The organism is Alishewanella longhuensis, assembly GCF_014653435.1.
GTDB classification, from domain to species: domain Bacteria; phylum Pseudomonadota; class Gammaproteobacteria; order Enterobacterales; family Alteromonadaceae; genus Alishewanella; species Alishewanella longhuensis.
In genome coordinates, this window is record NZ_BNAO01000001.1 from 57672 (window position 1) to 405902 (window position 348231).

General features: G+C 47.3%; 284 protein-coding genes and 1 tRNA gene (1 of these 285 cut by a window edge). 165 read left to right on the plus strand and 120 right to left on the minus strand.

The window, feature by feature from the left end; all coding sequences use genetic code 11:
• The 8 genes from IE163_RS00285 to IE163_RS00315 all read left to right on the plus strand — a co-directional run.
• Positions 1 to 1931, plus strand: partial view of an alpha/beta hydrolase family protein gene (locus tag IE163_RS00285; protein WP_189429128.1) — the 3' portion only. Its footprint begins 13 nt before the window's first position; only the last 1931 of its 1944 coding nucleotides appear in the window; its start codon lies beyond the left edge, outside the window; it ends in the stop codon at positions 1929 to 1931.
• 382 nt (positions 1932 to 2313) lie between these two features.
• Complete coding sequence (locus IE163_RS00290; RefSeq protein WP_189429129.1) at positions 2314 to 2565, plus strand: hypothetical protein; 252 nt, start codon at positions 2314 to 2316, stop codon at positions 2563 to 2565.
• Positions 2566 to 2578: 13 nt separating this feature from the next.
• Positions 2579 to 3502 (plus strand): TraB/GumN family protein, encoded by a 924-nt coding sequence (locus IE163_RS00295; protein ID WP_189429130.1) that lies wholly within the window; start codon positions 2579 to 2581, stop codon positions 3500 to 3502.
• Between the two features lie 124 nt (positions 3503 to 3626).
• The gene (locus tag IE163_RS00300; RefSeq protein ID WP_189429131.1) at positions 3627 to 6506 is read left to right on the plus strand and encodes an insulinase family protein; all 2880 of its coding nucleotides are present in this window, start codon (positions 3627 to 3629) and stop codon (positions 6504 to 6506) included.
• A 225-nt stretch (positions 6507 to 6731) separates the two neighbouring features.
• Positions 6732 to 7517, plus strand: coding sequence for a CPBP family intramembrane glutamic endopeptidase (locus IE163_RS00305; RefSeq protein WP_189429132.1), 786 nt, complete (start codon positions 6732 to 6734; stop codon positions 7515 to 7517).
• Between the two features lie 15 nt (positions 7518 to 7532).
• Positions 7533 to 7664 (plus strand): hypothetical protein, encoded by a 132-nt coding sequence (locus IE163_RS17915; protein WP_268248604.1) that lies wholly within the window; start codon positions 7533 to 7535, stop codon positions 7662 to 7664.
• Positions 7655 to 9019 (plus strand): bifunctional UDP-N-acetylglucosamine diphosphorylase/glucosamine-1-phosphate N-acetyltransferase GlmU, encoded by a 1365-nt coding sequence (gene glmU, locus IE163_RS00310; protein WP_189429133.1) that lies wholly within the window; start codon positions 7655 to 7657, stop codon positions 9017 to 9019. The genes IE163_RS17915 and glmU overlap by 10 nt, the downstream gene beginning before the upstream one ends.
• Before the next feature lie 105 nt (positions 9020 to 9124).
• Positions 9125 to 9610 carry a DUF8453 domain-containing protein gene (locus IE163_RS00315; RefSeq protein ID WP_189429134.1) on the plus strand — a complete coding sequence of 162 codons (486 nt, stop codon included), beginning with the start codon at positions 9125 to 9127 and terminating at the stop codon, positions 9608 to 9610.
• Between the two features lie 54 nt (positions 9611 to 9664).
• Here IE163_RS00315 and IE163_RS00320 read toward each other — a convergent pair whose 3' ends face one another.
• The 11 genes from IE163_RS00320 to IE163_RS00370 form a co-directional block, all read right to left on the minus strand.
• Positions 9665 to 9907 (minus strand): DUF1289 domain-containing protein, encoded by a 243-nt coding sequence (locus IE163_RS00320; protein WP_189429135.1) that lies wholly within the window; start codon positions 9905 to 9907, stop codon positions 9665 to 9667.
• Between the two features lie 119 nt (positions 9908 to 10026).
• Positions 10027 to 11163: a dicarboxylate/amino acid:cation symporter gene (locus IE163_RS00325; protein ID WP_189429136.1), complete on the minus strand. Its 1137-nt coding sequence runs from the start codon at positions 11161 to 11163 to the stop codon at positions 10027 to 10029.
• 193 nt (positions 11164 to 11356) lie between these two features.
• Entirely contained in the window at positions 11357 to 11986 is a 630-nt protein-coding gene (locus IE163_RS00330) for a hypothetical protein (RefSeq protein ID WP_189429137.1), read from the minus strand.
• The gene (locus tag IE163_RS00335; RefSeq protein WP_189429138.1) at positions 11976 to 12215 is read right to left on the minus strand and encodes a helix-turn-helix domain-containing protein; all 240 of its coding nucleotides are present in this window, start codon (positions 12213 to 12215) and stop codon (positions 11976 to 11978) included. Before IE163_RS00335 ends, IE163_RS00330 begins: the two co-directional genes overlap by 11 nt.
• A 29-nt stretch (positions 12216 to 12244) precedes the next feature.
• Entirely contained in the window at positions 12245 to 12718 is a 474-nt protein-coding gene (locus IE163_RS00340) for a hypothetical protein (protein WP_189429139.1), read from the minus strand.
• 15 nt (positions 12719 to 12733) lie between these two features.
• On the minus strand, positions 12734 to 12934 hold the full coding sequence (locus tag IE163_RS00345) for a hypothetical protein (RefSeq protein ID WP_189429140.1): 201 nt from the start codon (positions 12932 to 12934) through the stop codon (positions 12734 to 12736).
• A 201-nt stretch (positions 12935 to 13135) separates the two neighbouring features.
• Complete coding sequence (locus IE163_RS00350) at positions 13136 to 13585, minus strand: hypothetical protein (protein ID WP_189429141.1); 450 nt, start codon at positions 13583 to 13585, stop codon at positions 13136 to 13138.
• Positions 13572 to 13961, minus strand: a complete 390-nt coding sequence (locus tag IE163_RS00355; protein ID WP_189429142.1) for a GntR family transcriptional regulator — start codon at positions 13959 to 13961, stop codon at positions 13572 to 13574. The genes IE163_RS00350 and IE163_RS00355 overlap by 14 nt, the downstream gene beginning before the upstream one ends.
• Positions 13954 to 15234: a hypothetical protein gene (locus tag IE163_RS00360; RefSeq protein WP_189429143.1), complete on the minus strand. Its 1281-nt coding sequence runs from the start codon at positions 15232 to 15234 to the stop codon at positions 13954 to 13956. The genes IE163_RS00355 and IE163_RS00360 overlap by 8 nt, the downstream gene beginning before the upstream one ends.
• A 2-nt stretch (positions 15235 to 15236) precedes the next feature.
• Positions 15237 to 16448 carry a hypothetical protein gene (locus IE163_RS00365; protein WP_189429144.1) on the minus strand — a complete coding sequence of 404 codons (1212 nt, stop codon included), beginning with the start codon at positions 16446 to 16448 and terminating at the stop codon, positions 15237 to 15239.
• Positions 16449 to 16495: 47 nt separating this feature from the next.
• A complete protein-coding gene (locus IE163_RS00370) occupies positions 16496 to 17383 on the minus strand; it encodes an ABC transporter ATP-binding protein (RefSeq protein ID WP_229833376.1) in 888 nt (295 codons plus the stop codon).
• A 255-nt stretch (positions 17384 to 17638) separates the two neighbouring features.
• Here IE163_RS00370 and IE163_RS00375 point away from each other — a divergent pair, with 255 nt between their 5' ends.
• The 5 genes from IE163_RS00375 (at position 17639) to glmS (ending at position 28491) form a co-directional block, all read left to right on the plus strand.
• Positions 17639 to 18205: a YceB family lipoprotein gene (locus tag IE163_RS00375; RefSeq protein ID WP_189429145.1), complete on the plus strand. Its 567-nt coding sequence runs from the start codon at positions 17639 to 17641 to the stop codon at positions 18203 to 18205.
• Between the two features lie 191 nt (positions 18206 to 18396).
• Entirely contained in the window at positions 18397 to 21750 is a 3354-nt protein-coding gene (locus IE163_RS00380) for a sensor histidine kinase (RefSeq protein WP_189429146.1), read from the plus strand.
• Between the two features lie 235 nt (positions 21751 to 21985).
• A complete protein-coding gene (locus tag IE163_RS00385; protein ID WP_189429147.1) occupies positions 21986 to 25789 on the plus strand; it encodes a two-component regulator propeller domain-containing protein in 3804 nt (1267 codons plus the stop codon).
• 50 nt (positions 25790 to 25839) lie between these two features.
• Positions 25840 to 26607, plus strand: coding sequence for a DeoR/GlpR family DNA-binding transcription regulator (locus IE163_RS00390; protein WP_189429148.1), 768 nt, complete (start codon positions 25840 to 25842; stop codon positions 26605 to 26607).
• 54 nt (positions 26608 to 26661) lie between these two features.
• Positions 26662 to 28491, plus strand: coding sequence for a glutamine--fructose-6-phosphate transaminase (isomerizing) (glmS, locus tag IE163_RS00395; RefSeq protein ID WP_189429149.1), 1830 nt, complete (start codon positions 26662 to 26664; stop codon positions 28489 to 28491).
• A gap of 95 nt (positions 28492 to 28586) precedes the next feature.
• Here glmS and IE163_RS00400 read toward each other — a convergent pair whose 3' ends face one another.
• Positions 28587 to 29090 (minus strand): MarR family winged helix-turn-helix transcriptional regulator, encoded by a 504-nt coding sequence (locus IE163_RS00400; protein WP_189429150.1) that lies wholly within the window; start codon positions 29088 to 29090, stop codon positions 28587 to 28589.
• Positions 29091 to 29202: 112 nt separating this feature from the next.
• On the opposite strand from IE163_RS00400, the gene IE163_RS00405 reads away from it, so the two are divergent.
• Entirely contained in the window at positions 29203 to 30516 is a 1314-nt protein-coding gene (locus IE163_RS00405) for a cyanate transporter (RefSeq protein WP_189429151.1), read from the plus strand.
• Here IE163_RS00405 and IE163_RS00410 read toward each other — a convergent pair.
• The 3 genes from IE163_RS00410 to IE163_RS00420 all read right to left on the minus strand — a co-directional run bounded on the left by IE163_RS00410 (position 30513) and on the right by IE163_RS00420 (position 35422).
• Entirely contained in the window at positions 30513 to 31487 is a 975-nt protein-coding gene (locus IE163_RS00410) for a sensor domain-containing diguanylate cyclase (RefSeq protein WP_189429152.1), read from the minus strand. The genes IE163_RS00405 and IE163_RS00410 overlap by 4 nt on opposite strands.
• A gap of 291 nt (positions 31488 to 31778) precedes the next feature.
• Positions 31779 to 32153 carry a DP-EP family protein gene (locus IE163_RS00415; RefSeq protein ID WP_189429153.1) on the minus strand — a complete coding sequence of 125 codons (375 nt, stop codon included), beginning with the start codon at positions 32151 to 32153 and terminating at the stop codon, positions 31779 to 31781.
• A gap of 23 nt (positions 32154 to 32176) precedes the next feature.
• Positions 32177 to 35422, minus strand: coding sequence for an nSTAND1 domain-containing NTPase (locus IE163_RS00420; RefSeq protein ID WP_189429154.1), 3246 nt, complete (start codon positions 35420 to 35422; stop codon positions 32177 to 32179).
• Positions 35423 to 35654: 232 nt separating this feature from the next.
• Between IE163_RS00420 and IE163_RS00425 the strand changes: the two genes are divergently transcribed.
• The 5 genes from IE163_RS00425 to IE163_RS17950 all read left to right on the plus strand — a co-directional run bounded on the left by IE163_RS00425 (position 35655) and on the right by IE163_RS17950 (position 43787).
• On the plus strand, positions 35655 to 36398 hold the full coding sequence (locus IE163_RS00425; protein ID WP_229833377.1) for a substrate-binding periplasmic protein: 744 nt from the start codon (positions 35655 to 35657) through the stop codon (positions 36396 to 36398).
• 200 nt (positions 36399 to 36598) lie between these two features.
• A complete protein-coding gene (locus tag IE163_RS00430) occupies positions 36599 to 39241 on the plus strand; it encodes a glycoside hydrolase family 16 protein (protein WP_189429155.1) in 2643 nt (880 codons plus the stop codon).
• Between the two features lie 26 nt (positions 39242 to 39267).
• Positions 39268 to 42219 carry a TonB-dependent receptor gene (locus tag IE163_RS00435; protein ID WP_189429156.1) on the plus strand — a complete coding sequence of 984 codons (2952 nt, stop codon included), beginning with the start codon at positions 39268 to 39270 and terminating at the stop codon, positions 42217 to 42219.
• Positions 42220 to 42470: 251 nt separating this feature from the next.
• Positions 42471 to 43175, plus strand: a complete 705-nt coding sequence (locus IE163_RS00440; RefSeq protein WP_189429157.1) for a hypothetical protein — start codon at positions 42471 to 42473, stop codon at positions 43173 to 43175.
• Between the two features lie 186 nt (positions 43176 to 43361).
• Complete coding sequence (locus IE163_RS17950) at positions 43362 to 43787, plus strand: GFA family protein (protein ID WP_189429158.1); 426 nt, start codon at positions 43362 to 43364, stop codon at positions 43785 to 43787.
• 346 nt (positions 43788 to 44133) lie between these two features.
• On the opposite strand, the gene IE163_RS00450 is transcribed toward IE163_RS17950, so the two are convergent.
• The 7 genes from IE163_RS00450 to IE163_RS00480 all read right to left on the minus strand — a co-directional run bounded on the left by IE163_RS00450 (position 44134) and on the right by IE163_RS00480 (position 53967).
• Positions 44134 to 45804 (minus strand): serine hydrolase domain-containing protein, encoded by a 1671-nt coding sequence (locus tag IE163_RS00450; RefSeq protein WP_189429159.1) that lies wholly within the window; start codon positions 45802 to 45804, stop codon positions 44134 to 44136.
• A gap of 84 nt (positions 45805 to 45888) precedes the next feature.
• On the minus strand, positions 45889 to 47802 hold the full coding sequence (locus IE163_RS00455; RefSeq protein ID WP_189429160.1) for a methyl-accepting chemotaxis protein: 1914 nt from the start codon (positions 47800 to 47802) through the stop codon (positions 45889 to 45891).
• 69 nt (positions 47803 to 47871) lie between these two features.
• Positions 47872 to 50928 carry an efflux RND transporter permease subunit gene (locus IE163_RS00460; RefSeq protein ID WP_189429161.1) on the minus strand — a complete coding sequence of 1019 codons (3057 nt, stop codon included), beginning with the start codon at positions 50926 to 50928 and terminating at the stop codon, positions 47872 to 47874.
• Positions 50925 to 51998, minus strand: a complete 1074-nt coding sequence (locus tag IE163_RS00465) for an efflux RND transporter periplasmic adaptor subunit (protein WP_189429162.1) — start codon at positions 51996 to 51998, stop codon at positions 50925 to 50927. The genes IE163_RS00460 and IE163_RS00465 overlap by 4 nt, the downstream gene beginning before the upstream one ends.
• A 173-nt stretch (positions 51999 to 52171) precedes the next feature.
• On the minus strand, positions 52172 to 52921 hold the full coding sequence (locus IE163_RS00470; RefSeq protein ID WP_189429163.1) for a MipA/OmpV family protein: 750 nt from the start codon (positions 52919 to 52921) through the stop codon (positions 52172 to 52174).
• Between the two features lie 144 nt (positions 52922 to 53065).
• Positions 53066 to 53524: a hypothetical protein gene (locus IE163_RS00475; RefSeq protein ID WP_189429164.1), complete on the minus strand. Its 459-nt coding sequence runs from the start codon at positions 53522 to 53524 to the stop codon at positions 53066 to 53068.
• Complete coding sequence (locus IE163_RS00480) at positions 53521 to 53967, minus strand: GNAT family N-acetyltransferase (protein ID WP_189429165.1); 447 nt, start codon at positions 53965 to 53967, stop codon at positions 53521 to 53523. Before IE163_RS00480 ends, IE163_RS00475 begins: the two co-directional genes overlap by 4 nt.
• A gap of 504 nt (positions 53968 to 54471) precedes the next feature.
• Between IE163_RS00480 and IE163_RS00485 the strand changes: the two genes are divergently transcribed.
• Both IE163_RS00485 and IE163_RS00490 read left to right on the plus strand, forming a co-directional pair.
• On the plus strand, positions 54472 to 56103 hold the full coding sequence (locus IE163_RS00485; protein ID WP_189429166.1) for a serine hydrolase domain-containing protein: 1632 nt from the start codon (positions 54472 to 54474) through the stop codon (positions 56101 to 56103).
• 70 nt (positions 56104 to 56173) lie between these two features.
• Positions 56174 to 57610: a winged helix-turn-helix domain-containing protein gene (locus IE163_RS00490; protein ID WP_189429167.1), complete on the plus strand. Its 1437-nt coding sequence runs from the start codon at positions 56174 to 56176 to the stop codon at positions 57608 to 57610.
• Here IE163_RS00490 and IE163_RS00495 read toward each other — a convergent pair.
• The 4 genes from IE163_RS00495 to IE163_RS00510 form a co-directional block, all read right to left on the minus strand.
• On the minus strand, positions 57588 to 57764 hold the full coding sequence (locus IE163_RS00495; RefSeq protein WP_189429168.1) for a hypothetical protein: 177 nt from the start codon (positions 57762 to 57764) through the stop codon (positions 57588 to 57590). The genes IE163_RS00490 and IE163_RS00495 overlap by 23 nt on opposite strands.
• A gap of 19 nt (positions 57765 to 57783) precedes the next feature.
• Complete coding sequence (locus IE163_RS00500) at positions 57784 to 59142, minus strand: outer membrane protein assembly factor BamB family protein (protein ID WP_189429169.1); 1359 nt, start codon at positions 59140 to 59142, stop codon at positions 57784 to 57786.
• A 13-nt stretch (positions 59143 to 59155) separates the two neighbouring features.
• On the minus strand, positions 59156 to 59890 hold the full coding sequence (locus IE163_RS00505; RefSeq protein ID WP_189429170.1) for a LytTR family transcriptional regulator DNA-binding domain-containing protein: 735 nt from the start codon (positions 59888 to 59890) through the stop codon (positions 59156 to 59158).
• A gap of 346 nt (positions 59891 to 60236) precedes the next feature.
• Complete coding sequence (locus tag IE163_RS00510; RefSeq protein ID WP_189429171.1) at positions 60237 to 63062, minus strand: TonB-dependent receptor plug domain-containing protein; 2826 nt, start codon at positions 63060 to 63062, stop codon at positions 60237 to 60239.
• A 422-nt stretch (positions 63063 to 63484) separates the two neighbouring features.
• Here IE163_RS00510 and IE163_RS00515 point away from each other — a divergent pair, with 422 nt between their 5' ends.
• Positions 63485 to 64915, plus strand: coding sequence for a winged helix-turn-helix domain-containing protein (locus tag IE163_RS00515; RefSeq protein WP_189429172.1), 1431 nt, complete (start codon positions 63485 to 63487; stop codon positions 64913 to 64915).
• 163 nt (positions 64916 to 65078) lie between these two features.
• On the opposite strand, the gene IE163_RS00520 is transcribed toward IE163_RS00515, so the two are convergent.
• Positions 65079 to 66074: an alpha/beta hydrolase family protein gene (locus IE163_RS00520; protein ID WP_189429173.1), complete on the minus strand. Its 996-nt coding sequence runs from the start codon at positions 66072 to 66074 to the stop codon at positions 65079 to 65081.
• Between the two features lie 713 nt (positions 66075 to 66787).
• Between IE163_RS00520 and IE163_RS00525 the strand changes: the two genes are divergently transcribed.
• Complete coding sequence (locus IE163_RS00525) at positions 66788 to 67813, plus strand: serine hydrolase domain-containing protein (RefSeq protein WP_189429174.1); 1026 nt, start codon at positions 66788 to 66790, stop codon at positions 67811 to 67813.
• Positions 67806 to 69038, plus strand: a complete 1233-nt coding sequence (locus IE163_RS00530; RefSeq protein ID WP_189429175.1) for an amidohydrolase family protein — start codon at positions 67806 to 67808, stop codon at positions 69036 to 69038. The genes IE163_RS00525 and IE163_RS00530 overlap by 8 nt, the downstream gene beginning before the upstream one ends.
• Positions 69039 to 69195: 157 nt before the next feature.
• Here the strand turns inward: IE163_RS00530 and IE163_RS00535 are convergent, their stop codons facing one another.
• Both IE163_RS00535 and IE163_RS00540 read right to left on the minus strand, forming a co-directional pair.
• Positions 69196 to 71709: a glycoside hydrolase family 3 protein gene (locus tag IE163_RS00535; RefSeq protein ID WP_189429176.1), complete on the minus strand. Its 2514-nt coding sequence runs from the start codon at positions 71707 to 71709 to the stop codon at positions 69196 to 69198.
• A gap of 4 nt (positions 71710 to 71713) precedes the next feature.
• On the minus strand, positions 71714 to 72985 hold the full coding sequence (locus IE163_RS00540; protein WP_189429177.1) for a sugar MFS transporter: 1272 nt from the start codon (positions 72983 to 72985) through the stop codon (positions 71714 to 71716).
• Between the two features lie 148 nt (positions 72986 to 73133).
• Here IE163_RS00540 and IE163_RS00545 point away from each other — a divergent pair, with 148 nt between their 5' ends.
• From IE163_RS00545 to IE163_RS00555, 3 genes are read left to right on the plus strand one after another with little or no spacing between them, the layout of a single operon-like run.
• Positions 73134 to 74474: a GH1 family beta-glucosidase gene (locus IE163_RS00545; RefSeq protein ID WP_189429178.1), complete on the plus strand. Its 1341-nt coding sequence runs from the start codon at positions 73134 to 73136 to the stop codon at positions 74472 to 74474.
• Between the two features lie 28 nt (positions 74475 to 74502).
• Positions 74503 to 75840 (plus strand): glycoside-pentoside-hexuronide (GPH):cation symporter, encoded by a 1338-nt coding sequence (locus IE163_RS00550; protein WP_189429179.1) that lies wholly within the window; start codon positions 74503 to 74505, stop codon positions 75838 to 75840.
• Positions 75841 to 75873: 33 nt separating this feature from the next.
• On the plus strand, positions 75874 to 76878 hold the full coding sequence (locus IE163_RS00555) for a LacI family DNA-binding transcriptional regulator (protein ID WP_189429180.1): 1005 nt from the start codon (positions 75874 to 75876) through the stop codon (positions 76876 to 76878).
• A 3-nt stretch (positions 76879 to 76881) separates the two neighbouring features.
• Here the strand turns inward: IE163_RS00555 and IE163_RS00560 are convergent, their stop codons facing one another.
• Positions 76882 to 78900, minus strand: coding sequence for a winged helix-turn-helix domain-containing protein (locus tag IE163_RS00560; protein WP_189429181.1), 2019 nt, complete (start codon positions 78898 to 78900; stop codon positions 76882 to 76884).
• 127 nt (positions 78901 to 79027) lie between these two features.
• Here IE163_RS00560 and IE163_RS00565 point away from each other — a divergent pair, with 127 nt between their 5' ends.
• Complete coding sequence (locus tag IE163_RS00565; RefSeq protein ID WP_189429182.1) at positions 79028 to 80860, plus strand: alpha/beta hydrolase; 1833 nt, start codon at positions 79028 to 79030, stop codon at positions 80858 to 80860.
• Between the two features lie 49 nt (positions 80861 to 80909).
• Here IE163_RS00565 and IE163_RS00570 read toward each other — a convergent pair whose 3' ends face one another.
• Positions 80910 to 82013 carry an NADH:flavin oxidoreductase/NADH oxidase gene (locus tag IE163_RS00570; protein WP_189429183.1) on the minus strand — a complete coding sequence of 368 codons (1104 nt, stop codon included), beginning with the start codon at positions 82011 to 82013 and terminating at the stop codon, positions 80910 to 80912.
• A gap of 124 nt (positions 82014 to 82137) precedes the next feature.
• Here IE163_RS00570 and IE163_RS00575 point away from each other — a divergent pair, with 124 nt between their 5' ends.
• Positions 82138 to 83031, plus strand: coding sequence for a LysR family transcriptional regulator (locus IE163_RS00575; RefSeq protein WP_189429184.1), 894 nt, complete (start codon positions 82138 to 82140; stop codon positions 83029 to 83031).
• Here the strand turns inward: IE163_RS00575 and hxpB are convergent.
• On the minus strand, positions 83000 to 83647 hold the full coding sequence (hxpB, locus tag IE163_RS00580) for a hexitol phosphatase HxpB (RefSeq protein ID WP_189429185.1): 648 nt from the start codon (positions 83645 to 83647) through the stop codon (positions 83000 to 83002). The genes IE163_RS00575 and hxpB overlap by 32 nt on opposite strands.
• Before the next feature lie 148 nt (positions 83648 to 83795).
• Between hxpB and IE163_RS00585 the strand changes: the two genes are divergently transcribed.
• The gene (locus IE163_RS00585; protein WP_189429186.1) at positions 83796 to 84116 is read left to right on the plus strand and encodes a DUF2845 domain-containing protein; all 321 of its coding nucleotides are present in this window, start codon (positions 83796 to 83798) and stop codon (positions 84114 to 84116) included.
• Here the strand turns inward: IE163_RS00585 and IE163_RS00590 are convergent.
• On the minus strand, positions 84113 to 84709 hold the full coding sequence (locus IE163_RS00590; protein ID WP_189429187.1) for a response regulator transcription factor: 597 nt from the start codon (positions 84707 to 84709) through the stop codon (positions 84113 to 84115). The two genes, IE163_RS00585 and IE163_RS00590, sit on opposite strands and share 4 nt — an antisense overlap.
• Positions 84706 to 85782 carry a sensor histidine kinase gene (locus IE163_RS00595; protein WP_189429188.1) on the minus strand — a complete coding sequence of 359 codons (1077 nt, stop codon included), beginning with the start codon at positions 85780 to 85782 and terminating at the stop codon, positions 84706 to 84708. The genes IE163_RS00590 and IE163_RS00595 overlap by 4 nt, the downstream gene beginning before the upstream one ends.
• A gap of 280 nt (positions 85783 to 86062) precedes the next feature.
• On the opposite strand from IE163_RS00595, the gene IE163_RS00600 reads away from it, so the two are divergent.
• From IE163_RS00600 to IE163_RS00610, 3 genes are read left to right on the plus strand one after another with little or no spacing between them, the layout of a single operon-like run.
• Positions 86063 to 87007 carry an alpha/beta fold hydrolase gene (locus IE163_RS00600; RefSeq protein WP_189429189.1) on the plus strand — a complete coding sequence of 315 codons (945 nt, stop codon included), beginning with the start codon at positions 86063 to 86065 and terminating at the stop codon, positions 87005 to 87007.
• Between the two features lie 2 nt (positions 87008 to 87009).
• Positions 87010 to 87927 (plus strand): ABC transporter ATP-binding protein, encoded by a 918-nt coding sequence (locus IE163_RS00605; RefSeq protein WP_229833379.1) that lies wholly within the window; start codon positions 87010 to 87012, stop codon positions 87925 to 87927.
• Positions 87924 to 88667, plus strand: a complete 744-nt coding sequence (locus IE163_RS00610) for an ABC transporter permease (protein ID WP_189429190.1) — start codon at positions 87924 to 87926, stop codon at positions 88665 to 88667. The genes IE163_RS00605 and IE163_RS00610 overlap by 4 nt, the downstream gene beginning before the upstream one ends.
• 328 nt (positions 88668 to 88995) lie before the next feature.
• On the opposite strand, the gene IE163_RS00615 is transcribed toward IE163_RS00610, so the two are convergent.
• The 3 genes from IE163_RS00615 to IE163_RS00625 form a co-directional block, all read right to left on the minus strand.
• Positions 88996 to 89559 (minus strand): LemA family protein, encoded by a 564-nt coding sequence (locus IE163_RS00615; protein ID WP_189429191.1) that lies wholly within the window; start codon positions 89557 to 89559, stop codon positions 88996 to 88998.
• Between the two features lie 48 nt (positions 89560 to 89607).
• The gene (locus tag IE163_RS00620) at positions 89608 to 90621 is read right to left on the minus strand and encodes a DUF3137 domain-containing protein (protein WP_189429192.1); all 1014 of its coding nucleotides are present in this window, start codon (positions 90619 to 90621) and stop codon (positions 89608 to 89610) included.
• A 76-nt stretch (positions 90622 to 90697) separates the two neighbouring features.
• Entirely contained in the window at positions 90698 to 91360 is a 663-nt protein-coding gene (locus IE163_RS00625) for an SDR family oxidoreductase (RefSeq protein ID WP_189429193.1), read from the minus strand.
• A 147-nt stretch (positions 91361 to 91507) separates the two neighbouring features.
• Between IE163_RS00625 and IE163_RS00630 the strand changes: the two genes are divergently transcribed.
• The 3 genes from IE163_RS00630 to IE163_RS00640 all read left to right on the plus strand — a co-directional run bounded on the left by IE163_RS00630 (position 91508) and on the right by IE163_RS00640 (position 95082).
• A complete protein-coding gene (locus IE163_RS00630; RefSeq protein ID WP_189429194.1) occupies positions 91508 to 93070 on the plus strand; it encodes an FGGY-family carbohydrate kinase in 1563 nt (520 codons plus the stop codon).
• Positions 93071 to 93166: 96 nt separating this feature from the next.
• Positions 93167 to 94621, plus strand: coding sequence for a DNA-3-methyladenine glycosylase 2 family protein (locus IE163_RS00635; RefSeq protein WP_189429195.1), 1455 nt, complete (start codon positions 93167 to 93169; stop codon positions 94619 to 94621).
• Positions 94621 to 95082 (plus strand): methylated-DNA--[protein]-cysteine S-methyltransferase, encoded by a 462-nt coding sequence (locus IE163_RS00640; protein WP_189429196.1) that lies wholly within the window; start codon positions 94621 to 94623, stop codon positions 95080 to 95082. Before IE163_RS00635 ends, IE163_RS00640 begins: the two co-directional genes overlap by 1 nt.
• A gap of 103 nt (positions 95083 to 95185) precedes the next feature.
• Here the strand turns inward: IE163_RS00640 and IE163_RS00645 are convergent, their stop codons facing one another.
• The 4 genes from IE163_RS00645 to IE163_RS00660 form a co-directional block, all read right to left on the minus strand.
• Positions 95186 to 96478, minus strand: coding sequence for an SO_0444 family Cu/Zn efflux transporter (locus tag IE163_RS00645; RefSeq protein WP_189429197.1), 1293 nt, complete (start codon positions 96476 to 96478; stop codon positions 95186 to 95188).
• Positions 96472 to 96921: a Zn(2+)-responsive transcriptional regulator gene (gene zntR / locus IE163_RS00650; RefSeq protein WP_189429198.1), complete on the minus strand. Its 450-nt coding sequence runs from the start codon at positions 96919 to 96921 to the stop codon at positions 96472 to 96474. Before zntR ends, IE163_RS00645 begins: the two co-directional genes overlap by 7 nt.
• Positions 96922 to 97070: 149 nt before the next feature.
• Positions 97071 to 97244 carry a DUF3012 domain-containing protein gene (locus IE163_RS00655; RefSeq protein ID WP_189429199.1) on the minus strand — a complete coding sequence of 58 codons (174 nt, stop codon included), beginning with the start codon at positions 97242 to 97244 and terminating at the stop codon, positions 97071 to 97073.
• Positions 97245 to 97337: 93 nt separating this feature from the next.
• On the minus strand, positions 97338 to 98231 hold the full coding sequence (locus tag IE163_RS00660) for a LytR/AlgR family response regulator transcription factor (RefSeq protein WP_229833380.1): 894 nt from the start codon (positions 98229 to 98231) through the stop codon (positions 97338 to 97340).
• 132 nt (positions 98232 to 98363) lie between these two features.
• Here IE163_RS00660 and IE163_RS00665 point away from each other — a divergent pair, with 132 nt between their 5' ends.
• The 4 genes from IE163_RS00665 (at position 98364) to IE163_RS00680 (ending at position 102842) form a co-directional block, all read left to right on the plus strand.
• Positions 98364 to 99605 (plus strand): acyltransferase family protein, encoded by a 1242-nt coding sequence (locus IE163_RS00665; RefSeq protein WP_189429200.1) that lies wholly within the window; start codon positions 98364 to 98366, stop codon positions 99603 to 99605.
• Positions 99606 to 99734: 129 nt separating this feature from the next.
• Positions 99735 to 100727 (plus strand): sensor histidine kinase, encoded by a 993-nt coding sequence (locus tag IE163_RS00670; protein WP_189429201.1) that lies wholly within the window; start codon positions 99735 to 99737, stop codon positions 100725 to 100727.
• Positions 100724 to 101413, plus strand: a complete 690-nt coding sequence (locus IE163_RS00675; RefSeq protein ID WP_229833381.1) for a LytR/AlgR family response regulator transcription factor — start codon at positions 100724 to 100726, stop codon at positions 101411 to 101413. The genes IE163_RS00670 and IE163_RS00675 overlap by 4 nt, the downstream gene beginning before the upstream one ends.
• Positions 101414 to 101480: 67 nt before the next feature.
• Positions 101481 to 102842, plus strand: coding sequence for an amidohydrolase family protein (locus IE163_RS00680; protein WP_189429203.1), 1362 nt, complete (start codon positions 101481 to 101483; stop codon positions 102840 to 102842).
• Between the two features lie 14 nt (positions 102843 to 102856).
• Here the strand turns inward: IE163_RS00680 and msrA are convergent, their stop codons facing one another.
• Together msrA and pdxR are read right to left on the minus strand one after the other, a co-directional pair.
• Complete coding sequence (gene msrA, locus IE163_RS00685; RefSeq protein ID WP_308430892.1) at positions 102857 to 104038, minus strand: peptide-methionine (S)-S-oxide reductase MsrA; 1182 nt, start codon at positions 104036 to 104038, stop codon at positions 102857 to 102859.
• A 183-nt stretch (positions 104039 to 104221) separates the two neighbouring features.
• A complete protein-coding gene (gene pdxR, locus IE163_RS00690; protein ID WP_229833382.1) occupies positions 104222 to 105679 on the minus strand; it encodes a MocR-like pyridoxine biosynthesis transcription factor PdxR in 1458 nt (485 codons plus the stop codon).
• A gap of 103 nt (positions 105680 to 105782) precedes the next feature.
• Here pdxR and IE163_RS00695 point away from each other — a divergent pair, with 103 nt between their 5' ends.
• The 6 genes from IE163_RS00695 (at position 105783) to IE163_RS00720 (ending at position 111059) form a co-directional block, all read left to right on the plus strand.
• Positions 105783 to 106184: a GNAT family N-acetyltransferase gene (locus IE163_RS00695; RefSeq protein WP_189429205.1), complete on the plus strand. Its 402-nt coding sequence runs from the start codon at positions 105783 to 105785 to the stop codon at positions 106182 to 106184.
• A complete protein-coding gene (locus tag IE163_RS00700) occupies positions 106185 to 106826 on the plus strand; it encodes an FMN-binding negative transcriptional regulator (protein ID WP_189429206.1) in 642 nt (213 codons plus the stop codon).
• Between the two features lie 115 nt (positions 106827 to 106941).
• Complete coding sequence (locus tag IE163_RS00705; RefSeq protein ID WP_189429207.1) at positions 106942 to 108249, plus strand: short-chain fatty acid transporter; 1308 nt, start codon at positions 106942 to 106944, stop codon at positions 108247 to 108249.
• A 172-nt stretch (positions 108250 to 108421) separates the two neighbouring features.
• Entirely contained in the window at positions 108422 to 109165 is a 744-nt protein-coding gene (locus tag IE163_RS00710; RefSeq protein WP_189429208.1) for a hypothetical protein, read from the plus strand.
• Positions 109166 to 109225: 60 nt separating this feature from the next.
• Complete coding sequence (locus IE163_RS00715) at positions 109226 to 110296, plus strand: sensor histidine kinase (RefSeq protein ID WP_189429209.1); 1071 nt, start codon at positions 109226 to 109228, stop codon at positions 110294 to 110296.
• Positions 110289 to 111059 (plus strand): LytR/AlgR family response regulator transcription factor, encoded by a 771-nt coding sequence (locus tag IE163_RS00720; protein WP_189429210.1) that lies wholly within the window; start codon positions 110289 to 110291, stop codon positions 111057 to 111059. The genes IE163_RS00715 and IE163_RS00720 overlap by 8 nt, the downstream gene beginning before the upstream one ends.
• A gap of 1 nt (position 111060) precedes the next feature.
• On the opposite strand, the gene IE163_RS00725 is transcribed toward IE163_RS00720, so the two are convergent.
• From IE163_RS00725 to IE163_RS00735, 3 genes are all read right to left on the minus strand, one after another.
• Positions 111061 to 112200 (minus strand): DUF6136 family protein, encoded by a 1140-nt coding sequence (locus IE163_RS00725; RefSeq protein WP_189429211.1) that lies wholly within the window; start codon positions 112198 to 112200, stop codon positions 111061 to 111063.
• Positions 112157 to 112738, minus strand: coding sequence for an ABC transporter ATP-binding protein (locus tag IE163_RS00730; RefSeq protein ID WP_189429212.1), 582 nt, complete (start codon positions 112736 to 112738; stop codon positions 112157 to 112159). Before IE163_RS00730 ends, IE163_RS00725 begins: the two co-directional genes overlap by 44 nt.
• A gap of 96 nt (positions 112739 to 112834) precedes the next feature.
• Positions 112835 to 113632 carry a peptidylprolyl isomerase gene (locus tag IE163_RS00735; protein ID WP_189429213.1) on the minus strand — a complete coding sequence of 266 codons (798 nt, stop codon included), beginning with the start codon at positions 113630 to 113632 and terminating at the stop codon, positions 112835 to 112837.
• 325 nt (positions 113633 to 113957) lie between these two features.
• Between IE163_RS00735 and IE163_RS00740 the strand changes: the two genes are divergently transcribed.
• On the plus strand, positions 113958 to 114794 hold the full coding sequence (locus IE163_RS00740) for a kinase (protein ID WP_229833383.1): 837 nt from the start codon (positions 113958 to 113960) through the stop codon (positions 114792 to 114794).
• Between the two features lie 8 nt (positions 114795 to 114802).
• Here IE163_RS00740 and IE163_RS00745 read toward each other — a convergent pair whose 3' ends face one another.
• Positions 114803 to 115210, minus strand: coding sequence for a hypothetical protein (locus IE163_RS00745; protein ID WP_189429214.1), 408 nt, complete (start codon positions 115208 to 115210; stop codon positions 114803 to 114805).
• A gap of 73 nt (positions 115211 to 115283) precedes the next feature.
• On the opposite strand from IE163_RS00745, the gene lepB reads away from it, so the two are divergent.
• The 3 genes from lepB to IE163_RS00760 all read left to right on the plus strand — a co-directional run bounded on the left by lepB (position 115284) and on the right by IE163_RS00760 (position 118373).
• Complete coding sequence (lepB, locus tag IE163_RS00750; RefSeq protein ID WP_189429215.1) at positions 115284 to 116003, plus strand: signal peptidase I; 720 nt, start codon at positions 115284 to 115286, stop codon at positions 116001 to 116003.
• A 275-nt stretch (positions 116004 to 116278) separates the two neighbouring features.
• Entirely contained in the window at positions 116279 to 117382 is a 1104-nt protein-coding gene (locus IE163_RS00755; RefSeq protein ID WP_189429216.1) for an SLC13 family permease, read from the plus strand.
• A 169-nt stretch (positions 117383 to 117551) separates the two neighbouring features.
• The gene (locus IE163_RS00760; protein WP_189429217.1) at positions 117552 to 118373 is read left to right on the plus strand and encodes a putative porin; all 822 of its coding nucleotides are present in this window, start codon (positions 117552 to 117554) and stop codon (positions 118371 to 118373) included.
• A gap of 162 nt (positions 118374 to 118535) precedes the next feature.
• Here the strand turns inward: IE163_RS00760 and IE163_RS00765 are convergent, their stop codons facing one another.
• Positions 118536 to 119129 (minus strand): hypothetical protein, encoded by a 594-nt coding sequence (locus tag IE163_RS00765; protein ID WP_189429218.1) that lies wholly within the window; start codon positions 119127 to 119129, stop codon positions 118536 to 118538.
• Positions 119119 to 119643: an RNA polymerase sigma factor gene (locus tag IE163_RS00770; protein ID WP_189429219.1), complete on the minus strand. Its 525-nt coding sequence runs from the start codon at positions 119641 to 119643 to the stop codon at positions 119119 to 119121. The genes IE163_RS00765 and IE163_RS00770 overlap by 11 nt, the downstream gene beginning before the upstream one ends.
• A gap of 246 nt (positions 119644 to 119889) precedes the next feature.
• Here IE163_RS00770 and IE163_RS00775 point away from each other — a divergent pair, with 246 nt between their 5' ends.
• From IE163_RS00775 to IE163_RS00785, 3 genes are all read left to right on the plus strand, one after another.
• Positions 119890 to 120168 carry a superinfection immunity protein gene (locus IE163_RS00775; protein WP_189429220.1) on the plus strand — a complete coding sequence of 93 codons (279 nt, stop codon included), beginning with the start codon at positions 119890 to 119892 and terminating at the stop codon, positions 120166 to 120168.
• 163 nt (positions 120169 to 120331) lie between these two features.
• The gene (locus IE163_RS00780) at positions 120332 to 120571 is read left to right on the plus strand and encodes a type II toxin-antitoxin system ParD family antitoxin (RefSeq protein ID WP_189429221.1); all 240 of its coding nucleotides are present in this window, start codon (positions 120332 to 120334) and stop codon (positions 120569 to 120571) included.
• A gap of 1 nt (position 120572) precedes the next feature.
• Positions 120573 to 120878 (plus strand): type II toxin-antitoxin system RelE/ParE family toxin, encoded by a 306-nt coding sequence (locus IE163_RS00785; protein ID WP_189429222.1) that lies wholly within the window; start codon positions 120573 to 120575, stop codon positions 120876 to 120878.
• Here the strand turns inward: IE163_RS00785 and IE163_RS00790 are convergent.
• From IE163_RS00790 to IE163_RS00805, 4 genes are read right to left on the minus strand one after another with little or no spacing between them, the layout of a single operon-like run.
• Positions 120868 to 121965, minus strand: coding sequence for an MBL fold metallo-hydrolase (locus tag IE163_RS00790; RefSeq protein ID WP_189429223.1), 1098 nt, complete (start codon positions 121963 to 121965; stop codon positions 120868 to 120870). The genes IE163_RS00785 and IE163_RS00790 overlap by 11 nt on opposite strands.
• Positions 121966 to 121998: 33 nt before the next feature.
• Positions 121999 to 124419, minus strand: coding sequence for an ABC transporter permease (locus IE163_RS00795; protein ID WP_189429224.1), 2421 nt, complete (start codon positions 124417 to 124419; stop codon positions 121999 to 122001).
• The gene (locus tag IE163_RS00800; protein ID WP_189429225.1) at positions 124412 to 125113 is read right to left on the minus strand and encodes an ABC transporter ATP-binding protein; all 702 of its coding nucleotides are present in this window, start codon (positions 125111 to 125113) and stop codon (positions 124412 to 124414) included. The genes IE163_RS00795 and IE163_RS00800 overlap by 8 nt, the downstream gene beginning before the upstream one ends.
• 10 nt (positions 125114 to 125123) lie before the next feature.
• On the minus strand, positions 125124 to 126371 hold the full coding sequence (locus tag IE163_RS00805) for an efflux RND transporter periplasmic adaptor subunit (RefSeq protein WP_189429226.1): 1248 nt from the start codon (positions 126369 to 126371) through the stop codon (positions 125124 to 125126).
• 300 nt (positions 126372 to 126671) lie between these two features.
• Here IE163_RS00805 and IE163_RS00810 point away from each other — a divergent pair, with 300 nt between their 5' ends.
• The 5 genes from IE163_RS00810 to IE163_RS00830 all read left to right on the plus strand — a co-directional run bounded on the left by IE163_RS00810 (position 126672) and on the right by IE163_RS00830 (position 132338).
• Positions 126672 to 128033, plus strand: coding sequence for a sigma-54-dependent transcriptional regulator (locus tag IE163_RS00810; protein WP_189429227.1), 1362 nt, complete (start codon positions 126672 to 126674; stop codon positions 128031 to 128033).
• Positions 128030 to 129337, plus strand: coding sequence for a sensor histidine kinase (locus IE163_RS00815; protein ID WP_189429228.1), 1308 nt, complete (start codon positions 128030 to 128032; stop codon positions 129335 to 129337). The genes IE163_RS00810 and IE163_RS00815 overlap by 4 nt, the downstream gene beginning before the upstream one ends.
• Before the next feature lie 68 nt (positions 129338 to 129405).
• Positions 129406 to 130296, plus strand: a complete 891-nt coding sequence (locus IE163_RS00820; protein WP_189429229.1) for a transporter substrate-binding domain-containing protein — start codon at positions 129406 to 129408, stop codon at positions 130294 to 130296.
• A gap of 56 nt (positions 130297 to 130352) precedes the next feature.
• Positions 130353 to 131411, plus strand: a complete 1059-nt coding sequence (locus tag IE163_RS00825; protein WP_189429230.1) for a glycerol-3-phosphate dehydrogenase/oxidase — start codon at positions 130353 to 130355, stop codon at positions 131409 to 131411.
• A 42-nt stretch (positions 131412 to 131453) separates the two neighbouring features.
• A complete protein-coding gene (locus IE163_RS00830) occupies positions 131454 to 132338 on the plus strand; it encodes a hypothetical protein (protein ID WP_189429231.1) in 885 nt (294 codons plus the stop codon).
• 31 nt (positions 132339 to 132369) lie between these two features.
• Here the strand turns inward: IE163_RS00830 and IE163_RS00835 are convergent, their stop codons facing one another.
• Positions 132370 to 133824 carry a coiled-coil domain-containing protein gene (locus IE163_RS00835; protein WP_189429232.1) on the minus strand — a complete coding sequence of 485 codons (1455 nt, stop codon included), beginning with the start codon at positions 133822 to 133824 and terminating at the stop codon, positions 132370 to 132372.
• Between the two features lie 343 nt (positions 133825 to 134167).
• Here IE163_RS00835 and IE163_RS00840 point away from each other — a divergent pair, with 343 nt between their 5' ends.
• The 3 genes from IE163_RS00840 (at position 134168) to IE163_RS00850 (ending at position 137334) form a co-directional block, all read left to right on the plus strand.
• Positions 134168 to 136168 carry a DNA topoisomerase III gene (locus IE163_RS00840; RefSeq protein ID WP_189429233.1) on the plus strand — a complete coding sequence of 667 codons (2001 nt, stop codon included), beginning with the start codon at positions 134168 to 134170 and terminating at the stop codon, positions 136166 to 136168.
• Positions 136169 to 136346: 178 nt separating this feature from the next.
• The gene (locus IE163_RS00845) at positions 136347 to 137045 is read left to right on the plus strand and encodes a nucleotide-binding protein (RefSeq protein WP_189429234.1); all 699 of its coding nucleotides are present in this window, start codon (positions 136347 to 136349) and stop codon (positions 137043 to 137045) included.
• Positions 137002 to 137334, plus strand: a complete 333-nt coding sequence (locus IE163_RS00850) for a replication protein RepA (RefSeq protein WP_229833384.1) — start codon at positions 137002 to 137004, stop codon at positions 137332 to 137334. The genes IE163_RS00845 and IE163_RS00850 overlap by 44 nt, the downstream gene beginning before the upstream one ends.
• Before the next feature lie 4 nt (positions 137335 to 137338).
• On the opposite strand, the gene IE163_RS00855 is transcribed toward IE163_RS00850, so the two are convergent.
• The gene (locus tag IE163_RS00855) at positions 137339 to 137761 is read right to left on the minus strand and encodes a DUF3010 family protein (RefSeq protein WP_189429236.1); all 423 of its coding nucleotides are present in this window, start codon (positions 137759 to 137761) and stop codon (positions 137339 to 137341) included.
• A 15-nt stretch (positions 137762 to 137776) separates the two neighbouring features.
• On the minus strand, positions 137777 to 138139 hold the full coding sequence (locus tag IE163_RS00860) for a hypothetical protein (protein WP_189429237.1): 363 nt from the start codon (positions 138137 to 138139) through the stop codon (positions 137777 to 137779).
• A 176-nt stretch (positions 138140 to 138315) separates the two neighbouring features.
• Here IE163_RS00860 and ccoG point away from each other — a divergent pair, with 176 nt between their 5' ends.
• The 3 genes from ccoG (at position 138316) to IE163_RS00875 (ending at position 141489) form a co-directional block, all read left to right on the plus strand.
• Entirely contained in the window at positions 138316 to 139743 is a 1428-nt protein-coding gene (gene ccoG / locus IE163_RS00865; RefSeq protein ID WP_189429238.1) for a cytochrome c oxidase accessory protein CcoG, read from the plus strand.
• Positions 139730 to 140743 (plus strand): serine/threonine protein kinase, encoded by a 1014-nt coding sequence (locus tag IE163_RS00870; protein WP_189429239.1) that lies wholly within the window; start codon positions 139730 to 139732, stop codon positions 140741 to 140743. Before ccoG ends, IE163_RS00870 begins: the two co-directional genes overlap by 14 nt.
• Before the next feature lie 110 nt (positions 140744 to 140853).
• Positions 140854 to 141489, plus strand: a complete 636-nt coding sequence (locus tag IE163_RS00875) for a thiol:disulfide interchange protein DsbA/DsbL (RefSeq protein WP_189429240.1) — start codon at positions 140854 to 140856, stop codon at positions 141487 to 141489.
• 143 nt (positions 141490 to 141632) lie between these two features.
• Here IE163_RS00875 and IE163_RS00880 read toward each other — a convergent pair whose 3' ends face one another.
• Positions 141633 to 142022: a DUF4920 domain-containing protein gene (locus IE163_RS00880; RefSeq protein ID WP_189429241.1), complete on the minus strand. Its 390-nt coding sequence runs from the start codon at positions 142020 to 142022 to the stop codon at positions 141633 to 141635.
• 115 nt (positions 142023 to 142137) lie between these two features.
• Positions 142138 to 144180 carry a S9 family peptidase gene (locus IE163_RS00885; RefSeq protein WP_189429242.1) on the minus strand — a complete coding sequence of 681 codons (2043 nt, stop codon included), beginning with the start codon at positions 144178 to 144180 and terminating at the stop codon, positions 142138 to 142140.
• A gap of 341 nt (positions 144181 to 144521) precedes the next feature.
• Between IE163_RS00885 and IE163_RS00890 the strand changes: the two genes are divergently transcribed.
• Both IE163_RS00890 and IE163_RS00895 read left to right on the plus strand, forming a co-directional pair.
• Positions 144522 to 145136 carry a YitT family protein gene (locus IE163_RS00890; RefSeq protein WP_189429243.1) on the plus strand — a complete coding sequence of 205 codons (615 nt, stop codon included), beginning with the start codon at positions 144522 to 144524 and terminating at the stop codon, positions 145134 to 145136.
• 39 nt (positions 145137 to 145175) lie between these two features.
• Positions 145176 to 145694 (plus strand): DUF6942 family protein, encoded by a 519-nt coding sequence (locus IE163_RS00895; RefSeq protein WP_189429244.1) that lies wholly within the window; start codon positions 145176 to 145178, stop codon positions 145692 to 145694.
• Here the strand turns inward: IE163_RS00895 and IE163_RS00900 are convergent.
• On the minus strand, positions 145678 to 146136 hold the full coding sequence (locus tag IE163_RS00900) for a hypothetical protein (protein ID WP_189429245.1): 459 nt from the start codon (positions 146134 to 146136) through the stop codon (positions 145678 to 145680). The two genes, IE163_RS00895 and IE163_RS00900, sit on opposite strands and share 17 nt — an antisense overlap.
• Positions 146137 to 146266: 130 nt before the next feature.
• Here IE163_RS00900 and IE163_RS00905 point away from each other — a divergent pair, with 130 nt between their 5' ends.
• The 3 genes from IE163_RS00905 to IE163_RS00915 all read left to right on the plus strand — a co-directional run bounded on the left by IE163_RS00905 (position 146267) and on the right by IE163_RS00915 (position 148769).
• Complete coding sequence (locus IE163_RS00905) at positions 146267 to 146707, plus strand: hypothetical protein (RefSeq protein ID WP_189429246.1); 441 nt, start codon at positions 146267 to 146269, stop codon at positions 146705 to 146707.
• Positions 146708 to 146866: 159 nt separating this feature from the next.
• Positions 146867 to 147094 (plus strand): hypothetical protein, encoded by a 228-nt coding sequence (locus IE163_RS00910; protein WP_189429247.1) that lies wholly within the window; start codon positions 146867 to 146869, stop codon positions 147092 to 147094.
• Positions 147095 to 147200: 106 nt separating this feature from the next.
• Entirely contained in the window at positions 147201 to 148769 is a 1569-nt protein-coding gene (locus tag IE163_RS00915; RefSeq protein WP_189429248.1) for a DNA cytosine methyltransferase, read from the plus strand.
• On the opposite strand, the gene IE163_RS00920 is transcribed toward IE163_RS00915, so the two are convergent.
• The 4 genes from IE163_RS00920 to IE163_RS00935 are packed head-to-tail and all read right to left on the minus strand — an operon-like array spanning position 148766 to position 156017.
• On the minus strand, positions 148766 to 150832 hold the full coding sequence (locus tag IE163_RS00920; RefSeq protein ID WP_189429249.1) for an AIPR family protein: 2067 nt from the start codon (positions 150830 to 150832) through the stop codon (positions 148766 to 148768). The genes IE163_RS00915 and IE163_RS00920 overlap by 4 nt on opposite strands.
• The gene (locus IE163_RS00925; protein WP_189429250.1) at positions 150825 to 151790 is read right to left on the minus strand and encodes a PD-(D/E)XK motif protein; all 966 of its coding nucleotides are present in this window, start codon (positions 151788 to 151790) and stop codon (positions 150825 to 150827) included. The genes IE163_RS00920 and IE163_RS00925 overlap by 8 nt, the downstream gene beginning before the upstream one ends.
• Positions 151777 to 154518: a Z1 domain-containing protein gene (locus tag IE163_RS00930; protein ID WP_189429251.1), complete on the minus strand. Its 2742-nt coding sequence runs from the start codon at positions 154516 to 154518 to the stop codon at positions 151777 to 151779. The genes IE163_RS00925 and IE163_RS00930 overlap by 14 nt, the downstream gene beginning before the upstream one ends.
• Complete coding sequence (locus tag IE163_RS00935; RefSeq protein ID WP_189429252.1) at positions 154515 to 156017, minus strand: ATP-binding protein; 1503 nt, start codon at positions 156015 to 156017, stop codon at positions 154515 to 154517. The genes IE163_RS00930 and IE163_RS00935 overlap by 4 nt, the downstream gene beginning before the upstream one ends.
• Before the next feature lie 287 nt (positions 156018 to 156304).
• Here IE163_RS00935 and IE163_RS00940 point away from each other — a divergent pair, with 287 nt between their 5' ends.
• Positions 156305 to 156637, plus strand: coding sequence for a very short patch repair endonuclease (locus IE163_RS00940; RefSeq protein WP_229833385.1), 333 nt, complete (start codon positions 156305 to 156307; stop codon positions 156635 to 156637).
• A gap of 185 nt (positions 156638 to 156822) precedes the next feature.
• Positions 156823 to 157287, plus strand: a complete 465-nt coding sequence (locus IE163_RS00945; protein WP_189429253.1) for a methyltransferase family protein — start codon at positions 156823 to 156825, stop codon at positions 157285 to 157287.
• On the opposite strand, the gene IE163_RS00950 is transcribed toward IE163_RS00945, so the two are convergent.
• The 3 genes from IE163_RS00950 to uvrA all read right to left on the minus strand — a co-directional run bounded on the left by IE163_RS00950 (position 157270) and on the right by uvrA (position 160773).
• On the minus strand, positions 157270 to 157560 hold the full coding sequence (locus tag IE163_RS00950; RefSeq protein WP_189429254.1) for a helix-turn-helix domain-containing protein: 291 nt from the start codon (positions 157558 to 157560) through the stop codon (positions 157270 to 157272). The genes IE163_RS00945 and IE163_RS00950 overlap by 18 nt on opposite strands.
• A complete protein-coding gene (locus IE163_RS00955; RefSeq protein WP_189429255.1) occupies positions 157557 to 157880 on the minus strand; it encodes a type II toxin-antitoxin system RelE/ParE family toxin in 324 nt (107 codons plus the stop codon). Before IE163_RS00955 ends, IE163_RS00950 begins: the two co-directional genes overlap by 4 nt.
• A 70-nt stretch (positions 157881 to 157950) precedes the next feature.
• A complete protein-coding gene (gene uvrA, locus IE163_RS00960) occupies positions 157951 to 160773 on the minus strand; it encodes an excinuclease ABC subunit UvrA (protein ID WP_189429256.1) in 2823 nt (940 codons plus the stop codon).
• A 306-nt stretch (positions 160774 to 161079) separates the two neighbouring features.
• On the opposite strand from uvrA, the gene IE163_RS00965 reads away from it, so the two are divergent.
• From IE163_RS00965 to IE163_RS00990, 6 genes are all read left to right on the plus strand, one after another.
• Positions 161080 to 162444 (plus strand): MFS transporter, encoded by a 1365-nt coding sequence (locus IE163_RS00965; RefSeq protein ID WP_189429257.1) that lies wholly within the window; start codon positions 161080 to 161082, stop codon positions 162442 to 162444.
• Positions 162445 to 162467: 23 nt separating this feature from the next.
• A complete protein-coding gene (gene ssb / locus IE163_RS00970) occupies positions 162468 to 163067 on the plus strand; it encodes a single-stranded DNA-binding protein (RefSeq protein WP_189429258.1) in 600 nt (199 codons plus the stop codon).
• 224 nt (positions 163068 to 163291) lie between these two features.
• On the plus strand, positions 163292 to 164278 hold the full coding sequence (locus tag IE163_RS00975; RefSeq protein ID WP_189429259.1) for an LLM class flavin-dependent oxidoreductase: 987 nt from the start codon (positions 163292 to 163294) through the stop codon (positions 164276 to 164278).
• 110 nt (positions 164279 to 164388) lie between these two features.
• On the plus strand, positions 164389 to 165039 hold the full coding sequence (locus IE163_RS00980) for a TetR/AcrR family transcriptional regulator (RefSeq protein WP_189429260.1): 651 nt from the start codon (positions 164389 to 164391) through the stop codon (positions 165037 to 165039).
• A 161-nt stretch (positions 165040 to 165200) separates the two neighbouring features.
• Positions 165201 to 166043 (plus strand): alpha/beta fold hydrolase, encoded by an 843-nt coding sequence (locus IE163_RS00985; protein WP_189429261.1) that lies wholly within the window; start codon positions 165201 to 165203, stop codon positions 166041 to 166043.
• On the plus strand, positions 166036 to 168291 hold the full coding sequence (locus tag IE163_RS00990; RefSeq protein ID WP_189429262.1) for a TonB-dependent receptor: 2256 nt from the start codon (positions 166036 to 166038) through the stop codon (positions 168289 to 168291). The genes IE163_RS00985 and IE163_RS00990 overlap by 8 nt, the downstream gene beginning before the upstream one ends.
• Positions 168292 to 168397: 106 nt before the next feature.
• On the opposite strand, the gene IE163_RS00995 is transcribed toward IE163_RS00990, so the two are convergent.
• Positions 168398 to 169033 (minus strand): NAD(P)H-dependent oxidoreductase, encoded by a 636-nt coding sequence (locus IE163_RS00995; protein ID WP_189429263.1) that lies wholly within the window; start codon positions 169031 to 169033, stop codon positions 168398 to 168400.
• 329 nt (positions 169034 to 169362) lie between these two features.
• On the opposite strand from IE163_RS00995, the gene IE163_RS01000 reads away from it, so the two are divergent.
• From IE163_RS01000 to IE163_RS01010, 3 genes are read left to right on the plus strand one after another with little or no spacing between them, the layout of a single operon-like run.
• Positions 169363 to 170514 (plus strand): efflux RND transporter periplasmic adaptor subunit, encoded by a 1152-nt coding sequence (locus tag IE163_RS01000; protein WP_189429264.1) that lies wholly within the window; start codon positions 169363 to 169365, stop codon positions 170512 to 170514.
• A gap of 10 nt (positions 170515 to 170524) precedes the next feature.
• The gene (locus IE163_RS01005) at positions 170525 to 173599 is read left to right on the plus strand and encodes a multidrug efflux RND transporter permease subunit (RefSeq protein ID WP_189429265.1); all 3075 of its coding nucleotides are present in this window, start codon (positions 170525 to 170527) and stop codon (positions 173597 to 173599) included.
• Positions 173596 to 176667 (plus strand): efflux RND transporter permease subunit, encoded by a 3072-nt coding sequence (locus IE163_RS01010; protein ID WP_189429266.1) that lies wholly within the window; start codon positions 173596 to 173598, stop codon positions 176665 to 176667. The genes IE163_RS01005 and IE163_RS01010 overlap by 4 nt, the downstream gene beginning before the upstream one ends.
• Before the next feature lie 45 nt (positions 176668 to 176712).
• Here IE163_RS01010 and IE163_RS01015 read toward each other — a convergent pair whose 3' ends face one another.
• The gene (locus IE163_RS01015) at positions 176713 to 178044 is read right to left on the minus strand and encodes a sigma-54 interaction domain-containing protein (RefSeq protein WP_189429267.1); all 1332 of its coding nucleotides are present in this window, start codon (positions 178042 to 178044) and stop codon (positions 176713 to 176715) included.
• Positions 178045 to 178284: 240 nt separating this feature from the next.
• On the opposite strand from IE163_RS01015, the gene IE163_RS01020 reads away from it, so the two are divergent.
• Positions 178285 to 178827: a BON domain-containing protein gene (locus IE163_RS01020; protein ID WP_189429268.1), complete on the plus strand. Its 543-nt coding sequence runs from the start codon at positions 178285 to 178287 to the stop codon at positions 178825 to 178827.
• 51 nt (positions 178828 to 178878) lie between these two features.
• Here IE163_RS01020 and IE163_RS01025 read toward each other — a convergent pair whose 3' ends face one another.
• The 5 genes from IE163_RS01025 to IE163_RS01045 all read right to left on the minus strand — a co-directional run bounded on the left by IE163_RS01025 (position 178879) and on the right by IE163_RS01045 (position 187825).
• Complete coding sequence (locus IE163_RS01025) at positions 178879 to 182553, minus strand: AAA family ATPase (RefSeq protein WP_189429269.1); 3675 nt, start codon at positions 182551 to 182553, stop codon at positions 178879 to 178881.
• Positions 182550 to 183782, minus strand: coding sequence for an exonuclease subunit SbcD (sbcD, locus tag IE163_RS01030; RefSeq protein ID WP_189429270.1), 1233 nt, complete (start codon positions 183780 to 183782; stop codon positions 182550 to 182552). The genes IE163_RS01025 and sbcD overlap by 4 nt, the downstream gene beginning before the upstream one ends.
• Positions 183783 to 183804: 22 nt before the next feature.
• Positions 183805 to 186123 carry a putative bifunctional diguanylate cyclase/phosphodiesterase gene (locus IE163_RS01035; protein ID WP_189429271.1) on the minus strand — a complete coding sequence of 773 codons (2319 nt, stop codon included), beginning with the start codon at positions 186121 to 186123 and terminating at the stop codon, positions 183805 to 183807.
• Between the two features lie 137 nt (positions 186124 to 186260).
• Positions 186261 to 186998 carry a DUF481 domain-containing protein gene (locus tag IE163_RS01040; protein WP_189429272.1) on the minus strand — a complete coding sequence of 246 codons (738 nt, stop codon included), beginning with the start codon at positions 186996 to 186998 and terminating at the stop codon, positions 186261 to 186263.
• A 2-nt stretch (positions 186999 to 187000) separates the two neighbouring features.
• Complete coding sequence (locus IE163_RS01045; protein WP_189429273.1) at positions 187001 to 187825, minus strand: mechanosensitive ion channel domain-containing protein; 825 nt, start codon at positions 187823 to 187825, stop codon at positions 187001 to 187003.
• A gap of 206 nt (positions 187826 to 188031) precedes the next feature.
• Between IE163_RS01045 and IE163_RS01050 the strand changes: the two genes are divergently transcribed.
• The 3 genes from IE163_RS01050 (at position 188032) to IE163_RS01060 (ending at position 190236) form a co-directional block, all read left to right on the plus strand.
• Positions 188032 to 188107 (plus strand) — tRNA-His (locus tag IE163_RS01050).
• Positions 188108 to 188260: 153 nt separating this feature from the next.
• On the plus strand, positions 188261 to 188860 hold the full coding sequence (locus IE163_RS01055; RefSeq protein ID WP_229833386.1) for a DUF1285 domain-containing protein: 600 nt from the start codon (positions 188261 to 188263) through the stop codon (positions 188858 to 188860).
• 89 nt (positions 188861 to 188949) lie between these two features.
• Positions 188950 to 190236, plus strand: a complete 1287-nt coding sequence (locus tag IE163_RS01060; RefSeq protein ID WP_189429274.1) for a metal-dependent hydrolase family protein — start codon at positions 188950 to 188952, stop codon at positions 190234 to 190236.
• Between the two features lie 28 nt (positions 190237 to 190264).
• Here IE163_RS01060 and IE163_RS01065 read toward each other — a convergent pair whose 3' ends face one another.
• The 4 genes from IE163_RS01065 to IE163_RS01080 all read right to left on the minus strand — a co-directional run bounded on the left by IE163_RS01065 (position 190265) and on the right by IE163_RS01080 (position 193202).
• Positions 190265 to 190741, minus strand: coding sequence for a DUF2489 domain-containing protein (locus IE163_RS01065; RefSeq protein ID WP_229833387.1), 477 nt, complete (start codon positions 190739 to 190741; stop codon positions 190265 to 190267).
• A 2-nt stretch (positions 190742 to 190743) separates the two neighbouring features.
• Positions 190744 to 191331, minus strand: coding sequence for a Der GTPase-activating protein YihI (yihI, locus tag IE163_RS01070; protein ID WP_189429275.1), 588 nt, complete (start codon positions 191329 to 191331; stop codon positions 190744 to 190746).
• A gap of 35 nt (positions 191332 to 191366) precedes the next feature.
• A complete protein-coding gene (locus IE163_RS01075) occupies positions 191367 to 192014 on the minus strand; it encodes a class I SAM-dependent methyltransferase (protein ID WP_189429276.1) in 648 nt (215 codons plus the stop codon).
• Between the two features lie 561 nt (positions 192015 to 192575).
• Positions 192576 to 193202, minus strand: a complete 627-nt coding sequence (locus IE163_RS01080) for a c-type cytochrome (RefSeq protein WP_189429277.1) — start codon at positions 193200 to 193202, stop codon at positions 192576 to 192578.
• A gap of 192 nt (positions 193203 to 193394) precedes the next feature.
• Here IE163_RS01080 and yihA point away from each other — a divergent pair, with 192 nt between their 5' ends.
• A complete protein-coding gene (gene yihA / locus IE163_RS01085) occupies positions 193395 to 194009 on the plus strand; it encodes a ribosome biogenesis GTP-binding protein YihA/YsxC (protein ID WP_189429278.1) in 615 nt (204 codons plus the stop codon).
• Between the two features lie 480 nt (positions 194010 to 194489).
• On the opposite strand, the gene polA is transcribed toward yihA, so the two are convergent.
• Positions 194490 to 197273, minus strand: a complete 2784-nt coding sequence (gene polA, locus IE163_RS01090) for a DNA polymerase I (RefSeq protein WP_189429279.1) — start codon at positions 197271 to 197273, stop codon at positions 194490 to 194492.
• Positions 197274 to 197839: 566 nt separating this feature from the next.
• Here polA and IE163_RS01095 point away from each other — a divergent pair.
• Both IE163_RS01095 and IE163_RS01100 read left to right on the plus strand, forming a co-directional pair.
• Entirely contained in the window at positions 197840 to 198235 is a 396-nt protein-coding gene (locus tag IE163_RS01095; RefSeq protein WP_189429280.1) for a c-type cytochrome, read from the plus strand.
• 191 nt (positions 198236 to 198426) lie between these two features.
• Positions 198427 to 200289: a diguanylate cyclase domain-containing protein gene (locus IE163_RS01100; RefSeq protein ID WP_189429281.1), complete on the plus strand. Its 1863-nt coding sequence runs from the start codon at positions 198427 to 198429 to the stop codon at positions 200287 to 200289.
• Between the two features lie 16 nt (positions 200290 to 200305).
• Here IE163_RS01100 and rep read toward each other — a convergent pair whose 3' ends face one another.
• Positions 200306 to 202321, minus strand: a complete 2016-nt coding sequence (rep, locus tag IE163_RS01105) for a DNA helicase Rep (protein ID WP_189429282.1) — start codon at positions 202319 to 202321, stop codon at positions 200306 to 200308.
• Between the two features lie 172 nt (positions 202322 to 202493).
• On the opposite strand from rep, the gene ubiK reads away from it, so the two are divergent.
• Complete coding sequence (gene ubiK / locus IE163_RS01110) at positions 202494 to 202799, plus strand: ubiquinone biosynthesis accessory factor UbiK (protein ID WP_189429283.1); 306 nt, start codon at positions 202494 to 202496, stop codon at positions 202797 to 202799.
• A gap of 96 nt (positions 202800 to 202895) precedes the next feature.
• Here ubiK and IE163_RS01115 read toward each other — a convergent pair whose 3' ends face one another.
• The 5 genes from IE163_RS01115 to IE163_RS01135 all read right to left on the minus strand — a co-directional run bounded on the left by IE163_RS01115 (position 202896) and on the right by IE163_RS01135 (position 206808).
• On the minus strand, positions 202896 to 203831 hold the full coding sequence (locus tag IE163_RS01115) for an SPFH domain-containing protein (RefSeq protein WP_189429284.1): 936 nt from the start codon (positions 203829 to 203831) through the stop codon (positions 202896 to 202898).
• Between the two features lie 21 nt (positions 203832 to 203852).
• Positions 203853 to 204302 (minus strand): NfeD family protein, encoded by a 450-nt coding sequence (locus IE163_RS01120; RefSeq protein WP_189429285.1) that lies wholly within the window; start codon positions 204300 to 204302, stop codon positions 203853 to 203855.
• A 95-nt stretch (positions 204303 to 204397) separates the two neighbouring features.
• On the minus strand, positions 204398 to 205456 hold the full coding sequence (locus tag IE163_RS01125; RefSeq protein ID WP_189429286.1) for a M20/M25/M40 family metallo-hydrolase: 1059 nt from the start codon (positions 205454 to 205456) through the stop codon (positions 204398 to 204400).
• Between the two features lie 59 nt (positions 205457 to 205515).
• Entirely contained in the window at positions 205516 to 205863 is a 348-nt protein-coding gene (locus IE163_RS01130) for a RidA family protein (protein ID WP_189429287.1), read from the minus strand.
• Positions 205864 to 206025: 162 nt separating this feature from the next.
• Positions 206026 to 206808, minus strand: coding sequence for a DUF2884 family protein (locus IE163_RS01135; RefSeq protein ID WP_189429288.1), 783 nt, complete (start codon positions 206806 to 206808; stop codon positions 206026 to 206028).
• Between the two features lie 361 nt (positions 206809 to 207169).
• Here IE163_RS01135 and IE163_RS01140 point away from each other — a divergent pair, with 361 nt between their 5' ends.
• The 13 genes from IE163_RS01140 (at position 207170) to IE163_RS01200 (ending at position 221657) form a co-directional block, all read left to right on the plus strand.
• Entirely contained in the window at positions 207170 to 208984 is a 1815-nt protein-coding gene (locus IE163_RS01140; RefSeq protein ID WP_189429289.1) for an assimilatory sulfite reductase (NADPH) flavoprotein subunit, read from the plus strand.
• Complete coding sequence (cysI, locus tag IE163_RS01145; RefSeq protein ID WP_189429290.1) at positions 208984 to 210702, plus strand: assimilatory sulfite reductase (NADPH) hemoprotein subunit; 1719 nt, start codon at positions 208984 to 208986, stop codon at positions 210700 to 210702. Before IE163_RS01140 ends, cysI begins: the two co-directional genes overlap by 1 nt.
• 18 nt (positions 210703 to 210720) lie before the next feature.
• Complete coding sequence (locus IE163_RS01150; protein ID WP_189429291.1) at positions 210721 to 211470, plus strand: phosphoadenylyl-sulfate reductase; 750 nt, start codon at positions 210721 to 210723, stop codon at positions 211468 to 211470.
• Between the two features lie 111 nt (positions 211471 to 211581).
• The gene (locus tag IE163_RS01155) at positions 211582 to 212316 is read left to right on the plus strand and encodes a substrate-binding periplasmic protein (RefSeq protein ID WP_229833388.1); all 735 of its coding nucleotides are present in this window, start codon (positions 211582 to 211584) and stop codon (positions 212314 to 212316) included.
• Between the two features lie 261 nt (positions 212317 to 212577).
• Positions 212578 to 213144, plus strand: coding sequence for an alkyl hydroperoxide reductase subunit C (gene ahpC / locus IE163_RS01160; protein WP_189429292.1), 567 nt, complete (start codon positions 212578 to 212580; stop codon positions 213142 to 213144).
• Positions 213145 to 213323: 179 nt separating this feature from the next.
• A complete protein-coding gene (ahpF, locus tag IE163_RS01165) occupies positions 213324 to 214868 on the plus strand; it encodes an alkyl hydroperoxide reductase subunit F (RefSeq protein ID WP_189429293.1) in 1545 nt (514 codons plus the stop codon).
• A 206-nt stretch (positions 214869 to 215074) separates the two neighbouring features.
• Positions 215075 to 216496: a siroheme synthase CysG gene (cysG, locus tag IE163_RS01170; protein WP_189429294.1), complete on the plus strand. Its 1422-nt coding sequence runs from the start codon at positions 215075 to 215077 to the stop codon at positions 216494 to 216496.
• Positions 216497 to 216567: 71 nt separating this feature from the next.
• Positions 216568 to 217179 carry an adenylyl-sulfate kinase gene (cysC, locus tag IE163_RS01175; protein ID WP_189429295.1) on the plus strand — a complete coding sequence of 204 codons (612 nt, stop codon included), beginning with the start codon at positions 216568 to 216570 and terminating at the stop codon, positions 217177 to 217179.
• 60 nt (positions 217180 to 217239) lie between these two features.
• Positions 217240 to 218001 (plus strand): 3'(2'),5'-bisphosphate nucleotidase CysQ, encoded by a 762-nt coding sequence (gene cysQ / locus IE163_RS01180; protein ID WP_189429296.1) that lies wholly within the window; start codon positions 217240 to 217242, stop codon positions 217999 to 218001.
• Positions 218002 to 218098: 97 nt separating this feature from the next.
• Positions 218099 to 218794: a 16S rRNA pseudouridine(516) synthase RsuA gene (gene rsuA, locus IE163_RS01185; protein ID WP_189429297.1), complete on the plus strand. Its 696-nt coding sequence runs from the start codon at positions 218099 to 218101 to the stop codon at positions 218792 to 218794.
• Between the two features lie 119 nt (positions 218795 to 218913).
• Complete coding sequence (locus tag IE163_RS01190) at positions 218914 to 219393, plus strand: DUF3015 family protein (RefSeq protein WP_189429298.1); 480 nt, start codon at positions 218914 to 218916, stop codon at positions 219391 to 219393.
• 68 nt (positions 219394 to 219461) lie between these two features.
• Entirely contained in the window at positions 219462 to 221309 is a 1848-nt protein-coding gene (locus tag IE163_RS01195) for an Lnb N-terminal periplasmic domain-containing protein (protein WP_189429299.1), read from the plus strand.
• Positions 221310 to 221417: 108 nt separating this feature from the next.
• Positions 221418 to 221657, plus strand: a complete 240-nt coding sequence (locus IE163_RS01200; protein ID WP_189429300.1) for a GlsB/YeaQ/YmgE family stress response membrane protein — start codon at positions 221418 to 221420, stop codon at positions 221655 to 221657.
• Here IE163_RS01200 and IE163_RS01205 read toward each other — a convergent pair.
• Positions 221654 to 221896, minus strand: a complete 243-nt coding sequence (locus IE163_RS01205; protein WP_189430443.1) for a DUF1289 domain-containing protein — start codon at positions 221894 to 221896, stop codon at positions 221654 to 221656. The genes IE163_RS01200 and IE163_RS01205 overlap by 4 nt on opposite strands.
• Positions 221897 to 222340: 444 nt before the next feature.
• On the opposite strand from IE163_RS01205, the gene ilvG reads away from it, so the two are divergent.
• The 6 genes from ilvG (at position 222341) to IE163_RS01235 (ending at position 229610) form a co-directional block, all read left to right on the plus strand.
• The gene (gene ilvG, locus IE163_RS01210) at positions 222341 to 223987 is read left to right on the plus strand and encodes an acetolactate synthase 2 catalytic subunit (protein WP_189429301.1); all 1647 of its coding nucleotides are present in this window, start codon (positions 222341 to 222343) and stop codon (positions 223985 to 223987) included.
• Positions 223987 to 224241, plus strand: coding sequence for an acetolactate synthase 2 small subunit (gene ilvM, locus IE163_RS01215; protein WP_189429302.1), 255 nt, complete (start codon positions 223987 to 223989; stop codon positions 224239 to 224241). The genes ilvG and ilvM overlap by 1 nt, the downstream gene beginning before the upstream one ends.
• A 35-nt stretch (positions 224242 to 224276) precedes the next feature.
• Positions 224277 to 226127 carry a dihydroxy-acid dehydratase gene (ilvD, locus tag IE163_RS01220; protein WP_189429303.1) on the plus strand — a complete coding sequence of 617 codons (1851 nt, stop codon included), beginning with the start codon at positions 224277 to 224279 and terminating at the stop codon, positions 226125 to 226127.
• Between the two features lie 183 nt (positions 226128 to 226310).
• Complete coding sequence (gene ilvA / locus IE163_RS01225) at positions 226311 to 227879, plus strand: threonine ammonia-lyase, biosynthetic (protein WP_189429304.1); 1569 nt, start codon at positions 226311 to 226313, stop codon at positions 227877 to 227879.
• A gap of 143 nt (positions 227880 to 228022) precedes the next feature.
• Positions 228023 to 228217, plus strand: a complete 195-nt coding sequence (locus IE163_RS01230) for a ribosome alternative rescue factor ArfA (protein WP_189429305.1) — start codon at positions 228023 to 228025, stop codon at positions 228215 to 228217.
• Positions 228218 to 228293: 76 nt separating this feature from the next.
• Entirely contained in the window at positions 228294 to 229610 is a 1317-nt protein-coding gene (locus IE163_RS01235) for an energy transducer TonB (protein ID WP_189429306.1), read from the plus strand.
• Positions 229611 to 229687: 77 nt separating this feature from the next.
• Here the strand turns inward: IE163_RS01235 and IE163_RS01240 are convergent, their stop codons facing one another.
• Entirely contained in the window at positions 229688 to 230461 is a 774-nt protein-coding gene (locus IE163_RS01240; protein ID WP_189429307.1) for a substrate-binding periplasmic protein, read from the minus strand.
• 122 nt (positions 230462 to 230583) lie between these two features.
• Here IE163_RS01240 and yjjX point away from each other — a divergent pair, with 122 nt between their 5' ends.
• A complete protein-coding gene (gene yjjX, locus IE163_RS01245) occupies positions 230584 to 231099 on the plus strand; it encodes an inosine/xanthosine triphosphatase (protein WP_189429308.1) in 516 nt (171 codons plus the stop codon).
• Positions 231100 to 231163: 64 nt separating this feature from the next.
• On the opposite strand, the gene IE163_RS01250 is transcribed toward yjjX, so the two are convergent.
• Entirely contained in the window at positions 231164 to 231580 is a 417-nt protein-coding gene (locus IE163_RS01250) for an organic hydroperoxide resistance protein (protein ID WP_189429309.1), read from the minus strand.
• A 160-nt stretch (positions 231581 to 231740) separates the two neighbouring features.
• Between IE163_RS01250 and IE163_RS01255 the strand changes: the two genes are divergently transcribed.
• On the plus strand, positions 231741 to 232187 hold the full coding sequence (locus tag IE163_RS01255) for a MarR family winged helix-turn-helix transcriptional regulator (RefSeq protein ID WP_189429310.1): 447 nt from the start codon (positions 231741 to 231743) through the stop codon (positions 232185 to 232187).
• A gap of 6 nt (positions 232188 to 232193) precedes the next feature.
• On the opposite strand, the gene acuI is transcribed toward IE163_RS01255, so the two are convergent.
• Positions 232194 to 233177, minus strand: a complete 984-nt coding sequence (gene acuI, locus IE163_RS01260) for an acrylyl-CoA reductase (NADPH) (RefSeq protein WP_189429311.1) — start codon at positions 233175 to 233177, stop codon at positions 232194 to 232196.
• 172 nt (positions 233178 to 233349) lie between these two features.
• Between acuI and IE163_RS01265 the strand changes: the two genes are divergently transcribed.
• Complete coding sequence (locus IE163_RS01265) at positions 233350 to 236187, plus strand: M16 family metallopeptidase (protein ID WP_189429312.1); 2838 nt, start codon at positions 233350 to 233352, stop codon at positions 236185 to 236187.
• A 67-nt stretch (positions 236188 to 236254) separates the two neighbouring features.
• On the opposite strand, the gene IE163_RS01270 is transcribed toward IE163_RS01265, so the two are convergent.
• Positions 236255 to 236500, minus strand: a complete 246-nt coding sequence (locus tag IE163_RS01270) for a GNAT family N-acetyltransferase (protein ID WP_189429313.1) — start codon at positions 236498 to 236500, stop codon at positions 236255 to 236257.
• Complete coding sequence (locus IE163_RS01275; protein WP_189429314.1) at positions 236497 to 236766, minus strand: hypothetical protein; 270 nt, start codon at positions 236764 to 236766, stop codon at positions 236497 to 236499. The genes IE163_RS01270 and IE163_RS01275 overlap by 4 nt, the downstream gene beginning before the upstream one ends.
• Before the next feature lie 116 nt (positions 236767 to 236882).
• Here IE163_RS01275 and IE163_RS01280 point away from each other — a divergent pair, with 116 nt between their 5' ends.
• Together IE163_RS01280 and IE163_RS01285 are read left to right on the plus strand one after the other, a co-directional pair.
• The gene (locus IE163_RS01280) at positions 236883 to 238130 is read left to right on the plus strand and encodes an NRAMP family divalent metal transporter (RefSeq protein ID WP_189429315.1); all 1248 of its coding nucleotides are present in this window, start codon (positions 236883 to 236885) and stop codon (positions 238128 to 238130) included.
• Positions 238131 to 238152: 22 nt separating this feature from the next.
• Positions 238153 to 239400 (plus strand): cation:proton antiporter, encoded by a 1248-nt coding sequence (locus IE163_RS01285; protein WP_189429316.1) that lies wholly within the window; start codon positions 238153 to 238155, stop codon positions 239398 to 239400.
• 21 nt (positions 239401 to 239421) lie between these two features.
• Here IE163_RS01285 and ilvN read toward each other — a convergent pair whose 3' ends face one another.
• Together ilvN and IE163_RS01295 are read right to left on the minus strand one after the other, a co-directional pair.
• Entirely contained in the window at positions 239422 to 239913 is a 492-nt protein-coding gene (gene ilvN, locus IE163_RS01290) for an acetolactate synthase small subunit (RefSeq protein WP_189429320.1), read from the minus strand.
• 2 nt (positions 239914 to 239915) lie between these two features.
• Positions 239916 to 241658 (minus strand): acetolactate synthase 3 large subunit, encoded by a 1743-nt coding sequence (locus tag IE163_RS01295; protein WP_189429322.1) that lies wholly within the window; start codon positions 241656 to 241658, stop codon positions 239916 to 239918.
• Positions 241659 to 241979: 321 nt separating this feature from the next.
• Here IE163_RS01295 and IE163_RS01300 point away from each other — a divergent pair, with 321 nt between their 5' ends.
• The 4 genes from IE163_RS01300 (at position 241980) to IE163_RS01315 (ending at position 248261) form a co-directional block, all read left to right on the plus strand.
• Complete coding sequence (locus IE163_RS01300; RefSeq protein WP_189429324.1) at positions 241980 to 242825, plus strand: tetratricopeptide repeat protein; 846 nt, start codon at positions 241980 to 241982, stop codon at positions 242823 to 242825.
• Between the two features lie 10 nt (positions 242826 to 242835).
• Positions 242836 to 244077, plus strand: coding sequence for a methyltransferase (locus IE163_RS01305; RefSeq protein ID WP_189429326.1), 1242 nt, complete (start codon positions 242836 to 242838; stop codon positions 244075 to 244077).
• Between the two features lie 70 nt (positions 244078 to 244147).
• Entirely contained in the window at positions 244148 to 245902 is a 1755-nt protein-coding gene (locus IE163_RS01310; protein WP_189429329.1) for a putative bifunctional diguanylate cyclase/phosphodiesterase, read from the plus strand.
• A gap of 10 nt (positions 245903 to 245912) precedes the next feature.
• A complete protein-coding gene (locus tag IE163_RS01315) occupies positions 245913 to 248261 on the plus strand; it encodes an ATP-binding protein (protein WP_189429331.1) in 2349 nt (782 codons plus the stop codon).
• Here IE163_RS01315 and yihG (IE163_RS01320) read toward each other — a convergent pair.
• From yihG (IE163_RS01320) to speA, 3 genes are all read right to left on the minus strand, one after another.
• On the minus strand, positions 248258 to 249190 hold the full coding sequence (gene yihG, locus IE163_RS01320) for a 1-acylglycerol-3-phosphate O-acyltransferase, YihG family (RefSeq protein ID WP_189429333.1): 933 nt from the start codon (positions 249188 to 249190) through the stop codon (positions 248258 to 248260). The two genes, IE163_RS01315 and yihG (IE163_RS01320), sit on opposite strands and share 4 nt — an antisense overlap.
• A gap of 14 nt (positions 249191 to 249204) precedes the next feature.
• Complete coding sequence (gene yihG / locus IE163_RS01325) at positions 249205 to 250098, minus strand: 1-acylglycerol-3-phosphate O-acyltransferase, YihG family (RefSeq protein WP_189429335.1); 894 nt, start codon at positions 250096 to 250098, stop codon at positions 249205 to 249207.
• A 90-nt stretch (positions 250099 to 250188) separates the two neighbouring features.
• A complete protein-coding gene (speA, locus tag IE163_RS01330) occupies positions 250189 to 252075 on the minus strand; it encodes a biosynthetic arginine decarboxylase (protein WP_189429336.1) in 1887 nt (628 codons plus the stop codon).
• 133 nt (positions 252076 to 252208) lie between these two features.
• Here speA and speE point away from each other — a divergent pair, with 133 nt between their 5' ends.
• On the plus strand, positions 252209 to 253075 hold the full coding sequence (gene speE, locus IE163_RS01335; protein ID WP_189429338.1) for a polyamine aminopropyltransferase: 867 nt from the start codon (positions 252209 to 252211) through the stop codon (positions 253073 to 253075).
• A gap of 55 nt (positions 253076 to 253130) precedes the next feature.
• On the opposite strand, the gene IE163_RS01340 is transcribed toward speE, so the two are convergent.
• Positions 253131 to 253769: a YiaD family glycine zipper/OmpA-like lipoprotein gene (locus tag IE163_RS01340; RefSeq protein WP_189429340.1), complete on the minus strand. Its 639-nt coding sequence runs from the start codon at positions 253767 to 253769 to the stop codon at positions 253131 to 253133.
• Between the two features lie 241 nt (positions 253770 to 254010).
• Between IE163_RS01340 and proB the strand changes: the two genes are divergently transcribed.
• Complete coding sequence (gene proB / locus IE163_RS01345; RefSeq protein ID WP_189429341.1) at positions 254011 to 255120, plus strand: glutamate 5-kinase; 1110 nt, start codon at positions 254011 to 254013, stop codon at positions 255118 to 255120.
• A 7-nt stretch (positions 255121 to 255127) separates the two neighbouring features.
• On the opposite strand, the gene argA is transcribed toward proB, so the two are convergent.
• From argA to IE163_RS01365, 4 genes are all read right to left on the minus strand, one after another.
• Entirely contained in the window at positions 255128 to 256447 is a 1320-nt protein-coding gene (gene argA / locus IE163_RS01350) for an amino-acid N-acetyltransferase (RefSeq protein WP_189429343.1), read from the minus strand.
• A gap of 256 nt (positions 256448 to 256703) precedes the next feature.
• Positions 256704 to 257855, minus strand: coding sequence for a glutathionylspermidine synthase family protein (locus tag IE163_RS01355; protein WP_189429345.1), 1152 nt, complete (start codon positions 257853 to 257855; stop codon positions 256704 to 256706).
• A 3-nt stretch (positions 257856 to 257858) separates the two neighbouring features.
• Complete coding sequence (locus IE163_RS01360) at positions 257859 to 258494, minus strand: DUF1190 domain-containing protein (protein ID WP_189429347.1); 636 nt, start codon at positions 258492 to 258494, stop codon at positions 257859 to 257861.
• Between the two features lie 10 nt (positions 258495 to 258504).
• Positions 258505 to 258918: a DUF350 domain-containing protein gene (locus tag IE163_RS01365; RefSeq protein ID WP_189429349.1), complete on the minus strand. Its 414-nt coding sequence runs from the start codon at positions 258916 to 258918 to the stop codon at positions 258505 to 258507.
• 204 nt (positions 258919 to 259122) lie between these two features.
• Here IE163_RS01365 and IE163_RS01370 point away from each other — a divergent pair, with 204 nt between their 5' ends.
• Positions 259123 to 261183 carry a M13 family metallopeptidase gene (locus tag IE163_RS01370; protein ID WP_189429351.1) on the plus strand — a complete coding sequence of 687 codons (2061 nt, stop codon included), beginning with the start codon at positions 259123 to 259125 and terminating at the stop codon, positions 261181 to 261183.
• Between the two features lie 240 nt (positions 261184 to 261423).
• Positions 261424 to 263850: an alpha/beta hydrolase family protein gene (locus tag IE163_RS01375; protein ID WP_189429353.1), complete on the plus strand. Its 2427-nt coding sequence runs from the start codon at positions 261424 to 261426 to the stop codon at positions 263848 to 263850.
• 79 nt (positions 263851 to 263929) lie between these two features.
• On the opposite strand, the gene malQ is transcribed toward IE163_RS01375, so the two are convergent.
• Complete coding sequence (gene malQ, locus IE163_RS01380; protein WP_189429356.1) at positions 263930 to 266071, minus strand: 4-alpha-glucanotransferase; 2142 nt, start codon at positions 266069 to 266071, stop codon at positions 263930 to 263932.
• 391 nt (positions 266072 to 266462) lie between these two features.
• Here malQ and IE163_RS01385 point away from each other — a divergent pair, with 391 nt between their 5' ends.
• Both IE163_RS01385 and IE163_RS01390 read left to right on the plus strand, forming a co-directional pair.
• Positions 266463 to 269297 carry a TonB-dependent receptor gene (locus IE163_RS01385; protein WP_189429358.1) on the plus strand — a complete coding sequence of 945 codons (2835 nt, stop codon included), beginning with the start codon at positions 266463 to 266465 and terminating at the stop codon, positions 269295 to 269297.
• A 91-nt stretch (positions 269298 to 269388) separates the two neighbouring features.
• Entirely contained in the window at positions 269389 to 270873 is a 1485-nt protein-coding gene (locus IE163_RS01390) for a tryptophan halogenase family protein (protein WP_189429360.1), read from the plus strand.
• Positions 270874 to 270933: 60 nt separating this feature from the next.
• Here IE163_RS01390 and IE163_RS01395 read toward each other — a convergent pair whose 3' ends face one another.
• Positions 270934 to 272355 (minus strand): hypothetical protein, encoded by a 1422-nt coding sequence (locus IE163_RS01395; protein WP_189429362.1) that lies wholly within the window; start codon positions 272353 to 272355, stop codon positions 270934 to 270936.
• Between the two features lie 268 nt (positions 272356 to 272623).
• On the opposite strand from IE163_RS01395, the gene IE163_RS01400 reads away from it, so the two are divergent.
• Together IE163_RS01400 and IE163_RS01405 are read left to right on the plus strand one after the other, a co-directional pair.
• Positions 272624 to 275467 carry a TonB-dependent receptor gene (locus IE163_RS01400; RefSeq protein WP_189429364.1) on the plus strand — a complete coding sequence of 948 codons (2844 nt, stop codon included), beginning with the start codon at positions 272624 to 272626 and terminating at the stop codon, positions 275465 to 275467.
• Between the two features lie 82 nt (positions 275468 to 275549).
• Positions 275550 to 279536, plus strand: a complete 3987-nt coding sequence (locus IE163_RS01405; RefSeq protein ID WP_189429366.1) for an alpha-1,6-glucosidase domain-containing protein — start codon at positions 275550 to 275552, stop codon at positions 279534 to 279536.
• Between the two features lie 199 nt (positions 279537 to 279735).
• Here IE163_RS01405 and IE163_RS01410 read toward each other — a convergent pair whose 3' ends face one another.
• Positions 279736 to 281433 (minus strand): SGNH/GDSL hydrolase family protein, encoded by a 1698-nt coding sequence (locus tag IE163_RS01410; protein WP_189429368.1) that lies wholly within the window; start codon positions 281431 to 281433, stop codon positions 279736 to 279738.
• A gap of 42 nt (positions 281434 to 281475) precedes the next feature.
• On the minus strand, positions 281476 to 283269 hold the full coding sequence (locus tag IE163_RS01415; RefSeq protein WP_229833389.1) for a tetratricopeptide repeat protein: 1794 nt from the start codon (positions 283267 to 283269) through the stop codon (positions 281476 to 281478).
• A gap of 142 nt (positions 283270 to 283411) precedes the next feature.
• On the opposite strand from IE163_RS01415, the gene IE163_RS01420 reads away from it, so the two are divergent.
• The 9 genes from IE163_RS01420 to IE163_RS01460 all read left to right on the plus strand — a co-directional run bounded on the left by IE163_RS01420 (position 283412) and on the right by IE163_RS01460 (position 289260).
• Complete coding sequence (locus IE163_RS01420) at positions 283412 to 285250, plus strand: carbamoyltransferase family protein (RefSeq protein ID WP_189429372.1); 1839 nt, start codon at positions 283412 to 283414, stop codon at positions 285248 to 285250.
• Between the two features lie 33 nt (positions 285251 to 285283).
• Positions 285284 to 285685, plus strand: a complete 402-nt coding sequence (locus tag IE163_RS01425; protein ID WP_229833390.1) for an SxtJ family membrane protein — start codon at positions 285284 to 285286, stop codon at positions 285683 to 285685.
• Positions 285685 to 285837 carry a DUF5989 family protein gene (locus IE163_RS01430; RefSeq protein WP_189429376.1) on the plus strand — a complete coding sequence of 51 codons (153 nt, stop codon included), beginning with the start codon at positions 285685 to 285687 and terminating at the stop codon, positions 285835 to 285837. Before IE163_RS01425 ends, IE163_RS01430 begins: the two co-directional genes overlap by 1 nt.
• 210 nt (positions 285838 to 286047) lie before the next feature.
• Entirely contained in the window at positions 286048 to 286362 is a 315-nt protein-coding gene (locus IE163_RS01435) for a CsbD family protein (protein ID WP_229833391.1), read from the plus strand.
• A 71-nt stretch (positions 286363 to 286433) separates the two neighbouring features.
• Positions 286434 to 287252, plus strand: a complete 819-nt coding sequence (locus tag IE163_RS01440) for a BON domain-containing protein (protein ID WP_189429377.1) — start codon at positions 286434 to 286436, stop codon at positions 287250 to 287252.
• Positions 287253 to 287359: 107 nt separating this feature from the next.
• Positions 287360 to 288073, plus strand: coding sequence for a GGDEF domain-containing protein (locus IE163_RS01445; protein WP_189429379.1), 714 nt, complete (start codon positions 287360 to 287362; stop codon positions 288071 to 288073).
• A gap of 106 nt (positions 288074 to 288179) precedes the next feature.
• Positions 288180 to 288533, plus strand: a complete 354-nt coding sequence (locus tag IE163_RS17695; RefSeq protein ID WP_229833392.1) for a hypothetical protein — start codon at positions 288180 to 288182, stop codon at positions 288531 to 288533.
• Positions 288530 to 288943, plus strand: coding sequence for a hypothetical protein (locus IE163_RS01455; RefSeq protein WP_189429381.1), 414 nt, complete (start codon positions 288530 to 288532; stop codon positions 288941 to 288943). The genes IE163_RS17695 and IE163_RS01455 overlap by 4 nt, the downstream gene beginning before the upstream one ends.
• Positions 288940 to 289260 carry a hypothetical protein gene (locus IE163_RS01460; protein WP_189429382.1) on the plus strand — a complete coding sequence of 107 codons (321 nt, stop codon included), beginning with the start codon at positions 288940 to 288942 and terminating at the stop codon, positions 289258 to 289260. Before IE163_RS01455 ends, IE163_RS01460 begins: the two co-directional genes overlap by 4 nt.
• On the opposite strand, the gene IE163_RS01465 is transcribed toward IE163_RS01460, so the two are convergent.
• The 5 genes from IE163_RS01465 to IE163_RS01485 all read right to left on the minus strand — a co-directional run bounded on the left by IE163_RS01465 (position 289219) and on the right by IE163_RS01485 (position 300697).
• Entirely contained in the window at positions 289219 to 289968 is a 750-nt protein-coding gene (locus IE163_RS01465) for a Crp/Fnr family transcriptional regulator (protein ID WP_189429384.1), read from the minus strand. The two genes, IE163_RS01460 and IE163_RS01465, sit on opposite strands and share 42 nt — an antisense overlap.
• 211 nt (positions 289969 to 290179) lie before the next feature.
• On the minus strand, positions 290180 to 298885 hold the full coding sequence (locus tag IE163_RS01470; RefSeq protein ID WP_229833393.1) for a glycoside hydrolase family 94 protein: 8706 nt from the start codon (positions 298883 to 298885) through the stop codon (positions 290180 to 290182).
• 149 nt (positions 298886 to 299034) lie between these two features.
• Entirely contained in the window at positions 299035 to 299844 is an 810-nt protein-coding gene (locus IE163_RS01475) for a Crp/Fnr family transcriptional regulator (protein ID WP_189429386.1), read from the minus strand.
• Positions 299845 to 299951: 107 nt separating this feature from the next.
• Positions 299952 to 300263, minus strand: coding sequence for a BON domain-containing protein (locus IE163_RS01480; protein WP_189429389.1), 312 nt, complete (start codon positions 300261 to 300263; stop codon positions 299952 to 299954).
• Positions 300264 to 300334: 71 nt separating this feature from the next.
• Complete coding sequence (locus tag IE163_RS01485) at positions 300335 to 300697, minus strand: BON domain-containing protein (RefSeq protein WP_189429391.1); 363 nt, start codon at positions 300695 to 300697, stop codon at positions 300335 to 300337.
• Positions 300698 to 300914: 217 nt separating this feature from the next.
• Between IE163_RS01485 and IE163_RS01490 the strand changes: the two genes are divergently transcribed.
• From IE163_RS01490 to IE163_RS01515, 6 genes are all read left to right on the plus strand, one after another.
• Complete coding sequence (locus IE163_RS01490; protein WP_189429393.1) at positions 300915 to 301325, plus strand: PRC-barrel domain-containing protein; 411 nt, start codon at positions 300915 to 300917, stop codon at positions 301323 to 301325.
• Positions 301326 to 301437: 112 nt separating this feature from the next.
• Complete coding sequence (locus IE163_RS01495) at positions 301438 to 301872, plus strand: DUF4398 domain-containing protein (RefSeq protein WP_189429395.1); 435 nt, start codon at positions 301438 to 301440, stop codon at positions 301870 to 301872.
• Positions 301869 to 302747 carry an OmpA family protein gene (locus tag IE163_RS01500; RefSeq protein ID WP_189429397.1) on the plus strand — a complete coding sequence of 293 codons (879 nt, stop codon included), beginning with the start codon at positions 301869 to 301871 and terminating at the stop codon, positions 302745 to 302747. The genes IE163_RS01495 and IE163_RS01500 overlap by 4 nt, the downstream gene beginning before the upstream one ends.
• A 102-nt stretch (positions 302748 to 302849) precedes the next feature.
• Complete coding sequence (locus IE163_RS01505) at positions 302850 to 302996, plus strand: lmo0937 family membrane protein (protein WP_189429400.1); 147 nt, start codon at positions 302850 to 302852, stop codon at positions 302994 to 302996.
• Positions 302997 to 303191: 195 nt separating this feature from the next.
• Positions 303192 to 304436, plus strand: coding sequence for a DEAD/DEAH box helicase (locus tag IE163_RS01510; protein ID WP_189429402.1), 1245 nt, complete (start codon positions 303192 to 303194; stop codon positions 304434 to 304436).
• A 94-nt stretch (positions 304437 to 304530) separates the two neighbouring features.
• Positions 304531 to 305739, plus strand: coding sequence for an EAL and HDOD domain-containing protein (locus IE163_RS01515; protein ID WP_189429404.1), 1209 nt, complete (start codon positions 304531 to 304533; stop codon positions 305737 to 305739).
• On the opposite strand, the gene IE163_RS01520 is transcribed toward IE163_RS01515, so the two are convergent.
• On the minus strand, positions 305736 to 307364 hold the full coding sequence (locus IE163_RS01520; protein WP_189429405.1) for a methyl-accepting chemotaxis protein: 1629 nt from the start codon (positions 307362 to 307364) through the stop codon (positions 305736 to 305738). The genes IE163_RS01515 and IE163_RS01520 overlap by 4 nt on opposite strands.
• 393 nt (positions 307365 to 307757) lie before the next feature.
• Here IE163_RS01520 and IE163_RS01525 point away from each other — a divergent pair, with 393 nt between their 5' ends.
• The 11 genes from IE163_RS01525 (at position 307758) to IE163_RS01575 (ending at position 320674) form a co-directional block, all read left to right on the plus strand.
• A complete protein-coding gene (locus IE163_RS01525) occupies positions 307758 to 309674 on the plus strand; it encodes an alpha-amylase family protein (RefSeq protein WP_189429407.1) in 1917 nt (638 codons plus the stop codon).
• 9 nt (positions 309675 to 309683) lie between these two features.
• Positions 309684 to 312143, plus strand: coding sequence for a glycoside hydrolase family 31 protein (locus tag IE163_RS01530; protein WP_189429409.1), 2460 nt, complete (start codon positions 309684 to 309686; stop codon positions 312141 to 312143).
• 83 nt (positions 312144 to 312226) lie between these two features.
• Entirely contained in the window at positions 312227 to 313204 is a 978-nt protein-coding gene (locus IE163_RS01535) for an alpha/beta hydrolase (RefSeq protein ID WP_189429411.1), read from the plus strand.
• Positions 313205 to 313209: 5 nt separating this feature from the next.
• A complete protein-coding gene (locus tag IE163_RS01540; RefSeq protein WP_189429413.1) occupies positions 313210 to 315081 on the plus strand; it encodes a glycoside hydrolase family 13 protein in 1872 nt (623 codons plus the stop codon).
• A 534-nt stretch (positions 315082 to 315615) separates the two neighbouring features.
• Entirely contained in the window at positions 315616 to 316245 is a 630-nt protein-coding gene (locus IE163_RS01545) for a hypothetical protein (RefSeq protein ID WP_189429414.1), read from the plus strand.
• Between the two features lie 103 nt (positions 316246 to 316348).
• A complete protein-coding gene (locus IE163_RS01550) occupies positions 316349 to 316870 on the plus strand; it encodes a hypothetical protein (RefSeq protein ID WP_189429416.1) in 522 nt (173 codons plus the stop codon).
• Positions 316871 to 316981: 111 nt separating this feature from the next.
• Positions 316982 to 318127, plus strand: coding sequence for a serine hydrolase domain-containing protein (locus tag IE163_RS01555; protein ID WP_189429418.1), 1146 nt, complete (start codon positions 316982 to 316984; stop codon positions 318125 to 318127).
• Between the two features lie 434 nt (positions 318128 to 318561).
• Positions 318562 to 318930: a hypothetical protein gene (locus tag IE163_RS01560; RefSeq protein WP_189429420.1), complete on the plus strand. Its 369-nt coding sequence runs from the start codon at positions 318562 to 318564 to the stop codon at positions 318928 to 318930.
• A gap of 269 nt (positions 318931 to 319199) precedes the next feature.
• Complete coding sequence (locus IE163_RS01565; protein ID WP_189429421.1) at positions 319200 to 320006, plus strand: alpha/beta fold hydrolase; 807 nt, start codon at positions 319200 to 319202, stop codon at positions 320004 to 320006.
• Between the two features lie 68 nt (positions 320007 to 320074).
• The gene (locus IE163_RS01570) at positions 320075 to 320434 is read left to right on the plus strand and encodes a hypothetical protein (protein WP_189429423.1); all 360 of its coding nucleotides are present in this window, start codon (positions 320075 to 320077) and stop codon (positions 320432 to 320434) included.
• A gap of 96 nt (positions 320435 to 320530) precedes the next feature.
• Entirely contained in the window at positions 320531 to 320674 is a 144-nt protein-coding gene (locus tag IE163_RS01575) for a hypothetical protein (RefSeq protein ID WP_189429425.1), read from the plus strand.
• Between the two features lie 104 nt (positions 320675 to 320778).
• Here the strand turns inward: IE163_RS01575 and IE163_RS01580 are convergent, their stop codons facing one another.
• Positions 320779 to 321579, minus strand: a complete 801-nt coding sequence (locus tag IE163_RS01580) for a sulfite exporter TauE/SafE family protein (RefSeq protein WP_189429427.1) — start codon at positions 321577 to 321579, stop codon at positions 320779 to 320781.
• A 264-nt stretch (positions 321580 to 321843) separates the two neighbouring features.
• On the opposite strand from IE163_RS01580, the gene IE163_RS01585 reads away from it, so the two are divergent.
• The gene (locus tag IE163_RS01585) at positions 321844 to 322884 is read left to right on the plus strand and encodes a linear amide C-N hydrolase (RefSeq protein WP_189429429.1); all 1041 of its coding nucleotides are present in this window, start codon (positions 321844 to 321846) and stop codon (positions 322882 to 322884) included.
• 1 nt (position 322885) lies between these two features.
• Here the strand turns inward: IE163_RS01585 and IE163_RS01590 are convergent, their stop codons facing one another.
• Positions 322886 to 323884: a TDT family transporter gene (locus IE163_RS01590; RefSeq protein WP_189429431.1), complete on the minus strand. Its 999-nt coding sequence runs from the start codon at positions 323882 to 323884 to the stop codon at positions 322886 to 322888.
• Between the two features lie 96 nt (positions 323885 to 323980).
• Between IE163_RS01590 and IE163_RS01595 the strand changes: the two genes are divergently transcribed.
• From IE163_RS01595 to dauA, 4 genes are all read left to right on the plus strand, one after another.
• Entirely contained in the window at positions 323981 to 324844 is an 864-nt protein-coding gene (locus IE163_RS01595) for a LysR family transcriptional regulator (RefSeq protein ID WP_189429433.1), read from the plus strand.
• 351 nt (positions 324845 to 325195) lie between these two features.
• A complete protein-coding gene (locus IE163_RS01600; RefSeq protein WP_189429435.1) occupies positions 325196 to 326692 on the plus strand; it encodes an MFS transporter in 1497 nt (498 codons plus the stop codon).
• 2 nt (positions 326693 to 326694) lie between these two features.
• Complete coding sequence (locus IE163_RS01605; RefSeq protein ID WP_189429437.1) at positions 326695 to 328413, plus strand: alpha-amylase family glycosyl hydrolase; 1719 nt, start codon at positions 326695 to 326697, stop codon at positions 328411 to 328413.
• Positions 328414 to 328667: 254 nt separating this feature from the next.
• Positions 328668 to 330434, plus strand: a complete 1767-nt coding sequence (dauA, locus tag IE163_RS01610) for a C4-dicarboxylic acid transporter DauA (protein WP_189429446.1) — start codon at positions 328668 to 328670, stop codon at positions 330432 to 330434.
• On the opposite strand, the gene IE163_RS01615 is transcribed toward dauA, so the two are convergent.
• Together IE163_RS01615 and IE163_RS01620 are read right to left on the minus strand one after the other, a co-directional pair.
• Positions 330392 to 331438 (minus strand): LacI family DNA-binding transcriptional regulator, encoded by a 1047-nt coding sequence (locus IE163_RS01615; protein WP_189429448.1) that lies wholly within the window; start codon positions 331436 to 331438, stop codon positions 330392 to 330394. The genes dauA and IE163_RS01615 overlap by 43 nt on opposite strands.
• 82 nt (positions 331439 to 331520) lie before the next feature.
• Positions 331521 to 332201, minus strand: a complete 681-nt coding sequence (locus tag IE163_RS01620) for a DUF3334 family protein (protein ID WP_189429449.1) — start codon at positions 332199 to 332201, stop codon at positions 331521 to 331523.
• A 170-nt stretch (positions 332202 to 332371) separates the two neighbouring features.
• On the opposite strand from IE163_RS01620, the gene IE163_RS01625 reads away from it, so the two are divergent.
• Positions 332372 to 333556 carry a multidrug effflux MFS transporter gene (locus IE163_RS01625; RefSeq protein WP_189429451.1) on the plus strand — a complete coding sequence of 395 codons (1185 nt, stop codon included), beginning with the start codon at positions 332372 to 332374 and terminating at the stop codon, positions 333554 to 333556.
• On the opposite strand, the gene IE163_RS01630 is transcribed toward IE163_RS01625, so the two are convergent.
• A complete protein-coding gene (locus IE163_RS01630) occupies positions 333553 to 333705 on the minus strand; it encodes a hypothetical protein (RefSeq protein ID WP_189429453.1) in 153 nt (50 codons plus the stop codon). The two genes, IE163_RS01625 and IE163_RS01630, sit on opposite strands and share 4 nt — an antisense overlap.
• A gap of 209 nt (positions 333706 to 333914) precedes the next feature.
• On the opposite strand from IE163_RS01630, the gene pyrC reads away from it, so the two are divergent.
• On the plus strand, positions 333915 to 334946 hold the full coding sequence (gene pyrC, locus IE163_RS01635; RefSeq protein ID WP_189429455.1) for a dihydroorotase: 1032 nt from the start codon (positions 333915 to 333917) through the stop codon (positions 334944 to 334946).
• Between the two features lie 127 nt (positions 334947 to 335073).
• Here the strand turns inward: pyrC and IE163_RS01640 are convergent, their stop codons facing one another.
• Entirely contained in the window at positions 335074 to 336576 is a 1503-nt protein-coding gene (locus IE163_RS01640) for a YifB family Mg chelatase-like AAA ATPase (protein ID WP_189429457.1), read from the minus strand.
• A 230-nt stretch (positions 336577 to 336806) separates the two neighbouring features.
• On the opposite strand from IE163_RS01640, the gene IE163_RS01645 reads away from it, so the two are divergent.
• The gene (locus tag IE163_RS01645) at positions 336807 to 340025 is read left to right on the plus strand and encodes a DEAD/DEAH box helicase (RefSeq protein ID WP_189429459.1); all 3219 of its coding nucleotides are present in this window, start codon (positions 336807 to 336809) and stop codon (positions 340023 to 340025) included.
• A 9-nt stretch (positions 340026 to 340034) separates the two neighbouring features.
• On the opposite strand, the gene IE163_RS01650 is transcribed toward IE163_RS01645, so the two are convergent.
• Positions 340035 to 340412 carry a c-type cytochrome gene (locus IE163_RS01650; protein ID WP_189429461.1) on the minus strand — a complete coding sequence of 126 codons (378 nt, stop codon included), beginning with the start codon at positions 340410 to 340412 and terminating at the stop codon, positions 340035 to 340037.
• A gap of 165 nt (positions 340413 to 340577) precedes the next feature.
• Here IE163_RS01650 and IE163_RS01655 point away from each other — a divergent pair, with 165 nt between their 5' ends.
• A complete protein-coding gene (locus tag IE163_RS01655; protein ID WP_189429463.1) occupies positions 340578 to 341621 on the plus strand; it encodes a hypothetical protein in 1044 nt (347 codons plus the stop codon).
• Positions 341622 to 341640: 19 nt separating this feature from the next.
• On the opposite strand, the gene IE163_RS01660 is transcribed toward IE163_RS01655, so the two are convergent.
• Together IE163_RS01660 and IE163_RS01665 are read right to left on the minus strand one after the other, a co-directional pair.
• A complete protein-coding gene (locus IE163_RS01660; RefSeq protein WP_189429465.1) occupies positions 341641 to 342264 on the minus strand; it encodes a DUF2799 domain-containing protein in 624 nt (207 codons plus the stop codon).
• Between the two features lie 34 nt (positions 342265 to 342298).
• Positions 342299 to 343714: a sensor domain-containing diguanylate cyclase gene (locus IE163_RS01665; protein WP_268248608.1), complete on the minus strand. Its 1416-nt coding sequence runs from the start codon at positions 343712 to 343714 to the stop codon at positions 342299 to 342301.
• A gap of 169 nt (positions 343715 to 343883) precedes the next feature.
• Between IE163_RS01665 and IE163_RS01670 the strand changes: the two genes are divergently transcribed.
• From IE163_RS01670 to IE163_RS01695, 6 genes are all read left to right on the plus strand, one after another.
• Positions 343884 to 344441 (plus strand): histidine phosphatase family protein, encoded by a 558-nt coding sequence (locus IE163_RS01670; protein WP_189429470.1) that lies wholly within the window; start codon positions 343884 to 343886, stop codon positions 344439 to 344441.
• Between the two features lie 84 nt (positions 344442 to 344525).
• Positions 344526 to 345146 carry a hypothetical protein gene (locus IE163_RS01675; RefSeq protein ID WP_189429472.1) on the plus strand — a complete coding sequence of 207 codons (621 nt, stop codon included), beginning with the start codon at positions 344526 to 344528 and terminating at the stop codon, positions 345144 to 345146.
• Positions 345147 to 345156: 10 nt separating this feature from the next.
• A complete protein-coding gene (locus IE163_RS01680; RefSeq protein WP_189429475.1) occupies positions 345157 to 345549 on the plus strand; it encodes an MAPEG family protein in 393 nt (130 codons plus the stop codon).
• A 46-nt stretch (positions 345550 to 345595) separates the two neighbouring features.
• Positions 345596 to 346396 carry a GNAT family N-acetyltransferase gene (locus IE163_RS17930; RefSeq protein WP_189429477.1) on the plus strand — a complete coding sequence of 267 codons (801 nt, stop codon included), beginning with the start codon at positions 345596 to 345598 and terminating at the stop codon, positions 346394 to 346396.
• Positions 346397 to 346420: 24 nt separating this feature from the next.
• The gene (locus IE163_RS01690; RefSeq protein ID WP_189429479.1) at positions 346421 to 347239 is read left to right on the plus strand and encodes a substrate-binding periplasmic protein; all 819 of its coding nucleotides are present in this window, start codon (positions 346421 to 346423) and stop codon (positions 347237 to 347239) included.
• A gap of 216 nt (positions 347240 to 347455) precedes the next feature.
• The gene (locus IE163_RS01695; RefSeq protein ID WP_189429481.1) at positions 347456 to 347782 is read left to right on the plus strand and encodes a YceK/YidQ family lipoprotein; all 327 of its coding nucleotides are present in this window, start codon (positions 347456 to 347458) and stop codon (positions 347780 to 347782) included.
• A gap of 89 nt (positions 347783 to 347871) precedes the next feature.
• Here the strand turns inward: IE163_RS01695 and IE163_RS17710 are convergent.
• Positions 347872 to 348231: LytR/AlgR family response regulator transcription factor (locus IE163_RS17710; RefSeq protein WP_229833394.1), on the minus strand; the 360-nt coding region annotated here is incomplete at its 5' end.

Sequence of the window (348231 nt, forward strand, 5' to 3'; positions counted from 1 at the left end):
TTTGCATCCTATTGCTGTTATGCCAATTTAGCGTAACGGCCCAAAGTCTTACCTTGGAAGACTATGCGCGGCAACCACAGTTTCTAGAGATAAAAATTTCACCTACTGGTAAGTATTTAGCTGCCACCACCCGTGGCGAAGAAGGCAATATCTATTTACAGGTTATCGATATTAAAACTAACCAGATAATCAGTGTGCGTCATTTTACCGGGCGTGATTCTATCGGCACTATTAACTGGGCCAATGCAGAGCGCTTGCTGATTACTTTGGTTAGAGATATCGGTGCTTTAGAAAGCCCGGTGCCTACCGGAGAAATTTTTGCCGTTAATGCTGATGGCACTAATGCTCGCATGCTCACTGGTTATCGGTCTGACACCGAAAAAGATGCGGCGACAGTTATTAACTACTTACCAGAAGACGATAAGTTTGTCCTGATTGTTACTGCCACGCCAAACCGCTTAGGGTCTTTTAGCTTAATTAAGCGCCTTAATATCGATAATGGCCGCACCCGGCAAATTGCCCGGGCACCTATGCGTTCGTCAGGTATGATTACAGATAACAATGGCGTGGCGCGTATCGCGGTGGGTGAAGACCAAAATAACGATAATGAAATGGTGCTAATGTACCGTAAAGACGAGCGTAGTGACTGGCAAACTTTGCGTCGCTATGGTCAACGCGACGGTAACTTCCAACCCTTGGCTTTTATGCCGGATAATCTGCGTATTTTAGGTTTGAGTGATACCCAAACTAATACTAAAGCCATCAGTATTTTTAATCCTGAAACCGGTAAAGAAGAGATAATAGCCCATCATCCAAAGGTAGATGTGGATCCTATCGTCAGTTTTAGAAATGGTTTGGTGAGTGAAATTATTGGTGCCGCCTTTGAATATGATATTTATGATGAGGTTTTCTTCGCTGATATTGAAGATAAAGAGTTTAGTAGTCATCTACAAGGGCTAAGATCTGCTTTTCCAGAGCGGCGGTTAACGATTTCATCAGGCACCCGCGACAACAGTTTAGCCATACTATCTGTTCGTTCCGCGAACCACCCTGTAGAGTTCTATATATACGATCTTAAAAATAGAAAATTGAATTACTTGCTTAATTCAACACCTTGGTTAAAAGCAGAACAGTTAGCGCAAACTCAGTCAGTGTTTTATAAGAGCCGCGACGGCTTAGAGATACACGGTATTCTTACGTTACCTAAAGATAAAGAAGCTAAAAATCTACCGTTAATTATGTTACCTCACGGTGGACCTCATGGTGTGCGTGATAATTTGGTGATGGATCGTGATGCTAAAGTGTTGGCACAGCATGGCTATGCCGTTTTACAACCTAACTTCCGCGGTTCTGGCGGTTTTGGTCGTGAATTTCTGCAACTGGGCTACCAAAATTGGGGTACCACCATGATTGATGATATGACTGACGGCGTAATGCATTTGGTTAATCAGGGGATTGTCGATAAAAATAGGGTATGTGCTTATGGCGCTTCCTATGGTGGTTACGCGGCCTTAATGAGTGCAGTACGTGAGCCAGATCTTTATAAGTGTACTGTAGGCTTTGTTGGTGTTTTTGATTTAAACTTACTTTATACCGATGGCGATATTCCACAGCGTAAGGCTGGTATTAATTATTTAGAAATGGCTGTTGGCCGTGATAAAGAACGGCTTGATGCGCAATCACCGATTAAGCATTTAGATAAGCTTAAAGCACCGGTCTTTATTATTCACGGTAAGGAAGATCAGCGGGTACCTATTATCCATGCTGATCGCTTAAGAGCCGAACTGGAAAAACGTAATCACCCCTTCGAGTGGATGGTTAAAGAAAAAGAAGGGCATGGTTTTTATAAGCCAGAAAATAACGTGGAACGCTGGCAAAAAATGTTGGCCTTCTTTGACAAGTATATTGGCGAGAGCCGCGTAGCAAACTAGCGTTATTTTAATTAGACAGGGGCTGTTACAGCCCCTTTTTATTACTTCCAAAAAGGGGCCGCTTTACAACAGGCGTGCCCTTGTACTAATGCAGAGTGGTTTAGCATCGAGTTAATTTTAAACTACCGTTCATTTTCCTCTGTTCGCCATCCTCATTTTTCACGCTGTTGCTTTTTCGACGAAATAAACATTAAAACTCCCTTTCTGTGACGCCACTTAAATTTAATAAAAACAAAATTAATCAAATATTTAGCTGGTTATAACTAAGTTATAACCAAGGTTTTCGCTTTATCACGCCAAAGTCACTGCTGCGTTATCGAATAACCCTGCCTGCTACCTTACGCTTAGCCTCGTTAACTCAATACGCCACAGGAGGCAACAAATGAAAGCTACAACGTTAATGTTAGCACTGGTCTTTATTGCACAAAGTAGTGTTGTTGCAGCACAGCAATCTACGGAGACTTTGATAGAACATCAGGTACCACCGGCGAAAGCTTATACAGAGACACTATTTGCTGACTTTGAATCAGATTTTCAAAATCAGCTAATGAAATATAGCCAACAGCTGCAGCTTGATATTGAAGGTCAGGTGAAGCAAAGCATCACCAATCTTGATCTTTCCATACTTAATTAGCAGGGAGATCATAATGAAATTACGTGCGCTATTACGCTTCTCAGTGAGAGCATCTTTACTGGCACTAAATCTGATGTCGGTATCGGCCTTGGCAGAAAGTGCGGTATGGAAAGTGAGTAAAGGTGAAGATTATCTTTATCTTGGCGGAACAGCGCATTTATTACCAGAGTCTGCCTTTCCGCTACCGGTAGAATTTGAGTTTGCTTACCAGCAAACCGATATGCTGGTTTTGGAAACCACCATTCCAGATCCGGCAGACAAGCAGTTTCAGCAGACAATGTTAATGGCATTTCGCTATCAGGATGATACGTCGCTTGAACAGCTATTATCTGCGGAAGTTTACCAGTTGTTACGTCAGTATTTTGCGGGTTTTGGCATACCGATAGAACAACTAAACGCATTTCGCCCTGGCTTTATTACGATTCAACTAACCGTACTGGCAGCCATGCAAGCCAATATGGCTGGCATGGGCGTGGACCATTATTTTGCCGCTAAAGCCGCCGACGATGGTAAAGAAACTGCTTATCTGGAGGAGTTAGTCTTTCAACTGCAGCTGCTTGCCAGCTTAGGGGAAGGCTACGAAGACGATTTTATCCGCACTCAGCTTGACCAAATCACCCAATTTGAGCAGCTATTTAAAGCAACGCTTATCGCTTGGCGTAGCGGTGATTTAGCAAAGCTGGATGAATTGATTATTAAACCCACTCAAGCACTTTACCCGCAAGTTTATCAAGCAATGTTTGTTCAACGTCATCAAAACTGGTTGCCGAAAATTGAACAGCTATTTGGTAACTCACAGCGTGAATTCGTGCTGGTAAGTGTTGGCCATCTTGCTGGGGATGACAGTTTATTAGCCTTACTCGCTAAGGCTGGCTACCACATCGAGCAAATTAACCTGAGCGAGGGTGAGAGCAATGTTAAATCGCATAGCCACTAAAGAAACCTTATGTACCTTAGGTTGGAGCACCTTTTGGTTTGGTGGTTGGCTGACATTGCATTGGTACACCATTAGTAAATTTACGTTTTAAAAAACCACATTAATAATACTTAGGGGAACAGATATGAAAAAGAATACATTTTTAGTAAAAACATTAAGCTTAGCGATGTTAGCGGCCTTTGGTTCAACGACAATGTTAGTGGGTTGTAGTAGCAATGATGGGTCCATTACAGCCAATAAAACACAACAACAGCCGGGGCAGAGCATACAAGTTAGTCCAAATGATGCCCGGCAATACCAAAGCATAACCTTGCCAAATCAGTTACAAGTGGTTTTAGTATCTGATCACACTGCAGAAAAATCATCAGCAGCATTAAGTGTAGATGTGGGTTGGTTAAATGATCCGGCATCACAGCAAGGTTTGGCGCACTTTTTGGAGCATATGCTGTTTATGGGGACAGCGCGTTATCCTGATCCTGATGGCTACGGCAACTTTATGCGCCAGCACGGGGGCACTACTAATGCTTTTACCAACCAGCTAACCAACTATATGTTTGAAATTAATCATAGCCATTACGAGGAAGCTTTAGATCGTTTTGCCGACTTTTTTAAAGCACCACTCTTACTGCCAGATTATGTTGATAAAGAACGGCATGCGGTTCATTCAGAATGGTCAATGTTACAAAATCAGGATGGCTGGGCGCAGCGTGCACTATCTGCTCAGCTGCTTGACGCGCATCCGGCTAACCAATTTTGGGTTGGTAATTTAGACAGCTTAAGCGATAAAGAGGGTAGCAAACTGCATGACGAGTTAGTGGCGTTTTATCAACGCTACTACTCGGCTAATCGGATGAAACTGGTATTAATTAGTTCAGATCCGTTACCACAAATGCAGCTATTGGCGCAGCGTTTTTTTGCTGATATCGAAAACAAGCAACTGGAAACACCGAGGCCGACAGCACAGCTTGACTTTGCAAACCGCACACCACAACGAGTGCATTATGTTCCTAACAGTGAGATGCAACTGCTAACGTTAGAGTTTACCGTTGATAATAATATTAACGATTTTGCCAGTAAACCGAATGAGTTTTTAGCGCATTTACTCAGTTCAGAGATGCCCGGTACCCCAGCTCAGCAATTAAAAGCCATGGGGTTACTCGATGTGTTGGCGGTAGATTATGATCCGAAATGGTATGGTAATTACGGTCAGTTGCAAATAATAGCAGTATTAACCGAGGCGGGCATGCAGCAGCGTGAGGCCATTACCGCTATCTTAATGCAGTATTTGGCGCTGATCCGTGAGCAAGGTGTTAGTGAGAAATACTATCAGGAAATTCGCACGTCACTACAGAACCAATTTAATTTCTTAGAAAAAACCGATGGCTTTAACTATGCAGCTCAGCTCAGTGCCGCAATGCAGTATTATCCGGTGCAGTCGGTAGTCAGCGCGCCCTTCCAATATGATCAGTTTGATGCGTCAGCCATTAACGCCTTGCTTGGCCAACTGGTACCAGCGCGCTTAACTGTTTGGCATATCAGCCAGCGTGAGCCAGCAACCGAGAGTTTGCAGTATTTTACTGGCAAATACTCGGTAACCGAGATTAATCAGCAAGAACTTAGTGCCTGGCAACAACCGTTAATTCCACTGGCCTTGCCGGCGCTTAACCGTTTTCAGCCAGAGAGCTTTGCTATAAAACATAGTGCTTTCACCCAGCCAACACAAATCATCAAGCAGGATGCAGTTGAAGCCTGGTTAATGGGCAGCAGCCATTTTGCTGATCAGCCGCGTGGTCAGCTGTTCATGCAGTGGCATCAACCTACGGCTAAGCAAACGGCAAAAGAAGCAGTGATGCACGGTTTATGGCAAATGGCCTTTTTATTAAACCATCAAGCTTTATGGCAAGAGGCCAGCGCTGCTGGTATGCAAATTCAGCCAGAGGCCGATGAATATGATTTGGTAGTAAAGTTAACAGGTTTTACCGATAAACAACCTACTTTAGTCAGTCAGATTGCCGAGATTATCGCTACGCCACTGACCGCGCAGCAATTTAGTCAAAATATGGATTTGCTGCAACGCAGTTTACGTTCTGTTGAGCAACAAATGCAGTTTCAACAGGCGGGTGAGTTGTTAAAAGCCGCGCTATTTTCAGGTCGTTTTGAATTGGCTGAAGTGCTTGCCGCTGCACAGCAGGTAACATTGGAAGAGCTAAACAGCTACATTCAACAAACCTTAGCAAAAAGCCAATTACGCCTGCTGGCGCAAGGTAACTATAACGAAGCAGATGTAACGGTTATCGCCAAAGCCTTGGCAGGTACAGCCGGTGCTAATAGAGACTATCAGCTTTTTAAAACCTGGCAGCCTCAGCCCGGGCAGCGCCTATCAGTAATGCGCAATAACCCGCAAACAGATAGCACTGTGTTTCGGTTACAAGTGCTACCTAAGGGTGACTATGCCGGCAAAGCGGCGGCTAAAGTATTGTCTGGCCACTTACATCAGGCGTTTTTTAACCAGCTACGTACTGAAGAGCAGTTGGGTTATGTGGTTCAAGCTATGGATATGCCGCTTAATGAGCATGCAGGTTTTATGCTGGTGATTCAAAGTCCGGCGCTTTCTGCACAACAATTGCAATTACGGGTAGACAGTTTCTTACAACAATATGCTACGCAATTGGCTGCACTAAACGAAGAGGGGTTTGCCCAGTTAAAGCAAGCGCAATTATTGGAGCTACAACGTGTACCGACAAATTTAGAAGAAGAATTTCAAGCAACCAGTAATGATTGGCTGCGTAATCGCCTGAGCTTTAACAATAAGCAGCAGTTGATTGCAGCAGTGCAAGCCCTGACTCTCGCTGACATGCAGCAGTTTTATCAGCAAACTGCGCTCTCTGCGCAAGCGGCAACCTTACAAATTACCTTACAAGGTCAAGGCAAAGGGCAAGATTTTAAACCGCTGCCCGGCTTTACCCCTGTTGCCGATTTGTCGCTGTTAAACCCAGATCATTAATAAGTGTTTTTGGTTACCCTAAGTTTAATTAATTTTAAGCCTAGGGTAGCCACCCAGTGTTAGCAGTATCTAGTCGTTACACTAGGTTAAACCATAACGACATTTACATTTATTCAATTGTTAAATTGTTTGCGAAAAAGATCTTGTGAGGTTAATATTTTTAACTTTAATCAAAGGTCAATGCGGTGTTTAACAGACAACAATAGTTAACTAAGGAAGGCTTTTATGAGTACAGAAATTTTAAATTCAAGCGATGCTGCTGTAGCAACAGCACAAGTCGAACCAAGTCATACTAAAACCAGCTTTGGTCGTTCTTTGGCGTGGTTGTTGGCAATAGCCGTCACCTACTTCTGCGCTGCCTTTTTATATGCAATAGCGGCAGGCATTTACTATGGTGTAACTCAGCCAGAGTTAATGCAAGCTGATGGTGCCGATTTTATTACGGCACATATTATGAGCCCCAATGGTTTAACGGGTTCTTATATTGTTATTTTTATTACTGTTATGCTGGTTTTATACAAAGCTGCCAGCTTTCCACAACAAACCTGGTTTAAAACTCTGGCTATGCATAAGGTGGCATTTCGCCGTTATTTACCCTGGTTAGGTTTATTCGCTATCTACTATGCTTTGGCCAGTTTAGTTAGCTATATCGCAGAAATCGATGGCGGCGACTTTGTCGCTTCTATTCAGAATACGCAACATCTTGGCTTGTTTTTTATCATGGTATTCTTAGCCCCTATAGTGGAAGAATTGGTATTTAGAGGGTACTTTTTCCAAGCTTGGCGTAACAGTTGGTTAGGGCTATGGGGCACCACCATTGTGACTTCAGTATTGTTCACTCTGGTACATATGGGGCAATATCCAATGCTGGTATTAGGCATGCTATTTTGCTTTAGTGTACTGTTAGGTTTGGCTCGGGAAAAAACCGGCTCGGTGTATGTGCCCATGGCGATGCATGCGGTGAATAACTTTGTTGCGTGTGTGTTGATTGTATTTTTGGGCATTAGCTAAAGGTTTGTATCGCTCTTGTATAGCACTAAAGCCGCCGGTATCACCGGCGGCTTTAGTTTATGGCAGCAAGGCCTGACCTTTTATCTGCAACAAAATCAGGTAGAATGTTGGTATTACCAAGTAACGGATAAACCACAATGGCATTAAATGTAGTGATTTTAGCTGCCGGTAAAGGCACGCGGATGAAATCGGATTTACCCAAGGTGCTGCATAAGGTAGCAGAGCGACCGATGGTGCAACATGTAGTTGATACTGCCCGCGCGCTTGGCGCCGACAAGCCTCAACTTGTCTATGGCTATGGCGCAGAAGCGTTAAAAACCGCCATGGGTGAGCAGCCACTGCATTGGGTATTGCAGGCTGAGCAGCTTGGTACCGGCCACGCGGTGGCGCAGGCTATTCCGAACATTGCTGATGATGATACCGTATTAGTGTTATATGGCGATGTGCCGTTAACCCGCCTTGAAACCTTACAGCAATTACTAGCCGCCAAACCAATCAATGGTTTGGCGATTTTAACGGTAAATCTCTCCAATCCTACGGGGTATGGCCGTATTGTGCGCGAAAACGGCAAGGTCGTGGGTATTGTCGAGCAAAAAGATGCCACGCCAGAACAGCTGAAAATTCAGGAAGTAAACAGTGGCATTATGGCGCTGCCGGGGAAACAGCTGAAAAGCTGGCTAGGTCGTTTATCGAATAGTAATGCCCAGGGCGAATACTATTTAACGGATGTGATTGCCATGGCGCATAGCGAAGGTGTTGACATTGCCACAGCTCAGCCGCAAAACCCAATGGAAGTAGAAGGCGCCAATAATCGCGTACAACTGGCCGCCTTAGAGCGCGCTTATCAGCAGCGTAAAGCCGAAGAATTAATGCTGGCTGGCGCTAACCTGCGCGATCCGGCGCGGATTGATGTGCGCGGTGTGGTCGAGGTTGGCAATGACGTGATGATCGATATCAACGTTATTTTTGAAGGCAAGGTGGTGTTGGGTAAAGGTGTAACTGTTGGTGCCAACTGCATCTTAAAAGATTGTGCTATCGGCGATAACACCGAAATTAAACCTAATTCGATGATTGAAAAATCGGTGGTTGGCGCAAACTGTTCAGTGGGCCCTTATGCCCGCCTGCGGCCAGATAGCGTGATGCTGGACGACAGCCACGTCGGCAACTTTGTTGAGATGAAAAAAACCACGCTCGGTAAAGGCTCCAAAGCCAACCATTTAACTTATCTGGGCGATGCGGTGATTGGCGATAAAGTGAATGTCGGTGCCGGTACCATTACCTGCAACTACGATGGCGTCAATAAATTTGTTACCACCATTAAAGATGGTGCCTTTATTGGCTCCAATAGTGCCCTGGTGGCGCCGGTAACGGTTGGCGTTAATGCCACAGTCGGTGCCGGGTCAGTACTTACCCGCGATGCCGCCGATGGTGAGCTGGTGGTTGCCCGTGCTAAACAGCGGCATATCGCAGACTGGCAAAGGCCGGTAAAAATTAAAAAATAAGTGTTGTTATTAACCCCACCAAGTCGTGGGGTTAATTTTATGTTGATTTTGGGGCTCTGGATAACGCAAGATACTTATTACTCATCATCAGCAAGATAGATTTAAATGAAGAAACCAATTAACTGGGAAAAATACACCGCGCTAAGTTCGATGCTGGTGGCGGTATTAGCATTGGCCATTTCTATCTGGCAAAGTTATAGCATACAGCAGCACAATAAACTGTCGCTGCGGCCTTATCTGGAAATGGAATTCAACTTTAATGAAGATGGAAGTTGGGAGCTCTTTATTCATAACCAGGGACTTGGACCCGCTCAGGTTACTGATGTGCAATACAAAGTAGATGGAACGGTACATCCCAATCGGGATGAATTTCTAAAAGCGTTGGGTGAACAACCAGAGTGTTTTGTTAGAGGTAATATTGGCCGCTTTTATAAAGTGTCGGATCAGCAGATCGTTTTTCGTACCTTAAATAAAACCTGCAGCAAAACTGAGGCTGAGCTGATGGCAATGCTGAGCCGGATGCAAATCGTCCTCGATTATGAATCCTTGTACGGCGAGACTTATCAACTGGTTATTGGGAAAGCAGAGTAGTAAAGCATCACTAAAGCTTTTACTTCGGCAGTAACTATTCGCGCACGTTAATGTTTACTGGCGCCGCGCTTGTTTTGCTGCCTGCCACTCTGCCTGAGTGATAGGACTAGTGGGGACAGTGGAGATATCTTGCTGTTCGTAGGTCGTTTTGCGCAACGCTACCTGCTGCATAATAGCGGTCAGCTCGGCTTCTGAGCGCCGGTTCCAGTCAACAATTTCGTTGATATGCCGATAGCAGCCCACACAGACTTTGTGCTCGTCTAGTTTACAGCAGGCGACACAGGGGGATTCAATCATGGTTATTACTAGTCCTAACGATGATAGCTGTTGTCTGCCAAAAGCCATCGGCGATAGGCCGCCCAACAACTGAGCGGCCTTGCCCGATTAACGCTTATCAACTTTAACTCTTATCAACTTTAACTCTTGTCAACTAATACGGCGATAGCGCCATCACCAGTAACGTTACAGGCGGTTCCAAAGCTATCTTGTGCCATATAGAGCGCAATCATCAGCGCGATAGCGCCTTCGCCAAAGCCTAGCATAGTGCCCAGTAAGCCAACGGCTGACATTACCGCGCCACCCGGTACGCCCGGTGCGGCTAACATCACTACGCCTAGCGTTAAAATAAAAGGCAACATGGTAAAGAGTGACGGTATATCCAGATTATTTTTCATCATCATCACGGCTACAGCGCAGCTAACGATCGTAATAGTAGAGCCTGCTAAGTGAGTCGTCGCGCAAAGTGGCACGGTAAAGTTAGCCACGTCTTCTTTAACGCCATTATTTTTGGTCGCTTGCAGCGATACCGGAATTGTAGCGGCACTCGACATGGTACCTAAGGCAGTAAAATAGGCCGGGAGCATATTTTTAATCAGGCCAAGAGGCGATTTACCGGCTTTAAAACCGGCGATAACAAAGAGGGCGATAATCCACAGCCAATGTAGCAGCAGCGCCATAACCAGTACGATACCGAAGGTTTGTAAGGTAACAAAAACACTGCCTGCCGCCGCCATCTGCGCGAAAACACCGGCAATATACAGCGGTAAAAATGGGATAATGATCTTGGTGAGTAGCAATTGAATAATATCGCGCCCTTGATCAGATAATTGTTTAAGGGAGCTGGCGCCTGTGCTGGCAATACCTAAGCCAAAAATAAAAGCCAGGGCTAAGGCCGTCATCACATTAAATACCGGCGGAATATTCATCTCGATATAAGGCGTTAAATTAACGCCCTGGGTGCTGGCTAAATCGGCTGCAGCTGGCGCCAGCATAGGGATCACGGCGGCGGCAATTAAAAAAGCAAAGGTACCGGCAGCAATAGTAGAAAGATATGCAATACCCAAAGTACGGCCCAGCAGCTTACCGGAATTACGCGGTAAGGCGGCGATACCGCTGGTGATAAAAAACAGAATGAGTAGCGGAATGGTAAAAAACAGCAGCTGACCAAATAGGGCTTTAAAGGTGATCAGTATTTGTGTAAGCCAATGCGGTGCATAGAGCCCCAGCATCATACCCAGCAAAATACCGGCAATTAACTTTAGAATTAATAACATAGCATCTTCTCATTATTATCAATACCCTGCCGCATTGTGAACATACTGGCCGGGGTATCAAGCTCAGCACCAGCGTGAGAGGCGGTGCATATTAGGTATAAACCGCCGGCAGCATACCATAAGTTGTTAGGGTTGGCCTGTGCTTGCTGGTCTTGCCTGTTGGATTACCCCCTTTACGCTTAAGCTACTTAGGCTAGCTATTTAGTAATAAGCGGGCTGCCGTGCTGGTTAAAATACTTGCACTATAACCAATAACACCGCCAAAACTGGCGCCATAGATTAAGCCTTTAGCAAAACCAACCTTTAAAATACCTTTGGTAAAGTCAGGCTGTTTGACTTGTTTTGGGCTGACAGGTTTAAGCATAAAGGCTAAACAGAGTAAGCTTAAGAGCAGCATGGCGATGCCCGTTAGCAGCATACTATTAAAAAGCGATGTCAGCATCAGGAGCAAGACAGACAGCGGTAACAACAGCAGCAGACGTTTAGGTAACATTAACTCTGCCAGCCAGGTTGCGTTTTCCGGCTCTTCTAATATTTTACTACTGGGTTGGCTATATAGCGTCACGTTATGGCTGGCTAACACTTTACCGCCACGTAAAAAGCTTACCTCAAGGGTGCTATCCAGCGTCAGAGTAAGTTGGATCCGGATGTGCTGCTGCTCGTCCAGCTGCAATAAATACGCGCTTTTCGTTGACGTCCAATTTAAACGATTATATTTTTGCTCACCATTGACCAGAATAATCTCCCGGCCGGTTAAACTGTTGTAGTTAACGGTAACGTCATATTGTGCGATTTGTTCGGTAATACTGTGGTTAAAGTTCATCTGCTAGCTCCTGCTCAGCATCATCAGTAAAGTGGTAAGCTAAAATGTCACCAGGTTGACAATTAAGTACCCGGCAAATGGCATTTAGGGTGCTAAAACGAATCGCTTTCGCCCGGCCACTGCGTAATACGCTCAAGTTTTGTGGCGTAATGCCAATTTGCTCTGCTAACTCATTCGACTTCATTTTGCGCATGGCCAGCATTACATCTAAATTAATGGTTATTGCCATCGCAGGCTCCCGGTATGCACTGGTCAAGGTTAGATAGTAAGATTTTGCTCATCTTCTAGTTGCGCACTTAGCTTTAATAAACCCGTGATAAAAGGCAGCAATAATCCCAAACCGAGTAACGGCAGATTTAAATAGGCCAGTAAATTAAGCAGATGCACTTTTTCTCCCCAATACAGTAGCAAACTACAGAGTAACGCCGCCGGAAATACCGCTGCAGCTAAACAAACAGCTGCTAACTGCTGCCAATTTTTACGTGTATCGGGCTGAAATAGCTTGCCTGCTGCGGCTTGCTGCAATAAAGACTGAACACGTAAACCGATTAGCCAGGCGGTAAATAACTGGCTAAACCAAAGCGCCCGTTGCTGTGCTTTTACTAGGTTCTCTGGCGGAATGATCAGATCTGGCACTATGGCGAACAGATGCACAGCGGAAAACAGCGCCAGGGCCCATAGCAGGAAACGGCTGCGATGGTATAAATGGTTGGCGTAATGTTGTAATAACATAAAAATTCCTTTTCGTTATTGGTGTCGTAGTGCTGTCTGTTTAAACCCGGTTTCCAGCAAGCGGCAACCATATAAAAAACAGCAGGTGGCAATAATAAGTAGGCCATTAAAGCGCCAGCCCTGAGCGATACCCATGCCAAGCTCATAGCCCAGCATTAGGCTGGCAAAGCAAAAAAAGAGCACGGCAGAGATGATGTGGTTTTTTACTAAGTGCATATTTTTCTCCGGCGCCGATAAGTGGCAGAAGTATTTATAGCCAAGAAAAAGATGATTATCAATTATTTTTTATCGAAAAACAGTAACTAATTATTGCTAAATGTTTCTTTTTAAAAAAGGAACAAACAGTTTGCTGCTGACAAACGGCTTGTGGTGTTTAGACTGGGTTGTTTAACGGTAGGACGTTAACAGAAAGCAGGGTTAACGAATAATCTCGGCTTGCGGCAAATGCTGCTGCACCCAGGCTTTGACTGTCGGTAATTGTGACGCTGGGAAACGCATGGCGGCGGCACGATAAACATTAAAGGGAAAGTCGATAAAGGCATTTTCATTATCAAGCTGATCCAGTGCAACGCTTTTAATGTCCGCAACTTTAAATTGGCGTTGTTTCACATGAAGCCAATCTTGCTCAATTTTTAACTCTGCCATGACATCGGGAACGAACTCTTGCTCAAACTGTTTTTGTGGAAACACACCCAGATATAAGGCTTGTAGAGCCGCATTGAGGGCAAGCAGCCCTAGAAAAATATCCGGCTGTATAAAGTAATAAATGGCGATAACCAAGAGCAATAAAGCGAGCACAATACGCCAGGGCTGTGCTTTTGCTGCAGCATAAACTTTTTTGTACCACACAAGGTTATGATTCGTCATCCAAGGCTTGCTCTAGGTGCTTTGTTAACGCCAATAATACGGTTTGCTTTGGTAATTGCAACTGTTTTGCTGCAAGTGTTAACTGTGTAAGGTGCGGTAATAGTTGCGCCAGTCTGGCTGCTTCGCTATGGGCGGGTAAGCTTTGCGCAGCTATCGTCATAGGTTTACCGCGCTGGCGCGCTAAAATACCCTCAGTTTCCAATAAACTGTAGGCTTTAGAGATGGTCATCGGGTTTACCGCATATTGCGCGGCCAGTTCGCGCACCGAGGGGAGCTCGTCACCGGCTTTTAGTTGTCCGCCCGCTACCATCCGCTTGATTTGTTCGGTAAGTTGCCGATAGATCGGATCGCCACTATTGGGGTTAATGCTAAACATGCTGCCGCCCTAAAAAGGTTGCGGCTTTGGTGTAGTCTCGTTTTTGCCAAAGTCGCAAGGCAAAGTAGCGTAGAAATAAAGTCGAAAGCATTGCACTACTTATCGCATAAAGCTGCGTTGTTGTCTTGGCTAAGAGCAGTATGTCCGGGCCAAGGTTAATAAAACTAATTACTATGCTAATAATCGCAATAGTGCTTTTGGGGAAGCAAAGCACTAAGTAAGTTAATAAGAGCAACAGGCTACACAGCATTAACGCACTTAACAGGTAAACCGGGTTTTCTGGTCGCCAGCAATAGAGCAGTACCAGCAAGGGCAAGCTTAACAGTATTAACTGCGTTAAAAATTGCCGCTCTAAAAAGCTAAATAAAGCGTTACGGCCTTGCGGCAGAAACAGCCAGGCACTTTTTACCCGGCCTAGAGCGCTTTCCAAAATATACAACCAATAGAAAAAAGGTATGGCAAATAACGAGTTGTCTAAAAGCTTCCAACCCAGCTCAGGAAACCAGTGCCATTCGGAGTTAAACCAGAAATAAGTCAGCGTTTGCGCTACTGGCACCAAAGTACAGATCCCGCAATACAGCAGTAAACGCGCCAGCGGTTTGGCATTATATTGAAATAGGTAACTGGCAGCTAAAGAAGGTTGATATTTCGGCTTACTGCGCCAGGACAAGTTAAATTGCTGGGCGGGTAGGCGCGATGACTTTTGGCGCTGACTGACACTAGTGCTGAGGCTTAGCGCAGCAAAAATGGCCGCAACGATTAAACCGGCAATAGCAAACTCCGAAAGCCTTGGGGTGGCCAGAAATTGCTGTGCTTTTTCCATCCAGAATGGGCTTAAAATAAGCAGCCATACCAAGATAAATTGCAGCGTTTTATTAATGGTAGATGCTTGGCGTAACCAGATAGCGTGCAAAATAAGGTGTACGCCAAGCCCAGCAAAAAACGCCATGCTATAAGCTAGGCTAAAGTAATGTGCTATACCCGGTAATGTCAGGATGCTAATGCTTAACACCAGTAAGTGCGGCAGTAACTTAAGCTCATTTTTACTACAAAAATACTGACCATAGCTACTGGTGAGGAACCGGCTGATCACCGGTAATAATCCGAGATAGTAGTAGGTGAGTAAGATAAAGTTAGCTATGCCAAAACTGGCAGGACTGGCTAGCCCCAGTAACCAAAAGAAGGCGATAAACACCCACCAAAGAAAGCTCATCTCTAGCAAGGTAAGTAATCTATATAGCTGCTTTAACAGTAATTTAGTTGTAGTAAACATGATCATAACCCGGTATTAAGCTGCGCTGCTTTTAGTAGCTTTAATTTCGCCCAATCTTGCCGCTGGCAAAGACCTTTTAGCTGGCGGCGCAACGATAAGGCGGTGCTGGCTAGAAAAGCGGCAGCCAGGATCAAATAACCAGGTTGTTGCCAGCATAAGGTGAGTAGCGCAACAGCGAGCAAAGTTAAGCTTGCCATAGCAGTACCTGACCAAAACATACTGACATTTATTAAACGCCAGCCCAGATATAGACTAAACAACATTAACGCAGGCCAAAATAGCACGAGTGCCACGGCAGTTTTGGCTGGCAGTAGGCCGTAGATTAGCGGGGCAATAACAATAGCGGCAGTCATGAGTTCTTTCAGCGCCAATTGCTCTAACATTGTAAAGAGTTGCTGACGGGTTACGGCGAGTTGCAACCAGGCTCTGCGCACCCGACGCAAGACATTCGTTAGTTGGCTGGTGAGTAAAAAGCCTGGGAAGATAATAAACATCGCCCGCAAAAAGGTTTCTTCTGGCATGCCTGAGAAACCCAAAAACAGCGAACCTAACAACATAAACGCCGGTAGATACCAACAATAAGCCAGGTTGCGTAAAAACCGGGCTTGCCAGCTATCACCTTGTCCAAGCAATAAGGTGCCCGCTAACGTTGCTGGTTTGCGGGTAAATTGTAGTAGCCAGCTGGTGAAAGAGTTACAGGTTTTTGGGCGCGCGGGTAATTTGGTGTTCGCGGTTTTTAGCCAATGTAGATTAAACCAGCTTAATAAGGCGACATTAACAACGGTTAGCAGCGTAAAAAGCGCTAAGTCAGGCTGTGCGGGTAAAGATAGTGGAGATTGCATCAGCAAGATAAACACGGCGCAGCTAATAATTAACGGTTTTAAACTACCTAACACCAAGCACGGCAGCACCAAGGTAGCAAATGCCAGGATGCTAAGGTGCAAACCAAGCCAAAAGGGCTGTGAGGCAAGATACATAATACTGCCACCAAGCATACCCACCAGTAGCGTTACCAGTAATAATAAGATGCGCGCATGTGGTTTAAAATAAGGCAGTAGCAACCAGCTTTGTTTATGGCGCAATTGCATAAACTGTAAGGGTATACAAAACACCAGTAATGATAAGCAACTTAAAGGTAACAGCACAAGTTTTGGTTCTGCGCTTAATAAACTCAGTAAGCAGGCGCCGACAAGTAAGAGCCAGAGTATTTTCATTGGTATGCTGGGCCACAATAGCCTGCCCGCCAGGCTTAGCATGGCGTTCATGCATGTAACTCTAGGAAAATATCTTCCAGATTAAGTTGCTCTACCCGGATCTGCGCTTGCAGCTGTTCCTCCAGGGTGGGTAATAAAGCTGTTTGCCAATGGCTTACCGTGACCATAGCCGTTTTACCGTGGCGAACTTCGCGCACAGTATTGGCGATCTGCAGTTGCTCCGGCAAGGCACCCGTTGCAGTGATATGTAAGCGCACCACACTTTCTTTTAGCGTATCTAATTCACCTTGCCAGCATAGTCTGTGATCTTTTAGTACCCACACTTTATTAGCGACCCGTTCCATATCGGTAACAATGTGTGAAGAGAAAATAATCGCTGTTTGCTGATCAACGGCAATATTGATTAACTCGGCTAAAAACTGGCGGCGTGCTATCGGATCTAAACTGGCTACTGGCTCATCTAACACCAGTAATTGCGGTTTATGACACAGCGCTAAAATAATGGAAAGTTTTTGTCTTTGCCCTAAAGAAAGCTTACTAATGCGGGTGATTAGCGGGATCTCCCAGCTATGGCATAGCCGGTCGCAGAGTGCTTGATCCCAGTTTGGTTGAAAACGGGCAAACATGGCAAGGTGCTCATGTGGGTTAATTTGTTCAAGTAATTCATCTTGCTGCGGTACAAAGCCAATGCGTTGCTTTTCTTTCGCATCAATGTCGTGATGCAGGGTGCCGAATAACCGTACCTCACCCTCGTCAGGTAAGGCAAACCCCAAAATCGTTTCTAATAAAGTGGTTTTGCCAGCGCCATTTTTACCAAGCAAAGCAATAACATCGCCTTGTTGCACACTAGCAGTAATATTGTCCAAAATGGTGTGTTGGCCATAACACCGGGTTAACTGCGATATTTGTACTATGCTAGGCAAATTGTTGGGCATATCCCTATCTCCAAAAATAACTGTATTAATACACTAATACAGTATTGAGTGCTGTGCAAGCATGCTGTGTAAAAAACACATTAATTATCATCACCACAGCCTAATCAAAGTTTCAGTATTTCATGCAATACTAAGATACTTTAGCGGTTAACCTAGGTTATTCAGCTTATACTAAGCTTAAGTTGCTATGTTACCGCGTGAAAAACTGCCGCAACGGTAGGCAAAAGTACCGAAATAACTTACAGGATAAAAATTATGCGAATAGCGGTGGGTGTCATCTTTATGATATTGCTAAGCAGTTGTAGCCAAATAGGTCAGATGTCGATGTATTCCGTGTCTGAAGGGCAATTGGAACAAATGATTAGTAAGCAGGTGCCTAAGCTGACGCAGCAGGCCAATGTTGCCGGTATCCCATTAAAAATGGCGGTAGATACCATGGCGGTGCAAATTGGCCCAGATAACAGTGATGTAGTTCGTATCAATACGGCGGCCAGCGCTACGCTAAGCTTATTTGGCTTAACTTATCCGGCGAGCTTACAGCTGCAGGTTGAAGGTGCTCCCTATTACGATGCCGAGCAAAAAGCGGTATTTGTCCGTTCAGTAAAGTTACTAAATTCGTCTATTGAAGCCTCTGGCTATCGCGGTAACCTGACTCCTGTTACTAATGAGCTGTTGCAGTTAGTTAACCAGTTTTTGGCCACAAATCCGGTATATCGGTTAGACACCACTGATCCTACCGTTAAATTACTCACGGCTATGCCAGTAAATATGGCGGTGCAGCAAGGTAGAATTGTGTTTTCGCCAGCAGCGAAGTCGCGTTAAACCGATTTGTATCCTGGTAGAGATAATACTTTTGGGCAGGTTATGTTTTGGTCAGCCCAGAAGGTATCGGTAAAAATTGCTGTTGATATCTGGTTTGAATGGGGCTGATATAATCTTGTTTTATTTAAACTTGCGCATTAAGCAACTTGGCATAATACTTTTGTAATATTAAGTAACTGAAGAAGTAAGACGTGCCGTATTTTTTTCTGGTTTTGTTATGGTGCCTGCTGTGCTTCGTGTCGCCCCTACAGGCATCGTCTGACCAGCCTGATTTATTGCCATACGCCAAACCTGTATATAGCCGTTTTATTACCCTCAGTGCACCTGACAGAACCTTACCTGTGCCAACTGTCATGGCACAAGACCAACAGGGCTTTCTTTGGCTCGGTACCCAACATGGGTTATTTCGCCATGACGGTACTGAAATTCTGGAGTTTAAAGCTGATCCCAGCATACCAGGGAATTTGTCAGCCAGTTGGGTTTCGGCGTTAGCGGTAGATCCGGCCGGCTGGTTATGGGTTGGCACTCGCTATGGTGGTTTAAACCGCTTTGATCCGGCAACTGAGCGGTTTGTTCGCTATGATCTTCCTGCCTCTTCCGGTTTGCAATCGGCTGAAATTGCTTCACTAAAATTCGATGCTAACGGTATTTTATGGGTAGCCACTTACGGTGCAGGCTTGTTTCGACTGATCAACGATGTATTGGTAGCAGAGTCATTACCCGATAATTTAGGCAAAACCGCAGTTAATTTTATCAACGAGCTGTATTTTGATGGACAAGGTGGAAGTTGGCTAGCGCTTGGGGATGCGCCAATCCGTACTATGGGTCAACAAGCGGGGGGCGTGCTGTATCGCGCAGCTCCTTATCGTGACTGGCAATTATTACCTTTTGTCACTAAAGATGGTGATGCGGTATCTGTGACTCGGATTCGCAAGACCGCCGCCGGCAAAATACTCGCGACCACTTACGGTCACGGACTTTTTGTCTTTGACGACAGTAAGCAGCATTTTATTGCCGCACTGCAACCTAAGGCTTTAACCAAGGCGCTACTGACAGACATCTGGCTGGACACTGATCAAAACCTCTGGCTGAGTAGTTACAACACTGATTTTAGTGGTGGGCTTTGGTATCACGGAGCTAACGGTGAGTGGCGCCACTATCCTTTTGCCAGTGAATTTACCGAAGGTTTAGCCAGAGCCGATTTAATGGGGCTTTTTGCCGACCATCAAGGTATTTTATGGACTATTAGTCAGGCGGGCGTTAGAGGGTTAAGCCGTTTTGCTAAAGCGATAAAAACAGTACCTCCAGGCTTATCGAAAGCAGGCCTGTTACCGGCACCTAATGTATTAGGTATTGATGCGATATCTCATAGCGAGGTATGGCTAGCTAACCGCGAAGCTGGGGTTGTACTGTTTAATCCACAGGATTCAACGGTACGTCACTGGCCTTTTCCTGCCACACTACCGCAGCTTAAATCGGCACAGGCCATTAAACAAGATGCACAGCAACAACTCTGGGTGGGTACTAACGAAGGGTTATATTTGTTAGATAGTGCAGAAGATCGCTGGCAATTATTCCCACTGTCGCTGCAAGTTGAGCCCTTTATAAATGGAATCTATTTAGATCGTCAGCAAAACTTGTGGATAGGTACCCGTGGTCAGGGGTTGTTTCAAGTTAATGCTGCAAGAAGTCGAGTCATTCATTATCACGATACAAAAAATGACGCTCCGTATCTGCGTTTTGGTGATGTGAATAATATTTTTGAAGATCAGCACGGGGCTATTTGGATAGGCTCAACCGATCAAGGCGTTGCGCGATTTGATCCGCAGACAAAACAGTTTAATTATTGGTTACAACATGCCGGTAGTGAACATGGCTTGCAAATGAATGGTATTCAGTTAATTACAGAAGATGCTAGCAAACAGCTGTGGTTAAGAGCCGGTAATGTTAATCATCGGGTAGTATTCGATGGTAAATTACCCGAAGCAACTAGGGTATTTCAGCCGTACTTGCAACTTAAAGAGGCAGACGAGTTTTTACAACAGGCAGAAGTGTTCAGGCTACTCTACCGCTTGCATTGGCTGCCAGAACAAAATACTTATTTAGAATTAAACGAAGCTCATGGGATGCAAAGTGTTACCTGGATTGGCGCTTGGGATGTGCACAACAAGGTGATTTATCGGGGCGGTGCCAAAGGTTTTGATTATTTTGATATCTCTGAGCTACCACGTAAAGTGGCGCTTAATCCGGTGCAACTTACCAGTTTTTCGCTCTTTAACCAGCCTGTTCGTCCCGGTAGCGCTGAATTACCCCAAGCGCTGGCTTATAAAGCAAAGCTTCAACTCAGTTACCATCAGGATATGTTTAGTTTAAGGTTTGCATCACCGGATTTTAAGCAATCTCAGCTCATTCAATATCGTTATCGTTTAAATGGTTTTGATCGCGACTGGATCCAAAGTACCGCTAAAAGTCCGGTTGCTACTTATACCCGCTTGCCTCCTGCAACTTATTTATTTGAAGTGTCAGCAAGTTTACCCGGTGGAGAATGGTTACCCAGCACGAGTCTGGTAATAGAGGTACTGCCGCCCTGGTGGCTAACCTGGTGGTTTAGATTAACCATGCTAGTCAGTATTATTTTGTTGCTTACATTGATAGTCCGTTGGAAGTTGCAGCAGGAGTATCAGGTTCGTCATAGATTGGAGCAATTAGTTGCGCAACGAACCAATGAGTTGGCAGAACAAAATCAGGCGTTGGAGCTCTCGTACCGACAACTTCAACAAACGCAGCAGCAACTAATAACCCAGGAAAAAATGGCTTCTCTTGGTGGGCTGGTGGCGGGCGTTGCACATGAAATTAATACGCCGTTGGGGATTTGTGTTACGGCCAGTAGTCATCTGCAAGCTGAACAACAAAAAGTGGCGGAAGCCTTTAGTAACCGCACTTTACAACAGCGACAATTTGAACGCTTTTTGCAGCATTTAACGGATGGGTTAAAAATTCTGCAGGTTAATACCTTAAGGGCTGCAGAACTGGTAAATAGCTTTAAGCAGGTATCGGTAGATCAGAGTCGCGACACTTATCGAGAGTTTAATCTGGCTAATTATCTTAATGACGTTATTTTATCTTTAAGTGCCCGGCTCAAAAAACAAAACTGCCAGCTACAACTGGAATGCCCTGGTGAGCTTACCATGTTTTCTGATCCTGGCGCCTTGGCACAAATTATTACTAACCTGGTGATAAACGCTTTACTGCATGGCTTAGAACATCATAGTGCACCTGTGATCCGCTTGGTGGTGACGGAAGAACCCGAGCTGGTACAAATCCTCTTTGTTGATAATGGTATTGGCATGCCAGAAGAAAATTTACGCCAGTTGTTTGATCCCTTTTTTACAACTAAACGCAATCAAGGCGGTAGTGGCTTGGGAGCGCATATTGTCTTTAACTTAGTTACTGTGCGACTACAGGGTGATATTAAAGTGAGCAGCGAACCAGGACAGGGTTTACAGTATCTAATGCGCTTACCGCGTTTCTTGAAAAAAGCATAGAAAAAATCGGGGAGCCGAAGCTCCCCGTCAATGCAGGACAAATTTCACAACGACCAGAAAATCCATTTCTGAGCCTAGGCCCATCTACAATCCCTCGACAGCAGCCACTATACACGGCTTTTTTGCTAATGCAAATGATTATCGTTAATATTTTTGCGTGATGTGATAATACCAACCAAGTTGCGATATTAAAGAAAAATGCAATACTTAAAAAAATAGCTCAGGGCTCTTTTATATGCAGCTGCGGTTACTATTCAAGTTGTTTACCGTTATTTTGCTCAGCTGCAGTTACTGGCTGTGGTCTGTTGCTAGCGCAAGCGAAGTGCAGCAGCGTTTTGGGCGCATGTTGCATCTGGCAGATGTCTTTTCATTGTCGCAACATACTACTACTGCAGTTCAGGACCAAGACGGTTTTTATTGGTTGGGTACTCAGCATGGATTGTACCGCTTCGACGGCGCAGAGTTAAAAAACTTCCGTGCTGTGCCTGAGCAATCTGATAGCCTCTCAGCCGATTGGATTACTGCCCTACTAGTAGATCAACAGGGTTATGTTTGGATAGGCACTCGTTATGCCGGGCTAAATCGGTTTAACCCTAATACCGAACGTTTTGAGCGGATCAGAGCCGCCGGCACGTTAGACGCCAGCAGGCTAAATATTGCTAAAATTTATCAGGATGCAACAGGTGTTATTTGGGTCTCGGCCTATGGTGAAGGCTTATTACGTTGGTCGGAAGAGCTACAGCAGTTGGCCGCTTTTCCGCTACCTGCAACTATTAACGACATTGATACAACCTACATAACCGACATACTGCTTAAAGATGAGCAAATACTCTGGTTAACTGTGGGTGATGGCCCTCTTCGCAGTAAAGGCCAAGCGGTAGGTGGCTTAATAAGGTGGCAGATCAGTGAGCAAAAGGGGCAGGGTTGGCATCAAGGTAATAGCAATTTTGCAGTGAATTCAGTGACTACACTGTTACAGGTAGATCATGACATCTTACTCGGCACCTTTAATAAAGGGATTTGGGTATTTAAAGCCAATGCCACAGAGCCCATCAGCTATGAGCAACCCGCTGCCCTAGCTAAAGCGCATATTACGGCTATGTTGCAGGATAAGGCTGGTGAGCTCTGGGTAAGCACTTCTGGTGAAGGCTTGTGGCACCAAACTTCGGCTGTTTGGCAGGTTTTTCTCGCTCACCCTGAGGTGCCTTTTAGTTTACGCACTAATTCACTTCATCATATCTATTTGGATCATCAAAATACTTTGTGGTTAGTCACGCCATCGGGTTTTTCAATTTTTGGTGAGTTAGCCAGAGAGGTCTATAGCCTGCCAGCTGGCTCAAGCGCACCATTGCTACCCAGTGCTAATGTTTTAGGGATCTCGGTGCTGGCTAAAGACGCAGTTTGGTTAGCAAATCGTGAGGCAGGTGTGGTGCTCTATAATCAATTAACCGGCCAGATGCGTCGTTTCCCGCTACCAGAGTCACCAGAGGGGCCTACCTTAGCCCGAGCTATTTATGCCGAGCCAACGGTGGTATGGGTTGGTACTGATCGTGGTTTATATTTATTAGATCCGATTTCCGGCGAGTGGCAGCTCAATACAATACTCCCCGAACAGGTCCGAAAAACCAGTGTTGGTGTTATTTTAGCCGACAAATATAACCGGCTATGGTTAGGTACCCGTGGCTCGGGTTTATTAATGCTGGATAGTCAGCGTCAGCTACGACAACATTTTGCCCCCTATACCAACATCGTACTGCCTTTTAGTAGTGTTTCAGCTTTGTTGTTTGATTCTGATGATAATCTCTGGGTCGGCTCTCCCGACAGCGGCTTGTGGCGTTACCATGAGCAGAGCGCGGAAACAGCCTACTGGCTACAAAGTGCCAACAGTAAGCACGGTTTATTATTTAATGGCATTCAGATGTTGTACGAAGAAAACTCAGATATTTGGGTCCGGGCCGGTAACGTTAATCATAGGTGGTTAAAAATACGGGAGACCGCTGCGCCGGAGTTCGTGGTGTATCAACCCTTGCAAGGTGACGACAAACTTGCTGCGGCAACCTGGTTCAGATTGCTGTACCGGCAGCTTTGGCTAACTGATTTACAGACCATGATTGAGCTGGGGGTAACGCAAGGTATGCAAGAGACCACCTGGATAGGTGCCTGGGCAGCTTACGATGGTTGGTTGTACCGTGGTGGTAGCCAGGGCCTGGATATTTTCAGACCTGACGAGTTACCCGATACCTTAGCTGCTCCCAAAGTAAAGTTAACGTCTTTTGCGTTATTTAATCAGCAAGTCGCTGCGGGTAGTTCCATATTGCCACATGCATTAAACCGTCTGTCACAGCTAACACTACAGTATGCCGAGGACGTATTTAGTTTACGCTTTGCTGCGCCAGATTTACTGCTTAGCTCACAATTGGAGTATCGTTATCGTTTACAAGGCTTTGATCGAGATTGGTTATTGGTCACTAATCAAGAGCGCCTGGCGACCTACACCCGTATTCCACCAGGTGACTATGTGTTTGAAGTTTCAGTGCGCGTTCGCCAAGGAGAGTGGCAACCGCCATCAGTGCTGAGTATTAAAATTTTACCGCCATGGTGGATGACTTGGTGGTTTAGGACATTAATTGTGGTGGCGTTACTTTTAGCTATTTGGGGCTGGCTGCATTTAAAAACCCGTGCTGAGCGACAGATGCGCCTGCAGCTACAGCAACAAGTTGCTGAACGTACTCAGGAGTTAAAAGAAAATCATGATGCACTAGAGGCGTCTAATAAAGACTTAATGTTGTTACAACAGATTGGCCGGGAAATTACCGGTTCACTGGACTTAGGGCAGGTACTTTCTCGTTGTCATCAAATGTTAAGTGAAATCATTGATGTACACGTTATGGTTATCGGTTTATATCGGCCTCTAACGAACGAGATTGAGTTTGTATTCTGGCTTGAAGATCAGCAAGCGGAGTCGAGTTTTACGATAGCGGCCAATGATGGCAAAGCGCCTGCTTCACTTTGTTTTATGCGAGGCGAAGAAATAATAGTAAATCAGTATGCCGAATTTGCCAGGTATTTCACCGCGCTGCCACAGCCCTTGTGTGGTAAGCCAGTCGAGTCCGTGGTGTATATTCCTTTAATGCTTAATCAGCAAGTGGTGGGTGTTTTCTCAGTACAAAGCCCTAAAACGTATGCTTACAGCACATCCCAACTTAACTTACTACGTACTTTATCCAGCTCTATCGCCATAGCGGTAGTCAATGCTGATACTTTCACCCGTTTGCAACAAACCCAACAGCAATTGGTGACGCAGGAAAAAATGGCCTCGCTAGGTGGCTTGGTGGCCGGGGTGGCACATGAAATTAATACCCCGCTTGGTATCTGTGTTACCGCCACCAGTTTCTTAAAAGCAGAGTTTGCCCAAGTAAAGCGCGCTTTTGATGAAAAAACACTGCAACAGTCTCAATTTAGTAAATTCTTACTGCAATTAGCGGATGCCTTAAAGATATTGGAAGTAAATACCGAGCGTGCAGCGACCTTAGTACAAAGCTTTAAAAAAGTGTCGGTAGACCAATCAGCTAACGAAGCCCGGGAAATCGAGTTAGCCGGTTATCTGAAAGATGTGTTGTTATCATTAAAGCCGCAGCTTAAAACCATTAATTGCCAATTCCAGTTAACTTGCCCGGAGGACATATATTGGTTTACCGATGCCGGTGCTGTGGCACAGATAGTGACCAATTTAGTGATGAACAGCGTTAAGCATGCTTTTAGCGAGCAGCCAGAGCCATTGATTAGCTTGCATATTAGCCAGCAAGGGCGCCAGCTGCAGTTTGACTATTATGATAATGGCTGTGGTATGCCGGCAGAGACTCTGGGCATGCTATTTGAGCCTTTTTATACCACCAAAAGATCGGCCGGTGGCACAGGCCTAGGCGCGCATATCGTGTTTAATCTCATTACAGCGCGTTTGAAAGGACAAATTACTGTGCGTAGCGAACCAAACGAAGGGTTATATTATCGGATTACTTTACCGTTAGATGCTTGCTAAAAACTTTCTTTTCGCTAGAATATCTTTCAAATCGAAACTTTTGGTGAAAGATGAATAAACGTAATACCCAGCAACGTCGCCATCTTATTGTGGCGCAGCTGCAACAACAGGGTGAAGTCACGGTAGAGCAGCTGGCCGCGCAGTTTCAAACATCTGAAGTGACCATTCGCAAAGATCTTACCGTATTAGAAACTGCCGGCTTATTGCTGCGCCGCTATGGTGGCGCTGTGCCGGTGCCGCAGGATTTTGTTTCAGACAGCAGTTTAGAGAAGGTTTCAGAACGAAAGTTAGCTATTGCTAAGGCTGCCGCCGGCCTGATCAAAGATCATTATCGCATTATTATTGATAGCGGCCGCACCACCGCCGCCTTATTGCCAGAGCTGGCGCAAAAGCGCGGCTTAGTGGTAATGACCAATTCGCTAGCGATAGCCAATGCGCTACGTGAGCTAGAGAACGAACCGACCTTATTGATGACCGGTGGTACCTGGGATCCGCAATCCGAAGCGTTTCAGGGGCAATTAGCCGAGCAAATGTTGCGTAATTACGATTTTGATCAGCTGTTTATTGGGGCTGATGGTATCGATTTAAGCCGTGGTACCACCACCTACAATGAGTTGTATAGCCTAAGCCGGGTGATGGCGGAAGTGGCGCGCGAAGTTATCGTAATGCTGGAATCGGACAAGCTTGGGCGCAAAATTCATAATTTAGAGCTGCCCTGGTCGATGGTAAAAGTATTAGTTACCGACACTGGGCTGGCAGAAGACGCAGCCAAACAAATTGAGCAGCAAGGCGTCACGGTGATCCGGGTTCAGGCCTGATTAACCTGCTTTCTGTATGTTAAATAAACTATTTTAGGTAATTGGAGTAACACTATGTGTGGCATTGTTGGTGCAGTAGCACAGCGGGACGTGGTAGATATTTTAGTAGAAGGTTTACGCCGTTTAGAATACCGTGGCTATGACTCGGCCGGTGTTGCGGTCGTCAATAGTAGCGGCAACTTACAACGGCTGCGCCGCTTAGGCAAAGTAAAAGAGCTGGCCGATGCGGTAGCGGCTCAGCCGGTGCCTGGCGGTACCGGTATTGCCCATACCCGTTGGGCTACGCATGGTGAACCGAGCGAGCGCAATGCCCACCCCCATGTTTCTGGCAAAATTACCGTAGTACATAACGGCATTATTGAAAACCACGGCCCTTTGCGTGACGCCTTAAAAGCCAAAGGCTATGTGTTTAACTCTGATACGGACACCGAAGTTATTGCCCACCTGGTAGAGGAAGAGCTAAAAACCGCAGGTTCCTTGTTGGCGGCAGTGCAAAAAGCCGTTAAACAATTTAGCGGTGCTTATGGCACTGTACTGATGGATAAAACCGATCCTTCGCATTTAGTGGTCGCCCGCTCTGGCAGCCCGCTGGTGATCGGTTTTGGTATTGGCGAAAACTTTATTGCCTCGGATCAACTGGCCTTATTACCAGTAACCCGCCGCTTTATGTTTTTAGAAGAAGGCGATGTGGCTGAAATTACCCGCCACAGTGTAACGGTATATGATAAAAATGGTCAGCAAGTTGAGCGCGCTATTACTGAGTCTAACGCCAGTTATGATGCCGGTGACAAAGGCCAGTACCGGCACTTTATGCTAAAAGAAATTTATGAGCAGCCCTCGGCTATTAACAATACGCTGGAAGGCCGCCTAAGTAGCGACAGCGTGTTGGATGAAACTTTCGGTAATGGTGCCGCTGAGCTGTTTCAAAAAGTAAAGCATGTGCAAATTGTGGCCTGCGGTACCTCGTATCATTCCGGCATGGTGGCGCGTTACTGGTTAGAATCCTTAGGCGGCATTTCCTGTAATGTCGAAATTGCCTCAGAATTCCGTTATCGCAAATCCTTTGTACAGCCAAACAGCTTACTGGTCAGTATTTCGCAATCCGGCGAAACGGCCGATACCTTAGCCGCACTGCGGATGGCCAAAGAAGCCGGTTATATTGGCAGCCTAACCATTTGTAACGTCGCTGGTTCGTCTTTAGTACGCGAATCCGATCTGGCCTTTATGACTCGTGCTGGCGCGGAAATTGGTGTTGCCTCTACCAAAGCCTTTACTACCCAGTTAGTGGGTTTAGCGATGCTGACGCTGGCTATTGGTAAATACAATGGCTTAACCGCGGCACAGCAACAAGACATGGTGACGGCGCTGAAATCTTTACCCGCTAAGCTGGAAGAAACTTTAAAGCTGGCCAGCAGCATTGAAACCCTGGCCGAAGAGTTTGCCGATAAGCATCACTCGCTGTTTTTAGGCCGTGGCGATCAGTATCCTATCGCGATGGAAGGGGCATTAAAGCTAAAAGAAATCTCTTATATCCACGCCGAAGCCTACGCTGCAGGTGAGTTAAAACACGGCCCGCTGGCGCTGATTGACGCCGATATGCCGATTATTGTGGTAGCACCCAATAACGAGCTATTAGAAAAACTACAATCTAACGTGGAAGAAGTACGCGCCCGCGGCGGTATTTTATATGTGTTCGCCGATATCGACGCCCACTTTAAGTCCGACGCTACCCAGCGCGTAGTGAACGTACCGCACGTGCACCCGCTCATAGCGCCGATTATCTATACCATCCCACTGCAGCTGCTTAGCTATTATGTGGCGATAATTAAAGGGACTGATGTGGATCAGCCGCGGAATTTGGCGAAGAGTGTCACGGTGGAATAAGGCTATGGGATGAAAGCGTTATTCCGATGCTAACATCTACTTTGGCAAACTAAAGCCGGCAGCAGCCGGCTTTAGTTTTGTTAATGACTAATTATTTAAGCGTCTGCAGTCGCTTTATTAAACCCTGCCAACCACACCTTTAATAGAGCACTTAGCTGCTGCTGTTGCTCCATCGTTAAATTGCCCATTAGCCGTTGCTGCAGGGCGATATGCTCGGGCAGTACTTGCTCAATCAGTGCTTTGCCTTGCTCGGTTAGGCTAACATGCACTACGCGTCTGTCTTCTGTGCAGTGACGGCGCTGTATTAGCTCTCGTTGTTCTAGCTTATCTAGCCGAGTACTCATGGCGCCAGAACTCAGTAACATACTTTGATAGAGCTGCGATGGAGATAATGAATAAGGCTCGCCGGCGCGTCTAAGCGTGGCTAATACATCAAACTCTCCCTGTTTTAAACCATGCTGCTCGTAGCAGTGCAAAAAGGCTAATTCCAGCGTTTTATTGAGGCGAGCAAAGCGGCCGAGTAACTGCATGGCTAACAGTTCATCGGTAATACCCTGGCGTTGCCACTGGGCGGTAATATGGTCTAAATCGTCATTCATGGCAGTTTGTGGGCTTGGTTTAGATAATCGCTTTACAGCTTAACCAAGAATAGGCAGAATATAAATATCTTTATGTAAAGATACTTTTTAAGAAGATTCTTTAAGGGTTTTTATGTCTATCTCCTCTTCCAGCGCCAACAGTGCAGCGACCACGGCCACCGTTGCAAATGGTGAACTGGCTAATTCGGCTACCGCAACTGTCCAGCCTATTGGTAAGCTGGCCAGTGCCAGTGCCAGCGCTTTAAGCGCAGCACAATGGTTATGTTTACTGGCAATAGTGCTGGTGGCGTTAAATCTGCGGCCTGCTTTGGCGGCAATAGGTCCTTTGTTGCAGGCGATTCAGGGCGATATCAGCTTAAGTTTTAGTGCGGCTTCCTTGTTAACTACCTTACCCGTGTTGGCCATGGGCTTATTTAGCTTTGTCGGCTTTCGTTTAGCTACGCCACTGGGGTTAGAACGCACTGTAGCGGCTGCTTTAGTGGTGCTGGCAATGGCCACGGCACTGCGTTTTTGGGCACCTAATGCCGGTTTATTAATAAGCACTGCTTTGTTAGCCGGTATGGCGATTGCCATGATCCAAACCCTATTACCCGCCATTATTAAAGCGCGTTTTGCCGAGAAAACGCCGCTAATTATGGGTTTTTATGTTACGGCCATTATGTCGGGTGCGGCTATTGCAGCTATTAGCACACCACTGCTGGCCAGCAGCTTAAGCTGGCGAATGAGTTTAGGTAGCTGGGTGTTATTGGCACTGTTCGCGCTGCTTATTTGGTGCTGGCAATTAAAAGCGCCTAAAGCCGCCAGTCAGGCTATAGCGCCAGCACCGGCGTTTTCGTTTTGGCGTAATAAACGTAGCTGGCAATTGGCAGTATTTTTTGCGCTGGGCACCAGCTGTTATGTCTCGGTGCTGGCTTGGCTGGCGCCTTATGCCATAGAGCAAGGCTTAACTGCTAAACAAGCCGGCTTATTGCTAGGGTTTTTAACCAGCTGCGAAGTGGTAGCGGGCTTATTCTTCCCGTGGTTAGCTATGCGTAGTCGCGATAAGCGCCAAGTTATTGCCATCCTTTGCGTGCTGCAATTATTGGGGTTTAGCGGTTTAGCATTATTGCCTGATACGGCGTTGTTGCTGTGGGTTGCCATGATTGGTTTAGGGATTGGTGGCATCTTTCCATTGGCCATTATTATTACCATGGATCATCTGGATAATCCGGTACAGGCTGGGCGCTTAACAGCCTTTGTGCAAGGTGTTGGTTATATTATGGCGGCCTTTACCCCGTGGATCGCTGGCGGGCTGCGCGACAGCTTACAGAGCTTTACCCTGGCCTGGTTGCTGTTGGCCGCCAGCAGTGTGCTGGCGCTTTACTTAGGCACAAAATTTAGTGTTGCCAGTTACCGGCAGCACTTTGCGGTCACGTCGCCAGCTTAACAGCTGGTGTTAATGCAATCGCGGCCGTCCGCTTTGGCGCGGTATAAGGCGGTGTCGGCAGCACAAAGTAACGCCATGCTGGTACGGAACTGGCCATTAATTTCAGTGGCTATGCCCTGGCTTACGGTAATGCCAACAGAGGCCGGTAAGCCCGCGTCGGTAAACTGCAATTGCCGTACGGCCTGTTGCACTTCTCTGGCCACGGCTAAGGCTTTAATTTCATTATAGTGCGGTAGAATTAGTGCAAACTCTTCGCCGCCATAGCGGGCAGCCAGCTGAGCATCTAAGGGCATCGCTTGCAATATGGCCCGGGCCACTTTACGCAGGCAGGCATCGCCCTGAATATGGCCGTAACTGTCGTTAAATTGTTTAAAAAAGTCGATATCAATAATGATCACGCTTAGCGGCCTTTTTGCTGCGGTGCACTGTAGCCAGTTTTGTAGCAGTTGTTCATCAAAGCTGCGACGATTCGCCAGGCCGGTTAAGGCGTCTGTTGCCGCCTGGCGCTTTAGCTGTTCAAACTCGGCTTTTTGCCGGGTCAGATCGCGTAAAATAAGTATCAGCCGGGCTTCTGGCTCCGGTAAAAAAGATACCGATAACTCAATATCTTTTAGCTCACCATTGGCACAATGCAGCACCATTTCTGTTGGCCCTGCTTGCAGCGACAGCACTTGTTTCGCGACAATTTTTACCAGCCCTTGATATTGCTTTAGGCAGCGCTCGTGTAAAAAAGCTGGCCAACGTTCACCGATTAATGGTCGATCGATACTGTTTAGTAATAGGGCGGCTTTGGCATTGGCGCACTCAATTACCCCGTCGGTGTTGACTATCAACACCGCCTCAGCCAGATATTGGATAAAGCGACTGATATTGAAGTCTGCCGTATGGTCCTCACTACCGGCGGCTAACCCATTATGATCGTCATTCAGCGCTTCGGGTTGTAAGGTGCTTTTAAAAGGGGCTGCGCTCATCTTGTTGCTCCAGGCTAGTGAGTTTTGTTATGACTCACTATAGAGCGTTAGTTGTGCTAGAACCTTTCGGTAACCTTACTTTTTAAGCTTATGATTTTATTTAATAATATTTTTATTTTTCAAGCAGGGTAAGGAAGTATGTAGCGCAAATTAGGCACTGGCTGTTGCATAGGCTTGAAGTATGGTTGTTAGTTTTGCTGCTTACGACTTAAAAAGTTGTGGTGATAGCATTAATATGAAAAGCCCCGATTGGGGCTTGGTAAAGGGTTGAGGTTGGCTTTATTAAGCCTATTAATCCGGCTCATTTCTAACTTGTGGATCTGGACTCAACAAGAATAATGAGTTTGTTGTATTTGATAACACAAACTGAAACTTTGTCTCGCCCGCCGTTTGGTCAGTATCTAGTAGCTGGAGATATTGACCATCACTGCTAACGGTAACGGCATCAACTACACCATCAAATGGCGTGCTAAAACCGGCACCGATAAATTTTAAACCTTTGCCAGTATTATCTATAAGTCTGTATGTAATGGTACTCGCTTGGGTAACAGTAATATCACCGCTGGGTAAAGGATCACCACTAATGCTTTGGTAACTAAAAGTGGGTTCTCCTTGAACCAAAGTAACAATGACATTGATCATGAGTGAGGCATTCGAGTTAGGCATAGTATCTCCCTTAGAGGTTTTAATTAAAAATTGAAATTGGTTATGCCATTTTGTTGCAACAAGGTCGTCAGTGTTGGATGTTCATTAAGTTCATTCAAACAGTCTAACGCTTTTGTATAGCTAATTAGATGGCGCGGTTCTTTATTGTTTTTGATACCGTCAATGAGCCTATCTTTGATGCTCTTGCAGATCGTTATTGCTTGCTCATGCTCGTCTAACATAGATAGTGCTTTAGCTTTAAGTAATTGGCTTTCGACTAATGCAACATAATATGATTGATTTTGAGGGGATTTCTCATTAAGCCCAGTATAACCAGAAACAGCCAGGTCTATATAGTTCTGGCTAAGTGTCCACTGCTTAACTTGTTGTAATTTCATCCCACCAGTAAGCCATAACTTAGCAAAAAGCTCCTGGCGTTGTGAGTCAGACAACACAAATTGCGTTGAAGTTAAACTATCCTTAATTTGCTCTATATGCTGTTGTATGGCGTTAAAATCGTTGCTGACTAAAAATGCTAAGGCGTTAATATCCAGATGAAGTTTCCTTCTCTGCCAGCGACTATTTTCAGGATCTTGTTCAATTGCCTTTGCTAATGCTTTGTATCCTTCCAAATAAAATGTATGTGCATTTTCAACATTTCCTTGATAACTAAGAAAATCGGCAAGAATTTGATAACTACTGGATAGCACATCTAATAAATAGGGTTCTTTCACTTCAGCAAGTACGAGATCATGTTGTAACGCTTTATGGATTGAGATTGCTGAGAGCAGATTTCCCTCAGAAAGTGTTGCGCTGGCCAGCCAGGAGCGAGTATCGGCAATATCGGTCAGTAGTTGGTTGTTATCTGGTTGTTTTGCCTGCGCCAATAATTTCAGTTTTAGCGATTCTTCAAAGTTTTCCCTTGCTACAGCAAACTGCTGCTGTTTCATCGCCAACGAGCCCAAAGAATTTGTGGCGTAGGATAGCTCCATAATGGCATCGAGATTATCCGGGGCTAGCTCATACATTTGTTCACTATAATGGTAGTAACGTTCAAACTCGGGTTGGGTACCCTGCCAGTTGCTGGCGCCGTATTGTATTTGCCCGAGCCAAAAGGCATTGGCGCCAAGGGTTTTTAATAGCTCCAGATTCGTCGGTTGCAGTTCTAATACGGCTTCTAACTGGCTGCGGCCGGCGTTTAGGGCGGCGCTGGCTTCGTCTATTTTGCCGCGTGAATAGGCTACCTCGCCCATGGCGGTGAGGGTTTGGCCGTGTTGTAGCATGGCTTCGGTGCTTTGTAAGGTGCTGCTATTGTTAAAGTCGGTAAAGTATTCCAGGGCTTTATTGCTAATACCATCCAGTAAATCCATACGGCCGATACTGCGTAGCTTGTCGGCAAATTCGCCGACCATAAACCCCAGCAGGTTTTCGGCGGCCAGGCGTTTTTGCTGCGCTTGTTGTTCGGCATTATAACTTTTAATGCTCATGGTCAGCGCCATCACCGTTAATAAGCACAGGGTGGCGATAGTGCCATGACGCAACCAGCGTTTCTGCCTGGCTTTGTTGGTTGAAGCGTCAATAAAGGCCAGCTCGGCGGCATCTAGCTGAAATAAGGGGTTATGCTTAAGTTGTAAAGCCTCTTGTAGTGGTTTGCCGGGTGCCAGTAAATAGGCGCTGTTTTGCTGTTCGGCCTGCCAGCGTTGTTGTAAATGCAGCAGGCGGCTTTTAATGCTTAGGCTATCGTGGTGTTCGCTAATCCAGGCAGTGGCGCGCGGCCAGCGCCGCAGCAGGGCTTCGTGCGCCACGCTAAAGCAGGGGTCGCCTTGTTGTAAGTGCGACACAAATAAGCGCTGTTCTACCAGGGTTTGCACCAAAGCGCGCTCGGCATCGGTATTTAGCTGGCTAAAGCGGGCGCTGCGGCTGGTAATACTTTGCTCATCTTCACGCAATGTCACCAACAATGAGAGCACCGCAGGTAAGCTGGCTTGCTCGGTTGTGGTTAAGGTCCTGATCGCTTGTTCCGCATTTTTACCAATAGCCCCTTCGATACCGCCGAGCTTTTTATAGACTGCGACCAACAGCTTATTGTCGCTGCTGCGTTGCAAATACAGCTGCTGCAAGGTGTACTGCAGCATGGGTAAGGCATCGGGGTTACTGGCCGCTTCGCTGCACAGTGTTTCATCTAAAGGTACGGCGGTGTCGGGATCGATATCAAAGCTCAGCCCGGCAGTCAGTGCCGGCAAGCGGATCATTTGCAGTAAGTCGGTGCGGTTGGGGGCGGCTAAGTCAAAATGGGCGCCCTTGGCTTTGCCCGCCATTAAGGTCGGGTAATTGACTAATAAAGGATAAAACTCATTACGGCAGGCGCTGAGCACCAAGACGGCATGGCTGCAGGCTAATTGCTCTAATAGGGCAACAAATTGGCTGCGCTCTTCTTCGTTAAACAGCGGTGAAGATAGCAATACTTCTAGCCTGTCGACAAAGAGCGCGAAGCATTTTAGGTTCTGCCGGCCGTTACTTAACGCCGCACTCAGCTTGGCAATAATGCTTTGCGGGGCACTGATCAGCTCTGCGGCCAGTTGCTCAGCACTATAGCCGGTGAGTACTGGCTCATCCTGTAGTTCCCAGTCTAACAAGGCACTGGCTAAATTAAGCAGCAGTTGCTGCGGGGCGACGTCGGCTAAATCCAAACTGGTATAGCTGAGTACCTCAATACCGTGATAACCGCCGTTTTGCATTAAATTTGGCAAAATACCGGCATTAACCAGCGACGATTTACCACTGCCACTGGGGCCTAGTAATAAGCAAAAAGCCCGGCCATATTTTACCTGTTGCGCAACACGTTCCAGTAAGGTGGAAATTTGGGTACCACGGCCAAAAAACACACTGGCATAGCGCTCGTCATAGGCTTGCAAGCCTGGAAAGGGTGAGCCGTGCTGCCAGCTTTGCTCGCTTAAACTTTGCTCCTGGCCCAGCGGATAACGCACCTCAGCAATGGCGCGGTAGCCGCTTTTACGTATCGTTTCGATATAGCGGGGATCGGTAGCGCTGTCGCCCAGGGCTTTACGTAGCTGCGCCAGCGTTTTATGTAGCGGATTATCGCCGGTTTCGGTATTGGGCCAGCAATGGTTAACAATCGCATCGGTACTCACTACTTCGTTGGCATGCTGGCAAAGCAATAGCAATACTGCCATGGCTTTGGGTTCGATTTGCTGTACCTGTTTACCTTGCCTTAAGGTATTGGCGGCAGAGTCAACCTGCCACTCGCCAAAGAAGAAAATGTTACTCATAGTTAATTTTGGGTTAGTATCGGCTAATTAAGGAACAACATAGCATGGGTTAGCTAATTAGTTTAGTGCCGCATGTAAGATGTGTGGTGCGGGTTTTGTCATTAGTGCGCCAGAGCTATTGCCGCCGGCCTAACACAGGAGTGCGAAGAGATAACTTTCTGTACGGAGGTTTATCAACTACACTCGCTTGTATCGATTTTCTAAACTACTGAGTGTTCTAGCAGGAGGCGACTTGATACGGCAGTTATTTTCAGGCGGGGTAATGATGCTGGCGTTGCTCGCCGATGCCGCTTGGGCAGAGGTTAAGCCTGTGTTACGGATGGCGATGCCCGAATACCCACCTTACACCTATGTGCAGGATGGGCAGTATCAAGGTGAGGGCTATGATGCCTTTGTGTTTATTATGCGGCATTTGCAGCGGGAGTTTGAAATTCTGCTGGTCCCCAACTATGGTCGTGCGGTTACCGATTTACAAAACAATCTGATTGATGGCCTCTTTCTCGCCTCGGAAAATGCCGAGCGTAATAGCATGGCGGTATTCTCCGATCCTGTTAGTGTTACCCGCTGGACCTGGGTTTGGTTAACTGACAATACTCAACTGCGACCTGACAGCCCCAGATTTCATGATGATGCCGTGGTATCTGCGCAGCTAAACAGTAATATTTATCTTTGGTTACGGCAGCAAGGCTATCAGGTCGCAGGTGGCCCTAATAATATTCGCGATCTGTTTCGCTTACTTAACGCGCGCCGGGTAGATGCCATTATGTTGCCAGAACAAACCGCGCTAACCGTTATAAGCGATAATAACTACGCCAGAGCCAATTATCAGTTTAAGGTAGAGCGGGAGTTGCCCTTTGCTATATACATTAGTAAGTCTTTTTTAGCGTTAGAACCCAACTTTATGGCGGCTCTAAACCAAGCTATAGCGCACTATCACCAGTCTGAGGCGGTTATGCTGAAAGACGACCAGCAATGATAAGTAATTATTGCTACTGCATAATTTAGAGATGTAATCGGATAGCAACACTTGTAGCGTATAAATTTTCGCCTTTTTGGGTTTGCTACATTGACGGCAAACTTTTATTGTTCTACCTTATGTAAGCGCTTACATTTTGTTGGGCGGTGAGCATTTTCGCCATCGCAGGCGTGACAAGGCATTAAACAGGAACTCAGGGTATGACTAATATAACGATAAAAGCGAAACCCCTGGCCGCGCTATTAGTGGCGGTAGGGCTCAGCGGCTGTGGTGGCGACGTAAACACCAACTCAGATTTTACGTCGGTAAATCCAAGCCAGCCAGTTAGTGACTGGAAGCTGGTATGGAGCGATGACTTCACCGGTACCAGCATTGACCGGCGCAAGTGGACCTTTGAAATTGATTGTCGTGGCGGCGGTAACCAAGAAAAGCAATGTTACACCGATAGCCCAGAGAATGCGTTTGTCTCAGACGGTACCCTGAAAATTGTTGCTAAGCCGGCACCAGAAGGTTCGCCCTTGCCGTATACGTCTGCGCGCCTCAATACTAAGTATCAGGGTGACTGGAAATATGGCCGGATAGAAGTTCGGGCTAAAGCCCCATCTGGTCAGGGTTCTTGGCCGGCTATTTGGATGATGCCAACAGACGAAGTGTACGGCGGCTGGCCAAAGTCTGGCGAAATCGATATTTTTGAAGCCGTTAACCTGAAAACGGTTGATGCAGAGGGCAACGTAGAAGCCAAAGTATACGGTACTTTGCACTATGGTCGTGAGTGGCCAAATAACTCAAACAGCGGTAAAGCTTACACACTACCAAACGGTGCTAACCCCGCTGATAGCTTTAATACCTACGCCATTGAATGGCAAGAAGGTGAGATCCGTTGGTATGTAAACGACTACCTCTATCAAACTCAACAAGCCTCCCGAGTGCGTACCAACAGCCGGGGTGAGTTAATTGGCTTAAGTCATCGTGGATGGTTTGCCGAGTACTTTAACCAGGTTACCGGAAAATTAGAAACCCAGTGGAACGCCGCTCCGTTTGATCAGCGGTTTTATTTAATTCTGAACCTGGCGGTTGGCGGCAACTGGCCAGAAAATGTTAATAATCTGGGTATTGATGCAGAAGCCTTTGCCAATGGCCAAACCTTTGAAGTGGATTGGGTGCGGGTGTATGAATGCCAGGCTAACCCTATTAATGGTAAAGGCTGTGAAACTATTCGCGCAGGTTATCTAGACAGTGAAACCCTGGTGACCGGTCAGGCACCAATTCCTTCGCCGCCATCTACTGGTGTGCCACAAAATCTGACGATTTTTGATGGTACCCCTAATCCAAATTGGGCTGCGTGGGATTGCTGCGGTGGTTCTACTCCAAGCTTAGTGCAAGATGAAACGCGCGGTCAGGTTTATGAATTTGTAGTAGGGCCACAACCAACGGTAAATGGTTTTATTACCCGCTCAGCGTTCATTACCGATCCTGCAGGTACACCCTCGCCTTTTGATGCTTCGCCACTTATTGAGCGTGGTAGTTTAAGTTTTGATATGCAAGTGGTTTCACCGCCAAGCAACCCGGCTTCGACCTGGTTGGTTAAGGTAGAAAGCAACGAAAACACCACCTTTGTCGAGCTGCCTATCACAGCTAGCAGTGAAGGTGTAGCGCCGGTTACCGGACAATGGCAAAGCTATACTTTCCCGCTGAGTATGCTGGATGCCGCAGGTTTAGACTTATCCGCCATTGATGTAGTGATGATTTTCCCTGCTTGGGATACCGGTAATGGCGCGGTATATCGGGTGACCAATATGAAAATTGCCCAGCCAGCGCAGTTCCCCGAGCTGGTGATGTTTAACAATGGCGCTAATCCGGATTGGCCGATGTGGGATTGTTGTGGTGGCAGTACGCCATTAGAAGTGCTGGACGAAGAGTTAAACACTTTAACGGCCGAGTTTAGTGTCGGCGCAGCACCAACAGTGTTAGGTTTCTTCAATCGCGCACCCTTAGGTGGCGGTAATGCCTTTGATGCCTCTGCGTTGCTGGCAGATGGTGTTGTGCAGTTTGCGGTGAAAGTAGTTGATGCCCCGGCCAACCCTAACTCTACCTGGATGTTTAAAATTGAAGCTGCGGGTGGCGATTCAGCGGTAGAGCTGCCACTAAGTGTCGGTAATGCGGGTCAGGCACCGGTAACCGGCCAATGGACTACTTACACCTTTAGTTTGCAATCGTTATTTGATGCTGGCTTAGATATCAGCGCTATTGATGTGTTAATGGTGTTTCCGGCTTGGGATACCGGCGCAGGTGCGGTGTTCCGTATGCACGATGTACGTATCTTTAATCCTAATGCCAATAATGATCAGCTGACCATTTTCCGCGATGCGGTAAATGCCGATTGGACCTTATGGGACTGCTGTGCTGGCTCGGTACCTAAAGTGGTTGATGCTGAAGCGCCTTATGGCAAGGTAGCCCAGTTTGAAATTTTAGGCTGGCCAGAGACGGTGTTAGGGTTTTTAGCAAAAGAAGATATGGCGTTTGATGCTACTGCGTTATTGGCCAATGGTAGCGTAAGTTTTGACATGCGTGTGGTATCACCGCCAGCTAATACGGCGAGCAGTTGGTTCTTTAAAATTGAATCCAGTGGTGCTGCTACTGCAGTAGAACTGCCACTTGCTGCAGGTAATAACGGTCAGGCACCGGTTACCGGCGAATGGCAACGCTATCGTTTTTCGCTGCAAAGCCTGTTTGATGCAGGTCTGGATATTAGTGATATCAATGTGCTGATGGTGTTCCCTGCATGGGGCACGGGCCTTGGCGCAGTTTATCAAATTGATAACGTTGAAATTTCTAATAATTAATGCAGGGCGACAAGAGTAGGATAATTATGAAAACAACAACATTTACAAAAAGCCGGGTCGCCACAGCAGTATCTGTCGTGCTGAGCGCCGGTATGATGCTGCCATTGCAAGCTCAAGAAACTGCAACGCCTGAGGCTGAACCTAAAGTTGAAATCATTGAAGTTCGCGGTATTCGCGGTAGTTTAGCGCGCTCAATGGATGTTAAGCGTGAGTCGTCAGGGGTGGTCGATGCCATTTCTTCTGAGGAAATGGGTAAGTTCCCGGATACCAACTTAGCCGAATCATTACAACGCATTACGGGTGTATCGGTAAGTCGGGTCAATGGTGAGGGTAGCCAAATTACCGTGCGTGGCTTTGGCCCTGAGTTTAACCTGATTACCTTAAACGGCCGGCAAATGCCAGGTACAGGCTATACCCGTTCATTTAATTTGGAAAACTTGTCTTCTGAAGGTGTTAGCGCCTTAGAATTATATAAAACCGCGCGGGCTGAAAACCCCAGCGGTGGTTTAGGTGCGACAGTTAATATTGTCACTTCCAAACCGTTATCGAGCCCCGGGCAAAAATTTGCGCTAATGGGTAAAGGCGTACACGATAGCTCCAATGAGAAGGGAAAAGACGTTACGCCCGAGCTTGCTGCACTCTACAGCAATACCTTTGCCGATGATCGTTTCGGTGTGGCTCTCTCGTTTTCGCAAGCGCGGCGTGATTTCCAAATTCAGAATGCCAATATACAAGGCTGGCAAGCCAATGTGCCGCTGCCAAGCAATCCCACTCATGTTATTGATCGACGTCCGGTGGGCGCCGATGGTTTGCCTACCGGTAACTATTTTTTTCCGAAAGATATGAACTATGGCATTACTGATTTTCAACGGGAAAGAACCACCGGTCAGCTAACATTACAATATGCGGCAACCGATGATATCACTTTCACCCTGGACTATACCGGCAGTCGAGCCCTTGTGGGCAGCCAAGGCATTGGCTGGGGGATTTGGAACAACTTTGGCGATAATATCAATGCCTACGAGTTGGACGAGCGCGGTACGGCCTTGTTCGCTGATATTAGTGGTGATGATGGCTCTTTTAGTGCCAGCAAAGGCACAACCGAGGTTAAAGCAGCTTCTATCGGTTTTAATATGGCATGGCAGCTTACCGACAATTGGCAAGTGAGCTTCGACGCTCATGATTCAAATAACAAAGCGGATAATGGTGCGGATAAAGGCAGCGGCAATTCGGGACAAATTATTTTAGGTTCTGATCAGCTTATTACTAAGTTTTATGATTATCGTACTGGTGAGATCCCACAGGCCTATATTTTATGGCGAAACGGTACCAATGAACTGCGACCAAGCGAGATTGACTCTAACTTTAGCCAGTTTTTCCATTCGCCAGGCGAGTCAGAAGTGCAGCAGTTCAAGCTAGACAGTACCTGGCATAACTCGGTGTTTAATATCCCTCTGGTGTCTATTAAAGGGGGCGTGGCGCGCACTGAGCAAACGATGAGTGGCACCAATGCCTGGAGTGGTTTGCGCGGTGGCCCGGGCTTCAACCCAAGCTTTACCTTTATTTTCCCGGATAGCATGTTTACCCGCAGAGATACCGGTAATTTCCTTGATCAATTCGCAGGCGGCGGTAATGGTTTAGTTTCGAATTATTACTACACCTACAGTTATGACGAAGCCGTAGCAAGGCAAACAGCTTACCTAACCGAAACCTTGATGGGGCCCAATGCTTATTTGCCTGATCCTTACAATGTTTATGGTACTGTGGGACAAAGCTCGGTGCAGGAAGTGACAAACAGTCTCTACCTGCAATCAGCCTGGGAATTTGATGTTGCTAACTTCCCCGTGCAGTTAAATGTTGGGGCGCGGTATGAAAAAACCGATGTGACCAGTTCAGTACGACAAGATGTTGAAAAGCAAGTGAACTGGGTCAGTCCGTCTGAGTGGATTATGAAGTATGAGAGTGGCGATATTAATTTCCTAACCTTAACCGGCTCGCATAATGTCTTGTTGCCCATGATGGATTTACGGGTAGATTTGACCGACGACTTGGTAAGCCGTTTTTCTGTTGGTAAAAGTATTACTCGTGCACCTTTAGGTGCTCTGGGTGGTGGCCGCAGCTTAAGTGGCAGTCCTAAACCAGGCGCGCGCAGTGGTGGTCAGGGTAATACCAATTTACAACCTTACGAATCGACTAACCTTGATTTAAGCTTGGAATATTACTATGCCCCAGGTAGTTATGCAGCTATCGGTTACTATCGTAAGAGTGTGAAAAACTTCATTGGTAATAGCATCACAGATATCACTATTGAGGGTTTGCACGACATCCAAAATGGCCCTCGTTACCAACAAGCGGTAGCAGACATAGTGGCGCGTGGGGAACAGCCAACGGATACGGCGATTTATAATCAGATGTTGGCTAATGGCCATGGCGATGCTAATGGTGAAATAGCCCCGAGTAGTGCTGATCCCTTGATTTTGTGGAGTATCAGCCAACCACAAAATAGCCCTGACACCAAAACGGTAGACGGTATTGAAGCGGCATGGCAGCACATGCTGGGTGAGACCGGTTTCGGTTTTGGTATCAACGGCACTATCGTTAGCGGTGATGTTAAGTTTGATGTTGAAAGCCTCACGCAACAGACGCCGTTAGTGGGATTAAGTAACTCAGCTAACTTGCAGTTGTTCTATGAAGATTATGGCTGGTCGATCAAACTGACTTATGCTTGGCGTGATAGTTATCTGATTGGCGTTGGCCAGGGTCAGGGCTCATCAGATGCGCCACCGCAATTTGCTAAAGCTTATGCGCAGTGGGATTTAAGCGTTAATTACGACGTAACACCAAACTTTACCGTGTTCTTTGAAGGGATCAACCTGACCAACGAAACCGAGCAAGGTTATGGCCGTTACGAAGAGCAATTCTTATTTGCCCGCCAGTATGGCCCGCGTTATATCTTAGGCGCGCGCTACCGCTTCTAATCAGCGATCTACCTACCTGTTGATTAATGCCCGCTTAGCGGGCATTTTTTTAAGAATATGACATAAATCATCCATCCTGCTTTTACCTCTCCCTATTTCATTTGAGCAAATCTTTTTTGGCAAATACTATTTTTTATCACTAATTTAATTGCTTCTATGTCAAAAGAGTAGATTAGCATTCTGAGAGGAAGTATTTTCATAAAATAATTGGTTTTAACTAAGATGTTTACTTATTGCTGAGCAATAAAATAATGAATGGTCTAGAAATCATAAGATCATTTGACAATTTTGCCGCAAGCAAGGTGTGTATGGCGCTTTATAGGTATTGTTTGATAGGTTTCTCATCGAAGAATAAAATCTTTTTAAATGGTTTTTTTTCAGATTTTTACGGTGAAATATTTTCTGGTGAACCTCTCTTAGATGGTGAGCTTGCATTATTTTCTCCAGACTTAATCCTATGCGACTTAGATGGTTTTAACTACAAGGACTTTATTGATTTAAGCACGCTGAAATTTTTTAGTGAGATAATATTTTTTTCAGAAAACAGCAGGTACGCACTCCCTGCATATCACTTGGATGCTTTAGATTTTATAGGTAAACCTATATCAATAAATAGATTGAATATTTCGCTTTCTAAAGCAAGGAGGCGTTTAATTTTTAAAGCTGGATTGGTTAGTGAGGGTCGGTCGGCAGCTTATATAAAGTATGTTTTTGTCTGCGTCAATGGAGTACTAAAAGTGGTCAGTATTAAAGATGTGGTCTCTATATTAGAGGTGGCCGGATCAAGATACTTTAAAATAAAAGGCTATGAGAGTTTGTTTTTAAATAAATCTTGCCTTGGGTTCTCTGAGAAAATATTAGATCCTGTCATTTTTTATAAAAGAAGCGACGGTGTTTTTTGTAGAAGAAGTACGGATGCATTTATAAATGAAGATGAACCTCATCGTTTTTTATAAGGTGTTAGATTCCTAAAGATAAAAACTGATTTTTCCTGGCTGTTGATAATTTTTATTGGTCCCTGGACACGAAGTGAATCTTATCACTTGCGTCCAATTGCTGCCGCTGCAGCTCGCCCGAAGAGTTCTTCGGGCTTTTTTTATTGAGATCGCTTGTTAGAGCTATTATGAAAATAAGGAGTTACCATGAAATGTCAGTGTTTGTGCGGCAGCATTTCTTTTGAATTAATTGGTTTATTAGGGGATATTTATAAATGCCATTGCTCGTTATGTAGAATGAACACTGGATCATCAAACTCCGCAGCATTGGTCGTCGAGGGAAATCAGATTCACTGGTTAACAGGTATGGAGTTAGTCAACTCCTTTCAGCTTCCGACAGGTTATACAACTTGTTTTTGTAAAAACTGTGGTAGCCCAGTACCAAATGAAATCAGAAGTACCGGTCTGTACTGGATTCCTGCCGGCCTGCTTTCGACATGTACTGAGAGTAAATTAAAATTACACCTATACTGTAATTCGAAACCTGACTGGGACTTGACAAGTATAGATACGACTTATTTAGATGAGGGTGTCGAGAGTATCTTTGCTTTGAAGGGATTGATAAAAGCTTAAAGGTTCAATAAGAAACAATTGGAACAGAATATTATTTCCACTTAATTATATTTTACTAAATTCCGGAAAGCAGCAATATCAAGGATATAACTAAGATAAGCTTGGTTAATTTCAAGTGAATCAATATTGGAGAATACACTGGTGAGCTATATTCATAATGCGAAACCAGGGTGCTATAGTTGTCGCGTTAATCGTATTTAGGAATTTGAAGATTAATAATCTCAGCGGTATTTCAGGGTAGATATTTCGAGACTTTAAGAATTTTAACTATCAAGGTATCCGTAATTAGGAAGAGACAGAAGTTTGAACCTAACAAACTTTTGCCTCTATTTGCCCCCTTACTATATTACTGTCTTGTTAATACAAAGCGTCCGGCACCTTGTTGCAAAATAACTTGCTGCGCTTGTCCTTCTGCTGGAAAGAAATCCAGACTGGCATCAACTACTGTAAGATAAAGACTCCGCGGGCTGGCAGCCTTTAACTCTAACGCAGGTTGGCCTGTTACCTGTACCAATAATCCGTCTCCCTGGCTGTTTTGAAAGATTCTTAGCTGTAATTGTTCAGAAGCATAGTTACCTACCAACGCTAGTTGTTGTGGTTCATTTAAACTAACTTCAGGCTTTACGGTCAGGTCACTGGTGCGCAGCCAGTGCTCTGCGTCACCATCGCCGTCATAAAAAAGATCCAAACCGGTGGCAATGCCAGCGGCATCGCGCTTGATAACAATACGACTTACACTGTCTTTAAAGCCGAAACTGTTATTACCCTGAGGAATTACTGGGAATGGCTGGCCGCCCGCACGTGTAGAGAACAGTTGGCCATTGCGAACTTCCAACTTACGACTTTCTGTGCCTTTGCGATAGATACCGGAGACACTTTGCAGCTGCTCCGGTGTCAGAGTCACTGTTGGATATTCTGGATAAGGCTTACCAGCTGTAAAGGCGCCTATTTTGCGGCTCAAATAATGAAGATCCGGGCCTGGACCATCGCTGTTTCTTAGCATCACGATGCTAATCTCTGAATCTGGTAAATATACCAACAGAGATGCAAAGCCATGAATACCTCCGCCATGCTGCAACTCCGGCATACCTCGTAATGTACCGCGAACTATACCAAAGCCATAATTGCCTTGGTTATTGGCGGCGGCTCCTGAGGGCGTAATCATTTGCTGGTACGTCGCCTCTTTGAGCAGTTTATTACCATGTAATAGTCTATTCCAATGCCACAAGGCGAGTGTATCAGCAACCAGTGCTCCGGCGGCGTGTGGTTGAGTCATGCTGAGTTGTGCTGCAAGCTTAATTGGCTGGCCAGGGCTTAAACTGTAACCAGAGACCATGCCCGCTAACAATAGGCGTTCGGCAGGGTAGAGCATATTATTGAGCTGATTGGGTTTTAGTAATGCATCCGCGATATATTGGTGCCAACTTTTTCCACTTATGGCTTCAATGACTGCACCAACTAAAACATACCCAGAGTTATTGTAGCGAAACTCAGTACCTGGTAAAAAATCGACCGGTAAATTTTTAAACACAGCGATTAGTTCATCAGTAGTTAATTCGCGGCGTATGTCATTATGCATATAACCGGGAATGCTGGTGTAACTCTTTATACCTGATGTATGGTTCAGTAAATGTTGCAGAGTAATGGCATCACCGTTAGGGTAATCTGGCAGGTATTTAGAAAGCGGGTCTTGCAGATTGGCTTTCCCTTCATCGACTAAATGCAACAAGGCTACAGCAGCCACTTGTTTAGTGACCGAGCCAATACGAAATTTGTGCTCTGGCTGTAATAGAACACCAAGCTCAATGTTGGCCAGACCAAAGGCATTATTAAAAAGCAGTTCATCTCCCCGGGCTACTAATACAGCTAGCCCAGGACCAGACTGATCGGATACATGTTGCCGTAATAATTGTTCAGTAAACGCACTTACATTTTCTGCATCAGGTAATGGCGAGGCCGCGAAAGCGGTATGGCTAGCCCAGCAAAATGCTGCAGCAATCAAAAAACGGTTTAACATAAAGGCTCCTACGTTTTATAAAAAATTGAATCTTACTTTCGGTTTTAATGTTTGAAGAAATCGTTACTTCTGCTACTGGATAATTTAAACCTTGAAGTACATTACTTGTTCTGCAAGCGCCTTACCCTGGTTTTGAACAATAGCGGTAGACTGAAGAACACGTTCACTGTATGAATAAGACTCTTCGCTTCGGGTTTTAATTGATATCACCAGGTCGTTTAAATGCTCAGCTACACCAGATTGCTCTTCAACGGACGTTGCAATTTGAATATTTCGCTCTGAAATCTCTTTAATTTGCTTAACGATAGTATGGATTTCTTCTCCAACTTTTTTAGCCAAAAGGGATGCACTTTTAGTAAGGTTAGCGCCTTCGTGCGCGCTGCTTTCCGCTGCTTTAGTGACGACGGAAAACTTTTCAACCATATCTTGTATACTATTCGCGGATTTTCTCGCTTTCTCAGCGAGAGTTCTCACTTCGTCAGCGACAACGCTAAAACCTCGTCCATGCTCACCAGCTCTTGCGGCTTCGATAGCCGCATTCAAAGCCAGTAAATTTATTTGGTCTGAAATTGCGCGGATGATATCGGCGATACCGGCAATTTCGCTGGAGCTTTGCGTAAGAGACTGCATAGTAGTGACCAGTTGCTGCAAATTGTCTTCTGCCTGACTAATAGTTCTTATACTGGCGTTAACAGTTTGAATGCCATCCATGGCTGCTTTTGAAGTTGTATCCGTGAATCCGGAAGTATCATGAGCATTGTGAGATACTTCAGTAATTGCCACTGTCATTTCAGTAATTGCGGTAGCGACAGAGTCGATCTCGCGCTGTTGTTGATTTAATTGTGTACTAAGATCCTTGACTTGGGACTCAGCAACTTCGCCCTGTTTTATTAGGGTTTGTGATGATGCAGAAATATTTTGAATAATAGTTCTAAGTGCTTTAATAAAATTATTAAAGTTATTTGACAGTAAACTTATCTCTCCTTTGCCGGTTACTAATATTTCATGTCTAAGATCACCTTTCCCATCAGCCATGTCATCAGAGATTTTTACCAGGTGTCTAATTGGATTGATAATTATTCTGAATAAATACACTGCCAAGGCAATACTGATAACTGATAAGAATAACGAAGATAGCGACATCATTATGTTGGCCCGCTTTGAATTTTCTAAGCTTAAAGCGGTGGAGTGTTCTAGTTTGCTTTCAAGGTCGCGTGAAATTTCGTCAAGCAGTTGCATTACAGCATCTTTCTGTCTCGACAGCTCGGTTAGGTTATTAAGCATGCTATTTGCGATTTCGACGAGTTGTTTGTTAACTGCAACTGCTCTTCTTGGACTTTCAGCTAAGGGAGTCTCAGCAAGCAGAACAGCTGCTTTTTCTGCATTGGCGATAGTGTCGTCTAATAGTGAAAACAGTTCTTTTGCGAGCGAGCTATCCAGATAAAAGCGGTATAGCAACATATTAATCTTGTGCATAACATCAGTATTGATATTGGCGGATAGAATACTGACCACTTCCAGTTCTGATGCACTATAGCCCTCTGCAAGATTTCCCGTCATGGTTGAAATATAACTATTCGACTCATAAATACTGGTTAAAATAAGTTTTTCTGCATTAGCCAATAAATTTAGCCGTTCCAGCTCCGCCTTAAGGATCTTGTCCAGATTCGTACTCAGCGATATTATTCTTCCTTCAAAGTCGCTACCTACTAGATGAGGTAGCCCTGCCCAGTTTGTACGAAGCCTATTTAAAGCGTTTTGCGCAGTAGCTACAGTGTTATTATCATGTATTGGTTGAATGGTTTTTGACTTTGCAAAAGACAACTCCTTATTGAATTCAGAAACATTTTTTATAGTGACATCAAGGGCTAATGCATGATTGTAAGATTTTCTACCCATTATTGTTACAGCGGATACTGTAATGACAGTTATTACAATTAATAGCTTCAATGCATTTTCGATAGTTTTTTTTCTAAAGCTGTTGTCTTGGTTATTCATTTTCTACCTATTCCAAATTCAATACATAAACCTAAATAAAATTGCTATAAACAGTAATTTAATATCCGGCTATTTATTTCGGAGCTTGTCACCAAGTACCAGTAATGATGGTGTTAGAAAAAGTGTGAGCAGTGTCGCGAAGCTTAAGCCGCCAGCAATAGCACTTGAGAGCTGAGTCCACCACATCGTAGAAGGTGCGCCAAATCCGAGGCTAGGCTCAATTAAGTTAACGTTGACGGCCAAAACCATAGGGATTAACCCAAGAATGGTGGTCGCCGAAGTAAGTAGTACTGGACGTAGGCGAAGGGTACCCGTTTCAAGCGCAGCAAGTTGGTAATCGAGGCCCTGCCTGCGGAAATGGTTGTAAGTATCAATCAGGACAATATTATTATTGACGACGATACCGGCTAAACCAATGATCCCCATACCAACCATAACCAGACCAAAGGGTTGGGCGGTAATTAACAAGCCTAATAAAACTCCGGCGGTGGAGAGGGCAACAGCTGACAAGATGAGTAGCGATTGATACCAGCTGTTAAACTGTACTAACAAGATCATCAGCATTAAGAAAATGGCACATAAAAAGGCAACACCCAGGAAATGCATGGTTTCTTGTTGATCCGCGTCTTCGCCGGCGGTTCTGATTGAAATACCCTCGGGTAAATCCATCGCTGAAATTTTCAGAGCGTCTAACCTTTCAGTAACCTGATAGCCGGGGGCCAAACCGCTTTTAACCGTTACGGTGCGACTGCCATTAATGCGACGGACAATGCTGGTTTTTTCTGCGGGCAATACAGTAACAAAGTTAATGATGGGTATTTGGCCGTAACTTGTCGCGACAGTTAAACGGTCCAACTGACTTAGCGTACGTGAGATATAAGGCAGGCGTATCCGAATATCGACTTCGTCGCGCGCATACTCAGGCCTGAATTTGGCTAATAGCAAGCCGTTACTGAGCAGTTGGACGGTATTTCCTATACTGATAAGATCAGCGTCATATCTTGCTGCTTCGGCACGATTGACTTCGATGCGCCATTCAATACCGGGTAAACTGCGGTCATCTTCAATATCAACAAAGCCGCCAAGCTGTTGCATAAGAGCCACAATCTGGCTGATAGTGTCATCGAGGTGTTTTGGATCAGAAGCACTTATCTGTAACTCGATTGGTTTATCGCTCCCGGGGCCTTCTTGCTGTTCGCGGAACGTTAGCACCAACCCTGAGAGGTCTTGGGTTCGCTCCCGCATTTCCTGCAGGATAACGGCTGCCGGGCGGCGTTGATGCCAGTCAATAAATTGAAATTGTAGGATGCCAACTACGTCAGGAGTGAGTTCACCGGGTGCGGCGGCAAAGCTTCGGGCATACATGGCCTTTACCTCCGTCATGCCCAGTAATCTCTTCTCTACTTCTTTTAAAAACGCGTCCTTTTCATGAATTGAATAGTCGCCGCGGGTACGAACCCATACTTGTGCTGATTCCGGCTCAACCGACGGAAAGAATTCAATGCCATGATTAAACTTTGCGTAAGCAAAAAAGATGAAGGCGACACCAGTTAGGGTGCTGCCCAGAGTTAGCAGCGGATGCCTTAATAGTTTTGCCAGCAAAGTACGGTAAATATTGGTTAATACATTCGCTTTTGGCTCTGGCGTAATTGTTACGCTCTTGCGTGCAGTTGCAGAGCCCATAGCCGGCAGAAAAATCAACGCCATTAGCAATGAAGCTAATAAACAAATGATGACTGTAGCAGGGAGATACTTCATAAACTGACCGACTACGCCAGGCCAGAATAAGAGCGGTAGAAATACGGATAGGGTGGTGCAAGTCGAGGTAATGACTGGCCAGGCCATACGATCTGCAGCACTTAGCCAAGCCGATGTTGGGGACTGACCTTCCGCTATATAGCGATCTGCAAGCTCAGTAACAACAATGGCACCATCAACCAGCATTCCTGCAACTAAAATCAGCGAAAACAGGACGATAATATTCATGGTGAAACCAAGCAGCCAAATCATCAAGATGCCAAGCAGGAATGCGCCCGGGATAGTAATACCAACCAGAACGGCTGAGCGCATACCCATGGTTGCGATAATCAGAATCAGTACCAGAGCAACCGCTGTTAACACATTATTGAGCAAGTCTGAAAGCATATTCTCAACTTCTCTGGACTGATCCATGATGTAGTTGATCTCTAAGCCAGCAGGGAGCTCAGAACGTACAGTTTCTAGTAACAATTTGGTTTGTTCTATGGTGGAGATGACATTCGCTCCGGAGCGTTTCTTTACCTCCAGCACCACAGCAGGCTGACCATTTATTCGCGCGAAACTTTGCGGATCTTTAAACCCCGGATTGATTGTCGCGATATCAGCGAAGGTAACTACCTTACCCGCATGAGTTTTAACAGGTATTGCCAGAACATCATTCAGACTTTCGATAACACCCGGAATCTTAAGAGCCATGCGGCCAGCGCCGGTATCCATGCTACCGGCAGCAATCAAATGATTATTTTTTGAAACCAGATTTGCCAGCTGCAGGTAATTTAAGTCGTAACTTTGCAAAACAAGCGGATCAATAATGATTTCGAGCACATCTTCCCGATCACCGCCAATGTCTACCTCAAGCACTTCAGGCAGCCCCTCAATTTTCTGCTTTAAACTTCGTGCTGTGGAAACTAGCGTTTCTTCGGACAATGGACCCGAGAGGCCTATCGTCAAGACTGGGAACAACCCGACGTTCACTTCGTTGACGGTCGGTTCATCCGCATCTCTTGGCAGCTTTGCCCGTGCAGCATCTACCTTAACCCTTACATTTGCTAAAGCTTTGTCGGCTTCAAAACCGGCATCGAATTCCAACATAACTGAAGCGTGACCTTCACTTGCGACTGAGGTCATTTTTTTAACACCCTCAAGTGATTTGAGCTCATGTTCCATCGGGCGTAGCAAGAGACGTTCACTATCTTCAGGGCTGATCCCGTCCAGCGACAGCGCCACATAAATGATAGGAATAGCAATATCCGGGTTGGCCTCTTTCGGGATCGCTAAGTAGGCATTGATCCCAGCCAAAAATAAGATAAAGAGTAACGCCAATGTCGCGCGACTGCGCGCTATCGCGAAGCTAATTAACGCTTTCATTCTGCACCCTCGCGAGTCACAGTTACAAACTGATCTGGGTTTACAAAGCCTGCCCCTAAGGTGATAAGCTCGACTTGTCTGGGTAGGCCTGTAACCCAGGCGACATTATCGTTGGTGTCTGCAATTGCGACTGGGTAGAAAGTGACCAGGTTTTCCCGGACGGCATAAACGCCCAGCTTGCCTCGCTTATCCAGTTTCAACAGTGCTGGTGAAATGGCATGCGCAGGGATTGATTCCAGATGCACCTGTAAGCTAGCACTGGCACCTGAAAGGGGTAAAAAATTCGGGTTTTGTACCTCTGCCTCGATGAGATAACTTCTGGTTGCACTGTCAGCCGTTGGGCTGATAAAGCTCAGAATACCTGTAAGTACACTACCATCGAGTAGTGTTATTGTGACTTGCTGGCCTAACCTAAGCTGCCCAACCTGCTGTTGAGGAACCTGAGCCTGAGCCCTGAGTTTATCAATAGCAACCAACTGAAACAGGCGGGTACCTTTTTGGACTAATTCACCGGGTTCGACAAATCGTCTTGCCAGGATGCCATTAAAAGGTGCTTTAGGTAGGCTATGGTCTATTGAAAGCTGCGCTTCAATAAAGATATTTTCTGCCAGTTTAAGCTCATTACGAACACGGGATAATTCGGTATCTGAAATCAGCTGGCGTTGTTTAAGAGTCTGAGCGCCGGCTAGTTCACTACGTCGTAGCTCGAGCAATGCAGTTGCCTGCGCCAGTCTGGCACTTCTGCCTTCATCACTAAGCTGTAACAGGCTCTCGTCAGCGTTAACCTGATCCCCCTCGGTTTTAAAGAGATTGGTAACTATGCCGGTTTCCAGAGCTTTAATTTCTAAATCATGCCATGGGATTAATTGACCCTGGAGTGTTAACTGAGTCCGGTAATCCTGAGCTTCAGATAAACGGGTTTGAACACGAGATAAGCTAATAGGCTCCGCGACCCCGGCAGGGGGAGAATCCGAAGCGCTGCTATAGCGCTCGGCATAAACCAACCTTGCGGCTAATATTAAAACTACAATGCTCGCAGCGAGCCATTTTTTGTATATCGTTATCTTCATGTGCAATGGTTCTTTAAGTGGCACCGGATAAAGGCGGCAATGGTTTAATAAAGGTTTCTTCTAAAAATCACGCTATAGCCAAGCAGGGCAGGGCGATATCAGATAACGAGCTAAAATGAAGCCGCCACCTATTAGTGCGGCGACTGAGGACCAGAGAATCACGGCAAGCTCCATCAGAAGGTATAGGACCAACCGACTAAGCCGGTGTACATAGTGTTCTTATTCAACACAGGACTGTCATAAGCACCGATAAATCGGCCGAAACTTGTGTTAAAGAAGATTTTGTTATTCGGTGACAGCTGCTTAATTACTGTTAAGCCTGACTGGACGCGAAACTTAGCGGACGATTGAAACTCTGTTAATCCTGAGCGCTCGGACTCAGCTGAGCTCACGCCGTAGTAGTAATTACTGATTTTGCTATCCCAATAATGTAAGCCGATCTCAGGTATCACTATGATTCCTGCTGTATGGAAAGGCCGGCCTACAGTGGCGGAAGAAGCGATGCCGTTATGTTTGCCTGTAATATCCCGCAATAAATTTGCTTTTAAGAAGTAAGCGTTAAGTTGATATTTGAGTTCTGCTCCAGCCAAGGCAGTAAATTGTCTTTTATCCAATTTTGAAATCGCTAGGTCCCGCGATTTATTTGGATCTAAGTAGCTAGCTGCTGGCGCCAGCTTGAATGAGAAATTTAAGTTATCACGCTGATATAACTGATAACTTATATCAAGACCATTTAAACTAAAGCGTTCGCCCCGATATGAGATCCAAGGCAGCATCAGGTTTTCTGAAGCAATACCTTTGTATGGCGAGCCATAATTTACTGCAGCGACGCCCAGCTCAAATTCAGCAGCCTGGGCAGTTGGCAGGCTGGCGAACAGGCCTAATTGGATTGCCAGAAGGGTGATGACACCAATTTGTTTCATTACTATATACCTCATCATTAATCATTGAATGCCTTACAACGGTTGTATTGCTACAGCCGGTAAGGCGTCGAGATGATAAGATTAAGGTAGTTGGTTTATCTCATTAATTGTTGTAAAAAATAATTAAGCAATTGATTCGTATAATTATTCTAAATCTTCCATTTCTGGTTCATCCGAGCCTCGTAGCGCATTCTTTTTTAATATCCGGGCTTTTGCTTTCTCAAGAAGTTCTAGTCGCTTTTTGTCCGCCTCGGTAAGTTCAGGCTTGCTGGTGAGTTCGAGAATTTGCTGCTCTATTTTATTCAACGCATCCTGGTCAATTGCAAGCCTTTGCTTGAAACTGCCCTCCAGTAATTTAAGCAATAAATCGGGATCGTGTTGCACGGTGAGTTCTTCTGGTGTATTTTCCATCGTGACAGCTACTGTTGTCTGATTAAGTAACCCCGCATTTTGTAACTTTTCTTCATTGATCCGAGCCATCTCTGCTCTTACGAGCTCCAGAAAGTGGGGTTGGTCCTTTGCAATAGCTGCAAACGGGGCGAAATCGAACAATTGTATTGACAGCGTCTCGCCTGATTGGGTAGTGAAAGTATAGAGGTTCATGCTTTATCTGCCTGTAATTGGGGATATATCATGGTTAGCTGCCATTCGTCAGTTGCCGAATCCAGCCCTTTGTTAACGATTGAAAAACCCTGTTTTTGGTAGAAAGCTTTAGCCTGATGATTCTGTAAAAATACATTTAGCCGTAGTTGGGTTCTCAGTGTTTTAACATGGTTTAAAAGTTGTTTGCCTATGCCTTTACCCTGCTGCTCTGGTGCGATGAAGAGCGCAGCAATGGTATCGTCCATTAAAGATACAAAGCCTGCGATGCCTTGAGCACTCTGATATAGATAATTTTCAGCTGCAGGCAGATACAGTTCTTTCATTAGTTTTTGATTAGCCAGCCAGTATGTTGCCGGTATGAAATAATGCGATTTCAAGGATGCTTGCAACCAGATCCTGCTCAGAAGATCGTATTCTGTAGATTGCGCGAGTCTTATTGCCATTGCATATCCTGTGAGCTTGGGTGATGTAATTCTTCACTGAGCAAAATCTAGCGCTCACGTGGGCGGTACTTTGCATTTAATTTAAAAGCCTCTAACTTAAGAGGAGCGTTGCCAGTTATACCTGTTCCCCAAAGTTGCCGCCTTTCTCCTTCTTTATAGAGCGCAGGAAGACTCGTTTTATTAGTCGCATGAATTCACTCCTATAGTTCGAGGAAATGTTCTCTCTACTTCATCTACCAATAGTAATTAGTTGCCTGTAGATCGTGAGGTTAAGAATTATAAATTTTTCAATTTTAATGTGGCTTAACTTGCCTGCTTTCTGCTTTTCATCACACTGCGCTGTGATATGAGCATAAGTTTCGCCTATACAGCCATTTATTGGTCAATTTTGCGAAACCTGGCTGGTTTGAGTTGTAATGATTAGCTTATGCACTTGTTATTATTGAGTATTTTTATTGGCAGGGGATTTGCTTTCTCAACATACTGCCTAAGCTAGGAGGAATTATGAAATCAAAGTTACATTTAATACTATTACTTGTGGGTTCGGCGATGGCTGGGTCTGCAATGGCAACAGAAAGTTACGACGCGATTTTCACTGCGCACTTCGCAAAGGACGAGCCAGGTGCAAACGTCCTGGTTATGAAGAATAACGAAGTGATTTATCAGCAAGCATTCGGGAAAGCAGACTTAGGTCTCGATGTTGATATGGGTAATAATATGTTGTTCCCAATCGGCTCTATCAGTAAACAATTTACCGCAGTAGCAATCTTAAAGTTGGTTGAACAAGAGAAAATAAACCTAGATAACGCAGTCTCTCACTATTTGCCAGACTTTCCAGATCTTAGTCATACCATTACCATCCGGCATTTACTCACTCATACATCTGGCTTGGAAAACTATATCGCCCGTCAGGAGTGGCGTCAGCATTGGCGAAACGATTTTTCGCTAAAAGATATGCGACAGCACTATGTTCACTACCCATTAAAGTTTGCGCCAGGACAACAGTTTGATTACAGCAATTCTGGCTATTTGCTGCTGGCGGAAATCATAGAAGCGGTATCAGGAATGAGCTACGCCGACTTTGTGGGTAAATATCTGTTTGAACCAGCCAGCATGCCAAATAGTGTTCAATTGGATAACTTTACTGTCTATAAGAATATGCCCAGAGGATACATTCCTCATGGTACAGGTAACCGATTGGCAGACTTTGTCAGTATGACACACATGGTTGGTCCTGGGTCATTAGCTAGCACTGTTCAAGATTTGTCGAATTGGAATAAAGCCTTATTTAATGGTGCGATTATCAATGAATCATTATTACGAGAAGCGCTGAGTAGTTACCAATTAAATAATAACGAACTTAGTGATTATGGTTTTGGTTGGGAACTGAAATCTATCAGGGGCAAAAGTTCTTATGAACACGGCGGCTATATGTATGGCTATTTTAGTGCAATGCTGACGGTGCCTGATGAAAACATCTTAGTTGTCATTTTGACCAACAGCCGAAAGCTTGATCCCAGGGAGTTGGCAGTAAAAGCAGCTGCCACAGCAATGAAGTTGCCTTTTCCTAAGGCAGATTATATCGAAACTTCCACTGATATCGCTGAACAATGGGTTGGCGTTTATCGCGATGAAAATAACATCGAACGTACCATAGGTTTGTTGGATAACTCCCTCTATATCCGGCGCGGTAATGGACAGCGGTGGCCCCTAAAACTGAGTAGAGCTGGATACCTGCATTATGAACAAGGTTTAAGTTATCTCGCTTTATCTGACGATGGTAAGACGCTTGAGTTGCATCAGAGAGAAGGCGTTTCATCTCGTTCGGTTAAGTTAAGCTCAGACGTTAAACCTATTGTAACTCAGAAGCTTAACCAAGAGCATCTTAGTTTGATAGCTGGTACATATCAGCTAGCAGAGAGCTTTAATCTTACTGTCTTTGCAGAGGATGGTCGGATTTTTATACAGGGAACCGGGCAGAATGCGGGGGAGGTGCTAGCCTATTCACCACTACACTTGTTCGCTCCGCATGATAACGCTGAATTTGTCTTTGCGAAAGATGAGCATGGCGGCGTCAGTCACCTTAAGCTGATTCAAGGGGGGCAGGAATATCTCGCTCCAAAAATAAATCTTTAAACTCAGAAGCCTGGCCTTGATAAGTAAAGGTCAGGTAACGGTAGCTCATGCCCTTTCTAAGGATTAAGAAGTGTTTGGTTCAAATAAGTTTGTAATAAATGACAAATGGTACTTTGATGCAGAGCAGCGGACGCTCAGTTGTGGCGCTAAGTTTGTAACATTGGAAAAGCAGCACGCCATACTGTTAGTTTATCTGGTAAAGCATCATCATCAGGTGTTAAGTAAAGAGAACTTACTTGAAGACAACTGGCAAGGTCGAGTAGTAAGTGAGGAGAATCTTACTGTCGCCATAAGTAGATTACGTAAAGTTTTCGACGATAACCCGCGCTGTCCGGAATATATAAAAACTATACCCACCGTGGGTTATCAATTTGTGGCCACTGTCGCTTCATCTATTACAGAGGAGTCGGCTCTAAAGCGTAACAAGGGCAGTTACTACAAAAGACACTATTTTGCGGTAATATTATTAGTGGCAATGACCGTAGCACCGAAAATACATAGTTATATCTCACATACCGCATTTTCAAGCATTGCATCTGAATCGATAACGCAAACTTATGACGCACTTGTTGCGCAGTCACGTGCTGTGGCTCCTGAAGATACCGAACAGCTGATAAGAAAATGGCAAAGCTACGTAGGACAGTTTCCTGAGCATGCTGAGGCGCACTTACAACTGGCAAAGCTGGAAATAAGCGCTTTGAGTTGGATGGAGGCAACCGATACTATCCGCCTTTCTGAAGTAACCAGCTTGCTACATAAGGCAATTGCGTTTGATACAGAACAGGCGGAGGCTTGGTCTTGGTTGGCCAGATTATATTTCTGGCACAAGTCCGATTACGCTGTTGCTGAAGCTTATTTTCGGGAGGCACTTAAATGGCAACCGACAGCAGAAACCTTTTATGCTTACGCTGAAATGTTGTTGGCTCAAGGTCGATTCAACGAGGCTAATCAATGTATTGAAAGCGCCAGGCAATCCAAACCGCATCACTACACTTTTCCCAGATTAGCTTGGGCTTATCAGCTTAGTGGCAGAACCGAGGACGCTTGGAGAGAGCTACAACGAATTCGTGCTACCGGTATCCTGGATCGAATCTGGCATATTTCGGCGCTGAGAATCAGCGATGCTATGGGGTTGCCAGACGAGAGTTATCGCTCGATGCAGTGGTTGTTGCAGCAGACTGAACAAGGTAAAGCTCTGCTCGTCAGTACCGACAGTATTTACCAGACACAAGGTTTGCCGGCAGTTTATCAATTTTTATTATCGCAGCGATTTGAACCTGATATCGGTCATTACGTTCCCCCGTTGTCTTGGGCACGTTACGCTATTCTGGCCGGTGATGACTCTCTGGCATTAGTTTACTTTAAGCAAGCAATGGAACAAAGGCAGGCTCCATTGCTTTGGGCTGCGGTTGATCCTGTTTATCAACCAATAAGTGAAAGCCCCGAATTTGGGGCTTGGCTCAGGACTATAAAGCTAGCCGCTTTCAAGCACGCTCAAATAAAATAGTGTAGGCATATACACCGCTATGCCAAAAGCTGCTATGCGGCAATAGTTGATAAACCCGCCAGCCATTAGCTTGCTCCTTACTGAGCAACATCTCTAGTGCCTGATGATCCACCTGGAAATAACGTGTTTTATTAAAGTAAACGATTTTTTGCATAAGACCCTCTCGCATTATATTACTTAACTGCGTAGACCATCAGCTCGCCGTCGGTTGTGACAAGAATCAGCTTATCCTGATACCAAAGCGGTGAGCTAAGAAAGCCCCCGCTATGCAGAATCCGCTGCATACTACTATATAAGTTGTTGTACCAGCCTGAGGTTGCCATCCCTTTGTAATCAAAGCGTCCTGTACTTTTGGCGATGGCACCGAATCTGTTTTCTTCTGCGCCACGGCTGCGAATTTTCGTTAAGATCTGGCCATCCTTTTTATTGATAACGTAAAAGTTTCCCGCCATATTGCCTACCATCACAGCATTATCTGAGTGGAGGGGGGAACTGTAGGTCCAGACTTTGGTATCAATCCGCCATTTTTCCTCACCAGTTTGTTTATTTAAAGCGATAAATTGTCCTGTATCGGAAGTACCGAAATAAATTTGATGCTCATCGACGAGAGGAGTAGGAACAACCCACGAACGCTTGACATCATAGCGCCAGTTTAGCGTGCCGTTTTCCAATTGAATCGAATATAAATACCCATCGCGTGAACCCAAAAATACGGTGTTGCCATCTACTACTGGCGAGGATTGAATACCCAACCAAGTGCTAAACTCTTGTTCAGTCTCCGTTTGATAACGCCATTTTTCCTTACCGGAGTCTGCCTCCAAAGCATAAAGCGCACCGTCCCAGCTGCCTATTAGCAAGATATTGTCTGTCAACGCTGGTGATGAGTGGACTACACCACCTGTTTTAAACGACCATTTTAGTTTGCCATTGGATGTGGCTAGAGCGTAAACGCGATTATCACTACTGCCGAAGAAAACAGTATCGTTGGCAACCAATGGTGAAGACAACCAGAAATCCCAGGGGTCTGTTACGGGTTGGTCAGTTTGCGTAACGCCATACAGTCTCGGTGCTGCGAACCGCTGCTCACCGCCTGTTTTAAATGACCAATTTACTGTGCCATGCGCAATATCAAGTGCGTACAGATGCCCATCCATACTCAAGACAAACAGTTGTCCGTCTGCTATCGCCGGTGTAGAACTCAAAGCCTCTTGGGCTACGAAAATCCATTTTATTGCCATGGTTTCCAGCTCAATGGCGTATAAATTGCCATTTTCAGCGGCAATAAAAGCTATTCCATCATTTACAATAGGAGAGCTGGCTACCGTAGTTGGTAGTTTTAAGGATGCAGCATAGGTTAATTGCTCTACCGTAACAGGAAGCGCAGTGGGATTGTTGAATGTATTACTTCGAAAACGCAGGCTGTCATTAGCTATTGTTTGCATGCTGCAAAATGAGATTGCAATAACAAAAGTGCATAACCAATTAAGGGTTATAAAGCGGCGCAATGCTGCCTTAAAAAAATTCATTTTCATGTCCTCACTTTGTTCAACTTGCTTGTTCAAAAAAATCAAAGAGTGTATGTCGATAACGGCGAGACATAATCAGCTTTGTTCCGCAGCGAAGAAGCACTTCGGCATCCCCTTGGTATCCAGGCCTTAGTTCGACAATATCATCTTTACGTACTATCGATGTCCGGTGAATCCTAGCGAAGATGGTTGGGTCCAATTTCTCCATAACGGCCGACAAGGTATTTCGTTGCAGATACACTTTGTTTTGTGGGTACACATGAATTTCAACGTAGTTACCAGCGCTGCTTATGCGGCAAATATCGTCAATGTTAATAATTTTCAAGCGACCTGGCTCTCTGATCGTGAGCCGGGTTGGATAATCAGAGCTTTCAGGGCGTTGATTGTATTGCTGGTTAACTTGAAAGGCGGTGAGCTTAGTGAGCATCAATGATAACCGCTTTAGCGTAATGGGTTTGATAATTAAATCCAAAGCCCCCAGCTTGAGAGCAGTGATACCATGACGTAATCGAGAAGAGAACAATACCAAGCCCGGCAAAGCTGCCGTGGCTACGACAGTTTCAACTTCTCTGATACTTAGGTTGTCCATATCACAGAATAACAGCACAGGTTGTTGAAATTCTGGATAGCTGATGATGTCAGTCATTTTGCATACTGATGCACAATGCTTGTAATTATTAATTGTTGTCAGAAAGCTATGTAATGTGCTTGCAGTTTCAGTGTCAAATCCGATTAAGAAGTAAGACGGCTTCATAAAGGTTCCTCTGATAGTCGCTGTGTGAGGCAAGTGTGTTATGGGGGATATTAAAAATCCTGAAGATGGGATTAATTTTGCTTCTTAATAAAAATTAGTCTTAGGTTAGATACATGTGTTTAAGGAGCAATGTTCTGTGAGCACTTATATCCCTTGGGTTTAGTGCTGGTGCTGAGCGATTTCATTAAGCGGATAAGGGATTTTAAGTTCGTACTAATCTTAGTTTGCTTATCGTTTACTTAGTAAAACTTTAAGCTCTAATGTCTCGGGTTTGATTTTGTTAGCAAATTTAAAAAGTTAACTATGCCACCAGAAATGACAGCATAGTTAACTAACATGTCATTAATTAGAAATCGTAACTGATACCCACTGTTAAACGTTGACCAATCATGTCATACGCGCCACCTTGGTTATACATAAAGGGGCGACGCGGCGGTGTTTTATCAAACATATTGAGCAGTCCCAAGCGTAACTCCAATGCATCGCTGTATCGGTAACGCGATGTTAGATCAAAGGTTGTGTATGAGGGAACATCATTGAAATTGTTCTGATTCGGAGTCCATCTATTACTTAACACCGAAGCAGAACGATGGTTTACCGTTAATGCCGCACTTAGATTGCCGAAACTGTAATCCGTGATGAATCGATGTTTCCAACGAGGTCTTAGTTGCTCGCCTGTATTATCTACTTCATCCTCTGCAAAACCAGTAGCATTAAACTTACGTGTTTGCAGATAAGTTGAAATCATTCTAAAACCAAAAGCGCCAATATCTGTATCAAAACGGTAGTTCAACTCTGTATCAACACCCGCTGTTTTGCTAAGTGCTGAATTTATTGGTTTTTCGAAATAATTAATGATATCAAAAGTCTCTGGATCTCGTTCAATAAGAGGGCAAAACGGATTATCGAGGCTGGAAGACTGGTAACAATAGTTGACGACATCAGGGCCTTGGAAGCGGTTAATGACGTCAGACATATCAAAAGCCCAGTAATCCATAGTTAAACTCAAGCCTTTTACTGTGCTTGGAGTAAATACAAAGCCAACGGTAATATCTTTTGCTACTTCATTGCTTAACTCAGTATTGCCGATAATAAAACCTGGCCTTGTTGAGCTAAACCAATCGGCTGTAGGCTCAAAGTCTTCGGGGATTCCCTGTGCTGCACAGTTATTAAGGATATTCTGCCGGTAGGTTTCATTTAAACCTGCGCGACTGCTTACCGCACATGGATCAACTAGCCGCCGGAATGTTTGTCCTGGTGGGTTAAACAGCTCCCCAATATTCGGGGCTCTAACAGATTTAGATTTATTCAAACGCACTCTCAGGTCATCATAAACCTCCCAGTTAAGACCAAGTTTCCAAGCTGTATCACTTCCGGTAACAGAGTAGTCCATATAGCGACCAGCGACTTCCAGAGTAACATTTTTGGCCAACACTATATCTGAGATCAGTGGGACTGAAAATTCAGCAGATAATTCGCTGACGTCAAACTTTCCATACAGCGGATCCGACTTATTATTAAATAATTGACCTGAACGCATCGCAGGATCTGGCAGGGTGCTTGCAATTTCCTTACGGTATTCTGCGCTTAGTGCCGATGATAGCCATCCTGCAGGTAACTCCAGAATATCGCCGCTGACACTTATACCAGCAACATGTTGTTGGATTGAGGAGCGTCTGATAGCATCAGTAGAAACCCAATCATATGCTCTTTGGTCGTAAAGCTCCCGGCCAAAGACATTTAATGGTACGCAACCATTAGCTCTGGCTGTAGCATCGCGACAAACGATTTCGCCATCGGAATTTTTTATTGCGTCAACCGCCTGGTAGAAACGTTGCTCAAACATTTCTCCTTTCCAAATCGAATCAGCTTGTACATGTCCGCTTGTAATATAGGTTTGATAGTTCCAATTCTCTGAGATTTCACCTTCTAAACCAAGAGCAAACCTGGCAAGAGTGCGTTCCTGAAAATATTGCCTATTGCCAAAATCGTTTGCTAGATAACCGACACTTACGCTGGCATCTTCGTTTGCGTTTCTTACCAGTTCAGCAGCTTCAGGCGATAAAAAAGCATTATCAGCTTTTAACGAAAAGCCAAGGAAGGCCGGCGAGCTTTCTCCATATGCTTTAGTTCTGGAATAGTTTACTTCCATAGTTAACTGGTGGGCATTGCTAAGCTCGTAATTCATATTGCTAACAAAATTAATACGATCTAACGGAGTTCGCATAAATGAGACTTCAGCAAAGTTATATCCCTCGCCACCCAAATAATCTTTGTGACCGCTTGGTAGCGTAGGTAGCTCTTCTCCCAGAATTTGTTCTCTTACTTTTCCTGAAGCATCAAACGTATATCGTTTACCATTTGAAACGAAAGAGCCAGTATTTGTGAACCCTGGGCGAACTTGGCGGCCCAGCCCCCAAAATATCTGAGCCGGCTCACCGATAATATTACTTGTATTGCGAACAACGATAGGTGCGTCACGCAGAAAGTCTCGGTCCATAAAGCTAATTTGTTTTTGCCGGGCGAAGCTCAGATTACTAATAAAGCTTGCTTTACCTGCTGACGAACCAAAAGTAAATGAAGCATATTCCTCTTCACCGCCTTTTTGGGAAGGTCTGCTGGTTGAAAGATCGACCGTAACACCATCATAGGATTTTTTTGTAATGATATTTACCACACCAGCAACTGCATCTGAACCATAAACTGCCGAAGCTCCGCCAGTGGTAATTTCAACCCGTTCAATAATCGCAGTGGGTATATTGTTTAGGTCAACTGCTGATGAGCCTGGTGCGCCAGCAACAAACCGTCGGCCATTGACGAGTACTAAAGTCCTACTTTCTCCCAAACCTCGTAAATCTGTAGTATTTAAACCACTGGCAAAAATAAAATTGTTACTTGTTTCTGGCGATAAACCCACTAAGGTAGAAGGCATTTTGTGTAGGAGATCTGCAACGTTCACGACGCCAGCTTCTACTAAACTATCACCAGTAATTACTGTAACAGGTGAAGGGGACAGTTCGCCTATCCTTTTTATACGGGAGCCTGTAACTTCAATTCTTTCAACATTTCGAGCTTCCGTTGACTCGTTTGCAATAGCGGAAGTGCCAATTACTGTTAGAGGTAATGCGTATAGTATTGAACGAAGATTGGTAGTAACTTTGTTAACCTTCATTTTCTCTCCTTGGATTGATATGTTTGTTATTTTTTGAAGAGCTAATCTCTCCAAATCGAGCATATTTCATACTCGCGCTTGCCTTCCATTGATTTGACGCCAATGCAATTAAAGTGATGATATTCGGCAGGGGCTTTAACTGGGCTGCTGGCTGTGGTGACAGTTAGTCATTTTATTGAAATTAATAAAGGGTGTTTCTATCGTTTTTAAAAACGTAATTATTAGGTAGCTACTTTTATTTGAGTGTAATAAAAATAGAGACTAAAGCCTGTAAATGAGGTTTGAACGGGATGGTTTTGATTGCGAAGTTGGGTGCTTGGTCGAAAAAGCCGCTAAACTAATTATAATGAATAGTGTATAAAGCAGCGGTTCCTAAAAATTGATCACGATGCTTAAGATAACGAAAGCTAGGTATAGTTTTGATGAGTTCTGAAGAAAAATACAGCGATTTAATAAGTTTTATCATTAATGACAGTTGGCATTTTGATCCAAAGCGTAACTTACTAAAGCACAATAGTGACGAACGTTCTTATGAGCTTGAGCATCAACTGGTTGTACTATTAGTTTACTTTATAACTAACCAGCAACAAATTCTTTCTAAAGAGCAGTTATTAAAAGATAATTGGCCAGGAAAGGTTGTTAATGACGAGAATCTTACCGTAGCTGTAAGTAAGTTACGTAAACATTTCTCTGACAACTCTAAACAACCCGAGGTGATCAAAACAATACCTGGCAAGGGTTATCAGTTTGTTGCAAGCGTAGCGCAGGCGCCCTTAGAGAAAGTTTTGAGAGCTGACAAGTTTAATCTTTTGCTCCCCATTTTTTCGACCTGTATTGTCGTTTTCATTGCAGCTTGGTTTATCCTCAACTTTGGCCACTACAACCAAGCTTCTCAAGCGCTCCCTATTGAGCAAAGCGCAAATGTTTCAGAACTTGAGCAGTTGATTGCCAATTCAGAGAACGCGGACATAGACGATTTAGCAGTTCTTATTCAAGCTTGGCATAGTGAACTGCAACGTAATCCTGAGCAGACTCTTGCCTATTGGTATTTGGCTAAGTTAAAAATTGAGCTTTTGGGACCTTGGATTGGAGAGCGCATCAAGCATTTTGATGAGCTAAGTGCATTACTAAAAAAAACGCTTGAGTACGATAAAACAAATGCTGACGCTTGGTATTGGCTCGGCAACTTATATTTTTGGCATAAATTGGATTTCTCTACCGCAGAGTCGCACCTGCTAAAGGCTATTAGCCTGAAAGAAGATCCGCGCTATATTATTCAGTATAGTGAATTGTTGGTAGCACAAGGTAAGTTTGACCAGGTTTTTGAGCTAGCCGCTCAGGTCAGGTTAAAGATGCCTAACCTATTTGCGTTTCCGGGTTTGGCATGGGTATATCAATTAAGCGGCAAGCCAGAAAGGGGGTGGTTAGAGCTGCAACGTATTAAACAGACTGAAATTGACTCATACCCATGGCATTGTTCTGCTGTAAGGATTAGTCAACAGCTTGGTTATGATGAGGAGGGATTCAAGTCATTATTATGGTTGCTGGAGAATACGGACAAAGGAATGCCACATGTTATTACAGTAAGAGAGATCTTTAATTCCTCTGGATTGAAAGCTGTATACCAATACTTGCTGGATGTTAAGTTTGATGGTGATATTGGACATTATTTACCACCCTTGTCTTGGGCAAGATACGCGCTTGTTGCTGAAGATCCAACTGCAGAACATTATTTTGAGCAGGCAGTCAAACAGAGGCAGCTGCCTCTGTTATGGGCGGGTTATGACCAAATTTATACCTCGATACATAATAGTAAGCCTTTTGAAAGCTGGATAAAAATGCTTAATGATTAGAGATGTTTTTAAATTAAACAATAACGTTTGTTTCACTTCCTCTTTTGTCGGACCGTTGAAGGTAACTTGCCTGCCAATTCCGATTCCTGAGTTTTGGTCCTTAAAAGATATCGCATTTAGCTTTAGATCTGCAGGTATTCTTATAAGTTTATCTACCTTAATGCTAGTGTTTTAAGTTAATGCTGGCTTGTACATTGAGCCACTCACTTATTTTTTGTCTTGTTGATTCAGAGAATGCGAGTTCACTCCACTTCCCCTGGAAACACTTTGGAGCAATTTTAAAGGAGTGCTCCTCCCCCGCTCCAATAAAGTATTCGAAATTCTGCGGTAAATTCCCTGAGAAAATACGGTCCAGGGCTTCAAGGCTTAAACGTACACTGACTAAAGGGTCATTTTCCCCAAACAACATAAGCAGAGGTTTGTTAATGCTTTTTAGATAAGACTCTGGATCGAAATCCTTTATTAAATTAAGTTGTCGCAGGTTGCCTTTCCAGCCAACTAATGAAATAAAAAACAGATCTCTTTGCACTTTTCGGCTGGCTTTTTTGAAGGCGGCTATCTCGTCTAAACCATCTTCACAGGCGATTTTGCTGGCTGCATCATTTATCATCTGTTTTCTGACACTAAAAGTTGGGCCTGCCATACTTATTCCACCAGCAAAAATCTCGGGATACTCTGCCAAAGCAATTTGTACAATCCAGCCGCCTTGACTGTGGCCAACGATAAATATTCTTTCGGGGTCAACAAAGTCGTAATCACGAATATGCAGGGCAACGTTGCGCGCGTCCAATGCACGTTGTTCAAAGGTGGTTGTGTACCAAACGCCCTCTGAGGCGCCAAGGCCTCTTTTGTCAAAATAAGCAATGGCAAATCCTTGTTCCAACAACTGATTATCGAAAAAAAATTCAGTTGTACGTTTGTAATTGGCCATAGTTGAACCTACACCTGAACCCACCACAAACACTATTATTGGTTGAGGTTTAGTTATATGTCGATTTCGTAAAATATATCCATCTAACGCAAGGCCGTCGCTTTGTGCTTTAAAGTTTTGTTGCACAATGTCGAGTGGGTAACTGTTAGCTTTAGCCATGGTTGATGCCAATATAAGCAGCATGATAAAAACAATCAGTATCAAAATAAGCAAGAGTTTCTTTAACATCGTCGTTCTCCTGATTTACTTGGTAATATAAAATCTAATTCGAGGTAACACTTGTGATTTTGAGGATGTCTCACTGCCTGAGTTGATCACAAGTTAAATCTGCATTTTATGGAATTTAATAAAAATTAACCTCTCATCAAATCACCTTTAATTAACGCGTCATAATTCTCAATTTTGATAGATAGTTATATAATTTAATGTGTTAGGTGTTTTTTAAGGCATGAAATACAGCGTGGGATCTTTGGAGTGATCTGAAAAATCACAAAGTTTAATGAGCTGGCCTTGATTCACCTGCTGACTAACGCTAACCATGAATTTCGCTAATTGAAATGAATTAAATTACGCAAGAGCGTGGCAGCTAATGTACGTCAGATATCTGTCGTATCGACAAAAACGGCAAATTGATCCCGAGATTGGTCAGTTCTTCGTTGGTGATTAGTCGTCTTACTCCTATTGAAAAAGCTAGTCAGCTATTTCAAAACATCCGATTTAAACGAGATACACTTTCGGCTGCCAGATGATTTCCTCTTTATAAACATACCACCTGTTCACTAAGGTCTTGTTAGTTATATCGTTTTTAAAATCGCCTGACCAATACTCCAAGGCAAATTGATTTTGCCCGTAATTAAAATTAATAAATTTTAATTACGGGTTACGGGCGCGAAAGTACTAGGATAACAATTACGACTAATTAAGTATGACGGAAGATTTCTATGAATTTAAAGACATTAATAGTATTTGGCTTAATTTTGATGAATTTTCATTCGGCCACTCTCCTAGCTTCGCAAGGTGAAGTGACAAACTTGTTGCAGAAAATTGAAGTTAAAGCCATAGAGCAGAAGTCTGATAGGGTATTCGTTGTTCGTGATGGTAAGCCATTACTATCATACAAGTTATCGGAAGTAGAGCAGCCAATAGAGCTCATGTCAGCTTATAAATCAATTGTTGCATTGGCGATAGGTAGGTTATTAATTAACGAGCAGCTATCTTCATTAGATATACCGGTGCATCATTTTTATCCAGAGTGGAGGCAAGGTCGCAAAGCCGAAATTACGGTTAGGCATTTGCTTAACCACACATCTGGCCTGCAGAATGTAAATAATGCTGGTGAAGAAATTTATCCTAGTCCGGACGTCATTCAACTAGCACTCGCCGCTGAGTTATCTGACGAGCCAGGTGCTGCTGCCAGATATAATAATAAGGCTGTAAATTTGCTTGCTGGCGTAATTATGAGAGCATCTGGTATGCGGATGGACAAGTTTTTAGTACAAGAGTTGTTTACCCCTTTAGAGATTACCGAGTATAAATTTTACTATGATGCCGCCGGTAATCCACATGCAATGGCTGGATTAGAGCTCAAAGCGTCTGATGTGGTGAAGCTCGGCCAATTGGTAGCTGATTTTGGACTGTGGCAAGGAGAGCCGTTGGTAACCCAAGCTTACGTTGAGGAAATGCTAGGTCAGAGCCAGCCATTAAGAGAGAACTTAGGGTTGCTATGGTGGCGCCAATCGTTCTTTGCTCCAAATGGTCAAACATATTGGTTGTATTATGCTCAAGGGTATCTTGGCCAATACATCATGGTGGTTCCTGAGCTGAAACTGATTGGTGTTCGTCAGCTAAGACGTCCAGAACATTACAATTTTTCAGAAGTTGAATTCAAAGAGTTTAAGCCTTTAATGATAGAACTTGCTCAAGTAATACTTGCATCGCAATCAATCAAGGAAGTTGTACATGATTAAAATGCTTCTCTCTACTTTGCTTGTGATCATGTTTTTTTCGAGTGATAAAGTTAATGCCGCTACTGCTTTTATTAATGGTCACTGGTACCAAGATTCCCATTTTGTTAAGCAAACAATGTATGTTGAGAATAGTGTCTTTGTTAAGCATCCGAGCGCAAGTATCAGCAAAGTAGTAGATTTACGTGGAGGCTTTGTAGTACCGCCGCTGGCGGAGGCACATAATCATAACCTACAGAATCCCTGGTTGGCGGAGCGCTTTAGTAACCAGTATATTCAATCTGGGATCTTCTACGGCTTGATGATGTGCGGAAATAAAGATGCCACTGAGGCTAGTCGGAATATTCTGGCATCTACAAACCTTAAGGTAGCTTTTGCTAGTGCATGTATCTCAAGTTCTGATGGCCATCCGTTACGCATGGCATTGACGGTAGAGGAGGGGCAGCCTGTGCCGTTACCGATTGAAATATATGATAAATCTTACATTGTGATCGATGATATTGATGATATTTTACTAAAATGGCCTTTGATTGAGGCGTCTCGCCCTGATATCGTGAAGCTGATGTTAGTTAATAGCGAAGATGAAAGTCGTCGGGGAAATAAAAGATTTTTTGGGATTAACGGGCTAAAACCTGAAGTCATATCGCCACTTACCGCATTTTTACATGAAAATGGGCTACGAGTCGCCGCCCATGTCGATTCAGCTGCTGATTTTGCACTTGCAGTAAAAGCAGGAGTGGATATTATTGCGCATTTACCAGGTTATAACTGGCCAGAGTCATACAGAGCCGACACTTATTTGCTAGATAAAGAAGTGATTGCGTTAGCTGGTCAATCTGGCACTAAAGTAATTGCAACGGCTGGGGTAACGGCGTTATTCAACCACACTCCGGAAAGAAAAGAAGAGATCATTTCTATCCAGAAATCCAATCTTCAGCGTCTTAAAGCTGCGGGAGTGCCAATTCTAGTAGGCTCTGATAGATTTGATAGTGATGTTCGTTCCGAGCTGTACTATCTTGAGAGTTTGGGCGTCTTTTCCAGAGAAGAACTATTACACATGGCCGTTACGGCTACAGTTCAGGCTATATGGCCTGACGAAAAGCTTGGTAAACTTATTGAGGGATATCAAGCAGATTTTCTGGTTTTGGCAGTAAATCCCTTGCTTGGATTGAATGCATTTGAACAAATTCAACTAAAAGTAGCTAAGGGCGAGCTACTTGAGAACTGATAGCGTCATTTTACTTTTGAGCATTTTAATCTGTATGACTATGATTCCTCTAAGGGCTCTAATATTTCAGAGTAAGAGTAAATCGTTATAGCGCTGAAGTTAAGCATTTGTTTTGGAAAGGAATAAGGCGCTGTTAGGCGCCTTATTCCTAAGCTGCTTACTGGCAAGCCAGCGCGGTTGCAGTGCTAGTCGCCAGCAGGCGGGCATCAGCCAGGCTCAGGTTAAGTGCGCCCTCGCTTTGAATAGTAAAGACGTTTAATACCTGCGTTAGGTTAAGGCCTTGCTCTTGCAGGCAGCTTAAGCTGATCTGCAGCGTTTGCCACTCGCCTTCCGGCATGGCTGCCAGTGCAGCAGCAATATTCTGGCTGGCCTGACACTCAGCACCGCAGTTCATCCCTAACAGCACACTATCGGGTACCGGGCCATTACGCATTAACTTCACCGCGAGTTGGCTTTCAGCGCCGACAAAGGTGCGTAAATCTCTGGGGAAGGTGCTGCTAAAGCTAAAGCCCGCATTGGCCGTACCACTGAATTCAAAACGACGGGCATCTTCCTGCACCTGATTATCAAAGGTACGGCTACGGATAGCGCCAAACTCCTGCACGCTGCTGGTTACTGCGATACGCTCGTTGTCGCTTAACAATTGTAATTGCCAGGGCGAGCGCGGTGCGCGTTCAAAAATCACTTGCTCAGCGCTGCCTGCGGCATCGCCACTGTCTTCCGATAAAGTACCCGGTAGTTGGTCTGCTTCGCCGTAGCGCAAGCCAAAGCCATAGGGCAATAACGGTTGATAATTGGCATCACCCATATTCACAGTTGCTTGCTGCGGTGTGGCTGGCCAGGAGAAAGACAGTTTACCGGTAAAGTCGTGTTGAATGGCACCTGTACTGTCGCGCAGAATGACATCGGCGACGCCTTCGCCTTCGCTACCCGGTAGCCATACTGCAACGAAGGCATCCGAGGCATTTAGCTCGGGGTTAACCCACATCGGCCGGCCGCTAATAAATAGCGACACTACTGGGATCCCCTGGGCTTTTAGCTGTTGCAGCAAGGCCAGATCGGCTTTATTACCGCGCTGGAATTCCAGATTATCCAAGTCGCCATTACCTTCGGCGTAAGGTTCTTCACCGAAAACGACAATGGCCACATCGGGTTTTTCGTTAAAGCTGCCATCGTTTGATAGCTCTACGCTACCGCCTGCGGCTCGTACCTGGCGGGCAATACCGCCATAAATGGAGGTGCCGCCAGGGAAGTCGGCATTGGTATTGCCCGTACCCTGCCAACTAATAGTCCAGCCACCGGCTTGTTGACCAATATTATCGGCACCTGGCCCGGTTACCAAAATACGCTGCTGCGGATTTAGTGGCAGTAATTGCTGATTATTTTTTAGCAGCACCAGCGATTGGCGCACGGCATCACGCGCTACGGCCCGGTGTTCAGCTGCACCAATCAGCTCGGTTCTGCCCGCTAAGGGCCGCTTTGCCGGGCTGGGTTTTTCAAACAGGCCTGCGCGTTTTTTCACCCGCAAAATACGGCGTACTGCATCGTTAATGCGCTCTTCCGGGATGGCGCCCTGTTTTACTTGTTCAATCAGGTTGTAATACAGCGGTTTCCAGGCGGCGGTGGGCACCATATACACATCTAAGCCGGCATTGGCGGCCTGGACGCAATTATCGTTGGTACAGCCGGGAATTTGCCCGTGGCCATTCCAATCGCCCACTACAAAGCCATCAAAGCCCATGCGATCTTTCAGTACATCGGTTAACAGATAACGATCGCCATGAATTTTACTGCCATTCCAGCTGTTAAAAGAAGCCATTACCGTCTGGGCGCCGGCTTGCAAGCCACCGACGTAACCCTGGGCATGAATTTCAAATAACTCAGCTTCACTGACTTCGGTATTGCCCTGGTCAACACCACCGGTAGTACCGCCATCGCCAACAAAGTGTTTTACTGTGCTGATAACCCGACGCTCACTTAAAAAATCTTGATCTGCCGCGCCTTGTAAGCCACGAACTATGGCCGCCGCGTAGTCGTGCACAATTTGTGGGTTCTCTGAGTAACTCTCGTAGGTGCGGCCCCAGCGATCATCACGCACTACGGCAACGGTGGGCGCAAAGACCCAGTCAATACCGGTTGCCATTACTTCGCGCGCAGTGGCTTCAGCAATTTGTTCAATTAATGCCGGGTTATTCGCTGCCCCTAAACCGATATTGTGTGGGAAAATGGTCGCGCCAATTACATTATTATGACCATGTACCGCATCGGTACCCCACATAGTAGGAATAGCAATACCATCTAAGCTGGCATCCATCGACGCCTGATACATGGCTTCGGCTAAGGCTATCCAATCGGCGGGGGTGGCGTACTTGTTATCATTCGGAAAGGCACCGCCACCATTTAAGTAAGAGCCAAAACCATATTTGCGCATATCCTCTACCGTGATATCGCGGATTTCCGGTTGGATCATCTGGGCAATTTTTTGCTCCAGCGTCATTTTGGCTAATAGCTCGGAAATGGCTTGCTCCATCGCCGGCTCTTGCTTAACCGGCAGTTGCAATACCGGCCACACAGAAGCTTGGCTTACTGGCTCCGGCGCCTTACCGCAGCTACCTAGCGTAAAAGTGCTTGCTGAAATAATCATGGCCATAACGGTTTTCTTTAATCTCATCCGCTTATTCCTTTGAAGTAATAGTTGCTTGCGGGATGCAGCCTTTTAAACCATAAAAGGCAATATACAAATAACAGACTAATGGCAGGATAAATGCCAGCTGCACACCAATTTGATCGGCCAGCATGCCTTGCAGTAATGGCAGAATAGCGCCCCCCACAATGGCCAGACATAAAATGCCAGAGCCCTGGCTGGTGTATTGCTTCAGGCCAGCAATGGCTAAACTAAAAATAGTAGGGAACATAATAGAGTTACATAAACCGACCAGCAATAAAGACCACATAGCCAGCTTGCCAGAAGACAGAATAGTCAGCGCCAGCAGCAATACCGCCATCAAGGCATTAAAGGCTAATACTTTGCCTGGGTTCAGCTTCTGCATTACCGCAGCGCCAATAAAGCGGCCCACCATGGCGCCACCAAAATACCAGGAAATATAATGCGAAGCGGCGGCGGCTGTCATTCCACCAATTTCCGGCATCGACAGATAAATAGCTAAAAAGCTACCAATACCAACTTCGGCACCCACATAAACAAAAATACCTAAAGCGCCCAATACCAAATGCCGTTGTTTCCAGGCTTCACCGCCTATCGGCAGCGCCTCTGAGGCATCTTTTTTACCCATGGCCGGTAATTTTAACCAGGCAAAGATAATGGCCAGTACGATTAAACTGGCTGCCAGAATTAAATAGGGAATTTGCACTGTGGACTCGGTAATTTCACCCGCCACCGGTTGTGGCGCATTCATGCCGCCAAAAATTAGCCAGGCACCAAAAAACGGCGCTACGGTAGTGCCTAAAGAGTTAAAGGCCTGAGTCATGGTCAAGCGGCTAGAAGCCGTTTCCGGCTTGCCCATCACGCTCACGTAGGGGTTAGCCGCGACCTGTAAAATGGTAATGCCAGACGCTAAGACAAAGAGTGCGAATAAAAACATCCCATACACATGCATAGCGGCAGCTGGCACGAAGAGTAAACAGCCGGCACCGGCAATCAGCAGGCCGGTGACAATGCCCGATTTATAGCCAATACGGCTAACCAGCATGCCTGCCGGTACCGACACCACAAAGTAGGCGCTGAAAAAGCAAAATTGGATCAGCATGGCTTGGGTATAGTTTAAATCGAACAGTAGTTTTAGGTAGGGGATCAAAATGTCATTAAGGCAGGTAATAAAGCCCCACATAAAAAATAGTGAGGTGAGCGCGGTGAGCGCAAAGCGATAATTATTTGGTCCGCCTGGTTGTTCGCCAGCCACCGGCGAGGTAATAGGTATTGATGCCATCTCGGTTCCCCTGTCATTTCTGTTTTAATTGACGTTCGTGCAAGCCGCGTCTAGTATTAATGTAAGCGCTTTCATTTATAGCATACTGACAGCTGATCGCAATATTTTTCAGCATCTGGGCACAAGAACAAGGCAAAAGAACATTGATATGAAACCAATCTTATTACCGACAGACTCTGCGCTACTGCAGCAAAGCTTTACTTTTGGTGTTGCCACCGCGGCTTTTCAAATTGAAGGTGCGGCAGCAGAACGTGAACCCTGCATTTGGGATACCTTTTGTGCCGAACCTGGCCGGATAAAAGATGGCTCTAATGGACTGGTAGCCTGTGATCACTTTAACCGCTGGCGCGAAGATATTGCATTGATTGCCAGTTTAGGGGTAGATGCCTATCGTTTTTCCATTGCCTGGGGGCGGGTCATTCGAGCTGATGGCTCGGTAAACGAACAAGGTTTAGCATTTTATATTGGCTTACTAGACGAATTACGCGCGCGTAATATCAAAGCTTATGTCACCCTCTATCACTGGGATTTGCCACAGTATTTGCAAGATAAAGGTGGTTGGCTAAACCGTGATACGGCCTATCGTTTTGCCGACTATGCTGAGGTAGTTAGTAAGGCTTTTGGTGATCGGGTGTATTCCTATGCCACTTTAAACGAGCCTTTTTGCAGCGCCTATCTTGGTTATGAGGCGGGTATTCATGCACCTGGCGAGCAAAACCGTCAGGCCGGCCGGCAGGCGGCGCATCACTTATTACTGGCGCATGGCTTAGCCATGCCGGTATTACGCCGTAATTGCCCTACGGCACTCACCGGTATTGTTTTAAACTTTAGTCCTTGCTTTGCCGCGAGTGACAGCGAGGCGGATCGCAGGGCAGCGAAATTAGCCGATCAGTATCATAATCACTGGTACTTACAGCCGTTACTTGAAGGCTGCTACCCCGATTTAAGTGGGCAGTTAGCGACTACTGATTTACCGCGCACTGAGGCCGGCGATTTAGCCATTATTGCCCAGCCGCTGGACTTTTTAGGGGTAAATTATTATACCCGTACCGTATTCACTGCCCGCGAAGATGGTTGGTTTTCTGATGTTAAACCCAGCATCACGCCCCTAACCGATATGGGCTGGGAGATTTACCCACAAGGCTTAACAGAGATGTTAGTGCAGTTGCTGCAGCGTTATGCTTTACCTCCCATCTATATTACCGAAAATGGCGCTGCTATGGTGGATACTCTACAGCAGGGTAAAGTGGCAGACGCTGATCGTTTGGCTTATTACCAACAGCATTTATTGGCTACGGATGCTGCCATTCGCGCTGGGGTGGATGTGCGCGGTTACTTTGCCTGGAGTTTGTTAGATAACTTTGAATGGGCCGAAGGCTATGCGAAACGTTTTGGCATAGTGTATGTTGATTACCAAAGTCAGCAACGCACCATTAAAGCCAGTGGTTTAGCTTTGCAAGCGTTGTGGCGTAACCGCTTTAAAAAATAATAAAGATACCGCAACAGGGTAAGCAATAATGCTGACAAAAAAAGAGAAAGTGGCCTACGGCCTTGGGGATACCGCCAGTAACATCATCTTTCAAACGGTGATGTTATTTCTAACGTTTTTTTATACCGATATCTTTGGTATTTCGCCAGCTGTAGTAGGCACGCTGTTTTTGGTGGTGCGTATTGTGGATGCGATTACCGATCCGCTAATGGGCGCCCTGGCCGATAAAACCCAAAGCCGCTTTGGCCAATATCGGCCCTATTTACTGTATCTGGCGCTGCCATTTGGCTTAATAAGTGTCTTGGCCTTTACCACACCCGATTTAACCCCAACCGGTAAAGTCTGGTATGCCTTTACTACCTATACCTTACTGATGCTGGCTTATACCGCTATTAATATCCCGTATTCTGCGTTGGGCGGGGCCTTAACGGCCGATCCTAACGAGCGGGTGTCGGTGCAATCTTATCGTTTTGTATTTGGTATGCTGGGCGGCTTATTAGTGACTGCCTGCACCTTGCCTTTGGTGGCGTGGTTTGGGCAAGGCGATCAGGCGAAAGGTTACCAGTTGACCATTGCCGCGATGAGTTTGTTGGGTGTGGTGCTATTTGTCCTGTGCTTTTTAGGCACCCGTGAGCGGGTAGCCTGCCCCCCGAACCAAACATTAACGCTCAAAAGTGGCTTACAAACCCTATGGCAAAACAACGCCTGGCGGGTGCTAAGCTTAGCGGCTTTGCTGCTGCTAATTGGCATGGTGCTGCGCAATACCCTGGCCATCTACTACGTAAAGTACTACCTGCAACAGGATGATTTTGTTACCACCTTTATGACCATTGGTATGATCGGCAATATTTTAGGCTGCGCCAGTGCACAGTTTGTTGCCGCCCGCGTCGACAAGTTAAAAGCCTATATCGCTTTACAGCTCATTGCTGCAGTCATATGCGCGGCGGGCTTTTTGGTACAACCCGATCAACTTTGGCTGGCAACCGCTATGCATTTTGCCTGGTGTTTCTTTTTACAAATGGCCACACCCATATTATGGGCGAAGATGGCAGATGTGGTCGATTACGGCCAGTGGCAAAGTGGCATGAGAGTGACCGGTTTGGTGTATTCTTCGGTGGTCTTTTTTATTAAGCTTGGTTTAGCGCTGGGCGGTGCCTTTGCTGGCTGGTTATTGGCTTATTATCAGTACCAACCCAATATGGTACAAACGATAGAAACCCAACAAGGTATTTTATTGTGCTTTACCTTGCTACCCGCTTTGGCGTCGGTATTGGTGGCGATGGTGATGGCGCGTTATCCACTAACGCAGGGCAAGGTGCAACAAATTGCTAATGAATTGGCAGAGCGTCAGGCAAAACCAGTATAATGCAGTGTGATTTAACAAGGATCTAAAACACAGATGGCGACTATTTATGAGGTATCGGAATTGGCTGGTGTATCGCTGGCAACGGTATCCAGAGTGATCAATAACAATACGCCGGTACGCGAATCCACCCGCAAAAAGGTGTTGGCGGCCATGGAGCAACTAGGCTACCGGCCGAATAGTATTGCCCAATCGTTAGCTTCAAATCGCTCAAATAGTATTGGTATTTTGGTGTCTGAGCTGCATGGTCCTTTTTACGGTGAAATGCTTACCGGTATCGAAGCGGAGTTTCGGGCAGCGGGCAAGCATGTGATTATCACGGCAGGTCACAGTGACCTGGCAACCGAGCAAGAAGGTATCGAATTTTTAAAAAGCCGTAATTGTGATGCGCTGATTTTGCACGTAGAGGCGGTGTCTGATCAGTATTTAATTGAACTTGCTGCGGCAGAAACGCCTTTTGTGTTATTAAACCGGCATATACCGGCGATTGCCGAGCGTTGTATTAGTTTAAATAATGAGCTTGGCGGCTATCTTGCGACGCAGCATTTATTGCAGCAAGGGCATCGGCAAATTGCTTATATTGCCGGTCCTATGTGGAAAACCGATGCTAAGGCACGTTATCAGGGGCACCAGCGCGCACTGGCTGAATATCAGCTGCAAGCTAATCCTAAGTTATTTTTTGAAGGTGACTTTCGGGAAACTGGCGGCAGTGACGGACTAAGCGCCTTGCTTGCGACCAAACTACCCTTTACTGCTGTTGTTTGTGCCAACGATGAAATGGCCTCTGGTGCGCTAACTGCAGCCCGCGAGCAGGGCTTGGCTGTGCCAGATCATTTCTCGGTAGTGGGTTTTGATAATGTTAATTTTGCTTATTACACCTATCCTAAGCTTTCTACCATCGATTACCCGATCAGTGCTATGGGCAAAATGGCCGCGCGCTGGGTGCTACGCGAGGTGTACCAATGCAACAATATCAAGGTGCAGCAATTGTTTGAGCCGCATTTAATTGTGCGCGATTCGGTTGTCGCCAGTAACCTTTAGAGCTTACTCATCGCTTAGCTGCAGCAGCAGGATATTACCCTGTGTTTCGTTGCGGCGAACAAAGTAAATGCCGTGGGCGCTAACACTAAAATGATGCACAAAGTCACGGCTAATCGGCAGCAGCAGTTCGGCGGGCTCCTTGGTTAGCGGATAGCGCCAAATACCCGACTGCGGTTGAAAATAATAAATAGCCTCATTAACCAGCTGCCAATTTAACCAATTGATGATGTCGAAATCGGCGAGCAACAATTGCTCTTGGCCTGATGTCAGGTCTTTTTGCCATAAGCCAGCTTGATGGTAGCGGCTGTAATACAATTGATTGTTGTGCACTATGCCACTGTATCCACCGTTGCTTGTCAGTTGCTCTAAAGCCGTACTAACAAGATCATAGCGCCATAATTGCCAATCGCCGCTACGATCGCTGCTAAAGATCAGGCTATTGCTATGTAAATTCACCACATTGGCTTTGGCGGAACTTGGCAGTATTTGCTGTAAGTTAGCATCGGGTAGCGTGACCTGATACACAGCGCCGTCCTGGCTAAAAACCAGACTTTGCTGATCACTGTCCAGACTTAAGCGGGTAAAGGTGCTGCTTACCGGGAGCTCAGTGAGCATCTTTGGCTGGCTAATAGGTTGTTGTTGCCAAATTTGATAGTGGCCAGAACGGTTACTCAGAAAGAACAGCTGCTGCTCATCTAAACTCACCCGAGGCATTGAATTGATGCCTTGCCCGCGCACCACTGGCTCTGTGATACCACTGGTATTGTCGTAGCGCCAGATCGTGGTATTTAGCTGTTGTTCGGCGATAAATAAATGCTGGTCCCGCACAGCGAATGAATTAATGCTGTGTGTGGCTTGATACAACGGCTGTAAGGTTGCACTGGGCAGATGGTATTGATACAACATCTTGTCACTGCTAAGCAACAGCAGATCGTCCCTTACCCAAAGCATATGACTGACGTTAAAGGGCAGTTGTTGTGTGATGGTAGCCTGCCAATGCGGCCCTTGTAAAAGACTGAGTTCGGTATGATGCTGATTGATATAGCGCAGTTGTGCTACACGGGGTGACGTATCTGCTAGCAGGCTAAACGGTGCAGCCGCCAATAATAGCTCACCAGGCAGATTATCGGTCGCAGGCGCGGTAAGCTGTTGTTGCTGCCCGGTAGCAATGCTATAGCGGTATAAGGCATAAGGCTGGGTTTTGTCGCGGCGTTGCCGGTAGTAAAAGCCACTATTATCTGCCAGCCAGCTTGCTTGAAAGGCACTATCTGCCGGGCAAGCAAATAACGCCTGCTGCTGGTTAGTCCTCAGGTTTAGGTGTTGAATCTGGCAGCTGTTTTCTTTATAGACTGCGAACACAACCTGAGAGCCATCGTGGCTGAGTTGTCCACCTCTGTGTTGCTGAGGTTCCTGTGTTAAAGGGGTTGGTTGGCCGTCCGCTAATAGCCAGAGCTGACTAAAATTATTAGTATCCAGATGATGAAACAACAAAGCCTCTGCGCTGTTACTGATCCCAAACTCGGCCCCGGCTAAATGCGTAATCGCCGCTGGCGCTGAGTGAATCTTTAGCCAGTTTGGGCTGGCGCGAGTCGCATGCCAGCCCAGTAGAACGGCTACCATAAGTAATCCGGCTAAGATAGGTAAGGTGTAGCTGCGACTGCGGGCGCTGTTGCGGCCGGTGTCTGGGAGTGCGCTCAGGACACAAACCTTAGCGGCTAAACGGTAGCCAACTTTCGGTAGGGTTTCTATATAATGTTCTGTGGTATCCAGGCTGGCAAAGCCTTTACGGAGTAACGAGATCACCCGGTTAATGGCGCCTTCGCCAACGACCCGACCTTGCCATACTTCAGCAATAAGTTGTTCGCGGCTTACCTGCTGCTGTTCGCTTGTGAGTAACAGCTGCAATAAGGCAAAGAGTTTGGGTTCCAGATAAAAGCGTTGCTCACCACAGCGCAACTCTCTGCGGCTGCAGTCAAAAATCACTGCCCCTATACGCCAATATTTTACCTCGGTATTGCTCATTAACACGGGTCCCTGTGCGCTTTACGCTGATCGTAAGCTTTTCATCATATAAAAATCAGCTTAGCTGCTGTTGTCTGTTCAGGCCGCTACCTATGCTGGTAACCGACTTAATGAAGTGGAGGTTACTATGCAATATTTTTATCGGTTGTGCATCTGGTTTACATGCCTGCCGTTAGTATTCATCTTAAGCAACTGTGGTAGCAGCAGTGACAATAATTATCAGGAGCACCACGATAATCCAAGGGGTGAGGTGCCGGTTGGTACTCAGGTAAAACTGGGAACGCGCAGCTATTTACTGGCATTACCGAAAGATTTTCAAAGCGAACGAACCTACAAATTATTATTGGTGTTTCATGGCTCAGGCGGCGACAGCGCAGGCATGCAGCAGTTAGCGGCTTTTGAAACACTGTCGAGCGACTATATTGTGGCCTATCCGCAATCTGAGCAGGTGGAATGGAATGAAGGATGTGATTGTAATATCGCCCATCGACTTGGCGCCGATGATTTAGGTTTTGTCGACCAGGTTATTGCCGATATTGCCCTTCGCTATAGGTTAATGCCGGGGGAAGTTTATGCGGCTGGGTTTTCGCAGGGGGCGCTGTTTAGCCAAAATTTAGCCTGTAATCGCAGCGAGGTTTTTAAAGCGGTGGCAGTGGTGGCGGCACCGATGTCGGTTCAGCTGGCAGCCAGTTGTAAGCCCACTCAACCCGTTTCTATTATGATGGCGATGGGCAAGCAGGATAATGTTTTACCCTATAACGGCTATGATCATGCTAATTTTGGTTTAATTTCCGCAGAAGCTGCCATCGCTTTATTTGCTCGTTTAAATAAAAGTCCGGCCTTACCCATTCGTAAAACCCTGGCAGAAGGTCAGGTAGAGCTGACCGCTTATAGTAACGGTGCACAAAAAGCCGAGCTTTATGCAATTACTCAGGGTGGACACTTTTGGAGCTTTAAGGCCTTTGATAGCTCAAAAGAGATCCTGAGTTTTTTTGCTGGTTTAACTGAGCCTACCTTACCGGTTGGCTCGGCCAGAGTGAGGGTGGAGCAGCAGGCATTTCACGTGCGCTCTATGGGGCAACAACATAATGGCCCTGCTATCATCTTAATGGCTGGACCCAACACTAACTATCATAGTGACAGTGCCTGGTTTGCCTTATTGCAGCCGTTGCTAGCGAAACACCATCGCGTGCATGTGATTGACAGGTTAAGCAATGGCTGGAGTGACAGCATCGAAACGCCTTCTTACCGGCGCTTTGCCCATGATCTGGCCGCTGTGTTGCAGCAGTTGCAGGAGCAGCAAGTGATACTGGTAGCATTTTCCAGTGCCAGCATCAGCGCCCGATTATTTTATGAAGACTATGCCAACGCCTTTGATATTAAGGCGATGCTCTGGATCGATCCCGACATTCCGCTGCCACATTCGCTAAGCTTGTATAAAGGGTATCCGGCAGATTGGTATCAGGCCAATTTGCCGGCCTTATTACCGCATTTAGCCAATGGCGGCTGGACTGAGCGGACCTTAGCCAAGCTGCAGCTGGAGCGGGAGCAGGTGCAGCAATTAGTGCCGGCACAGTATCAGTCGCTGATGGATTGGTCCTATTTTGATCTTGCTAGTCAGCAACGTTTACTTACGGGACACCAGCAAGGGCGGGCCAGAGAAATTGCCAGTTATGCGGCCGATTTAGACGCCTATGCCCAGTTAGCGTGGCTAACAGCAATTCCGGTATCGGTAATTGATACCGATTTTGAAAAAGCCGATATTGCTGCAGATCCAGAAAACGCTGAAAGCCTGTTGTTATGGCTGCAAGAAGGTAGCGAATGGAGTCGGTTGCAGGCTGAATTGTCGCATGGCCAGTATATAGCACTACAGGATGCCGACCATTTGTTGATGTTCCAGCAGCCAGAACAAATAAAACGGGCACTCGATACCCTATTGCAGCAGTTGCAACTGCCCTAAATTGGCTTAGTGGTTGGCTGCTGCGCCGGGCAGCAGCCAAGGCTTAAGGTTAACTGGCGTTCGGTTTGTAACGTGCTAACCAATGTGCATAAGGTGCCGGTAGTACCCAGGCTGCTTCAGGTTTTTGCAGCTGCTGCGCTGCCTGATAACTCCAATGCGGGTTAGCTAAATGCGCCCGGCCTATCATCACTAAATCCATCTGACCGCTGGCCACCGCATTTTCGGCCAGTTGCGGAGTATCTATGCCCCAGGAGGAGGCGACCGGTAACTCGGCTTGCTGTTTTATTTGCTGGGCGATTGGGCCTAAAAATGCAGGGCCCCAGGGAATAGTGGTTTCGGCGATAGTAAAGCCGACGCTAACATTTAGCATATCCAGCCCCAACGCTTTCATTTGCCGTGTTAGCTCAATCGACTCTTGCAGCGTTTGCTCGTCGTTGCCGTCAAATTCAATCACACCAAAACGTGCCGTTAACGGCAGATGTTCTGGCCATACTGCACGTACTGCAGCAAGTGTTTCTAAGATAAAGCGGCTACGACCTGCAAGGTCACCGCCGTATTCGTCCGTACGTTGGTTACTATGTTTGGAGAAGAAGCTTTGCGCCAAGTAGCCATGGGCAAAGTGTAATTCTAACCATTCAAAGCCAGCGGCCAGAGCCCGTTTTGCTGCGGCGACATAAGCGGCTTGCACGCGCTTGATATCGGCAATGGTCATGGCCTCTGGCACTTTGGGTAAATGATGGCCAAAGGCAATTGCCGAAGGCGCGATGGTTTGCCAGCCACGGCTATCGTCAGCGGCAATATGATCATCGCCTTCCCAGGGTTTATTGGCACTGGCCTTACGGCCAGCATGGGCGAGCTGAATGCCCGGTACACTGCCCGCGTCTTTAATGGCTTTGGCAATGGCTGCCATGCCGGCTTGCTGCTCGTCTTGCCATAGACCGGTACAGCCCGGGGTAATGCGTCCTTCCGCGGCAACGCCGGTAGCTTCAACAATGACTAAACCAGCACCGCCACGCGCTAATGCGGTGTAGTGCGCTAAATGCCAGTCGGTAGTAAAGCCATCAACGGCGCTGTACTGGCACATGGGAGGAATGGCAATGCGGTTACGCAGAGTCACGCTTTTTAAATTAAAGGGGCTAAATAAGGCGCTCATAGTATTTCCTGTTAGAACAGCGGCGGGCATTGTCAGCCCAGAGATATAAATAGTGCGGCAATTCTAGAGCAGGCCAAGTATAATAAGAATACATATAAACTTATGTGATCTATAAATTATCATTATGATTAATTTAAATTGGCTGCAAAGCTTACAAGCCATTGCACACACCGGCAGCTTTACCCGGGCGGCAGCGCAATTAGGATTAACGCAAGCTGCGGTAAGTCAGCATATCCGACAGTTAGAAGATAACTATGGCGGCGTGGTACTACGCACGGCGCGGCCACTTACCCTAACACCAACTGGCCAACTATTATTGCGCTACGCCGATGAAATTACCGCCGCGAATGAATGCTTGCAGCAGCGCCTGCAAGCTAATGACAGCTTAAAGGGCGATGTCGGTTTAGTGACGCCAGGTAGCAGTGGTTTGTTGTTATACGCGCATTTACTGGCGCTGCAAGTACGCCAACCTGGACTTATTATCCGCCATCGCTTTGCGCCAGGGGCCGAAGTGCAGCAAGCGGTACTGGATAATAGCTACCACTTGGGGCTGTTAACCTTTAAACCAGACGATCCGCGATTACATGCAGAAGAAATTGCCGAAGAGCCTCTAGAGTTGGTTTACCCGGCTGGCAGCCGTATTTCCAGCTGGCAAGACTTACAACAACTTGGGTTTATCAACCATCCCGACGGTAAAGCCATGGCAACCCGGCTGTTAAGCCGGCATTTTCCGGGTAACCCGGGGGTGGCAACCTTACCCTGCAAAGGCTATAGCAATCAGGTGAGTTTGCTATTGCAGCCGGTGGCACTTGGTCTGGGCTTTACCGTGGTGCCACGCTATGCGCGGCAGGCTTTTGCTGCGCAGCAGCAAATTGCTGTATTGCAATGTGGCCAGCCGGTAATAGATAAATTATGGGCAATTTATCGCGCTGAATGGCCACTAAACGCGCGTTGTCGTTTGGTACTAGAGCAAATCCGTGCAACCCTTAACCAAGCCGCTGCCAGTCAAACTCGCTAAAACAGCGAATTTTATAATCGGCAATGGCAAACTTGCTATGCTGCCATTCATGCTCTGCCGGTATCGCGACCACCGTCATACCGGCGGCTTTGGCGGCAGTAACGCCAGCAAAGGAATCTTCAAATACCAGGCAATGCTCAGGTTTCACGCCCAGTTTGCTGGCTGCCAGCAGATAGATTTCGGGATCTGGTTTACCTTTACTCACCAATTCTATGTGGCATCGTGACTGAAAATAATCCGTAATATTTAGCCGTGCTAAGGTCGTCTCCAGCAAGACTTTAGGGGAGTTAGTCGCTACAGCAATCTTTAATTGCTGCTTGGCGATACTCTCCAACAAAGCCAATAAACCGATTTTCGGCTCGCCATGGGCAGCGACGCCACTGGCTACAAAATCGATAATGGCGTGATGCACTTGCTCGGTGCTGGGGCCTGGCCAGGGTTGATGCTGATACCAGTGGGCAATCACTGCTGCAGTGGTTAAGCCGGTGCTTTGTAGCAACGGCGGTTTGTTAAAGTCGATGCCCAGACCGCCGAGGATATGTTGCTCGGCTTGATGCCATAGGGGTTCCGAGTCAATTAAAACGCCATCCATATCAAAAATAACCGCTTGAAACACCGTTACACTCCTAAAAATTAACATTGTTGCAGCAAAAGGAACTAAAGCAGGCTAAGCTAGGTCTATCACCCAAGGCGCTAAAGCTTGTAGCCTGACCTTACTTGGGTATAGGCACCATATAGGAAAATTGTGAAAAGGAGAATTGCATATGCGGTTAAAGCACTGGGTTTTTATGTTGGGGCTCGGCTTCAGCCTGCCCGCTATGGCAGAGTGTAGTTTTAGATTAGCCGATGGTAAATTACTGCGCTGCGGGATGGCGGGTATCGAGGTGTTAGACCGCCTTGGCCAACCCTTGTTAAAAGAGCAGTTAACGCTGGGCGTGAGTACCAACAGTGTGGAGCGCGGCCAAAGTGTTGAAGTGTGGTCTTACAAAACGAAAGCGGATATGGGCGGCGATTTTTTGCTGAGCATTGAATTTACCGATGGTAAAGTCAGCAATATTAGCCGCAAGCAGCAAGACCGGCTTTAAAGCCAACCTTTTTGTTTCGCAATGCGTGCCGCATCAATACGGTTAGCGGCATTTAGCTTGCTAATGGCTTCCGATAAATAGTTACGAGCCGTCCCCTCTGCAATATAGAGGGCGCTGGCTATCTCGCCGGTGCTTTTGCCCTCTGCTGCCAAACGTAAAGCCTGCCGCTCTTTTTCGGTTAACGGATCTTGCTGGCCCAATGAGTTTAATAACAGTTCACTGTCGACCACTTTTTTTCCGGCCATTACCTGCTGCATCGCCTGCACCAGCTGCGCTACCGGTGCATCTTTTAATAAAAAACCGCCAACACCGGCGTCCATTGCCCGTTTTACATAGCCAGCGCGGCCAAAGGTGGTTATTACCACCACCTTAGTGGGCAGTTTCTGTTGCTGTACATATTGCACCAGTTCAATACCGCTGGCGCCGGGCATTTCAATATCGGTTAGCAGTAAATCAAAGCTGTGCTGTTTTAACTGCTGTAAGGCCACTGTGCCATCGGCCGCTTCTGTTACCTTTATATCCGCCTCTAAACGCAGCAGTGCGGCCAGCGCGGTGCGCACCATGGCCTGATCTTCGGCCAGTAAAATATTCATAACGGCTCCGTTAGCGGTAAAGCAATTGTGGCGGTAAAGCCTTGGTCTTGTTGAACGGTTAAATGTGCACCAATGGCCGAGAGCCGCTCGCGCAGGCCTGTCAAACCATTGCCTTCCTTAAATTCTGTTGCCTTGCCGTTGTCGGTTAATTCCAGTTGCACGAGCTGGTCGCTGCTCATAAAACGCAACTGACAGCTATCGCCCTGGCTATGGCGCATAATATTGGTTACCAGCTCGGTCAAGGCTAAAATTAATGTGGTTTCACGGCGGCTATCCAGTTGTGGGATCTCACCGCTAAGCTCTACCTGAAAACCGGCATCGCGTAAGCGCGACAGTAATTTAGCCACTTCTGCGATTAAGCCCTGATGTTTAAACCCCGAGACGCTCTGTCGCACCTGACTTAAGGCATTGCGGGCAATGGTACTGAGTTCCGTCAGTTGCTGCTGTGCTGCCGCTGTTTGCTGGCGTGCCAGCAGTTTTTCTGCTAAATCAGCCTTTAAGATGATGCTCGATAAGGTATGGCCTAAAATATCATGCAAATCACGGCCTATGCGTTCGCGTTCTACCATGGCTGCTAATTGCTTAATTTCATCGGCACTTTGTCGCTGGCTTAAGCGTTTCAGCATGGTTTGCTGTTCAACCCAACCTAAAAAACTGACGCCGAGCACAATCGGAATACCAATATGTAGGAAATGTGGCCAGTGAATCGTCAGGACAGCGTTCAGGGCAACTAAGAGTGTGACTAAGCCAAGCACCTTCGGCAGGTAGCGTTTTAAGGGATTGGCATAACCGATAAAAAAACCGGCGTAAGAAAACATGGCAATAGAACCGGGATTAATCGGCGTGATCAGGCTGGCTATCGTAATAATACCAAGGATGGGCTTAGACATTTGCTGGCGGCTGCAGCTATAGGCCCAGAAATAGCAGTAAAGAAAGCCAATAAGTGCCAGCGCCATTAACAGATATTGCCACCAGATAAACTTAACCGTAAACAGCGGGATAACATAGAACACCAGGTTAAACAAATACACCCAACTGAGTTTCTTTTGCAACTGATCATCTTGTTGTGTCATATGCGTGTTCCCACCTTTATTACTCATTCCTGCGGTTTAGCTCAAAAGCTTAACCCAAAGACGGATGTCATTTTCTGCAGGTTAAGCCGCAAAACTCAAGGGCGCAGTGTAGCCATTTTTCGGTTGAAAGCGAAAGTGACAAAGGTCATCTTTTCTGGTGGCGATTGTCACCGCATTTTGCTGACAAGCGTTACCTGTGCTCTTGCCGTTCCTCTCCTAAACTGGTCGTCATCAGCTTGTAATGACAAGTCTAAATTAAACAACCTCACTGGAGCATCTTATGAACATGTCTAAAATCTTAAAACACCGCAAAACCTCCACGAAAATGACCGCCTGTGCCTTATTACTGCAACTGGGTTTGAGCAGCGCGACCTTAAGTTTCCCAACTTTTGCGGTTGCCGTAGCTAGCGAACAGCAACAACACGCCTGCGCCTGTTTTGAGGTTACTGTAGTAGGCCAAGGCCCAGCAGTAATACTGATCCCTGGCTTAGCGTCTTCAGCAGATGTCTGGCAAAGTACAGTAGATGCGCTAAAAGACAACTACCAGCTGCATATCTTCACGCTAGCGGGTTTTGCTGGTGTACAACCCCTTTCTGCTGAAAAATGGGGCCGGAGCTATTTACTTACTCAGCAGCAGGCGATTTTAGATTACATCCTGCGCCAACAATTAACTAAACCGATAGTGGTAGGCCATTCTTTAGGTGGTTATCTGGCTTTAGCCTTAGCGGCAAGTGCACCAGAACAAATTGGCGGCGCCATTAATGTCGACGGCTTACCGGCCCTGGGTGTGCTGTTTGCAGAAAATGCTGCCCGTAACACCGGAACACAACAAGCGGCGCCCGCTAGTTTTGACCCGATGCTGATGGCCAAAGGCATGGCAAACAATGAAAGCTGGCATCAGCGTATTGTCAACGACATGTTCCGCTCCGATGGTATGACCTCTGGCCGTGTCATGGGCGAATTGATGCAAGCTGACTTAAGACCACAATTGGCGAATCTTCGCGTGCCGGTACTGACGCTGGGCGCCTTGCAACATGGCGCACCATACAGCACGCAGGCTGAAGTGCAGGCCAATTATGAAAAGCAATTAGCCAATGCACCGGCACAGTTCCATAGCTTTGCCTTCACCGCTGATTCTAAACACTTTATTATGGCGGATGCCCCTGAGTGGCTGAACCAACAGATCAGTCAGTTCCTACACACTAACTTTGTTCGTGGGGAGTAATAATGATGTTCGCACTTGCAGTTAACGGTTTATATAAAGCCTATGCAGCGAACGCGGTGCTGGCTGGCGTGGATCTCACGCTGGCAGCCGGTGAGGTACTCTGTGTGCTAGGCCCCAATGGCGCCGGTAAAACCACCTTAATCTCTGCTCTGTTAGGTTTGGTCAACGCAGATAGCGGAGAGATTTGGTTTTTTGGCGAACAGCAACAAGGCGCCACGCGTAGCCTGGCTTTACGCTTGCAGCTGGGGGTGATGATGCAAATCGGTAGCTTAAGTGCCAACCTGAGTGTGTATGAACAGTGCGATCTGTTTAGTAGCTATTATGCACAAGGTTATAGCGCGGCCGAATTGGTGCAACTGGCGGGGCTAGCAGAGCATGCGAAACAACGCTTTGGTCGCTTATCAGGCGGGGAGAAACAGCGTTTATTATTTGCTTTAGCCTTAGCAGGCAAACCGCGCTTAATCTTTTTGGATGAGCCGACCTTAGGTATGGATGTGGAGGCACGTCAGGCACTATGGCAGCAGGTTAAACAGCTTAGGCAGCAAGGCGTCGCTGTGGTATTAACCACTCACTATTTGGAAGAAGCCGAGCAATTAGCCGATCGCATTGCGGTGTTGCATCAGGGGCGAATTGTGGCCAAGGGTAGCCCAGACGAGTTAAAAGCTTTAATGCAGTACAAAGTGGTGCGCTGTCGCAGCTGCTTAACGGATGCCGAGCTGACGGCTTTGCCAGCTGTATTGCACCTTAGCCGTGAGCAACAACTGATCACCTTGCAAACCCGCCATGCTGAGCAAACAGTGCGCGCTTTATTGCATGCAGATCAGCAGGCTACCGATTTAGAAGTACGGCCCGTTGCCTTAGAGCAAGCCTTTTTACACCTTACCCAAAACCCTAATACGCAACAGGAGCAAGCCGCATGAATACCGCTGTTATTTATCGAAAAGAAGCTTGGTACGATCTGCTGAGTATCTTGCGCACACCTGGTTTTGTCATTCCCTCGTTGGCCTTTCCCGTGGTGTTTTATGTATTTTTCGGTGTGATGTTTAACAGCGGTGGTGCCAGCGCCTATATGTTGGTGACCTATGGCTGCTTTGGCATTATGGGTCCGGCAATGTTTAATTTCGCCATGAATATTGCCAGTGACCGCGCTCACGGCTGGCTAACCTTAAAGCGCCTGTCGCCAATGCCGGTCCTGGCCTATTTATTGGCAAAATTTACGACAGCCTTGGTATTTTCGCTGGTGATTGTTGCGCTGCTGTTTACCATTGCCGCGGTGTTTGCCGAGGTGCGGTTAGATCTTTGGCAATGGGTACTACTGGCTGTGGTGTTACTACTGGGTACCTTACCCTTTGCGCTCGTTGGTCTGATCTTGGGCTTAACACTCAGTGATAAAGCGGCACCTGCGGTGGTGAATCTGGTGTATTTGCCGATGGCGCTGTTATCCGGCTTATGGTTGCCCATCCATATGCTGCCTTCGCTGCTGCAGCAAGCCAGCTGGATTTGGCCCAGTTATCATTTGTCGCAAGTAGGATTAAAAGTGATCGGCATGGATCAGGGGCATGCGCTCTCGATTCATCTGTTACTGCTTACCCTCAGTAGCATACTGCTGGCGATGGTCGCAGTTTGGTCATTTAAACGCCTGACTGGAGAAAATGCGTAATTCTCATTATATACAGGCATCTAAAGTAATCAGGTGTCTCAGTGAGTGATGCTGAAAAACAAAACTAATAAAACCAGAACAGTCATCCAGGGTAAAGGTGACAACCACCAGCTTAAACCCTGGATACTGGCTTTTCGGGCGTTTTGCCGTAAACGTACCTTTGTCGGAAAAAAATGCCTGATTTGTGGGCCTGGCAGCAGATAAACTGCGATGCCCAGAAGCATCAGATACCAGCCAAACCTTGCAAAGTCAGCTGAAAGAGCCACAATTAAGCCGCCAATAGCAGAGAGTATCAGCCCCGTGATGATTTCTCTTTTAGTGGGTAACATCATCTTAATTTATACTCAAACCCTGCTTCGGCTTCACTATCGTGAAACGGCGTTACCCGTGTTTTCTTGTTAAGTAAGCTGTTCACCAATGAGTTCGGGAACACTTCGATACCATTGTTAAAGTCTTCGACATTTTGGTTAAAAATGCGGATGGCGGCGCCGATATTTTCTTGCTGCTCGGCAATTTCCCGCATTAGGTTATTAAAAATTTCAGAGGCTTTTAACTCTGGGTAGGCTTCTACGGCAATCGTGAGGCCTTGCATCAGTTTTTGGGTGCTACCCTCTACTTGTTGTAAGGCAGCGGTGTCGATTGTGCCGGGTTGTAAGCGGGCTAAACCCGAGCGCAGTTCGGCTATACTGCTTTGTAAGCCCATTTCATGCTGTTTAAATTGCTCGGTAACCTGCTCCAGATGCGGGATCATCTTATTTTTTTGCCGCTCTTGGGTAATCACGTTGGCCCAGCCGCGCTCTACTGCGTTCATGCGGGTAATAATGCCGTTATAAATCATTACCACCACAACCAGTATTAAGGCGGCTAACCCTAATAAAATACCTAATTCCATCTGTTACTCCTTGTTTTTGTAAGCGTTGCTATCTGAGTTGTTATCTTGCTAAAAATTGCTATCCGAATGCCGTAGCAATTGATGCACGGTATTGAGCAGCTGCTGTAATTTCGGTAATGCTGTGGGTTGCTCAATACTTTGCCGGAAAAGCGCCAGTTGATCCAGCCCATAAGCCGGCTGGCTATCCAACACGTTTTTGTCAGCAAAGCTGATACAAAGCTCGCCCTGCTCACTAAACGCCAGATTAAGCTGCTTTAAGGCAGCAGCTTGCTCTTCCAGCGCAATGATAATGGCTGGCTTTAAAAAGCGGGCGGCTTGCATGGTGTCGGCTGCGCGCACCTGAAAAAGTTTATTAAAGCGGCCCGAATCACTGCTATAACGTTCGCCCTTAATGCCCTCGGCGGCAAAGGCAGTAATAAACAGGTTGCGGCAATAAGCAAAGGGTAGAATTAAACCATAGCGATCGAAATGATCGTACACCACCCGGGTAGTCACTTGCCCTTTGCTATTGGTCGAGACTTCGGTGCGCCGGTTTACATAATGAAAATGCCAATAATGATACGCAAAGCTATGCTCGGAGCCGGTAAATTGGCCCTGAATAAGCTGTTTAAACTCACGTTTATAGTTACCCCGTTTAAACTCGGCAAATTGCTGTAGCCAGTGAGCGGTTGGCGGCCAATCGGCTTTTTTTAATAAGGTTAACTGATTATCCAGTAAGGCATTTTGCCAATAAAGTTGCTTGGTAAACTTGTTAAGTTGATGAATGTGATGCAAGGCAATAAGCAGCGGGATTAGGCTAATCAATGCCATTGCCGCTGCGATATAATACAGCAGAGTGTCTGCATGCAGCTGATAGGTTAAAACGGCTACCAGTATGCTTAGCAGCAAGCCAGCACTGCACAGGTACCAGCGCTGTTTATAGTGGTAACGAATAGGCTGTGGCAAGAGTGCCAGCTTATCTAATAGCCGCAGCAGCTCAGCTTTATTGCCGATCTGAGGCAGCTGCTGGTTAAATTGCGCTATCGCCTCGGCTAAGGCGCTGTTGGGGTTTTTTGTGGCCATAAGCGTCCTTGTTTACCCAAAGACATTACCTTAACAGCTTGTTTTAATTCAGCAACCTTTTTTGATCATGCCCTGCTTACCAAGGCAATTCGCTGCCATTGCTATGATAAAACTTACCGCTGCGGCTGGCGTCTAGCTCACTAATACGCTGGATAATCCGGCTGGCGGCTTCATCTGGGCTAATATCACCAGCAAAACCGACCATCTGCGTTTGCACAAAACCTGGGTGGTAAATGCCCACATGGATATTCCGCGGTGCTACATCGCGGGCCAATGATACGCTACCGGCATTAAGTGCTGCTTTAGCCATCCGGTAACCATAGTAGGCGCCCGACCCGTTATCGCTGATTGAACCCATACGGCTGGTAATCATGGCTATTTTCGCGCCCTCTTTTAACGCGGGTAACAGTGCCTGACTTAGGGCGAGCGGTGCTAGCGCATCGACCTGAAACTGCAGCTGAATACGGGCAAGATCAAAATCAGCCAGTGTTTCATTGCTAAAAATACCGGCATTGTTAATAAGTACATCAATGCTCTTTGCCGAGAAGGTGCTGGCAAGCTGCTGAATTTGCGCAAGATCGCTCAGCTCAACACCGCTATGCACTGTGGCATCAGTTTGCGCTAGCTCGGCAGAAGTATTGCGGCACAACACCGTGACCTGATTGCCCATAGCTAATTGCTGCTGCACCAGTGCCAAGCCAATGCCTTTGTTGCCGCCGGTAATTACAATATGCTGCATGCTATAGCTCCAAAACGTATTTAAAAAGGTAGGATTAATGGATATCCGGCTGCCCTGATAGAAATTCAAGGGCAAGCGGTGAATTTGACGCTGCTGCAGTGCTTAGTTACAGTGCTATGACAAAGCGGCAGAATAATAACAATCACTATGCAAACCGCAAAACCTAGCTATGTATTAAGTATCGATTTTGGCACCCAAAGTGTGCGCGCTATTATTTTTGATGGTAGCGGTACCCTTATAGCCAAAGGCCAGCAGCGGCTGCCTGCCTATCACTCGGCAGAGCCAGGTTATGCCGAATTGCCCGCAGAGGTATACTGGCAAGCCCTGATGCAAGCTTGTACCAGCTTATGGCAACAAAGCCCTATTGCCGCAGACGCGATCAGCGCGGTGACGCTCACTACCCAGCGCGGCACCGTTTTTTGCTTGGATAAGCACAAAAAACCACTCAGGCCAGCTATTATCTGGCTGGATCAGCGTGAAGCTACAGTGCTGCCGGGTTTAGGCCGCTGGCGCCACCTATTTAGGGTAGTGGGTGTTACCGCTATTGTTGAACGCTTTCAGCGCCGCGCCCCATCAAATTGGTTGGCAGAATATGAACCGCAGCGGTGGCGGGATACTGCACATTATATGTTGCTCTCTGGCTATCTGACCTTACAACTGACCGGTGAGCTGGTAGATTGCAGCGCTGCGCAGGTGGGGTATTTGCCTTTTGATTTTCAACAGCAGCGATGGGCGAGCAAGGTAAGCTGGAAATGGCGGGCGTTATCGCTCACACCCACACAGCTTTTACCCTTAAAACCACCCGGGGCTGAGCTTGGCAAAATCACGGCACAGGCTGCGTTAGCACTGGGGTTACCAGCGGGGCTACCACTTATTGCTGCGGGTTCAGATAAGGCCTGTGAGGTGCTGGGCTCTGGCGGGTTAACGCCGCAAACCGGCTGTATGAGCTATGGTACAACCGCCACCATTAGTACCGCTAACCGGCGTTATATCGAGCCAAGCCCTTGGCTGCCAGCTTACCCCGCGGCGCAGCCCGGTTTTTATAATACGGAAGTGATGATTTATCGCGGTTTTTGGTTGGTAAGCTGGTTTAAAGAGCAGTTTGGTTTGCAGGAGCAGCAAGAAGCTGCTTTGCTGGGTATTGCCCCAGAGCAATTGTTTGATGAACTGTTAAAAGCGGTGCCGCCTGGCAGTATGGGATTAATGCTACAACCCTATTGGTCACCCGGTATTCGAGAACCTGGGCCCGAAGCTAAGGGCGCCATGATTGGCTTTGGTGATGTGCACCAGCGCGCTCATGTCTACCGGGCGTTAATTGAGGGCTTGGCTTATGCCCTGCAAGAAGGGCGGCAGCGGTTAGAGCGGCGCAATGGAATAAAAATGCAGCGCCTACGGGTATCGGGTGGCGGTGCCCAAAGCGCGCAGATTCTGCAGCTTACCGCTAATGTGTTTAATCTGCCGGTCGAGCGGCCACATACCAGCGAAACCTCTGCCCTAGGCGCGGCAATTAGTGCCATGGTGGGTTTAGGGCGTTTTGCCAACTATGCCGAGGCGTTGGCCGCCATGAGTCATCCCGGCGAACGTTTTCTGCCAGAGCCTGCTGTTGCTGCTCAGTATCAGCGTTTATATCGCGAGGTATACTTAAAGATGTACCGGCAGTTAAAGCCGCTGTACCAAAAAATTCGGGAGATCACCGGTTATCCGCGTTAATCGGCAAACGCATCAGCGGGGCATTGAGTGCCGAAAACTGCCAGACAAGGCGGCCATTCTGGTTATACTTGGCAGGAAAACCAACAGGAGTGCCGCATGCCCTGCCAGCCGTTAACAGCAGAAATAACGCCAGACATTTATCAACGCGCACGCTTAAGTCGCGATGCACGCTTTGATGGTCGTTTTTTTGTGGCAGTTACCAGCACCGGCATTTTTTGTCGTAATATTTGCCCGGCACCTGCCCCGAAAGAGCAAAATGTGCAGTATTACCCTTCAGCCGTCAGTGCGCTGGCCGCAGGTTTTCGCCCTTGCTTACGCTGCCGACCAGATAGCGCGCCGGGTTCCCCCGCCTGGCGAGGCACTGATGCGACGGTAAAACGTGCGTTAAGCTTGATCGAGCAGGGGGCGTTACAGCAAGCTGGCTTGCCGCAATTAGCTGCGCGGTTGGGGGTGTCCGAGCGCTACTTACGCCAGTTATTTAGCGCAGAACTAGGCATAGCGCCAAAACGCTATGCGCTATTACAACAACTATTGCTGGCGAAACAATTATTACAAAGCAGCGCCTTGCCCATTAGCAGTGTGGCGCTGGCTAGCGGTTTTCAAAGCATTCGCAGCTTTAATGCGCAGTGTAAAACGGTGTTAAAGCTCACTCCCGGCGAGATCCGTAAGCGACAACAGGCACCGTCATCTGCCATTGAGCTGTACCTTTGCTACCGGCCACCTTATGCCTGGCAGCCACTGCGGGATTTTTTACGGCAACGGCAAATACCTGAATTAGAATGGAGTGGTGAGGATTACTATGGTCGCACCTTTCGTTATCAGCAGGCGGTAGGCACCTTTACGTTGTACCATCAGCCGCAGCAGTATCGTTTTCGGCTCGAACTGCAACTTGATAAGCTCGCTATGCTACAGCCGGTATTACAAAATATTCGCCGTATTTTCGACTTGGATGTGGATATCACTCAGGTTGAGCAAGATTTAGCGCCGCAGCTTGCGCAACTAAGCAGTACGGTGACCGGGCTGCGCTTACCCGGGCTCTGGGATCCGTTTGAAGCGGGTGTCAGGGCTATTCTTGGGCAGCAGGTTACGGTTAGAGCCGCACATCAGCTAGTGCAGCAACTGGTGCAGCAATTAGGCGATCAGGTTGCCGGACAGCGCTTGTTTCCTACACCGCAGGCTATTGCCGACAGTGAGCTGACGTTTTTAAAGATGCCGCAGGCACGGCGCGATACCTTGCGCGGTTTTAGCCGGCATATGCAGCATAGTAAGGCGTTGGAGGATATTAGCGCCTGGCAAGCCTTAAAAGGCATAGGTCCCTGGACCTGTCAGTACGCCCGTATGCGCGGCCTGAGTGATCCTGATATTTGGCTGGCGGGTGATGCCGGCGTGAAAAATGCGTTAAAGCACGGGGCTATCAGTTTTAGCGCAGAGGCTGGCCGACCGTGGCGCAGCTATTTAACTTTGCAGCTGTGGCAGTTATTGGCCGCTACGGCTAAGCCAACGGCGCCGCAGACAAGCGCTGCTCAAAGCAATTTACTGGAGAATCACTGATGCTTTATTACGATTACCTGGCCAGTCCACTGGGATTAGTTGAAGTGACCGCCTCTGAGCAGGGGGTGGTCGCTGTCACTTTTTGCGATATGCCGCGCCAGCCAGTGCAGCCACAGCGACTTGTACAGGAAGCAAAACGACAACTTATCGCTTATTTTGCGCAAGAGCTTAGCGAATTCGACTTACCACTGGCCGCTACGGGTACGGTATTTCAGCAGCAGGTTTGGCAGGCATTAACCACAGTCCCTTATGGTCAAACTGCCAGTTATGGGGATATTGCTAAAGCCATTAATAACCCTAAGGGTGTTCGGGCGGTAGGGCTGGCCAATGGCAAAAATCCGATTGCGATTATTGTGCCGTGCCATCGAATTATTGGGGCGAATGGTACCCTAACCGGTTATGCGGGGGGGCTGGATAAAAAAGCCTGGTTGCTGGCGCATGAAGGGGCTGCGTTTCGTTAGTAATGGTGTAGTGCTTTAACCTCACTCGCGTTGTGATACGCGAATGAGGTTATAGTGTATTTTTTGCGGTTAAAGCGTTCTGCTACTGCATCCTTTTTACAGTTTACGCTGCCTTAGCCATCAGCCATTTTTGCGTTAGTTGCTTAGCCACAATTCGTACAATCAGCGCTACCAATAACAAGGCTGCGGCCAATTCCAGCCAGCCCGGTAATACCGAGTGCTGATGTTGCATGGCGCCTTGTACTGAGATATCAAAGTAGTTCAGCGCCACATCTAACAGCCAGCCAAAAAACACCGACATCACGATAACGCCAAATAAATACGCCCCCAGCGCGCGTTTGCCCAGTTCTTTATAGACCACGCTAATGGTGGCAATATTGGTGGCAGGGCCAGCTTGCATAAACACCAGCGCCGCGCCCGGCGATATCCCCATCAGCATTAGCGCTGCTGCTATCGGGGTTGATGCGGTAGCACAGACATACATGGGCACTGAAATTAACACCATTAACAGCATCATCCATATACTGCTGCCGTATTGCGCTAAGGCATCCATTGGCACCAGCGTTTGTACTAAGGCCGCAAAAAATAAGCCGATTAACAACCACAGATAAAAATCGCTTAATAGCTTGCCCGTACTGTATGCCAGCCCGGCTTTGGCTTGCTGTAAAAAGCTGGGTTTGGTATTGGCAGCGGCTGCGGAGGTCTTGCTAGGGCAGCAGCTGGTTTTAGCGGCTGAAACTTCAACTTCAGCTTGCGCTTTACTCGGGCAGCAAGAGGCAGCTGCAGGCTCAGCTGGTGCTGTTATAGCCGTTTTACTTGGGCAGCAGCTGGTTTTAGTGGTTGTAACGTCGACCTCAGCTTGCGTTTTACTCGGGCAGCAAGATGCTGCTACAGGCTCTGCTGGTGCCGTGATGCTAGTTTTGCTGGGGCAGCAGTTTTTGGCTGCGCCAGTTTCTGCGCTGTTCTGGCTGGTTTCGTTTGTTTTGGCCATAGTATTGTCTGTGCGGCCAACTAATAAGCCAGAGACAATAGCACTGCTAATGGCGGCAAGAGGGCGCACTATCGCCATTACCGGCCCCAGCAATACATAAGATACCGAGATGGAATCAACACCGGTTTCTGGCGTGGCGCTTAAAAACGCCACGGTAGCCCCTTTGCTGGCACCACCACGATGCAGTTGCATCGCTGCCGGAATCACGCCACAACTACACAAGGGTAAAGGGGCACCAAACAAAGCACCTTTAATCACGGGTTTCACCCCATCGCCGCCTAGTTGTTTTTGCAGCCAGTCCATCGGGATCCAGGTTTTCATAATGGCCGCGACCAAAAGCCCCACCAATAACCAGGGCGCGGATAGCACAAAGAGTTGCCAGAAATTCTCAATAAAACTTAGCATTTTGCGCACTCCTGTTTCGGAATATGTTGCTCTGCAAGCACAGGTTGTCCTTGCTCTAAGGCGGTAAGAATAGAGCACTCAGTAGCGCTAACACTGCCACCACAGCAAGCCTGATCCAGTTGCGCCAATGCTTGATAAAAGCGTTGTAGCTCACTGATTTGTTCAGCTATTTCAGTCATCTTGTGCTGCACCTTGTCTTTGACATCGCTGCATTGCCACTGGCTTTTATTATCTTCAATCTGTAGCAGCTCGCGAATTTGCTGCAGACTAAAGCCGACACTTTTTGCCCGTAGAATAAAGCTAAGACGCTGGTTATCTGCATGGCTATATAAGCGATAACCGCCTTCCGATCGAGCACTGGGTGTTAATAACTGCTGCTTTTCATAAAAGCGGATGGTATCTACGCTGACCCCGTGCTGTTTTACTAAGTCGCCAATTTTCATCAGAAAACTCCTCTATTGCCCTTAGTATAAACCCTTGAGCTAACTCCAGAGTCAAGCAGCAAAGGCATTTTTAGGCAATCAAACAGAGATAAATAAAAAAGCGGCGCTATTGGCCGCTATCAGAGCAGGACTTAGAGGTGTTGCAAGGGTTAATCGTTAGTTTTAAACACGCAGTGTTTGGCGTAGTCTTTTACCTCATTGGCGGTCCAGTCACCTTTGGGTTTGGCGTCCATCGCTTTGCACCATTTCTCAGAGCCGACTTCCGGAGCGCAACCGGTCATTAGTGCTAAGGAGATTATTGCTAAAACAGCTACTTTTTTCATAGTATTTCCTTGTTGTATTAGGGCGTGTTGTCGTTTGCTGATTATCTTTGCCGCTGGGTGGCTTGCATTCAGCAAGCGTCGCCACCCCCGGGATTACCCGATTTGCCATTGCCGTTTAAAGTCCTCTTTATAACGGCGTGATAAGCTTATTTTCGCAGCGGATTGCAAATGCACTTCACCATCACCACTGCTTTGATATTGTACACTGACCACTTTATTCACATTAACCGCCAGGCTGCGGTGGATGCGGCAAAACCCTATTGGTGCCAGTTGCAGTATAGTCGCACTCAGTGTGGCGCGCAGTGGATAAATACGGCCCTGACTATGTAAATTCACATAGTTGCCATTGGCTTCTAACCACTCTATATCTGTTGTGGCCAGCAAGAACTCTTTATCCAGTTTTTTCACCAGGTAATAATTTGGAGCTGGTTGCCGATCCTCTGTTAGGCTAGCCGGGATAGTGTTTTCAGCCTGATCGAGAGTATGGGCTTCACCGGTTAACCGGGAATGAATAAATCGCGCGATATAAAAACAACAGAGAAAAAACACATAGGCCCAGGCATCTTTGCGATATTCGTAAAGAAAGTCTGCGGTAAGTGGCTCAAAGCCATAGTGGCCACCTAGCAAGTGATAAATGGGTTGGCGTAATACAATCATCGTAATGATATGCAGTAAGGCATACATCAGGGACGCCGCCAAATGGCAAAGCAGTTGCCGGCCAAATTGCGCTAACCGTAGCGGATAGCGGGTAAACCACCAAAACAGTAGTGGGCACCATAATAGGGTGCTCAGCGCGCTGCTGTATTCCCATAAAAACGGCTCCCATAGGGCGGTACCCGTTACGGCCGCGCGTTGTAAATCGGTCCAGGCTGAACTGGCGTTTACCGTTGCGTTAATCAATAAAAATAGCGATAAGACTACATAGGCACAGGCAACAGGGTGTTGCCGTAACTTTGCCTCTAGTGTCACTTTGACGTTTTTCGTCACTGTTGTCCCACCTGTTATCCCTTATTTCCACCGTTTAGCTATCGCCAAATATCGCTATGGTAATGCGCTATGCATACTGATATCTAAACAACAGCAAGACTGACAATGACTTAAATTATAACAGGATGCAAGATGACTGACGCAGGGCAACTAGCAAGGCGCTATGAATTAGATTGGTTAAGAGTATTGGCGTTTGCGCTATTGATTTTTTACCACACGGGCATGTTGTATGTGGAGCGCTGGGGATTTCATTATAAAAGTCAGTATCTCAGCAGTACTTTGGAATATCTGATGTTAGCCTCCTCCCCCTGGCGGATGCTATTAATTTGGCTTATCTCGGGTTATGCCTTTGGTTCGGTATTGCGGCGGCTAAACCACTGGCGGCAATACAGTAAACTGGCGTTAACGCGTACCGTGGTGTTGCTATTGCCGTTAATGGTGGGTCTATGGCTTATTGTGCCGCCGCAATTATATGCGGAGATGGTACAAAAAGACGGCTTAACTCTAAGCTATTGGCAGTTCTATCAGGCGTTTTTTGATCTGTCTCATCCCCTTTTTAATGATTATCGGCGTGGCGTCTGGCCGCATGTTGATGTAAATCATCTTTGGTATTTACGCTCGCTGTGGAAGTTTACCTTAGTCTTGCTGCTATTGGCCCCGTTGCTCTATTGGTCACCAGTACAGCAACGCCTTAGCCGTTTTTTTGCTTTGCCGCTGTGCTGGCAGTTGCTAGGCTGCTGCCTGTTTTTATTTATAAGCCGTTATTGGCTGGAAGGCGATGCCAGGCGTGATGTGCAAGGCTTTGGCTACTTTTTGTTGGGCGCCTTGCTGGTGGGGCAACCGCCCTTTTGGCAAAAGTTAGCCGAGGCGCGATCCTGGCTTGGTTGGGGGTGTTTCGGCAATTATCTGCTGCTGTGCGGTTTATATTATTTTTATACCCAACCGGCGCTGCTGCCCTCAGCGCTGCAACCCCTGCTGCAAATCTGCTTACTGGGCAGTTTTGTACTGCAAGCTGCGCTTATGGTGTGGTGGTTACTGGCGTTGGCCGAGCGCTATCTTAACAAGCCGCATCGTTATCTCAACGTTGCCAATAGGACGGTATTTCCTATTTATTTGGTGCATCAAAGTGCCATCATTATCGCGGCACTGTACTTAACGCCCTTTCAGCTGGGTGGTGCACTGGAGGCGGCATTAGTGTTGCTTTTCACGCTTGTCGCCTCAGTAGTGTTTGTCGGGGTGTTTTGGTATCTGCCTTGGTGCGCTGCTTTAGTGGGCTTAAAAACCACTCATGTTTTTAGCCAATGGCAGCAGCGTTTAGGGTATGCGCTGGGGCTTATTATTGTGACGCCTTTAGCGCTCACCTTGCTGTTATAGCGCAGCTAATGTCATTCAAGGTTAGGTTTTGGCTATTGACCCACTAAGTTTGGTTATTCAGCCAACCCATGATTGTAACTTTATAATGGCTGCGCTAGCGTAGCGACAACAGCACTAAAAAAAGTTTTTATGACATTTAATCGTAAAGAAAAGCTCGTTATCTCTTTGTTGCTCGGATTTTTGTATCTTATTCCGGCAAGTTTGGAGTGGCTGCAGCACGCCGATGGCCACTTGCCAATCATCGTAGTAAGTCTACCTATTTGGCTGGTATTTTTTTACATCGGGCCATTCTGGCTGTTCTACCTGTTGCAAAAAACGACCTTTGTCAGTGGTCTTAATGTTTTTATGCAAGGGGCCATTTATGTGATCATTATGTTCGCGGGGGCATACCTGGTAGGGGCGTTGCATGTGTTGGCTTTTCCACATTATCGATTTTCCGCGGCAGAGCAGTTGGCATCTGCAATATTGTGGGGGGTATTTATATTTTCTATGGCGCAAATGTATCTCTTATATTTACGTCTGGTGTTGGAGCAAAAGCTTCGAAAAGAAACTCAATGGCTGAACCTGACCAACAGGTTGAATCCTCACTTTCTGTTTAACTCTCTCAATACCATATCGGCATTAATTTATACCTCGCCACAAAAAGCGGATGAAGTATTGCACAAGCTGGCTGATATTTTGCGTTATTCGGTTGAGCAACAAAACCAATGGGTGGCGCTTGAAGACGAACTAACGATTTGTCGTACCTATTTAAGTATTGAACAGGCGCGCTTTACCGATAGCTTAATTATCAATTGGCAAATGGATAAAGCGTTAAATCCTGCTTTGTATAAAGTGCCTCCAATGTTATTACAGCCCCTGATTGAAAATGTCGTAAAGCATGTAAAAACCCGACCGATCGTGCTTGATATTACAATAGGCCTGAACGACCACTATCTGATTTTCTTGATACAGGACGACGGTAAAGGCTTTGCTGAGTCAGTGTTAAGCGAAAAAAAGCAGAACGGCCATGGGCTGGATATCGTTAAAAAACGTGTCGCTCTGGTCGGTGGTACCTTAGCACTTTATAACCAGGGAGGAGCAGTTTGCAAAATCAGCCTACCGATACACCACTGCGGGTGATCATTGTTGAAGACGAAGCGCCGGCAAGATTAAAGCTAAAAATGCAGTTACAGCAGCTTGCGGATATTTTGTTAATTGCCGAATGCGCCGATCCCGTTAAAGCGATTGAGACTATCAATGCACAGCAGCCAGATCTCGTTTTTTTGGATATTGAACTTGGGGAGTTATCTGGCTTTGATGTGCTTGAAGCGATCACGCCGCCTTGCCATATAATTTTTACCACCGCTTATAGCCACCATGCGGTGAAAGCGTTTGAAAAAAAAGCGCTTGATTATCTGTTAAAGCCATTTGACCTGAACCGTTTGCGCCAAGCCTTGTCACGTTTGGTGATACCTCATATCCCAAGTACAGCGCAGAGTGATACACAGCTGATCGCAAAAGTGGGAGACAAGATGCATATCTTACAAACATCAGATATTCATTTTGTGAGTTCAGTACAGGGTATCTCTGTGGCGCAGTGTCTTAAAAGAGATTATCACTTAGACACAAGCCTGGAGTCTCTGGCTCAGCAACTGCCGTTATCTTTCCTGCGAGTCCACCGTAACTGCATTGTCAATACCAGGCTTATCAGTCAAATAGAGAAGTGGCACAACGGGACTTTTTTACTTCGCTTCGAGAATATAGGCGGCACTGTCACAACAAGCCGACGTGGCGCTTTGGCAATAAAAAAGCACTTTAAGATCTAAACCTTCAATAAATTTTTACACCATTAGCTTGGTGCGAGTTTGTACACCCCAAAAAAAGGAAATTTGTATGAAAACACTGTTGATATACCTTATTTTACTGCTGAGTTTTCCGAGTAGTGCAAGCAGCTTCGTATTAAATAACGTGTTGTTGCCAGATTTTGAGACGCGCCAGTTAACCCCCGTTAATGTCGAGATAGCTAATGGCAAGATTAAGCAAATTGTTGATGTGCATATAAACCTACATCATCTGGATACCCGTGACGGGCAAGGTAAAGTGATGATGCCCGCACTGCTTGATATGCACTCACACAGCATGGGAAATAGCTCGTTAGATAGAAGCGATTATCAATATATAGGCATTCGCGGTACCGCGAATGCCATGCTTTATGCCGGGGTGCATGGTTGGCTCGATCTTTATAGTAAGGAAAAAGCTATCTTGAGGTATCGGGAAAGGCAATTTCCTTTGCAGCGAGATGAAGCCTTTGTTTTCGCTGCTGGACCTTGTTTTACTGCACCTAAAGGGCATTGTGATACAGGTGATACCCGCCTAATAAGCTCTCCAGAACAAGCAATTAATGAACTTAGAGACTTGAGCAAAGCAAAACCCAATGTGGTTAAGATTGTCTTTGATACCCCAAGCAAAAGACCAACAGTCGATAAACCGACTTTAAAAGCCTTTTTAAGTGAAGCTAAACGATTGAATATCAAATCGGTAGTGCATGTCGGTTCTTGGGAGGACGTTAGAGTGGCAACGGAGTTTGGCGCCAATGCTGTCACGCATCTTCCGTGGCAAAAGATGCCAGATGATCTGCCACTATTAATGAAACAGCAGGGTACCGCGTTTATTCCTACCGTAGCTATCATCGCTGAGCTGTTGTTTTTACATAACCCAAGCCCAGAGGAGTTATCAGCATCTGTGCTATCTATTCCAATGACCGGTGCTTTAGTTAAGGAAAAACTATTAAAAGATTATCCGGTAATGGAACGTCATAAAAATCATTATGATTGGCTCGCTAAGTTAAAAGCAGAAAATGCGTTTTCCGAAATGGAAAATGCACTGCTTAAATTAGATCAAGCTGGTGTCGATATACTGGTCGGTTCTGATGCGGCTAACTTTGCTATGTTTCAAGGTGTCGGCTTTCACAGAGAAATGTTCTTTTTACAAAAAATGGGAATGTCGCCCTGGGATATTGTTGCTGGTGCAACCCATAAGGCTTATCAGTTTCTTGACTTAGATTGGGGGCTGGCCGTAGGCGCGCCAGCGCATTTTACTCTGCAGAATAAAACGATTTTTGACGATTTAAGCCAATCCACACAAGTTTCAGACATTTATCTTTATGGCAGAAAAGTGCATCGAGAGCCTTTATTGCGTTATGCCAAACCTGGTTTTTTTCAATACACAAAATTATTTCTTGGATTTGAAAAGTAAAGAGAACATCTTACCTAGCGCGCTACAAACTCTAATACCGTGGCGTTAATACAGTAACGGGTGCTGCCATTAGGGCCATCGTTAAAGACGTGGCCTAAATGGATGCCAGATACTGCAGCCAGCACCTCGGTGCGCACCATACCGTGGCTATAATCGGGTTTGGTGGTCACTGCGCCTGCCACGGGCTTGCTAAAAGAAAGCCAACCGGTACCCGAGTTAAAACGATCGTGGGTATCAAAGAGTGGCGCACCGCTTAGCGCATCGATAAAGACGCCATCGGGGGTATTTTTAAACTGCTCATACTGCTGACAAAATGGCCGGTCGGTGCCGCTTTGAAACGCCACTTTAAAAGCTTCGCTTTGTTCACCCAGGCTAAAATGTCCCAGTACCTTATAAAAGTCAGCAGGTGCCATATAGCCTTGCACTCCTAGTACTTCTTTACCGTTTTCTAAAAAAAGCAGGGTTGGGGTAGCCCAGGTGGGGGAGCTAATTTGCAGGCCTGATAACTCATTAGCCCGGCGTAAATGCAGGGGAGTTTTCCCCTGATAGTTTTTTACCACATCGGTTTTAAATTTCTCGCAATAAGGGCAATCCGGTGCATCCAACATCACAATATGCTTACCTTGTAGTAAGCCGCTATTGTCGACACTCGCCATTTGCGCAGGCTCACCGGAAAAACGCACACCGGTAGCATGATCGGGGCAATAACCATTGGGGTTTTTCGCCAGATAATCCTGATGAAACGCCTCTGCCGGATAAAACTGCGTTAAAGGCTGGATTTGCGTTTGAATTTGCCCAAAACCCGCTGCTGTTAGTAAGGGTTGATAACGTGCAGTTACCGCTTTGGCAGCCGAGGCCTGGGCGTCACTATTGAATAGAATAATTGAGCGATACTGGGTACCAATATCATTGCCCTGGCGGTTTTGCTGGGTCGGATCATGCATTTCATAGAAATGCTGTAGCAGCGTTTCCAGGCTAACCCGCGCTGGCTCATAGCTAATCTGCACCACTTCGGCATGATTTTTCGGGTTAAACTTATTACGTGGATGAGTAATATCCCGATAGCGCGGCTTAACACCTTCCCCACCCGCATAGCCAGATACCACATCGGTGACGCCTTCGATAGCTTCAAAGCGCTTCTCCACACCCCAGAAGCAGCCAGCGCCTAGGACTACAGTGTCTAATTGCACTGACATTTTGTCAGCTGCTGCGAGGCTGCTGTAACTAAAGAAAAACAATATCAAACAAAATAGCCGTGACCAGTACATTGAATATGCCTCTTTATTGCTGCGAAGGCGCAATTATGCCTTAGGGCTAATTACGGTTTCGACATCTAGCCGGACCACAAAGTATTGCGTAGCGGTTTGTGAAAACTCCCGCTAGTTAAGTTTAGCCAGTAATAACTTTATTAGAGTGATTAGCTTTAATAAACAGGCATCATCTGCGTCAGCAATGCCAATAACCAAGCCGCGCTCAGGTTCATTTAAAAAGCAGTAGCGGCTGTAGGGCTGTACTTTAAAATTCTGCTGTTGTAGGCGGTTAGCCAGTGCTAAATCATCCTCTAGCTCAGGCAGTAATACCGTTAAATGCAGCCCGGCCTGCGTGGCCAAAATGCGGCAACAGGGTAAGTGTTGCTGTAGCAGCGTTACCGCCAAGTTTTTCTGTTGCTGATAATGCTGGCGCATTTTGCGTAAATGCCGGGCAAAGTGCCCTTCGTGGATAAAATCGGCCAGCGTTGCCTGCATTAGCAAGGGCACATCACCATGCAGTGCTTGTTGCAGGGCGGCTGCGCTGGCAATGAGTTGCGGCTCGGCTACCAGATAGCCCAGCCGCAGTGCAGGAAACAAGGTTTTGCTAAAAGAGCCAACAAAGATAACACCCTTACCTTCGGCCAGGCCTTGCAAACTGGCTACGGGCTGATGCAGATATTGAAACTCGCTGTCGTAATCATCTTCTACTAACCAGCAGCGCTGTTGTTGCGCCCACTGTAGCAGTGCTAACCGCTGGTTAAGCGGCATAATGCCGCCGCAGGGATACTGGTGCGACGGTGTCACAAATAGCGCCTGACAATCTGGAGTGCCGGGTAAAGCACTAATATCCACACCCTGTGCCCCGGCCGCTGGTAGATAGTTGATCTGTAAGCCCGCCAGTTGCAAGGCTTGTTGTAGTCTGGGATAACCGGGCGATTCCATCAGCACCTGCTGCTGGGGTTGTGCCACCAGCCTGGCGGCGATATACAGCGCTTGCTGCGCCCCTGCAGTAATTAAAATATGCTGTTCGCTACAGTGCAATTGCCGATACTGTCGTAAGTATTGCACCAGCGTCTGGCGCAATGGCAGGTAACCCAGCGCATCGGCCATGCCGTGCAACACCGGGCGTCCGCTATGCTGTTGCAGCAGTTGTTGCCAAGTCCGCCAGGGGAAAAGGCGACTGTCGGTTGTGCCGGGTTGCAAGGCACCTTGCGCCTTACCCTGTTTATTGCGCAGACCATAACTGTTAAAGGGCAAGGAGGGTTGTGGCTGCGCTACTGTGGCGGCTGCGGTAAAAAAGTGCTCTGGCAGCTTAGCCACAATTTGATAACCGCGACCCTGCTGTGCCTCGATATAGCCCTCAGCGCACAGTTGCTGCAAGCCCTGTTGTACGGTACTACGGCTAATGTGCAGATCCTGTGCCAGTTGCCGCTCCGAGGGTAAAAGCGCACCACGCGGCCAGCTACCGGCCAACACCAGTTGCCGAATACCCTGGTACAGTTGCCGGTGCAATTCCCCTTCTCCGCTTAGGCTTAGCGCCGATGTGCTAAGCCGCAGCAGAGTGTTTGACTGTGATGTTAGCAACAACTGGTCTGCTCCTTATTTGCAAACTGGTTATTTTAAGCAAACCAGTTTAGCGCTGTAATGAGCGTTATGGCAAACCGGGTTGGTGTGCCTTCAGGAGTTACTTATGCTTATTGAATATCAGCAAGAATCCACTTTAGCGTTGCCGGAGGCGCTAACCTTATATCGGGCGTCCGGGATAAGTCGGCCGACTACCGACGAGCCACGCATGGCGGCGATGCTACAACAGGCTAACCTACTGGTTACCGCCAGAGCCAATGGGCAGCTAATCGGGCTGGCACGCTGCCTGACCGATTATAGCTGGGTGACCTATATCGCAGACTTGCTGGTGGATCAACGCGTGCAGCAGCAAGGAATTGGCCGCCAGTTGCTGGCCGAGGTTCGGCGACTGGTTGGCCCGCAGTCTCAGTATTATTTGCACAGTGCGCCAACGGCAATGGATTATTATCCGAAGGTTGGTTTTACCCTATGCCAGAATGCCTTTGTAATAGCACGGGAGAGTTGGTAAATGTTGTATTGCCCGCCAAATCTGGCCTTTAAAGATACTGCTGCCATGCTGGATTTTATTGAGCAAGAACCCTTTGGCTGTTTGGTGTCGTACCCGTTTTTTTGCTCCTACCTGCCGTGGCAGCTAAAGCGGCAGGAAGGCGAAAAAGGCGTATTGTATGGGCATTTAGCTCGGCAAAATCCGCAATTGCGGCAGCTAGCTGAGCAAGCCGCAGCACAAGCGACAGCCCAGCAAGTATTGATTACCTTTACCGGGCCACATGCGTATATTTCTCCGCGCTATTATGCCGCTGCCAAAGCGGTACCTACCTGGAATTATGCCGTGGTGCAGGTCATCGGGCAGGTACAGCTGCTTGATGCCGCCGACACACTATGGGCAGTACAAGAGCAATTGTTGCAGTACGAAACCTCTGCGGCGTTACGAGCCGAAAAAATGCCCGCCGCCTATTTACAGCAACTGGCAGCCAGTATTGTTGGGGTAAAAGTAACAATCAGCGAGCTGGCCGGTAAAGTAAAGCTGGGGCAACAGCGTAGCCAGGCCGACCAGCAAGGGGTATTTGCGGCGTTATCGCAAAGTGAGCGCTATAGCGAAAGGGCTTTGGCACAGTGGATGGCGCAACAGGTAATAGGGACTGGGTGGTAATGGCGCTGCACCAAAGTCGCATTGCAGCGTGGCTATCTTTCTCCTATTTTTAGGCAATAAATAAAAGTATGCTTAATGTCATGCTATTAGTCAGCAATAAGATCAAGAGTTTATTATGCTAAATACTGCTGCAAAGCCTTTTGTAAAATTGGTAGAGCGTTACCTGCCCGATCCCTATATCTTTGTGCTGCTGTTAACACTGGTGGTGTTTGCTGCCGCGATATTATTTGAGCAGCAAACGCCCTTGGCAGTTATTACTCAGTGGGGCGACGGCTTTTGGGGCTTACTCAGCTTTTCGATGCAAATGCTACTGGTGTTAGTGGCCGGCTATATGTTGGCCAGTACGCCGCTGGTTAAAGGGTTACTGGATCGCTTAGCGAGATTAGCAAAAACGGCAGGTCAGGCCATTGTGTTGGTCACCGTGGTGTCGTTACTGGCCAGTTGGCTTAACTGGGGCTTTGGTTTAGTGGTTGGTGCCTTGTTTGCTAAAGCATTGGCGCGGCAAATTAAAGTCGATTATCGCTTATTAGTAGCTAGTGCGTATTCAGGGTTTATTGTCTGGCATGGTGGCTTAGCCGGTTCAGTACCCCTCACTATCGCTACGCCGGGACATTTTTCGGAAAATTTAATTGGCGTTATCCCTAGCAGTAATACCATTTTCGCGGGGTTTAATCTTTTTCTGCTAGGGGTGTTGTTTGTTGTGGTACCGCTGGTTAACCGTTTGATGCTGCCAAAAGCGGCGGACAGTGTTTATGTGGATCCGGCTAAATTACAAGACGAGCCACCGCCAGTAAGCAGCAGTGAGCGCCCCGCAGATAAACTTGAAAATAGTATGGTGTTAGCATTGCTGGTTGGCTTTGCCGGTATCGCTTATCTGGTGCAATACTTTTTAAAAGGTGGCAGCCTTAATCTGAACATCGTTAATTATTTATTTATCTTTTTAGCCATAGTGCTACATGGCACACCACGCCGACTACTGCATAGTTTACAGCAGGCTATTCAGGGGGGCGCCGGTATTGTTATTCAGTTTCCATTTTATGCCGGCATTATGGCCGTGATGATTCAATCGGGTTTAGCGCAAAGTATGTCTGAGTGGTTTGTCAGTTTTGCCAGCGCGCAAAGTTTGCCATTTTGGAGCTTTATTAGTGCCGGTATTGTGAATATTTTTGTGCCGTCGGGTGGTGGGCAGTGGGCGGTGCAAGCACCGGTTATGTTACCTGCGGCGTTAGAGTTAGGTGCCGATGTAAGCCGGGTAGCCATGGCGGTGGCGTGGGGCGATGCCTGGACCAATATGATTCAACCCTTTTGGGCGCTGCCGGTGTTGGCGATAGCGGGCTTAAAAGCCAAAGACATTATGGGGTTTTGCTTAATGCAGTTACTGATCAGCGGGGTGATCATCAGCGTGGTGTTAACGTACTTTTAGGTGAGTATCTGCCATTGTAAAAAAACTTTGCTGAGTTTGCTGTAAAGTTCAAATTCTTCCGAGATTTTCCGTAGTTTGGCAGCGGGGTTCCTTAGCTTATCAAAACAGCTTTGAGTATGCTGCGCCGCTCGCTAATACTGATTGTGACTTCAACAATTAGCGAGCAAATTTTATGAAAATTGAAAAAGAAATCAAACTATTACGCGGTGCTGTTATTGCAAGCTTAGCCTTATCAGCAGTGATCCTGACTACCGGTATGAAGGCCAACAATGATGCCCGTTTTGAAACCCTTTCGGTTGAGCGTATTAATATTATTGAAGCCGACGGCACGGTAAAAATGTTGCTTACCAATACAGCACGTTTTCCTACCACCGAAGAAGTAAACGGCAAAGTACTAAATGAAGATCGGAAAAAGCGCGCTGGCATGTTGTTCTTTAACGAAGAAGGTATTGAAGCGGGCGGCTTTATTTACGATGGTAGTAAAAACGCGCGTGGCCATAGTGCCGGCATGTCGTTAACTTTCGATAAATATGATGGCGATCAGGTGATGCAGCTGCTTACCGTTGATGAGAAGCGCGGTGATAAAAGGGTTATTCGTTCTGGTTTAGCCTTTAATGATCGCCCGGAATTTGAAACTCAGGATAAAACCCGCGAAATTATGCGTGAATTGGCACAAATTGCTGATAGAGCCGAGCGTCATAAAAAAATTGCCGAGTATGAACAGCAGGGTCTAATTGGCGGCGCACCACGTATTTTGCTGGGTAAAACTGCTGAACAGAATAATGGCTTGTTTCTGTTTGCCAAAGATGGCTCACCGCGGGCGATGTTTTATGTAGACGAGCACGACGAAGTGCAGTTACAGTTTATGAATAGCAAAGGTGAAGTCACCCATACTTGGTCTGGTGCCACAAAGTAGGATGTGACGCAACTTCAAGGCGCCAACTGGCGCCTTTCTTCTTAGGAATATACCAACATTATGCTGCAACGCTTGCTCGCCTACTTACAGGTCGACCGGACCTTTATATTGCTGGTGTTTTTATTTAGCTATTTCTTAGTGATCAGCAACAGAGTGAAAGCCGGGATGCTGTCTTGGTATACCTTTACCCCGGAAGGACCGTTAATGCAGTTTTTGGCGGCGTTGCTAATTTTTTGCGTGCTACGCTTTTGGTTAAACCGCCATAAAGCGGCACAGCAGCAGCCGCTATCTTTAGCGGATTATGCCCGTATTTTACTGCTAGCCTTGCTTTGTTATTTGTTATTTAACAATGGCATCGGTTTTTTAATTGCCGCGCTCTTTGGCAATATCAGCAAGAACTTTAACAGCGCTATCCTGCTGCAAGCGAATTTAGGCTATATGGTTGATTTAGCGCTTTATGCCGGCATGTATCTAGCGTATATCCACAGTAAACAGGCCGCGGCATACCGGCAGCAGTTGGCTGACTATAATGCCGAATTAGCTGAGTTAAAAATTCAACAATTAAAAGCGCAGCTTAACCCGCATTTTGTATTTAACTCATTGAATACCTTGGATGAGCTGATTAGTGTTGCTCCAGCACGTGCTAGCGACTACTTAAACGACTTTGCCGATCTATATCGTTTATCGCTACACAATAGTCAGCAACAAGTGGTGTCGTTAGCGCAGGAGTTAGCCTTTGCCCGTCATTACTTTAGCTTAATGCAGCAGCGGTTAGGTGAGCATTATCAGTTACAAATCGCCGTGGATACGTCTGAGGCGGCGGCATTGTTACTGCCGCCTTTCACCCTGCAACTGTTATTGGAAAATGCGTTATTACATAATCAGGCAACAGCAATAGCGCCCTTAGTTATAACGATTACGCAGCAACAAGCCAAATTAGTGGTAACCAATCCGTACCAGGCAAAACACTCTGCGGCTAAGGGGAATGGCATAGGGTTAGCAAACCTGGCAAAACAGTTTTTGTTTTTAACCGGTCACAATATTGAGGTTAAGCAAAGCGCCGCGCAATTTAGCGTCAGCTTGCCGCTGATCCCCAAGACTGTTGAGGATACAAGGAAGCAGCATGTTTAAGGTCATTATTATTGAGGATGAGCCGCTGGCGCGCAGTAAGTTAAAGCGCTTATTAATGGACTTATCAGATGAAATCAACATAACGGCAGAATTGAGCAGTGTTGCTGAAGTCAGCGCCTGGTTGGCGCAACCGAATGAGGTTGATCTGATTTTCTCGGATATTGAGTTAAGCGATGGCAATGTGTTTCAAAGCTACCAACAGCAACCGCCACCTTGCCCGGTGATTTTTATTACCGCCTATGACGATTTTATGCTGAAAGCCTTTGATAACTTTGGTATTGGCTATTTATTAAAACCTTATAGCAGCGACAAGCTGCAGCAAGCCTGGCATAAGTTTCGTCAGCTGAGTCGCCAGCCTGATACCGAGCCTTTGTTAGTTAACCAGTTACAACAATTATTGCAAACCTTGCCTGCGCCAAAAACCAGCTATACCAGCCGCCTGGCTATTCGCCAGCAACAGCAGATCTACTTTTTACAGGTAGCGGATATTGTTTATATTCAAGCCGATGGTAGCTTAATTATGGCGTTTGATGAACAGGGAAAAAGGCATTATTTGCCTTATAACAGCTTACAGGCAGTGGAGGCCGTGCTGGATCCAGAGCGATTCTTTCGGATTAATCGCAGTGAAATGGTACAAAGCCAACATATTGTGCGTTTAGAGCGTTATTGCAAAAATACGCTCACGCTGTATTTAGCCAATAATGTGCAGCTAAAAACCAGCCAAAGCCGCACCGGCGACTTTAATCGCTGGTTAGGCATTTAATTTAGAGAAAGTGCTGCAGCAGCCAGCTTAGGCAAGCCAGGATAACGCTAAAGATAAACCAAAGCGGCACCAGTTGTGTTGGATGTTTTTTGGCAATAAATAAGCTTGGCAGAAACAGCATGCCAGCTAGCATTAATAGCCCTATTGTGGCCTTTAAATAGAGTAACAGGCCAAAGGAAATAACGGCCAAGCCCATTGGGGCCAGATATTGCCAATATTGGTGATGTTTGGCAAATTGCTGAAAGAATAGCAGGTAATGTTGGTAAAGCCGGTTATTGTTTAATTGCATACTACAGCTAATCAGCATCAATACTGCAGCGCAAATAGTGTGTACTGGCACGGCCAGATCCGGACGCTGCCCAAGCGTAATTTGCCCTAATAGGGTAACAAGCCCAAGCAGCAGAATACGACTAAGCCACTGCGCGGGTAGCTGCATAATAAGGGTAAGCCACAACGTCAGGCTATTGCGAACACCCAGGCCTTTGGGTTTTCTGGCTGCGGGCACTAGCGGCATAACGAACATCGCCAAACTGAGTAACGCCAAGCCATACCAGGCAGAAGGACTGTAAAACACCACCGGTAAGGCCAATAGTAAAGCCAGCACACTGCGTTGGGGGCGATATAAAACCAGCACGGCACTTGTTAGCTGCAAGCCTAGAAAGGCTAGCTGCGGTAGTACGCTTTGCCACTGGCTAAAATTGGCATTCGCTACAATCAGCATGTGTAACCAAAATATCGGCAAACAACAGCTAAGTAGTAACAGCTCGGCTAACTTATGGCTGACGGCGGAATAGGGTAAAGATTGCCAAAATAAACCATAGCGCGGTTGTAAAATGGCGGTTTGGCAAAGCCAAACCAGCAAGCTTTGCATGGCTAACAAACACCAACAGACCAGCAGCCATTGCGTAACACTGAGTTTGGGATTGTACAGCTGGCCAATCAACAGCAAAATCATAAACACTAGCCCTAACGTCGCAGGGCCCAGTAGCACTACCAGCCAAAGTAATAATTGTTGTACTTGTTGCAGCAGTGCTTGCAGTTGCTGTTTCAGGCAGTTTAGCCTTAACCTAAAGTAAGGGTAAAATAAGGATGCTTGCTTACACATGTTGTAACGAGGTAAGCGTAAATTGTTGCTTGGCAAAACGCTCTGGCTCGTTGGTTGCCACTACTATATGGCCAGCATACTGGCTAATTAACGCAAATAACGCCGTGCAGGCGGCCGTATCTAACGCAATATTCGGCTCGTCCAACAGCAGTAAATCGGGTTGGCGCATAAAGGCTAAGATAAGTTGCAGCTTTTTATGATTGCCGGTAGACAGACTAGCAACCGTCTTGCCAAGTTGTGGCGCAAAGGCAAAACGCTCAATCAGGGCGGCTGGTGTGGCAGTGCACCACATCTTTTGCTGCAAATTAATTAAGTCAGTGGCAGTTAAAAACTCAGGAAAGATAATGCTATCAGAAGCTAGCGCAATCTGCTGGCGCGGCAAGCTTAGCGGTGCGCCTTGCCAACTAATTTGCCCTTGATAAGGAATTAACCCGGCAACAGCAGCCAATAAGCTGGATTTACCGCTACCATTGGCACCAATAATACAGTTACGTGTGCCGGTTAAGCTAAGCGAATAGTTTTGAAAAACGCTAATCTGGCCACGTTGTAAGCAGAGCTGTTGCAGTGTCAGCATAGGAGATGTTGGTATGAGACTTTAGCGGATTTAACAGGTTAAACCCGCTAAAGAGGTTAGGGCCAAGGTGCTTTCTATCAAGCGCCGTACGTTAGCTTAAAACGCTGCCTTTGCCCACTTTCTGCGTAATAGCGCTAAGGGTAACAGCAGTAACACTAACCAATTTACCGAACCAGAGCTGGAGCCTGAATCGGAGCCTTCACCTGGTGCTGGTGGTGTGGTATTGGCAATAGGCGATAAGCCTGCTGCTGTATCAGGGCGGGCGTCAACCACAGTGACACTTTCAACCATAACAAAGTTGTCATCAGTAACCACTTTACCAACGTTGGCATCGGCCGTGGTGTAATTACGTAACGGGATACTGGTGGCTGCACCACCCATATTAAAGCGTTTTAGTTTGGCTATCTCGTCCAGAATTTCTAAACCCTGCGCTGATACCTGGCCAAATACGGTAAAGCCGCCATTTTGTGCATCCAGGCCTGTGGCGCCGGTATGGTTATCTTTTATGTTAAAAAACCATTGATTAGTAGCGCTGTCAGGTAAGCCGCCGATTTTTGCCATCGCAATAGTGCCTCGGCGATTTGACCACTTAGGCTCGTTTTTAACTGCAGGTAGTGCTGCTATTGCTTTCAGTGGTAGCTGGCCGGTATAGCTAAAGCCGCCGCCTTGAATGACAAAGTCCGGTTCCAGTCGATGAATAACACTATTGTGATAGCTTTCCGCCTCAACATATTTTAAAAAGTTGGCTACCGTTTCAGGCGTGGTTTCATCAAATAGATTGACTTCAAAGGTGCCCAGCGAGGTTTTAAACTCAACGATAGTGGCTTGCACAGAAAGTGATAAGGTAGCGCCCATCATAGCCAGCGCGCATAACAACGATTTTTTTGTTTTCATTCCAGGTTCCATCTTACATCTAATCCGCTTAGGGTAAGCGACGACAAATAACGCCTCTACCATACTTGTTTCCCCACAATATTGCCAATGAAAAGCGCTGTAGCTGCACTATTGTGGGATTTCTACAGCTTAAGTCTGTAGGGCGCGCCTTACCAAAATTGATAAGATTACCCAGTTTGGGCTTAGTTCAAATAGCAGCTTAGAAAATGTAACCTGATACGCTGTGCTTGCGAAACCTTTCAATCAAATATGGCAACGTTCGCTTAATAGTGTGAGAATTCTGGCGTTGCATAAGCATATTTCCAACATTTACCTGGAGCTTATTATGGTACTTAGCCCACAAACCACGCAGGATTTGCAGCGCCTGAACTTGTGCGCAAGCAATATGGAGGCTTATCAGCAGCTTTTGCTTAGGTTAAGTGCCGATATCTCGCAACTACCGCTACCGGCCATTATTGGCATTAGTGGTGCTCAGGGCACGGGTAAAAGTACCCTTGCTCAACTGTTAGTCACTGAGCTAACCAGTCGGGGGCTCTGCTGTGCTGCGGTATCGTTGGATGATTATTACTTAGCTGCAGCTGAGCGGCAGCAGCTTGCTGCCAAGATACATCCGTTGTTTTCGCAGCGCGGTGTGCCCGGCACCCATGATATCCAACGCGCTATTGCCGATGCCCAGCAGGTATTAGCTGGGCTGGCTGTTGCTTTGCCGGTATTTGATAAAGCCCTGGATGATCGTCTTGCCGATCAGCCCAAACAACGATTACAGCTGCTTATTGTAGAGGGCTGGTGTTTAGGCTTAAGTGCGCAAAGCGAAGCGGAACTGATCTCGCCTGTAAATAGCTTAGAGGCAGAAGAGGATGCCGCAGGGCTCTGGCGGCATTATGTTAATCAGCAATTAGCTGGCGGTTATCAGCAGTATTTTGCCTTTCTAAGCCCTCTTATTTGGCTAAAAGCGCCCAGTTGGGACAGTATTTGCCAGTGGCGCGCCAGGCAGGAACAGCAGTTATGGCAGCAGCGCGGCCAAGGTATGAGTAGAACGCAGTTGGCGCGTTTTATGTTGCCCTTTCAACGTTTAACCGCGGCGAGCTGGCAACAGTTACCGGAGCGTGCGAGCTATACTATTGCGCTTAATGACCAGCAGAAGCCACTGTTAGTCGATTAAGCGGCGTGTTAGTTACCGCCTAACAATTGCAAAATAGGTTGCTGTTGCTGCCCAAAATAAATTTGCAGCGAACGTTGCTCGCGGCCACTCAGGCGTAGTTCAAACGCTTGTGGCAGTATACGGCTGCAATCTCCCAGTATTGCTACGATATGCTCCTGATTAAAAATCCGCTGGCCATTAGCGCCATTACGTATGGTGATCAGTGCTACCCGATCACCATTATTCGCTGCCATTAGCGCATAATTTTCCAAAATCAAATCACCACGTTTCGGGGTGATATGTTTATCCTGTTCACAATTAAGATCTACGCCTTTAAAAGGCGTGGGCGTGAAATGCAATACGCTATCCACATCTGTCATTGCGAATACGGGTAAAGAGGCAAGGGTAAGCAGGGCACAGCATAGTAATTTAGTCATATTTGCGCTTGTTATGGTTGTTACAATTCGCTTACATTACCGTCTTGTAGCGAATTTGCCAAGGGATTGTTAGATGCGGTTATTGGGTTTTGTTTTACTGGGGTATGCCTGTTACTTTTTGGCGCTGATCGTGTTTGATCTTGTGGCAGCGCCACGGGCTTTTATAATTTGGTTATGGATAGGGCTTGGGTTAATCCCTGTTACGGTGATTATCAGCTTTATTAAGCACAATCTGCGGCAAGCAATAGGCTATTTGCTCTTAGGCCCACTTTTATTGTTTATCTTTGTACGCATTATGCCTGGTTATGAATTCTCAGGCTCTGAGGGCGCTTCCAATTTCCCAACCATCCAGCCAGGAGACTTGGTTGTGGCTAGGGTTGCTAAAAATGCGCTAACAAGAGGTGAGATGGTTAGTTTTGATACTTGGCAGCCTACTGCCTATGATTTTATACGTAAGCGTGTGCATGGCATACCCGGCGATAGTATTTTAGTCTGTGACGGCGTAACCTACGTTAATAACTATCATTTTTCACTAGAAAACAATTGGCAGCCCGTTGCGTTTGATCCTGCTAAACGATGCAACAGCCAGCGCAGCCGTTATTTACTGGGTGAAAATGAGTTCTTTGTGTTAGGCGATAATCAGCGTAATAGCTGGGACTCCAGAAACTTCGGCCCTATCCTGCGACAGCAAATAAGGCATACCGCACTATATACTATTCATGAGGATAGTCATGCATGGGGTTCACCTAATGTAACATTTTTAACGCGTAGTTTTGTTATGCCAGAGCATTAAACGAGTGAGCGTCGATATTGTAAAAGCAGTAGAAAATTTTCTTTTTTAATAAGCAATCTAGGTTTTTATGAGCAGCATCCGTTAAATTACCAGCCCGGTCTTTCACTATGAATTTAAGCACTAAACAAACAGACTCGGCCCCTTCTATTGAGTTTATGCTTGATGTCATTTTAGCAACTCTTTTAAGTGCAACAACGGTAAACAACTGATCTTGTATTGTCGTGTGCCATTCGCGCTAGAATAGCCGCTAATTGCTATTTACTTGCCTAGTTAACATGTTGCAGCTACGCCGGGTATTATCCCGCCTTTCCGAAGATTATTTACTACTAGCGTTATTGTTACTGCTGCCGCTTTTATTATGGTTTAGCCCTACAACACCAGCTAGCCTGCTAGCGCTGGTTGATTGGCAGACTGTGTGCGCGCTGGCTGGGTTAATGTTACTGAGCCGGGCGCTGGAAGATAGTGGCTATTTAGCCCGTTTTGCTGCCTGGTTGCTGGCGCGTTGTCATGCTGAGCGCGATCTGGCAGCACTGTTATTGCTGTTTGCAGCCTTATTGGCCGCTATTGTTACTAATGATGTCGCCTTATTTAGCTTAATCCCTATTACGCTGAGTATTGGCCGCCTTACCGGGGTAGCCGTCGGGCGTTTAATTATCTTTCTGGCGCTGGCGGTTAATGCCGGCTCGGCGCTTACGCCCATTGGCAACCCGCAAAATCTGCTGCTATGGCAAGCTTCTGGCTATAGTTTTTGGCAATTTACCCTAATGATGGCGCCACTGGCGTTAAGCTTATTACTACTTATCTTGCTGCTAAGTTATTGGGCCTTCGCAAAGACGAAACTAACTTTGGCGGTGCCACACCAAAACAGTGCCGACAGCCGGCAATTATTTGGCTGGTCTTTAGCTGGCTATCCGTTGTTTATTCTGGCCATGGAGTACCAATTAGCACCTTATGCGGCAGCGGTAGTGCTAGCAGCGTATTTAGTCTTCAAGCGCAGCGTGGTTAGCGGTATCGATTGGCTCTTGCTACTGGTCTTTAGCCTAATGTTTATCGATCTCGGTTTATTGGCACAGTTGCCACTAATGCAGCAGTTTGCGATAACCCTTATTGAACTGCCAGCAGGCAGTTACACCGGCGCAGCGCTTTTATCACAGCTTATTTCTAATGTGCCGGCTGCTATATTTCTACAGCACTTTACCGATGATTGGCGCGCCTTAAGTTGGGGCGTCAGTGTCGGCGGTTTTGGCCTGGCTATAGGTTCTCTAGCCAACCTGATCGCATTACGGCTTAGCAAACAACCCGGTTTATGGCGAGAATTTCATTATTGGTCGCTGCCGGTTTTTGTTGTTAGTTTTGGCGCTGGGTTGTTAATTTTGTGAATTTTTGTTGAACTTGTGTGGTTGCTAAGGTCAAATAGCCCGGCTGGTCGTATGTCAGTTTTATTACTTTAGTGCTGCGGCTGCCCCCCGCTAACAACCGCGTGCGCAGGTGTTTAACTGCAAACATCATGCTACAGGTAGATATTGCTATTTTTAATAAGGATTTTAAATGAAACTCACCCTAGCTATAGGTTCACTATTAGCCTTGAGTACCAGCACTCTGGCAGCAGAGACCTTTTCTTCTGAGCTATCGTTTAGCCGCTTTGATTCAAAGACAAGAATTATTTACGATGGCTTCAGCAATTCCAGTTTTTCCAGTAATAATCTGGGATACCGTTTATATTTAACCGAGAGTAATGCCGGCGCGCAGCTGCCCTATGCCGCCAGCAAACAGTTTGGTCGCCGTAGCTCGGTGGCAATGAACTATATGCGTTCTGAATCTAAAGTTTCGCTTGGGAATATAAACGAATCTATAGATTTCAATGCTTGGCAACTCGGTGGTATTTATCAAGCTACGGAACATGATTGGTATTTCTCGCTAGATTACTTAAATTTAAATGCCTTCCCTAGCCACAAAATCAAAAGCAGCCTGGGCTACTATTTTCAACCTAACTGGTTGGTAAAATTGGATGTTCAACAAGAAAAAGCAGGTCATTTAGGTAATTATTGGCACTATGGCATTAGCACTGAGAAAATCTGGGCTTTTGAGTCGGGGAGTTTTTTAAGTTTAAGTGCGGCTTATCTTAATCATGAAAAGATTCGCGGTGATGGTTTTGCTTTAGCCTTAGATTATTATTTTAATAAGGCATTTTCGGTCGGTGCTTTTATCAGTGACGATATCCCGGAAAATTACATAATTTATACCAATCGCGCTGGTTTGCGTAGCAGTTGGTTTGTTACCCCACAATTAAAACTGCACGCCAGTATAGGTTTAGAAGACGTCTCTGATTCTGAGTATGCCTGGGATTTTGGCATTAGCTGGCGCTTTTAAGCGACATCTATACCAAGGTATGGGTTTGCTTTCATCGTCTAACCCGAGCGTGTTGTTAGCTCTAAGGTTAAGCAAGTTACTTTAGGCCAGTGTTGCCTTGTTGATCGCTGCCGGTATTCGCCGGCAGCTTAAAACTGCGATAGTTACTGCTTTATTATTGAGTTATTCGTTCTGCCGAAAGTCAGCGACGAGTTTGCTAAGATGCTGCAGCTCTGTGGTTTTTTGCTGTACTTTACGTTGTAACCAGTAAATACCCAGCACCGAGAGTGGTGATATCACTAAAGCATAAATCAGCAGTAAGTTTGTCGCTATGCTACCTGCTTGCCACCAATTACCCAGCCAGAGTAAGGCGCTAAATAAGATCAGTGCAGCAAAAGAAAACTGATTATACCGATAGTATTTTAAACTGAGCTTACAACTGCGCAGACGAAATTGTAGTAAGCCATTGCTGCTCCAGTTGTCATAAGCAACTATTGGCTTATGCACTTGCCAGCTAACATAGAGGGTGCTTATCGCCCCTATAAGCAAAAAGCTCGCGGTAAGGTAACGCAGCCAACCTTGCATATCCTGCAGAAATAGATAAGCCGCTATAATCATTACCAAAGCGCCTAGCAATTCGCCATACATAATAAAGCGTTGCTGCTGTTGTCGCTGGCTAGCCCGGGTTAAATCCTCAGCGCTTGGAACCTGTTCGTTCGGTGTAGTTTGTTGTTGCCAGCTTTTGGTTAGCGCAGCAAAATCAAAGTTATCTGCCATGTTGCATTAACTCCATTAGTTCTGTTTTGGCGCGGTTTAAGCGCACCCGTACCGCCCCCTGACTGATTTGCAGAATCTCTGCGATCTCCGGGGCAGCTAAATCCTCCATCGCCAGCAAAATGACCTGACGATTGGCTGGTGATAAGCACCGCACTGCCTGCATTAATTGCTGGCTTTGTTGCTGTTCGCCCACCTCAGCTGAAGGACAATCTTGAACGAATTGCCGCTCACTTTCTTCATCCAGAACTTGCCACTGCTGGCGCTTGGCGCGGGCAATATGATCTACCGTGACGTTATGCACAATACGAAATAAATAGGCCCTTGGCATTTCTGCTGCCTGAATACGGGCAGCCGATTGATGCAACGCTAAAAAAATATCCTGTTTTAAATCCTGGCGCGCCGTCGGATCAGCTTCCGAGGCCAACAAGGTGCGGCTAATGGCCCCTTGATTTTGCTGCCAGAGCTGCAGTAAAAACTGCTCTGGTGTGTTAGCACTGTGTTTGAAAAATGGCAAAAAATCCTCGCTATGTTCTCTATTATTTTTTTATAGCGCACAAAGCTATCCCTGTGTTCTTCCGTTAAGTCTGCCGCATTAGCCAAAGTGTTACACAAAAAAATTAAAAAATAATCTGTAACAGTTTACAAAGTCGTCACGACTTCTCTTACAAACACGGTAATTAGGTGAGCACTTTGCTCTGGATTATACCGGTTGGATTTCGATAGATTTTTTTACTCACTACTAATGTACGAGGAGCAACATATGGAAACGTTACAACAGTATCTGGCGACATTTAGCAACGCCTGGCAAGAAGCAGATTGGGTTTTTCTGGTGCTATTTGGCTTGTTTTTCCTAGCAGTATGGTTTTTACCCAGCCTGCTGGCGCTGCTGTTTAACCGTCGCCACCTTGGAAAAATTGCCTTGTTAAATGTACCGGCTGGCTTTTCGGTGATTGCCTGGGGCGCGTTAATTGTTTGGGCGGTAACAGGAAAATTAGGCGACAAGCTCGCAGCAAAAGCCCGTTTAAAGCCGGTTGCCTGAAGTCGATTATCTAAGATTGATTGCGCCTGCCAGCTGGCCTGTTGTGGGCGCAATCCTTTAATTAACTTATCATAACGCAGTAATCAGTTTGATTTTGATTTCTTGGCAAAGTTTGCCATACTCTATTATGCTAGAAAGCATCTATAGTCGCAGGGGTAGATAAATGGCAACGATGAATGTGTCTTTACCTGACAACATGAAGCAATGGGTTGAATTGCAGGCAAAGGATGGTCGTTATAGTAACGCCAGTGATTATGTTAGAGATTTAATTCGGCGCGATCAGGAACAAGCGGCCAAAATTGCTCAGTTACAGCAGCGGGTTAGCGAAGGGCTTGCCAGCGGTACTGGAGAGCGGACTATGGCGCAGCTAGCCGCAGAAGCTATGGCCCGAATGGGCGCTTAATATGGCCTATCAGCTAAGTAAGCTGGCTGAAGAGGATATTATTAATATCTTTATCAGTGGTGCAACACAGTTTGGTGAGCAGCAAGCCAGGCGGTATCACAAACAATTAGCAGCAACATTTGATTTCTTAGCCTCGAATCCGTTGGCGGCACCCATTAGAACGGAAATTAGCCCGCCGGTACATCTACACCCGGTGGGCTCACATCTTATTATTTATCAAGTAACAGCAGATAACGGTATTTATATCATCCGGGTGCGGCACCGTCTTGAAGATTGGACGCTCGCACCCGATACCGTCATAGCTTAACGCTATCCCCTTCATTTAAAATCAGCAGCGGTACCTGACTATTTAGCTGTTGCTGCATATGTAGCATACGTAGCAAAGGTGAGTGTGAGCTAAGATCGCCCATCTGCCAACTGGCATTGCCATAACCCCAGGGGATCATCACTTTACAGCCGAGTTCATCGGCTGCAACCAGGGCATCTTCCGGCGTGGTATGGACATAGCGGTACCAGTTTTGTTCTTCGTCACTATGGTAGGAGGCGATAGGAATTAAACAGATATCAATATCACCATAACGTTGCTGAATATCGCTAAAGTGCTCGGAATAGCCGGTATCACCGGCAAAAAGCAGCGTTTTGCCATTATGTTCCAGCAGCCAGCCGCCCCACAGTGCGCGGTTATCGTCATTAAAGAGTTTGCGGCTATTAAAATGATGTGCCGGTACCAGGTGCACATTTAGCTCGCCTTGCTGGCTTTGGCTATACCAGGCTTGTTCAATAATGTTATAGCCCCCCTTGGGCATATAATTGGCCATCCCCAACGGCAGATAATAGGTTGGTGTAGTACCTATCTGACGGATACTAGCATGGCTAAAATGATCATAATGCAGGTGTGAATACAGCACCGCATCGGTTGCCGCTAATTGTTCAGGGGTAAGGCTTGGGGTGTAAGGTCGTTTAATAATGCCGACCAGATGCTGTGCCCAGTTTATTGGCCAGTCAAACTGGCCGAATACCGGATCAAATAGCAGTTGCTGGCCGTCAGGTGTATGCACCAAAAAGCTGGCATGTCCTAGCCATTGCAAGCTAAAGCCGGTATTGAGGGCTGGCGCTTGTTTTGGGCCGGCGTACTGGCAATCTTGCCCGGGCGTTTTACACACCACGGCCGGATGCGCCGGATAACAATCGCTTTCGCAGGTTGCCGGATATTGCCGTGTACCTAATGGCAAACGATAAGTATTGCGGTACATGCCCTGGTGCTTACCCTCTGCCACTTGCTCTATAACGGCATCGGCCGTGATGTGCTGAGATACCTGATTGGGCGAACTACAGGCATTTAGCAGCAGGACGCTGCTAAGCAGCAATCCTGATGAGAGGAGTGTCAATTTCATTAATCGTCCTTTATTGATCATTATTTTTTCCAGTTATTGCTGTCTTAATACCATAGCGGGTTTACGCCCTGCAACCTGCCAGGCCAATAAGGCTACAGTACACCAACAGATGGCAAAGGTGACAGCTGCGGCCAGCAGGTACCAGAGCGGGCTTTGGTTGATGCGGGCGCTAAATGCCGCCAGCCAGCTATCCAGCGCCCAAAAGGTAGCCGGTATCGCCAGCACGGCACTGATGGCCATTAGCCTGATATATTCGCTGGCCAGTAGGTTCACCAGATTAAAACGGCCCGCACCTAATATTTTACGCATCGCCACTTCGCGTGAGCGTTGCTCAGCGCTAAAGGCGGCCAGGCCAAATAAACCGATACAGGTGAGGGCGATAGCCAGAGCGGCAAAGATAGCGATAACCTTGCTCTGACGCCGCTGGTTTTGGTACATCGCGGTGTAATCGTCATCTAACCAGCTGATGTCCAGATCCTGGCGCTGTAAGCGTTCGCTGAGTAATTGCTGTACTTTTTCCCGGGTCGCCGCGGCCAGCGCCGGCGTCAAATTTAGAATGATGTTGCCATAGTTCATGGCTGAACGGCCACAGATAAACATCAGCGGTTCTTGTTGCTTTAGCGCCGAACCAATTTGCACATCGGCCACGACACCCACCACAGTTAACTGCAATGGATTTGGACCGGGCATCAACCATTGCTGGCCAACCGCATCCTGAACACTGGCATAGCCGGTGCGTTTCGCCAGTGATTCGGTAATAATTACGGCAGCACTTAACTGTTCGGCATCATGTTGATACTTATCACTTTGATATTGCTCACTAAAATCCCGGCCTGCCAGCAAGGTTAAACCCGCTGCCTGCACGATATCAAAGCCTGCGCCAATTTCTGAGACCATCGACAGCTCGGTCTGACCTGGCACCTGCAATTGACCGGCTTGCGAGATGGTATTGGTAAACTGCATATCCATTTTTGACACCGCTTCGACACCGGGCAGTTGTTGCAAGCTTTGCAATAGACTCTGGTTTTCTGCCCAAAATAGCTGTTCATTGGCAATGCCGTTTACCATTAACCTGGCCTGTCTATCGTACCCTGTAGGTTGATTTTGTAATAAATGCAGTTGTTGCTGTAACACCACAGTGCCCACTAACAAACCTATGGTAATGGCGCCCTGTAACACTAATAAGCCTTTGCGCAGCCAAATGGCGGTATTGCCGCGCTGAAAGTCACCACTTAATACTTTTTTGGCATCAAAAGCCGAAATAAAGACGGCCGGATACACGCCAGCCAGCAGGCCGACACTGAGGGTAGAGCCGAGTAAAATCCAACCAAAACTGCCCAGATATTCAAGTTGCAAAGGCCGGTTAACCAATAAATTAAACTGTGGCAATACCAGTTCGACTAATACGGCGGCCAATAAACCAGCACAACTGGCAATTAGTACTGACTCCAGCATAAACTGCACAAACAGCTGGCTTCGGCTGGCGCCCAATGCCTTACGCACGCCCACCTCTTTGGCGCGCATAGCGGCGCGGGCGGTGCTCATATTGATAAAGTTGATGGCGGCAATCAGCAGTAGCAAAGCGGCCAGCAATAAACAGATATTGACCGTACCGGCAGAGCCATTAACTTTAACTTCATAGGCCAGATTAGAGCGAAGATGAATATCGGTGAGCGCGCGTAATTGCAGCTCAGAAATTTTCTGATCGCCATAGGCTTGTTCATTTAACTGGCGGGTAAGCTGTTGTAATAATTCCTGTTGATTGAGATCGGCAGGCAACGCAACGTAACTATAAACATTATTCATCGCCAAACCGCTGTTGGCGACTTCATCGCTGATCCGGCGTAGCGAACCTGCCTGAAAATGGCTTTGCTCAGGTAAACGATAGATGGCACTTACCGTATAACGCTGCTCCGCCAATTGTATTTGCTGCCCTACAGCAGTGCTATTACCAAATAAACGTAATGCTTCGCGCTCAGATAGCGCGATCTGATTGGGTTGCGTTAAGGCTGTCGCTAAATCGCCTTGCAGTACGTCGATATGGAAAAAATCTGTGATATTTGCCTCTACCGACTGTGGCCACTCTAAGGTTAATTGTTGGCTGGAACCGGCCAGGCGCAGCGCCGGTGCGCCGGTGTTGATGCGGGTTACCTGAATACGGTCATCATAGTTTTGCAGTAGATCTTTCATCGCTGGGCTGGACACGGGAAAGCGCTGATTCATTGGAATAAAAAATTGCTCCAGCCGGTAGGTAGTGGCGGCATTAGGGTGCATTTTATCGAAGCCGCGTTCGTAGCTAACATACAGCAGAATCAGTAATGCTGATGCCAGACCAACAGTTAAACCCAGCAAGTTTAGCGCTAAATGGGTTTTATGCCTAAGCACAGCCCGCACGCCGGTGGTGAGGTAGTTACCTAACATGGTCAATGAGCTAAGTGTCGATGAATTATGCATATTTCACCTCCAGCTTGCTGGCCATAGCACGCTCGGTAATAATCTGGCCATCCAGCATCCGCACGATACGGCTGGCGTAGCGGGCTTCGTGCTCTGAGTGGGTAACCATGACTACCGTAGTGCCATCCTGATTCAGCTGGCGCAGCATCTGCATCACTTCTTCGCTGTTTTTTGAATCCAGGTTACCGGTGGGTTCATCGGCTAAGATCAGTGCCGGGTTGATTACCAGGGCACGGGCTACGGCCACCCGTTGTTGCTGGCCGCCAGATAATTGCAGCGGTAAGTGATCGGCGCGGTGATCAATTTGCATCCGTTTTAAAATGGCTTCTACCCGCTGTTTACGCTCAGCTGTTGGTACGCCCTGATATTGCAGCGGTAGCTCAACATTTTGAAATACAGATAATTCATCAATCAGGTTAAAGCTTTGAAATACAAAGCCCAGTTTAGTTTTACGCAGTTGTGCCAGCTGTTTTTCACTGTACTTTGCAATGTCAGTACCCTCAAATAAATAGGCGCCGGAGCTGGGACTATCCAACATCCCCAGAATACTCAGCAAGGTCGATTTACCGCAGCCTGACGGGCCCATAATGGCAACAAAATCACCTTTAGCAAGCTGTAAATCAATCTGGTTAAGTGCAGTCGTTTCTAACTCGGCAGTGCGGAATACCCGGTTTAATTGCTGGAGCTGAATCATAAAATTATCCTTATTGTTGTAGTTGAATAGTATCGGCTTGTGCAAAATCGCGATAGCCTGAAATGATCACGGTGTCACCGGCGTTCAGGCCGCTGACAATTTCAATTTGGTTGGCGCTTTGCCGGCCAAGGGTAACGGCTTGTTTGCGGGCAACGGCGGTGTGGCTGTCTAACACATAAACATATTGGCCGGCGCTATCGGCCAAGTAGGCACCACGGGGTAGCACCAGCGCAGGGTTTTGGGTGGCTTCGAACAACAGCGTTAAGTTAACTGACTGACCGCGTTTGACGCTGGTGTTTGTTGGTAGGGTAAATTCCAACTGAAACTGGTTATTAACCACCCGGCTGTCAATGCGGCTTACGTTCAGTACAACGTTTTGCTGATTAAGTTGGGCGTTGGCTTGCATACCCCGGTTGACGCGGCTTAAATAAAACTCATCAACATTAGCCACCAGCTTATAGGCATCGGGGATATCAATTTGCCCCAGCCGGCTACCCGGCGCGCGTGATTCGCCGGTTTCCACGTTAAATTCGCTTAAATAGCCGCTGACCGGCGCCCGTACTAGTAGGTTTTGCACGTTCTGCCGGGCAAATTCCAGGTTTTTGCTGAGCATCGCCACACTTTCTGATAATTGTTGTAACTGCAGTTGCCGGATGCTCTCTTCCTGTGCTTGCCGCTCTTTGGTCAGTGCCAGCCGTTGCTGTTGATAGTCCAGCTCCTGTTGCAAGTTAAGCAATTGCTCCTGTGCCAGCACGCCACTTTTTACCAGCGGTGCGCTTTGTGCCAGATTGCGGCTTAAAGTCGTAATACGAAATTCAATATCCAGCACATCGCGTTGCAAATTTAGGCGATTGGTTTCAATGGTCATTTGCGTATTACGCAAAAAATTCATTTGCTCGGTAACTTGCGCTTCGCGGCTAATTAAATCTAATTGCAGATTGGTGTTAGTCAGTTGCACCAGCGGCTGACCTTGCTCAACAAAGCTGCCTTGTTCCACTAAACGCTGTTCAACCCGGCCACCTTCGATCACATCTAAAAACACGGTTTGCTGCGGCAGTACATTGCCCCGCAGCGCAATGCTTTCTTGCATCGGTTGTTGCATAACCACGGCAGTGGAAACAGAGCTAACCGGCAACAACACACTTACGCTGGCACTGGCTTGCCAGCGACTGGCTAGTAGTGCCAGCAGGCACAGGCTGACACCTGCAGCAATAGCGAACTTTAGCTTGGGGACTTTCTTTGTAATGCGCTTATCCATAATAGCTCCGGAATTTTTTTCTTGCCGATGCTTATTTATAAACAAGTGGCATGCCAAGAATTAATTTGATTTAATTCAGTTGCTTATTTTATTTTTGTTAGAGGAGGTGTTCGCTGGTGATACAGTTGACTGTTCATTTTCGGACACCTAATACGTTTCTGGCTAAGCCAAGGCAGGGCATCCCATTACAAAGACAGACCTGGGCTTTAATAGCCTGATGTAGTTGCTAAGAGTTCTCTGCTTGCGTCATTTCGCCGTTTTGGTTAGGGTAGAGCTACTTTTATTTAACATACTGTTTTTATGAAATATCCGGCGACTGTCCTGATCCTGGACGATAATTTAGACCTGCTTACTGCTGCCCGGCTGTGTTTAAAGCCGCACTTTCAACAGGTATTGCTGCTGAGTGAACCGGCCGAGCTATTAACGGCGCTGACACAGCAGCGGGTAGATATTTTATTGCTGGATATGAATTTTCAGCGTGACGCCAGTAGTGGTGAAGAAGGGATTTTTTATTTAAAGCAGGCACTCAATACGCAGCCGGATTTAAAAGTGGTGATGATGACGGCCTACGCCGAGTTGCCGCTGGCGGTGCGGGCGATGCAATTGGGTGCCAGTGATTTCATTGCCAAACCCTGGCAAAACGAACAGCTGCTGCGCACCTTGCAGCAGCAATTGGTAACGAAAGCCGCTAGCCATGTGCCAGTGACAGCAGCGGTAGACAGCTTACCGATGCTTGGTGAAAGCCCTGCTATGCAGCAGGTGCAGCATCTTATTAGCAAAGCGGCGGCTACCGAGGCCAATATTTTATTAAGTGGTGAAAGTGGTACCGGTAAAGCCTTAGCTGCCCAGGCGATTCATGCGGCTTCGGCGCGCAGTTTGGGCCCGCTCATTACCGTAGATATGGGGGCAATACATAGCAGTTTGTTTGAGAGCGAATTGTTTGGCCATAAAAAAGGCGCTTTTACCGATGCCAAAAGTGATTATAGCGGCCGCTTAATGCAAGCCAGTGGCGGCACCCTGTTTTTAGATGAGTTAGGTAATCTGCCGCTGGCGCAGCAAGCTAAGCTGCTCACTGCATTGCAAAATCGTACCGTGGTGGCGGTGGGTAGCAGTCAACCACAACCCTTTGATGCCCGCTTGATCTGTGCTACTAACGATAATTTAGCGCAAAAGGTACAAAGCGGTGAGTTCCGTCAGGATCTGTTGTACCGCATTAATACTATTGAAATTACCTTACCGCCATTGCGGCAACGCCGTGAAGACATTTCGCTATTGCTGAATTGGTATCTGCAGCATTACTGCGAAAAATATCAGCAAACTGGCCTGCGTATTACACCTGGTGATCTTAAGCTGCTTTGTCAGTACGATTGGCCAGGTAATGTGCGGCAGCTGGCGCATGCGGTAGAGCGGGCCGTGGTTTTGGCAGAGGGAGGGATAGCAGATTTTAGTCAGCTCTTTACTGTAGCGGCGAGTAACAGCAGTGGCCTTGCCTACGAGACAGCGGGTAGTGCGACAGAGCAGGATTTTACTCTGGATTACGTCGAACAAAAAACCATAGCCCAGGCGCTGCAGTATTATCAGGGTAATATCAGTCAGGCTGCCAAAGCTCTGGGATTAACCCGGGCCGCTTTATATCGCCGTATGGAGAAATACCAGCTATGAGCCGTTGGCCATTATGGGCGGCAATTGCGCTGTTAAGCGGCTGCAGTGTGTTGTTGGGCGCCTCGGATTGGCAGGTGTTTACCCTCACAAAATGCCTGTTACTGCTACTGGTGTTGGCAGCGGCAGTGGTGATCAATAAGCAGTTAAAGCTGCAGCAACGCCAAACTGCCTTGGTATTAAAAGCCCTGGCCAATCAGGATGTCAGTTTTCGCTTGTGGCAGCAGCCAGAGTTACAGGTCCTGTTAACGCAAGTACAGCAGCAACTTAGTCAAAGCCGTCAGGACGCTGCTGCAAAAGCGGACTACTTGGCAGCCTTGCTGCTACAACTGGACATAGCGGTATTAGAGTTTGATCAGGACAATAGACTATTACAAGCAAACCCGGCGGCAGAGCGTTTACTTGGCAATGCCGTGCTGTTGCAATTAAAGCAGGGCGTTAGCGCGCAAGATGCCGCGCCTTTGTCCTTGCTGTGGCAGAAATTACAGCATCCGCTGCCAGTGCAACAGGGGGAATTGCCATGGCAACAGCAAGGTATGCAAGATCGCCTGGCTTTTAGCCTGGTACAAAGCTATATTCTGGGTAAGCCACGTAAGTTGCTGACATTACAAAGTATTCGGCAGCAATTGTTGCAACAGGAAGTGCAGGCTTATCAGCAATTAACCCGAGTGCTGACCCATGAAATTGCCAATTCACTGACCCCTATGGTGTCGTTAGCCCAAAGCAGTAAGGCCTTATTACCCGAACCAGACACCTTGATGACCGCAGACACCTACGATGATCTGCTGCTTGCAACAGATACTATTGCGCAGCGCGGGGTGCATTTAAGCCAATTTATTGCCGCGTTTAAGCAGCTTAGTACCCCGGTGAGCACACAACTACAGCCGCTTGATATCAGCGAGTTACTGACCCGGGTATGCCAGCTTTTAAAGCCGCAACTTGCCACGATCCAGGTGCACCTAGTACTACCGCAGTCTGTTCCCAGGCTGTGGCTTGATCCGGCGTTAACCGAACAAGTGCTGATTAATGTATTAAAAAACGCCGTGGAGGCACTGGTAGCCACACCAGCGGCGAGCATTACGCTGCAGTTGTACAAGCAACAAGGTTGGCTGCTGGATATTTGTGACAATGGTCCGGGCGTTGCGCAAACAGCCATTGATAAATTGTTTATTCCCTTTTACAGCACTAAAGCACAGGGATCCGGCATTGGTTTAAGCTTAGCTCGCATGTTAATGCAGGCGCAGGGTGGTGAGTTAGAGTATGTGCAGCAACCCATTGGTGCCTGCTTTCGGCTTATGTTAAGTTAGTTCTCGATTGAGAATATGTGAATTTGGATGCAACCTGGCCTGAACCCCATCACGCAGCAGGGGATGTTATGCGAACTTTGAAGAGCGCCATCATTATTGTCTGTTGCTATCTTTGGCCATGGCATCAACTTTATGCTGCCACAGAGGTGATTGCGGCAGACTATTTGGAAACCTCGCCGCATCGTGAATTAATTGAGTTAGCGCTTAACCTGACCGCAGCCGAATATGGCCCAGTTGTGCTTACTTTTAGCGGAGTCATGGTACAAGGGCGCGCTGAACAAGAACTGAAAGAAGGTAAACGTCTGCACCTAGCGGTATTTGCTCCCTCACCAGAGCGCGAGCGAGATTTGTTGCCGGTCTATTTTCCACTCAGCCAAGGCTTACTAGGCTACCGGGTCTGTATTATTGCCTATGGGCAGCAAAGTAGGTTCGATCTGATCAACTCTTTGCAAGGTTGGCGAAACGCCGATTTAAGTATCGGGCAAGCGACACATTGGCCAGATGTCACGATTTTGCGCCATAACAATATTACCGTGGTGACCAATCCTATCTATACATTGTTATTTGAAATGGTGCGTCAACAACGTTTTGATTGCTTTGCCCGCAGCCTGGATGAATTAAATCGGGATTTACAAAGCGCCCATGCCACAGACTTGGTGGCTGAGCAACAATTACTACTGCACTATCCCCAGCTATCAATGATTTTCGTATCACGTAGCTTTCCACAGCTCGCGGAGCGTTTAGATAAAGGGTTAGCTCTGGCTTGGCAACGCGGTTTGGTACAACAGCATTTTCAGCGGCACTATGGCGATTTTATCGAAAAAACGCGCTGTCAGCAGCGACGAATTATTAAATTGGAGAACCCTTCGTTAAGCGAACAAAGCCGACAGGCTTTGCAAAAATACGCTTTGCCACCCGAGCAACTTTTGGCAAAACCTACACAAGCTTGCCCAAGCTAAGTATAGTTAAAAGTGGCTGATACTTAAATTAACCTTATAAGCGTAACGGAGCCAGCATGAAAATAGCGGTAGTTGGTGGTGGCATTAATGGCTTAAGTAGTGCCTGGCAGCTCGCGCTCGCAGGGCATCAGGTTACGCTATTTGAACGCGATAAATTGATGCAGGCCACCAGTGCCGCTTCATCCAAGCTGTTGCATGGCGGCTTACGCTATCTGGAACAGGGCGAATTTCGCTTAGTGCGCGAGGCCTTGCAAGAGCGGCGATGGTGGCTAAAAAAAGCGCCGCAGCTAACCCGCCGTTTGCCCATTTTGTATCCTATTTACCGCCATTCAAGGCGTTCGCGCTGGCAGTTAAAAATTGGCCTGTGGCTATACGATGCCTTTGCCGGTAAAAAGGGTATTGGCCGCCACCGTTGGCTGAATGTAGCACAAACTTTGCGCTGTTCTGCCGCGTTAAAATCAGAGCAATTGCTGGGAGCCTATTTATTCTTCGATGGCCAAATGGATGATCAGAAATTGGGTTTATGGATGGCCGGGCAATGTGAAAAAGCCGGTGTTACCCTTTGTGAAGATAGTCCGGTGCTGCAAGTGAAAACCGATGGCAGTCTATTATTAGCGCAAGGCTGGCAGCGGTTTGATCGTATTATCAACGTGGCTGGCCCCTGGAGCGCCGCTTTATTGCAGCAATCGGCCCTACCTGCTACGCCGCTGGATTTGGTTAGAGGCAGTCATTTATTATTACCGCACATTAGTCGTTATGGTCATATGCTGGAAGTGCCTGCTGAGTCGCGTATCGTGTTTGTGTTGCCCTACCAGGGGAATACTTTGCTGGGAACCACTGAGGTGCGGCAGCAATTGAATGAGCCTATTGTATGCTCCGCTGCGGAAAGAGATTACTTGCTGGCAGTATATAATCGGTATTTTCAGCCAGCTTGTTCAGCGCAACAGGTGCTGGGCGAATTCGCTGGCGTTCGGCCGCTATTAAGTGGCAGCGACGCGGCGTATAAAGCTAGTCGGGAGTATCAATTTGCTCATCAGGGTAACATTATTACCGTATCAGGGGGCAAATGGACTACAGCGCGCGCTTTAGCTAAGCAGTTAGTAAAACAGCTATAATTAGTGATAAGGCTGGAGCCGCCTGCTATAAAAAGGTACAAGATGTTGCGAATTTTTGGTTGCTTTATATTGCTTTGCGGGTTTAATAGTTTTGCCGCTGTGCAGCAAATTAAAACAATTTATGAGCTACAAAACAGCCCACACCGTGAACTGGTAGAATATGCCCTGCAGGTAACAGCACAAGATTTTGGCGCGGCTACCCTGGTTTTTGTTGAGGCAACAACGCAAGGACGGGTAGAACAATTACTAAGAGCCGGGGAGCTACTGGATCTCGCTGTTTTTGCGCCAAATCTACAGCGGGAAAAAACGCTGTTGCCCGTTTACTTTCCTCTTAGTCGTGGTTTACTCGGCTTTCGTGTTTGTTTAATCAACCAAGGCCAGCAACAGAAATTCGACAAAATTCATAGCGTAGATGATTGGATTAAAGCCGAAATTCTAATAGGCCAAGGAGCAAATTGGCCAGATGTAGAGGTGCTTCGGGCAAATAACCTGCAGGTTACTACCAATCCGCTACCTGCTTTGCTATTTGAGATGCTGCGGCAACAGCGGTTTGATTGCTATGCACGGGGTATTAATGAAATCAATTATGAATTAGCGCTGCCAGAGAGCGCAGGTTTGCAACTTGAATCAAAATTACTATTATTCTATCCGCAGCCCGCTATGTTGTTTGTTGCCCCTAATCAGCCTGAGTTGGCAAGACGTTTGCTATTAGGTTTGGAACACGCCTGGCACAGTGGTTTTATGGCGCAGCATTTTGCTACACATTATGGGTCTTTAATTAAGCAAGTGCAGTGTGAACAGCGCCGGTTATTGATTCTAAAAAACCCAGCCTTAACTCCAGAGACCGAGCAGGCTATGCGTATATACGCGCTTACGCCGCTGCAAATACAACAGAAGCCTCTGACAGGTTGCGTGCCAGAGGCTTAGCCTAGTAGAGCTATTGCGCTTAATCTTTGCTTCATTGAATTTGACGAAGTTTCTGTTCAAGTTGCTCGATACGCTCTTGTGCCTGTTCACGGTATCGGGTTAAGCGTTCGATAGTGGCAGCAGAATTACTTTTAACAAAATTCACCTGCTCTTCCAGCTGTAGCTTTTGTTTAGCCCATTGATAGCGTTCAACTTGTACTTTCTGCACTATTTCTTGCTGTTGTGTTATTTCTTCCCGCAACAGCTTAATGGTTTCACGTTGCTCGGCCTGATGATTAGCAGTAAGGGCACTTTGGTGTTTAAGTAGAGCGATATTAGTTCTTAGCTGTTCTATGTTGTCTGAATGTTCATGAGCCGGTTGCTCTAACAATGCTTTGAATTGCCGTAATTCTTGTTCTAACAAGGCCGTTTGGGCCGCTTGCTCAGTCATTTTAGCGATAGCTTCGTCCCGTTCTGCTTTCACTGCTGCCAGTTCTAATGTCTCGGTATCGGCACTGTCCGTTACACTTTGTTGCTGCAGTTGCGCAAGTTGCTGTTGTGCTTGGGCAAGTTGTGCTGTTTGTAAGGCATTACTGCTTGCTTGCGTTGATAAATCGGCCTGCAGCTGCTCGTTTTCCCGTTGTAATTGTTTGAGCTGTTGTTGCAGCGCTTGCTCTGCTGAGCCCGTTGACACAGATAAGCGTTGCTGCAACTGTTGTTGCAGAGCATCACGCTCTGTCGTCAGTTCAGCGCATTGCTCAGCGTAGGTTGCTAATTGCTGGTGGATTTGTTTGTTGGATTCAAAATACTGGCGCTGCTGATCGGTTGCGCGTTTACGGAGTTGCTCAAACTCTTCTGACAGTTGTTTTAATTGTTGCTGCCCGGCTAAATGTTGCTGCTCTATGGCGGCATAGTGTTCTTGTTGCTTGGTAAGCTCAGCCGCTTGTAACTGCAATGCTTGCTCACTGGCCTGCTCTGCGGCTTGAGCTGCGGTGAGTGCCTGTTGTGCTTGCTGTAAGGACAGCTGTTGGGTCTTTAGCTGTTGCTGCAGTTGCTGTAATTCTTGCTGCAACTGATTGCGCTCGTTAGTTAGCTCTGCAAAATGCTCTGCTTGTTGCGCTAATTGTTGCTGCTGTGCCACCAGGTTATGCTCAAGCTCGCTTTTACGTTGCTCTACTTGCCGTAAGCTTTGTTGCACATGCTGTAACTGCTCTACCGCCTTTACTTCAGCATGAATCGCTTCAGACAGCTGCTTATTAAGTTGTTCTGTTTGTTGTTGTGTTTGTTTTAGCGCTTCTTGCTTAAAGGCGGCAATAAACTCATCACTGAAACCAGTCAGGTTGTCTTGCTGTCGCGGCTGTACCTGTTCGTTGCGCCATTTTTTGTAATGCGACACAACGCTGGTTTGAGCGTCTGATACTTTAGATAGCAAATAATCCAGAGAAACGGCTTTGCCTGAGCTCTCTAAATCATCACAGATCCTTTTCACATCAGTATATTGCGACATTTTGTTTGATCCTGTTAATAATAATGAAAACCAGCCTGGTACCAAATATCCGGGATCCAAAGCTTAGGGAATACCAGAGATATCAGCAATTAGTGAGCGCTTAAAAAATACACAGTAGGTGTCTGGGAAAAGTAGAAATTTTTAACATTATGAAATTAATGACTAAATTCTATTTAGAATGAAAATTATTGTTGAAGTTTTAAGTGCTAAATATACAGGTCCTAACCATTAGGTATTAGTAATAGCTAAGTTAGTAAATCGGTGTCCTCGAAACGCTTTGCTTTTATCGCCTTGGCAGGTTAAATTAACTGAGGATTTGTACAGTGTTATCGGGTTTGTATCCATGATGTTATATATCGCAGAAAAACCTAGCTTAGGGCGCGCTATTGCTGCCGTGATGCCTAAACCACAACACAAAGAGCAAGGTTGTATCCGGTTGGCGAACGGCGATGTAGTGAGTTGGTGCATTGGCCACTTATTGGAGCAAGCAGAGCCAGAAGACTATGATCCGCAATTTAAAAAGTGGCAGGCAGCTCATCTGCCGATAGTGCCGGAGCAGTGGCAGTTAAAAGCGCGTAAGGGCTGCACAACCCAACTAAAACTATTAAAACAACTTATTAAGCAAGCTGACCAATTGGTGCACGCTGGCGATCCTGATCGCGAAGGGCAATTGTTGGTAGACGAAGTGTTGGCATGGGCTGGCGCCAGTCACGCTAAAATAGCCGCCACACAGCGACTACTGATTAACGACTTAAACCCCGCCGCGGTGAGTCGGGCGTTAGCGCAAATGAAACCGAATAATGACTTTAAACCGTTGTCGGTATCCGCCCTGGCACGCAGCCGGGCGGATTGGCTTTACGGGCTAAATCTGACCAGGGCTTATACCTTACAAGGGCAAAAAGGGGGTTATAAAGGCGTATTATCGGTGGGGCGGGTACAAACCCCCGTATTGGGGCTAGTGGTGCGCCGCGATAACGACATTGCCGACTTTGTTAGTAAATCTTTCTATCAAGTTTTGGCACATTTGCAAACTGAAACAGGTGAGCCCTTTACCGCTTTGTGGCAGCCCAGTATAGCCTGTGAACCTTATCAGGATGAAGATGGTAGGGTATTGGTACGCGAACTAGCTGCAATGGTACAGCGCAAAATCACTAACCAACCTGCCCAGGTCGAGGCGGTAGAGCGGAAACAAAAAAAGCAGGCGCCACCATTGCCCTATAACTTATCAACGTTGCAAATTGACGCAGCGCGCCGTTTTGGTTTAAGTGCCCAGCAGGTACTAGATTGTTGCCAGCAATTATATGAACAACATCAATTAATTACTTACCCACGTTCTGATAACCGTTATTTACCAGTAGCACATTTCGCTGATGCCACTAAAGTTAGCCAGGCGATAGCGGTAAATCAACCCGAGTTACAAGGTGCGGTGCAAGCTGCTGATCTTAACCGTCGCTCCAAGGCTTGGGATGACAGCAAAGTAGAGGCCCACCACGCTATTATTCCTACCGTAAAACAGGTAGCACTGAGTCGACTGACGGCGACTGAACAAAAAATCTATCAGCTGATTGCCACTCAATACTTGGCACAATTTTATGCTGATGCTATTACTGACGAAGTGCGTGCCACTATCATGATTGCCAAAGGGGTATTTAAAGCGCTGGCCAACACCGAACGCGTTGCGGGTTGGAGGGTGTTGTTTCGTAAAGAAGAGGTGAGTAACAGCAAGGGAGCGAAAGTAACAGACGACAATACGGATGTCGCCGTGCAAACATCGTTACCGGCTTTAATCGTTGGGCAGACGCTGCGCTCCTTGCAAGGCGAATTATTAGAAAAACAAACCCAGCCACCTAAACACTTCACCGATGCTACCTTACTTGCTGCAATGACGGGTATAGCGCGCTATGTGACTGATCCGGCTATACGCAAGGTGCTAAAAGAAACTGATGGCTTAGGCACTGAGGCTACCCGGGCAGGTATTATAGAGTTATTGTTTAAGCGTGGTTACATACAGCGACAAGGTAAGCAGATTTTAGCAACATTAACAGGTAAAGCGCTGATTGCCGCTTTACCTGAAAGCGCCGCCTTACCCGACATGACGGCACAGTGGGAAGCCGCACTCACCGCGATTAGCCAGCGTCAGCAGAGCTACCAGCAATTTATGGCACCGCTATTGGAAAGCTTGCAACAAATGATAGTGCAAGCAGGGCAATCTGTGCCTGAGGGGTTGCCACAAGGCCAAACATTAAGCGCAGGGCGAGCAAAACGTCGAATAACCCGAAAGGGCTATAGAAAAAACACTTCTCCCTATGAAAAGCGAGATAGAGTGAGGCTTGCGGCAAAATAAGCTTAGCCGTATTTCCGGATATTCTGATTTAACCTATGCTTATCTAAGGTGGGTGCTAAGGGCCGTAGTTATCTTCTTGCTGTTCTGCCCTAGAGATATTGCAAACATCGCCTACACTTAACAGGTGTAACGTCAGATCAGACAGCTGATGCTGAGATCCAACATAGAGGGTGCACAAATGATTTTGTTAGTTGGTGGTGAAAAAGGCGGCAGCGGCAAAAGTTGTCTAGCACAAAATATTGCGGTTTATTTTTCTAGAGATAAAAATGCCAATGTAATGTTGGTAGACTGTGATCCGCAGCGCACCACATCTGACTGGGTGCAAGAGCGCCATATGAATCCTAATCTGCCTTGGCTTAACTGCGTGCAAATGTACGGTAAAATCCGCTACGAGTTAAAAAGCCTGGAAATGCATTATGATATTGTAGTGGTTGACTGTGGTGGGCAGGACAGCGTAGCGTTACGTTCAGCGATGGTTGTCGCCAGTCACGTGTTATTTCCATTAAGGCCCAAAAGACGCGATTTAAAAACACTAGAACATTTGGAAGATTTAGTCAGTGCCTGTAATGTAGTAAATCCTGAGATGATTGTCGGGTGCGTACTAACACAATGCCCGTCTTTACCTAATCAGGCAAATCGTATTTTAGATGCGAAAGAAGTGTGTAAAAGTTTTAATCTGCGGGTTTTGGAAAATATTACGTACAGCCGCAATATTTACGATGATAGCGAAGAAAAAGGTTTATCGGTGATGGATGTCGATAATGATGGTAAAGCATCGTCTGAAATTCGGGCTATTATTGAAGAGTTGTTGTCGATGAAGGCGATACAAGAAGATGGCGCTAAGCGACCTGAAGAAAAAGTCTTTGCCGTCAAATAAACCCAGCTTTAATGCTGAAGAGTTTATTGATGATGCAAACAATTATGCCCTGGGGCTGCCGCAAATTGTCAGTTTGCGGCCGCTGCTCGCGTCGGAAGATGATGCTGCCAAGTTACCGATGCGGCACGCCACCTTTACCTTGAGCGAAGAAGCTATTTTGGCATTAACTGAGCTCAGCGCCCTAACGGGAGAGCCTAAGTCAAAGTTAATTCGCAAACTTATTTTGCGTGCAACCCAAGCGGTGCAAATTGATTTGGCTCAGGTTGCGCCTAAGAAGCCAAGCCGTTAACAAATTAGCGGGTTAAAAACGCATAAGCGGTTATATAAGCTGTTTCCTGAAAGGCTTTTAAGCCAGTAGCTTTAAAATCCACCGGTAACGGGTGGCGTTTTATTTGTTCTTTTTGCGCTGTACCCGACATAATAGTGGTTGGGCAAGTATCAATAAGTTGCAGTGCCGCTTCAATCTTAAAGCCTACCGCACCACCAGCAAACTTACCTTTTTGTGGCCGCTCTTTAATGATCAAATGTTCAATCTTATAGTCTTCAATCAGCTTTTTCATCGCAAATTGGAATTTGCGGACGCTTTCTGCATCGTAATCTTGTGTTAATGCTAACCGGTTTAGTCGGCAATCGGGCAGGGCGAATAAACCTTGGTCTTTGCTCATTAAACACAAAATTGCTTCACTGCCTTTAATTTCGATACCGCAAACGCGCATAAATTAAGTTTCCTGTTAGTTGCCCATTAAGCGGGAATAGTATTCTTCAACAATAGCGCAGCTTTTATGCAAAGGCTCACCAAACAATACTGGGTTAAAATCTTTATCAATACAGTAACGTTGCCGAAATTGCACAATGCTTGCCTTATCAGCCGACGCTTTGGATAGTAATTCTTGCTGGCCTTGCCCTAATGTTTTCCCCAGTTCTGAGAATTTGCGCTGAATAGTGCTAAGGGCCTGACTGTCACTTTGCCAACTGTCAGGTACCATCTCGAGTACATGCTCATATAGCGTGTCCCGATATGGCTTGATAGGTTCTTTGCCGGAGAAGGTAATAACGAGTAGTACCACAAAGGTAAACCAAAAAAATTTTTTCATTTACTTCGCTTGTCGCTCATAGCAGAGGTCATTATGGCTATTCTAGCGGAATTCAGAGTTTTCCGCATCCTTTGAATATTAGGGTTATTTTATATCAAATAATTTTGGTCCAAGACTGGTATACTATAACTCTCTCCACATCCAAGCCGGCAAAAAGTTTTCTTTGAGGAATTATCGTGGATAAGCAAAAAATTGATGTAAAAAATATCCCGGTAGAGGTTCAAGTTCATCGCCCTGATGGCAGCACTACCGCCAAATATGCTTCCCGTGACCGTATCTATGTTCGTGCTGTGAAAGGCCTGCACCAGAGCTTACGCCGCAATATGGGCTTTGTTTTTATGGCGCTGTTTTTTGTGCTGCCCTGGATCCAATACAACGGCCATCAGGCTATTTTGTTAGACATTTTCGAGCAAAAATTTAATATTTTTGGGCTCACTCTATGGCCGCAAGATTTTACCCTGCTGGCCTGGATCTTTATGATTGCTGCCTATGCACTCTTTTTTGTCACCACCTTTTATGGCCGGGTCTGGTGCGGTTATTTATGTCCGCAGTCAGTATGGACCTTTATCTTTATGTGGTTTGAAGAGAAAATTCAAGGCACCCGGAACCAGCGTATGAAGCTGGATCAGGAACCAATGAGTGTTAAGAAATTCTGGAAAAAGGCGCTAACACATTTTTGTTGGCTGGCCTTTGCGTTATTTACGTCGCTAATTTTTGTTGGTTACTTCACGCCAATAGCGCCGCTGTTTATGGATTTCTTTACACTGCAAGCCGGTTTTTGGGCGGTGTTGTCGGTGCTGTTTTTTACCGTCTGTACTTATGGTAATGCTGGTTGGATGCGCGAAATTATGTGCACCCACATTTGCCCTTACGCGCGTTTCCAGTCAGCGATGTTTGATAAAGACACCTATACCGTTACCTATGACGAAAAGCGCGGCGAGAACCGTGGCCCGCGTAGCAAAAAGGATGTGCAGTACAAAGAGAAGGGACTAGGTGATTGTATCGACTGTAACCTTTGCGTGCATGTTTGCCCTACCGGTATTGATATCCGCAATGGCTTACAATACGAATGCATTAACTGTGGCGCCTGTATTGATGCCTGTGACGACACCATGGAAAAAATGGGCTATCCGAAAGGCCTGATTAGCTATACCACCGAGCATACGTTGCAAGGCCGGCCTGCCAAAGTGTTTCGCCCGAAACTGGTTGGTTACTTTTTAGTGTTGGTGATTGTCTGTGTGGCTTTTGTGGTTAACTTGTCTATCCGTAAACCGCTGGAGTTGGATATTATCCGCGATCGTGGTGCTCTGTACCGGGAAACACCAGAGGGCTTAATTGAAAACACCTACACACTCAGTATTATTAATAAATCGCAGCAAGAAAAAACCTTTGCTTTGGCGGTAACTGGCGTAGATAACATTAACTGGATTGGCCCTGAACAGGTAACGCTGGCAGGAGGCGAAAGCCGTAATGTGGTGATTAGCTTGTCGTTAGATCCATACTATGCGAGTAAACCGGTACTGGATCTTACCTTTAGTATTAGCGATACTGCGGCACCGGAAATAAGTGTTTCGCAAGGGAATAAATTCTTTGCTGGCCGTTGATAGTACGCAGCGTTTTGATTTCTCAACGCTGCAGCCCGATCTTATTCTTGATGCCTTGCATCATTATGGCCTGGACGTGAGTTCAGGTTTGTTGCCACTTAATAGCTACGAGAATCGGGTCTACCAGTTTAGTGCTTATCGGGATGGTGCCAGTCTGCCACAAAAACTGGTGGTAAAGTTTTATCGGCCTGAGCGCTGGACGGCAGCACAAATTAATGAAGAACATCAATTTGCCTTTGAATTGGTCGAGGCCGAGATCCCGGTCGTTGCCCCTTTGTTGTTTGCCGGTAGTAGCTTGCTCGAATATCAGGGCTTTTTGTTTACGGTTTTTCCTAGCCGTGGTGGCCGTACCCTGGAAATTGATAATGATGATCAATTAGCCTTACTCGGTCGCTTTTTAGGGCGGATGCACCTGGTAGGGCAAAAGAAGCCCTTTGTGGAGCGCCCTGAGTTTAGTATTCACAGCCATCTGCAGCAAAGCCAACAGGTGTTGGCAACCCTTGATTTGATCCCACAGTATTTACGACCGGCCTTTGACTCGGCTTTACAACAAGTCATAGCTGAAGCCAGTCGCCAATATAAGCCCTCTCGTCTAATCCGGCTACACGGTGATTGCCATGCTGGTAATCTGTTTTATACCGGTGAAAGCCCGTTCTTTGTAGATTTAGACGATTGCCGCAACGGCCCGGCCATGCAGGATATCTGGATGATGCTTTCGGGCGATCGCCAGCAGCAGCGGCTGACCTTAGAGCTGATGCTTGAAGAGTATGAACAGTATTGCAGCTTTGATTTAGCGGAATTAAAACTGATCGAGCCACTACGTGCTATGCGTATGGTGCACTACATGGCGTGGTTGGCTCGCCGTTGGCAAGATCAGGCGTTTGTAATGAACTTTCCATGGTTTGCAACAGACAAATACTGGGAACAACAGTGCCTGGCGTTAAAAGAGCAGTTGGCGTTTTTACAACAGCCTGCGCTAAGTTTAGTGCCAGACTACTGACACTTTGCTAAGCTAATTTACCTAAGGCAGCACATTGCTGTGCTGCTCAAACGAACAATGCGTTAAGTACCAATTTTAAACGCGCTATTTTGTGGAATTGAGGATAATAAATGAACAAATGGTTAGTGGCTGCGCTTGCCGCCGTGATGTTGCCACTGTCAGCAATGGCAAATAATTTTCAGCAGGGTAAACACTATGAAGTGATTGCCAGCCAAAAGTCTGCCAGCCCGGAAGTGAAAAAATATTTTTCTTTCTACTGCGGAGGCTGTTATGCCTTCGAACCGTTGGCGCAAAGCCTAGCGCGTAGCTTACCAGAGGGTACTGAGTTTAAGCCGGTGCATGTCGATTTTATTCGCGCTGCCGCCCCTGAGATTCAAAATGCCCTGGCGCGGGCCTATATATCTGCCAAAAATCTAGGTAAAGGTGATGAGATGGCCAACGCCATCTTTAATCAGATCCACCGCAATCGCGTTCCCTTTAGATCAGAAGCCGATGTGCGTAGTTTAGCACTGATCAACGATATCGAGGCTGAGGCTTTTGATCGTGCGATGCGCAGCTTTGCGGTGCGTGGTGCGGTAGGGCAAATGGCCAAAGAGCAAGAAGAGCTGAGCAACAGCCGGGTATTAACTGGCGTACCTATGCTGGTGGTTAACGGTAAATATAAAATTTTGAACGATGGTTTAAACCCACGTAATATGCAAAAAGAGCTGCAGGAACTGGTAGAGTTTTTATTGGCTAAAGACTAAGCAAGTTACGGCGCTAATAAGCGCCGTAACCAACAAACCAAGTAACTAATAAACCAAGTAAATGATAAGCTAAGAAAACCCTGGGCAATATTACCCGGGGTTTTTTATGGTTACCGCTTTAATCCGTGCGATGCTAACTGGACTTATTCGGCAATTTCTACTGCGGTAGGTACTAACTGATAAGCATCAGCATTGCCTTCACCTTGCGACCATACTTTTACCACACCTGTCGCATAAGCCGTTTTGCCCTTAGCGCTTAATGGAAACAGCATATCGCCATCACGTACCTTGATCCGAAAGCGTGGTTCATCTTCGGCAGTCGCCAGTGTCATCCAACAATTTTGCTTGCTGCAGACGCCAGTCACTTCACCCACAACGGTTACTGTCTGTTCCAGGTAATCTGCCGGTTTAGTCAGTATTTGAGCAACGGCGGTAACTTGCTGTTTGTTTACCGTATCGCCAAAGGTGATATTGGCGGCAAGTAATGGGGAGCATACTAAAAGTGCTGCGCTAAGTAGTAACGGCTTCAACATATGAGTTCCTAAGATAAGTATAACTGACGATCGATTTTTAACCGGCAGTGGCCGAAAAGCAATAAAAAACGCAGCCAAATGCTGCGTTTTTCAAAACTGTAGTTAACGCTTAAGTTTAACGTGCGCCCGGCTCAGCAAAGCGGATCATCCAGTCTTTTACTTGGTTATACCAATAAATAGAATTATTCGGTTTTAAGATCCAGTGGTTTTCATCCGGGAAGTAAATCATCCGCGATTCTACACCACGGCTTTGCAGGGTGCGGAATAGCTCAAAACCCTGACCTACCGGCACGCGATAGTCTAGCTGACCATGGATCACCAGCGTTGGCGTATTAAAGTTACCAGCAAAATAATGTGGCGAAATGCTTTTATAAATTTCTGGGTTATCCCAGTAATTACCAAAGCGGGTTGAGTGCACGGCAAAGTCAGCTGACATCTGTGAATACATATTGTATACCGCAGCATGGATCAGCAGCGCTTTAAACGGATGCTCAGTGCCTAATAAAATAGAAGTTAAATAACCACCGTAACTGGCACCACCGGCAACCATACGATCACTATCAATCCACGGCTGGTTCTGGAACCAGGCGGTCGCTGCTTGTATATCGGCCAGAGGCTTAGTGCGCCAGTCTGGATTAATGGCATCGGCAAAGTCCTGCCCAAAGCCACTAGAGCCATGGAAGTTTGGCCAAGCCGTCACATAACCCCAAGAAGCAAAGGTTTGCGCATTCCAACGATAGCTAAAGCTGTCGCCAATGGCATTGTGCGGGCCACCATGAATTAACAGGAATAATGGGTATTTTTTGCTCTTATCAAAGCCCGCTGGGTAATGCACCCACATTTGAATATCGTTACCGTCGGCGCCTTTATAAGTTACCGATTCATAAGTACCCAGCTCAGTTTGCGCTAGTAGCTCATCGTTAAAGCTATCTAAACGGCTGGTTTTACCGTTACGGGTATCAACAGCAACTAAGCGGGCTGGGTATAAAAAGCTTTCATTGGTGGTGACCAGCGTATTATTACCGGCTAAAGCAGGGCTACCAAAGCTGGTATCTTTGGTAATAGCACGGTGCTTACCATTGCGGGCCTCGATATGATACAAACGGCTGGTGGCAGCGTCATCTACGCTGGCATAAAAACCGCGGCTGTCTGCACTCCAGATAAAGTTATTAACCGAGCGATCCCAGTTAGTGGTGAGCTCGCGGGTCGTTTTGGCCGCTAAGTCATATACCATTAAACGGGCGGTATCAGCATAGAAGCCGTGGATACGCTGCCGGCTAAACGCTAGGCTTTTGCCATCCGGGCTAAAGGTTGGGTTGCTATCCGGTGCCTGGTTATCCGGGGTGATATTGTCGGCTTTATCGCTACCAATGGCCGCTAAGAAAATATCGATTTTCGGATCAACGGTATTGCTTGAGCCATTGGCATTAAAGGCGATATAGCGCTCTTGCGGATGAATATCGTAGCTGCCGGCGCTCTGGCTTGAGCGCGGTAATTCTAAACCCAGTGGTTGGGTAACAGGCTGAACTTCGCCCCCTTTCGCCGCAATACGAAACACATGTGCTTGGCGGTTTTCGTCAATCCAGTGGTCAAAATGTGAATAGGGTAAGGCATTCCACTGCCAGGCCGACATTTTTTTATCTTTATTGGCTTTTAGCTGAGTCGCCATTTCTTCCCAGGTTTTACCAGGCCAAACGCGGCTGATAAAGTACAGGTGCTCGCCTACCCATTTAATGCCATATACGCCGGTCGGCACTTCGGTTAAGCGCTGTGCTTCGCCCGGGGTGGTTAATGGCAGCAGATAAATCTGGCCTGCATCGTCTTTATGGCGCTGGCTAATAAAGGCCAGGGTTTTGCCATCGGGCGAAAAGGTGGCTTCGCTGGCACGCATACCATCGGCCGTTAACGGGCGCTGTTGTTTGCCATCGGCACTAAATAACCATAAGCGGGTATGGCCTTGATCGGCTTTTACATCAAAACGGGTAACAGGGGCAACAATAAATTTGCCATCTGCGGAGGCAGTAGGCGAGCCAATGCGCTCGAGTTGCCACATGCGCTCAATACTTAAACTTTTATCTTCTGTGTTTGTTGCTGCGTAAGTTGCAAATGCCATCACAGGCAGCAAAACAAACAACAGCAATAGCTGTAGTTTTCTCATTATACGACTCCGGGTTGTCAGGGTTTTTCTTAGATTTCTGCCCAGATGTTAGCATAATCAGCAAGGATCTCTTTGGATTTTGCCGCAGCAGTTTGCACATTAGTCGGAAATGCGGCCAATGATGCAATGTCGCTGCCAGCTTGGCAGGCGTTAGCCGATTATCTGTTACAACAAAGCGAATAACCGCGCGAACACGCAGCCGGTTTTTGCTAATCGGCTGCGCTAAGTCAAAGGAATGCGGCTTTAGCTGGCAGTAATTCTGTCGTGGTTTGTTATAATAGGCAGCCTCAGTGTGCCGCTTTGGCATAGCTTGTCATTATTAAAACCCAAGAGTTATCATCATGCAAAACGCCGCTGCAGTCGAGGCTATGCCGCATAGCTGGCTGGAAGATATGTTAGCTATTCTCATCAGTACCCTGATGATTTCCTTTGCTGTTATCCTGATCCGGCAAGCCGGTGCCTTGACCGGTGGTACCGTAGGCTTAGCTTTTCTCATCCACTACCTTAGTGGTTGGTCTTTCGGCGTACTCTTTTTCCTGATTAACCTGCCATTCTATTATTTGGCTATCCGCCGTATGGGCTGGCGTTTTACCCTGAAAACCTTTACTGCCATTAGTTTGGTCTCAGTATTTTCTGATATGCATCAGCAATTTATTCATTTTGAACAACTAAACCCGGTGTATGCCACCTTATTTGGTAGTTTATTGATTGGCTTAGGTCTAATCGTGCTGTTCCGGCATAGAGGCAGTTTGGGTGGGGTAAATATTCTGGCGCTTTATCTGCAGGAGCGTTACGGCATTCGCGCGGGTAAACTGCAAATGGCAGTAGACTTAAGCATCGTGATTGCCTCGTTATTTGTGGTTAGTTGGTCAATACTGCTCGCTTCAATTGGCGGTGCCATAGTGCTTAATTTGATTATTGCTATGAATTTCCGGCCAGGGCGCTATATTGCTTAAGCAAAATGTCGGGCAAGATGGGTATTGAGAGAGAGAATAATGAGGATAGCAGCAGGCTTTGGTGACGAACATGCACAGATCAGGGTATATGTTGCCAAACGCCCGCCGATGCAGGAATACGCCTATTTACCTGCAATGCAGCCACTGCTACAGGGTGAAATAGCGCTGATTAATCAGGCCTGTGGCAACGGTTGGCGTAAGCTGTTTAATGTCTACGCCAAACTGCTGTTTGCTTTACCTGCCAGTTTTGGCTTCTTGCAACAAGCCAGCAGTTGGCAGGTATATCGCGACAGTTTTTTACTGCAAGCCAGCAGCAACACCGCTTTGCTCTTTAGCCCGCCACCGCTCAATTCCACCAGCAACACCATACATATTATTGCGGGCCGCACCTACGCCAAAGCCTTATTAGAACAAGGTTTGCCGCTACAGCTTAACTGGTTAAATGCCGAATTTGCTATTGATAACCACAACCGTGTGTTGGTGTGCCCTTACTTTGATTATCGGCAGCTTAACAATGAGAAAATTGGCTATCTAGTAAAGCTTATTGCGCAGTTGTAGATCTCGCGTCGGATACTTCAGCCGCGACTGCCTCAGCCCATGCCGCTTTTATTTTATGCAGTTGTACCAGCACCACCACGGTAATCATCAACCCTAGGCCAAAATATCCTGTAATTACAAGGTTATAAAGGTGCTCCGCCCCAGCAAGATAGCTTAGTATTAAACAGCCATATAATCCCCAATTCCTTCCTTGCAACAGGCCATAAAAGCTTACGATAAAAGGTACAAAAAACAGGCTCATGATTAGAAAGTATGTTGGCGTTCGCTTTACATTGATAGTGATAAAGTCGGGTAGGGTACTGGCAAACCAATAGCTGCTGACAACAAGGTAACTCAGACTATAAAATATTAAAGCAAGTGAACAAAAAAACTTAAACCAGCCAGGGATCAATTGACGTTTTCTTGCAAATAACAAGGCGGAGCTAGTGCTTGAAGTCTGCATATGACATCCTTGTTTATAAATTGTAAAAAGTATAGTAGGTGAATGTCGAGATGTAAATAAATACCTGGCTGTAATAAAACTGGCTTTTATCTTAATTAAGCTTTGTGCAAAGAGTGAGAGGATAGGTTGTATGAATTTAGCAGCACAGTTACAGCAGCTTTCAACCTTATTGAAACACTACCCGTTTGGCATTGGCGGTAGTTGCTTACTCTGGCATTTGGGTTTAGAAGCTAATCCCGGTGATATTGATCTTGTGTGCCTTGAAGAAGACTTTGCTGCCATTGCTAACTTGCTGGCCAAAACCTATCAGACAGAGCCGGCACCCTTAAACCCCAACTTTGTCACCCGACAATTCGCCTGTTTTAGCCAACCAGGAGCGCTGAATATTGACCTGATGGCTGGCATTGCCGTATTGCAGCAAGGCAAACGAGTTGAATGGACTTTTCATCCAGAGCGCTGCTACTGGCAAAACAATATTTGCTTTATGCCCGCCAGCGACTGGCTAGAACTGTACGCCCTGTTTAACCGCCCAAAGCGGGTGGAGACATTAAGGCGGTATTTGGCGGGGTAGTTTTCCGTTCCGTACACCGCTATTGAAAATGCCTTAATCAAACTGCATCTTACTGGTTGGTTTTATCTGTAAGTTTTCCCTCGATGTGACTTATCGTCCGTGGCCTTAGCCTGTTTGTTGTTAAATAATCAAGCTACCGAAATAACCGGGAGAAATGTCATGCATAAGTTTGTTGAGAATGAGAAAATCCACCTGCCTTATGAAGAAGAGGTAAACGGCTACACCATTTTTATTGACGTTAATCCTGACCATTGGCGTGGCGGTTTTGTCTGGTCGGTATGTATAGATGGTGCTGAGTTGGATTCAGGGCTGGCATTCGATGTGACTGATGCAATTGGCAGCGCGAATAATGCTATTGATGCGTTAGTGAGCTTTTTACGAAGTTGACGATGTCAGCGTAGAGCTTAAGGGGAATTTTAAAGCTGTTAACTCGTTGGCTATCCGAATATAATCTTGCACTTAGTTGTATGTCTGATGTTATTTTTTGAGGCTTATGAAACGGAATTCAATTCCTGTTGTTGATCTATTCGCCGGTCCGGGGGGGTTAGGCGAGGGTTTCTCTGCGTTTAATGACGGCAAGTCGTTTCATATTGTCGTATCCGCTGAAAAAGATCCTATTGCTCATAAAACCTTAAGACTTCGGGCGTTTTATCGTTTATTGCGGTCGGAACGACCTGAGCTGCTTTCAGACTATTACTCCTACTGCCACGGCGAAACAACCGAGCCTTACAGCGAAGCTTCCGAAGATTTATGGAAAAGAGCTGGCCAAGAAGCATTGTGCATTGAACTCGGCACTGAAGAAGGTAATGCCGAGTTAGACAAAGCTATAACATCTGCGCTTTGCAGCACACCTAATATTCCTTGGGTATTAATCGGTGGCCCGCCATGCCAGGCTTATTCACTGGTTGGCAGAGCACGCAATAAGGGTAAAGCAGACTATAAAGCTGAGGGTGACAACAGGCATTTCTTATACAAAGAGTACCTGCGTATCATTCAAAGATACCGGCCAGCGTTGTTTGTAATGGAAAATGTTAAAGGGCTATTGTCTGCCAAAGTGAATGATAGCCTTATTTTTCACGAAATTTTACGCGACCTCGCCTGTCCGGAGCGGGCGATTGAAGGCGTTTGTAATGGCGTGCGGTATAAAATCTTTTCTATGGTGTCAGACCAATCTTTCTCAGCTGAGGATGACCCGGCCAAATTGGACGCCAACTCTTTTATCATTAAAGCGGAAGATTATGGTATTCCGCAGGCTCGTCATCGTGTGATTCTGGTAGGGGTAAGGGAAGATATGGTATCAGGCCCCATACCTAATCTTGAAAAGCAGGAGGAAGTGAGTGTTGAAGATGCGATTGATGAGCTACCAAAGCTTCGCAGCCGTTTAAGCAAACAGCCTGATTCTCCCGAGTTATGGGCAGACAATTTAGGTATATTGTTAGATGAACTGGCCGACAGTGCTGTTGACTACTCCATGCAAGATATTGCAACTGGTTTAAAGCAGGCAGCAGGAAGCTTAAAAAAGCATTTTGATCACGGTGCAAATGTTTACCCCAAAAAATATGATGCTGAGACAGGTTCTGAGCAATTAGATGCTTGGTTGATGGATAAGAATCTTTCCGTCTGGTTAAACCATGAAAGTCGCTCACATCGCATCGACGATTTAGGCCGTTATGCTTATGCCGCTGTATTTGCCGAACAGCACAATAAATCACCAAAAGGACATGCTGAGTTTTTGTTACCCGGCTTAGCACCAGCGCATAAAAACTGGGAAAGCGGTAAGTTTTCAGACCGCTTCCGGGTGCAAACCCGAAACGGCCCTTCAAGTACCATCACCAGCCATATATCAAAAGACGGCCATTACTTTATTCATTACGATCCGGCGCAATGTCGCAGCTTGACTGTACGTGAAGCTGCGCGCCTACAAACCTTCCCGGATAATTACTTTTTCCAGGGGCCCAGGACTGAACAGTTTCATCAGGTTGGTAATGCTGTGCCGCCATTACTTGCAAATCAAATTGCCGCTATTGTATTGGATTACATTAACGGCGAGGGCGCAGGTTAAATTCCAAAACCCGTTTCTTTTAACTTATTCAAAGTTGTCAGAGCTATGGCACATTGTTTGTCAGTCGGTATCTTTCTGGGTATTGCAGTGCAGGTCTCAAGTATACCTCGTTCTTTTGGGCTAAGAAGATCTTTACTGATTCCCCATGCCAAAGCGGAGCGCCATAGTTCTGAGCCCAATTTAAAAACTTCTATCTCTGCGTTTACGCTCTGGTCAAGTTCCGCTGAACGTTTAGCATCTTTTACTCTACTTATGGCCATTTCTTTAGAAATACTAATTTTGTCTGGTTTCGCCATGTAATCTGCAGTTTTCTCTGCGACCCATTTCCAACATATTTCTTTTTTCGCCCACTCACTGGCGTTCTGGATACCCTTGGGTGGTGATGTGATAACTTCCTGCGCAATTTCCCCCGCTTCCAGTAAAGCGAGATTTAATTGGACAGGCAGCGTCTGATTTTTCCAAATCAAGTCAAAATCAATAACTTTATTAAGACGGTTAAGATCATAAACGACTTTAGCTAGGCCAAATGTAACAATATTCGCCCGGTAACCACCTTGATACCAGTCAGCATTTGACACAAGCTTCTCCATAGCGCGGAATAAAATAATCCTTGCTATAAGTCTTTTAAACCACAGTTCATCAAAAGAGTCGCCGTTACTTCCCCATGTCTTGCCTATATTCTTTGCAAACTCAGTGAAGTTTTTCTGTGCGCCCAAACTCACAATATGTGGCAAGCAACTAAAGGTATTTTCAATTTTTGCCAGATCAGTTTTGGTGAAAAACTGATTTTTTGGAAACTCAGCGTCAAATTTTTTGCGTTCAGCAATAGTTCTTCTGGCACGTTCGTCAGCATATTGTCCTCTTGCCCGCTCATAAAACCACTTAGTCTCGCGGTATCCTAATTCGCCTGCTGGCGCCAATAATTTACGCGATAGTTCTTCCACTTTTACGTGGAAAGGGTGGTTAGAGAAGAAATCAGCTGCGTTAACTTTATTTTGGCTGTTGGCGTATTCAGAAATTCTTGGAACTACTTGCTCAGTGAGCAAGTTTGGCACTATGGTTAGTTTCATTTGTACATGCACGTTTTTTAGTTGCTGTTCAAACAGCTTTCTTGCCGCATGTAAAGATGCTGTGGTTTGGCCTCCATTTACAATCTGAAGGTTGGTGGCGTTTGAAAGTACAAAGCCTTGTTCAGTTTTTTCCAGTTCAATACTATCCGCTGTCGCACTTAAGCCATTGTTATAGGCAAAGAACATATGGGGCTCGTCTCTGATAGTATCTCTGATGCCTTTGTTTACCTTACCGCGCGCCTGCAGAAAGCTTCTGACATTTGCTTCAAGTAGTCTTGGCCCCCATTTTTCATAAATGTTTGCCAGCTGCCAGCCAGGTATAACGGCCAGATAACTCTCAAAGGTATCACCGCCAGTCGAGGCTCTAAGAACCGGTACGCTGCCGCCAAAATCGTCGGCGAAGTTTATTACCAGGTCTGCTCTTGCCTGTCCTTGTTCAACAAACTGCTTGAGTCGCTTAAGATCCCAAACGCTCAGGCTAATTGGTTTATCATCCAGTGGCGCCAGCGGTTCGGCATCAGAGTGAGCATTGAAACTTGCATTAGTGGCAACGATAAATTTAATTTTTTCAATATTTTGCCATCTAACACTGATCAATTGAGCCAGACTGAATCCGTTACTGCTCTCCTCCAGAGAATTTCTGAAGTTTGCATCTAAACTGGCTTCCAGGAAGCGATATAACCTTTTCTGAAAGCTCTCTACATCAGCTTTATTTATCGCTCTGACTTCACTAGTAATGGCAAAATCGCAAAGAATCAAAGTGAGTATGTTGGCGTTTTCTACCGGGTCACCTCCATACCCATCAACTTTCAGGCTGTACCTACCAAATGAACCCTCATAATAGGCTCTGTTAGCCTCATCTATCTCACCGGTCTCGGTAAGTAAGTCATTTACTTTCTCAAAAAAAGCTTCTGCGGTGATCAACCCCTGAACGTCTGCATCACCCTGGATATCCGCAATCAGCTCCCGGTGAAATTCTATCAATTCACTCATTAGCATCACTCTCAAGAATCAGGCTTGTAGGATCCTGGTCTGTTATAAAGTCACCGCAGGCATCCAGTGCTATTGAGTACCTCACCATTTCTACGCCCAGCAACAGAGGGGGCATAATACGTGGGAAACCGTCCTTTACTTCATAGGTTTCATCTGCAAATAAATGCCAGCGGCGCTCTTCGTAATCATTTGCGGGGTCATAGCCGGTCGAATAAAGCAAATCTTCCCACTTATCAAAAGCATTCGTTGAGTTTTGAAACAACTTGGCAGTCAATACTACGTGGTCATGCAAAGTCAGCCCATCAGGGCTGACAGCTGATGCCACGTTTTGCACATTAAGAAAAAGGCGACAATCTTTGATATCTGCTAACTGTTCTGCCGATGAAATAGAGACATAGGGCTTGGCAGCGGCTCTTTTAGTTTTAACTTCGATGCAGGTATTTATGAACTCGAAATCCCGAGTTGCTCCGCCAGGTCCTGTCCATCCTTCAATGGCCATATCGGGACCAAGCTTTTCAACTAATTTACGTAAGTACGCAAGCTCACCAACGAGGCCTCGCTGTTCTTCAAGGGTTAAGCCGTTCGGTTTACCGCCTCGAAGCAAGTGATGCCATCGATATGTTCTTTGTATTGTTCGTGACAACGCTTCATTGATATTGTCCGCTGACTCGCCTGCATCTACCACATCGCGGCAAAGTGTTTCGAATACATCAATTTGACTCTGATCTTTAAGGGTAAGAACAAAAGCATAGCCTGAACTGACGCTTCTGAAATTTGCAGTTAAGTTTTTAAGTTTGGGCAAGCGAGGTAAAGGATCGGGTTTCTCCAATAAACGAAGCATTAAGCCGGGCACACCGGTTTCTGGTCTTACCCAGAAAAAATCAAATTTACCGTCGGCTTTTACCCTTAATGCCTCATCCTCACTTAGCTTATTCCAAGGACTCTCAGATATGATCATCAGCTAATAAATCCTCGTCTTCTTGATACTCTCCAAACATCTCTTGATACCGTATCGTATTAACTAAATATTCAACTTTATCAGATGGTTTATTTGATACAGGTAAGCTCATACCCCAAGCCACCACTGGTGACGATGGAATCCGTTCAGCCTTTGGATCACTTTCTTGACCTTTAGGTGGGGTTGCTTGAACATAATAAATAATTAGAAGTGGGCGGTCTCTAACCTTTCGATATATACCATCGGGGTAGTTTAATTTTTCAGTTGGGGTTTTCTGGTTGTTTCTGCGGTACTCTTCTTCCGCCTTTTCGGCCTTTATTGGATCGACACCAGCTTTCTCAACTCCTCGGCTGGCAACTCGCATTTTTTTGCCACTGAAGGACATGAAGTTATGCTTCAAGTCATCTAGGCACACATAACGTTGAATGGGTATTATCTCAACTCCAAGAGAATCGTCAAAAGTCCCTTTGTTCAAGCTTACGATTAGGACATCCCATTTAGAAACCTCATCATCTTTTCTTGGACGTAGGTAGGCTCTTACCGGTTCGGTTTTTGTTAGGATGCTTTGTTCGGCGTTGTCCCAACCCGATAAAAAATAATCAACAACATCAAAGTCAATCCCAACAAATAGTTGGCCCCATTTACAAGATTCTTTATGGAATTCGCCGTCAAAGCATTTTGCTATTAGCTCTCTAGCTAAACGTATATTATTTTCAATACTTTTCGGAGCAATTGATACTTTTGAAGTCTCAATAAATTCGTTTGATAGGCCTACAGAAGAAATTATTTTTCTTCCTGAGCCCATTTTGTTTCTTGCCGTAACCAATAAGGAAGCAGGGTGACTCCTCACGGCTAGACCAAATTGTTCTGGAGTAGCTTTTGCCTTTTCCATATCTTTGAGTTCATCATGTAACTCATTTGTAGCATTAGCTATAAAGCTGTACCAGCCAATTGCTTCGTCAGGCATCCATATACGACAGAGATCTTCATACCCTGTACGATAGCCAAACCAACGTCCCATCTGCATCAACGTGTCGTACATCATAGTGTTACGTAAAAACCACGTTATTGTGAGACCTTCCAGTGTTAAGCCGCGTGATAGAGCATATCCCCCAACTGCGATATATGACTTCCCTTTTGAACCGCTTTTCTCTTTTGGGTATTCTAGGAATCCGGAGTCTTTGTTAACCACAACAACAGAAGTTGCAGCTATAGCATCATGTAACTGTGCTTGGATTTTTGACCAATCAGCAAAATTATCTGCAAATTCCTCTTCCCATACTTGCTTTAAAGAGAATATTTCTGGGTCGCTTAGAGCCGCCTCACCTAACGATGCATTTAGCCTTACAGAGTTCTTAATTGTCTCAACGACATCATGGACTCTGTTTCTTATCTGTTTCTGTATAGGGTTTCTCCAACTTGCGTTTATTAACATTGAGCAGTGTTTGTGCTCCTCTCCCCTTAGATTACGAATAGTTCTTGCAAGCAAAAAAGATCGCACTGCTTTTATAAGTGAATTAGGTACATCATTTAAAATAAAATCCTGTTTGTGGTTTATCGGGAGAATGTCTTCGTTGTCTTGTATGGTTCGAAGCCATTGCGGCTCGTCGTCATCAGGAAGACCATCAATAAACACTTTAGTAGCCCCAAAGTAGTTATCTGGTGCATCTAAGCCAATAATAAAATCTGCAGGAAATAAATCCTCACCATGCATATCATCGTCTTGGTCAGGATCTATAAAGATATTTGCGAAAGGTGTTGCAGTGTATGCGACATAACAGCTTCGATGAAAAAGCTTAAGAAGGTCACGGATTTGACCGTTTATTGTCGTTATGAGCTTCTTTCCATATTTAGTATTAATACTTGCGTTATCAGCTTCATCGTCAATCAACAGCATAGGCTGTTCTATCATTTGCTGGTCACCAGAAGCACTATTGTCTTTTAACCAATCAAGCAAGTTCTGCAGGGTACGATGATTCTTTTTGATCACTAAAACAACTGGTTCGACATAATCACCAATTTGACTGCGGTCACTATCAGCTCTGCTTTTATTAAAGTCATGTATTCTTGTAGTTAGCGTTACTGGCCTCCTTTCTGCACCAAAATTGCCTGCTCCAATAACATACTTTCTGCCACCAACCACACGCCCCCACTCTTTACCTGAGTCGAACCCAATAAAACCTTCATCTATTCTTTCCTGAGTCTGATTTCTAAGGTTTGTATGGATACCAGCAATAATAATGATTAAGCGATAACCAGCATCTGCTGCTTTACAAATCAATCCTGTGTAATTCGCTGTTTTTCCGCTCTGAACATGCCCAACAACCATGCCACGACGATCCCATTGTTTTTCTAGGTAAGGATTTCCCAATCGGCTTAGAATAGTGTCTGTGACTTTGTCAGTGGTTCGAATTACGTCCTTAGGTAAGCCATTTTGAAGTAGCAGTTTTTCATATCTTGACCAGTAATATGGCGTTATCGAAGCTTTCGCATCATCCAACCACGGCTCGAACCCCTCTCCATCGACAACCGCTCCCAGCCCTGCCTTGATGCCCTGCTTAAACTCTATCTCCTTTGCTAGCTTTTCTAGCTCTTCGTCATTCAATCCTGGCGGAAAAACAGTCGCTACACTTTTAATAAACTCACGTAGCTCAGATTCGGATTTTCTAGGTTGGCTGAATAGCCCCATTTCCACCATATCTTTAACAGTATCAAAAATCGAATTCATGATTTCTTCCCTAAAAACTCTAAAAGTAATTCATTCGCTGATTCCCAGCGGTCACGAAGATACGGGTTAGCTTGCATGACGTTTTTAATGACGTCAGTGCTAACACCATTTTTTAATAAGGTTTCTGCAAGTGAATACACAAGATCCCGTAAATCTTCTATTTCCGCCTCAGCTGATACTACAGCTTCCGGGTTGCCTACTAATTCGGCATGAAGTGTATCGATAGGTAAGCCTGAACCTACCAGACGCAGACAGCGATAAAAGCCATCTTTAAGATCTTCGGGCAATTGATTGGCATAAGAGCTAAATACCGGGTGGTCGAGATTGGGCTTAAAGCTTATTTGACCGTTGGCGATTACGCGATTCCATAGGGGGTGCAAATCCTCATCAACTAACTTTTTACCTCTGGCACTGTAGGTTCTTTTTGATGTGCCAACAAAACGCTCAATAATCCGCTTTAATCGCTCGCGTACTTGAGGCGGTAACTGAGCGGAGGCTTTTTTAACATCAATCTTCCACTCTGAATCCATAGTGTTGGGGATGTCGATTGCGATTCTGCAGAGCTTAGTAAGTTCTGTTTGTTTTGTAAGGCCAAGCCAACCACCGGCAATGATAAGTCTGTCCTCACGATAGATATAGAGCCCCTGTGACTTAACATGGCCCTCGGGCCCAGCTAATGCATCCCAGTAATCAGAATCCATTTTTCTATGATGTGGTAATGTATGGCAGCGAATTCTGACATACCCTTTACTAAGTGGGATTACCTCTTCAGGATCTTTTTGTGTTGCCGGGTGGTCACTACAAAGTGGATCAAGTGGTTTAAGTTTTCGATTATTAAGGTATAAAGACAACCGTGGTTTAGTGCCTTCCAGAAAACGATGAAAAACCTGGCATAAATGCCTTTCTGATTTAACAAGCTCGGCGTTTGCATGTTCAATAGATTTACCCTGAGGCAGACTTGTCTCACCAAGAAGTCTGTCTAGCTTTTCCCAAATAACAGCAGTCCCATTTGAAGTTAATAGTTGGTAATGAGTCAGTTTCTCTGGATTGTCTATGATGGTTAGTGTCCAGTCGTTTCTAAATGCAACGTGATCAAGATCCCACCTGGCACAGGTATCTTTACCATCTTTGCGGCTAATTACTGTAAGTTGTCTGCACTGTGAGAAACTGGCGCTTTTCATACCGAGACCAAAGCGGCCAAGATCTTTTCGTAACCTTGCGTGCGTAGGGTTTTTAGCTCCAAGCTTCATGGCCTCCACAAGCTCGGCTTCGGCCATACCACTGCCATTGTCAACTATCGCGATATAAGGTGAATCTGAGGAAGTGATTGCCGTAATTCTTATCTCTGATGCGCCCGCCGTAATTGAGTTATCTACTATATCAGCTAATGCGGTTTCAAGGCTGTAACCAAAATCTCTGTGCCCCTCAATAAGTGAGGATGCATAGGGTGCAGCCTGAATTTCTCTTACTTGGTATTCTGAATCAGTCACTAATTCCATTTATAACTCCGAAAGACCGTCCCAACTTCCATTTAATCGAGAGATTTATCCTAGTTAAGCTTGTCTTAAGTACTAAGCTCTATAACCTAACACCGAATTTAGAAACAATCTAGTTTCTTGTATGTTGAGGGAAAATGGCTGAATTCAATCAGGATTAACATGACAGATATCCACACGAGGGCCGTAAGAAGTTAAAACATGTCTTCAATCAAAGGACGTAGTACCATGCCTGAACTGCTGGTATGCAGAACACTGCACACAAAGCTGGCTTTCGATAACGACTGCATGTGGCTGCGTTACCCGGTAAGCCAGATCTGGTATTTCCGCGCCATAAAGCCGTGATCTTTGTGCAAGGCTGTTTCTGGCATCAGCACCAGTGCACCATGCTTCACTGGCCGAAAACCCGAGTGGAGTGGTGGCGGCAGAAAATCAGTGCCAACCGTGCGCGCGACGAAGTAGTGCAGGACAAGTTACTTGAGCTGGGCTGGCGGGTGTTGCTAATTTGGGAGTGCGCGTTAAAAGGGAAAAATAAGCGGCCACCGGATCAATTAGTATCTAATATTTCAGACTGGCTGCATGCAGGTAATAGTTTCGCAGAATTGCCAGCAGTAGTGGTTTAACATTTTCGTTTGCATATCTGAATCTTGTGCGCAGAAAAATGCAATTTTCCACACTTTTCTGCGCCTAAAAGTGCGATAGAGCGAATAATCACAGCCGAGATGCAGAGATTAGTTACAGAAGTTGGCATGCTTAGAGTATAAGATTGCTCTTATGATGCCTTGGCAAGTAGAGCAGGAACTCTCTGATGCAAGCTTTAGAACTTAAACTCCCACCGCTGCTTTTAATGTTGTTATTTGCACTGGCGATGTGGTTATTGGCGCCACTTACCGCGCCACTCTCTGCGCAACTAGCGCTATATACCACAGTGCTGGCGCTCTGTTTGACAATTACCGGTATTGCTGTGGCACTGGCGGGGGTATTGGCCTTTAGCCGAGCTAATACCACTGTCGATCCGCGGTTGCCACAACAAAGTGCCAGTTTGGTTATCGTTGGTATTTACCGTTACAGCCGCAACCCGATGTACTTGGGGTTTTTCCTAATACTTACGGGCTATGCCTGTTACTTACAGAGTTTGCTGGCGTTGGCGTTATTGCCATTATTCGTGTTGTATATAACTCGATTTCAGATTAAACCTGAGGAACACCATTTGCTGCAGAAGTTTGGTTATAGTGTATCTGGCGAAGCAACCAGCTTAACGTCTATGGTCTGATAACTTATTTGGTTTCAGTGTTAACTCAAAACCACAGGCTTGTGCATATTTGGTCAGGGTGCTCCAACTGGGATTGGCATTACCTCTTTCTAAACGGCTGATATTGCTCTTTTGGGTGTGCATGATCTCAGCAAGTTGAGCTTGCGTAAGCCCTGCATCAGTTCGCATGGTAATGAGCTGATCAATAAGTTTGAATTCGCCTTCTAATTGCTCATACTCTGTTTTTACTTCCGGATTGGATAAGGCTCGCTGTTTTAACTGCTCTAAACTCATACCTGTTGCACCTCTTTTTGTCTCTGCCGAGCCAGTGCTAAATCGGCCGTTGGCGTCTTCTGTGACTTTTTAACAAAGGCATGTAAAACGTAAATATGTTTGCCTTGTAAATAGCAAAATAGTCCTCGCCCGATCCCTTCTTGTGCTTTTGCCCTAATTTCAAATAAACCACCTCCCATCGCTTCGGTGTGAGGTGTTCCAAGGTTTGCTCCATGTTTTTCCATAAGCTCCAGTAATTTGAGCATTCTGGCTTGGATCTTCGGCGGCATTGCTAGAATTTGCTCATCTACTCCATGATAAAAATCAATTTTCCAGTTCATTATTACTCGCTTGTTATCTTATATGATAACTGTCGGGGCGTGCTTTGTCTAATTTGTAGACAAAATAAAACTATCCCAACATCGGCTTTAAATACTTACCGGTATACGACTTCTCACAAGCGGCTACCTGCTCGGGAGTACCGGCGACTAAGATTTCCCCGCCGCCGCTGCCGCCTTCTGGGCCTAAATCGATCACCCAATCTGCGGTTTTTACGACATCGAGGTTATGCTCAATCACCACTATGGTGTTGCCGTGATCGCGCAGCCGGTGCAGTACATTGAGCAGTTGCTGGATATCGTAAAAGTGCAGGCCGGTGGTCGGTTCGTCCAGAATGTAAAGGGTTTTGCCGGTATCACGTTTACTGAGTTCGCGCGCCAGTTTTACCCGTTGTGCTTCACCGCCAGAAAGCGTGGTGGCTGATTGCCCCAGCTTAATGTAGCTAAGGCCCACATCCATTAAGGTTTGTACTTTGCGTTTAATCGCAGGGATGGCTTCAAAGAATGTCAGCGCATCTTCTACTGTCATATCCAGTACTTCGTGGATATTTTTGCCTTTGTATTTAATTTCCAGTGTTTCGCGGTTGTAGCGTTTGCCTTTACAGACATCGCAGGGCACGTAAACGTCGGGTAAAAAGTGCATTTCGACTTTTAACACGCCATCGCCCTGACAGGCTTCGCAGCGGCCGCCTTTCACGTTAAAACTAAAGCGGCCCACCTGATAACCGCGCGAACGCGCTTCTTGAGTACCAGCAAACATTTCCCGTACCGCGGTAAAAATGCCGGTATAGGTGGCAGCGTTAGAGCGTGGCGTACGGCCAATCGGGCTTTGGTCGATATCGATGACTTTATCGAAGTGCTCCAGCCCTTTAATGGCCTTATGCGGTGCCGGATCGCTGCCTTCGCCTTTATTCAGAACTCTGTGCGCAACACGAAATAGCGTATCGTTGATCAGGGTCGATTTACCCGAACCGGAGACGCCGGTAATACAGGTCATCACACCAAAGGGGATGGCCATATCGACATTTTTCAGGTTATTACCGGTGGCGCCTAATACTTCTAGCCATTTATCGGTAAGCGGGGTGCGCGTTGCTGGCACGGCAATTTTGCGGGTGCCGGCCATATATTGGCCAGTTAGCGATTCGGGTTCTGCCATAATTTGCTTTAAGCTGCCCTGCGCGACAATATGGCCGCCATGCACGCCTGCACCGGGGCCAATATCAATAATATGGTCGGCCATGCGCACGGCGTCTTCATCATGTTCTACTACGATCACCGTATTACCCAGATCGCGTAGATGGGTAAGAGTACCCAGTAAGCGATCATTATCACGCTGGTGCAGACCAATAGAGGGTTCGTCCAACACATACATTACGCCCACTAAGCCAGCACCAATTTGGCTAGCCAGCCGGATGCGCTGCGCTTCGCCGCCAGAGAGGGTTTCAGCACTGCGTGACAAGTTAAGATAATTCAGGCCAACATTAACCAAAAACTGCAGCCTATCCTGAATTTCTTTTAGCACTTTCTCAGCAATTTTGGCGCGCTGGCCGGTCAGTTGCAGCTGTTGGAAAAAGGCTAAGCAATCACCAATGGCTAACTCGACCACTTGCGGCAAGTTGGTTTTACCAATAAACACATGTCGCGCTTCGGTGCGCAGGCGGGTGCCATGACAACTTGGGCAGGGTTGGCTGGCCAGATATTTACTGAGCTCTTCCCGCACCGAGTTTGACTCGGTTTCGCGGTAGCGCCGCTCCATATTGGGTAAGATACCCTCAAACGGATGGCTGCGCTGCACGATATCGCCGCGATCATTGAGGTATTTAAAATCAATCACCTTAGTGCCGCTGCCATATAAGATGGCATCCTGATGTTTTTTGGTCAGGCTATTAAAGGGTACATCCAGTTGAAAGCCATAGTGCTCAGAGAGGGCTTTGAGCATTTGAAAATAATAGAAATTGCGTTTGTCCCAGCCGCGAATAGCACCACCGGCCAGGCTAAGTTCATCGCTGACAATCACTTTTTTTGGATCGAAAAACTGCTTAACGCCTAAGCCATCGCAACTGGGGCAAGCTCCGGCCGGGTTATTAAAGGAAAATAGCCGGGGTTCCAGTTCGGTCATCGAATAGCCGCACGTCGGGCAGGCATAGTTGGCTGAAAATACCAACTCTTCCGCATTCGGTTCGTCCATTAGCGCCACGCGAGCCACACCACCGGAGAGCTGCAGCGCGGTTTCAAAGGACTCGGCTAAACGCAGCTTGATATCATCCCGTACCTTAATGCGGTCTACCACCACTTCAATGGTATGTTTTTTCTGTAAATCGAGCTTTGGTGGGTCAGATAAATCCCAAATCTCGCCGTCGATACGGGCCCGCACATAGCCCTGTGCTGCCAAACCTTCCAGCGTTTTAATATGCTCGCCTTTACGCTCTTGCACTACCGGCGCTAACACCATCAGTTTGGTGCCTTCTGGGAAGGCCGTGGCTTTATCCACCATTTCACTAATGGTTTGTGCCGCTAGCGGTAAATCGTGCTCTGGACAACGTGGCTCGCCCACCCGCGCAAATAACAGCCGCAGATAATCGTAAATTTCGGTAATGGTGCCCACAGTAGAGCGCGGGTTATGCGAGGTAGATTTTTGTTCAATGGAGATAGCAGGCGATAAGCCTTCAATATGATCGACATCGGGTTTTTCCATCAAACTTAAAAACTGCCTGGCATAGGCCGACAGCGATTCAACATAGCGGCGCTGGCCTTCTGCATACAAGGTATCAAAAGCCAGCGATGATTTGCCTGAGCCAGATAAGCCGGTGATCACAATCAGTTTATCGCGTGGTATTTGCAGCGAAATGTTTTTTAAGTTGTGGGTGCGGGCACCCCGAATATCAATTTTGTCCATTACGGCTTCCGGTAGCTAAAGGCTGACGCTGTGCTGTACAAATATACACTATGTATGGGTGCGATTGCCATACTGAATCTTATGGCATTTGCCTGGCCTCACTGGTGTGCTCTATTTGATATACCCAAGCAACTGCAAGAGGCGGATTTCAGTTAGTGATAAGCGCTGCGGCTATTTGTAATGCCAGCATTACGTAACAGAAACCACTTTGGTCTGGCCGCGCGGTAAATACTTAGGTCTGCCGTTTGCTGTGGATTTTATGCTAAACTGCCGCCCTTGTTAAACAGACTCCTTGCTCATACCGGAATGCATCAACTAAATTCTCTGGAAAAGCGCGCTGCAATTGCCCTGGCGTTGGTATTTTCTACCCGTATGCTCGGGCTTTTTATGCTATTGCCGGTATTTGCGCTTTATGGCGAGCAGCTTGTCGGCTTTTCGCCACTGTGGATTGGCCTGGCGATAGGTGCCTATGGTTTAACTCAGGCGATATTACAAATTCCGTTTGGTTGGCTGTCGGACAAAATTGGCCGGCATAAAGTGATGTTGCTGGGGTTATCGCTATTTGTACTGGGCTCGGTGGTCGCTGCCTTGGCAGAAAGCGTGTATATGGTTACGCTGGGCCGGGTACTGCAAGGCGCCGGTGCTATTGCCGGTGCGGTGCTGGCGTTAGCGGCAGACTTAACCCGCGAAGAGCAGCGGCCAAAAGTCATGGCCATTATTGGTGCCAGCATCGGTTTATCTTTTGCTGTGGCGATGGTGGCAGGGCCCTTACTGGCGCGCTGGGCTGGGCTCAGTGGCGTATTTTGGTTTACTGCAGTGCTGGCCGTTTGCGCGATGTTGATAGTAGCGTTTTTAGTGCCAAAAAGTGTTAGCAAAGCACCGATGGCCGAAACGCTGGCCTTGCCGCAAAGTTTGGCGGCGATGTTAAAGCATGGTCAGCTGTTGCGCTTAGATGCAGGCGTGTTGATCCTGCATTTAATGCTTACCGCCATGTTTGTTGCCTTACCTGCGTTACTCAATCAGCAACACTTGGCAGCCGAGCGGCACTGGCAAGTGTATTTACCGGTATTGCTGGGCTCTTTTTTGTTTATGGTGCCGATGATGATTATTGCTATGCGTCGTCAGCAAGAAAAACGCTATTTTTTAATTAATGTTCTATTATTGGTTATAGCAATGTTAATTTGCTGGCAGGCAACAACACTGTGGGGCCTGGTACTGGCGCTGTTGGTGTTTTTTATCGGCTTTAATTTTTTAGAAGCCAGTTTGCCAGCCATGGTATCGCGGGTGGCTCCAGCCGGGCAACGTGGTAGTGCTATGGGCATTTATTCCAGTAGCCAATTTTTTGGGGCCTTTTTAGGTGGCCTACTAGGCGGCGCAGTGGCACAGCAGTTTGGTTTTGTCGCCATATTTGCGGTGTTGGCCGGAATTGGTTTAGTATGGTTGGCAATTGCCAGCACCATGCAAGTACCCAGTCGCGCACAGCGCTTGTCGTTGCCGGTTGCGGTGACAACAGAACAGCAAGCGGCAGCACTTGCCGCAAAACTGGCGGCGTTAGCCGGGGTACAAGAAGTAACGATACTGCTGGCCGATCAGCGTTGCTATTTAAAGGTTAGCGCGCAGCAGTTTGAATTAGCGCAGGCTCAGTCTTTGGTTGCCGTCGGCAACCAGTAACATTTTTTGTAGGAGATATACGCATGGCGCGTGGAATTAATAAAGTCATCTTAATTGGTAATCTGGGTGCCGATCCAGAAGTGCGTTATATGCCGCAGGGCGGCGCTGTGGCCAATATGACCATTGCCACCTCAGAAAGCTGGACCGATAAGGCCACTAACGAGCGCAAAGAACAAACCGAATGGCACCGTGTGGTTATTTATCAACGCTTGGCCGAAATCGCCGGCGAGTACTTACGCAAAGGCTCAAAGGTCTACATTGAAGGTAAATTAAAAACCCGCAAGTGGACCGACAAAGACGGCGTAGAGCGCTACACCACTGAAATTGTGGCCAACGAGCTGCAAATGTTAGATGGTCGTGGCGAAGGCCAGCAAGGCGGCGTGGGTGGCGGTATGGGCGGTGGTCAGCAAGGTGGTTATCAGCCGCGCGCACCACAGCAAAATGCCCCACAGCAAGCCGCACCAGCCTATCAACAGGCACCGCAGCAAAACTACCAGCAACCGCAGCAAGGTGGTTATCAGAAGCCTGCTCAGCCACAAGGTAACTATCAGCAACCGGCGCAGCCACAACAGCGCGCACCGATGGAACCGCCAATCGACTTTGATGACGATATTCCGTTTTAAAAGTGCGTTTTATCAAGCAACGATTTTTGCAAAAAAGCCTCTGAATACAGAGGCTTTTTTACACCAAGTCTCGTAACCTAAAGTCCTTCAATAAAGTAGGGCCCAGTAAAAAACAGCGTAAATTACCTCCAGTTCTTGAAACCGCAGCGGTTGATCCCCATTACCCTTCTAGTTTTATACCATTTGGTATGTAATTGGTGTTTTTATAACATAGCGGAGCCCTGATGATTCCTTTATCCATTTTAGATTTAGCCCCTGTTGCAGCAGGCAGTACCGTAGCTGATAGTTTTGCTGCGAGCAAAGCGTTGGCACAACATGCCGAGTCGCTGGGTTATCACCGCTATTGGCTGGCCGAACACCACAATATGCCAGGCATTGCCAGCGCGGCCACCTCATTATTAATCAGCCATTTAGCAGCGGCAACTTCGCATATTCGGTTAGGTGCCGGGGGCATTATGCTGCCCAATCATTCGCCGTTGGTTATCGCAGAACAATTTGGCACGCTGGCAACCTTGTATCCCAACCGTATCGACTTAGGCTTAGGCCGGGCACCGGGTAGTGATCAGGCCACAGCACGGGCGTTGCGCCGACATAAAGTAGAAACCGAAGCGCAGTTCCCGGCCGATATCGCCGAGTTGCAGCAGTACTTTGCCGCCGCCAGACCGAATCAGCTGGTGCAGGCCGTGCCGGGGCAAGGGCTGCATGTGCCGTTATGGATCTTAGGCTCGAGTTTATATGGTGCGCAACTAGCCGCGCAGCTGGGGCTGCCCTATGCCTTTGCCTCGCACTTTGCACCGGGCATGCTGACACAGGCCGCTGAGCTGTACCGGCGCGAATTTAAACCCTCGGCGCAGCTGGATAAACCCTACCTGATGCTGGCGCTAAATGTGTTTGCCGCAGAGACAACCACGGAAGCCAAACGGCTGTTTAGCTCACTGCAACAGCAGTTTGTTAATTTAACGCGGGGTACACCCGGCTTACTGCCTGCGCCGGTGGATAGCATGGACGGGATCTGGCAATCGCATGAAAAAGCCTATGTGCAAACTGCACTTGCCTGCTCTGTGGTAGGCGATGCTGCAGAGGTGCAGCAAGGTATTAAAGACTTTATTGCCAAACATAACCCGGACGAGCTAATGCTCACCAGCATGATGCATGATCCGCAAGCACGGCAAAACAGTTACCAGATAGCTGCAGAGCTTATCGGCAGCTAGCCCTAAAGGGAAAGCGAGACTACAAGATCAATGCTTGGTTTTAGTGGTAGCTCGTGGTTAAATGGAAGCATGATTCCGTTTAAAACATGGCACCGAACCGGGCACCTGTAATGATACCTGCAACCCTTCTAAGCTTTACCCAACTCACTACCTTGCCGGAGCCGACACAGCGCCGCAGCCAGCAAGCGTTACAGCGCTTATTAGATGCCGGGGAACAATTGCTGGCCAGCAATGCCTTTGAAGAAGCCAGCGTGATGCAAATTGCCGAATTAGCGTCGTCGTCTGTGGGTACCTTTTATCGGGTACTGGGCGATAAAGACACCTTATCGTTATTGCTGTTACAACGCTTTTTTCAAAGTACGGTTGGCCTGGTGGAGCAACTGACCGAGCCGGAGCAGTGGGCTGCTAAGCCGCTGGCTGATTTTGTGCAAAGCCTTACGGTTAAGTTGGTTGAGGTATACCAGGGGCGACGGGGTGTCTTAAGGGCGCTGATCTTACGAGCCTCGCGTGATGCAGTTTTTCGTGACAAGGTGCATCAGCTGAACGAGTATATCGCGGTACGCATTGTTGCGGTGTTTCAACATCATCAACGCGAAGTGCATCATCCTCAGCCTCGTAAAGCGATGCAAGCCGCCGTGCATATTGTGCTGGGTGCGCTGAATCAACATACCATTACCGGTAATCTGGGCCACCTTAGCAGCAACGAAGTGGCAGAAGAGCTAAGCCGCATTTTACTCGCCTATCTTGATATTCATGATTAACAGTACAGTTTTTTCCGCCAGTTACTTATCTCTGTTTTAGCTGTCTTTTTATTGTCGCCGCCTTAACGCCGTATATTTTTTACACAAAAAGCTTGAAATCGGAATCATTGTTCCATATGCTAAATCGGAATAGATATACCGATTCCGAAAGGTGAGCCTGTATGCCGCTATTTCAATATCAAAACCGCTGTTTGCATTATCTGCAGCAAGGAGAGGGCGAAGCTGTGTTGTTGTTACATGGCCTGGGCTCTTGTGCTGAACACTGGTGGTTACAAATGCAGGCGCTAAGTGCAGATTATCAGGTGATTGCCGCCGATTTTCGCGGGCATGGTCAAAGTAGCCCGAGCGCCCAACCCTTTACCATGCAACAACTGGCGGCCGATATGCTGGCGTTGTTAACGCATTTAGAGATTAAGCGTTGTCAGGTTGTCGGCTTTTCACTCGGCGGGATGGTGGCCTTCGAACTGGCGTTGCTAGCGCCGCAGTGTGTGCAAAGTTTAGTGATTATTAATTCCGGTCCGTACTTGGCAATCCAGGGCTGGCGCCTGAAATTACAACTTGGCTTTCGACTAGCGGTGATTCGCTTGTTAGGTATGCGTAAGCTAGGGCAGATTATTGGTGCCAAGTTGTTTCCTGATGAAGAGCAAAAACCATTGCTTGAGTTATTTGCGCAACAGATGGCCAGCATGGATCAGGCTAGCTACCGTCACACCCTAAATGCCATTGCCCACTTTTCGGTGCAGTCGCAATTATCTCACTTACAATTACCGGTTCTGGTGATTGCCGCCGATCAGGATTATAGCCCGGTGGCCACTAAAGCTGCTTATGTCAGCCTTTTGCCTGATGCTGCATTAATTGTTATTCCGAACTCTCGCCATGCAACACCATTAGACCAGCCTGAAGCGTTGAATCAACAACTGCTAACGTTTCTGGCAAAAGTGGTTAAACCCGGCTTGAGTGTCACCGACAACACGCAAGTCTCCGGGGGAGATCAACATGTCTAAAACATTATCATTCACAGCATTAAGCCTAGGCGCGGCGGCATTTTACGGCTCGGCCCTAGCGCAGCAAACAGAGCCGGTAGCAGAGGCTGAACCGGAAATAGAAGTTATTATAGTAACGGCCCGCAAAAGGGCTGAAACACTACAAGATATTCCGCTGGCAGTTACGGCGCTAGATCAAGCGGCGATAGCGCGCAATGCGATTAGCACCCTGGCCGACATTCAGGCGCAAACGCCGTCATTAACGATCTATGCTGCGCGGGGCACCAGCTCGACCGCAACCGCCTATATTCGCGGTGTGGGTCAGTCCGATCCGCTATGGGGCGTAGAGCCGGGAGTAGGCATTTATCTGAACGATGTTTATCTGGCGCGGCCGCAAGCGGCGCTACTGGATATGTTGGATGTCGATCGGATAGAAGTTTTACGTGGTCCCCAGGGCACCTTATATGGTCGTAACACTGTGGGTGGCGCCATCAAATATATTAGCCGCCGGCCAACTAATGAACTTAGCGTACGGGCTGATATTGCTACCGGTAATTATCAGCAGCGTAACGGACGGCTGGCGATATCGGGCCCTTTACTGGAACATACCTTATTAGGCAGCCTGGCACTGGGCAGCTTTACGCGTGATGGCTTTGGCCGCAATCTGCAAAGCGGGGCCGATGTGAGTAATAAAGACTTAGTTACCGGCCGGGCCAGTTTGTTATGGCTGGTGAATGACAGTCTGGATATTGAGCTGGCAGCGGACCAAACCCGCGATAACTCTGATGTGCGGGGCGCGCAGCGGATGCTCGTTAATCAATTTGAGCCTTACTTTACGGGTCAGCCAGCCTTACCTGTTAGTGCGCATCGGTACGATACTGACAACGGCTACCAATTACCCGGGCAAACCGACAGCAGAGGGGCCTCTGTTACCCTGACGTGGGATGGGGGTGCCAATTGGCAGTTTAAAGCGATCAGTGCCTGGCGCGACGGAGATACGAGAGGCAGTATCGATTTTGATATGGGCCCCTATGCCATTGCTGATGTTGATGCCGATTACTTTGATAAGCAACTGAGCCAGGAGCTGCAGTTAAACTATCATAGTGATGTTTGGCAGGCGGTATTTGGTGTTTATCTACTGGATAGCGAAGCCGGTGGTACAGTGCGTAATCGCTTTGGCTTGCCGCTAGCCGCGCTAGGTCTTGCTCCTCCTCAACTGATCCCTGGGCCTATCTTCCGCCAGTTTGGTGTGAGTGCTGGCCAGGTTGATACCCAGGCGCTGGCTATGTATGCCGACGCCAGCTGGCAGTTAGCGGATGCCTGGCGCTTAAGTGCTGGTTTGCGTGCCAGCCGCGAGAAGAAAACCGCCGATGTGCTCAATCAGGGATATACCGATGACAGTTTTAGCCAACCGAGTGGTGTCGTCAGTTCAGATTTTCGTAATAGCAAGTCGTGGACGGACTTGTCACCGCGATTGTCGCTGGATTACAAAGCCAGTGATGATCTGCTGCTTTATGGCTCGGTATCCCGTGGTTTTAAAAGTGGTGGTTTTAATGTCAGAGCCAACACAGTGCAGGTACCGCGTTCGGCAGAGGCTTATGATCCGGAAACCGTAGTTACCTATGAGTTGGGGGCTAAACCCAGCTTTGGCAATAGGTTGCAACTGAGTATGGCATTATTTTACAGCCAATATCGGGATATTCAGCTGAGTATTTTTACCGGTATCGATACCGATGGTGATGGTATTAATGATGCATTTTTTGGTGATTTTACCAATGCAGGTAAAGGCCGTATTCAGGGCGCAGAGCTTGAGTTTAGCTGGGCTGCCACTAAGGCGCTGCGCTTTTCCGGCAATGCGGCCTACTTAGATGCCAGCTATCAACAGTACCTGTCAGGTGGGGTTAATTTGGCTGCGGAACGCGACTTTACCGATACCCCTAAACTGGCCGCCAGTTTAAACGCCTGGTATCTTTGGCCGCTAGCCGCCGGTGAACTAACGGCCAATTTTGGCTTTAGCTGGCGTGATAAGGTGCAGCCGGTAACGAACCAGAGTGATTTACTACAGCAGGGCGCTTTTGGGATATGGCAGGCTAGCCTGATGTTTGCCCCGGCAGATAGCCGCTGGCGTATTGCGCTGGAAGGCAAAAACCTGGCCGACAAGCATTATCGCACTACCGGGTATGATTTGCGTGATAGTGGTTTTCCTATTGTTTCGGCTTATTATGGTGATCCGCGTTTGCTGACATTCCGGCTTAGTTATGGCTTCTAGTGCCTCAGCGTGTATGGCGATGGAAGCTTTTGGCTAGAACTTGTCATTTAGTATTGTTTGTGGCTAAAACGGCAGCGGTGTAAAGGAGTACACCGCTGCCGTGATATTAGCGCTGCAGCACAAAATCTTCTTTAGCCCGACGCACCTTTTTCAGGTTAACCAGCCAGTCGCCATCTGTTTGCCGGTAGCCTAACGGCAGCAATAGCACCGATTTTAACCCCAGCTCTGCTAAGTTAAGAATCTTATCCACATGCTCTGGTTCAAAGCCTTCCATCGGGGTGGTATCGACCTGCTGTTCGGCAGCGGCAATCAGTGCCGAACCTAAACCAATATAAGCTTGACGGGCCGCATGCTCAAAATTCTGTTCGGCTGGGCGCTGCGGGTAATAGGCCAGCAACTTTTGCCGATAGGCTTCCCAACCTTCGTTTTTAAAGCCGCGTTGCTCGTTGACTAAATCGAACATCATATTGATACGCTCGGTGGTGTAATTATCCCAGGCGGCAAACACCAATAGGTGCGAGCAGTCGGTTACCTGTGACTGATTCCAGGCCACTTCGCGGATCTGTTGTTTAATGGCCGGATCAGTAATAACCAATACCTGATAAGGCTGTAGGCCGCTCGAGCTGGCGCTTAGGCGGATCGCTTCTAAAATAATCTCCAGCTTGTCGGCCGGAACCGTGGCATCGCTTTGCATTTTTTTGGTGGCATAGCGCCAGTTTAGTAGTTCCAGTGTGTTTGACATCTTTTGCTCCTGAGTATGGCAAGTGTTACCACAGTTGGTACGACCAGTCTTACTTTCAAGGGGGTATACAAACTAATCGGCAATAGTGCCTGGATAGAGTGTTGGCATAACAATCAATGCAGCAGTGTTTCGGCGCGACTTGCCGCTGTAATACCGCGCTTTATCGAAAGCCTTGCCATCTTTACCAAATCTTGACGTAACGAGCATTGAGGGATCGCCAACTGCGCTTTATAGTTGGCGCCCATTACGCATTCTTCATTTAGCATAACCAGTTAACATGACTGACTCAGCCATGTTAAGACAGCATCAGGGCAAAAGGATAAAATAAGATGGCATGGCAGAAAAAGGCAGTATTAGCGGCAATGACAGTAGCGGTAGTGGCAGCCGTCGCTTATGGCTTTTGGCCAAAACCCACCCCACCCGCGGCCGCACAGCGGCAAATGAGCCCTTGGGCCATGCCGGTGCCGGTGAGAGTGATTACCGCTGCGCCAAGCGACTTACGGGTACAAGTAAAAGCGATCGGTACTGTGACGCCGCTTAACACTGTTGTCGTACAAAGCCGAGTCTCAGGCCCGTTGCAGAAACTGCATTTTAATGAGGGCGATAAGGTTGAGCAGGGGCAATTATTAGCGGAAATTGATACTGCGGATTATCAAGTGCAGCTGGCACAGGCCCAAGGGCAGTTAGAGCAAAATCTGGCGCAGTTAAAAAATGCCGAAGCCGATCTGGCGCTGTACAGCCGCTTACGTGAACAAAGCTCTATTTCTGCGCAGCAATACAACAATCAAGTGGCCTTAGTGGCCCAACTAAAAGGTAGCTTAAAGAGTAATCAAGCGCAGCTAGATGCTGCCAAATTACAACTTTCCTATACCAACATTCATGCGCCAATCAGTGGTCGCTTAGGTTTACGTCGAGTCGATGCAGGTAACCTTATCCAAGCAAATAATAGTACGGGGTTAGTTACTATCACCCAAAGCTCGCCGATCACGGTGGTATTTGCCATTCCAGAAAGCCAGTTACAGCAGGTGAGAACCGCCTTTCGCTCAGGCGAATCACTGACCGTGGAAGCCTGGGATCGGGCCGAGCGTGAATTACTGAGTGTCGGTGCTTTAACCACGCTGGATAACCAAATTGATGCGGCTACCGGCACCTTACGCTTAAAAGCCGAATTTACCAATGAGCAAGAAGAGCTGTTTCCAAACCAGTTTGTGAATGTGCGGCTTAACGTCGCGGTAAAACAAGGTGCGGTAACGATTCCGCAGGATGCGGTGCAATATGGCTCGGCCGGGACCTATGTGTACGTGATTGAAAATAACAAAGCGCAAATCCGTCAAGTGCAGCTAGGTGCGGTAGATAATGGTTTAGTGGCAATATTAAGCGGGCTGGAAGCCGGTACCCAAGTGGCACTCGAGGGCTTAGATCGCTTAAGACCGGGTCGTGCGGTAGAAGTGATTGCTGACGAGCCGGCAGCGGTTAACTAAGGAGCGGGTAATGAATATCTCCCAACCCTTTATTTTAAGGCCGGTTGCGACCTCGTTATTAATGCTGGCGCTATTGATTGCCGGTATTTTAAGTTGGCGGCAATTACCTGTGGCCGCCTTGCCACAAGTCGATTACCCAATAATTCAGGTGTTTAGTTTTAATCCCGGTGCCAGCCCCGATATTATGGCGCGCACGGTTACTGCCCCGCTGGAGCGACGCCTCGGGCAGATCCCGGGGCTGAAGCAAATGACCTCCAATAGCTCGGCCGGTGCCTCAGTCATTACCTTGCAGTTTGCTTTAGTAGTCGATATGGGCGTGGCGGAACAAGAAGTGCAAGCGGCCATTAATACGGCGTCCTCATTGCTGCCCTCTGATATGCCGACACCGCCTATTTACCGTAAGGTGAATCCGGCCGATGCGCCTATCCTGACGTTAGCCATTAGCTCGGACACGCTGCGCTTACCGCAAGTGTATGATTTAGTTGATACTCGGATGGCGCAAAAACTGGCTCAGTTGCCTGGGGTAGGGATGGTCAGTTTAGCCGGTGGTCAACGCCCGGCGATTCGGGTAAAAGCTAATCCCGGCGCTTTGGCTAATATGAATCTCAGTTTAGAAAATTTGCGTAGTGCCATTGCCGCGGCCAATACCAATCAGCCCAAAGGCAGTTTCGATGGGCCTTTTCGCTCCACAATGTTGGATGCGAATGATCAAATTCGCGATATCGCAGAATATCAGGATTTAATTATCGCGTGGCGTGATAACGCTCCGGTCAGGCTGCGTGATGTCGCACAGGTAGAGCAGGGAGCCGAAGATCGCTTTTTAGCTGCTTGGGCCAATCAGCAACCTGCGGTGTTACTGAATATTCAACGTCAACCGGGGGCCAATGTGATTGAAGTGGCCGATCGGGTACGTGAGCTGTTACCACAATTAACGGCCACCATGCCGGCTGCGGTGGATGTCGTGATCTTAACCGATCGTACCCACAGCATTCGCGCCTCGGTACGTGACGTGCAAAAAGAGCTGGTTTTTGCGATCTGTTTGGTGATTTTAGTCACCTTTGCCTTTTTAAAAACTATCCCTGCGACCATTATTCCTAGCCTAGCGGTGCCCTTATCCATAGTGGCAACCTTTGCCGTGATGCTCTGGCTCGACTTTTCGGTCAATAACTTAACGCTGATGGCGCTGACCATTGCGACCGGCTTTGTGGTCGACGATGCCATCGTTATGTTAGAGAACATTGCGCGGCACCGCGAGCAAGGGGCTTCACCGATGGAGGCGGCCTTAAAAGGGGCCAAAGAAATTGGTTTTACGCTGATTTCACTCACGGTATCCCTGATTGCGGTATTAATTCCGTTGTTGTTTATGGCCGATGTGGTCGGTCGCTTATTCTATGAATTTGCGGTCACGCTGGCGGTGGCGATTTCGATTTCGCTGGTGGTATCCCTAACTTTAACGCCGATGATGTGCGCGCGCATGCTTACGGCGATGCCCGCCCATGATAAGCCGGATGATGTTATTACGCGGGTGATTAAGCGCTATGGCTTGATGTTGCAATGGGTATTGCGTCATCAACGCTTGGCCATGGCGACCATGGTCGGCACGATCGCTTTAACGGCTGGGCTCTATCTGGCGGTACCAAAAGGCTTTTTCCCCATCCAAGATAGTGGCGTGATCCAAGTGATCACCGAAGCGCCGCAGGATATTTCTTTCCAAGCTATGGCGGAGCGGCAACAACAATTAGCGGCGCAGCTATTAGCGCATCCCGAAGTGGTTAGCTTATCGTCCTTTATTGGCGTTGATGGTAGCAATAGCAGTATTAATAGCGGCCGTATTCTGATTAACCTAAAGCCGCATAATGCGCGCAGCCAAACGGCCGTCGAGATTATTCGTGAATTAGAGCAGCAGGTTGCCACTGTGCCCGGCATCAAAGGCTGGTTTCAACCGGTGCAAGAGCTGAGTATTGAAGATCGGGTCAGTCGCACCCAGTACCAGTTTACCTTAAGCACGCCGGATTACGAGGTGCTGGGGCAATGGTTGCCGGAGTTAATGGCGGCTTTAGCCGAGCAGCCGGCGTTATCGGAAGTGGCGCATGATCTGCAGGAGCAAGGTTTACAAGCCTATATCGATATTGATCGTAATGCGGCAGCGCGTTTGGGGCTGAGTGTGGCGCAGATTAGCTCGGTGTTGCAAAGTGCTTATAGTCAGCGGCAAATTTCGACCTTATTTACCCAATCGAATCAGTATCGGGTGGTGCTAGAGGTCGATCCGGAACAAGTGCAGGGTGTTGCGGCACTGGATAAACTGTATTTGACCAGCAGTAGTGGGGCAACGGTGCCTTTATCGGCCGTGGCCACGGTCAGTCAGCGGCCAACGCGGTTACTGATTAATCAGCAAGGGCAATTTCCGGCCGTGACGCTGTCGTTCAACTTGGCGGCAGGCTATTCGCTGGGCGAAGCGGTGGCGGCCATTGAGCAGGTGCAGCAACAATTACAACTACCACCAGAAGTCGAGTTAACCTTTCAAGGTGCAGCCGAAGCCTTCCGCGCCTCGTTAAGTAATACCTTATGGCTGATTTTTGCTGCTATTTTAACCATGTATATTGTGCTGGGCATTTTATATGAGAGCTTAATTCACCCGCTAACCATTCTTTCTACCTTACCTTCGGCTACTGTGGGCGCCTTGCTGGCCTTATTGCTCACCCAGCAACCGCTGGATTTGATCGCAGTTATTGGCATTGTATTGTTGATTGGTCTGGTGAAGAAAAACGGCATTATGATGGTCGACTTTGCGCTGGATGCGCAGCGCAATCAAGGCATGACACCGGCTGATGCTATCTATCAGGCCGCCTTAATGCGTTTTCGCCCAATACTAATGACCACCCTTGCCGCCTTATTTGGCGCGATACCGTTAATGCTATCGACCGGCTCGGGAGCGGAGCTGCGGCAGCCGTTGGGTTTAGTAATGGTAGGCGGTTTACTGGTTAGTCAGGTGCTAACCCTGTTTACCACTCCGGTGGTGTACTTATGGTTTGATAAATTAGTGAAAAAGCGCCCGCCATTAGCGGTCGAGGCGGCGTCAGTATGAACCTGGCTCAACCTTTTATTCAGCGGCCGGTAGCCAGTGGCCTGATTGCCACCGCCATTTTATTGCTGGGGTTATTAAGCTGGCGCTTATTGCCGGTATCGCCCTTACCGGCCATTGATTTCCCGATGATCGTGGTCAGTGCCAGCTTGCCGGGGGCAAGCCCAGAGAGTATGGCCGCTACTGTTGCGACACCGCTGGAGCGGGCCTTGGGCAGTATTTCTGGGATCCGCCGCATTAGCTCGTCCAGCAGTCAGGGCTCGACGCAAGTACGCTTAGAGTTTGAATTGGATCGTAATGTCGATGCGGCTGCGCGCGAAGTGCAGGCGGCCATCAATGCCGCCCGTGGCCAATTGCCCTCTGGCATGCCGGGCAACCCGGTCTATCGTAAGTTTAATCCATCGCAAGCGCCTATTATGGCCTTGGCGCTTAGTTCTGAGCATTTGGCCGGCAGCGTGTTGTACGACAATGCCTCCACCGTGTTGGCGCAAAAATTGGCACAAATTACTGGGGTGGGCGAAGTCGAGGTGACTGGCTCGTCATTACCGGCAGTACGCATTCAATTGAATCCTGGCATGCTGGCCAATTACGGTGTGGCGCTAGATGAAGTTCGCATGGCTATCAGCACCATTAATGCCTCAGTGCCATTAGGTGTGTTAGAAAGCGATACGCATCGCTGGCAAATTGCCACCAGCGAAACCTTGCGTCGCGCGGCCGATTATCAAGATTTAATCATCAAATATAGCAATGGCGCGCCTATTCGTTTAGCGGATGTGGCCTTGGTCACCGATTCCACAGAAAACCGTTACAGTTCAGGTTTTCATAACGATAAAGATGCGGTGATCCTAATGATTAGCCGCCGTACTGGCGCCAATATTGTGGCGACCATTGATGCGATTTATGCGCAATTACCCTTGTTACAAGCCTTAACCCCCGCCGGTGCGGATTTAGCCGTGGTGATGGACCGTAGCCCGGTGATTCGGGCGACCTTAACAGAGGCTCAGCTTAGTTTAGCCTTGGCGGTGGTGCTGGTGGTGTTAGTGGTGTGGGCCTTTTTAGGTAATTTTCGTAGCGCACTTATTCCCAGCGTCACCATACCGGTCTCCTTAATTGGTGCCTTTAGTGTGATGTATCTACTGGGCTTTTCGCTCAATAATTTATCGGTAATGGCTTTAATTGTTGCAGCAGGCTTGGTGGTCGATGATGCGATAGTGGTGGTGGAAAATATTCGGCGACATTTAGAGCGTGGCTTAACACCGCTGCAGGCGGCACGGCAAGGTGTGGCCGAGGTCGGTTTTACGCTGGTGGCGATGAACTTAGCACTCATTATGATTTTCTTGTCCATCTTGTTTATGGGCGGCTTAGTTGAGCGGTTGTTCCGTGAGTTTTCTATTACGCTGGTGGCGGCGATGGTGATTTCGTTACTGATTTCACTGACCTTAACCCCCAGTATGTCGGCATTAATGCTGCGTAAACCGTCGGCGCAAAGTGGCGAGCACGGCTTCTTTTGGCAACTGCAGCAGGGCTATCGGCGCAGTATTGATGTCTCGCTGCGGCATTATCGTTGGTTACTGGTGTTAATGGTGTTGCTGTTTGCTGCCAGTACCTGGTTGTACAGTAAGGTACCTTCGGGCCTGCTACCCGAGCAAGATACCGGCCAATTAAACGGTTTTGTGCGCGGTGATGATGGCGCCTCTTATCAAATGATGGTGCCAAAGATTGAGGCATTTAGGCAATATGTGCTGCAAGATCCGGCTGTCGCCGATCTCACGGGCTCTGCCGGTGGTAACACTGGTGTCAGTAATTCCTGGATGCGGGTGCGCCTAAAGCCTTTGGCGGAGCGGCAGGTGTCGGCGCGGGCAGTGGTCGATCGGTTACGGGCGAATGCACCTAGGGTGCCGGGTGGCATTTTGTTTATGAATGTTGATCAGGATATTCGCTTATCCTCGCCTTTTGGTCGTAGCGATTATGAAGTGCAGTTGTTATCTGATGATCTCGGTTTACTGCGTCGCTGGGGCAAAGTCGTGGGCGAAAAGTTGCAGGATTTACCCGAGTTGGTGGATGTGGACACACCAGGGGGCGAAGATGCGCAGCAAATTGTGCTGACCATTGATCGGGAGGCGGCGCAGCGACTGGGTGTGGATATGCGTACTGTGGCCAGTATGCTGAATAATTCGTTCTCGCAGCGCCAGGTGGCAACCTTGTACGATCAGCAAAACCAGTACCGGATTGTGATGGAGTTGCTGCCGGGGTATACCGCACAGCCCGAGGTTTTGCAGCAACTGCAAATTATTACTGCGGATGGCCGGCAGGTACCGCTAGCGACCATTGCCAGCTACCAATATGGTTTAGTGAATGATCGGGTGCGACATGAAGGTCAATTTGCGGCGGTGAATATTGGTTATGGCTTAGCGCCAGATATTAGCATGGAGCAGGCTTCTGCAGCCATTGATCGAGCCTTGGCCGACATTATGCTGCCCAGCGCTATTGTCGCGATCAGTGGTGAGAACCAGCGTAATGCCATGTTTGCCACCAGCGATCAAACCTGGCTGATTATTGCGGTCATCGTCGCGGTGTATTTGCTGCTAGGGGTGCTGTACGAGAGTTTACTGCAACCCATAACCATCTTATCGACTTTACCTTGTGCCAGCGTCGGCGCCTTGCTGGCGTTATATTTAACCAAGACCGATTTTAACTTGATCGCCTTGCTGGGGCTGTTTTTATTAATTGGTATCGTGATGAAAAATGCCATTTTGCTGGTGGATTTTGCCTTAGCAGCAGAGCGGCAGCAGGGTTTATCCGCTAAAGAAGCGGTGGCGTTGGCCGCGCAACAACGGTTAAGACCGATTCTTATGACCAATTTTGCCGCGCTGCTGGGGGCGTTACCCCTGCTGTTAGGGGTAGGCGAAGGCTCAGAGCTGCGGCAGCCACTCGGTATTACGATTGTTGGCGGCTTATTGGTCAGTCAATTATTAACCCTGTACACCACGCCAGCAGTGTACTTACTCATCAGTAAAATACGGCTACGCAGCCGTGCGAAGAATCAGGTTAAAACACCGGTAGCCCGGTAAGAGGGCTACTGCCGCCAGCCGTATCTTGACGTTACTTGGCATAGACTACTGTTGATATTGCAGCAGCTTGTTGTAGAGCGTTTTGACACTGATGCCAAGCTGTGACGCGGCAGCGGTTTTATTCCCTTGCACCTGGTTGAGTGTGTGAGTGATAGCCGCCTGCTCTAATTCGGCTAAGGTAATACCGGTCGGTAGTTGTAAGCCGGTGTTCGCTGTTATGTCGGTTTGCGGGCGAAGTTGGAGATAATCGGTACTGATTTCCCGATCGGCCAAGATCCAGGCGCGCTCGACCTGATTTTTAAGTTCGCGGACATTGCCAGGCCAGCTGTAGCCAGTGATCGAGGTTAGCGCGTCCTCTGAAAATACCTTTTGCTGACCGGTGGCGGCATTGCAGTTTTGCAGAAAATGCTGGGCCAGGCCGCTAATATCTTCCGCTCGCTCACGTAGCGGAGGCAACTGCACCGGAAACTGCGCCAGTCTAAAATAAAGATCTTCCCGCAACAGCCCCTCGGCAATGGCTTGCTGTGGTTCTCGGTTAGTGGCGGCAATAATGCGGACGTTGGTATGCATCAGCTGATCACTGCCTACTGGCCGGTATTCGGCAGACTCCAGTACCCGCAGTAATTTCACCTGCTGCTCTAGCGGCATTTCGGTTACTTCATCCAGAAACAAGGTGCCGCCTTCGGCTTGTGCAAACACCCCCTGATGATCGCGTAAAGCACCGGTAAAAGCCCCTTTAGCATGCCCAAAAAGTTCACTGTCGGTTAGTTCCGGGCTTAATGCCCCGCAGTTCAACGCAATAAAGGGCTGTGCTGAGCGTGGGCTGGCTAAATGCAGCGTATTGGCCACCAGTTCTTTGCCTGAACCACTTTCGCCCACAATAAGCACACTACTGTCGGTAAGTGCCACCCGTCGTAAGGTGCGATAGAGTTCGCGCATTACAGTCGAAGAACCACGCAACAGTCCAAATTGGTCCAAGGTACTTAAAGGTGCTGTACAAAGGGGGGCGGGTATATGGAGCTGTTGGTAGCTGTCGGCCAATATTGTTGTGATGGCCTCGGCTGCGATAGGCCAACATAAATGGTAGCAGGCATATTGCTGCAACAACTGTTCTAATAAAGGATCAGTATGGCCGTTACTGATAAAAATCACATCGGTTTGACTCAGCAGGTTTTGCTGCACCATAAATTGGTACTCTTGCTGCGATAGCGTGCTGGTTTGTACCAGAGCCAGTGGGCAGTTTGCCTGTTGCAATTGTTCTGGCCAGTTTTCTTGCTCATGGCTTCTTACCAGCGTAAAACGCCTGGTTTCAGTGGCGTTTAGCAGCCTGGTTTCTAATTCAAAATCCTGTAGATGTAAAAATAACCGGGGTTGCATGCTTTCATCCTAACAGCCATTGCCTTGGTAAAACTTTAGGCATAGCTTGCTGAATTGCCGGTTAACCGGGGTAAATTTGCCAGAAAAGTCGGTAATTTTTACCGGTAAACCAGGCAAAAAGGAAAAGAGAGCAAATTAACACTGACTTAATATTATTTATTAGTTGTTATTTTTCAATGTTTTAAGTTTTGGCATCAAATTGGCATTAGGTACTGCGTCTCACAAAAAAGGAGTGACAACATGAAACGTACCACTTTAGCTATGCTGATAACCTTAGCCTTTACTACCACTGCAGTTGCAGCGAATGATTGGAAAGACAGCGCGAAAGATGCGTGGATTGATGGTAAGGCGGAAACGACCTTATTGCTGAATGGCAACCTGAATTCGTTTAAAATTAATACCGATGTTAAAGAGGGTGTAGTGCTGCTCACCGGCAAAGTGGACAGCGAAGTCGACAAAGCTCTGGCGGGCGAGTTGATTGAAGGCCTAGACGGTGTGGTAAGGGTAGATAATAAACTTACCGTAGTTGAATCTGCCGCCATGAAACATCAGGAGCAAGGCAGTGCGCTCACAGACGCCAAGATTGCCACGGTAGTGAAAACCCGATTACTGATGGAGTCTGAAGTTAGCGGTACCTCAATTAAGGTTGATGCCGACAACGGGGTGGTGACCTTAGAAGGTGACGTAGATACCCGTGCAGAAAGAGATTTGGCCATCGCTATCGCCAGAAATACCACTGATGTAAGCCGGGTTATTGATAAGTTGTCAGTGGTACCTAACTAAGCCTTTACCTGACTTATCTCCGTTATACAAAAATACCCGGCGCTAGCCGGGTTATTCCGCAACACGATAGCGGCTATCCAACTGACTCACGCCTAAACCACTTTTTTTCATTACCCGCAATTGCGTTGGAATGCGCTCTTTCATGGCTTCAATATGACTAATCACGCCAATCATTTTGCCCGAGGCATTCAGGTTATCCAGGGCATCCAGGGCAATATCCAGCGTTTCTGCGTCCAGGGTACCAAAGCCTTCATCTAAGAAAAGCGAGTCAATACTGGTTTTATGGCTGACGAGATCTGAGAGGGCTAAGGCCAGCGCCAGGCTGACTAAAAAGCTCTCGCCGCCAGACAAGGTTTTGGTATCGCGTTCGGTATCGCCTTGCCAGGTATCCAACACGCTCAGCGCCAGGCCTTCTGCATCTTTGCGTTTTAATAAGTAGCGGCCATGTAAGCGCTCTAACTGTTTATTGGCCAGATAAACCAGATTATCCAGCGTTAACCCCTGCGCAAAGCGGCGGAATTTATCGCCACTGGCTGAGCCTATCAGTGCATGTAAATAGCTTAGATCATCATAGTGTTGCTGTTGCACACGGATGTGTTGTAGTAATGCTTGCTGACGCGTGGTTTCGTGTTGTTGCTGCTGCAATTGCTGGCTAATCTGCCCCAGCCTGCTGTGTAGCTGTGCCTGTTCGGTTTGGATAGTGGCAAGTTTAGCCGTAACCTGTTCGGCACTGATAAACTGCCACTCTGCCGCCTCAGGTAATCCCAGCAGTGCCGCGAGTTGTTGCTCGGCCTGTTGCAGCAAAGAGCGGCTGTGTTGGATCTGTTGCTCTAATTGCTGCTTTAGGGCATTTAAACGGCTGCGTTCTGCTTCCGGTAAAAGGGCGGCGTTAAACTCCAGCTCATCTTGAAAAGGACTCGCTGCTAATTGTTGCTGCCAATCTTGCTGCAATGCCGCGGTGTTTTCGGTCAAGCTTTGCGCTTGTTGTTGCAAGGTGGTGATAATGGCCGACAGTTCACTTGCTGTTTGCAGCAACTGCTGGTGCTGTTGCTGCTGTGTTGCAACGACCTGCTCTGCCTGGTTAAGTGCAGCCTGAGCTTGTTGTCGCACCTCAGCTACCTGACGTGCCCCAAACAACTGCAAGCGTTGCTGTTGCAGCTCAGTAAGCTGAGTGCTTTGCTTAGCCAAGTGCTGTTGCTGCTGTGTCAGCTGTTCGGCTAACTTTAGCGCCTGCTGGTTAAGGCCCTTTAGTTCGGTATCTTTGGCAATATGCTGTTGCTGTAAATATTGCCGCTGCTGTTGATGTTGTTGATACTGGTTAACATCCTGCTGTTTTTGCTGTAACCAAACTGCCAGGTCGGTACTGGGTGCGGCATAGCCTTGTTGTTGGATCTCTGCTAATAACGCCTGTTGCTGCTGCTGGCAGTGTTGCTGTAATTGCTCGAGCTGTGCCTTGCGTTCTGCCTGCTGTTGCTCGTTACTTTGCAATTGTTGTTGTAAGAGCGTAAGTTCACTGTGTTGCTTATCCAGGGCACGCTCGGCGGTGATCCGCTCTTGTTCTGCCTGCTGGGCGGCCTTCTCGGCCTGACGTAGGGCTTTTAATTGTAACGCCAGGGTATCGGCTTGCTGTTGCATTTGTCCATGCAGCGCGGTCAGTGCCTGCACATCATCAAGCAGCGCTGTGCTATTAAGCTGCGGTATAAGTTGCTGCCATTGCGCGCTTGCCGCTGTTTGCTGCTGGGCCAGGCTGCTTAAACGCTCAGTACTTTCGGCCACTTGCTTAGTACAGCTATCTAGCGCTTCCCGACACTGCTGCCCTTGCTCACTGGTCTGCTCCAATAACGCGCTGGCGGCTTGCTTGCGGCTTAGCGTTTCCGGAATATCGAGTGCGGCACCCGCCAATATTGGATGTTCGGTAGCACCGCAGAGCGGGCAGGCGGTGTCTGGCTGTAATTGCTGGCGAAAATGTGCTAACTGCTCTTCCTGACTGAGTAGCTGGTTTAAGTCTTTGAGTTGCTGCTGGGCACTTTTATATTGTTCGGCCAGGGCCGTGCGCTGCTGGCTTAGTTGTTGTTGGCTGGCGTGCAACTGCTGTACTGTATTTTGCAGTCGCTGTTGTTCTTGTTGCCGTTGCTGGTAGTGTTCTTGCAGCGCCTGGGCCTGATGAAACAACGGCCAGCGCTGGTTCAGGGTTGCAAGCTGTTGTTCCAGTGTTTGCTCGTCTGCCTGGGCTAATAATTGCTGCCATTGCTGCTGCATGTTACTGCTGTTTTGCTGTAACTGTTGTACTTGCCGCTGCTGGTGTTCCACTTGTGCGACTTGCTGCTGGTATTGCGCACTTTGCGCTGTGCTGTGTTGCTGCAGGCTGGTCAGTTCGCTGTTTATTGTGCGGATATTTTGCTGATCTTTACTCAGCTGAGTGAGTTGCTGCGCCCAGCCGGTTAGCAGTGCGGCGGCGTTGGCATCGGCTTGATGCTGGTCCAGATAAGCTTGTTCGCTGGCCAGCTGTTGTTGTAAATCCTGCAGTTCGCCACTGAGTTGTTGCTGGTATTCTGCCTGTTGTGTGGTCTGTTGTTGCAGTTGCTGGACGTTTTGCTGTTGTTCAGTATGTTTTAGCTGCAGGCTATGAATGTGTTGATCTAGCGGCAGCACCTGTTCAGTAATCAGTGTTTCTTGTTGCTGGTAGTGCTGGCGACTTTGCGTCAGACTTTGCACCGCCTGATCTAGTGTTGCGCTACTGTTGCTAAGCTGTGTGCTTAACGCTTGTCTGGCTTGCTGTTGCTGGTTTAATTCAGCGTTACGCTGCGCTAAATCGCGTTGGCTATTTTGATAAAGGGTAAAGGGCATGCGCAGCCGTTCGGCGGGTTCACTTTGGCTAAGGCGTTGTAACTCCGCTGCGGCAGCTGCTTGTTGTTGCCGCACAGCGCTATAGTGGCTGCTGGCTTGTTGCTGTTGTTGTTGGGCCGTGGTGAGTTTTTCCCACCACTGGCTATGTGCTTGTGTCTTGCTCAGTTGTTGTTGCAAAAGCTGTTGCTGCTGTTCTAGCTGCGTTTGCTCTGTTGCCAACGCAGCCAACTGCTCAGGGCTGAGTAGCTGAAAGCCATCGGCTTTGGCACTAAGCTCCCGCAGGGTTTGTTTGGCTTCGGTAAACTGTTCATGCACCCGTTTTGATAACTGCCCATAAATTTCAGTACCGGTTAGCTCTTCCAGTAATTCTGCGCGTTCAGCATCATTGGCATTTAAAAAAGCAGCAAAATCGCCTTGTGATAGCAACATTGACTTGGTAAAGCGGCCAAAATCCAGCCCGGTGATCTGTTCTATTTCTTCGCTTTTTTGCCTTACCTGATTGGCCAGCACTTTGCCGCTGGCTACTTCTGATAGTTCGACATCGGCTTGCTGTAAATTACCCTCTGGGTTACCCCTGGCGCGGCGCATGCTCCAGAACGCCCGGTAAGCCGTACCTTTTACTTCAAACTCAACTTCGGCCAGGCACTCGGCGCTGCCGCGGGTCATGATTTCATTGGCGGAGGTCGAGATGGCACCTAAACGTGGTGTTTGGTGGTACAAGGCCAAGCATATCGCATCTAACAGGGTGGTTTTACCGGCCCCGGTGGGGCCAGTGATGGCAAAAAGCCCGTTTTCGGCAAAGGGTGATTGGCTAAAATCAATTTTCCACTCGCCTTTTAACGAGTTCAGGTTTTTCAGGCGCAGCGTGAGTATTTTCATGCCTTGCGCTCCAGCTCAAGTTCCAACAACAACTGGTCAAAGTGTTGCTGTATGCGGCTTAGCCTGGCTTGTGCCGCCTCATCATCAAAGTCTTCCATTTGCAGGCGTTTAGCAAAAACTTGCTGCGGTGTGAGTTCGGCCAGGGTTTCTTGCTGTTCTGCTGTTAAGGCCTGACGCTTTGGATTACGTAAGCGGCGCAATTGCAACACATCGACATTTAAATCTGCCACCAGGTTTTGTACCCGTTGCTGCAGATCGGGCAGATAGTCTTCGGTTGCCACTTCCAGACATAACCAAACACTATGCTCTGGGTGAGCTGCGGCCACTTGGGGTATGGCAGTGGTGAGAGTGGCTAAATCACCGCGCAGTACCTGCATTGGCTGAAATAGCGGTACAGCAATAGGCCTGATTTGTTGGCATTCGCGGCCGGTAAACTCGACCAGCACCACTTGTTTTTCGGTGTTAAGCTCATCAAAACTGAGCGGTATCGGCGAGCCGCTATAGCGGATGTGCTCTGTTTTGGCGACCTTCTGTGGCCGGTGAATATGCCCCAGCGCAATATAGTCTGCTGGCGGAAAGCCCTCGGCGGCAAAGCCATCCAGTGTACCTATATAGATATCGCGTACACTTTCTGACTGGCTAACGCCCAACGCGGTTAAATGGCCGGTGGCAATAATAGGCACCTCTAATTGCTGTTGCTGCCGTGTCTTGACGGCCAGCTGAAACAGCTGTTGATAGTGTGCTGTAATAGCGTCTCCCAGAGCCTGGCGTTTTTCCAGCCCGCTGGCACCAGCTGTGCTTTGCAATACATCTTTGGCCCGGATAAAAGGCACAGCACAGACGATAGCGCCGACGGCTCCACTTTTATCGGGCAGCAGTAACACCTGCTCTGAGAGGGGCAGATCAGTACTGGCCACCACATAAGTATTAAGACAGGCCAGCAGTTGACGTGATTCATTTAACACGGCCACTGCATCATGATTACCACCCAAGACCAGCAAGCTGCAGTTAAGCTTTTGTAATTCCACCACGAAGTAGTTATAGAGCTCTCGCGCATAGCTGGGTGGGGTGCCGGTATCGAAAATATCGCCCGCAATAATAACGGCATCGACCTGTTCGCTGCGCACTTGCTGCAATAGCCAGTTAATAAAGGCTTGATGCTCATCTTTACGGGTTTTGGTAAAAAAACTCTGGCCCAGGTGCCAGTCTGAGGTGTGAAGCAGTTTCAAAAGGGATCCCTGTTTTTGGCGGTTATTGTTGTTGCTGCATTGCCGACTGTGCTAGTAACAATTGCCGAAACGCCTCTGCCGGTAGCGGTTTGCTGTAATAATACCCCTGATAGTAGTCACAGGCCATGTCTTTTAATAAGGCCAATTGCTCAGCCGTTTCCACGCCCTCTGCCAGTACCTCAAAACGTAAGGTATGACCTAGTTCAATAATGGCTCTGCTAATTTGCCTGTCGTCTTCATTATCGGTAATCCTATCAATAAAGCGCCGATCCACCTTTAACACATCTAAAGGCAATTGTTGTAGATAAGCCAGAGACGAATAACCCGTACCAAAATCGTCAATCGCCAGGCGAATACCAGCTGCACGCAGTTGCTGCATAGTGTGAATCACCCTATCTTTGTCTTCCATTAAGGCGCTCTCTGTCACTTCCAGCTCGAGAAGCTGGGCTGGAAAGCCAGTCTGTTGCAGCACCCTGCTAACGTGTTGCTGCAGATCACCTTTGCTAAACTGATGTGTCGACACATTTACCGCTAATCTGATCTGTGGTAACCCTTGTTTTAACCAGGCCTGGCCCTGAGTGCAAGCTTGTTTTAACACGAATTGTCCTATCTCCTGAATTAAGCCACAGGATTCTGCTACCGGGATAAATTGATCGGGGGCGATATAACCGCGCTCTGCGTCAAACCAGCGGATCAGTAATTCAGCACCAATAATCTGGTTAGTGGTAAGATTTATTTGCGCTTGATAATAGCATTCCAGTTGCTCATGCTTGAGGGCATGACGCAATTTCGCCTCTAAGATCAGCCTTTCCCGAGCCATTGCGGTAAGCTGATCCGTGTAATAGCTGTAGGTGTTTCTGCCATCGGCTTTGGCTTTATACAGCGCAGCATCGGCACCTTGTAATAAGGCTTCTACCTTGTCGGTATGTTGTGGAAACAGGCTAATACCGATAGAGGCGGAGCTAGTTACTTCAATATCAAATTGCAATACCATAGGCTGCTGCAATGATTTAAGCAGCTCCATAGCAAAACGTGCGGCATCTTCTGGATGCGGTAGGTGTTCAACTAAGATCGCAAATTCATCGCCACCTAAGCGGGCCAGCGTTTCATTTTCACCACAGCAAAGCTGAAGTTTTTCGGCAATACGTTTTAACAGTAAATCGCCTGCATTGTGGCCATAGGAATCGTTTATTGTTTTAAAGTTGTCTAAATCAAGAATTAATACCGCAAGTTGCAAGTGTTCGCGGCGTGCTACCTTTAAGGCCTGTTCCAGTTTAGTCGCGAAGAGGTGCCGATTCGGTAAATGGGTTAGCGGATCATATTCAGCCAAGAAAGCAAGTTTCGCTTCTTGCTGTTTGCGTTCGGTTAAATCAATGTCGATACAATAAATTTGCGGTTTTTTATCGGGTAAAATAATGACGGCATGTGAAGAATATACCGTTACCGGACTGCCATCTTTACGTTGTAACGTCAGCTCCTCTGCGGCGCGCGGCTGACCGCTGCTTGCCATTAAGCTAATCGCTTCTTTTACGCCCTCGTGCATCCGCTGGGGAATAATCAGATCCAGTAAATTATTCCCCAGCGCTTCCTGACGGCTATAACCATAAATTAATTCACTACCTTTATTCCAGTAAAGGGTTGTACCTGTTTCGTTATAGCCCTGTACTGAAATGTTAGGCATTTTGTCTAACAGCGCGCGGAATCGTAGTTCGCTTTCCTGCAATTGCTGCTGTGCCAGAGCTACCGCAGAAATATCCTGAATAACAGAGAGAAAGCGTGCCGTACTATTATGATCTTTCGGTAAGAGTGCCACAGAAAGTCTGGCCCAAACGACATGCCCATTTTTATGTAAATAGCGTTTTTCTAAGGAATAGCGTTGCAGTTCCCCAGCCAGGGTGCGTTGTAATAACGTTTCATCTTTAGAAAGGTCCATTGGGTGAGTAATTTGTTGAAACGACATTTGCCGCAGTTCTGCGGCGGAATAGCCTAAAATATTACAGAACTCTTTATTAAGTTGCACAAAGCTACCATTGGTTGCAACATAGGCCATACCTGCCGCGGCATGTTCAAAGGTTAAATCTAACAGCTGTTCGGAGTCGGCTAGCGAGTTGGCAAAATGATAGCGTTGTTTTAGCAAAAACCAGGCAATAATAGCGGTGATAATAATATAGGCAAACCCTTTGTAGGTTTGATAACGCATCAGCGCTGCAGGTTCTGTAACCAGCGCAACGAGCAAGCTGTCGCTAAAACTTATCCAAATAATCCCAAATAACAGATAGATGGCGGCGCCCAGCAGGGGATAATAGTGCCATTTGTTAAACGTTAATTTTGGCTTGCTCATGCTAATTCCATGTTTTTCCATAAAAATAAAAAAACTTACAGCATAAGCATAGCGGACTTTAATAAATTGTTTAAAGCAGGAATAAAAAAACGGGCCAATATCGGCCCGCAAGTTTACAAATAAAACTAAGCGTCTAGTTAGAAAGAGTACACCAACGTCAGTGATGTTTGCGTATCGGTACTCTTTTTATCTACCGGTACATCAGAGTCATTCTGTACTAAAAATGCGGCTTTCATTTGCATGGCGCCGTTAATACGGGCGCTTAATGCCGTTTCTGCAACAGTACGGGTATTGTCGTCGCTGTATTCCACACTAAAGGTTTGGGTAAAGGTGGCTGACTCGCTTAGTACCCACTTAAAAGCTGCTGCGCCACGGGCTAAGAGACCATTCTCTGTCTCGTTAGTAGAGCGTTTCGCATTGTAGTAACCCGGACCGATCTCTACATCCAGTGATTTATTTTCAAGATTTAATAACCGAGTACCATAACCCGCTGCAACGGTGGTGTATTGCGTATAGGCACCGAACTTATCATCCGTGTACGAGCCGAGGACAAACAAATTATCGAACTCTTCGGTTAACTTATAGGCGCCTTTGGCGGAAACCAAATAACGCTCTGCGGAACGTTCGCGGTTTCTATTACCATCAGCGTCTGTTTTTTCATCTTCTTTGAAAAAAGCACTGAAGATATAATGATTACTCCATTGTTCCAATTCCTGCTTAGCATCAATTTTACCGGTAATAGAGGTACCCGCTGTATTACCAGTGGTAGTAATAGCACCTAACTCGGCAGAGGTGTTCCAAACTTTTTGTTCGGTAGCCTGAGCTTGGCTAACTAAAAGCAGGCCGGCAGTGGCGGCCAGGGTGAATACTTTCATGCTTACTCCTGTGCTTCTTTCTTGATATGAACATCCATTTGCGGAAACGGAATGCCGATGCCTTGTGCGTCGAATGCCAGCTTTACCCGCTCCAGCGTATCCCAGTAAACGCCCCAGTAATCTTCAGTTTTAACCCAGGGACGTACAATAATATTCACCGATGAATCGGCGAGTTCCGATACCCGGATATTGGGGGCGGGTTCTGGCAGAACACGTTCATCACTAGTGATAATCTCTTGCAGAATGTTTTTCGCTTTAAGCAAATCTGAGTCGTAGCTAATGCCAATAACCAAGTCTACCCGGCGGGTGCTTTCTGATGAAAAGTTGGTAATGTGCCCACCAGTAATTTTGGCATTAGGCACAATAACGCGCTTATTGTCGGGCGTTTTCATCGTAGTTTGGAAAATTTCAATTTTATCTACAGTACCGGTTATGCCACCGGCATCGATAAAATCGCCCGATTTAAACGGCCGAAACAGAATAATCAGCACGCCAGAAGCAAAATTTGCCAGTGACCCCTGCAGTGCTAATCCAACAGCCAAACCTGCAGCGCCCAAAATAGCGATAAAAGACGTTGTTTGTACACCGACTTGCGATAATGCCATCAAGGCAGTCGCAATCATTAAAATGGCATAAACAATACTACTTAAAAAAGACACCACAGCTTTATCAATATTGCGTGACAATAAGCCTCGTTCTAGCAATCCTGAAATGCCGCGGGCCATCATCCGGCCAATATAAAATATTACTATTGCCGCAATAAGCTGCAACAGAAGGCCTAGCAAAAACTCGTGATTTTGCTGGAATAACTCGGTTATTTGTTCCATTTATCACTCCTGTGAAACAGTATTTAGGTAAGACATGTTGACCAGGCCAACCCAGGTCATAACGCACCCGAAATCAGTTTGAAACGTCAGTAGGCTGGCACAGCATAGCATTTTCAGCTTTGCTGATAAATTGACAGTTTGACGCTATTGTTAAAAAAGACTTGGTTGCCAGCCAGGTTTTTGGTTAAAATAGTGTTGTCTTAGTGGTGACTGTAGCTCAGTTGGTAGAGCCCCGGATTGTGATTCCGGTTGTCGTGGGTTCGAGCCCCATCAGTCACCCCACTTCTTACCTGCTTTTACCCATTTACTCTGCCCGTTAGTGCTTACGGAAAAATCCGGCGCTATTAGAAAGCGTTTATCCTGAACTTGCTCTGAATGCACTTTGTTGGGCATTTTGGCATTTAGCCACTACGCTATAGGTTATAGACTCCCCGGATGCCAGATATTATGGACTTATCGCGCTTACAGCAGCAACTACAGCACCCTGAGCTCTCGCCTGTAGAGAGCTGGAACCCGACTTTTTGCGGTGATTTACCCGTACGCATAGATGTTGATGGTCATTGGTATTACCAAGACAGTAAAATTGAGCGCTTACCTTTGGTAAAGCTTTTTGCCAGTGTTTTGTTATGTCAGGGGCAGGAGTACTTTTTACAAACTCCGGTAGAAAAAGTACGGATCCAGGTGGCGGATGTCCCGTTCTTAATTACTCAAAGTCAGTGGCAGCAGGGCGAGGCAGGGCCAGAGCTTTGGTTAACGACAAATTTGGGCGATACGATACCCTTATCGGCGACTTATCCCTTGGTTCTGCGTCCCTTTTCCGGTCAAGTATTGCCTTATGTCCAGCTTTGGCGTGGTATACAGGCTCGCTTACATCGTAATTTGTATTATCAGCTACTTGAAGAAGCTGAATTAAAAGAAAATCAGATCCAACAAGAGGATGGATTGCCTGGCGCTATTCATCTGCGCTGCACTATACAAAGCGCCGGCCAAAGGTTTTTGTTGGCTGAAGAAAAGCTTTCTGCTTCAGATACCTGACGGCTAAATCCCACCAATTACCGCAATAGCATTGCTCTGGTCAAACTTCAGGCTCATAGTCTAAACCATGATCCCAGAGGAATATAACTATGATAAGACTCTCTACCTTGGCGCTGGCTACCTGGCTTGCGCTACCCAATGCAGCGCTGGCCAATACTATCTATATCCATGCCGGCAAATTAATTACAGCAGAACATAAACAGCCACTAACCGAGCAAACCATTATTGTGGTCGACGACAAGATTACTGAGGTGAGGGCCGGATACCTTAGCCCGGCGGCTACTGATACGCTAATAGATTTGCGTAATAACACTGTGTTGCCGGGGCTAATGGATATGCACACGCATTTCTCGACCCAAATTAGCGCCAGTTCTTATGGTGAGGCGCAGCGCTTAAATGAAGCTGATTTCGCCTTAAGAGGCGCTGTTTTTGCAGAAAAAACGCTAATGGCCGGTTTTACTACAGTGCGTGAGCTGGGTGATAGCCATCATATTAGCGTGGCGCTGCGCAAAGCTATTGCCCAAGGCTATGTAAAAGGTCCACGGATTTATGCGGCGGGTAAATCGCTGGCGACTACCGGCGGTCATGCCGATCCCACCAATGGCTTAGCCTATGCATTGCTAGGTGATCCCGGCCCGAAGCAAGGCGTTATTAATGGGGCTGATGAAGCTCGTAAAGCCGTACGGCAACGTTATAAAGAAGGCGCAGATTTAATTAAAATCACCGCCACAGGTGGAGTACTGAGTGTCGCAAAAAGCGGCATGAACCCGCAGTTTACCAGTGAGGAGCTAGAGGCTATTGTTAGCACTGCGCGTGACTACGGCTTTAAGGTGGCTGTGCATGCCCACGGTAAAGAGGGTATGGAGCGGGCAATTAAAGCCGGTGTTGATTCAGTGGAGCATGGTACCTATATGGATAAGGAAACCATGGCGTTGATGAAAAAACACGGTACCTACTATGTACCAACAATTAGTGCCGGTAAATGGGTACAGGACAAAGCGAAAATTGATGGTTTCTTTCCTGAATTAGTACGCCCAAAGGCGGCGACTATCGGGCCTTTAATTCAGCAAACTTTTGCGCAGGCTTATCAGGCTGGGGTGAAGATTGCCTTTGGTACGGATGCCGGGGTTGGCGAGCATGGTGAGAATTGGCGCGAGTTTGTCTATATGACCGAAGCCGGAATGCCTGCGATGGCCGCCATTCAAGCTGCGACTATTGAAGGGGCGAAGTTATTGGGCGTGGAGCAAGAGCTGGGCTCAATCCGGGCTGGTAAAATCGCCGATATAATTGCAGTACCGGGCGATCCGCTGCAGGATATCCATTTAATGGGCCAAGTTAACTTTGTAATGAAAGCAGGCAAAGTATACAAACAGTGATTATGTAGCTAGGTGTTTTTAGCAGGCATTACGCCTGCTGAAAACGTTGTAATAGCTTGACGATATCGGCCTGAATCAGCTCGCGCAAATCAATTTCTGCTTGTTGTCGTACTTTATCTTGCTGGCGGGTAAGCTTTTTATCTTGTTCTTTGCGGGCCTGATGTGTCGGCATATCTTTTACTACCAGATACATTTGGTATAACCCAGGGTAGCTCTGACTAGCATCTGGTTTATTCTCTTGCGGCCAATGGTCTAACAAAACCCACAAGCGCAAGGCACCTTCTGACAGTTCACATTGCTGCTCTTGCATAGCACGACTGATAAGCACAATGCTTTCTTGCAAATAGCGTTTTTTCTCCAGCACTTTCTCTTGCTGAACCTGGTGTTCTTGTTGCTGGCGAGTATTTTGCTGTTTCAACAGCCACAACAACTTACCAGCATAAAAAGCCAGGCCAGCAATAATGGCACTACCCAGTAATAATACGAATGCCCAGAGTATGGTCACACTTAATCCTCGTCGCCCAATAAGGTTTTACGCCAATCAGTACGCTCGAAGCGGGCTAATGGATCCTCGTCCTCTTCGGTTTCAGCACTGTCGTCAGCTGTTTCGGCTTCTGTTAAACCTAATAACTCCAGCAGTTCTGTTAACCGTGCGGTTTTGCTATTAAAGTACTTAGCATCTTTACCAGTAAGGATTTCGTCGCGTTCCACCCGTTCCAGCAAGGCTTGCAGCCGAGTATCCGCTTCAATTTCGGCCAGCTCCTGTTCAGGTGTTAAGGAAACAATTTTAACCGCTTTTAACAGTGCTTTTGGCTCTTGCGACATCAATAATGGCGTATGCTGTTGTTCTGTAGCGGCATCAGCACCTAATGGAATAGGTTTTTTGCTGCCTATGCGAGGGTCTTTGTTCGCGGTATGCTGCTTATTGGCATTCACCACGTTAGCGTCTTGCATACTATTGCGGTTACCGGATTTTAAGCCCGCGCCCTTTTTCTTGGACTCATCCTTGTGCTCCCGAACTTTACGGATCTCACTGGCTGGCAGATGGCGTTGACCATTGTTGCCGGCGTTACGGGATTTTTTTTGACGCGTCATAGTAAATTTGCTACCTGTAAAAAAGGGCGCACATTTTAACCAGCTTTACGGAAAATCACCACATCATTCGTCGGAAAAGCTAATTGTAAATTATAGTGCTGCGCCAGCCAGTAAAAAGTCTGCTCACTAAAGAAGCTGATATGTGTCGGATCGCGCTTATAATGCCAGCTGCTAAAGGCCGTGGCGTCCGGATAACACTTGGTCATAATTGCCAGCATACCAGCAGGCCGTAGTAATTGTAACCAAAGCTGCCATTCGGTTGCCGGGTTAACAAAGTGCTCTATGGCCTCGGTACAACTAATAAAGTCATATTGTTGTTGTAATGCCGCCGGGTTGTTGGCAAAGAAAGGATCCCAAAGCTGCATCTGGTGTCCGGCTTCAGTGAGCATCTGTGCTAACAGTGGGCCTGGACCACAGCCGAAATCTAAACCTTGCTTTGCACCCTTACCTAGCATTGCCAGCAGTGGTTTAGCTAGTTTACTGAGAAATTGCCGATATCCAGGATCCTGCAGATCATTATTATGTAGCAGGTAATGCTGTCGTTCCTGTTCTGCCGTCAATAAGTGTTGCCTGGCAACAAAAACCAGCTGGCAACGCTGGCATTGCAGATAGAGCCGTTGGGGGTCCTGGCTAAATATTTCGGTTTGGGTATTTTGGCACAGTGGGCATACAGCGTTGGGCATAGGATTTCTTACTTTTTGTACATAAAACAAAGGGCGATAAGATTACCTTATCGCCCTGTTTATTCGTGCCTAGAGGTCAACACTTCTCTCGATTTGCTTAATTCATCCTGATGCGCAGTCAACACCATGTTGCAAATTATCCGTATATTATTAAACGCTGTCCGTGCTTAGCTTTTTTTATTCGCGATCGTCCTGATACTTTAGTAATCATCCTTGTGCGCATTTCGCGCCTGACACCGTCCGGGCATCCTAAAACACAGCGCACTTAGCGTGCAGATAGCTTCCTTAACCTAATTATCCATATTGTTGTGTCGCCGAAGCGACGTCCTTAATTTACTCCGATATTTTGAGATGGCAAGTCAAAAATGCAATGAATTATGAAAGAATATTCGACTTTAGTCTAAACTTTCATAATTTTCATTGGTTTACGCTAATTATCAAGAATGAAAAAAAGTTCAATAAAAATAAGTTTGAGTCGATGTCCTACAGTGCATGTAAGACATTTCGGACAATAAAAAACCGACTATTAAGTCGGCTTTTTATTGTCGTTAACAGTGTAAATTAATGTAGGCCGCCAAGATATTGTGACAGAACCCGAATATCTTCGTCAGTAAGCTTCTTCGCAACGTCACGCATCATGCCGTTCATATCATTAGCGCGAGTACCGGCACGGAATTCTTCCAGAGTAAGCTTTACATAATCCGCGTTTTGAAAACCGATACGTGGGAAGCCTGCTAAACTGGTACCGGCACCACGTGGGCCATGACAAGCAATACAAGCTGCAATACCGCGCTCAGCATCACCACCGCGATATAATTTCTGACCTGCTTCAACCACATCTTCTGGTGTGGTACCGGCTGTAATACGTTGTGAGGCAAAATAAGCTGCCAGATCTTTCATATCTTGATCAGATAATGCTGCAACCATACCGTACATTATCGCGTTGGCACGGCCTTGTTGACCGCCAGTCGTCATGCCTAGTTTATAATCAGTAAGTTGTTTATATAAATACTGGGCATGCTGGCCAGCCAGTTTAGGATATATTGCCAGCGGGCTGTTACCATCCGGGCCATGACAGGCAGCACAGGTTGCTGATTTTGCTTTGCCTGCTTCGGCGTCACCATCAAAAGCATTAGCTGTACCGACTAAACCGAATAACAGCGTCAGAGGTAAAATGAGTTTTTTCATGTTTGATCCGTCTCAGTCCGCATTGAAAAGCCAGTATCCTGGCAGCAATGAATTATATTTAAGGTGTTTTTGCCTATTTTACACGAAACTGCCTAAAGTAAAATCCCATCCTTTAGTCAAAAGCGTGGCAAATGCTTCTTCCGATCCTCGTGATCCGCTACAATAACACCAAATCAACTGCCGGAGCAGGCCGTGTCTTATACAAAATTTAATTATCAACAAGTCAGTTTTCTTACCAGCGCGCCGGATATTACCGCTTTACCAGCGGATACCGGTATTGAAGTCGCCTTTGCCGGTCGCTCCAATGCAGGTAAATCTAGTGCATTAAATACGCTAACCCGACAAAATAGTTTAGCGAGGATCAGTAAAACGCCTGGTCGTACTCAGCTTATTAATACTTTTACCTTGGCTGAGAATAAAAGACTGATTGATTTACCCGGCTACGGTTTTGCTAAAGTGCCACTGGCTGTAAAGGAAAAGTGGCAAAAATCTTTATCTGAATATCTTGAAAAGCGGCAAAGCTTAAAAGGTATAGTGGTATTGATGGATATTCGTCATCCGCTAAAAGATCTTGATCAACAACTTATTTTTTGGGCGGTGCAAAGTAATTTGCCAGTGCTAATTCTATTAACGAAATCCGATAAGCTGGGGCCAGGAGCGCGGAACAAAATTGTGCTTGAGGTTCGTGAAGCGGCCATGGCCTTTATGGGCGATGTACGGGTACAAGCTTTTAGCTCACTGAATAAATTTGGTTTAGCTGAATTCGAACAAGTGTTAGATGAGTGGTTTAATAGCGCAGCTGAGTAAGGTAAACCACTAAGACATGGCTAAGCATGCATTGGCCAGTACCGCAAAAAAAAACCGACCCTTAGTGGGTCGGTCATAGCAATCGGGGAGAAGCTATATAAATCAAATCAACAGGGTGTCTTATTGCTAAGACGTGGCTATTATAACAGCAAGCTTTGTTTGTTTGAAGTATTTACTCTAAAAAATATCTGAAAAGTTTCATTTGTTTGCTTTTTGTACTTCTTTATCCTCTTGCCGTGCCCCAAAATAAAAAAACGCCCCGCTGCAAGCAGCGGGGCGGCTAAATAAAGCCTACTTTCATACAATCAACGGCATATAAGCGCACTGATTTGAAAGATAGAATATCTTACCTCTGTACCCTACAACACAAATTTTAGCTATTTTCTGAGCGATTGCAAGTTTTTATGTAATAAAACTACAAAAAATCGCGAATAAGTTGCTTTTTCATCGTTTTGTGTAATTTTCTTACCGTTGTTGGCATTAATGCGCTTCATCCCAATTATTGCCGTAACCTGCTTCTGCCAGTAAGGGAACATCTAATTTAGCGGCGCTGGCCATAATATTTTTGAGTTCATGGCAAACATCCACGACATCTGTTTCGTTGACCTCAAACACCAGTTCATCGTGCACTTGCATAATCATGGCAACTTTATCACTGGCATGTTGCTCTATCCATGCTTGCACTTTAATCATCGCCAGTTTGATGATGTCGGCAGCAGTGCCTTGCATAGGGGCATTTATAGCGGCGCGCTCCGCAGCTTTTTGCCTGGCCATATTACGGGTATTGATATCCGGCAAATATAAACGGCGGCCAAATAGCGTTTCAACATAGCCTTGCTCGTGCGCTTGTTTACGGGTGCGTTCCATATAGTTCAATACGCCGGGAAAGCGTTCGAAGTACAGATCAACATAGTGTTGTGCTTCATGGCGGGCTATACCTAACTGTTTAGCCAGGCCGAAAGCTGACATGCCATAAATTAAACCAAAGTTCACGGCTTTAGCGCGCCGCCGTTGCTCACTGCTCACTTCATCTACTGTTATACCAAATACTTCTGCTGCGGTGGCTTTATGGACATCAAGACCTTTGGCAAAGGCATCCAATAGCGCTTTATCGGCAGACAAATGCGCCATAATGCGCAGCTCAATCTGCGAGTAGTCAATGGCCATTATGAGTTTTCCGGGCGGCGCGATAAAAGCCTGACGAATGCGGCGGCCTTCTTCAGTGCGGATTGGAATATTTTGCAGATTAGGCTCGGTAGAGCTTAATCGGCCTGTCGCAGCAACCGCCTGATGATAGGAGGTGTGTACCCGACCAGTGGCGGGATTAACCATTTTCGGCAGTTTATCGGTATAGGTTGAGCGTAGCTTACTTAAGCCACGATGCTCGGTAATCAGTTTGGGGAATTCGTATTCCAGGGCCAATTCTGCCAGTACTTCTTCAGCTGTAGAGGGAGTGCCGCTAGGGGTTTTTTTCAATACCGGTAATTTCATTTGTTCAAACAGGATTTCTTGCAGCTGTTTGGGTGAGGCTAGATTAAATTCTTTACCTGCCGCTGCATAAGCCGCTTGCTCTAGTTCTTTAATGCGTAGACTTAGTTGCTCGCTTTGCTTTGCCAGTAAGTTACAGTTTATCAGCACGCCATGACGCTCAATGGTTGATAAGATGTTGACCAGTGGCAACTCGATATCGGTTAAGACTTTAGCTAAAACGCCGGTCTGTGTTAGTTGTGGCCAGAGTGTTTGGTGCAAACGTAAGGTGACATCCGCATCTTCAGCAGCATATTCAGCAGCCTTTTCTAACTCGATCTGGTTGAAGGTAAGTTGCTTAGCACCTTTACCGGCAAGTTCTTCAAAGCTAATAGTACTGTGTCCGAGATATTTTAATGCCAGGCTATCCATATCATGGCGGCCTGCAGTAGAGTTTAGTACGTACGACTCCAACATGGTATCAAAACGTACCCCCTGTAGATTAATCTGATAACGAGCCAAAACACTTTGATCGTATTTCATGTTTTGGCCAACTTTGGCTTTATTTGGATTTTCTAGCCAAGGCTTTAACTGCGTTAATACTTCAGTGCGCTCTAGTTGTTGAGGTGCTCCCAGATAATCATGCGCGACGGGTAAGTACCAAGCTTTGCCCGCTTCAATTGCGAAGGACAAACCCACTAATTCAGCTTGCATATAATCCAGGCTGGTTGTCTCGGTATCAAAAGCGGTGAGCTCTGCCTGGTCTAATTGCTGTAATAACGCCTGAAAATCTGTTTCGTTCAGCACGGTTTGATACTGACTACGATCGAGAACTTGCCGTACCTCATCCGTTGATGCCTCGGTCTCTGCAGTTTCACTGCTCGCTGCTGGTGTTGCTGTGGCCGGGTTGGGTTCTGCACTTAGCACTTCCGCTAGCCAGCGTTTAAATTCACATTCACGATATAGCTCGGCGAGTAATTGGCGATCTACCTCTTTAATATTTAAATCATCCAACTGATAAGGTAAAGCGACGTCACACTTGATGGTTGCCAGTTGATAGGACAGGATCAACTGTTCTTTATGTTCCGCTAATTTGGCAGGCATGGTTTTGGCGCCGCGAAAGCTCAGTGTGGCAACCTGGTCTAGTTGTTGGTAAATCTGTTCTATGGAGCCTAAGCCTTGCAATAAGGCTGCTGCGGTTTTTTCACCCACACCTGGTAAGCCGGGAATGTTATCAACTTTGTCACCCATCAGTGCCAGGTAATCGACAATAAGCTCTGGTGCCACCCCAAATTTCTCTTCCACCGATGTGGGATCCAACAGGGTATTGGTCATGGTGTTAATTAGAGTGACATGTTGATCAACCAACTGTGCCATATCTTTATCGCCGGTCGAAATCAGGGTGTGTCTGCCGGCAGCGCTAGCTTGACGGGCTAAGGTGCCAATTACGTCGTCGGCTTCTACTCCACTGATACAAAGTAAGGGCAAGCCCATTGCCTGAATGATTTTATGTAAAGGTTCAATTTGGCTGCGCAGGTCATCGGGCATTGGAGGTCGATGCGCTTTGTATTCGCTGTACATCTCATTGCGAAAAGTCGGTCCTTTGGCGTCGAACACTACAGCCATTTGCGTTGGCTTATATTGTTTCAACAGGCTCTTTAGCATGTTTACTACACCGTAAATCGCTCCTGTAGCCTCGCCTTTAGAGTTGGTCAAATGCGGTGGCGAATGATAAGCGCGGAATAAATACGAGGAGCCGTCAACCAGAATTAACGGATTTGTTGGGATGTAAACCATGATTTTTTTTCCTACAGGGCTTTACCTATTAGCATGCCATAGCTAGCTAGTTACAGCTAGCTGAACAAGGTTTTAAAACCTAAGATTAAATGGGAGCAAGCTGTGGATAACTTTGTGTAAAAGTAATAACTAAGTGCTACTCAATGTTGCATTGAATAGGGGGTGTGATTTTTTAAGTTGTTGTTTTCTAATAACTAACAGGGGAAACAGCAAGTGCCCTTATTCTTATTTTTTAGCATTGCGTAATGTGGAAAACGCTTTACTGGTCCGCTAGATTTTGTTCCGAAAAACACCGAGCATTATCTGGCAGGTCGAACAGACTACCACAATTAGAGCATTTTCCCAGAGCAAAATTTAAAAAATTTCGCTTTAAAAAAGAGGTAAGTCTGCAGTATTTGGCATATAGCAGAACTGGCAAGTGCTGGCGGGGATCGGTTTGCTAGCGCTGGACTTTTAGGGGCGGCCAAATTGCTGCTGTAACAATAACCAATGGATCTTCCGTTTCTGTCCAGATGCAGGCTATAATGCCGTAATATCAGTATGGCTTTCAGTATGGGATCGATAATATGAAGAAATTGACACTTGCAGTGGCACTGCTACTGACCACCATCGGCGTTAATGCCAGTGCTGACAAAGATACTGACGCTATCGCCAAACGTATCGCGCCAGTGGGTCAAGTTTATTTGGCAGGGGCCGCGCCAGCCGCTGCAGCCCAGGACAGTGGCCCACGTAGTGGTGAGCAAGTGTATCAGTCTGCTTGTTTCGCTTGCCATGGCACAGGAGCCTTAGATGCGCCTAAACCACAATCTGCTGAGTGGAAACCGCGACTAGAGCAAGGTTTTGACGTATTGTTGCGTCACTCGATTGATGGTATTCGCAATATGCCTGCTATGGGCACCTGTGCTAACTGTTCTGAAGATGAGATTGCCGCAGCTATTCGCTTTATGACTGACGGCGTGTAACATTTGTATTTTAATTAAACACCGCGCTTGTCGCGGTGTTTTTATTTTAGCAACAATGTTGGTATTAGCATTTCCTGCCATTTAATTTAATGTTTTTTCTGTTAGCCCTTCCATGTGCCTAAACTTTATGCATAATAGTTCTTTTGAACTATTGCTCAGACCAGTGTTTTTTTCGCAACGGAATAGCGTGATTGAATAATCAACAAACACTCCAGCACCAATTAAAGCAAGCCGGTAGCAAAATAAGACGTTTGCTATTACTGCTGCATCGCTATAAAGAAGCCTATACCATCCAGGGGGCTTTGCTACAGCTGTCTGAACTGGCTAGCCACATCAGCGATATGGCTGATTTTTATCCCGCCATTCATAAAATGGTCTCTGAACAATTACATGCAGAGAATTTTTATGTGGTTCTATATGACAGCGTGACAGAAGATTACCGCTTGCAGTATTTTTCAGATGAAAAAGACCAACAGTTAATCGCCTCTGTTCCAACCAGTGCATTCTCGCGTGGTTTAACTGGTTATGTTGCTCGTCAGCAAAAGCCCTTGTTGTGCGATGAACAGCAGTTCCGGGATTTAGTTGATAGTGGCGAGATACAAGCGCAAGGCTCACCTTCAGCGCATTGGATGGGGATACCGTTATGGCGGGCTGATACAGTCATCGGCGTGATGGCTATTCAGTCTTACGATAGCCAATACCGGTATAATGAACAAGATTTGAAGTTGTTTAGTAGTATAGGTGCCCATACGGTAATTGCTTTAGATCGAGTCAGAAGCCGTGAGCTATTGGAAAGCACGGTAAAAGAACGGACGCAGCAACTACTGCAAATTAATGATTCTTTGCAAAAAGAAATCAAAGAACGTATCCATGGTGAACAACTGCAAGCGGCGCTATACAAAATTTCAGAGTTAACCGCCAGTAGTCAGGATATGCACACCTTTTACAAAGCGATACATAAGGTGTTGTGCGGTTTAATGGCTGCTGAAAACTGTTATATCGCACTACTCGATGCTGAACAAACTAAGTTGACCTTTCCTTTTTATGTTGACCAGTTTAGTCCTGCAGCTCGCGACAGACCTCTTAGCCGCGGCTTTACTGAATATGTTATTCGCTGTGCCGAAGCTCGCTTAATTAATACGGAGCAAGCTACTGTTTTGGTCGAACAAGGCGAAATCCGCCGCGGTATGAGTAGCTTAAATCAGCCGAGTCGTCATTCTAATAGTTGGCTTGGCGCACCACTTAAAATTGAGCAAAAAGTTATCGGGGTGATTGCTGTACAGTCATACGAGAGTGATTATCAGTATTCGGACCAAGAGCTCACCATTTTGCGTTTTGTATCGCAACATATTGCTGTGGCGATTCAGCGTAAACTCACCGCAGAAAAACAAAAACTGCATCAAGAGGAGCTGGAGCGCAAGGTGTTTGAAAGCACGCGTGAGCTACGGCAAACCAATTTGTTTTTGCGTTTGCAGGTAGAGGAACGTAAGAAAGCTGAGCAAAAGCTATTTTACGATGCTAACCACGATGTGCTAACCGGTTTGGCGAACCGACAGATGTTTCTGCAACAACTCAAACAGCAATTTGCCTTGAATAAACGGCAGCCACAAACGGGTATGGCGTTATTATTCCTCGATTTGGATCGCTTTAAGCTGATAAATGACACCCTGGGCCATCATGTAGGTGATGCCTTTTTGGTAGAAAGTAGCAAGCGCTTGCAGAGTGCCGTACGTGAGCATGATTTAGCTGCCCGGTTCGGAGGGGATGAGTTTGTTGTTATGTTGCTTAATTTGCAAGTTGAGCAAGATGCTGAAGAAATTGCCCAGCGTATCATTGAGAAATTTCGGCAGCCGTACCACTTGGAGAACAATATGGTGCAGGCTGGCGTCAGCATCGGTATAGCTCCTTATCTTCCGGATTACCATCACGCCGATGCGATGCTGCGTGATGCGGATGCGGCAATGTACCACGCTAAAGCTTTGGGAAGGGGCCGTTATGCGGTATTCCAGCCAGGTATGCGCGCTCAGATGTTAAAAGCCTTAAATGGCGGCTAGTTATGCTCTGCTGCCTTTAGTTTTTATTCAACATTTGCCGCAAACGGGCAATATTAGCCAGGCCCGTTTGTTGGCGCTGCTCTTCGGTTTTTGGCTGATTCGGCTTTTGCCACTCTAAATCATCCTGCGGTAATTCAGTCAGAAAGCGGCTCGGTTCGGGCCGAATCGTTTCACCATACTGGCGTCTTTCTCTGGCATAGGTAAAGATGAGTTCGCGTTGTGCCCGGGTAATGCCCACGTAAGCTAGGCGCCGTTCCTCTTCAACATTATCTTCATCAATGCTGCTTTGATGCGGCAAGATCCCTTCTTCCATGCCCACCATAAACACAAAGGGAAACTCCAGACCTTTAGAGGCATGCAAGGTCAGTAGCTGCACCTGATCGGCGTTATCTTCCTGCTCTTGCCGTTCTAACATATCCCGCAAGCATAACTTACTGACCACCTCTGTTAATGGCAGCGCTGGCTCGTCATCTTTACCTTCCAGCATTTCCGTGATCCAGCGATATAATTCATTGACGTTTTTCAGTGCCATTTCGGCGGCTTTGGGGCTGGGACTGGTTTCAAATAACCAGGCTTCGTAATGGCTTTGCCGGATTAAATCGCGAATAGCCTCTGCCGGTTCAGCCCGCTGTGCGTTATCGGCCAGTTGTGCAATCCACTGTGCAAATTGCTGTACCGCTTGTAAGCCTCGGGCTGGCAAATGCTTAGCCAGCTCTGGATGGCAGCAGGCAGCAAATAGGCTGATATGCAACTGATTGGCCAGGTTACCGACTTTTTCCAGGGTGGCATGGCCAATCTCACGCCGTGGCACATTGATAATACGTAGTAGGGCATTGTCATCATCCTGATTTACCAATAAGCGTAAATAGGCCATGATATCTTTGATTTCACTGCGGGAGAAAAACGAGGTACCGCCTGAGATCCGATAAGGAATTCGGTTGGTCATCAGTGATTTTTCAAATACCCGGGATTGATGATTGCCGCGGTACAAAATGGCATAGTCGCGGTAATGGCTGCGATTGGTAAAACGATGCGAGATAATTTCGGCAACAACTTTTTCGGCTTCGTCCTCTTCATGTTTACAGGGCAAAACTTTAAGGGGTACGCCATAGCCATTGACACTAAAAAGCTTTTTTTCAAACTCGTGTGGGTTATTGGCGATTAAAATATTAGCGGCTTTGAGGATCCGCTCGGCCGAGCGATAGTTCTGCTCCAGCTTTATCACGTTAAGTTCTGGGAAGTCTTTTTTCAACAACACCAGATTCTGCGGTCGGGCGCCGCGCCAGGAATAGATAGATTGATCATCATCTCCCACCACGGTAAAGCGGCGGCGTTCCCCTACCAGCCATTTTACCAGCTCGTATTGGCTGGTATTGGTATCCTGATATTCATCAACCAGCAGATAACGGACTTTTTGTTGCCAGCGCTCACGTGTCTCGCTGTGATGTTGAAACAGTAAGGTTGGTAACATAATTAAATCGTCAAAATCAAAGGCGTTGCAGGCTTTTAGCATATTACTGTATTGCTGGTAGTAATTCGCCAAGCTAATGCTATCGGCATCCTGGGCTTGCTGCAGTGCTAGAGCAGGTAGCGTCAAATCATTTTTCCAACTAGAGATTTTACTTTGCAGCGCTTTAAGCAGATCTTTATCGCCGTTATAGTCATTTTCCGTCAGTTGCTTTAACAAGCCGAAGCTATCTTGATCATCAAACAAGCTAAAATTAGCTTTATAACCCAGCTGACGGTATTCCTTTTTTAAAATATCTAGCCCCAGCGTATGGAAGGTCGAGATTGTCAGGCCACGGGTAGCTGTTTTAGGTAGCTGAGCGTTAATACGTTCGCGCATTTCCCGGGCGGCTTTATTGGTGAAGGTAACCGCAGCAATATGCCGTGCTGGCATTTCACATTGCTGAATAAGATAAGCAATTTTATTGATAATCACCCGGGTTTTGCCGCTACCGGCACCTGCCAGCACCAAACAGGGCCCTGAGATAAACTTTACTGCCGCATCTTGCTGTGGATTTAACTTCATTAACGTACCTTTTGGGCGTATTGACGATTACTGAGAGTTTTCGCCGCTGGGTTGCTGGTATTGTAACGAAATTTAGCGCTAAATAGCATTCGCGATTGTGGTTTTGGCGGTAGAATAGCGGTAAAGATTGAGTTAAAGCCCGCATAGCCTTCATGCGATAAAGGAGAGTAAGATGATCGATCCGAAAAAAATTGAAGAGATTGCCAAGCAAATTGGTAACGCCATTCCGCCACAGGTAAGACAATTTGCCGATGACGTGGAAGCCAAAGTAAAACAGGTATTGCAGGCCAAACTTGCTGATTTAGACTTTGTCAGCCGTGAGGAGTTTGATGTGCAGCGCCAGGTATTGTTGCGGACTCGCGAAAAAGTGGAGCAGATGGAACAGCAATTGGCTGTGCTGTTGGCAGAAAAGAACACTGCGAGCGAGAAGATTCAGCAATTTGATACAGCAGAGTTGCCTTCGTCTGATCAAAAATAAGTTCGGTTAATCTTAGATCGGGTTGACCGTGGTTTTTTCGATAACTAACGCCAGCAAGATGCTGGCGTTAGTTAACAAACACGTAGAAAACAGGGGCTATTTCCTCGGCTGAGCGACTTTTAAGATCTCGGTGAGTCCTGCTACGGCCCCCCCGATATTGGCCAGTTCGGCTGGGACTATCATGGTATTGTTGGTTTTCGCCAGGTTACCAAACTCTTTAACATATTGTTCGGCAACGCGAAGACTCACGGCTTCCTGTCCGCCCGGATGATTAATGGCTTCGGCAATTTGCCGGATACCTTCTGCGGTGGCAATGGCAATCAGCTCGATTTCGCGGGCGCGACCTTCGGCTTCGTTAATTTGCCGCATCTTGTCACCTTCTGACAGGTTAATCACTTCCTGTTTTTGACCTTCAGAAACGTTAATCATGGCCTGGCGTTCACCTTCTGATTTAGCAATGGCAGCACGACGTTCACGCTCGGCACGCATTTGCTGCTCTAGTGCATCTTTTATACTCAGTGGTAACTCAATATCGGCTATTTCATAGCGCAGAACCTTGACGCCCCAGGGAGCCGCGGCTTCATCTAACGCTTTCACCACTTCTTCATTAATTTTGGCGCGTTCTTCAAAGGTTTTGTCTAAATCTGTTTGCCCTATTACCGAGCGCATGGTGGTTTGCGCAAGCTGGGCAGCCGCATAGCGATAATTGTTAATGCCATAACTGGCTTTGTGTGGATCAATCACCTGAATATACAAAATACCGTCGATACCGACCTGAATGTTGTCTTTGGTAACGCAGGTTTGGCGTTGTACATCAATGACCTCTTCTTTTAAAGTATGGATATAAGCCACTTTGTCGACAAAGGGGATAAGAATATGAAAGCCAGAATCCAGGGTCCGTGAATATTTACCTAAACGCTCAACAACATAGTTACTTCGTTGTGGCACCACACGGGCAGATTTAAAAATAATGATTACGACGGCTAAGGCGAAGCCGAGCGTTAATACGGTTTGAATATCCAATTGTTCCATCTTTAGTCCCTCTGTTGTTGGTTATTGTGGATGCTTTTCCCGGGCAACCTGTAAGTGGATACCCTGATTAGCAGTAACCCAGGCGAGTTCGCCCGCTTTTAACTCATCGGTAGAATGCGCATCCCATTGCACACCATTCAAAAGCACACGGCCCTGACCTTGTTGAAAGTCGACCAAGACCGTAACGCGATCGCCAATATCCTGACTTAGTGTACTGGGCTGTTCATTCGTGTCTGCAGTATAGCCAACGAACCAACGTTTAAAACGCCCACGGGCAGTAAATAGCAGCAGTAAGCTGACCAGGCCAAAGATAGTGTACTGGGCACTGGCGGACTCAATAAGTCCGAAATGTAATAGGATACCGACCACAATGGCACCTACTCCCAGAAAGACGGCCACTATACTGGTGGCCAGCAGTTCAGTAAGGATAAGTACCACACCAATAATGATCCAAATCATTGCTGTGCTCAAAATCACCTCCGTAAACATCATTCTTTGAAAGTAGTTTAGCGTTAAACAACAGCTTTGCTAACCATTAATTTACAAAAAGTGTAAGCAAGTATAGTTTAGTTCGCTGTTAGCTGTTGGTCTAATATCTGTAAAAAACTTAAAACCGTTTCAACTACTTGGTGATAAAACTCAACGTCGACTTTATCGGCGGTATCGTTCGGCGTATGGTAGTCGGCATGATCAGCTACTCCGAAGTAAATAAAAGGTACGCCTTGCTGATGAAATACGCCATGGTCTGAACTCAGTGTCCAATCCTGAGTATTGCCGGCTAAATACCAAGGACGATCGTGAGCGGGGATAAGCTTTACCGCGCTTTGGGGCTGTAGCTGATCGATTAGGGGAAGTAACCAGGGGTGATGGTAAGTGCCAACAGCGAACAACAGCTGATGGGTATCACGGCTTAACATATCAATATTAATATTAAAGCTAAGTTGTTCTGGTTGTAATAAACCGGTGCGAAATAGCGCAACAGCACCTTGCAAACCTTTTTCTTCACTATCCAAAGCGATAAATAGCACCGGATGCTGTAGAGGCTTCGCTTTGAGATACCGCGCCAGTTCTAACATAGCGGCTACACCAGAGGCATTATCATCGGCACCATAGAAAATGCTATCGCCATGCATGCCTAAGTGATCATAGTGTGCGGTAATTACCAAGGGTTTCAAGTCTGGTGTTGTACCAGGTAATAAGCCCAGTACATTAGCGGCATTTTCGACGCCTGGAATAGTGGCATTTTTGCCTCTAAGCCAGCGGCCTAATGAAAAATGCTCAGTGACGCTGTAAGGATGTAAAAAGCCTGCTGTGCCCGCTGGTTCCAGGCCAATAGCGGCAAATTGTTCGGCTATCCATTCTCTGGCTGCAATACCGCCGGGCGTACCTGGTGCACGGCCCTGGCGTTCAGCATCAGCCAGCCAGCGTAAATCTGCCATCATCTGTTCACTGTTAATGCGGTTTAAGGTTGCTGGCGCCACGCTATTTGGTGTGATTAAACGGATACGCTCAGCTTCCAGCTCAGTGAGCTGAGCTAGCCAGAATGGTTTTAGCATGCTGTATGCAAGCGCGATTAAAATAAGCAATAAAGCGGGTATTACAAAGCGTTTTTTCTTTAATAACATAACAACTTCCTTTCAACGTCTCGCTTTATGATAACCCGTTTTATACAGAAGTGACTAACTCATTGCGCAGCAACAATTTTAATTTCTATCTTCCAGTGGGGATCGGCCAGCTTCGCCGCAACAGTTGTCCGAGCTGGTGCTTTACCTACCGGCAGCCAGGCATCCCACACCTGATTCATAGCGGCATAATCAGCCAAATCTGCTAAAAAGATGGTGGCGTCTACCAGTTTTCCCCTGTCGCTAAAGCAACGCTCCAGTACTGCATCGACTTGTTTTAATACATTCTCAGTTTGGCTTGTAATGTCGTTGGCATCAGTGTCAGGCACCATGCCGGCGCAGAAAATCAAGCCATTAACAATGACGGCTTCTGAATAACGGCTGGTTGTATCAATCCGCTGTAAGCTCATATCTACCTCACTTTTTTAGAGTTAACCGTGCAAAGATAGCAAAGTATTGTCAAGAATATAAGAAAGGTAAAAAGGGCGTACTGTCAAATTAATCAGTACGCCAAGGTTGTGGTTGGGAGTTACAGGGTAGTGTGGCGTTGCATTATGGTGCTAAGGAGCCCGCTAGTTATTTACCAAAGTACTGTCGGCAAAGAGGTCAAACTTAGCCATAGCCGGTATCCGTTGTTGTATGCTGCTCTCTATAGCATTCAGGTTTTGCATCTCTGCACAGAGTGCTTCGCTATCTTGCTCTAACCGTTCAGCTTTGGCTTGCAGGCTTTGCTCAAGTTCGTTGCCAAAATGTTCCATTTTCTGGCCGAAGGCTTCCATACGCTGCTCAAAGTTTCCTTGACCACTCATCATAGCTTTACCCATTTGCAGCATAATATTGCCCATACTGTCCTGCACTAAGTTTTCAATTGCGCTACTGAACTCATCGTCAAACGCCTGATCTAATTTTGATAACTGGCTACCTTTTAACTCCAGCGTCTTATCATTTCGTATAATAATGCTATCGGTAGTGTCTTGAATTCTGGCGAAAACCTGTTGCATCGCCGGGTAGTCTGTTAAGGGCTTACCTGTTAGTTCGGAGACAACCTGTGAAAGCGCATCGGTTGCCAATACCATAGCCTGGCCGACAATCTCCACAGTAGAGGTGGCTTGTTGGCGCACGCCTGCTTGATATTGTCGTAGTAGTTTTTTGGTATCGGCATCGGTAGTTTGTTTTTCACCTGCTAACCAAAGCTGGCCGTTATTGTCGATGCGCCATAAATCTTGTTGGTTGCTTTGTAATGCGACAACCTGATTGTTGATAAGCAAATCATGTTCTAGCTTAAAGTTACAGCTAGAATTGGCGTTCGCTTGGCTGGCAATAAGTAAGCTGGAGGCAATAAATAATGTTTTCATTTTATGGTCCTTTACATAGTCATTACTGCTGTTTCAGTCGTCTAATTAAAGCAAAGGTGATGCCAAAGTTAAGATTTTGATTTTTAATGATTAATTATTTTGCTGTGCAGCTGTCGAGCTTGATTTTTAGCAAATATTGCTATTTTTTAGTCAATTTTTTAAAACCAGTTTGGCATTTATAAAGACTACTTACCTGGTAGCCGCATCATGCTATGACTTGGGTATTGGTCTTGGATGGGATTAATTAGGGACATAAAGAGGTTTTTAATTACTTATTGGAATAAAGAAGAGAGATCCATTCTTTTACCTACACCCATATGGATGGCTAAAATGGACGCAATATATTATCGCAGGGTATTTTATGCTTTTATCTTCACTTATTGCGCAAGCGAGTCCGTTGTCCGAGCAACAAATCTCGCAATTGCAGGGGTTAGTCAGTCAGCTTAATCCTATTCAGCAAGCCTGGGTTAGTGGTTATCTTGCTGCCAGCGCCCAGTTAGCTGGGCAAAGCGTTGCGGCTGCACCCACTGCAGTAGCCGCGCCTGCTGCCACCTTTACCATATTATTTGGCTCGCAAACGGGCAATGCCAAGCACGTGGCGCAAGATATCGGTGATGCCGCCAGTGCCAAAGGCTTTGCCGTTAAAGTGCAGGATTTAGCAGAATACAAAGCGGCTAATCTGAAAAATGAACGCTATTTGGTGATTGTTACCTCTACTTATGGTGAAGGTGAGCCGCCAGAAAATGCTATTAGCTTTTATAACTATTTGTTTAGTAAAAAAGCACCACAATTACCAGAATTACGCTATGCCGTGTTGGGCTTAGGCGATACCAGCTACGAGTTTTTCTGCAAAACGGCGCAAGATTTTGATCAGCGTTTAGCCGAATTAGGTGCAAAAGCCGTGATTGCGCGTGCCGATTTGGATGTCGATTATGCCGCCGCAGCAGCAACTTGGCAGCAAAACCTGATTACTACCCTAGAGCCCGAGTTTGCTAAAACGCCTGCGGCTTCAGCGGAAGTGATTAGCTGGCCAGGCGCTACCCAAACTGCCGCTGCGGTGAGCACCTATAGCAAACAGCAGCCATTTAGTGCGGAGCTTTATACCAACCAAAAAATCACTGGTCGAGATTCCACTAAAGATGTACGGCATATCGAAATTTCGCTAGCGGATTCAGGTTTAAGCTATCAGCCGGGTGATGCACTGGGTGTGTATTTTAGTAATGATCCAGCATTAGTACGCGAGCTGTTACTGTTAACCGGGATTGCGGCTGATACTCCGGTAGAGCTTAATGGCCAGCGGTTAACGGTGAGCCAAGCATTAACCGATGAACTGGAGTTGACCCAGTCTTATCCTGCCTTTATTGATAAATATGCCAAGGCAAGCCAAAACGCAGTATTGCTATCCTTAGTGGCAGATAAAGTGGCCTTACGCGCGTATCTGGCCGACCGGCAAATAATTGATATCGTGCGAGAGCATCCGGCATTAATAAATGCTCAGCAATTGATTGAGGCGCTGCGTAAGCAACAGCCTCGGCTGTATTCTATTGCCTCATCGCAAGCTGAGGTCGAGGAGGAAGTGCATTTAACCGTAGGCGTAGTGCGTTATGACGCCTTTGGTCAGCCGCATTTGGGTGGTGCCTCGGGCTTTTTAGCCGAGCGCTTAGCCGAAGGTGGCAGTATTAAGGTGTTTGTGGAAAGTAATAATAACTTCCGCTTACCTGAAAATGATGAAACGCCAGTGATTATGATTGGCCCAGGGACCGGTATAGCGCCGTTTCGTGCCTTTTTACAAGAGCGCGATGCCCGTGGCGCCAGCGGTAAGAACTGGCTGTTCTTTGGTAACCCGCACTTTACCCAGGATTTCCTGTATCAGGTAGAGCTACAAAATTACTTAAAACAAGGTCTGCTGACTAAGCTGGATGTGGCCTTTAGCCGTGATACCGCCGAGAAAGTGTATGTACAGCATAAGCTGCTAAAACACGCTGCGGAAGTTTGGCAATGGCTGGAGCAAGGTGCGCACCTGTATATTTGCGGTGATGGCGCCCGGATGGCTAAAGATGTGCATCAGGCATTATTAACCATTATTCAGCAGCAAGGTGGCAAAGATGAAAAAGCTGCCCAGCAGTATTTAGATCAGTTACGTATAGCCAAGCGCTATCAGAAGGATGTGTATTAATGAGCCAGTATCCAATTAATCCTGATTTTGTCGCGCAGGGCAAACTGTCGGACAACGAGCGCTTAAAAGCGGAAAGTGAGCATTTACGCGGTACTATTACTACTGATCTGAAAGATGAAATCACGGGTGGCTTCACCGGCGATAACTTTATGTTGATCCGCTTTCATGGTATGTATCAGCAAGACGATCGCGATATCCGGGCAGAACGCGCGGCGCAAAAATTAGAGCCGCTGCATAATGTGATGCTACGTGCCCGGATGCCGGGCGGTATTATTACACCGCAGCAATGGCTGGCCATTGATAAATTTGCCGGTGAGCAAACCATGTACGGCAGTATCCGTTTAACGACACGGCAAACCTTTCAATTTCATGGCGTGTTAAAGCCGAATATTAAACCCATGCACCAGTTTTTACACCAGATTGGTATCGACTCTATCGCTACCGCCGGTGATGTTAACCGTAATGTGTTGTGTACCTCTAACCCAGTCGAAAGTGCGCTGCATCAAGAAGCTTATCAATGGGCGATTAAAATCAGTGAGCATTTACTGCCAAAAACCCGCGCTTATGCCGAGATCTGGCTGGATGAAGAAAAGGTCGAAACCACTGAAACTGAGCCAGTGCTGGGTGAGCATTATTTACCGCGTAAGTTTAAAACCACGGTAGTGATCCCGCCGCACAATGATGTCGATGTCCATGCCAACGATCTAAACTTTGTCGCCATTGCCGAAAACGGCCAGCTTATTGGCTTTAACGTGTTGGTGGGCGGCGGCTTGGCGATGACCTTTGGCGATACCTCTACTTACCCGCGCCGTGCCGAAGAGCTGGGCTTTATCAGCTTGGAACACGTGTTAAAAGTGGCTGAGCATGTCGTGACGGTGCAGCGTGATTATGGTGACCGGGTAAACCGCAAAAATGCCAAAACCAAATACACCATCGATAGGATTGGCGTAGATAATTTCCGTAGCGAAGTAGAAAAACGCGTAGGCGTGGCATTTGAACCCGTACGGCCTTACCAGTTTACTACCCGTGGCGATCGTTTTGGTTGGGTAGAGGGTATTGATGGTAAGCATCACTTAACCCTATTTATTGAAAATGGCCGGGTATTAGATTTCCCAGGCAAGCCACTCAAAACCGGTTTAGCCGAAATTGCCAAAATTCATCAGGGCGATTTGCGGATGACTGCGAATCAAAACCTGATTGTGGCTGGTGTACCCACGGCACAAAAGGCGCAAATAGAACAGTTAGCGCGTCAATACGGTTTATTGGATGACACGCATAGCGAACAGCGTAAAAACTCCATGGCTTGTGTGTCTTTTCCAACCTGTCCACTGGCCATGGCCGAAGCAGAGCGTTATCTGCCCGAGCTGGTGACGAAAGTGGAAGCCTTGCTAAGCAAAAACGGCGTTGAAGACGATCATATCGTGCTGCGGGTAACGGGCTGCCCGAATGGTTGTGGTCGCGCCATGTTAGCGGAGGTGGGCTTAGTTGGGCGGGCACCAGGCAAATATAATGTGTATTTAGGCGGTAACAAAGTTGGCACCCGTATTCCTAAACTATTTTTGGACAACGTTGCTGAAGCCGAGATCCTCAGCCAGTTAGACGCGTTAATTGGCCGTTGGGCTAAAGAACGTGACACTGGCGAGTGCTTTGGTGACTTTGTGGTGCGGGTTGGCATTGTCGCTGAAGTGAAAATCTCGAAAACTGATTTTCATGCCTAAAGGGTGGGGAGAATGCACATGAATGCTGTAGCCGAAGATTATCAGACTATTTTGCAACAGGATAAGGCCACGCAGCAGCAATGGTTAGCGGAGATCAATCATCAATTAACTCCGCTTAGTGCTGCTGAGCGGGTGCGCTGGGCGTTGGCGCATTTACCGGTTAATCCGATACTAAGCTCCAGCTTTGGCATCCAGGCTGCGGTGATGTTGCATCTGGTAACCCAGCAGCAACCGGATCTGCCGGTAGTGCTAACCGATACCGGTTATTTATTTCCGGAGACGTACCAATTTATTGACCAGTTGACCGAACAATTAGGCTTGAATTTGCAAATTTACCGTGCGGCCATCTCAGCGCAGTGGCAGGAAGCCCGTTACGGTAAGCTATGGTTAACAGCTGAGGGAATTAAGCAATATAATCAGTTAAACAAAGTTGAGCCAATGCAACGCGCACTACGTGAGCTTAAGGCTGGCACTTGGTTTACTGGCTTGCGCCGAAGTCAAAGCAGTACCCGTGCCGATAAAGACATTGTCGAAATTAGTCGCGGAGTGGTGAAAGTGCAGCCGATTATCGATTGGAGCAGTAAGGATATATTTTACTACTTAAAAGAACATCAGCTGCCATACCATCCATTGTGGGAGCAAGGCTATCTGTCGGTCGGCGATACTCACTCTACGGCCAAATTTGAACCGGGCATGAGCGAAGAAGATACCCGTTTTAATGGCTTTGGCCGTGAATGTGGCTTACATATTGACGGTGATGGTATTTGATTTTGATTGTTTCTGTTATTAATTAACAAAATTTTTGGCTAAAGCTACCACTCTGTATAAAAATCAGCCATAGTAAGTTGATATAATACCAACTGATTATAGACTGAATTGATGAAGTGGCTGCTTGTAATGAGTTTATGCTGGGTTTCTATGCAGAGTAAGGCTGATACGCTTACTCTGTACACTGAGCATTTTCCCCCTTATAGTTTTGAGCAAAACAAGCAAGTCACCGGATTGAATACCGAGATCGTGCGGCGTAGCTGTGAACTGGCAAAAATAACTTGTGAGTTTCAGTTATTACCCTGGCTCAGAGCTTATGAAGCAGCTCAAAAAGACAGTAATTCTGGTTTGTTTTCTACCTCTAGAAATCCGTTACGTGAGAATATCTTTCAATGGGTTGGGCCATTAGCGCATTCTAATGCCCAAATGTATTGGTTAAAGTCACGCTCTGAGCAGGCTCCACGCTCTTTAAAAGAAGCCAAAAAATTTATTGTGGCTGTGGCTCGCGGTGATGTGTACGAGCTTTACTTGCAAAGTCAGGGTTTTGAGGTTGATGTTAACTTATTGAGATTTAATAGTAAGTCAGATGCAGTATTGCCATTCTTACATGGTAAAGTTGATTTGTTAATTGCCTCAGAGCTTATTTTGCCGGTGTGGTTAGGGCAGCATCAACATAGTGCCGATGCGGTTGAACCGGTCATTGATCTTTCTCAGGTGGGGAACAACTATTTGGCACTAAACTTGGCTGTACCTCCTGAAACCAGAGTGCGCTTGCAAGCCGCACTGGATGAGCTGCGCAGTAACGGTGAGTTTCAGCAGCTTTCTAACCGCTTTCTTAACCACTAGTAATAAATTCATTCCTGAAATATTGTCACAAATCATTGAAATACTGATGCGGCGCCCTAATTTCCATGACATCTGGTTATGGCGAACTTTTACCGCCGAGTATGGTCTTTTTCGGCAGCAGAACGTATAAGCTAGCAATATCTATTATCAATTAAAGCGATTAAGATGATTTGTTTTATTCGTTTTAAAAGTAATTCAGGCTTAGTTAAACTGGCCTCAGTTGAAACACAACATGTTTTATTAACCCAAAGGAGCAAGACAATGTCTTCTATTATCAATACCAAAATCAAGCCGTTCAAAGCTACTGCATACCATCAGGGTAAATTCGTTCCAGTAACGGATCAGGACTTACTAGGCAAATGGTCTGTTGTTGTGTTCTACCCAGCGGATTTCACATTCGTATGTCCTACTGAGCTGGGCGATCTGGCTGATTTTTATGCTAAGTTTCAGGAAATTGGTGTAGAAGTTTACTCAGTATCAACAGACACGCACTTCACCCACAAAGCATGGCACGATGCGTCTGAGACCATCAAGAAAATCAACTACCCCATGATTGCTGATCCAACTGGCGCTATCACGCGCAACTTCGGTGTAATGATTGAAGAAGAAGGTTTAGCTCTGCGTGGTACTTTCGTCATCAACCCAGAAGGCGTTATCAAAGTATGTGAAATCCACGACTTAGGTATCGGCCGTTCAGCTGCTGAGCTGTTCCGTAAAGTGCAAGCCGCACAGTATGTTGCGAACCACGATGGCGAAGTATGCCCAGCTAAATGGACTCCAGGTGAAGCGACTTTAGCACCGTCTTTAGACTTAGTTGGTAAAATCTAATTTTGCGAAAACATGCAGGCAACTGCAGTGTAATTAGCTAGTTACAGTCTCTCCGTGAAGCTGTAACCCAGCTTCACACTGCCAAACGTAAGTTTGGTTTCTGGCCGGCGCCAATGCCGGCCTGATCCCCCCTGCTTTGCTGCTATGCGAAAACCCGAATTTTTGAGGAAGAAAGAGTTATGTTAGATACTAACCTGAAGCAACAATTAAAAACTTATCTGCAGAACCTGAAAACCGAGGTTGAGCTGGTAGTATCTTTAGACGAGAGCACCAAAGCAGCCGAAGTGAATCAATTGGCAACTGACATTGCCGAGCTATCAAATTTAGTGACTTTGCGTCGTGATGACAGTGCTGCAGAACGTGCGCCTGCCATGCTAGTGCGCTCGGTTGCGAACAATACCCACATCACTTTTGCCGGTGTACCGCTAGGCCACGAGTTTACCTCTTTAGTTCTGGCCCTACTGCATTCAGGCGGTCACCCGATTAAGGTAGAAGCGGATCTTATTGAACAGATCAAAAACATCAGCGGCAGCTTTAAGTTTGAGACCTATGTGTCATTAAGCTGCCAGACTTGTCCGGAAGTGGTACAAGCGCTGAATATTATGTCGGCGATTAATCCGAACATTACTAACGTAATGATCGATGGCGCCATGTTCCAGGACGAAGTGGCCGCGAAAAACATTATGGCGGTGCCGTCGGTTTATTTAAATGGCGAGCTATTCTCACAAGGTGCCATCACCTTAGAGAAAATCATCCAAAAAATTGATGTAAACGCTGAAAAACGTCAAGCCGAAGCGCTGAAAAACAAAGCTGACTTTGATGTGTTAGTCGTCGGTGGTGGCCCAGCCGGTGCCGCGGCATCCATTTATGCAGCCCGTAAAGGTTTAAACACCGGTATCGTGGCTGAGCGCTTTGGTGGTCAGGTTGCTGATACCGTCGGTATTGAAAACTTTATCTCGGTAAAATATACCGAAGGTCCAAAACTGGTCGCTGGCTTAGAAGCGCACGTTCGTGAATACGACGTTGATATTATGAATAACCAGCGCGCGGTTAAATTAAGCAAAAAAGATAAGATTGAATTAGAGCTGGCCAATGGCGCTGTGTTAAAAAGCAAAACGCTTATTTTAAGCCCGGGTGCCCGCTGGCGCGAAATGAACGTACCTGGCGAGCAGGAATATCGTGGTAAAGGAGTGGCCTATTGTCCGCACTGTGACGGCCCGTTGTTTAAAGGCAAAAAAGTGGCGGTAATTGGTGGCGGTAACTCAGGTATTGAAGCAGCGATTGACCTGGCTGGTATTGTTGAACATGTAACAGTATTGGAGTTCGCTGCCGAGCTGCGTGCCGATGCAGTACTGGTGAAAAAAGCCAATTCAATGGGCAATATTACCATTATCACCGAAGCTCAGACCACTGAAGTAACGGGTGATGGCACTAAGGTCAATGGTATTAACTATACCGATCGTAAGACTGGCGAAGCCAAACACGTTGAACTTGCGGGTATCTTCGTGCAGATTGGTTTAGTACCCAATACTGAGTGGTTGCGTGGTGCGGTGGAATTATCACCTCGCGGCGAGATTATTATCGACGAGCGTGGCCAAACCTCACTACCAGGTGTGTTTGCTGCTGGTGATGCAACTACCGCACCCTTTAAGCAAATTATTATTGCCATGGGTGCCGGTGCCAATGCGTCTTTAGGGGCTTTTGATTACCTGATCCGTAACTAATGTAACAGTTTCATAGCGTGGGATACTCTCTCTCATCCCCTTTGGCGGCACCTCTGGTTGCCGCCTTTTTTATGCTCTTCACACGGGTAACACATTTTTTTGATAGCCTTTGGTTATAACTGAGCGCGAATTACTATTTCCGCTTTAGCAGCAAGCTGGTTAAGCTATTAGCATATTCGTTGTATTTTGCTTTGGAGCCGCTGGCTGTGCAGTATTTACCTTTATTCGTTAAGCTCACCGATAAACCCGTGCTGATTGTGGGTGGCGGTAGTGTCGCGCTGCGTAAAGCAGGCACATTACTCAGTGCTGGCGCTAAGCTTAGCGTGGTGTCTCCCGATTTTGCGCCTGAGTTTTTAGCCTGGCAAGCTGACGGTAAAGCCGAATTACTAGCTGGCTACTTTGAACCGCAGTTACTCGACGGTAAATTATTAGTGATTGCGGCGACCGATAACGACGCCGTTAATGCGGCAGTGTATGAGGCAGCTACTGCCCGCAATATGCTGGTAAATACGGTAGATGATCAGCCCAAGTGTGGTTTTATCTTCCCGTCGATTATCGATCGTAGCCCTATTCTGATTGCCATTTCCAGTTTCGGCACGGCGCCAGTGCTGGCGCGTCGGTTACGGGAGAAACTAGAAACCTTATTACCGCAACATTTAGGGCCATTGGCAGAGCTGGTTGGCCGCTTTCGCGACAAAGTAAAAGCCAAGTTTCAAGGCTTTGCGGCGCGGCGGCAATTTTGGGAGCGGGTATTTGATTCAGAGGTAGTGCGGGAGTTAGAAGCGAATCGCCCCGATGCTGCCGAGCAGCGCCTCGCTGATTTATTAGAAACCCAGCCAGCCCGTGAAGGTGAGGTGTGGATTGTCGGTGCTGGGCCAGGTGATCCAGAGCTATTAACCTTAAAAGCCCTACAGCTTATGCAGCAGGCTGATGTGGTAGTTTATGATTACCTGGTGTCGCCACAAATTATGGAGCTGGTACGCCGTGATGCCGAGCGCATTTGCGTGGGGAAAAAAGCCGGAGCACATTCCATGCCGCAGCAAGATACCAATATGCTATTGGTGCAACTGGCCAAGGCAGGGAAAAAGGTGTGTCGCTTAAAAGGCGGCGACCCTTTTATTTTTGGCCGTGGCGGTGAAGAAATTGAAGCACTGATACCAGAGAACATCCCGTTTCAGGTGGTACCAGGTATTACGGCAGCGGCAGGCTGTGCTGCCTATGCCGGTATTCCGTTAACGCATCGTGATCATGCGCAAAGTGTGCAGTTTGTGACGGGGCATTGTCGTAAAGCCGGTGATGAACCGGATTGGCATAGTATGAGCAGGCCCAATCAAACGTTGGTCATCTATATGGGCATTATTAAAGCCGCCGATATTCAGCAGCAATTATTGGCCGCGGGGCGTGCCGCCGAGACGCCGTTAGCCATTATTGAGAACGGCACCCGGCGTGAGCAACGGGTGGTTACCGGTACTTTGGCCGAACTCGCCTTGCTGGTAGAGCAACAGCAAGTGGTATCGCCAGCGTTATTAGTGATTGGCGAGGTAGTGAGTTTACAGTCAAAATTGCATTGGTTTGGACAACGCCCCAAAGCCGCTGTGTTTGCCCAGCCATTAACCAATTTGGCCTAAGTGCCTTTACTGTGACCTGTACTGTAAATAGTTTAGCCGCTAAGCTAGCGAAAAATAATTAGGTAAGAACAATGAGCCAACTGCCCGATAATAGCCATATAAAATGGCAAGAATATCAAATTGACGCAGCAAAACGTGCCGCAATCAAAGGCCATCAGAGTACGGTGTTATGGTTTACCGGCCTAAGTGGCTCGGGTAAATCCACGGTAGCCAATGCCTTGGAACAAGCCTTAGTGGCTAAAGGCATTCATACCTATTTACTGGATGGCGATAATGTACGCCATAGTTTATGTGCCGACTTAGGCTTTAGCGAGGCCGACCGCAACGAAAACTTACGGCGGGTTGGTGCAGTCGCAGGTCTGATGGTCGATGCCGGGCTTTTAGTGTTAAGCGCTTTTATCTCGCCTTATCGCAACCAGCGTGAACTGGTTAAAAGCCTGGTTCCGCCAGGCAAATTTTTAGAAATTCATATCGCTACACCTTTAGAGGTCTGTGAGCAACGCGATGTTAAAGGCTTATACAAAAAAGCCCGCGCAGGCGAAATTCGCCAGTTTACCGGCATTTCCGATCCTTACGAAGCGCCGCTGGCACCGGATCTGGTGCTAAATACTGCCGAGAGCACGCTGGAGCAAAGTGTTGAGCAGTTGCTAGCGTTATTAGTCAATAAAGGTGTTATTGCATAGTGCAACTCTCTACCTAGCTTAGTGTTTTTGTCTGCGAAATAATAAATATTGGAAAACGCCATGCCATTTTTAAACAGTATTATTGAAATTGCCGAACAAGCCGGTCAGGCTATTTTAGAAGTTTATCAACAAGACAGCAGTAACTTTAATATTACCGATAAAGCCGATGCCTCGCCGCTGACTGCGGCAGATTTAGCCGCCCATCAATTAATTGTAAAAGCCTTAACTGCACTGACCCCAGAGACACCCATTTTATCGGAAGAAGCGGCCGATATTAGCTGGGCGATTCGCCAGCAGTGGCAGCGTTATTGGTTGGTCGATCCGTTAGATGGCACCAAAGAATTTATTAAGCGTAATGGTGAGTTTACCGTCAATATTGCCTTGATTGAGCAAGGCGAGCCGATCCTTGGTGTAGTGCATGCGCCGGTGCTGGGCAAAACTTACTATGCAGAAAAAGGGCAGGGCGCTTTTTTAAAAACCGCCGCAGAAGTAAAGCCTATTCAGGTGAGTCCAACGCCAGAGGTTGTAAGAGTTGTTGGCAGTCGTAGCCATCCCAGCCCCGATTTAGCCAGTTATTTAACGCGCTTTGCACAACATGAAATGGTGCCCGTAGGTAGCTCGCTAAAGTTTTGCCTGGTAGCCGAAGGTGCTGCCGATATTTATCCGCGCTTTGGTCCTACTATGCAGTGGGACACCGGCGCAGGCCATATTGTTGCCACTGAAGCCGGTGCGACTGTGCGCTTTGAAGGATTAGCGGCAGCCGTTTATCAACGGGAGGATTTACTAAATCCGTACTTTATCGTTTCGGCAATTAAGGACTAAACCGCAAAAGTTAGTTACACTAAGTGCAGGGCGTGTTGATGTTTTCTGAGAACGCAATCAGTAAACGTTAACACGCCCTCCTAACAACAGGTGACTTATGCGTTTAGATAAATTTATATGTGATTGCACCGGTTTAACTCGGTCGCAAGCGGGTAAAAGTGTGCGGCAGGGTTTAGTCACTATTAATGGTGAACAGATAAAACAAGCGGCACGGCAAGTTTCAGATACTGATACCGTAGTCATGGATGGCAATGAACTGCAGTTAGTGGGTTTACGCTATTTTATGTTACATAAACCTGCTGGCTTTTTATGTGCCAATGATGACCCCGATCATCAGACCGTATTCACGCTTTTAGATGAACCGCTGATAGAACGCTTGCACACGGTTGGCCGGCTGGATTTAGATACTACGGGATTGTTATTACTGACCGACGATGGTCAATGGTCACATCGCTTAACCTCACCCAAGCACCATGTGCCGAAAACCTACCGGGTTTGGACGGCAGATCCTATTCCAACTGAAGCTATCCGTCAGTTTGCCGAGGGCATTATGCTGCGCGGCGAAAAAGACCCCACTAAACCTGCGGAATTAACCTTGGTTGCGGAAAATGAAGCGCTACTGACGATTCACGAGGGGCGTTATCATCAGGTAAAGCGCATGTTTGCGGCCATCGGAAATAAAGTTGAGCAGTTGCACCGCGAGCGGATCGGTGGGCTGCAATTGCCGGATGATTTGGCAGAAGGCGAGTATCGGATGTTAACGTCAGTCGAGCTAAAAATGTTAAATAGCTAGGTAAAGCTAACAAACGCAAAATATATTTCACTATTAAGGCAAATGGCTATTGACGAGAGCACTGCCTCTGCATTAGTTTTTCTGCGCGGGAACTACGCATACACAAAATGGAGATAAAAATGAAATTAGCGTTATTAGCTGTATCAGCATTAACTTTATCAATGGTTACTGCACCTGCAGTTCAGGCACAGCAAAAAGTAAACCCATGGAAGCAATGTGGTATCGGCGCAATGATTTTTGATGATAACGGCACAGCCGCCGCTATTTCAAACGTAATTTGGGACTTAGGTACAACAGCGGTGTCTTCAAACGTAAGTTCGCAAGATTCTTGTAATGGCCTTAAGGTAGCTGCTGCTGAGTTTATTAACAGCACTATCACCAACATTGAAGAAGAAACTGTGATTGGTGAAGGCCAGCATTTAACTGCTATGTTGAATTTAATGGGTTGCGAAGTTGCAGCGCACTCTGCCATTATTCAGGACGTTCGTGCTGATTTAGATGTATCAGTTGCTGATAAATCCAGCAAGGCAGAAGCCTACTATTCACAGCTAGATAGCACTATCACCAGCAAATTTGCTGCTCAGTGTCAGATTATCTAATATATTTTTAATTTTGAGAAAACCCGCAGCTCTGCGGGTTTTTTTACTTTTTAACGTCTGAGTTTTGTATGAAGCTATTTTGTATAGCCTTGCTAAGTATTTTGGCTTCACCAGTCTGGTCCGCGAGTAATAATTTGTTCAGGTGGCAAGCTGATATTGAACGCTTAGCTGTCGATCCATATTGGCTAGCGTTGTTACATAAGCCAAGTGTTAAGTCGAATAGTGAAATTATTGACCCCGGTTTTTTCTTATCTGGTTCCGATGACTCACGAGCTGAGTTAACCGCTACACTAGCGGCATTACTAGCACCAGTTGCAGCAGATGAAAACGAGCATGCACAATGTCGCTTTATTGCTCGGTCACACTGGTTGCAGCAACAGCTCCCGCAATTATCAATTTTGCTACCTAAAGTGCAATGTGACTTATTTAATCGCTGGAGTGATCACCAACAGATTGAATCAGTTAGTGCAATTTTTGCCAGTGGTTACTTGGGAAACCCGGCATCCTTTTATGGTCACATACTGTTAAAGTTCAATAGTTCAGCTGAAAAGCGTGCCTTGTTACAACAGCAAAATATCAATTTCGGCGCAGCCGTGCCTGATAATCAAAACCCGCTAATCTACATTGTGAAGGGTTTGGCCGGTGGCTACAACGCGGTGTTTTCATATGGTGATTTTTATCGTAACACCCAAACCTACGGTGAGAATGAACTGCGTGATCTTTGGGAATATAAGCTGGCTCTCACTCCTGCCGAAATGCAACAACTGCTCTTTCACGCCTGGGAGTTAATTGGTCGCGACTATATTTATTATTTTTTAAAAGAAAATTGCGCTTATCGCATGGCTGAATTATTGGAGTTAGTGATTCAGCAACGGTTGATTAGCAAGCGCCAGCCCTATGCGATGCCTATCAGCGTTTTTCATCGATTAGCGGAAATTAAACATCATGGCAGACCATTAGTGGCTGAAATTATTCAGCATCCTTCCCGGCAAAAACGCTTGGTGGCAGGGTACCAGCAAGCAACGGATAAGATGCAACAGGCTGTTGCTGCAATCATTGTTAATAATTACATCTTAGATTTAGAAGAGTTTCAAAGCCTTAATACTTCAGAGCAGAGTCAGGTATTAGAAATTCTGTTTGATTATTTGGAGTTTCTAAACATTTCTGATGATTCTGTGCAGCGTACTCAGCAAAAAAATCAGCTGTTAAGGGCGCGCTTGCGGTTACCACCCGGTCCACAAACACGCCTGGCATTTAATGATGCAGCTCCGCACCTCAGTACTTATCCATCATTATTACAAGTTTCATGGATCGAAACCGAGCAAAAGCCTGCTTTGGAAGTTCGGTTTAGGGCAACATACTATGATCTGTTAACCGCTAATCGGGATAAGGCGATGTTTTCAGCATTGTCGATGTTTGATTTACACCTTCGTCAGCAAAACAACAGCCTGCAGCTATATCGATTTGAACTACTCAACATTGAGAATATGAATTTGTCACAGACAGGTTTACCTGAAGATGGCGGGTTAGCCTGGAAAGTTAATTTTGGTTATGCCGCCGAGAATTTGGCGTGTTGGCGCTGTCAAACTGTGCAATTTACCGGTGGCATAGGGAAAGCGTGGCAAGTAAACAATGCCATGTTTTATGTTATGCAAGATGGACGGTTACACCAGAACCAACAATATAGCGGTGTTTTATCTACGGATAGCCGTTTAGGTACTGTATTCGAATTAGATACTGTATGGCGTATCCAACTGGAGTTTGGTTATCGGGCGTACCTAGGTTCGGCTGCTGAGAATTTTGTTTGGTATCGGTTGCAGCAGCGTTTTGGTAATAGTCAGCGTTGGGATCTAAGAGTTGCTGTAGAAAGACAACGAAGCACAGAAGGGCGTTTGGCCGTTAGTTACTATTGGTAGTGTTGTCATCGAAAAATACGATTTTTGTGCAAGAAAGTAGCCGCTTGTGTATAGCGAGAACAGCGGCTAATCTTATCTAGTAGCATTTGAATTTTAATAAGGAAATTTATGAGTTTTATTGTTTTTTTAATTCTGGGCGCTTTAGCCGGTTGGTTGGCTGGCAATATTATGAAAGGCCGCGGTTTTGGTCTGTTAGGCAATATAATCGTGGGTATTGTTGGTTCGGTCCTGGGCGGCTTTTTATTTAGTGCCCTCGGCTTGCAGGCCTTTGGTTTTATTGGTTCGCTAATAATGGCGACGGTAGGGGCAGTAGTGCTGTTGTTTCTGATTAGTTTGATTAAACGTTAAAATAGCTCTAAGGAGGAAGGGGTATCTACCGCAGATTCTTCTTTTTGCTGTTTTTGTTTTAAACGTGCCCTGCGCTGTGCCAGTAAGCGTAAGATATGCGCCCGTTCGCTGGCAGGTTTTAGATGCCAGTTAAAGCGCTCATCGCGCGAGCGCAAGCAGCCAAGGCAATAGCCACGGTTATTGCTTTGGCACACCCCAATGCAGGGGTTGGCAATGTCAAATAGTTCTAGTTGGTCCATCACAGGTTGTACCTGTTGCGTTAGGCCGCTGTTAAGCGTTTTACTACTCTCTTTACTGTAGTTTTTTCTGCCAACTTGTACAAATTTTAATTATTTTCGCCTAAAAGCACTTTTTCTGCAAAAAGCGGTTGACTCCAGACTGATAGACGTCTATTAATAGATGCATCTTGGTTTGAATAATCAAATCATCTCCAATTAACCGTTAGAGTTAGTGAGTAAATAACATGCGTTTAGCGTCAGTTCTAAACATTATTGTCCTCGTAGTCGTGGTGATTATTAATCTCCGCGGGGGCGGTGTATTGGAACGATAAAGCGCATTAAGTCGACTTCCAGCAAAACCCCCGCTCCGCAAGGACCGGGGGTTTTCTCGTTTTAAGACCCACAAAAACCTTAAAGCGAGAACAAAAAAAATAGCAAAAACCTAATAAAGGCAAGAGGTTACAAATGAACGGCGCAGAATTGGTATTAAAGGTATTACAGCAGCAAGGGGTAGACACCATCTTTGGTTACCCGGGCGGCGCTATTATGCCAATCTACGATGCTATCTATCACAGCACGGTAAAACACTATCTGTGCCGGCATGAGCAGGGTGGAGCCTTTTCGGCTATCGGTTATGCCCGTGCCTCTGGCAAAGTGGGCGTATGCTTAGCCACTTCTGGCCCCGGTGCCACTAACCTTATTACCTCACTGGCAGATGCCTTATTAGATTCTGTGCCATTGGTAGCGATTACCGGTCAGGTGTCACAAGCGGTCATGGGCAGTGATGCTTTTCAGGAAGTCGATGTATTGGGTTTAAGCTTAAGTGTGACCAAGCACAGCTTTATGGTGCGCAACGTAAATGATCTGGCGGCCACCTTGCAAGAGGCCTTTCGCTTGGCGCAAAGCGGCCGGCCAGGTCCAGTGTTGGTAGATATCCCCAAGGACATTCAACTGGCACCTGCGGTAGAGCCCGAGTGGCCTGAGTATCCCGCTCCCCGTATTGCCACCTCATTGGCTAATGCCGCTAAAGCCCGACAGTTAATTGCTGATGCCAAAAAACCTATTGCTTATATCGGTGGTGGCGTGCAGATGGCCGATGCGCTGGCGCAGTTACAGACATTCTTAGCCGAGAGCGCTATGCCCTCCGTAACGACGTTAAAAGGCATGGGCTCGGTAGCCCGGGCCAACCCGCATTATTTAGGTATGTTAGGGATGCATGGCACCCAAGCGGCTAATTTAGCGGTGCAGCAGTGTGATTTGCTGATCTGTTTAGGTGCCCGTTTTGATGACAGAGTGACCGGCAACTTAGCCAAGTTTGCCCCTGATGCCAAAGTTATTCATGTAGATATCGACCCGGCTGAAATCAACAAAGTGCGCTTTGCTGACTGCGCCTTTATCGGTGATATGAAGCAAATATTGCCAGCTATTAGCGCACCAACTCAGTGTGAGGACTGGTTAGCGCATTGTCTGCAGTTAAAGCAGCAATATGGCTGGCGCTATGATCATCCGGGCGAGCGCATCTACGCCCCGTTAATGTTAAAACAGTTAAGCGATCGTATGCCCGATAACAGCGTGGTGTGTTGTGATGTGGGCCAGCACCAAATGTGGGTAGCGCAGCATATGCGCTTTAATAGCCCTAGAAATCACTTATCCAGTGGTGGCTTAGGTACTATGGGCTTTGGTTTGCCCGCAGCCATTGGTGCCAAGTTAGCCCGGCCACAAGATACTGTTATTGCGGTGAGTGGCGATGGCTCCTTTATGATGAACGTGCAGGAGCTGGGTACCATTAAGCGGTTTCGCTTACCGGTTAAAATCGTGATAGTCGATAACCAGCGCTTAGGCATGGTAAAGCAATGGCAGCAGCTGTTTTTTAATGAGCGCTATAGTGAAACCGATTTATCAGATAACCCGGATTTTGTGGCGCTGGCAGCTGCTTTTGCCATTCCGGGCCACACCATTACCCGTAAAGATGAAGTAGAAAGTGCGCTGGATGCCATGTTTACCTGGCCTGGCCCTTATTTACTGCATGTAAGAATTGATGAAAAAGACAACGTCTGGCCATTAGTACCGCCAGGTGCCGCGAATGAAGATATGTTGACGGAGACTAACTAATGCAGCATACCCTAACCATCACCACCAGCAACGAAGCCAGCGTAGTTGAACGTTTATTACAGGTAACCCGCTATCGCGGTTATCAGTTAGCCGGTTTAGAGTTAACGCCGTTAACCGACAGAGCCGGTATGCAGATCACGCTAAAAGTAAAAAGCGACAAGCCTATTACGCTGCTAACGAATCAATTAGCTAAACTTTATGATGTACAGCAATTAGCCTTGGCTTCTGCTGATGTGGCCGTACTGCGCGCCTAGACTTATTTTAAATTAGATTAAACAGGACAGATTTCATGCCAAAGTTAAGATCCGCAACCGTTACCGAAGGCCGCAATATGGCAGGCGCCAGAGCCTTATGGCGTGCCACTGGCGTAAAAGACACCGACTTCGGTAAGCCGATAGTGGCTGTAGTAAACTCTTTTGTGGAATTTGTGCCAGGCCATGTGCATTTACGTGATCTGGGTAAGTTGGTAGCTGCCAGTATTGTTGAAGCCGGCGGTATTGCCAAAGAATTTAATACCATAGCGGTGGATGACGGCATTGCGATGGGCCATGGTGGTATGTTGTATAGCCTGCCATCGCGCGAGCTGATTGCCGATTCGGTTGAATATATGATCAACGCACACTGTGCCGATGCCATGGTGTGTATCTCGAATTGCGACAAAATCACCCCCGGCATGTTAATGGCCGCGATGCGCTTAAATATCCCGGTTATTTTTGTCTCTGGCGGCCCGATGGAAGCCGGTAAAACTAAATTATCGGATCAAATCATTAAGCTCGACTTAGTCGATGCGATGGTGTCGGCGGCCGATCCTAAAGTCAGTGATAGCGACAGTGAGCAAATTGAAAAAAGTGCTTGCCCAACCTGTGGTAGCTGCTCGGGCATGTTTACCGCCAACTCCATGAACTGTCTAGTAGAAGCCCTGGGCCTGGGGCAACCAGGCAACGGCTCTTTATTGGCGACCCATGCCGATCGTAAGGAGCTATTTGTGCAAGCTGGCTACCGTATTATGGAGCTGTGCAATCGCTGGTATAAAAACGATGATGCCAGTGCCTTGCCGCGCAATATTGGTAATAAAACCGCCTTTGAAAACGCCATGATGCTGGATATCGCCATGGGCGGCTCTACCAATACGGTGCTGCACTTGTTAGCCGCAGCCATTGAAGCCGAAGTCGATTTCACCATGGCCGATATCGATCGCTTATCGCGCATTGTGCCGCATTTAAGTAAGGTGGCGCCTTCTACCCAAAAATACCATATGGAAGATGTGCATCGCGCCGGTGGCGTTATTGCCATTCTGGCTGAGCTAAACCGCGCCGGTTTACTTAATGCCAATACCCCGCATGTGTCGGGTAATTCCTTAGCGGAAGTGCTGGCAAAATGGGATATCAAAACCACGACCGATGAAAATGTGCGGCAGTTTTATATGGCCGGCCCAGCCGGTATCCGAACTACCCAGGCGTTTTCACAGAATTGCCGTTATCCGTCATTGGATGATGATCGCGCTGAGGGCTGTATTCGTGATAAAGCCAATGCCTACTCGCAAGACGGTGGTTTGGCGGTGTTGTTTGGTAACTTAGCGCCCAATGGCTGTATTGTAAAAACCGCCGGGGTAGAAAAAGAAAACCTGGTATTCACCGGTCGCGCCCGGGTGTTTGAAAGCCAGGATGATGCGGTAGCGGCGATTTTAGGCGGTAAAGTGGTGGCAGGTGATGCAGTAATTATCCGCTACGAAGGCCCGAAAGGCGGCCCGGGTATGCAGGAAATGTTGTATCCCACCAGTTACTTAAAATCGATGGGTTTAGGTAAAGCCTGTGCCTTGATCACCGATGGCCGTTTTTCGGGCGGGACTTCGGGCCTGTCTATTGGTCACGTTTCCCCTGAAGCGGCCAGTGGTGGCACCATCGCCTTAATTGCTGAGGGCGATCGGATTGAGATTGATATACCTAACCGCAAAATTGCGGTGGCAGTAAGCGATGAAGAGCTGGCTGTGCGTCGTGCCGCGATGCAAGCGAAAGGAGCCAAAGCCTGGAAGCCGGAGAACCGGCAGCGGGTGGTAAGTTCTGCATTAAAGGCGTATGCGTTATTAGCCAGTAGTGCGGATAAAGGTGCGGTAAGGGATGTGTCTAAACTCGAAGAGTAGCGTCAAGGATCGAGTTGAAAGCTTCGACCACAAACTGCACACAAGGGCGCCGTAAATACTTCCTTGTAGGCTCCTGTCCGGCATCCATGCCGTACACGCCTTGTTTAGCAGTTTCTGGTCTTCGCTAGCGACTTCAGTGTTTCAGATGGTACAAGCATAACGACTAAAGGCAGTGGATGAACAATGAATAACCTGGCAATAGCACAAACAGCACAAAGCGATACTGAGGTGATGCAGCAGTATCTGCGGGAAATCTTGCTGTCGCCGGTGTATCAGGCGGCGGTCGAAACGCCGTTGGATGAGATGCTGAAATTAAGCCAGCGGCTGGGGCATCAGGTGCTGTTAAAGCGCGAAGATAAGCAGCCGGTGTATTCGTTTAAGTTGCGCGGTGCTTTTCATAAGCTGCATAAAGTAAAGCTACAAAGCCCCGAGGCCAGCGTAGTGTGTGCCTCGGCAGGTAATCATGCGCAGGGCGTGGCACTGTCTGCCAGTAAGCTGGGGTTAAAAGCGACTATTGTAATGCCAATTACTACGCCAGAGATCAAAGTGGCGGCAGTAAGGGCACTGGGTGGCAATGTGGTGCTGCATGGCACGGCTTTTGACGAAGCGAACAGCTTTGCTATTAATAAAGCGCAAACCGAGGGCGCGATTTATATTCCGCCTTTTGATGATGCCGATGTAATTGCCGGGCAAGGTACGGTAGCCAAGGAGCTATTAAGCCAGCATAATCAGTTAGATGCGGTGTTTATTCCGGTAGGTGGTGGTGGTTTAATGGCGGGTATGGCGGTGTATATTAAAGCCATTCAACCGCATGTAAAAGTGATTGGCGTAGAGCCGGAAGATGCCGCCTGTTTAAAAGCTGCACTGGCAGCGGGTGAGCCGGTAACGCTGGAACGCGTGGGGCTGTTTGCCGATGGCGTTGCCGTAAAGCGGATTGGCACCGAAAATTTTAATTTAGCTAAACGCTTTTGCGATGAAGTGGTTACTGTTAGCAGTGATGAAATCTGTGCTGCCATCAAAGATATTTTTGATGATTTACGTGCCGTAGCCGAGCCGGCCGGTGCGCTGGCCTTGGCAGGCTTAAAAAAATATAGCCAGCGGCTGAATAACAGCACGCTACCAAAACCGCAGCGTTATGCGGCGGTGTTAAGTGGTGCCAATTTAAACTTTGATACCCTTCGCTATGTGTCGGAGCGCTGTGAGCTGGGTGAGAAAAAAGAAGCGGTTTTTGCCGTTACCATACCAGAGGAGAAAGGCAGTTTCCGCCGTTTTTGTCAGACATTGGGTGGCCGGGCTATTACTGAATTTAACTACCGTTATGCCAGTGATCGTAAAGCGCATATTTTTGTTGGCATTAAACTGCGTCATGGCCAGCAAGAGCTAGATACAGTCACCAAGCTATTACGTGACGCTGGTTATGATTATCAAGATTTATCTGATGACGAACTCGCAAAACTGCATGTGCGACATATGGTAGGCGGCATGCCGCCGCGTGAGTTACAAGAGCAGGTATATCAGTTTAACTTTCCGGAGTACCCTGGAGCCTTGATGAATTTTCTAAATACCCTGGGCGAGCATTGGAATATTACGCTGTTTCATTATCGTAACCATGGCGCAGCCACCGGCGATGTGCTGGCGGGGTTTGAAGTAGCTAGCCATAACGATATCGCAGCGTATCTGGATAAGTTAGGCTATCAGTATCAGCAAGTGAGTAATAACCGCAGTTATCAAACGTTTTTAACCGCGGGCTAGGGTGTATATAAGCAGCCGGCTCGATACGCCGTGCCGGACTGCCTTATTGTATGCAGGTATCAAGACGTGACGGAACTAATACGACTTGCGACTGACTAAGCTAATAGGTAGACTTCGCAGGTTTTTTAGACAGGAGAAGATAGATGAGTAAACAAGCGGCAACCGAGCATGGCCGCGGGGAAATTCGCGACAATGCATTAAAAGCGCTAGTCACCAGCAAGTTGTTTCAACCCAGGGTGGTGAAAGCGAAAAAGGGCAAAGGTTCCTACAACCGTAAAGGGCGTACTTCGAAAGATTACGCCCTTGTTGTTTTTAGCCCAGACAAGATGCCAATATAGTAAAAATAAACCTTAAAGGTTGAAAATAATCTGTTATTCGTTAAAGTATAAACCACTTCGTTAAAAGGATGTTGATATGAAAAAATGGTTTATCGCCGCCTTATTTACCTGCGGTTTTGCTCATGCCGATATGTTAGATGCGCTCAAAGCATACGAGAACAAAGACTTTGCACAAGCGCAGCAGCAATTCTCCGCGCTACTCCCGTTAGGTAACGAACTCGCCGCTTTTAATCTGGGGGCCATGGCCTATCAGGGAGAGGGGCAAGCCCCTAACCTGACCGAGGCACTCGCCTACTTTATGTTAGCAGCTGATCTTAAACATACTCAGGCGAACGACTTACTGCAAAAGCTGTTACAGAATGCCTCTGAGCAGCAAGTGGAGCAGGCTCATCAGCGTTTTGAACAGCTAAAACAAGGTGTGGTGATTGTGGCCACAGATCTTGATAAACCAAGAAATGATAGCCTGCCACAACCTATCAGACGGGTAAATCCTGACTATCCTGCAGAAGCTGCCAGAAGTGGTCAGTTTGGTTACGTAAAATTGCGTTATTTAGTGGATGAACAAGGCAAGGTAACGGCTGTTGATACTATAGATGCTTATCCACAGCGTGTATTTGAAAAATCCTCTATTCGTGCTATTAAAAGATGGCGCTATGAACCTAGCGGGCAAAAACATTTAATGACAGTCCGCTTAGATTATTCCTTGGGAGTCGGCGTTAACATCGCAGCAGTGGAACAAACTGTGGCGGAACATAATTTATGGACCTATGCTATCGCCGGTTCACCGCAGCATCAGCTAGCGCTGGGCATGCTGCTCTCACTGGTTGATATTCAAAGTGGTAATGGTTTCCGCTATAACCCTGAGTTGCCGCTAACTGCAGCAGCCGACTTTTCCATCTTTAAAAAGCGTGCCGACCCCAAGCCCGCTTTTGATGGCTTCTGGGGCTTTGCCGAAGTTCGAGTTAATCCAGATGGCGTTATTACTGAAGAGTTAAAAACAGAGTTTGAAGCGCGCAGTGAAGTGACCAGCTTAGTCGGTTTAACGTTAACAGGTAAAATTGAAACAGACGTTTACCGTTTGCATCGCCGCAGTGATCTGCAAAATCGCGGCGTGAGTGTCACGCCTGCTGTAGAAGCATCACGAACCATGTCTGGTTTATATTGGTGGGAGCAGTCGGCTAAAAACGGCAATGTGCATGCTCAGCGTATTATGGCTGCCTATGATCGACAGTGGGAAGACTATCTGTTGGCACAACAAGATGCGGAAGTTTTAGCTTGGGCAGGTAGCCGTTTAATTCTGGAAGGTGAGCGGGAAAGAGGAATGCAGTTTTTAGAACAAGCCATAGCGCAAAACTACAAACCCGCTGCTGAAATGAAAAAGCAATTTATGTAGTTTGTGTTGATGCACCGCTAAAGTCTGCTTGTTTTGGCCATCGCCTGCTAGCAGACTTTCCGCAAAAATTGCTATCGTTAATTTTCGCCAGTGGGCGTGGCTGCAAAATATTTCTGCTGTAACTCTTGCTGAATTCCTTTGGCAAGAAGTTGCTGCCAGGCATCTTCGAGTGTTTTCTGACCAAGATGGTTAAATCGCTGTTTGCTAAACGCAAAAAATACCGGGTTTTCATAAAGGGTGAATAGTGCTGGATGCTGCTGTTGATCCAAAGTATCACTCAGGTAAAGTTGTTGCAGATTAATCTGATCTTCCAACATATATTGCACTCTGCCACTTAAAAATAGCGCAAGTTTTTGTTGATTTAGGGTAACAAAGATTAAGCGTTGCCGGAACGCGGGTTGTGTTTCCAGTGCTTGCTCAAAATCTGCACCATAATAAATGCCTTGCATCGCAGCAATCAGATGTTGGCTATTCATTAAATCGGTTAATGAGGCTTTGGACGGCGCAGGTTGAAGGTTAGTTACCAGCTTTACCCGCTCTTGTTGGTGTGGGCCAATAAAATAGGCAAACTGGGCTCGCTGCTCATTATAAGACACATTGCTCATGGCATCTAACTCGCCGCTGGCTAGCAACTGCATAGAACGCCCCCACGGAGTTTCCAAGAACTGACTACTGCAGCCCAGCTCTTTTGCCAGTGCTTGGAAAAGCTCTATATTATAGCCAGTCCAGCTATTGTCAGCGGCTTTAATAAAACGAGGTGGAAAGTGTTGCGCCTGCATGCTTAACTCGCAGGCATCGGATAGTGCGCTGTAACCAAGCAACAAGCAGAAGGGTAGTACATATTTCAGCAAGGTTATTACCTCAGTTATCGCGAGTCTGGTGCTGTGCCTAAGCGCATTAATAGCCAACAATGCTGCTATGCATGGTGTTATGATAGATTACTTTAGCAAATTCCAAGTCGAAAGGTTAAATCATGAGTTGGCAAATTCTGGTTGCCTCAGCTAACCCTGCGAAAATCCGCGCAGTAGAGCAATGCTTTGCGGTTAATTTTCCAGCACAGGCGATTACAGTAAGTGGGCTCAGTGTCCCCTCTGGTGTGGCCGATCAGCCGCTCAGTAGTGAAGAAACCTATGCTGGCGCAAAAAATCGGTTAATGGCATTAAAACAGCAAGCTAAGGCTGATTTCTATGTCGCCATTGAAGCCGGTTTAGATGGCGAAATGACCTTTGCCTGGATGCTTATTGAGCACAACGGCAAACTAGGTAAGGCTCGCTCAGCCAGTTTAATGCTGCCCAAAGCAGCGTTGTTGGCTCTGGAACAAGGGCAAGAGCTGGGGGATGTGATGGACGAGTTATTTGGAACTCAGAATATTAAACAAGCCGGTGGTGCTATTGGCTTGTTAACGCATAAAAGGCTTAGCCGCAGTGGGGTATATCAGCAGGCCTTAACGCTGGCTTTAATCCCATTTTTAAACCCTGAGTGGTTTTAGTAATAGCACAGCCGTAACCTTAGTTGGCCATGGCTGTGCTATTAATTTGCGGAGTAATAGGCCGTTACACGCTGGTATGTAAGCGTACTTCAATGTTGCCGCGAGTTGCATTGGAGTAAGGACAAACCTGGTGAGCGGCAGCAACCAGTTGTTCAGCAGCTGCTTGAGCTAAACCTGGCAAACTAACGAACAGGTCCACATCCAGTCCAAAACCTCCCTCGATTTTGCCAATACCCACTTCTGCCCGAATAGCACTATCTGCAGGCAGGCTTTGCTTGCTCTGGCCAGCAACAAATTTTAAAGCACCAATAAAACAAGCAGCATAGCCTGCGGCAAATAATTGCTCAGGATTAGTTGCATCGCCCTTGCCACCCAGAGCCGCTGGCGCTGCCAGTTTAGTTTGTAGTAAACCGTCGTCTGACGTTGCCTGACCATCACGGCCACCGGTTGCTGTTACTACGGCTTTATACATAATATCCATCTTGCTACCTCTTTTCGATTAACGTTAAGTTCCAGCACATCCTACACCTAATTAATCTTGCGCGCAATATTATTGTGTGAAATATTGTTGTGCGTCAGATGCAGGCTTCCGCTATAATGTATTGGTTACTTATCTCTCTACTGCTTAGGAATACTGTTTAATGACCGCCAAAACTTTACCCTTGCCGCAACAGGTTTGTTTTGCGCTTTACAGCGCTAATAATGCCATGATGCGTTTGTATCGGCCTTTGTTGCAGCCATTTGACCTGACCTATCCGCAATACGTAGTCATGTTGGCATTGTGGCAGCAAGATAATATTAGCTTGGGCCAACTTGGTACTACGACCTTGTTTGACTCTGGCACGCTAACCCCCTTGGTGAAAAAACTAGAACAAAAAGGCTGGCTACAGCGGGTGAGTGATGCTAGTGATGAACGGGTAAAAAATGTGCTATTAACTGCAACAGGTAAAGCGCTGGAAGTACCAGTAGCAGGCGTGATGCCTGCTTTGCGTTGTCAGGTAGCGTGGCCTGACGAACAGTTGCAAACATTACGCGAGCAGGCTCAGCAGTTGCTAATTCAGTTGCAGCAACTGGAGACCTGTCGTTAGGTGAGGTTATTCCGAGTGTAGATTGACCAGCAACCGCCCTTGAACCTTGCCAGCCAATAGCGCTTGAGCCTGCGCAATAGTATCGGCTAACGCAATTTCCTGGCTAAGCTGAGCAAAGTCTTGCTCTTGCAATAACTCAGCTAATTGCTGCCAGGCCGCAATACGTGCAGGCATGGGTTGCATAACACTATCAATACCGCAGAGTGTTATGCCACGTAAAATAAAGGGCGCGACCGAAGCGGGAAAATCCATACCTTGCGCCAGGCCACAGGCTGCAACGACACCACCATAGCGGGTTTGCGCACAGGCATTGGCCAATGTGTGGCTACCAACCGAGTCGACAACAGCCGCCCATTGTTCTTTTGCCAAGGGTTTACCTGGTGCAGATAAGCTATCTCGGCTGATAATCTCGCTAGCACCAAGCTGCATTAAATACTCTGCAGCACTGGCTTTGCCGGTAGCAGCGGTTACCTGAAAGCCCAAGCGGGCTAATAACAACACAGCAAAACTGCCAACACCGCCAGTGGCTCCGGTGACCAATACTGGGCCGGAGGCTGGCGTCAGCTGATGATTTAATAAGGCCCTGATACAAAGCATAGCTGTGTAGCCTGCGGTGCCAATAATCATTGCCTGCCTGGCGTTAAGTGGTGCTGGAATAGGTTGTAACCAGCAAGCTGGAACAGCAGCGCGCTGTGCCAGACCCCCCCAATATTTTTCACCGACTCCCCAGCCATTGAGTAACACCTGATCTCCAGCTTTGAAGGCAGGGTTTTTACTTCGTAATACGGTACCTGCCAAATCAATACCGGGCACTAATGGAAATTCGCGTACCACGGGTGCCTTACCCGTAATCGCCAGAGCATCTTTATAATTTAGGGTTGAATAGGCTACTTGCACCAACACTTCGCCGTCGGGCAGCTGGCTATTGTCAAGCCGTTGCAAACTGGCGTGATAATCTGGTGTTTTATCGATGACTAAGGCATTAAACATAACAGGTCTCCTACTAAATTGTAAATTAAGTCTATTTTAGCCAATAACTTAGTGCTATGCGGCTTTGGTCGTAGCAACTAATTTTGATATATTTTGTTACATCTGTAAGGTTTTCATTAATAGTGCTAGCTGTTTTAATCCTAAGGTTAATTGTTTAGTTCAGGAGCTTGTTTTGAAATATTCTGCCCTCTCTTTGGCATTACTGGTAGCGCTTGGCGTCGCCGGTTGTACTAGCCAACCACAAACAAATTTGCCAGCGGGTGTAAAGCTGGTCACTACCAAATCGCAACAAGATAGTGAAATTAGTCTGCCATATAAAAAATACCAACTTGACAATGGCCTAACAGTAATTATTCACGAAGATCATTCTGATCCCTTAGTGCATGTCGATGTGACTTATCATGTCGGCTCTGCCCGTGAAGAATTAGGCAAATCAGGTTTCGCGCATTTTTTTGAGCATATGATGTTCCAGGGCTCAGATAATGTTGGTCCAGAGATGCATTTTAAATATGTTACCGAGGCCGGTGGTACTTTAAACGGCACCACCAACAGTGATCGCACTAATTACTTCCAAACCGTGCCAGTTAATCAGTTAGAGAAGATGCTGTGGTTAGAATCGGACCGGATGGGCTACTTTCTGGACTCGGTCACCCAGGAAAAGTTTGATATTCAGTTATCTACCGTTAAAAACGAGCGGGGACAGCGGGTTGATAACCAGCCCTATGGTCGTTACTGGGAGCAACTGGCTCAAGCGTTATACCCTTATGGCCACCCTTACTCCTGGCCGGTAATTGGTCATATGGATGATCTAAACCGCGCCACTATGCCTGACTTAAAGCAGTTCTTTTTGCGCTGGTATGGCCCTAATAATGCAACCTTAACTATTGGTGGTGCAGTGAAAGCCGAGGACATACTGCCTATGGTACAAAAGTACTTTGGCACTATTCCGGCAGGGCCAGAGGTTGAAAAAATGGCTAAGGCACCGGCGCAGCTTACCGCCGATCGCTATGTCTCAATGGAAGACAATGTACATTTACCGCTGGTCAGTATGACTTTCCCAACCGTTTATGCCGGCCATCCAGATGAGCCTGCGTTAAATATTTTGGCGGATATTTTAGGTAACGGTAATAATTCCTTGCTGTACCAAAGCCTGGTGCGGCCACAAATTGCCGTAAATGCCTCTGCCGGTCATCGCTGCATGGAGTTAGCCTGTACTTTTAGTATGAGCGCCTTACCGCATCCGGCCTCTGGTAAAAATCTGGCCGAGATCGAGCAATTATTGCGGCAGAATTTGCAGCAGGTTGCTGAGCGAGGTGTTAAGCCAGAAGATTTAGCCCGCGCCAAAGCCAGGATAGAAGCGCGGAGTGTCTTTGGTTTACAAAGTGTTGCCGGTAAAGTCAGTCAGCTGGCGTATAATGAAATCTTTTTTGGTGAGCCCGATCGTATAGCCACCGTGTTAGCGGCGTTTGATGCGGTTACGGCAGAAGATGTGATGCGCGTTTATCAACAGTACGTGCTGAACAAAGCTGCCGTGATTAGCAGCGTAGTGCCACGTGGTAAACGCGAGTTAATTGCTGCAGCAGATAATTTTACACCGCAACAGTTTGATCCTGCCACAGCGACAGAGTCTGAACCTTTACCTATGCGTTATGCCGCGCAAACCTTTGATCGTAAAGTGGTACCTGCTGCTGGTGCGAATCCAGCTATTTTATTACCTGATACCTGGACTACGCAGCTGACAAACGGCATCCAGGTTTTAGCCTCGATTAGTGATGAAACACCCACTACGGCGATCTTGCTAAGAGTACCGGCGGGCAGCTTCCATAACTCCGTTGAACAAGTCGGCATGGCGGCCATGATGGCCTCGTTATTGAATGAAAGTACGGAAAACTACAGTACTGAGCAAATGAGTATGGCGCTGGAGCTATTGGGTAGTTCGGTATCTTTTAGTGCATCAGACAATGAACTCAATGTTTTTATCAGCAGTTTAAGCCGTAACTTGCCGCAAACCTTAGAGTTAGTGCAAGAAAAGCTGCTAAGGCCCGCTTTTAAAGAAGAAGACTTTAATCGCCTGAAACAACAACGTTTGCAATCTTTGGCACAAGCACAAAAAAATGCCGGCTTTTTAGCCGACCAGGCAGTACGCAAGCTGATGTTTGGCGATACGGTTGCCGGACAACCGGGTATTGGCACGGAACAGAGCCTGCAAGCCATGACGCTGGAGCAGGTACAAGCCTTCTATCATGCCTATGTGAAACCGGAAGGTGCGCAGCTGGTTGCGGTATCTGATTTACCACAGCAGCAATTACAGCCGCTATTAGCGCAATTAGCACCGCAGTGGCAAGGAAAGGCGCCTGAGCTGCAACTGGATTTACCGGCACCTAAAGTACAGGCCGGAGCCATTTATCTGGTGCATAAAGATCAATCTCCGCAGTCAGAAATTCGTATTGTACGCCGGGCGATACCCCGTGATCTAACGGGCGATTTTTACCGGGCAGGCTTAATGAACTTTACGCTTGGCGGTAATTTTAATAGCCGTATTAACCTGAACTTACGCGAAGATAAAGGTTATACCTATGGCGCTCGTACCGGTTTCGGTGGTGATCAACATGTGGGAATTTTTACTGCCAGTGCCGCCGTTCGTGCTGATGTAACACGGGAGTCTATCGAGGAGTTTTTAAAAGAACTTAACAATTACCAGCAAGCAGGTATGACAGCAGATGAGTTAAGCTTTATGCGCAGCGCGGTAAACCAGTCTGAAGCACTGCGCTATGAAACGCCTAATGCTAAATTGGGCTTTATGGCGCAGATGTTGGAGTTTAATGTTGGGCCGGAATTTACCCGTGAGCGCAATCAAATACTGCAGCAAACGTCACTCGAGCAATTAAATGCGCTGGCTAGTCAATATTTGTCGCCAGCTGAGATGGTCATTGTGGTGGTTGGCGAAGCCGACAAGTTAAAGCCTGAGCTGGCAAAGCTGAACTTACCTATTATAGAGCTTACGCTGTAATACCCTTAGTGAAGTGCTGGTATTTCCGCCAGCCTTCTTTAAACCCCAGCGGTTGGTCACGCTGGGGTTAGATAAAACGTTTTACATATGAACAAGAAGCGCTAGGCTGATAGCCAGCGGCCTTGGCCCAATTTAGAGCATGCTTGACCAATTGTTCTGCTAAGCCTTTGCCACGAAACTCGGGTGGCACATAAGTATGATAAAAGTCGATATGTTGGCCAGTTAGCTGGTATTCCAGCAGCGCGGTAGCGCTGCCTACACTTAACACAAACCGCTGTTGCTCAGCCTGATGTTCTATCACTAGGTCGTTCATAACCCTTCATCCAACCAGGGCGTTTCTGGCAGCAGAGCTAAATGTGCGACATAGCGCTCCAGGTTAAAACTTTGCTGCTGCTCAACTACGGCAAACATCTCTGGTGCCAAAGCACAAGCCATCAATTCTAAAGCGGCCTCACGGCTATGCCCGGTCATCCGCAGTCGCATAAGCGTGGCGGTAACTTCTTTGGGATAATTGTCAGCAAGCTGGTTCTCCAGCACTTCTATTAAGGTTTCCTGGTCGGTAAGTTCGTGTTCTTGCATGGTAATAGCCTTGGTTGATTGCGAAATCAGCTGCTTTAGGGCACGCCCTAGGGATGCATTCGTAAGTTGCTTAGGCTAAGCTAGCGCGCAGGAAATAACAACAAACAAGATGGCTTATGCAACAAGTTTTAACAGGTTGGCGTGGCCGGATGCAGGCATTGGGTCCGGGGGTTTTAATGGCAACCGCTGCTATTGGTGGTTCGCATTTGGTGGCTTCTACCCAGGCCGGCGCCTTATTTGGCTGGCAATTATTATGGCTAATTTTACTGGTCAATATTTTAAAATATCCGTTTTTCCGCTTTGGTGTGCAGTACACCTTAGATCAAAACGAATCGCTGATAGAAGGATATCAGCGAAAAGGTAAAGGCTATTTTTTCTGTTTTGTGGTGCTCAATGTTGTCGCTGCGGTGGTTAATACCGCCGGGGTACTGATTTTAACTGCGGCCTTACTGCAACATGCTTTGCCCTGGAGTTTATCGATAACGGTATTATGCTGGGTAATTTTGGCTGTTTGCCTGCTGATTTTGTTGCTAGGGCATTATCAGGCGCTGGATAAGGTCGCAAAAATTATTATGTTGTTACTGACGGTAACGACCGTTGCCGCCGCCATAATTGCGGCGCAGCGCGGGGCTATGGTTCCGGCCGATTTTGTTGGGCAATCGCCCTGGCAATTGGTGATGCTGGGATTTTTGGTTGCGTTAATGGGCTGGATGCCAGCGCCTATCGAAATTTCTGCTATTAGCTCACTTTGGCTAAAAGCCAAACAACGTCGGCAACCTATAACGCGGCAGCAAGGTTTGTTTGACTTCAATTTAGGTTACTGGGTTACCGCCGCGCTGGCTCTGGTTTTTGTATCCTTAGGCGCACTGGTGCAATACGGTAGTGAGCAGCCAATTGCGCTGGCTGGCGCTGCCTTTGCCCAGCAGTTGGTGCAGATGTATGGCAGCACCATTGGCGACTGGGCCAAACCTTTAGTATCGCTGATTGCGTTTTTATGTATGTTTGGTACCACCATTACGGTATTAGACGGTTATGCCCGATCTTTGAATGAGTCGGGTCGTTTACTAGGCTGGTATTCTGCTGATAACAGGTTTAGCTTAAATAGCTGGCTGGTGCTGCAGGCGTTGAGTGGTATGGCGGTGATCTTGTTTTTCCGCTCAGCTATAGGCCCCATGCTAACCTTTGCCATGACGCTGGCTTTTTTAACGACGCCCGTGTTTGCCTGGCTAAACTTTAGCTTGATGCGCGGTAAAGCGATGCCGAAATTGTCAAAAGGCTTAACATTCCTAAGTTGGTTGGGGTTAAGTTATCTGATAAGTTTCGCGCTGGTATTTTTGGCTTGGTATCTGGGATTGCTCCGCTAATCATTTCTCTCGGGAGCCTGCTGTGGCGCTTTGGCAACTAGTGTTATTATTTTTACTACAATTGGCATGTATCTTATGCGCTGCCCAGTTGTTTGGCCGTTTGGCGCGGCACCTTGGGCAACCCAAGGTGGTCGGCGAGATGATCGCGGGGGTCGCTTTAGGTCCATCGTTGTTCGGCTGGTTTTTACCAGAATTACAGCAAAGCATCTTTGTCAGTGAAACCCGCAGCTGGCTTTATTTTGGTGCGCAGCTTGGCGTTGGCCTTTATATGTTTTTAGTGGGGTTAGAGTTTAATACCCGCTTATTTAAAGAACATGCCCGCAGTGCGATATCGGTATCACTGGCCGGTATGTTAGTGCCTTTTATTGTGGCGGCATTCCTATGTATTTGGTTAATTGAACAACCAGGGCTTTTTACCCAGGGGATTAGCTACTTCAACGCAGCATTATTTTTGGGGGCTGCCATTGCAATTACCGCCTTTCCCATGTTGGCCCGAATTATTTATGAGCGAGGCTTAGCGGGGACCCCCCTTGGCACCATGGCCCTGGCAGCAGGGGCTATTGATGATGCAGCAGCCTGGCTAGTATTAGCAGTAGTACTGGCGAGCTTTGGTGGTGGCGTTTCGCTATTGGCTACTGCGCTGATGGGCGGAGCCTTGTATGCGATATTGATGCTTACCAAAATGCGGCATTGGTTGCAGCCGTTGGCCAATCAGGTAGCGCGCCAGCAGCGTTTAGGCATACGGCCTTTTATGATCATCATGCTGCTGTTTGCGTTATCGGCCTGGAGTATGGACTGGGTAGGCCTGCATGCGGTTTTTGGAGGCTTTCTATTAGGTATTGCTATACCACGGGGATTATTAGCAGAGCTGTTACGACAACGGCTGGAGCGCATTACTATTCTGTTGTTGCTCCCGATGTTTTTTACCTACTCCGGGCTTAATACCCGGCTGGATGTGTTAGGTTCTACTAATCTACTGGTTATCACCCTAGTGATATTATTTTGCTCTATTTTTGCCAAGTTTGTTGCCTGTTGGGCTGCTGCTCGCTGGAATGGTGCAGACAATCCTACTGCGCTGGCGGTAGGCGCTTTAATGAATGCCCGCGGGTTAATGGAGCTAATAATCATCAATATTGCACTGAATTATGGCGTGATTGAACAAGGGTTGTTTTCGATTATGGTGGTAATGGCCATTGTCACTACCTTGATGGCATCGCCACTCTTTCAATGGGTTTATGGTCGGCATCAAGCAAAGAAAACGGCGACCTAAGTCGCCGTGAGAATCTATTCGTTACATCGTCAGGGTTTTATCGCCACGGGAAATTCCCGAAACACCACTGCGCACGACTTCCAAAATAGGCGTGCCGGTAAGCGCCTGAATAAACGCATCCAACTTATCGCTGGTGCCAACTAATTGCACTGTGTAAGTTGTGGCTGAAACATCGACAATCTGGCCGCGAAAGATATCGGCACAGCGTTTGATTTCATCGCGTTGCTCACCAACCGCTTTTACCTTAACCAGCATCAACTCGCGCTCAATATGCGCCGATTCGCTTAAATCGGTCAGTTTTACCACTTCAATCAGTTTATGTAACTGCTTGGTGATTTGTTCGATGACCTGATCATTGCCATGGGTAACTAAGGTGAGCCGTGACAAGGTGGCATCTTCCGTTGGCGCGACTGTTAAGGAATCTATGTTATAGCCACGCTGGGCGAATAACCCCACTAAACGCGCCAAAGCGCCAGATTCGTTTTCTAACAAAACAGAAATAATATGTCGCATCTTTAGGTCCTCTCTGTTTTGCTTAAGAACATTTCATTAATGGCGCCGCCCGGAATTTGCATCGGGTAAACGTGCTCTTTCGGATCAATATGGATATCCAAAAACACCAATTGGTCTTTATGCTCAACAAAGGCGCGCTCTAACGCAGGTTGCAATTCTTCTGGTTTGGTAACCCGAATACCGACATGACCATAGGCTTCGGCCAGTTTAATAAAGTCTGGCAATGAGTCCATATAAGAGCTGGCATAGCGCGATTCATAGTTCATATCTTGCCATTGTTTTACCATGCCAAGATAACCATTGTTCAGGTTAATGATTTTTACGCCAAGGCCGTACTGTTTGCAGGTCGACAACTCCTGAATATTCATTTGAATAGAGCCTTCACCCGTGACACAGACAACATCGGCATCCGGGAAATTCAGTTTAACGCCCATGGCCGCAGGTAAACCAAAACCCATGGTGCCAAGGCCGCCAGAGTTAATCCAGCGGTTCGGTTTATTAAAGGAATAGTATTGTGCGGCAAACATCTGGTGTTGACCCACATCGCTACAGACAAAGGCGTCGCCTTTGGTGATCTTACTTACCTGCTCAATCACGTACTGGGGCTTTAATAACGGTGTTTCGGTATCATACCGGCCACCATGCACCTGGCGCCATTCGTTAATCTGTTGCCACCATTTTTCCAGGGCTGCGGCATCCAGTTTTTTCTTCTTCTGTTTAAGAATGTCCAGCATTTCGGTTAATACCGGTTTCACCAAGCCAACAATAGGGATATGGGCATTAATGGTTTTGGAGATACTGGCCGGATCAATATCAATATGGATAATGGTCGCATCCGGGCAGAACTTTTTGGTGTTGTTGGTGACCCTGTCATCAAAGCGTGCGCCTACGGCTAAAATGAGGTCAGCACCATGCATGGTTTGGTTGGCTTCGTAACTACCGTGCATACCTAACATACCGATAAATTGTTTATCGCCACCCGGATAAGCCCCTAAACCCATAAGGGTATTAGTGACAGGTAAATTCAGATATCGCGCTAACTCGGTAAGCTCCTCTGAGGCGCCGCCCATAATAACACCACCACCGGCATATAAAATCGGTTTTTTTGCGGCTAACAATGCCGTTACTGCCTTTTTAATTTGACCGCTATGGCCTTTTAATTTCGGCTGATAAGAGCGTAACTTCACGTCATCCGGATAATGGTAAGGGAACTTTTGGCTCGGTATCGTCATATCTTTTGGAATATCTAACACCACCGGGCCGGGTCTGCCACTTTGTGCGATATAAAAGGCTTTTTTAATCAGGTAAGGGATATCTTCAGGCCGCCGTACCGACATATTGTGTTTAACGATAGGGCGGGAAATACCCAGCATATCGGTTTCCTGAAAGGCATCTTCACCAATTAAATGGCTCATCACCTGGCCGGTCAGCACGACCATTGGGATAGAGTCCATATAGGCAGTGGCAATACCGGTAACGGCATTAGTTGCCCCAGGGCCAGAGGTAACGAGCACCACGCCGGCTTTACCGGTAGCACGGGCATAAGCATCGGCCATATGGGTTGCCGCTTGCTCGTGGCGAACCAGTACGTGTTTTACTTTGGTTTGTTGAAACAGGGCATCGTAAATGTGCAATACCGCGCCACCGGGATAGCCGTAAAGGTATTCAACCCCTTCATCGGCCAGCGCGCGGATAATCATCGCAGCGCCCGATAACATCTCGGCTTGTTTGGATTGGCTTGTCATAGTGTGGTCTCATCGTTTGCTAGGCTAAAAGCTGCTTTGCCGGTATAAATACCCGCAAAAAAACTGCAAGCGGCCGGTTTAGGCTGCTTGGTATGCTACGTGGACTGTGGTCTGCAGAAGATGGTAAAACCAACTTTCCGGGCGCTATGTTTTGGTATATTGCTCTAAATGGCTTTTTTTAGTGCGCTAGCTTAATTTACGGTAACTGCTGCTGAATGTCGATGCCTTTTTAAGGATTTTAGCCGTCTGCACCGCTTTATAAATGTGGTTAGCGCCACCATAGTAGATGATATTGAAAACCCTTATTGGAACTCTTTAGTTATGTTCAATCCTATTGTTGATGTTACTTTGATGAATGCGCGGGAAGTATTAGAACGCTCCACCCAGCAACTGGTGCTGTTTCAGTTCTGGTCGGCGCGCAGTGCCGCTTGTCAGCAGTTATCTGCAGTGCTGGAAAAAATTGTGCAGCAGTATCCACAGCAGCTTTGCCTTGCAAAAGTGAATTGCGATAAAGAACAAGATTTAGCAATGCAGTTTGGGGTGCAATCCTTACCGACGGTCATGTTCATTAAAGATGGTCAACCTATAGACGGCTTTGCTGGCGCAGAGAGTGAGCAACAAATTCTGCAGCGGTTAAGTGCTTATTTACCCAAGCCAGAAGATGAGTTAATCAATAAAGCGCAGCAATTACTGGCAGCAGGACAGGCAGCAGAGGCTTATCCTTTGTTAGCACAAGCTTTAACACTAGCGCCAGAGCGGGTAGACGTTAAACTTTGGTTGGCCGATACCGCTATTGCTTTAGGACAACTTACCCAAGCGGAGAAACTATTAGCAGAAGTTAAATTGGCAGACCAAGACGCCCTGTTCAAATCGGTAATGGCTAAGCTAGAGTTAGCCCAACAAGCCAGCAATACCCCAGAAATTCAGGCGTTAGAGGCCAAGCTTGCCGCTACGCCAGACGATATGCAGTTAAAGGAGCAACTTGCGGTGCAATATCAGGCGGTATTGCGGTCTGAAGAGGCGCTGGCGTTGTTACTACAAATTTTGCAACAAGATCTCAATTTTGGTCAGAGCAAAAAACTGTACCTGGACATTTTAGCGGCACTGCCTAAAGGTGATGCATTAGCTAGTCAATATCGGCGTAGACTGTACGCTCTGTTGTACTAGAAATAGTCGGATGTTAACAACAGCCACGAGTGGCAACTACCTCACTGCTGCCGCGGTATCTGACTTGCTGGCACAAGTGGGCGGCTTGCTTAAACGTTACCGCGCTTATTGGCAGTTCTCGCCGATGAACTGCCAGGCTTTGCCCTGGCAAACCGAATTGGCGACGCTATTGCAAAGTCTTTCAGCCAGCGATTTAGCGGCGCTGGATCAATCACCGCAGCAGCAATTACAGCAGTTTGGCCAGTTTTTCCCGGAACTTATACAACTGCCGCTGTTTTGGCATGCCAGTAGCCAGGTTGGCAATGATAACCTCTGGCCTTTTTGGTTAACCAATGGCATCAATGGCCGTAAGCTTGAGCAAATTCAGCAGTTTTGTCATTTTGTGCCCCAGAGTAATTTACCCGTTTTAGAATGGTGTGCAGGTAAAGGCCATTTAGGACGCTTACACACTGCGGCCAGCGGCTGTCAGGTTACCAGCATCGAGTGGCAGCAAGCTTTGTGTGAAGAAGGCCAACAGCTTGCTGAGCGCTTTCAGTTGGCACAGCAGTTTGTGCAAGTCGATGTGTTCAGCGCTGATGCAGCAAAACAGGTAAAGGCAGAGCAGCAGGTATTGGCTCTGCATGCCTGCGGTCAGTTACACCTGCGTTTGTTAGAGGTGGCAACGCAAGTTGGCACTGCGGCACTGCAGTTGGTGCCTTGCTGCTATCATTTGATCCCACATGAACAATATCAGCCGTTATCCTTGTTAGCACAGAGAACAGGGTTAACATTAAGCCGGCAGGATTTAAAAATGGCAGTGCAAGGCCAGGTTACTGCAGGTGAGCGGATCGCTCGCTTACGGCAAACCGAAGTGACCTGGCGTCTAGCTTATGACATGTTGCGACAAAAACTCACAGGTATTAGCCAATACCAGCCACTCCCCTCATTAGCTAAGCATTGGTTTAGCGGTCACTTTGCGGATTTTGTTGCTCATGCTGCTGCTTTACAACAACTGGAACTGCCTGAGCTGCCCGATTTAGCGCCCTTTTTAACTATGGGTGCCGAGCGCTATATGCTGCTGCAGCGTCTTGATGCAGTAAGGCATCTCTTTCGACGACCACTAGAGTTATATTTGGTGTTAGATCGTGCCGTATTTCTGCAAGAGCAAGGCTATCAGGTGCAGCTGTTTGCTTTTTGTGATTATCAGTTAACGCCGCGTAATTTCTGTTTACAAGCCACTCGAGGTATGAATCCGAGTATAGAGGTACGCTAATTTAAGCTTTTCTATTAAGACTATGCTATGTTGAATTCATCATAAGAATGATTTTTCAACAGGTGTGAAAATGCAGGATGAGTTGTTTCAATTTGCTGCAGAGTCTGATGAGCCTAAAATTCATAAACTCGAACTACCCGTTTTAAAATTATTGGTTGTGGATGATGATCATGATGTGCATAGCGTGACAGAGCTATTACTGCGCGATCTGAGTTTTGATGGTTATCGTTTACAGTTATTGCATGCCTATAGCAGCATAGAAGCGTTTGAAATTTTGCAACAAGAGGCAGACATTGCGATTTTATTGCTTGATGTCGTGATGGAATCGGATGATGCAGGCCTGCGCTTGGTTAAGCGCGTCAGAGAAACCCTGCATCGCAGAAAATTACGCATTATCTTACGCACAGGCCAGCCAGGTTATGCCCCTGAGCTGGAAACCATCTCTAATTTTGATATCAATGATTATAAAACAAAAACTGAGCTAACCCGTGAGCGTTTATTTACCTGCTTAATGGCGGCAGCCAGAAGCTATTTGCAACTGGCGCAATTAGAACAACTGGCCTTCGAAGATCAATTAACGGGGTTACACAATCGCAATGGTTTACTAAAAGCCATGGAAATTGCAGTAGCTGCGGGTCAAGTTCAGACTTTATTGCTGCTCGATCTAGATCACTTCTCCATGCTAAATGATAGTTTTGGTAATGAACTCGCCGATGTCTTTTTGCAGGAAGTGGCCAAGCGCTTAAAGCTGGTGCCTTCAGCTATCACGGTGGCTAGATTGGCAGCCGATAAATTTGCGCTATTAAGCTCCGCTCCTATTAGCCTTAGCGAGCAGCTATGTCGTGAATCCCTCTCGAAAGAGTCACTTACGGTAGATGGTGTTACGCAAGATGTCAGCTTTTGTTTAGGGGTGGCCAGTACTCACGCTGAGATCTCTCCATCTGAAACCTTATCACATGCCTACATGGCGTTGAAGCGTGCCAAAAACGCTGGTATTGGCCAAACCGTAATATTTAACGATGCCATGGTCGACGCCTTGCGTGAGCGGGTCGGTTTAATCTCTTCATTAAGTAAAGGTATGGAAGATGATCAGCTTTACCTGGTTTATCAACCTCAGTTTAATCTAACCACCAAACAAATTGTTGGTGTTGAGGCTCTAGCGCGCTGGGTGGATGATAGTGGTCGTCATGTGTCGCCTGCGGTGTTTATTGAGCTGGCGGAGCAGGCGGGATTGATTAGCCGTTTAGGGCAGATTGTATTAAATAAAGCCTTGATGGACTGTAAGTTTTTATGCGATGCCTTGCCAAACTTCCGTGTTGCGGTCAATGTTTCCTCTATGCAGTTTAAACATCCAGAGTTTTTACAACATGTTTTCTCCGCCTTAGCGGACTTTAATTTTAACGCTGAGCATTTGGAAATTGAGTTAACCGAATCAGCGGCTATGGATTTTTCAGCAGATACCGAGCAAAAACTACAGCAACTTCGTGTAGCTGGCATTTCATTGGCAATTGATGACTTTGGAACCGGTTTTTCCTCACTAGCTTATTTAGAAAAACTACAGGCTAACTGCTTGAAGATTGATAAGAGCTTTGTAGATAAAATAGCGGAGTCAGGCTCCGGGCTGCGCATAGCGCAAACGGTTTTAGCCTTAGGGCATAGGCTGAATATGCGGGTGTTGGCCGAAGGTATTGAGTATGACAATCAGTTACAAAAGCTAATTGCTATGGGCTGTGATGAAGGTCAGGGGTATCTAATGGCAAAGCCGATGACGATAAAAGCGCTTGTCGAGTGGTCGCCGATAAAAGCGCTGTTGCAACCATCTTAAAGGCAGGCGAATGGCTGGGCGGCTTAAGAAAAGCTTAATTATTTCAACAGCATTTTTGCTAGTCTCTTTTGGTAGCATGTTGCTGCTGGCCATTTATTTACTGCAGCAAGCCAGTACACAAAGTGCCAAAGACGCCTGGGCACAAGCGCAAAGTTCTATTGAGTTTCAGCTCTTTCTGAATGCCGAAACTATACACGATAATATTAGAAATCATATTCAGCGTGCTATCGAAACTCCTGAATTACTCGCCTTGATGGCAAGTAAAACCGTTGAAAAATCAGAGCAACTTTCTCGTAATCAAGTTAAAACCTTAGTGGCTGAGGCCCTCAGAGCAAACCCTGTAGCAAATTCTGCTTACATGCACTTCGAAGCCAATGTTTATGACGGCGCGGATGCGTTACATCGTGGCGATTTACAGCATAGTTCTAACGAAGGTACTTTGGAAGTCTATTGGGTTAGGCAGCCAACGGGTTTACAATTCTATGCTACCCCTGAGCCGGATTTTAAGTATCAGCAACAACCGGATGCTTTTGGTCAAAGTGAATCCGAATGGTACCTCTGCCCATCAATTACACGACAGCGTTGCATTACTGCGCCATATTGGTGGCAATTAGAAGAAGGCGTACAAGTACAGCTTATGTCTGTCACTTTACCTATCATCGTTGGCGATAGCGTGCTGGGCGTAGCTGGTGTCGACCTCAGTATGCCAGAGTTTAATGCTAGTATTACCGATTTTATCCGTCCTCTATATGGTGGCAATGTACGTTTTTTCTTGCTAACTGAGGATGCCCGCTTACTGGCCTCTAATGATTACCCTGGCCGTGTCGGTGAGTCGTTATCAGAGGTAAGTTCAGCTATTACTAGTTTATTGGTGGAGTCGGAGCAAAGGACCTTTACCCAAAACGGGCAAGATTATTTAGTTGAGCGATTGCAGTTAGACATTCTTAATAAACGTTGGCAGATGCTGTTGTTAATCCCCCAGCATATTTTATTAAATGAATTTACCCAAGCCAGAGCCGACTTTACTAAGTTAAGCATGCGTAATATGACCATGTTGATTTTAAGTTCCGGCGCACTGATATTAATCACTATGGCGATTGCCCTGAAGTATCTGCATCGGCGTGAGCGAATGCTTAATCAAAGCCAAGCCGAATTAGAGCTGATTTTACGTGCCGCGCCCACACCGATTTCTGTAGCGCATCTGGAGCAGGGTAATTTTAGATTGCAGAAGGTGAATCAGGCCTGGTTAGCTAAGTTTGGTTTTGCCGACAAGCAGAGTGCGCAGGAAGCCTTTGCTGATATTGCGTTATGGAGTTCAGAGACCGATAAAACACGGCTGATGCAGCAAATTACCGAAGATGGCCAAGTGACGAACTTTATTGTTTGGTTAAAGCAGCGTGAGCAGCGCGAATTTCTGGCGGAAGTCTCGGCTACCCTGATTGCGACTGAAGCCGGATCTTTATTGGTAATGGTATATGACGATATTAGCGATCACTACGCCTTACAAGGTCAGCTATTGGCTGTGAATGATGCATTGGAACAGCGCGTGCAGGAGCGTACCCAAGAGTTACAAGATACTATTAGCACCTTAGCAAAGACCCAAAAAGAGCTAATTCAATCAGAAAAACTGGCGGCATTGGGTAATATGGTGGCAGGGATTGCGCATGAGCTAAATACGCCGGTGGGTAATGCCGTAATGGCGGCTTCACGGCTGAAAGCTGATTACCGGACATTGGCGACAAAAGCTAAAACCGCTTTAACGAAAAGTGATTTCGAAAACTTTTTGGTGCAAAGTCATGACAGTACCGAAATTCTGGATAGGAATTTATTAAGGGCCGCCGAGTTAATTCGCAGCTTTAAACAGGTTGCGGTTGATCAAACCTCGTTACAGCGCAGGCCGAGTTACTTGCACGAGATTTTAGACGATGTGCTACTGATGCTGCAGCCCAGTATTCGGAAAAGTGGCCATTCGGTGACGGTACAGCAGCCTGAGTTCCCCATCTTGTTAGACACTTACCCTGGCCCGCTAGAGCAGGTATTAATTAATCTTATTCAAAACGCCCTGATCCACGCTTTCGACGATGCGCCGGGCCAGGTGAGAGTAACGGTGAGCCAACAGGATCAACTGATTATTTTAAGTGTGGCAGATAATGGTAAAGGTATTCCATTTGCTCAACAGACAAAAATCTTTGAGCCTTTTTTTACTACCCGTTTAGGTACGGGCGGCTCAGGGTTGGGCCTGAGCCTGGTACATAATATGGTAACCGGTATTTTGAAAGGGCAATTACGCCTGGAAAGTATGCCCGGCGAAGGCAGTCGATTCTGGATCACTATGCCGCGTGTAACGCCAGACGGCTAATTTTCGCAATGCTGGTTAGTCAGTACCGGTTGTGTTTGTTGTTGGTAGTATTGGCTAATATAGGCATCTTTTAGCTGCCAACGCTGGTTTAACCATTGCTGAAAACGCTCACGAAACACTGCATCATTAAAATAATCGCCAATAACAGCCTCATTTACCGCCAGTACCTCGGCATGGATCACCACCTTGGTTAAGCGACCCATCAGCATATCCAAGGCGACGTGTCCCTGGTTTTCAGGATAGATCAGCGTAATGTCTAAAATGGCATTAAATTGCTCCCCCATACTGGCTAGGGTAAAAGCAATGCCGCCAGCTTTCGGGGGTAATAAATGGACAAAAGGGCTGTGCCGTTGCTGCTGCTTTTGTTTGGTACAGCGGCTGCCTTCAACAAAGTTTATGATGGTAGTTGGTGTGTGTAGAAACTTTTCGCAAGATTTGCGAGTTGTTTCAATATCTTTGCCTTTTAAATGCGGTTTTTTTGCTAAGGTCGCTGCGCTATAGCGTTTCATATAGGGCATATCTAAGGCCCAGCAACCGGTGCCCAAAAACGGCACCCACTTCAGTTGATCCTTTAAAAAAAACTTCGGTTCAGGGATCAGTGGATAGGCAAAAGTGCTTACTACTGGGATATCTACCCAGCTTTTATGATTGGCAATCAATAAATACCAGCTGTCTTTATCCAGCGTTTGGGCACCGCTAATTTGCCACTCTACGTTATTAAATATGTTGATTAAGAAGGTATTTACGGCAGTCCAGCCCCGGTAACAACGCCGGCCAATAGCAGCAATCAATCGATGCACAGTGGCAAAGGGTAAGAGCAGCTTTAACAGCCCAAGTGGGGTAACTAAAATACCCCAAAATGCTAAATTTAATGCAAATAAACTAAAACTTAAGGGTAATAGTAAGACACCTGGCAAAAAGCTTAACATCCTGGGTAGCTCCGTTACTTGGCAGCGTTTTTCTCGAGCAGCGCTAGCTGTTGGTCTTTCTCTACCCACAGTTGATTAAGCCACTGCTGGAAGCGCTCGCGATAAGCTTGATCATTATAGTCACCAATAAGATCTTTACCTATTGGCAACACCTTTATGTTTACCGTTATAGCATGAACCTTGCCCGAAATGTAATCCCAGAAAGAGGGAATTCCCTGCGGATAGTGAATAGTCACATCCAATAATTTATGTAACTGTTCACCCATAGTACCCAATACAAAGGCAGTACCACCGGCTTTGGGTTTTAGTAAATGTTGAAAAGGTGACAGTTGTTTGTCGTGTTTTGTTTGGGTAAAGCGAGTGCCTTCGACAAAATTCATAATAGAAACGGGTTTATAGCGAAACTTTTCGCAGGCTTTGCGGGTAGTTGCAATATCTTTACCTTTTAACTCAGGGCGTTTCTTCAATAGCTGCTTGCTGTAGCGTTTCATAAAGGGAAAATCGAGCGCCCACCAACATAAGCCCATAAAGGGCACATAGAGCAATTCTTTTTTTAAGAAGAACTTTATAAAGGGAATTTTGCGATTAAAGATGTTCTGCAGGATCAGAATATCTGCCCAGGATTGATGATTGGCAATAATTAAGTACCAGTCTTTACGTGAAAGCGTTTCTAAACCGCTGACTCGCCACTTTATCGAGGTAAAAATGCGGGTAGTTAAGTTATTCATGCTAATCCAGGCTACGGCTATTGCATCAACCAGATAGCTCATCCAGGCTTGCCAGCGCGTTATAGGCAGCAGTTTAAGTACTGCCAGCAGCATTAACGGAATAAACCAGAATAGCGTGTTAAGGATGTAGAGTAGCAAGGATAGGGTGCCCTTAAGTGGGCTGGGTAACCATCGTAGCATAAGGCACTAATCTCATCTTCAGGTGGTAAGCCACCGTTAAAAATAGAGGAGGTGTTACCGGTAACACCTCCGATCAGTGCTTATTTTAGCTTAATCTTCGAAATAGGTATAACCATAAACGCCGGCTTTTAATTCATCCAGCAGTTCATCTTTACGACCATCCAACATGTCTAGCTTGGCTAATTGCTTGGTGTAAGAAGCAATCAGTTTCTTCGCATCAAACTGCACATACTTTAATACATCGGCAACGGTATCGCCTTTAATGATGTTGGTTAGCTTGTAGCTACCATCTTCGGTCAGTTCAACATGCACCGAGTCGGTGTCGCCAAACAGGTTATGTAAGTCACCCAAAATCTCCTGATAGGCACCAACCATAAACATACCCAACAGGTATTGCTTATCTTCTTTGTACTCGGGCAGCGGTAAGCTGGATTCAATGCCATTACCATCGGCATAGCTTTTTAACATGCCATCAGAGTCACAGGTAATATCCTGAATAATGGCACGGTGCTCCAGTGATTCGTTCATCCGCTCCAGTGGCATCACCGGGAACAGCTGATCAATACCCCAGGCATCCGGCATCGATTGGAACAGCGAGAAGTTAACAAAGAGTTTATCTGCCAGTTTTTCATTCAGCTCATCGTGAATGGCGCGATGCGAACGGGCGGATAAGTCTAGGTTGGCTCTCACTTTGTTAATGGTGGCAAAGTAAATTTGCTCCAGTAATGACCAATCTTGCAAGGTCAGTAAGCCATGTACATACTGAGCATGCGCATCGGTAAAGTAGTGAATGGCATCATGGTACGCTTCTACTGCAGAGCGAGGTGTTACATTCTGATAGGCTTCCCATAAACCTAAGATCACCGTAGGTGAATCTTCACTCGGCTCAGGTAAATTAACCAGGCCAGGCGCTCTCTCGATATCGATAGCATCGGTTACCAATACGGCGTGGTGTGCCGTCATCGCTCGGCCAGACTCGGTAATAATATTCGGGTGTGGCAGGTCATACTCGTCACAGACTTCTTTTAAGCCATTTACGACGTTACGGGCATATTCCATCATGGTGTAGTTCATGGAGCAGGCTGAGCGCGATTTTGAGCCTTCGTAGTCGACGCCTAAACCACCACCGACATCAACGGTAGTGATAGGTACGCCTAGCGTGCGTAATTCAGCATAATGACGGGCGCATTCACGGATTGCGTTATGGATATCGCGGATATTGGCAATCTGTGAACCAATATGGAAATGCACCAGCTGTAATAAATCGAGCTTGTTAGCCGCGCGCAAAATTTCAATAGCTTGCAAAACCTGGGTGGCGGTTAGGCCAAACTTGCCTTTTTCACCGCCAGTGTTTTGCCATTTGCCTTTACCAACCGAGTTCAAGCGAATACGGATACCGATGCGCGGTGCAGTACCCAGGTTATCAATTTCGCGTAACAGTGTTTTCAGTTCAGACAGTTTTTCCACTACCACATAAACGGTATGGCCCATCATTTGGCCAATAGTGGCTAAACGTAAAAACTCACTGTCTTTATAACCATTACAGACAATCTGTAGTGGTTGTTCGGTCACGCCTAAAATAGCCATCAATTCTGGCTTACTACCGGCTTCTAAACCTACTTTGCCGCTATCATGGCTAATTAGGCGTTTAACCACAGAAAACTGTTGGTTTACTTTAATTGGGTAAACTGCCGTATATTGGCCCTGATATTCTTTTTCGGCTTTTGCGCGCTGAAAAGACTTAATCAAGGTATCTACCCGGTGCTGCAGAATATCGGTAAAGCGTACCAATACCGGCAGAGTTAGTCCCTCTTCTTTAAAACGTTGGGTGAGCTCCGGGAAGCTAATACCGGCTTTACTATGATCCTGATCAGGATAGGCAATCAGATCGCCGTCCTTATTCACATCAAAATAGCCTTCACTCCAGACAGCAACGTTATAAATAGAACGTGCTTTCTCAAAACCCCAATCAGCCATGGTATTTCCTCAAAAAATTATGCTGCTATAGTTTAAAGCCTATAGCGCCTTGGTGCAGCAAAATTGCCAAAATATTTGTATGTGGCCGCTAACGCAGGCAAAATACGGCCCTTATACGTTACTGGGGGTAATTATGTCAGTATTTGATGACAAAAAGTGGCTTACCGAAGTGTTTGCCGACAGTGGTAGTGTTTTTGGTTTGGCCATTACCAAGAAACTGGACGAAGTGCAGTCACCATTTCAGAAGATTGCCATGTACGAAACGACCCATTTTGGTAATTTAATGGTGATTGATGACGTTATCATGTTAAGCAGCCGTGATAACTTCTTATACCACGAAATGCTCAGTCACCCGGTACTGTTTACCCATCCTAACCCGAAGAACGTTGTTATTATCGGCGGGGGCGATTGTGGCACCTTACGTGAGGTGTTAAAACACCCTAGCGTGGAAAAAGTGACACAAATCGATATTGATGAGCAAGTGACCCGGATGGCCGAAAAGTATTTTCCGGAGCTATGTGCCTCAAATAACGACCCGCGTGCCACCTTAAAGTTTGAAGACGGCATTAAATTTATGCGCGAAGCTGCGCCAGGCTCCATCGATGTGATTATTGTGGACTCCACGGATCCGATCGGCCCGGGCGAAGGTTTGTTCAATCGTGCTTTTTATGCCAGCTGTGTCGCGGCGTTAGCCACTGACGGCATTTTGGTACAACAAAGCGAATCGCCACTGATTCATATGCCATTATTAACTGCGATGCGTCAGGCCATGAGTGATGCCGGCTTTGCCAGCTTACAAACGCTAAACTTCCCGCAAATGGTTTATCCATCCGGCTGGTGGACCTGTACTTTAGCCAAGAAAACCGGTGACTTTAACGGTTTCCGTGAAGCGGATGCGGTCGCTGCGCCATTTGAAACGGAATACTATAATGTTGAGGTGCATAAAGCGGCAGGAGCCTTACCGAATTTCGTCAAAAAAGCTTTTGCACAAAGCCGTTAGTTACTTGGCTGTATAAGAATACGCCCGGCAAGTCCGGGCGTTTTTATTTGAGCGGTTATTCCACTACAGGCTCGATATGCACTTCCACGCGCCGGTTTTTTGCCCGGTTAGCTTCAGAGTTATTCGTGAACGCAGGGCGATCTGGGCCATAGCCAATAGTTTCCAGGCGAACTGGCTGCACGCCCTGAGCCACTAAATAGCTTTGTACTGATTCGGCACGGGCGCGCGACAGGTTCATATTAAACTGATACGGGCCTGTATCATCGGTATGACCGGCAATCACTACCATAGTTTTTGGATATTCGCGTAATACTTTGGCGATATCGTTTAACGCAGGATATAAACTCGGCCGCAGATCAGAACGGTTAATGTCAAAGGTCAGCTGCGCCGGGATATCCAGGATCAGGCGGTCGCCATCACGGTTTACGCCTACGCCTGAGCCTTTTAACTCTTCGCGTAAAGCTTTTTCCTGATTATCCATATAACTACCGACAGCAGCACCCGCTAAGGCACCTACCGCAGCACCTATTACCAGGCGTTTATTCTTATGGTTACCCGTTGCTTTACCGGCAATTGCCCCCGCTACGGCGCCAATAGCGGCTCCCCGGGTAGTATTTTGGTTATCCGTTGTGGCACAACCGGCCAAAACCAGGCTGGCTGACATCATTAAAACCACTGTGGCCTTTATTTTCATTGCCGTCTCTCCGTAGCAAACATATATTATTAAGCATTAGCTTAACGTTAGAGGCTGAATCATAGCTGAATTCTACTTAGCACCCCAGTAACAAATAGGAATATACCCAGTTAACTTCAAGATACGGATTTTAGCCTAGCCCAAAGGCTCTGAAAGGCGCATCTTGAAGTCACTTTGGTATAGACATATAGACTGCCAAACTTTAAGCTGTGGGTGTTCAATTCAGGCTAGGATACAGCAAATGGCAGTTCGTGGTTGGAAACGTATCGTATTAAAAGTGGGTAGTGCGTTAATTGCACCTACTGCGGATGGGTGCTCTACCCGGTATTTGTTATCTATTGCGCGTTTTATTGCCGAATGCCGCGCCGCGGGTACTGAAGTTGTGCTGGTATCATCGGGCAGTGTGGCTGCCGGGCGCAATGCAATAAGTTATAAACAGTTACCTTTACCCATTAATATAAAACAAGCCATGGCTGCCGTTGGGCAAAGCCGGATGATGGCCAGCTGGGCTCAATTATTTGATTTTGATTGTGCGCAAATCTTGCTAACGCATGATGATTTAAAAGATCGCCGCCGTTATTTAAATATCGACAACACGCTGCGGACCTTACTGGCTAATCAGGTGCTGCCGATAGTTAACGAGAACGATACGGTAGCCACTGCAGAGCTAAAAGTAGGGGATAACGATAACCTGGCGGCTATGGTAGCGATAGTGGCAGATGCTGACGCCTTGCTGATTTGTTCTGATATTGATGGTCTTTATACCGCGAATCCCAGGACAGTGCCGGAGGCACAATTAATTCCGCTGGTGGCAAAAATTACCGCCGAGATTTATGCCATGGCGGGCGGTAGTCACCATGCTATTGGTACTGGCGGGATGGCCACTAAAATTCAGGCAGCTGATAAAGCCACTGCCGCTGGTATCGACACCCTGATAATCAATGGCCAAAAAGCAGTAACATTTGATGAATTATTGGCCAATCGGCCAGCGGGGACGCTGTTTCAACGGCAGCAAGAGCGGTTAAGTGCGAAGAAGCACTGGTTACGGCATAACTTAAAACCACGCGGTGCTATTTTAATAGATGCTGGCGCTGAACAAGCTTTGCAATTACGTGGAGCCTCGTTATTGCCGTCGGGCATTACCGGTACCGAAGGTAATTTTGAAAAAGGTGATGCCGTATTGCTAAAGAGCAGCACAGCGAACACACTGGCGCAAGGTATTAGCCAGTATAGTGCGCTGGAGCTGGGGAAAATCGCCGGGGCGAAAAGTCAGCAGATTGCCAGCTTGCTGGGATATTGTCCCAGCGAAGTGGCAGTGCATCGTGACGATTTAGTGCTGTTGGGCGATTAACGCTGCTTTACAGATCCAGCGCCAGAATTTTCGAGCGGCGCTGATAGTTATAGAGCTGCTTTTTCTGAGCGGGTAGGTCTTCTACTGTTACCAATTCAAAACCCTGCTCTAAAAACCAGTGAATACTGCGGGTGGTGAGGGCAAATAGCCTGTCATACTTGCGCTGCCGGGCTTGCTGGATCACGCTGCGCAGTAATGTGGTGCCGCGGTCAGCATCCCGATAATCTGGATGCACCGCTAAACACGCAAACTCACCCACATTATCTTCCGGGAAAGGATATAAGGCCGCGCAACCAATGACTAAGCCATCACGCTCAATCAGGGTGAAGTAGTCTATTTCCATTTCCAGTTGTTCACGCGAACGGCGCACTAATAAGCCTTGCTGCTCCAACGGCCGGATAAGATCTAGAATACCACCTATATCGCTAATCACCGCCCGACGCAGTTTCTCAGCCGATTCCGTCACCACCTGAGTACCGATACCATCGCGCGAGAACAATTCTTGTAACAAGGAGCCATCTTCGCTATAGCTTACTAAGTGACAGCGCGGCACGCCGGAGCGACAAGCTGTGACTGCTGCCCGTAAAAATGCCACAGTGCCGACACAGGCATCCTCTTGCAGCTCTAACTGCTGCATAATGTCTTCCGCCCGATTTGGCATCAGTTCGGCGGTAATATCCCCATTGTCACCGGTAATACCACCAACTTCGTTAAAACCAATCATCTTGTCAGCTTTAAGGCGAATGGCCACCTGGGTGGCAATTTCTTCTGCGGTTAGATTAAAGCTCTCACCGGTTACCGAGGCAGCAATAGGGCCCATCAGCACTATGCCATTATTATCGAGTTGACGGCGAATACCGGTGGTATCAATACGTCTTACCCGGCCACTATGGAAGTAATCGATACCCTCATCAACGCCCAACGGTTGAGCAATAACAAAGTTACCGCTTACCACGTTAATTTGCGCACCTTGCATTGGCGTATTGCTTAAACTCATCGACAGGCGGGCAGTAATATCCAGCTGTAATGCGCCTGCCACCTGTTTAATCAGTTTAAAGGAATCATCATCGGTAACCCGCACCCTGTTATGGTACTGCGGCTCTAAGCCTGCTTGCGTGAGTGCCTGATTAATTTGTGGCCTGGCACCGTATACCAGGACAACCTTAATACCTAGGCTATTGAGCAGGGCAATATCATTAATAATGCTGCGAATACCCGGTTGCATAATGGCTTCGCCACCTAACATAATGACGAAGGTTTTACCGCGGTGGGCATTCACATAAGGGGCAGACTGGCGGAAACCGCTGACAAGTTCAGTAGTACGCACGGGCTATAAGGATCCTTAAACTCAAGTTAGCGATAAGTCTGGCAGTAATTATGGCATACCGCCAGACCTTATTTAGGAAAAGAACTACGTTTTGTGACGCTAAATATAGCACACCTCATGGTTTTATATCCATAAAGTGTGCATAATTATTCTTTTTGTTTTGGGGTTTTTCGCCTTCGACAAGCAAAACCAGTGAAGTCGCAGCCAACACCACTGCAGCGTCAAGGATAAAGGGGATAACTAAGACAGCACTTCGCTAATCCAAAATAATATGTGGTAAAAAGCGTGAGCTATCTTTGGTGATTAAACTATTGTCTTCCCGTATCCCGATACCGGCCGCCAAATCGCCAACTACCCAGCTACCGATTAGCGTATAGCTATCGCCAAAGCGTGGTAAGGGCGAAAAAGCCTGGCGGATATAACCGGCATCATCATAAGGGCCGGGTTGAAATAGCCGTTCGCCCTTATCAGTAATCAGCTCAATATTGGCGCCTTCGCGGGAAAATAAAGGCTTGCGAACCCAGCCAGCGCTAAGGGGTTGCTTACCGTCATCAAAAAAGGCGGGTAATAAATTAGGATGACCCTGATGTTTTTGCCATAGTAACGGCAAGATCCCTTTGTTTGATAATAAAATTTTCCAAAGCGGTTCGACAAAACGGGTATTGGAGCTAATTAGCGTGTTGGCAAACTCCTCTTGCAGCATAAACTCCCAGGGGTAGAGTTTAAAGAGGCCCTCGATAGGGAAGCCCTCTAAATCGACTAACTGACCATCGATATCACCAAGCTGTTCCAACTGAATATAACGGCTATCTAAACCTGCTTGCAGGGCAATATCCATTAGATAATCAACGGTGCCTTTATCTTCCTGGCTTTCGGTAACGCTACTAAAATAGAACGGCCGCGGCAGAGGCAGTTCCGCAAAGGCTTGCTCCAGTTTATCCTGTAACGAGTTAAACTGATCTGCGCCTGTGGGCAGCGCGCCACGCATTTGCTGATCTTCCAGCCAGACCCATTGGAAGAAGCCCGTTTCGTACAACGAGGTGGGGGTGTCGTAATTGAGCTCTAATAACTTAGCCGGGCCTTTGCCGTCATAGGCAAAATCCATACGGCCGTATAGATGTGGTTCGCCATTTTCCCAGCTATAGCGCACCGCATCCCAAAATGTTTCCGGAATACCTAACTGCTTGAGCTTTTCTTCGCTTTGCAGAATATCAGGTACCAAATCTAACGCCATCTGGTGTAGCTGTTCGGTTGGTGTTTCCAGATCGTCTTCAATTTGCGCCAGACTAAACTGATAGTAAGCCGATTCATCCCAATAGGGCTCATTATCAATAGTATGAAATTGAAAGCCGACACTTTCAGCAAAAGCTTGCCAACCCGGGCGCGGTGCTATGGGGACTTTCTTCATCGCCTAGCCGCCCATAGTGGTTTGACGTGGTGCGGCAGCAGCACGTTGCTGGGCCTGGGCACCAAAGCCACCGCGCCGAGCCATAGTTGCTGGTTTAGGCTGTACGGCTGACGGACGTATTTGCGTTGGCCCAGATTGTGCTGCTACTGGCGTATTGGTTGCTGTACGGAAGGTGCGCTGATCATCGCGTGATTTATATAATGGCTGATTAGGCACGGTATTACGACCACCCGCAGCTGCAGCGCTTTGTTGTTGCTGTTGCGGTGCCGCCATACCGCCACCACGGTTTAGCATTTGCCCGGCTAAAAACCCCATCATCATCGGCATAAAGAAACTGCCTGATGCTTGCTGCTGTTGTTGGGCAGGGGCTGTTTCACATTGGCCAACGCCGAAATCGGCTTCGCATTCTTGCTTGTTAGCATAACGTGGTGCCACCACCGGGTGCAGCGCTTGCGCTTCGGCAAAAGCGGCCTGACACTCTGCTGGTGGATTGTAAAAGGCTGCACATTCATCAGGGGTGCTAAACACTTGTACTTCGGCCGTTTTTTCACTGCCACAGCCATTAAGCATTAAGGTGGCTGCGGGTACCATAAAAATCAAAGCCGCTTTACGGCTACGTTTAAATTTAGCTTGTTGCATTTTCTGCTCCTTAATAACTCATACAGGCAGCATTGAGCATACCAACACTAATAGAACAACCGGCTGAAAAAATAGCAGCAGCCAGGTCACCCTGGGTTATACGTTGTGGTAATTGCTTTAGGGCTAATTGGCTAACATAAAAGGTGAGCACTTGCACTACGGTGGCAACCAAGCCCCAAATAGCACAATCGAGCAACGACATCGAGTGGGTGATGGCACTGGATAATGGCAAAGCAAAACCAATCAGAGCGCCGGCAAAGGCCAGTGCTGCCGCAGGGTTATTGGCGCGGATTAAGCCAAACTCGTCATGCGGCGTTACCCAGCTATAGAGGCGAATAAACACCAGCACTGACACCACTGCGAGCGCAAAATAGGCTAAAAAAGACGGTAAACCAGCCAACGAGCTTAAAGCAGTATCTAACATATTCAGGTCCTTTTTCAAAGTGAGAGCCTGATCCTGCGCAACTTTACCGCGTAATTCAAGTAAAACCGTAAAGCAAGCGACGTTTATCGCATTGGGCGGGGCTAATATCCTGTTTGCTGGACAGCTTTGGCAGGCTTTTTTACACTCAAGCAAAAGTCCAAAAAACCAATACCCGATAAGGGTAAAACTTACCAAGGGTTCATAATGAGAAAACCAACACTGTTAGCGCTGGGCATTGCTCTGGCGATCGGTTTGGCAGGCTGTACCAGCCAGTCAACTGCAGAAAAAACGCAAGCTGCCACCGTTGCTGCTGAGCAACAGGCTGGCTTTGCGCTAAAGAATTTTGATAAAAGCGTGGCGCCGCAGCAAGACTTTTTTCGTTTTGTAAACGGTAACTGGCTGGGCAATACCGAGATCCCTGCAGACAAAGTACGCTGGGGAAGTTTCGACGAGTTAAGAGAAAGTGCTGAGCAGCAGGTGTTAGAGATTATCCGTGAGTTAGCCGCTGGCGAACATGCGAAAAACTCCGATGCGCAAAAAATTGCTGATTTATATAACTCTTTTTTAAATGAATCACTAATCAATAGCCTGGGATTAAACCCATTACGCGGTGATCTTGCCCGTATTCAGCAAGTACGCAATCATCAGGAACTCGCTGTGCTGTGGGGCGAACTACAACGTTACCGCTTTGGCACGCCGGTAGCGGTGTTTGTTGGCCAGGATCAGCGTCAGTCCGATCAATATATTACCGGTGCCAGCCAGGGTGGCTTAGGTTTGCCTGATCGGGATTATTATTTAAAAGATGATGAGCGCTCCGTCAAGTTATTAGGGCAATATGCCGATTTTATCGCTACGCTATGGCAACTGGCGGGTTTTGATAATCCAGAGCAGGCAGCTGAACAGGTTATAGCGCTGGAAAAACAACTCGCCGCAGCGCAGTGGAGCCGGATTCAAAACCGCGATCGTAATGCCACCTATAACAAGTTGAGTATCCCTGAGCTGCAGCAATTAGCGCCAGGTTTTGATTGGTCAGCTTTTTTACAAGCCGCGGACTTAGGCAAAGTTGATGCGCTGGTAATTCGTCAACCTAGCTATTTTACTGATTTTGCCAGGCTGCAAGCCCAGGTACCCGTAGCCCAATGGCAAACCTATTTAACATTTCATTTATTGCGCGCCAATGCGGCAAATTTAAGCGAGCCGTTTGCGCAAGCCAGTTTCGAATTTTACGGTAAAACCTTAAGTGGTCAGCAAGAACAGCGCAGTCGGGAGAAACGCGCGGTCAGCTTAGTGGATGGCAGCTTAGGTTTTATGGTGGGTAAAGAGTACGTGGCGCGGCATTTTAAACCCGAAGCCAAAGCGCGTATGGATGAGATGATTGAAAATCTGCGCGCGGCTTTTAAAGAGGCTATTAACGAGCTGGAGTGGATGAGTGCTGAAACCAAGGTAGAAGCCCAGGCCAAACTGGCGAAGTTTAATACCAAAATTGGTTACCCGGATGTCTGGCGCGATTATGACTGCTTGACCATTGATGCTAATGATTTGCTGGGCAATTTACGTCGTAGCAGCGAATGTGAATATCAGCGCATGGTAAACCGGTTAGGCCAGCCGGTAAATCGCGATGAGTGGGGTATGACGCCCCAAACCGTGAATGCCTATTACAGCTCTACTATGAATGAAATTGTGTTTCCTGCGGCCATTTTGCAACCCCCCTTCTTTAATGTAGATGCAGACGATGCGGTTAACTACGGTGCCATTGGTGGGGTAATTGGTCACGAATTTACTCACGGCTTTGATGACCAGGGCCGCCGCTCAGACGGTGACGGTAATCTACGCGATTGGTGGACCCCCGAAGATGCCCGGCAATTTAGTGAACGTGCCCAGCGCATGATTGATCAATACAATGCCTTTAACCCTATCGATAACCTGCACTTACAAGGCGCCTTAGGTTTAGGGGAAAATATTGCCGATTTAGGCGGGTTAACCGTGGCCTTCCGTGCTTACCAAAATGCCACTAAAGATCAACCTAAGCAGACCATCGCCGGCTTTACGCCAGAGCAGCGTTTCTTTATTGGTTGGTCGCAAGTATGGCGCATTAAATTCCGTGATGAAGCCCTGCGGCAGCAAGTGATCACCGGCCCGCACTCGCCAGGTATGTACCGGGTGTTGGGCGTGTTGTCGAATATGCCAGAGTTTTATGAAGCCTTTGATGTTAAACCCGGCGATGGTATGTATCGCGAGGAAGAGGTTCGGGTGAAAATCTGGTAAAAACCGGCAGCTACTAAAGATAGCTTTAGTGCGAAAATAAGAGGGAGGCGATAGCCTCCCTCTTTGCATGGACAAGTAACGCTTTTGCAGTTACAGCACCCTTGATAGGACAGGGGTTAACTGTCTATCAGGTTAAAGTAACCTGCTTGTCTCAGCTTTTCAGATAACTGCCGAAATCTTGAACTGAACAGAGGGGAAACGTGTTAGAAGTTAAACAATTGTGTAACAGGGAAGCATGAAATGAAAAAGTTATTTAGTACCCTACTGCTGGGGACGCTGTTATGTCATGGCAGTTTGGCCTTGGCCACTGCGGTTGATTTGGGGTATCAACAACCCGCTGCCGAAATTGTGGCGATAGTGGATGCAGCACCGTCACCTAGTGCGAGTTTAAGCCCTAATGGCTTGCTGATGTTAAACACCGGCTTTCCAGCTTTACCCAGCATTGCCGATTTAGCTGAGCCTGAGTATCGGTTAGCTGGGGTGCGTTTTAACCCGGCTAACAACGGACCAACCCAGCCGCGTTATATTGCCAGCATGCAGCTACTGGATATCGCCAGCCAGCAAAGCCGCAGTATTAGTGGTCTACCACAACAGTTAAAAGCGGTTAATCTTAGCTGGTCACCCGACAGCCGCTATTTGGCATTTATCCAATTAGAAGCTAACGAAGCGCAATTATGGCGCATAGATATTGAAAAAGCCCGCGCCAGCCGCTGGGGCAAAGTCGCCGTTAACGCCATTTGGGGCGGTGGCTTACAATGGTCTGCCGATAGCAAAGCCTTGTATGCTTTAACGGTTCCGGTAAAACGCGGTGCTGAGCCAGTGGCCAGTAAAGTACCTACGGGCCCGGTCATTACCGAGGCTCGGGGGCGCACCGCACCTGCCCGTACTTATCAAGATTTGTTAAAAGATAAGCATGATGAAGCCTTGTTTAGCCACTTTTTTACTAGTCAGTTGGTAAAAATCACCCTAAATAACAAGCTACAGATATTGGGAAAACCGCAAATTTTCCGTGGTGTCGAAGTCTCGCCAGACAATAACTTTATTTTAGCTAGCCGCATCGAGCAGCCGTTTTCGTATGCCGTGCCGGTATCACGTTTTGCCTACACCAGCGAAGTATGGGACAACGCAGGTAAATTGCAGTATCAGGTAGTACAGCAACCGGTAGCGGATAACTTACCTATTGCTTTTGATGCAGTCAGTACCGGTCGGCGCAGTATTGGCTGGCGGCCAGATCAGGCGGCTACCTTGTACTGGGCAGAAGCGGCAGATGGTGGTGATCCAGCGAATAAGGTCGCAGTGCGTGATCAGTTATTTCAACTGGCTGCACCTTTTACTGCTGAGCCTGCTAAGTTGCTGGATCTGAGCTTCCGCTTTAGCTATCTGCTGGGTGCAGCCGATGGCAGTTTGATGGTATGGGAGAACTGGTGGCAGGATCGTAATGAAAAGGTCTGGTATTTGCCGGCTGGCGCCAGTGCGCAATTGTTATGGGAGCGCTCCTCTGAAGATCGTTACAATGATCCAGGTACGCCGTTACTTACTACCGCGGCCAATGGTCAGCGTTTATTACGGGTTGAAGACGGTGCTATCTATTTAACCGCCGTTGGCGCCTCAACCGAAGGGAATAGGCCTTTTATTGATAAGCGGCAGCTGGCAACAGGCGAAACGCAGCGGTTATGGCGTGCAGAAGCCCCCTTCTATGAGTACCCTATTACCTTACTGCCGTCTGGCAAGTTGTTAACACAGCGCGAATCGGCTGATTTACCGCCAGATTTCTATTTACGGAATTTACAAAATGGCGCGCTCACGGCGTTAACGCAAACGCCGCATCCTATGCCGCATACCCAGGGTATTAGCCGTGAACTGATTAACTATCAGCGGGCGGATGGTATTCCTATGTCGGCTACCTTGTTGCTGCCAGCAGGTTACGATAAAGCGCGTGATGGCGCCTTACCGACGATTGTCTGGGCCTATCCACGGGAGTTCCGCAGTGCGGCAGCAGCGGGGCAAGTAGCTGACTCACCTTATCGCTTTAACCGTATCGGTTACTGGAATCCACAATTTTTAGCGACTCAGGGCTATGCGGTGTTTGATAGTGCCACTATGCCAATAGTGGGTGAAGGTGAGAAAGAACCGAATGACAGCTTTATTGAACAGTTAGTGCTTAATGCCGAAGCGGTGATTGCTGCCGGTGTTGAACTTGGGGTAACGGATCCGAATCGCGTGGCGATAGGTGGCCATTCATACGGTGCCTTTATGACGGCTAACCTGCTGGCGCATACCAATTTGTTTAAAGCAGGTATTGCCCGTAGCGGTGCTTATAATCGTACCCTAACGCCTTTTGGTTTTCAGCGCGAGCAGCGTACCTTATGGGATGATCCTGAGCTGTATGCCAGGATGTCGCCATTTTTCCATGCCGAGAAAATTAAAACGCCGCTGCTGCTTATTCACGGTACTGATGATAACAACTCAGGTACTTTCCCGATGCAAAGCGAGCGCTTATATCAGGCGATTAAAGGCAATGGTGGCACCACCCGTTTAGTGATGTTACCACTGGAATCACATGGTTATCGTGCCCGTGAGTCAGTGCTGCATATGCTGTGGGAAACGGTTAATTGGCTGGATGAGTTTGTTAAGAACGCCAAAGTAGAAGATAGCTCAGCAGAGTAAACGTTAGAAAGATATCGTTGTTAAATGACAGCTAAAGCACTAAAAAACGCCGGTTAATCACCGGCGTTTTGCGTGTAGCTTACTGGCTTCGCGCTTGTTTGATCTCACTGATCAATTGTTGCACATCTTGCCGCGTTACAATAGTTTCGATGTTTTCCGGCAGTTTTCGTCGCCAGTTAGGGTATTCAGTACTGGTGCCTGGGATATTAACCGGGGTTTCCAATTGCACCAAATCTTCCAACTGGTAAGCAAATAACTGGGCAGGTGTAGCGGCAGTGTATAAATGGCAAGCCCGAATTAACTGGGCAGTGCTCTCAGTCGTTAAGCCCAATTGCTGTTGCATAAGTTGCTTCTCATCCAGGCGCAGCTGATGCAAATTATCGGCTACTGCCGGGCTTGGAAACAGATCCAGTTTATGTCGCAGCGCGAGATCGTGTTCGCGCCAAAACCCAATTAAGGTTGGCATATCATGGGTGGTGACGGTAGCTAATGCCAGTGGCGGATAGGTTTGATCACGATATTGATAACTACCAGGCTTTTGCTCCAGCATAAATACCCGATAGGAAAGCACCTGATAGCGCTGCATTAACTCGCTAATCTCTACCGGTACAGTACCTAAATCTTCGCCTATTACCACGCAATGATTGCGCTGACTTTCTAGCGCTAAAATGGCAAACAGCGCTTGTGCAGGCATGCTAATGTAAGCGCCTTGAGTGGCATCAGCCCCCAATGGGCAGCACCATAACCGCAAAAGTGCCATCACATGGTCCAGCCGTAAAGCGCCGGCATTGCGCATATTCGCGCGGATAAGCTCAATAAAAGGCTGATAGGCTTTTTGTCTTAAGGTCACGGGATTATAAGCGAGTAAGCCCCAATTTTGCCCTTTAGGCGCCATAATATCAGGTGGTGCCCCTACACTTAAATCCAGTAAGAAATCCTCTGGTGCGGCCCAGCTTTCAGCGCTGCTGCGACTGGTACCTACGGCGACATCGCAATATAAACCAATGGCCATACCTTGTTTACGGCACTCTGTCTTTACCTCTGCCAGTTGTTGCTGGGCCAGCCATTGCAAGTAAAGTTGTTGATTAATTTGTTCGGCATGTTGCTGGGCAAATTGTTGTACTGCTGGGCTTTGCGGGTTTTGGTATTCCGCGGGGAATTGCTGCCAGGCCGCCATACTGTGATCTTGCCAAAACAGCGTGCCTTGCAACACTTTGAATAATGCCATTTGCTGTAAACTGGCGCCACCGGTTTGCACAAATTGCTGAAATGCCTGTGCCCGAGCGGTGTTTTGTGCTAGTTCGTCTTGTTTAAACTGTTGATAGAGCAGAGCCGCTACCTGGGTTTTTAAGTTAGCTACTGCGGGGTAATCTACATCAGATGCGGCGCGACAAGCGGTTAACTGCTGTTGAAATGCTGCAGAAGCAAACAATTGTTGTGCCGCAGCGCAAGCATGAAAGTCAGGCGTATCGTCTAAAGCTACGTAGAGCGTATTGAGCCACAAGCGGCTATTGGGGCTGTAAGGGCTGCAATCTTGCGGCAACAGCGGGTATAAGGCATGTAATGGGTTTAGGCCAATAAAATCATTACCTTGTGCAGCCAAGGGGGCAACCATATTTTTTAAATCGGTAAAATCACCCATACCCCAATTGCGGCTTGAGCGAATGGCATACAATTGAATCGCGGGGCCCATCGTTTTGTGTAAGATGGCACTGTCATGTAACTGAAAACAGCGTGCCGGGCTGACGATAAGTTGTTGCTGCAGCTGTTGCTTGCCATCAGATAACTGTAATAGGTGATAGCCAGTTACTAAAGCGGCGTTAATATTAAGATCAAAGGCGAGTATTTTATCCGAGCCAAGTGAGTATTCCGCCACAATATCTTTTGGCTGCAAAACCAATTCACCTTGCAGTTGCTCGGCATTTTCCAGGGTGATTTGCCAGTGCCAATTACTGCTGGCCGTGCTGGCAGCCAATTGCAGACGAATAGTTAATGGTTCCCCTTCAGTATTAACGGAAACAGGTGCTAAAAGCTCTTGCCAGACTCGCTGCTGCAATTGCTGAATATGTGCTGCAACAGTTTGTTCGCTGCTAAGGTCAAAACCCATGGCTCGCAGAATGGCTTGCTGCACCGGCAGAGCAATATGCTCGGTATGGCCGTTAGCATGCACATAGCTGTTTTGCAAACCAGCCAGGCTGGCGAGCTGTTTAAGTTGTTCCATATACCACCTGCTATTTTGACCAGCTATTGTTCTGGTCAGCTGTTGTTCTGGTTTGCACTTGTCTGAGACAAGCATAAACAGCCTATTGCAAATAGGAAACATGCTGCATACGTATGCAGTTTTTTTGGTGCAATCTTTGGCTGTAGTTCTTTAATGGCCGCGCCTATGTTTGCTATTTCGGCGTTTTAGCTCAGTATGCACAACGATAGTGCAGGTTGGTCATGTTTTGCACCCTGTTTGTGCGTCTTTTTTGCTATGAATACGTATTCATATTGAGCTGGCGAACGAATAAGTTTAATAAATGAGCATGGCGAAACCGAAGCTGAGCATTTTCAGCAAGACTTACGGATTTGCAGTAGCAAAACAACAACAGACCGGGGTAGATAGGGTTATGAATAAATTTAAACTTAGCATGCTGACATTAGCATTAGCAGCGGCAGGTACCAGCTCAATGGTTTTCGCGCAGGAAACGGCTGATGCGCAAACACAACAGGCACAAGAAGAAGCTATAGAAGTCATTTCTGTAACGGGTTTTCGTGGTTCGTTGCAGCGTGCACAAGCGGTAAAAATGAGTGAAAGCTCAGTTGTCGAAGTGTTGTCAGCTGAAGATATCGGTAAATTGCCTGATACGAGTATTGCAGAATCGCTGGCGCGTCTTCCTGGTTTGGCAGGTGAGCGTCGTAACGGTCGTACCAGTGGTTTATCTGTCCGTGGTTTTAACGAAAACTATGTGGGAACCTCGTTAAATGGTCGCGAGCTGTTAGGGATGGGTGACAATCGTGGCGTTGAGTACGATTTATACCCATCAGAAATTGTGTCAACAGCCATTGTATATAAAACGCCAGACGCATCTTTAGTGGCGCAGGGCATTGGTGGCACCGTTAACTTGGAAACCGTTTCGCCACTACGAGCTGAAGCAACTCGAGCAGTAAATTTAAACTTAGAAAAAAATGCTGAGGACTCTGGCAACCCCGATTATGACAACAACGGACATCGTATTTCCTTTAACTTTGTAGATAAGTTTCTTGATGACAAGCTTGGCCTGGCCTTTGTTGTCTCTTCAATGGAAACTCCACGTCAGGAACAGCAGTTCCGTGGCTGGGGTTATGCCGACGCTAATCCGGATCGTGCTGCACCTGGCGTAACTGTGCCTGCGGGTACTGTGGTTTTGGGTGGTCATGATTCATTTACGCGTTCAGCTATGTTAGAGCGTGATGCGATAGCCGCTATTGTTGAGTATGCTGTGAATGATCGACTCGTTGTAAAATTTGATGGTTTGTATATCGACTTTACTGAACAAGATGTGCGTCGTGGTTTAGAGGAAGGTGGCGCTGAGTGGGGCACAGGTGCCTACACCATCACTGGCGTTGAAAACGGTTTAGTGACCTCTGGTTTCCATGATGGTTTTTATTCTGTTGTTCGCAACGATTCGCGTCGCCAAGATGCAAAATTGAAAACCTATGGCGTGAATCTTGATTATCAGATCAATGATTACTGGACTGCCAACCTCGATCTGTCAACCGGTAAAGTAGACAAAACCATTACTGATGTTGAAAGTTATTCTGGTGTTGGGCGTGCTGGTACAGCAAACCGCCCTCTTACCGCACGTGCTTGGCAGATGACGCCTAACGGTGTTCGTTACAGTAACCACCCAACTATCGCACCTGTAGATTTAACTGATCCGAGCTTAATACTGTTAGCGGGTCCACAAGGCTGGGGTGGTGCATTAAATCCAGTTCAACGTTTCCAAGGCGTTCCTGGCTTTGGTCCTGATACGGCGCAAGATGGTTTTGTAAACCAACCTGTATTCTCTGAAGGGTTAGATAGCGTTAGTTTAAGTTTTGATGGTGAAGTTGACTGGGGTATTTTTACTGGTGCTGAGATCGGCGTAAGTTACCAAAAACGCTCTAAAACCAAAAATAATAAAGGCGCTTTCTTAACCGCCAATACCTGGCCTTCTGCAGGTGCTATTCCTAACATACTGGGCGTAGCTGACTTAAGTTTCGTTGGTATTCCAGGTGTATTGGCCTATGACAGCTTGGCGCTTTATAACAGCGGTTTTTATATCGAGACTGATGCCGCTTTACTGGAAAATGGTCGTTTTGGTGACACTTACAAGATTTCAGAAACCCTAACCAGCTTATATGGTCTACTGCAAATCAATACTGAAATTTCCGACATGCCAGTGCAGGGTAATGTGGGGGTGCGGATAGTACAGGCTGATCAGAGTGGTGTTGGTTATAATACCTTCTCTAACGCTCAAGGCTTTACTAATGCTCTAAATGCATCTGGTGATGCGAAGTACACCGATGTGTTGCCTAGCTTAAACGTGAGTGTTGAGGTGGCAAATCGGCAATATGTGCGTACCTCATTGTCAAAGGTGCAGAGCCGGCCACGTATGGACCAAATGCGTCCGAATTCTCAGGTAACCTTCCAGTTTAATGACTCGAATGTGCTGAGCACTAACCCTGAAAATAGTCCTTGGGGCGGTAATTCCGGTAATACTGGTCTGAAGCCACTTGAGGCAAATCAGTTTGATTTATCTTATGAAAACTATTATCACGATAATGGTTACTTCGCTGCCAGTTTCTTCTATAAAGATTTAACCAACTGGCACCGTAGTGAAACGGTCTTAACAGATTTCTCAGAATTTTATATTCCGGGTTTTCACCGTTCATCAGAAGAAACAGGCTTCCAGCCGCCAGCCTTATTTGTGGGTGGTTTGTCAGTGGTATCTGATGGTTTAACCGGTTTTGTTCGTGGTTATGAGTTACAAGCCAGTGTACCTTTTGAAATCCTTCATCCGTCGTTATATGGTTTTGGTATTGTTGCCAGCGCCACCTTTATGGATGGAGAGTTAAGCGATGGTCAGCGTATTCCAGGTCTATCGGAAGAAATATACTCCCTAACCGCCTATTATGAATATGCGGGTTTTGAGTTCCGTATTTCAGGAACCAAGCGTGATGCCTTCTTAACAGAAACCAGAGGCTTAAGCTTGGCGTTAGATTCTGTTGTAGACCGTGGTGCCGAGCTATGGGATGCGCAGATTGGTTACGATTTTACCGAATCGAATATTGATTGGTTATCGGGCTTACGGGTAACGCTGCAAGTACAAAATATAACCAATGAGAAGACGGTGCAGACGAATGGTTCTGATCCGCGTCAGATCACGCTGTTCCAAAGTTTTGGTACCAACTATATGCTTGGCTTGAACTATAAGTTCTAACTTGGCTGACGACTCTGCTGTGGCAGAGTGGTAATGGTTACCTTTAACGCATTAGCCCGGCCTTATGGCCGGGTTTTCTAAGGTGCAAGGCATGAACGCTGTTAAAAAGGTTGTTATTCTTGGTGGTGGTACGGCAGGTTGGCTAGCAGCTGCGTTACTGAAAAAAGTGTTAGGTAGTGCGATCGAACTAGAGTTAGTTGAATCGGATGATATCGGCACAGTAGGCGTAGGTGAAGCGACTATCCCCCCCATTCGCTTGGTTAATCAGGTATTGGGTATCAGTGAGGCTGATTTTTTCCGGGAGACCAAGGCTACAGTAAAGCTGGCAATCAAATTCGAAAACTGGAAGACCCAAGGAGAGAGTTATTTTCATACCTTTGGTGCCCCAGGCCGCAGCTTAGCTTTCTGCCATTTTCACCATTTGTGGCAACGGGCTAAAAAATTTGGTGAGCAGCCCAGTCTATGGGAATACGATCTTAATTATCTTTGCGCACTTGCCGGTAAATTTGCACCGATTAACAGCAAAGATGCCATCTTAGAACTACCTTATGCCTACCATTTTGACGCCGGTTTATATGCACGTTTTTTACGTACTTATAGCGAGCGAATGGGCGTAGTTCGGACTGAGGGTAAAGTTGTCAGTGTCGAACAGTACACCAATGGTGATGTTAAACATTTAGTGCTGGAAGGGGCAAAAATAGTTAGCGCTGATTTGTTTATTGATTGTTCAGGGTTTAAAGGTTTGCTCATTCAAGACACCTTGAATACCGGCTTTGATGATTGGAGTCATTTATTACCTTGCGATCGTGCAGTTGCCGTTCCTTCAGAACGTTTTGAGCACACCCTTCCTTACACTCGTTCTATTGCCCACAGCGCAGGCTGGCAATGGCGGATACCCTTACAGCATCGCAATGGCAACGGTTTAGTGTTCAGTAGTGCCCACTATAGTGAGCAGCAAGCAGCCGATCTGTTGATGTCAAATCTTGATAGTAAGGCTTTGGCTGAACCGCGCGTGATCCGTTTTAAAACGGGGCGGCGGCGTAAGCAGTGGTATCGCAATGTGGTGAGTATCGGTTTGTCTAGTGGCTTTCTTGAGCCGCTGGAGTCAACCAGTATTCATTTAATCCAGTCTGGTATTGTAAGATTAATTCAGCTGTTCCCGCATCACGGCAACACGGCTGGGTTACAAGCCGAATACAACAAGCAATCAGAAGTTGAGTTTACCCAAATACGCGACTTTTTAGTGCTGCATTATCATGTGAATCAGCGCCAGGATAGCCAGTTCTGGCGTGATTTGCAGCAACTTACTATCCCAGATAGTTTACGGCATAAAATCGCTATTTTCAGAGAAAATGGAGCCTTGTTCCGCGACCAGAACGATTTATTCCTGGAAAGTTCTTGGTTGCAGGTGATGATTGGCCAAGGTATAGAACCGAAAGATTACCATCCAATGGCCAATAACTTTGAAGGACAGCAACTTAGAGAGATGCTAGAGGGGATCCGTCGTATTAAACAAGAGCCTTTAGCTAAGTTGCCCAGTCATGATGAATTTTTAAGACGAATTATGGCGAGTTAACGTTGCGCCCGTGACGATAATGTATCTGCCTTGGCCGTTGCTCAAACCGTCAGGGCTTTGCTAATTCTGCCGCTGCTCAGCGCTGTGCCATAAATTCTGATTTTCGGCCAGACTGAAAAAATTATCAGGTTGCCAGCAGTGTGGCAGTAATTTTCGGGCATATTGCGCATCACCATCTTGGTACAACACGTTTAACAGCTCGCGCAAGCGCTTTTCAGGCAAGGTTTTTAACCGGTCACGTGCTGGTTTAAAGTATAAATTTAGTTCAGTGCTTAAGTGAATATTATAGCCAGTATTACGATAATGCTGATTCCGACTTACCACTCGGCAGCCCGGTTGTTCAGGCTTCTCCGGGTATAGGCTATTGACTATGGCGAACTCGTATCTTAGTTGCGGTTTCCCATCATCGCCCAGCGGGGTATAAACAACACCATAGCCCTGAGGAAACAACCCCAGTATCCTAAAAATCCGGTCGACTAACCGACCATCATACTCAGTACGCCTTACCGCCTCTCTAAGCAGTAACGGGGCTTTGGGTAAGGCGTCATAGTTATAACGACTCCGCCCTGGCAATATCACAGAAGTATAGGCTTGAGGCACCTTAAATAAACTGCCAATTAGAGTATTTGCTGGCGCTGTGATAAAGCGATTTAGCAACGCGACCAGTTGCTGCTGTTGTTGTTGGTGTTGCGCGCGCTGTTCGCGATGATTGCCACGATACGGGAGATCCCCCAAACCGAACCGCAAAAAGTCAATACACCCCTGCTGACTAAAAGCTAAATACTGCTCTCGCTCCGCTGCACTCAAGGCCCGCTCTGTTTGATTGGCACTATCTTGTTTGGCTAAGATGCTCTGAGCGTTTAGGTTTAGCTGCCCTATATGCTGAATAATACATGCCATAACAAGAGGCAGCTGTAATTGTTGGCGATAAGGGCAATTTTCTGGTTCATTAAAGTTACGCTGCTGGTGCCACAACCGCCATTGCGGTTCTTTAATAATATTGTGCTGTAGCAAGTCATCTAATAATCGCAGTGTTAATAAGGCGCGGTAGCAGGGTTTGTACGCATATTCTAACAACGCCGTTTTCCGTTTTTTACCCAGGGCAGTGATCAATAAACTACCAAACAAGCGCGCACTAAGAGTCAAGGTTTCAGACGGCTGAAGGCCTTCGCTAAGTTGCAGCAAATTTTCTGCCAGTTGGCGTAAAGCCGTCCAGCGTTCCACTCGATGTTTTTCATCTTCGTACTGTAAATCGGTAAAGGTCTTACGTGCTTTTTGCAGTAATTCTGCTTTGGCGTGCTCATGTTGAGCTTTTTGCCAGCTCTGTTCAGCCAGATCGAGCGCTTGTTGCTGTTGCTGCTGCTGGTTAAAGAACTCCTGCGCCATAGCGTAATAGCAGACATGGTGTGGATGGTAAAAATGTGCCAGCAATTGCTCAAGATTACGCACAAAAACGGCCTGTTTGCCAAAAGCAAGGTTCAAGAAAAAGCTCCACGACGACTTAATTCAACAAGAACACAAAATAGCATTCCCGAAGAGCGCTGCAAAGCCGCTTATACGCAAAATATTGTTTGCACCAAAAAGACGCTGCCTGATGAGTCTTTGCACCATCAATAGGCTTGTGAATACGTATTCATATTGCGAAAAAAACCATTCCGGTTAATAACTAAACAGATAACAAATAATTTGCACCTTTTAGCGCAGGCTAGCTGGCGTAAGCACAATAAACACAAAGACGGGGAAAAAAGGTATGACTATGTTTAGGCTTAGTCTGCTGTCGTTAGCTATGCTAGCGGCAGGCACCAGCTCGCAGGGGTTGGCGCAACAACAACAAAACGAACCCACCACCGAAGAGCAGGTCGAGGTAATACAGGTTCGGGGCTTTGCTCAAAGCTTATTTCGTTCACTGGACTCCAAGCGTTTTGGCGATGTGGTATCGGAAACTATTTCAGCAGATGATTTGGGAGCCTTACCTGATGTTTCGATCGCCGATGCCTTAACACGACTTCCTGGTATTTCGGCAGTTCGCACCGGAGGTCAGGCTGCCGAGATCAATATTCGCGGTATGTCGGGTGGCTTCGTTTTTTCTACGCTAAACGGCCGCGAGCAGGTATCAACCAGCGGCAAGCGTAATATTGAGTTTGATCAATACCCTTCTGAGTTAATTAATTCTGCTGCGGTTTACAAGTCACCCAAAGCATCTTTGATTGAGGGGGGGGTAGCCGGTACTGTAGAGCTGCAAACGGCCAGTGTATTAAGTAATCAACAGCAGCATACTTTTACCGCTAATTTACGTGGCATGTTTAACGACAGAGCCAATGAAGTGCCAGATGGTGAAGAGATGGGGCATCGTTTTAGTTTGTCTTATCAGGGCAAATATCTGGATGACACCCTTGGCGTGGCTTTAGGTTATGCCCGTCTGTATCAGCCAAGCGTGGCAACCCAGTTTATCGGTTTTGCTTATAACGTGAGCCGAGACCTCAATAACGACAACCGGCCCGAATATATTAGCGAAGGTTTTGAAATTCAGCATTTAGGCGGTGAGGAAACCCGTAATGGCTATCTAGGTTCGCTGGAGTGGCAACCGCATGACGCCTTTAGCCTAAAAGGTGATGTGTTTATCTCTAAGTTTGATAAAGAGGCCTTTGCCCGCGGTTTCCGCGTTAAGTTCGAAGGGGCTACCGCCAACATTTCAAATCCTATTTATAACGGCTCATCAGTGATTGGCGGCAATATAGGCAAAGCTCGCAACGGCTTTACCCGGGTAGAAGTGGTCAATGATGACAACCGCGACTACGATGAAGTGCATAGTTATGGCGTAAAAGCGGACTGGGATATCAACGATAGGGTTAATCTGGTATTTGATGTCTCGCATTCGCGCGCCAGCAGTGATTTCCGTAATGGTCTATTGTGGGCTCTTGTAGCAGAGGATGCGACGGTTGCAAACCCGGTGTTAGATCCTAATGTTTCAATCAACTATTTGTTAAATGGTATGAATTTACCGGCTGTTGGTTTAAGTCAGGCCGCGGCATTTTCGGATGTAAACCGTTTAATGGTGAGCAAATATGGTATCTATCCGTTTGTAAATTCAGATGAAGTTAATGCAGCAAGGCTTGATCTGAGCTTTGACTTAGAACTGCCGTTGTTACGCTCTTTAGAAATGGGTGTGCGTTATTCAGCGCGCCGTTATTCGAACGATCGCTCAGTGTTTGAATATGGTAGTGACGGTGCTTTCTTAAGCTCACAGCCACCATTACGTTTAACGAATGACATGACCAAAGTGGTCAATTTTAAAGGTGATTTTGCCGCTTACCCGAGTTATTTAGCGGTAGATCTGGATAAAGCCCTGGCTGCCTGGTTTCCACAAGGTGTGCCACAGCCTGTGCAATCCTGGGGAGCGGGTAACCCCGATGTTATCAATGGTGACCCCAACTCTAACGTCAATACTCCCTGGTCGGTGTTAGAAAGTGGCCGTGTTTATGAAGATGTACTGGCAAGTTACGTGATGGTAAATCTGGATACCGAGCTGTTTGGGTTGCCGTTAACGGGCAACTTAGGTGTGCGACGGGTAACTACCGATCAAAGCGCCACCAACTTGTCAGATGTCGGTGGCGATCCTTTGCGCGGCGCGCAAAATATTGCTGACCAGGCCGGCTTAATTAATACCCGTTATGCGTTTGATATAGTGGGTGATAAGTACACTAAACATTTGCCTAGCCTGAATTTGAATTTAGCTTTGACAGAGGAATGGCAACTGCGTTTTGCCTCTGCCAAAGTCATGTCACGGGCTCCGATTAATCGGTTAGCCTCTGTCACATCTTTTAATATTAGCGATACCGGTGAGATAACAGGCAATAGTTCCAATAGTCCTTTCTTACGTCCATTTGAAGCCAATCAGTACGATGTTTCGCTTGAATATTATTTTGGAACGGGCGCAGTAGCGTTAGCACTGTTTTATAAAGATATTCAATCCTTTATTCAGGACGATGTGTTACCTGAGTTTGATTTTAAAGGCGCAGGTTTCCCGGTGCCTGATTTTATTATTCCTGATATTGAGTCTGGGGTGCCAGTAGCTACCCGCAATGGCTCGTTATTTACTGCGGTCAATAACAGTAATGGGGGTTATATCCGGGGGGCTGAGATCGCCTGGACTCAGGTATTTAAAGAATTACCTGGCGCTCTGTCAGGCTTGGGAGCGCAGCTCAGCTACTCCTATACCGAAAGCGAAGTATCGTTAATTAATAGTTTAGGTGGCGAGCCTTTTGAAACCAGTTTTGAAGGTCTATCCAAGAACGTGATTAATGCTACGGTTTTTTGGGAGTATGAGGGGATAGATACCCGCATAAACGCCCGCTATCGTTCGCCTTTTGTGTCTAGCCAGGTCGGGATTAATGAGCAAATTACCAACTTTGATAGCGAGTTAGTGTTGGATTTCCAATTTGGTTATCAGTTTAACGACAACCTTAAAATGTTGTTTCAGGTTAATAACCTAACGGATGAACCCACTAAGAGTTACTTTGGCCAACAAGCCATGACGGGCACGCTGCAATACTTTGGGCGTCAGTATTTCTTAGGTGCAGTGTATTCATTCTAACTGAACTCATTAAGACCCGGGCTGACTTGTTTTTGTAAGTTGGCTCCAGGTCAGACAAGCATAATTTTGGAGTAAGCACATAATGTTAAATCTGCTTAAAATGCTCAAACTGAGCGGGCTTGCCTTAGCGGCGAGCTTATTATACGGATGTGGTGGTGGTGACTCTACCAGTCCAGGTACCTCGTTACTCACTTGTACCCTGCCGCAAATTCCTAATCCGACCAATTCGGCCTGTATTGATCCACCACCGTTTTCCTGCCCAACCGGGCAGTTCCCTAATGCCACTAATGATGGTTGTCAGGTGGGCAAGGATCCTGACGCGCCGGCACCTGTTGTTGTTGCTGGTGTCGATCAGGCGGTGCTGTTTTATAAAAGACCGCAGGATGGCGCCTATGAAGGTTATCGTTTACATACCTGGAATAATGAAACTTGTGATGCGTATTTACCCTCATCAGTAGCCCCGTCTTGGGACAATGGCCTGCAGTTCAATGGTATTGATCCAAACTATGGCGCTTACTGGATTTTAAACTTAAAGCCCGGCTACGCGGGCACCGAAGGCGCCTGTGGTAACTTTATTATCCATATCGGCACCGACGATGCAGGTAAAGATCCTGGCCCGGATATGCAAATGCCGTTATCACAAGACGATCCAGACTTTGCTCGCATGAATTGGGTATTCTCAGGTATCACCAGCATTTATGAATTTCCGATTGTTTCTTTAGGCGTCAGCATTCAAGGCGCTTCTGCGCACTGGTTAGATACCAATACCTTTGTTTGGAATACGCCGGTTGCCGATACCGCTCCTGTCGTTAAGTTATTTTATTCAGCCAGTGCCGGTTTGACGGTAAATAATAACGATCAAATAGAAGGTGGTAGCAGTATTGAGTTAACGCCTGTTGAGTTAGACGAGCAACAGCGGGCGTTGGTGCCACATTTAAGTAATGCTGCGGCTTTTAGTGCTGATTTTACAGCAGGTGATGCTAAGGCCATGGCGAAGAACCAATTAGCCCTTGCTGCCTATAACAGTGATAACGAGTTGATTAGTGCTTCTTATGTGCAAGTAGCGAAGGTGCTAGATGATCTTTATGCCAAGGGTGATAACAGCGCCCTGGCTGAAACTTTAGGCATCAGTTATGAGGGCAGCAACATTAAGGTTGCTGTATGGGCACCAACGGCCCGCAGTATGCAGCTGAAGGTTTATAATGCCAGCAAAGCCTTAACCAATACCCATGCGATGACGCTAAATGCTGAAACGGGCGTTTGGCACTACACCGGTGCGCGCAGCGCCTTAGATCGGCAGTTCTACCGTTTTGCCGCAGAGGTCTATCATCCGTTAACCCGTAAAGTAGAAATGACCGAAGCAACCGATCCCTACTCGGTAAATGTGTCTACTAATGGCCGCTATAGCCAGTTTGTCGATTTAGCCGACGAGGATACCAAGCCTGCCGGTTGGGATGCTCGGGTGGTGCCGGTGGTGGCCAACCCAACAGATATCGTGATCTATGAAGGTCATGTGCGTGATTTCAGTATTCGCGATCAAAGCACGCCGGCGCAGCATCGTGGTAAGTATCTGGCCTTTGCGGAAGCGGATACGGCGCCGGTGCGCCATTTAAGAAAGCTTGCTGAAAATGGTCTGACCCATTTCCACGTACTGCCATTAAATGATCAGGCCAACATTAATGAAGATGCCAGCCGCCGTATTAACTTAACCGATACCATTGGCCGCTTATGCCAATTAAACGCGCAAGCGCCGGTTTGTGGCATTGAAAACGCTAATGCTACTATCGAATCGGTACTGAAAAGCTACCTGCCGTATGAATCAAAAGCCCAGGCGTTGGTGCAAGCTATGCGCAGCATCGATGGTTTTAACTGGGGTTACGATCCGCACCACTTTATTGCGGTAGAAGGCAGTTATGCTTCTAACCCGGAAGGTATTGCCCGGGTTAAAGAAGTTAGAGCGATGATCAAAGCCCTAAATGATATGGGGCTGCGGGTGGCACTGGACGTGGTTTATAACCATACCAGTAGCTCTGGCTTATTCGACAACTCGGTGTTTGATAAACTGGTACCGGGTTATTACCATCGCTACAGCGAGACTACGGGTAATATCGAGCGCTCTACCTGCTGCGAAAATACCGCAACGGAACATAAGATGTTTGATAAATTTATCAAAGATTCTTTAGTGATTCTGGCGCGGGACTTTGGCTTTAATGATTTCCGCTTTGATATTATGGGGCATCATCCAAAAGAAGGTATTTTAGCGGCCCGCGAAGCGGTGCAGGCGATTGATCCTAATACTTACTTTTACGGTGAAGGCTGGAACTTTGGCGAAGTAGCCAACAACCGTCTATTTACCCAAGCCAAACAACAAGATATGGCCGGTACTGGTATTGGTACCTTTAACGATCGTATTCGCGAAGGGGTGCGCAGCGCTGCCTTGTTTAGCGGTGTCAATAACGATGGTAACCTGGCACAGCAAGACATCGTCCGTATCAGTTTAGCGGGAACCTTAAAAGACTTCGTCTTTAAAAATTACCGCGATATTACCGGTCCTGCGGTAAGTGCTAACTGGAATGGTCAAGCGGCTGGTTATGCGGAAACCCCGGCGGACATTATCAACTATGTGTCTAAGCATGATAACGAAACATTGTGGGACAACCTACAAGCTAAATTGCCGGAGAGCATGACACTCGCAGAGCGGGTAAGAGCGCAAAATATCTCCATCGCCATTCCGCTAATGAGCCAGGGTATTCCATTCTTACAGTTAGGTGGCGACTTCCTGCGTTCAAAATCAATGGATCGCGACAGCTATGATTCAGGCGATTGGTTTAACTATGTTGATTTCACCTATCAAACCAATAACTGGGCAGTAGGCTTGCCGCTAGCAGAGAAGAATGAAGCTAACTGGGAAAGTATTGCCCGCTTATTCTTAAACCGTGAAACTAAGGCGGCTAGTCAGGATATTCAGTTTGCCGCTGAGGTATTTGCCGAGTTTTTAAGTATTCGTAGCAGCAGTCCATTATTTAGGTTAACCAGTGGTCAGGCGGTTATTGACCGGGTGGGTTTCCACAATATTGGTCGTACTCAGCAACAAGGCGTTATCGTGATGAGTATCGACGATGGCGTAGGTTTAACGGATCTTGATCCGCAGCATGATGCCATAGTAGTGATGATTAACGGTACCAATCAGGAGCAATCGCACACAGTACCAACTGCAGCGGGCTTTGATTTACACCCCATCCAGCAGGCCTCGGTTGATTCTTTAGTGCGTAGCGCTAGTTTTAGGGCTGGCGATAATGCCGGTACCTTTACCGTACCCGCGCAAAGTATTGCGGTGTTTGTTAAACCACAAATGGGCATGCAGGGCGCTGGTTTAGCCGCCGATGCGACCCTGGGCGCACCCGATATTCCACCTTATGCGGCTACAGATGTGTTTGTACGTGGCGGCTTTAACGGTTGGGGCGAAGCCGATGCCTTTAGTTATGATGGTGCAGGTATTTACACTGCAACCATTAATATCGAAGAAGGCAGCTATGAGTTTAAAGTCGCTTCCAGCGACTGGGCTACGGTAAATATGGGTGCGGCAGCGGCAGGTAACCAAGTTGTTGTTGGCCAGCCACTGGTTATTGCTAACAGCAATGATAATCTGCGCATTGATATCGCTAAAACCTCTTCATATGTGTTTACCTTAGACGCCAATAATGCTGAGGCACCAACCTTAACGGTAACAGAGTATGTGCCTTATGGCCCAACTACGGTGTTCTTGCGCGGCGGTATGAACGGTTGGGGTGAGGCCGATGCCTTTAGTTATGTAGGTGCAAACTTATATAGCGTAGATATTAGTATTACGGCCGGTAGCTATGAATTTAAAGTGGCTTCCAGTGATTGGGCGACGGTAAATATGGGCGCCGGGCCAGCGGGTAATACCGTAACTGCAGGTGTGCCGTTGATTATTGCGCCAAGCAATGACAATTTGCGGATGGACTTTGCTGAAACGGCGACCTACAACTTTTTGTTAGACGCCACCTTCACCGAAGAGCCAGAGCTTACGGTTACCAAGAAAGACTAAGTAAGTCAGGCTATTAAGCCATAACGAAAAAAGCTGCAGTAATCCTGCAGCTTTTTTTATTGCCCGTTTTCAGCACCGGCTGTCGGTATTGCATTAAGCCGGAGCTTTGCAGCAAAGCAACACCTAAGTTTGTGCTTTAGCTGCAAACCTGGTCTCTGTTTGCGGTTGATTAGGGGGCCGCTATTAAACTGCTATAGTGTTAAAGTGTTTGTATTAACCGCTGCGCTTCCGGTGGGGCTGGATGGGTGCGCAGCGCCCGTTGTAAATAATGCTTGGCTTCACCTTTACGGCCCGCTTGCAGCAAAATTTGTGCGGCTTGCAGGTTCGCCTGACCATTATGCGGTAGGGCGTCGGCGATAATCAGTAAGGTTTTTAGTAGCATATCGCCATTACGTTGCTGGTGATAATACTGTACCAACTGGCTTTGCATGCTAAGCCAATCTAACTTGCCCTGCACATGCGCCAACGCCAATTGTTCGCTATAAGCAGTCGGTTCGGGAAACTGTACCGGCTCGGGGGCAGCTTTAAAGGGGTAATCCGCCGTTAATTGTAAAATCCGCAAATAACCGGCATGTTCTTCGGCTGGAGTTAATGGCCGTTCTTGCCAGGCAATATCCGCCGGCACTGGGTTTGGCCAAGAGCTAAAGGCTTGCTGCTGATAGAGCGCCCGGTAAAAGCTGTCGGCCAATAAAAAATAGCCCTGCACATTGGGGTGTAAATGCTCCAGCATCAGGCTGTTACCCACCAGCCCTTGTGGCGAATTGGCGATAAAGGCCGCTTCGCTATCCACTAAGATGGCGGCATGCTGTTTAGCTAACGCTTTAATTTGGTCGTTTATGGCAAGTGGCGCGCGAAAACGTAATAAGTCATGCTCGCGGGCCTGTGCAAGTTGTTGCTTGGCGAGATCGCTTTGCCCTTGCTGCCGATACCATTGCCCTAATTGATAATGCAGTAGCGCATGGCCGCTGTTAGCGGCCTCTTGCGCTAAGGCATTGGCAATTTGCTGTTGCTGCGCGGGTTGGCTAAGGCTGTTCAGTTGCTGCAATTGCTGTTGCTGGCTAGCGTTTAACGGCAGGCTTTGAAAGGGCGGCTGATCGGCTAGATTACTGACCACAGTACTGATATAAACCGGAATACCTGCTGCCTGATAGCGAGCTAACAAGCGGCGCATATTGCCATTAAACTGCTGAATGCCCGCCTGAAATGTCGGCGAGTCCAGGCTAATGTTTTTATCCCGCGCCACCTGCGCCATAAAGGTGCGGCTATTACCACTGCTAGTTTCTGGTAAGGGGCTAAGTTTTTGATAAGCCTGTTCTAACAGCTGGAAACTGCGCAATTTTCGTAAGCTAAGTAGCCAACGGGTAACGCGGGGCGAGGTCGCCGCTAAATAATTAGAGCCCACGCCAAGTAATCCGAGGTACTCGTTGTGACCGGCATAAATCAGCACAGCATCAGGCTTAAGCGCAATAATCTCGTCAGCAAAATCGAGCAGGGTGTAACTATTTACCGCTGATAAGGCAGTGTTCACCACTTCCACCGGCCGCTCTGGAAAGGTGCGACGCAAACGTTGCTCCAGCATACCGGCTAGCGCCGCGCCCATGCCGTAGGGATAACCCGCTGCGGTAGAGCCGCCTTGCACCACCAGACGAATACCATCTGCCGGCTTTTGTTGTAAGACAAAGCTGGGTTCGAGTTCTACCCTGGGTACCTGAGCGCCCTGTGGAAAATAGCGCTTAACAATCTGTGATTCGGTAACCAGATAAGCCGGATTCGCCGGGTTGCTTTTAAACAGGGGTAAGGGCTCGGCCGGGAATAGCCAGCGCAAGCTAAATTCTATCAGCACTAATAACAGTAACGGCAAGCTTATGGCAATAATTCGGAATAACCAGAGTTTCATAGGGTTTGCTCGCTGTTCTGTTAATTTTTGGTCTTGCAAAGACTATTGCCCGGCCTGCTGCATTTGTTGCGTTAATTGCGCCTGTTGGCGCAGTGCCACCGCATGGTTTGGATCGCGCGCTAGTACTTGTTCTACTTGCTGCAGTGCCTCGGGCCAACGGTCGGAAAAATAGTAAGTACGGGCTAACATTAAGCGGTATAACAGCTCATCAGGTGCCAGTGCTACTGCGCGCTGCTGATAATAAGCCGCTAGCGCGAGATCTTTGCTATCAAAATATAATTGGCCGGCGACAAAGGCGCTATTGGCGTGATTCGGTAAGGCATCGAACAATAGTGCCGCAACCTTGGCGGCCTGCGCCGGTTGCTGTTGTTGTTGATAATGCGTCAGTAGTTGCTTAGAGCTTTCCAGCCAACTTAGGCCCTGCGTGCGTTGCCAGGCTAGCTGTTGCTCTAGCGTGTTTTGTGGCCCAAAACTCACCTGTTGCGGGCGGCTAACAAAGGGGTAATCTGCCGTGAGTTGTTTAATTTTATACTCAGCTAAAAGCAGATCTGTAGGTGTTAGCGGGATGTCTGCCCAAGCTTGCTCTGTGGTTACGGCGGCGGCTGTAGCGCCAATATAAGACTTAACTGCAGGTAACCAGCTTTCTGCCAATAAAAAATAGCCGCGGGCATTAGGATGTAAATGCTCCAGCATCAGGTCATAACCAATAATGCCATCTTTAGTGGCTTGGCGTAGCGCCTGTTCGCTATCCACCAAGCTCAAGTTATAGGCGGCGGCCAAAGCGCTTAGTTGCTGATTAATGGCCATTGGCGCTCGAAAACGCAATAAATCATGCTCGCGAGCTAACTGAAAATGCTGTCGTGCACTGTCGCGTTTGCCTGCTGCGAGTAGTAATTCCGCCAGCTGAAAGTGCCAGCTGGCCACACGGTTATCTTGTTGCAAGGCTTGCTGTAACACCGCTATTGCTGCGGTAGCGTCCTCTGGTACGGTTAGCGCTGTTTTGCTGGAAACAAAGGGGGCCTGGCGCTCGTTACTGGCCAGGGTGCTAAAGATTAAAGGTACGCCAGCCTGCTGATAGGTGCGAGCCAGCGCCTGCATATTGGCCTGAAACTGTTTTATGCCAGCCTGATACAGCGGGCTATCCAGCTCAATATGTTGCTCGGCAGCAATGCGTGCCATCATAGTACGTTCATTGGCGGGTAGGGCGTTGTCAGCGCTGCTAAACAAACCCCACAATTGTTGCCCAAACTGAAAAAGAGCTAGCTGCCGCAGTTGAAGATAAAGCCATTTGCTGGTTTGGCTGCCGGTACCTAGCAAGGCAGAGCCAACACCCATAATACCCAAATACTCATTATGCCCGGCGTAGATAATGACTAAATCGGGTTTGATAGCCAGAATATCTGCACTAAGATCCCGTAAAGTATAAGAGTTTACCGCCGACATGGCGGTATTAATAACCAGAATATCGTGTTCAGGGTAAAGCCGTTTTAAGCGTTGTTGTAACATAGCAGCAGGTGAGCCAAAGCGACCATATGGAAAGCCAGCAGCGCTGGAGCCGCCTTGCAGCACAACACGGATCTGCCCTGGCGGTTTTTCTGCCAGAATATACTGGGTGTCGATAGCAAGATCCGGCGCTTGCCCAGGATTGGCAAAGTAGCGTTTAATTAACTCAGGATTGGTTTGTAAATATCCAGGCATAGCAGGGGCGGCTACAAACATCGGATACTGTTTATAAAATGGGCTTAAACGCAACAATCCCTCTACGGCCAGGAGCGTAAGTAGAGGGATCAGTAACGCTATAATATAGAACAGTAGCGGGGGTTTTTTCTTAACCATCAAATGCATCATGCCGAAGCTGGTAATAATGAAACTACGTTACCTTAAGCCTTGTTTGGCAGCAAGATTTTGCTGATTTAGATCTATCGCCAAGGGCGAAATCAGGTTAAGTTAACCAGATAAAAATAATACCAAGACAACTATGCGCTATATCTTAGGGATCTCCTGCTATTACCATGATAGTGCCGCTTGTTTGCTACAAGACGGTTGCATTGTTGCGGCTGCGCAACAGGAACGCTTCAGCCGCCAAAAACACGATGCGGCTTTTCCTGCCGAGGCTATTCGCTACTGTTTGGCGCAGGCCGGTATCAGCCTGCAGCAGTTATCGGCCATTGTCTTTTACGACAAACCCTTTTTAAAATTTGAGCGTCTATTAGAAACCTATTTAGCCCATACACCGCGTGGCTTTCGCTCGTTTTTGGCGGCGATGCCCATTTGGCTGAAAGAAAAACTGTACTTAAAAACGGTGTTACGCCGAGAGTTGCGCAGCCTAGCCGGCCTAGATAGCAAAACAACATTACCCACCTTACTGTTTAGTCAGCATCATCAGGCGCATGCCGCATCCGCGTTTTATGCCAGCCCTTATCAGGAGGCGGCGGTAATTTGTTTAGATGGGGTAGGCGAGTGGGCGACATCAACGATTTGGCATGGCAACGGCCGGCAATTAACGCCGCTGACCGAGTTACATTTTCCGCACTCGCTGGGGCTGTTTTATTCTGCCTTTACTTACTACTGCGGTTTTAAAGTTAATTCTGGCGAGTACAAATTAATGGGGCTGGCGCCTTATGGTAAGCCCCGCTTTGTTGAGATGATTTACCGTGAACTGATCGAGGTTAAGGCTGATGGCAGCTTTGCCTTAAATATGGCTTACTTTGCCTATCCGGTTGGCTCGCGGATGATTAGTAACAAGTTTGAGCAACTGTTTGGCGCGCCCGCCCTGGCGGCGGATGCCACGCCCAGCCAGCATTACCTGGATATGGCCGCTTCTGTCCAGCAAGTAACAGAAGAGATTGTGCTAAAGATTGCACAGCATGCCAAGCAACTAACCAACGCAACCAAGCTTTGTTTAGCCGGTGGCGTAGCGCTAAATTGTGTAGCGAATGGTCGCTTGCTGCGCGAAGGGCCTTTTCCGGAAATTTGGATCCAGCCAGCGGCTGGTGATGCCGGTGGCGCTTTAGGTGCGGCTTTATTGGCCTGGCATCAATATTATGCCCAAGAACGACACTGTGATGAGCAACACGATCAGATGCAAGGCGCTTATCTGGGGCCAGCTTATAGCGAGGCAGAGATCGTCAAGGTGCTTGAAGAGCAGCAGGCTCCTTACCAGCAGTTGGCTGCTGCCGAGCTTTACCCTGAGGTAGCCCGCTTATTGGCTGAGGGCAAAGTGGTGGGCTGGTTTCAGGGGCGAATGGAATTTGGGCCAAGGGCGCTGGGTAATCGCTCTATTTTAGGCGATGCCCGCAGCCCAACCATGCAAAGTGTACTTAACCTAAAAATTAAACAGCGTGAATCATTCCGGCCTTTTGCCCCGGCGGTGCTGGTTGAGCAAGCCGAGCATTATTTTGCACTGGCCACGCCTAGCCCTTATATGCTGCTGGTGGCACAGTTACAACAGCGTTGTTGTTTGCCAACAGATCCCGCGTTATCAGGTTTAGCCCAGCAAGCCCTGCAACGCTCGGTTTTACCGGCCATTACCCATGTTGATTATAGCGCCAGGGTACAAACCGTTTGCCAGCAAACGAACCCCCGCTTTTATCAATTACTTCAAAGCTTCTATACACTAACGGGCACGCCGGTATTAATTAACACCTCCTTTAATGTGCGTGGCGAGCCGCCGGTATGCAGCCCACTCGATGCGTTGCAGGGATTTTGGGCAACCGATATGGACTATTTGGTGTTAGGGAACTACGTATTAAGTAAAGAGGCGCAAGATCCAGCAAAGTTGGCGCAGGCACGGCAACGCTATTTTGCTGCGGATTAAGCGCGATAAGCCTAAAGTAACGGTAGGATGAGCATGCAATTATTAGCCAAAACCGATGTAAAAGCCTTGCGCCAATTTGGTTGGCAAATGGCAATAGCTATTCCCTTATTATTTGGTCTGTTATTACCTTGGTTATTTAGTTGGCCATGGCCGCTCTGGCCATTTTATCTTGCGGCAATCTTGCTGTTATTCGCTGCTATCTACCCAAGAGGGCTTTACTACCCCTATCGATTATGGATGGCGTTTGCTGCGATGATGGGGTGGCTTAACACCCGTCTCCTGCTGGGCTTGGTGTTTTATGTTTTAATGTTGCCTATAGGTTTGGTATTGCGGCTCGCCGGTAAGTTGCAATATCAACGCACGCCAAAAGCCGCCAGCTACTGGCAAACACCCGACAAAGCACCTACAGCTAAAGATTTGGAGAACCCTTTTTAATGCGCGAATTTTTAACCGATTTATGGGCGTTTTTACGGGTACGTAAAAAGCTTTGGTTACTGCCAATTATAGTGGTGTTGGCGTTATTAGGTGGGCTGATAGTAGCCAGTCAACAATCGGCGCTCGCTGGGCTGATTTATACGCTTTTCTAAAACCTGCTCTATCAAACTAGCAATCAGTGACCCTTTACCTTTTACCTAAGGCAGAGGGTTTTGTTTTGCGCTATGTAAGCAAAATAGATGTTGATGTAAATAAGTGTTGGTATGCGCGCTACCGCACCGAAACAACAATAATTCCTTTCTATAGTAGTTTTACTAACAATACGTAATTTCGCGTGTTGCTAAGTTTTAGCCGAGGCTACTATGAAACCACAAACGCATAAAGCTACTGACAAAGCCGATCGGAATCTTCCTGCTGATAAAAAACAAGCCGACAGCAAGTTTACGTCGGTAAAACCTGCTCTGCAATCCAGCGATGCGATCAAAGTAAAAGGCAAATGGGATTTGCAGGTCAAAGCAGCAAAACATGAGTGGAGTAAGTTAAGTGAAGCAGAGTTACTGAAAAGTGATGGTAATTCGCAACAACTTACCGGTCTGGTACAGCAGCGTTATGCTATTGAGCGCCAGGTAGCCGAAAAACAAGTTAAGGCTTTTTTAGCTAAGTGCAACATGGCTTGATTATTCGTGGCGTTGCGTGCGCGTTATGGCAATCAGCGCCCTCTTTATGATGCACTAAAAAGGACACAATTATGAATATTTATGGCCATAAATTATTGCTGGTAAGCGCAATCTCATTAGTATTAGGCAGCACTGCCTGCTATGCCGCAGAAACTGCACAGAAAACCGATACCACTAGCAGCATCGCCAATGCCAGGCAGGAAGCACAAATTTGGACAACCTATGCGTTAAGCCCCTATTTGCGGGCAAACGAGCTGAGTGTCAGTGTGACAGCAGGTAAAGCAACCTTAACCGGGCACGTGGCAGAAGATGTACACAAAGAGCTGGCGGGTGAGATTGCTGCCGGTGTGACAGGTATTGAGAAGGTTGATAATCAAATTATTGTTGATGCAGATTATACCGCAACGCCTAAGGCAAACAGCCGCAGTTATGGCGATGTTATTGACGATGCGACCATTACCACCGCAGTAAAATCCAAGCTGTTATGGAGTAAGCACACTGAAGGTATGGATACCAAAGTGGTAACGCATAATGGCAAGGTGCAGCTAAGTGGCACTGTGGCGTCCAGCCAGGCGAAGCAACAGGCGGAGAAGCTTGCAAAAAATACCGATGGTGTACGCGCGGTGGATAATCAACTCAAGATAAGTGATAAAGCCCAAACAGCGGAAAATAGCAGTATTATTGCCGATAGTTGGATTACCACTAAGGTGAAATCGACCTATATGTATTCCAGCAATGTTGCAAGCTCTGATATCTCTGTTACGACCAATGCCGGTGTTGTTACGCTTACCGGTAAGGTAGATAGTGGGGTAGAGCAAGCGCTGGCCGTGGAGCTGGCGCAAAATGTCCGTGGTGTAAAGAGTGTCTTGTCAGACAAACTGACCTTTTAACGCCTTGCTAGCTTAGGTATAGATGCCAGCCATCGTGGGTGGGTTGCTCAACTCAGCGATGGTATTGGCTTGTCTGGCGTCGGCGTATCAGCAAATGAGGCTTATCAGTGAAGACTAACCTTCCTTTGTACCCCTCTGCCATACTAGAGTTACAAACCGATAGAAGGCTAGCAGGTCGAGAGTCGATCTGCTGTAAGGCCTTGACTAAGCAGCAACAATTACTAGATGAGCAAAGGAAGCTACGGCAGATTAATCAGCTACTACTCTTAGCGTTAGCTCAGGCCGATGCCGTTAATGCCGGTATTACCCAGGCTTTACTCAGACAGAAATGTATCGCTCAGTATGATGAATTAACGGGGGCGCCAAACCGCCGTGTTATGCAGGATCGCATCCAACAAATTATTAATGCCAATGCCCGGCGGCAGCAGATATTTGCGTTGCTATTTATTGATTTAGACCATTTCAAACCAATCAATGATCGGTATGGTCATGTGCTGGGCGATAAGGTGCTGCAACAGGTTGTCAGTAGATTACATCAAATGATTCGTGCCAGTGATACGCTAAGTCGACAGGGTGGCGATGAGTTTCTCCTGTTGCTGCCCGAGGTCACAGATTGTCAAGCCGTCTGCGTTATTGCTGAAAAGCTGCTACAAACGTTATCCCGTGTTTATACGGTAGATGGGCATCAGTTGGCACTCTCCGCCAGTATTGGCATCGCACTATTCCCAGAGGATGGTACTTGCTTTACCAGCTTAGTCAGTAAAGCAGATAGCGCCATGTACAGGGCTAAGCGTCAGGGCGGAAATTGTTATTCTCACTAAGTGCGTTGCTATGCGTGCTGGCGTACAGATAACGCTAACGAAAGCTTGGATAATAACCCTATAGCAGTGGCAATTTCGCTGATGCTTGATTTTCACTGAGGTTACAATGCAAAAGCCAATCGAAGCAAACTTAGGCAATAAAACATTTACACGCGGCGTAGATGCGGCTTCCGACAGCATACATAAAGTGATTGATAGTGCCTCTGGCGCAGTTGCACCGGCACTTGAGCAGGTCACTGCTGGTGCTCACAGTACCGTAGATAAAATGGCCGGTGGCGCGCATCATGCAGCTGAAGCCGTCGCCAACGGCAGTGCAAAACTTAGCGAACTAAAACAACATTTTAGTGAGCGTTGTCGCTGTCAGGTGCGTGAAAAACCACTGTTATCACTAGGTGTTGCAATTGCCTCCGGTGTGCTGCTGAGCTGGTGGTTTAGCCGCAGTCATACTGCACCGAAATGATAAAAGAAACGTCTTCGGCGGCCGGACAGGCCGCCGAAGCAGCAGATGAGCCGTCAGTTGGCGACAGTGTTCAGGCATTGTGGCAACAACTGGCGGCGCTGGCCGTTGAGCAACTGCAATTGTTTACGCTGGAAGGTGAGCGAGTTGCTCTGAGTATGGTTGCGGTGTTAATGCTGGGTTTATTAAGCAGTTTACTCCTACTAACGCTGTGGTTTTGCGGTCAGGCATTGCTGGTATTACTGATGTTGCAAACGGGTATCAACGCCACGTATGCGATCCTGTCGCTTATTCTGGTAAACCTTTGTGGGCTAGGGCTGGTACGATGGCGCTTGCGCTATTACAGCCGTTTACTGCGCTTTCCCGCTACGCTAAAAAGTTTGCAAGCTAACAACGATGAGGTTGCAGAATGAAAGCAGGGCAATGGCGGCAGCTCAATCAGCAAATACACCAGTTAGAACAGCGTATTCCGCTGCGTAAACAGCAGCTTAGTGGTCAGTTCCGACAATGTCGTTTGGCACTTAGGCGTTCACTTAGTTCGCCGCAAGCGTTATTGTTGGGCGGGCTCACTGGCTTTGCTGTCGGTTTAACCTTACAAAAGCAGGCTCTTGAGACTAAGCCGCACGAGCCTGCGGCAACGGATGCAAGCGTTGCATCCGGCTTTTCACTGCTACCAGGTCTTGCTTGGCTATGGGGCTGGCGCTACTTCCTCGGCTGGCGTTGGTTTTAAGTCGCCAAGAGCAGCATTATAGCTGTTAAGGCTTAATTGATAGCATTGGCAGCTTTGAGTTAACAGGGCTGCGCGGTTCAGAATTTTGATCTCTCCCCGGGTATAGCTTATTAGCTGCTGGCGTTGCATCACGCTGGCGGCTACGGTTACGCCACTACGCCTTACCCCTAACATTTGTGCCAGAAACTGATGTGTTAGTTGCAGTTGCTCGCTGTGGGCTCTGTCCTGACTCATTAATAGCCAGCGCGCCAAGCGCTGCTCCAACAAATGAAAATGCGCACAGCCGGCGTTTAAGGCTAATTGTTGTAATAGCACAAAGAGGTACTGCTGCAAACAACGTCGCAGTTGCGGGCAATTTTTCAGGACCTGTTGTAAGGCTTTTGCTTCAATACGCCAGGCCATGCCATTACCTTGAACCACGGCCTGTATCGGGACAGTGTCAATATCCAGTACCAAGGTTACCCCTAGCATACCTTCGTTGCCAATAAGCCCGATCTCCAGCGGTGTATGGCCAGCCACCTTGGTTACCAGAGAAACAAAACCATCCAGAGGAAAGTACAGATACTGATAGGGTTGATCGGGCAGGCATAACTCCTCACCAAAGGTAAGCTTCACTTTTTCACAGTGTTGCAGCAGTTCGTTTTGTTCGCTAACCGGTAGTCGTTCCAATAAATGGTTCTGAACAATGGATTGTGTTAACAATGACATAAGACAAGCCTTTAGCACGGAGATAACCTCGGTGGTACAAGACAGGTGCTTTACTATCTCGACGGCTCAGTGTGTGCCAACTCTAAATCGCTGTCTGTGCGCTACGGCACCTAAAGTCGCTCTGCAGCTGCTTTAGTCAGTGAGCAATAACAGGCAGCGGTTCTGCTGGCAATAATGTGCTCAGCAGAACCTAGCCAAGTGCGGCTATAACTTAATCTTGGCTATCCAGTTGCCAATCCACGCTGTGCGTCTGCTGATCCAGCGGCAAACGAATGCAGCGGCGGCTGAGAAAGCGTGGCGAGTCTGCGGCAATCAGTTGTTCATCCAGCAGCAAGCCAGGGCTCGCCGTGTTTGGTGGCGATTGCCGGATGCGAAGGTGATAATGTGTACCTGCCAGCTGTACGGTCGCACTAAAACCGGGCCATGATTTGGGTAATTGCGGGGCCAGTTGCAGTTGCCCCTGCTGACGACTTATCCCCAATATAGCACCCAGTCCTGCCTGATACATCCAACCTGCGGCACCGGTATACCAGCTCCAGCCGCCGCGGCCAATATGGGGTGCTACCGAATAAATATCGGCGGCCATCACATAGGGTTCTACTTTATAACGGTGCATACCTGCCGGGGTAAGGGCATGGTTAATAGGATTAAGCATACTAAATAACTGCTGTGCCTGGTCTGCTTCTCCCAGTTTGGCTAGGGCTAGTACAACCCACATAGCCGCATGGCTATACTGGCCACCGTTTTCACGTAATCCGGGAGGATAACCTTTAATATAACCTGGGTTGTTGACGCTGTGCTCAAAGGGCGGGGTGAAAAGCAAAAGCAGCTGTTCGGCAGGGCGCCATAAATGCTCTGTAACCGCCGCCATCGCAGTGGCAGTGCGCTGTGGATTGGCCGCTCCGGTTAGCACAGCCCATGACTGCGCAATAGAGTCTATTTGGCATTCCTCGCTTTGCGCGCTACCAAGCCAGCTGCCATCATCATAAGTCGCACGTTTATACCAGTTACCATCCCAGCCATGCTGCTCCAGTGCCTTACGCAATTGCAGGCTATGCGCTTGCCACTGGCTGGCGCGGGCGTGATCATAATCAGCAGCCAGCGGAATAAACTGAGTTAAGGTTTGCAACAACAACCAGCCTAACCAAACACTTTCCCCTTTCCCGGCTGCGCCTACCTGATCCATGCCATCATTCCAATCACCGCTACCGATTAGGGGTAAACCTAAGGTGCCACTTAAACTGATGGCGAGATCCAGACCACGGGCGCAATGTTCAAACAGCGACGCGGTACAATCTGTTGGCATCGGTTGAAAGAAGGCATCATGTTGGCTGGCATCTAGCGGTGGTCCTTGTAAGAAGCTAACTTGCTCTGCCAGGATAGCCTTATCACCACTGCTTGCAATATAGTGGGCACAGACAAACGCTAGCCAGACACGATCATCGGAGATCCGGCTGCGCACGCCTTGTCCGGAATGTGGCAACCACCAGTGTTGCACATCGCCTTCAATAAACTGGCGCTCTGCCGCCCGCAATAAATGTTGGCGAGCCAACTCGGGAGCTGCAAAGGTAAGTGCCATACCATCTTGTAACTGATCCCGAAAGCCATAGGCGCCGCTAGCCTGATAAAAAGCAGCCCTTGCATACAGTCGGCAAACGATAGTTTGATACAGCAGCCAGCCGTTTAGCATAATGTCCATGGCACGATCTGGCGTCGTCACTTGCACGGCCCCTAATTTGGTGTGCCAGTGTGCCTGTACTTGCTGCAATAGCGCGCTTAAATCGGTTTGCCGATACTGTGTTACCAGAGCAAGGGCACTGGCCGTATCGCTGCTTTGCCCCAGAAAAAAGACCAGCTCTATGCGCTCACCAGGTGCCAGCGTTACCTGTTGCTGCAACGCGGCACAGGGATCTAAACCCGCGCCACTGCTAGCAGTTAGTGGGGTAGCGTGCAATAACGCCGCTGGACTGGCTAAGCTACGATTACGGCCAATAAACTCACTGCGATCGGCCGTCCAGCCGGATAGCGGCGCCGCCAGCGCCGCAAAGGCAACCGGCTTTGCAAAGGCGCTTTGCCAGGGATTACGTACCAGCAAAACTTCATGCTCGGTATCTAAGGTGGATAATAAAAAGGGTGCGCAGGCGCCGCGTTCACGACCAAGGACCCATTCCGCATAAGCTGTTAATGTGAGGTGCCGCACTTTGCCAGAGTGGTTTTGTACACTTAAACGGCTAATTTTAATTGGATCCTCTAACGGCACATATTGCAGCAAACTCAATTCAATACCATGTGCCTGATGATGAAAGCGGCTGTAGCCAAAACCATGGCATGCCTGATAATGGCCGCCATCGTTGCGCGGTTGTGCGGTTGCGCAAAATAGTGTGCCGTGTTCGTCATCTTTAACATAGATCACTTCGCTACTGGGATCGAGCACCGGATCATTGGACCAGGGGGTAAGTTGATTTTCCCGACTGTTTGCGGCCCAACTGTAACCGCTGCCACTGGCAGAAACCTGAAAACCAAAGCGGGGATTCGCGATCACATTTAGCCAAGGCATAGGCGTACGTTGCTGCTGCTGTAACAGCGTTATATATTCGCGGCCGTCGCTGGCAAAACCGCCCATTCCATTAAAATACTCCAGGGTAGCGCCACTGTGCGGTTCGGTTTTATGCTCGGCGGTACCGGCTCTGGGCACTATTATTGGCTGGCGCTGCCCTGCTTGCCAGGGTAGGGGCAGGGCAGGGGTTGCCAAGCGGGTTAATTGCTTGTTTAAGTTACCGCGGCGGGCATATAGCACGACCCGCGCGACCGCAGCCAGCTGCGCTCTGCTGGCTACACTCATTAAGTCTGCCCGTAGAATGTAGACTGCGCCAGCGGCGAGTGGCTGGTTTAAACCAGGTCGGCTTTGGCTGCGCCGTAACGAGGCTTCAATAGCGGACTGCAATTGCTGCATATAGGAAGTGGCGCGCTCGTTAATAATCACCAGGTCCACGGCTAATTGCTTCATCCGCCAGTATTCATGAGCCCGCAGCAATTGTTGCACTGTGGCAATCTCTTCAATATCGTCAATATGCAGTAGTACTATGGGTAGGTCTCCCGAAATACTGTGCTGCCATAGTTCAGCCTGCGCAGCAGCGCCACGGAAAATCGCCGCTGCCGGGGCACGAAAACGATTATCGTTATAGAGTAAGGGGCCGGTTAAACGTTGAAAATCCGCCGCCTCGGCCACAGTAACGGCCAAATGACGTAGTTGTACCTGTGCTTGTGTCCAGGCCAGCATCGCTGCCCGGCCGTAAGCACTGCGCTCATTATGTTGTTCAATACTGAGCAGTAATTCGGCTTTTGAGTGCGCCACTAAGGTCCAAAAGGCAACCCGCACCCGTTTACCCGCTGCCAGCCGCACCGATTGGCGTAAGGCAATAATAGGATCCAAAACCGTACCACTACTGTTCGATAAGGCTTTACTGCTGCTTATGGCCTCCGCATCATACAAACTTACGGCCGAACCAAAAAAACGGGCACGGTCAGTTTCATATTGGGTCTTTTCGGACCGAGGTTGTTGTGGTCCGGCTTGCGCAGCGTCGTTTGCTGCGGCATCAGCACAATGCTCACCCTCAATAACGGCAAAATGTGCCAGCCAAATGGGGTTTTCATCTGCAGTGCGTAACCTACGGGTAGCAATTAAGGCGTTGTAGTTTGGCAGGTACTCGGTTTGCACAAAAAGCTTGGAAAAAGCCGGATGCGCATTATCGCTGCTGGCCAGCTGCAGCACGATTTCGGTATAGGAGGTGAGATCGATATCTCGGTTTACCTGGCTGTGATTAGACAAGGTCACTCGGCGTACCTCGCCATCATGCTCTGCCGACACCAAAATATCCAGCTTGGTGGTTAACTCTGCTTGTTTGCAACAGAACTCAGCATGATCTTCACTAAAGACGGCACTAAACTGCTGCTTTGCTGCGGTGTTTTTATCCAAGTCCAGCGGCTGTAACGTTGGTGACCAACGCGCGCCACTCACCCGGTCCCGCAGCAAAATATAGCTGCCCCAGGGATCGCAGCTGCTATCTTCCCGCCAACGGCTAATCGCCAAACCGCACCAATTACTATAACCACCGCCGGTTGCGGTTAACATTACGGAATAACGCCCGTTGGATAAGATATGACTTTGCGGTGGGCCTTTAGCGGTCGGATCCAGATGGCGCTCGGTTAGGGGCTCATTTTTTATCGTATTATTTGCAGTACTGAGTTCCTCAGCCTGTGGCATAACATGCACTGTAGCCGCAGGTGGGCGCTCTTGTAATAACAGCGCACAAGCCTGGATCATCGGTTCGCGGTGGAAGCGGCTACGCATTAAACCTTGTTGCAGCGTATTGGCCAGGGCGATTAGCGTCATGCCCTGGTGATGTGCCATCACGCTGGCAATCAACACCGGGCCGCTTTGTTCCGGTCGTCTGGTACGGGTATAGTCCAGTGCTTCGTAAAAGCCATAGCTGCCCAGCATGCCAAGCTGTTGTAACTTAATAAAGTTTTTGTAAGCCGCCGGCGCATCTACCATGGCGGCTAAGGCGGTGGCATAGGGCGCAATAACCACATTTTGCGCCAGCCCACGTTTTAGCCCCAGACCGGGTATGCCAAAATTAGAATATTGGTAATTGAGTGCTAAATCACGGGCGTTAAAGGCGGACTCTGAAATGCCCCACGGCACCTGTAATTGCCGACCATAGCGCATTTGCTGCATCACAATTAAGCGGTTACTTTGTTCCAACAAGCTATTGGCCGGCGCGCTCATCACTAAAGCGGGCATCAGGTATTCAAACATCGAACCTGACCAGGATAACAGGGCGACCCCATCGGCTACCGGGGTTGTGCTGCGGCCTAATCGAAACCAGTGTTTGCTGCTAAGATCGCCTTTGGCGATCGCAAACAGGCTGGCTAGCCGCGCTTCAGAGGCCAGTAAGTCATAACAGCTGTGGTCGAGTTGATTGTCAGATAAGTTAAAGCCAATGGATAATAAATTGCGCTCGGCGTTAAGTAAAAATTTAAAATCCATGGCCATGGCCATTGCTCTGGCTTGTAAGGCCAGCTTTGCTAACCGTTGCTGCAACTGCTGCTGTTGTTTCAGCGAGGCAAGCTGGTCAACTTGCTGATCCGCTATGCTGGTGACGACAGCTTGCAGATAAAACACTAAGCTTTGTTGGCTTTCTGTTGCCTTCGTTGCCGGGCAAATATCTTTGCTAAGTTGTAAGGCGTTGGCGGCAAGTTTACTCAGGCTGGGTGTCAACTGTGCCAGCCGGGAAGTGGCGGCTAACTGCAAGGCTAAAGTCGCTAAAATAGCGGCCAGTGGGCTCATATCAGCATGTAGTGGCAGGTTTAACTTCGCTAAGGCTAGGTTATCCTGAATTCCCTGCAGAGCGTGCTGGCTAATGGGTGTCTGCTGCCATTCCTCACAGGCATTGGCCAAAGCAATTAAATGCCCAGCCAAATTACCGCTGTCTACCGACGAGACATAAACCGGCTCGAGCGGCGCCAGTGTTTGGGTATCGTACCAGTTATAAAGGTGCCCCCGATAAAGGCGTAGTTGCTGCAAGGTAGCCATGCAGGCTTCCAACCGCAATACCGCAGCATAAGTACCTGCCCAGCCAAAATCTCTGGCCACGACAGTAGAGAGTAAATATACCCCGATATTGGTGGGAGAGGTGCGGTGTGCCACAGTGGTAGTGGGCTCAAACTGCACATTGTCTGGTGGCAACATATGGCTATCGCTGCTAACGAATTGTTCAAAATAGCGCCAGGTACGCCGGGCGATTAAGCGCAGGCTTGCTGCCTCTGTAAGGGATAATGGTGCCACCGGATGTAAGGCGGTAGGGCGGCTGAGCCAATAGGCGATGGCCGGGGCCAAACACCAAAGTAACACTAGCGGCAGTAACAGCGGGGCTTGTTCGGGGGCAAACCATAATATTAAGGCGGTGCTGGGTAATAACACACTTATGGCAGGTGCCATTCTCCAGTAAAAGCCCGATAGCGTTAAACTTTTGGCATTTCCAGCCTGAGCTGCAGTAACCCATTGCAGCATATGGCGATGGCTGAAAAACGTACGCCATAAGGCAGTGACAATAGCGTGGCTCATTTGCCAGGCCTGATCAGCTAAGAACACCAGAGGCAACAGGCTTTGGCTGCAACGCTGCACCAGCGCTGAGTAACACTGTTGTAGCGGCCTATGCCATTGTTTGATCTCCGCCAGAGACCAGCGCTGCCGTGGCCAGAGTTTCAGGCTGTGTGGTAATAAAATGGGTAACAGCAGTGAGCCGAGCACCAGCAATACTGCTGTTAGTGCCCCTGCCCCAGGCAATGCCATTGCCGCAAATAAAGCGAGGATGCAGGTTGGCGCCAGTAGGGTGCGGCGCAAATTATCACACATTTTCCAGCGACCTAGCGTGGGCAGCTTGCTGGGTAGGTTTTTGGCGTGGTGGCCGGGTTTTTTACCAGGTAAGAGCCATGGTAGTAATTGCCAGTCGCCCCGGGTCCAACGATGTTGGCGCTGCATGGCAACGTCATAGCGGGCAGGGAAATCTTCTACTACTTCAATATCTGACACCAGCGCTGCGCGCGCCAGGCTACCTTCAAACAGATCATGACTCAGCAAGGTGTTGTCGGGTACCTGGCCAGATAAGGCAGCGCTAAAGGCGGCAACATCATAAATGCCTTTGCCGGTAAAGGAGCCTTCTAAAAATAGATCCTGATAAATCTCTGAAATCGCAGCGGCATAAGGATCGAGCCCCGCCGGGCCAGAAGTTAGCCGTTGATAGCGCGAGCCTAAGTGCGCAGCCGCTAGCATGGGGGTAACTCGTGGCTGTAAAATGCCATAACCCGCTATCACACGTTGCGTCTGCGGATCGAACTGCGCCTGATTCAGCGGATGGGCTATTTTACCGACTAGCCGCAATGCTGCATCTCGGGGTAGCTGAGTATCTGCATCCAAGGTGATCACATAGCGTACGCCAGCCGGTACCTGACGGCTGAGTAAAGGTAAGTCGGCGCTTGCGGTCAAAAAGTACTGCTGGCCGCTGCCTTGCAATAGTGCGTTTAATTGCATTAACTTGCCACGTTTTCGCTCCCAACCCATCCAGATTTGCTGCTGTGGATTAAACTGCCGTGGTCGGTGCAATAGCATAAAGCGAGGTGTCTCAACGGCTTTGCTGTAACGGGTATTAAGTTGTTGGATACCGGTACAGGCCAATGCCAGTAAAGGGTGATCCGTGCTGAGCTCTTGCGTTTTAGCATCGGCAAAGTCAGAAAGTAATGCAAAGTAAAGTTCACCAGAACCCCCGGCTAAGAAATGCACCTCAAGCTGTGAAATTTGCTGTAACAGCGCTGTTTTATCTGTCAGTAAGGTCGGCACCACCACCAGGGTACGGTAAGCTACGGGTACCCCGTGGCGTAGCGCTAACGCTGGGAGGGGCACTGGGTGGCTAAGGCCATTAATCAAGCGCTGCAGTAAGGCATTCGCTAGCTCGCTGGCAGGTATTATTCCCAATAGCAGTAAAAGCAGCATACTGCCAGGTGTGGTAGTGGACAGTAACCAGCCTGCCAGCAGCAGTAACCCCGCGGTGAATAAGCAGAAAAGGCTGATATAACCCTGGATACCGCTGCGGTGAAAGATGCGCCCCAGCCGCAGCAGAAAACTGCCTTTAAAACCCAGTTGCTGTTCAAAGGCGATGCGCCCGGCACCGATTAAAGAATAGCCCGGATCACCTTCCCGAGCTGCTTGTATTGGCTGCTTAATACGCCTGGTGGCCGTGCTGGCGTTATCGAGTGCTTTGGCTGCAACCACCAGTTCAGAGCAGCTGGCGCCGCGCGCCAATTGTTCGATAGCGCTGCGATATAGATTGCGGCTACTAAAATCCATAGCGGCAAAGTTGCTGCCAGCACTTAAGCATTGATCAACCAGACTAACGCTTTCAAATAGCTCTGCCCAGTCGATAGCCGCAATACTGCGCAGACTGGTCATAACATTACGTACACTCACGTTTGATGCGCCCTGACGCTGTAAAACAGCAAGCACCACTTCGTCCGCGTGGGTCGATTGTAACGTCAGTCGTTGCTCCAGCCACTGTAAAGCCGGTGTGACAAAGGGATCTTGATCCCGGAGCCGCTTTACCAGCTGAGCGGCAAAGTTGTCACTTAGCACCGCATGGTTCCATTGGCTTAGGCCAGAGCGTAATGCATTGTCTAGTGAAGCCGGCTGCAAGAGTTGGTCTGCTAGCTGATCTGCGGCAGCTCGCTCCTGCAAACCTATGCTTATTTGATCGGTTAAGCGGCGCAGGTTCTCCAGTAGCACTATTCGCAATGTAATGGCGACTGCCCATAGCTCGCCAATACTAAGCGGTTGCACTTGCTGATAAGCGCGAAGAAAGCGATTAAGGATCAGCGGATCAAAATGGCTATCGGTATGCGCAACGTAAGCCCAGGCCAAACCAAACACCCGTGGATACCCCTGAAAGGGACCATGGGCGAGCTTAGGCAGCTGCCGATAGTAACCTGCCGGTAAATCGGAGCGAATTTCACGCACATGCTGTTCAACCAGATGATAGTTATCCAGCAGCCATTCCGCGGCCGGAACAATACTATGGCCCGCCGCTAACTCTGCGGCGCTCTTACGATAAGCAGCCAGCAGGACTTTGGCATTGGCGTTTAGGCGCTGCTGTAGCGGATTAACCAGATTGGCGATAAGTGGTATTTGCCAGCGGCTAGCGCTTTGTAGTTGCTGAGCGTTTGCCAGGCTTCTCGCATGCTGTTCCAGGCGTTCCACACTAAACAGCTCTGCCCGCACAGGCATAGTTTGCTGCCATAATGCTGGGCTAAAGCGAGTGCTAAGTTGTTGCAGGTAGCGCGAAGTAGAACGAAATAATGCTTTCATAAGCCGCCTGAGGATCGGGTAAGGGTGTTATACCAGGAGGCTTAGCTTAGCCTCCGGTAACAAAACTGTCGGTGCGTTGCCGTACATAGGGGGCGTTAGACAAAGCAGACAACAGCAAGCAGGCGGTTTACAGCGTGGTTTTTTAACTGTTACAGATAGAGGGTGTGTTTACATTGATGGTGCAAGGCTGCGCTTTTTTGCGTTGCCGACGGGATAGCTTTGTAGGGCAATAAGCGATCTGTTTCCGCTTTTACCACGGCGTAACATTCGCAACTCAGTTTTTCCAGTTTAGGCCGGTCCAGCACAGTAATATGGCCCCGGCTATACTCTATCACCTTCAGTTTGTGTAAGCGGCCTGCCGCTTCAGTCACGCCTTCGCGACGTACCCCCAGCATATTGGCGATAAGCTCTTGCGTCATCACAAGGTGATTATCTGTCAGTCTGTCCAGCGACAAGAGTAGCCAGCGACATAATTGTTGATCAATATTGTGGTGGCGATTACACACAGCGGTTTGCGCCATTTGAGTGATCAAGGCCTGCGAGTAGCGCAACATCAAATAAAGGAGTTCGCCATGAAGGTTAAATTCGTCTTTTAAACGTTGGCCAAGCAGGCGATAAGCATAACCTGAGCTTTGCACAATTGCCCGGCTGGTGGTGCTTTCACCGCCCATAAACAGCGCTACGCCAATTATGCCCTCATTACCCACTACCGATATTTCGGCTGAGGCACCGTTTTCCATCACATAGAGCAAGGATACAATACAGTTTGTCGGAAAATAGACATAACGTAAGGTATCACCAGATTCATATAATATTTTAGCCAACGGCATACTAACCAATTCCAGATGCGGAAAGAGACGTTGCTGCACCTCGGTAGACAAGGCTCCAAGCAGATGATTTTGAGTTGGCGGATTAGCGGCAAGACTGCTTGCCGCTATAACTTTAGGACTATCTGGCATAATTGCATCCATTCAATGTTGTGTTACTTCACTTAAGCAGTATAGTCAAGATTCCTAATGGCTCTGTGCGTTATCGCACATAGCGGCAAGTTAATTTCAGGAAGATGTTATTTTATTCGAATATCATTTTTCACTGAACTGACGCCAGTGATAGCCCTGGCGACATCACCTGCTTTGGTTATCTCGGCACGCGAGCTAACAAAGCCGCTTAGTTGCACCACACCTTTAAAGGTTTCAACGTTAATTTCACTTACGCTAAGAGACGGCGTATTCAAAATAGCGCTTTTCACTTTAGTGGTGATCACGGTGTCATCTATATACTCGCCGGCACTCTCGCGATTGCTGCTGGCACCGCAGCCCAGTAACGATAGTGTCAGCAAACTGATAAAGAACAGACTAAACACAGTTAAAGATTTCATATTTTATTTCCTTAAAAAGTACGTCAACAGCCTTTTCTGCTGCCTGATTTGTTAGCATTGCTGCTCGTGGTTTAACTTTTCGTCTCAGTGGCTTTGATGACCAGTTTGTTGGTAACAAAGGTTACGCCTTTCACTTTTCGGCTTATTTCTGCCGCTCTGGTAATGGCTGCATTGCTATCCACGCTACCTTCCAGTGTGATCTGGCCCTGCAGCGAAGACACGATAATGTCACCGTTACCAAATAGGGGATCGCGTTGCAGCGCGGTGGTTACCTCCCTTTTTAATAAAATATCATCGAGGTGGGCAGGTTCTGCTTTGGGTTGATCGCTGGCTGTCGAATAATCATTCAGTTTGTTAGCCTTGCTGCCATCACAGGCCGCTAAACTCATTACAACTAAACTGGTACAGGTAAGCATTAAGGTTAATTTTTTCATGATAGTGCTCGTTGAGGGTGGCGAGTTGCAGCATAGCAAGCACCAACAACGGTTATCTGTGCGATAGCGCACTCTGCATGGGTTTTACTGCAAAGCGTTGAGCTGCCCGGGACCTAAGTGTGACAGCGCACAGAGCTCAGGTTTGTGCGGCGCTATACTGCACGACTGCTCAGCTTGGCACTCTGCCGGGTGTTTGAGTATTAGCTTGGAGAAGCAAATGAACTATGAAATGCGCGACACTTTTGGCATGTACAAAGAACAGAATACTGGACCTGGCCCTTTTTTGATGGGTGCTGATACCTTAATTGGTAACCATGTATTTAACCATAAAGATGAAAATCTGGGTGACATCAAAGAGATTATGCTCGACGTCGGACAAGGTAAAGTCAGTTATGCCGTGCTGTCTTTTGGTGCTTTTCTGGGTATAGGCGAAAAACTATTTGCAGTGCCTTGGGATGCGCTAACACTGGATACCAAAAACAAGCGTTTTGTACTGCACGTAGAAAAAGATCGCCTGAAAGATGCCCCTGGCTTTGATAAAGCGCAGTGGCCAAATATGGCAGATAAAAACTGGGCCCAGGATGTAGACGCATACTACGGACCTTTACATCAAGCCAGAGTGCGCTAATACAGCCACTGTTAATTTCCCGCTATGCGCGCTAGCGCACTGATAGCCACGCTAAGTGTAGTCATAGTAGAGGGCGCCACCCTTAGTGGTGCCCTACTATCCGGAGTGATAAATGAAAACCCTAAACCTAACAACGGCATCGTTTCGCGCAAGCCTTACCCGGTTTGAGCTGAAAACTTGTTTTTATTTAGTGCTAGCCGCCTCGCTTTTTGTGTTAAGTGGCTGTGCCTCGGCAGATAAGGCTCCACCGGCAGAGCTGCAGGCAGCAGAGCAGGCTATTAGCAAAGCTGAGCAAGCACAGGTAACGCGCTACAGCAGTATTGAGCTAAATAATGCGCGTACCGAAATTAGTGCGGCTCGAGTGGCAGTGCTGGAAAAAAACATCCCCCAGGCCCGGCGATTGGCGTTACAGGCGCAGCTGAGTGCTGAACTGGCGCTCGCCAACGCCGAATTGATGAAAGCCACTGCGGTAAATCAAGATATGCAGCGCAGTATCGAGGTGTTGCAACAAGAAGCACAGCGTAATATTTCAGGAGTGAAGTTATGAAAAATTTTCAGTCTTTTCGCAAAACACTGCTGGCGTTGAGTCTCGCTACCGTTTTTCTGGCAGGCTGCGCTAGTGGTCCGAAAAGCCCTGACGGCGCGGCCAATGTGCGGCAGCAGCTAACTGCCTTGCAAGCTGAGCAGCAGCTGTCAATATTAGCACCACTCGCCATCAAAGAAGCTGAACAGGCGGTGGCGATTGCAGAGCAGCCAGAAAAAGATCTGGCGCTGGCTAAGCATCGGGTAATTATGGCGGAGCGTAAAGTGGCTTTAGCACGCTCACAAGCACAAACCCGGCAATTAGAATTACAGCGGGCAGAGTTAAGCCAGCGGCGAGACGAAGTGCAGCTTAGTGCCAGAACCCGCGAAGCGAATATGGCGCGCAGTGATGCCGATCGGGCTCGTTCTCAGGCAGATATCGCGCGTGACGATGCTCGTTCTGCAAGACAACGAGCCGATGCCGCAGATGCAACCTCTGCTGATTTACGCACGCAAATTGCTGAATTAAATGCCAAACCGACCGATCGGGGATTAGTGGTGACCTTAGGGGATCTGCTATTTGATACCGGCCAGTTTAGTTTACGACGTGGCAGTAATGCGCACTTAGATAAACTCGCGCAGTTTTTAAATAGCAACGCCGAACGTACCGCCATGATTGAAGGCCATACCGATGACGTCGGTTCAGACTCTTCCAACGTGCTGTTATCGCAGCGCCGTGCCGATACGGTAAAAGCTTTTTTAGTGGCCCAGGGTATTGCTAGCAGCCGGTTAGAGGCAGCAGGCAAGGGCGAAGTGTTACCCATTGCAAGCAATAACTCAGTAGAAGGCCGTCAGCAAAACCGCCGGGTAGAAGTGATTATCGCCAATCTGGTTGATTAGTGAGCTGCAACACAAAGTCTGCGCTGTTACAGCCGTTGTGTTGCGCTAATCCTCTGCTGCTATTTAAACAAATTGAGCTTAATTGTGAGAAGTGAGAAACCTATGTTAGAAACAATTATTGTCCTGTTGGTGATTTTGTGGGCACTTGGCTTAGTCTCTTCTTATTCGATGGGGGGCTTAATTCATCTGCTGTTGGTTGTTGCTGTTGTGGTGCTGATTGTACGGGTGTTGCGTGGCCGTAGAATATAGCTACTCCCCCGAGTTGAGCTGCTGTCCACCTGAGATCCAAGGCTGCTGTTATGGCTCGCATCTGATATTGAATACGTTAAATGAGGTTAATTTCTCGTATTTTCGGATGGTTTCAGGTAAGCTGCGCGCCCTTCATACAGAAGGGCACTGCAGCTGCGGGCAGAGATTTTCGCAGCAACAATTGCGGGAATACGCATGCAATTTACAGATTTACCGCTGTCGGCTGAATTATTAAAGGCCGTAGCAGAAAAAGGCTACACCATAGCATCACCTATTCAGCAACAAGCCATTCCGGCCGTGTTGGCGGGGCGCGATTTAATGGCCGCCGCCCAAACCGGTACCGGTAAAACTGCCGGTTTTACCCTACCTTTGCTGCAGTTGTTAGCCGAAGGCAAGCAACAGGGGCGCAAGGTACAACCTAACCAGGTGCGGGCCTTAATTTTAACCCCTACCCGCGAATTAGCCGCGCAGGTTGCTGAAAGCGTTGAGCTGTATGGTAAATATTTACCGCTACGCAGTGCTTTGGTGTTTGGTGGCGTGAAAATTAACCCACAAATGATGGCGCTGCGCAAAGGCACCGACATTCTGATTGCCACCCCAGGCCGGTTAATGGATTTATATCAGCAAAATGCGGTACGGTTTAACCAGTTAGAAGTGCTGGTATTAGACGAAGCCGACCGGATGTTGGATATGGGCTTTATCCGCGATATTAAGAAAATTCTGGCATTGCTGCCGCCAAAACGCCAAAACCTGTTGTTTTCGGCGACCTTCTCTACGGAAATCCGCGCCCTGGCCAAAGGCTTGCTGAACGATCCGTTAGAAGTCACGGTAACGCCACCTAATAGCACGGTAGAACGCATTGAGCAGTGGCTTTATCCGGTAGATAAGGCGCAAAAAGCCAATTTACTGATCCAGCAAATTAAGCAGCACAATTGGCAGCAAGTGTTGGTGTTTACTAAAACCAAACATGGTGCCAATAAGCTCACCTTGTTACTGGAAAAAGCCGGTATTACCGCTATGGCTATCCATGGCAATAAGAGCCAGAATGCTCGTACCAAAGCCCTGGCCGATTTTAAAGCCGGTGCCGTACGGGTGCTGGTTGCCACCGATATTGCCGCCCGTGGTTTAGATATTCAACAATTGCCGCAAGTGGTCAATTTTGAGTTACCCAATGTAGCAGAAGACTATGTACACCGGATTGGCCGTACCGGCCGGGCTGGCGCTGCCGGTTTAGCTATCTCCTTGGTTTGCGCCGAAGAGATGAAAGAGCTGAAAGGAATAGAGCGGTTAATTAAACAAGCCATTCCACGGCAAGTGATTGCCAGTTTTGCGCCAGTGCAGCCACTGCCAGAAACCGTAGCTAATCCGCGGCCATTGCCGCCGAAAAAACCGAAAAAGCCAAGAACCTTCCGCCCCAAAGCGGCTGCTGTTAGCGCTTAAGCAAAGAGGGCTGCAGATAATTGCTGTAGCCCTCTTGTTTGTCGATTTAGAAAGTTTATACTCAAAAATAGATAGTACTTTTGGGTTTTCTGATATGTACGGTTATATTGCCCGCCAGCCTATTTTCAATGTCAATAAAGAAACCATAGGTTACGAGCTGTTGTTTCGTGACGGCGAGGCGAATGCTTTCCCTAATATCGATGCTGATGAAGCCACCTCAAAATTACTGATGCAGCATCACTTGATGCTGGGTGTGGAAAAAATCACCGCCAACAAACTGGCCTTTATTAATTTTTCTGAAGAAACGCTGCTGCACCAATTCCCTACCTCGATTAACCCAGAGAGTATGGTGATTGAAGTATTGGAAACCGTGCCTGCCAGCGAAGCCTTATTATTAACTTTAAAACAATTGCATCGACAGGGCTACAAATTGGCCTTGGATGATCATGATTTTGACGAAAAGTGGGACAAGTTTCTACCCTATATCACCTATTTGAAAGTCGATGTTCAGCAGTTTAACTTGATGCAAATTTCCCGGCATTTAAGGCGTATTGCCCAATACCCGCTTATTCTGCTGGCTGAGCGGGTAGAAACGACAGAGCAGTTTGAAAAACTAAAACTACTTGGTTTTAACTTGTTTCAAGGTTATTTATTCGCTAAACCGGAGATGTTAAAACATAAACAAATTGGCGGTAATAAAGCGAATTTGTTAGCACTGATGGCAGAAGCTTCAGCTAAACAAATCAATTTCGAGCAGTTGGCCAATATTTGTCAGCAAGATTTGAGTTTATCTTACAAATTGCTGCGTTTTATCAACCACACCGGTGCCAGCCATAGCAAGCCGATCAGTTCGCTAAAGCATGCCATGGTGTATATGGGGGAGGCCGAATTAAAGAAGTTTATTGCCTTACTCGCATTGGCCAATTTAAAGGGAGATGCTCCTGATGAGTTAGTGCGGCAATCGCTGGTAAGAGCAAAATTTTGTGATCAGTTGGCTAACTTGCAGCAGTTATCGTCAAACCCACCCAGTGCTTTTTTAACGGGGCTGTTTTCTAATGTGCATCTTATTGTCGAGCAGCCGCAGGCTGACTTGTTGGCGCAACTGCCGCTGCTTGAGGTGGTAAAGAGCGCCTTATTGCAGCGTAGCGGTAAGCTTGGGCATTTTCTTAAATTAACCGAAGCCTTTGAGCATGCGGATTGGCCGTTAACCGATAAGCTAATTGCAGCTATGCCGCAAAATGCCCAGCTAGCAGATGTCTATCTGGACGCTGCCAGCTGGGCCGAACAAATATTAGCCAGTTAGTTTATTCTAAATTGGCTGACATTTTTTTCTAAGTTCCGCGCTAGCTTATCCAGTTGGTTGCTGGCTGCGGTGATCTTAGCTGCCTCCTGCTCTGCTTTGGTAGCTGATTGTGTAATTTGATTAAAATTCTGATTAATCTCTGATGCGACTACCGCTTGTTGCTCGGCAGCCGTGGCTATCTGGGTATTCATATCGCTAATTTTGCTGACAGAGTAATTGATTGCTTGCAGTGATTCACCGGCGGCTTTAGCTTGATCTACGCTCACTTGTGCTTGTGCTTGCCCTTCGTGCATCACCTGTACCGCTTTGGTGGTACTGGTTTGCATCTTTTCAATTACCGCCTGAATTTGCCGGGTCGAGTCCTGCGTGCGTTGCGCCAGGTTTCTTACTTCATCAGCTACAACAGCAAAACCACGGCCTTGTTCTCCGGCACGGGCCGCTTCAATAGCCGCATTTAGGGCTAATAAATTCGTTTGCTCGGCAATGCCCTGAATAACCTCTAGCACTGAACCAATTTGCCGGCTATCGGCCGAGAGATTGTTAATCACCACGCCAGCCTCTGCCACCTTGCCTGCCAGTGCATTAATGCTGCTTTGTGTTTTCGCCACTTCGCCTTTACCGGCATTAAACTCATTAATCGCCTGTTGTGCCAGCTGCGCAGCTTCGCTGGTGTGACTAGCCACTTCATTAACCGTTGCCGACATCTGGGTAATAGAGGTGGCACCTTGGTCGGTCGCAATACGTTGCTGGCTAATTAAATGCTCGTTCGAGCCTGCGGTTTGCAGTAGCCCTTTGGAGGCATCGAGTAAAGCCGATGCTGCCTTTTTTGAACTAACAGTGATATCCGTAAGATGCTGGGTAAGCTCGTGCAGCGAGGCTAAAATACTGCCTTTGCCCTGATATTGCGTACTGGTTGTTAAGTCTCCCGCGGCAATTTTACTGATCACTAAGGCTGCGTATTCAGGTTCACCGCCAATAGTTAGTTTTAAACGTCTTACGGCTCGGTAAGCAACAAAACCACCAATCAGTGCACCAAAGGTAGTAACCAGCAACATCACGCGCTGAAAACTGGTGGTTTGCGCCCGGGCGTTGCTTACTTGCTGTTGGATCAACTGCTCTTGAAAATCGATTAATTTGTTAATTCGGCTTAGCCACTCGGAATAAGCCGGTGAGATGGTCGCCAACAAGTAGCTATTAGCTGCAGTAAAGTTATTCTCATCCAACATTTTTTGTAGATTAGCGGTTAGCGCTAAGGTCGAGCGCTCAATGGCTTTGATATCACTAAGCAAGGCGCGCTCCGCGGCGCTGTGATTACCTGCAGCGTACATGCCATCTAATACCTGAGCTGCAGTTTGATAAAAGTCATTCAAACGTTGTACGTCGCGCAGGTGTGTTGCTGTCAGTTGGCGATTATTAACTAATACCGCATCGCGCAGCGAAATCGCTCTATCGTGCACACTGCCACGAAAATTAATGGCTTGGCGTTGTTCAACCGCAGTTTGTTCCGACAATTGAGTAAGATTATGATCGGCAATACTAATTTTGTACTGCCCAAATAAGGATATTGCCACCATAATAGCCAGCATTAAGGCAATGCCAGCATATAAACGGTTAATGATTTTCATGTACGAGCCTTGTCCCGGTAGGGAGAATTGTTGTTAGAGTTGGCAGTCCTTGCGATAACGCGCTTTAGATTTATTATCCAAAGAGCGGCAGCAAGTTAAATTCAGGGTTACTAGCTGCTTTGATAACCTGGTAGAACCTTATTATGTCGCTTTATGCTGTAGTGCGGCTAAGGTAATACTAATTTACTATTAGGCGAGATGTGCAAATTAACGCCTTAACGCAACGATATCTTTACGCGAGCGTGGCGTAGTTGGTTCACCCTGAGCAAATATAATCCTTACATTACGCCCCAATGATGCAGTTTGCATACGTATGCACCAAAAAAAGGCATAACCTTTGTGCAGAACTGCGGTAACTTATTACGCAAAGCGTAATGTGACAAGGTGACGACAATGAATAAAAAAATAATTCCGTTAACTGCCGCAACATTAGCGGTGTTAGCCGCGTGTGGCAAAGCGCCCACTACAGAGTCTGTTACAGCCTCCCCCAAAGCAACCGAAACCATCACAACAGAGCAGAATAGTCAGCCGCAGTACCAAGGTAAGGCGGTGGTGTACCAGGTATTTACCCGGCTATTTGGCAATACCAATACCACTAATAAACCCTGGGGTACGCTAGAAGAAAATGGCGTAGGCAAATTTAACGACTTTACTGATGAGGCGCTGCAAGGCATTAAAGCGTTGGGTACCACCCATATTTGGTATACCGGCGTTCCGCATCATGCCTTAATTCGTGATTACACTGCGTATGGCATTAGTAATGATGATCCCGATGTGGTGAAAGGCCGTGCCGGCTCGCCTTATGCGGTAAAAGATTATTACAGTGTTAGCCCGGACCTGGCAGTCGATCCGGCCAATCGTTTGCAAGAATTTCAAGCGCTGATCGCCCGTACCCATCAGCATGATATGAAGGTGTTAATTGATATAGTGCCCAACCATGTGGCGCGCGCTTATCACTCCTTACAACGACCTGAGGGTGTCGCTGATTTTGGCGCCAATGATGATACCAGCGTGGCCTATGCCCGCGATAACAACTTTTACTACGTGCCGGGTGAGGCATTTCAGGTGCCAGAGTGGCCAGCTGATTATCAGGTGTTAGGGGGGGAAGCGCATCCGCTGGCCGATGGTAAGTTTGCGGAAAACCCTGCCAAGTGGACGGGTAACGGCTCCCGCGCCGCGCAGCCAGCCTTTGATGATTGGTATGAAACGGTAAAAATTAACTTTGGCGTGCAGCCCGACGGCAGCTACGACTTTGACAGCCTGCCAGCCGAGTACGCCGAGAAAGATTGGCAAGCGCATTATCAGTTCTGGCAGGGCAAAAACGTACCTGATACCTGGATAAAGTTTCGCGATATTACCCTGTATTGGACCGGTATGGGCGTAGATGGCTTTCGTTATGATATGGCCGAAATGGTGCCGGTAGAATTTTGGAGTTACTTAAACTCACATATTAAGCAGGTAAACCCAGCAGCCTTTTTACTGGCCGAGGTGTATCAGCCGCATTTATACCGTGATTATATTAAGCTGGGTTTAATGGATTACCTGTACGACAAGGTAGAGTTTTACGATAGCTTAAAATTAGTGATGCAAGGCAAGGGGCCAACTTCTGAGCTGGTTGCTACCCAGCAGCGCATGGCCGATATTGAGCATCATATGCTGCACTTTTTAGAAAACCACGATGAGCAGCGTATTGCCAGCCCGGAGTTTGCCGGTGATGCCCGCAAAGGGATGCCTGCCATGGTGGTTTCTACGCTGATCAGTACCTCGCCGACCATGCTGTACTTTGGCCAGGAAGTGGGTGAACCGGGTGCCGCTGATGCCGGTTTTGGTAAAGCCAGCCGCACCACTATTTTTGATTACTGGGGTGTGCCGCATCATCAGCGCTGGGTCAATGGTGGTAAATTTGATGGCGGCGCTTTAACCGCAGAAGAACAGGCCTTGCGCCAGTTTTACAGTACCTTATTAAGCTTTAGCCGTGCAGCACCGGCTTTAAATGGTGGTTATACTGAACTGCACAGTGTGAATATGGCAGCGGGTACTGCCTATTCTGAGCAGCAACTGGCCTTTGCTCGTTATTCTGCCGAGCAGCAGCTGATCGTGGTGAGCCACTTTAATGCGGAGCAAGGCAGCGAGTTTGCGTTAACCATACCCGCCGAGCTGATTGCCAAATGGCAATTAGCCGACGGCAAATACCGCCTGCAGGATCAACTTAGCGGCAGTAGCAACGAGCTGATCATTGCTGGTGGCAAGGGGACTATCGCCATCGCCTTAGCCCCGCTTGGCTCTGTTGTTTATCAATTAGTGCGGTAAGAGGTGTTCATGCGTATCTTTTTCAGTGTATGCGCGTTACTGGCGGTTTTTAGCCTTAATGCCGCCGAACATTATCAGTCACATCGGGTGACGGAGAATCAGCTGGTGGTGACCACAGATCGTGGTAAAGTCAGCCTAACCTTTTACAACAATGCTGCCGTTGAGGTGTGGTATCAACCAGAAGGTTTGCTGCAGTTGCCCTCAGTCATCTTGGGCACTAGCCCACAGCCGGTGCAGGTAACATTAAAACAAACTGCCGATAGCCTGACCCTGCAAAGCCCGGTGTTAACCATAGCGCTACAAAAAAGCCCGCTCGCATTGCGTTTTTATCATCAGGGGCAATTGCTGACTGAAGATCTTAATGGTTTGCAGCTAGCCTCGGCGCCAGCGGCGAATGTCAGCGAAGCTGCTACGGCAGCGCTGGGTTTTAGTTTCCGGCTTGCTGCGGATGAAAAGCTGTTTGGTGCCGGGCAGCGGGTGCTGGGCATGGACCGCCGTGGCCACAAACTGCCGCTTTACAACAAAGCCCATTACGGTTACAGCACCGAATCTAACCAAATGTACTTTAGCTTGGCTGGCGTTATGTCGAGTAATAACTATATGTTGTTATTCGACAACGGTGCCACCGGCGAGCTGGACTTAGGCCATACTGAAGCCAATACCCTGGCATTTTCTGCCCAGGGCGGGCGGGCGGCCTATGTGGTTGTAGCGGGTAACAACACACCAGAACTGATAGACAACTATATTCAGGCCAGCGGCAAGCCGCCGTTACCGGCGCGCTGGACCCTTGGCAATTACGCTTCGCGCTTTGGCTACCGTACCGAGGCAGAAGCCCGTGCCGTGGTGCAAAAATTCCGTGATCTTAAGCTGGCATTAGATGCCATTGTGATCGATCTATATTGGTTTGGCCCAGATATCCAGGGCCATATGGGCAACCTGGCTTGGGACAAACAAGCCTTTCCTAATCCAGAGCAAATGCTGGCCGATTTTTCCGCCGATGGCGTGCACACCATTTTAGTCACCGAGCCCTTTGTGTTGACTAGCTCTAAGCGTTGGCAAGAGGCGGTAGATGCGGGTGCTATCGCACTTGGGCCAGATGGTGCGCCCAAAACCTTCGATTTTTATTTTGGTAATACTGGCCTGATCGATGTGTTTAAACCCGAAGCGGCCAACTGGTTTTGGCAAATTTACCGCGGCTTGCTGGCACAAGGGGTGGGTGGTGTTTGGGGCGATCTAGGTGAACCTGAAGTACACCCTGCTGATACTCAGCATTATGTGCCGGGTATTGGCAGTGTCAGCGCCGATGAAGTGCATAATGCTTATGGCCATCGTTGGGCTGAACTGGTGCAGCAGGGGTACCAGCAAGATTTCCCGGCGCAGCGGCCTTTTATTATGATGCGTGCCGGCAGTTTAGGCTCGCAGCGCTTTGGTATGGTGCCCTGGACCGGTGATGTTGATCGCAGCTGGGGCGGGCTTAAACCGCAGGTGGAATTAGCGCTACAAATGGGCTTATTTGGCTTTGGTTGGATCCACTCTGACTTAGGCGGCTTTGCCGGTGGCGAAGAATTCGACCCAGAACTTTACATTCGCTGGCTACAATACGGCGTATTTCAGCCGGTGTACCGGCCGCATGCGCAGGAACATATTGCCCCTGAACCGGTATTCCACGGCAGCGAAGTTGTTGAAACGCTGCGGCCTTGGCTGGAGCTGCGTTACCGCTTATTGCCCTACAACTACACGCTGGCCTATCAGCACAGCCAAACCGGCATGCCCTTGATGCGGCCACTGTTTTTCTTAGATGAGCAAAACCTGGCACTACGGGATGAAGCAAATAGCTATCTGTGGGGCGATGCCTTTTTAGTCGCGCCCGTCACTGAGCCGGGCGTGCGTAGCTGGCCAGTGCATTTACCCAAAGGCGTCTGGTTTGACTTCTTTACTGGTGAGCGTATCGAAGGTGGTGCTGTAGTAGAGCGGCCGGTAACCTTAGATACCATTCCGGTATTGGTCAAAGCGGGTAGCTTTATCCCGATGACGGACGCGATTGAGCGCACCCGTGATTACCATAGCAAGGCTTTAACCTTACATTACTATGCCGATGCGAGCGTTAGCGAAAGTCAGGGAGAGTTATTTGAAGACGACGGCGTAACAGTCGATGCCGTTGCCAAAGGTCAATACGAGCTACTGCGTTTTGCGGCCAGTCAGCAGCAAAAGCAGTTAACCCTTAACTTCAGCCGCGAAGGGGGCGATTACACAGGCCGGCCAGCAAGTCGCGATCTGACCTTGGTGCTACATAACCAACGTGGTAAAGCCCGCAAGGTGTATCTGGATGGACGTTATATCCCCATCGTTGCCCAGCCACAGCGCTTTGCCCGTGGTCAGAATATTGCCTGGTATGACAAAGCGAATAAGCAATTGCATATTAAGGTACCGCTTACGGCTGAGACTAAACAACTGCAATTACGCTATTAAACGTCAAATCTTAACCCAAACCTGAACATTGCGGCTGTTAAAGCCGCAATGGTAGGGAGTGTGGCTATATACCGGAGGCAATAATGGCTGTGATCAAAAAATGCTATCGGCTAGGATGGCTAAGCGGCTTACTTTACGGCCTCGTTGTCAGCAGCAGTTTGCTGGCGGCAGACGATAACGCAGCAATTTTGCCAAAGGTCACTGTTGGCCAACTAGTGCGGTTACCTGAGATAGCCTCAGCTTATGTACCCAGCCGGCCCATCGATGTTTGGATACCGGCGGGCTATAACAGCAGGCAGCGCTATGCAGTGCTGTATATGCACGACGGCCAGATGTTATTCGATGCCAGTAAAACCTGGAATGGTCAAAGCTGGCAGGTAGCAGAGACAGCGCAGTGGCTGCAACAACAGGGCGAGGTAAGACCCTTTATTGTGGTGGGCATTCACAATATTGGTGCGGCGCGGCACAGCGAGTATTTTCCGCAGCAGCCTTTTTTAAGTTTGCCCGAAGCGGTGCAGCAACAGCTGTATCAACTGGATCGCGCGCCCGGTGTATCGTTATTTGCCGGCGCCGTTTACAGCGATAACTATCTGCGCTTTTTAGTAACAGAACTAAAACCCTATATCGAACAGCATTTTGCTACTGATCCGAGTCGCGAAGCCACCTTTATTATGGGCTCCAGTATGGGTGGCCTGATTTCCTGGTATGCGCAAACGCAGTATCCACAGGTATTTGGCGGTGCTGCGGCCTTATCCACTCACTGGCCGGGCACCTTTAGTGTAGAGAATAATCCGATCCCGCAGGCTTTTCTAAGCTATCTGGAGCAGCAGCTCCCCGCAGCCGGCCAGCATAAATGGTACTTTGATTATGGCGACCAAACGCTGGATGCGCTCTATCCGCCGTTACAGCAAGAGGTAGACCGCTTATTCCGGCGCAAAGGCTTTAGTGCACCCTTGTGGCACAGCGAGCTGTTTGCCGGTACCGATCACAGTGAACAGGCCTGGGCGGCCCGGTTAGCAACGCCACTGCGCTTTTTACTGGCTAAGCCAACGAAGGAGTAAAACTAATGCGTAAGTTTTTGGGATTACAGATATGCGGATTACTGGCTATTTATGGCCTGAGTTTTGGTTTGCACGCGGCTAGCGTACAGCGAGTTGAGCCACTTAACTGGTGGGTTGGTATGCAGCACCCGACTGTTGAGCTGATGCTGTACGGGGATAAGTTAGCTGAGCTGACACCCAAGCTCAGCTATCCCGGGGTTAGCATTAGCGCGGTGCAGCGCACCGATAACCCGAATTATTTGTTTGTTGAGCTAACACTGTCCGCTGACGTCGCGGCGGGCACCTTGCCATTGCAGCTTTGGCGCGGCGCAAAAGCCGTACAGCAAGTCGATTACCCATTATTGGCGCGAAGTGAGGATTCGGCACAGCGTCAGGGCTTCTCGCCAGCTGATGCGATTTATCTGATTACGCCGGATCGCTTTGTTAATGGCGATCCCAGTAACGACAGCGTACCCGAGATGCTGGAGCAGGCAAACCGGCTGGATGATAATGGCCGCCATGGCGGTGATTTAGCAGGTATGCTACAGGCACTACCTTATTTACAGCAATTGGGAATTACTGCAGTTTGGCCAACGCCGCTGACCGAAAATAATCAAGCGGCGTATTCCTATCACGGCTATTCCGCCACCGACTTTTACCGGGTGGACCCCCGCTTTGGCAGCAATGCGCAGTTTCGTGATTTTGTTACGGCCGCCAATCGGCTCGGCATTAAGGTGATTCAGGATATTATCGTTAACCATATTGGCAGCAACCACTGGTGGCTGCAGGATTTACCGGCCAAAGATTGGTTAAATTTCCCCAAGGGCGATGCCAATGGCAACTTTGTGCCAACCAATCATAACCGCAGCACTATTCAAGACCCTTATGCCGCCGATGTTGACCGTGAGCTATTTACCGACGGCTGGTTTGTCGACACCATGCCGGATCTAAATCAGCGTAACCCAAGATTAGCGACCTATCTTATTCAGAATAGTATCTGGTGGGTGGAATATGCGGGGCTGTCGGGTATTCGGGAAGATACTTATTCTTATGCGGATAAAGCCTTTTTAAGCGAATGGGGCCGGCGCATTATGCAGGAGTATCCCAACTTTAATATTGTCGGTGAAGAGTGGAGCCCAAACCCGCTTATTGTTTCGTACTGGCAGGCGGGTAAGCAGAATAAAGATGGTTATGTCTCGCATACCCCGGCCATGCTGGATTTTCCGCTGTATGACGCCCTGCTAAAAGCCTTGGCTGAACCCGAGAGCTGGAATAGCGGCTGGATCCGCCTCTATGAAATGCTTAGCAATGATCATGTCTATGCCGACCCTTTTAATCTGGTGATCTTTGAAGGCAACCACGATACTGCCAGAGTGTTTTCAATTTTGGGTGAAGATGAAAACCTGCTGCGGATGGCACTTGGCTATCTCTTTACTATGCGCGGTATTCCACAGCTGTTTTACGGCACTGAGCTGGCCATGACCAGCCCGGCACAGCGCGACGATGGCAAAGTACGCGCCGACTTTCCAGGTGGCTGGGCAGGCGATAAGGTTAATGCTTTTACCGGCGAGGGCCTAACCGCGCGGCAGCGCAGTACCCAGCAATGGGTAAGCACCCTATTAAACTGGCGCAAAACCGCCAGCGCCATTCATCATGGCAAGTTACTGCACTTCGCCCCAGATAACGGCACTTACACCTACTTCCGCTATAACGAGCAGCAAACTGTGATGGTGGTAATGAATAAACAAACCGAAGCTGTAACCCTAGACTTAAGCCGCTTTCGCCAGGTGCTGCCAAGCGGTAAAACTGCCGTGGATGTGATAAGCGGCAAACGCCTTACGCTCGATAATCAGCTAAGCGTACCTGCCCGTGGTGTGCTGATATTAGATATTCGTTAATCTGCCCTCAACCTAGCCCTTAGCAGTAGTTGCTGCTAGGGGCGTCTCAGCTCCGCATCACGCAACAGGATACTTCACAACTACGGTACATCCCCGAGTATTTGTTAATAAGTCTATCGCAAGCGCCACACCTGTTTATAACCATCGCCTTTCGCAAGTAGCAAAAGTATAGAATTGATTTAACATAAAATTTTGGTTAGTTTATCGACAAGCAAGATCATAATAGAAGGCAGACTCCCGTGTTGAAAGAAGGGATTTTGCTTTCTAATAATATTGTTAGCCGGCTGCCGAGAAGGTGTGGTTTCAAAATCTGTTTTACTTTTCGGCTCGGCTTGCGTTAAGTTGTATCTCACATGTTAATTTATTCCGTCAGGTTCGCCCGTTTGTTGGTAAGGTGCAATCTCTGATGGTGCGGTAGCGTTGTTCCTTTTGGCTCATTGTCTCCGCTGGCTTTAAAGGTTTTAGGCTCCAGCCATTTCGTTGCATCGCACTTGGCTGGTTACGTTTTTTAATTTTGCACATGGGAGCTGCTATTTGGCATCGCTTGGCGGCAGTGCCGCGAGGGTAGTGTGTTTGTCGCCGCTAACAAAGCGCAGCACTCGCTCCCGTTGGTCGCTGGGACGCCAAACCCGCTGGCGCGTTTTTGTCGCCCGTGTGCGCGGCGTTAGTTTTAGGAGTTTTATGAAATACCTTTTTGTACTGATAACTCTCATATTTAGTAGTGGCTCTGTTGCAGAAAGCTTAGTTCCCAAGCTAAGCGGTTCTTGTGAAGAAATAACTAATACGTTTAATTTTATCGAGCGAGAAAAAGATTATCCCGCTGGAGTTATCCATTTTGAGGGTGTTGAGGGAATCGCTGCTGTTATATGTGAAGAAAATTTGTTTAAAAAGGCGATGATTATTTTTGAGTTAGAGTCTTTTGAAATGGCTTATTCTTTGTACAAGTCGCTTGAGAATAATTTGATATTAACTCATGGAAATATTGATATTGCAAAAACGCATGAAGTTGTCGAAGCATTGTATACGCCTGTGTCGATGTTTCATGAACCCGGATTTCTTGGTACAACTGTTTATGCTATTTGGCCCGAAGACAAAAATGGGTTAAATCTGAAGGTCTACAAAGCAGGTAGAAGACTAACTGTCGCAGTAGTTTTCGGAAATTGAAACTAACAAGGCGCAACACTCGCGGCCTGCGGCCGCTGGGATGCCAACCGCTACGCGGTCGTCACCCGTGTGCTTTGCGTTATGTGCCTTAAGGAATCACACTATGAGAAATAGATTGCCAAGCCCTTCTGTGCATGTTTATAAAATTGGTGTTGGCTTTAAAAGAACAGCGGAAACTCTACTTAATCAATCCCCAAAGGACTTCGATTGGGTTTGTCCGTTTATAGCGAATGCATCTTTCTCAATAGAGATTTTTTTGAAATCGTGTCTAGCGGAAGATGAATACTCCGAATTTCAGTTTCAACTAGACGACGAAGACACAACAACATGCTTCAGATATGTAAAATCAGATGTTAAGGATGAAAGTAAGACCCACAACCTGACTGACCTGTTTGGAAAGCTATCTGATAAAAGAAAAGCAAAGATCAAAGGGGAATATCAGAAAACAGACATGTATTCAAAGTATCCAAAAATTGGCAGCTTACTAAACGAGCTTAATGGCTTATTTGAAGCTGCAAGATATGGTTATTCAAACCCAGACCTTTTCCCTCAAAACCTATCGATAATCAGAGATATGGCACAGTTTTTCGAGGATGTTATTCCAAAGTTAGAGGGTGTTGAGTAACGTGCAAAAATCACATAACAAGGCCAGTCAGCATCGCTCCCTTTGGTCGCTGGACCTCAAATCCGCTGTGCGGCTTTTCGGCCGCTGCTGGCGGCGTTACTTAGGAATATTATGTATCAACTGACCATTTTTTTATTTGTCCTAGCTCTTTCAGGCTGCAGTGGCGTACCGGACTGTCGCAATGTCTTTTCAACCATTCAGCTGGACAACGAAGTTATCACTAGTTTGGCTGATGAACTCCAGAGAGAACACATAGCGGGAACTTTTGATGGGATGATACTGGTTGCCGAGGGTAGTAATGTTTTATTTGAGAGCGCTTATGGTTGTGCAGACAGAGAAGACTCTGTAAAAAATAGTGCTGCGGTTATCTCTGATATGGGGTCAATTGCTAAAACGTTTACGGCAGCCGCAGTACTGCAACTTGCTCAGAATGAAAGATTGCAGCTTTCTAACACGATTGGAGATTTTTATCCAACGGCACCTGATGAAGTAAAGCCGATAACAGTTATACAGCTCTTAGGGCATACAAGTGGTTTGGATAACTTTCATAATGATTCTGACTTTGAGTTGATGGATAAAGCTCAGGCTGAGAGCCGAATCCTATCTATGCCGTTAATTGCTGAGCCGGGCGAGAAAATTGCGTATTCAAATGCGGCGTATACCCTTTTAGCCGCTATCGTCGAGAAAGTGAGTGAGCGTCCATTTCAGGATTACGTCTACGACAATTTAATTACTCCGTTAAATTTGAGTAGAACTGGGTTTTACCAAGATACGCGTATATCAGCACGCAACATGGCTCGTGGATACGGGGGAGATGATCAAGGCAGTACAACCTTTGAAAAAGGCTTAACTTGGGCACTAGTTGGTGCTGGGGGGATGGTTACGTCAATTGATGATTTAGCGACTTGGTCTGCTGCACTTAAAAATGGCACGATATTCCCTGCTGAGGCGCCAAATTCAGTTTTTATTGAAGCGAACGAGAGATGGTTGTTAGGTAGCCTTGCAAAGATCGATATAAGTGGTGAGTCTATTGTTCAGATGGGAGGTAGTACTGACTACGGCTATACCGCTCTGATTCAGTTTGTTCCAAATAGAGATCTTTTGATCGTTCTACTACTAAATGCACATGATGATAAATATAAAAATGCTACGCACCATCGGTTAAGTAGGAATCACATATTGCCTATACTGCTTGGCCGAGGCGCAGAGTTACCTAACAATTCAATTGAGCCGATCGTTAATGCGTCGGCCGATTGAGGCGAGATGAATTCGAGTATGAGGGAAAAAGAGCAATCGTCATTCCTTTGCGTGCTTCTGAAATCGGTCCACTTAAGCATTGCTTGCAGATGGCATTGCAGTACCATCGTCTAAAGCATCTCCCGTTACTTGGCGCGTAAAGTGAAGAAAGTATGTAACAAAGCCACTACATTCGCTGTCTGCAGTTGTCGGACGTTGGTCCCTCGCGTCGTTTATGGCGAGAGTTAAAACTTAATATATGACAACCATGGATATCAGATTTATATCAACAGACGATGCAGCCGATATTGCTGACTTTCATCTCGGCAATAAAGCACACTTGCAGATATGCTCTTCTGGCCGCGTCAGCGGTTGCTTGCTTGGCATGCGGTATCTTAAATTTTGGGCAGGTAAAAACGGGTTTTTAAGATTGGACAGAAGAGAAGGAGAAGTAAATGAAGGAACTATCCATTAAACAGTGGTTTTGGACATTAACTTTCACATTGCCGCTAACTTTTTATGCCATAGAGCTACTGTTTGGCGATACCCATTTTACGCCAAAGGGCTTCTTTTTTCATATGGTGTGGTCAGTGATAGGTGTTGTCATAGGCTACTGGTTATCAACCAAGTTATTTGCTAAATATCGTCATATTAAAGGTATAACCGCTATAACCTATTTTTTATTATTGCTGCTGGTTATCGGTATCTCGGCGTTAATTAACCTTACAGGGCTAAGAGAATTAAAGCCTCTAATCAGTGAAGCGTTCACGTTACCGTTAATTGTATCGGCTATAACACTAAATTCTATTATTGCTAAACCATAGAACAGCTGATTATTCGGCAGTAAGCTGCCTACACAGCATACTGCTGTAGCGCTTTCGGCTTCGATTAATTTTTATTGAAGTACCGACAGCAGCATTTTCAAACTCAATAAAATAAGCAGTGCCGCTGATAACAAGGCATAACAAATAAATATTATCGCTGGCTTGGTCGAATTGCTGTGGTTTAAACACCATACGCCCGCACAAAAATAAAGGCTGCATGTCGCCGCCTAAATGGTTTTCCTGAGTAGCAAGGATTTTAAGGGGGTAATTTGAAACTTGTTCTGCTAATTGGTTTGGTGTTTTCTTTTGCGAGTAGTGCGCAACCCGCGTTAATGGCAGTAAATGAATTTGAGCTGGAGTATGAAATTGCCGGCAGCGGCAAGCATATCGTGCTGTTAGAGGCGGGGGCTGGAGCAGGTATGACTGATTGGGACCCGGTGTTTAATCGTATCGCCGAGCATGCTACCGTGATTCGTTATTCCAGAGTAGGCAATGGCAACTCCACAGCGATTAAGCGGCATTTTACCTCACGTGATTATGCTGATTACGCCAGCGAGCTGTTAACCAAACTGGCGGTAAAGCAGCCGGTGATTGTCGTAGCGCACTCTTATGGGGGTAGTATCGCCAGAGATTTTGCCGCGGCTTATCCTCAGCAAATTAAAGCGCTGTTAATGCTAGATCCCTCTTCTGAGCATGATGTGGATATACTGCGTGCCATCAATTTAGAGCAGGGTAATCGGGAAATTGCGCAAATTAAGCTGGATGATATGGCCGAAGGCATGTCGAACCAATACCTCGATTTTTGGAGCAAGAGGCCGCTACCGAACTATCCGCAAATTAAGGATATGCCTGTTACGGTGATTGCTTCTGTTAGACAGGTAGAGAACCCGGCCAATCTGTTTTTTACTGATCAGGGCCGACAAATGTGGGGTGAGCTTTGGCAAGGTTGGGCCAATGCTTTCCCGCAGGGGAAAGCGGTGCTTACGGCAAACAGTGGCCATTATGTGCAGTTTGATGAACCAGAATTGGTTATTGCTGAGCTAATGGCGCTGCTGCACAAGCTAGACAAAGAATAACAAATAGCGTTATTTGAGGGCACTGCTCCCAGCAATGCTCAGGTAATCCAGTATATAAGGCGTGACTTATGGCGGATCTTAACTCTGTGTTTCAAGAGCTTCGCAAGATAATGGCACCGTACGCCACGAAATTACAGGCTACGCGAGATGACGGACAAGAGTTGTACCTGGATACGCACTATTTGCAGAAGAACAAAAAGCCGCTGTTCTTTGGTGCTGTGCAGCATAAAAAGCGCTATGTGAGCTTTCATCTGATGCCGGTTTATCTTAAACCAGAGTTACTTGCTGCCATATCGCCAGCACTTAAAGCCCGTATGCAAGGCAAATCTTGTTTTAACTTCACTGTGTTAGAGCCGGCGTTATTTAACGAACTTGAGGCGCTAACTAGGGCCAGTTATGAGAGCTATAAGGCGCAGGGCTTTGTATGAAAACTTGTCGCGAGTACCATTAACCTAACTAAAACACTTAAGGCTAACAATCAGCGTATTTATAAACGTATCTATCAGCAACTTAATCATCTAGAAATGATGGCGCTTTTCAAACAAGAATTTATGGCGGACTTTGTCTCAGATTTACTGGAGCGCACTGTCAGTATTAGTGAGATTGAAACCTTAGGGATATTGTGTGATGCAGATGACACAAACTGCCTTAGTCAATTACCAGAATAGCTAACGGCGTTATTAGCATAGCCCTTGGCTGACAGCGCGGGAGCTGGCCACCAAGGTTAGCGATAAAACAAGGCTAGCGATAAAAAAGCACCGTGCTGCTTTTGCTAGATAACCGACAGCAACATCTTTAAGCTCAGCAAAATAAGCAATACCGCAAACACTTTCTTTAATGTTGCCACCGGCAGTTTATGCGCTAATTTGGCGCCAACAGGCGCAGTGATAAAGCTGGCGGCAGACATCAACAATACCCCAGGTAAGTACACCATACCCACGGCAAAGGGCAAATCCTGCCCAGGTTGGCTTTGCAGTAAATAGCCTAGCGCTCCGGCGAGTGAGATAGGCAAACCAACAGCGGCTGAGGTGCCTATAGCGTTTTTCAGAGCAATACCACGCCAGCTTAAATAGGGGACAGTTAAAGAGCCGCCGCCAATAGACACCAGCGCAGACACCACACCGATACCGCCACCTACAGTAGCAAGTTCTACTTTGCCGACCGCTTTAGGTTGTGCAGGCGCAGCTTTTTTTGGCCTTAGCATATTAAGGGCAACATAGCCCATAAAGAGTGCAAAGAAGATCGCCAGATGCTGGGCGCTAATTTTGGCGGCCAGAAAGGTGGCGGCAAAGGTGCCAATAATCACACCTGGAGCCATGCTTTTTACAATGGGCCACAGCACACCACCGCGGGCATGATGGGCGCGCATGCTGGAGATGGAGGTCATTACTATAGCGGCCATAGAGGTGCCCAAGGCCAGATGTACCACATGCTCTGCGGTTAAGCCCATCGCCAGAAAAATGGTGGTTAGCATCGGTACCATAATGCCGCCACCGCCAATGCCTAATAGGCCCGCCATAAAGCCAGCAAACAATCCCAGTGCTAAAAATGCCAGTATCCATTCTATTGCCATAACTTGCCTTGTTCCTAATTTAAACCTGAGCAACCGCTGCAACTCGCATCTTGAGATGACTTGGGTATACTGCTAAAGAGGGTGCCAAGATAACAAAAATTTCGCTTTTCATTAATCACTTTTATGGCAAGCACCCTATAAAATGGCATAAGGTTTAGGCAGAAGTACTCTGTGATGCCACTATTTAGCTGTTGTTGCCTGACTAATGCTGAGTGAAACGTAGCAGGATTATTATTTTTATCATTCGTTTGAAGGAGCGAAGCAATGCGTTTTAAATTAACGATGTTACTTACGGCACTGATAACCGCCCAACTTACCCTGCCTGCTACTGCTTGCACCAGAGCCGTGTATAAAGGGCCTGAGCAAACCATTATTACCGCCCGTTCTATGGATTGGAAAGATGAGATCCCTGCGGATTTATGGCTGTTTCCCCGTGGTATCACCCGGCAGGGGGAAGTGGGGCCTAATTCCATTAGCTGGACGGCAAAATACGGCAGTATAGTGGCCAGCGCCTTTGATATCGCCAGTGCCGACGGTATGAACGAAAAAGGTTTAGTGGCCAATTTACTTTGGTTGGTAGAGTCTCGTTATCCAGAATATGATGGCAGCCAGCCGGGGCTGACCATAGCGGCCTGGGTGCAATATATGCTGGACAATTTTGCCACGGTAGCCGAAGCCGTGGCGGCCATGCAAAGCGAACCCTTTGTCATAGTGTCTGCTGATATTCCGGGGACCAGCAAGTTTGCCACTTTGCATTTAGCCATTTCAGATGCGACAGGCGATAACGCGGTATTTGAGTATATCGATGGCAAATTAGTGATCCATCATAGCCCTGATTATACAGTGATGACCAACTCGCCAATTTTCGAAAAGCAGCTAGCCATTAATGAATACTGGCGGGAAATTGGTGGTACGACGATGCTTCCTGGCACCAACCGGGCGGCCGATCGTTTTGTCCGTGCTTCGTTTTACTTAAACGCGATTCCGCAAACCAGTGATCCCAAGCTGGCTGTCGCCAGTGTCTTTAGCGTGATTCGTAATGCCTCGGTGCCCTTTGGTATTTCCTCCGAGGCCGAGCCGAATATTTCGTCAACCCGCTGGCGTACGGTATCGGACCAAAAACGCCTTACCTACTATTTTGAAACGGCGCTCACCCCCAATACCTTTTGGGTAGATATTCGCAAGGTGAATTTTGCTGCCGGCCAGCCGGTGCGTAAGTTGCCATTAGCGCAACACGAAATATACGCCGGTGATGCCCTGGCGCAGTTTAAACCGGCTAAGCCCTTTGTATTTGCTGGGCTTTAGACTAGCGTTTAGCAGAGTGCAGCTGCGGATTATGGCTTGGCGCAGTCGGCCCGTTTTGGGCTGGCTGCCACTGTTGCCATAGATATTGGCCAAAGCGCCCCGCCACATAGCTACAAACCAAGGTTGCAACCGCCAACTCCAGATAAGCGATAAAGCTGATTAACTGCGCCAACTGCACAAAGTGCCATGCTGAAAATAAGTTACTCACTTTAAATAACGCGGTAGCGCCAATCACCAGCGGAAAAGTGTAGGCAGCAAAAGCCGGGGTAAAGGTTAAGCGCAATAAACCGGGTAACGCCAGATAAATCACACTGGTCATCAGCAGTGCCAATACCAGCAACAGCGACACCAGCCAAACCGCTGGCGCGGCGGCAAAACTAATGTAAGCCGCTAAACATAAACTGGCCGGTGCGGCTAATACCGCCAGGCTGGGTTTAGCCGCCAATGGCAACTCACCTGCTTTAAGTAAGCGATACAGCATAATAGGCAGCATAAAAAAATATGCGGTTAAGCCAAACCAAAACAAGGCGGCAACAAGCGCAGTAGGTATTGTTGCTGGGCAGGTTAGTACGGCCGTGACAATACCAATAGGCGGCACAAACCAGCCTGGGATCAGGTGCTGCAAGCGGAAGGCGGGTAGCCGATGCCAGAGAAAACCGGCGAAAAGCAAAATATGCAGCACTACAGCGCTACACCAGAGTATTGGCGCTATCTGTGTAGGTAAGGAGACCGAAATTACCATAGCCGCCATAGCGCTAGTCGGTAACACACTACCCAGAATAGGATGTGCCAGCTCTTGCTTAAAAAGTGCGGGAAAAAAGATAAACTTCAGGAGCAGCAATAGCAGCAGGCTACTGGCGATAAGCGCCGCGGCGAATTGCGCATTGTTATGTAGTGTCACGTTGCTATTCCAGCACCATCCCAGGCTCGCAATACCCAAAGCTAGCGCCGCTAATGGCGTCGGGATGTATTGGGTAAAGTGTACAACAGGCTTTGACATAAACAGCTCTCTTCACAGCAACTGCTCCTATCATATATTGTGTTGTTGCTTTAGAATATCTGAACGTTTCTAACGACGCGTTAGGTTTAACTGAACATGATCAGCATAAAAAAATTGCAGGTGTTTAGCAGTATTGCCAAGCATGGCAACCTTACCGCAGCGGCGGCGGAGTTATATTTAAGTAAGGCAGCGGTATCGCAAGCCTTATCAGAGCTGGAAACGCAGCTCACGGCGCCTTTGTTTGATCGGGTGCATCCGCGCTTAAAGCTCAACCAGCAGGGCAAATTATTACAACCCTTGGCCGATGAGGTACTAAGCCGGGTAGCGGATATTGAGCAGTTGTTTCAACAGCAGCAATTGCAAGGTCAGCTGCGGCTGGGAGCCAGTCAAACCATTGGTAATTACTTATTGCCGCAGTTGTTAACAGCGCTACCGCCAGGGCAAATTCAGGTGAGTATTGAAAATACCTTTAGTCTTTGTCAGCAAGTATTGCAGTTTGAATTAGACTTAGCCCTTATCGAAGGCGAGAATCCCTTTCATGAATTGCAGTTAACACCGTGGCTGACCGATGAAATGGTATTACTCGCTAGGCCTGGGCATCCTTTGGCTCAACTTGCGGTGGTTGAATACGCCATGTTGGCAGAGCAGCCCTGGGTGCTGCGCGAAGCACAATCGGGTAGCCGCAGCCAATTTAATCATTATCTGGCGCCTAAACTCCCTGCTATAGGGCCGGTGACAGAGCTCAATGCGTTAGAGGCTGTAATGGGCGCAGTGGAAGCGGGCCTTGGGTTAACCTTTATCTCTGCCCATGCTGCCGCTTCGCGGATCGCCCAAGGACGTCTGGTTCGGCTTGTCTTGCCTGAGATCTTTACCCGCCAGCTCAGTTTGGTTTGGCATAAACAAAAATATCACTCGGCGTTGGCGCGGCATTTTATCGACTTTTGTCAGCAGCCCGCTTGAATCCCTCATGCATCCTCTGACAAACCCTAAACGAATTAGCGTAGTGATTAGCTGCACAGTATTAGGGCGCTGAATACGTATTCATCTTGTTCTTGCACTAAAATAGGGTTATCAAACAGTCTGACAGGTTTATACCCTTCGTCTTTCAATATGCACGGGTGTTGGCTGCGCCCGTCCACCCCAATCACTTAGAAAAGCTAAGCTCATGGGGATGAACGGTCTTGCCGCCTACGTGCATCTTGAAATCCATTGGGTATATACCCTAAATCTGCAATGCTTTTGGGTAACGACCCTGAATCCTTGCAGATTTTGGGTAACAACAATAATAACTACGCAATAGAGAACATCACTATGCAAACTAAGCCAAACCTCAGTTTCTGGCAGATTTGGAATATGTGCTTTGGGTTTTTTGGTATTCAGTTTGGCTTTGCCCTGCAAAATGGCAACGTCAGCCGAATTTTCCAAACCCTGGGTGCCGATATGGAGCAAATTCCCATTCTGTGGATCGCCGCCCCCCTTACCGGCTTGCTGGTACAGCCAATTATTGGCCACTTTAGTGATAAAACCTGGACAAAACTTGGGCGTCGTCGGCCATTCTTTCTTTATGGTGCCTTAGCCACTACCGCTGCTTTGGTGATAATGCCTAACTCGCCTACCTTGTGGATTGCCGCAGGGATGTTGTGGATTTTAGACGCAGCTATTAACGTTACCATGGAGCCTTTCCGTGCCTTTGTGGGCGATAACCTCAATAAAAAGCAACGGCCCACGGGCTTTGCCATGCAATCCTTCTTTATTGGCGTGGGTGCCGTTGTGGCCTCAGCCTTGCCTTGGATGATGACCAACTGGTTTGGTGTGTCGAATACTGCGGCTGAAGGGATGATCCCTGATTCGGTGGTCTATTCCTTTTATGCCGGTGGTGTGGTGCTGTTTTTAGCGGTGGGCTGGACCATTATTTCCAGTAAAGAATATAGCCCAGAGCAATTAGCAGCCTTTGATGCGGCAGAACAAGCAGAACACCCAAGCGCTGCTATGGCCACCCCTGCCGATAATTATTGGCGTAGCGGTGCTGCTGCGGTGGTAATTGGTGTCGCTGCCTTTGCTGCTGTGGCTGTTTGGCAGTTGGATAAGCAATTGTATTTATTGGGTGCCTTAATTGCTGCCTTTGGTTTGCTGCAATGGGCAGCCAGTTGGTTTAAGCAACAGCAAAACCGCAATATGCTGGTGCAGCTGACAGATGATTTATTTACTATGCCTAAAACCATGCGCCAGTTGGCGGTAGTGCAGTTCTTTTCCTGGTTTCCGTTATTCGCCATGTGGATTTACACCACGGCCGCGGTAACCAGCTATCACTACGGCACAACGGATACCACGTCGGTTGCCTACAACAATGGTGCCGATTGGGTAGGGGTGTTATTCGCGGTCTACAATGGTTTCGCCGCTATTGCTGCTTTATTAATTCCGTTATTGGTCAAAGCTACCAGCACGCAAAAAGCGCACTGCATTAACTTGCTGTTTGGTGCACTGGGCTTATTTTCGTTCTTCTTTATTAAAGATCCGGCGCTGTTATGGCTGCCCATGATTGCGATTGGTATTGCCTGGGCCTCTATTTTATCGCTGCCTTATGCGCTGTTATCAAACTGTCTGCCAGCGCATAAAATGGGCGTGTATATGGGCATGTTTAATATCTTTATTGTATTACCACAATTATTAGCGGCGGCCATTTTAGGCAGCTTAGTCGGCTACCTGTTCCAGGGGCAGGCTATTTATGCACTAGCCATTGGCGGCGTAAGCTATGTGATAGCGGCACTTTATGTGTTGCGGGTAAAAACCGAAACAGTAGAGGCATAACGATGTTAAAAACCTCATTAACGGCGCTGGCACTGGCGCTGGCGTTAACCGCTTGTAAACCGGCTCCACAGCAAGCGACAGTCGTGACAGCAGATAAGGCTGTTTCTGCAGCCCCTGCTAGCGCTGTTCAGCAAGCCCCTTGGTGGGATGATGCGGTGTTCTATCAGATTTGGCCGCGCAGTTTTTATGATACCAGCGGTGATGGCCATGGTGATTTTAATGGTATGACTGCCAAGTTACCCTACTTACAAGAGCTGGGTATAGATGCTATCTGGCTGACGCCAATGTTTGAAGCACCGTCCTATCATGGTTACGATTTTACCGAGTTTTATCAGGTAGAAAGTGATTATGGCAGCATGGCCGAGTTTGAAGCCTTTATTCAGGCGGCAGACGCCAAAGGCATGAAGGTCATTCTGGATCTGGTGATTAACCATATCTCGCGCGAGCATGAGTGGTTTCGTAAATCGGCCGAAGGTGTAGCACCCTATAAAGACTACTTTGTTTGGCGTAAAGACTTACCGGCCAAAGGTAAAGGCTGGGGTCATGCCTGGGATACCAATGATAACCCGGAAGCCGTTTGGCATTATGACGAGCGCCGCGGCGAATACTACTATGCCGCCTTTGGTGCCACGCAGCCAGATCTCAATCTTGAGCACCCGGATGTGGTTGCCGAAATGAAAAAAATGGCGAAGTTTTGGCTAGATAAAGGCGTAGCCGGTTTCCGCTTAGATGCGGTGCGTTTTGTGATGGAAAGCGGCCCTGATGGTCAGGCAGACTTACCTGAAACCATTGATTATTGGCGCGATTTTAATGCTTATGTGAAAAGCATCAACCCCGAGGCCTACTTAGTCGGCGAAGCCTGGGTAGATATTCCGGTTGCGGCGAAATATTGGGGCAACGGCGAGGGCTTAGATCAGGGCTTTGACTTTGAAGTAGGTTATAAAATTATTGGCCAACTGCAGCAAGATGCTGGCAATTCGGCGCAATTCGGTACCATTAGCGGCACGCAAAGTGGCGAGCTACACCCCTTGCAAGAAAACCTGCAACGCCGCTTAGATTCATCTGCACCACTGGCCTTTTTCACGCCGTTTTTAACCAACCATGATCAAGAACGGGTGCCTTTCCAGTTAACGGGTGACCGCGCAACAGTGCTGCAAAAATCCAAGTTAGCTGCTGCTATGCTTTTTAGCTCGCCGGGTACTAAGTATATTTACTACGGTGAAGAAATTGGCCTAACGCAGGCGCAAAGCGGCCATGATGTGTATAAACGTGCGCCTATGCTGTGGAGTACCGACAGCCAGGGCGGCTTTACGCAAGCGCCACTTAGCTGGGTAGAGCAAAAAGAGTTATTCACCATCGCCTTTGATAATTGGTGGCCAGACTTTTTACAGCAACAACTGGCGCAAGGCGGTAATACTGTCGCCGAGCAACAATCCCAGCCTGATTCTCTGTGGCGCTTGTATCAGTTTTTAATTGCTCAGAAAAAACAGCGGCCTGAGTTAACCCTGGCGGGTAGCTATCAGGTAACAGAACCTGCTGCTGGACTGCTGCAAATTGAGCGCGAGCTAAACGGCAGTAAAACCCGCTTCCTGCTCAACCTTAGTGCTGAGCAGCAAGCGATCAGTAATTTGCTGAGTAATGAGCTTACGGCTAGCTGGGCCTTTGACTTGCAAGATAACCAGTTGAGCGCTTATGGCCTGTTAGTGTTACAGAGCAACTAAAGTCTCCCTTTCCCTGGCAGCAGTTTGTGGTCGCTGTCAGGGAACCTCCCACACTCTCTAAACTCAATATTTGGGCGTCATGGCCGTGTTAGCTGAGTGCTTTTCTAAATCTATTAAGCATATACCGTATATAAAATGGATTAGCGCAAAGTGTTTTTATAGCGTTTATATTACCGACTAATAGTGAATAGCTGAAAAGGTAGACTAGATCTAGACTTAGCGTATTACTGTTTGATTAAAAAGTAGAAATGGCTATGTCTCATCGCGCTCATTTATTTTCGTTACGCATAGGCCATGCCCTGCGCGAGAGCTGGGCTGAGGGTTATAACCGCCAAAAGCTGCTAAAAGATCTGCTGGCGGGGGTGACGGTAGGTATTATTGCCATACCGCTGGCCATGGCGCTGGCGATTGCCTCTGGCGTACCGCCACAATACGGGCTTTATACCGCCATTATTGCTGGCTTTGTTATCGCCCTTACTGGTGGTTCCCGCTTTAGTATCTCTGGGCCTACCGCGGCCTTTGTGGTGATCCTGTATCCGATAGCGTTGAAGTACGGGCTAAGTGGCTTACTGCTGGCGTCGGTGCTGGCAGGCGTGATGCTGGTAGCCATGGCGCTATTTCGGCTGGGGCGCTTAATCGAATATATTCCTGAATCGGTCACCCTGGGGTTTACTTCGGGTATTGCTATTGTGATTGTGATCTTGCAGGTTAAAGATTTTTTTGGCTTACCCCTTACTGCCTTACCTGAACATTTTGGCGATAAAATTTGGCTGTTAGCACAAAGCCTACCGCAAACTGCCTGGGCCAGTTTAGTGGTGGCGGTAGTGACGTTAGCGGTGATGATCGGCTGGCGCCGATTAAAAACACCAATACCGCCGCATTTACCGGCACTGTTTATCGGTACCTTGCTAGGTTTACTGTTACTGCAATTTGGCGCTGACTTACCCACTGTGGCCTCGCGCTTTAGTTATACCGCCACGGATGGTAGCACCGCGGCCGGTGTGCCGCCTTATTTACCCTACTTTGACTGGCCCTGGAACCGGCCAGGGCCAGAAGGTGTACCACTTAGTTTTAGTTGGCAACTGGCCAAGGATTTATTGGCCGCTGCTTTTGCTATCGCCATGTTGGGGGCGATTGAATCGCTGCTTTGTGCTGTGGTGTTGGATAATGCCAGTGGTCGGCGCCATAGTGCCAATAGTGAATTATTGGGGCAGGGCATTGGTAATATTATTACCCCATTTTTTGGTGGCATTACGGCAACTGCCGCGCTGGCACGCTCATCGGCTAATTTTAATGCCGGGGCACAATCACCGATTGCCGCTATAGTGCATGCCTTAGTGGTGCTATTAGCATTGTTGCTGTTGACCCCAGTGTTAGCTTATATCCCAATGGCGGCGCTAGCCGCTTTACTGGTGATGGTCGCCTGGGGCATGAGCGAGGCACCTAAAGCACTGCACTTATTAAAAACCGCGCCGCGCAGCGATGTACTGGTGTTTTTAGTCTGCCTGCTGCTAACGGTAGTGTTTGATATGGTGATTGCTATCACGGCCGGTATTTTATTGGCTACCTTATTGTTTATGAAAGATATAGCGGCCATGACCAAGGTAACGGATATTTCTGCCAATCGGAAGCAAGTCGATCAACCTTTGCCTGAGGGCTGGAAAGTACTAAAAATCAGTGGCCCACTGTTCTTTGCGGCGGCGGATCGTATCTTTGCCGAAATCGCCCTGCTTAGTGCCGGGCAACGTGGCTTAGTATTATATATGGATGGGGTGCCATTGCTGGATGCCGGCGGCTTAGCGGCGCTGGATAAATTGCGCGATAGCTGCCGCAGGCAGCAGGTAGAGTTGTTGATTGCCGATTTACAATTTCAGCCATTAAAAACCCTGGCTAAGGCTGGGGTACAGCCTGAACCGGGTTTGCTAACTTTTTATGGCAGCTTGCGCGAAGCGCTAGAGCAGTTACAGCAGCGTCAGGCTCAATTGGCGTCGGAGTCGCCCACGGCCGCCCCGCAAGACTGACGAATGACCAGTTTGGGTTCAATTAAGGTATCGGTAATAGGTTGGTTATTAATCAGTTTGAGTAGATTATTCACCAACAGTTCACCGGCTTTACTGGTATCTTGCTGAATAGTACTTAAGCCAGGTGACGCAAAAGACGCTGCCGGAATATCATCGAAGCCCATCACGGCAATTTCTTCCGGAACCCGAATGCCGCGCCGCTTTAAACAACGTATTACGCCAATGGCAATTAAATCGCTGGCGCAAAATATCGCATCTACGGCTTGTTTGCTGACTAGCAATTGTTCGGTGGCCAGATCGCCAGCGCTTTCGGTAGAAATAGCATCAAAGTGCGGGATCTGCGTGGCATCAATGCCGGCTTTGACCAGGGCATCAATAAAACCTTGATACCGAGCGCTAAATTCTGGGCTACCCTCCGAAGCGTTACCAATAAAAGCAAAATTGCGATGGCCGGTGTTAATTAAGTGCTCGCCGGCTAAATAGCCACCCTGCCAATTATTGCTGCGGATGGTAAATTCGGGGTGACCCAAAACATCAGCGCCCCAGCACACAAAATGGGTTTGTTGGGCCAGCAGTTTGGCCAGTTTCTCTTCATAGTCTACGTAATCGCCATAACCTAACAAAATAATGCCATCGGCCTTTTTACTGTCTTCGTAGTCGGCATGCCAGTCATCACTGAGCTGCTGAAACGAAACTAATAAATCCTGACCACTTTTAGCACAGGCCCGGGTAATGCTACCAAGCATAGAGAGAAAAAACGGATTAATGAGTGATTCGTCAGTAGTAGGATCTTCAAATAGCAATAACGCCAAAGTGCTACTGCGTTGTTTACGCAGATTACTGGCGTTTTTGTCCACTTTATAATTAAGTTGTCTGGCAATGGCTTGCACTTTTTCGCGGGTTTCTTTATTCACCTGTGGGCTGTCACGCAAAGCGCGTGACACCGTAGACTGCGAAACACCTGCCATATAAGCAATATCAAAAGAGGTAGCTTTTTCTTTCATAAGTTCGCTTATGTCATGCTAAGAATATTTTGCTCTGGCGGCAGTCTGCCAAAGCAAAGCGAGTATCACTAGATAATTAATCTTAAAGACCCAGGTTGCTTAAAAAATCATCATCTACCATATCTGCTGCGTCTGGGGCCTGATCCAGTTTGGCTTGCTGGTTTTTCGCTTCGGCCAAAATATCATCTGGATTATCTTGCTCTGGTACTTCAAAATCTTGCAGCTTAATAAACTCGGTTTTATCCATCGCCAGCTCCATATAAAAAATATTATGGTCAGGCGTATTAAAGGTTACGCGGCGGGCCTGGGGTTGGTCTAACTGGGTATTAATTAAAATTTGTACCTGCTTATTAATCGCCATCATTTTCGGCTGGCTTTGATTAATTGAGGTTTGTAACTGTAAGCGGACCTGACCGGTAAAATCACCAACGATTTGATTCATTAACTCGCCCATCACGTTGCCCACTTCATCCGAGGTATGAAAGGAAGCTAATTCCGACTCCGGCATACCCATGCTAAGTAAATAACGGCGGTAAATTTCCATGGCGGCAGGGGCGGTAAAGTTAATAATAACCAAGCCAGAAAAGCCACCGTCAAATAACACAAAACAACCTAAATCAGGGCGCAGACAGGTTTTCTGAATTTTTTGTACCATCTTTGAATTGCTAACGCCAGGATTACCGGCCGCCGCTAAAACCTTTTCTACCGAGCGGCAAAGGGTTAGTAAAATATCATCAGTTGTGACTATGGTGCTTTTTTTCATAATTAGATCCACCAGAACAGGGAATAGCATTACTTATAATTCTGACACGTTTTTACCGTAGTTCAGGCTTTTTTACCATCTTCGCACGGCAAAATTATTATTTTGTTTATGGTATACTGGCTTTGTACCTATTTTTCTGCAATTTCAAGCCACCTGGAGATCTTTTCCTGATGAAGGAAGCCAGCCCCTCTTTACGCTTAGTCGCGTTACTTGCTGCCGTTATTGCTATTACGCCTTTGGCTATCGATATGTATTTGCCAGCGATGCAAATGATGGTAACGGATCTCGATACCAGTATGGCCCTGGTGCAGCAATCACTGAGTGTGTATTTAGCGGCTTATGCTGTGGGCATGCTGTTGTTTGGTCCTTTGGCCGATATGCTTGGGCGCCGACCTTTAGCCTTGGCCGGTTTAGCTGGCTTTTTACTCAGCAGTGTTATGTTGAGTTTAGTCAGTAGTATCGAATGGTTTTTATTCTGGCGGGCGGCACAGGCTTTTTTGGGGGCGGCGGCCACGGTAGTGATTCCGGGTATTGTGCGGCATTTATACCAGCAACATACCGCTAAGGGGATGTCTTATGTATCGATGATTATGATGTTGGCACCTTTAATCGCGCCGGCGGTGGGGAGCTTGGTGATGTATGTTAGCCACTGGCAAGTTATTTTTGATGTGTTGGCTGTGTATGCTTTGCTGATGTTGTTGCTCAGCTGGCGTTTTATGCCCGAGGTCCCCAGAGCCGAGCACGCGGTTAAACCGGCCTTTTTTAGTGGTTACCGGCAAGTGTTTGCTAACAAAGTGGCTTGGCCGCATATCGCGACCTCGATGTTTGCTTCTTTTAGCTTTTTTACCTTTTTAACCGCAGTGTCTTTTATTTATATCAGCTACTTTGGGGTAAGCGAGCAGTTATTTGCGCTGCTTTTTGGTTTAAACGTGTCGGCCTTAATGTTAGCTAACTTTTTAAATAGCAAACTGGTTACCCGTAAAGGACCACAGCGTATGCTGAACTTAGGGCTAATGCTGGCGGTTGTCTCTGCGCTATTGCTCAGCGGGTTTAATTATTTAGGATTAGGTTTGTGGTATACGGTGTTAACGATAGCACCGCTGATGGCCAGTTTAGGTTTGGTTGCGACTAATGCTGATGCGATGATTTTAATGAAGTTTCCGGATCATACCGGCACTGCCACAGCGGTAATAGGCACGTTACGCTTTGGTATCGGTGCCTTAGCTGGGCCTTTACTGGGTTTATTCTATAACGGTACTGCTTTGCCTTTTTCCTTGCTGATGCTCGGTGGCATAGTGTTCATTTTACTCGCCCAGCTAAGTCGCCGTTATCAGGATCGCCTGCAAACAGCTTAAATCTTGCATGCACCGCCACTGCATTCGTCATCTTCATCACCAAACTGCGGCTCGGCAGCGGCCAGAGCTGCTGCCGCTTGTTGTGCAGCCACAGAATCTTCAGCGGCGGCAAAGTCGAGGTGGTCTAAATCCAGGTCAAAATCTGACATCTTCATGTCTCCGAAAACGGGTTACTTGGGCAAGCTAGTCTAGCAGAGACTATGGCAAGGCGGATCCAAATTTTGCCTGTCTGGCGCTAAAAAGAACCGCTGCTAATTTCTTACTGCCTGCTTCCTTGCTATGATATCGACACTTTTGATGGCGGTACCTTTTACCGCAAGACGTTGCGCGTGAACGCCCTTACTTTCCGGAGCTTATTATGACCACACTGACCCTGCAAACCCCTGATGATTGGCACCTGCACTTTCGTGATGGCGATATGCTACTGGAAACGGTTCCTGCGACAGCCCGGGTATTTCGCCGCGCCATTGTGATGCCAAACTTAGTGCCGCCGGTCACCACCGCAGAACAAGCCGTAGCTTATCGTGAGCGTATTTTAGCGGCCCGGCCAGCTGGCAGTGAGTTCTATCCTTTAGTTACGCTGTATTTAACCGATAAAACCAGTAAAGCGGATATTTTGGCGGCTAAAGCGGCCGGTGTGGTCGCTGCCAAGCTGTATCCTGCTGGTGCGACTACGAACTCCAGCTCAGGCGTTGCGGCGTTAGATGCACTCTATCCAGTATTTGAAGCCATGGCAGAAGCCGGCATGTTATTGCTTATTCATGGCGAAGTGACGGATCACGATATCGATATTTTTGATCGGGAAAAGGTGTTTATTGACCGCTATTTGCAGCATATCGTCGCGCGTTTGCCACAATTAAAGGTGGTTTTTGAGCATATCACTACGGCTGATGCTGCCAGCTTTGTCGCCTCGGCATCCAGCAATGTGGCTGCGACTATTACCCCACAACATTTGCTGCTCAATCGTAACGATTTATTAGTAGGCGGCGTACGCCCGCATAACTATTGCTTACCGGTCCTTAAACGCCGCACCCACCAAGAAGCGCTGCGCGCGGCGGTGGCCAGTGGTTCCAGCAAGTTTTTCTTAGGCACTGATTCGGCTCCGCATGAAAAACACCGTAAAGAATCGGCCTGTGGTTGTGCCGGCTGTTATAGCGCGCACAGTGCTATTGAGCTTTATGCACAGGTATTTGATGAACTAGGTTGCCTGGAAAAACTGGAAGGCTTTGCCAGCCACTATGGCGCTGACTTCTATGGCTTACCACGTAACAGTGGCACCATTACCCTAGTAAAAGACAGCTGGCAGGTACCAGGTGAAATTACCTTACCAAACGGCGAGCCGATAGTACCATTCTTTGGTGGCCAAACCTTAAGCTGGCGCTTGGTTTAACCCTATCCGCAGCTATCCCTTGTGCAGGCAGGGGATAGCTTTATACCTAGGTGATTTTTATCTCTAGCTGACGTGCGTATCTTGAAGTGCACTTGGGTATAACCTTACTTACTAGCGCTATAGCGCCTTACTGTTTTAAATACTGAATCAAGCGCTCTAACGCGCGATAGCTAATGGCTTCCAGCAAATGTGCTTTGGCTATTTGCTCGCTTTGCTGCAAATCGGCTATGGTTCGCGCCACTTTTAGTAGCTTATGAAAGGTACGTGCCGAAAGTTTGAGCCGCTGTAAGGTATCTTCTAAAAACTGACTATCGCTGTCAGTAAGCTTGCAATGTTGTGTTAATTCCCGCCCGCTAAGCCTGGCATTGGCTTTACCCTGACGCGCAATTTGTATTTCCCTGGCGGCAATAACCCTCTGCCGCACCTGCTCGCTACTCTCTTCTGCTGCTTTGCTACTTAGAGTGCCGGCTGGTAATAATGGCACTTCAATTTGCAGTTCAATCCTTTCAATAAAAGGGCCGGATAAACGATTTAGATAACGTAGAATTTGCTCATGGCTGGCGCGGCCATCTTCATGATGGCCTGTTGGGCTAGGGTTTAAGGCTGCGATCAATTGAAACTGAGCCGGAAACTCCGCCTGACGCGCTGCGCGCGAGACATGAATATGTGCCGTTTCTAAAGGCTCACGCAGCACATCTAACACTTTACGCGGAAACTCGGTCAGCTCGTCGAGAAACAGCACACCGTGATGCGCCAAAGAAATCTCACCGGGGCGGGGTACTGAGCCACCACCGACCAGCGCCACTGCAGATGCCGTATGATGCGGTGCCCGATAAGGGCGTTGTCGCCAGTTTTGCTGATCTCTGGGTTGGCCAGCAATGGAATATAAGGCTGCCGTCGCTAAGGCTTCTTGTTCAGAAAGCGGCGGCAAAATACCGGCCAGGCGCTGTGCTAACATCGATTTACCTGTGCCTGCTGGGCCAAACATCAGCATATTGTGTTCACCTGCTGCGGCAATTTCTAATACTCGCTTCGCTTGTTGTTGGCCTTTCACATCGGCTAAATCGGCTTGCGGCAGGCTCGGCTGGGCAGGTAGCGGCGGAATAGCAGGTAGGGGTTGCTGCGCCAGTAAAAAGCTGTGCACTTGTAACAAGTGGGTAGCGCCGTACACCTTGGCATCGGGTATTAAACAGGCTTGCTGCGCATTGGGCATCGGCAAAATGGCGGCGCGGCCGGCATCACGGCAGGCAATAGCTAATGGGATCTCGCCTAAGATTGGCCTTATTTCACCCGATAGTGCTAGTTCGCCACAAAACTCATAATTTTCGCTGCATTTATCTGGCAATTGCCCAGAGGCGACAATAATGCCGATGGCAATGGCTAAATCAAAGCGGCCGCCTTCTTTGGGTAAATCGGCTGGTGCTAAATTAATGGTAATGCGTTTATCCGGAAAGGTAAAACCGCTATTTAAGAGGGCACTACGTACCCGATCTTTGGCTTCTTTTACCGAGGTTTCGGGTAGCCCCACTAACTGAAAAGCGGGCAAACCATTGCTTAGATGTACCTCTACCGTCACTAAAGGTGCCGCCAGTGCAAAGCGGGCGCGACTATAAATAATGGCAAGCGACATAGCAATTCCCTGCAGCTAAGGATGCTATAAGTTTATTTTATTGTTAATTAATTGCAAGTTTTCGGGTTGTGCCAACCTTTGTGCTCTGAGCAGTTGAATTTCGCGTATTTTAACAGCACAAGGCTATGGTCTGCGGCCGCTTTGCGGTAGCATAGCCGTTTGGCTGTTTATTGCTGTTGCTAAACTGACAGCCATATTTTCGTTGTGCAAAGTAAAGAGAGCCCAGTAAGTTGACAGAGCAAACTGACGTTGAGCGTTCCACCTTATTTCCGCTAAGTGAAGCAAACCTATTGCAGTGGTTTGATACCGCTACGGTGCATCGCGCCCGCGCCTATTTGCAAGCAGGCAAAGTATTAAAGCTGGAATACTCTGATGATCTTAGCCAGATCAGCGCTCAGGTTTGGGGAGCCGGCTTTGCGCCTTACCGGCAAAAGTTATCGCTAAGCCAATACGATGGCAAGTGGCAACTACAGGACAGTTGTAGTTGCCCGGTCGGAGGGCGTTGTAAGCATGTATTGGCGGTGCTTTTAAAGCTAAAACGTGATTATGCCCAGCAGCAACAGCGGATCCGTCAGCTACCTTTATTGCAATTAGACCATTGGTTCGCTGAGCTAGAGCAACAACAGCAGCCCACTGTGGCTGAGCCAGAAGATACCGTATTGTACCTACTTAGTTATGGTCAGGCCGGCTTGCAGCTTTATCCCCGACGGGTAAAGCTGTTAAAAAAAGGGGGGTACAGTAAAGGGCAGCCGTTAGGCAAATACGACTTGATTAGCCCACAACCACCTTCCTGGTTAAGTGAGGATGATTACCGCTTGCTCACGGTATTTCGCTCCCACAATAGCCAGGAGCAGCATGTATTAGAAGCGCGCTGGGGTTACGAATTGTTGCAGGAAGTTTTGGCAACAGGGCGCTGTTACTTTGGCGAAGCACGCTATGAAGTGAGCTGGCAAGCTACCCGACCGTTAAAGCTGCAATGGCAAGATAAAGAACAAAGCCAGCGTTTGGGTTGGCAGATTGCCGATGATGACGCCAATCAATTAATTTTCACCGATCCACCTTGTTTTATTAATACTGATCACTACGAGCTGGGCTTAGTCGAGACCGCCCTCAGTGGCCGCGAACTAAAGTTGCTGGCCAAGATGCCACCTATCCCAGCTAACCAATTAGCATTACGCTTTGGCCGTTTACAACAATTATTTAAGCAAGTAAGCCTGCCGGTGCCTGAAGGCATTGCTGTACAACAAGTGAATGTTGAGCCAGCGCCGGTATTGGCGCTACAAATGCGCGTGCAACAAGGCAATATGCCGGCAAGGCCTACTGCCATTTTATATTTTGATTATGCTGGTCAGCGCTTGCCGTTAAATCTTAGCGAAGCGCAAACCGAAGTGATTTTGCCAGAGCAAAGCCTGTTTATTAAACGCCAGCGCGCCGCCGAAACTGCGGCGCTAGAGCAATTAATTGCCCTTGGGTTGGTAGATTGCACCTTGCCCGCACCAGCGCATAATTTAAGTGCCTATGGTGTTGGTGATGGTCCGGATAACCCGGAGCTGTGGCAGCCACTGCTTGATACCTTAGACGACTTAGCAAAACAAGGCTGGTTGATTGAGCAGGCTGCTGATTTTAATCTGCAAATTTTAGATGCCACCCCTTATTTACAGGTGCAAGACGGCAAGCAAAGTGGTTTTGAATTGGGTATTCAGGTGGATATTAACGGTCAGCAGGTACCCTTGCTGCCCCTGATTAGCCAATGGTTGCGCCAGTTTGGCTTGCCGACTGCCGGGCAAACTATCTGGTTAAGTTTACCGCAGGGTAAATTAGCACTGCCGATGGAGCTGATTCAGCCGTTAATCGATACCATTGTTGAGCTGCTGAATTTGCAAAAGTCGCCGCTTACGCTGGAGTTACCTGATTATAAAGCTGCGATTTTACCGCCACCGGGTGCGGCCGAGATCCAGTATTTAAATGCCAATCGCCTGTCACGGTTAAGCGAGCAATTACATAACTTTCAGGGCATTACCGAGGTGGCTTTACCCGACGGCTTGAATGCGGTGTTGCGCAGCTATCAGCAGCAAGGACTCAATTGGTTGGTGTTTTTACGCAGCTTTGGCTTGGGCGGGATCTTGGCCGATGACATGGGATTGGGTAAAACCCTGCAAACCTTAGGTTTTATTTTGCATGAAAAGCAGCAAGGGCGCTTAACGCAACCCGCCCTAATAGTTTGCCCTACATCTTTGTTGGGTAACTGGCAAAATGAAGCGGCGCGTTTTACGCCGGGATTATCGGTGTTACAGGTATACGGCGCTAAACGGCGCCCCTTGTTTGAACAACTGGCCGATTATGATGTGATTGTCACTAGTTATCCGTTATTGGTCAGGGATTTACCACTTTATCGGCAGCGCCCTTTTAGTTTAGTGGTGTTGGATGAAGCGCAGCATATTAAAAATGCCGGTAGCCAGGCCGCACAAAGCGTGCGGGCGTTAAAACGCGAGTTTAGCCTGGCGCTATCGGGTACGCCGCTGGAAAACCATTTAGGCGAGCTGAAATCCCTGTTTGATTTTGTGTTGCCCGGGTTACTGGGTACCGAGGCGCATTTTACCCAAGTTTATCGTAAACCTATTGAAAAGCATGGTGATTTGGAGCGGGCGAATCATTTAAAACAAAAAATAGCGCCCTTTATGTTACGTCGCACTAAGCGCCAGGTAGCAGCAGAATTACCGGAGAAAACCGAGATTGTGCAATTACTGGAGTTAGAAGCCGATCAGCGTAATTTATACGAAAGTATCCGGCTGATTATGGAAACCAAGGTGCGCGAGCTCTTTATCCGCAAAGGCGTGGCTGCCAGCCATATTGAATTTTTGGATGCCTTATTAAAGTTGCGGCAAGCCTGTTGTGACGCGCGCTTAGTGCCGATAGAACAAGCACAAAGCGTGCGGCATAACGCCAAGCTTAGCTGGCTTAGAGAAAACCTGCCCGAGATGATAGAAGAAGGGCGAAGAGTGTTACTGTTTAGCCAGTTCGCCAGTATGTTGCACTTGATAGAGCAAGAGCTGGATTTCCTGGGGATTAGCTATAGCAAATTAACCGGGCAAACCAAGCAACGGCAACAGCAAATTGATGCCTTTCAAAATGGTGAAACCGAAGTGTTTCTCATCAGCTTAAAAGCCGGTGGTACAGGCCTTAATTTAACGGCAGCCGACACGGTGATTCATTATGATCCCTGGTGGAACCCTGCAGCAGAAAATCAGGCAACCGACCGCGCCCATCGTATTGGCCAAGACAAAGCGGTGTTTGTGTACAAACTGATTGCCCGCAATACGGTAGAAGAAAAAGTACAGCAGTTACAGCAACATAAGCAAGGCTTAGCCGATCAGATGCTGGGGAGCGGTAAAGGCCAGCTCTGGCAGGGCAATGCGGAAGACTTGCTGTCGTTGTTTGCTATGGAATAACGGTGAACGTTACTCCTGTTTAGGTTTCGGTGCAGGTAGTAACGCGTAAAAAGCAGCAAGTAGCTCGATATCAGCATCTGTTAAGCCTCTGGCTTGTGGGCTCATTAGCGCATTTTTGCGGGCACCATCGCGATAATCACGCATCGCCTGCGCTAACTGCTCTGCCGATTGCCCCGCCAGGCTTGGATATAACGCCTGACGCGAAATACCCTGGGGGCCATGACAAGCCGCACAGCTACGCGCGCGCAGGCTGCCTTGTTGTAACAGCTGTTGTTGTTCGGCGCTATAGTTAACCGTAGCTTGAGTTGGCGCTGGCGCTTTTTCGCAGGCACTGAGTAGCACCGAGGCCGTTAACGCTATGATGAGTGGTCGATAAATTTGGCGCATACTGTTCCTCTTGATTAAAAAATACCACCATACCCAATATGGCAATATAGCTGCGCGTTTATTTACGAGCTTATCAGCAAAGCCGCCGCACTTCGACTAAAGTTGCAGCAGTAAAATGGCTATTTTCCGATATGGTTAATTCAGTTAGCCTAGCCCGGAACCGCCATGGACTTACATCAACAACCTTTTGCTGCGCGTTTAAGCTGGTTAGAGCACCTGGCGGTGGCGCATAGCGCCAATTATATTGCCGAAACCGCACAGCGTAGCGCTTATCAGCTAACGCATCCTACCAAACTTATTGCCCTAAAATGTATGGATGGCCGTATCCATTTGCCGCATGCCACTAAAACGCCACTGGGTATTATTCAGCCGTACCGTAATTTAGGGGGGATTTTTGATTTGGGCTGGCCCTACCTGGGCGATTTGCTGTGCGAGGATATTCAGCAAAGCCTGCAAGCAGGCCTGCCAGTGCTAGTGCTGGTGACCTATCATTTTTCAGCCGGCGATAAATGGCGGGGCTGTGCGGGTTTTCATTGTGATAGAGATGCAGCTTTAGCTCAGGCTCTTGCTATCCGCGATCAGTTACAGCAAATCTTTGCTGATTATCCGCAGTGTTTTGCTTTGGTGGTGGGCTTTGAAACTGACAGTGATGCGCTGGTATTGCATGGCAGCACCGGGCGGATATTAGATCTTAGTCAATATACGCCCGCTATTTCGCCGCAGCTGCCGGTATTATTACAGCAGCTTTGCCCGCACTTACCCTCGAGTATGCAACAAGATTTACTGCCATTATTGCACGGCAACTTATTACACAGTGCCGAGCAAAGTAGTAAACGCCGACAGCTGGATGTGGAACATCGGGAATGGATGCTTTGTCTGGGGCGGGGCTTTGATTTTTTGCATGTGCCCAATGTGGCACTGATTATTGGCCCCTTTAGTCCGGATTTATCACAGCCAGTGAAAAAAGCCGCTGCCATTATCCGTACTAATATTGAACAGCAGCGTATTTCAGACGATGGCATCTTACTGCTGGCGTCGGTACCCTATTATCAGCAAGGTGCAGACAGAAAGCGTGCCGAATTAAAAGCGGCGTTTTTCTGTCAATTTGCCAAAGCGGTGATTAGCGAGGCAGAGCCAACACTGCTACCTTTATTGCAAAGCCGCAGTGCCGTAATGTATTGGCCTAAGCGGCAGTTGGAATGGCTATAGGGACAGTCAGCAGCAACCTTTAGTAGCGCGGTGCATAAGCATTTAAACGGTCTAGTTCGCGTTGAAACACGATAATAGCGGCAGTTAACTCGTCACGGGTTAGCTTGGCTTTTCCCAGGGCTTCATTACTCTTGGCCAGTTCATCACGTATGCTTACCCGCTGCTCACGGCTTAGGCCATCGGCGACTAACTTTTCGTTAAGTGCGCTAATTTGCTTTTCTAAATCCGTAATATCACTGGTTAATTGTCTAAGTTCAACACGGGCATTGTCCAGAGTACTTCTTGCCTGATACACACTTTGCCCATCGCGGTAGCCCAGCATAAAGGCATCTGTAAACTCCGCCGGGCAGCTATTTTGATAGGTAAGGTTTTCCATACCCTGCAAAAAGCCATTTTTGGCGGTGCAAAATTGCACTGAGCCTTCATAGTGACCGGCACGGTAGCTGTCTAAATCAGGCGTCACACCATGTTTGGCGCAGTCCTGCCGATAATGTCGAATATGGCTTTCATTGCGGCCTTTTAGGCCATCTTCAAACCCCAGGGTGCGCCAGTCAGCAGTTAGACAACCCGCTTGATCTAAGGTGGCGCAGCCAGATAACGCCAGTAAGATGCCTAAGGCCAGAGTGATATGAGTTTTCTGCATCGTTGCTAAACCTTCGTATTGTTATTTTGCTACGTTATGCTGAACAGTAAACCTGATTCCGGCCAGCTTGTTTCGCGTGAAATAAAGCTTGATCTGCTCTGGCAAAGAGTTGGCTAAAACTTTCTAATGGTTTTTGTTCGCAGACGCCGATACTAATACTAACCTGTTTATCAAGGACTGCAATGTGTAGCTGTTCAATGCTGAGTCTTAAGCGCTCGCAAAGTGCTAGAGCATCTTTTGCTGAGGTGTTGGGTAACAATAGCATGAGTTCGTCGCCACCAAAGCGTCCCAATAAGTCATCTTGGCGTAGTTGTTGTTCTAGTTTGCGACATACTTGCTGCAAAACGTTATCGCCCACTTGATGACCTAGTACATCATTAACTTCTTTAAAATGATCAAGGTCAAGCACGGCCAAGCAAATCCGATCTTTACGCCGATTGGTGTGAGCTATCAGCATTTCAGCTTGCTCAATAAAGCCTTGTCTGCTTAAAACGCCGGTGAGCATATCAGTTTGCAGGCTTAGCTGTAGCTGTTGATTGGTCGTTTGTAATAGCGGCACTACGGTGCCATAGAGCATCGAAACTGCAATCATCGCCATCGTGAATTGATAGATTGCCGCAAATTCCAATAAGTTTAACGCGGCCATTAAACAAACAATAGTTAAGCTCATTAAAGCTAAACAACTAAAACTGCGCCAAACAGATTCGGTGTATACCAGCCACATGGCTGGAAGGCTTAAAAATAAAATAAAAAAGGAAAGCTCTAGTGTTCTGATTTGATGAGCTAGCAGCATGCTCACACTCAGAAATAGTAAACAAATGCTCACTTTGATAACAAAACCTGTGAAAGGATTGGCGTGACTATCGAACAAAGAGGGGGCTTGAGTTTTTAAAAGTTTTAGAGATCTTTTATCTAGTAGCAAGATAAATAATGGGCTCAGCGTAATTAAAGCAACCAAGTCTCCAATCCACCAGCTTAGCCAGATACTTTGCCGCTCTGCATTATCGATAATGCCGGCGAATTGCAGAGACCAGGATCCCGTAAAAGCAGCTAAAAAAGCCGCTATTGCCGCAAGTAGCAAATAGGCTACGACTAAACCAGTATAATTGACTTTTTTTGTGCGAATGAGCAAGCGTAACAACATTGCACCCAATAAATAGCTACCTGCGTGTGCAAGCGCGGGTAATACGGTTGTTAGGTAGGCTACAGGCTCAGCAGCCTGGTTTTGTTGGAAATGCAATATGCTCATCAATAAGCAAATAGAAAAAAACGCAGGGAAGAGTTTTATGCCAAGTAAAACCATGCCGGCAAAACTTAATGCTGCAGGAGGATACCAAAGGCTGGCATGAGGGCTATATTCCAGTAATCGGGCACCCTGATAAAGCAAAACCCAGCCTAACATCAGTATCAGGCTTAAGAAAAAAATATTGGTAAGCGGTTTCCGTAACAAAATATTCGTGTCCGTACGATCATATTAGTGAGTAATGTAATACAGAACACCGTTGCAAGCTACTTGAATAAACACTAAATTTCAGAGGCAATACAGTAATAAGAGCATTTAAACTCATCTATAACTCTGGCTGTCCCGTAAAATTAAAAAAGCTTAAAAAGGGCCAACTATGCGCTTTTTGTTTTGTTTATTATTTTGCTCCTTTCCGGTTGCAGCGACGGATACCGCTGCGGCTTGGCAAGCCTGGCGCGACGGTCAGGCAGTGTTAATATTACGTCATGCGCTGGCGCCTGGCGTGGGCGACCCTGCAGGTTTTGTGTTGGATGATTGCCGCTCCCAGCGCAACCTGAACCAGCAGGGCCAACAACAAGCGAAGGCCTGGGGCGAAAAACTGCGGCAACTGCATGATGGCTCATTTCGTTTATATAGCAGCCAGTGGTGTCGCTGTTTAGAAACTGCGCAACTTATGGCTATTGCCGAGGTAAAACCTTTACCTGCCTTAAATTCGTTTTTTGCGGGCAGAGGTGATGCCCAAGCACAAACTCAGGCACTGCTGCAGTATTTTTCAGTTAACATCAGTCCAGAACCAATAATACTGATTACTCATCAGGTTAATTTTACCGAGCTAACAGGCATTTTTCCGCAATCTGCTGCCGGTGCTCTAGTGGCTTTACCGTTGACTTATCCTGCCAGAGTATTAGCGCAAGTTAGTTTAGCCGACCTATAATCGTCAGTTTGCATTGCTAGCGGCCTTTTGTTTGGGTATAAAAGTAGTTACTTAGATCTGAACGCCACAAAGGGATGAAGAGCGATGGCGAACTTTTTTTTCTATAGCAGCCTGTTGGTCGTTTTAGGTTTATCTAATCCAGTTGTAGCCCGAAATGCAGAGCAAGCCTTACATTGCCAATTACAAGTTCCTGCCGCGGTTATGGGCAGTGGTATCTGGTATCAAATGGGCTACCCATTTAATTTAACGGCGAATAATCTTGGCTTAATTCCAGGGAGTACGGCTTATCAACTGGCTGAACTCGCGTATCAGCTACAGCAACAAGGTTTACCAGAAACAGCTATTACTCAGCAAGTACAGCAGCGTTGTACTGGTTTTAGTTTATCTGAACTGACACAAGACTCTTCTTTTTTTGCAGAAAACGGTGCGACTCCGCCGGAGTTAACGGCTTGTGGCGATGCAACAACCTTGGTAGTGCAAAGCTTTAGTATGTTGGAAGCACAGCCAGTAACTATTGATAATCTTCTGGCAGTGATACTGGGGGAACAGCACATTCCCACGATACGACAGCTAGCCGAGTTCGCGGTGTCGCTTAAGCAACAGCAGCAATTGGAGACTACTATTCTGGAGCGGTTATTCAGCTATTGTCAGGAGCAGAGTATCAGTTTTAAACAACAATTAGCAGCAGATTACTATACACAATAGGAAAGATTTAATGATTACTGGGATATATGCGGCTTTGCTGGCCTTGCTGTTTATCATTTTAAGTCTGGCGGTAATTACCAAGCGTCGTCAGTTGCAGGTAGCGCTGGGCTCTGGAGGGCATAGCGCGTTAGAGCGTGCGATCCGAGTCCATGCTAATTTTGCAGAATATACCCCTATAGCGCTAATCTTATTGTTCTTGGCGGAAACTAATGGCTTAGCGGCTCCTTGGTTGCACGTGCTGGGGAGCATGTTAGTGCTTGGTCGGTTAAGCCATGCCTATGGTGTCAGTCAGACGAAAGAGCCATTGCAGTTTAGAGTATGGGGTATGCTGCTTACCTTTGGTGTCTTGACGCTAAGTGCTTTAGCGATATTAGTTTTAGTGTTAGTGCGTTCGGTTTATTAACACTAAAGCATGTTCAAGTAATAATTATTAGAAGATTAACAACTTTATGCAGATTATTCGTGATCCACTGGAGTCTCCCGCTGTTATCGCCCTACTTGAGGCTCATTTGGCCGATATGTATGCCACTTCACCACCGGAAAGCGTGCATGCCCTAGATATCAGTAAATTAAAAGCGCCAGATGTAAATTTTTGGACGCTCTGGCAAGCAGACAGCTTATTAGGTTGTGTCGCTTTAAAACAACATAGTCCAACAATCGGCGAGATTAAGTCGATGCGCAGTGTCCCTGAAGCGCGCGGCAAAGGGGTAGGGCGCGCTTTATTGCAGCACCTGGAGCAAGCTGCTGCAGCTATGGGCATTACTAAGCTGTATTTGGAAACTGGGTCGATGGATTTTTTTCTGCCGGCGCGCCGCCTTTATGAAAGTGCTGGCTTTGTGCACTGTGGCCCTTTTGCCGACTATACTGAAGATCCATTAAGTACTTATATGATGAAAGATCTGGGCGCGCCACCAGATGTCACCGAGCCGGTAAGTCGTCAGTTAGAGGCCTATAATGCTAAGGATCTGGCCGCTTTTGTGCGTTGTTATCATCCAGAGGTACAGGTTTTTCGTATGCCGGCAAGCAGTCCGGTGTTACAGGGGCTTGAGGCTTTTAGCCAATTTTATGGACGAGAGCGTTTCACTTTGCCAGCTTTACAGGCAAAGGTGCTTTCACGTATGGTAGTGGGCAACAAAGTAATCGAACATGAACTTGTTAGCGGTATATCAGAGCAGCCCTCTGAGGTTGCCGTGGTGTATCAAGTTGAGCAAGGCTTAATCACCCAAGTCTGGTTTTATGCGGCAAGTTAATCTTAGTAGGATGTCTGTATTTTGGTGAGATCCGGTTTAGATAGTATTTGGCTAGTGCTTGGTTTGCTGTGGTTCTTGGGGCAGTGTACAGAGCTTCAGGCTGAAGAGTCCAATCCAATCCTCCCAACTTCAATTGAGATTAGTACTGGTGAATGGCCGCCATTCTTAGGTGCTGAACTACCCGAACAAGGCGTGATTGCCCGCCTGATCCGCGATATTTTTGCCGAAGCGCAGATCAGTGTGCAATTTACTTTTTTGCCTTGGAGCCGGGCGATGCATGATACGGTTAATGGCAAATATGCGGCTACGGCTGTTTGGATGTTTGCGGATGATCGGGCAAAAAATTTTCTTTACAGTGCTGCGGTGCTGAATGAGAAATTTGTATTTTTCTACCGGAAGAGCCAACCCTTTTATTGGCAGCAACTGACCGATCTACAAGGCATGATAGTGGGTGGCGTGAGTGGCTATAGTTATGGCCCCAACTTTGATGCAGCAGTTAAAAACCACATTATTGGCTTGGACATCGTTGGAACCGTAGAACAAAACTTCCAGCGCTTGGCGCTTGGGCGGGTAGATGTCGTAGCGGAAGAGATCAGCGTTGGCTATCATATGTTACAACAACGTTTGCCCGATATTGCCAATAGCATTACCCATCATCCGCAACCCTTACTGGTTAATCAAAGCTTTTTATTATTTCCTAAAACTAATCCACAGAGCGAAGCGCTAAATTTATTGTTTAATACGTTATTACAAGAGTTTAGAGCCAATGGTCGCTATGATGATTACTTTGATACCCTGACCACGGCGGAATCTGGTTCCTTTTATCAACCTTTGCAACCCTAATTTACGTTTGTCTAGAAAGGTTAACTGCATCTCATCTGACTGTTTTCCCTTTTTTGCTAATGTGGAACAGACACCTCTGTAGATACGCTTATTTTCGTTATAGATAGCGTATCTAAATTAAAATTAATAAGATTCATCATTGCAAATGTCTGTTTACTTTTATGTCACCTTAAACTAAGCTCAGCTCAGTAGCGACTTAGATTGATGGATAAGCGAATGAAAGTTATGTTGATTGTGGGAATTGCTTTGTCGTTGTCGGCATGCGCTACCGTCAAAACTCTACCGCCCAGCACTACCCATGTTGTGATTGAGCACTACGGCAAGAAAAGTTATTGTAAAGAAATCCCGCGGGTCTACAGTGGTTTTGCCTTTAACTTATGCAAACTTAATGGCGAGCCCAGCCGTCAGGAAAACTTAGGTAGCAGCTTTAACAACGTACCGTTTTTTATTATCGATGGTACCTTCTCGCTGGTTGCCGATACCGTAGTGTTGCCCTATACCCTTTATACGCAAAGTCAGCATGGCAGTATTGAGGTAAATTAGTTTAGCACTTAGGTTCGTTGTAACTATTATGCGCTGTATTGGGCCAGCGGTATCAACGATATGCTTGTCGATGACTTAGTTTGGTAACGCTATGACAATAACCCTGTCAGACAATGCTTATATAGTTTACCCACTTTAATTTGCTGCTTGCCGTCCAGCCGAAGTTGTTCATTATCTACGGCTAAAACTTTCTGTTTATTTACTACATAGGATTTATGTACCTGCACAAACTGCTGCGCCGGCAGCTGTTGTACTAGTTGTTTTAAGGTGCTGCTAACCAGTGTCATCTGCTCACCTTGCCATACTTTGACATAGTTACCGTAGGCCTCGAATAAGCTGATGTCATTTAGTAGAAACTTACGTTTTTCCCGGTCAACTTTCAGCACTATATAAGGCTCTGCAGGCAGCTTGGCACTGGTTATGCGCCGTCGCACTTTGTTAAGCGCCGT

What these genes read in the sequence shown, in the direction of transcription:
- IE163_RS00290 (WP_189429129.1), top strand. Translation starts at nt 2,314, where the DNA reads ATGAAAGCTACAACGTTAATGTTAGCACTGGTCTTTATTGCACAAAGT.
- IE163_RS00295 (WP_189429130.1), top strand. Translation starts at nt 2,579, where the DNA reads ATGAAATTACGTGCGCTATTACGCTTCTCAGTGAGAGCATCTTTACTG.
- IE163_RS00300 (WP_189429131.1), top strand. Translation starts at nt 3,627, where the DNA reads ATGAAAAAGAATACATTTTTAGTAAAAACATTAAGCTTAGCGATGTTA.
- IE163_RS00305 (WP_189429132.1), top strand. Translation starts at nt 6,732, where the DNA reads ATGAGTACAGAAATTTTAAATTCAAGCGATGCTGCTGTAGCAACAGCA.
- glmU (WP_189429133.1), top strand. Translation starts at nt 7,655, where the DNA reads ATGGCATTAAATGTAGTGATTTTAGCTGCCGGTAAAGGCACGCGGATG.
- IE163_RS00315 (WP_189429134.1), top strand. Translation starts at nt 9,125, where the DNA reads ATGAAGAAACCAATTAACTGGGAAAAATACACCGCGCTAAGTTCGATG.
- IE163_RS00320 (WP_189429135.1), bottom strand. Translation starts at nt 9,907, where the DNA reads ATGATTGAATCCCCCTGTGTCGCCTGCTGTAAACTAGACGAGCACAAA.
- IE163_RS00325 (WP_189429136.1), bottom strand. Translation starts at nt 11,163, where the DNA reads ATGTTATTAATTCTAAAGTTAATTGCCGGTATTTTGCTGGGTATGATG.
- IE163_RS00330 (WP_189429137.1), bottom strand. Translation starts at nt 11,986, where the DNA reads ATGAACTTTAACCACAGTATTACCGAACAAATCGCACAATATGACGTT.
- IE163_RS00335 (WP_189429138.1), bottom strand. Translation starts at nt 12,215, where the DNA reads ATGGCAATAACCATTAATTTAGATGTAATGCTGGCCATGCGCAAAATG.
- IE163_RS00340 (WP_189429139.1), bottom strand. Translation starts at nt 12,718, where the DNA reads ATGTTATTACAACATTACGCCAACCATTTATACCATCGCAGCCGTTTC.
- IE163_RS00345 (WP_189429140.1), bottom strand. Translation starts at nt 12,934, where the DNA reads ATGCACTTAGTAAAAAACCACATCATCTCTGCCGTGCTCTTTTTTTGC.
- IE163_RS00350 (WP_189429141.1), bottom strand. Translation starts at nt 13,585, where the DNA reads ATGACGAATCATAACCTTGTGTGGTACAAAAAAGTTTATGCTGCAGCA.
- IE163_RS00355 (WP_189429142.1), bottom strand. Translation starts at nt 13,961, where the DNA reads ATGTTTAGCATTAACCCCAATAGTGGCGATCCGATCTATCGGCAACTT.
- IE163_RS00360 (WP_189429143.1), bottom strand. Translation starts at nt 15,234, where the DNA reads ATGTTTACTACAACTAAATTACTGTTAAAGCAGCTATATAGATTACTT.
- IE163_RS00365 (WP_189429144.1), bottom strand. Translation starts at nt 16,448, where the DNA reads ATGAAAATACTCTGGCTCTTACTTGTCGGCGCCTGCTTACTGAGTTTA.
- IE163_RS00370 (WP_229833376.1), bottom strand. Translation starts at nt 17,383, where the DNA reads ATGCCCAACAATTTGCCTAGCATAGTACAAATATCGCAGTTAACCCGG.
- IE163_RS00375 (WP_189429145.1), top strand. Translation starts at nt 17,639, where the DNA reads ATGCGAATAGCGGTGGGTGTCATCTTTATGATATTGCTAAGCAGTTGT.
- IE163_RS00385 (WP_189429147.1), top strand. Translation starts at nt 21,986, where the DNA reads ATGCAGCTGCGGTTACTATTCAAGTTGTTTACCGTTATTTTGCTCAGC.
- IE163_RS00390 (WP_189429148.1), top strand. Translation starts at nt 25,840, where the DNA reads ATGAATAAACGTAATACCCAGCAACGTCGCCATCTTATTGTGGCGCAG.
- glmS (WP_189429149.1), top strand. Translation starts at nt 26,662, where the DNA reads ATGTGTGGCATTGTTGGTGCAGTAGCACAGCGGGACGTGGTAGATATT.
- IE163_RS00400 (WP_189429150.1), bottom strand. Translation starts at nt 29,090, where the DNA reads ATGAATGACGATTTAGACCATATTACCGCCCAGTGGCAACGCCAGGGT.
- IE163_RS00405 (WP_189429151.1), top strand. Translation starts at nt 29,203, where the DNA reads ATGTCTATCTCCTCTTCCAGCGCCAACAGTGCAGCGACCACGGCCACC.
- IE163_RS00410 (WP_189429152.1), bottom strand. Translation starts at nt 31,487, where the DNA reads ATGAGCGCAGCCCCTTTTAAAAGCACCTTACAACCCGAAGCGCTGAAT.
- IE163_RS00415 (WP_189429153.1), bottom strand. Translation starts at nt 32,153, where the DNA reads ATGCCTAACTCGAATGCCTCACTCATGATCAATGTCATTGTTACTTTG.
- IE163_RS00420 (WP_189429154.1), bottom strand. Translation starts at nt 35,422, where the DNA reads ATGAGTAACATTTTCTTCTTTGGCGAGTGGCAGGTTGACTCTGCCGCC.
- IE163_RS00430 (WP_189429155.1), top strand. Translation starts at nt 36,599, where the DNA reads ATGACTAATATAACGATAAAAGCGAAACCCCTGGCCGCGCTATTAGTG.
- IE163_RS00435 (WP_189429156.1), top strand. Translation starts at nt 39,268, where the DNA reads ATGAAAACAACAACATTTACAAAAAGCCGGGTCGCCACAGCAGTATCT.
- IE163_RS00440 (WP_189429157.1), top strand. Translation starts at nt 42,471, where the DNA reads ATGAATGGTCTAGAAATCATAAGATCATTTGACAATTTTGCCGCAAGC.
- IE163_RS17950 (WP_189429158.1), top strand. Translation starts at nt 43,362, where the DNA reads ATGAAATGTCAGTGTTTGTGCGGCAGCATTTCTTTTGAATTAATTGGT.
- IE163_RS00450 (WP_189429159.1), bottom strand. Translation starts at nt 45,804, where the DNA reads ATGTTAAACCGTTTTTTGATTGCTGCAGCATTTTGCTGGGCTAGCCAT.
- IE163_RS00455 (WP_189429160.1), bottom strand. Translation starts at nt 47,802, where the DNA reads ATGAATAACCAAGACAACAGCTTTAGAAAAAAAACTATCGAAAATGCA.
- IE163_RS00460 (WP_189429161.1), bottom strand. Translation starts at nt 50,928, where the DNA reads ATGAAAGCGTTAATTAGCTTCGCGATAGCGCGCAGTCGCGCGACATTG.
- IE163_RS00465 (WP_189429162.1), bottom strand. Translation starts at nt 51,998, where the DNA reads ATGAAGATAACGATATACAAAAAATGGCTCGCTGCGAGCATTGTAGTT.
- IE163_RS00470 (WP_189429163.1), bottom strand. Translation starts at nt 52,921, where the DNA reads ATGAAACAAATTGGTGTCATCACCCTTCTGGCAATCCAATTAGGCCTG.
- IE163_RS00475 (WP_189429164.1), bottom strand. Translation starts at nt 53,524, where the DNA reads ATGAACCTCTATACTTTCACTACCCAATCAGGCGAGACGCTGTCAATA.
- IE163_RS00480 (WP_189429165.1), bottom strand. Translation starts at nt 53,967, where the DNA reads ATGGCAATAAGACTCGCGCAATCTACAGAATACGATCTTCTGAGCAGG.
- IE163_RS00485 (WP_189429166.1), top strand. Translation starts at nt 54,472, where the DNA reads ATGAAATCAAAGTTACATTTAATACTATTACTTGTGGGTTCGGCGATG.
- IE163_RS00495 (WP_189429168.1), bottom strand. Translation starts at nt 57,764, where the DNA reads ATGCAAAAAATCGTTTACTTTAATAAAACACGTTATTTCCAGGTGGAT.
- IE163_RS00500 (WP_189429169.1), bottom strand. Translation starts at nt 59,142, where the DNA reads ATGAAAATGAATTTTTTTAAGGCAGCATTGCGCCGCTTTATAACCCTT.
- IE163_RS00505 (WP_189429170.1), bottom strand. Translation starts at nt 59,890, where the DNA reads ATGAAGCCGTCTTACTTCTTAATCGGATTTGACACTGAAACTGCAAGC.
- IE163_RS00510 (WP_189429171.1), bottom strand. Translation starts at nt 63,062, where the DNA reads ATGAAGGTTAACAAAGTTACTACCAATCTTCGTTCAATACTATACGCA.
- IE163_RS00515 (WP_189429172.1), top strand. Translation starts at nt 63,485, where the DNA reads ATGAGTTCTGAAGAAAAATACAGCGATTTAATAAGTTTTATCATTAAT.
- IE163_RS00520 (WP_189429173.1), bottom strand. Translation starts at nt 66,074, where the DNA reads ATGTTAAAGAAACTCTTGCTTATTTTGATACTGATTGTTTTTATCATG.
- IE163_RS00525 (WP_189429174.1), top strand. Translation starts at nt 66,788, where the DNA reads ATGAATTTAAAGACATTAATAGTATTTGGCTTAATTTTGATGAATTTT.
- IE163_RS00530 (WP_189429175.1), top strand. Translation starts at nt 67,806, where the DNA reads ATGATTAAAATGCTTCTCTCTACTTTGCTTGTGATCATGTTTTTTTCG.
- IE163_RS00535 (WP_189429176.1), bottom strand. Translation starts at nt 71,709, where the DNA reads ATGAGATTAAAGAAAACCGTTATGGCCATGATTATTTCAGCAAGCACT.
- IE163_RS00540 (WP_189429177.1), bottom strand. Translation starts at nt 72,985, where the DNA reads ATGGCATCAATACCTATTACCTCGCCGGTGGCTGGCGAACAACCAGGC.
- IE163_RS00545 (WP_189429178.1), top strand. Translation starts at nt 73,134, where the DNA reads ATGAAACCAATCTTATTACCGACAGACTCTGCGCTACTGCAGCAAAGC.
- IE163_RS00550 (WP_189429179.1), top strand. Translation starts at nt 74,503, where the DNA reads ATGCTGACAAAAAAAGAGAAAGTGGCCTACGGCCTTGGGGATACCGCC.
- IE163_RS00555 (WP_189429180.1), top strand. Translation starts at nt 75,874, where the DNA reads ATGGCGACTATTTATGAGGTATCGGAATTGGCTGGTGTATCGCTGGCA.
- IE163_RS00560 (WP_189429181.1), bottom strand. Translation starts at nt 78,900, where the DNA reads ATGAGCAATACCGAGGTAAAATATTGGCGTATAGGGGCAGTGATTTTT.
- IE163_RS00565 (WP_189429182.1), top strand. Translation starts at nt 79,028, where the DNA reads ATGCAATATTTTTATCGGTTGTGCATCTGGTTTACATGCCTGCCGTTA.
- IE163_RS00570 (WP_189429183.1), bottom strand. Translation starts at nt 82,013, where the DNA reads ATGAGCGCCTTATTTAGCCCCTTTAATTTAAAAAGCGTGACTCTGCGT.
- IE163_RS00575 (WP_189429184.1), top strand. Translation starts at nt 82,138, where the DNA reads ATGATTAATTTAAATTGGCTGCAAAGCTTACAAGCCATTGCACACACC.
- IE163_RS00585 (WP_189429186.1), top strand. Translation starts at nt 83,796, where the DNA reads ATGCGGTTAAAGCACTGGGTTTTTATGTTGGGGCTCGGCTTCAGCCTG.
- IE163_RS00590 (WP_189429187.1), bottom strand. Translation starts at nt 84,709, where the DNA reads ATGAATATTTTACTGGCCGAAGATCAGGCCATGGTGCGCACCGCGCTG.
- IE163_RS00595 (WP_189429188.1), bottom strand. Translation starts at nt 85,782, where the DNA reads ATGACACAACAAGATGATCAGTTGCAAAAGAAACTCAGTTGGGTGTAT.
- IE163_RS00600 (WP_189429189.1), top strand. Translation starts at nt 86,063, where the DNA reads ATGAACATGTCTAAAATCTTAAAACACCGCAAAACCTCCACGAAAATG.
- IE163_RS00605 (WP_229833379.1), top strand. Translation starts at nt 87,010, where the DNA reads ATGATGTTCGCACTTGCAGTTAACGGTTTATATAAAGCCTATGCAGCG.
- IE163_RS00610 (WP_189429190.1), top strand. Translation starts at nt 87,924, where the DNA reads ATGAATACCGCTGTTATTTATCGAAAAGAAGCTTGGTACGATCTGCTG.
- IE163_RS00615 (WP_189429191.1), bottom strand. Translation starts at nt 89,559, where the DNA reads ATGGAATTAGGTATTTTATTAGGGTTAGCCGCCTTAATACTGGTTGTG.
- IE163_RS00620 (WP_189429192.1), bottom strand. Translation starts at nt 90,621, where the DNA reads ATGGCCACAAAAAACCCCAACAGCGCCTTAGCCGAGGCGATAGCGCAA.
- IE163_RS00625 (WP_189429193.1), bottom strand. Translation starts at nt 91,360, where the DNA reads ATGCAGCATATTGTAATTACCGGCGGCAACAAAGGCATTGGCTTGGCA.
- IE163_RS00630 (WP_189429194.1), top strand. Translation starts at nt 91,508, where the DNA reads ATGCAAACCGCAAAACCTAGCTATGTATTAAGTATCGATTTTGGCACC.
- IE163_RS00635 (WP_189429195.1), top strand. Translation starts at nt 93,167, where the DNA reads ATGCCCTGCCAGCCGTTAACAGCAGAAATAACGCCAGACATTTATCAA.
- IE163_RS00640 (WP_189429196.1), top strand. Translation starts at nt 94,621, where the DNA reads ATGCTTTATTACGATTACCTGGCCAGTCCACTGGGATTAGTTGAAGTG.
- IE163_RS00645 (WP_189429197.1), bottom strand. Translation starts at nt 96,478, where the DNA reads ATGCTAAGTTTTATTGAGAATTTCTGGCAACTCTTTGTGCTATCCGCG.
- zntR (WP_189429198.1), bottom strand. Translation starts at nt 96,921, where the DNA reads ATGAAAATTGGCGACTTAGTAAAACAGCACGGGGTCAGCGTAGATACC.
- IE163_RS00655 (WP_189429199.1), bottom strand. Translation starts at nt 97,244, where the DNA reads ATGAAAAAAGTAGCTGTTTTAGCAATAATCTCCTTAGCACTAATGACC.
- IE163_RS00665 (WP_189429200.1), top strand. Translation starts at nt 98,364, where the DNA reads ATGACTGACGCAGGGCAACTAGCAAGGCGCTATGAATTAGATTGGTTA.
- IE163_RS00670 (WP_189429201.1), top strand. Translation starts at nt 99,735, where the DNA reads ATGACATTTAATCGTAAAGAAAAGCTCGTTATCTCTTTGTTGCTCGGA.
- IE163_RS00680 (WP_189429203.1), top strand. Translation starts at nt 101,481, where the DNA reads ATGAAAACACTGTTGATATACCTTATTTTACTGCTGAGTTTTCCGAGT.
- msrA (WP_308430892.1), bottom strand. Translation starts at nt 104,038, where the DNA reads ATGTCAGTGCAATTAGACACTGTAGTCCTAGGCGCTGGCTGCTTCTGG.
- IE163_RS00695 (WP_189429205.1), top strand. Translation starts at nt 105,783, where the DNA reads ATGCTTATTGAATATCAGCAAGAATCCACTTTAGCGTTGCCGGAGGCG.
- IE163_RS00700 (WP_189429206.1), top strand. Translation starts at nt 106,185, where the DNA reads ATGTTGTATTGCCCGCCAAATCTGGCCTTTAAAGATACTGCTGCCATG.
- IE163_RS00705 (WP_189429207.1), top strand. Translation starts at nt 106,942, where the DNA reads ATGCTAAATACTGCTGCAAAGCCTTTTGTAAAATTGGTAGAGCGTTAC.
- IE163_RS00710 (WP_189429208.1), top strand. Translation starts at nt 108,422, where the DNA reads ATGAAAATTGAAAAAGAAATCAAACTATTACGCGGTGCTGTTATTGCA.
- IE163_RS00715 (WP_189429209.1), top strand. Translation starts at nt 109,226, where the DNA reads ATGCTGCAACGCTTGCTCGCCTACTTACAGGTCGACCGGACCTTTATA.
- IE163_RS00720 (WP_189429210.1), top strand. Translation starts at nt 110,289, where the DNA reads ATGTTTAAGGTCATTATTATTGAGGATGAGCCGCTGGCGCGCAGTAAG.
- IE163_RS00730 (WP_189429212.1), bottom strand. Translation starts at nt 112,738, where the DNA reads ATGCTGACACTGCAACAGCTCTGCTTACAACGTGGCCAGATTAGCGTT.
- IE163_RS00735 (WP_189429213.1), bottom strand. Translation starts at nt 113,632, where the DNA reads ATGAAAACAAAAAAATCGTTGTTATGCGCGCTGGCTATGATGGGCGCT.
- IE163_RS00740 (WP_229833383.1), top strand. Translation starts at nt 113,958, where the DNA reads ATGGTACTTAGCCCACAAACCACGCAGGATTTGCAGCGCCTGAACTTG.
- IE163_RS00745 (WP_189429214.1), bottom strand. Translation starts at nt 115,210, where the DNA reads ATGACTAAATTACTATGCTGTGCCCTGCTTACCCTTGCCTCTTTACCC.
- lepB (WP_189429215.1), top strand. Translation starts at nt 115,284, where the DNA reads ATGCGGTTATTGGGTTTTGTTTTACTGGGGTATGCCTGTTACTTTTTG.
- IE163_RS00755 (WP_189429216.1), top strand. Translation starts at nt 116,279, where the DNA reads ATGTTGCAGCTACGCCGGGTATTATCCCGCCTTTCCGAAGATTATTTA.
- IE163_RS00760 (WP_189429217.1), top strand. Translation starts at nt 117,552, where the DNA reads ATGAAACTCACCCTAGCTATAGGTTCACTATTAGCCTTGAGTACCAGC.
- IE163_RS00765 (WP_189429218.1), bottom strand. Translation starts at nt 119,129, where the DNA reads ATGGCAGATAACTTTGATTTTGCTGCGCTAACCAAAAGCTGGCAACAA.
- IE163_RS00775 (WP_189429220.1), top strand. Translation starts at nt 119,890, where the DNA reads ATGGAAACGTTACAACAGTATCTGGCGACATTTAGCAACGCCTGGCAA.
- IE163_RS00780 (WP_189429221.1), top strand. Translation starts at nt 120,332, where the DNA reads ATGGCAACGATGAATGTGTCTTTACCTGACAACATGAAGCAATGGGTT.
- IE163_RS00785 (WP_189429222.1), top strand. Translation starts at nt 120,573, where the DNA reads ATGGCCTATCAGCTAAGTAAGCTGGCTGAAGAGGATATTATTAATATC.
- IE163_RS00790 (WP_189429223.1), bottom strand. Translation starts at nt 121,965, where the DNA reads ATGAAATTGACACTCCTCTCATCAGGATTGCTGCTTAGCAGCGTCCTG.
- IE163_RS00795 (WP_189429224.1), bottom strand. Translation starts at nt 124,419, where the DNA reads ATGCATAATTCATCGACACTTAGCTCATTGACCATGTTAGGTAACTAC.
- IE163_RS00800 (WP_189429225.1), bottom strand. Translation starts at nt 125,113, where the DNA reads ATGATTCAGCTCCAGCAATTAAACCGGGTATTCCGCACTGCCGAGTTA.
- IE163_RS00805 (WP_189429226.1), bottom strand. Translation starts at nt 126,371, where the DNA reads ATGGATAAGCGCATTACAAAGAAAGTCCCCAAGCTAAAGTTCGCTATT.
- IE163_RS00810 (WP_189429227.1), top strand. Translation starts at nt 126,672, where the DNA reads ATGAAATATCCGGCGACTGTCCTGATCCTGGACGATAATTTAGACCTG.
- IE163_RS00815 (WP_189429228.1), top strand. Translation starts at nt 128,030, where the DNA reads ATGAGCCGTTGGCCATTATGGGCGGCAATTGCGCTGTTAAGCGGCTGC.
- IE163_RS00820 (WP_189429229.1), top strand. Translation starts at nt 129,406, where the DNA reads ATGCGAACTTTGAAGAGCGCCATCATTATTGTCTGTTGCTATCTTTGG.
- IE163_RS00825 (WP_189429230.1), top strand. Translation starts at nt 130,353, where the DNA reads ATGAAAATAGCGGTAGTTGGTGGTGGCATTAATGGCTTAAGTAGTGCC.
- IE163_RS00830 (WP_189429231.1), top strand. Translation starts at nt 131,454, where the DNA reads ATGTTGCGAATTTTTGGTTGCTTTATATTGCTTTGCGGGTTTAATAGT.
- IE163_RS00835 (WP_189429232.1), bottom strand. Translation starts at nt 133,824, where the DNA reads ATGTCGCAATATACTGATGTGAAAAGGATCTGTGATGATTTAGAGAGC.
- IE163_RS00840 (WP_189429233.1), top strand. Translation starts at nt 134,168, where the DNA reads ATGATGTTATATATCGCAGAAAAACCTAGCTTAGGGCGCGCTATTGCT.
- IE163_RS00845 (WP_189429234.1), top strand. Translation starts at nt 136,347, where the DNA reads ATGATTTTGTTAGTTGGTGGTGAAAAAGGCGGCAGCGGCAAAAGTTGT.
- IE163_RS00850 (WP_229833384.1), top strand. Translation starts at nt 137,002, where the DNA reads ATGGCGCTAAGCGACCTGAAGAAAAAGTCTTTGCCGTCAAATAAACCC.
- IE163_RS00855 (WP_189429236.1), bottom strand. Translation starts at nt 137,761, where the DNA reads ATGCGCGTTTGCGGTATCGAAATTAAAGGCAGTGAAGCAATTTTGTGT.
- IE163_RS00860 (WP_189429237.1), bottom strand. Translation starts at nt 138,139, where the DNA reads ATGAAAAAATTTTTTTGGTTTACCTTTGTGGTACTACTCGTTATTACC.
- IE163_RS00875 (WP_189429240.1), top strand. Translation starts at nt 140,854, where the DNA reads ATGAACAAATGGTTAGTGGCTGCGCTTGCCGCCGTGATGTTGCCACTG.
- IE163_RS00880 (WP_189429241.1), bottom strand. Translation starts at nt 142,022, where the DNA reads ATGTTGAAGCCGTTACTACTTAGCGCAGCACTTTTAGTATGCTCCCCA.
- IE163_RS00885 (WP_189429242.1), bottom strand. Translation starts at nt 144,180, where the DNA reads ATGAGAAAACTACAGCTATTGCTGTTGTTTGTTTTGCTGCCTGTGATG.
- IE163_RS00890 (WP_189429243.1), top strand. Translation starts at nt 144,522, where the DNA reads ATGCAAAACGCCGCTGCAGTCGAGGCTATGCCGCATAGCTGGCTGGAA.
- IE163_RS00895 (WP_189429244.1), top strand. Translation starts at nt 145,176, where the DNA reads ATGAGGATAGCAGCAGGCTTTGGTGACGAACATGCACAGATCAGGGTA.
- IE163_RS00900 (WP_189429245.1), bottom strand. Translation starts at nt 146,136, where the DNA reads ATGCAGACTTCAAGCACTAGCTCCGCCTTGTTATTTGCAAGAAAACGT.
- IE163_RS00905 (WP_189429246.1), top strand. Translation starts at nt 146,267, where the DNA reads ATGAATTTAGCAGCACAGTTACAGCAGCTTTCAACCTTATTGAAACAC.
- IE163_RS00910 (WP_189429247.1), top strand. Translation starts at nt 146,867, where the DNA reads ATGCATAAGTTTGTTGAGAATGAGAAAATCCACCTGCCTTATGAAGAA.
- IE163_RS00915 (WP_189429248.1), top strand. Translation starts at nt 147,201, where the DNA reads ATGAAACGGAATTCAATTCCTGTTGTTGATCTATTCGCCGGTCCGGGG.
- IE163_RS00920 (WP_189429249.1), bottom strand. Translation starts at nt 150,832, where the DNA reads ATGAGTGAATTGATAGAATTTCACCGGGAGCTGATTGCGGATATCCAG.
- IE163_RS00925 (WP_189429250.1), bottom strand. Translation starts at nt 151,790, where the DNA reads ATGATCATATCTGAGAGTCCTTGGAATAAGCTAAGTGAGGATGAGGCA.
- IE163_RS00930 (WP_189429251.1), bottom strand. Translation starts at nt 154,518, where the DNA reads ATGAATTCGATTTTTGATACTGTTAAAGATATGGTGGAAATGGGGCTA.
- IE163_RS00935 (WP_189429252.1), bottom strand. Translation starts at nt 156,017, where the DNA reads ATGGAATTAGTGACTGATTCAGAATACCAAGTAAGAGAAATTCAGGCT.
- IE163_RS00945 (WP_189429253.1), top strand. Translation starts at nt 156,823, where the DNA reads ATGCAAGCTTTAGAACTTAAACTCCCACCGCTGCTTTTAATGTTGTTA.
- IE163_RS00950 (WP_189429254.1), bottom strand. Translation starts at nt 157,560, where the DNA reads ATGAGTTTAGAGCAGTTAAAACAGCGAGCCTTATCCAATCCGGAAGTA.
- IE163_RS00955 (WP_189429255.1), bottom strand. Translation starts at nt 157,880, where the DNA reads ATGAACTGGAAAATTGATTTTTATCATGGAGTAGATGAGCAAATTCTA.
- uvrA (WP_189429256.1), bottom strand. Translation starts at nt 160,773, where the DNA reads ATGGACAAAATTGATATTCGGGGTGCCCGCACCCACAACTTAAAAAAC.
- IE163_RS00965 (WP_189429257.1), top strand. Translation starts at nt 161,080, where the DNA reads ATGCATCAACTAAATTCTCTGGAAAAGCGCGCTGCAATTGCCCTGGCG.
- ssb (WP_189429258.1), top strand. Translation starts at nt 162,468, where the DNA reads ATGGCGCGTGGAATTAATAAAGTCATCTTAATTGGTAATCTGGGTGCC.
- IE163_RS00975 (WP_189429259.1), top strand. Translation starts at nt 163,292, where the DNA reads ATGATTCCTTTATCCATTTTAGATTTAGCCCCTGTTGCAGCAGGCAGT.
- IE163_RS00980 (WP_189429260.1), top strand. Translation starts at nt 164,389, where the DNA reads ATGATACCTGCAACCCTTCTAAGCTTTACCCAACTCACTACCTTGCCG.
- IE163_RS00985 (WP_189429261.1), top strand. Translation starts at nt 165,201, where the DNA reads ATGCCGCTATTTCAATATCAAAACCGCTGTTTGCATTATCTGCAGCAA.
- IE163_RS00990 (WP_189429262.1), top strand. Translation starts at nt 166,036, where the DNA reads ATGTCTAAAACATTATCATTCACAGCATTAAGCCTAGGCGCGGCGGCA.
- IE163_RS00995 (WP_189429263.1), bottom strand. Translation starts at nt 169,033, where the DNA reads ATGTCAAACACACTGGAACTACTAAACTGGCGCTATGCCACCAAAAAA.
- IE163_RS01000 (WP_189429264.1), top strand. Translation starts at nt 169,363, where the DNA reads ATGGCATGGCAGAAAAAGGCAGTATTAGCGGCAATGACAGTAGCGGTA.
- IE163_RS01005 (WP_189429265.1), top strand. Translation starts at nt 170,525, where the DNA reads ATGAATATCTCCCAACCCTTTATTTTAAGGCCGGTTGCGACCTCGTTA.
- IE163_RS01010 (WP_189429266.1), top strand. Translation starts at nt 173,596, where the DNA reads ATGAACCTGGCTCAACCTTTTATTCAGCGGCCGGTAGCCAGTGGCCTG.
- IE163_RS01015 (WP_189429267.1), bottom strand. Translation starts at nt 178,044, where the DNA reads ATGCAACCCCGGTTATTTTTACATCTACAGGATTTTGAATTAGAAACC.
- IE163_RS01020 (WP_189429268.1), top strand. Translation starts at nt 178,285, where the DNA reads ATGAAACGTACCACTTTAGCTATGCTGATAACCTTAGCCTTTACTACC.
- IE163_RS01025 (WP_189429269.1), bottom strand. Translation starts at nt 182,553, where the DNA reads ATGAAAATACTCACGCTGCGCCTGAAAAACCTGAACTCGTTAAAAGGC.
- IE163_RS01035 (WP_189429271.1), bottom strand. Translation starts at nt 186,123, where the DNA reads ATGAGCAAGCCAAAATTAACGTTTAACAAATGGCACTATTATCCCCTG.
- IE163_RS01040 (WP_189429272.1), bottom strand. Translation starts at nt 186,998, where the DNA reads ATGAAAGTATTCACCCTGGCCGCCACTGCCGGCCTGCTTTTAGTTAGC.
- IE163_RS01045 (WP_189429273.1), bottom strand. Translation starts at nt 187,825, where the DNA reads ATGGAACAAATAACCGAGTTATTCCAGCAAAATCACGAGTTTTTGCTA.
- IE163_RS01055 (WP_229833386.1), top strand. Translation starts at nt 188,261, where the DNA reads ATGCCAGATATTATGGACTTATCGCGCTTACAGCAGCAACTACAGCAC.
- IE163_RS01060 (WP_189429274.1), top strand. Translation starts at nt 188,950, where the DNA reads ATGATAAGACTCTCTACCTTGGCGCTGGCTACCTGGCTTGCGCTACCC.
- yihI (WP_189429275.1), bottom strand. Translation starts at nt 191,331, where the DNA reads ATGACGCGTCAAAAAAAATCCCGTAACGCCGGCAACAATGGTCAACGC.
- IE163_RS01075 (WP_189429276.1), bottom strand. Translation starts at nt 192,014, where the DNA reads ATGCCCAACGCTGTATGCCCACTGTGCCAAAATACCCAAACCGAAATA.
- IE163_RS01080 (WP_189429277.1), bottom strand. Translation starts at nt 193,202, where the DNA reads ATGAAAAAACTCATTTTACCTCTGACGCTGTTATTCGGTTTAGTCGGT.
- polA (WP_189429279.1), bottom strand. Translation starts at nt 197,273, where the DNA reads ATGGTTTACATCCCAACAAATCCGTTAATTCTGGTTGACGGCTCCTCG.
- IE163_RS01095 (WP_189429280.1), top strand. Translation starts at nt 197,840, where the DNA reads ATGAAGAAATTGACACTTGCAGTGGCACTGCTACTGACCACCATCGGC.
- rep (WP_189429282.1), bottom strand. Translation starts at nt 202,321, where the DNA reads ATGAAGTTAAATCCACAGCAAGATGCGGCAGTAAAGTTTATCTCAGGG.
- ubiK (WP_189429283.1), top strand. Translation starts at nt 202,494, where the DNA reads ATGATCGATCCGAAAAAAATTGAAGAGATTGCCAAGCAAATTGGTAAC.
- IE163_RS01115 (WP_189429284.1), bottom strand. Translation starts at nt 203,831, where the DNA reads ATGGAACAATTGGATATTCAAACCGTATTAACGCTCGGCTTCGCCTTA.
- IE163_RS01125 (WP_189429286.1), bottom strand. Translation starts at nt 205,456, where the DNA reads ATGTTATTAAAGAAAAAACGCTTTGTAATACCCGCTTTATTGCTTATT.
- IE163_RS01130 (WP_189429287.1), bottom strand. Translation starts at nt 205,863, where the DNA reads ATGAGCTTACAGCGGATTGATACAACCAGCCGTTATTCAGAAGCCGTC.
- IE163_RS01135 (WP_189429288.1), bottom strand. Translation starts at nt 206,808, where the DNA reads ATGAAAACATTATTTATTGCCTCCAGCTTACTTATTGCCAGCCAAGCG.
- IE163_RS01140 (WP_189429289.1), top strand. Translation starts at nt 207,170, where the DNA reads ATGCTTTTATCTTCACTTATTGCGCAAGCGAGTCCGTTGTCCGAGCAA.
- cysI (WP_189429290.1), top strand. Translation starts at nt 208,984, where the DNA reads ATGAGCCAGTATCCAATTAATCCTGATTTTGTCGCGCAGGGCAAACTG.
- IE163_RS01150 (WP_189429291.1), top strand. Translation starts at nt 210,721, where the DNA reads ATGAATGCTGTAGCCGAAGATTATCAGACTATTTTGCAACAGGATAAG.
- IE163_RS01155 (WP_229833388.1), top strand. Translation starts at nt 211,582, where the DNA reads ATGAAGTGGCTGCTTGTAATGAGTTTATGCTGGGTTTCTATGCAGAGT.
- ahpC (WP_189429292.1), top strand. Translation starts at nt 212,578, where the DNA reads ATGTCTTCTATTATCAATACCAAAATCAAGCCGTTCAAAGCTACTGCA.
- ahpF (WP_189429293.1), top strand. Translation starts at nt 213,324, where the DNA reads ATGTTAGATACTAACCTGAAGCAACAATTAAAAACTTATCTGCAGAAC.
- cysC (WP_189429295.1), top strand. Translation starts at nt 216,568, where the DNA reads ATGAGCCAACTGCCCGATAATAGCCATATAAAATGGCAAGAATATCAA.
- cysQ (WP_189429296.1), top strand. Translation starts at nt 217,240, where the DNA reads ATGCCATTTTTAAACAGTATTATTGAAATTGCCGAACAAGCCGGTCAG.
- rsuA (WP_189429297.1), top strand. Translation starts at nt 218,099, where the DNA reads ATGCGTTTAGATAAATTTATATGTGATTGCACCGGTTTAACTCGGTCG.
- IE163_RS01190 (WP_189429298.1), top strand. Translation starts at nt 218,914, where the DNA reads ATGAAATTAGCGTTATTAGCTGTATCAGCATTAACTTTATCAATGGTT.
- IE163_RS01195 (WP_189429299.1), top strand. Translation starts at nt 219,462, where the DNA reads ATGAAGCTATTTTGTATAGCCTTGCTAAGTATTTTGGCTTCACCAGTC.
- IE163_RS01200 (WP_189429300.1), top strand. Translation starts at nt 221,418, where the DNA reads ATGAGTTTTATTGTTTTTTTAATTCTGGGCGCTTTAGCCGGTTGGTTG.
- IE163_RS01205 (WP_189430443.1), bottom strand. Translation starts at nt 221,896, where the DNA reads ATGGACCAACTAGAACTATTTGACATTGCCAACCCCTGCATTGGGGTG.
- ilvG (WP_189429301.1), top strand. Translation starts at nt 222,341, where the DNA reads ATGAACGGCGCAGAATTGGTATTAAAGGTATTACAGCAGCAAGGGGTA.
- ilvM (WP_189429302.1), top strand. Translation starts at nt 223,987, where the DNA reads ATGCAGCATACCCTAACCATCACCACCAGCAACGAAGCCAGCGTAGTT.
- ilvD (WP_189429303.1), top strand. Translation starts at nt 224,277, where the DNA reads ATGCCAAAGTTAAGATCCGCAACCGTTACCGAAGGCCGCAATATGGCA.
- ilvA (WP_189429304.1), top strand. Translation starts at nt 226,311, where the DNA reads ATGAATAACCTGGCAATAGCACAAACAGCACAAAGCGATACTGAGGTG.
- IE163_RS01230 (WP_189429305.1), top strand. Translation starts at nt 228,023, where the DNA reads ATGAGTAAACAAGCGGCAACCGAGCATGGCCGCGGGGAAATTCGCGAC.
- IE163_RS01235 (WP_189429306.1), top strand. Translation starts at nt 228,294, where the DNA reads ATGAAAAAATGGTTTATCGCCGCCTTATTTACCTGCGGTTTTGCTCAT.
- yjjX (WP_189429308.1), top strand. Translation starts at nt 230,584, where the DNA reads ATGAGTTGGCAAATTCTGGTTGCCTCAGCTAACCCTGCGAAAATCCGC.
- IE163_RS01250 (WP_189429309.1), bottom strand. Translation starts at nt 231,580, where the DNA reads ATGGATATTATGTATAAAGCCGTAGTAACAGCAACCGGTGGCCGTGAT.
- IE163_RS01255 (WP_189429310.1), top strand. Translation starts at nt 231,741, where the DNA reads ATGACCGCCAAAACTTTACCCTTGCCGCAACAGGTTTGTTTTGCGCTT.
- acuI (WP_189429311.1), bottom strand. Translation starts at nt 233,177, where the DNA reads ATGTTTAATGCCTTAGTCATCGATAAAACACCAGATTATCACGCCAGT.
- IE163_RS01270 (WP_189429313.1), bottom strand. Translation starts at nt 236,500, where the DNA reads ATGAACGACCTAGTGATAGAACATCAGGCTGAGCAACAGCGGTTTGTG.
- IE163_RS01275 (WP_189429314.1), bottom strand. Translation starts at nt 236,766, where the DNA reads ATGCAAGAACACGAACTTACCGACCAGGAAACCTTAATAGAAGTGCTG.
- IE163_RS01280 (WP_189429315.1), top strand. Translation starts at nt 236,883, where the DNA reads ATGCAACAAGTTTTAACAGGTTGGCGTGGCCGGATGCAGGCATTGGGT.
- ilvN (WP_189429320.1), bottom strand. Translation starts at nt 239,913, where the DNA reads ATGCGACATATTATTTCTGTTTTGTTAGAAAACGAATCTGGCGCTTTG.
- IE163_RS01295 (WP_189429322.1), bottom strand. Translation starts at nt 241,658, where the DNA reads ATGACAAGCCAATCCAAACAAGCCGAGATGTTATCGGGCGCTGCGATG.
- IE163_RS01300 (WP_189429324.1), top strand. Translation starts at nt 241,980, where the DNA reads ATGTTCAATCCTATTGTTGATGTTACTTTGATGAATGCGCGGGAAGTA.
- IE163_RS01305 (WP_189429326.1), top strand. Translation starts at nt 242,836, where the DNA reads ATGTTAACAACAGCCACGAGTGGCAACTACCTCACTGCTGCCGCGGTA.
- IE163_RS01310 (WP_189429329.1), top strand. Translation starts at nt 244,148, where the DNA reads ATGCAGGATGAGTTGTTTCAATTTGCTGCAGAGTCTGATGAGCCTAAA.
- IE163_RS01315 (WP_189429331.1), top strand. Translation starts at nt 245,913, where the DNA reads ATGGCTGGGCGGCTTAAGAAAAGCTTAATTATTTCAACAGCATTTTTG.
- yihG (WP_189429333.1), bottom strand. Translation starts at nt 249,190, where the DNA reads ATGTTAAGCTTTTTGCCAGGTGTCTTACTATTACCCTTAAGTTTTAGT.
- yihG (WP_189429335.1), bottom strand. Translation starts at nt 250,098, where the DNA reads ATGCTACGATGGTTACCCAGCCCACTTAAGGGCACCCTATCCTTGCTA.
- speA (WP_189429336.1), bottom strand. Translation starts at nt 252,075, where the DNA reads ATGGCTGATTGGGGTTTTGAGAAAGCACGTTCTATTTATAACGTTGCT.
- speE (WP_189429338.1), top strand. Translation starts at nt 252,209, where the DNA reads ATGTCAGTATTTGATGACAAAAAGTGGCTTACCGAAGTGTTTGCCGAC.
- IE163_RS01340 (WP_189429340.1), bottom strand. Translation starts at nt 253,769, where the DNA reads ATGAAAATAAAGGCCACAGTGGTTTTAATGATGTCAGCCAGCCTGGTT.
- proB (WP_189429341.1), top strand. Translation starts at nt 254,011, where the DNA reads ATGGCAGTTCGTGGTTGGAAACGTATCGTATTAAAAGTGGGTAGTGCG.
- IE163_RS01355 (WP_189429345.1), bottom strand. Translation starts at nt 257,855, where the DNA reads ATGAAGAAAGTCCCCATAGCACCGCGCCCGGGTTGGCAAGCTTTTGCT.
- IE163_RS01360 (WP_189429347.1), bottom strand. Translation starts at nt 258,494, where the DNA reads ATGCAACAAGCTAAATTTAAACGTAGCCGTAAAGCGGCTTTGATTTTT.
- IE163_RS01365 (WP_189429349.1), bottom strand. Translation starts at nt 258,918, where the DNA reads ATGTTAGATACTGCTTTAAGCTCGTTGGCTGGTTTACCGTCTTTTTTA.
- IE163_RS01370 (WP_189429351.1), top strand. Translation starts at nt 259,123, where the DNA reads ATGAGAAAACCAACACTGTTAGCGCTGGGCATTGCTCTGGCGATCGGT.
- IE163_RS01375 (WP_189429353.1), top strand. Translation starts at nt 261,424, where the DNA reads ATGAAAAAGTTATTTAGTACCCTACTGCTGGGGACGCTGTTATGTCAT.
- malQ (WP_189429356.1), bottom strand. Translation starts at nt 266,071, where the DNA reads ATGGAACAACTTAAACAGCTCGCCAGCCTGGCTGGTTTGCAAAACAGC.
- IE163_RS01385 (WP_189429358.1), top strand. Translation starts at nt 266,463, where the DNA reads ATGAATAAATTTAAACTTAGCATGCTGACATTAGCATTAGCAGCGGCA.
- IE163_RS01390 (WP_189429360.1), top strand. Translation starts at nt 269,389, where the DNA reads ATGAACGCTGTTAAAAAGGTTGTTATTCTTGGTGGTGGTACGGCAGGT.
- IE163_RS01400 (WP_189429364.1), top strand. Translation starts at nt 272,624, where the DNA reads ATGACTATGTTTAGGCTTAGTCTGCTGTCGTTAGCTATGCTAGCGGCA.
- IE163_RS01405 (WP_189429366.1), top strand. Translation starts at nt 275,550, where the DNA reads ATGTTAAATCTGCTTAAAATGCTCAAACTGAGCGGGCTTGCCTTAGCG.
- IE163_RS01410 (WP_189429368.1), bottom strand. Translation starts at nt 281,433, where the DNA reads ATGAAACTCTGGTTATTCCGAATTATTGCCATAAGCTTGCCGTTACTG.
- IE163_RS01415 (WP_229833389.1), bottom strand. Translation starts at nt 283,269, where the DNA reads ATGGTTAAGAAAAAACCCCCGCTACTGTTCTATATTATAGCGTTACTG.
- IE163_RS01420 (WP_189429372.1), top strand. Translation starts at nt 283,412, where the DNA reads ATGCGCTATATCTTAGGGATCTCCTGCTATTACCATGATAGTGCCGCT.
- IE163_RS01425 (WP_229833390.1), top strand. Translation starts at nt 285,284, where the DNA reads ATGCAATTATTAGCCAAAACCGATGTAAAAGCCTTGCGCCAATTTGGT.
- IE163_RS01430 (WP_189429376.1), top strand. Translation starts at nt 285,685, where the DNA reads ATGCGCGAATTTTTAACCGATTTATGGGCGTTTTTACGGGTACGTAAA.
- IE163_RS01435 (WP_229833391.1), top strand. Translation starts at nt 286,048, where the DNA reads ATGAAACCACAAACGCATAAAGCTACTGACAAAGCCGATCGGAATCTT.
- IE163_RS01440 (WP_189429377.1), top strand. Translation starts at nt 286,434, where the DNA reads ATGAATATTTATGGCCATAAATTATTGCTGGTAAGCGCAATCTCATTA.
- IE163_RS17695 (WP_229833392.1), top strand. Translation starts at nt 288,180, where the DNA reads ATGCAAAAGCCAATCGAAGCAAACTTAGGCAATAAAACATTTACACGC.
- IE163_RS01455 (WP_189429381.1), top strand. Translation starts at nt 288,530, where the DNA reads ATGATAAAAGAAACGTCTTCGGCGGCCGGACAGGCCGCCGAAGCAGCA.
- IE163_RS01460 (WP_189429382.1), top strand. Translation starts at nt 288,940, where the DNA reads ATGAAAGCAGGGCAATGGCGGCAGCTCAATCAGCAAATACACCAGTTA.
- IE163_RS01465 (WP_189429384.1), bottom strand. Translation starts at nt 289,968, where the DNA reads ATGTCATTGTTAACACAATCCATTGTTCAGAACCATTTATTGGAACGA.
- IE163_RS01470 (WP_229833393.1), bottom strand. Translation starts at nt 298,885, where the DNA reads ATGAAAGCATTATTTCGTTCTACTTCGCGCTACCTGCAACAACTTAGC.
- IE163_RS01475 (WP_189429386.1), bottom strand. Translation starts at nt 299,844, where the DNA reads ATGCCAGATAGTCCTAAAGTTATAGCGGCAAGCAGTCTTGCCGCTAAT.
- IE163_RS01480 (WP_189429389.1), bottom strand. Translation starts at nt 300,263, where the DNA reads ATGAAATCTTTAACTGTGTTTAGTCTGTTCTTTATCAGTTTGCTGACA.
- IE163_RS01485 (WP_189429391.1), bottom strand. Translation starts at nt 300,697, where the DNA reads ATGAAAAAATTAACCTTAATGCTTACCTGTACCAGTTTAGTTGTAATG.
- IE163_RS01490 (WP_189429393.1), top strand. Translation starts at nt 300,915, where the DNA reads ATGAACTATGAAATGCGCGACACTTTTGGCATGTACAAAGAACAGAAT.
- IE163_RS01495 (WP_189429395.1), top strand. Translation starts at nt 301,438, where the DNA reads ATGAAAACCCTAAACCTAACAACGGCATCGTTTCGCGCAAGCCTTACC.
- IE163_RS01500 (WP_189429397.1), top strand. Translation starts at nt 301,869, where the DNA reads ATGAAAAATTTTCAGTCTTTTCGCAAAACACTGCTGGCGTTGAGTCTC.
- IE163_RS01505 (WP_189429400.1), top strand. Translation starts at nt 302,850, where the DNA reads ATGTTAGAAACAATTATTGTCCTGTTGGTGATTTTGTGGGCACTTGGC.
- IE163_RS01510 (WP_189429402.1), top strand. Translation starts at nt 303,192, where the DNA reads ATGCAATTTACAGATTTACCGCTGTCGGCTGAATTATTAAAGGCCGTA.
- IE163_RS01515 (WP_189429404.1), top strand. Translation starts at nt 304,531, where the DNA reads ATGTACGGTTATATTGCCCGCCAGCCTATTTTCAATGTCAATAAAGAA.
- IE163_RS01520 (WP_189429405.1), bottom strand. Translation starts at nt 307,364, where the DNA reads ATGAAAATCATTAACCGTTTATATGCTGGCATTGCCTTAATGCTGGCT.
- IE163_RS01525 (WP_189429407.1), top strand. Translation starts at nt 307,758, where the DNA reads ATGAATAAAAAAATAATTCCGTTAACTGCCGCAACATTAGCGGTGTTA.
- IE163_RS01530 (WP_189429409.1), top strand. Translation starts at nt 309,684, where the DNA reads ATGCGTATCTTTTTCAGTGTATGCGCGTTACTGGCGGTTTTTAGCCTT.
- IE163_RS01535 (WP_189429411.1), top strand. Translation starts at nt 312,227, where the DNA reads ATGGCTGTGATCAAAAAATGCTATCGGCTAGGATGGCTAAGCGGCTTA.
- IE163_RS01540 (WP_189429413.1), top strand. Translation starts at nt 313,210, where the DNA reads ATGCGTAAGTTTTTGGGATTACAGATATGCGGATTACTGGCTATTTAT.
- IE163_RS01550 (WP_189429416.1), top strand. Translation starts at nt 316,349, where the DNA reads ATGAGAAATAGATTGCCAAGCCCTTCTGTGCATGTTTATAAAATTGGT.
- IE163_RS01555 (WP_189429418.1), top strand. Translation starts at nt 316,982, where the DNA reads ATGTATCAACTGACCATTTTTTTATTTGTCCTAGCTCTTTCAGGCTGC.
- IE163_RS01560 (WP_189429420.1), top strand. Translation starts at nt 318,562, where the DNA reads ATGAAGGAACTATCCATTAAACAGTGGTTTTGGACATTAACTTTCACA.
- IE163_RS01570 (WP_189429423.1), top strand. Translation starts at nt 320,075, where the DNA reads ATGGCGGATCTTAACTCTGTGTTTCAAGAGCTTCGCAAGATAATGGCA.
- IE163_RS01575 (WP_189429425.1), top strand. Translation starts at nt 320,531, where the DNA reads ATGATGGCGCTTTTCAAACAAGAATTTATGGCGGACTTTGTCTCAGAT.
- IE163_RS01580 (WP_189429427.1), bottom strand. Translation starts at nt 321,579, where the DNA reads ATGGCAATAGAATGGATACTGGCATTTTTAGCACTGGGATTGTTTGCT.
- IE163_RS01585 (WP_189429429.1), top strand. Translation starts at nt 321,844, where the DNA reads ATGCGTTTTAAATTAACGATGTTACTTACGGCACTGATAACCGCCCAA.
- IE163_RS01590 (WP_189429431.1), bottom strand. Translation starts at nt 323,884, where the DNA reads ATGTCAAAGCCTGTTGTACACTTTACCCAATACATCCCGACGCCATTA.
- IE163_RS01595 (WP_189429433.1), top strand. Translation starts at nt 323,981, where the DNA reads ATGATCAGCATAAAAAAATTGCAGGTGTTTAGCAGTATTGCCAAGCAT.
- IE163_RS01600 (WP_189429435.1), top strand. Translation starts at nt 325,196, where the DNA reads ATGCAAACTAAGCCAAACCTCAGTTTCTGGCAGATTTGGAATATGTGC.
- IE163_RS01605 (WP_189429437.1), top strand. Translation starts at nt 326,695, where the DNA reads ATGTTAAAAACCTCATTAACGGCGCTGGCACTGGCGCTGGCGTTAACC.
- dauA (WP_189429446.1), top strand. Translation starts at nt 328,668, where the DNA reads ATGTCTCATCGCGCTCATTTATTTTCGTTACGCATAGGCCATGCCCTG.
- IE163_RS01615 (WP_189429448.1), bottom strand. Translation starts at nt 331,438, where the DNA reads ATGAAAGAAAAAGCTACCTCTTTTGATATTGCTTATATGGCAGGTGTT.
- IE163_RS01620 (WP_189429449.1), bottom strand. Translation starts at nt 332,201, where the DNA reads ATGAAAAAAAGCACCATAGTCACAACTGATGATATTTTACTAACCCTT.
- IE163_RS01625 (WP_189429451.1), top strand. Translation starts at nt 332,372, where the DNA reads ATGAAGGAAGCCAGCCCCTCTTTACGCTTAGTCGCGTTACTTGCTGCC.
- IE163_RS01630 (WP_189429453.1), bottom strand. Translation starts at nt 333,705, where the DNA reads ATGTCAGATTTTGACCTGGATTTAGACCACCTCGACTTTGCCGCCGCT.
- pyrC (WP_189429455.1), top strand. Translation starts at nt 333,915, where the DNA reads ATGACCACACTGACCCTGCAAACCCCTGATGATTGGCACCTGCACTTT.
- IE163_RS01640 (WP_189429457.1), bottom strand. Translation starts at nt 336,576, where the DNA reads ATGTCGCTTGCCATTATTTATAGTCGCGCCCGCTTTGCACTGGCGGCA.
- IE163_RS01650 (WP_189429461.1), bottom strand. Translation starts at nt 340,412, where the DNA reads ATGCGCCAAATTTATCGACCACTCATCATAGCGTTAACGGCCTCGGTG.
- IE163_RS01655 (WP_189429463.1), top strand. Translation starts at nt 340,578, where the DNA reads ATGGACTTACATCAACAACCTTTTGCTGCGCGTTTAAGCTGGTTAGAG.
- IE163_RS01660 (WP_189429465.1), bottom strand. Translation starts at nt 342,264, where the DNA reads ATGCAGAAAACTCATATCACTCTGGCCTTAGGCATCTTACTGGCGTTA.
- IE163_RS01670 (WP_189429470.1), top strand. Translation starts at nt 343,884, where the DNA reads ATGCGCTTTTTGTTTTGTTTATTATTTTGCTCCTTTCCGGTTGCAGCG.
- IE163_RS01675 (WP_189429472.1), top strand. Translation starts at nt 344,526, where the DNA reads ATGGCGAACTTTTTTTTCTATAGCAGCCTGTTGGTCGTTTTAGGTTTA.
- IE163_RS01680 (WP_189429475.1), top strand. Translation starts at nt 345,157, where the DNA reads ATGATTACTGGGATATATGCGGCTTTGCTGGCCTTGCTGTTTATCATT.
- IE163_RS17930 (WP_189429477.1), top strand. Translation starts at nt 345,596, where the DNA reads ATGCAGATTATTCGTGATCCACTGGAGTCTCCCGCTGTTATCGCCCTA.
- IE163_RS01695 (WP_189429481.1), top strand. Translation starts at nt 347,456, where the DNA reads ATGAAAGTTATGTTGATTGTGGGAATTGCTTTGTCGTTGTCGGCATGC.